The 459,901-nt window shown below is 71.3% G+C and carries 401 protein-coding genes, 1 tRNA gene, 7 pseudogenes and 1 riboswitch (1 of these 410 cut by a window edge); of the genes and pseudogenes, 206 read left to right on the forward strand and 203 right to left on the reverse strand.

Annotated features, from left to right (window positions below; genetic code table 11):
- The first annotated feature begins 183 nt into the window (after positions 1-183).
- Together ABD340_RS08650 and ABD340_RS08655 are read left to right on the forward strand one after the other, a co-directional pair.
- Positions 184-1,203: an ATP-binding cassette domain-containing protein gene (locus tag ABD340_RS08650; protein WP_344588101.1), complete on the forward strand. Its 1,020-nt coding sequence runs from the start codon at positions 184-186 to the stop codon at positions 1,201-1,203.
- On the forward strand, positions 1,200-2,045 hold the full coding sequence (locus tag ABD340_RS08655) for an ABC transporter permease (protein ID WP_344588103.1): 846 nt from the start codon (positions 1,200-1,202) through the stop codon (positions 2,043-2,045). The genes ABD340_RS08650 and ABD340_RS08655 overlap by 4 nt, the downstream gene beginning before the upstream one ends.
- Positions 2,046-2,292: 247 nt before the next feature.
- Here ABD340_RS08655 and ABD340_RS08660 read toward each other — a convergent pair whose 3' ends face one another.
- Positions 2,293-5,463 (reverse strand): ATP-binding protein, encoded by a 3,171-nt coding sequence (locus ABD340_RS08660; RefSeq protein ID WP_344588104.1) that lies wholly within the window; start codon positions 5,461-5,463, stop codon positions 2,293-2,295.
- Between the two features lie 219 nt (positions 5,464-5,682).
- Between ABD340_RS08660 and bla the strand changes: the two genes are divergently transcribed.
- Together bla and ABD340_RS08670 are read left to right on the forward strand one after the other, a co-directional pair.
- Positions 5,683-6,690, forward strand: coding sequence for a class A beta-lactamase (bla, locus tag ABD340_RS08665; RefSeq protein WP_344588106.1), 1,008 nt, complete (start codon positions 5,683-5,685; stop codon positions 6,688-6,690).
- A gap of 73 nt (positions 6,691-6,763) precedes the next feature.
- Positions 6,764-7,765, forward strand: a complete 1,002-nt coding sequence (locus ABD340_RS08670) for a 2-dehydropantoate 2-reductase (RefSeq protein WP_344588107.1) — start codon at positions 6,764-6,766, stop codon at positions 7,763-7,765.
- A gap of 15 nt (positions 7,766-7,780) precedes the next feature.
- Here ABD340_RS08670 and ABD340_RS08675 read toward each other — a convergent pair whose 3' ends face one another.
- From ABD340_RS08675 to ABD340_RS08695, 5 genes are all read right to left on the reverse strand, one after another.
- Positions 7,781-8,203, reverse strand: coding sequence for a DUF7144 family membrane protein (locus tag ABD340_RS08675; protein WP_344588108.1), 423 nt, complete (start codon positions 8,201-8,203; stop codon positions 7,781-7,783).
- A 148-nt stretch (positions 8,204-8,351) separates the two neighbouring features.
- Positions 8,352-8,768 (reverse strand): hypothetical protein, encoded by a 417-nt coding sequence (locus ABD340_RS08680; RefSeq protein ID WP_344588109.1) that lies wholly within the window; start codon positions 8,766-8,768, stop codon positions 8,352-8,354.
- A 123-nt stretch (positions 8,769-8,891) separates the two neighbouring features.
- On the reverse strand, positions 8,892-10,052 hold the full coding sequence (locus ABD340_RS08685) for an FUSC family protein (RefSeq protein WP_344588110.1): 1,161 nt from the start codon (positions 10,050-10,052) through the stop codon (positions 8,892-8,894).
- A gap of 31 nt (positions 10,053-10,083) precedes the next feature.
- Positions 10,084-11,088, reverse strand: a complete 1,005-nt coding sequence (locus ABD340_RS08690; RefSeq protein ID WP_344588111.1) for a hypothetical protein — start codon at positions 11,086-11,088, stop codon at positions 10,084-10,086.
- A 90-nt stretch (positions 11,089-11,178) separates the two neighbouring features.
- The gene (locus ABD340_RS08695; RefSeq protein WP_344588112.1) at positions 11,179-11,955 is read right to left on the reverse strand and encodes an SDR family NAD(P)-dependent oxidoreductase; all 777 of its coding nucleotides are present in this window, start codon (positions 11,953-11,955) and stop codon (positions 11,179-11,181) included.
- 928 nt (positions 11,956-12,883) lie between these two features.
- Here ABD340_RS08695 and ABD340_RS08700 point away from each other — a divergent pair.
- The 3 genes from ABD340_RS08700 to ABD340_RS08710 all read left to right on the forward strand — a co-directional run bounded on the left by ABD340_RS08700 (position 12,884) and on the right by ABD340_RS08710 (position 16,801).
- Positions 12,884-14,116 carry a DegT/DnrJ/EryC1/StrS family aminotransferase gene (locus tag ABD340_RS08700; RefSeq protein WP_344588113.1) on the forward strand — a complete coding sequence of 411 codons (1,233 nt, stop codon included), beginning with the start codon at positions 12,884-12,886 and terminating at the stop codon, positions 14,114-14,116.
- 304 nt (positions 14,117-14,420) lie between these two features.
- Positions 14,421-15,422, forward strand: coding sequence for an NAD-dependent epimerase/dehydratase family protein (locus ABD340_RS08705; protein ID WP_344588114.1), 1,002 nt, complete (start codon positions 14,421-14,423; stop codon positions 15,420-15,422).
- A 155-nt stretch (positions 15,423-15,577) separates the two neighbouring features.
- Positions 15,578-16,801, forward strand: coding sequence for an MFS transporter (locus ABD340_RS08710; protein ID WP_344588115.1), 1,224 nt, complete (start codon positions 15,578-15,580; stop codon positions 16,799-16,801).
- 64 nt (positions 16,802-16,865) lie between these two features.
- Here the strand turns inward: ABD340_RS08710 and ABD340_RS08715 are convergent, their stop codons facing one another.
- From ABD340_RS08715 to ABD340_RS08730, 4 genes are all read right to left on the reverse strand, one after another.
- The gene (locus tag ABD340_RS08715; RefSeq protein ID WP_344588116.1) at positions 16,866-17,717 is read right to left on the reverse strand and encodes a DUF72 domain-containing protein; all 852 of its coding nucleotides are present in this window, start codon (positions 17,715-17,717) and stop codon (positions 16,866-16,868) included.
- Positions 17,718-17,744: 27 nt separating this feature from the next.
- Positions 17,745-18,194, reverse strand: a complete 450-nt coding sequence (locus ABD340_RS08720; RefSeq protein ID WP_344588117.1) for a phosphatase domain-containing protein — start codon at positions 18,192-18,194, stop codon at positions 17,745-17,747.
- The gene (locus tag ABD340_RS08725; RefSeq protein WP_344588118.1) at positions 18,191-18,781 is read right to left on the reverse strand and encodes a CGNR zinc finger domain-containing protein; all 591 of its coding nucleotides are present in this window, start codon (positions 18,779-18,781) and stop codon (positions 18,191-18,193) included. The genes ABD340_RS08720 and ABD340_RS08725 overlap by 4 nt, the downstream gene beginning before the upstream one ends.
- A gap of 385 nt (positions 18,782-19,166) precedes the next feature.
- Positions 19,167-19,517 (reverse strand): MmcQ/YjbR family DNA-binding protein, encoded by a 351-nt coding sequence (locus ABD340_RS08730; RefSeq protein ID WP_344588119.1) that lies wholly within the window; start codon positions 19,515-19,517, stop codon positions 19,167-19,169.
- 471 nt (positions 19,518-19,988) lie between these two features.
- Between ABD340_RS08730 and ABD340_RS08735 the strand changes: the two genes are divergently transcribed.
- The 6 genes from ABD340_RS08735 to ABD340_RS08760 all read left to right on the forward strand — a co-directional run bounded on the left by ABD340_RS08735 (position 19,989) and on the right by ABD340_RS08760 (position 26,596).
- Entirely contained in the window at positions 19,989-20,882 is an 894-nt protein-coding gene (locus ABD340_RS08735) for an SDR family NAD(P)-dependent oxidoreductase (RefSeq protein ID WP_344588120.1), read from the forward strand.
- Positions 20,883-20,940: 58 nt separating this feature from the next.
- Positions 20,941-22,179 (forward strand): cytochrome P450, encoded by a 1,239-nt coding sequence (locus ABD340_RS08740; protein ID WP_344588121.1) that lies wholly within the window; start codon positions 20,941-20,943, stop codon positions 22,177-22,179.
- 462 nt (positions 22,180-22,641) lie between these two features.
- Positions 22,642-25,149: a nitrate- and nitrite sensing domain-containing protein gene (locus ABD340_RS08745; protein WP_344588122.1), complete on the forward strand. Its 2,508-nt coding sequence runs from the start codon at positions 22,642-22,644 to the stop codon at positions 25,147-25,149.
- Positions 25,146-25,580 (forward strand): roadblock/LC7 domain-containing protein, encoded by a 435-nt coding sequence (locus ABD340_RS08750; RefSeq protein ID WP_344588124.1) that lies wholly within the window; start codon positions 25,146-25,148, stop codon positions 25,578-25,580. The genes ABD340_RS08745 and ABD340_RS08750 overlap by 4 nt, the downstream gene beginning before the upstream one ends.
- A 19-nt stretch (positions 25,581-25,599) precedes the next feature.
- Entirely contained in the window at positions 25,600-25,974 is a 375-nt protein-coding gene (locus tag ABD340_RS08755) for a DUF742 domain-containing protein (protein WP_344588125.1), read from the forward strand.
- The gene (locus ABD340_RS08760) at positions 25,955-26,596 is read left to right on the forward strand and encodes a GTP-binding protein (protein WP_425547326.1); all 642 of its coding nucleotides are present in this window, start codon (positions 25,955-25,957) and stop codon (positions 26,594-26,596) included. The genes ABD340_RS08755 and ABD340_RS08760 overlap by 20 nt, the downstream gene beginning before the upstream one ends.
- Here ABD340_RS08760 and ABD340_RS08765 read toward each other — a convergent pair.
- Both ABD340_RS08765 and ABD340_RS08770 read right to left on the reverse strand, forming a co-directional pair.
- Positions 26,593-27,246, reverse strand: coding sequence for a TetR family transcriptional regulator (locus ABD340_RS08765; RefSeq protein WP_344588126.1), 654 nt, complete (start codon positions 27,244-27,246; stop codon positions 26,593-26,595). The genes ABD340_RS08760 and ABD340_RS08765 overlap by 4 nt on opposite strands.
- Before the next feature lie 63 nt (positions 27,247-27,309).
- Positions 27,310-27,891 carry a TetR/AcrR family transcriptional regulator gene (locus ABD340_RS08770; RefSeq protein ID WP_344588127.1) on the reverse strand — a complete coding sequence of 194 codons (582 nt, stop codon included), beginning with the start codon at positions 27,889-27,891 and terminating at the stop codon, positions 27,310-27,312.
- Positions 27,892-28,040: 149 nt separating this feature from the next.
- Here ABD340_RS08770 and ABD340_RS08775 point away from each other — a divergent pair, with 149 nt between their 5' ends.
- Positions 28,041-29,234: an acyl-CoA dehydrogenase family protein gene (locus ABD340_RS08775; RefSeq protein ID WP_344588128.1), complete on the forward strand. Its 1,194-nt coding sequence runs from the start codon at positions 28,041-28,043 to the stop codon at positions 29,232-29,234.
- A gap of 75 nt (positions 29,235-29,309) precedes the next feature.
- On the opposite strand, the gene ABD340_RS08780 is transcribed toward ABD340_RS08775, so the two are convergent.
- The 13 genes from ABD340_RS08780 to ABD340_RS08840 all read right to left on the reverse strand — a co-directional run bounded on the left by ABD340_RS08780 (position 29,310) and on the right by ABD340_RS08840 (position 41,908).
- On the reverse strand, positions 29,310-30,482 hold the full coding sequence (locus ABD340_RS08780) for a zinc-dependent alcohol dehydrogenase (protein WP_344588130.1): 1,173 nt from the start codon (positions 30,480-30,482) through the stop codon (positions 29,310-29,312).
- Positions 30,483-30,510: 28 nt separating this feature from the next.
- Positions 30,511-31,479 (reverse strand): SRPBCC family protein, encoded by a 969-nt coding sequence (locus ABD340_RS08785; protein WP_344588132.1) that lies wholly within the window; start codon positions 31,477-31,479, stop codon positions 30,511-30,513.
- 150 nt (positions 31,480-31,629) lie between these two features.
- Positions 31,630-32,178: a VOC family protein gene (locus tag ABD340_RS08790; protein WP_344588133.1), complete on the reverse strand. Its 549-nt coding sequence runs from the start codon at positions 32,176-32,178 to the stop codon at positions 31,630-31,632.
- A gap of 90 nt (positions 32,179-32,268) precedes the next feature.
- Positions 32,269-32,964: an alpha/beta fold hydrolase gene (locus tag ABD340_RS08795; RefSeq protein ID WP_344588134.1), complete on the reverse strand. Its 696-nt coding sequence runs from the start codon at positions 32,962-32,964 to the stop codon at positions 32,269-32,271.
- Positions 32,957-33,772 (reverse strand): citryl-CoA lyase, encoded by an 816-nt coding sequence (locus ABD340_RS08800; protein WP_344588135.1) that lies wholly within the window; start codon positions 33,770-33,772, stop codon positions 32,957-32,959. Before ABD340_RS08800 ends, ABD340_RS08795 begins: the two co-directional genes overlap by 8 nt.
- On the reverse strand, positions 33,765-34,967 hold the full coding sequence (locus tag ABD340_RS08805; protein ID WP_344588136.1) for a CaiB/BaiF CoA transferase family protein: 1,203 nt from the start codon (positions 34,965-34,967) through the stop codon (positions 33,765-33,767). The genes ABD340_RS08800 and ABD340_RS08805 overlap by 8 nt, the downstream gene beginning before the upstream one ends.
- Positions 34,968-35,050: 83 nt before the next feature.
- Positions 35,051-35,860, reverse strand: a complete 810-nt coding sequence (locus ABD340_RS08810) for an IclR family transcriptional regulator domain-containing protein (RefSeq protein WP_344588137.1) — start codon at positions 35,858-35,860, stop codon at positions 35,051-35,053.
- Between the two features lie 42 nt (positions 35,861-35,902).
- A complete protein-coding gene (locus ABD340_RS08815; protein WP_344588138.1) occupies positions 35,903-36,289 on the reverse strand; it encodes a hypothetical protein in 387 nt (128 codons plus the stop codon).
- Positions 36,290-36,341: 52 nt separating this feature from the next.
- The gene (locus tag ABD340_RS08820) at positions 36,342-37,052 is read right to left on the reverse strand and encodes a hypothetical protein (RefSeq protein WP_344588139.1); all 711 of its coding nucleotides are present in this window, start codon (positions 37,050-37,052) and stop codon (positions 36,342-36,344) included.
- A gap of 117 nt (positions 37,053-37,169) precedes the next feature.
- Complete coding sequence (locus tag ABD340_RS08825; RefSeq protein ID WP_344588140.1) at positions 37,170-37,850, reverse strand: ABC transporter ATP-binding protein; 681 nt, start codon at positions 37,848-37,850, stop codon at positions 37,170-37,172.
- Positions 37,847-38,377 (reverse strand): PadR family transcriptional regulator, encoded by a 531-nt coding sequence (locus ABD340_RS08830; RefSeq protein ID WP_344588141.1) that lies wholly within the window; start codon positions 38,375-38,377, stop codon positions 37,847-37,849. Before ABD340_RS08830 ends, ABD340_RS08825 begins: the two co-directional genes overlap by 4 nt.
- Before the next feature lie 165 nt (positions 38,378-38,542).
- The gene (locus ABD340_RS08835; protein ID WP_344588142.1) at positions 38,543-40,462 is read right to left on the reverse strand and encodes an amino acid transporter; all 1,920 of its coding nucleotides are present in this window, start codon (positions 40,460-40,462) and stop codon (positions 38,543-38,545) included.
- A gap of 225 nt (positions 40,463-40,687) precedes the next feature.
- Entirely contained in the window at positions 40,688-41,908 is a 1,221-nt protein-coding gene (locus ABD340_RS08840; RefSeq protein ID WP_344588143.1) for an RNA-guided endonuclease InsQ/TnpB family protein, read from the reverse strand.
- Positions 41,909-42,345: 437 nt separating this feature from the next.
- Between ABD340_RS08840 and ABD340_RS08845 the strand changes: the two genes are divergently transcribed.
- Positions 42,346-43,245: an LppU/SCO3897 family protein gene (locus ABD340_RS08845; protein WP_344588144.1), complete on the forward strand. Its 900-nt coding sequence runs from the start codon at positions 42,346-42,348 to the stop codon at positions 43,243-43,245.
- Positions 43,246-43,361: 116 nt separating this feature from the next.
- A complete protein-coding gene (locus tag ABD340_RS08850; protein ID WP_486303561.1) occupies positions 43,362-44,366 on the forward strand; it encodes a nuclear transport factor 2 family protein in 1,005 nt (334 codons plus the stop codon).
- A gap of 198 nt (positions 44,367-44,564) precedes the next feature.
- Here the strand turns inward: ABD340_RS08850 and ABD340_RS08855 are convergent, their stop codons facing one another.
- Both ABD340_RS08855 and ABD340_RS08860 read right to left on the reverse strand, forming a co-directional pair.
- Positions 44,565-45,158 carry a peptidoglycan-binding domain-containing protein gene (locus ABD340_RS08855; protein WP_344588146.1) on the reverse strand — a complete coding sequence of 198 codons (594 nt, stop codon included), beginning with the start codon at positions 45,156-45,158 and terminating at the stop codon, positions 44,565-44,567.
- 217 nt (positions 45,159-45,375) lie between these two features.
- Entirely contained in the window at positions 45,376-46,344 is a 969-nt protein-coding gene (locus ABD340_RS08860) for an LLM class flavin-dependent oxidoreductase (RefSeq protein WP_344588147.1), read from the reverse strand.
- 276 nt (positions 46,345-46,620) lie between these two features.
- Here ABD340_RS08860 and ABD340_RS08865 point away from each other — a divergent pair, with 276 nt between their 5' ends.
- From ABD340_RS08865 to ABD340_RS08875, 3 genes are all read left to right on the forward strand, one after another.
- A complete protein-coding gene (locus tag ABD340_RS08865) occupies positions 46,621-48,024 on the forward strand; it encodes a glycoside hydrolase family 1 protein (protein WP_344588148.1) in 1,404 nt (467 codons plus the stop codon).
- 147 nt (positions 48,025-48,171) lie between these two features.
- Complete coding sequence (locus ABD340_RS08870) at positions 48,172-49,344, forward strand: sulfotransferase family protein (RefSeq protein WP_344588149.1); 1,173 nt, start codon at positions 48,172-48,174, stop codon at positions 49,342-49,344.
- Positions 49,341-50,681 (forward strand): hypothetical protein, encoded by a 1,341-nt coding sequence (locus ABD340_RS08875; protein WP_344588150.1) that lies wholly within the window; start codon positions 49,341-49,343, stop codon positions 50,679-50,681. Before ABD340_RS08870 ends, ABD340_RS08875 begins: the two co-directional genes overlap by 4 nt.
- A gap of 91 nt (positions 50,682-50,772) precedes the next feature.
- Here ABD340_RS08875 and ABD340_RS08880 read toward each other — a convergent pair whose 3' ends face one another.
- Positions 50,773-51,531, reverse strand: a complete 759-nt coding sequence (locus tag ABD340_RS08880; RefSeq protein WP_344588151.1) for an SDR family NAD(P)-dependent oxidoreductase — start codon at positions 51,529-51,531, stop codon at positions 50,773-50,775.
- A 74-nt stretch (positions 51,532-51,605) separates the two neighbouring features.
- On the opposite strand from ABD340_RS08880, the gene ABD340_RS08885 reads away from it, so the two are divergent.
- The 5 genes from ABD340_RS08885 to ABD340_RS08905 all read left to right on the forward strand — a co-directional run bounded on the left by ABD340_RS08885 (position 51,606) and on the right by ABD340_RS08905 (position 58,695).
- The gene (locus ABD340_RS08885) at positions 51,606-54,056 is read left to right on the forward strand and encodes a hypothetical protein (RefSeq protein WP_344588152.1); all 2,451 of its coding nucleotides are present in this window, start codon (positions 51,606-51,608) and stop codon (positions 54,054-54,056) included.
- Positions 54,057-54,176: 120 nt separating this feature from the next.
- Entirely contained in the window at positions 54,177-54,971 is a 795-nt protein-coding gene (locus ABD340_RS08890) for a FadR/GntR family transcriptional regulator (protein ID WP_344588153.1), read from the forward strand.
- Positions 54,972-55,103: 132 nt separating this feature from the next.
- Positions 55,104-56,447 carry a phenylacetate--CoA ligase family protein gene (locus ABD340_RS08895; protein ID WP_344588154.1) on the forward strand — a complete coding sequence of 448 codons (1,344 nt, stop codon included), beginning with the start codon at positions 55,104-55,106 and terminating at the stop codon, positions 56,445-56,447.
- Positions 56,444-57,862: an acyl-CoA reductase gene (locus tag ABD340_RS08900; RefSeq protein WP_344588155.1), complete on the forward strand. Its 1,419-nt coding sequence runs from the start codon at positions 56,444-56,446 to the stop codon at positions 57,860-57,862. Before ABD340_RS08895 ends, ABD340_RS08900 begins: the two co-directional genes overlap by 4 nt.
- Positions 57,859-58,695 carry an oxidoreductase gene (locus ABD340_RS08905; RefSeq protein ID WP_344588156.1) on the forward strand — a complete coding sequence of 279 codons (837 nt, stop codon included), beginning with the start codon at positions 57,859-57,861 and terminating at the stop codon, positions 58,693-58,695. The genes ABD340_RS08900 and ABD340_RS08905 overlap by 4 nt, the downstream gene beginning before the upstream one ends.
- Before the next feature lie 30 nt (positions 58,696-58,725).
- On the opposite strand, the gene ABD340_RS08910 is transcribed toward ABD340_RS08905, so the two are convergent.
- Together ABD340_RS08910 and ABD340_RS08915 are read right to left on the reverse strand one after the other, a co-directional pair.
- On the reverse strand, positions 58,726-59,532 hold the full coding sequence (locus tag ABD340_RS08910) for an enoyl-CoA hydratase/isomerase family protein (RefSeq protein WP_344588157.1): 807 nt from the start codon (positions 59,530-59,532) through the stop codon (positions 58,726-58,728).
- Positions 59,513-60,559 (reverse strand): TIGR03617 family F420-dependent LLM class oxidoreductase, encoded by a 1,047-nt coding sequence (locus tag ABD340_RS08915; RefSeq protein WP_344588158.1) that lies wholly within the window; start codon positions 60,557-60,559, stop codon positions 59,513-59,515. The genes ABD340_RS08910 and ABD340_RS08915 overlap by 20 nt, the downstream gene beginning before the upstream one ends.
- A gap of 62 nt (positions 60,560-60,621) precedes the next feature.
- On the opposite strand from ABD340_RS08915, the gene ABD340_RS08920 reads away from it, so the two are divergent.
- Positions 60,622-61,797 carry an acetyl-CoA C-acyltransferase gene (locus tag ABD340_RS08920; RefSeq protein WP_344588159.1) on the forward strand — a complete coding sequence of 392 codons (1,176 nt, stop codon included), beginning with the start codon at positions 60,622-60,624 and terminating at the stop codon, positions 61,795-61,797.
- 10 nt (positions 61,798-61,807) lie between these two features.
- On the opposite strand, the gene ABD340_RS08925 is transcribed toward ABD340_RS08920, so the two are convergent.
- Complete coding sequence (locus tag ABD340_RS08925) at positions 61,808-63,028, reverse strand: CaiB/BaiF CoA transferase family protein (RefSeq protein WP_344588160.1); 1,221 nt, start codon at positions 63,026-63,028, stop codon at positions 61,808-61,810.
- A gap of 74 nt (positions 63,029-63,102) precedes the next feature.
- Here ABD340_RS08925 and ABD340_RS08930 point away from each other — a divergent pair, with 74 nt between their 5' ends.
- A complete protein-coding gene (locus tag ABD340_RS08930; protein ID WP_344588162.1) occupies positions 63,103-63,603 on the forward strand; it encodes a MaoC family dehydratase in 501 nt (166 codons plus the stop codon).
- Here ABD340_RS08930 and ABD340_RS08935 read toward each other — a convergent pair.
- Positions 63,600-65,081, reverse strand: coding sequence for an MFS transporter (locus ABD340_RS08935; RefSeq protein WP_344588163.1), 1,482 nt, complete (start codon positions 65,079-65,081; stop codon positions 63,600-63,602). The two genes, ABD340_RS08930 and ABD340_RS08935, sit on opposite strands and share 4 nt — an antisense overlap.
- A gap of 161 nt (positions 65,082-65,242) precedes the next feature.
- Between ABD340_RS08935 and ABD340_RS08940 the strand changes: the two genes are divergently transcribed.
- The 6 genes from ABD340_RS08940 to ABD340_RS08965 are packed head-to-tail and all read left to right on the forward strand — an operon-like array spanning position 65,243 to position 73,068.
- Entirely contained in the window at positions 65,243-66,724 is a 1,482-nt protein-coding gene (locus ABD340_RS08940; RefSeq protein ID WP_344588164.1) for an aldehyde dehydrogenase family protein, read from the forward strand.
- Between the two features lie 22 nt (positions 66,725-66,746).
- Positions 66,747-67,625: an NAD(P)-dependent oxidoreductase gene (locus ABD340_RS08945; RefSeq protein ID WP_344588166.1), complete on the forward strand. Its 879-nt coding sequence runs from the start codon at positions 66,747-66,749 to the stop codon at positions 67,623-67,625.
- Positions 67,618-68,439, forward strand: coding sequence for an N-acyl homoserine lactonase family protein (locus ABD340_RS08950; protein WP_344588167.1), 822 nt, complete (start codon positions 67,618-67,620; stop codon positions 68,437-68,439). Before ABD340_RS08945 ends, ABD340_RS08950 begins: the two co-directional genes overlap by 8 nt.
- Before the next feature lie 17 nt (positions 68,440-68,456).
- A complete protein-coding gene (locus ABD340_RS08955) occupies positions 68,457-69,614 on the forward strand; it encodes an acyl-CoA dehydrogenase family protein (protein WP_344588168.1) in 1,158 nt (385 codons plus the stop codon).
- Complete coding sequence (locus ABD340_RS08960; protein ID WP_344588170.1) at positions 69,611-71,716, forward strand: acetate--CoA ligase family protein; 2,106 nt, start codon at positions 69,611-69,613, stop codon at positions 71,714-71,716. Before ABD340_RS08955 ends, ABD340_RS08960 begins: the two co-directional genes overlap by 4 nt.
- On the forward strand, positions 71,713-73,068 hold the full coding sequence (locus ABD340_RS08965; protein ID WP_344588171.1) for an MmgE/PrpD family protein: 1,356 nt from the start codon (positions 71,713-71,715) through the stop codon (positions 73,066-73,068). The genes ABD340_RS08960 and ABD340_RS08965 overlap by 4 nt, the downstream gene beginning before the upstream one ends.
- Before the next feature lie 14 nt (positions 73,069-73,082).
- Here ABD340_RS08965 and ABD340_RS08970 read toward each other — a convergent pair whose 3' ends face one another.
- A complete protein-coding gene (locus ABD340_RS08970) occupies positions 73,083-74,000 on the reverse strand; it encodes an SDR family NAD(P)-dependent oxidoreductase (RefSeq protein WP_344588172.1) in 918 nt (305 codons plus the stop codon).
- Positions 74,001-74,179: 179 nt separating this feature from the next.
- Here ABD340_RS08970 and ABD340_RS08975 point away from each other — a divergent pair, with 179 nt between their 5' ends.
- Positions 74,180-74,980: an SDR family NAD(P)-dependent oxidoreductase gene (locus ABD340_RS08975; protein WP_344588174.1), complete on the forward strand. Its 801-nt coding sequence runs from the start codon at positions 74,180-74,182 to the stop codon at positions 74,978-74,980.
- 208 nt (positions 74,981-75,188) lie between these two features.
- Here the strand turns inward: ABD340_RS08975 and ABD340_RS08980 are convergent, their stop codons facing one another.
- Positions 75,189-76,268, reverse strand: coding sequence for an amidohydrolase family protein (locus ABD340_RS08980; RefSeq protein ID WP_344588175.1), 1,080 nt, complete (start codon positions 76,266-76,268; stop codon positions 75,189-75,191).
- Between the two features lie 152 nt (positions 76,269-76,420).
- Here ABD340_RS08980 and ABD340_RS08985 point away from each other — a divergent pair, with 152 nt between their 5' ends.
- From ABD340_RS08985 to ABD340_RS08995, 3 genes are read left to right on the forward strand one after another with little or no spacing between them, the layout of a single operon-like run.
- The gene (locus tag ABD340_RS08985; RefSeq protein ID WP_344588177.1) at positions 76,421-76,906 is read left to right on the forward strand and encodes a PaaI family thioesterase; all 486 of its coding nucleotides are present in this window, start codon (positions 76,421-76,423) and stop codon (positions 76,904-76,906) included.
- 19 nt (positions 76,907-76,925) lie between these two features.
- On the forward strand, positions 76,926-77,786 hold the full coding sequence (locus ABD340_RS08990) for an enoyl-CoA hydratase-related protein (RefSeq protein WP_344588178.1): 861 nt from the start codon (positions 76,926-76,928) through the stop codon (positions 77,784-77,786).
- A 21-nt stretch (positions 77,787-77,807) separates the two neighbouring features.
- A complete protein-coding gene (locus ABD340_RS08995; protein ID WP_344588180.1) occupies positions 77,808-79,271 on the forward strand; it encodes a class I adenylate-forming enzyme family protein in 1,464 nt (487 codons plus the stop codon).
- A gap of 45 nt (positions 79,272-79,316) precedes the next feature.
- Here the strand turns inward: ABD340_RS08995 and ABD340_RS09000 are convergent, their stop codons facing one another.
- Positions 79,317-80,066 (reverse strand): ABC transporter ATP-binding protein, encoded by a 750-nt coding sequence (locus ABD340_RS09000; RefSeq protein WP_344588181.1) that lies wholly within the window; start codon positions 80,064-80,066, stop codon positions 79,317-79,319.
- Positions 80,067-80,224: 158 nt separating this feature from the next.
- On the opposite strand from ABD340_RS09000, the gene ABD340_RS09005 reads away from it, so the two are divergent.
- Positions 80,225-81,424: an RNA-guided endonuclease InsQ/TnpB family protein gene (locus ABD340_RS09005; protein WP_344588182.1), complete on the forward strand. Its 1,200-nt coding sequence runs from the start codon at positions 80,225-80,227 to the stop codon at positions 81,422-81,424.
- A 30-nt stretch (positions 81,425-81,454) separates the two neighbouring features.
- On the opposite strand, the gene ABD340_RS09010 is transcribed toward ABD340_RS09005, so the two are convergent.
- Together ABD340_RS09010 and ABD340_RS09015 are read right to left on the reverse strand one after the other, a co-directional pair.
- Positions 81,455-84,151 carry an ABC transporter permease subunit gene (locus tag ABD340_RS09010; protein ID WP_344588184.1) on the reverse strand — a complete coding sequence of 899 codons (2,697 nt, stop codon included), beginning with the start codon at positions 84,149-84,151 and terminating at the stop codon, positions 81,455-81,457.
- Positions 84,152-84,159: 8 nt separating this feature from the next.
- Positions 84,160-85,413: an ABC transporter substrate-binding protein gene (locus ABD340_RS09015; RefSeq protein ID WP_344588185.1), complete on the reverse strand. Its 1,254-nt coding sequence runs from the start codon at positions 85,411-85,413 to the stop codon at positions 84,160-84,162.
- A gap of 197 nt (positions 85,414-85,610) precedes the next feature.
- Between ABD340_RS09015 and ABD340_RS09020 the strand changes: the two genes are divergently transcribed.
- A complete protein-coding gene (locus ABD340_RS09020; RefSeq protein WP_344588186.1) occupies positions 85,611-86,456 on the forward strand; it encodes an SDR family NAD(P)-dependent oxidoreductase in 846 nt (281 codons plus the stop codon).
- A gap of 74 nt (positions 86,457-86,530) precedes the next feature.
- Here the strand turns inward: ABD340_RS09020 and ABD340_RS09025 are convergent, their stop codons facing one another.
- A complete protein-coding gene (locus ABD340_RS09025; RefSeq protein ID WP_344588187.1) occupies positions 86,531-87,718 on the reverse strand; it encodes an amidohydrolase family protein in 1,188 nt (395 codons plus the stop codon).
- 165 nt (positions 87,719-87,883) lie between these two features.
- Here ABD340_RS09025 and ABD340_RS09030 point away from each other — a divergent pair, with 165 nt between their 5' ends.
- Positions 87,884-89,185, forward strand: coding sequence for a phenylacetate--CoA ligase family protein (locus ABD340_RS09030; RefSeq protein WP_344588189.1), 1,302 nt, complete (start codon positions 87,884-87,886; stop codon positions 89,183-89,185).
- A complete protein-coding gene (locus ABD340_RS09035) occupies positions 89,185-89,886 on the forward strand; it encodes a hypothetical protein (protein ID WP_344588190.1) in 702 nt (233 codons plus the stop codon). Before ABD340_RS09030 ends, ABD340_RS09035 begins: the two co-directional genes overlap by 1 nt.
- A gap of 67 nt (positions 89,887-89,953) precedes the next feature.
- Here ABD340_RS09035 and ABD340_RS09040 read toward each other — a convergent pair whose 3' ends face one another.
- From ABD340_RS09040 to ABD340_RS09055, 4 genes are all read right to left on the reverse strand, one after another.
- Positions 89,954-91,102 (reverse strand): acyl-CoA dehydrogenase family protein, encoded by a 1,149-nt coding sequence (locus ABD340_RS09040; protein WP_344588191.1) that lies wholly within the window; start codon positions 91,100-91,102, stop codon positions 89,954-89,956.
- A 74-nt stretch (positions 91,103-91,176) separates the two neighbouring features.
- Positions 91,177-92,481 (reverse strand): acyl-CoA dehydrogenase family protein, encoded by a 1,305-nt coding sequence (locus tag ABD340_RS09045; RefSeq protein ID WP_344588192.1) that lies wholly within the window; start codon positions 92,479-92,481, stop codon positions 91,177-91,179.
- A 36-nt stretch (positions 92,482-92,517) separates the two neighbouring features.
- Positions 92,518-93,666: a thiolase family protein gene (locus ABD340_RS09050; RefSeq protein ID WP_344588193.1), complete on the reverse strand. Its 1,149-nt coding sequence runs from the start codon at positions 93,664-93,666 to the stop codon at positions 92,518-92,520.
- A complete protein-coding gene (locus ABD340_RS09055; RefSeq protein ID WP_344588194.1) occupies positions 93,663-94,115 on the reverse strand; it encodes a Zn-ribbon domain-containing OB-fold protein in 453 nt (150 codons plus the stop codon). Before ABD340_RS09055 ends, ABD340_RS09050 begins: the two co-directional genes overlap by 4 nt.
- 235 nt (positions 94,116-94,350) lie before the next feature.
- On the opposite strand from ABD340_RS09055, the gene ABD340_RS09060 reads away from it, so the two are divergent.
- Positions 94,351-95,160: a FadR/GntR family transcriptional regulator gene (locus tag ABD340_RS09060; RefSeq protein ID WP_344588195.1), complete on the forward strand. Its 810-nt coding sequence runs from the start codon at positions 94,351-94,353 to the stop codon at positions 95,158-95,160.
- 32 nt (positions 95,161-95,192) lie between these two features.
- On the opposite strand, the gene ABD340_RS09065 is transcribed toward ABD340_RS09060, so the two are convergent.
- Genes ABD340_RS09065 through ABD340_RS09080 form a run of 4 tightly spaced genes read right to left on the reverse strand, consistent with a single transcriptional unit; the run spans position 95,193 to position 99,229 of the window.
- A complete protein-coding gene (locus ABD340_RS09065; RefSeq protein ID WP_344588196.1) occupies positions 95,193-96,014 on the reverse strand; it encodes an enoyl-CoA hydratase/isomerase family protein in 822 nt (273 codons plus the stop codon).
- Between the two features lie 39 nt (positions 96,015-96,053).
- Positions 96,054-97,319, reverse strand: coding sequence for an acyl-CoA dehydrogenase family protein (locus tag ABD340_RS09070; protein ID WP_344588197.1), 1,266 nt, complete (start codon positions 97,317-97,319; stop codon positions 96,054-96,056).
- Between the two features lie 14 nt (positions 97,320-97,333).
- Entirely contained in the window at positions 97,334-98,452 is a 1,119-nt protein-coding gene (locus tag ABD340_RS09075; protein WP_344588198.1) for an acyl-CoA dehydrogenase family protein, read from the reverse strand.
- Positions 98,453-98,458: 6 nt separating this feature from the next.
- Entirely contained in the window at positions 98,459-99,229 is a 771-nt protein-coding gene (locus ABD340_RS09080; protein WP_344588199.1) for an enoyl-CoA hydratase/isomerase family protein, read from the reverse strand.
- 100 nt (positions 99,230-99,329) lie between these two features.
- On the opposite strand from ABD340_RS09080, the gene ABD340_RS09085 reads away from it, so the two are divergent.
- From ABD340_RS09085 to ABD340_RS09140, 12 genes are all read left to right on the forward strand, one after another.
- Positions 99,330-100,196, forward strand: a complete 867-nt coding sequence (locus ABD340_RS09085; protein WP_344588200.1) for a crotonase/enoyl-CoA hydratase family protein — start codon at positions 99,330-99,332, stop codon at positions 100,194-100,196.
- A gap of 72 nt (positions 100,197-100,268) precedes the next feature.
- Positions 100,269-101,837, forward strand: a complete 1,569-nt coding sequence (locus ABD340_RS09090; protein WP_344588201.1) for an AMP-binding protein — start codon at positions 100,269-100,271, stop codon at positions 101,835-101,837.
- An 11-nt stretch (positions 101,838-101,848) separates the two neighbouring features.
- Positions 101,849-103,006: a thiolase family protein gene (locus ABD340_RS09095; protein ID WP_344588202.1), complete on the forward strand. Its 1,158-nt coding sequence runs from the start codon at positions 101,849-101,851 to the stop codon at positions 103,004-103,006.
- On the forward strand, positions 103,003-103,401 hold the full coding sequence (locus tag ABD340_RS09100; protein WP_344588203.1) for a Zn-ribbon domain-containing OB-fold protein: 399 nt from the start codon (positions 103,003-103,005) through the stop codon (positions 103,399-103,401). Before ABD340_RS09095 ends, ABD340_RS09100 begins: the two co-directional genes overlap by 4 nt.
- A gap of 16 nt (positions 103,402-103,417) precedes the next feature.
- Complete coding sequence (locus ABD340_RS09105; RefSeq protein ID WP_344588204.1) at positions 103,418-104,173, forward strand: glucose 1-dehydrogenase; 756 nt, start codon at positions 103,418-103,420, stop codon at positions 104,171-104,173.
- An 11-nt stretch (positions 104,174-104,184) separates the two neighbouring features.
- Positions 104,185-104,979 carry an enoyl-CoA hydratase/isomerase family protein gene (locus tag ABD340_RS09110; protein ID WP_344588205.1) on the forward strand — a complete coding sequence of 265 codons (795 nt, stop codon included), beginning with the start codon at positions 104,185-104,187 and terminating at the stop codon, positions 104,977-104,979.
- Between the two features lie 22 nt (positions 104,980-105,001).
- On the forward strand, positions 105,002-106,120 hold the full coding sequence (locus ABD340_RS09115; protein WP_344588207.1) for an acyl-CoA dehydrogenase family protein: 1,119 nt from the start codon (positions 105,002-105,004) through the stop codon (positions 106,118-106,120).
- Positions 106,121-106,145: 25 nt separating this feature from the next.
- A complete protein-coding gene (locus ABD340_RS09120; protein WP_344588208.1) occupies positions 106,146-107,369 on the forward strand; it encodes an acyl-CoA dehydrogenase family protein in 1,224 nt (407 codons plus the stop codon).
- Between the two features lie 28 nt (positions 107,370-107,397).
- Positions 107,398-107,961, forward strand: coding sequence for a nuclear transport factor 2 family protein (locus tag ABD340_RS09125; protein ID WP_344588210.1), 564 nt, complete (start codon positions 107,398-107,400; stop codon positions 107,959-107,961).
- 29 nt (positions 107,962-107,990) lie between these two features.
- The gene (locus ABD340_RS09130) at positions 107,991-108,911 is read left to right on the forward strand and encodes an SDR family oxidoreductase (RefSeq protein ID WP_344588211.1); all 921 of its coding nucleotides are present in this window, start codon (positions 107,991-107,993) and stop codon (positions 108,909-108,911) included.
- Between the two features lie 35 nt (positions 108,912-108,946).
- Positions 108,947-110,098 (forward strand): acyl-CoA dehydrogenase family protein, encoded by a 1,152-nt coding sequence (locus ABD340_RS09135; RefSeq protein WP_344588212.1) that lies wholly within the window; start codon positions 108,947-108,949, stop codon positions 110,096-110,098.
- Positions 110,099-110,169: 71 nt separating this feature from the next.
- Positions 110,170-111,294, forward strand: a complete 1,125-nt coding sequence (locus ABD340_RS09140; RefSeq protein WP_344588213.1) for a serine hydrolase domain-containing protein — start codon at positions 110,170-110,172, stop codon at positions 111,292-111,294.
- A 24-nt stretch (positions 111,295-111,318) separates the two neighbouring features.
- Here the strand turns inward: ABD340_RS09140 and ABD340_RS09145 are convergent, their stop codons facing one another.
- Positions 111,319-112,461: an acyl-CoA dehydrogenase family protein gene (locus ABD340_RS09145; RefSeq protein WP_344588214.1), complete on the reverse strand. Its 1,143-nt coding sequence runs from the start codon at positions 112,459-112,461 to the stop codon at positions 111,319-111,321.
- A gap of 122 nt (positions 112,462-112,583) precedes the next feature.
- Here ABD340_RS09145 and ABD340_RS09150 point away from each other — a divergent pair, with 122 nt between their 5' ends.
- From ABD340_RS09150 to ABD340_RS09165, 4 genes are read left to right on the forward strand one after another with little or no spacing between them, the layout of a single operon-like run.
- The gene (locus ABD340_RS09150; RefSeq protein ID WP_344588215.1) at positions 112,584-113,075 is read left to right on the forward strand and encodes an FAS1-like dehydratase domain-containing protein; all 492 of its coding nucleotides are present in this window, start codon (positions 112,584-112,586) and stop codon (positions 113,073-113,075) included.
- On the forward strand, positions 113,072-113,500 hold the full coding sequence (locus tag ABD340_RS09155; protein ID WP_344588216.1) for a MaoC family dehydratase: 429 nt from the start codon (positions 113,072-113,074) through the stop codon (positions 113,498-113,500). Before ABD340_RS09150 ends, ABD340_RS09155 begins: the two co-directional genes overlap by 4 nt.
- 34 nt (positions 113,501-113,534) lie before the next feature.
- Positions 113,535-114,377: an enoyl-CoA hydratase-related protein gene (locus ABD340_RS09160; protein WP_344588217.1), complete on the forward strand. Its 843-nt coding sequence runs from the start codon at positions 113,535-113,537 to the stop codon at positions 114,375-114,377.
- Positions 114,377-115,141 carry an SDR family NAD(P)-dependent oxidoreductase gene (locus tag ABD340_RS09165; protein ID WP_344588588.1) on the forward strand — a complete coding sequence of 255 codons (765 nt, stop codon included), beginning with the start codon at positions 114,377-114,379 and terminating at the stop codon, positions 115,139-115,141. Before ABD340_RS09160 ends, ABD340_RS09165 begins: the two co-directional genes overlap by 1 nt.
- Before the next feature lie 29 nt (positions 115,142-115,170).
- Here the strand turns inward: ABD340_RS09165 and ABD340_RS09170 are convergent, their stop codons facing one another.
- Genes ABD340_RS09170 through ABD340_RS09185 form a run of 4 tightly spaced genes read right to left on the reverse strand, consistent with a single transcriptional unit; the run spans position 115,171 to position 119,871 of the window.
- A complete protein-coding gene (locus tag ABD340_RS09170) occupies positions 115,171-115,935 on the reverse strand; it encodes an SDR family NAD(P)-dependent oxidoreductase (protein ID WP_344588218.1) in 765 nt (254 codons plus the stop codon).
- 39 nt (positions 115,936-115,974) lie between these two features.
- On the reverse strand, positions 115,975-116,988 hold the full coding sequence (locus tag ABD340_RS09175; RefSeq protein ID WP_344588219.1) for an aldo/keto reductase: 1,014 nt from the start codon (positions 116,986-116,988) through the stop codon (positions 115,975-115,977).
- Positions 116,989-116,992: 4 nt separating this feature from the next.
- Positions 116,993-118,465 carry an acyl-CoA reductase gene (locus ABD340_RS09180; protein WP_344588220.1) on the reverse strand — a complete coding sequence of 491 codons (1,473 nt, stop codon included), beginning with the start codon at positions 118,463-118,465 and terminating at the stop codon, positions 116,993-116,995.
- Between the two features lie 5 nt (positions 118,466-118,470).
- Complete coding sequence (locus ABD340_RS09185) at positions 118,471-119,871, reverse strand: hypothetical protein (protein ID WP_344588221.1); 1,401 nt, start codon at positions 119,869-119,871, stop codon at positions 118,471-118,473.
- Between the two features lie 105 nt (positions 119,872-119,976).
- Between ABD340_RS09185 and ABD340_RS09190 the strand changes: the two genes are divergently transcribed.
- A complete protein-coding gene (locus tag ABD340_RS09190; protein ID WP_344588222.1) occupies positions 119,977-120,606 on the forward strand; it encodes a TetR/AcrR family transcriptional regulator in 630 nt (209 codons plus the stop codon).
- Positions 120,607-120,625: 19 nt separating this feature from the next.
- Here ABD340_RS09190 and ABD340_RS09195 read toward each other — a convergent pair whose 3' ends face one another.
- Complete coding sequence (locus ABD340_RS09195) at positions 120,626-120,952, reverse strand: hypothetical protein (RefSeq protein WP_344588223.1); 327 nt, start codon at positions 120,950-120,952, stop codon at positions 120,626-120,628.
- A gap of 10 nt (positions 120,953-120,962) precedes the next feature.
- Positions 120,963-122,234, reverse strand: a complete 1,272-nt coding sequence (locus tag ABD340_RS09200) for an aromatic ring-hydroxylating oxygenase subunit alpha (protein ID WP_344588224.1) — start codon at positions 122,232-122,234, stop codon at positions 120,963-120,965.
- Between the two features lie 383 nt (positions 122,235-122,617).
- Here ABD340_RS09200 and ABD340_RS09205 point away from each other — a divergent pair, with 383 nt between their 5' ends.
- From ABD340_RS09205 to ABD340_RS09225, 5 genes are all read left to right on the forward strand, one after another.
- Positions 122,618-124,063 carry a multicopper oxidase family protein gene (locus tag ABD340_RS09205; protein ID WP_344588225.1) on the forward strand — a complete coding sequence of 482 codons (1,446 nt, stop codon included), beginning with the start codon at positions 122,618-122,620 and terminating at the stop codon, positions 124,061-124,063.
- A 52-nt stretch (positions 124,064-124,115) separates the two neighbouring features.
- Positions 124,116-124,712, forward strand: coding sequence for a hypothetical protein (locus ABD340_RS09210; RefSeq protein WP_344588226.1), 597 nt, complete (start codon positions 124,116-124,118; stop codon positions 124,710-124,712).
- Between the two features lies 1 nt (position 124,713).
- Entirely contained in the window at positions 124,714-126,552 is a 1,839-nt protein-coding gene (locus ABD340_RS09215; RefSeq protein WP_344588227.1) for a pentapeptide repeat-containing protein, read from the forward strand.
- A gap of 142 nt (positions 126,553-126,694) precedes the next feature.
- Positions 126,695-127,654: a D-2-hydroxyacid dehydrogenase family protein gene (locus ABD340_RS09220; RefSeq protein ID WP_344588228.1), complete on the forward strand. Its 960-nt coding sequence runs from the start codon at positions 126,695-126,697 to the stop codon at positions 127,652-127,654.
- Positions 127,655-127,844: 190 nt separating this feature from the next.
- Entirely contained in the window at positions 127,845-129,755 is a 1,911-nt protein-coding gene (locus tag ABD340_RS09225) for a PhoX family protein (protein WP_344588230.1), read from the forward strand.
- Positions 129,756-129,844: 89 nt separating this feature from the next.
- Here ABD340_RS09225 and ABD340_RS09230 read toward each other — a convergent pair whose 3' ends face one another.
- Positions 129,845-130,726: a metallophosphoesterase family protein gene (locus tag ABD340_RS09230; protein WP_344588232.1), complete on the reverse strand. Its 882-nt coding sequence runs from the start codon at positions 130,724-130,726 to the stop codon at positions 129,845-129,847.
- A 561-nt stretch (positions 130,727-131,287) separates the two neighbouring features.
- Here ABD340_RS09230 and ABD340_RS09235 point away from each other — a divergent pair.
- Both ABD340_RS09235 and ABD340_RS09240 read left to right on the forward strand, forming a co-directional pair.
- Positions 131,288-132,016 (forward strand): iron-containing redox enzyme family protein, encoded by a 729-nt coding sequence (locus ABD340_RS09235; RefSeq protein ID WP_344588234.1) that lies wholly within the window; start codon positions 131,288-131,290, stop codon positions 132,014-132,016.
- Positions 132,017-132,041: 25 nt separating this feature from the next.
- On the forward strand, positions 132,042-132,374 hold the full coding sequence (locus ABD340_RS09240; protein WP_344588235.1) for a hypothetical protein: 333 nt from the start codon (positions 132,042-132,044) through the stop codon (positions 132,372-132,374).
- Positions 132,375-132,380: 6 nt separating this feature from the next.
- On the opposite strand, the gene ABD340_RS09245 is transcribed toward ABD340_RS09240, so the two are convergent.
- The 14 genes from ABD340_RS09245 to ABD340_RS09310 all read right to left on the reverse strand — a co-directional run bounded on the left by ABD340_RS09245 (position 132,381) and on the right by ABD340_RS09310 (position 147,723).
- A complete protein-coding gene (locus tag ABD340_RS09245) occupies positions 132,381-134,333 on the reverse strand; it encodes a WD40 repeat domain-containing serine/threonine protein kinase (protein ID WP_344588236.1) in 1,953 nt (650 codons plus the stop codon).
- Between the two features lie 18 nt (positions 134,334-134,351).
- Positions 134,352-136,376 carry a WD40 repeat domain-containing serine/threonine protein kinase gene (locus ABD340_RS09250; RefSeq protein WP_344588237.1) on the reverse strand — a complete coding sequence of 675 codons (2,025 nt, stop codon included), beginning with the start codon at positions 136,374-136,376 and terminating at the stop codon, positions 134,352-134,354.
- Between the two features lie 93 nt (positions 136,377-136,469).
- Entirely contained in the window at positions 136,470-137,300 is an 831-nt protein-coding gene (locus tag ABD340_RS09255; RefSeq protein ID WP_344588238.1) for an ABC transporter permease, read from the reverse strand.
- Positions 137,297-138,238, reverse strand: coding sequence for an ABC transporter ATP-binding protein (locus ABD340_RS09260; protein WP_344588239.1), 942 nt, complete (start codon positions 138,236-138,238; stop codon positions 137,297-137,299). The genes ABD340_RS09255 and ABD340_RS09260 overlap by 4 nt, the downstream gene beginning before the upstream one ends.
- Positions 138,235-138,798, reverse strand: coding sequence for a MauE/DoxX family redox-associated membrane protein (locus ABD340_RS09265; RefSeq protein ID WP_344588240.1), 564 nt, complete (start codon positions 138,796-138,798; stop codon positions 138,235-138,237). The genes ABD340_RS09260 and ABD340_RS09265 overlap by 4 nt, the downstream gene beginning before the upstream one ends.
- Positions 138,795-139,214, reverse strand: coding sequence for a lasso peptide biosynthesis B2 protein (locus ABD340_RS09270; RefSeq protein WP_344588241.1), 420 nt, complete (start codon positions 139,212-139,214; stop codon positions 138,795-138,797). The genes ABD340_RS09265 and ABD340_RS09270 overlap by 4 nt, the downstream gene beginning before the upstream one ends.
- The gene (locus tag ABD340_RS09275) at positions 139,211-139,462 is read right to left on the reverse strand and encodes a lasso peptide biosynthesis PqqD family chaperone (RefSeq protein WP_344588242.1); all 252 of its coding nucleotides are present in this window, start codon (positions 139,460-139,462) and stop codon (positions 139,211-139,213) included. The genes ABD340_RS09270 and ABD340_RS09275 overlap by 4 nt, the downstream gene beginning before the upstream one ends.
- A complete protein-coding gene (locus tag ABD340_RS09280) occupies positions 139,459-141,294 on the reverse strand; it encodes an asparagine synthase-related protein (protein ID WP_344588243.1) in 1,836 nt (611 codons plus the stop codon). The genes ABD340_RS09275 and ABD340_RS09280 overlap by 4 nt, the downstream gene beginning before the upstream one ends.
- Before the next feature lie 78 nt (positions 141,295-141,372).
- Positions 141,373-141,525: a lasso RiPP family leader peptide-containing protein gene (locus ABD340_RS09285; RefSeq protein WP_344588244.1), complete on the reverse strand. Its 153-nt coding sequence runs from the start codon at positions 141,523-141,525 to the stop codon at positions 141,373-141,375.
- A gap of 73 nt (positions 141,526-141,598) precedes the next feature.
- The gene (locus ABD340_RS09290) at positions 141,599-141,730 is read right to left on the reverse strand and encodes a lasso RiPP family leader peptide-containing protein (protein ID WP_344588245.1); all 132 of its coding nucleotides are present in this window, start codon (positions 141,728-141,730) and stop codon (positions 141,599-141,601) included.
- 139 nt (positions 141,731-141,869) lie between these two features.
- Positions 141,870-142,586: a response regulator transcription factor gene (locus ABD340_RS09295; RefSeq protein WP_344588246.1), complete on the reverse strand. Its 717-nt coding sequence runs from the start codon at positions 142,584-142,586 to the stop codon at positions 141,870-141,872.
- On the reverse strand, positions 142,547-143,665 hold the full coding sequence (locus tag ABD340_RS09300; RefSeq protein WP_344588247.1) for a hypothetical protein: 1,119 nt from the start codon (positions 143,663-143,665) through the stop codon (positions 142,547-142,549). The genes ABD340_RS09295 and ABD340_RS09300 overlap by 40 nt, the downstream gene beginning before the upstream one ends.
- A complete protein-coding gene (locus ABD340_RS09305) occupies positions 143,658-144,812 on the reverse strand; it encodes a sensor histidine kinase (RefSeq protein WP_344588248.1) in 1,155 nt (384 codons plus the stop codon). Before ABD340_RS09305 ends, ABD340_RS09300 begins: the two co-directional genes overlap by 8 nt.
- A 46-nt stretch (positions 144,813-144,858) precedes the next feature.
- On the reverse strand, positions 144,859-147,723 hold the full coding sequence (locus tag ABD340_RS09310; protein WP_344588249.1) for an AfsR/SARP family transcriptional regulator: 2,865 nt from the start codon (positions 147,721-147,723) through the stop codon (positions 144,859-144,861).
- Positions 147,724-147,902: 179 nt separating this feature from the next.
- Between ABD340_RS09310 and ABD340_RS09315 the strand changes: the two genes are divergently transcribed.
- Genes ABD340_RS09315 through ABD340_RS09325 form a run of 3 tightly spaced genes read left to right on the forward strand, consistent with a single transcriptional unit; the run spans position 147,903 to position 152,133 of the window.
- On the forward strand, positions 147,903-148,661 hold the full coding sequence (locus ABD340_RS09315; protein WP_344588250.1) for a (2Fe-2S)-binding protein: 759 nt from the start codon (positions 147,903-147,905) through the stop codon (positions 148,659-148,661).
- The gene (locus ABD340_RS09320; RefSeq protein WP_344588251.1) at positions 148,648-150,324 is read left to right on the forward strand and encodes an ABC transporter transmembrane domain-containing protein; all 1,677 of its coding nucleotides are present in this window, start codon (positions 148,648-148,650) and stop codon (positions 150,322-150,324) included. The genes ABD340_RS09315 and ABD340_RS09320 overlap by 14 nt, the downstream gene beginning before the upstream one ends.
- A gap of 12 nt (positions 150,325-150,336) precedes the next feature.
- Positions 150,337-152,133, forward strand: coding sequence for an ABC transporter ATP-binding protein (locus tag ABD340_RS09325; protein ID WP_344588252.1), 1,797 nt, complete (start codon positions 150,337-150,339; stop codon positions 152,131-152,133).
- Positions 152,134-152,201: 68 nt separating this feature from the next.
- On the opposite strand, the gene ABD340_RS09330 is transcribed toward ABD340_RS09325, so the two are convergent.
- The 3 genes and pseudogenes from ABD340_RS09330 to ABD340_RS09340 form a co-directional block, all read right to left on the reverse strand.
- Positions 152,202-152,423 (reverse strand): MbtH family protein, encoded by a 222-nt coding sequence (locus tag ABD340_RS09330; protein ID WP_344588253.1) that lies wholly within the window; start codon positions 152,421-152,423, stop codon positions 152,202-152,204.
- Positions 152,423-166,621: pseudogene (locus ABD340_RS09335) on the reverse strand (amino acid adenylation domain-containing protein); the annotation flags it as partial. The pseudogene ABD340_RS09335 and the gene ABD340_RS09330, both read right to left, overlap by 1 nt.
- 90 nt (positions 166,622-166,711) lie before the next feature.
- The gene (locus tag ABD340_RS09340; protein ID WP_344588255.1) at positions 166,712-167,737 is read right to left on the reverse strand and encodes an iron-siderophore ABC transporter substrate-binding protein; all 1,026 of its coding nucleotides are present in this window, start codon (positions 167,735-167,737) and stop codon (positions 166,712-166,714) included.
- 183 nt (positions 167,738-167,920) lie between these two features.
- Here ABD340_RS09340 and ABD340_RS09345 point away from each other — a divergent pair, with 183 nt between their 5' ends.
- From ABD340_RS09345 to ABD340_RS09355, 3 genes are all read left to right on the forward strand, one after another.
- Positions 167,921-169,024, forward strand: coding sequence for a FecCD family ABC transporter permease (locus ABD340_RS09345; protein ID WP_344588256.1), 1,104 nt, complete (start codon positions 167,921-167,923; stop codon positions 169,022-169,024).
- A gap of 76 nt (positions 169,025-169,100) precedes the next feature.
- The gene (locus tag ABD340_RS09350) at positions 169,101-170,168 is read left to right on the forward strand and encodes a FecCD family ABC transporter permease (protein ID WP_344588257.1); all 1,068 of its coding nucleotides are present in this window, start codon (positions 169,101-169,103) and stop codon (positions 170,166-170,168) included.
- A gap of 85 nt (positions 170,169-170,253) precedes the next feature.
- Positions 170,254-171,039, forward strand: a complete 786-nt coding sequence (locus ABD340_RS09355) for an ABC transporter ATP-binding protein (RefSeq protein WP_344588589.1) — start codon at positions 170,254-170,256, stop codon at positions 171,037-171,039.
- Between the two features lie 3 nt (positions 171,040-171,042).
- On the opposite strand, the gene ABD340_RS09360 is transcribed toward ABD340_RS09355, so the two are convergent.
- Entirely contained in the window at positions 171,043-172,344 is a 1,302-nt protein-coding gene (locus ABD340_RS09360; RefSeq protein ID WP_344588258.1) for a lysine N(6)-hydroxylase/L-ornithine N(5)-oxygenase family protein, read from the reverse strand.
- A gap of 172 nt (positions 172,345-172,516) precedes the next feature.
- Between ABD340_RS09360 and ABD340_RS09365 the strand changes: the two genes are divergently transcribed.
- Together ABD340_RS09365 and ABD340_RS09370 are read left to right on the forward strand one after the other, a co-directional pair.
- Positions 172,517-173,464, forward strand: coding sequence for a methionyl-tRNA formyltransferase (locus ABD340_RS09365; protein ID WP_344588260.1), 948 nt, complete (start codon positions 172,517-172,519; stop codon positions 173,462-173,464).
- A complete protein-coding gene (locus tag ABD340_RS09370) occupies positions 173,461-174,702 on the forward strand; it encodes an ArgE/DapE family deacylase (RefSeq protein WP_344588261.1) in 1,242 nt (413 codons plus the stop codon). Before ABD340_RS09365 ends, ABD340_RS09370 begins: the two co-directional genes overlap by 4 nt.
- 285 nt (positions 174,703-174,987) lie before the next feature.
- Here ABD340_RS09370 and ABD340_RS09375 read toward each other — a convergent pair whose 3' ends face one another.
- Positions 174,988-176,205: an RNA-guided endonuclease InsQ/TnpB family protein gene (locus ABD340_RS09375; protein ID WP_344588263.1), complete on the reverse strand. Its 1,218-nt coding sequence runs from the start codon at positions 176,203-176,205 to the stop codon at positions 174,988-174,990.
- A 195-nt stretch (positions 176,206-176,400) separates the two neighbouring features.
- On the opposite strand from ABD340_RS09375, the gene ABD340_RS09380 reads away from it, so the two are divergent.
- The 5 genes from ABD340_RS09380 to ABD340_RS09400 all read left to right on the forward strand — a co-directional run bounded on the left by ABD340_RS09380 (position 176,401) and on the right by ABD340_RS09400 (position 181,290).
- The gene (locus tag ABD340_RS09380; RefSeq protein ID WP_344588264.1) at positions 176,401-177,186 is read left to right on the forward strand and encodes an AfsR/SARP family transcriptional regulator; all 786 of its coding nucleotides are present in this window, start codon (positions 176,401-176,403) and stop codon (positions 177,184-177,186) included.
- Entirely contained in the window at positions 177,186-177,383 is a 198-nt protein-coding gene (locus ABD340_RS09385) for a hypothetical protein (RefSeq protein WP_344588265.1), read from the forward strand. The genes ABD340_RS09380 and ABD340_RS09385 overlap by 1 nt, the downstream gene beginning before the upstream one ends.
- Before the next feature lie 166 nt (positions 177,384-177,549).
- Complete coding sequence (gene cysD / locus ABD340_RS09390; protein ID WP_425547327.1) at positions 177,550-178,509, forward strand: sulfate adenylyltransferase subunit CysD; 960 nt, start codon at positions 177,550-177,552, stop codon at positions 178,507-178,509.
- Positions 178,509-180,437 carry a sulfate adenylyltransferase subunit CysN gene (cysN, locus tag ABD340_RS09395; protein WP_344588266.1) on the forward strand — a complete coding sequence of 643 codons (1,929 nt, stop codon included), beginning with the start codon at positions 178,509-178,511 and terminating at the stop codon, positions 180,435-180,437. The genes cysD and cysN overlap by 1 nt, the downstream gene beginning before the upstream one ends.
- Positions 180,438-180,621: 184 nt before the next feature.
- The gene (locus ABD340_RS09400) at positions 180,622-181,290 is read left to right on the forward strand and encodes a GntR family transcriptional regulator (RefSeq protein WP_344588267.1); all 669 of its coding nucleotides are present in this window, start codon (positions 180,622-180,624) and stop codon (positions 181,288-181,290) included.
- Positions 181,291-181,338: 48 nt separating this feature from the next.
- Here the strand turns inward: ABD340_RS09400 and ABD340_RS09405 are convergent, their stop codons facing one another.
- Together ABD340_RS09405 and ABD340_RS09410 are read right to left on the reverse strand one after the other, a co-directional pair.
- Complete coding sequence (locus ABD340_RS09405) at positions 181,339-181,914, reverse strand: VOC family protein (RefSeq protein WP_344588268.1); 576 nt, start codon at positions 181,912-181,914, stop codon at positions 181,339-181,341.
- 20 nt (positions 181,915-181,934) lie between these two features.
- Complete coding sequence (locus ABD340_RS09410) at positions 181,935-182,834, reverse strand: acyl-CoA thioesterase (RefSeq protein WP_344588269.1); 900 nt, start codon at positions 182,832-182,834, stop codon at positions 181,935-181,937.
- 59 nt (positions 182,835-182,893) lie between these two features.
- On the opposite strand from ABD340_RS09410, the gene ABD340_RS09415 reads away from it, so the two are divergent.
- The 7 genes and pseudogenes from ABD340_RS09415 (at position 182,894) to ABD340_RS09440 (ending at position 188,762) form a co-directional block, all read left to right on the forward strand.
- Positions 182,894-183,811, forward strand: a complete 918-nt coding sequence (locus ABD340_RS09415; protein WP_344588270.1) for an NAD-dependent epimerase/dehydratase family protein — start codon at positions 182,894-182,896, stop codon at positions 183,809-183,811.
- Between the two features lie 3 nt (positions 183,812-183,814).
- Positions 183,815-184,957, forward strand: a complete 1,143-nt coding sequence (locus ABD340_RS09420; RefSeq protein WP_344588271.1) for a sulfotransferase family protein — start codon at positions 183,815-183,817, stop codon at positions 184,955-184,957.
- Between the two features lie 5 nt (positions 184,958-184,962).
- Positions 184,963-186,159, forward strand: coding sequence for a DUF1214 domain-containing protein (locus ABD340_RS09425; protein ID WP_344588272.1), 1,197 nt, complete (start codon positions 184,963-184,965; stop codon positions 186,157-186,159).
- A gap of 81 nt (positions 186,160-186,240) precedes the next feature.
- A pseudogene (locus ABD340_RS47900) lies at positions 186,241-186,477 on the forward strand (LLM class flavin-dependent oxidoreductase); the annotation flags it as partial.
- 282 nt (positions 186,478-186,759) lie between these two features.
- Positions 186,760-187,521 (forward strand): sugar phosphate isomerase/epimerase family protein, encoded by a 762-nt coding sequence (locus ABD340_RS09430; RefSeq protein ID WP_344588273.1) that lies wholly within the window; start codon positions 186,760-186,762, stop codon positions 187,519-187,521.
- 36 nt (positions 187,522-187,557) lie between these two features.
- Positions 187,558-187,995 carry a nitroreductase family deazaflavin-dependent oxidoreductase gene (locus ABD340_RS09435; protein ID WP_344588275.1) on the forward strand — a complete coding sequence of 146 codons (438 nt, stop codon included), beginning with the start codon at positions 187,558-187,560 and terminating at the stop codon, positions 187,993-187,995.
- Positions 187,992-188,762 carry an SDR family NAD(P)-dependent oxidoreductase gene (locus ABD340_RS09440; RefSeq protein ID WP_344588277.1) on the forward strand — a complete coding sequence of 257 codons (771 nt, stop codon included), beginning with the start codon at positions 187,992-187,994 and terminating at the stop codon, positions 188,760-188,762. Before ABD340_RS09435 ends, ABD340_RS09440 begins: the two co-directional genes overlap by 4 nt.
- 47 nt (positions 188,763-188,809) lie before the next feature.
- Here ABD340_RS09440 and ABD340_RS09445 read toward each other — a convergent pair whose 3' ends face one another.
- From ABD340_RS09445 to ABD340_RS09460, 4 genes are all read right to left on the reverse strand, one after another.
- Positions 188,810-189,259, reverse strand: a complete 450-nt coding sequence (locus ABD340_RS09445) for a VOC family protein (RefSeq protein ID WP_344588278.1) — start codon at positions 189,257-189,259, stop codon at positions 188,810-188,812.
- Positions 189,260-189,483: 224 nt separating this feature from the next.
- The gene (locus ABD340_RS09450; protein WP_344588279.1) at positions 189,484-189,849 is read right to left on the reverse strand and encodes an Rv1678 family membrane protein; all 366 of its coding nucleotides are present in this window, start codon (positions 189,847-189,849) and stop codon (positions 189,484-189,486) included.
- Complete coding sequence (locus tag ABD340_RS09455) at positions 189,846-190,370, reverse strand: TQO small subunit DoxD (protein WP_344588280.1); 525 nt, start codon at positions 190,368-190,370, stop codon at positions 189,846-189,848. Before ABD340_RS09455 ends, ABD340_RS09450 begins: the two co-directional genes overlap by 4 nt.
- A gap of 121 nt (positions 190,371-190,491) precedes the next feature.
- Positions 190,492-191,166 (reverse strand): TetR/AcrR family transcriptional regulator, encoded by a 675-nt coding sequence (locus ABD340_RS09460; RefSeq protein ID WP_344588281.1) that lies wholly within the window; start codon positions 191,164-191,166, stop codon positions 190,492-190,494.
- A 173-nt stretch (positions 191,167-191,339) separates the two neighbouring features.
- On the opposite strand from ABD340_RS09460, the gene ABD340_RS09465 reads away from it, so the two are divergent.
- Positions 191,340-192,311, forward strand: a complete 972-nt coding sequence (locus tag ABD340_RS09465) for an LLM class flavin-dependent oxidoreductase (protein ID WP_344588282.1) — start codon at positions 191,340-191,342, stop codon at positions 192,309-192,311.
- Between the two features lie 21 nt (positions 192,312-192,332).
- Positions 192,333-192,755, forward strand: coding sequence for a nuclear transport factor 2 family protein (locus tag ABD340_RS09470; protein WP_344588283.1), 423 nt, complete (start codon positions 192,333-192,335; stop codon positions 192,753-192,755).
- Here the strand turns inward: ABD340_RS09470 and ABD340_RS09475 are convergent.
- On the reverse strand, positions 192,724-192,993 hold the full coding sequence (locus ABD340_RS09475) for a hypothetical protein (protein ID WP_344588284.1): 270 nt from the start codon (positions 192,991-192,993) through the stop codon (positions 192,724-192,726). The genes ABD340_RS09470 and ABD340_RS09475 overlap by 32 nt on opposite strands.
- A 27-nt stretch (positions 192,994-193,020) precedes the next feature.
- Here ABD340_RS09475 and pip point away from each other — a divergent pair, with 27 nt between their 5' ends.
- Positions 193,021-193,977: a prolyl aminopeptidase gene (pip, locus tag ABD340_RS09480; RefSeq protein WP_344588592.1), complete on the forward strand. Its 957-nt coding sequence runs from the start codon at positions 193,021-193,023 to the stop codon at positions 193,975-193,977.
- A 297-nt stretch (positions 193,978-194,274) separates the two neighbouring features.
- On the opposite strand, the gene ABD340_RS09485 is transcribed toward pip, so the two are convergent.
- From ABD340_RS09485 to ABD340_RS09500, 4 genes are all read right to left on the reverse strand, one after another.
- Positions 194,275-195,090 carry a sigma-70 family RNA polymerase sigma factor gene (locus ABD340_RS09485; protein WP_344588285.1) on the reverse strand — a complete coding sequence of 272 codons (816 nt, stop codon included), beginning with the start codon at positions 195,088-195,090 and terminating at the stop codon, positions 194,275-194,277.
- 623 nt (positions 195,091-195,713) lie between these two features.
- Positions 195,714-195,950 (reverse strand): hypothetical protein, encoded by a 237-nt coding sequence (locus ABD340_RS09490; protein WP_344588287.1) that lies wholly within the window; start codon positions 195,948-195,950, stop codon positions 195,714-195,716.
- A gap of 173 nt (positions 195,951-196,123) precedes the next feature.
- A complete protein-coding gene (locus ABD340_RS09495; protein ID WP_344588288.1) occupies positions 196,124-196,558 on the reverse strand; it encodes a cupin domain-containing protein in 435 nt (144 codons plus the stop codon).
- 44 nt (positions 196,559-196,602) lie between these two features.
- Entirely contained in the window at positions 196,603-197,355 is a 753-nt protein-coding gene (locus ABD340_RS09500; RefSeq protein WP_344588290.1) for an SDR family oxidoreductase, read from the reverse strand.
- Between the two features lie 230 nt (positions 197,356-197,585).
- On the opposite strand from ABD340_RS09500, the gene ABD340_RS09505 reads away from it, so the two are divergent.
- A complete protein-coding gene (locus ABD340_RS09505) occupies positions 197,586-198,782 on the forward strand; it encodes a low temperature requirement protein A (protein ID WP_344588291.1) in 1,197 nt (398 codons plus the stop codon).
- Positions 198,783-198,908: 126 nt separating this feature from the next.
- Here the strand turns inward: ABD340_RS09505 and ABD340_RS09510 are convergent, their stop codons facing one another.
- Together ABD340_RS09510 and ABD340_RS09515 are read right to left on the reverse strand one after the other, a co-directional pair.
- Positions 198,909-199,901: a nucleoside hydrolase gene (locus ABD340_RS09510; protein ID WP_344588292.1), complete on the reverse strand. Its 993-nt coding sequence runs from the start codon at positions 199,899-199,901 to the stop codon at positions 198,909-198,911.
- 10 nt (positions 199,902-199,911) lie between these two features.
- Positions 199,912-200,928 carry a LacI family DNA-binding transcriptional regulator gene (locus ABD340_RS09515; protein ID WP_344588293.1) on the reverse strand — a complete coding sequence of 339 codons (1,017 nt, stop codon included), beginning with the start codon at positions 200,926-200,928 and terminating at the stop codon, positions 199,912-199,914.
- Between the two features lie 30 nt (positions 200,929-200,958).
- Between ABD340_RS09515 and ABD340_RS09520 the strand changes: the two genes are divergently transcribed.
- Both ABD340_RS09520 and ABD340_RS09525 read left to right on the forward strand, forming a co-directional pair.
- Positions 200,959-201,462 (forward strand): carbohydrate ABC transporter permease, encoded by a 504-nt coding sequence (locus ABD340_RS09520; RefSeq protein ID WP_344588294.1) that lies wholly within the window; start codon positions 200,959-200,961, stop codon positions 201,460-201,462.
- 270 nt (positions 201,463-201,732) lie between these two features.
- Positions 201,733-202,200: pseudogene (locus ABD340_RS09525) on the forward strand (nucleoside hydrolase); the annotation flags it as partial.
- Here the strand turns inward: ABD340_RS09525 and ABD340_RS09530 are convergent.
- The gene (locus ABD340_RS09530) at positions 202,148-202,333 is read right to left on the reverse strand and encodes a bifunctional DNA primase/polymerase (RefSeq protein ID WP_344588295.1); all 186 of its coding nucleotides are present in this window, start codon (positions 202,331-202,333) and stop codon (positions 202,148-202,150) included. The pseudogene ABD340_RS09525 and the gene ABD340_RS09530 sit on opposite strands and share 53 nt — an antisense overlap.
- Positions 202,334-202,541: 208 nt before the next feature.
- Here ABD340_RS09530 and ABD340_RS09535 point away from each other — a divergent pair, with 208 nt between their 5' ends.
- Positions 202,542-202,997: an MnhB domain-containing protein gene (locus ABD340_RS09535; protein WP_344588296.1), complete on the forward strand. Its 456-nt coding sequence runs from the start codon at positions 202,542-202,544 to the stop codon at positions 202,995-202,997.
- A complete protein-coding gene (locus ABD340_RS09540; protein WP_344588297.1) occupies positions 202,994-203,311 on the forward strand; it encodes a hypothetical protein in 318 nt (105 codons plus the stop codon). Before ABD340_RS09535 ends, ABD340_RS09540 begins: the two co-directional genes overlap by 4 nt.
- A gap of 20 nt (positions 203,312-203,331) precedes the next feature.
- On the opposite strand, the gene ABD340_RS09545 is transcribed toward ABD340_RS09540, so the two are convergent.
- Positions 203,332-204,195, reverse strand: coding sequence for an SDR family NAD(P)-dependent oxidoreductase (locus ABD340_RS09545; protein WP_344588299.1), 864 nt, complete (start codon positions 204,193-204,195; stop codon positions 203,332-203,334).
- A 21-nt stretch (positions 204,196-204,216) separates the two neighbouring features.
- Positions 204,217-204,864, reverse strand: coding sequence for a TetR/AcrR family transcriptional regulator (locus ABD340_RS09550; RefSeq protein ID WP_344588301.1), 648 nt, complete (start codon positions 204,862-204,864; stop codon positions 204,217-204,219).
- A 105-nt stretch (positions 204,865-204,969) separates the two neighbouring features.
- Here ABD340_RS09550 and ABD340_RS09555 point away from each other — a divergent pair, with 105 nt between their 5' ends.
- Together ABD340_RS09555 and ABD340_RS09560 are read left to right on the forward strand one after the other, a co-directional pair.
- Positions 204,970-206,319 (forward strand): hypothetical protein, encoded by a 1,350-nt coding sequence (locus ABD340_RS09555; protein ID WP_344588302.1) that lies wholly within the window; start codon positions 204,970-204,972, stop codon positions 206,317-206,319.
- Positions 206,316-207,740, forward strand: coding sequence for an acyl-CoA reductase (locus tag ABD340_RS09560; RefSeq protein ID WP_344588303.1), 1,425 nt, complete (start codon positions 206,316-206,318; stop codon positions 207,738-207,740). The genes ABD340_RS09555 and ABD340_RS09560 overlap by 4 nt, the downstream gene beginning before the upstream one ends.
- Positions 207,741-207,822: 82 nt before the next feature.
- On the opposite strand, the gene ABD340_RS09565 is transcribed toward ABD340_RS09560, so the two are convergent.
- From ABD340_RS09565 to ABD340_RS09600, 8 genes are all read right to left on the reverse strand, one after another.
- The gene (locus ABD340_RS09565) at positions 207,823-208,314 is read right to left on the reverse strand and encodes a hypothetical protein (RefSeq protein ID WP_344588304.1); all 492 of its coding nucleotides are present in this window, start codon (positions 208,312-208,314) and stop codon (positions 207,823-207,825) included.
- Positions 208,315-208,479: 165 nt separating this feature from the next.
- Positions 208,480-209,025: an EF-hand domain-containing protein gene (locus ABD340_RS09570; protein WP_344588305.1), complete on the reverse strand. Its 546-nt coding sequence runs from the start codon at positions 209,023-209,025 to the stop codon at positions 208,480-208,482.
- 118 nt (positions 209,026-209,143) lie between these two features.
- On the reverse strand, positions 209,144-210,352 hold the full coding sequence (locus tag ABD340_RS09575; protein WP_344588306.1) for a cytochrome P450: 1,209 nt from the start codon (positions 210,350-210,352) through the stop codon (positions 209,144-209,146).
- Complete coding sequence (locus ABD340_RS09580; RefSeq protein ID WP_344588307.1) at positions 210,343-211,086, reverse strand: thioesterase II family protein; 744 nt, start codon at positions 211,084-211,086, stop codon at positions 210,343-210,345. The genes ABD340_RS09575 and ABD340_RS09580 overlap by 10 nt, the downstream gene beginning before the upstream one ends.
- A 50-nt stretch (positions 211,087-211,136) precedes the next feature.
- The gene (locus tag ABD340_RS09585; RefSeq protein WP_344588308.1) at positions 211,137-215,225 is read right to left on the reverse strand and encodes a type I polyketide synthase; all 4,089 of its coding nucleotides are present in this window, start codon (positions 215,223-215,225) and stop codon (positions 211,137-211,139) included.
- Entirely contained in the window at positions 215,225-217,039 is a 1,815-nt protein-coding gene (locus tag ABD340_RS09590; RefSeq protein WP_344588309.1) for a non-ribosomal peptide synthetase, read from the reverse strand. Before ABD340_RS09590 ends, ABD340_RS09585 begins: the two co-directional genes overlap by 1 nt.
- On the reverse strand, positions 217,036-217,950 hold the full coding sequence (locus tag ABD340_RS09595) for an NAD(P)-dependent oxidoreductase (protein ID WP_344588311.1): 915 nt from the start codon (positions 217,948-217,950) through the stop codon (positions 217,036-217,038). The genes ABD340_RS09590 and ABD340_RS09595 overlap by 4 nt, the downstream gene beginning before the upstream one ends.
- Positions 217,932-218,819, reverse strand: coding sequence for an SAM-dependent methyltransferase (locus ABD340_RS09600; RefSeq protein ID WP_344588312.1), 888 nt, complete (start codon positions 218,817-218,819; stop codon positions 217,932-217,934). The genes ABD340_RS09595 and ABD340_RS09600 overlap by 19 nt, the downstream gene beginning before the upstream one ends.
- A gap of 170 nt (positions 218,820-218,989) precedes the next feature.
- On the opposite strand from ABD340_RS09600, the gene ABD340_RS09605 reads away from it, so the two are divergent.
- Complete coding sequence (locus ABD340_RS09605) at positions 218,990-220,204, forward strand: cytochrome P450 (RefSeq protein ID WP_344588313.1); 1,215 nt, start codon at positions 218,990-218,992, stop codon at positions 220,202-220,204.
- 48 nt (positions 220,205-220,252) lie between these two features.
- On the opposite strand, the gene ABD340_RS09610 is transcribed toward ABD340_RS09605, so the two are convergent.
- Positions 220,253-221,635 (reverse strand): serine hydrolase domain-containing protein, encoded by a 1,383-nt coding sequence (locus ABD340_RS09610; RefSeq protein WP_344588314.1) that lies wholly within the window; start codon positions 221,633-221,635, stop codon positions 220,253-220,255.
- A gap of 166 nt (positions 221,636-221,801) precedes the next feature.
- Between ABD340_RS09610 and ABD340_RS09615 the strand changes: the two genes are divergently transcribed.
- On the forward strand, positions 221,802-222,548 hold the full coding sequence (locus ABD340_RS09615) for a TetR/AcrR family transcriptional regulator (RefSeq protein ID WP_344588316.1): 747 nt from the start codon (positions 221,802-221,804) through the stop codon (positions 222,546-222,548).
- Positions 222,549-222,625: 77 nt separating this feature from the next.
- Positions 222,626-223,093: a MarR family transcriptional regulator gene (locus ABD340_RS09620; protein WP_344588317.1), complete on the forward strand. Its 468-nt coding sequence runs from the start codon at positions 222,626-222,628 to the stop codon at positions 223,091-223,093.
- 21 nt (positions 223,094-223,114) lie between these two features.
- Here ABD340_RS09620 and ABD340_RS09625 read toward each other — a convergent pair whose 3' ends face one another.
- Complete coding sequence (locus tag ABD340_RS09625; protein ID WP_344588319.1) at positions 223,115-224,353, reverse strand: Clp protease N-terminal domain-containing protein; 1,239 nt, start codon at positions 224,351-224,353, stop codon at positions 223,115-223,117.
- A gap of 128 nt (positions 224,354-224,481) precedes the next feature.
- Entirely contained in the window at positions 224,482-225,714 is a 1,233-nt protein-coding gene (locus ABD340_RS09630) for an RsbRD N-terminal domain-containing protein (protein WP_344588320.1), read from the reverse strand.
- A 193-nt stretch (positions 225,715-225,907) separates the two neighbouring features.
- On the opposite strand from ABD340_RS09630, the gene ABD340_RS09635 reads away from it, so the two are divergent.
- The 8 genes from ABD340_RS09635 to ABD340_RS09670 are packed head-to-tail and all read left to right on the forward strand — an operon-like array spanning position 225,908 to position 236,642.
- Complete coding sequence (locus ABD340_RS09635; protein WP_344588321.1) at positions 225,908-228,862, forward strand: aminotransferase class III-fold pyridoxal phosphate-dependent enzyme; 2,955 nt, start codon at positions 225,908-225,910, stop codon at positions 228,860-228,862.
- Positions 228,863-228,872: 10 nt separating this feature from the next.
- Complete coding sequence (locus ABD340_RS09640; RefSeq protein ID WP_344588322.1) at positions 228,873-230,309, forward strand: gamma-aminobutyraldehyde dehydrogenase; 1,437 nt, start codon at positions 228,873-228,875, stop codon at positions 230,307-230,309.
- A 47-nt stretch (positions 230,310-230,356) separates the two neighbouring features.
- Complete coding sequence (locus ABD340_RS09645; protein ID WP_344588323.1) at positions 230,357-230,707, forward strand: hypothetical protein; 351 nt, start codon at positions 230,357-230,359, stop codon at positions 230,705-230,707.
- Positions 230,704-232,416: a phytoene desaturase family protein gene (locus ABD340_RS09650; protein WP_344588324.1), complete on the forward strand. Its 1,713-nt coding sequence runs from the start codon at positions 230,704-230,706 to the stop codon at positions 232,414-232,416. Before ABD340_RS09645 ends, ABD340_RS09650 begins: the two co-directional genes overlap by 4 nt.
- Before the next feature lie 37 nt (positions 232,417-232,453).
- On the forward strand, positions 232,454-232,645 hold the full coding sequence (locus tag ABD340_RS09655) for a hypothetical protein (protein ID WP_344588326.1): 192 nt from the start codon (positions 232,454-232,456) through the stop codon (positions 232,643-232,645).
- Positions 232,645-233,484, forward strand: coding sequence for a carbon-nitrogen hydrolase family protein (locus ABD340_RS09660; protein WP_344588328.1), 840 nt, complete (start codon positions 232,645-232,647; stop codon positions 233,482-233,484). Before ABD340_RS09655 ends, ABD340_RS09660 begins: the two co-directional genes overlap by 1 nt.
- Positions 233,477-235,267 (forward strand): gamma-glutamyltransferase family protein, encoded by a 1,791-nt coding sequence (locus ABD340_RS09665; RefSeq protein ID WP_344588330.1) that lies wholly within the window; start codon positions 233,477-233,479, stop codon positions 235,265-235,267. Before ABD340_RS09660 ends, ABD340_RS09665 begins: the two co-directional genes overlap by 8 nt.
- A 37-nt stretch (positions 235,268-235,304) precedes the next feature.
- On the forward strand, positions 235,305-236,642 hold the full coding sequence (locus tag ABD340_RS09670; RefSeq protein ID WP_344588331.1) for an MFS transporter: 1,338 nt from the start codon (positions 235,305-235,307) through the stop codon (positions 236,640-236,642).
- Positions 236,643-236,959: 317 nt separating this feature from the next.
- Here ABD340_RS09670 and ABD340_RS09675 read toward each other — a convergent pair whose 3' ends face one another.
- Positions 236,960-237,361 (reverse strand): ArsR/SmtB family transcription factor, encoded by a 402-nt coding sequence (locus ABD340_RS09675; RefSeq protein ID WP_344588332.1) that lies wholly within the window; start codon positions 237,359-237,361, stop codon positions 236,960-236,962.
- 87 nt (positions 237,362-237,448) lie between these two features.
- Between ABD340_RS09675 and ABD340_RS09680 the strand changes: the two genes are divergently transcribed.
- Positions 237,449-237,901, forward strand: a complete 453-nt coding sequence (locus ABD340_RS09680; protein ID WP_344588333.1) for an ArsI/CadI family heavy metal resistance metalloenzyme — start codon at positions 237,449-237,451, stop codon at positions 237,899-237,901.
- A gap of 542 nt (positions 237,902-238,443) precedes the next feature.
- On the opposite strand, the gene ABD340_RS09685 is transcribed toward ABD340_RS09680, so the two are convergent.
- Together ABD340_RS09685 and ABD340_RS09690 are read right to left on the reverse strand one after the other, a co-directional pair.
- Positions 238,444-240,660 carry an effector-associated constant component EACC1 gene (locus tag ABD340_RS09685; RefSeq protein ID WP_344588334.1) on the reverse strand — a complete coding sequence of 739 codons (2,217 nt, stop codon included), beginning with the start codon at positions 240,658-240,660 and terminating at the stop codon, positions 238,444-238,446.
- A gap of 673 nt (positions 240,661-241,333) precedes the next feature.
- Positions 241,334-243,406 (reverse strand): phosphocholine-specific phospholipase C, encoded by a 2,073-nt coding sequence (locus tag ABD340_RS09690; protein ID WP_344588335.1) that lies wholly within the window; start codon positions 243,404-243,406, stop codon positions 241,334-241,336.
- Between the two features lie 381 nt (positions 243,407-243,787).
- On the opposite strand from ABD340_RS09690, the gene ABD340_RS09695 reads away from it, so the two are divergent.
- From ABD340_RS09695 to ABD340_RS09710, 4 genes are all read left to right on the forward strand, one after another.
- Positions 243,788-245,053 (forward strand): erythromycin esterase family protein, encoded by a 1,266-nt coding sequence (locus ABD340_RS09695; RefSeq protein ID WP_344588337.1) that lies wholly within the window; start codon positions 243,788-243,790, stop codon positions 245,051-245,053.
- 79 nt (positions 245,054-245,132) lie between these two features.
- The gene (locus ABD340_RS09700) at positions 245,133-246,137 is read left to right on the forward strand and encodes a hypothetical protein (protein ID WP_344588338.1); all 1,005 of its coding nucleotides are present in this window, start codon (positions 245,133-245,135) and stop codon (positions 246,135-246,137) included.
- Between the two features lie 446 nt (positions 246,138-246,583).
- The gene (locus tag ABD340_RS09705; protein WP_344588340.1) at positions 246,584-246,943 is read left to right on the forward strand and encodes a hypothetical protein; all 360 of its coding nucleotides are present in this window, start codon (positions 246,584-246,586) and stop codon (positions 246,941-246,943) included.
- Positions 246,940-248,046 carry a winged helix DNA-binding domain-containing protein gene (locus ABD340_RS09710; RefSeq protein ID WP_344588341.1) on the forward strand — a complete coding sequence of 369 codons (1,107 nt, stop codon included), beginning with the start codon at positions 246,940-246,942 and terminating at the stop codon, positions 248,044-248,046. Before ABD340_RS09705 ends, ABD340_RS09710 begins: the two co-directional genes overlap by 4 nt.
- A 183-nt stretch (positions 248,047-248,229) precedes the next feature.
- Here ABD340_RS09710 and ABD340_RS09715 read toward each other — a convergent pair whose 3' ends face one another.
- From ABD340_RS09715 to ABD340_RS09735, 5 genes are all read right to left on the reverse strand, one after another.
- The gene (locus tag ABD340_RS09715) at positions 248,230-248,592 is read right to left on the reverse strand and encodes a hypothetical protein (protein WP_344588342.1); all 363 of its coding nucleotides are present in this window, start codon (positions 248,590-248,592) and stop codon (positions 248,230-248,232) included.
- Positions 248,593-249,029: 437 nt separating this feature from the next.
- A complete protein-coding gene (locus tag ABD340_RS09720) occupies positions 249,030-250,193 on the reverse strand; it encodes an L-talarate/galactarate dehydratase (RefSeq protein WP_344588343.1) in 1,164 nt (387 codons plus the stop codon).
- A gap of 139 nt (positions 250,194-250,332) precedes the next feature.
- Positions 250,333-251,709, reverse strand: a complete 1,377-nt coding sequence (locus tag ABD340_RS09725; RefSeq protein WP_344588344.1) for an MFS transporter — start codon at positions 251,707-251,709, stop codon at positions 250,333-250,335.
- Between the two features lie 302 nt (positions 251,710-252,011).
- Positions 252,012-252,506 carry a nuclear transport factor 2 family protein gene (locus ABD340_RS09730; protein WP_344588345.1) on the reverse strand — a complete coding sequence of 165 codons (495 nt, stop codon included), beginning with the start codon at positions 252,504-252,506 and terminating at the stop codon, positions 252,012-252,014.
- A complete protein-coding gene (locus ABD340_RS09735; protein WP_344588346.1) occupies positions 252,503-253,258 on the reverse strand; it encodes an RraA family protein in 756 nt (251 codons plus the stop codon). The genes ABD340_RS09730 and ABD340_RS09735 overlap by 4 nt, the downstream gene beginning before the upstream one ends.
- A gap of 92 nt (positions 253,259-253,350) precedes the next feature.
- On the opposite strand from ABD340_RS09735, the gene ABD340_RS09740 reads away from it, so the two are divergent.
- The 3 genes from ABD340_RS09740 to ABD340_RS09750 all read left to right on the forward strand — a co-directional run bounded on the left by ABD340_RS09740 (position 253,351) and on the right by ABD340_RS09750 (position 256,029).
- Positions 253,351-254,196 carry a fumarylacetoacetate hydrolase family protein gene (locus tag ABD340_RS09740; protein ID WP_344588347.1) on the forward strand — a complete coding sequence of 282 codons (846 nt, stop codon included), beginning with the start codon at positions 253,351-253,353 and terminating at the stop codon, positions 254,194-254,196.
- A gap of 31 nt (positions 254,197-254,227) precedes the next feature.
- Positions 254,228-255,022 (forward strand): IclR family transcriptional regulator, encoded by a 795-nt coding sequence (locus tag ABD340_RS09745; protein WP_344588348.1) that lies wholly within the window; start codon positions 254,228-254,230, stop codon positions 255,020-255,022.
- Between the two features lie 377 nt (positions 255,023-255,399).
- Positions 255,400-256,029, forward strand: a complete 630-nt coding sequence (locus ABD340_RS09750; protein ID WP_344588349.1) for a TetR/AcrR family transcriptional regulator — start codon at positions 255,400-255,402, stop codon at positions 256,027-256,029.
- Between the two features lie 49 nt (positions 256,030-256,078).
- Here ABD340_RS09750 and ABD340_RS09755 read toward each other — a convergent pair whose 3' ends face one another.
- Genes ABD340_RS09755 through ABD340_RS09770 form a run of 4 tightly spaced genes read right to left on the reverse strand, consistent with a single transcriptional unit; the run spans position 256,079 to position 260,226 of the window.
- On the reverse strand, positions 256,079-257,185 hold the full coding sequence (locus ABD340_RS09755) for an acyl-CoA dehydrogenase family protein (protein ID WP_344588350.1): 1,107 nt from the start codon (positions 257,183-257,185) through the stop codon (positions 256,079-256,081).
- Between the two features lie 19 nt (positions 257,186-257,204).
- On the reverse strand, positions 257,205-258,191 hold the full coding sequence (locus ABD340_RS09760) for an acyl-CoA dehydrogenase family protein (protein WP_344588351.1): 987 nt from the start codon (positions 258,189-258,191) through the stop codon (positions 257,205-257,207).
- Entirely contained in the window at positions 258,188-259,351 is a 1,164-nt protein-coding gene (locus tag ABD340_RS09765) for an acyl-CoA dehydrogenase family protein (RefSeq protein ID WP_344588352.1), read from the reverse strand. Before ABD340_RS09765 ends, ABD340_RS09760 begins: the two co-directional genes overlap by 4 nt.
- Positions 259,348-260,226 carry an enoyl-CoA hydratase gene (locus ABD340_RS09770; protein ID WP_344588353.1) on the reverse strand — a complete coding sequence of 293 codons (879 nt, stop codon included), beginning with the start codon at positions 260,224-260,226 and terminating at the stop codon, positions 259,348-259,350. Before ABD340_RS09770 ends, ABD340_RS09765 begins: the two co-directional genes overlap by 4 nt.
- A 131-nt stretch (positions 260,227-260,357) precedes the next feature.
- Here ABD340_RS09770 and ABD340_RS09775 point away from each other — a divergent pair, with 131 nt between their 5' ends.
- Positions 260,358-261,539: an acyl-CoA dehydrogenase family protein gene (locus ABD340_RS09775; RefSeq protein WP_344588354.1), complete on the forward strand. Its 1,182-nt coding sequence runs from the start codon at positions 260,358-260,360 to the stop codon at positions 261,537-261,539.
- A gap of 122 nt (positions 261,540-261,661) precedes the next feature.
- Here the strand turns inward: ABD340_RS09775 and ABD340_RS09780 are convergent, their stop codons facing one another.
- Positions 261,662-262,438 (reverse strand): enoyl-CoA hydratase/isomerase family protein, encoded by a 777-nt coding sequence (locus ABD340_RS09780; protein WP_344588355.1) that lies wholly within the window; start codon positions 262,436-262,438, stop codon positions 261,662-261,664.
- Between the two features lie 124 nt (positions 262,439-262,562).
- Here ABD340_RS09780 and ABD340_RS09785 point away from each other — a divergent pair, with 124 nt between their 5' ends.
- From ABD340_RS09785 to ABD340_RS09815, 7 genes are all read left to right on the forward strand, one after another.
- Complete coding sequence (locus ABD340_RS09785; protein ID WP_344588356.1) at positions 262,563-264,167, forward strand: FadD3 family acyl-CoA ligase; 1,605 nt, start codon at positions 262,563-262,565, stop codon at positions 264,165-264,167.
- Between the two features lie 44 nt (positions 264,168-264,211).
- Positions 264,212-265,423, forward strand: a complete 1,212-nt coding sequence (locus ABD340_RS09790) for an amidohydrolase family protein (protein WP_344588357.1) — start codon at positions 264,212-264,214, stop codon at positions 265,421-265,423.
- 40 nt (positions 265,424-265,463) lie between these two features.
- Positions 265,464-267,212 (forward strand): N-acyl-D-amino-acid deacylase family protein, encoded by a 1,749-nt coding sequence (locus tag ABD340_RS09795; RefSeq protein WP_344588358.1) that lies wholly within the window; start codon positions 265,464-265,466, stop codon positions 267,210-267,212.
- Complete coding sequence (locus ABD340_RS09800; protein ID WP_344588359.1) at positions 267,209-268,456, forward strand: CaiB/BaiF CoA transferase family protein; 1,248 nt, start codon at positions 267,209-267,211, stop codon at positions 268,454-268,456. The genes ABD340_RS09795 and ABD340_RS09800 overlap by 4 nt, the downstream gene beginning before the upstream one ends.
- A gap of 98 nt (positions 268,457-268,554) precedes the next feature.
- The gene (locus tag ABD340_RS09805; RefSeq protein WP_344588360.1) at positions 268,555-269,454 is read left to right on the forward strand and encodes an ABC transporter ATP-binding protein; all 900 of its coding nucleotides are present in this window, start codon (positions 268,555-268,557) and stop codon (positions 269,452-269,454) included.
- Positions 269,451-270,320 (forward strand): ABC transporter permease, encoded by an 870-nt coding sequence (locus ABD340_RS09810; protein ID WP_344588361.1) that lies wholly within the window; start codon positions 269,451-269,453, stop codon positions 270,318-270,320. Before ABD340_RS09805 ends, ABD340_RS09810 begins: the two co-directional genes overlap by 4 nt.
- Before the next feature lie 99 nt (positions 270,321-270,419).
- Positions 270,420-271,550: an ABC transporter substrate-binding protein gene (locus tag ABD340_RS09815; RefSeq protein WP_344588362.1), complete on the forward strand. Its 1,131-nt coding sequence runs from the start codon at positions 270,420-270,422 to the stop codon at positions 271,548-271,550.
- A 56-nt stretch (positions 271,551-271,606) separates the two neighbouring features.
- Here the strand turns inward: ABD340_RS09815 and ABD340_RS09820 are convergent, their stop codons facing one another.
- The 7 genes from ABD340_RS09820 to ABD340_RS09850 all read right to left on the reverse strand — a co-directional run bounded on the left by ABD340_RS09820 (position 271,607) and on the right by ABD340_RS09850 (position 280,654).
- The gene (locus ABD340_RS09820; protein WP_344588363.1) at positions 271,607-273,169 is read right to left on the reverse strand and encodes an AMP-binding protein; all 1,563 of its coding nucleotides are present in this window, start codon (positions 273,167-273,169) and stop codon (positions 271,607-271,609) included.
- Positions 273,170-273,174: 5 nt separating this feature from the next.
- A complete protein-coding gene (locus ABD340_RS09825; protein ID WP_344588364.1) occupies positions 273,175-274,092 on the reverse strand; it encodes an SDR family NAD(P)-dependent oxidoreductase in 918 nt (305 codons plus the stop codon).
- The gene (locus tag ABD340_RS09830) at positions 274,089-275,141 is read right to left on the reverse strand and encodes an acyl-CoA dehydrogenase family protein (protein ID WP_344588365.1); all 1,053 of its coding nucleotides are present in this window, start codon (positions 275,139-275,141) and stop codon (positions 274,089-274,091) included. Before ABD340_RS09830 ends, ABD340_RS09825 begins: the two co-directional genes overlap by 4 nt.
- 30 nt (positions 275,142-275,171) lie before the next feature.
- Positions 275,172-276,359 carry an acyl-CoA dehydrogenase family protein gene (locus tag ABD340_RS09835; protein WP_344588366.1) on the reverse strand — a complete coding sequence of 396 codons (1,188 nt, stop codon included), beginning with the start codon at positions 276,357-276,359 and terminating at the stop codon, positions 275,172-275,174.
- Positions 276,360-276,361: 2 nt separating this feature from the next.
- Positions 276,362-277,567, reverse strand: a complete 1,206-nt coding sequence (locus ABD340_RS09840) for an amidohydrolase family protein (RefSeq protein ID WP_344588367.1) — start codon at positions 277,565-277,567, stop codon at positions 276,362-276,364.
- 98 nt (positions 277,568-277,665) lie between these two features.
- Positions 277,666-278,511: an enoyl-CoA hydratase/isomerase family protein gene (locus ABD340_RS09845; RefSeq protein ID WP_344588368.1), complete on the reverse strand. Its 846-nt coding sequence runs from the start codon at positions 278,509-278,511 to the stop codon at positions 277,666-277,668.
- On the reverse strand, positions 278,501-280,654 hold the full coding sequence (locus ABD340_RS09850) for an acetate--CoA ligase family protein (protein ID WP_344588369.1): 2,154 nt from the start codon (positions 280,652-280,654) through the stop codon (positions 278,501-278,503). The genes ABD340_RS09845 and ABD340_RS09850 overlap by 11 nt, the downstream gene beginning before the upstream one ends.
- Before the next feature lie 71 nt (positions 280,655-280,725).
- On the opposite strand from ABD340_RS09850, the gene ABD340_RS09855 reads away from it, so the two are divergent.
- Positions 280,726-281,130 (forward strand): Zn-ribbon domain-containing OB-fold protein, encoded by a 405-nt coding sequence (locus ABD340_RS09855; RefSeq protein WP_344588370.1) that lies wholly within the window; start codon positions 280,726-280,728, stop codon positions 281,128-281,130.
- Here the strand turns inward: ABD340_RS09855 and ABD340_RS09860 are convergent.
- The 3 genes from ABD340_RS09860 to ABD340_RS09870 all read right to left on the reverse strand — a co-directional run bounded on the left by ABD340_RS09860 (position 281,120) and on the right by ABD340_RS09870 (position 284,491).
- The gene (locus ABD340_RS09860) at positions 281,120-282,613 is read right to left on the reverse strand and encodes a class I adenylate-forming enzyme family protein (RefSeq protein WP_344588371.1); all 1,494 of its coding nucleotides are present in this window, start codon (positions 282,611-282,613) and stop codon (positions 281,120-281,122) included. The genes ABD340_RS09855 and ABD340_RS09860 overlap by 11 nt on opposite strands.
- Positions 282,610-283,761, reverse strand: coding sequence for an acetyl-CoA acetyltransferase (locus tag ABD340_RS09865; RefSeq protein ID WP_344588372.1), 1,152 nt, complete (start codon positions 283,759-283,761; stop codon positions 282,610-282,612). Before ABD340_RS09865 ends, ABD340_RS09860 begins: the two co-directional genes overlap by 4 nt.
- A gap of 82 nt (positions 283,762-283,843) precedes the next feature.
- Positions 283,844-284,491 carry a TetR/AcrR family transcriptional regulator gene (locus ABD340_RS09870; RefSeq protein ID WP_344588373.1) on the reverse strand — a complete coding sequence of 216 codons (648 nt, stop codon included), beginning with the start codon at positions 284,489-284,491 and terminating at the stop codon, positions 283,844-283,846.
- Between the two features lie 458 nt (positions 284,492-284,949).
- On the opposite strand from ABD340_RS09870, the gene ABD340_RS09875 reads away from it, so the two are divergent.
- Positions 284,950-285,453, forward strand: a complete 504-nt coding sequence (locus tag ABD340_RS09875; RefSeq protein WP_344588374.1) for a cupin domain-containing protein — start codon at positions 284,950-284,952, stop codon at positions 285,451-285,453.
- 105 nt (positions 285,454-285,558) lie between these two features.
- Here the strand turns inward: ABD340_RS09875 and pdxR are convergent, their stop codons facing one another.
- A complete protein-coding gene (gene pdxR, locus ABD340_RS09880) occupies positions 285,559-286,944 on the reverse strand; it encodes a MocR-like pyridoxine biosynthesis transcription factor PdxR (RefSeq protein ID WP_344588375.1) in 1,386 nt (461 codons plus the stop codon).
- A gap of 120 nt (positions 286,945-287,064) precedes the next feature.
- On the opposite strand from pdxR, the pseudogene ABD340_RS09885 reads away from it, so the two are divergent.
- Positions 287,065-287,469 (forward strand): annotated as a pseudogene (locus ABD340_RS09885) (carboxymuconolactone decarboxylase family protein); the annotation flags it as partial.
- Positions 287,466-287,882, forward strand: a complete 417-nt coding sequence (locus tag ABD340_RS09890) for a cupin (RefSeq protein WP_344588377.1) — start codon at positions 287,466-287,468, stop codon at positions 287,880-287,882. The pseudogene ABD340_RS09885 and the gene ABD340_RS09890, both read left to right, overlap by 4 nt.
- Before the next feature lie 291 nt (positions 287,883-288,173).
- Here the strand turns inward: ABD340_RS09890 and ABD340_RS09895 are convergent, their stop codons facing one another.
- The 3 genes from ABD340_RS09895 to ABD340_RS09905 all read right to left on the reverse strand — a co-directional run bounded on the left by ABD340_RS09895 (position 288,174) and on the right by ABD340_RS09905 (position 291,652).
- A complete protein-coding gene (locus tag ABD340_RS09895) occupies positions 288,174-290,312 on the reverse strand; it encodes a 3-keto-alpha-glucoside-1,2-lyase-like domain-containing protein (protein ID WP_344588378.1) in 2,139 nt (712 codons plus the stop codon).
- Between the two features lie 234 nt (positions 290,313-290,546).
- Positions 290,547-291,101 carry a DsbA family oxidoreductase gene (locus tag ABD340_RS09900; protein WP_344588379.1) on the reverse strand — a complete coding sequence of 185 codons (555 nt, stop codon included), beginning with the start codon at positions 291,099-291,101 and terminating at the stop codon, positions 290,547-290,549.
- Positions 291,032-291,652 carry an NADPH-dependent FMN reductase gene (locus ABD340_RS09905; protein ID WP_344588380.1) on the reverse strand — a complete coding sequence of 207 codons (621 nt, stop codon included), beginning with the start codon at positions 291,650-291,652 and terminating at the stop codon, positions 291,032-291,034. The genes ABD340_RS09900 and ABD340_RS09905 overlap by 70 nt, the downstream gene beginning before the upstream one ends.
- Positions 291,653-291,941: 289 nt before the next feature.
- Between ABD340_RS09905 and ABD340_RS09910 the strand changes: the two genes are divergently transcribed.
- Complete coding sequence (locus ABD340_RS09910; RefSeq protein WP_344588381.1) at positions 291,942-292,478, forward strand: helix-turn-helix domain-containing protein; 537 nt, start codon at positions 291,942-291,944, stop codon at positions 292,476-292,478.
- 46 nt (positions 292,479-292,524) lie between these two features.
- Complete coding sequence (locus tag ABD340_RS09915) at positions 292,525-292,866, forward strand: hypothetical protein (protein ID WP_344588382.1); 342 nt, start codon at positions 292,525-292,527, stop codon at positions 292,864-292,866.
- A 159-nt stretch (positions 292,867-293,025) separates the two neighbouring features.
- Here the strand turns inward: ABD340_RS09915 and ABD340_RS09920 are convergent, their stop codons facing one another.
- From ABD340_RS09920 to ABD340_RS09930, 3 genes and pseudogenes are all read right to left on the reverse strand, one after another.
- Positions 293,026-293,424 carry a RidA family protein gene (locus ABD340_RS09920; protein WP_344588593.1) on the reverse strand — a complete coding sequence of 133 codons (399 nt, stop codon included), beginning with the start codon at positions 293,422-293,424 and terminating at the stop codon, positions 293,026-293,028.
- Positions 293,425-293,450: 26 nt separating this feature from the next.
- The gene (locus tag ABD340_RS09925) at positions 293,451-294,194 is read right to left on the reverse strand and encodes an MFS transporter (RefSeq protein WP_344588383.1); all 744 of its coding nucleotides are present in this window, start codon (positions 294,192-294,194) and stop codon (positions 293,451-293,453) included.
- A gap of 28 nt (positions 294,195-294,222) precedes the next feature.
- Positions 294,223-294,636: pseudogene (locus ABD340_RS09930) on the reverse strand (MFS transporter); the annotation flags it as partial.
- 856 nt (positions 294,637-295,492) lie between these two features.
- Here ABD340_RS09930 and ABD340_RS09935 point away from each other — a divergent pair.
- From ABD340_RS09935 to ABD340_RS09945, 3 genes are all read left to right on the forward strand, one after another.
- Positions 295,493-296,452 (forward strand): AraC-like ligand-binding domain-containing protein, encoded by a 960-nt coding sequence (locus ABD340_RS09935; protein ID WP_344588384.1) that lies wholly within the window; start codon positions 295,493-295,495, stop codon positions 296,450-296,452.
- 462 nt (positions 296,453-296,914) lie between these two features.
- Positions 296,915-298,186: a YcaO-like family protein gene (locus tag ABD340_RS09940; protein ID WP_344588386.1), complete on the forward strand. Its 1,272-nt coding sequence runs from the start codon at positions 296,915-296,917 to the stop codon at positions 298,184-298,186.
- A gap of 32 nt (positions 298,187-298,218) precedes the next feature.
- The gene (locus ABD340_RS09945; protein ID WP_344588387.1) at positions 298,219-299,469 is read left to right on the forward strand and encodes a TfuA-like protein; all 1,251 of its coding nucleotides are present in this window, start codon (positions 298,219-298,221) and stop codon (positions 299,467-299,469) included.
- A 30-nt stretch (positions 299,470-299,499) separates the two neighbouring features.
- Here ABD340_RS09945 and ABD340_RS09950 read toward each other — a convergent pair whose 3' ends face one another.
- From ABD340_RS09950 to ABD340_RS09980, 7 genes are all read right to left on the reverse strand, one after another.
- On the reverse strand, positions 299,500-300,285 hold the full coding sequence (locus tag ABD340_RS09950) for an ABC transporter permease (RefSeq protein ID WP_344588388.1): 786 nt from the start codon (positions 300,283-300,285) through the stop codon (positions 299,500-299,502).
- Positions 300,282-301,040, reverse strand: coding sequence for an ABC transporter permease (locus tag ABD340_RS09955; protein ID WP_344588390.1), 759 nt, complete (start codon positions 301,038-301,040; stop codon positions 300,282-300,284). The genes ABD340_RS09950 and ABD340_RS09955 overlap by 4 nt, the downstream gene beginning before the upstream one ends.
- Entirely contained in the window at positions 301,037-302,041 is a 1,005-nt protein-coding gene (locus ABD340_RS09960) for an ABC transporter ATP-binding protein (RefSeq protein ID WP_344588391.1), read from the reverse strand. The genes ABD340_RS09955 and ABD340_RS09960 overlap by 4 nt, the downstream gene beginning before the upstream one ends.
- A complete protein-coding gene (locus ABD340_RS09965; protein ID WP_344588392.1) occupies positions 302,038-303,519 on the reverse strand; it encodes a condensation domain-containing protein in 1,482 nt (493 codons plus the stop codon). The genes ABD340_RS09960 and ABD340_RS09965 overlap by 4 nt, the downstream gene beginning before the upstream one ends.
- A complete protein-coding gene (locus tag ABD340_RS09970; protein WP_344588394.1) occupies positions 303,404-304,864 on the reverse strand; it encodes a class I adenylate-forming enzyme family protein in 1,461 nt (486 codons plus the stop codon). The genes ABD340_RS09965 and ABD340_RS09970 overlap by 116 nt, the downstream gene beginning before the upstream one ends.
- Before the next feature lie 91 nt (positions 304,865-304,955).
- Positions 304,956-305,270, reverse strand: coding sequence for an acyl carrier protein (locus tag ABD340_RS09975; RefSeq protein ID WP_344588395.1), 315 nt, complete (start codon positions 305,268-305,270; stop codon positions 304,956-304,958).
- Between the two features lie 45 nt (positions 305,271-305,315).
- Entirely contained in the window at positions 305,316-307,613 is a 2,298-nt protein-coding gene (locus tag ABD340_RS09980) for an L-tyrosine/L-tryptophan isonitrile synthase family protein (RefSeq protein WP_344588397.1), read from the reverse strand.
- A gap of 250 nt (positions 307,614-307,863) precedes the next feature.
- Here ABD340_RS09980 and ABD340_RS09985 point away from each other — a divergent pair, with 250 nt between their 5' ends.
- Complete coding sequence (locus ABD340_RS09985; RefSeq protein WP_344588398.1) at positions 307,864-308,058, forward strand: hypothetical protein; 195 nt, start codon at positions 307,864-307,866, stop codon at positions 308,056-308,058.
- Positions 308,059-308,309: 251 nt separating this feature from the next.
- Here ABD340_RS09985 and ABD340_RS09990 read toward each other — a convergent pair whose 3' ends face one another.
- A complete protein-coding gene (locus ABD340_RS09990; protein WP_344588399.1) occupies positions 308,310-308,792 on the reverse strand; it encodes a nuclear transport factor 2 family protein in 483 nt (160 codons plus the stop codon).
- A 223-nt stretch (positions 308,793-309,015) separates the two neighbouring features.
- On the opposite strand from ABD340_RS09990, the gene ABD340_RS09995 reads away from it, so the two are divergent.
- From ABD340_RS09995 to ABD340_RS10005, 3 genes are read left to right on the forward strand one after another with little or no spacing between them, the layout of a single operon-like run.
- Positions 309,016-310,515 (forward strand): aldehyde dehydrogenase family protein, encoded by a 1,500-nt coding sequence (locus tag ABD340_RS09995; protein ID WP_344588400.1) that lies wholly within the window; start codon positions 309,016-309,018, stop codon positions 310,513-310,515.
- Positions 310,516-310,524: 9 nt separating this feature from the next.
- Complete coding sequence (locus ABD340_RS10000; RefSeq protein ID WP_344588401.1) at positions 310,525-311,766, forward strand: cytochrome P450; 1,242 nt, start codon at positions 310,525-310,527, stop codon at positions 311,764-311,766.
- Positions 311,763-311,963 (forward strand): ferredoxin, encoded by a 201-nt coding sequence (locus tag ABD340_RS10005; protein WP_344588402.1) that lies wholly within the window; start codon positions 311,763-311,765, stop codon positions 311,961-311,963. Before ABD340_RS10000 ends, ABD340_RS10005 begins: the two co-directional genes overlap by 4 nt.
- A gap of 148 nt (positions 311,964-312,111) precedes the next feature.
- On the opposite strand, the gene ABD340_RS10010 is transcribed toward ABD340_RS10005, so the two are convergent.
- Entirely contained in the window at positions 312,112-312,390 is a 279-nt protein-coding gene (locus tag ABD340_RS10010) for a cupin domain-containing protein (RefSeq protein ID WP_344588403.1), read from the reverse strand.
- Between the two features lie 62 nt (positions 312,391-312,452).
- On the opposite strand from ABD340_RS10010, the gene ABD340_RS10015 reads away from it, so the two are divergent.
- A complete protein-coding gene (locus tag ABD340_RS10015; protein ID WP_344588404.1) occupies positions 312,453-312,635 on the forward strand; it encodes a hypothetical protein in 183 nt (60 codons plus the stop codon).
- A 161-nt stretch (positions 312,636-312,796) separates the two neighbouring features.
- On the opposite strand, the gene ABD340_RS10020 is transcribed toward ABD340_RS10015, so the two are convergent.
- The 3 genes from ABD340_RS10020 to ABD340_RS10030 form a co-directional block, all read right to left on the reverse strand.
- Positions 312,797-314,251: a PepSY-associated TM helix domain-containing protein gene (locus ABD340_RS10020; protein WP_344588406.1), complete on the reverse strand. Its 1,455-nt coding sequence runs from the start codon at positions 314,249-314,251 to the stop codon at positions 312,797-312,799.
- 215 nt (positions 314,252-314,466) lie between these two features.
- Positions 314,467-315,099: a hypothetical protein gene (locus tag ABD340_RS10025; RefSeq protein ID WP_344588407.1), complete on the reverse strand. Its 633-nt coding sequence runs from the start codon at positions 315,097-315,099 to the stop codon at positions 314,467-314,469.
- 118 nt (positions 315,100-315,217) lie between these two features.
- Positions 315,218-315,796 (reverse strand): MFS transporter, encoded by a 579-nt coding sequence (locus ABD340_RS10030; protein ID WP_344588408.1) that lies wholly within the window; start codon positions 315,794-315,796, stop codon positions 315,218-315,220.
- A gap of 234 nt (positions 315,797-316,030) precedes the next feature.
- Positions 316,031-316,253, forward strand: a riboswitch (cobalamin riboswitch).
- Between the two features lie 119 nt (positions 316,254-316,372).
- Here ABD340_RS10030 and metE point away from each other — a divergent pair.
- The 12 genes from metE (at position 316,373) to ABD340_RS10090 (ending at position 330,141) form a co-directional block, all read left to right on the forward strand.
- Complete coding sequence (metE, locus tag ABD340_RS10035; RefSeq protein ID WP_344588409.1) at positions 316,373-318,622, forward strand: 5-methyltetrahydropteroyltriglutamate--homocysteine S-methyltransferase; 2,250 nt, start codon at positions 316,373-316,375, stop codon at positions 318,620-318,622.
- 80 nt (positions 318,623-318,702) lie between these two features.
- On the forward strand, positions 318,703-319,971 hold the full coding sequence (locus tag ABD340_RS10040; protein ID WP_344588410.1) for an amidohydrolase: 1,269 nt from the start codon (positions 318,703-318,705) through the stop codon (positions 319,969-319,971).
- The gene (locus ABD340_RS10045; RefSeq protein ID WP_344588411.1) at positions 319,968-321,185 is read left to right on the forward strand and encodes a threonine synthase; all 1,218 of its coding nucleotides are present in this window, start codon (positions 319,968-319,970) and stop codon (positions 321,183-321,185) included. The genes ABD340_RS10040 and ABD340_RS10045 overlap by 4 nt, the downstream gene beginning before the upstream one ends.
- An 88-nt stretch (positions 321,186-321,273) precedes the next feature.
- Complete coding sequence (locus ABD340_RS10050) at positions 321,274-322,086, forward strand: ABC transporter ATP-binding protein (protein WP_344588412.1); 813 nt, start codon at positions 321,274-321,276, stop codon at positions 322,084-322,086.
- On the forward strand, positions 322,070-322,930 hold the full coding sequence (locus ABD340_RS10055; RefSeq protein WP_344588413.1) for an ABC transporter permease: 861 nt from the start codon (positions 322,070-322,072) through the stop codon (positions 322,928-322,930). The genes ABD340_RS10050 and ABD340_RS10055 overlap by 17 nt, the downstream gene beginning before the upstream one ends.
- Positions 322,927-323,916, forward strand: coding sequence for an ABC transporter substrate-binding protein (locus tag ABD340_RS10060; protein WP_344588414.1), 990 nt, complete (start codon positions 322,927-322,929; stop codon positions 323,914-323,916). The genes ABD340_RS10055 and ABD340_RS10060 overlap by 4 nt, the downstream gene beginning before the upstream one ends.
- 113 nt (positions 323,917-324,029) lie before the next feature.
- Positions 324,030-324,536: a flavin reductase family protein gene (locus tag ABD340_RS10065; RefSeq protein ID WP_344588415.1), complete on the forward strand. Its 507-nt coding sequence runs from the start codon at positions 324,030-324,032 to the stop codon at positions 324,534-324,536.
- 114 nt (positions 324,537-324,650) lie between these two features.
- Positions 324,651-326,012, forward strand: a complete 1,362-nt coding sequence (locus tag ABD340_RS10070; RefSeq protein ID WP_344588417.1) for an LLM class flavin-dependent oxidoreductase — start codon at positions 324,651-324,653, stop codon at positions 326,010-326,012.
- A 26-nt stretch (positions 326,013-326,038) separates the two neighbouring features.
- Positions 326,039-327,184, forward strand: a complete 1,146-nt coding sequence (locus ABD340_RS10075; protein WP_344588418.1) for an ABC transporter substrate-binding protein — start codon at positions 326,039-326,041, stop codon at positions 327,182-327,184.
- Positions 327,184-328,044 carry an ABC transporter permease gene (locus ABD340_RS10080; protein ID WP_344588419.1) on the forward strand — a complete coding sequence of 287 codons (861 nt, stop codon included), beginning with the start codon at positions 327,184-327,186 and terminating at the stop codon, positions 328,042-328,044. Before ABD340_RS10075 ends, ABD340_RS10080 begins: the two co-directional genes overlap by 1 nt.
- On the forward strand, positions 328,020-328,802 hold the full coding sequence (locus ABD340_RS10085) for an ABC transporter ATP-binding protein (RefSeq protein WP_344588420.1): 783 nt from the start codon (positions 328,020-328,022) through the stop codon (positions 328,800-328,802). Before ABD340_RS10080 ends, ABD340_RS10085 begins: the two co-directional genes overlap by 25 nt.
- Positions 328,777-330,141: an LLM class flavin-dependent oxidoreductase gene (locus tag ABD340_RS10090; protein WP_344588421.1), complete on the forward strand. Its 1,365-nt coding sequence runs from the start codon at positions 328,777-328,779 to the stop codon at positions 330,139-330,141. Before ABD340_RS10085 ends, ABD340_RS10090 begins: the two co-directional genes overlap by 26 nt.
- A 285-nt stretch (positions 330,142-330,426) precedes the next feature.
- Here the strand turns inward: ABD340_RS10090 and ABD340_RS10095 are convergent, their stop codons facing one another.
- From ABD340_RS10095 to ABD340_RS10125, 7 genes are all read right to left on the reverse strand, one after another.
- Positions 330,427-331,482, reverse strand: coding sequence for a hypothetical protein (locus ABD340_RS10095; protein WP_344588423.1), 1,056 nt, complete (start codon positions 331,480-331,482; stop codon positions 330,427-330,429).
- A gap of 155 nt (positions 331,483-331,637) precedes the next feature.
- A complete protein-coding gene (locus ABD340_RS10100; protein ID WP_344588424.1) occupies positions 331,638-332,003 on the reverse strand; it encodes a GntR family transcriptional regulator in 366 nt (121 codons plus the stop codon).
- Entirely contained in the window at positions 332,000-332,776 is a 777-nt protein-coding gene (locus ABD340_RS10105; protein ID WP_344588425.1) for a hypothetical protein, read from the reverse strand. The genes ABD340_RS10100 and ABD340_RS10105 overlap by 4 nt, the downstream gene beginning before the upstream one ends.
- A gap of 32 nt (positions 332,777-332,808) precedes the next feature.
- Positions 332,809-334,722, reverse strand: a complete 1,914-nt coding sequence (locus ABD340_RS10110) for an FtsX-like permease family protein (RefSeq protein ID WP_344588426.1) — start codon at positions 334,720-334,722, stop codon at positions 332,809-332,811.
- The gene (locus ABD340_RS10115) at positions 334,716-335,438 is read right to left on the reverse strand and encodes an ABC transporter ATP-binding protein (protein ID WP_344588427.1); all 723 of its coding nucleotides are present in this window, start codon (positions 335,436-335,438) and stop codon (positions 334,716-334,718) included. Before ABD340_RS10115 ends, ABD340_RS10110 begins: the two co-directional genes overlap by 7 nt.
- A gap of 123 nt (positions 335,439-335,561) precedes the next feature.
- Entirely contained in the window at positions 335,562-336,233 is a 672-nt protein-coding gene (locus ABD340_RS10120) for a response regulator (protein ID WP_344588429.1), read from the reverse strand.
- A complete protein-coding gene (locus ABD340_RS10125; RefSeq protein WP_344588431.1) occupies positions 336,230-337,339 on the reverse strand; it encodes a sensor histidine kinase in 1,110 nt (369 codons plus the stop codon). Before ABD340_RS10125 ends, ABD340_RS10120 begins: the two co-directional genes overlap by 4 nt.
- Before the next feature lie 574 nt (positions 337,340-337,913).
- Between ABD340_RS10125 and ABD340_RS10130 the strand changes: the two genes are divergently transcribed.
- The 16 genes from ABD340_RS10130 (at position 337,914) to ABD340_RS10205 (ending at position 358,671) form a co-directional block, all read left to right on the forward strand.
- On the forward strand, positions 337,914-340,868 hold the full coding sequence (locus ABD340_RS10130; RefSeq protein WP_344588432.1) for a peroxidase family protein: 2,955 nt from the start codon (positions 337,914-337,916) through the stop codon (positions 340,866-340,868).
- Positions 340,858-342,261 carry a hypothetical protein gene (locus tag ABD340_RS10135; RefSeq protein ID WP_344588433.1) on the forward strand — a complete coding sequence of 468 codons (1,404 nt, stop codon included), beginning with the start codon at positions 340,858-340,860 and terminating at the stop codon, positions 342,259-342,261. The genes ABD340_RS10130 and ABD340_RS10135 overlap by 11 nt, the downstream gene beginning before the upstream one ends.
- A gap of 37 nt (positions 342,262-342,298) precedes the next feature.
- The gene (locus ABD340_RS10140; protein ID WP_344588434.1) at positions 342,299-344,008 is read left to right on the forward strand and encodes a thiamine pyrophosphate-binding protein; all 1,710 of its coding nucleotides are present in this window, start codon (positions 342,299-342,301) and stop codon (positions 344,006-344,008) included.
- A gap of 613 nt (positions 344,009-344,621) precedes the next feature.
- Positions 344,622-345,629: an LLM class flavin-dependent oxidoreductase gene (locus tag ABD340_RS10145; protein WP_344588435.1), complete on the forward strand. Its 1,008-nt coding sequence runs from the start codon at positions 344,622-344,624 to the stop codon at positions 345,627-345,629.
- 266 nt (positions 345,630-345,895) lie between these two features.
- The gene (locus ABD340_RS10150) at positions 345,896-347,098 is read left to right on the forward strand and encodes an acyl-CoA dehydrogenase family protein (RefSeq protein ID WP_344588436.1); all 1,203 of its coding nucleotides are present in this window, start codon (positions 345,896-345,898) and stop codon (positions 347,096-347,098) included.
- A 30-nt stretch (positions 347,099-347,128) separates the two neighbouring features.
- The gene (locus tag ABD340_RS10155) at positions 347,129-348,307 is read left to right on the forward strand and encodes an acyl-CoA dehydrogenase family protein (RefSeq protein WP_344588437.1); all 1,179 of its coding nucleotides are present in this window, start codon (positions 347,129-347,131) and stop codon (positions 348,305-348,307) included.
- On the forward strand, positions 348,304-349,467 hold the full coding sequence (locus tag ABD340_RS10160) for an acyl-CoA dehydrogenase family protein (protein ID WP_344588438.1): 1,164 nt from the start codon (positions 348,304-348,306) through the stop codon (positions 349,465-349,467). The genes ABD340_RS10155 and ABD340_RS10160 overlap by 4 nt, the downstream gene beginning before the upstream one ends.
- Positions 349,464-350,276, forward strand: coding sequence for an amidohydrolase family protein (locus ABD340_RS10165; RefSeq protein ID WP_344588439.1), 813 nt, complete (start codon positions 349,464-349,466; stop codon positions 350,274-350,276). Before ABD340_RS10160 ends, ABD340_RS10165 begins: the two co-directional genes overlap by 4 nt.
- Positions 350,273-351,637 (forward strand): acyclic terpene utilization AtuA family protein, encoded by a 1,365-nt coding sequence (locus ABD340_RS10170; RefSeq protein ID WP_344588440.1) that lies wholly within the window; start codon positions 350,273-350,275, stop codon positions 351,635-351,637. Before ABD340_RS10165 ends, ABD340_RS10170 begins: the two co-directional genes overlap by 4 nt.
- Before the next feature lie 3 nt (positions 351,638-351,640).
- A complete protein-coding gene (locus ABD340_RS10175) occupies positions 351,641-352,039 on the forward strand; it encodes an AtuA-related protein (RefSeq protein WP_344588441.1) in 399 nt (132 codons plus the stop codon).
- Entirely contained in the window at positions 352,036-354,171 is a 2,136-nt protein-coding gene (locus ABD340_RS10180; protein ID WP_344588442.1) for an acetate--CoA ligase family protein, read from the forward strand. Before ABD340_RS10175 ends, ABD340_RS10180 begins: the two co-directional genes overlap by 4 nt.
- Positions 354,171-355,364, forward strand: coding sequence for a thiolase family protein (locus ABD340_RS10185; protein ID WP_344588443.1), 1,194 nt, complete (start codon positions 354,171-354,173; stop codon positions 355,362-355,364). The genes ABD340_RS10180 and ABD340_RS10185 overlap by 1 nt, the downstream gene beginning before the upstream one ends.
- Before the next feature lie 52 nt (positions 355,365-355,416).
- Positions 355,417-355,746 (forward strand): Rossmann-fold NAD(P)-binding domain-containing protein, encoded by a 330-nt coding sequence (locus tag ABD340_RS10190; protein ID WP_344588444.1) that lies wholly within the window; start codon positions 355,417-355,419, stop codon positions 355,744-355,746.
- A gap of 159 nt (positions 355,747-355,905) precedes the next feature.
- Positions 355,906-357,078 carry an acetyl-CoA C-acyltransferase gene (locus ABD340_RS10195; protein ID WP_344588445.1) on the forward strand — a complete coding sequence of 391 codons (1,173 nt, stop codon included), beginning with the start codon at positions 355,906-355,908 and terminating at the stop codon, positions 357,076-357,078.
- Entirely contained in the window at positions 357,075-357,878 is an 804-nt protein-coding gene (locus ABD340_RS10200; protein WP_344588446.1) for an enoyl-CoA hydratase/isomerase family protein, read from the forward strand. Before ABD340_RS10195 ends, ABD340_RS10200 begins: the two co-directional genes overlap by 4 nt.
- Before the next feature lie 40 nt (positions 357,879-357,918).
- Positions 357,919-358,671 carry an SDR family NAD(P)-dependent oxidoreductase gene (locus ABD340_RS10205; RefSeq protein ID WP_344588447.1) on the forward strand — a complete coding sequence of 251 codons (753 nt, stop codon included), beginning with the start codon at positions 357,919-357,921 and terminating at the stop codon, positions 358,669-358,671.
- Positions 358,672-358,831: 160 nt separating this feature from the next.
- Here ABD340_RS10205 and ABD340_RS10210 read toward each other — a convergent pair whose 3' ends face one another.
- From ABD340_RS10210 to ABD340_RS10230, 6 genes are all read right to left on the reverse strand, one after another.
- Positions 358,832-359,617 carry a FadR/GntR family transcriptional regulator gene (locus ABD340_RS10210; protein ID WP_344588448.1) on the reverse strand — a complete coding sequence of 262 codons (786 nt, stop codon included), beginning with the start codon at positions 359,615-359,617 and terminating at the stop codon, positions 358,832-358,834.
- A gap of 128 nt (positions 359,618-359,745) precedes the next feature.
- Positions 359,746-360,879: an alcohol dehydrogenase catalytic domain-containing protein gene (locus ABD340_RS10215; RefSeq protein WP_344588449.1), complete on the reverse strand. Its 1,134-nt coding sequence runs from the start codon at positions 360,877-360,879 to the stop codon at positions 359,746-359,748.
- 54 nt (positions 360,880-360,933) lie between these two features.
- The gene (locus ABD340_RS10220; RefSeq protein ID WP_344588450.1) at positions 360,934-362,286 is read right to left on the reverse strand and encodes an MFS transporter; all 1,353 of its coding nucleotides are present in this window, start codon (positions 362,284-362,286) and stop codon (positions 360,934-360,936) included.
- An 86-nt stretch (positions 362,287-362,372) separates the two neighbouring features.
- A complete protein-coding gene (locus ABD340_RS10225; RefSeq protein ID WP_344588451.1) occupies positions 362,373-363,134 on the reverse strand; it encodes an SDR family NAD(P)-dependent oxidoreductase in 762 nt (253 codons plus the stop codon).
- Complete coding sequence (locus tag ABD340_RS47905) at positions 363,131-363,304, reverse strand: SDR family oxidoreductase (protein WP_425547328.1); 174 nt, start codon at positions 363,302-363,304, stop codon at positions 363,131-363,133. The genes ABD340_RS10225 and ABD340_RS47905 overlap by 4 nt, the downstream gene beginning before the upstream one ends.
- The gene (locus tag ABD340_RS10230; protein WP_344588452.1) at positions 363,301-364,851 is read right to left on the reverse strand and encodes a flavin-containing monooxygenase; all 1,551 of its coding nucleotides are present in this window, start codon (positions 364,849-364,851) and stop codon (positions 363,301-363,303) included. The genes ABD340_RS47905 and ABD340_RS10230 overlap by 4 nt, the downstream gene beginning before the upstream one ends.
- Positions 364,852-364,969: 118 nt before the next feature.
- Between ABD340_RS10230 and ABD340_RS10235 the strand changes: the two genes are divergently transcribed.
- The 4 genes from ABD340_RS10235 to ABD340_RS10250 all read left to right on the forward strand — a co-directional run bounded on the left by ABD340_RS10235 (position 364,970) and on the right by ABD340_RS10250 (position 368,936).
- On the forward strand, positions 364,970-366,415 hold the full coding sequence (locus ABD340_RS10235; protein ID WP_344588454.1) for an aldehyde dehydrogenase: 1,446 nt from the start codon (positions 364,970-364,972) through the stop codon (positions 366,413-366,415).
- Positions 366,412-367,356: an alpha/beta hydrolase gene (locus ABD340_RS10240; RefSeq protein ID WP_344588455.1), complete on the forward strand. Its 945-nt coding sequence runs from the start codon at positions 366,412-366,414 to the stop codon at positions 367,354-367,356. Before ABD340_RS10235 ends, ABD340_RS10240 begins: the two co-directional genes overlap by 4 nt.
- Positions 367,357-367,775: 419 nt before the next feature.
- The gene (locus tag ABD340_RS10245; protein ID WP_344588456.1) at positions 367,776-368,417 is read left to right on the forward strand and encodes a GNAT family N-acetyltransferase; all 642 of its coding nucleotides are present in this window, start codon (positions 367,776-367,778) and stop codon (positions 368,415-368,417) included.
- Positions 368,418-368,633: 216 nt separating this feature from the next.
- A complete protein-coding gene (locus tag ABD340_RS10250; RefSeq protein ID WP_344588457.1) occupies positions 368,634-368,936 on the forward strand; it encodes a hypothetical protein in 303 nt (100 codons plus the stop codon).
- 148 nt (positions 368,937-369,084) lie between these two features.
- Here ABD340_RS10250 and ABD340_RS10255 read toward each other — a convergent pair whose 3' ends face one another.
- The 3 genes from ABD340_RS10255 to ABD340_RS10265 all read right to left on the reverse strand — a co-directional run bounded on the left by ABD340_RS10255 (position 369,085) and on the right by ABD340_RS10265 (position 374,643).
- The gene (locus ABD340_RS10255) at positions 369,085-370,146 is read right to left on the reverse strand and encodes a trypsin-like serine peptidase (protein ID WP_344588458.1); all 1,062 of its coding nucleotides are present in this window, start codon (positions 370,144-370,146) and stop codon (positions 369,085-369,087) included.
- Between the two features lie 339 nt (positions 370,147-370,485).
- Entirely contained in the window at positions 370,486-370,641 is a 156-nt protein-coding gene (locus ABD340_RS10260; RefSeq protein WP_344588459.1) for a hypothetical protein, read from the reverse strand.
- Positions 370,642-371,997: 1,356 nt separating this feature from the next.
- Positions 371,998-374,643 (reverse strand): helix-turn-helix transcriptional regulator, encoded by a 2,646-nt coding sequence (locus ABD340_RS10265; RefSeq protein ID WP_344588460.1) that lies wholly within the window; start codon positions 374,641-374,643, stop codon positions 371,998-372,000.
- A 131-nt stretch (positions 374,644-374,774) separates the two neighbouring features.
- On the opposite strand from ABD340_RS10265, the gene ABD340_RS10270 reads away from it, so the two are divergent.
- Positions 374,775-375,365 carry a dihydrofolate reductase family protein gene (locus ABD340_RS10270; protein ID WP_344588462.1) on the forward strand — a complete coding sequence of 197 codons (591 nt, stop codon included), beginning with the start codon at positions 374,775-374,777 and terminating at the stop codon, positions 375,363-375,365.
- A gap of 172 nt (positions 375,366-375,537) precedes the next feature.
- On the forward strand, positions 375,538-375,813 hold the full coding sequence (locus tag ABD340_RS10275; protein ID WP_344588463.1) for a hypothetical protein: 276 nt from the start codon (positions 375,538-375,540) through the stop codon (positions 375,811-375,813).
- 57 nt (positions 375,814-375,870) lie between these two features.
- Here the strand turns inward: ABD340_RS10275 and ABD340_RS10280 are convergent, their stop codons facing one another.
- Positions 375,871-376,539 carry a TetR/AcrR family transcriptional regulator gene (locus ABD340_RS10280; protein ID WP_344588464.1) on the reverse strand — a complete coding sequence of 223 codons (669 nt, stop codon included), beginning with the start codon at positions 376,537-376,539 and terminating at the stop codon, positions 375,871-375,873.
- A 270-nt stretch (positions 376,540-376,809) separates the two neighbouring features.
- Between ABD340_RS10280 and ABD340_RS10285 the strand changes: the two genes are divergently transcribed.
- Together ABD340_RS10285 and ABD340_RS10290 are read left to right on the forward strand one after the other, a co-directional pair.
- A complete protein-coding gene (locus ABD340_RS10285) occupies positions 376,810-378,021 on the forward strand; it encodes an FAD-dependent monooxygenase (RefSeq protein ID WP_344588465.1) in 1,212 nt (403 codons plus the stop codon).
- A gap of 774 nt (positions 378,022-378,795) precedes the next feature.
- Positions 378,796-379,617 carry an alpha/beta fold hydrolase gene (locus ABD340_RS10290; protein ID WP_344588466.1) on the forward strand — a complete coding sequence of 274 codons (822 nt, stop codon included), beginning with the start codon at positions 378,796-378,798 and terminating at the stop codon, positions 379,615-379,617.
- A gap of 333 nt (positions 379,618-379,950) precedes the next feature.
- Here the strand turns inward: ABD340_RS10290 and ABD340_RS10295 are convergent, their stop codons facing one another.
- A complete protein-coding gene (locus ABD340_RS10295) occupies positions 379,951-380,634 on the reverse strand; it encodes an SDR family oxidoreductase (RefSeq protein ID WP_344588468.1) in 684 nt (227 codons plus the stop codon).
- Between the two features lie 112 nt (positions 380,635-380,746).
- On the opposite strand from ABD340_RS10295, the gene ABD340_RS10300 reads away from it, so the two are divergent.
- On the forward strand, positions 380,747-381,307 hold the full coding sequence (locus ABD340_RS10300) for a TetR/AcrR family transcriptional regulator (protein WP_344588469.1): 561 nt from the start codon (positions 380,747-380,749) through the stop codon (positions 381,305-381,307).
- Between the two features lie 228 nt (positions 381,308-381,535).
- Here the strand turns inward: ABD340_RS10300 and ABD340_RS10305 are convergent, their stop codons facing one another.
- Positions 381,536-382,555, reverse strand: coding sequence for a LacI family DNA-binding transcriptional regulator (locus ABD340_RS10305; protein WP_344588470.1), 1,020 nt, complete (start codon positions 382,553-382,555; stop codon positions 381,536-381,538).
- Positions 382,556-383,039: 484 nt separating this feature from the next.
- On the opposite strand from ABD340_RS10305, the gene ABD340_RS10310 reads away from it, so the two are divergent.
- Positions 383,040-385,706: a glycoside hydrolase family 2 TIM barrel-domain containing protein gene (locus tag ABD340_RS10310; protein ID WP_344588471.1), complete on the forward strand. Its 2,667-nt coding sequence runs from the start codon at positions 383,040-383,042 to the stop codon at positions 385,704-385,706.
- Between the two features lie 311 nt (positions 385,707-386,017).
- Here ABD340_RS10310 and ABD340_RS10315 read toward each other — a convergent pair whose 3' ends face one another.
- Positions 386,018-388,945 (reverse strand): glycoside hydrolase family 48 protein, encoded by a 2,928-nt coding sequence (locus tag ABD340_RS10315; protein WP_344588472.1) that lies wholly within the window; start codon positions 388,943-388,945, stop codon positions 386,018-386,020.
- Positions 388,946-389,061: 116 nt separating this feature from the next.
- The gene (locus ABD340_RS10320; protein ID WP_344588473.1) at positions 389,062-390,108 is read right to left on the reverse strand and encodes a LacI family DNA-binding transcriptional regulator; all 1,047 of its coding nucleotides are present in this window, start codon (positions 390,106-390,108) and stop codon (positions 389,062-389,064) included.
- A 323-nt stretch (positions 390,109-390,431) separates the two neighbouring features.
- Here ABD340_RS10320 and ABD340_RS10325 point away from each other — a divergent pair, with 323 nt between their 5' ends.
- The 3 genes from ABD340_RS10325 to ABD340_RS10335 are packed head-to-tail and all read left to right on the forward strand — an operon-like array spanning position 390,432 to position 394,489.
- On the forward strand, positions 390,432-391,223 hold the full coding sequence (locus ABD340_RS10325) for a hypothetical protein (RefSeq protein ID WP_344588475.1): 792 nt from the start codon (positions 390,432-390,434) through the stop codon (positions 391,221-391,223).
- A gap of 13 nt (positions 391,224-391,236) precedes the next feature.
- Complete coding sequence (locus ABD340_RS10330) at positions 391,237-392,724, forward strand: cellulase family glycosylhydrolase (RefSeq protein ID WP_344588476.1); 1,488 nt, start codon at positions 391,237-391,239, stop codon at positions 392,722-392,724.
- 43 nt (positions 392,725-392,767) lie between these two features.
- Positions 392,768-394,489: a glycoside hydrolase family 6 protein gene (locus tag ABD340_RS10335; protein ID WP_344588477.1), complete on the forward strand. Its 1,722-nt coding sequence runs from the start codon at positions 392,768-392,770 to the stop codon at positions 394,487-394,489.
- Between the two features lie 55 nt (positions 394,490-394,544).
- Here the strand turns inward: ABD340_RS10335 and ABD340_RS10340 are convergent, their stop codons facing one another.
- Positions 394,545-395,597 carry a lytic polysaccharide monooxygenase auxiliary activity family 9 protein gene (locus ABD340_RS10340; RefSeq protein ID WP_344588478.1) on the reverse strand — a complete coding sequence of 351 codons (1,053 nt, stop codon included), beginning with the start codon at positions 395,595-395,597 and terminating at the stop codon, positions 394,545-394,547.
- A gap of 226 nt (positions 395,598-395,823) precedes the next feature.
- Between ABD340_RS10340 and ABD340_RS10345 the strand changes: the two genes are divergently transcribed.
- Positions 395,824-396,054 (forward strand): hypothetical protein, encoded by a 231-nt coding sequence (locus ABD340_RS10345; RefSeq protein ID WP_344588480.1) that lies wholly within the window; start codon positions 395,824-395,826, stop codon positions 396,052-396,054.
- Entirely contained in the window at positions 396,048-396,179 is a 132-nt protein-coding gene (locus tag ABD340_RS10350; protein WP_344588481.1) for an SDR family oxidoreductase, read from the forward strand. Before ABD340_RS10345 ends, ABD340_RS10350 begins: the two co-directional genes overlap by 7 nt.
- A 41-nt stretch (positions 396,180-396,220) precedes the next feature.
- Here ABD340_RS10350 and ABD340_RS10355 read toward each other — a convergent pair whose 3' ends face one another.
- Together ABD340_RS10355 and ABD340_RS10360 are read right to left on the reverse strand one after the other, a co-directional pair.
- The gene (locus ABD340_RS10355) at positions 396,221-397,174 is read right to left on the reverse strand and encodes an alpha/beta hydrolase (protein ID WP_344588482.1); all 954 of its coding nucleotides are present in this window, start codon (positions 397,172-397,174) and stop codon (positions 396,221-396,223) included.
- A gap of 2 nt (positions 397,175-397,176) precedes the next feature.
- On the reverse strand, positions 397,177-399,045 hold the full coding sequence (locus ABD340_RS10360) for a hypothetical protein (protein ID WP_344588483.1): 1,869 nt from the start codon (positions 399,043-399,045) through the stop codon (positions 397,177-397,179).
- 251 nt (positions 399,046-399,296) lie between these two features.
- Here ABD340_RS10360 and ABD340_RS10365 point away from each other — a divergent pair, with 251 nt between their 5' ends.
- From ABD340_RS10365 to ABD340_RS10385, 5 genes are read left to right on the forward strand one after another with little or no spacing between them, the layout of a single operon-like run.
- Entirely contained in the window at positions 399,297-400,289 is a 993-nt protein-coding gene (locus ABD340_RS10365; protein ID WP_344588594.1) for a LacI family DNA-binding transcriptional regulator, read from the forward strand.
- A 1-nt stretch (position 400,290) separates the two neighbouring features.
- Positions 400,291-401,889 carry an FAD-dependent oxidoreductase gene (locus ABD340_RS10370; protein WP_344588484.1) on the forward strand — a complete coding sequence of 533 codons (1,599 nt, stop codon included), beginning with the start codon at positions 400,291-400,293 and terminating at the stop codon, positions 401,887-401,889.
- Positions 401,890-401,904: 15 nt separating this feature from the next.
- Complete coding sequence (locus ABD340_RS10375; RefSeq protein ID WP_344588485.1) at positions 401,905-403,152, forward strand: ABC transporter substrate-binding protein; 1,248 nt, start codon at positions 401,905-401,907, stop codon at positions 403,150-403,152.
- On the forward strand, positions 403,152-404,081 hold the full coding sequence (locus tag ABD340_RS10380; protein WP_344588486.1) for a carbohydrate ABC transporter permease: 930 nt from the start codon (positions 403,152-403,154) through the stop codon (positions 404,079-404,081). Before ABD340_RS10375 ends, ABD340_RS10380 begins: the two co-directional genes overlap by 1 nt.
- The gene (locus ABD340_RS10385) at positions 404,071-404,901 is read left to right on the forward strand and encodes a carbohydrate ABC transporter permease (protein WP_344588487.1); all 831 of its coding nucleotides are present in this window, start codon (positions 404,071-404,073) and stop codon (positions 404,899-404,901) included. Before ABD340_RS10380 ends, ABD340_RS10385 begins: the two co-directional genes overlap by 11 nt.
- A 118-nt stretch (positions 404,902-405,019) precedes the next feature.
- On the opposite strand, the gene ABD340_RS10390 is transcribed toward ABD340_RS10385, so the two are convergent.
- Together ABD340_RS10390 and ABD340_RS10395 are read right to left on the reverse strand one after the other, a co-directional pair.
- Positions 405,020-405,691 carry a hypothetical protein gene (locus tag ABD340_RS10390; protein ID WP_344588488.1) on the reverse strand — a complete coding sequence of 224 codons (672 nt, stop codon included), beginning with the start codon at positions 405,689-405,691 and terminating at the stop codon, positions 405,020-405,022.
- Between the two features lie 88 nt (positions 405,692-405,779).
- Positions 405,780-406,124, reverse strand: a complete 345-nt coding sequence (locus ABD340_RS10395) for a TcmI family type II polyketide cyclase (protein ID WP_344588489.1) — start codon at positions 406,122-406,124, stop codon at positions 405,780-405,782.
- Between the two features lie 169 nt (positions 406,125-406,293).
- On the opposite strand from ABD340_RS10395, the gene ABD340_RS10400 reads away from it, so the two are divergent.
- On the forward strand, positions 406,294-407,520 hold the full coding sequence (locus ABD340_RS10400; RefSeq protein ID WP_344588490.1) for a cytochrome P450: 1,227 nt from the start codon (positions 406,294-406,296) through the stop codon (positions 407,518-407,520).
- 67 nt (positions 407,521-407,587) lie between these two features.
- On the opposite strand, the gene ABD340_RS10405 is transcribed toward ABD340_RS10400, so the two are convergent.
- Genes ABD340_RS10405 through ABD340_RS10450 form a run of 10 tightly spaced genes read right to left on the reverse strand, consistent with a single transcriptional unit; the run spans position 407,588 to position 414,228 of the window.
- Positions 407,588-407,899 (reverse strand): antibiotic biosynthesis monooxygenase family protein, encoded by a 312-nt coding sequence (locus tag ABD340_RS10405; RefSeq protein WP_344588595.1) that lies wholly within the window; start codon positions 407,897-407,899, stop codon positions 407,588-407,590.
- 5 nt (positions 407,900-407,904) lie between these two features.
- On the reverse strand, positions 407,905-408,252 hold the full coding sequence (locus tag ABD340_RS10410) for an antibiotic biosynthesis monooxygenase family protein (protein WP_344588492.1): 348 nt from the start codon (positions 408,250-408,252) through the stop codon (positions 407,905-407,907).
- Between the two features lie 2 nt (positions 408,253-408,254).
- Positions 408,255-408,995 carry an SDR family oxidoreductase gene (locus tag ABD340_RS10415; RefSeq protein WP_344588493.1) on the reverse strand — a complete coding sequence of 247 codons (741 nt, stop codon included), beginning with the start codon at positions 408,993-408,995 and terminating at the stop codon, positions 408,255-408,257.
- Positions 408,992-410,071 carry a methyltransferase gene (locus ABD340_RS10420; RefSeq protein ID WP_344588494.1) on the reverse strand — a complete coding sequence of 360 codons (1,080 nt, stop codon included), beginning with the start codon at positions 410,069-410,071 and terminating at the stop codon, positions 408,992-408,994. The genes ABD340_RS10415 and ABD340_RS10420 overlap by 4 nt, the downstream gene beginning before the upstream one ends.
- Before the next feature lie 28 nt (positions 410,072-410,099).
- Positions 410,100-410,561 carry an anthrone oxygenase family protein gene (locus tag ABD340_RS10425; protein WP_344588495.1) on the reverse strand — a complete coding sequence of 154 codons (462 nt, stop codon included), beginning with the start codon at positions 410,559-410,561 and terminating at the stop codon, positions 410,100-410,102.
- On the reverse strand, positions 410,558-411,034 hold the full coding sequence (locus ABD340_RS10430; RefSeq protein WP_344588497.1) for an SRPBCC family protein: 477 nt from the start codon (positions 411,032-411,034) through the stop codon (positions 410,558-410,560). The genes ABD340_RS10425 and ABD340_RS10430 overlap by 4 nt, the downstream gene beginning before the upstream one ends.
- Positions 411,031-411,297, reverse strand: coding sequence for an acyl carrier protein (locus ABD340_RS10435; protein ID WP_344588498.1), 267 nt, complete (start codon positions 411,295-411,297; stop codon positions 411,031-411,033). The genes ABD340_RS10430 and ABD340_RS10435 overlap by 4 nt, the downstream gene beginning before the upstream one ends.
- Positions 411,297-412,532, reverse strand: coding sequence for a ketosynthase chain-length factor (locus ABD340_RS10440; protein WP_344588499.1), 1,236 nt, complete (start codon positions 412,530-412,532; stop codon positions 411,297-411,299). The genes ABD340_RS10435 and ABD340_RS10440 overlap by 1 nt, the downstream gene beginning before the upstream one ends.
- The gene (locus tag ABD340_RS10445) at positions 412,529-413,800 is read right to left on the reverse strand and encodes a beta-ketoacyl-[acyl-carrier-protein] synthase family protein (RefSeq protein ID WP_344588500.1); all 1,272 of its coding nucleotides are present in this window, start codon (positions 413,798-413,800) and stop codon (positions 412,529-412,531) included. Before ABD340_RS10445 ends, ABD340_RS10440 begins: the two co-directional genes overlap by 4 nt.
- Positions 413,797-414,228, reverse strand: coding sequence for a cupin domain-containing protein (locus ABD340_RS10450; protein WP_344588502.1), 432 nt, complete (start codon positions 414,226-414,228; stop codon positions 413,797-413,799). Before ABD340_RS10450 ends, ABD340_RS10445 begins: the two co-directional genes overlap by 4 nt.
- 190 nt (positions 414,229-414,418) lie before the next feature.
- Between ABD340_RS10450 and ABD340_RS10455 the strand changes: the two genes are divergently transcribed.
- The 4 genes from ABD340_RS10455 to ABD340_RS10470 all read left to right on the forward strand — a co-directional run bounded on the left by ABD340_RS10455 (position 414,419) and on the right by ABD340_RS10470 (position 418,438).
- Positions 414,419-414,874 (forward strand): anthrone oxygenase family protein, encoded by a 456-nt coding sequence (locus ABD340_RS10455; protein WP_344588503.1) that lies wholly within the window; start codon positions 414,419-414,421, stop codon positions 414,872-414,874.
- Positions 414,871-415,350 (forward strand): pyridoxamine 5'-phosphate oxidase family protein, encoded by a 480-nt coding sequence (locus ABD340_RS10460; RefSeq protein ID WP_344588504.1) that lies wholly within the window; start codon positions 414,871-414,873, stop codon positions 415,348-415,350. The genes ABD340_RS10455 and ABD340_RS10460 overlap by 4 nt, the downstream gene beginning before the upstream one ends.
- Before the next feature lie 16 nt (positions 415,351-415,366).
- Entirely contained in the window at positions 415,367-417,229 is a 1,863-nt protein-coding gene (gene asnB, locus ABD340_RS10465) for an asparagine synthase (glutamine-hydrolyzing) (RefSeq protein WP_344588505.1), read from the forward strand.
- A 288-nt stretch (positions 417,230-417,517) separates the two neighbouring features.
- Positions 417,518-418,438 (forward strand): NAD-dependent epimerase/dehydratase family protein, encoded by a 921-nt coding sequence (locus ABD340_RS10470; RefSeq protein ID WP_344588506.1) that lies wholly within the window; start codon positions 417,518-417,520, stop codon positions 418,436-418,438.
- A 120-nt stretch (positions 418,439-418,558) separates the two neighbouring features.
- On the opposite strand, the gene ABD340_RS10475 is transcribed toward ABD340_RS10470, so the two are convergent.
- Complete coding sequence (locus ABD340_RS10475) at positions 418,559-419,338, reverse strand: ABC transporter permease (protein WP_344588507.1); 780 nt, start codon at positions 419,336-419,338, stop codon at positions 418,559-418,561.
- Positions 419,335-420,330, reverse strand: coding sequence for an ABC transporter ATP-binding protein (locus ABD340_RS10480; protein WP_344588508.1), 996 nt, complete (start codon positions 420,328-420,330; stop codon positions 419,335-419,337). Before ABD340_RS10480 ends, ABD340_RS10475 begins: the two co-directional genes overlap by 4 nt.
- Before the next feature lie 130 nt (positions 420,331-420,460).
- On the opposite strand from ABD340_RS10480, the gene ABD340_RS10485 reads away from it, so the two are divergent.
- The gene (locus tag ABD340_RS10485) at positions 420,461-421,762 is read left to right on the forward strand and encodes a glycosyltransferase (protein WP_344588510.1); all 1,302 of its coding nucleotides are present in this window, start codon (positions 420,461-420,463) and stop codon (positions 421,760-421,762) included.
- A gap of 235 nt (positions 421,763-421,997) precedes the next feature.
- On the opposite strand, the gene ABD340_RS10490 is transcribed toward ABD340_RS10485, so the two are convergent.
- Complete coding sequence (locus ABD340_RS10490; RefSeq protein WP_344588512.1) at positions 421,998-423,311, reverse strand: glycosyltransferase; 1,314 nt, start codon at positions 423,309-423,311, stop codon at positions 421,998-422,000.
- Positions 423,312-423,481: 170 nt separating this feature from the next.
- Here ABD340_RS10490 and ABD340_RS10495 point away from each other — a divergent pair, with 170 nt between their 5' ends.
- Entirely contained in the window at positions 423,482-424,498 is a 1,017-nt protein-coding gene (locus ABD340_RS10495) for a methyltransferase (RefSeq protein WP_344588514.1), read from the forward strand.
- Here the strand turns inward: ABD340_RS10495 and rffA are convergent.
- The gene (gene rffA, locus ABD340_RS10500) at positions 424,476-425,672 is read right to left on the reverse strand and encodes a dTDP-4-amino-4,6-dideoxygalactose transaminase (RefSeq protein ID WP_344588516.1); all 1,197 of its coding nucleotides are present in this window, start codon (positions 425,670-425,672) and stop codon (positions 424,476-424,478) included. The two genes, ABD340_RS10495 and rffA, sit on opposite strands and share 23 nt — an antisense overlap.
- A 36-nt stretch (positions 425,673-425,708) precedes the next feature.
- Complete coding sequence (locus tag ABD340_RS10505; protein WP_344588518.1) at positions 425,709-426,722, reverse strand: LLM class flavin-dependent oxidoreductase; 1,014 nt, start codon at positions 426,720-426,722, stop codon at positions 425,709-425,711.
- Between the two features lie 181 nt (positions 426,723-426,903).
- On the opposite strand from ABD340_RS10505, the gene ABD340_RS10510 reads away from it, so the two are divergent.
- The 7 genes from ABD340_RS10510 to ABD340_RS10540 are packed head-to-tail and all read left to right on the forward strand — an operon-like array spanning position 426,904 to position 435,389.
- Positions 426,904-428,133, forward strand: a complete 1,230-nt coding sequence (locus tag ABD340_RS10510) for a cytochrome P450 (RefSeq protein ID WP_344588520.1) — start codon at positions 426,904-426,906, stop codon at positions 428,131-428,133.
- Positions 428,130-429,197: a glucose-1-phosphate thymidylyltransferase gene (locus tag ABD340_RS10515; RefSeq protein ID WP_344588522.1), complete on the forward strand. Its 1,068-nt coding sequence runs from the start codon at positions 428,130-428,132 to the stop codon at positions 429,195-429,197. Before ABD340_RS10510 ends, ABD340_RS10515 begins: the two co-directional genes overlap by 4 nt.
- The gene (rfbB, locus tag ABD340_RS10520; RefSeq protein ID WP_344588524.1) at positions 429,194-430,207 is read left to right on the forward strand and encodes a dTDP-glucose 4,6-dehydratase; all 1,014 of its coding nucleotides are present in this window, start codon (positions 429,194-429,196) and stop codon (positions 430,205-430,207) included. The genes ABD340_RS10515 and rfbB overlap by 4 nt, the downstream gene beginning before the upstream one ends.
- 48 nt (positions 430,208-430,255) lie before the next feature.
- Positions 430,256-432,037 (forward strand): carboxyltransferase subunit alpha, encoded by a 1,782-nt coding sequence (accA, locus tag ABD340_RS10525; RefSeq protein WP_344588526.1) that lies wholly within the window; start codon positions 430,256-430,258, stop codon positions 432,035-432,037.
- Entirely contained in the window at positions 431,994-432,509 is a 516-nt protein-coding gene (locus ABD340_RS10530) for an acetyl-CoA carboxylase biotin carboxyl carrier protein (protein WP_344588528.1), read from the forward strand. The genes accA and ABD340_RS10530 overlap by 44 nt, the downstream gene beginning before the upstream one ends.
- A 25-nt stretch (positions 432,510-432,534) precedes the next feature.
- Positions 432,535-433,884 carry an acetyl-CoA carboxylase biotin carboxylase subunit gene (locus tag ABD340_RS10535; RefSeq protein WP_344588530.1) on the forward strand — a complete coding sequence of 450 codons (1,350 nt, stop codon included), beginning with the start codon at positions 432,535-432,537 and terminating at the stop codon, positions 433,882-433,884.
- 17 nt (positions 433,885-433,901) lie between these two features.
- A complete protein-coding gene (locus tag ABD340_RS10540; RefSeq protein ID WP_344588532.1) occupies positions 433,902-435,389 on the forward strand; it encodes a peptide MFS transporter in 1,488 nt (495 codons plus the stop codon).
- A 128-nt stretch (positions 435,390-435,517) separates the two neighbouring features.
- Here the strand turns inward: ABD340_RS10540 and ABD340_RS10545 are convergent, their stop codons facing one another.
- The 12 genes and pseudogenes from ABD340_RS10545 to ABD340_RS10590 all read right to left on the reverse strand — a co-directional run bounded on the left by ABD340_RS10545 (position 435,518) and on the right by ABD340_RS10590 (position 444,341).
- Positions 435,518-436,276, reverse strand: a complete 759-nt coding sequence (locus ABD340_RS10545; protein WP_344588534.1) for an AfsR/SARP family transcriptional regulator — start codon at positions 436,274-436,276, stop codon at positions 435,518-435,520.
- A gap of 205 nt (positions 436,277-436,481) precedes the next feature.
- Complete coding sequence (locus ABD340_RS10550) at positions 436,482-437,576, reverse strand: hypothetical protein (protein ID WP_344588536.1); 1,095 nt, start codon at positions 437,574-437,576, stop codon at positions 436,482-436,484.
- A gap of 4 nt (positions 437,577-437,580) precedes the next feature.
- Positions 437,581-438,105 carry a SigE family RNA polymerase sigma factor gene (locus ABD340_RS10555; RefSeq protein ID WP_344588538.1) on the reverse strand — a complete coding sequence of 175 codons (525 nt, stop codon included), beginning with the start codon at positions 438,103-438,105 and terminating at the stop codon, positions 437,581-437,583.
- 86 nt (positions 438,106-438,191) lie between these two features.
- Positions 438,192-440,072 carry a glycosyl transferase gene (locus tag ABD340_RS10560; protein ID WP_344588540.1) on the reverse strand — a complete coding sequence of 627 codons (1,881 nt, stop codon included), beginning with the start codon at positions 440,070-440,072 and terminating at the stop codon, positions 438,192-438,194.
- Positions 440,069-440,872 carry a dolichyl-phosphate beta-glucosyltransferase gene (locus ABD340_RS10565; protein ID WP_344588541.1) on the reverse strand — a complete coding sequence of 268 codons (804 nt, stop codon included), beginning with the start codon at positions 440,870-440,872 and terminating at the stop codon, positions 440,069-440,071. Before ABD340_RS10565 ends, ABD340_RS10560 begins: the two co-directional genes overlap by 4 nt.
- Positions 440,873-440,952: 80 nt before the next feature.
- Positions 440,953-441,153 (reverse strand): hypothetical protein, encoded by a 201-nt coding sequence (locus tag ABD340_RS10570; RefSeq protein ID WP_344588542.1) that lies wholly within the window; start codon positions 441,151-441,153, stop codon positions 440,953-440,955.
- Between the two features lie 292 nt (positions 441,154-441,445).
- A complete protein-coding gene (locus tag ABD340_RS10575) occupies positions 441,446-442,114 on the reverse strand; it encodes a class I SAM-dependent methyltransferase (protein WP_344588543.1) in 669 nt (222 codons plus the stop codon).
- 126 nt (positions 442,115-442,240) lie between these two features.
- Positions 442,241-442,567, reverse strand: a complete 327-nt coding sequence (locus ABD340_RS10580; RefSeq protein ID WP_344588544.1) for a hypothetical protein — start codon at positions 442,565-442,567, stop codon at positions 442,241-442,243.
- A 410-nt stretch (positions 442,568-442,977) separates the two neighbouring features.
- Positions 442,978-443,127: a sulfotransferase gene (locus ABD340_RS10585; RefSeq protein ID WP_344588545.1), complete on the reverse strand. Its 150-nt coding sequence runs from the start codon at positions 443,125-443,127 to the stop codon at positions 442,978-442,980.
- 19 nt (positions 443,128-443,146) lie between these two features.
- On the reverse strand, positions 443,147-443,350 hold the full coding sequence (locus tag ABD340_RS47910) for a sulfotransferase (protein WP_425547329.1): 204 nt from the start codon (positions 443,348-443,350) through the stop codon (positions 443,147-443,149).
- 80 nt (positions 443,351-443,430) lie between these two features.
- Positions 443,431-443,571, reverse strand: a pseudogene (locus tag ABD340_RS47915) (sulfotransferase); the annotation flags it as partial.
- The gene (locus ABD340_RS10590; RefSeq protein ID WP_344588546.1) at positions 443,568-444,341 is read right to left on the reverse strand and encodes a class I SAM-dependent methyltransferase; all 774 of its coding nucleotides are present in this window, start codon (positions 444,339-444,341) and stop codon (positions 443,568-443,570) included. The gene ABD340_RS10590 and the pseudogene ABD340_RS47915, both read right to left, overlap by 4 nt.
- Here ABD340_RS10590 and ABD340_RS10595 point away from each other — a divergent pair.
- Positions 444,340-445,014: a hypothetical protein gene (locus ABD340_RS10595; RefSeq protein WP_344588548.1), complete on the forward strand. Its 675-nt coding sequence runs from the start codon at positions 444,340-444,342 to the stop codon at positions 445,012-445,014. The two genes, ABD340_RS10590 and ABD340_RS10595, sit on opposite strands and share 2 nt — an antisense overlap.
- Positions 445,015-445,147: 133 nt before the next feature.
- On the opposite strand, the gene ABD340_RS10600 is transcribed toward ABD340_RS10595, so the two are convergent.
- Positions 445,148-445,405 (reverse strand): hypothetical protein, encoded by a 258-nt coding sequence (locus ABD340_RS10600; protein ID WP_344588549.1) that lies wholly within the window; start codon positions 445,403-445,405, stop codon positions 445,148-445,150.
- Positions 445,406-445,535: 130 nt separating this feature from the next.
- A complete protein-coding gene (locus ABD340_RS10605) occupies positions 445,536-446,372 on the reverse strand; it encodes an SAM-dependent methyltransferase (protein ID WP_344588551.1) in 837 nt (278 codons plus the stop codon).
- A 158-nt stretch (positions 446,373-446,530) separates the two neighbouring features.
- On the opposite strand from ABD340_RS10605, the pseudogene ABD340_RS10610 reads away from it, so the two are divergent.
- A pseudogene (locus tag ABD340_RS10610) lies at positions 446,531-447,286 on the forward strand (IS256 family transposase); the annotation flags it as partial.
- A 63-nt stretch (positions 447,287-447,349) separates the two neighbouring features.
- Here ABD340_RS10610 and ABD340_RS10615 read toward each other — a convergent pair.
- On the reverse strand, positions 447,350-447,754 hold the full coding sequence (locus ABD340_RS10615; RefSeq protein ID WP_344588552.1) for a DUF6069 family protein: 405 nt from the start codon (positions 447,752-447,754) through the stop codon (positions 447,350-447,352).
- A gap of 194 nt (positions 447,755-447,948) precedes the next feature.
- Here ABD340_RS10615 and ABD340_RS10620 point away from each other — a divergent pair, with 194 nt between their 5' ends.
- On the forward strand, positions 447,949-449,067 hold the full coding sequence (locus tag ABD340_RS10620) for a sensor histidine kinase (RefSeq protein WP_344588554.1): 1,119 nt from the start codon (positions 447,949-447,951) through the stop codon (positions 449,065-449,067).
- A 12-nt stretch (positions 449,068-449,079) separates the two neighbouring features.
- Positions 449,080-449,733 carry a response regulator gene (locus tag ABD340_RS10625; RefSeq protein WP_344588555.1) on the forward strand — a complete coding sequence of 218 codons (654 nt, stop codon included), beginning with the start codon at positions 449,080-449,082 and terminating at the stop codon, positions 449,731-449,733.
- A gap of 874 nt (positions 449,734-450,607) precedes the next feature.
- Here ABD340_RS10625 and ABD340_RS10630 read toward each other — a convergent pair.
- The 3 genes from ABD340_RS10630 to ABD340_RS10640 form a co-directional block, all read right to left on the reverse strand.
- Positions 450,608-450,675 (reverse strand) — tRNA-Lys (locus ABD340_RS10630).
- 1,241 nt (positions 450,676-451,916) lie between these two features.
- On the reverse strand, positions 451,917-452,783 hold the full coding sequence (locus ABD340_RS10635; RefSeq protein WP_344588556.1) for an alpha/beta fold hydrolase: 867 nt from the start codon (positions 452,781-452,783) through the stop codon (positions 451,917-451,919).
- A complete protein-coding gene (locus ABD340_RS10640) occupies positions 452,780-453,805 on the reverse strand; it encodes a zinc-binding dehydrogenase (RefSeq protein WP_344588557.1) in 1,026 nt (341 codons plus the stop codon). Before ABD340_RS10640 ends, ABD340_RS10635 begins: the two co-directional genes overlap by 4 nt.
- Positions 453,806-453,920: 115 nt before the next feature.
- Here ABD340_RS10640 and ABD340_RS10645 point away from each other — a divergent pair, with 115 nt between their 5' ends.
- Together ABD340_RS10645 and ABD340_RS10650 are read left to right on the forward strand one after the other, a co-directional pair.
- A complete protein-coding gene (locus ABD340_RS10645; protein WP_344588558.1) occupies positions 453,921-454,496 on the forward strand; it encodes a TetR/AcrR family transcriptional regulator in 576 nt (191 codons plus the stop codon).
- A gap of 131 nt (positions 454,497-454,627) precedes the next feature.
- Positions 454,628-455,791 carry a DUF418 domain-containing protein gene (locus ABD340_RS10650; RefSeq protein WP_344588559.1) on the forward strand — a complete coding sequence of 388 codons (1,164 nt, stop codon included), beginning with the start codon at positions 454,628-454,630 and terminating at the stop codon, positions 455,789-455,791.
- A gap of 435 nt (positions 455,792-456,226) precedes the next feature.
- Here the strand turns inward: ABD340_RS10650 and ABD340_RS10655 are convergent, their stop codons facing one another.
- Both ABD340_RS10655 and ABD340_RS10660 read right to left on the reverse strand, forming a co-directional pair.
- Complete coding sequence (locus tag ABD340_RS10655) at positions 456,227-457,165, reverse strand: 3-carboxyethylcatechol 2,3-dioxygenase (RefSeq protein WP_344588560.1); 939 nt, start codon at positions 457,163-457,165, stop codon at positions 456,227-456,229.
- Positions 457,162-458,145 (reverse strand): zinc-binding dehydrogenase, encoded by a 984-nt coding sequence (locus ABD340_RS10660; protein WP_344588561.1) that lies wholly within the window; start codon positions 458,143-458,145, stop codon positions 457,162-457,164. Before ABD340_RS10660 ends, ABD340_RS10655 begins: the two co-directional genes overlap by 4 nt.
- Before the next feature lie 99 nt (positions 458,146-458,244).
- Here ABD340_RS10660 and ABD340_RS10665 point away from each other — a divergent pair, with 99 nt between their 5' ends.
- A complete protein-coding gene (locus ABD340_RS10665; protein WP_344588562.1) occupies positions 458,245-459,612 on the forward strand; it encodes an aromatic ring-hydroxylating dioxygenase subunit alpha in 1,368 nt (455 codons plus the stop codon).
- A protein-coding gene (locus ABD340_RS10670) for a non-heme iron oxygenase ferredoxin subunit (RefSeq protein ID WP_344588563.1) crosses the window boundary here: on the forward strand, positions 459,605-459,901 show its 5' portion. It continues 39 nt past the right edge of the window; 297 of the gene's 336 nt are visible here — the first part of the coding sequence; it begins with the start codon at positions 459,605-459,607; the stop codon falls past the right edge of the window. The genes ABD340_RS10665 and ABD340_RS10670 overlap by 8 nt, the downstream gene beginning before the upstream one ends.

Raw genomic sequence — 459,901 nt, forward strand, 5'->3', positions numbered from 1 at the left:
CTGCACATGGCGACGGTGCGCGCCCGCGTGACCTTCGACCTGCTCGCCGGCGCCCCCGGGCCGCGGAGGCCATGCTCGACCAGCTCGCCTGGTGGGGCCTGGCCCTGCGCGAGGCCCGCGCGGCACGGCCGTACGTCTCCTGAACCCCCTGAAAAACCCCTGGAAACCGGAAGGCGGAATGACATGAGCACATCGACCACCGATGTGGCGATCGAGACATCGGGCCTGGTCAAGACGTTCGGCAAGACCCGGGCGCTGGACGGGGTCGACCTGGTCGTCCCGCGCGGCAGCGTGTACGGGGTCCTCGGCCCCAACGGCGCCGGCAAGACCACCGCGGTGCGGGTGCTGGCGACGCTGCTGCGCGCGGACGGCGGCGAGGCCCGCGTCTTCGGCCACGACGTGCGCCGCGACCCCGACGCCGTACGCTCCCGGGTCAGCCTGACCGGGCAGTACGCCTCGGTGGACGAGGACCTCACCGGCACCGAGAACCTCGTGCTGCTGGGCCGGCTGGTCGGCTATGGCAAGGGCGCGGCCCGCGAGCGCGCGGCCCGGCTGCTGGAGGCGTTCGGGCTCACCGACGCCGCCGACCGGCAGGTCAAGAACTACTCCGGCGGGATGCGGCGGCGCATCGACATCGCCGCGAGCATCCTCAACACCCCGGACCTGCTCTTCCTGGACGAGCCCACCACCGGCCTCGACCCGCGCAGCCGCAACCACGTCTGGGACATCGTCCGGGTGGTGGTGGCGCAGGGCACGACGGTGCTGCTTACCACCCAGTACCTGGAGGAGGCCGACCGGCTGGCGGGCCGCATCGCGGTCATCGACCACGGCAAGGTGATCGCGGAGGGCACCCCGGGCGAGCTGAAGTCCTCGGTCGGCGCGGGCTCGGTGCACCTGCGGCTGCGCGAGGCGGCGCAGCGGCCCGAGGCGCAGCGGCTGCTCGCCCGGGTCCTGGACGCCCCGGTGGACCAGGACGCCGACCCGGTCGCGCTGACCGCCCGGCTGGCGACGGTGCGCACCGGCTCCGGCGCCTCCGAGCAGGCGTCCCGCGCGCTGGCCGAGCTGGCGGCGGCCGGGATCACCGTGGACGACTTCTCCCTCGGCCAGCCCAGCCTGGACGAGGTGTTCCTCACCCTGACCGGCCGCCCGGCCGAGCAGGACACCGGCGGCACCGGCGACAACGGCAAGGAGATGGCGGCATGACGACCACGACCACCCAGGAGACGCCCGGCGCCTACGTCCCGTCCCCGGAGATCATCGGCGCGGTGCTGGCGCCCGCCGACCGGCCGCCGCGGCCGAGCGCGCTGTCGGCGTCGATGACCTTCGGCTGGCGGGCGATGCTGAAGATCAAGCATGTGCCCGAGCAGCTGTTCGACGTCACCGCCTTCCCGATCATCATGACGCTGATGTTCACCTACCTGTTCGGCGGGGCGCTGGCCGGCTCGGTCACCGACTACCTGCAGTTCCTGCTGCCGGGCATCATGGTGATGAGCGTGATCATGACGACGATGTACACCGGCGTCGCGGTGAACACCGACATCGAGAAGGGCGTGTTCGACCGGTTCCGCAGCCTGCCGATGTGGCGGCCCGCGCCGATGGTCGGCTACCTGCTCGGCGACATGTTCCGCTACACGGTGGCGTCGCTGGTCATCCTGGCGCTCGGGCTGGTGCTGGGCTTCCGCCCGGACGGCGGCCCGGCCGGCGTGCTCGCGGGGATCGCGGTGCTGGTGCTCTTCTCGTTCGCCTTCTCCTGGGTCTGGACGATGTTCGGCCTGCTGCTGCGCTCGGAGAAGTCGGTCATGGGCGCCAGCATGATGGTGCTGTTCCCGGCCACCTTCCTCAGCAACATCCTGGTGCGGCCGGAGACCATGCCCGGCTGGCTGCAGGCGTTCGTGGACGTCAACCCGATCACGCAGCTGGTGGCGGTGGTCCGCGGCCTGATGCAGGGCGATGTGGGCAGCGAGCTGGTCTGGGTCGTCGGCTGGGGCGCCGCGTTCATCCTCGTGTTCGGCTCCCTGACGATGTGGCTCTACAACCGCAAATGAGCAGCTGTGTTCATTGCAATCCCGGCCCAGGGTGCTCGCCTGGCGGCTCGCACCCTGACCTGGCTTGGTGCGAGCGCGGCATCGCTTCGCGATCTGGCCGGTGAGGCTCGCCTCCGGCATCGCCCCACCGGCCAGGCAACGCGCTCGCGCGGTACTTGAGGCCACTTCGAGACAAGACCCGAGGTCCGGGCCGGGGCGCGGTTTCCATGACGGAGCCGCGCCCCGGCTTCGTCATTGGAGCGGCGCGTCACAGCCGCCAGGGCGCGTCGGACTCGGGCTGGTAGACGCAGGACGCGCCGGTGGACACCGTGGCCCTCAGGTGGCCGGCCAGCTCGGGATGGTGCCGGTCGAGCCTGCGCAGGGTGTCGCGGATGCGGGCGGTGACGGCCTTGCGGGCGCGCTCGGCCTCGTCGCCCAGGCGGCGGCTGCGGCCGGCCAGCCCGGCGGCCGCGCGCAGCTCCTCCAGCAGCGCGGCCCGCTCCCTGTCGTACTCGGCGGCCCGGTCGTCGTCGCCGAGCCCGGCGGCCCGGTCGATCTCCTCGTCCAGCACCTGGAGCCGCCGCTTGTAGCGCGCCCTGGCCTCCTCGTCGAGGACGTCGTCGCCGCCCATCCGGCGGGACGCCGCGACGACCTCGCCGCCCTCGGGCGCCAGCAGCGTCACCGCCGGGATCGCGGTGCCGGGACTGCCCAGCAGCCGGTGCAGGTCGCGCAGGCCCTTGGCGTCGGGCAGGTGGACGGCGCGGCCGCCGAACGCCAGCGTCCAGACCCGCCCGTCGAAGCGGAACACCGCGCCGGAGGGGCTCTCGGCGGGGCCGGACGGACCGTCCGCCGCACCCAGGCCGGCCAGGGCCCGGTGGGCGCGGCCGGCCAGGTGCCGCATTCCCAGCTCCTCGGCCTCGCCCGCCGCCTCGGTGAACAGCGCCCGGGCCGCGCCGCGGTCGCCGGTGCCGGCACGGGCCGCCAGCGTCTCGCCGAGCCGCAGCCGCGCCTCGGCCGCCCAGGGACGGGCGCCCAGCCGGTCGGCCGAGCGGACGGCGCCGGTGAGCCGCTCGACGGCGTCGTCCCACCGCTTCTGGGCGGCGTCGACCACGCCGAGCCAGAGGCTCATCGGGCCGCTGACCTCGCAGCCGTACAGACCCACCGCCCACAGGTCGCGGTGGGGCAGCAGCGCCGACCGGGCGCGCTCGCACAGCTTCGGGTCGCCCGACAGGGCGGCGGTCTGCGCCAGGAAGCGCAGCCACAGCGGCTCGATCATGCGCGGGTACGGGGAGCCGCCGTCCTCCACCTCCTCCAGCAGCCGCAGCGCCGCGTCGGTGTCACCGCGTTGCGCGGCGGTAACGCCCTCCAGCAGCGTGGCGTACGGGTGGCCCTGCGCGTGGATCGCCAGGCGTATGCCCTCGATCTCGTCGAACGCCCCCCGCAGCAGGTCGAGCGCCCAGCGCAGGTGCAGCCCCATGAACCCGAACTCGTGGACGGAGTCGTCCTCGCCCGCCTCCGTCACCACACCGATCTGCGCGGCGGCCTCCTCGAAACGCCCCTGCATGGTGTTGACGATGGCCTGGTCGACCTGGCCCGCGACCGTCCACACCGTGGGCTCGTCGTCATGGGTCAAGGCGACGAACTCGCGATACTGGTCGAGGAAACGCGGATCGCCCTGCTCCAGCAGCGCCACCCAGCGGAACGAGGTGGCGAAGGCGACGGCGCCCTGATCACCGGACCGGCGGCCCAGCTCGGCGAGCTCGGAGGTGAGCTCCTCCCGCTCGGCCGCGGTGCCCATGCCGAGGATCGCGTCATGCCGCGCCCAGAGCCCGAACGACAGCGCCTCCCGGTCGCCGTCCCGGCGGGCCAGCCCGGCGATCTTGGTCGCCAGTTCCTGCACCATCTGGAGGTTGGGCAGCACGCCGGGCGGGGGGCGCCCGCCGCCGATCAGCCTGCGGTGCGCCTCCCGGACCAGTTCGGCGCGCTCCTCGGCGCGCTCGTCGAGCCGGCCGTAGCGGTAGAGGGCGAGGGCCACCCGGGCGAGCAGCTCGGGGTCGTCCAGCTCCCGGGCGAGGGCGGTGGCCTGCTCGAACGCGCGCCAGGCGGCGTCGGAGACGTTGTCGTAATGCAGCGCCCGGCCCAGCTCGACGGTGATCAGGATGCGCTCGCGGAGCCGGCCGGGGGGAAGGATCTCCAGCGCGTGGCGCAGGTGCTGGAGCGCCTCCTCCACCGACAGCCGGGACGAGGCGTGGTCGGCGGCGGCCTTCAGCAGCTCCACCGCCCGCATCGCGTCGATCCGGTCGCCGGCGAGGCGGGCGTGCCGGGCCGACTCGGCCGGCAGGATCCGCCCGGCCAGGGCGGGCGACCGGTCGAGGGCCCGGACGACGGCGGCGTGCGCGTCCCCGGCGGCGTCCTCGTCGAGCGCGCCGTACAGCGTCTCGCGGACCAGATCGTGCGCGAAGGCGAACCGGCCCGCGCCCAGCGCGGTCACCAGCCGCGCCGCGAGCGCCTGGTCGAGCAGCCGGTCCACGTGCGGCACCGGGATCTCCGCGGTCGCCGCCAGCACCCGGCGATGGAACTCGCGGCCGAGCACGGCCGCCGCGGTCAGCATCCGCTCGACCGGCGGGGCCAGCAGCGACAGCCGCCGCTGCACGGCGTCGCGGACGCCCGGCGCGATCGCGGTGACGCTGCCGCCGCCGTGCCAGAGCCGCGCCGTCTGCTCCACGAAGAACGGGTTGCCGCCGGTCCGCCGGTGCACCTCGGCGACCAGCTCCGGATCGGGGTCGCGGCCCACCGTGCGCGACATGAGCCGCCCGACCTCGGCGCGGCCGAGTCCGGTCAGCGTCACCGTCGTGGCCTTGCCGGCCAGCGCCGCGAGCTGCGGCCCGAGCGGATGCCCGGCCCCCTCCACCTCGACGTCGCGGTACGCCCCGATCAGCAGCAGCCGCTCGAACCAGGTGTGCCGGGCCGCGAACTCCAGCAGCCGGACCGAGGCGGCGTCGGCCCAGTGCAGATCGTCCAGCACCACCACGACCGGGCGCCGCTGCGACGCGGCCACCAGCGCGGTCGTCACCGCGTCGTAGAGCCGGAACCCGTCGGCGCCGCCGCCGGGCGACTCGCCCAGCAGCGCCGCAAGCTCCGCTCCCGCCAGCTCCTGGATGCCGGCCCATTCGCCGGGGTCGGCGGCGCGCCCCAGTGCCCGGACGACCTGCGTCCACGGCCAGTAGCCGGGCGCGGCGGCCGAGTCCCAGCAGGAGCCGCCCAGGACCAGGACCCCGTCCTGGCGGGCCCGCTGCACGGCGCTGGTGACCAGGGTCGTCTTGCCGATCCCGGCCTCGCCGGTGACCAGCACGAGGCCGCCGTGGCTGGTGGTCGCCCGCTCTATCTCGGCGTTCAGCACCGAGGCGGGGTGATCCCGTCCGATCAGCGCGGATGTCATGGTCGTCTGGCCGTTCCCTCGGGCTCGATTCGCTGGGCCTACGGGTGTGCGGGACGACGTTAGCGGCACCCACCGACATTCCCGCGCCTCCATCGTGCCCGATGGACCGACATGGATAGATATGCATATTCATATTGATTAGCGAGCCATATGAATATTGGACATGAGCGATGCGGCTCTGGTCTGCTCTGGGACGAAGATCGACAATGAGGAGCAGGCATGAAGCACACATCCACCCCCGGCGCCAGACCGCGACCGCCGGCCAGGACGGGGCTCGCCCTCCTGGCTGCGGCCGCGCTGATCGGCGGCGCGGCCTGCGGCGCGGGTCCGGCCTCCGCCGTCCCCGCCGCCAAGGTCGCCGCGTCGAAGGGCGCCGCGCCCGCGAGCACGCCCCAGAGCACCTCGCCCGCCCCCGCACTCCAGAAGGAGGTCCGCGAGCGGCTCCGCAGGCTGGAGACCTCCTACGACGGCCGCATCGGCATGTTCGCCCTGGACACCGGCACCGGGAGCACGATCGGCTACCGGAGCCACGAGAGCTTCCCGCTGGCGTCGACGTTCAAGGCGATCGCGTCCGCGGCGATCCTCGACCGGGCACGCCGGCTCGAGCCCGGCCTGCTCGAGCGCCGCGTGTTCTGGACGGCCGAGGAGGAGGTCCTCCCCTCGCCCGTCACCGAGGGCCGCGGCGGCACCGGCATGACCATGGCCGAGCTCTGCGCCGCCTCCATCTCGCACAGCGACAACACCGCCGCGAACCTGATGCTCAAGGAGCTCGGCGGGCCGGCCGGCCTGACCCGCTACTTCCGCTCCCTCGGCGACCCGGTGTCCCGCCTCGACCGCACGGAGCCGGACCTGAACATCTGGCGGCCGGGCGAGCGGCGCGACACCACCACCCCCGCGGCCGCCGGCCGCGACCTGAACCGGCTCACCACGGGCGACGCCCTCGCCGCGCCGGACCGGGACCGGCTGAACGGCTGGCTCCGCGGCAGCACCACGGGCAACGAGCGGATCCGCGCCGGCCTGCCCAAGGACTGGACGGTCGGCGACAAGACCGGCACGGGCAGCACCTACGGCACCGCCAACGACATCGCGATCGCCTGGCCCCCGTCCGGAGCCCCGCTGATCATCTCGGTCTACACCAACCGCGATGACGCCGGCGGCGAGGCCGAGAACCGCGTCATCGCCGAGACCGCCGCCATCGCCGCCCGCGGGCTGGGCCGGATGGAGTGAGGTCTCCGGGCGGTCCCGCCGCGTAGGAGAATGCGGGGATCATGCCGGAGCGGGCCGTGCAGAATGGGGCGATGTGAGGATCTGTGTCTACGGGCTGGGCGCGGTCGGCGGGCTGATCGCCGCCCGGCTGGCCCGCTCCGGCGTCCCGGTGTCGGCGGTCGCGCGCGGCGCGACGCTGGAGGCCGTCCGCGAGCGCGGCGGGCTGGTCCTGGCCGAGGGCGCGGACGGGGAGCGCTCCGCGCCGATCCCGGTCACCGCCGCCGCGGACCCGGACGCCCTCGGCGTCCAGGACGTGGTGGTGATCGCGGTCAAGGCGACGGCGCTGCCCGCCGCCGCGCCGTCCATCGCCCGCCTGACCGGCCCGGACACGGTGCTCGTGCCCGCGCTGAACGGGATCCCCTGGTGGTTCTTCCACGGCCTGGGCCACGACGTCCGCCTGGAGTCCACCGATCCCGGCGGCGCGGTGTCGGCGGCGCTGCCGGCCGGGCGCGTCGTCGGGAGCGTGGTGCATCTGAGCGCCGCGTGCCCCGAGCCCGGCGTCGTCCGGAATCCGGCGGGGGAGCGGATCATCCTCGGCGAGCCGTGCGGCGGCGGCTCGGACCGGGTGGAGTCGGTCGCCGGGCCGCTCCGCCGCGCCGGGTTCGAGGTCGAGGTCAGCGACCGGGTGCAGCGGGACGTGTGGTTCAAGCTCTGGGGCAACATGACCATGAACCCGCTGTCGGCGCTCACCGGCGCCACCTCGGACCGGATCCTGGACGACCCCCTGGTCCGCGGCCTCGCCAGCGCCTGCATGCGCGAGGCGGCCGAGGTCGGGGCCCGGATCGGGCTGCCGATCGACGCCGACCCCGAGGAGCGGCACGCCGTCACGCGCGGGCTCGGCGCGATCCGCACCTCGATGCTGCAGGACGTCGACGCCGGCCGCCCGATCGAGCTGGACGCCCTGGTGACCTCGGTGACCGAACTGGGGCGCCGAGTCGGCGTGCCCACGCCCGCCATCGACGGGCTGCTGGGCCTGACCCGGCTCAGCGCCCAGGTGCGCGGCCTCTACCCCGCGACCGGCTTTCCCGCGCCGTAGCCCGCGGGCCCGCGCTCACGCGGCGACGGACTTGGTCGGCGGCGCGGTGAGCGCGTAGATGAGCAGCACGCACATCGCGATGACGATCACCGACCAGACCGGGTACGCGGTGAGGAACATCAGCTGCCCGATGGCGGCGATGGCCGCCATGACGACGCCCGCCACCCGCGCCCAGCTGTGCCCCGCCAGGACGCCCGCGCCGACCGCGATCTGGATGATCCCCACGACCAGCCAGATCCATCCCCAGGCGGTCCAGTTGAAGATCAGGATCTCGTCGCCGGAGACGAGGAAGTAATCGGGTTTGAACAGGGCGACGATCCCGTCGATGACGTTGAACGCGCCCACGACCAGGCCGATGATGCCGGCGAAGGTCAGCCACCCTGAGATCCGCGGGCCGTGCGCGGTGGCGCCTTCGTGTGGTGCCGAGGTAGTGCCCATGACGTTCTCCTCGCCTGCTTGCTCCGTTTTCCAGAGGAGATCTGCCCGAGCGGTCACTTTCGCCAACCGGCCGCGGAAGAGATATGGCGGACGTGTGCCCGCACCTTTCCCGCTGTTTTGCCCATTTCGCCCGCCGGTTGATATTTGGCTATTTCCCGTTTCGGCGCCTGGCCAGTGCGGCGAGGAGCACGGCCGCCGTGCCGGTGAGGATGTAGAGGGCGAAGAGGCCCAGCGCCTCCGGCCAGGTGCCCTGCAGCAGGTACGCGACCCCGAACACCGCGCACACCAGCGCGGTCAGCGCCAGCCCGCAGCCGAGGGCGGCGGCCGCCGCCGCCCCGGCCAGCACCGCCGCCCGCCGCGTCCACGTCCGGGCGTCGCCGCGGAGGGCGCGGCCCTTCACCAGGCCCTTCACGAACGGGCGCGAACCCGCTGGAGAGCCCGCTCCGGGCCGGCGCCGCGGCGACACGTAGACGCACTCGGCGCGGTTGGCCGGAGGCGGTGCGCCGGCCGGCCGGCCCTCGTCGGTCGTCGTCCCGTGTCCGGCTGCCTCCGCACGCGTCGGCACTGCTCACCCACCAGCTCTCATAGCTCGACGTGCTGTTCCATGTACTCGGAGAGACGGGCAGTGATGGTGGCACATCATCGACCGGCCGGCCAGCAACCGGTCGATCATGGCGTTTCCCGGCCGTCAAGAACCCCCGTGAACGCCCGGCTTGGGCGGCTCCCCGGCGACGGGCGGGAGGGCGGCGCGCGCGTCCTGGAAGTCCAGGCCGGTGGCCTGCAGGAGGTCGACGGTGACCGACCGCGCCTGCGCCGCCACGACCTGCGTGGAGAAGCCGCTCCGGGCCGTGGTGACGAGCAGGGCCGCGGTCTCCTCCAGGGAGGCGCGGGCGGCCGTGGCGTCCCGCTGCTCGGCCAGCTCCCGCCCGAGTTCCGCGGCGGCGTGCGCCAGCCGGTCGAGGCTCGTCGCGAGGAAATCGGGCACGGGCTCGTGGGAGTGCAGCGCGGAGGCCGTGCGGCGCAGCAGCACGCGGGCGTTGCGGAGCGCGTGGTCGAGCGGCTCGGCGGCGGTGGTGTAACGCTCCAACGCGCGGCGCCGCCGCCGGCGGCGCACCGGGGACAGCGAGACCACCTCGTCCGCCGCGGTGAGCGCGGCGCGGTACTCGTCGATGGCCTGCTGGGTGCCGCGGGCCCGTTCCAGCGCCTCCTCGGCCAGCTGCGGGTCGCGCTGCCGGACGGCGTCCGCGGCTCCGGTCAGGGCCAGGGCGAGCTCGTCGAACAGCCGCCGTCCCTGGGGCCGGATGAGCTTCGTGGGGTCTCCCGAGAACAGCGCGATCGCGGCCAGGCCGAGCAGCCCGCCGATGAGCGCGTCCAGCATCCGGTCGGGCCCCTCCCGGCCGCCGGGCGGGAGCAGCGTCGCCACCAGCACGGCGGACGAGCCGGCCTGCAGCGTGATGAGGGCGCCGGCGTCCAGGAACACCGCGACGGTCATCGCCAGCGCCACCACCAGGGCGATCTGCCAGGCGCCGGTGCCGATGACCGACACCAGCAGATCGCCCACCCCGATCCCGACGCTCACCCCGACGACGAGTTCGACGACGCGCCGGATCCGCTGGCCCATCCCCGCGCCGACGCACAGCACCACGGCGATCGGCGCGAAGAACGGCCGCGGGTGCCCGAGGACGTCGGCGGCGATCAGCCAGGCCAGGGCGGCGGCGAGGGCGCACTGGACGATGGGCGGCCCCATCCGGCCCAGCCGCTGGACCCGTTCGCGCAGCGCCGTCCGCGCGCGTTTCCCGGCCCGCACGAGCAGGCCGGGCGCGCCGTCCTCACCGCCGGCCGGCCTCATGGCCCGCATCCTAGGTGGCGCGCCGCGCAGGTCAGGGCAGGGGGCGGCGGTAGAACAGGGCCGCGCCCAGCAGGTACGCGGCGGCCCGGTCCAGTGTGTCGCAGAGCATCTGCTTGCGGCGCTGCCCGTTCTGCAACAGGAACACCGACCAGCGCCCCGCCTCCGACACCAGGCACCAGGCGCCCTCCGCGGCTTGGTTGATCCGGTACGCGCCGGGGTCGACGCCCAGTTCCTTGAGCCGCCGTTCGAGGTCGGCCAGCGGGTCGTCGGCCATCGGCGCCTGCTGCCCCTGGTACGGCGCGTATCCGGGGCCGGGCGCGGGCCCGCCGGGGAAGGCGCTGGGCAGCGGTGGCGGACCGCCGGGACCGCCGTACGGGCCGGGAGGGCCGGGGGGACCGGGTGGGCCGGGAGGCCCTGGATAGGGCGCCGCCGGCATCGGCTGCGGAGGGAACCCGCCGGGCATGGGACCGCCGGGGAACGACCCGGGCAGGGGCGGCGGAGCGGGGTGGCCGGGAGGCGGACCGTAACCGGGCGGGCCGGGGTAGGGACCGCCGGGAGGAGGCGGCGGCGGGCCGCCGGGAAACGCCCACGGCTGCCCGCCCGGCGCTCCGGGCGGGGCTCCGGGCGGGGGCGGCGCGGACGCGCCCGGGGGCGGAGCCGGGTCCGGTTCCCGCTGCCCGGTCGCGATCTCGATCGCGATCTCCAACGTGGCGTCGTCGACCTCGGGGACGCGGTACCCCTGTGCGCGGATGTGCGCGACCAGATCGGGCTCCGGCGGGATGCCGTGCTTGTCGAGGTAGTAGTAGACCGCCCCCGCCCAGACCCACGTCCCGTCCGTCTTGAAGATCAGCGGGACCTGGTCGCCGCGCGACGGATCGACCTCGTCCGGGGCGTACGAACGGGCCGCGATCACCATTTTGGCGTCCCGGAGGTACTCGACGATCCGGGCGGTCTCGTCCTCGGGCACCGGGGGCCGGGAGACCGACGGCCGCTCACCGTTCGACGCCGGCCGGTCGAACACACGTGCACTGCGCATGCTCCCCGAAGATACACACCGCGACCGAAGGCTCACGCCCGAATCCGGTCATCGATGGTCTTCTCGGTCAAGAGGGGAGGATATGCACGTTCAGCCGAACGTGGCGCCGCCGTTGACGGTGAGGGTCTGGCCGGTGATGAACGCGGCCCGTTCCGAGGCCAGGAACGCCACCGCCTCGCCGACGTCGGCGGGCACGCCCAGATGGCCCAGCGGCAGCCGCGCGGCGTACTCCTCCGTGGCCTCGGCGGGCATGCCCGCGTGCCGGTCGGTGGGGATCCAGCCGGGCGCCACGAAGTTGACGGTGATCCCGTGCGGGCCGAGCTCGCGGGCCCAGGACCGGGTGAGCCCGAGCTGGGCGGCCTTGGCGGCGACGTAGGCGCCGGACATGGGCGGCCCCAGCGCGACGACGTCCGATCCGACGTGGACGATGCGGCCGTACCCGCGCCGCTTCATCCCGGCGACGGCCTCGCGGGCGAGCAGGAGCGGGCTCTTGACGAAGAACTCCAGCTGGTCCAGCACGTCCGGCCAGCGCGTCTCCTCGAGCGGGCGGTCGGGCTGCGGCCCGGTCGCGTTGCACACCAGGACGTCGAGGCGGCCGAAGGCGTCCAGCACGCGCCGGTGCAGTCCGGCGACCTCGTGCTCGTCGGTCACGTCGGCGCGGAACGCCGCGGCGCGCCCGCCCGCGGCGGTGATCTTCTCGCGCAACTCGGTGGCGGCCGCCTCGCCGCGCCGGTAGTTGAGTGCGACGGCGAGGCCGTCGCGGGCCAGCGCGGCCGCGATCGCGGCGCCCAGCCCGCGCGAGGCGCCGGTCACCAGCGCCACCCTTTCATCGGCCGTGCCGCCGCCGGTCTCCTGGCCGCCGGTCACCGCCGGGCTCCGCCGTCCCCCGCCGCCCGGCCCCGCTCGTCCGGTCCGTACCGCCGCATGACCTGATCACCGCCCTGCCGACATCGCCGCCGCCGTGCTGATCTTAACCCCTGGCCCAGCGGCGCCGATCATGAGCGAGCGGCGGCGCGGCCAGGGTGATCATTGCGGGATACCCGGATCCGCCGCCGGTACCGGCGCACCGGCAATCGTCACCCGGAGCCTTTACTGGACGACGTTAGGGAGATGGCTTCGCGGATAGGAGGGAGCGTTCCGGCGGCGGTGTTCTTTGGAAAAGGCATCGGTTCGGGCCGAGCTGCTTTTGGCCGCGCTGGAGGCGTGTTTCCGCGATTATTTCCCGTCCCTTGATGCGGGCTGGTGGGCTCGTTCCGGCCAGGCGGTGACCGGTCGATTGATCATCTTGCGGTGGAAGATCACGGCGAGGTGGAACGGTCCGAAACTAGATTGTCGCAGGTCATCAATGATCTCAATGTCAAAAGGGAAATGTCATCTGATGGCGCTAGATGTCCGAGAAGTTCTTGATATGTTCTGATGTTTTGGGAGTGGTGGCTCGTGGGCGGTCGGCGGGGCGGTTCGGCGAGATGTTCCCCCGGCATTTGCCGGGGGCGGCCTGGGGTGTTTTTGCGGTTGGTTGCCATTTGGGGTTATGCCTTGGCGGCGGGTTACTGTTTTCTTCCCTGCGGTCGATACCGCTGGGGATAATGGCTCCATTACCATCTACTTGACAGGCTGAGCCGGGGATGGTCATCAGAAGGATTCCGGTCCGGCCTCGACCGAACATCGGATCGACATTCCACGGGCTCACGGCCACGGTCGGCATCCTTGGGCGGCCCTCCGTCGAAGGAACCCGGCGGGCCGCCCTTGGAGCGGTCCATAAAGCTCCATCGGATCAAGGGAGAGGAGTGCCGCGGTGAAGTACGTGGTGCCCTACAGCGGAATCTCCAACCGGCTGGGCGACGAAGAGATCAAGGCCGTGACCGAGGTGCTGGGCCAGGACACACTGGCGATGGGCCCGACCGGCGCGGAGTTCGAACGCCGGCTGGCGACGGCGCTGGGGGCCCGGCACGCGCAGGCGACCAACTCCTGCACGACCGCCCTCTTCCTGGCCGCCCAGGTGCTGGAGCTCCAGGCGGGCGACGAGGTGATCACCACCCCGCAGACGTTCTGGGTCACGACCTGGCCGCTGCAGGCGCGCGGCGTTGAGATCAAGTTCGCCGACATCGACCCCGACAGCCTGAACATCGACCCCGCCACCATCGAGCCGCTGATCACCGAACGGACCAGGTCGATCTGGGTGGTGCACTACGGCGGCCAGGCCGTCGACATGGACCCGATCATGGACATCGCCCGCCGGCACGGCCTCACCGTGGTCGAGGACTGCGCGCACGTGCCCGGCGGCACCTACAAGGGCAAGACCCTGGGCACGATCGGCGACATCGGCTGCTTCAGCTTCCACTCGTTGAAGAACATGACCACGGCCGAAGGCGGCGCCTTCGTCACCGGCAACGACCGGTACGCCGAGATGGCGCGCGCCCTGGGGACCATCCACACCTGGGGCGAGATGGCCGAGCGCGACGACGCCTCGATCGGCCCGCACCGGCAGCCGGCCTACTACCGGGACGCGCACGTCCGCCGCTCCTACACCCACGACTTCGCGGGCGGGCGCTACCTCGTCGGCAACAACTACCGGATGAGCGAGCTGAGCGCCGCGCTCGGGCTGGTCCAGCTCGGCAGGCTGGACGACCTCAACGAGCGCCGCCGCGAGATCGCCGCCCGGCTCGACGAGGGGCTGCGGGAGGTGCCCGGCATCGACGTCCAGCGCGAGAAGCCCTACGCCCGCCACATCTACCACCTCTACACGCTCTTCTACCGGCCCGAGATCGTGGGCGCCCCGAAGGACGACTTCATCCGCCACCTCCAGGAAGTGGAAGGCATCGAGATCGTCATCCGGTACTTCCCCATCCACCTGCTGCCGGAGTTCCGCGCGCAGGGCCACCACTACGGGGAGTGCCCGGTCGCCGAGCAGACCTACTTCGAGCACCAGATCCAGCTCCCCATCTACGACCACCTGACCGAAGACCAGGTGGAGCACATGATCGGCGCGGTGCGGCGCGGGGTCGCCAAGCTCGGCGGGCACGCCTGACCGGGCACGGGCCGCCGCGGCCACGGCGGCCCGTGCACCGCTCCCCGACGGCACCGCGTGCGAACCGAGCCCTCGGACCGAGGTCGTCCTCGCACGCCCTGAATCAGGCGGACACCAAGCCGCCGCGGCACATCTGAATCCCGGTGAAACCCGGTGGTCGCGACGCGCCGCGACCCCGCACAGCCACGGCGGACGCGGGTCCGCCGCGGACGGCACGGCCCCGGCGGAGCCGCCGCCGGGGCAGGCCCGTCTCCCGTTCACCCCCTGCGTCCCATAGGCGGGACGCGCGACATTGGAGTCCCCCATGGGCAACAACACGCTGAGTTCCACACCCTCGGACGCCGCGTACGTGGCCGTCACCGGCGGGTCGGGTTTCGTCGGCGGCAATCTGGTCTCCGCGCTGACCGACCTCGGCAAGCAGGTCGTCATCGTCGACCTCGCCGAGCCGCCGGCGGCCCTGTCCGGGCTGCCCGGCGTCCAGTTCCGGCGCACTGACCTGCGGGACTACGGGGAGACCCTCCTCGCGCTGCGGGACGTGGACACCGTCTACCACCTGGCGGGCAACGCCAGCGGCACCAGGTCAGTCGAGAACCCCAGGTTCGACTTCCAGATGAACGGCCTCGCCACCTGCAACGTGGGCAACGCGTGCGTCGAGCTCGGCGTGCGGCGGATGGTCTTCATGTCCTCGGCCATCGTGTACGGGACCCCGCAGGCCTTCCCGATGACCGAGGAGCACCCGATCTGCCCGTTCCTGCCTTACGGGGCCTCGAAGTACGCGGGCGAACTGCACCTGCGCAGCCTGTACGACGCCATGGGGCTGCCCGTGGTGATCGGGCGGTCGTTCGTCGTCTACGGGCCGGGGGAGGACCCGCGCACCGCCGGCGGCGAGGTGTCGCAGTTCCTGCGCTGGCAGCTCAACGAGCTCCCGATCCCGGTGGTCGGGGACATCGACCACAAGACCCGCGACTTCGTCCACGTGGCGGACGTGTGCGCGGCGCTCATCACGCTCGCCGAGTCGGGGAAGCCGGGGGAGGCGTACAACATCGGCGGCGGGGAGGAGGTGTCGATGCGCGAGCTCGCCGCGGCCGTGGGCGAGGCGACCGGGCGGCCCGCGCGGTTGCAGGCCGACGCCTCGCAGCTGGAGGACAGCTTCCGGCTGGTGGCCGACATCTCCAAGCTCCGCGACATCGGCTACCGGCCCCGGGTGCCGCTCGACCAGGGCCTGAAATCGCTCGCCGAGGAGCTCGGGACCTTTCCCGAGCTCCCGTCGGTGACGGTGGCCTTCAAGCGGGACCCGGGCACGTGATGCCCGGACGCTGAATGGGAACGTTCCATCGCCATGCGCGCACGTCACCGCGCACGCGTGGCGATGGACCGTCAAGGGCAACGCCCGAGACCCGCGCGAGAACACGACCCGCCTCGGCCTGAGCCCAAGCAGGCCGGTCCTCGAGCGAGGAGAGCATGTCCAGAGAGCACAAGACCGAAGGCAGTGCCCGTCCCTCGGAGGTGAACGCCACCGATATCGGACCCGCGGTCGGCGCTCTCACCGACCTACCCGTCGTCCGCAAGCGGGCGGCCAGGATCGCCATCGGCGGCGTCTTCTTCGTGAACGGCGCCGCCTTCGCCACCTGGGCCGCCCGCGTCCCCGCCGTCCGGGACTCGCTGGGGCTGTCCCCCGGAGCCCTGTCGGTGGCCCTGACCGGCCTGGCCGCCGGCGCGTTCGTCGGGCTGCCCCTCGCGGGCGGCCTGGTGGCGCGCTGGGGGAGCCGGCGGGTCCTGGTCGGCGCCGCCCTCTACCTGGCGGCGCTCCCGCTGATCACGCTCGCGCCCCGGCTCCTGCACCTGACCGCCGCGCTCCTGGTGTTCGCGATCGGCAACAGCATCCTGGACGTCGCGATGAACACCCAGGGCGCGCTCGCCGAGCGGGCCTGCGGCCGTCCCATCATGGGGGGCCTGCACGCCATGTTCAGCCTCGGCGGCGTACTGGGAGCGGCGACCGGGGGCCTGGCCGTCAACGCGGGCGTCGGCGTCGGAACGCACTTCCTGGCGACCGCCGTGGCGCTGTCCATCGCCTGTGCCTGCGCGGCGGCGTTCCTGCTGCCGGACGTGCGGCGCGACCGCGCCTCGGGCCCGCTGATCACCTTGCCGACCCGGCGGGTCTGGGCGCCCGGCCTCATCGCCTTCTGCGCGCTCATGGGCGAGGGGCTGATGAACGACTGGGGCGCCCTCTACCTCAACGACGTCGCCGGCACCTCGGCCTGGACCGCGGCCCTCGGCTTCTCGGTCTTCTCCGGCGGCATGGTGACCGGCCGGCTGGCCGCCGACCACATCCGCGCCCGTACCGGGCACGACCGGGTACTGCGCGGATGCGTGCTGGTCGCGGCGGGCGGCGCGGGGCTGGCCATCGCGCTGCCCGCCCCGTGGACGGGCCTGCTCGCCTACGCGCTGATCGGGCTCGGCCTGTCCGCCGTGATCCCGATGACCTTCAGCCACACGGCGGAGCGGTCCCCGCAGCAGCCGGCCACCGCGATCGCCGCCGTCTCCACGGTCGGCTACGTCGGGTTCCTGGTGGGGCCGCCGATCATGGGCGCATTGGCGGAGTGGGCCGGCCTGCACACCGCCATGCTCGTCTTCCCGTTCCTGATGTGCGTCCTGTTCGTCCTGGCCCCGTCGCTGCGCCGCTGACCTGGCCGGGCGCCGGCGGAAGGACCGCGGGGGCGGGAAGCCGATGGCGGCCCGCCCCCGCGGGTCAGAAGAGCGTGGGCGGCTCGGCCGGCACCGGTTCGGGCAGCGGCTCGACCTCGGGCAACTCGGCCCGTACGTCGTCGTGGAAGCGCCGGGCCAGCATCAGCGCCTCGGCGTTGTCGGGGGTGTGGACGAACACCGTCGGGGAGCGGCCCTCGCGCAGCCAACCGGTGACCGTCTCGACCCAGTGCCGCCAGCCCTCGACGGTCCGCGCGGTGTCGTCCCGGCCGAGGTAGCGGACGATCGGGCGGCCGGTCAGCGCGCGCGAACGCCGCGGCACGCGCGGCTTCTTCGTCCACGCGTCGCGTTCGGCGTCGCTGGCCGGGCGGTCCCGGAACAGCGTGACGGTGTCGAAGGGGATCCACTCCGCGCCGACGTCCGCGAGGACCCGTTCGAGGAGCCGTTCGGACCGCTCGTCCTCGAAGAACGAGCGGTGGCGCACCTCCACCGCGTACCGGTAGGCGCCGGGGAGCCGGCGTAGGAAGCCGGCGAGCGCGCCGAGGTCGGCGGGACCGAACGATCCGGGCAGCTGCACCCAGAGCGCGTGGTTCCGCGGGCCGAGCGGTTCGATCGCCGTCAGGAACGCGCGCAGCTCGTCGTCGATGCCGGCGAGGCGCCGCTCATGCGTGATCGACCTGGGCAGCTTGACGACGAAGCGGAAGTCCGGCGGGGTCTGCTCCGCCCACGACTCCACGGTGCTCCGCGACGGCGTCGCGTAGAACGTCGTGTTGCCCTCCACCGCGTTGCACCAGGTCGCATAGGACTTCAGACGTTCCCTGGGCGGGAGCGGATGGGGCAGGTAGCGCCCCTGCCATGGCGAGTGCGTCCACATCGCGCATCCCACATGAAGCCGCATGAACGCGACGCTATCGGAGGCTGGAGGTCACCCGGCCGGGAACCGGTTCACCCAGCGGCGCTGCCACGGCGTCTCGACGGCGCGGCGGTGGTGGTGTTCCCGCGTCCACGCGACGGCGTCCGCGGGATCGAGACCCGCCAGGACGGCGAGGCAGGCGATGACCGTGCCGGTACGGCCGACGCCGCCCCCGCAGGCGACCTCGACCGCCGCGCCGTCCAGGGCCCGCACGTGCAGCGCGCGGATCTCCCGGACGGCCTGCTCGGAGTCGCGCGGGAGCAGGAAGTCCGGCCAGTCGAGCCAAACGCACGGCCAGCTCAGCGCCCCTTCGTGGCGCCCGCGGAGCCGGCCGGAGCCCAGGTAGAGGCCGAAGTCCGGCAGCGGGCCGTCCGGCATCGGGTAACGCAGGCCGCGGCCGCGGATCCACGCGCCGTCCGGCAGCTGGACGGCGCCTGACAGCCGTGCCGTGTCCGCGCTCATCGGGCCTCGCTCCCGGCCTGCCGCCGGGCCCGGTGGTTGGCGACGTTCAGCCGGTTGCCGCACAGGTCGGGCATGCAGTAGAGGCGCCGCCCGGACCGGCTGACGTCGGCGAACACGCCGCGGCAGCCCGGCGCGGCGCACGGGCGGAAGCGCTCGTGGCCGAGCGCCCGGACCGTGCCGAGCAGCCCGATCCCGGCGACCGCCGCCAGCTCGTCGGCGAGCGGGGCGCCCGCCGCGGTCGGGACGTGCCACTGCCACCGGTCGTCTCCGTCGCGCAGCAGCACGGGGCGGAGCGCGGCGCGGCCGGTCAGCACCGCCGCGCCCGCGACGGCCTGCTCCTCGGTCTCCGTCTCCAGGATCCCGCGCACTTCACGGCGCAGGAGATGCACTTCCCAGAGGTCCTCGGCCGAGGGCGACCGGCCGCCGGCCACGGCGTCGAGCCGGAGGTCGTGTCCGGCGAGGAAGGCCGCCAGCGCGTCCGGGTCCGGCAGGGCCTCGCCCGTGGTGGCCCGCACCGTGGGCGAGGTGTTGACCAGGTCGCTCGCCGCGTTCGCCGCGGCCGCGTAGCCGGTGATGGGGATCTGCACGTCCGCCCCTCGTTCGTGTAACTGGTTCAAGTCGACTATATCCCTTACATTCGTCTCAGTGTCATGACAGTGCCTTGACAGCGGTCCCCGGCACGCTCGGTGGCATGCACGACCACGAGATGAGGCGGACATGACCACCGACGACCCCCGCGCGGCGATCGCCGTGAGCGGGCTGCGCAAGTCCCACGGCGACAAGGTCGTGCTCGAAGACCCTTCGTCCGAGTCGTCCCGATGCTCGACACAGCGCTCGGCGCCGGGCCCGCGGTGCCGACGGCGCGGGTCGGAGTCGTCGACACGGTCGGGGCGGCGGACTCGTTCAACGCGGGCCTGCCGCATCAGATGGGCGAGCCCGGTCGAACCAGGTCGGCCGGTAGCGGGGGCGGCGTCAGCGTTGCTGCTCGACCTGTGCGGCGAGTCGCTTCGGGGCGATCAGCCGGTAGCTGTCCTCGACGAGCTCGGCGACCTCGTCCCAGTCCTGCTCGACGTCGAGGCGCGCGCCCACCCAGCCCTTGCCGCCGACGTACGCCGGGCGGAAGAACCGTTCGGGCGCCTCCGCCAGCAGGGCCTCCTGTACTCCCGGGCCGCCCTTGACCATCATCGACAGCCCGTCCTCGCTGGTCATCACGAAGAGCTTGTCGCGGACCCGGAAGGACGGGGCCGTGTGACCGCCGAACGGCTTCTCGGTCGCCTCGGGCAAGGCCAGGCAGATATCCCGTAGCCGGGCCAGTGTGTCCATGTCGTGTGCTCCCGTCATGCCGTTCGCGCCCCGGCCGATCGAACGGCCCTGGGCACGATTCCGTACACGGCAGTGAACCAGCCGCCTCTGACATTGCGCGGCCCGCTGCGCGGCGGGCCGCGGAGGTCTCCGGCGGCAACCGCGACTTCTTGACGACATAAATCTATAGGCATAAGGTTGATTCTCGATGCGATAGTGCGCACCCCGACCGCCGCCGGCGACCGCCGGCGGCGCCGACGTGGTGAAACCCCGGGCTGGGCGGGCGCGGTCGAGGCGACCCGGCCTTGACACCCACAATCTAAAGCAATAAGTTTGCAATTGCTTTAATATGCGGGTCGGTCAGTGGCAGAATATGCGCCCGGGCCGATCAAGCCTGCCCCGCGCGGTCATGGATCACCTTTTCTCCGCCGCGCGGTCCGCACTTTCCCGTTGTGTTCTCCGCACGTTGTGCGGCGGCAAAGAAGAGGTGCCATGAAACTCGAAGGCAAGGTCGCCGTCATCACCGGCGGCGGATCCGGACTGGGCCGGCGGTCCGCCCGGCTGTTCGCCGAAGAGGGCGCGAAGGTCGTGGTGTTCGACATCCTCGCCGAGCGCGCCGCGGAGACGGCGAAGCTGGTGGAGCAGGACGGCGGCACCGCGATCGCGGTGGCCGGCGACGTGGCGGTCGAGGCCGACGTCGCCCGCGCCGTCCAGACCGCCGAGCGGGAGTTCGGGAAGCTCGACGTCATGTTCGCCAACGCGGGCGTGGTGTCGCGGGGCGGGGTCCCCTCGGTCGCCGGCGGCGAGCAGGTGGCGTTCGAGGACCTCACCGACGCCGACTGGCAGCACGTCCTCGGGGTCAACCTCACCGGCGTCTTCTACTCGTGCAAGCACGCCGTGCCGGCGCTGCGCCGCAACGGGGGCGGCGCCATCGTCGCGACCTCGTCCGCGGCGTCCCAGGTCGCCTACCACAACATCGCGCTCTACAGCGCCACCAAGGCCGGCGTGAACGGCCTGGTCCGGGGGCTTTCGCTGGACCTGGGCAAGTACGGCATCCGGGTCAACGCCCTGCTCCCCACGCACGGGATGTCGCCGAACTTCCTGATGGAGCCGGGCGCGCCCGTCGTCGGGCAGTCGTACGAGGAGACGGCGGGCGAGTGGAGCCCCGCCCACTCGCCGATCCCGCTGAAGCTGGGCAGGCCGCCGTCGCTGCTGGACAACGCCAAGGTCGTCCTGTTCCTCGCCTCGGACGACTCGGCGTACATGTCGGGGGTCTGCCTGCCCGCGACCGACGGCGGCACCCTCTCGCGCGTGGCGATGGTCTTCGAGGAGGACGGCCCGCACGCGGCCGCTGCCGCCGCCGCTGCCGTCGACGGCGGCCAGTAGCCCGGCCGCCGGCCGAACGGCGGCACCAGTTCACCAGATCACAAGGGAGTACACGGGCATGACGACGAACGCCACCGAGGCGCCCGACCACCTGAAAGTCGACTTCGACATCTACGACCCGTCGCTCGCGGCCCCTGTGGACGTCATGCAGGAGAAGATCGCCGAGCTCGCGGCGCGCGGGCCGGTCGTCTACTCGACGGCGCACGGCGGCCACTGGCTGGTGACCGGCTACGACGAGGTGCACACGGTGCTCCGCGACACCGGCACGTTCTCCAGCTACCCGAACAACCTCGTGGACGCCGGCGACGGCAGGTTCATCCCCCTCGAACTCGACCCGCCGGACCACACCGCCTACCGGCAGGCGCTCCAGCCGCTGTTCAACCCCGTCCGGATGAAGGCGCTCGAGCCGAGCATCCGCGGCATCGTCAACCGGCTCATCGACGGCTTCGCCGCCAGGGGCGAGGCCGAGTTCGTCGCCGAGTTCGCGCACGAGCTCCCGACGTCGATGTTCCTGACGCTCATGGGCTGGCCGCCGGACGACGCCCAGATGTTCGGCGAGATGACCGACATCGCGCTGCAGGGCAAGCCCGGCGCGAGCGAGGAGGAGAGCGCCGCGGCCCGGCAGGAGGCCGCGCAGCGGATGTTCGGCTACTTCGCCGGCGTCATCGCCGAGCGCCGCGGCGTGGCCGATCCGGGCGACGACATCACCGCGGCGATCATCAACACGCCCCTCAAGGTGGACGGCGGCGAGCGCGCGCCCACCGACGAGGAGCTGGCCCGGATGTTCTTCCTGCTGCTCATCGCGGGCCTGCACACCGTGCAGGGGTCGCTGGCCTGGGGCCTCATGCACCTGGCGGCCAACCCGGAGCAGCGCCGCCGGCTGATCGACGACCCCGCGCTGATCCCGGACGCGGTGGAGGAGATCCTGCGCCTGGAGGCCGCGGTCGCCGCCGGCCGCCGGGTCACCCGCGACACCGACCTGGGCGGTGTCCGGCTCAAGGCCGGTGACCAGCTGCTCGTCCTGCTCGCGGGCGCCAACCGCGACGCCGGGGAGTTCGCCGACCCGGCGGACATGCGGATCGACAGGTCGCCCAACCGGCACCTGGCGTTCGGGTCGGGGCCGCACCGCTGCCTCGGCTCGCACCTGGCCCGCATCGAGCTGCGCATCGCGCTGGAGGAGATCCACCGCCGGATCCCCGACTACCGCCTGGACCCGGCGCGGCCCTCGGTCTCCCACTCCAGCCAGGTGCGCGGGGTGGTGCGGTTGCCGATCGTCTTCACGCCCGAGAAGGTCTGAGCCCGAGCTCGGACGTGCGGCCGGCGTCCGGCGGATCCCTCTGCGGTCCGCCCGGCGCCGGCCGTTCGCCGTCCGGACTCCGCCGGATCCCGCGCCCGCCGTATCGCCCGCGGATTACCTTTCCGTGCGATTCTCAAGGGGTGATAGGCGGTCCTGACGGTGGCCCTGACCGGCGCCGTGGGGAAAAAGTGGCAATTTTGCCGCCGCATTGTGCTATCTAAAGGCAATAGCCTGATGCTCGACGCCGACCGGAGGTGATTCGCGGTAGGCGGTCGTCTGCCATGGCTAACGGCTCCACTGAACGCAAGGCCGAGTCCGACTGTCACTCTGAGTGTCCGTCCGAGTGCGCTTCCGATGGGGTTGGCGTGGGCCGCTTCGGACCCCACTTGCGTTCTTATGGCTTTAGGTGAAACATGTGGCCCCCAGAGCTGTGGGCCGAACGGATCCATGGAGTTGTTGCGTGTGAAGAATGAGGACGAAAGCGGTTCTCGCAAACGCGTCCGGCTGCGTCCCGTAGGGCGCCGGATCGGTCTGCTGCTCGTGGTGCCGCTGCTGGCGCTGGTGGGGCTGTGGAGCTTCGCGGCCGCCATCTCCCTCGGCGCCGCGCTCGACCGGATCGAGTTCACCCGGACCGTGGACGACGTGGCGCGCCCGATCGGGCTGGTCGGGAACGCGCTGCAATTGGAACGTACTGCCGCCGCCACCGTTCTCGGCACGCGCGGCGCGCAGGGGGCCCAGCAACTACAGACCGGGCAAAAAGGTACAGACGCCGCTCTGGCCGGTTTCCGGGCCACATCCCTTCCGGCGGCCCAGGACGTCGCCGACGGGAGAACGCTGGGCTTCCTCCGCGACCTCGACCGCGAATACCGAAAGATCGCTTCGCTGCGCGAGCAGGTCGCCGCGGGCACCATCGCGCCGCTGGCGGCCATCGCCCAGTACAACGCCCTTTTCGACAGCACCAACCGGGCGATGAGCAACCTGGCCACGTCCGACGACATCGGCGCCTACCAGACCACCCAGGCGCTGGTGAACACCAACTGGGCGCGCGACTTCATGATGCGCCAGGACGCGCTGCTCTCGGCGGCCCAGACCGGCGACGGGCGCCTGCCGGTCGCCGTCCACACGGCCTTCACCGAGGCCACCGCCAACCGCAAGCAGCTGACCGACGTCGCCTTCAACGGTCCGAGCGCCGCCGTCCGGGACGCCTTCCAGCGGCTGTCGCGATCGCCGCAGTTCACCCGCTACCAGCAGATGGAGCAGGCGATCGTGGGGGCGCCCGGCCGCAGGGTCTCCGCGGCGTCCATGAGCGGCTGGCGCGCAGCGCAGCCCGCGGTGGCCGAGGAATGGTGGAACGCCACCCTGGCCGCCACCGCCGCGCTCACCGAGCAGACCGAGGCCGACGGCCGCGACGTGGTGTTCCAGCTGGCCCTGATCGGCGGGTTCGGACTGCTGGTCGTCATCGCCTCCATCGTGCTGTCGCTGCGGTTCGCCCGCTCCATGTCCCGCGAGCTGCGCGGCCTGCAGCGGGCGGCGCAGCAGCTGGCCCACGAGCGGCTGCCCCGGGTGGTGGCGCGGCTGCGCGCGGGCGAGGAGGTCCAGGTGGACGCCGAGGCGCCGCCGATCAGGGCCGGGCGCACCCGGGAGATCGCGCTGGTCGCCGAGGCGTTCACCACCGTGCAGCGCACCGCGATCGAGACCGCGGTGGGCGAGGCCGAGATGCGCGGCGGCATCAGCCGGGTCTTCATCAACCTGGCCTGGCGGAGCCAGTCGCTGCTGCACCGGCAGCTGCGGATGCTGGACGCGATGGAGCGGCGCGTCACCGACCCCGACGAGCTGGAGGACCTGTTCCGCCTCGACCATCTCACCACCCGCATGCGCCGGCACGCCGAGGGCCTGGTCATCCTGTCCGGGAAGGAGACCGTCCGGGGCTGGAAGGAGCCGGTGCCGGTGGAGCACCTGCTGCGGGCGGCGCTGGCCGAGGTCGAGGACTATGCCCGGGTGGACGTGATGGCGCTGACCCCCGTCCAGTTGCAGGGCGCGGTGGTCGCCGACGTGGTGCACCTGCTGGCCGAGCTCATCGAGAACGCCGCCTCGTTCTCGCCGCCGACGACCGAGGTGCTGGTGCGCGCCGAGCTGGTGGGCAACGGGCTGGCCGTCGAGGTGATCGACCGCGGGGTCGGGCTGGACGCCGACGACCTGGCGGAGATCAACCGGAGGCTGGCCCAGCCGCCGGAGTTCGACCTGGCCGACAGCGACCGGCTGGGCCTGTTCGTGGTGGCGCGGCTGGCCGTCCGGCACGGCATCCAGATCGTCTTGCAGCCGTCGGCGTACGGAGGCGTGACCGCCGTCGTGCTGCTGCCCACCGGGCTGCTGGCCACCGGCGACGAGACCGCCCCGCCGGAGGCGGCGGCCCAGGTGCCGCGGCCGGTCGAGCACGCCGGCGCGGCCGTCGGCGCGGGCCCGGCGATGCCCGCGCTGGCGATGCCCGGGACGCCCGGGCCGCCTGAACCCTCGCGGTCGCCGATCGACGGCCGCCACCGCACCGGGCCGCCCCGGCACACGGGCAACGGCGTGCAGCCTCCGCCTCCGTCTCCGCAGATGGGCAATGGCGCGCCGCCCCCGTACACCGGCAACGGCGTGCTGTCCGGACCGGTGACGGGGGGCATGGCCGAGGGACCCGTGCAGGGCGGGGAGCAGGGCGAGGAGTTCGACGCCGAGACCGGCGGCCTGCCACGGCGCAGCCGCCAGCAGCACCTGGCCCCGCAGCTGCGCAACGCCGGCGCCCGCCACCGCAGGCGGGCGGCGCGCCCCGAGCCGGAGCCGGAGGCGGAGGAGCCGGCCGAGCGCTCGGCCGGGCGCAACCGCGATCTGCTCTCGTCGCTCCAGGCGGGCTGGTCGGCCGGCCGCGATGACGACGACGAGGACCGATCGACGGTGTTCGAGGAACGACTGGACCGGGGAGACCTGTGACGCAGAAACGCACGACCGCCGACCTGAGCTGGCTCTTGGACGAGCTGGTCGATCGCGTGGGGGAGGTGCGGCAGGCCGTCCTGCTGTCCCGCGACGGCCTGCTGATGGGGGCCTCGCGCGGTGTCGGGCGGGAGGACGCCGAGCATCTGGCCGCGATCTCCTCGGGTTTCCACAGCCTGGCCAACGGGGCGCGCGAGCACTTCGGCAAGGACGAGGTGCGGCAGACGATCGTGGAGATGGACGACGTGCTGTTCTTCGTCTCCGCGGCCGGCAGCGGCAGCTGCCTCGCCGTGCTCTGCGACGCCGGCGGCAACACCGGTCTGGTCGCCTACGAGATGACGATGCTCATCAAGCGGGTCCGCAAGCAGCTCTCCGCGGCGCCCCGGGCAGGCTCGCCGGGCCTGGCGGGCTCCTCGCGCGACGCGACATGAGCCCATGGACCCCAGGGACATGGAATCGCCGAGAGAGCGCTGGATCGACGCGGACGCCGGGCCGCTGGTGCGCCCCTACGCGCTCACCCGCGGGCGCACCAAGGCCCCCGGCATCCGCCTCGACTTGATCACGATGCTGGTGGCGACCGGGCTGCGGCCCGGAGAGCGGGCCCGGCTGTCGCACGAGCAGCGGCGGATGCTGGAACTGTGCCGCACCCCGGCCACCCTGGCCGACCTGACCTCCGACCTGGACCTCCCGCTGGGCGTGGTCCAGGTGCTTCTGGCCGATCTCCTGCAGCAGGGCCTGCTGGAGGAGCCGCGCTCGGCTTCGCTGGCCGAACGACCGTCCCCCGAAATCCTCCAGAGAGTTCTCGATGACCTCCGCGCCCTCTGACACTCCCTCGTCCCCGTCCTCCTCACACCCGCTCGGCTCGGGCGACTGGCGGGACTCCCTGCCCGGCGCCGGCGGGGACGCTTCCCGGATGGCGCTGAAGATCCTGGTGGCGGGCGGCTTCGGCGTGGGCAAGACCACCCTGGTCGGCGCGGTCAGCGAGATCCGCCCGCTGCGCACCGAGGAGACCCTCACCAACGCCGGCGTCGGAGTGGACGACCTGCGCGGGGTGGAGGGCAAGACCACCACCACCGTGGCCATGGACTTCGGCCGCCTGGCCTTCAACGACGGCATCACGCTCTACCTGTTCGGGACGCCGGGGCAGGAGCGGTTCTGGTTCATGTGGGACGAGATGGCCTACGGGTCGATCGGCGCCGTGGTGCTGTGCGACACGCGCCGGCTGACCGCCAGCTTCGCCTCCATCGACTTCTTCGAGCAGCGCGACACCCCGTTCGTGGTGGCGGTGAACTGCTTCGACGGCGCCCGCAGCCACACGCTGAAGGAGATCCGCACGGCGCTGGACGTGGACCCGCACATCCCGATCGTGCTGTGCGACGTGCGGCAGCGGGACTCGGCCAAGAACGTGCTCATCAGCCTGGTCGAGCACGCCCTGGATCTGTCCTAGCCGTCCTCGCCGTCCTGGCCGCGGCCGCCCGCCGGCGGGGCGGTGGTCACGCCCAGCAGGAAGGCCCGGATCGTCTCGGCGAACAGGTCCGCCGCGGTGAGTTCGTTGGCCTTGACCGCCTGCGCCAGGGCGGGCTGGGAGGCGGGGTCGACGTGGCCGAAGATCCGTCCCCGGCGCGCCGGCCTGCGCATCGCCTCGGTGACGGCGGCGCCCAGCGTGAGCTTCTCGAGCCCGTCCAGGATGAGCACGTGCAGGCCGGTCGCGACGCCGGCCTGGGTGAGGAACTCGGCCGCGTCGTCGTAGAGCGGGCTGAGCATGTCCCGGGGCAGGAACTCCAGGAGGATCGGGGCGGCGTTGCCGTGCCGCAGGATGACGCGCCGGAAATTCATGGCGAGCGCGACGAACCAGTTCATCCAGTCGTCGCCGCTCGGTTTGCGCGGTATCACCGTTTCCAGGACGATGCTCTGCGCGACCTCCTCCAGGATCTCCGCCCGGTCCTCGAAGTGGTGGTACAGGGACGGCGCCCGGACGCCGAGCTCGCGGGCCAGCCGCGGGAGGCTGAACGCGCCCAGCCCTTCGGTGTCGATGATCGCGAGCGCGGTGGCCACCGCTACCTTGCGGTTGATCAGCGGCTGGGATGGTCGGGGCACCGCACCAGTATGCCCTAGCCGGCGCTTGGTCAGGAGCGCGCCGGAACGGCGGGATTCCGCAGGTCAGTCCGCGCCGACCAGGCGCAGCGCGAACTCGGTGTACTGCCAGGAGACCTCGTTCTCGCCGAGTTCGCCGTCCGCGCGGAACCACGCCGCCACGCCCATGCCCAGGTCGAGGATCGCGTACGAGGCCAGCCGCGCCGACGACACCCGGAACCGGCCCGCCGCGACCCCGTCGTCGACCAGCGTGCGGAACCGCAGCTCGTACTCGGCCCGCCGCGACAGGACCGCGGACCGGTGCGGCTCCACCAGGCTGCGGATCTCCCGGTTGCCGACGAACGCCTCCAGGCGGTTGCGCGCGTGGTAGCGGACGTGCGCGTCGACCGCCCGCCGCAGCCGCTCGGTGGGGTCCGCGGTGCCGGCGGTCGCGCGCGCGTGCTCGGCCAGCAGCGCGTCCATCGTGGCGACCATGATGCCGGCCAGCAGTTCCTGCTTGGACGCGACGTGCTTGTAGAGGCTCGGCCCGCGGACGCCGACCCGCGCGCCGATGGCGGCCATCGTGGTGGCCTCGTAGCCGTGCAGCGTGAACAGTTCCAGGGCGGCGGCGCGGATCTCCGGCATCCGGGATGCTGCGGCACCGGCCATGTCACGCTCCTTGGGAAGATGGCTGGAAGACGGCTGGAGGGCGGCTAGCCAACGATAGCCGGTGAACGTACATCACGGCCGGGATGCCTTGACACCGTGGACGACGTTCGGATTCCATCGGCTAACAATGATTAGCTCCTGGAGGTGTCATGGCCGTTGACCTCGAGCCGGACCCGGTGGTCGCCGACCTCGCCCGGCGCACCGCGGACTTCGTCCGCGAGGTGGTGATCCCGGTCGAGGAGCGCGGCGGCGGCGTCGTCCGGGACGACTCGGAGCGGGTCCGGCTGCAGCGGGCGGCGAAGGAGGCCGGCGTGTTCGCCCCGCACGTCGGTCCCGAGTTCGGCGGCCACGGCCTCGACATGCGGGCGCGCGCGGTGGTCTTCGAGGAGGCGGGCTACTCGCTGCTCGGCCCGCTCGCCCTCAACATCGCCGCGCCCGACGAGGGCAACATGCACATGCTCGAACTCATCGCGACCGAGGAGCAGAAGCGGCGGTACCTGGCCCCCTTGGCGGCGGGCGAGATCCGCTCGTGCTTCGCGATGACCGAGCCCGCGCCGGGGGCCGGGTCCGACCCCGCGGCGCTGAGCACCCGGGCGGCGCGGGTCGGCGGCGGCTGGCGGATCGACGGGCGCAAGTGGTTCATCACCGGCGCCGACGGCGCCGGGTTCGCCATCTGCATGGCCCGCACGTCCGGCGACCCCGGCGACCCGGGCGGCGCCACGATGTTCCTCGTCGACGCCGGCAACCCCGGGATGAAGCTGGTCCGGCACATCGACACCCTGGACGAGAGCCTGTACGGCGGCCACCTGGAGGTGCTGTTCGACGGCTGCGTCGTCCCCGACGAGGCCGTGCTGGGCGAGGTCGACGAGGGCTTCCGCTACGCCCAGGTCCGGCTCGGCCCCGCCCGCATGACCCACTGCATGCGCTGGCTCGGCATCGCGCGCCGCGCCCAGGACATCGCCGTGGGACGCGCCGCCGAGCGCGAGCTGTTCGGCTCCCGCCTGGGCGACCTCGGCATGGTGCAGCAGATGATCGCCGACAACGAGATCGACATCGCCGCCGCCCGCGGCCTCGTCCTCCAAGCCTGCTGGGAACTCGACCAGGGGCGGTCGGCCTCGCAGGCGACCTCCATCGCCAAGACGTTCTCCGCCGAGGCCATCTGGCGGGTGGTGGACCGATCGCTGCAGATCTGCGGCGCGCTCGGGGTCTCCGGCGATGTGCTGCTCGGCCGCTTCCTCCGCGAAGTGCGCCCCTTCCGCATCTACGACGGCCCGTCCGAGGCGCACCGCTGGGCCATCGCCCGCCGCGTCATGCGCCGCCACGACAAAGCGGCCCGTCCCTGACGGCCGCACCCGCCGCCCTGTCCGTCAGCGCTGTCCGTCAGCGTTGCAGGGCGGCGGTGCGGGTGGCGCGCAGCGTCACGGCGTCAGGACGACCTTGGTGCACTCGTCCTGCTTGTGCTTGAACATCTCGTAGCCGGCCGGCGCCTCGCTCAGCGGCAGCCGGTGGCTGATGACGTAACCGGGATCGATGGCGCCCGACTCGATGCGGTCCAGCAGCGGCCGCATGTAGCGGTGGACGTGGCACTGCCCGGCGCGCAGGGTGATCGAGCGGTTCATCAGCGAGCCGATCGGGAACTTGTCCATGACCCCGCCGTAGACGCCGATCACCGAGACGATCCCGCCGTTGCGGCAGGCCGTGATGGCCTCGCGCAGGGCGTGCGGCCGTTCGGTCTCCAAACGGGTCGCCTGCTTGGCGCGGTCGTAGGCGTGCACCGCGGGATTGGCGTGGTGGGCCTCCATGCCCACCGCGTCGATGCAGGCGTCCGGACCGCGCCCGGCGGTCATCTCGCGCAGCGCCTCCTGGACGTCGGTCTCCTCGTAGTTGATCACCTCGGCACCGCCCTTGTCCCGGGCCATGTCGAGCCGGTAGCGGAAGCGGTCGATGGCGATGACGCGCTCGGCGCCCAGGAGGAAGGCGCTGGCGATGGCGAACTGCCCGACCGGTCCGGCGCCCCAGACCGCGATGGTGTCACCGGGCTTGATCTCGCACATCTCCGCGCCCATGAACCCGGTCGGGAAGATGTCGGACAGGAACAGCAGCCGCTCGTCCGGCAGATCGTTCTCGATCTTGATGGGCCCGACGTCGGCGAACGGGACCCGGGCGTACTCGGCCTGCCCGCCGGCGAACCCGCCGAGCATGTGCGAGTAACCGAAGATCGCGGCGGGGGAGTGGCCCATCAGCTTCTCGGCCATCCCCGCGTTGGGATTGGAGTTCTCGCACAGCGAGTACTGCTCGCGCGCGCACGCGCCGCAGTTTCCGCACGCGATGGGGAACGGCACCACGACCCGGTCGCCGGCGCGCAGGTTCGACACGCCCGGACCGGTCTCGACCACCTCGCCCATGAACTCGTGGCCGAGGACGTCGCCCTTCTTCATGGTCGGGACGTATCCGTCGTACAGGTGCAGATCCGAGCCGCAGATCGCGGTCGAGGTGATGCGCACGATCGCGTCCCGGGAGTTCAGGATGCGCGGATCGGGGACGTCGGTCACCTCGACGGTGTTGCGTCCGGTCCAGCAGTTGGCCTTCATATGCGGTCCTTTCGGCGTCGCGTCTGGGTCAGGCCACCGGCTGTGCCGGTCGCTGCCGGGCCGGGCGCATGGCGCGGACGCCCTCCGGGCTGGCCTCCGACCGGACGACCTCGCCGGTCTCCATCACCTGCTTGAACCGGCGCAGGTCATCGCGCACCTGCTGCTCGGGGTCCTCGCCCAGCAGCCTGGCCAGCCGTGCGCCCGCCTGGCCGCCGGGCGGGGCGTACCGCAGCTCCACGCGCACCTCGGTGCCGCGGTTGCCGGGCGCGTCGGTGAACCGCACCGCACCGTGGCTGCCGATCTCGGCGCCCGGCATCGAGCGCCACGCGACCAGCTCGCCGGGGCGGTCTTCGGTCACCTCCGCCTCCCAGGACATCGTCCTGCCGCGCAGTCCGCGCATCGTCCAGCGCGAACGTCCCGGCCCGATCTCCTCGACCGACTCCAGGTGCGTGATGAACGCCGGCAGGTTCTCCAGGCGCCGCCAGTGCGCGTACACCTGCGCGCGGGGGCGGTTGATCGTGATGGCGGCGTGCACGTGCAGCGGGCCCGCACCGGTGTACCGCCGCTCCTCGCCGGCCCGGCGGAGCGCGCGGGCGTTCCGCACGGCGGCGTAGACGTCCACGGCGGTGATCCCGGCGACCGCGGTGAGCGCGACCTGCACCCGGCCGCGCCCCCGCATCCGGCCCCGGCCCCGGCCCCGGCCCGGCGGCCGCCGGCGCAGCGCCCCCGCCAGCAGCGCGAGATCCATCGCGTCGCCCGCCACCCGCGTCCACGTCCACGGCGCGGGCCTGCGGCCGGCCAGCAGCGCGCCGGCGTGCAGCAGTTCCCGCGCCCCCACCATCGGCACGATGAACCGCGCCGCGGTGGAGTGCTCCAGGCCGCTTGCCCGGCGCACCGCCCGCGGCATCAGCAGCCGCGGCGCCGCCAGGCCGAGACTCGCCCAGCCGAGACCGCGGGCCAGCCTTTCGGCCGCGTCGGCGTCCTCGCGTGAAGTCATGATCGTCCCCCCGAGCTCGATCGAGCCGGGCGGCCCCCCGGTGCGGAGCACATCGACCCGGCATGACGCGCCGTACCCCGCTGACCTGCCATGACACCTGCCGGCACAGGGGCGGGCGGCGCTCAGCGCCCGGTGGTCAGCGCCAGGTGGTCAGCGCCAGGTGTTGTTGCTGGTGTGGTCGCCGCCGAGCCACGACCTGAGATCGGCGTGCGCCCGCTCCCGGCGTTCGCCGTCGGACTCCTCGATGCCCGCGGCGTCCGCGGTGAACTCCAGCAGCAGCCCGTTGGGGTCGCTGGTGTAGAGCGATCGGCAGTAGCCGTGCTCGAGGGTGTAGGTCTCGTCGGGCTTCCAGCCGGCCTCCTTGAGCCGCCGCGCGATCGCGCCCTGCACCTCATCGGTGACCTTGAGGGCGATGTGCCGGAACGGCGAGTGCGGCATCTCCGGGCCGAACTGCTCCTGGTCGGCGGGATCGGCGAACTGGAAGAACGCCAGGGAGCTGCCGTCCCCGAGGCCGTAGAAGGTGTGGCAGTAGGTCCGCACCGCCCCGAAGAGCTCGTCGGCCTCCTTCCATGTCGCGATGAGGGGCAGGCCGATGATGTCCTCGTAGAACGCCCGCGTCGCCTCCTGGTCGCGTGTCACGTAGGCGTTGTGGTGCAGGCGCGCCGGCAGCGACGTGTTCTCGGAAGACACTTGGGTCATCGCTGGATCTCCTCGCTGGGGTGGGCGGACACTTGTCCGCTGTCCGAACGTGAGCCGACGATTGCGCGCACCCGTGGCCTTGTCAAGGGGCTACCGCCCGACCCGCGCCGCCTGCTCGGACAGGATCCGCGCCAGCCGGCCGGGAGCCGACAGGAACGGTGAATGGTCGCAGCCGATCTCGACGCTCTCCGCCGCCCGCGCCGCGCACTCGCGCTGCGCCTCGACGCGGACCGTGCGGTCCCGGGCGCAGACCACGTAGCAGGACGGCACCGACGACCACGCGGGATCGGCGATCGGCTCCGCCGGCACCCGGCTCCACATCGGGCGCCAGCGGCGCGCCGCCGACCGGGCCAGCTCCGGCGGCGCGCCCGAGTAGAGCACGTCCGCGGCGGCGGCGCGGAGCGTCACCGCGCCGTCCGCGCGCACGTCGCAGGCCGCGCGGAACTCCGGGTGGTTCCACCGGGGCGTCAGGTCCGCCGGCGACTCCCCGGCCACCGGCATGCGCGCGGCGACGAAGACCAGGCGGGCGGCGCCGTGGCCGCCCGCGGTGACGGGCAGACCGCCGTAGCTGTGCGCGGCCAGGACGACGGGACCGTCCGCCGCCGCCTCCCGCACCGCGGCGCGCACGGCCTCGGTGTCGGCCGTGAACGACGTCAGCGGCAGGTCGACGGCCCGCCCCCGGACGCCCGTCCGCTCCAGGCGCTCCAGCACCGGCGTCCAGCACCGGCCGTCGTGGTTGGCGCCGTGCACCAGCAGGACGATCGGCCCGGCGCCGCCGTCAGCCATCCGTGCCGTCGGGATGCGGATCGGGTGCGACCGGACGGTTGTTGAGGTCGACCGACAGGAAGATCTCGTTGCCGACCGGATGGCGCAGCTCCTCGGCGAGCTGCCCGATCAGGCCCGCGGTGCGCGCCAGCAGCGCGAACCCGCGCAGCAGCCGGATCGGCAGGTCCAGGTCGGCCAGCGCCGCCCCGCACACCCCGGCGCCGTTGAGCGGCAGGGTCTTGCCGAGCACCTGGGGATGCACCCGCCCGATCGCGGCGAACAGCGACAGATGCGGGCCGAACGTCCCTTCCTCGGTCGCGATCCGCATGAGCCGCGGCGTGCGCGGGTCGCCCTGCTTGTGCACGTGGTGCCCGAGTCCGGGGACGAGCCGCCGCTCCGCCCTGCACGCCCGCACGGTCTCCAGCGCGAGCGCGTCCCAGCCGGCCTCGTCCGCGGGTGGCGGGCCGTCCAGCCCGGCCAGGACCTCGTGCAGGAACGCGCCGGTGTCCTCGGTGACGCCCAGGAACCGGGAGCCCCCGCCGAGCAGCCCGGCCGCGAGCGCCCCCTGGATCGAGTCGGGAGCGGAGAGGTAGGTGAGGCGGGTGACGATGGCGGTCGGGGTGAAGCCGTGGTCGGCCAGCGCGGCGAGCACCGCCTCGAACACCCGGACCTGCCCGGGGGTGGGCCGGCGCTGGGTCGCCAGCCAGTAGGCCAGCTCGCCGAAGCCGACGGTGCCCATCACGTCCTCGGCCAGGTCCTGGCCGAGCAGGGTGATCGAGGTGGGGCTGGAGGCGCCCAGCGCCGTCGGGTAGCTCGGCGGTTCAGTCACGGCCGTCCTCCCGCGGACCGGCCAGCCAGGCGCGCACCTCGGCGCCGTGCTCGTCGAGGTCGGGCGGCGGCAGCTCGTAGCGGGCCGGGGTGGCGGACAGGGAGATCGGGTGCTTCGCCATCGGGATCGCGCGCCCGCCGTCGCCGACCGTCACGATCGGGTCCAGCTCGAAGCGCTCGGCCATCGCGAAGCCGCCGTCGATGGTGTTGATCGGCGCGCACGGCACGCCCGCCTCGATCAGCGCCTCGAACCACTCGTCCGCGCCGCGGGCGGCCAGCCGGTCGACCAGCAGCGGGCGCAGCTCGTCCCGGTTGGCGGTGCGGTCCTGGTTGCGGGCGAACCGCGGGTCGTCGGGGACCTCGGGGACGCCCAGCACCTCGCACAGCCGGCGGAACTGCCCGTCGTTGGCGGCGGTCACGATGAGGTCGCGGTCGGCGGTCGGGAACGGCTCGTAGGGGAAGACGCTCGGATGCGCGTTGCCCATCCGGAACGGCACCACGCCGCCCGCGGCATAGGCGGAACTGTGGTTGACCAGCCCGGACAGCGCGGACGACAGGAGGTTCACCCCGACGTGCTGGCCCTGCCCGGTCGCGTCGCGGTGGCGCAGCGCGGCGAGGATGCCGATCGCCGCGTGGTTGCCGGCCATCACGTCGAACACCGAGATCCCCGCGCGGAAGGGCTCGCCGTCCGGGTCGCCGGTCAGGCTCATCAGCCCCGAGATCGCCTGCACCATGAGGTCGTAGCCCGGCACCCGCCGGCCCGCCCGGGTGCCGAAGCCGCTGATCGAGGCGTAGACGATCCCCGGGTTGGCGGCGATGACCGTGCCGTAGTCCAGACCGAACTTCGCCAGCCCGCCCGGCTTGAAGTTCTCGATCAGCACGTCGGCGCGGTGCGCCAGCTCCCGGGCGGCGTCCGCGTCGTCCGGCTTGCCCAGGTCCAGGACGATCGACCGCTTGCCCCGGTTGATGCCCAGATAGTAGGTGGAGACGCCGTCGCGGGCGGGGGGCGTCCAGGACCGGGTGTCGTCCCCGCCCGGCGACTCGACCTTGATGACCTCGGCGCCCAGGTCGGCCAGCAGCATCGTCGCGTAGGGCCCGGCCAGCACGCGGGAGAAGTCCGCGACCAGGACGCCCGAGAGCGGCCCCGGCCCGGCCCCGTCCGCCGCCCCGGTCCCTGGCGGGGTTCGCTCTGACATCCCGGCATCGCCTCCTGTCCGTATAGCGGACGAACGTCCGTCGCCATCTTGGCATAGGAGGCCCGCCGGACGACACCGGCGGGTCAGGAGGAGGCGCCCACCGTCACGTGCGGCACACCCGCCAGCCGGGCGAAGTCCGCGCCGATGTCGCCCGCCGCCTGCAGCAGCAGCGGGAGATGCCCCTCCAGCAGCCTGTCCACCGGCGTCTCGGCCGCATGGGTGTTCACGTTGAGGGCCGCGATCACCCGCCCCGACCCGTCCCGGAGCGGCGCGGCCACCGAGCGGATGCCCCGGGCGAGCTCCTCGTCGGTCAGCGCCCAGCCGCGCGCGCGGACCTCGCGCAGCACGGCGTCGCGCTCGGCGCGGTCGGGCCGCCAAAGCGGTTCGAGCCCGGACCGCGACGGCTGCGCCAGCACCTCCTCCAGGTCCCCGGGCGCCAGTGCCGCCAGCAGGACCTTGCCCAGTGAGGTCTGCAGCGCGGGGAACCGGGTGCCGATCTGCACCGCCAGGGTCACGATCTTCGGGACCGCGACCCGGGCGACGTACACGATGTCGGCCCCGTCCAGCTGCGCGATCGAGCAGGACTCGCCGGTGCGCGCCACGAGCCGCTCCATGTGCGGCCGCGCCACGTCCCACAGCCCCATCGACCGGACGTAGGCGACGCCCAGCTCCAGGACCCGCGGGGTGAGCGCGAACCCGCCGTCCGCGGTGCGGACGTAACCCAGCTCCTCCAGGGTCAGCAGGATCCGGCGCGCGGTCGGACGGGCCAGCCCGGTCGCCGTGGCCGTCTCCGTCAGCGACATCACCGGGCGCTGCGGCGAGAAGGCCGCGATCACTTCAAGCCCGCGGGCCAGCGCCTCGATGAAATCCGGTCCGGTTCCTTCGCGGGGCATCGTCGCGGCTCCCTCGGCTCGCTCGGCGGGACGCCCTTCAGGCTACTGCCCCTCGTCCGCCTGGCGGACGCCGTCCCGAACGAGGCGGGCGGCGTGGGCCGTCTCCTCCTCACGGAGACGGCCCGGGCCCGCGTCCCGGAACCGCCAGCGCGTGACCACTCCGTCCGGGCCCTCCAGGACGTCCCGGCGCAGCGCCGTCTCGATGCGCCGCCGGACCTCGGCCACGGCCTCCGGACGCGTGGCGAAGAGCACGCGCAGGCGGACCTCGTCACCGGACCGCTCCGCGGCGACATGATGCGGCGCGAGCGGGCACGGCGGCGGGTGCTCCCAGTGCCCGCACACCGCGACGGTGACGGCCGCTCCCGGCGCCCGCACGTCACCGTCCGCGGCCATGGCGACCACCGCGACGTGAACGTAGGTCCTGCGCACGCCCCCAACATAACGAGCGCAGGACCCACGTTGGCCGGTCATCACCGGACCGTCAATCGGTACGGAGACGGGTGGGCGAGGCGGCCCGGGTGAGGAGACGGCCGGAGAGGGCCGTGACGGCGGACGCGATCGCCACCGCGAGGACGACCATGACCAGCCCCTGGCCGGCCATCCAGGCGAACCCCAGCAGGTTCTTCCGCGTGGTGAAGACGCCCCCCGTCATGCCGACGCACGCGGCCAGTGCGGCGATCGCGCAGATCGGCGTCGCCGCGATCAGCGTCTGCCGCAGAGCCCTGACCGGAACGCCGGTCGCGGCCAGCGCCGCGGTCGAGCGGCCGCTCTCCAGCAGCGACTCGGCCCGGTGCACCACCACCGCGGTGACCGCCACGAGCAGGGCGAACAGCAGCGCCAGATGGGTCAGGGTGAAGCTGACCACCCAGAACCGCTCGAGCGAGACCCCGTACTCGGCCCGGTCCCGGAACACGTCCCACCTGAGGGCGCCGGTGCCCGTGCCGAACGCGACGACCAGTGCGACGACCGCCATGGTGCGGCCCCAGGCACGGGGGTCGGCCTCGAGGGCGCGCGCCGCCAGGAGCGTCTCGGGGCTGCGCGCCCGGCGTCCGGCCAGCCGTGCCGATGCCAGCACCAGGCGGCTCGCGGACGCCGCGAGGCCGATCAGGGCGAGGAGGGCTCCGGGGGCGATCAGCGTCACCCCGACCATGTCCCCGGCCTCGATGAGCCCGCCGACGAGCATCAGCAGCATGCCGGCGACGGGTGGCCGTCGCGGTGCCGGCCACCAGTAGCCGGCGCCGCCGCCGGTCGGCGCGCGAGGTACCGCGGGCCAGCATCGCGGCGACGTCGAACAGCACGCGCCCGCCGGTCATCGGCTCACCTCCGCCGCCTCGGCCACGGCACCGTCGCGGACCACGATCTCGCGGTCGGCGAAGGCCGCGATCCGGTTGTCGTGGGTCACCAGGACCACGGTGGTGCCGTGTTCGCGGGCCGTCGTGAGCAGCAGGCCCAGCAGCTGTTCACCGGCGGCGCTGTCGAGCGCGCCGGTGGGCTCGTCGGCGAAGACCACCTTGGGCCCGGTGGCGAGCGCCCGCGCCAGCGCGACCCGCTGCGTCTGGCCGCCGGACAGGTCGCCGGGCCGGAGCGGCGCGCAGTCGTCGGCGCCGACCCTGCCCAGCCATTCCAGCGCGGCGCCGGCCGCCTCGGCGCGGCCGAGCCCGCCGAACATCAGCGGGACGGCCACGTTCTCCGCGGCGGTCAGCTCCGGAACCAGCCCGCCGAACTGGAAGACGATTCCGAACGCCTCGCGCCGCAGCCGGGCCCGTGCGTCCTCGTCCAGCTCGTCGAGGCGGGTCCCGCCGTAGTGGATCTCGCCGGCGTCGGGTACCAGGATCCCGGACAGGCAGTGCAGCAGCGTGCTCTTGCCCGAGCCGCTCGGGCCGGAGATCGCCACCACCTCGCCCGCGTCGATCGTCAGGGACGCGCCGCGCAGCGCTCGGGTGCGCCCGAACGACAGGCCGGCGTCGCGCGCTTGCAGCAGGGGACTCATCGGCTGATCTCCTTGGTCAGGTCGGCCAGGCGGTGCACGGCCAGTTCCATCCACCGCAGGTCGGCGTCCAGGTGGAGCAGGGCGTAGTCGGCGGCGAGCGCCTCGGCGGCCGACGCCTCGGGCGCCGACTTGGTGCGGGTGAGCTCCCGCATCCGCGCCAGGTGGGCGGCGCGCTGCCGGTCCAGGCCGGCCCGGGCGTCGCCGCCGGCCACCAGCGCCATGACGGCACGGGTGAACAGGGCGCCGGTGACGTACGGCGCGGGCGGCTCGGTCTCGGCGAGCCAGCCCCGCACCTTCTCGGTGCCCTCCGGGGTCAGCTCGTAGACCGTGCGCTCGGGACCGCCCTCCCGGGCGGTCCCGGCCACGGCCACGAACCCGTCGCGCTCCAGCCGCTGCAGCGTCGAGTAGACCTGGCCGTAGGGCAGCGGTTTGGCCCCCGGCAGCCGCTCATCGTGCTCGCGTTTGAGCTCGTACCCGTGCTTGGGCCGCTCGGCCAGCAGGGCGAGCAGGATCTGCGGAGTCGCCATGCCGTCGGACTATACACTCAAGATATGTACTGAGTGCATAGTTGTCGTGACGGCCTCGGCGACGGGTGCCTCAGCGGATCGCCGACAGGTCGATGAGCGTCGTCCTGTCCCCGCAGCCGGCCCTCCCTGCCGTTCCGGCGCGGCCAGGCCGCGGGCGCGCCGGGGTCAGCCGACGTGGACGAGGGGGCGGTGCCTGATGTCGGGCTCGGCCTGGCGCAGTATCTCGCGGGTGAGCGGGGCGACGTCCCCGCCGCCGAAGACCAGGTAGCGCAGCAGCGCGCCGACCGGGTTGCCCTCGGCCCAGTGGAAGTAGACGTGCGGCAGGACGCCGGTCTGGTTGCGGACGTGCAGCAGGATCGCCGCTATCGCGTTGGCGACGCTGGGGCTGGCGACCCGCAGGATCCGGTGGCCGTGCAGCTCCTCGCCGACGACGTGCAGGTCGGTCGCGAACTCCGAGGCGTCCGAGACGGTGACCTCCAGGAAGATGAGCCGCTCGTCCTCGCGCAGCCGGTGCAGCGCCCAGGCCTCGCCGGCCTTGTCGTCGTACTCGCGCCGGTCGCGCTCGTCCGGTTCGTTGGCGATGAACCGGAGGTCGCCGGCCTCGGTGACGTAGCGCAGCGCCGCCGCGTCCAGGGCGACCTCGCCGACGCGCAGCTCGGTGGAGCGGGTGGCGCGGGAGACCAGCGAGGTGGCCACGATCGCCACGCAGAACAGCAGGGCGATCACCAGGCCGTCGGGCCGCTCGACGATGTTGGCGACGGTGGCGTACCCCAGGACCAGGGTGACCAGGCCGAACCCGAGGGTGGCGCGGCGCTGCCGGCGGCCGTGCGCTGCCAGGGTCACCGCGACCGCCGCGGACAGGATCAGCGCCAGCACGCCGGTGGCGTAGGCGCCGCCCTGGGCCTCGACCTGGGCGCCGAACAGCACGGTGATCGTGAACGAGACGGCCGTGAAGATCAGCACCATCGGGCGGGTGGCGCGGGTCCAGTCCGGCGCCATCCCGTACCGGGGCAGGTACCGGGGCACGATGTTGAGCAGGCCCGCCAACGCGGACGCGCCGGCGAACCACAGGATCGCGATGGTGGACAGGTCGTAGACGGTGCCGAACCAGTCGCCGAGCCGCTCGTGCGCCAGATACGCCAGCGCGCGCCCGTTGGCCTTGCCGCCCTCCTCGAACTCCTTCGCCGGGATCAGGACCGTCGTGACGAGGCTTGAGGTGATGAGGAAGACGCTCATGATGCCCGCGGCCGTGGTCAGCAGCTTGCGCGCGCCCCGGATCCGTTCCTCCAGATCGCCCCGGACCAGCGGCATCACCGCCACGCCGGTCTCGAAGCCGGACAGTCCCAGGGCCAGCTTCGGCATCACGACCAGCGACACCGCGATCATTGCCAGTGGGCCGGAGTACTCGGTGGTGAGCGCGTGCCGCCAGCCGGTGACCAGCTCCGGGTGGACGGCCAGCTCCCGCAGCGCGTCGCCCACCACCACGACGTTCAGGCCCAGGTAGACCGCCACCAGGAGCACCGCGATCGAGATGGCCTCGCTGAACCCGATGAGGAAGACGGCGCCCAACGCGCCGATCAGCACCAGGGTCACCGGCACCTGCCAGCCCGCCAGGGCGGCGGGGAAGAAGGGGTTGTGCAGCAGGTGCGCGGTGGCGTCCGCCGCCGACAGCGTGATCGTGATGATGAACGCGGTGGCGACGAAACCCAGCAGGAACAGCACCAGCAGCTTGCCGCGCCAGCCGGGCAGCAACCGCTCCAGCATCGACAGCGAGCCCAGCCCGTGCGGGCTCTGCCCGGCGACCGACCGGTACACCGGCAGCGCGCCCAGCAGCGTCAACCCCACCAGCAGCAGGGTCGCGATCGGGCTGAGCGCCCCGGCCGCCAGCGCCGCGATGCCCGGCTGGTATCCCAGCGTCGAGAAGTAGTCCACACCGGTCAGGCACATCACCTGCCACCACCGGTGCTGCTTGTGCGGGGTTTCGTGGTGGTGCGGGCCCGCCGTCTTCCGGCCGGGCCGGTGGAAGCCTTGCAGCAGCCATCGCCGCAGCGCGGATCCGGTCTCCGGCTGGGAAGAGGTGTCCATCCGCGCTCACCTCGGCATTCACCCGCTGATCAAGTCCGACGCTACCGGCCGTTCCGCGGCGCGCCGGGCGGCTTGGGCGCGGGTTGGCCAGGCCCTGGTGAAGTCGGGAAGGCGGGTATGGGCACCTCTGTCCTGATCAAGGCGCTAAAGTCGGGCAAGTCCGTTCGCCGCGCCGGGGCGAGCCAGCGCAGCGAGGGGGAGACACGGATTGACTTCCTCTCCCTCCTAAAGGAGGGGGATTCCCATCCTCGCGGGTGGGGTTTCCTGTTTCACGGCCAGTTGCGGAAGGGAGGGCCCTTGCCGTCTTATACCGGCTCCACAGGCATCACCGGGGGTCGGGCCCCTGGCTGCGGCTCGACCAGCCGCAAGGATGTTCTTGGCCGCGTTGTGGTCCCGGTCGTGCCGGGTGCGGCAGCCCGGGCACGTCCACGCCCGGGTGTTCAGGCTCAGCTCGCCGAGCAGGTGCCCGCAGTTCGAGCAGGTCTTGGAGGAGGGGTGCCAGCGGTCGATCACCACCAGGGTCCGCCCGGCGCGTTCGCACTTGTACTCCAACTGTCGGCGGAATTCGCCCCATCCGCAGTCGGAGATGGCCCTGGACAGGCTCCGGTTGCGGACCAAGCCCTTGACGTTGAGGTCTTCGATGGCGATCAGGTCGGCGGATTCCACGAGCCGGGTGGTGGTCTTGTGGAGGAAGTCTTGGCGGGCGTTGCGGACTTTGCGGTGGGCGCGGGCGACCTTGTTCTTGGCCTTGCGGCGGTTGGCGGAGCCTTTCTGGCGGCGGGCCATGCGGCGCTGGTAGCGGGCGAGGTTGGCGGCCTTGCGGTCCAAATGGCGGGGGTTGGCGATGCGTTCGCCGTCGCTGGTGACGGCGAAGTCCTTCACCCCCAGATCGACCCCGACCTCGCGCCCCGCCTGCGGTCGTGGTTCGGGTTGGTGGGTGTCGACGGCGAAGGTCACGTACCAGCGCCCGTCGGTGTCGCGGGAGACCACGACCATCGTGGGGTTGAGGGTGGACGGGTCGACGTCGTCGAAGGACCATACGAATGCCAGCGGGGTGCTGGTCTTGGCCAGGCGCAGCTCGCCGTCGCGCATCCGGAACGCCGAGCGGGTGAAATGCGCGGACTGGCGGCCGTTGCGGGACTTGAACCGCGGGTGGCGGGCACGCCCGGCGAAGAAGTTGGCGAAGGCGGCGTGCTGGTGCCGCAGCGCCTGCTGCAGCGGCACCGACGACACCTCCGACAAGAACGCCAACTCGGCGGTCTTCTTCCACCCGGTCAGCCAGGCGTCGGTCTCCCGGTAGGCCGTCCCCTGCCCCGTGTCGCGGTGGCGGCGGGTCCGCTCGGCCAGGGTCTTGTTCCACACAAGGCGCACGCAGCCGAACGTGCGGCCCAGCAGGGCCGCCTGCTCGGAGTCCGGGTAGGCCCGGCACCTGTACGCCGTCCGCATGACCGGGAACCTACCGGCCAACATCGACATCCGTCCCCGACATCAGTTACTCCGCGTACCGGACCGGTGGCCGATGCCACGAGCAGCCGCACCAGACGACACAACCAAAGGACAAGGGGATCATCACTCATGACCGGACAGACAGCGGTCTCAGGGCCGACGGCCGATCGCCTGACGGCGATCGCTGTTTCCCTGTCCCGCTCCGCGGGGGACCGGATTCCTCCCCGGTCTGAAGGCCGGGGCAGCCTCCGGGAGGTCCGGTGAACAGCGGGGGCCAGCGTCCTGACGGGGAACGGCCGCAGGAAGGATCATGGGCCGATCCGGCGAACGCCGGGCCCGCGCAGCCCCCTGCTCCGCCGCCCGGCAATCCCTACGCTCCGCCGCCCGGAGTACCCGGACCTGTCGTGCCTCCTCCACCCACCGGTCCGATGGGCCCGATGGGCCCGATGGGCCCGATGGGGCCGCCGCCGCAGCGCAAGGGGCCAGGCCGCCTGATCGGACTGCTCATCGCCGGAGGTGTCGCGGCCATCGTGCTCCTCGCGATCGCCGGCGTTGTCGTCGCCAACCTCGCGAGCGGGGAGCCGGACGGTCCCGTCCAGGCCGAGCACTGTATCGACGTGCGCGGCGAGATGAACACCGGTTCCGGCTTCATGCAGAGGATCCCGGCGGCGACCAGGGTCGGCTGCAAATCCGACCAGGCCAAGGGCAAGGTCCTCAAGGTGGTCAGGACCGGCCAGCGCACCTCCTTCAGCACCTCGTCCATGCCGGAGTGCCCCGACGGCGCCGACGGCGTCGCCCGCGTCACCATCTCGGAAAAGGACGAGCGCTACTGGGAGGTCTGCACCCGCAACCTCGCCGCGCCGCACCCCGGCGACCCCGGTGCGGGCGGCGGGATGATCGGCGCGGGCGACTGCATCAGCAACTCGCTGGCGTTCAGCTCGGAGAAGCCGTGCTCGGGGTCGGAGTGGTACGGCAAGATCATCGCGAGGGTCGCGACGCAGAGCCAGTGCCCCGCGGGGCGGACCATGGAGACCGCGAAGCTGTCCGGTTCGAGCGGATCGACGAGCCGCCCGGTGCTGTGTCTCGGCGCCGGGGGCGCGGTCCTGGGGCCGGGTGACTGCATCGCCGACACCACGTTCTCCTTCAACGGCCCGAGAAAGGTCGAGTGCTCGGGCAGCGACGCGTTCGCCAAGGTCACCGGCCGTGTCCGCACCCAGCGGGAGTGCCCCTCCGGATCGAACAAGTTCCTGGAGGCCAAGGACGCCTACCTGCCGGTGCTGTGCCTGCGCCAGCTCAAGCCCACCCTCAAGGAGCAACTGGACTCCCTCCCCGGCTGAGCCGAAAAGCCCGCCGGCTTTATCTCTCCGGTAATCGCTCTCGCGGAGGGCGGCCCGAAAAGATGATCACACCCGCTCGGCAGAGCGGGGCCACCTGCGAGGAGCAGACAGTGATCATGCGTCATATCGGAGCCGTTCTGTCCGCCGCGGCGGCCGCCGTCACGGTGGCCTTCACCGGCACGGCTCACGCCGGCGGCGGGCCGGTGACCGAGGGCACGATCTCGCCCGCGGCCCAGACGTTCATCGACCGGCAGAACCGGTTCGGCGCGATGCCGACCTACACCGACCCGAGCCGCCCCGACGAGGAAGACCTGGAAAAGCGGGTCGTCGCTTACGGAGAACTCTGGGACGACGACGCGACCCTTTGGGAGGCCGCCGCGGAACCCGTCCAGGGGCGTGCCACCATCATGAACTCCATCCGCGGCTCGCTCAGGCTCGTGCCAGAGTTCGGTTTCCGCCCGACCCGTATCGCCGCCGACCGGAACGCGGTCATGTACGGTGCGCACAACCAGGCCACGATCAACGGAAACAAGGTCGAGTATCCGGCGATCTACCGGGTCGTGCTGAGCAAGGACGGCGACGTCGTCCAAGGCCGGCGCTACTACGACCGGTTCGCGTGGTTCAAGCCGCTCGACGGCGACCTTGAGGACCTCTTCCAGGGGGTGACAGACCGCAGCCAGGGGAGTGCTCCGGCGGCTGTCACGACCGCGCACCCCGGCGACATCCCAGGCCGAGGCGCGGCCTGGAACCGGCGGGACGCCGCCGCCCTGGTGGACTCCCTGGGCACAGCACCCCTCTCGGGTACCGGACTGGGGGACCGCACCCTGGGAACCCGAGCCGCCAAACTCGCCTACCTGCAGCGCCTCTTCAGCAAGTTCGGCCACGACCCGAACGCCTCGCTCGCCCCTGGCCAGACCGTGCGTACGCCTGCCGCCACGTACCAGGAGTGGTACGGGACCGTGAACAGCCAAGGCCGCACGACCTCCTTCGGCGTCATCGAACGCTTCGGATATCGAGGCGGCCGACTCGCCGAGTGGACCCTGGCCTTCGACACGCTTCCCCTGATCGCCGACGACCAGAAGATCCGCGAGCTCTACGGCCGGATCCAGCCGGCACGCTGACGACGTTCACACGGCCGGCGCTCCCGACCCGGGAGCGCCGCCCTTGTCTCCGTGCATGCGTCCAGCAGTTATGAATGCTGGGCTGAAAATGGCTCCGGGCGACCGCTTGGGGCGGCTGCCCGGAATCCATTCATCTCATCCCCGCCCCCGCGGGGGACGTGACGGGTTCAGGGGCGGTAAGGGGCTGTCGAACCGCGGTCACCGAGGGGTGCGCCGGCTCTCGGCGCCCTGGGCGAACATGGCGCGGAAGGTGATCGGGCCCACCACGCCGTCGGCTCCGATTTCCTTGCGGGTCTGGAAATTCCAGACGGCGGTCTTGGTCCCGTTCCCGTAGACGCCGTCGACCGAGACGGCGTCGCCGAGGATGTTGAGCGAGTGCTGCAGCCCCTTGACCAGGCTGGAGCGGGTGTCCCCCGGCCGCGCGATCCCGTGGTCGGAGCGGAGCGTCACCCAGGTCTCCGTGTTGAGTTCGCCGGTCTCCTCAAGGTCACGGGCGCCCTGGTACTTCTTGACGGCGGTGACCAGGGCCTCGTCGAAGAGGTCGGCGTTGCCGGCCCTGGGGTCGCAGCCCTTGAAGTACCCGAGCTGTGCCAGGAAGCAGCGGGCCGCCGCGACCCGGTGGTTCCTGTCGCCCTTCTCGAGCACCATCCAGGGCTGGGCCTCGATGGCGGCGACGATCCGCCTGTCGGTCCGGGGGTCGTCGGCGCCGGCCGGGATCGCCCCGGCGCCGGCGGCGAGCGTGGCGATGGCGGCGGCCAGGCCGGCCGCCATCACCCGCGATGCGATTCTCATTCGATCTCCTCTCAACGGCGTCTGGCCGTTCTATAAAGAAGACGCTCAATTGCGAGGATGGGTTTTCGTGGCTTATGAGTTTTCTCCGGGAAGTCTCGGACGCGCGACATCCCCTATGGGTTTACAGGGGTTGTCAATCTTTTTGTGGGAGATCAATAAGAATGGTGCGGCAGTGCGTGCCTGCACGGGTGTGCTTGTTCGGGATTCGGAACAGGACTCACCCCGTCAGTAGCGGCCGTAGCCGCTTGCAGATCACTTCGACGTGCCGGGCCACCATCTCCTCTGACAGCCCGGCGACCGAGGCGCCGAACCAGACGGTCTCCACCGGGGCCTCTCCGGCGAACTCGCGGACGTGGGCGGCCACGTTCTCGGGAGTGTCGAACAAGAAGGACGTCAAGGGACCTCTGGAGGAACGCGACCGGAGCTTGTCGGGGTCCACGGGCCGGGGGACGGGCCGCCCGGTGCCTTCCACCATGTAGCGGCGGTAGCTGTCGAACTGGTAGGTGACGTGCGGCGCCACCGCGTGCCAGTCACGTTCGGGATCGTCGGTCACGAACGCCTCGATGCCGCCCGCCATGCGCGCGCCGCGAGGGTCGTGCCCGCCTTCGGCGAGACCGTCACGGTAGTGCGGCCAGGATTCGGCGTTGGCCGTGAGCAGGCACTCTCCCAGCCGGCCCGCCCGCCGCGCCCCCTTGGGGCCCTGATAGCCGAGCCATATCGGCAGGTCCGCCTGCACCGGGGCGGGAGTGACTTCACCTTCTCCCCAGAACCGCCGCAGTTCGCCGACCTGCGCGTCGAGGGTTCGGTACCGCTCCTTGAGCTCGGCCCCGAAGAGGTCGTACTCGGGTGTCCGGTAGCCGGCGCCCAGGCCGAGGTCGAGGCGCCCATCACTGATGAGGTCCACGATCGCGGCCTCCTCCGCCAGCTGGGCGGTCTTCCGTAGCGGGCCGATCAGGATTCCGGTTCCCAGCCGCACCCGGCGGGTGCGGGCCGCCGCCGCGGCCGCGAACGTCAGCGGCTGCGGCAGGTAGCCGTCCTCGAACAGGTGATGCTCGGAGAACCAGAGCGAGTCGGCGCCCAGCCGTTCGGCTTCCTCGCACATCTCCAGCGCGAACGCGTAGAGGCGGGACGGGTCCCGCCGCCAGGGCGGCGGGTTGCGCAGATCGAACCACAGGCCAACCTTCATGGCGCACCCTTCTTTAGCTTAAATATCTACCCTATTTAATAGTATTACGCATCGTTGTACGATCCTGAAGGCGACCCCGGGTGCATGCCTGTGGGGAATGGCGCCATGCCTGTTGGAAATGTGACTGCCGCGGGTCGCGCCATCTGTTCAGTCGGCTATCGGCAGGCCTGAGCGCGCCCGAACCATTGCCCTGATAGGGGCCCGGTGTTAACGTCCGGAACACGGTCGTGTTCCGCTGGACGGGGCCGCCGACCTGCGATCTTGTCGGAGGTATGGGTGGACGGTGCTGTCCTCTGCGGTGGCCCGGGTGGGACCGCGCCCGGTGGTCTCGGCCGTCTGGACGGCCTCGACTGGGCGGTCGCCACCGATGGGGAGCTCGCCGCGCCGGTCGCGCCGGTGTCCCCGTCCGCCCCCTTCGGCAGCGGGCACTTCCACCACTGGGCCGACGACGTGCGGCGGATCGTCGGCGCCGGACCCGCGACCCGCAGGCTGGTCCTCGGCTGGGGGCGCCTCCAGCCGGACGGGCCGGGCACCTGGGATCGGGCCGCGCTGGATCGCTGCGACCGGGCCCTCGACACGATGGCGGCGGCCGGCGTCCTTCCCGCGGTGGCGCTGATGTACCGGGAGCTGCCCGCCTGGCTGGAGGAGGGCGGAGGGTGGCTGTCGCGCGACACGGCGTCGCGCTTCGCCGACTACGCGGACGCGATGGGGCGGCGTTTCGGTGACCGGGTCGCCCGCTGGGTCACGCTGAGCGACGTGGCCGCGTCCTCCCTCGCCGACCGGGTGGCCGGGTTGTTCGCGCCCGGACGGGCCAGGGGCGCCGCCGGGCTGCCGGCGGTCCACCATGTCCTGCTGGCGCACGGCCTGGCCATGCGGGCGCTCCGTGCCGCCGGCGTGCGCGGCCGCGCGGGATTGATCGGCTCGCTCGTCGGCGCGTACACCGCGTCCACGGACCCGTGGGACCGGATCGCCCTCGAACGGCTGGAGAGCTGGAGCATCCGGTTGTTCCTCGATCCGCTGCTGCTCGGCGAGCACATGGTCCTGGAGACCGGGCGCTCGCCGGTCGTGGACTCCGGCTGCGTGCGCACCGGTGACATGAAGGTCATCAGTACGCCGCAGGACGCGCTGGGGCTCTCGTGGCACGCGCCGATGTGCGTCGCGGCGCCCGAGAACGTCTCCCGGGTGCTGTCGCCGTCGCCGCGCTTCCACGCGCTGAACGAGGTCAACCGGCTGCTGGCGCGGCTGGGCTTCGCGGTCGTCCCGTTGACCGGGGTGGAGACGACGTCCTACGGCTGGCCCGTCGTGCCCGAGGGGCCCGCGGACGCGCTGGCGATGCTGCACGAACTGTACGGCGACGCGCTGCCGCCCGTGTACATCACCGACCGCGGGCTGGACGATCATCACAAGGCGGCCGGGCTCGTCCGGCCGGACCGTGACCGGTGCAGGAGCGCGCTGGCGTCGAAGCTGGCCTGGCTCGCGCGGATCATGAACAGCGACGGCGTCGACGTCGTGGGGTACGAGTACTGGTCCGTGCTCGACGACGTGGCGTCCAAGCTGCCCTACTGCCGCCTGTACGCGTCGGCGGTCGGCGACGGCGAGTCGGCGCAGGACGCCGACGCGCCACCGCCGATGATCCCCTGCGACTGGGTCCGCTCCGGGGTCTTCGGCAACGCGAGCTGACGCCCGGTCGCGCCGATCTCGACGACCCGCTCTCCCGTTATCCGTTGATGTATCTAACTATTTCATCTACTTTGCGGGTAGGTCCTGGGAGTGCCCTCCCTCTCGGGGGCTGGAGCCGGGGCCGGGAGAGCGAGAGGACATGGAGCGTTGATCGTTTCCGAACTGCCGATGAACCCGAGCGTCCAGGACGTGCTTGCGGCGGCGGAACGGGCCGCCGGTCTCGACGACCACGGCGGCGACGGGTTCCGCGAGTCGCTCGGCGGCGTGGTGCGCCTGCTGAACGAGGACGCCGACCTGCCGGCGGAGCGCCGCGCGGCGGCGTTCGGCCAGCTCGTCGAGGTCCTCGCCGGCCGGCTGCGGCTCGTCGAGGACGACCGGCGGCATCCCGGGATCGGCCGGGAGGAGGTGACCGCCCCGCTCATCGTGATCGGTTTCGGCCGGTCGGGGACGACGTTCCTGCACTCGATCATCGCGGCCGACCCCGACAACCGCGCGCCGGCGTACTGGGAGGTCGCGCGTCCCTCCCCGCCGCCCGGCCTGGCCGCGGCCGACGATCCGCGGATCGCGCTGGGCGACCGGGACATCGAGAGCTGGCTCGCGGACCTGCCCGGTTTCATCACCCAGCACCCGTACTGGGACCAGGGCGGCAGCGCCCTCATGGAGTGCGAGGGCTTCCTGGTCTACGACCTGCGGAACCACTACCCGATCCAGCTGTCCAAGATCCCGTACGGAACCTCCTGGGTGGCCGACCGCGACGACGACGTCGTGCGGTACGAGTTCCACCGCTGGTTCCTGAAGCACCTGCAGTACGGTGCCCCGCCCCGCCGCTGGGCGCTCAAGGGGGTGGACCACCAGTTCCACCTGGCAGGGCTGCGGGCGGTCTATCCCGATGCGCGGCTGGTGTGGGCGCACCGTGACCCGGTCCAGGTCTGCGGGTCGCTGCTCGCCGTGATCTCCATGCTGATCCGGGGGACCGGGAAGATGGGCGACCCGGCGGAGTTCGCCCGCGCCTGGCTGGACCGGCAGGGCGAGCTCGTGGACGGGATACTCGCCGATCCGTTCGCGGCCGACCCGGCGATCTGCCACGTCCGCTACCCGGACCTGGTCTCGGATCCGGTCGGCACGGTCCGCGGCGTCTACGACCACTTCGGTCTTCCCGTCACCGCGGAGTTCGAACGGCGGGCGCGCGCCTGGCTGGACGCCCCGGAGAACAGGCCGGACCGGCACGGCAAGTGGACCTACGCGCTGGCCGAGTACGGGCTGGACGAGGACGACATAGACGCGAGGTTCGCCGGTTACCGCGAACGGTTCGGAGTGTGAGCCGCGACATGACCGGCAGCACGGTCGACTGGTCGTTCTTCAGCATGGCCAAGTACCTTCTCACCGCGCGTCCAGAGGACCCGCGAGTCATGGACGGGGACGAGTGGGCGGTCCTCCTGGAGCGGCTGGCGGAGGCGGCCGAACTTGCACGCGGCGCCGTCCCGGCGGAGGCGGTGGACCGGGCCGGCATGTATCGGGGTCTGCTCCAGCTGCTCTCGTTCGGGTTGGAGCGTTCCCTCGGTGCGGCGGATCCGGCCCGTCCGGTGTTCTCGCGCCCGTGGCCGGTGCACCTGTTCGACTACGGGGCCGGCAACCCGGACGCGGTCTACCGCACGGTGGTGCTGCGCGACGACCTCACGTACCGGATCAGCGGAACGCTCGGCAACGCCGGGTTCATCGGGCTGGAGTTCTTCGACGGCACCCGCCAGACCGGCTCGCTGCTCGCGGCCGACCTGCGGCCGGGCCCGGACGGTGAGTTCGAGGTGCTGTTCGGTCCCCGCGAGCGGCCGGGCAACTGGCTGCGGGTCGTGCCGGGGACGAGCTACCTGCTCACCCGCGAGTTCTTCGGCGACTGGGCGGCGGCCGAACCCGCCCGGCTGCACATCGAGTGCCTCGACGAGACCGGACGCAAGTGGCCCGTCATGTCCGCCGACCGGGTGGGCAAGGAGCTCGAAGCGCTCGGAACCTGGCTGGTCGAGTCGGTTCGCGTCTTCACCGGGGCGCAGCGGAACGGGATGGCCGCGTACACCAACGCTTTCGAGGCGAGGCCGAGCCGTGCCGACAGCGACCTGCCCGTCATCTTCCACGGGTTCTGGGATCTGGCGCCCGGTGACGGCCTCCTCGTGGAGATGCCGGAGCCGGCCGGCCCGTACTGGGGCATCCAGCTGTCGAACACGCTGTGGAACACCCTCGATTTCGCCAACCGGCAGACCAGCCTCAACCGGGCACAGGCGCGCGTGGACGGCGACGGGATGATCCGGTTCGTGGTGGCGCACGCCGATCCGGGGGTGCCCAACTGGCTCGACACCCTCGGCCACCGGCAGGGCGCGATCCATCTGCGGCTCGGCCCGGCGCCGAAGGAGGACGCCGCGCCGCCGCCACCGCGCCGCGACCTCGCCGTGACGCGCAACGACTGGATGCGGTCCTGGGCGGACGGCACCGAGGAGGCGGTCCAGACCGACGCGCACCCGGCACCGCGGGCCCGCGTCGTCAAGCTGGACGGAGTCGCCGCCGAACTGCCCGCCGGCGCGCCGCGCGTCAGCCCCGGCGAACGCCGTGCGGTGCTGGACGAGCGGCTGCGGCAGGTCGTCAGGATGCAAGGGGACGCGCGCACGTGAGCCGACGAGCCGCCGGAGATCCGCATCTCCGCGTGTTCGCCGGACGCCGGGGCGGACGGGGATCTCCCCGCCCGCCCCGTCCCGCGGGTTCTCAGCGAAGGTAGGCCTGGCCCCCGTCGAGTGCGATGGTCGTGGCGGTCAGGTAGGCGCCGTCCGGGCCGCAGAGCAGGGCCACGAAGCGCCCGATGTCCTGCTCGGCGTCACCGAGGCGGCGCAGCGGGATCGACTCAAGGCTGCGGGCGTACAGTTCCGGGGAGTTCCTGGCGTACGCCTCCGAACCGGCGCTCGTCGCGGCGGGCATGACCGTGATCACCCGGATGCCGTCCGGGCCCCACTCCGTCCCGGCGGCGCGGGTCAGCCCGGCCATGGCCGCCTTCAGCGCCCCGTACACGCCGCGGTCGGTGGGGGCCGGGTTGACGGCCGCGCTGCTGCCCAGGTTGATGACGACGCCGTTGGCCGCCTGGAGGTACGGATGGCAGAGCCGCATGAGGCGGAAGGCGGCCAGCGGTCCGGACCGCCAGGCGGCGTCGAGGTCCTCCTCGGTGACGCCCAGCACGGTCCCCAGCAGCGACTGCTGCGCGTTGTTGACGAGGATGCCGATGCCGCCGAGGCGGGAGGCCGCCTCGTCCACGCATGCGGCGAGGGCGTCGGCGTCCTTCACGTCGCAGACCACCGTCATGGCCCGTCCGCCACGATCCTTGATCTCCTCGGCGACCCCGTCGAGTTTGCCCTCCGTCCGGCCGGCGAGCGCCACCGCGGCGCCCTCCGCCGCGAGGGCGAGCGCGATGCCCCGGCCCACCCCCTGCCCGCCCCCGGTGACCAGTGCCGTCCTGCCGTCGAGGAATCCCATGTGGGTAAAATAGTAAGATAAGTGTATAAAAACAACTGTACCGTCGGCGGGAAGTGATCGTTACCATTTCCTGGATGAATCCGGATGACTCGGCACAGGGCGATCTGTTCGCGGAGATCCAGGCCGTGCTCGCACGGGTGAACGCCGCCGTGGACGCGGGCAAGGTTCCAGAGGAACTGGTGGGCGTCCTGGTCGCCACCGGAGAGTGCGAACGAGCCGAGGCCATCGCCGATCGGGCGGGCACGTGGCGGAATCTCATCACGCAGCTTTGGCGGCACGGCGAGCGGGAGCGGGCACGGCGCGTTCTGGCCCGGAGGGCCGGTGCCTACCAGGTGCAGGGCCCGCGCTCCTCGCTCTCCCGGCTGGTGCAGGATCTGCTCTCGGTCGGTGCCGCGGACGAGGCGCGCGGCGTCGTCGACGACCGTGTCGACGAGCTGGACCGGTGGGCGCGCACGGAGATCGCGGCGGAATTCGTCCGGCGGGGGAGGCCCGGCGACGGCCTGGAGATCCTGGACGGCCGGGAAGACGAAACGGGAGAGGTCGTCCTGGCGCTCATCGAGGCCGGACGCCTGCGGGACGCCGAGGAGACGGCGCGCCGCATCGCCTCTGAGGACAGGGCGCCCTTCGGCCGGTTCGCCCTCGCGTTCGCCGAGCACGGCCGGCCGGAGACGGCGGAGCGGTTCGCGCTGCTCGCCGCCGCCGTCCCCGTGAGGGACCACCTCTCGTGGCCGGAGCTGAGCACCTGTGCGGCACTGACCCGCGTCGGCCGCCTGGCCACGGCGGTGACCCGCTTCGACGGGCTCTCCGACCTCCGGAGGCATGCCAACTTCCGCCCGATGTCGGACGCGCACGGGTGGGCGCGCGTGCCGTGGGGCGAGTACTCGGGGTGGGCGCTGGGGAGCCCGCGACGTTACGCGGCCGCGGCGATGGCCGAGCAGGCCGTCCGTGCCGGAGCCGAGGACCGGCTGCTGGAGGAGGCCGCCCGCCGGGACGACGACCGGCCGGCCGATCTCCTGCGGGCGGCCGTCGCGATCACTCACGCGCAGGCGGGCGACGACCGTGGCGCCCGCCGCCACCTGGCGGGCGTGACGTCGGTCGAAGGGCGGGTCGAGGGGCGGCTCGCGCTGGCCGAAGCGCTGGCCGCCACCTCACCCGCCGTCGCGGCCGAGGCCGCCGTGCAAGCCCTCGAACTGGTCGAGCAGGCCGCCGCCACCGCCTCCTCTGACTCCCGGCAGAAGCGGTACAACCAGCCGTTCGAATGGGACCACATCCGGATGAGGGTGCGGGAGGAAGTCGCGGTCCTGCTGGCACGGGCGGGCCGGCAGGACGAGGCCATGCGCGTGGCGGACGGCATCCCGACCGGTCATCTCACGTCCGCGTCCGCGTTCCGCCGCATCGCCGAGGCGCTCGGCAGGCCGGTCGGCGAGCCGCCGACGAGCCTGCTGGCGTCCCTCCCCGGATCACCCAAGGGGGCCGAGGAGGCGGTGGACGCCGTGGTCGGCGGCAGTCGAAGGCCCTCCGACGAGCTGGTCGACGCCGTCCTCCGCGACCGAGAGGCGCTCATCTCGCTGCTGCCGTCCTTCGACGCCCTGGACGACCGGCACGTCGCGCTGACACGCGTCGCCCAGACCCTCCTGGAGGAGGGCGATGCCCAAGCGGCCCGGCGCGTCGCCGTGCACGCGGTGTCCCGAACGCCGCCCGGCCCGCCCAACATGCGCGCGGTTCTGACCGGCCCTGCCGCGGTGCGCCTGGCCAAGGACGGCGACCTCGACCGCGCCGTCGCGCTGGCCGGCGGCCGATCGCGGGTGCTCGTCGACATGATCGTGGCGCTGCTGGACGAGGGGTCGGTGGACGCGGCGCGCCGCGTCCTGGCCGAGGCCGCCGACGGCGCGCCCGTCGCCCGGGAACTCGCGGGGCGGCTGGAACGGGAGGGACTCGTCGAGCACCTGCCCCTCGCGGGCTTCCCGGCGGCGGACCCCCGCGAGGACGTCGGAGCCGGCGAGCGCCTCGCGGCCGAGCTGCTGAGCGCCCCGGACGGCCTCGACCTCGACACCGTCGACCGGTTCGGCGAACGGATCGCCGGCATCGACAGGCGCGTGCTCATCGGCCGCCTGATCCGCGCCGCCAGGTACCGGACCGCGTGGAACGTCGCGAACGCGCCGGACCACGGGTTCGGCTGGGAAGACCACGTTCCGTCTTCGCTGCGCGCGACCTGGAGGATCGGCGTGGCCGCCGCCGCCCACGAGCGGGCCCCCGCCCTTTCCGCGTGGGCCCTGGAGATCGCCGAGCTGACCTACCGGGAGGCGCGGGCCGAGGACGCCGCCGTCCTGGCCGAGATCGCCGCGTTCCCCGGCTGGCCCGCCGACCGCGCGCTCGCCCTCTTCCGCACCGCCTTGGCGCGCACCGAGCGCGCCGAGTGCCGCACGCACGCCCGCATCCTCGCCGTACTCGAAAAGTCGATCCCCCTGCTGGCGCGCCACGACGGCGGCCGCCCGCTTCGCGACCTCATCGCCGCGCTGGCCTGAGGCGTCCGCACGCGATATCAATAAAAGAGATAACTTATTTAATTTCTGCTACCATAGCGAGATGAGTGCTGACGCCGCACCGGTCCCGCCGGTCCGGTGCGAGGCGGGAGGCGGGCGATCGTGACCGACCCGACGGACTCCACCGAGTCGACGGCACGGCCGGGAACGCTGGGCCGGCGCGTCCGCGTGCCCAAGATGGCCGAGCTGGTCGCCGCGCAGCTGCGCCGCAAGATCGTGCGCGGTGAGCTGGCGGGCGGCGCGGCGCTCCCGGCCGAGACGGCGCTGATGGCGGAGTTCTCGGTCTCGCGGCCGACGCTGCGGGAGGCGTTCCGGGTACTGGAGTCCGAGGCGCTGATCAGCATCCGGCGCGGTGCCCGGGGCGGTGCGCGGGTGCAGGTGCCGCAGGGGGAGGTCGCGGCCCGGTACGCCGGGCTGGTGCTGGAGTACCTCGGCACCACGCTCCAGGACCTCTACCAGGCGCGGAATCTCATCGAGGCCCCGTGTGCCGGGCTGCTCGCGCGGCGGGCCTCCGAGTCCGACCTCGACCTGCTGCGCGAGGCGGTGCGCGAGGCCGAGCTGCTCATCGACGATCCGCCGGCCTTCATCCGCGCGCACATGCAGTTCCACGCGCTGGTGGTCGACCTGTCGGGCAACGAGACCATGCGGGTGCTCAACGGCATGGTGCGGCACATCATCGACCAGGCGAACTGGTCGCATGTCGACCTCGACGCGGGCAGTCCCGAGAACATCGTCGCGAACCGGGAGGGCTTCCGGGCGCACGTGCGGCTGGTGGAGCTGGTGGCCGCCCGCAAGGCCGAGGCCGCGGAGGAGCTGTGGCGGGCGCATCTGCGCGCCGCGGAGGAGTACCTGCTGAACAACAAGTCGATGACCACGGTGCTCGACCTGCTGGGCTGAGGTGCCGGGACGTCATTGACACGGTGGAACACCCGGCCGTACGCTCGAAATAGTTAAATCTTTCAGATTCGATACTTGAATCTGACGCGGCCTCCGCTCGTCCGGGGGCCGGGTGGGGCCGAGGAGGAGATCGTGACCAGCGCTCGGGAGACCATCAGGAACCTCATCGGCTCCGGCGATCCGTTCGACAGACCGGTGGACGAGGTGCGCGCCCTCCAGCTGGAGGCGGCCCGCGAGTCCTTCGCCGAGCACCGCGAACGCATCCCGCTGCTGCGTCGCCGCGCCGATGAGACGGGCGTCAAGGAGATCCGCGCGGAGGCGGACATCGTTCCGCTGCTGTTCTCGCACACCAGCTACAAGTCCTACCCGCTCTCCTACATCACCGCGGGCCAGTGGGACCGGCTCCTGCGCTGGTACTCGACCGTCTCGGTGGTCGAACGCGCCGAGGTGGACGTCGAAGGCGTGACCGACATCGACGACTGGATCGGGCGGCTCGCCGCGGCGGGGCACCGGCTCTACATCACCAGCGGCACGTCGGGAAAGGTCTCCTTCCTCAACAGCACGACGGCGGACCGCGAACTGCTGGCGCAGATCATGGCCAACCTCACCTGCTGGCCGAACCCGCTGCCGCCCGAGCGCACCCGCCGGGGCTACATCCTGGCTCCCGCGGGCGGGCCGATGCGCTCCATCGACGGCTTCCGGATGCACGCCGACCTGTTCGTGAAGGAAGGGGAGCTGCGGCTCCTGACGGACGACCCCCTGCGCGTGTCCGAGCTGATGCGCAGCGGCCTGCTGCGCAAGAAGATGGTGGACGGCACCGCCACCCCGCAGGAGGTCAGGGAGTTCGAGAACGCGTCCGGGGAGCGCGAGGCGGAGATGCAGGCGGCACTGGACGGGTTTCTCGACGACATCGTCGAGCACCGGCGCGAGCCGCTCCTCATCGCCGGGATGAACAACCAGCAGTGGGCGCTCATCCAGGGCGTGCGTGCGCGCGGCGTCCCCGACGGGGAGTTCCACCCGGACTCCCTGGTGCTCGCAGGGGGCGGCAACAAGAACCAGGTCCTCCCCGCCGACTACATGCAGCAGTTCGCCGACTTCTTCGGCGACGTCCGGAGGGTCCGCAGCTACGGAATGACGGAGCTGCAGGGCTCGTGCCCGTCCTGTGAGAAGGGCAACTACCACATACCGCCCTGGGTCGTCCCGCTGGTCCTCGACGAGCCGGGGGAGCGGCTGCTCAACGAGCCGAGCGGTGTGGTCGAAGGGCGCTTCGCGCTCCTCGACGTCTCCCTGGAGGGCCGCTGGGGCGGGCTGATCAGCGGTGACCGGGTGAAGGTGAACTTCTCTGCCTGCGCGTGCGGCAGGACCGGTCCCACCGTGCTGCCGGACGTGGCCCGGTACGGCGACCTCGGCGGCGACGACAAGATCAACTGCGCCGCGACGCTCGACTCCTACGTGCGAGGGATGATCCAGGCGTGAGCGGCACGGTTCTGTCCGGTACCGGAGGCGAGGCCGGGACGGCGGGCGCGCCGGTTCCCGTCCTCCACGTCGTCCAGGGGGCCGTCGACCGCGGCTCCGACCTGCGGCACGGCCGTGCGGGGGCCGGCTTCACCACGCCCGCCCTCGATCTCGACCGCCTGGTGTGGCCCAGGTCCGAGCCGGGGCCGGCCTTCGAGGTACCCGTCCGGGAGATCGTCGACCTGCTGGTGGCGACCGGCGAGCGGCTCCGGGACGACGCGGGCGGGGTGCTCGCCGAGGCGCTCGAGCACATGGTCGAGGTCAACCCGCTGCCGCGGGAGGTCCTGGAACGCGCGTACGCCCGGCTGTGGCGCAGCTTCCAGCGACCGCAGATCCAGGCGCAGATCGACAACGAGCTCGGTGGCGCGGACGTGCTCGACGGCTGGCGGGAGGTGGCGCTGCCGGACGGGCGGGTCGGTTCGATCCGGGCCTTCCCGCCCCGCCTGGTGCACATCCTGGCCGGCAACGCGCCCGGTGTGGCGGCCCAGTCGATCGTGCGGGGCGCGCTGACCAAGGGGGTGAACCTGCTCAAGCTGCCCTCCAACGACCTGTTCACCGCCACCGCAGTCCTCCGCACGATGATCGGGCTCGCGCCCGGGCATCCGGTGGTGCGCTCCTTCTCGGCGGCGTACTGGCGCGGCGGGGACGAGACCGTGGAGAGCACGCTGTTCCGCGCGCAGTTCTTCGACAAGCTCGTCGCCTGGGGCGGCGAGGCCACCATCCGCGGCGCCCTGAAGTACGTCGGCCCCGGATTCGAGCTGGTGTCCTTCGACCCGAAGTCGTCGATCTCGTTCATCGGCGGCGAGGCGCTGGCGTCCGACGAGGCGCTGGCGGAGGCCGCCGAGGCCGCCGCCGCGGACGCCACCTTCTTCAACCAGGCCGCGTGCGTGGCCAGCCGCTTCCAGTTCGTCGAGGGCCCGGTCGAGAACGCCGACCGTTTCGCCGCCGCGCTCTGCGAGCGGATGGGGGTGGCACGCGAGTTCTCCTCCGCGGGCGGCCCGAAGGTCGACGGCGAGCTGCGCGAGGAGATCGAGGTACTGCGCGAGCTCGAGGACGACTACCGGGTCTGGGGCGGCTACGACGGCCGCGGGCTGGTCATCCGCTCTCCGGAGCCGGTGGAGTTCCACCCCGACGGCAAGATCGTCAACGTGGTGCCGGTGCCCTCGCTGGCCGACGCCGTGGCCCATGCAGGCGTCGCGACGCAGACCGTCGGCGTGTACCCGGCCGCCCGCAAGGTGGAGCTGCGGGACGCGCTGGCGTCCGCGGGAGTGCAGCGCGTGGTCCCCCTCGGCGGGGCGGGGAGCATGCCGCCGGGACTCTCGCACGACGGCTTCTACCCGCTGCAGCGGCTGATGCGGTGGGTGAACGACGAATGAGCGACCGGCACTGGATGATCACCGGGGTGTCGAGCGGGCTGGGCCGGGCGCTCGCCGAGGCCGTGCTCGAACGCGGCGGGGTCGTGGTCGGCTCGCTTCGCGACAAGGAGCGGGCGGCCGCCTTCGAGCGGCTCGCCCCGGGCCGTTCCTTCGCGGTCGTCCTGGACGCCACCGATCCGCCGGAGGTCCTGACCGGGCGCGCCGACGAGGCGGTGCGCCTGGCGGGGCACCTGGACGTCCTGGTCAACAACGCCGGCTACGGCCTGCTCGGAGCGGTCGAGGAGGTGAGCGAGGAGGAGATCCGGCACCAGATGGACACCAACTTCACCGGTCCGCTGCGGCTCGTCCGCGCGCTCCTCCCGCACTTCCGCGAGCGCGGCCGCGGCCATGTCGTCAACATCAGCTCGATCGCGGGTTTCACCGGGCAACCGGGGCTGGGGGTCTACAACGCCTCCAAGTTCGCGCTCGAAGGCCTGTCGGAGGCGCTGCGGATCGAGCTGGGGCCGCTCGGCATCGGCGTCACCATCGTCGAGCCGGGAGCGTTCCGCACCGGGTGGGCGGGGACGGGGCTGAAGCATGCGGAGCGGCGCGTTCCCGGCTACGGGGCCGTCGACGCCATACGCGGCGGACTGGAGCACCTGGACGGCGCGCAGCAGGGCGATCCCCGCCGTGCCGCGGCCGCGATCATCCAGGCGGTCGAGGCGGCGGAACCGCCCGCCCGCCTGCCGCTGGGAGCCGACGCCGTGAAGGCGGTCCGCGGCAAGCTCGCCGCAGTGGGCCGCGAACTGGACGCCTGGGAGAGCCTGTCGGCGTCGACGGCGTTCGAGCGCTGAACGGCGGGCGGGACCGGGGGCGCCTTCCGCTCAGCTTCCGGTCCAGGTCGGGGGCCGCCCCTCGGCGAACGCGCGCGGTCCTTCGAGGGCGTCGCCGGTTCTCGCGATCTCGTCGTGCGCGGCTTCGTTCGCCTTCCACGCCTCCGGCTCGGGAAGCCGCGCGGACGCGTGCACCATGGCCTTGCTGGCGCGAACCGCGAGCGGGGCGTTGGCGGCGATGTCCGAGGCCAGCTCGACGGCCTGGGTGAGCACTTTCCCGGGGCGCACGACCATGTTGACCATCCCCCATTCCAGGGCGGTGGCCGCGTCCACGGGTTCTCCCGTCAGCAGGAGCTGGAGGGCGCGCCGGGGCCCGACGATGCCCGGCAGCCGGACCAGGCCGCCGCCGCTGGCGAGGATGCCCCGCTTGACCTCGGGCAGCGCGAAACGCGCGTGCTCCCCGCTCACCACCAGATCGCACGCCAGCGCCAGCTCGAGCCCGCCGCCGAAGGCCAGGCCGTTGACCGCCGCGACCACCGGTGTCGCGACGCGGTCCCGGACCAGCACGGTGACGGCGCGGGGAGCGGGAGCGGACGGGTCCGCACGCGCGGCGATCTCCTTGAGATCGCCTCCGGCGCAGAACGCGCGGTCACCGGACCCGGTGATGACGATCGCCCGGACGGACGGGTCGGCGTCCGCGGTCGCGAGGGCCGTCCTGAACCGGCGCGCCAGCCCGGTCGTGAGCGCGTTGAGCGACCGGGGGCGGTTGATCGTGAAGACGCGGACGTGCCCATGGTCGTCGATCAGCAGCTCGGCTCCGTCCGCCGCGGACACCTCGTCATTTCGCGGCGCGGTCATGGTGAAGCGCTTCCTTCAGCTCGGCGATGACGGGCGTCCACAGGCCGATCTCGTGCTCGTAGGGGGCGTAGAACTGGAAGCGGGTCACCAGGTCGCCGAAGCGCTCGGCGAGGGCGGGGGCGATCCGCTCAGGAGGGCCGACGACGGCGAAGGCGTCGAGCACCTCGTCGTCGATCGCGTCTCCCATCTTGGTCCACCTCTCGGGGTCGTCACCGCGTGACATGGCGTGCAGCTCGTCGCCCAGGTCGCCCCATCCGTGCAGGTCGAGGACGCCGCGGTAGGCGGGGGTGCTGGCGTAGAAGGCGATCCGCTCGCGGACGGCGCGGACGGCGGCGGCGAGGGACTCCTCGGTCGTTCCGGTGGCGGTCAGCGGCAGGCCGACGACCTGGAAGCCGTCCATGGAACGCCCCGCCTTCTCCTGCCCGCGGCGCACGGTCGGGAGGGTGACCTCGCGGATGTAGCGCTCGGTGGTGAAGCCGTGCAGCAGGATCCCGTCGCAGACCTCGCCGGCCACCCGGCACATGGCCTCGCCCACCGCGGCGATGACGATCTTGGGAGCCGGGGTCGGCAGCGGCCCGGGGGAGAAGAACGGCGTCATGAGGGTGTGGCGGTAGAAGGCGCCCTGGAAGTCCAGCCTTGAGCCGTTCTGCCAGGCGTCCCAGATGGCGCGGATCGCGGTCACCATCTCGCGCATGCGGGCGGCCGGGCTGCTCCAGGGCATCGAGAAGCGGCGTTCGATGTGCGGCTTGACCTGGCTGCCGAGGCCCAGGATGAAGCGGCCCTCGGTGTAGCGCTGCAGATCCCACGCGGTGTGCGCGAGGGTCATCGGTGATCGTGCGAACGCGACGGCGATCGCGGTGCCCAGCTCCAGCCGCCGGGTGGCCTGCGCCGCGGCGACGAGGGGGAGGAAGGGGTCGTGCTTGGACTCCGCGGACCACAGGCCCGCGTAGCCGCCCTCCTCGTGCTCGCGCGCCGTCTCCGCCGTCCGGTGGAGCGGTCCCGGGGTCAGCTTTCCGTCTGCCTGCATAGGGATAGGTTAAACGTTTTGATACAGTTAAACAATTCAGGTATTTGTGTGGAGGGAGCGGCATGTCGGACGTCGTCATCGTGGAGGCCGTGCGCTCGGCCGTCGGCAAGCGGCGCGGCGGCCTGGCCCGCCACCCGGCCCCGGATCTCTTCGCCGACGTGCTCTCCGCCCTGGTGGAACGGGCGGGCATCGACTCGGGCGCGGTCGGGCAGGTGACCGGCGGGTGCGTGAGCCAGGTCGGGCAGCAGTCGGGCAACGTGACCCGCAACGCGTGGCTCGCCGCCGGCCTCGACCAGCGGGTGGCCGCGTCGACGATCCACGCGCAGTGCGGTTCCTCCCAGCAGGCGTTCACCCTGGCCTACGGCCTGGTCGCGGGCGGTGTGGTCGACGCGGCCGTCGCGGGCGGCGTGGAGTCGATGAGCCAGGTCCCGATGGGATCGAGCACCCTGCCGGAACTGGGACCCGCCCGGACGTCCCGCTACGAGGAGCGGTACGAGGTCACGACGCAGTTCGAGGCGGCGGACCGGATCGCCGAGTCCTGGGATCTCACCCGCCCGCGGCTGGAGGAGTTCGCCGTCCTCTCGCAGGCGCGGGCGGCGAGGGCGATCGGCGAGGGCCGGTTCGCGGGCCAGATCGTGCCGGTCGAGGCGCCCGTGGCCGGCGACGACGGACGGATCACCGGCACCAGGACGATCGAGGTCGACGAGGGGCCCCGGCCGACGACGCCGGACGGCCTGGCGGGCCTGCGGGTGAACCAGAAGGACCGGCCCGGCGCGCTGCACACGGCCGGGACGTCGTCCCAGATCTCCGACGGCGCCTCGGCCCTGCTGCTCATGACCGCGAAGCGGGCCGACCGGCTCGGCCTGCGGCCGCGGGCGCGGGTGGTCGACTCCCTCATGGTCGGCAGCGACCCGGTGATGCTGCTCACCGGCCCGATTCCGGCGACTCGCGCGATCCTGGAGCGCAACGGCCTCGCCCTGGACGACATCGACGTCGTGGAGATCAACGAGGCGTTCGCGTCGGTCGTGCTCGCCTGGCGGCGCGAGTTCGACGCGGACCTGGCCAAGGTCAACGTCAACGGAGGCGCGATCGCGCTCGGGCACCCCTTGGGCGCGACGGGCGGGGTGCTGCTGACCAAGGCCCTCAACGAGCTGGAACGCTCGGGCGGCCGCTACGGCCTGGTCACGATGTGCCAGGGAGGGGGCATGGGCACGGGAACGCTCATCGAGCGGCTCTGACACCTCCCCCTCAGATCACGCCCTTGTCGGCGAGTTCGTCGACCGCCTCCCGGTCGAGGCCCAGCAGCCCTTCCAGGACGTCCCGGGTGTGCTCGCCCAGCGTCGGCGGGGCCGAGTAGTCCCGCACCGGGCTGCCGGACATCCTGATCGGATAGCGCAGCCCGGGAACGGGGCCGAGCGTCTCGTGCGCCATCTCGATCGGCAGCTCGCGGTGCCGGACCTGTTCGTCGTCGAGTGCTGCGCGGATGTCGTTGACCGGGCCCACCGGGACGTCGGCCGCGTCGAGCACGTCGATCCAGTGGCGCGCGTCGCGCTGGACGAAGATGCCCCGCAGCACCTCGAGGAGCTCCAGCCGGTGCTCGATCCGCGCGGAGATACCGGCGAAGCGCGGATCGTCGATGAGACCGGGGTGGCCGATCGCGCGGCACGCACGGCCGAACTGCGGATCGGTGGTGGCGACGATGAAGAACCGCTCGCCGTCCGCGCACTCGAACGCCTGGGACGGGATCCCGCCGAAACCGCCGTTGCCCCGCCGTTCGGGCACCACCCCCGACACCAGGAAGTTCTGCGCGTAATGCGACATCGACGCGAGCCCGCAGTCCAGCAGGGACACGTCGAGGTGCTGCCCGGCGCCGTGCCGGTCCCGGTGCCGGAGCGCGGCGAGGACGGCGGTGCCGGTGTAGAGCCCGGTGAGGACGTCGATCAGGGAGAGCCCGGATTTCATCGGGCCGGCGCCCGGCGTCCCGTCCGGATGGCCGGACACGCTCATCATCCCGCTGAGCGCCTGGAAGATCCCGTCGTAACCGGCCTTGTGCCGGTACGGACCGTCCTGGCCGAAGCCCGTGACCGAGCAGTAGACCAGCCGGGGGAAGCGCTCGCGAAGGTCCTCGTAGCCGAGCCCGTACTTCGCCAGGACTCCGGGGCGGAAGTTCTCCAGCAGGACGTCGGAGCGGCCGATCAGGTCGAGCAGCACGTTCCTGCCCTGCTCGGTGGTGAAGTCGAGGGTGATCGACCGCTTGTTCCGGTTGCAGCTGAGGTAGAAGGCGGACATGCCCGCGGTGCCGCCGTCCAGGAAGGGCGGGCCGTACTGGCGGGCGTCGTCTCCGCTCGCGGGGCGTTCGACCTTGACGACCTCGGCGCCCAGATCGCCCAGCATCTGGCTCGCCAGGGGGGCCGCCAGGATCCGGCTGAGGTCCAGGATCCGGATTCCCTGCAGCGCGCTGTCGCTCACCGCTCACCTCCGTGCTCGCGGGAGATATAGTTGAATAGATTAATTAATATCACGAGCCGTAGAGGGGGCCCTCGATGACCGAGACCGCGGGCGGGAGCGCCGTCCAGCCGCTGGTGCGGGGCATGACATGGGAGGACATGAAGGAGGGCGCGGTCTTCCGCACGGCGTACCGCACCGTCACCGAGACCGACCTGATGGGCCTCGTCCATCTCGGCGGCTTCAACGAGCCGCTGTTCTACGACGCCCGGCACGCCGCCGAGGGCGGCTACACCGGCCGGCTGATCCCGGGCGCGCTGGTCTACGTGCTCGCCGAAGGGCTCATCCTGCAGACCAACATCCTGCACGGCACCGGGCTGGCGTTCCTGCACATGGAGTTCTCGGTCAAGCGGCCCACCTACGTCGGCGACACCCTGCACGTCGTCGTCGAGACCACGGGGTCGCGGCCGTCCAGCAAGCCGGGGCGCGGCGTGGTGAGCACCCGGTGCGGTGTGATCAACCAGCGCGGCGAGGAGGTCGCGGTCTTCACGCCGGTGCGGCTGATCCGCGGACGCGATTTCGACGAGACCCGATCCTAGGTCGTCCCGCCCGGCAGGCGGGGCCCGCGGGCCAGCGCGATGAGGGCGGGGGCGGCCGCGATGACCACGAGCGACCAGGAGAAGGCGTCGTGGAAGGCGGCGGCGTAGGTCTCGGCGATGGCCTGCCGGACCGGCGCGGGCAGCGCGGAGACGCTCTCGGGCGCGCCGATGAGGCCCGCGGCGCCCGCCCGGTCCGGTGCCGCGATCCCCGCCTCCGCCAGCCGTCCGGGCAGCAGGTCGGCGACGCGGGCCGTGACGATGGCGCCGACCACGGCGACCCCGGTGGCGGCTCCGAAGGAACGCGCGAACGTGATCATCGACGTGGTGATCCCGAGATCGGCCGCCCGGGCGTTCATCTGCGCGACCACCATGAGGATCTGCGCCGTCGATCCCATCCCGATGCCGAGGAGGCCCATCGCGGCGGGCAGCAGGATCGTGCCGGCGGCCGCGCTGCCCGCCGCGAGCAGCAGCGCGCCGGCGAAGATCAGCGACGCCCCGGTCAGCGCGAACGGCTTCCAGACGCCGAACCGGGACAGGGCGGCGCCGACCAGCGGCGTGGTGACGATCTGGCAGAGCAGGAGCGGCAGCATCAGCATTCCCGAGCGAGCGGGGGAGACGCCCTGGACGATCTGCATGTACTGCGGCAGCAGGAACAGGGCCACGTACAGCACGCCGCTGGTGACCATGCTGGCCGCGGCGCAGATCAGGAACGGTCGGCTGCGGATCAGCCGCGCCGGCAGAACCGGGTCGGGTGCCGTCCGCCCGCTGCGGACCAGGAGGGCGGTGAACGCCAGTGCCGCCGCCGCCAGCGCCGCGGTCTCCGGGGCGGACCAGGCGATCGTCCGGCCGCCGAAGGTGACGATCAGCAGCAGGCAGACCGTCGTGCCGCCCAGGCCGATCATTCCGGCGACGTCCACCGAGCGCCCGGGCCGGCGGTCCGAGGTGGGAAGGCCGCGCAGGACCGCGCCGCAGACGAGGACCGCCAGCGGGACGGCGCCGAGGAAGCACAGCCGCCAGCCGGACCCGCCCAGCCCGACCAGATGGCCGCCGATCAGCGGCCCCGAGACGGCGGCCGTCCCGTAGCCCATGACGATGTAGCCGATGTACCTCCCCCGTTCGCGCGGGGTGGCGAGGTCGCCGAGCAGGACCTGGGTCATCACCAGCAGGCCGCCGATCCCGACGCCCTGGACCGCCAGCCCGGCGATCAGCCGGCCCGTGCCGGTGCTCGTCCCGGCGATCGCCGCGCCGGTGACGTAGAGGAGCGCGGTGACGACGAAGACCCGGCGCCTGCCCAGCACGTCGGCCAGCTTGCCCATGATGGGGCCGGCGATCGTGGCGGCCAGCAGCGTCGTCGACGCGATCCAGGAGACGTGCGACTGGCCGCCCCCGAGGTCGCCGGAGATGGTGGGCAGCGCCGTCGCGATGACGGTGGTGGACAGGGTGGCGAGGAACTGGCCGGACGCCAGGCCGATGATCATTCTGCGCGGTGGCCGTGCGCCCCCGCCGCTCGCCGCCGCGCTCGTGGCCTCGCTCCAATCGGACGCCGTGCCAGGGGTGCCCACTTTCCCTGCTTGAGTTAAACTATATAACTATTATTGCGACGCTGAGCCGAGGCGGTCCGCACGACGGGAGCGAGCCGATGATGACCGAGAACCACGGGAGGCCCCCGCTGCGGGTGGACGCGCGTCTCCCCGACGTCCTGACCGCCGTCGTCGCCGGGGACCACGCGCCCCGCGGGTCCGGTCCGCTGATGGACGTCGAGGACCCGGCGACCGAGAGCGCCATCGGGAGATTCGAGGAGACGACGGCCGACGGCGTCGCGCAGGCCGTGGAGAGCGCGCACGCCGCATGGCGGGGCTGGTCGCGCCTCGACCCGGTCGAGCGGGGGCGCCACCTGATGCGCGTGGCGGAGGCGCTGCGCGCGGACGCCGACCAGCTGGCCAGGCTGGAGTCGCTCGACTCGGGCAAGCCGCTGTCCCAGGCGCGCACGGACATCGCCGGAAGCGCACGCTACTTCGAGTACTACGCCGGCCTCGCCGACAAGATCCACGGCGAGACGATCCCGCAGCCCCGCGGCACTTTCGTCTACACCCTGCGCGAACCGTACGGCGTCGTGGCCCACATCACCCCCTGGAACGCCCCGCTGACCCAGATGATGCGCGGCGTGGCCCCGTGCCTGGCGGCGGGCAACACCGTGGTCGTGAAGCCGTCCGAGCTGACGCCCCTGACCTCGGTGCTGGCCGCGCGCCTGATGACCGAGGCCGGACTTCCCCCCGGTGTCTGCAACGTCGTGCTCGGCGCGGGGCACACGACCGGGGACGCCCTCACGCGGCATCCGCTGGTGCGGCACATCACCTTCACCGGTTCCGTCGAGGTGGGACGCCGGGTGGGCGCCGTCGCGGCGGACCGGATCGTCGACGTCAACCTCGAACTCGGCGGCAAGTCCCCGGCCATCGTGTGCGCCGACGCCGATCTCGGGACGGCCGCGAAGGCCGGCGCGCTGGCCGTGATCCGCAACTCCGGCCAGTCGTGCTTCGCGACGACCCGGCTGCTGGTGGACCGCCGCGTGCACGCGGAGTTCGTCGAGCGGCTCGCCGGCCACGTCGCGGGCCTGTCGGTCGGGCACGGCCTGGACGACCCCGACCTCGGGCCGCTGATCTCGGCGCGGCAGCGGTCCCGCGTCCTGGCGCACATCGGCCGCGCCACCCGCGACGGCGCCGAGCTGGTGGCCGGCGGCGGCGCGGTCGAGGGCGTCGAGCGCGGCCACTTCGTCGCGCCGACGCTGCTCAGCGGCGTCACCAACGACATGGCCGTCGCGCGGGAGGAGATCTTCGGCCCGGTCCAGTCCGTGATCGCCTTCGACTCGCTGGACGAGGCGGTCGGCATCGCCAACGACACCGAGTACGGGCTCTCCGCCGGCGTCTTCACCGCGCACGCCGGGACCGCCCACCGGATCGCGGCCGAACTGCAGGCCGGCCAGGTCCAGGTGAACCGCTACTCGGGCGCGGGCGTCGAGGTGCCCTTCGGCGGCTACAAGAACAGCGGCCTGGGCCGGGAGAAGGGCACCGAGGCGATCACCCACTACACCCAGCTCAAGAGCGTCATCGTCGCCACCTCGTGAGCGGCTACAGGGAGGTTCGGACATGACAGGCACGCCGGTTCTCGGCTTCGTCGGCCTCGGGGTGATGGGATCGCGGATGTGCGCGAACATCGTCCGCCGCGCCGGGGCGGAGGTGGTCGTCTTCGACCCGGTCAAGGAGGCCGCGGACGCGGCCGTGGCCCTGGGCGCGCGGCGGTGCGACGGCATCGGCGGCATCGCCCGGGACGCCGACATCGTCTTCCTGTCGCTGCCCGGCATCGCCGAGGTCGAGTCGGTGTGCGCGGAGCTGACGGCCTCGGCGGATCGCCCCCGGATCGTCGTCGACATGAGCACCAGCGACGTGGCCCGCACCCGCGCGCTGGCGGCGCGCATGGAGAAGGCGGGGGTCGCCTTCGTCGACGCGCCGGTGGCCCGGCTCCGCCAGGCGGCCGAGGACGGCACGCTGCTCATCACCGTGGGCGCGACCGAGGAGCGGTTCGCCGAACTGGAGCCGTTCCTGTCCTGCATGGGCAGCGACATCGTGCACGCGGGCGGCACCGGCAACGGCCAGGTGATGAAGATCCTCAACAACATGGTGCTGTTCCTCAACATGAACGCGCTCGCCGAGGCGCTCACCATCGGCCGTGCCGCCGGGGTGGACGGCGCCCTGCTGTTCCGGACCCTGCGGCTGGGGTCGGCCGACAGCTTCGCGCTGCGCCGGACGGCGACGGCGACGATGATCCCCGACGAGTTCCCCGAGCGCGCGTTCCCGACCAACTACGCGATCAAGGACCTGGCGCTGGCGCTGGAGCTGGCACGCGACGAGGGGATCGAGCTTCCCGCCGCGGGCCAGACCATGTCCCTGCTGGAGCGCACCCGCGACGCCGGCTACGGCGAGAACTACTACCCCGCCATGATCAAGCTGGTGGACGGCCGTGGCTGAGCGGAGCGAGCCCCCGGCCTGGGAGGTCTGGGCGCTGCGCCTCGGCACGGCGGACCGTCCCGCACGCGACAACTTCCTCATGCCCTGCGCGCGCTCCGGGCTCATGCGCCTCGACTTCACGATGTGGGTGGTGCGCGACGGCGACCGGGCCGTCGTCGTCGACACCGGTTTCAGCGAACGCGCCGGTGAGCGGCGCGGGCGGCGCCTCGACCGCCGTCCCGCCGAAGCGGTCCGGCGCCTCGGGATCGATCCCGGCCGGGTGGACGAGGTCGTCCTCACGCACCTGCACTTCGACCACGCGGGCAACCTGGGTGACTTCCCGCAGGCGCGGGTCGCGGTGCAGGCCCGCGAGCTGGAGTACACCACCGGCAAGGCCATGACGCGTCCCGCCCTCAACCACTTCTTCGAGGCCGACGACGTCGTGGAGGTCGTCCGGCGGGTGCACGACGGCGGGGTACGGGTGGTCGAAGGCGACGTCGAGCTGGCCCCGGGCCTGGAGCTCCGCCTCATCGGCGGCCACACCAAGGGCCTGCAGGTCGTCCGCGTGCACACCGCCCGCGGATGGGTCGTCCTGGCCTCGGACGCCCTGCACTACTACGCCAACTTCCACGAGCGGAACCCGTTCCCCGCGATCCTCGACCTCGGGGTGATGCTCGACGGCTACGACCGGATCGGACGCCTCGCGGCGAGCGCGGACCACATCGTCCCCGGTCACGACCCCGCGGTGTTCGAGCGCTACGCAGGCCCCGATGACGATCTCCCCGACGGGGTCGTGGCCTTGCACCGCGCTCCCGGGCAGGCCACCGCTCACTGAACGAAAGCTGGTACTCCATGGATTTCTCCCTGCCGCCCGAGGTGGACGAGTTCCGCCGCTCGGTGGAGGACTTCTCGCTCGAACGGCTCGCCCCGCAGGCGCACGCGCGGGCACACTCGGCCGACTACCCGTGGGACGTGGCGCGGGCGATGGCGGACCAGGGCCTGCTGGGTCTGACCATCCCCGAGGAGAAGGGCGGCCAGGGGGCCGGCCTGCTCGCCGCGGTGACCGCGATCCAGGCCGTGGCCAAGGGGTGCCCGCGCAGCGCGGACGTCGTCCAGGCGGGCAACTTCGGCCCCATCCGGACCTTCGCCGAGTACGCCACACCCGCGCAGCGGGAGCGCTACCTGGCCGGACTCCTGGCGGGGGAGACCCTCATCGGGCTCGGCATGACCGAGCCGGAGGCCGGGTCGGCGGTCACCGACCTGAGCACCAGCGCGGTGCCGAAGGGCGACGGCTTCCTGGTGAACGGAAGCAAGATCTTCTCGACGCACAGCGCCGAGGCGACCGTCTTCCTGGTGTACGTCCGGTTCGGCCCCGGCGCGGGCGGCATCGGCTCGGTGCTGGTGGACCGGGACAGCGAGGGGCTCACGATCGGCGAGCCGTCGACGTTCATGAACGGCGAGCACTGGTGCCAGCTCTACTTCGACGACTGCCACGTGCCGGCAGGGCAGGTGCTGCTGGGCGAGGGCGGTTTCAAGAAGCAGATCAGCGGCTTCAACGTCGAACGCCTCGGCAACGCGTCCCGCTCCATCGCCGTCGGGCGCCACGCGTTCGACCAGGCCGTCGGGCATCTCAACACGCGCCGGCAGTTCGGCCGCCCGCTGGCGGAGTTCCAGGGACTGCAGTGGATGTTCGCCGAGGCCGCGGTGAAGCTGGAGTCGGCCCAGCTGCTCCTGCACCGGGCGGCGGTCGCGGGCGACCGGGACGGCATCCCTTCGGCGTTCGACACCGCCGTCGCGAAGTTCGCGGCGAACCAGGCCGGATTCGGTGCCGCCGACGTCGCGATGCAGGCCATGGGCGCCACCGGGTTCAGCACCGAGTCGCTCGTCGAGTACTGCTTCCGCCGCACGCGCGGGTGGATGATCGCCGGGGGCTCGACCGAGGTGCTCAAGAACCGCATCGCCGAGCACGTCTTCGGCCGCCGCTTCAGCCAGCGCGGCGCCGCCTCATGAACACCGCCCCCACTCCCGCACTGTACGACGCGCTGCTCAGCCCCTCCTCCGTGGCGATCGTGGGCGCGTCCGACACCCCCGGCAAGACCACGGCCCGGCCGATGGAGTACCTGCGCGAGCATGGGTGGACGGGACGGCTCTTCCCCGTCAATCCCGCCCGGGAGACCGTGCTGGGCGAACGGTCGTGGCCCTCGCTGAGCGCGCTTCCGGTGGTGCCCGATCACGTCTTCGTCCTGACCGGGGCGGACCTCGCCGTCGAGGCGGTGCGCGAGTGCGCCGGCCTCGGCGTGACCGTGGCCACCGTCATGGCCGACGGCTTCCTGGACGGCGACGAACGCGGCGGCGCCCGGCGCGCCGAGCTGCGGGAGATCGTCGGCACGTCCGGCATCAGGCTGCTCGGGCCGGGCAGCCTCGGCGTCGCCGCCCTCGGCCACGGGCTCGCGCTCACCGCCAACGCGGCCTTCGCCGAGCCCGGTCTCGGCCAGGGCGGCGTGTTCGTCGCCTCCCAGTCCGGCAGCGCCATCGGCGCCCTGCTCTCGCGCGGCAAGGAGATGGGGGTCGGCTTCCGCGGCATGGTCTCCACCGGCAACGAGCTCGACCTGACCCTCGGCGAGATCTGCCTCGCCTCGGTCGGCGACCCGCGGATCGAGGGCTACGCCCTCTTCCTGGAGAACCTCACCGGCGCCGATGACCTGCGCGCCTTCGCCCGCGCCGCGGCCGAGCGCGGCAAGCCGGTCCTCGCCTACAAACTGGGGCGGACCGATGCCGGCGCCCGCCTGGCCGTGTCGCACACGGGCGCGCTGGCGGGGGACGACGCCGTCGCCGACGCGCTGCTGAAGGATCTGGGGATCGCCAGGGTGCGCACCTTCGAGGCGCTCCTCGAAGGGCAGCACCTGGCACGCGGCCTGCCGATCCGGGCCCCCGGGGCACGACGCCCCCGGGTGTGCGTCCTGTCCACCACCGGCGGCGGGGGCGCGATGGCCGTCGACTGCCTCGCCGCCGCCGGTGCCGATCTTCCGGGGCCGTCGCCGGAGACCGTCCGCAGGCTCGCCGAGGCGGGGATCGCCGCGGGACACGGCGCCCTGATCGACCTCACGCTCGCCGGCACCCGCTACGAGGTGATGAAGAGCGCGCTCGACGTCGTCCTGGCGGCTCCGGAGTTCGACGCGGTCGTGGCGGTCCCGGGCAGCTCCGCCCGGTTCCATCCCGAACTGGCCGTCAAGCCGATCGCGGACTGCGCGGGGGGCGGCAAGCCGCTCGCGGCCTTCGTGATGCCCGCTGCGCCCGAGGCGCTGCGTCTCCTGAGGAGCAGCGGGGTGGCGGCCTTCCGTACGCCGGAGTCCTGCGCCGATGCCCTGCTCGCGGTCTTCGGCCGCCGCATGCCCGCCGAGGCGGAGCGACGCCGGAGGCTCCGGGCGCCGGCCGCCGCTTCGGAGGTCCTGGACGAGGCCCGGTCGTACGAGGTGCTGGGCGGTGCCGGGCTCGCCTGCGCGCCGTACGCCGTGGTGGCCGCGGCGCGGCTTCCGGAGGAGCTCCCGGTCGCCGGACCGGCGGCGGTGAAGATCCTTTCAGCCGAGGTGCCGCACAAGTCCGATGCGGGGGGCGTCGTCCTCGGCGTCGCGGACGGCGCCGGTCTGCGGGCGGCGGCGGACCGCATCGTCCAGGCGATGGCGGAACGGCTCCCCGGGGTGCCGGCCGAGCGCTTCCTCGTCCAGACCATGGCGCGCGGTGTCGGCGAGGCGCTCGTCGGCTTCCGGCATGACCCGGACGCCGGCCCGGTCGTGGTGCTCGCGGCCGGGGGCGTGCTCGCGGAGCTCTACCGCGACCGCAGCGTCCGGCCCGCCCCGGTCGACGCGGCCACCGCCCGCGAGATGGTCGGCGAGGTCATCGCCTTCCGCGCGCTCGCGGGTTACCGGGGCGCCCCGGCCGGGGACCTCGGCGCCTTGGCCGAGGCGGTCGTCGCGGTCTCCCGGCTGGCCGGGACGGACGGCGCGGCGATCCTCGAGGCTGAGGTGAACCCGCTGCTCGTGCTCCCCGAAGGCCAGGGCGTCATCGCGGTGGACGCCCTCGTACGCCGCGAGAGTGAGGACCGAGTCGAATGACCGGAACCGTCGTCGAAGCGCTGACAGGCCACGCGATGGAGTTGCGCGCCGCACCGCTGCCGCCCGCATTGGCCGACGCGGCGGAACTGGCCTTCGTGGACTGGCTCGGAGTCACCTTCGGGGGGAGCACCGGCGTCCCGGCCCGCGCCCTCCTCGACGGGCTGGGGCCCCTGTCGGGACCCAGCCGCGTGGTGGGCGGGGGCGCGGCGCCGCCCCCGCTGGCCGCCCTCGTGAACGGCACCGCCGCGCACACCCTGGAGCTCGACGACATCTACGCGCCGGGTCTCTTCCACCCCGGCGCGCCGATCATCGCCGCCGCCCTGGCGGTGGCGGACCAGGTGCGGGCGCCCGGAGAGACGCTCCTGCGTGCGCTGGTCACCGGGTACGAGATCGGCTGCCGGGTGGCCGCGGACCTCGGGCCGGCACATTACAAGAACTGGCACACCACCGGGACGGCCGGCAGCGTCGGGGCCGCCGCCGCGGCGGCAGAGGTGCTCGGCGCCGGCGAGGACGTCTTCGCACACGCGCTCGCGCTGGCCGCGACGATGGCCTCGGGGCTGCAGCAGACCTTCCGCAGCGACGCGATGGGCAAGCCCCTGCACGCCGGGAACGCCGCGCAGGCGGGGGTGGTGGCCGCCGCCCTGGCCCGCGGCGGGGTGACCGGCGCGCCGGACGTCCTGGAGGGCGACGCGGGACTCGGGGCGGCGACCGGAGCACCGTCCGGCTGGGAACGCTGCCGCGCCCCGCTCGGCACGCCGTCCGGTTCGGACCTGGCGATCGGCGCCATCACGATCAAGCCCTATCCCTGCTGCGGGCACGCTTTCGCCGTCATCGACGCCGTGCTGGAACTGCGCGCGGAAGGGCTGGCGGCCGGCGACGTCGAACGTCTGGAGGTCGGCACCTACGCGACGGCGCTGGCGGTCGCCGGGATCAAGCGGCCGCGCACCGTCGCCGAGCGCAGGTTCAGCATCCCCCATCTCGCGTCCGTCGCGCTGGCCGCGGGCGCCGTGACCGGCGAGACGGTCGAGTCGGACGGCGACGCCGCGGGCCTCCGGGCACTTGCGGACGCGGTGCGCCTGGAGATCGATCCGGCCTTCGAGGAAAGGTTCCCCGGCCGCCGCGGCGCGCGGGTGACGGCGGTGACCCGTTCGGGTGCCCGGATGACCGCGGAGGTGCCGGACCGCTCGGGCAGCCCGCAGTGCCCGTTGCCGCCGGAGCGGGTGCGCCGGAAGTTCCTCGACACCGCGGCGGCGGTGGTGGGGACGCACGGCCCCCACCTGCTGGCGCGGATCGGCGGGCTCCGCTCCGGCGGCACGGTCGCCGATCTCGACATCGGCCCGGCCGGGACCTGACTCGGCGGGCGGGCTCAGGGCCTGCCGGGCAGCGACCCGATGGGGCGGCCGGCCGGCGCGACCTCGTACAGCCGCGGCATGGCCTCGACCAGCTCGTCGGCGGTGACCGCGCCGCCGGAGCGGGCCGGATGCGTGGCGGCGATCGTCCAGGACCGCATGCGGTTGAGCTTGTCGCCGTCGATCCTCAGGACCTGGCCGGTGAGCCAGCCGGCGGCGTCGGAGGCGAGGTACACGACCACACCCGAGGCGTTGGCAGGGTCCAGAGGAGCGAATCCGTCCTCACCGGCCGCGCCGTCTCCCACCATCCCCGCCGTCATACGGGTGGCGGCGATGGGGGAGATGGCGTTGACGGTCACGCCGTAGCGGCGCATCTCCATGGCGGCGATCGTGGTGAGGCCGGCGATGCCGGCCTTGGCCGCGCCGTAGTTGGACTGCCCGATCTGGCCGAAGAGGCCGGTCCCCGAGGTGGTGTTGATGATCCGCCCGGCGACCGGCTCGCCGCGCTTGAACGCGTCGCGCCAGTGGGCGCAGGCATGGCGGGTGAGGGCGAAGCTGCCCTTGAGGTGCACCGCGATCACGGCGTCGAGGTCCGCCTCGGTCATCGAGAAGATCATCCGGTCGCGCAGGATGCCGGCGTTGTTCACCACGATGTCCAGCCGGCCGAACTCGGCGACCGCGCGGGCGACCATGGACTCGGCCGCCAGCCAGTCCGCGACCGAGCTCCCGTCGGCCACCGCCCGGCCGCCGAGCTCGGTGATCTCGGCGACCACCTCGTCGGCGGGCGACTCGCCCGCCTGCTCGCCGTGCAGGCCGGAGCCGAGATCGTTGACCACCACCGCGGCCCCGGCCGCGGCCAGCGCCAGGCAGTGCGCCCGGCCCAGCCCGCGACCGCCCCCGGTGACGATGGCGACCTTCCCGTCGAGCAGCCCCACGGCATGACCTCCTCATGCGACGACCGAATCGAACCCGGCCCCAATAAGAACTTAATCATCTTACTATATTTGTTCGGATCGGGCTTGTGTCACGTCGTCGTTGTAGCTGAATATGGTAGATGTTTCGGGAGGGGTGGTGGAGGGCGCGTTCCGCGCTCCGACCTGGTGAGGAGATCGGGATGGGCAGGCTGCAGGACAAGATCGCGGTCATCACCGGGGCCGCGTCCGGGATCGGCGCGGCGACCGCCGAGCGCGTCGCGGCGGAGGGGGCGCGCACGGTCGTCGCCGATCTGAACGGGGACGGCGCCCGGGCGGTCGCCGACAGGATCACCTCGGCCGGCGGGACCGCGATGGCGGTGGAGATGGACCTGGGCGACACCGGCTCGGTGCGCGACATGATCGAAAGCACGGTCCGCGCCTACGGCGGCCTCGACGTCCTGCACAACAACGCGGCCGCCACGCATCTGGCGGCCAAGCTGGATCTCCCGGTCGCCGAGGCCGATCCCGCGGTGTGGGACGACACCATGCGCATCAACGTCCGCGGCACCATGGTCGCGATCCAGGCGGCCGTCCCCCACATGGTCGACCGCGGTGGCGGCTCGATCATCAACACCTCGTCCGGGAGCGGCCTCGCGGGCGACCTGCGCAACCCCGCCTACGGCGCCTCCAAAGCCGCCCTGATCAACCTCACCATGTACGTGGCCACGCAGTACGGCAAGCAGGGCGTCCGCTGCAACGCCATCACGCCCGGCTTCATCCTGACCAGACGGGGCTCCGGATCGGTCCACGGCGCGATGGAGGAGACCATGCTGCGCCACCATCTCACCCCCCGGCTGGGGAAGCCCGAGGACGTCGCCGCCGCCGTGGTCTTCCTGGCCTCCGACGAGGCGGTCTTCATCACCGGCCAGACCCTCGGCGTGGACGGCGGGCTGCTCGCCCACCAGCCCTACGTCGCGGAGATGCGGGCTGTGTTTCCATAGTCCCGGCCTACGGCGCTCGCCTGGCGGCTCGCCCCTAACCGGGCCTTGGCGAGCGCGACATCGCTTCGCGACCTGGCCGGTGGGGCTCGCCTTCGGCGTCGCCCTACCGGCCAGGTAGCGCGCTCGCACGGTACCTGAGGCCACGTCGAGGCGCTGGGTGGCGGAGCGTGTCCGGTACGCCACCCATGTACGTCGTTGGACGGGCTTGTCAGACGGCCGCTTGCCGGGGGGTCTGCTCCGGCACGCTGAACAGTTCGTTGAACGCGCCGCGGGTGATGCGCTCGCGGACCTCGTCCGGGACGCCGTCGAACAGCCCGCGGAGCGTCTCCTGCGTGTGGCCGTAGGTTCCCTCGAGGTGCGGGTAGTCGTCGCCCCACATCACGTTCTGGTAGTCGGTCCAGCGGACGATGTCCACGGCGCTGGCGTCGTGCTGGAACGAGGCGTACACCTGCTGCTTGATGATCTCGCTGGGCAGGCGGCTGAGCTTGGGCCGCACGAACATGCCGTGCTGGCGGTAGGCCTCGTCCATCCGGTCGGCGATCGCCGGCAGCCAGGAGGCCCCGCCCTCGGCGACGAAGAGTTTCAGGTCGGGGTGCCGGTCCAGGGCGCCGCCGGCGACCATGTGCGACACCACCCGCATGCCGGGATAGGTGGTCTCCATGAAGTTGACCACGGCGCCGCCCGGCCCGCGGTAGACGACCGTGTCGCCCCCGGTGCCGATGTGGAACGCCAGGACCATGCCGGCCCGTTCGGCGACCGTCCAGAGCGGTTCCCACCGGTCGAGGCCGTACTCCTCCCCGGCGGCGGTCTGGGTGGGCAGGAACACCGCCTGGAAGCCCAGCTCGGCGACCCGTTCGAGCTCGGCGACGGCGTCGTCCATGTCGGCCATGGACACGCAGGCCGGGGTGAAGATCCGTTCGGTGCGCCCCATGATCTCCGCGTGCGCCCAGTCGTTCCAGGAGCGGACGACCTCGCGGGCCAGCTCCCGGTCCCGGATCAGCACCGACCAGAAGCCCATCGAGGGGAAGGCCACCTGCCCCCAGACGCCCTCCTGGTCGAGGTCCTTGAGGCGGACGTCCAGGTCGCGCGCGCCCGGCGGGCGGATGGCGTCCATCATGTCGTTGAGCTGGCGGCTGACCCGGTCGCCGTCGATGTAGAGGACCTCGTAGCGGTCGCCGCGCTCGCTGCGCGGGGCGCGCTCGGCCAGCCGCGCGGGCAGCGCCCGCAGCCAGAGGTCGTCGGGCTCGAGCACGTGGGAGTCGGCCGAGTTGGCCCAGATCTTGGTCATCCGTCCTCCTGACCTTCCTCTGTATAGTCCAACTATTCTATATATCTATCTATTTCTGGCAAGGTTGCCCAAGTAGGCTAATTATGTAACTATATCTCTCCTTGGTCGGCGCCGAGCCCGGCGCCCGGCCTTCCCCGCGAAAGGAACGACGGATGACCGTCACCCGACCGGGTCCGCCGAGCGAGCAGGAGCAGCGGGATCTGCGCGCCTGGTTCCGCGAGCACTGGGAACGCGGGGTCGAGTTCAACCGGGAGTGCCGCATACGCGTGCGCCGATGGGATCCCGACGGGGTCGAGGTGGTGCTCCCGTTCGCCCAGCGCCTGACCGCGCACGACGGCGTCTTCCACGGCGGCCTGCTCTCCGCCCTGATCGACACCGCCGGGAGCGGCGCCGTCATGGCCGGGCACGACTTCGCCAAGGGCAGCCGGCTCAGCACCGTGTCCCTGTCGGTCCAGTACCTCGCCCCGGCGCCCGGCCCGGAGGTCGTCGCCCACGCCCGCTGCGTGAAGCGCGGCGGGCGCGTCCACTTCAGCGAGGTCGAGGTCCGCCTCGCCGACGGGACGGTCTGCGCCCGCGGCCAGGTGGTGGTGACCGTCTCCGGCGAGCGGCCCGGCGTGGGCGCGCCGATCCGCGCGTGAACGACATGAGGAGCGTGTGATGTCCGAGCAGCCGGACACGGGGCGGCCAGGCACGGAACCGGTCCTGTACGAGGTCGACGAGGAGGGCGTCGCGACCCTCACGCTCAACCGGCCGGAGCGCAGGAACGCCTGGAACCTCCCCATGGAGCGGCGGTTCTTCGAGCTGCTGGACCGGGCCGCGGCCGACCCGGACGTCCGCGTGGTGATCATCACCGGCGCCGGGACGGCGTTCTGCCCCGGCATGGACATGCGACGGCTGGAACAGAACTCCAGGCCCGGTGAGAGCCTGAGCTTCAACGACCGTCCGCCGATGTACGGCAGGCGGCTGCTGCCCAAGCCGATGATCGCCGCCATCAACGGCGGATGCGCGGGCATCGGACTGATCCAGGCCCTCATCTGCGACGTCCGGTTCGCCGCCCGCGGAGCCCGCTTCACCACCGCTTTCACGCGCCGGGGCCTGGCGGGCGAATACAACATGCCCTATGTGCTGCCCAGGGTGATCGGCCTGGAGAACGCGCTCGACCTGCTGCTGTCAGGACGGACCTTCGACGCGGACGAGGCCAAGGAGCTGGGCCTGGTCAGCCGGGTCGTGGAGCCGGACGGGCTCATGGACTCCGTCCGCGCCTACGCCCGCGACATCGCCCGCAACTGCTCTCCCCGCGCGATGGCCGTGGTCCGGCACCAGGTGTACGGCGACCTCGACAGGGAGTTCACCGAGGCGCTGGCGCGCAGCTACTCGGTGATGGAGTACTTCGCCGGCTCCGCGGATTTCCAGGAGGGCGTGGACAGCTTCACCCAGAAGCGTCCGCCGACGTTCGAGGGCCTCCCGCCCGACTTCGATCCCGAGGACGCCACCCGTGACCCCTTCCTGCCCGGCTGACCCCGCCTCCTGGAGGAGCCAGTGATCGAACCCGAGCGGGTGCGGACCCCGGCGGATCCGCGCGCGGTCACCTGGACGGCGATGGTGGGCGCGGCCTACGACCACGGCCGTCCCGCGGCCGTGTACGGCGAGGTGGCCTGGAGCGGCCGCGAGCTGCTCGGCCGCGCCGGCGGCGCGGCCGACTGGCTGGACTCGCTCGGCCTGCCGGAGGGGGAGGCGGTGCCCGCGCTGGTGACGTCGTCGCCCGAGGCCCTCGCGCTGGTCGTCGGCGGCGCGGGCTCCGGTCACCCGATCGCGCCCTTGGGCGTGCGGATGACCGGCCGGGAGGTCGCGGCGGTCGTCGAAGGGCTCGCGGCCCCGGTGCTGCTCGTCCAGCCGCAGTACGCGGAGCTGGGACGGGAGGTGGCGGAGCGGACCGGGCGCCGGCTCGCCACGATGCCCCGGTTCGAGGCGGGAGAACGTGCCCTGTCCGCCGCTCCGGAGGACATCGCGATCGTCCTGCACACCTCCGGTACCACGGGCGCGCCCAAGGCCGTGCCGATGCCGCAATGGCGCCTCGCCGCCCGGGCCAGGGTCAACGGCGCGTTGTGCGAGCTGGGCCCCGACAGCCTCTACGGCGGAAGCTCGCCCTTCCACCACCTGTCCGGCCTTGGGAACGTCGTGGTCGCGCTGGGCGCGGGTGCCTGCGTGACCGGTATCCCGCGTTTCACTGTCGACGGCTGGCGGCTGCTGTGCGCCAGAGGGGCCACGCACACCAGCATGGTGCCGTCCATGCTGGAGATGCTCCTCGCCGCCGGCGAGCTCGGCCCGGCGCGCTGGCGGGTCCTCCAGTACGGAGGCGCCCCGATCCGCCCGGACACGCTGCGCGCGACGTATGCCGCGGTGCCCGGAGTACGGCTGCTCAACATGTTCGGCCAGACAGAGGGCTCGCCGATCTCGGTGCTGACCCCCGACGACCATCGCGAGGCGGTGGCGGGCCGCGTGGAACTGCTGCTGTCGGTCGGGCGCGCGGCCCCCGGCGCCGAGCTGCGCGTCGACCGGCCCGGCCCGGACGGGGTGGGCGAGGTGCTCGCGCGGGGCGACCATCTGTTCCGGCTGGACGCGGAGGGCTGGCTGCACAGCGGCGACCTGGGACGGATCGCCCCGGACGGCCACCTCTACCTGTCGGGACGGCGCAGCGACATGATCATTCGTGGTGGCGAGAACGTGCACCCGGTGGAGGTCGAGACCGTCCTCGCCACCCATCCCGGGGTCGCCGACGTGGCCGTCGTGGGCGTGCCGGACGACCGGCTCGGGCAGACGGTCGCCGCCTTCGTCGTCCCGGCGGACCCCGCGGAGCCGCCGGTCCCGGACCGGCTGAGGACTTTCGCCCGCGCCGAACTGTCCGGCTTCAAGGTGCCGGCGTACTGGCACTTCGTCGACGAGCTGCCGCGCAACACCAACGGCAAGGTGCTTCGCCGTGTCCTGCGGGAGCGCGCGTCCTGACGAACGGGAACGGCCCGGTCCAGGTGGTCCGGGCCGTGCCGTGCGTCAGTCCGCGCCGATGTAGCTGTCGAAGATGTCGCTCTTCAGCAGCTCGCCGGGATCGCCGTCGTATTCGATCCGGCCCCGGCGCAGCACGTACGCGTGTGTCGCGATCTGCAGCACCCTCTGCACGAACTGATCCACGACGAGCAGCGCCACCCCGCGCGCGGCGAGCTTCTCCAGGAAGGCGAACACCTCGTCGACGATGACGGGCGCGAGGCCGAGCGACGCCTCGTCCACCAGGACCACCGCGGGGTCGCGCAGCAGCGCCTGGGACATGGCCAGCATCTGCTGCTGGCCTCCGCTCAGGGTTCCCGCGACCTGTTCGAGGCGGTCCGACAGTGCGGGGAACGCCTCCGTCGCGCGTTCGAGCGCGGTCGCGCCGTCCCCGGCCTCGGCCTGCAACGCGAGATTCTCCCGCACCGTCAGGCTGCGGAAGATGCCGCGTCCTTCGGGGATGTAGCACAGGCCCCGCTGGATGCGCCGATGGGCGGAGACCTTGCTGACGTCCTCGCCCAGCAGCTCGATGCGCCCCTTCTGGAGGCCGTTCAACCCGGCGGCGGTGCGCAGCAGGGTCGACTTGCCGGCGCCGTTGGCGCCGAGCAAGGCCACCACCGCCCCCTTCGGAACGGTGATCGAGACACCGTGCAGGACCGTTGTCTCCTCGTAGCCCGCGCGCACGTCGTGCAGCGAGAGCACCTCAGAGCGCGCTGAGGGCGCCGAGGGTGCGGCATTGCCAGTGGCACCGCCGGTCATCTGGATACCTCCGAGGAAACCCCCGCCTTCAGGCGGGGGAGGAAACGGACGCCCGCGGAGCGGGACAGGGAGAGCCGAATCGCCGTCTGGGCGATTCGGCGTCCACCACCTCCGGAAACCCGTACGCCCGCACCACCCGGGGTGGTAGTTCTGGGGTCATGGCGGCACAGGTGAAGCGGGCGTTCAAGTACTGCTTCTACCCGAGTGAGGCGCAGGCGGCGGAGCTGTCGCGGACGTTCGGGTGTGTGCGCAAGGTCTACAACCTGGCGCTGGCCGCCCGTACCGAGGCGTGGGCGCTGCGGCGGGAGCGGGTCGGCTACACCGCGACCTCGGCGATGCTGACGGCGTGGAAGAAGACCGAGGATCTGGCCTACCTCAGCCAGGTGTCCTGCGTCCCGCTCCAGCAGGCGTTGCGTCACCTGCAGACGGCGTTCGCCGACTTCTTTGCCAAGCGGGCCGGGTATCCGCGGTTCAAGTCCCGGAAGAGGTCGCGCAGGTCGGCCGAGTACACGGCTTCGGGGTTCCGGTTCCGTGAGGGTGAGCTCACGCTGGCGAAGATGGCCGGGCCGCTGGCCATCGTGTGGTCGCGTCCGCTGCCCGAGGGTGCCCGGCTCTCGACGGTGACGGTGTCCCAGGACGGGGCCGGGCGCTGGTTCGTGTCTTTGCTGTGCCAGGATCCGGCCGTCGCGCCGTTGCCCGCCACGGGCGGAGCGGTCGGGGTCGACGCCGGGCTGGAGGACCTGCTCACCCTGTCCACTGGCGAGAAGATCATTAACCCCCGGCACGAACGCGGCGACCGCATCCGCCTGGCCAAGGCTCAGCGGGTGCTGTCCCGCAAAGCCAAGGGGGATGGTGCCAACCGGGCCAAGGCCCGGCGCAGGGTCGCGCGGATCCATGCCCGGATCGCCGACCGGCGCCGCGATTTCCTGCATAAGATCACCACTCGGCTCGTCCGCGAAAATCAAGTGGTCGTGATCGAGGACCTGGCCGTCGGCAACATGCTCAAGAACCGCCGCCTCGCCCGCGCCATCGGCGACGCGGCGTGGCGCGAGTTCCGGGGCATGCTGGAGTACAAGGCCGCCTGGTACGGCCGCGAGGTCATCGCGGTCGACCGCTGGTTCCCCTCCTCCAAACTCTGCTCCGCCTGCGGCACCCGACGGGACGAGATGCCCTTGGACGTCCGCGTCTGGACGTGCGGGTGCGGGAGGTCCCATGACCGGGACGTGAACGCAGCCAAGAACATTCTGGCCGCCGGGCTGGCGGTGTCGGCCTGTGGAGCCGGTGTAAGACCTCAACGGGACTCCTCCCGGACGGGGCGGTCGGCGGTGAAGCAGGAAACCCTGCGGCGAGAGCCGTAGGAATCCCCCTCCTTCAGGAGGGGGAGGAAGTCAAGTCTGGGCCTCCTGGACGTTGTCGATGCTCGCGATCTCCCCTTCGCCCAGGTAGGCCGAGCGGACCACCTCCGAGGAGCGCACACCGTCCGGGCCGTCCTCGAACAGCAGCTCGCCGAAGTCGAGGACGTAGATGTAGGAGCACACGCGCATCACGAGGGACATGTCGTGCTCGACCAGCAGGATGCCCACTCCGCGCCGGCGGACGACCTCTTGGAGCACCTCGGCGAACCGTGCGGTCTCCTCGTGGTCGAGGCCGGAGGACGGCTCGTCCAGCAGGAGCACGTCGAAGCGGCCCGCCAGGCACCGCGCCAGCTCGACCAGGCGGCGTTCTCCCGTGGAGAGTTCGCCGGCCTGCCGGTCGGCCAGGTGGTCGATGCCGCACAGCCGCATCGCCTCGGCGGCCGCGGCGCGGGTCCGCCGCAGTTGCGTGCGCGGCGCCGCCAGCTGCGACCACGGGCGGGCACCCGCCAGGGCGCTCTCGTGGCCGAGCGCGACGTTGTCCGCGACGGTCAGCGAGTCGCACAGGTTCATGATCTGGAAGGTGCGGCCGAGCCCGGCGCGCCCGCGGGCGGCCGGTGGCGTCCGGGTGATGTCCCGGCCGTGCATGGTGATCCGTCCGGAGTCCGGCTTGAGCAGCCCGGTGCCGGCGTTGAACACGGTGGTCTTGCCCGCGCCGTTGGGCCCGATCAGCCCGGTGATCTTCCCGGCGGGCGCGTGCAGGTCGACCGCGTTGACGGCGGTGACGCCGCCGAAGCGCACCGTCAGCCCGCGGACCCGGAACCCCTCACCAGGCCGGACATCGTCGGCCGGTGTGACCTCTTGCGGAGCGGCGGTATGCCGTTTGCCTCCCAGCCGATCCAGGGCCTTGCGCAGACGCTCGGGAGCGGGGGGTGTGCCTCCGGCCATCGCGACCTGGACGGCGAAGAAGCCGAACGCGGCGTTGAGCCAGTAACCGGTGTCCGCGCCGGGGAAGTAGCCGGGGATGACCGCGGTCATGCCGATGAAGACCGCGTACCACGGTGCGCCGAACGGGGCCAGGGCCAGCGTGGCCAGCAGGATGATCGAGTAGAACGAGGTGTAGTGCTGGTCGGTCGTCCCGGCCGAGTGCAGCGTCGCCCCGTAGAGGATGCCCGAGATCCCCGCGACGAAGGCGGACAGGCAGAAGACCAGCAGCTTGGTGACGTTGGTGCTCAGCCCCGCCGTGGACACCGCGGTCGGTGCCTCGGCCATGCCGCGCAGCACGCGGCCCAGCCGCGCCTGCTGCACCGCGACGGTGGCGGCGCCGATGACCACCACCAGGGCGAGGACGAAGTAGTAGAAGGCCCGGTCGTCCTCGGCGAACGCGGGCCGGGGCATGTCCCGTCCGTTGCTCAGCGGGGTGAACATCCAGTTCAGCGGGTAGAACAGCCGTTCCACCATGATCCCGAAGCCCAGCGTCGCCAGCGCGAGGAACAGGCCGGACAGCCGGATCGCGGGCAGCGCGATGAGCGCTCCGACCGGTACCACGATCAGCGCGCCCAGCAGCAGCGCCACCAGCCACGGGAGGCCCTGGTCCACGGCGAGCTGGGAGAAGGCGACCGCGCCGATCGCGCCGAAGGCGGCGTGGCACAGCGAGACCTGCCCCGAGGTGCGCACCAGCAGCCCGAGCGACATGAACATCACGATCTGGGTGAGCCCGACGATGTAGAAGGTCAGCCTCGTGCCGGCGAAGAGCGGGACCGTCGACAGCAGGGCGACCACCACGAGCACCGTCGCGAGCCGCACCCGGCCGGGGGCCCGCCACTGCGGCGGCGGCCGGTTCTCCACCAGGGACGGCGGCTTGAGCCGGCGCTTGGGGGTGAGCAGCAGCGCCGCGACCAGGATGACGAAGGGCAGGCTGGAGGGGACGCCCGACAGCCAGGTCACGTCGAGCAGGTACTTCTTGGTGATGTCGCTGGCCACGCCCAGCATGAGCCCGCCCAGGAAGGTCAGCGGGATGTTGGTGAACGCGCCCATCGCCGCGGCGCCGAACGCGGTCACCACCAGGAAGGTCAGCGCGATCGGCTCCAGCCCGACGAGGGGCAGCAGCAGCACGCCGGAGAGCGCGGCGAAGGTCGAGCCGATGAGCCACGCGATCCGCCGCACCCGCACCGGGTCGACGCCTTTGACGTCCAGCAGTTCCGGGTCGTCGACCACTGCGCGCATCGCCAGGCCGGTCCGGGTGAAGCGGAACAGCAGCCACAGCGCGCCGACGGCGACCAGCGCGATCACCGCCGTGAAGAGGTACTTGTAGTGCACGTTGACCGCGCCGACGGCGAAGGACTCCTCGGCCTTGGGCAGGAAGCTGTCCACGGTGATGGGGTCCGGGCCGTATTTGATCGTTCCAAGGCCCTGTACGAGGAGGATCAGCCCGGCGGTGCCGACGATCTTCATCGGCACCCGCTGCGCCGCCAGCCGCCGTGCGATCAGCTCCATGACCAGGCCCATCAGGGGGCCGGCCAGCAGCACGGTCACGGCGGCCGACACCTGCCAGCCGAGGCCCTGGTCGATGTGCAGCCAGTAGAAGAGGTAGGCCGCGACGGTCGCCAGCGCGCCGTGGCCGAAGTTGAAGATGCCGGAGGTCTTGTAGGTGACGACCAGCCCGGTGCCGATCAGGCCGTACACCGAGCCGATCGCCAGCCCGCTGACGATGAAGGGGATCAGGTCCTGCATATCGACCCTCAGCCGCCCGCCGGGGCGCTCATGCAGTCGGTCTTGAGCGGGCCGCCGGCGACGCTGTTGCCGGACGGGCCGCTGAGCGGCGCGCTGGTGAACTTGCCGTTCTCCAGCTTGTAGAGCCACAGGCAGGTGATGGCGGGCCCGTTCTTGCCCTCGGTGTAGGTCATCTTCTGGGGCAGCAGGCCGCCGAGGTCCTCGTCCTTGAACTTGTGCAGCCCGGCGATGATGTCCTTGCGGGACGGCTGGTCGCCGATGCCCGCGGCGGCCTTGCGGGTCACTTCGAGCGCGGTCCAGACCGAGGTGGCGGCGGGGTTCTCGTAGTCGGCGTCCTCGGAGTGCTTCTTCATCGCGTCGCGGAACTGCTTGACCGGCTGGTCGTCGGTCCACCAGGGGAAGCCCTGGAGCCCGCCGGCGAGCTTGACGTTCGGCGCCTTGGTGAGCTCGGCGTTGACGGTGCCGGCGGTGGCGCCGAAGTAGCCCTTGTAGCCCTGGGCGGTGCAGTCGGAGATGAGCTTGCGGCCGGCCGCGGGGGCGACCGCGATCTGGATGAAGTCGGCGCCCTGGTTCTTCAGCCGCAGGCACTCGGCCGTGTAGTTGGGGGCCGTCGTCGACACGGCCACCGAGCCGGCGAGCTGGAGGCCCACCTGCCGCGCCGCCGGGCCGTGCAGCGTGGTGGCCTCCTTGCAGTTGGCGACCTCGGCGCAGTAGGCCGAAGCCCACTTGGTGGCGCCGACCGCCTTGGCGGCCGCGAACTGGGCGAGCACCGAGCCGGGGAACGCCTGCGGCGTGGTGGGGAAGTAGTTCGGGTACCCGGTCCAGATCTTGGTCTGGTATCCGGTCGCGCCGATGACGGGGACGTCCTTGCCGCCGAGCGCGGCCGCCACCGGCTGCTCGGTGTTGGCGGCCTCGGAGCTGATCGACAGTACCTGCGGGTCGGCGAGGAGGTCCTTCGCGGCGGCGGTCGCGGTGGCGCCGTCGCTCTTGTCGTCCTTGATGATCACTTTGACCGGGTGCCCCGCGATGCCCTGGCCGGAGTTGACCCAGCGCTGCCAGGCCAGGGCCGCGTCCGCGCCGCTCTTGCTGGACGAGGAACTGGCCCCGGTCTGCGACACGATCAGCCCGATCTTGATCTCGGACTTGGTGAGGGCGGGGTTGACCGCCTCCTTCTCCGCGCCGCCGTCCCCGCCGCAGGCGGCGAGGACGAGCGCGGCCGCGCTGAGGCCGGCGGTTCCGAGCAGGCGAAATGGTCTGGTCATCAGACGGCTCCCGAGTGGATAGGGCCGGTGGGGCAGGAGGGGAAGGGGCGGCGGCGGCGAGGACCCGGCCGCATGGCACGTTCGGCGATGAATCACGCGTGTGAGGAAGGTAACAGTGCAACAAGAGTAAGTAAAGAGATTCGTTATATATTTAAGCTGTATAGGTCCGCGAGGCCACGGCGCGTCCAGGAGGTTCGATGACCGGCACGAACACGGGTGAGGGCCGCGGCGGCACCGCCGCGCTGCCGCCGCACGGGGACCGGCTGCGCGGGCGCGTCGCCCTGGTGGCCGGCGGGGGCGGCGGCCCGGACCCCGGCTTCCTCGGGACGGGCGCCGCCATCGCGCTCCTCCTGGCCGCCCAGGGGGCCGTCGTGGGCGTGCTGGACCTCGCCGCCGAGCGCGCGGAATGGACGTGCGCCCTCATCGGGCGGCAGGGCGGGCGCGGAGTGCCGCTCGTCGCGGACGTGACCGACGAAGCGGAGGTCGAGCGCGCCGCGGACGCGCTCGTGACCGCGGCCGGGCGGCTGGACGTGCTGGTCAACAACACCGGCATCACCGGGGACGCGGCGGACGCGCCGGACCTGCGCCAGTGGGACCGGGTGGTCGGGGTGAACCTGCGCGGCACGATGGTCACCAGCCGGGCCGCGCTGCCGCACCTGCGGGCGTCCGGGGGCGGCTCCATCGTCAACATCTCGTCCGCCGCGGCGGTGCGCGCCTTCGGCAGCGGCGCCTACGGCGCCTCCAAGGCGGGCGTGATCGCCCTGACCGCGGACCTCGCCTACAGCTGGGGCCGTTTCGGGGTGCGGGTGAACTGCCTGGTTCCAGGGCATCTGCACACCCCGATCGGGGATCGCGGCGGGGAGGAGGGGCGCGAGCTGCGGCGCAAGGCGAACCTGCTGCAGACCGAGGGCTCGGCCTGGGACGTCGCATGGGCGGCGCTCTTCCTGGCCTGCGCCGAGAGCGGCTGGATCACGGCCGCGGCGCTGCCCGTCGACGCGGGGGCGACGGCCGCGACGGTCCTGGGCATGTTGCCGCTGCTGTGACCGGCCGGGCGGCCGCGGCTCGTGTCGCCGTCCGCCGGGGCCGTCCCGCGCGGCGGGAGCCCCGGCGGCGGCTCTCAGGCGGTCACCAGGGGGAGTGCGTTGTCACGCAGGAACTTCCTGCGGTTCTCCTCGCCGAGGCCGGCGACCTTGCCGAAGTAGTCCTTCGGGTCGGCCATGCCCTCCGCGTGCGGCCAGTCCGAGCCCATGACGAGCGAGTCCACGGTGCCGAGCCGGTCGGCGAGCGAGAGGATGTCGTCCTCGGGGTAGGGGACGACCTTGACGTGCTTGTGGAACACGCGGCTCGGCCGTTCGGGCAGCTGGCCGCCGAGCCAGACGCCGTTGCGGCCCATGCCGCGGCTCTTGTCCATGTGCTTGAGGAAGTGCGGCACCCATTCGGCGCCGAACTCGCTGACCACGACGTTGATGTCGGGGTAGCGGCCGAAGAGGTTGTCGAAGATCAGGGCCGACAGGGTGTCGGTGATGGGCCGCTCGCCGTAGGTGTTCTGCCACTGCCAGGCGGAGAACTGGAAGGGCGGGACCAGGCCCCAGCCCCAGTGCGAGGCGACGTTGGCCTGGTAGTGGAACTCGGAGATGTGGAAGGCGACGTTGGCCTTGGCCTCGTTGACGCGCGCCCAGAAGGGGTCGAAGTACGGGTCGCCGGGGGAGCGCCCGTAGGCGGGGCCCGCGGGGAGCATGATGAACTTGGCGCCGGCGTCGAGCACGGCCTCCAGCTCGGCGACGGCGTGGTCGAGGTCGCGCAGCGAGAGCATCGCGGGGGCGTAGATGCGGTCCTTGTAGGCGAAGCCCCAGTCCTCGTTCATCCACCTGTTGAACGAACGCAGGTTGTCGTACAGGGGGTCGATGCCGTCGAGGTAGGCCTCGGCGAGCAGGCCCCAGCCGCCGGGGTACATCAGCGCCCGTTCGATCTGCTGCTCGTCCATCTTGGCCAGGCGCGCGTCCCGGTTGAGGTACTCGTCCTTCAAGTCCTCGAAGAACCGCTCCGCGTCGGCGGTGGCTCCCTGGGAGCGCTGCCGGAGCATCTCGGCGAGGGACCCCGGCACGTAGGCCTTGTCCAGGTTCTGGTTCTCCATGGCATTGATGACCCGGTGGTTGGCGAGCAGGACCTGTTCCCCGGAGGCGAGCCGCACCAGCTGGACCGCCGTGTCGAGCTTGTCCCTGGGCATGAAGCGGGTGAAGCAGTCCGTGGTCTCGTACGAGTGGGTGTCGAAGTCGATCATCTGGTAGGGGAGTGCGCCGCTCATCGGCCGTCCTCTCGCTTGCCGGGACAGGTTCACCCAATATAGCTATATAAATAAAACTTGCTAGCGTTCGGACAGTTGGCGGCTGATTCGCTGAATCAGTTGACTGATTCGCCTGCTTCGGGCGATGATTCGGGTGCTTCCCCGAGCCCAGGACGAGGAGGGCGCATGCCGGACGACAGATACCTCGAGCCCGAGGTGGAGACCATGCCCCGGGAGGCGCTCCGGGAAGCACAGGAGCGGCGGATCCTGGAGCTGGTGCCCACCGCCTACGAGAGATCGCCGTTCTACCGGGAGCTGTGGGACTCGCACGGCGTGCACCCTCGTGACATCAAGTCCCTGGAGGACTTCCAGGAGCGCGTCCCCGCCTTCGGCAAGGACACGGTGCGCGACTACCGGTCCCGCACCGGGGATCCCTACGGGGGGCTGCTGTGCGTCCCGCCGTCCGAGCTGACGTCGATCACCTCCAGTTCCGGGACGACCGGCGATCCGGAGTTCTTCGCCGAGATCTGGGACGGCGCCCCGCCGCTGGTCACCGCTCAGCTGCGCGACCTGTGGGAAGTGGGCCTGCGCCCGGGCGATCGGGTGGTGAGCCCGCCGGGGACGTTCCGGAACCTCATGGACTACGGCTACCACGCCCTCGGCGCGGTGGTGATCTCGGCCGACACCTGGTTCGGGCGCATGCCCGAGACCCTGGAGGTGGTGCGGCGCTACCGGCCCGCGTACCTCCAGCTCATCTATCCGCAACTGGTCGAGCTCGAACATCTCGCGGGCGAGTACGAGCTGAAGGAGATCTTCTCGTCCCTCAAGGGGGCCTCCTGCGCCGGGCAGCCGATCAGCCCCCGGATGCGCAAGAAGGTCCAGGACGAGTGGGGCATCGAGCTGTACGAGTACACCAGCGCCGCCGACACGGGCACCGCCTGGGAATGCCGGGAGCATGACGGCTTCCACCTGTGGGAGGACACGGTCTTCGCCGAGTGCCTGGACCCCGCCGGCACCGAGCAGGTGGCGGACGGGGCGATGGGCGAGCTGGTCGCCACCGACCTGGACAACCGTGCCGCGCCGCTCATCCGGTACCGCAGCGAGGACCTGGTGCGTCTCACCCACGACCGCTGCGGCTGCGGGCGCACGCACGGGCGGATGTGGGTGGCCGGCCGGCGGGGCGACGAGACCCTGGTCCAGGGCACGCCCGTGGTGCTGCGCGACGTGTGGCAGGCCGTGGAGGCCGAGCCGGAGACGGCCGCCGGCGTGTTCCAGATCGTCCGGCCTTCGCGGGAGGTCGACCGGCTTCGCGTACGGGTGGGCTACGACCCCGCCATGACCGCGGACACCGCCGATCTCGCCGCCCGACTGCGCGCCGGCATCGCCGAACGGACCGGAGTCGAGGCGCGTCTGGAACTGCACACCGAGGAGGAGCTGATGTCGACCGTGCGGAGCGTTGCGAAGTTCCCGAGGGTGGTGAAGCACTGATGCGCCAGGAGACGCTCGCCCGAGCCTGCATGCTCGATCACCCGGCCACCGCCTACATCGTTCCGGTCCGGGGACCGGACGGCCCTGCCGAGTACGAGGTGACCTGGGACGAGCTCGCCCGTGACGCCGCCTGGACCCAGGACCGGCTGCGCGGGCTGGGCCTCGCGGAAGGCCACCGTGCCCTGGTGAGCTTCTCGGGCTACGAGGGGGCCTGGTTCCAACCGGTCATCGAGGCGCTGCGCAACATGGGCGTGGTCTACGGGACGTCGGAGTCCATGGGGTGGGACCACGTCCGCACCAGGGTCTTCCACCGCGAGCTGGACCTGCACGCGGTGCTCGGGATCTCGCTCGAGACCCTGGAGGCGCTGAGCGGACAGGCCATGATCGGTGACCTGTTCCGCGACACCCCGGTGCTCCTGGGCCGTCCCGACGCGGCCCGGCGGCTGCGCGACGCCGGAGTGCCCGCGGGGATCATGACCCCGCTCGGGCCGGCGCTGGCCGTCGAGTGCCGGGAGCGCGACGGCGCCCACGTCAACCGGGCGGAATGGACCGTCAGGGAGCGGGACGGCGGCCTCGGCGTGGCCGCGGCCTCGGCGGAGCGCGCGAAGGGGACCGGGGAGATCGTCCTGGACACCGCGGGGAGCGTGCGCACCGAACGCTGCGCCTGCGGCAGCGACGACCCCCGGGTGATCTTCGGCTGAGACGAGCGCGCAGCAGTCCGGCCCGCCGCGAACGCGGCGGGCCGGACTGCTTCGGCGCTCCAGCGGGTCAGATTCCCAGTCGTTCCAGCAGACGCTCGTGATAGGCGGACGGTCCGCCGAGCATCAGCTGGGACGACTTGGCCCGGCGGAAGTACAGGTGGGCGGGGTGCTCCCAGGTGAAACCGATGCCACCGTGGACCTGGATGTTCTCCGTGGCGGCGAACAGGTAGGCGCGGGAGCAGCAAACGTGCGCCGCCGCGGACGCCACGGCGAACCCCTCGTCCCCGATGTCGGCGAGGCGGGCGGCCTCGCGCGCGCTGGCCCGCGCCAGCTCCACCTGGACCAGCATGTCGGCGCACTTGTGCTTGACCGCCTGGAAGCTGCCGATGAGACGGCCGAACTGGACCCGTGTGCCCGCGTAGGCGGTGCTGCTCTCCAGGCACCGTGCCGCGCCGCCGGCCTGCTCGGCGGCCAGGCCGACGGCCGCGAGATCGAGGATCCGCGCCATCAGCCGGCCCCCGGCGCCGTCCGTGCCCACCAGCGTGGCGGGAGTGCTCTCCAGGCGCACCCGGGCCATCGTCCTGGTGGCGTCCAGCGTCTCCATCGGCTCGCTCGTCAGGCCGGGGGCCACGTGATCAGCAGCCCGGCGATCGACCGTGAAGAGCGAGGGCCCGGCCTTTGTGCGCGCCACCACCAGGAGCAGGTCGGCCGACGTGCCGTCGATCACGAACGATTTCGTCCCGGTCAGCTCCCAGCCCGCGGCGTCCCCGGTCCGGCGGACGGCCCTGGCGGTGATCTGCACCGGATCCCAGGCGCCGGTCCGCTCCGCCACCGCGAGCGCGGCGGTCGTCGTCCCCGCGGCGATCCCGGGGAGGTGGCGGGCGCACGCGTCCCGGTCCCCGGAGGCCAGCAGGGCCTGCGCGGCGAGGACGACGGTGGCGAAGAAGGGCGAGCAGAGCAGGGCGCGGCCCATCTCCTCCAGCACCGCGCCGAGGGCGACCTGCCCGAAGCCGTCGCCGCCGTACTCCTCGGGAATGGCGAGACCGGGCAGGCGCAGCTGGTCCGCCATCTGCGCCCACACCTGGGGGTCGTAGCGGGGGTCGCCCTCCATCGCCTTGCGGACGGCGTCCTCCGGCGACTTGGCCTCGAGGAAGGCGCGCACCGCCGACCGCAGCTCGTCCAGCTCCGCCTCGGAGAGCTCCACGACGCCGGTCATGACGTGTTCCTTGTGGGGGGACGACCCCCCACGCCCCCCGGCAACTACGGCGCTCATGCCCTCGCTTCGCTCGGTCATGACGCCGATCCGCCGGACCGGCGGAGCTCGCGGAACGGGGACCTGGTGTCGATCCCCGGCTCCTTGGGAAGGCCGAGCACCCGCTCGGCGAGGATGTTCTTCATGATCTCTTCGGTTCCTCCGAGGATGCGCAGCGCGGGCGTGGCCAGCAGCAGCTCCGACCAGGCGTAGGTGCCCCACTCGCCCGAGTCCGCGATGGCACGCGGCCCGAACACGTCGGTGACCAGGTGCGCGGCGCGGGTGAGGTTCTGCGCGTACATCAGTTTGGCCACCGACATCTCCGGCCCGGGCGCCACGCCGGCGCGCATGCCGCGCGCCGCCCGCGCGTTCAGATGCTCGGTGGCCATGACGTCCGCGAGCAGCTCGGCCACCCGGGACCGCACCGCGTGGTCGTCCAGGGTCCAGGTCGCCCGCATGACCGCGGCCAGCCGCTCCGGTGACAGCGCCGCGGCGGCCGGACCGCCGTCGTCGCCGCCGACGGTGGCGCGCTCGTTCATCAGCGTGGTCAGCGCCACCGTCCACCCGCCGTCGACCTCGCCCAGCCGGTGGTCGTCCGGCACCCGGACCTTGTTGAGGAAGACCTCGTTGAAGTCGGCTCCGCCGGTCATCTGGCGCAGCGGGCGCACCTCGACCCCCGGAAGGGTCATGTCGACCAGGAAGGCGGTGATGCCCTTGTGCTTGGGGGCGTCGGGGGCGGTGCGGGTCAGCGCGAGGCCGAGCCTGCTGTGGTGGGCCACCGAGGTCCACACCTTCTGCCCGCTGAGGATCCACGCGGCGCCGTCGCGCACCGCGCGGGTCTGCACGCTCGCCAGGTCGGAGCCCGCCTCGGGCTCGCTGAACAGCTGGCACGCGATGGCGTCGCCCCGGTACATCTCGGGCAGCCAGCGGTCCTTGATGTGCTGCCGCGCGTGGGCGAGGACCGTCGGGCCGATCATCCCCAGGCCGACGACGCTCAGGACGCCGGTGTCCGGCACGTCGTACTCGGCCTCGACGGCGTTGTAGACCATGTCGTGCACCGGGCTCAGCCCCCGGCCCGCGTACTCGGCGGGACCGGTGATCCAGCCGAAGCCGTTCTCGTAGCGGGTGCGCTGCCAGTCCCGGGCCTCCTGGATCTTGCGCCGCTCCACCTCCGGCGGGTCCGAGCCGAAGTACGCCATCCGATCGTCGCCCGTACCCCAGGCGAACGCCTTCCGCTCTCCCTCGCCGCCGGCCGGGGCCGGGGCGTGGGCGTCGAGGAAGGCGCGGACCTCCGCCGTGAACGCCGACAGGTCGCCGCCGCCACCGTCGGTATCGTTCGCCATCGATCTGCTCCCTAGCTGGTCGGCCTGGACGTCGGGTCAGGTGGACAGGATGGTCACGGCGGAGACGCCGGGAGCGCCGTAGAGGTGGGCGTACCCGACGCGAGGCGAACCGGGGACCTGCCGCGCTCCGGCGGTGCCGCGGAGCTGCTGCACGATCTCGTGGATCTGGCGGAGCCCGGACGCGCCGATGGGCTCGCCGTTGCCGATCAGGCCGCCGTCGGTGTTGACCGGGAGCCGGCCGCCGGGCTCGGTCGTCCCCTCGGCGATGAGCCGCTCCTGCTCGCCGTCCTTGCACAGCCCGTTCTCCGCCATGTGGATGATCTCGGACCCGGCGTCGGTGTCCTGGAGCTGGGCGATCCGGACGTCCTCCGGGCCGATCCCCGCCGCCTCGTAGGCGGCCCGCGAGGCGTCCACGCTGGGGCTCGGCGCCTGCTCTCCGGCGGGCATCGAGGGGCTCTGCACCTCGAACGCGCCCAGCCTGCGGCTGCGCAGCACGCTCGCGCGCACCCGCACCGGGGCGGAGGTGTACTTGTGCGCCTGGTCCGCCCGGCACAGCACCACGGCGGCGGCGCCCTCGTCGGGGCCGCAGTACATGTACTGCCGCAGCGGATGGTTCAGCACCGGCGAGGCGAGGATCTCCTCCTCGGTCAGCGGGGTGCGCCGCCACGCCTTCTCGTTGCCGGAGGCGTTGCGGAAGTTCTTGGCCGCGACCCGGGCCAGCGTCCGCTCGGTGATGCCGTGGTCGTGCATGTAGCGGTTGATCTTCATGCCGAAGAAGTGGGTCGTGAGGAACATGCCGGTCTGCCCGTACCAGGAGGGGAGACCCGCCACCGAGGGGTCCGCCGCGAACGCGCCGCGGGGATGCTTGTCCATGCCGATGGCGATGGTCAGGTCATGCTCCCCGGTCTCGATCGCCCGGGCCGCCATCGAGACCGCGGTGCCGGCGGTCGCGCAGCCGTTGAACACGCCGCGGAGCGGGACGCCCGTCAGGCCCAGGCGGCCCACGATCGCGTCGGGATTGGCCACCTCGAGGCTGCCGATGAAGCCGCCCTGGACCTGCGCCCACGTCACGCCGGCGTCCGCCAGCGCGAGCCGGACTGCGTCGGCGCCCATGTCCATCGCCGACTTCCCCGGGAAGCGCCCGAAGGGGTGCAGGCCGACGCCGATGATGACCGCTTCCATCATGCCTCCTCGGCGGTGGCGCCCGCGGGCGCGAACGCGAACGTCAGGATCTGCGTGCCGTCGTCGGCGACGCTGTAGGGGACCACCACCATGCGCATCGGCTGCCCGATCGTCAGGGCCCCGGGGTCGGGCTCGGTCAACCGGGCCTCCACCAGCAGACCCTCGGGGAGTTCCACATAGCCGACCGTGTACGGCCGGAAGCTCTCGGCGGTGTCGTTGCCGTCGTAGGGCGGGGACGGCGGCCGGAAGCCCTGGGTCGTGAACGTCCACAGCGTGCCCTCGTTCGACAGCGTCCGGTGGGCGGACTCCGTGCCGCCGCAGCGCATGCACTGGCCGGTCACCGGGAAGGCGAGCAGCCCGCAGCCGGCGCACTGCGAGCCGATGAGCCGCGGATCGTCGGAGGGCCAGGTGAAGAGCTCCTCGGCGACCGGCTCGGCCTTGGTCTTCGTCATCGACGACTCCTTCGCTCCGGGCCCGGGCCCGGCGATGCCATCCTGGGCGCAGCGTATCCAAAAGAGCTAGATATGTAAATTAGTTAGCCTTTTTCGAAGGCGGGCTTCGGAGTGGCCCGCGTCACCGGCTCCGGTTGCCGGAGGAAACGTCTGCGTAATGGGTGCGCTGCTAGTCTTGTTGTGTTAGTAGAAATCATCTGACTCTTACTGTCGGGGTTTGGAAGGGGTGTGCGCGGTGGCTGAGGCTGCTCGTTCGGGGGAGTCGGCGCGAGGCGCGGCGCCGGCGCCGGGCCGCGGGCTGGTGGGGCGCCGGGTGCGGGTGCCGAAGTCGGCCGAGCTGGTGGCCGGCGCGCTGCGGCGGCAGATCGTCCGGGGTGAGCTGGACGTGGGCGAGGCGCTGCCGTCGGAGTCGGTGCTGATGGAGCAGTTCGGGGTGTCGCGGCCGACGTTGCGCGAGGCGTTCCGGGTGCTGGAGTCGGAATCGTTGATCACGGTGCGCCGCGGGGTGCACGGCGGCGCCCGGGTGAGTGCTCCCGATCCCGAGGTCGCGGCCAGGTACGCCGGTTTGATCCTGGAGTTCCGGCAGACCCCGGTGGGCGACGTGTTCGGCGCGAGCGCGATCATCGAGCCGGCGTGCGTGCGGGCGCTGGCGCAGAAGCCGCAGGCGGACGTGGTGGCCCGGTTGCGGGAGGCGGTGGACGAGGAGAAGGCGGCCCTGGGCGATCCGGATGCCCTGGTGGCGGCCCAGGACCGGTTCCACGGGCTGCTGGTGGAGCTGACCGGGAACCAGACGCTGATCTTGCTGGCCGGGATGCTGCGGTACATCGTGGACCGCGCGAACGCGGCGCACGTGGCGGCGGAGGGGGCCGACCCCGAGCACACGGCGCAGGCGCGCAAGGGGCATCGGGCGCATGTGCGGCTGGTGAACCTGATCGAGGCGGGCAAGGCCGAGGAGGCCGCCAAGCTGTGGCACCGCCACATCACCGCGGCCGATGACGTGGTCAACGCCGCGGGTCCCAAGACCCTGCTGGAACTGATCGACTGAACCCACCGCACATGCGCGCCGAACCCGCTGGATCAGAGGTCCAGCGGGTTCTTCCGTCCGACGGCCTCGAAGTCGGGGCTGCGCTTCTCCCGGTGCGAGGCCAGGCCCTCGCGGACCTCCGGCCCGCCGAACCCGAGGAACTCCAGGCCGAGGGACGCCTCGAAGATCGGGGAGGCGGAGCGGTACCAGTGGTTGAGGGAGCGCTTCGTCCAGCTGATGGCGCTGGCCGGCCCCGCGGCCAGGGCCGTGGCCACGCGCAGGGCCTCGTCCTGCACCTGGGGGTCGTCGACGCACTTGGACACCAGGCCGATCCGCTCGGCCTCCTCGCCCGTGAGCGTCTCGCAGGTCAGCAGGTAGTACTTGGCCTTGGCCATGCCGCACAGCAGGGGCCAGCAGATGGCGGCGTGGTCACCCGCCGCGACGCCCAGCCGGGTGTGCCCGTCGACGATCTTCGCCGCGCGGCCGACGATGGAGATGTCGGCCATCATGCCGATCACGAGCCCGGCCCCGACCGCCGGGCCGTGGATGGCGGACACGACCGGCTTGGCGCAGTTCAGCACGCCGTAGACCATGTCCCGGGCCTCCCGCATCACGCGGACGCGCACCGCGTGGTCCTCGGTCATCGCCTCGATGGAGTCGAAGGTGCCGCCGGCCGAGAACGCCTTGCCGGCACCCTGGACCAGCACGGCGCGGGTGTCCTCGTCGCGGTCGATCACCGGCCAGACGTCGGCCAGTTCGCGGTGCATCCGCGGGTCGACGGCGTTGAGGTTGGGGGCGTCGAGCACGAGGCGCAGCACCCCGGAGGCGGGACGGTCGAACTTCAGCGAGCTGAACTCGGCGTAGGGGTCGGTCATGGATTCTCCTGTGCGGGTGGGGGGCGTGTCGGTTCTTGATCACTTGTGTGCCGGGCGCGGCTCGCGCGGCAGGCCCAGCACCTTCTCGGCGAGGATGTTGCGCTGCACCTGGGAGGTTCCGGCGTAGATCGTCCCCGAGCGGGCGATCAGGTACGTGGCCGACCAGGAGCCGGAGGAGTTCGCCGCGCCCGGGTCGTCGGTGCGGTAGGTCCGCAGCGGCGGGCGGCCGGCGGGCACCTGGGCGTGCATGCCCATGATGTCCATGGCCAGGTCGGTGACCTGGAGGTGGTACTCGCTCCAGTAGAGCTTGGCGATGGACGACTCGGGCCCGGGCTCGGTGCCCTTGAGCCAGCCGGTCAGGATCCGGTAGCCCAGGTAGCGCATGATCTCGACCTTCGACCAGCACCAGGCGATGCGCTGGCGGATCACGGGGTCGCGGTCCCTGCCGTACATCCGGGCCAGCTCGATCAGGCGTTCGAGCTCGGCTTTGAAGAGGATGGGGTTGGTGGCGGCCTCCTCGCCGCGCTCGACGCCCAGCAGGCTCTGCGCCACCGTCCAGCCGTTGTCGACGCCCCCGACGACGAGGTCGGCCCGGGTCCGCGCCCCGGTGAAGAACACCTCGTTGAAGTGCATCTGCCCACTGGCCATCCGGAACGGCCGTACCTCCACCCCGGGCTGGTCCAGCGGCACCAGCAGGAAGGAGATGCCGCGATGCTTGGACGCCCGCGGGTCGGTGCGGGCCAGCACGAAGATCCAGTCACTGTGGTGGGCGCCGGAGGTCCACACCTTCTGCCCGTTGATCACCCACTCGTCGCCGTTGAGGGAGGTGTCGGGCCCTGAGGGGCGGCGGGGCGGGGTGAGCACTGCGCGGGTGGTCAGCGAGGCCAGGTCGGATCCGGCGTCCGGCTCCGAGTAGCCCTGGCACCAGGTGTCCTCCCCGCTGAGGATGCGGGGCAGGAAGTGCGCCTTCTGCTCCTCGGTCCCCCAGCGCAGCAGCGTGTTCGCCAGCATCTTGACGCCGAAGGTGTCCTGCGGCAGCCCGAAGGGGACGCCGGCGCGGGCCAGTTCCTCCATGAGCACGACCTGGTGCAGCTTCGACAGCCCGCGGCCGCCGTACTGCTCAGGCCAGGCGATCGAGAGGTAACCGCGCTCTGCCAGCAGTTCGCGCCATTCGCGGGAGAACGCCCGGGCCGGCTCCTCGTCCAGTGCTCCGATGCCGGGCCAGTCGGCGGGCAGGTGCTCGGCGAGGAAGTCCCTGACCTCCGCGCGGAACCCCTCGGCCTCGGGCGGGTAGCTGATGTCCACGGAGTCCCCTCCTTTCAGACGCCGATCGTCCGGGCCAGAAGTTCGCGGTGGTGGGCCGGGTCGCCGAGCAGGAGCTGCGAGGTCTTCGCGCGCTTGAAGTACAGGTGCGCGGGATGCTCCCAGGTGAAACCGATACCGCCGTGGACCTGGATGCTGCCCTGGGTGGCCTGGAGGCACGCGTCCGAGCAGAACGACTTGGCCAGGCTCGCCATCGCGGGGAGGTCCGTGCCGCCCTGCTGCGCGGACAGAAGGGCCGCGTAGGCCGCGGCCCTGGCCGATTCGACCTCCATCAGCACATCGGCCAGCAGATGCTTGACCGCCTGGAAGGAGCCGATGGCGCGCCCGAACTGATGCCGGACCTTCGCGTACTCCACCGCCGTCTCCAGCGCACGGGAGGCCACTCCGACCTGCTCGGCCGCCAAGGCCGCGGCGCTGTGATGGAGGACGAGTTCCACGAGTCCCCACGCGTCTCCCGCGGTGCGCAAACGCCGCGCCGGAACGTCGCGGTACTCGAGGCGCGCCTGCCGCCGGGTCGGGTCGAGGGTGGTCAGAGCGGTGCGGATGAGTCCGGGCGCCCCGCCGTCCACCCGGAAGATCCCGATGCCGCCGGGGGTCTCGGCGATGGTGAGGATCACGTCGGCCTGGGCGCCGTCGAGCACGAAGGTCTTGTGGCCGTTGAGCAGCCAGCCGCCGTCCTCCTGCGGTCGTGCCGTCAGCGCGACGCCCTCGCGGTCCCAGCGAGCGGTGTCCTCGGTCAGCGCGAGCGTCGCGACGCGGTCGCCCGAGGCCAGGCCGGGCAGCAGATCCGAGCGGGCTTCCTCGTCGTCGCCGTGCAGCAGCGTCGTCGTGGCCTGGACGGCGGAGGCCAGGTAGGGGGCGCAGAGCAGGGCGCGGCCCATCTCCTCCATGACGAGCCCGACCTCCACGGGGCCGGCGCCCGCGCCCCCGTGCCGTTCGGGAATGGCGAGCCCTTGGAGGCCGAGCTCGGTTCCCATCCGCCGCCACAGCGCCGGGTCGTAGCCGGCCGCGGTCTCCATGACGCGGCGGGTCTCGGCTTCCGGCGCGGTCTCCTCCAGGAAGGCCCGCACCGTCCGGCGCAGCTCCTCCTGGGCATCGTCGAAGGCGAAGTCCATTTCCGCTCAGCCCCTCGAAATGAGCTTCTCGACGATCGCCACGTGCTCGGGGGAGTGCATGCTCTCCCGTTCGGCGGTCAGCGCGGCCTCCAGCACGGTCGACATCGCCTGTTCGAGGTGCAGGTTCACCGCCCGCTTGGTGTCGCGCAGCGCTTGGACGGGCATGTCCGCCAGGCGCTGCGCCAGGCTCATGGCTTCGTCCAGTACCGCGTCCTTGGCGACGGCCGAGTTGGCCAGCCCGAGGCGGACGGCGTCTTCGGCGCTGACCCTGCGGCCCAGGAAGAGCAGTTCCTTGGCGCGGGCCAGTCCGACGATGAGCGGCAGCACGAGCGCTCCGCCGTCGCCGGCGACCAGGCCCACCTGGACGTGCGGGTCCGACAGGTACGCGTCCTCGGAGATCAGCACGATGTCGCTGAGCAGGGCGAGGCTGCAGCCCAGCCCGACGGCGGGGCCGTTGACCGCCGCGACGACCGGCACCGGGCAGCGGACCATGCCGGTGATGATCCGCCGGGCCTCGTTGACGTTCTGGTCGCGGAAGGCCTGGTCGCGCTGGACCCGGGTCATCACCTCGAAGTTGCCGCCCGCGCTGAACGCCCGGCCGCGGCCCGTCAGCACGATGGCGCGCGCGTCGGCGTCGGCCGCGACGCGGTCCCAGACCTCGGCCAGGGCGGTGTGCAGGCCCTCGCTCATCGAGTTCAGCTTGCCGGGCCGGTTCAGCTCCACCAGCCGGATCGGCCCGTGCGCGGTCACCGCCAGATCGGGGGACAGGCCGTACATCGCACCTCCACGAGGGTTGCCCAGATAAAGGCATCATAGTTGAATGGTCTAACTTAATATACGGAAGCGCGGGACATGTTCGGCGCGTCGGAGGGTGGGTGTGAGCGGACGTCGCGAGTATGAGACATTGCGGGCGGACCTGGCCGAACACGTTCTCACGGTCACGCTCCACCGCCCCGACCGGCTGAACGCCTTCACCCCGCGGATGATGGACGACCTCCTCGCCGTGCTCGACGAGGCCGACCGCGAGGACGAGGTGCGCTCCGTCATCGTGACCGGCGCGGGGCGGGCCTTCTGCGCGGGCGCCGATGTGAGCGCCGGGGGCGGTTCCTTCGACCACCGGGAGGCCGGGGCCCGGCACCGGGACTCCGGCGGCCGCGTCGCGCTGCGCCTGTTCGAGTGCGCCAAGCCGGTGATCGCTGCCGTCAACGGGCCCGCGGTCGGCGTGGGGGCGAGCATGATCCTGCCGATGGACATCCGGCTCGCCTCGACCGCGGCGCGGTTCGGCTTCGTCTTCGCCCGCCGCGGCATCGTCCCGGAGTCGGCGTCCAGCTGGTTCCTGCCGAGGGCGGTGGGAATGCAGCGGGCGATGGAGTGGGTCGCGACCGGGCGGGTCTTCGGCGCCGAGGAGGCGTACGCGGCCGGGCTCGTGCTGTCCCTCCACGAACCGGACGGCCTCCTGCCCGCGGCGCGCGCGATCGCCCGTGAGATAGCCGGCCACACCGCCCCCGTTTCGGTCGCCCTCGCCCGCCAGATGATGTGGCGGATGCTCGGCGAGCCGCATCCCATGGCGGCGCACCGGCTCGACTCCCGGATCATGAGCCAGATCGGCGGCGGCCCGGATCCGGCGGAGGGCATCTCGTCGTTCCTGGGCAAACGTCCGCCGCGCTTCCCGGGAAGGGTGAGCTCCGACATGCCGCCGGTCTACCCGTGGTGGGAGGAGGCGGAGTTCCGCCCGCTGGCATAGTAGAGCTAAATAGTTATACTATTAAATCGATATGGCCCCATCTCGGAACCCGCCCACGCCGTAGGAGCGCCCGTGACCACGACCCGCCGCATGACCTTTGGTGATGTGATCCGCGAGCATCGCCGCTGTTTCGCCGACGCCGACGCGCTCGTCGACGGCGACCTGCGCCTCACCTGGGCGGAGGTCGACGCCAGGACCGACCGGCTGGCCAGCGCGCTCGCCGCCGCCGGCGTGGGGACGGGCGATCGCGTCCTGTGGCTCGGCCAGAACTCGTTCAGGGTCTACGAGCTGCTGGGCGCCGCGGCCAAGATCGGGGCCATGGTGTGCCCGGGGTACTGGCGCTGGGCGGCGCCGGAGATGGCCTTCGCGATCGAGGACTTCGACCCCAAGGTGATCGTCTGGCAGCAGGAGGAGATCGGCGAGACCGTCGCGAAAGCCCGCGCGGAGGTGTCGGGCACGGCGGCGCTCTGGCTGCGCCACGACGGCGCCGGCGAGGACGGGTACGAGGCGTTCCTCGCCTCGGGCTCCGCCGAGGACCCCGACCGGGAGGTCGATCCCGACACCGCGCTGTTGGTGATCTACACGGCGGCGATCAGCGGCCGGCAGTGCGGATCGATGCTGTCGCACCGCAACCTGCTGGCGATGGGCGCCAATGGCGGGTGGATGGGCGACATCGGGCAGGAGGCGGCCTTCCTCAACGCCGGGCCGATGTTCCACATCGGCAACTACCAGCTCTGGGGCATCCCGGCGTTCCTGCATGGCGGCAAGAACGTCGTGGTGCGCCGTGCCGAGCCCGAGCAGCTGCTCCCGCTGCTGGTCCGCGAGCGGTGCACGCACGCCTACCTCATGCCGCCGACCATCGCGCGCCTCGTGGAGCTCAACAAGGAGGCGGGGCACGACCTGTCGTTCCTCAAGGCGACCATCGCCCCGCAGCTGTGGCAGGGCATGGCGACCACCGACACCAGCCGCTTCACCCGCAACGGCGGCGGCGAAGGGCGCGTCTACGGGCAGACCGAGGTGACCGGGCTCGTGGTCACCGCGGCGTCCGGCGGGTCCGGAACCGGGAACGCGGGCAGGCCGGGCCTGTTCTCGATGGTCCGGATCCTGGACCGCGAGGGCCGGGAGTGCGCGGTCGGGGAGGCCGGGGAGATCTGCGTGCGCGGCGATCTGGTGCACCTGGGGTACTGGAACCGTCCCGAGATCAACGCCGAGCGGTTCCGGTCCGGATGGTGGCACACCACCGACCTCGGCCGCCGGGAGGCCGACGGCACGATCAGCTTCCTGGGCACCACGACCCGGATGCTCAAGTCCGCCGCCGAGAACATCTTCCCGGCCGAGGTGGAGAACTGCCTGGAGTCGCACCCGGCGGTGCGCGAGGCGGCGGTGATCGGTGTCCCGAACGAGCGCTGGGCACAGGACGTCAAGGCCGTCGTGGTCCTGCACGACGGTGCGGAGGCCGGTCCGGAGGAGCTGATCGGGCACTGCCGCGAGCGCATCGCCTCGTACAAGAAGCCCAAGACCGTCGAGTTCCTCGGCGCGCTTCCCCGCACCGCCGCCGGGACCAAGGACTACGAGGCGCTGGACGAGCGCTTCGGCGGCGGCGGGTACCCCGGCGCCGACACCCTCGGGGCGGGCCGCTGATGGCGGGCGCCATGGGTTCACGGCAGGCCGTGATCGCGGGGATCCACGCCACCGAGCAGGCGCTGTCGCTGCCCCACCGGACGGCGATGGACCTGGCCATGGAGGCGGTCCGCGGGGCGATCTCCGACGCCGGGCTGACCCCGTCCGACATCGACGGCGCGCAGCTCGACTGGCCCGGGCCCGGCGGCGTCGAGGGCGAGGGCAGCTCCTGGGCCCGCATGTTCGGCCGGAGCCTTCGCTGGACGAGCGACTCCATGCTGGACAACTCCGGGGCGCGCGGGCTGCTGAAGGCGGCCGCCGCGGTCACCGCGGGTTACGCCGACACGGTCGTGGTCGGGGGCTGCCGCCTGGTGTCCCGCGGGCCGGCCAACGCCCCCGTCGGAGCGGGCGCGCCCCTGGAGTTCACCGATGTCTGGGGCTCCTATGTGGTCGCGCAGTTCGCGCTGGTCGCCGCGCGTCACATGCACGAGTACGGCACCACCTCCCGCCAGCTCGCCGAGGTGGCGGCCACGATCCGCAACAACGGGTCGTCCAATCCCGAGGCGATGATGTACGGCAAGGGGCCCTACACCGCCGAGGACGTGCTCGCCTCCCGCATGGTCGCGACCCCGTTCCACCTCCTCGACTGCTGCATCGTGGGCGAGGGCGGCGCGGCGTTCGTGGTGACCACGGCCGACCGCGCCCGGGACCTGCCGCACCCGGCGATCGCGGTGCTGGGCGGGGGGATGGAGTACCACCAGGCCGCCTACGCCAACCCGGCCCTGTACCGCGAGGTCGGCCAGATCGGCCGGGACGCCTCCGCCCGCGCCTACGGGACGGCCGGCGTCGGCGCGCACGACATCGACGTCTTCTCCCTCTACGACCCCAACTCCTTCGAGATCATCCGCCAGCTGGAGGCGCTGGGGGTCTGCGCGGAGGGGGAGGGCGGACCGCTCGCCGAGAGCGGCGCCATCGCCCTGGACGGCAAGCACCCGGTGAACCCGGACGGCGGCTGCCTGTCCTACTCCTGGAACGGAACCCAGCAGATGACACTCAAGGTCGTGGAAGCCGTGCGGCAACTGCGCGGGACGGCGGTCCACCAGATCGGGAACGCGCGGCTCGCCGTCGTGGGCAACGCCGGCTCGGGCGCGCAGCACTACGAGATGGCCGTCCTGGGGGAGGACCGGTGAGCCGGCCGGTGCCCGTGCCGACGGAGCTGTCCCGCGCGTTCTGGGAGGGGACCCGCCGGGGCGAGCTGCTCATCCCGCGCTGCGCGGACTGCGGGGCGCGCTTCTTCGCCCCCGAACCGGCCTGCCCCCACTGCATGTCGGCGAGCTGGGACTACGAGCCGTCCATGGGGCGGGGCGTCGTCTACTCCGTGACCGTCGTGCACCGCACCCCCGGGCCGGGATTCGAGGTGCCGTTCGCCCTCGCGGTGATCGACCTCGATGACGGCGGGACGCTGCTCTCCCACGTCGTGGACGTGGAACCGCACTCGGTGGCGATCGGGACCCGGGTGCGGGTGTCCTTCCGCGGGCTCGACGACGACATCACGCTGCCGTGCTTCGTCCCGGCCGACCTTTGACCATTCAGGAGGGCACGTGGAACTGCAGGGCAGGGTCGCGATGGTGACCGGCGCCGGCCGCGGCATCGGCGCGGCGGTCGCCGACGCGCTCGCCGCGCGGGGCGCGGCCGTCGCGGTGTGCGACGTGAACTCCGAGGCCGCCGCCGAGAGCGCCGCGGCGGTGGCCGGGCGGCACGGCGTCCGCACCGTCGGCGTCACCGCCGACGTCTCCGAAGGCGCCGCGGTCCGCGCGGCGGTGGAGACCGCGGCCGCCGCGCTCGGACCGGTCGACGTCCTGGTCAACAACGCGGCCGTGGACGTGGTGAAGCGCTTCGTCGACAGCACCGAGGAGGAGTGGGACCGGATCATCTCCGTCAACCTCCGCGGCACCATCACGGTGACCCGCGCGGTGCTGGACGGCATGATCGCCCGCGGGACCGGCAGGATCGTCCACATCGCCTCCGACGCCGGGCGGGTCGGCTCGTCCGGCGAGGTGGTCTACTCCGCCACCAAGGGCGGCGTGATCGCGTTCGGGAAGGCGCTGGCCCGCGAGGTCGCCCGGCACGGCATCACCGTCAACACCGTGTGCCCCGGGCCCACCGACACCGCCCTGCTCGGCCAGGTGGCCGAGTACAGCCAGAAGATGTACGACGCGACGATCCGGGCGATCCCGCTCCGGCGCCCCGCCGAGCCCGCCGAGATCGCGGGGGTCGTGGCGTTCCTGGCGACCGACGCCGCCGCCTACATGACCGGCCAGACGCTGTCGGTAAGCGGCGGCCTGACGATGGTGTGAGGGACGTCCAGATGACCGAGGCACTGACCACCGAGGTACTGACCACCGAAATACGGGGCCGCGTCGCCGTCCTCACCCTGAAGCGTCCCGACAAGCTCAACGCCATCGGGACGCCCACGCTGGACCGGCTGGAGACGGAGCTGCACCGGCTGCGCGGGGAACCCGACGTCCGCGCGCTCGTCATCGCCGGAGCCGGGCGCGCCTTCTCGGCGGGCGCGGACCTGGACGAGATCGGGAACTGCGCCGGCCCCTACGACTTCCGGGCCTTCGTCCACCGGACCACCGACGTCCTGGACCTGCTGGAGGCGTACCCGAAGCCGTCGGTCGCCGCGATCCACGGGTTCGCCTTCGGCGGCGGCCTGGAACTGTGCCTGGCCTGCGATCTGCGGGTCGCGGAGGCCGGCGCCCGCCTGGGCGTCCCGGAGATGAGGCTGGGCGTGCTGCCGGGTGCGGCCGGCACCCAGCGCCTGCCCAGGCTCGCCCCGCCCGCCATCGCCAAGCAGATGATCCTCACGGGCGATCCGATCACGGCGGAGCGGGCGCACTCGGTCGGGCTGGTCAACGAGCTCGCCGAGCCCGGCGGCGCTCTGGAGGCCGCGCTGGAACTCGCCGACCGCCTCGCGGCCGGGGCGCCACGTGCTCTGGAGGCCGGCAAGCACCTCGTGGATCGCGGCCCGGGCATGGATCTGCGGACCGCGATCGCCTACGAGCGCGAGACCGTCACGGCGCTGTTCACGACGCTGGACCGCGAGGAAGGGCTGAGGGCCTTCCGCGAGCGGCGGGACCCGGAGTTCCAGGGCCGCTGAAGCACGGCGAGGGAAGAGGACGATGGACTTCAGCTTTAGCGAGGAGCAAGAGGAACTGCGCAAGATCGTGCGCTCGTTCCTCGCCCGGCATTCGACCGAGGCCGAGGTGCGCCGGATCTCCGGGGGCGGCGAGGGCTACGACCCCGCCGTGTGGCGGCGCATCGCCGGCGAACTCTCGCTCCAGGGACTCGCTGTGCCCGAGGAGTACGGCGGCTCGGGCTTCGGATACGCCGAGCTCGGGATCGCCTTCGAGGAGATGGGCAGGGCGCTGCTGTGCGCTCCGTACTTCGCCTCGGTGGCGCTCGCGGCGGAGGCCCTGCTGCGATCCGGCGACGACCGGGCCGCCAAGGACCTGCTGCCCGGGATCTGCGCCGGGGACACCGTGGCGACCTTGGCGTTGACCGAGGAGGGCGGGCACTGGACCGAGGCCGGCGTGCGCCTCGCCGCCTCCCACGTCGGCGGTGGCTGGGCGCTGTCGGGGATCAAGACGTTCGTGCCGGACGGGCATCTCGCCGATCTGCTGCTGGTCGTGGCGCGCGCCGCGGACGGGATCAGCCTGTTCGCCGTCGATGCGGCCGCCCCCGGCCTGACCAGGACCCGGCTGCCGACCTTGGACCAGACCCGCGAGCAGGCGCGGCTGGAGTTCGTCAACACGCCCGCGCGGCTGGTCGGGCGGGCCGGTGCCGCGTGGCCGGGCATCGAGCGCACCCTGGCCACGGCGGGCATCCTGCTGGCCGCCGAGCAGGTCGGCGGCGCGGCGGCGACGCTCGCGGCGGCGGTCGAGTACGCGAAGGTCCGGGCGCAGTACGGCCGTCCGATCGGATCGTTCCAGGGAGTCAAGCACCTGTGCGCCGACCTGCTCACCGAGCTGGAGTCGGCCCGTTCGGCGGCCTACGGCGGGCTGTGGGCCCTGGAATCGGGTGACGAGCGGGAGATCCGCATCGCCGCGGCGCTGGCCCAGGTCTACTGCTCGGAGGTCTGCACGCGGGTGGCGGGCGGCAGCATCCAGGTGCACGGCGCGATCGGCTTCACCTGGGAGCATCCCGCGCATCTGTACTTCAAACGGGCGAAGAGCTCTGAGGTGCTGCTGGGGTCGCCCGCCCATCACCGCGAACTCCTGGCCGCCGGGCTGGGCCTGTGACCGCGCGCCGCGCGAGGAGGGATCGATGATGGAGTTGCAGTTCGGCGCGGACGTGGCCGACTTCCGGGAGGAGGTGCGCACCTGGCTCGCCGAGCACCTGGTGGGCGAGTTCGCGGCGCACCGCGGCGTGGGAGGCCCCACCGACGGCGAGGCGTGGGAGGTCCGGCTCGCCTGGGATCGCGAGCTGTCGGCCGGGGGCTGGCTGGGCATCGGCTGGCCGGAGGAGTACGGCGGACGCGGCCTCGGCCTGCTCGAAGAGATCGTCTTCGAGTACGAGTACGCGCGGTCCGGGGCCCCCTTCCGGGCCACCGGCAACGGCGTCGACCTGCTCGGCCCCATGCTGATCGCGATGGGCAGTGAGGAGCAGAAGCGGCGGTTCCTCCCGCGCATCCTGGCCGTCGAGGAGCTGTGGGGGCAGGGCTTCAGCGAGCCCGGCGCGGGATCGGACCTGGCGGCCGTGCGCACCCGCGCAGTGCTCACCCCGTCCCGCCGCCCCTCAGGGCCCGACACCTCCCTGGACGGCGGCGAGTGGGTCGTCAACGGCCAGAAGGTGTGGACCACCTTCGGCATGCACGCCGACTGGCTGTACGTCCTGTGCCGGACCGACCCGGAATCCCGGCGGCACAAGGGCCTCAGCATGCTGCTGGTCCCGGCGGACCAGCCCGGCGTCGAGATCCGTCCCATCCGCTCCCTGGCCGCGCAGGACGAGTTCGCCGAGGTGTTCTTCACCGACGCGAGGACATCGGCGGACATGGTCGTCGGCGAGGTGGGCCAGGGCTGGCGCACGGCGCTGGGCACGCTCGGCATCGAACGTGGTGCCACGCTGCTGCCGTTGCAGCTCACCTTCGAACGGGAGATGGAGTCACTGCTGGAGCTGGCCCGCGAAAAGGGCGCCCTGGACGACCCGATGCGCCGCCGCTCGCTCCTGGACGCGTGGATCTCGGTGCGGATCATGCGCACCACCAACCTGCGCACGGTCGCCGAACTGCTCCAGGGCCGCGCCCCCGGCCCGCAGGCGACGACGGCCAAGCTCTACGCCTCGACCAACCACCAGCGGATGGGGCACCTGGCCATGGAGATCGCCGGCGCGGCCGGGCAGATCGTCGGGAACGGCTACGGCCTGGACACCCGGCAGCGCTCCTTCCTCCTCTCGCTCGCCGAGACGATCTACGGCGGGTCCAGCGAGATCCAGCGCAACATCATCGGCGAGCAGGTGCTCGGGCTGCCGCGGGATCCAAGGCCGGCGTGACCGACGTCGTGTGCGAAAGGCGAAACCGATGACCGCTGCCTCCGCCGGCCATGACAACGTCGCGGACCGGCTCGACCGGATCGAGTCCCACCTGGCCATCGGGCAACTCCCTATCCGCTATGCGATCGCGGTGGATTCCAGGGACCTGGACGCGTGGGTCGCCTGCTTCCGTCCCGACGTGGACATGGGACGCCACGGGCAGGGCAGCGAGGCCCTGCGCGCGTTCATCGAACCCCTCGTCCGCGGCTTCTACCGTTCGATCCATCAGATCTGCGGCCATCGCGTCGAGTTCATCGACCGCGACCACGCGAGCGGGGCCGTCTACTGCCGGGCCGAACACGAAGTAGGGGACCGCTGGATCGTGATGGCGATCTGCTACTACGACGAATACGTCCGGTTGGACGGGGAGTGGTACTTCTCCCGCCGCAAAGAGAAGCACTGGTACGCCGCCGACGCCACCGAACGTCCCCAGGCGGTGGCCTTCACCGGCTGGGAAGGGGCGGCCGAGCCGTCGCTGCCGGCGCAGTTCCCCTCGTGGGGGCCTTTCTGGGGAGACGACCCATCGATCGGAACGCTCACGGACCGGCCGTGAGCGCCGGACCCGTCAGCCGAGGAGGACTCATGAGCGAGAAGCTGTGCGAAGGGCGCGTCGCCGTCATCACGGGAGCGGGGAACGGGCTGGGCCGGGCGCACGCGCTGGCGTTCGCCGAGCAGGGCGCCAAGGTCGTGGTCAACGACCTCGGCGCGGGCCGTGACGGCGACGGGGCCTCCGGCGGCCCGGCGCAACGGGTGGTGGACGAGATCACGGCCGCCGGCGGCGAGGCCGTCGCGAACACCGGCGACATCTCGTCCTGGGACGGGGCGCGGCAGCTGGTCGAGCAGGCCGTGGACGCCTTCGGCGGGCTCGACGTGCTCGTCAACAACGCGGGCATCCTCCGGGACCGGATGGTCGTGTCGATGACCGAGCGGGACTGGGACGGTGTGCTCGCGGTCCATCTCAAGGGCACCATCGCGCCGTTGCACCACGCGGCCGCGTACTGGCGCGAGCAGAGCAAGCTCGGCCGGACGGTGGACGCCCGGGTCATCAACACCTCATCGCCGTCGGGGCTGTTCGGCAGCGTCGGCCAGGGGAACTACGGCGCCGCCAAGGCGGGGATCGCGAGTCTGACGATCATCGCGGCCGCGGAGCTGGTCCGGTACGGCGTCACCGTCAACGCCGTGGCGCCCACGGCGCTGACCAGGCTGACCGAGGACGTGGAGTTCATGCGGGACGCGGCGGCGAAGGCCGACTTGAGCCCGGAGGCGATCTCGCCGCTGGTCGTGTGGCTGGGCTCGGCCGCGTCCAAGGACGTGACGGGCCGGGTCTTCGGCGCGATGGGCAACCGGATCACGGTGCTGGAGGGCTGGGTCAACGGCCCGTCGGCCGACGCCGCGGACCGGTGGGATCCCGCGGCCCTCACCGAGGTCGTCCCGGGGCTGGTGGCCAGGGCCGCGCCCAACGCCGACGGGCTGGGCGAGCGCGGCAATAGTATAATGATTTAACTAAATACTCTCTTTGTGGAAAGTGGGAGTGCATCGTGGACTTCGCTCTGACCGACGAGCAGGAGCTGTTGCGCGCGACCGCGCGCCGGTTCGTCGCCGATGTCTGCCCGGCCGAGCGGGCCAAGGAGTGGGACGAGCGGTCGACCGCCCCGCCCGAGCTCTTCCAGGGCATGGCCGACCTCGGCTGGTTCGCGCTCCCCTTCGCCGAGGAGGAGGGCGGCGACGGCGGCGGCCCGCTGGAGCTGATCCTCATCGCGGAGGAGCTGGGCCGGGCGAGCTTCGACGTCGCGATGTGCTACATCGGCGTGCTGATCCCCGGGCTGACCGTGTTCCGCTGGGGCACCGAGGCGCAGCGCGCCTTCATCCGCGACCGGGTGATGACCGGGCGGCACCGCCTCGCCGTCGGCCTCAGCGAGCCCGACACCGGCTCGGACGCCGCCGCGCTCCGCACCCAGGCCGACGACCAGGGCGACCACTTCCTGGTCAACGGGCAGAAGGCGTGGTGCACCGGCGGCGGGCTGCCGGACACCACGATCGCGACGTACGTGCGCACCGGCGCCCGCGAGCCCAAGCACGGCGGGATCAGCCTGCTCCTGGTCGACCCCGCTGCGGCGGGCGTCGAGATCAGGCGCACGCCCACGCTGGCGCGGCACATCCTGGGCACCAACGAGATCTTCTTCAACGACGTGGTCGTCCCGAAGGAGAACCTGGTCGGGCCGCAGGACGAGGGCTGGAAGGTGATGCTGTCCAACATCGAACTGGAGAAGGTCATCATCTCCGGCGGCTACCTGGGCGCGGCGCAGGCCACGCTGGACGAGATGCTGGCCTACTCCCGCGACCGGCACGCCTTCGGCCGGCCCATCGGCAACTTCCAGTCCCTGGCGCACGCCATGGCCGACCTGCAGACCGAGATCGACTCCGCGCGCCTGCTCGCCTACCGGGCCGCCTGGCTGCTGGGCCAGGGCGAGCCGTGCACCCGTGAGGGCTCGATGGCCAAGCTGAAGGGGTCGGAGACCTACGTCAACGCGGCGCGGCTGGGCATGCAGGTGTGCGCCGGCCACGGCTTCTCCACCGAGAGCGTCATGAGTTTCCGCTACCGCGAGTCGATCGTCGCGACGATCTCGGGGGGCACCAGCCAGATCCAGCGCAACGGGATCGCCCGCAGCATGGGCCTGCGCACGTACTGACACCACGGGCTGACACCACAGGCTGACACCACGGGCTGACACCACGGGCTGCCCCAGGAAGGTGGACCACGATGGACCCGATCGACCGTTCGATCGCCGATCCGGCGGCCGCGGGCGTCGACCCCGGCAAGCTCGAGGTGCTGCTGAGCCGGGTCAGGTTGGAGGTCGAGCGAGGGCCGCTGCCGTCGGCCCAGCTGGCCGTCGCCCGCGAAGGGCGCCTGGTGGCCTTCGAGACGTGGGGCGACGCCGATCCCGGCACCCGGTACGTCCTGCAGTCGGTCGGCCGGTCCGTGGTGGCCGGCGTCGTGTGGAAGCTGCTGGGGGAGGGGGCGCTGCGGCTCGACGAGCGCATCGCCGAGATCATCCCCGAGTTCGCGCCGAACGGGAAGGAGGCGGTCACGGTCGAGCACGTCCTTACCCACACCGCCGGTTTCCCGTTCGCCCCGCTCGGCCACCCGAAGATGTGCGACCGCGGCCGCCGGCTCGCCGCCTTCGGCCGGTGGCGGCTGGACCACCCGCCCGGCACCCGGTTCCAGTTCCACCTGACCTCGGCCGCATGGCTGATCGCCGAGATCGTCGAACGGCGCACCGGCCAGGCGTTCCGGGACTACCTGCACGAGCACGTCGCCGGGCCGCTCGGGCTTGGCGGCCTCGAACTCGGGGTGCCGGTGGAGCGCCAGGCGGCCACCGTCGCCCCGATGATCGCCACCGACCGCACCAGCGAGGATCAGGAGGCCGACCCGTGGGGCCCCTGGTACCTGTCCGACCCCGAGGTGCTGGCCGCGGGCGAACCCAGCCACTCGCTCGTGGGCACGGCCGCGGACGTCGCGCTGTTCTACCAGGCCATGGAGCACTCCGGGCTGTGGCGGCGCGAAGCGGTGGCCGAAGGAAGGCGGATGCGCTTCGCCGAACGCCCGGCCGGCGACGAACTCTACGGCGGCGGCAGCAAGCGGGTCGGGATGGGCCTGTTCGTGACGGTCGCCGGCCCGGACGCCGGCGGCAACCTTCCCTCGACCGGATCGGCCGCGCTCTACGGGAACAGCGGCGCCGCCTACCAACTGGCCTTCATGGACCCGGAGACGGGCCTGTCCTTCGCATGGCTGTGCAACGGCTATCCGCTGGCCGGCTACGACCTCTCGCGCCGCGGAACGGCCTTGCTCACCAACGTCGCCAACCTGGCGGCCGACCTCCTCTGAGCGGTCAGGGGAGGCTGGGGCCGGTCACAGGCCCAGCGAGCGGCCGATGATCTCTTGCATGATCTCGGAGGTTCCGCCGAAGACGCGCTGGACGCGGTTGTCGCGCCAGATGCGGGCGATCTCGTAGTCGTTGATGTAGCCGTAGCCGCCGAACAGCTGCATGCAGCGGTCGATGACCTCCCACGCGGTCTCCGAGGTCCAGTACTTGGCCGCCGCCGCGTCCTCGGCGGTGAGGTGCCCCTCCACCAGGGCCATGGTGCAGCCGTCGACGTAGACCCGGGCCGCGTCGAGTTTGGCGCGCGCGTCGGCGAGCGCGAACCGGTTGGCCTGGAAGGTGCCGATCGGCTGCCCGAAGGCGGTGCGCTCGCCCGCGTATCGCAGGGTGACGGCGAGGGCGCGTTCGGCGGCGGCGAGCGAGGCCACCGCGATGGCCAGGCGCTCGGTCGGCAGGTTCCCCATCATGTGGTAGAAACCGCGGTTCTCCTGCCCGATCAGGTTCTGGGCGGGGACCCGGACGCCCCGGAAGAACAGCTCGGCGGTGTCCTGGGCCTTCATGCCGATCTTGTCGAGCGTGCGGCCGCGTTCGAAGCCTTCGGCGCCGCGCTCGACGACGATCAGGCTGATGCCCTTGTGCCCCGCGCCGGGGTCGGTCTTGCAGGCGACCACGGCCAGGTCGGCCAGGATCCCGTTGGTGATGAAGGTCTTGGAGCCGTCGACGACCCAGTGGTCGCCGTCGCGGCGGGCGGTGGTGCGGATGCCCTTCAGGTCCGACCCCGCGCCGGGTTCGGAGAGCGCGAGGGCGCAGATGGTCTCGCCGCTGACGACGCCGGGCAGCCAGCGGGCCTTCTGCTCGTCGGTGGTGAGGTTCATCAGGTACGGGGGGATGACGTCGTTCTGCAGGCCCAGTCCGATGCCGACCGATCCGGTGGCGGCCATCTCCTCGGCCATGATCGCGTTGTAGCGGAAGTCCCGCAGGCCCTGGCCGCCGTACTGCTCGGGGAACTCCCAGCCGATCAGGCCGGCCTTGCCCGCCGCGGTCCAGGCCTCCCGGTCGACCCGGCCCTGGCGCTCCCATTCCTCGGTGTTGGGGGCGCATTCGCGTTCGAAGTAGGCGCGGGCGGTCTGGCGGAACAGGTCGTGTTGCTCGGTGAAGATCGTTCGGCGCATGTGCCTGCCTCCGGGCCGGTCGGGGATCGGCCTCCACGGCGTCCGGCCCGTGGAGGTTGACGATAGATTAGTGTATATAGCTAAATAATTAGAAGATCCCCCGCTGGAAAGGACCCGGGACCATGCCGGTGATCAGGCTCCCGATCGAGCCGGGCCACATGCTCGCGTTCGCCCGCTCCATCGGCGACGACGATCCGGCCTACCAGGCCGTGCTGACCGATCCGGACGGGCGGGCGGTCGCGCCGCCGACCTTCGTCATGGCCTCGGCGCACTTCGACGACGACTATCCGCTGCGGCCCAGACCCGGCGAGGAGTGGTTCGGCTCCGGCGCGGGTCCGGGGACGGCCAGGGAAGGCGGCGGCGGGCTGCACGCGGAGCAGCACTTCGAGTACCACCGGCCGGTGCGGGCGGGTGATGTGCTGACGGCCGAGACCCGGCCGGGACGCACCTGGGAGAAGAACGGCCGGGCCGGGCGGTTGCGTTTCACCGAGACCGTCACCGAGTACAGGGGCGCCGGCGGCGCGCTCGTGGTCACCGCCCGGTCGGTGGGCGTGGTGCCGGAGGGCCCCGTGACCGGTCCGTCCGCCGGCGGCGGGCAGGAGAGCAACCGATGACCCTTCGGATGGACGAGATCAAGGCGGGGGAGACCCGCGAGCGCGTCGTCGTGGCCGACCTCAAGCGCACGCAGATCGTGCAGTACGCCGGGGCGTCCGGCGACTTCAACCCGCTGCACACCGACCGGGAGTTCGCGGTGGAGAGCGCCGGATACCCGGGGGTGTTCGCGCACGGGATGCTGACGATGGGCATGACGGGCCGCGTGCTCACCGAGTGGTTCGGCAGGGAGAACCTGGTGCGGTTCGGTGTCCGCTTCAAGGCCCAGGTATGGCCCGGCGACACGCTCACCGTCACCGCGACCGTGGCGGAGGTCGTGGCCGGCGAACACGGCGCCGTGGCCGCGATATCACTCCGGACCGTCAACCAGGACGGGGTCGTGGTGGTCTCGGGGACGGCGGCGGCCAAGCTCGACGGGCCGGCCTGAGCCGGCGCAGGGACGACGAAGTGCGGGGACGACGATGACGAAGACCCGATCCGAGACGGAACCCCAGGGCACCGGTGAGGCCCCGGTCATCCTCAGCGAGCAGACCGATGACGGCGTGCTCGTGCTGACCCTCAACCGGCCGGAGCGTCACAATGCGTGGACGCTGGACATGGAACTGCTCTACAACGAGCTGTTCGACCGCGCCGAGACCGACCCGGATGTACGGGCCGTGGTGCTCACCGGCGCCGGTCGCAGCTTCTGCCCGGGCTTGGACATGAAGGTGCTGGACGCGACCTCTTCAGGGGCAGGGTCCTACCCGACCGACCGGCTTCCGCCGCGAACACGGCCGATCGGCTGCCCCAAGCCCGTGATCGCGGCGGTGAACGGCGCCTGCGCCGGCATCGGGTTCAACCAGGCGCTGATGTGCGACGTTCGCTTCGCCGTGCCGGGGGCGAAGTTCGCCGCCGCGTTCAGCCGCCGCGGGCTGGTCGCCGAGGACGGCGTCGCGTGGATCCTGCCGCGCGTCGTGGGGTACGGGCACGCGAGCGACCTGCTGCTGTCCTCCCGGCCGGTGGCCGGCACCGAGGCTCTGGAGATGGGACTGGTCAACCGCCTGGTGGAGCCGGAGGACCTGCTGGCGACGGCACTGGAGTACGCGAGCGAGCTGGCCCGCCAGTGCAGCCCGTACGCCATGTCCCTGATCAAACGCCAGCTGCGGGACGACCAGGCCCGAGGCTTCGCCGAGGGCAACCAGGAGGCCAGGTCGCTGCTGCTGGAGGCCAGAAAGGCCCCCGACTACCGCGAGGGCGTGCGCAGCTTCATCGAACGAAGGCCCCCCCGGTTCTCCGGCTTGGGAGAGGCGGACGACCCGACATGATGAGCGAAACATCGCGATTGGAGGGAAAGGTCGCTCTCGTCACCGGGGCGGGACAGGGCGTGGGGCGTGGCGTGGCGCTCGCGCTGGCACGAGAGGGCGCGGCGGTCGTCCTCACCGGGCGTACGGAGAGCAAGCTCCGCTCGGTCGCGGTGGAGATCGCCGACCGCGGGGCCAAGGCGCATCCCGTCGTCGGCGACGTGGGGCGGCGCGAGGACGTCGAACTGATGGTGGCCGAGTGCGTGGCGGTCTTCGGCAGGCTCGACGTCCTGGTCAACAACGCGCAGTCCTCGGTCCAGCGACTGCTGAAGGACACCGGCGAAGACGATATCGACCTCGCCTACCGGACCGGCCCGCTGGCGACCTTCCGCGCCATGCGCGCGGCGCTGCCCCACCTGCGCGCGGAAGGCGGGAGCATCGTCAACTTCGGGTCCTCCACAGCGGTGCAGGGCGACCCCGCGTTCGGCTCGTACGCGATGGCCAAGGAGGCGATCCGAGGGCTGACGCGGACGGCGGCACGCGAGTGGGGACGGTACGGAATCCGGGTCAACACGGTCTGTCCCGCGGCTTTCTCCCCGGCCGCGGACACGTTCCGCGACGCCGACCCGGAGCGTTTCGAGCGCTTCGTCGCGGGGATTCCGCTGGGCCGGATGGGCGATCCCGAGCAGGACATCGGACGCGCCGTCGCGGCCCTGGTCAGCGACGACATGGCCTACCTCACGGGCGCGACCCTGATGCTCTGCGGCGGCAGGACACTCCTGGCCTGAGACCACGCGGGCGCCTTCATCGTCTCCCTTCAGGTGTTGCGGCCGCCGTTGACGCCGAAGACCTGGCCCGTGACGTAGCCCGCCTCGTCCGAGACGAGGAAGGCGCAGGCCGCCGCGATGTCCTCCGGCCTGCCGGCGCGGCGCACCGGGGTCCGCGCGATCGCCTCTTCGATGCCGCCCGGTCCGAGCCGTCCCCGCGCGTCGTTGCGCCGCGTCATCGGGGTGTCGATGAATCCGGGCGGGATCGTGTTCACGGTGACGCCCGAGGGGCCGAACTCGAGCGCGAGCGACTTGGTCAGGCCGACCATTCCGGTCTTCGAGGCGACGTAGTGCGCCATGTACTGCTGGCCGCCGTGGGTGCTGGAGGAGGAGATGTTGACGATGCGCCCCCACCCGGCCGCGATCATGTCGGGCAGGACGAGCCGGCAGCAGTGGAACGTCCCGGTCAGGTTGACGGCGAGCATCTCGTCCCACTGCTCCGGGGTGATGTCCAGGAAGCGGCGGAACCCCTCCTTGCCGGCGTTGTTCACCAGGATCGTGACGGGCCCGAAGTGCTCGCGGACGCGATCGACACCGCGGGCGACGCCGTCGGGGTCCGCGACGTCGACGCGGACCGCCAGCGCCCGGCCGCCGGCGCCGCGGATCTTCGCCGCGGCCGACTCGGCCTCGTCGCCGTCGAGGTCGAACAGCGCGGTCCGCACGCCGTCGCGCGCCAGCCGTTCGGCGATCGCGAGCCCGATGCCCGACGCGGCGCCCGTGACGATACCGGCCTTCTCCTCGGGGGGCTGTGCCATAGCGGTTCCTCTCGTGCGGCGGGATCAGGTCGGCCGTGATCAGGTCAGCAAGGTGCGGGTGCCGCCGCGCAGCCAGCCTTGGAAGATGTCGATGAAGGCGCCGGGGTATTCGGGTGGCGGAGCGGTGACCCTGTCGAGCTCCTCCTGAACCTCGGGTGGAATCTCCACGTTGAGCGAACCGAGGTTGTCCTCCAGTTGCGGCATCGTCCGGGCGCCGATGATGGCCGCGGTCACCGGCCTCGTGCGCTGCCACGCCAGCGCGAGCTGCGCCGGCGTGCATCCGGCTCGGCGGGCGGCGTCCCGGACGATGTCGACGATGCCGAAGCCCCGGTCGTTCTTGACCAGCGAGTCGAACACGACCTCTCGCTGCGACAGGCGTGTCGCGGCCGTCCCGGTGCCCGGCCGCAGCTTTCCGGTCAGCATCCCCGCCGCCAGCGGGCTCCAGCTGATGAACCCGAGGCCCTCCTCGGCGAAGAGGTCGAAGTGCTCGCGCTCCAGGGTGCGGACGATCAGGTTGTACTGGCCCTGGAAGGACACGAACCGCGCCGCGCCGGCCCGGTCGCTGATCGCGAGCGCCTTCATCAGACGGTAGGCGCGCAGGTTGGACGCGCCCGCGTAGAGGACCTTCCCGGCACGGACGAGATCGTCGATCGCGCTGACGGTCTCCTCCAGGGGGGTCGCCTCGTCATCGACGTGCACCTGGTAAAGGTCGATGTGGTCGGTGTCCAGCCGGCGCAGGCTCTCCTCGCAGGCCCGGCGGATGTGGATGCGGCTCGCGCCGCGGTCGTGCGGGCCGCGGCCCACCGGCATCCCGAACTTGGTGGCGAGGACGACCTGCGCGCGCTTCCCCTTGAGCGCGCGCCCGCAGATCTCCTCGGACCCGGGGTAGCCGTCGGCGGTGTCGAGGAAGTTGCCACCGGCGTCCAGGTAGCGGTCGACGAGGCGGACCGCCGTATCCTCGTCGCACCCCCAGTCCTTCATGCCGAAGGTCATCGCGCCGAGCGCGAGCTCGGAGACGTACAGGCCGCTGCGGCCGAGTCGGCGTACCTCCATCGCGCTAGACCGGCCCGGCCGACGTGTCGGCGACCCAGCGGACCGAACGCCGGAACGGCTCGGTGCCGTCGTGCGGCATCCGGACGGTCTGGGCGGGGTCGAGGTCGTCCATCTGCACGGACCGGTCGATCGGCTGCGTGCGCTGGACGCCGTGGAGGGCGAGTTCGTCCCGCAACCGCTCCCGGAGCGCTTCGGGGAAGATCCCGACCGTCTGCGTCTCCTCGCTCACCCAGCGCGGAACCTTCGTGATGTCCGGGACCGGGACGAGGTTGACGATGCGGTTGTTCAGCCGCCGGGCGAACTCGACCGGCTCGTCCACCGTGCGGGAGACGACGACACCGGCGCTGGAGGTGTCCCCGATGACCCGGTAGAACTCGTCGTCGAGGGCGATCGCGCGCAGCTCGTCCGCCAGCTCGGGATCCGGCCGCTTCGGCGCCGTCGACTCGTGCGGCGGCAGGTCGAGGAACGCCCGGTGGACCGCGTGGCCGAACTCTTCGAGGCGGGCCAGGTCGGCCTCGTCGTCGTCGCACTCGACGTAGACGACCCGGGTGCTGGCGCAGGCGGTCTGGTTCATGTGCCCGGCCATCCGGGCGACGCCGGCCGCGGCGCGTCTCATCGGCTCCCCGCCCTCGAGCGCCTCGTGCCCGACGATGGAGATCGACAGCTTCGGGTTCATGGCGATGAGCTCGATGCCGGGGACGAGGTACTTCTGGACGTGGGTCATCGACGCCGTCCCGCCCCAGGCGGTGAGCTTCTCGATCCGGTTCGGCGTGATCACCTGCCGCTCGACCTCCTCGTCGCCGCCCTTCCAGTAGGCGACGGCGAAGTGCCTGGTGACCGGGTGGTCCGGGGCCATGTCCACCATGGTGCGGATGATCGCCGCGGCGGTGAACGGGTCGTTCGACGGCGTCTTGATCAGCGTGTCGCCCTTGGTCAGCGCGCCGCGGATGATCGTGATGCCGGCCGTGACCGGGACGTTGCCGGCGATGATGTGCAGCTGCCGGGTCCCGACGGCGCGGATGCGGACCAGGGAGCGGCCGGGCCCGCCCTGCTCGACCCATCCGTCCAGGTAGTCCTTGCCGACCTTGGCGTCGATCTGCGCGCTCAGCCGGTCCGGGGCGAACATGGCCGGGAAGCGCTCGTAGATCGGGCGGAGCACCGGCGCGGTCATGTCCCCGGCCTCGAGCGCGAGCTCGAAGGCCTTCCGCATCAGCGGGTTGTCGAGCGTGAGGCGCTTCCCGAGCTCGCCGAGGAAGTCGATGATCTCGTCGATCGGCGTGCGGTGCAGGTCGCGCAGGCCGCCGGGGTCGGCGAGCACCAGCTCGCGGGCGTACCCGCGCGGATCGGCCTGCCGGAAGGAGGCGCCGGCGCGGCCCCCGAACAGGATCGCGTCGTCACCCGGTTCGATGACGCGCCCGCGGATCACGATCGGGATGTCGAGCGCGGTCGCCGTCTCCGGGGCGATGGTCGGGGACATCGGCGTCACGCTCCGCCCACGTAGTCCATGAAGTCGGTGTACGCCTTCGCCGTGCCGGCGCAGGTGATCTTGTCGTCGCCGCCCTCCAGCTCGGAGAACCGCGCGATGTCGTCGGCCACCCGGGGGCCTCCCCAGCCGCACTCGCACGCCTCGTCCCAGTGGACCGTGACCCGGTCGCCGGAGATGAAGCCGCCCCAGTACGTCTCGGCCAGCAGGTCGAACAGCGCGAGCCGGCCGGTCTGCACCCCCTCGCGCGGTAGCGGCCGGGCGTCCTCGTCCAGCACGATCGGGACGGTGTAGGGCAGGAAGTGGTAGTACTCCGCCGTGCACTTCGGCGCGGTGCCCATGCATTCGGACATCCCGTACATGCTGGTCACGCGGTCGATGCCGAAGAAGTCCTTGAGCAGATCCTGCCAGTCCGCCGGGGCGTCCTTGAAGCCCTTGAAACCGCCGCCCGCCGTCAGCACCGAGCCGGCGGCGAACTCGCACATGACGCCCTGCTCGCGGCCCTTGAGCGCGAGGCGGACGAGGTCGGCCGACGTGCCGCCGATGCGCACCCGCTTCCCGCGGAACTCCTCGGCGAGCCTGGCGAACCACTTCTGCAGATCCTCGTCGCGGTGCCGGGCGGCCTCGATGAGCCGCCGGTGCCGCTCCAGGATCTCCGGGTCGAGCTCCAGTTCGTCCAGCTCGCCGCGCTCCTCGGCGGCCTGCAGGCGGCCGGCGAGCGACAGCAGGTCCGACGACAGCGGATAGTCGTGGAGGGTATGGCGCGCCGCGTCACCGCCGGCCTGCGCCTCCGCCATCAGCCGGCTCATCTTCGCCATCATCTGGTGGCCGGTGCGGTGGCCGGCGGAGAACGACGGGATCCGCACCTGGCGGACGTCGACGCCGAGCGCGGCCCGCATCGCGAGGAAGTGCGCGTTGCGCCACGCCGGCCATTCGACCCGGGACCGGGGGATGAAGCTCAGCTTGCCGGTCGTGCCGGTGGAGTGACCGATGATCATGCCGTGCTCGTCGAGGCGGGCGAGCCAGTCGTCGACGGAGGGCAGGCCGTCCAGCGGCACCCGCAGCAGGTCGTGGGTGGTCAGCCGGTTCAGCCACGCGGTCAGGCGGTCGAACCGCCGCTTCTCGATCAGGCTGAGCGGATAGCTCTTGTAGACCCTGTGGTCGAACATGACCGGGATGACGTCGTCCAGCGTGTCGATCCCGTCCACGCCCTGGCGTTCGGCGAGCTTTCCCAGCGCCTCGACGTTCGGGCGCAATGTCGCGAACCGCTTTCGCAGCACCTCTTGCTGGAGCGGCTCCACGACGTCGCGGGACAGCCCGAACAGCTCCTCGTGTGAGCGTTCCGTCCACGCGGCGACGTCATCCGCGTCGAGTGCGACCGGCTGTGCGGTGGTGCCCATGGGTCCCTCCCGGGGTTTCGAGGGAAGTGTACGATCGCGTTTACTTTTGGTCAACGGGCCGAGCCCCGGCACGCCGGCCTCCGAGCGGAAGCGATAATTCATGCCATGGGACAGCACCTCCGGACCGGCCGCCCCACGCGCGCCGAGGCCATCGAACTGGAACAGCGCCTGCGCGAGGCGGCGCTGGAGGTGTTCTCCGAGCGCGGCTTCGACGGCGCCACGATGGAGCAGATCGCCCGCGCCGCGGGCATCAGCAAGCGCACGCTCTACGCGAAGTATCCGGACAAGCGAGAGCTGTTCGCCAAGGTGCTGCCGTGGGCGATGTCGACCCTGAACTGGGACGAGCCCCGGCTCGACGACGCGGGTGCGGACCTGCCCGCCGCGCTGCTCGCGATCGCCCGGACCGCCGTCGCGCGGGCCGTCGATCCGCAGGTGGCGAGGTTGACCCGCATCGCGATGGGCGAGGCGCACCACTTTCCCGAGTTCGCCGAGGCCGCGCATTCGATGACGTGGTCGCCGCGGCTGCGATCGGTCGTCGAGGTGCTCGAACGGCACGCGCTCGCCGGCACCGTCGTCGTCGACGACCCCGAGCTCGCCGCCGAGCAGTTCCTGGCGATGGTGTCCGGATTCCCGGCCATGCTGGCCGCGTTCGGGCTGCGCCGGGATCCGGACGACGAGGAGCGCCACCTCGAACACGCCGTCGCGCTGTTCCTGGACGGTGTCCGGACGCGCTGAGCGGTGGTGGCGCACCCCCCTAGACGGCAGGCTCGAGCACCGCGTCGATCGCGGACGGACCCGAGTCGGGCACCCGCGGCTGCCGCCATACCTCGACCGGGAACGACACGGTGCACAGGGCACAGAACAGCCAGGTGAGGCGCTTGTCCTCCTCGCTGATGCCGTCGAGGGACACCTTTTCGAGGTGGGCCTTGGCGTCGTCCAGGCGCGGGAACGCGGCGTCATAGAACGCCTGCATTTCCACCATCGTGCTGTTGAAGCGCTTTTCGTAACGCGCCTTCTCGCCCTGAACCGCCCAGTCGGCGAACGGCTCCAGGTCGGCGAACTGCTTCGGGAACACGGCCATCGTCGTTCTCCTACTGCTTCTCGGGGTGCTTCTCGCGGTAGTCGGCCACGTACTGCTCGGTCGTCTGGTGCAGATGCCGTAGCAGGACCTCCTGGTCGTTCAGCGGAAACTCCGTCACGGCGCGGGATTCGAGCATCGTCTGGGTCGCCTCAAGGGTGTTGGCGTCCTGCAGCCCGTACTCCTTGAACGAGACCACGGCCAGTTCCTGCTGGACGCGTTCCCAGGCGTTCTTCGGCGGCACGAAATAGCAGGTGCCTTCAAAAATGTGGGTGTTGTAGGACGTCGGCCAGTAGTGATAGGTCAGCACCCAGCCCGGCTTCCAGATCAGCAGCATCCAGTTGGGGTAGAACAGGAACGAGTCCATTCCCCACGCCTTGTGCCGTGCCGGGTTGGCGGCCGGTGGCAGGTCGATGTCGATCGGCGGGTCCCACGGGCCGAACAGTCCGCTGCGCAGCTTGCGCTCGATCGGCTTGACCATCTTCTCGTCCTTTGGCGGCGCCATGCCGCCCCACGAGGAGACGACGCCGTGCGGGCCGTCGATCCCATAGTGCAGGGCCTCGTAGCCGACCTGCTGGAGCTTCATCGACTCGTCTGGGACCGCCTGCTTCTGGTGCAGGACGGGTGCGTGGTAGAACTCGGTGAACGCGTCGATGTAGAGCTTCCAGTTGGCCCCGATCTCGGCGCGGTACTCGTGCACCTGCGTCATCTCGTGGAACGGGTAGCCCTCCATCCCGGCGCCGTACTCACCCAGGTACTCCCTGAGCGGCCGCGGCGTCGACTCGCGGTCGAAGTTGACGAAGATCCAGCCCTCCCAAACCTGGCAGTGCACCGGGGCCAGCCCGTAGTCCTTCTTGTCGAGGCCGAAGAACTCGCCCTCCTGCTGCACGAAGGTGCACGCGCCGTCCAGGCCGTAGCGCCAGCCGTGGTACTTGCAGGTGAACTGGCGCACCGTGCCGCGCACCTCCTCACCTGGGAAGTCCTGCCACACCAGCTTGTTCCCGCGGTGCCGGCAGACGTTGTGGAAGGCGCGCACCTCCCCGTCCGCCGACCGGACGATGATGATCGAGGTGTTGAGGACGTGGATCTCCCGGGTGAAGTAGGACCCGGTGCGGGGCAGCCGCTCGACGCGTCCCACGTTCAGCCAGGTCTTGGCGAACACCGCCTTGCGCTCGAGTTCGTAGTACTCGGGCGAGATCGAGTCCTCGTAGTCGGTCGGTGTCTTCCGCAGGTGCGGGTAGTGATCGGTCCAGCTGCCCTCGACGGGCTTGGTGAAGTGCGCCATGGGTCTGCCTCCGAGGTGATGCGCCCTGCCACAGACGAAAGTAGACGCATCCGTAAACATTCGCAAGCCTGAATCTCAAAAACGAGAATGCCGTTACCGTCGTGCGGCGACCCAGGAGCCCCAGGGCTCGATGTGCCTCTAGAACGGCTCGCGCGTGGTGGTGGCGGCCCTGCTGGACGACGGGAAGCGGGCGACCGGCCGTGGCGGCTCCGCCGTCCACAAGTATCCGAAATCGTTTACTTACTGTCCAGGCACGAGATCGTCACCGTGAGATGAACCGGGGGACTCCCACATTTCATGGAACGTCTGCCCTGCGGGGTCATGACAACTGAGCGAAGTGTTGATCTTCCTAGCGTGCCGGAGACCGCATGAAACGCCGACAAATGCTTGCAGTCGCAGGTCTGGCCGGTCTGGCCGTCGGGTGCGGGCCGGGCTCTCCCGGGGTCTCCGCGCCGGAGAATCCGCTCAAGATCCCGCCGCTCCTGCGCCCGCGCCGCAGCTCGGACGGCGTGCGCCGGTTCCACCTGAACCTGCGGGCCGGACGGACCGAGTTCCTCCCCGGCAAGAAGGCGGCGACCTGGGGGGTCAACGGCTCCTACCTCGGCCCGACCCTGCGCGCCTCGCGCGGCGACCGGGTGGCGATCCGGGTCGCCAACCGAGTCGACGAGGCGACGTCGCTGCACTGGCACGGCATGCGGGTGCCCGCGCCGATGGACGGCGGCCCGCACCAGCTCATCGCCCCACGCGGGGTCTGGTCACCGGAATGGACCATCGACCAGCCCGCCGCCAGCACCTGGTACCACCCGCACCCTCATGGCCGCACCGCCCTGCACGTCTACCGCGGCATCGCCGGAATGTTCATCATCGACGACCGGGACGCGCCCGACCTCCCCCGCGCCTACGGTGTGGACGACATCCCGCTGATCATCCAGGACCCGACGTTCCGCCCCGACGGGTCACTGGACGAGAGCGCCGTGACCCGCGGCAGGTTCGGATTCACCGGCGACTCGATCCTGGTCAACGGCACGTACGAACCCGTCCTGCGGGTCAGGGCCGCGCGGGTGCGGTTCCGGCTGCTGAACGCCTCCGGCTCCCGCGTGTACCAGGTCGGATTCGGCGACGGGCGCCGGTTCCACCTGATCGCCACCGACGTCGGCCTGCTCCGCGCGCCGCTGGAGGTCGGCCGGGTGAAGCTCAGCCCGGGCGAGCGGGCGGAGGTGCTGGTCGACTTCGCCCCGGGCGACCGGGTGACGCTCAACAGCGTCGGCGAACGCCACAAGGGTGCCGCCCCCATCGAGAAGGGCGACTTCGACCTGCTGGCGATCGCGGCGGCCGGACGGCTCGCTCCCGCGGCCCCGATGCCGTCACGGCTGTCCGACAGCGGGCCGATCGAGCCGCCGCCCGGCGCCCGCGTCCGCAGATTCGTCCTGGGCGGCCTCGAGATCAACGGCCGGACCATGGACATGGCCCGCATCGACGAGGTCGTGCCCGCCGGCGCCACCGAGATCTGGGAGGTCCACAACACCGCCTTCGCCCACACCTTCCACATCCACGGGGTCGGGTTCAGCGTTCTGGACGTCGACGGGGCGCCGCCCTTCCCGCAGCTCCGCGGCCTCAAGGACACCGTCTTCGTCCATGCGAACGGCAAGCTCAGGCTCGCGGTCACGTTCGGCGAGCACGCCGATCCGGCCAACCCGTACATGTACCACTGCCACATCCTCCGCCACGAGGACCAGGGCATGATGGGCCAGTTCCTCGTCGTCGAACCCGGCACCGAAAGCCAGGTCCCGACGCAGCTCTCCGGCATGACCCACCACCGGCACGGCTGATCTCGCCGAACCCACGAGGAATGACGGCGGGGGCCAATAGGATCCCATGCCCATGATCAATTGGCGTGCGGCGACAGAGGGCTTCGACCCGACCTTTCCCGACCCCCTCGGGGAGCTCGACCTCGGGTTCCTCGGGGGCGGCGGCCTGGCCCCCGAGGTCCGCGAGGACTTCGGGACGATGCTGAAGGGGCTCCTCCAGGACGTCGAGTCGAAGCTGGCGATGGGCCCCGACCAGCACATGAAGAACGCGACCGGGATGATGACGGACGCCTCGGGCACGCGGGAGCTGCTGGCCGACTACGAGGTCGACTACGCCTACGACGACGACGCCGTGACCACGGCGCTCCTGAACATGTCCAAGACGATCGCCGGGCGCGCGGCGGAACTGCGGAGCAGCGCCCTGGAGTACTACGTGCGGATGGGCGAGCCCGGCTCCGCGGTTTCCCGAGAGGTCACGATCCGCAGGTCGACCGACTGGCAGAACAAGGACGCCGAGGCTCCTCCGGGCACCCTGGAGGCCGTCGTCGTCGACATGGAGCACCGCTCGGGCGTCGCGATCGCCGTGTTCATGCCGTACCAGTACCACGTCGGCCGCCTCTTCCTCGGCGATCTGCTCGCAGGCCCGTCCCACCGTCGTTTCTGGAGCTGACATGTCGACCGATATCTTCGGAGCACGTGTCCTGGGCGTCGACCTCGACCGCCGCGAGGTGCGGTTCCGCGTCTTCGTGGTCTACTACGAGACCGCCGGCCGCGGTTACATGCCGCCGCCTGATCGTGACCGCGCCTTCTTCCTCGGCCTGCTGTGGGAGAGCGGCCGGTGGGATCACCCGATCGGCGAGGCGACGATCAGCGTGGACCAGATCCTCGACGCGGACTGGTGCGCCGTGAACGCCCGCTGGTTCGTTGAGGACGTCGAGTGCACGGCCAGGCGGAACGATCCTCCGAGCGCGGAGGGCTGGGAGGTCCTGCACGACTTCTACTACGAGCGTGCCGGCCGTTGGGAGCACGAGGATCACCTCGTCCAGGCCGACTACACCGTCAGGGTCACCAGCGAGCGCTGGATCGAGCATCTGGACGAAGGCGACGCCTGGGGCACGACGCATTACCCGCTGTGGGCGGACGACCCGCGTCCCGAAGACCTCCCGCACGTCCCCGACCTCCGCAACCCGGCCAAGGTCCTCGAACCGTTCCGCGGGGACCAAACGAAGGAGCTGGCCTTCTCGGACGACGGCCGCTATCTCGCGGTCTACAGCTACGAGGCCGAGTTGGTGGTCTACGAGACCGCCACCTGGTCGGAGCACGGCCGCGAGCGGATCGCGGCGGACTTCTTCTCCGCCCGTCTGATGTGGGTGCCGGGACGTCCCGTGGTCACGATCCTGGACAAGGAAGACGGAACACAGGCGGCCTACGACGCCGACGCCCGCGCCGTCACCTCGGTCCCCGAGGAGGCCGGGTTCGCACGATCGCGCACCGGCCGCCACCGGGTGGAGTTCGGCTACCAGTACGGGGTGCGGTTCATCGGCGGCCCCACCGTCCTCGGCTCCGACGAGGAGGGGCTCACCATCGAGTCCGTGTCGTTCACGGAGGACGAGTCCCGCCTGTTCGCGGCCGGCATGGACCCTGCCGTGCACGTGATCGACCCGGCGTGCGGCGCCGTCGTCGGCAAGCAGGACGAGCCGTGCGACCGGATCTGGGCGGTGGCGGTGAGCCCGGACGGCGCGTTCACGGCGACCTCGGTGTTCGCACACGAGCGCGACGCGAAGCAGGAAGTGCGCATCCGCCGGGTGGGCCGTCCGGAGATCATCACGCGCCACCGGCCGGGCGAGTTCGTCACGTGCCTGGAGTGGTCGCCCGACGGCCGCCTGCTGGCCGCCGTCGTCAATGACGACGGCGGGTCCCAGGTGCACATCCTGCCCGTGGGCCTTCCCGCGGAGCCGCCGGAGGCACTGCGCCCTCCACCCGGAAGCCCTCAGCCGAAGGAGGAGGCGCCTGAGCTGGACCCGGACCTGATGCACGACCTGGCGATGTCCGGCGATCCGGTCACCCAGGACGAACTGGACGCGGTCGCGCGGGAGCACGCGCGCTGGGTCGACTCCGGCGGCGGGTTCGGGGGCTTCGAGACCTTCGCGGTGGGCGGTGTGGTTCTGGCGGTCTACCAGGGGCCGTCCGGTAAGGAGGGCGCGCAGGCGGAACTTCGCAACCGCCTGCTGCCAAGCGACCTCGACCTGCGCGGGGTGGCGCTGCCGTGGGCCGTCCTCACCGGGATCGTGGGGGAGTCGCTCGACCTGTCGGGGGCCGACCTGCGGGGCGCCACCATCACCGATGCCCGGCTCTCCCAGGCCCGCCTGCGCGGGACGAACCTGAGGGACGCGGACCTGTCTCGCAGCGACCTGCGGAACGCGGACCTTTCCGGTGCCGACCTCACGGGAACCGACCTCGAGAACGCCGACCTGACCGGAGCCCGCTTGGACGGCGCCAAGGGCATTTAGCCAGGGACGTGGGTCGCGCGGCGGACGTGGCCCGACGAGTCCGCTCAGGTCGTGCCGGACGAGGTCCGGCGCGGAACTTGCTCGACGGTTCGGCGATGATGAGGGACCGAGGTTGATCGATGGAGTCTGAGGTGGATTCGGGATGAAGTTGCGATGCGCGGTGCTGGACGACCTCCAGGGGGTGGCGACGAGCGTCGCCGACTGGTCGCCCGTCCTGGACCGGGTGGAGGTCGTCGGCTTCGCCGAGCACCTCGCCGCCGAGGAGGAACTGGCCGGCGCCCTCGCCGAGTTCGACATCGTCGTCACGCTGCGCGAGCGCGTGCCCTTCCCGGCGTCGCTGCTCGCCCGGCTGCCCAGGCTGAAGCTGCTGGTCGCCTCGGGGATGCGGAACTCGGTGATCGACTACGCCGCGGCGGAGCGGCAGGGCGTGACGGTCTGCGGCACGGCCAGCTCGTCGACTCCGGCCGTGGAGATGACCTGGGCGCTGATCCTCGGCCTGGCCCGCGGCCTGGTCGCCGAGAACACCGCGCTGCGCACGGGTGGGCCCTGGCAGCACACCCTGGGCGCCGACCTGCACGGCCGCCGCCTGGGGCTGCTCGGGCTGGGCAAGATCGGCGGCCGGGTCGCCCAGGTGGGGCTCGCCTTCGGCATGGAGGTGCTGGCCTGGAGCCGGAACCTCACCCAGGAGCGGGCCGACGAGGTCGGCGTGACACGGGCGGCCTCCCTGGAGCAACTGCTGAGCACCAGCGACGTCGTCTCCGTCCACCTCGTGCTGAGCGACCGGACCCGCGGCCTGCTCGGAGATGCCGAGCTGGCCCTGCTGAAACCGACCGCCTACCTGGTGAACACCTCCCGCGCCGCCATCGTCGACGACGGCGCGCTCATCGACGTCCTGCGCCGCGGCACCATCGCCGGCGCCGGCCTCGACGTGTTCGAGACCGAACCCCTTCCGGCGGACCACCCGTTCCGCACCTTGCCCCGCCTGCTCGCCACCCCGCACCTCGGCTACGTCACCGAGAGCAACTACCGCCGGTACTACGGCGATGCGGTCGAGGACATCCAGGCGTTCCTCGCAGGCACACCGATACGGCGCCTCGGCTGACCGGCGCGGCGCGCTTGGCCTGTTTCGGCCGGTCATAGCCGGTTGTGGGGGCGTTTGTTCACGTTCGCGCCGCTCTGTGGTCATGGGCGGGTTCTAGGTTCCCGGTGACCGCCAAAGGATCTCCGCCGCGCCCCGAGCGCGACGCGGAAGGCCGGCGGCGCCGGTAGCCGAACAAGAAGCGAGGGTCGCCATGACCGTGGACGACGTGGCCCGCGGGGCCGATCCTGAGGACGTCAGCACCAACCCGTCGGGAAATCCGGCGTTCCGGGACGTCGTCGAGGCGCGCTGGTCGAGGAGGTCGGTGATCCGCGGCGGGACGGTGGCCGCGGCGGCCGGGTTCCTCGCCGCCACCGCCGGACCGGCCGCCGCCGCGGCCCCCGCCGTCTCCGGCGGGCGAGGTCGCCTGTTGGGCTTCAAACCGGTGCCCGCCGGGTCGGCCGACAAGGTGGTGGTGCCAGACGGGTACGTGGCCGAGGTCCTGATCCCGTGGGGTACACCGCTGAACTCACGCGGTCCCAAGTGGAAGAAGGACGCCTCCAACACCGCGGCTGAGCAGGCCCAGCAGATCGGCATGCACCACGACGGGATGCACTTCTTCCCCTCGGGCCGCAAGGAGGGGCTGCTCGTCCTCAACCACGAGTACGTCGACCGCACGATGCTCTACCCCGACGGCGACGCGGTCATGTCCAAGGAGAAGGTCGACAAGGCGCTGGCCGCGCACGGCGTCAGCGTCGTCAAGATCGAGCAGTCCGGCGGCCGGTGGCGGCAGGTCGACTCCAAGTACAATCGCCGCGTGACCGGCAGCACCCCGGTCGCCTTCTCCGGCCCTGTGTCCGCGCACCACCCTCTCCTGCGGTCCAACAACAAGCCGATGGGCACGCTCAACAACTGCTCCAACGGCTACACGCCCTGGGGCACCTACCTTGCGTGCGAGGAGAACTGGAACAGCTACTTTTCCACCGACGACTCCACCTGGAAGCCCACGGCCGAACAGGCCCGCTACGGCGTCGTCGCCGAAGGGTTCGGCTACCGGTGGCATGCCGCCGACCCCCGCTTCGACGTGGCTGCCAATCCGAACGAGCTCAACCGGTTCGGCTGGGTGGTGGAGATCGACCCGTTCGACCCGAAGGCGCCGCCCGTCAAGCGCACCGCGCTGGGCCGCGTCAAGCACGAGGGCGCGACGGTCACCGAATCGCGCGGCCGCGTCGTGGTCTACACCGGTGACGATCAGGACGGCGAGTACGTCTACAAGTTCGTGGGCAGCGCGCCGTGGCGGGCGCTGCGTGCGGTCCGCAAGAACCCGCTCGACCATGGAACGCTTTACGTCGCCCGGTTCAACGACGACGGCTCGGGCACGTGGCTGCCCCTGACGTTCGGGACCGGCCCCCTGACCGCCGCCAACGGCTGGAAGGACCAGGCCGACGTGCTGCTGCGGACCCGGACGGCGGCGGACGCGGTGGGCGCCACCAAGATGGACCGTCCTGAGTGGGTGGCGGTGCACCCCAAGAACAAGGACGTCTACCTCACCCTCACCAACGGGTCCGGCTGGGACAACAAGGCCAACCCGCGCAAGCCCAACCCGTACGGCCACATCATCCGGTGGCGGGAGAAGGGCGGCGACAACACCGCCACGTCCTTCGAGTGGGACATCTTCGTGCTCGCCGGGGACCCGGCCTACGACCCGCAGGTCAAGCTGGCCGCGGAGGACGTGTTCGGCTCGCCGGACGGGCTGTGGTTCGACGGCGACGGGCGGCTGTGGATCCAGACGGACGTGTCCAACTCCACGCAGAACCGTCCCGAGCGCGGGCACGACAACATCGGCAACAACCAGATGCTGGCGGCCGATCCGCGCACCGGGGAGATCCGCCGGTTCCTGGTCGGGCCGCGCGGTTGCGAGGTGACCGGGATCAGCACCGCTCCGGACGGGCGGACGATGTTCGTCAACATCCAGCACCCGGGCGAGTCGACCACGTTCTGGGGCACGCCCACGCCGCAGAACCCGCGCGCGGTCAGCAACTGGCCCGACTTCGACCCGGCCGGGCGCCCGCGTCCCGCCACGCTGGTGATCCGGAGGAAGGACGGCGGCGTCATCGGCACCTGAGCCGAGGACGGGCGGAACGGCTCATGCCGCCGGCCGCGGCGTGAGCCGAACGCCTGCCGAGGCCGTGTCGCACGCCACCCGGCGGATGCTCAGCGGGCGGCCGAGCCGACGAGGGCGGCGAGGTCCAGGTCGTCGCCGTGGACCTCGGTGAGCCACGGGTCGTGGACGTACTCGAAGGCGAAGGTCTCGGTGTCGAGCAGGCCGATGCTGCCGCGCATCACCTCCTGCCGCGGGTTGACCGGCGCGGCGTCCCTGTTGGTCTTGGACTTGACGAGCTGGTTCAGGGCGTAGGAGGTCGTCGGCCCGTAGTGCCGCGGGCCGTTCTCGTGGTGGTAGTGGCCGCTGACGTGCAGGCGCGGCTGCAGATGCTCGACGAGCGTGGTCAGCTTGGCGGAGCCCAGGACGCGGCCCCGGTATTCCCCCAGGCCGTACGGACCTTCATGGGTGACCAGGATGTCCACGCTGCCCGGCTCGGCCGCCATGAGCCGCTCGTAGGCCTCCGGATCGAAGTCCATCGAGCCGGGCGCCTCGATCAGCCCGAGGAAGGCCGTGCGCTGCCCGGCCACATCCAGGACGGTTCCGCACTCGACGTGCCGGTGGGAACCGAGCGGATCCACTGCCACAGGCTCGTGGGCTTGGCCGTCCTCCCGGTGGAGGCCGGCCAGCCAATCGTGGTCCTCGTGGTTGCCGCTGACGAACAGGAACGGGGGCACCTGCCCGAGGGCGAGCCGTACGCCCTCGATGAGCCGCGGCGTGGGTGCGAGCAGCCGGAAGAAATCGCCTTGTGCGGGGTTCTTCGCGCCGAACCTGCGGCTGGGCTCGTCCATCCGCTCCGGGGTGGGGAACGCGCCCAGATCCCCCACCTGGACCAGGGCGTCGAGCCGGATCCCGCGCCGGGTACTGAGCATGACGGCCGCGCCCAGAGCGTGCAGCACGCACCCGTGGACGTCGCCGAAGAACGCGATCTTCATCGCCTGTCCCTCCTCGGGACGTCGTGTGAGTGACCCTGGAACCGCAGCGCACAGGGTCGTGGTGTCCCACCGTAGCGCCCGGTTGATCGTCCATGCCCGGCTTCTGTCGGTTACACCGCGGGCACCTTCTCCTCGGCCTTCCGGCTGACGGCGGGACGGCGGGCGAGTCGCCGGGAGGTGAAGAGGGCGCCGGCGGCCAGGAGCAGGGCGGTGATGGCCGCCTCGGGCAGCGAGATGCCGCCGGCTCGGTCGCATAGGGAAACTATACCATCCAGAAGGTATAGTAACTCGGTGACGGTCCGCGCCGTACCACCAGCGGGCGCCCGTGGCCGCGGCCGGTTCAGGACACCACCTCGTCCCCGGCTTCGAGAATCGCTGAAGCGCGGTGCCCGCGGCTCATCCCGGACACGGAGACCGACGGGGTCATCGCTGACACCTCCGTTTGAGCGGGCCGGTGGTGCGCGGCGCATAGCGGCCACAAGCGGACGTTTCGGAGTGCGGCGCAACATTGCAGACTGATCGCAGTAGCGACTGAACCGCGCCTAGACACGCTGGAGGACCATGTCCGCGCGCTACGAAGCTCCCATTCGCGACCTCGCCGCCACCACTCACAAGCACCCCGCCCTCGACAACGGCTTCTACCGTCACTGGCAGTCCGGGCCGCTCCCGTATGAGCAGGTCAGTGTGTTCGCGCGCGAGTTCTACGCGCGCACCGTCAACACATCGGTGATGGTGGCCCTGTCGGTGCTCCACACCGAGGACCTGGCCGCCCGCGTGGAGTGCGTGAAGAACCTGTATTCCGAGTACGGCAACGGCGACCCCGAAAAGGCCCACTTGCTGCTCCTGGAACAGTTCTTGGCCGACCTGCTCACCCGTCTCGGCGTCCGGCAGATCGTGCCCGATGACCTGCGGGCCGCCGAACCGCTGCCCTCGACCGCGGCGTTCAGCGGCGGCCAGCGCGCGTTGTTCACCGACGACGACCAGCGGGTAGTGCAAGGCGCGCTGCTAGGCCAGGAGCACCTGGCCTACTCCATGCTGGTGCGGCTTTACGAGGGCGTGCGCAACTACAAGCACCTGTATGGCGAGGACGAGTTCCACGAGGCCTGCGAGTACTTCTACGTGCACATCGGCGAGGCCGAGAAGGAGCACAAGGAACAGGCCGTCATCTCCGCCGCCCAGGTATGCCGGACCGACGCCGACTTCGCACGCGTCCAGGAAGGCTTCGAGGGCTTCCTCGACCTGACCGCGGGCTACTGGTCGGGTGTGCACGACGCGATGCTCGCCGCCTGAAACAGCCGTTCGACCACATCGGCACTTGCGCGAGTTCGCCGCGCTGGTCCGGCCTGGGAAACGGCTGGGCGCGGTCTGGCGCGGCGACCTGCCCGCGATCGTCGCCTACGCGGTGGTCGTCTCCGGGATGAACTTCGCCTGCTTCTCGGCGATCGGGCACATCCCACTGGGGGTGGCCACCGCGATCGAGTTGCTCGGGCCGCTGGACGTCGCCTGGGTCCTGCCCGCCCTGGCGGGGCTGGCCCTGCTCACCGTGCCCGGCGAAACGGCTGGAATCGGTCTGGCCTTCGCTGCGGCGGCCGCGGCCCATGGATACGCCGGCTCCCGCTGCGCACCCGCCAACTGTGCGCTGCGCTGACCCGCTTCAGGATCGGACGGGCCACAGCCGGACGGTGCCGTCTCCGCTGCCGGTGGCCAGGGTGCGGCCGTCCGGGCTGAACTTCACGCTGAAGATGACCCCGGTGTGGCCGGTGAGGGTGGGGCCGATCTGGCGGTGGTCGGCCACGTTCCACAGCCGGACGGTCGTGCCCGAACCGCCGGCGGCCAGGGTTCGGCCGTCGGGGCTGAACGCCACGGTGTAGCAGCGCCCGTCGCACTGGAACGGCTTGCCGATCTGCTGCTGCCGGGCCACGTCCCAAAGGCGTGTGATCTCCCCGCCCGCGACGGCCAGCGTCCGCCCGTCGGGGCTGAACGCCACGCCTTGCACCCAGGAGTCGTACCCGCCGAGGTTCCCTCCGGCCTTCCTGCGGTCGTACACCTCCCACACTTGCGCGAGGCCTTGGTTGTTGCCGGTGTCGAGGTTCTTCTCGGTGCCGGTCGTGCCGATGGCCAGGGTGCGGCTGTCCGGACCGAACGCCAGGGCCTCGACGTTGCCGGCGCCGGTCTCCAGGACCGGCCCCACCTTCCCGTCGTCCAGGTCCCACAGCCGCACGTCCTGGCCCATGCTGCTGGTGGCGAGGACGCGGTTGTCGGGGCTCAGGGCCATGCTGTTGAGCGGGCCGAGCCCGATGTCGAGACCGCTCGGCCGGCCGCGGCCCGACATCGGAAAGATGCGGAGCCGCCCGTCGTCGCCCGCGGTGTACAGCGTGCTGCCGCCGCGGCTGATCGCGACGGCGCCCACCCCGTCGGGGTGGCGCAGCGGCGCACCGCGCGGTGTGCGGCCCGCCACGTCCCACAGCCGCGCCGTGGCGTCCTCGCTCGCGCTGGCCACCGTCCGGCCGTCCGGGCTGAACGCCACGTCGTGGACCATGGCGGTGTGCCCGCGCAGCGGCCAGCTGACCGGCGGGGCCGCGGACCGGGACGGGCGCGGGCCGGTCCGCGCCTCCGAACCGGACCACGGCGCCGCCAGGACCGCCACCACCAGGATCGCGGCCGCCGCCGCGCCCGCCGCCAGCAGACCGCGGACCCGGGTGCGGGTGCCGCGGGGCGCCGGTTCCGCCGGGAGCAGCCGGTCGATCTCGGCCCGCCGTTCCTCGATCTGCCGCTGCACGGCGGGCGGCCATGGGCGGGCGGCCGGGGCGACCTGGCCGATCATCTCCGCCAGCCGAGCAGGGTCCGGCCGATCGCCGGGATCCTTGGCCAGGCAGGCCGCGATGACCGGGCGGAGCCGGTCCGGGACCGCCGCCAGGTCGGGCTCGGTGTGCACGACGTTGTAGAGCGCCTGCGCGATCCCCGGGCCGTCGAAAGGACCCTGGCCGGTGCAGGCGAACACCAGCACCGACCCCAGCGAGAACACGTCGCCGGCCGCGGCCGGCGGCCCTTCCTCGGCCTGCTCGGGCGACATGTAACCGGGCGTCCCGGCCAGCGGTCCGTCCTGCGCCCGGTCGCCGTCCTCGATGGCCCGCGCGACACCGAAGTCGATCACCTTGGGCCCGTCGGCGGCCAGCAGCACGTTGGACGGTTTGAGGTCGCAGTGCACCAGCCCGGCCCGGTGGATCTCCAGCAGCGCGGCGGCCAGCCCGGCCGCCAGCCGCGACACCGCCTGCTCCGGCAGCGGGCCCGCCGCCCGGACCGCGTCGCGCAGCGACGGGCCGGGCACGTACACCGACGCCAGCCAGGGCGCCGGTGCGTCCGCGTCCGCGTCGATCACTCCGGCCGTGTACGCGCCGGACACAGTGCGGGTGGCCGCCACCTCGTGCCGGAACCGGTCGCGGAAGCCGGGTGCGTCGACGAGCCGGGCGTGCACCAGCTTGACCGCGACCAGCCGCCCGTCCGGCGCGGAGCCCAGCAGTACCCGGCCCATGCCGCCGCGGCCGAGCTCGGCGAGCATCCGGTATTGCCCGATCCGGTCCGGATCGTGCGCGCTCAGCGGCCGCATGGCAACCTCGTCTCCCATTCAGGTGCGGGTGCGGTCGGCGACATCCCACAGCCAGACGGTCTTGTCGCCCGCGACGGCCAGCGTCCCGCCGTCGGGACTGAACGCCACGGCGGTGACGGTCTTGGCCTGCGGCCTGATCGGCTGCCCGACGGGCTTCCGCGCGGCCACGTCCCACAGCCGCGCGGTGGCGTCGTGGCTCGCGCTGGCCAGGAACCGGCCGTCCTGGCTGAAGGCCAGGCCCTGGATGGTGTGGGAGTGGCCGCGCAGGGGCTGGCCGATGGGCGCCCCGCGCTGGACGTCCCACAGCCGCAAGGTCATGTCCCAGGCGCCGGTGGCCAGCGTCCGCCCGTCCGGGCTCATCACCGACTTGCCGATCTTCGCGGTGTGCCCGAGGAGCGACTGGCCGACCGGCTTGCGGGAGCCGACGTCCCACAGCCGGATGAGCTGATCGTCGGGGATGGCCAGGAGCCGGCCGTCCCCGCTGAACGACAGCTGCGTCATCAGGTTGATGCCGTCGAACTCCAGCTCGCCGGTCGGCTTGCGGGAATCGGCGTCCCACAGCTGCACCTTCTTGGTGCCCGCGGCCGCCAGGGTGTTCCCGTCCGGGCTGAAGGCCACGTCGCTCACCGGGCCGGGCCGGTCGCTGAAGTCGAAGAAGCGGACGCCGAGGGTCTCGCCGACCTGGCGGCGGGTCTGCACGTCCCACAGCTGGACGGCACCGCCGATGGCCGCGGTGGCCAGCAGCTTCCCCACCCGGTCGAACGCCGCCTTGCGGACGGACTCGTCGGCGACCTTGAGCGGCTCGCCGGAGATCCGGCGGGCGGCGACGTCCCACAGCCGCACCGTGCCGTCCTCGCCCGCGGTGACCAGGAGGTTCCCGTCCGGGCTGAACTCCGCGTGGTGGACCGAACCGGCGTGGCCGGTGAGGGCGGCCAGCGGTCGCCCGGCCGCCTTGCCGCCGGACGCGCGGCCGCGCCCGGAAGCGGGCGGGGCGTCGTCGCGCAGCGCCCACGCGGCGGTGCCCGCGAGCGCGGTGAGACCGAGGAGGGCACCTCCGCCCGCCAGCAGCAGGACGCGCCTGCGGTCGGGCACCGCCGGGGCCGCGCCGGCCGAGCCGCCCGGTTCGAGGACGGTCGGCGCGTTCACCTCGGGTGCGTCGTGCGGCGTCGGGTGCTCCGGGCCGCGCAGTAACCGCGCGACCTCGGCATCCTGCCGCGCGATGAGCTCGTGCACCGCCGGCGGCCAGGGGCGGGCGGACGGGGCCACCTCGCCGATCGCCTCCAGCAGCTGCTCTGGCTTGGGCCGGGCGGCGGGGTCTTTGGCCAGGCAGGCCGGGACGACATCGCGGAGCCGGTCGGGAAGCGTCCCGATGACGGGGTCGGCGTGGATCACGTTGTGCAGCGTCCGCGGGGTGCTCCCGCCGTGGAAGGGCCCCTGGCCGGTGCAGGCGTACACCACCACGGAGCCCAGCGAGAAGACGTCGCTGGCCGTGGTCAGGTCCCGTCCCAGGGCCTGTTCCGGCGACATGAAGCCGGGGGTGCCGACCAGGGCGCCGGTCCGGGTGACCTGGGTACCGTCCTCGATCTCGGCCGCCCGCGCGATCCCGAAGTCGATCACCCGGAGGCCGTCGTCGGTGAGCAGCACGTTGGACGGCTTGAGGTCCCGGTGCACCAGCCCCGCGCGGTGGACCTCGATCAGCGCCGCCGCCAGGCCCGCGGCCAGCCGGAGCGCGGGCTCGGCCGCCAGCGTGCCGGCGGTGGCCACCACCTCGCGCAGCGGCGGGCCGGGCACGTAGACCGACGCCAGCCAGGGTTCCGGCGCCTCGGTGTCGGCCTCGATCACCGCCGCGGTGTAGGCGCCGGCGACCTTGCGGGAGGCGCGCACCTCGCGGCGGAACCGGGCGCGGAACCCGTCGTGGTCCACGAACTGCTCGTGCACCAGCTTGACCGCGACCAGCCGCCCGTCCGGCCCGCTGCCCAGCAGTACCCGGCCCATGCCGCCCCGGCCCAGCTCGGTGAGCATCCGATAGTGCCCGATCTGCACAGGATCGGACGTTCCCAACGGCCCCAAAGCCACCTCCCCGCTTAAAAAGACGATTATGTCTGAGTGATCGCGGGGCAGGCAACCGTGCCGCCGTCATCTGGGGCGGCTCAGGCCTCTGACGGCGACGGGGGCGGTCAGGGCGGCCACGGCCAGGGCCGTCAGGACGGCGAGGAGAACGCCCGGGGCGGCGGTGGCGGAGAGGCTCAGATCGCGCGCGGCGTCGATGCCGTAGGTGATCGGGTTGCAGCGGGCCACCCACCGCAGCCAGGACGGCAGGCCGTCCACCGGGACGAAGGCGTTCGAGGCGAACATCAGCGGGAACATCACCATCCCCGCGACGGCGTGCAGCGTCTCCGCGCTGTCGATCCAGCATGCCAGCGCGATGAACACCCACCCCAGGCTCCAGCCGATCACCAGCGTCAGGGCGACGGCGGCCGACACGCCCGCCGGCCCTCCCCCAGGGCGGAAGCCGAACACGCAGTACGCCAGGACCAGCAGGACCAGCAGGCGCAGCATGATCCGGACCAGTCCGGCCAGGCTGCGGGCGATGAGGACCGACCCCGGCCAGACCGGCATGGCCCGCAGCCGGGTGAGCATCCCTTCGCGCGCGTCGTCCACGATTCCCATCCCGGCCTGCAGCCCGGTCTGCAGGGCCGTGGTGAGGAGCAGCGCCGGCAGCAGGAAGTCGATGTAGCGCACCCCCGCCGGGAATCCCGGGACGTGGACGAGCCCGGAGAACACCTGGCCGAACGCCGTCAGCATCACCAGCGGCTCGATCAGGCCGATGAGGAGCGTTCGCCGGTTCAGGACGTGGGCGCGCACGCAGGACGCGGTCAGCACCTGTATCTGCGTCGCCGTCCCGGCGTCCCGCCAGCCGGTCGTTCCATCGAAGGAGAGCGCGCCCGCCGGGGCCTGGACGGTCATCGCGCCTCCGTCCGGCCGGTGAGAGCGAAGTACACCTGGTCGAGCCCCGGCTCGTCCAGGGTCAGGCGGGCCGGTTCCAGCGCGGCCGCGTCCAGGGTCCGCACAATGGCCGCCAGGTCGTTCTCCGCCGCCAGCGTGACGGTCACCGACCGCTGCCGTCCGTCGCGCTCGGGCGGCAGTCCGGCCTGGCGAAGGGCCTGGTCGGCGGTGGCGACCTCGTCGTCGGTGGCGAACCACACGCGCACGGTGCGCCGCCCGATCCGCGCCTTCAGCTCCTCGGGCGGCCCGGAGGCGACGACCCGGCCCGCGGCCAGCACGGTGATCGAATCCGCCAGCCGGTCGGCCTCCTCCAGATGCTGGGTGGTGAGGACGACCGTGCAGCCGGTCCCGGCGAGCCGTCGCACCATGTCCCACATGCCCAGACGGCTGACCGGGTCCAGGCCGGTGCCGGGCTCGTCCAGGAACAGCACCTCGGGACGCCTGACGAGGGTGACGGCCAGGTCGAGGCGCCGCCGCATGCCGCCCGAGTAGGAGCGGGCCGGACGGTCGGCGGCGGCCGTCAGGCCGAACAGCTCCAGCAGGCGGTCGGCGCGGGCGCGGGCGTGCCGCGGCCCGGCGCCGAACAGCCGGGCGACCAGGATGAGATTGTCCCGGCCGGACATGCCGAGGGAAAGGGTCGCGTCCTGCCCGGTGACGCCGATGGCCCTACGGACCCGCGGCGCATGCCGGACGACGTCGTGGCCCGCGACGCGGGCGCTGCCCCAGCTCGGCCGCAGCAGCGTCGCCAGCACGCCGACCAGGGTGCTCTTCCCGGCGCCGTTGTGGCCCAGCAGGCCGAGCACCGTCCCCGGGGGGACCACGAGGTCTATCCCGTCCAGCGCGGTGACCGACCCGAAGCGTTTACCGAGCCCCGCCACCTCGATCGCCGCCCCGCTCATCCCTCCTCCCTGGCTTCTGGTCGCGGGGCGAGCCGCGCCAGGACGGCGCCCACGGCATGGTCGTACCCGCGCAGCATCGCCACCGCCGCGACGACACCGGCGGCGAGCACGGCGCCGTGCCCGAACGGGCCGAGCAGCGAACCGGCCGGCGGGATCGCCGCACCCGCCAGGGCGAGGGTGAGAAGCACGAAATTGCGCAGCAGCAGGGGATAGCTCATTACCGCGCCGCGGCCGCCGAAGCACCCGCACTCGGCGAAGACCCGGCCGCGGACCGCCCTGAACACCACCGCGATGAACAGCGCCAGCAGCCCCACCGCCAGCCAGAGGCCGGCGCGCGCGGTGGCCGGGACCGCGATCAGCGCCGCGGTCACCGCCTCGACGACCGCGAACGCCGCCGCGACCATCGTCGTGGACGGGCCCGAGCGCATCGTCAGCCTGCGAACGGTCGTCACGAACCCGTCGAAGTAGTCCCGGCCCCGCAGCTTGCTGAAGGCCGCGAACACGAATACCCCGGCCATGAGGCTCTGCAGGGCGAGTGACAAGTACTCCCGCATCGTCATCGCCTCCGTGCCGGCACGGTCATCGTCTTGTGGAAGAGCCGCATCTCGTCCTGCTCTCCGACCGGTGCCCCGTCCGCCTCGACCCAGGCGTGCGCCCGGAAGGGCTCGGTACGGACGCCAGTGCACCAGTCCGGCCAGACTCCCCACAGCCGGCACAGCAGCACGACCGCGAGGGAACGCGGCAGGCAGCCCTGCCCCGCGCACCGCACGCTGACCGCGACGACCGCCTGGCGTGCCGCCATCGCCTGCTCCTGGCTCGCAGGACGGGCGCCCCACCGGGCCGCCAGCAGGACCCGGCGCATCCGCCGGGGAGACATCCGCTCCAGCAGCAGTGCCGCCGCCACGACCGGCCGGGCCACCACACGCCGCCGCAACGGCACCTCGGCGGCTTCCTCCAACGCCATGGGCATCGTCATGGCAGTACCACCTTCTCTTCGAGGAGCGAGCGGACGAGCGCCTCCACGTCCTGGGCGATCCGGTCGGCGAACGACGGGTACCGGCGGGCCAGATCCTCGACGGCGTCCTCGGGCCCGCGCCCGTCCATCAGCGAGAGCAGCACGGCGCGACCGGTCTGGTTGAGCGACCAGTACCGTCCCGTCCGCTCGTTGAGCAGCACCATGCCGTCCCCGGTCTCGGTGGCGGTCACGTCGGGCGAGAGCTTCATCGGGCTCCTTCCAGGGTGTGGGCGGTCTCGCGCGGACCGGCGGGCAGGGAGCGGAGCCAGACCTCGCACGCGAGCGTCCCGAACAGCGGAACCAGCCGCAGCGGGAACGGCGGGAGGTTCAGCAGCAGGGAGCGCAGCGCGTCGGCGTCCACCAGGCCGAGTTCGGCCAGCCGCATCCCGTCGCACAGCTCCAGCAGCTCCGAGCGGTGCCGCCGGAGCCCCGCGTAGACGTCGGTGCTGAACTCCGCCTTCGACCGGCGGCCGAGGTTCTCGTCCGGGACGATGCCCCGCATCGCCTCGACCAGCGCGGGCTTGTACCTGTCCGCACGCAGGCATTCGGCGTAGTCCAGGGCGAGCGCCGCCTCGACGACCTGGTCGTCCAGGAAGGGGGCCTCAATGGTGACGCCGTGGCGCGCCGACAGGCGGTCCATCCGGCGCACCAGGGCACCGCCTGTGCGGACGCTGTGCAGCGTGAAGTGCTGCCCGCGAAGGGGGGACAGCGGCTCGGCCCCCTTCTCCGCCGTCTCCCGGAGCAAGTGGCGCACCGAGGCCAGCGCGTCCGGGGTGGCCCAGTCGGGCATCCGGTGGGCGATGCCCCATCCGCTCAGCGGCGCGGAGTTGACGTCGTGGGTCGATCCGTCCAGAGTCCGGCCCACATCCCGCGCGAGCCAGTCGGAGAACGATGTGCGATCCAGCAGTCCCCGCAGGGCGGGACGCAGGGCCCAGCGGTACACGGCCCGGTGGGCGCGCAACTGCCCGATTGCGCGCAGCGGGTGGCGGCGGGCCAGGTCGTGCAGATAGGCGGGAGCGGGCAGGAACAGTTCGTCACCGCCGTGACCCGTCAGGTGCCGGGTCGAGCCGGCGGCGGCCAGCCGGCGGGCCTGCTCGACGAGCATCGCGCGGTTCCGGAGCACGGGAGACGGCGCCTCCAGATCCGGATCGCTCTCCAGCAGTCCCGCGAAATTCAGCGGATAGTCCTCCGGCGGGTGGACAACGTGGCCGGCGTTGGGCAGCCGGGCGGCGGCGAGGGCGGCCCACCGCCCGTCGTCGTCCGCCGGATCGGTGGCCTCACAGCGAACGGTCAGCAGGCGCTCGACCCTCCCGGCGGCCAGGAAGCAGACGCTGGTGGAGTCCATCCCGCCGGACAGGTCGGCGCTCAGCATCGTCCTGCCGTGCGTGCGGACGGCGACGGCGTCGTGCAGTGCCCGCCGCAGGCGGTCCAGCCCCTCGGAGAGCGGAACGTCCGGCGCCGGGACGACGGCGCGGCGCACCACCCGGCCGCGGCCGTCCGGGGCGATCTCCAGGCGGCAGCCCGCGGGGAGCGTGTCGACGCCCTGCCACAGGCACTGCTCACCCAGCGGCCACATCGGAGCGGGGGCGATGAGCGTGACGGCCAGCAGCTCCTCCCGGATGCCCGCCCCGGTCAGCGCGGCGAGCGTGTCCGGACGGTCGGCCGCGACCGTCGTGCCGAGCACCCGGCCGTGGAACACCTCGCGGACCGCGGACAGGCTGCCCTGCACGCATACGGTGCCGTCCACCGCCGCGATCGCGTGGAAGGCGCCGGGCAGCTCGCGGGCCAGGCCGTCCAGCCCGGCCGGGCCGCGCAGGCCGGCGACGTACCGGGCCAGCCATAGCCTGCTCGCCGCCGCCGAGCCCAGGATCGCGATGCGCCGCGGGCCCGCCTCGGCCCAGGCGACCTCCTCGTCCCGCCACCGGCCGGCGATCCAGGGCCGCCCGGACTCGTGCGGAATGATCCGCAGGTCCGGCCGGTCACGGAGCGATGCCACGACCGCCTCGCCCGCCGCGCTGTCGGGAACAACGAAGAATCGCATGATCTCTCCTTGCGATGATGTGGATTCCCGGGCGCCGGGCCGGGCTCGCCGCCCGGCCCGGCGCGCCGCGGCCATTTCTCAGCGAGCGGCCGGCGGGCATTGGGACCCGCTGATCATGTGGCAGTGGTTTTGGTAGTCCCAACCCCAGTTCATTACCCCCAGGGTCACTGCGGAGAATGCTCCGAGCCCGGTCAGGGACGGAGGCTCGTAGCCGTGCTGAATGGTTCTCACCGGATTTCCCTTTCTCCGGAGGGCCGTGCCGGCGCGGACGCCGGCACGGCCCGCTTCGCCTGTCCGCCAGGGCTCAGCCCTGGATGCAACCGAAGTACCAGCACTGGTTCTTGTGGTCGACGCCCCAGGTGCCGTTGCCGAGGGTGACCTTCCGGAGGTCGCCGATCTCCATGAGGGTCGGCGGCTCGTAGGAAGCGATCTGCATTTTTCTTCTCACCTCCTTCCGGGAGGGTGCGGGCGCTTTCGCGCCTGGGTTCCCGATCCGGTTGCGGAGCATTTCTTCTCGCGCTCCTTCACCTGCTAATAACGCTAAGTGTTCGAGCGGATACGCGCATGACCCTTGTTCAGGGGACGGGCTCGGGGGACGCGGTGGGAACGGCACCGGGCAAGGCCGCCGAGGAGCGGTATCCCACGATCTCCTCGGGGCGGATCAGCCCGTCCTCGAAGGCCCGCGCGAGCATGTCGGCCTTGGTGGGGGCGGGGCGGCCCGCCTGGGCGTACTTGACCCGTGCCCGCTTGATGTACATCTCGACCGTGTGCACGGACACGCCCATCCGCCGGGCGACCGACGCCTTGGACATGGACTGGAACCACAGCAGCAGGGCGGTCCGCTCCTGCTCCGAGAGCCGGCAGGACGCCGCCGGCCGGTCGCTCACCAGCACCCCGGCGGCGGTGGGCGTCACGTAAGGCCGGTCGGCGACCACGGTGAGCACCGCCTCCAGCAGGTGGGCGCGGCCCTCGTTCTTGGCCACGAACTCGCAGGCGCCCGCCTCCAGCGCCGCCAGCACCATCTCCCGTTCGGTGAACTGGGAGAAGGCGATCACCCGCTGCGGGCGGCGGGCGAGCCGGGCCAGCTCGTCCAGCACCAGCCGCCCGTGCAGGCTGAGGTCCAGGATCAGCACGTCGATGCCCGCGGGCACGTTCTCCGGCGTGTCCGCGACATGGACGACATGGATCCGCCGGTCGCGGGCCAGCCAGGTCTGGACGCCCTCGATGACGACCGGATGGTCGTCGATGATCCCTACGGTGAGCCGACCGGGCTCCAGCGGGTCTGCACCCACAGCCGGTCCTCCTCTCTGTCGACCATGACGGACAGCGACGGCGGCCCGCCCGCCCGCGGCCGGATGTCCACGGCCGCGTCGGCCGCCACGCCGACCACCACCTCGTCGGGGCCGGCCACCACGGTCAGCCGGGCCCACGTCGCCGCCGCCGCGAGGACCAGCAGCGGCGACTCGGCCAGGGCGCGGCGGACCGGTGCGGGCATCGGCGGCATGTCGCCGTAACCGAGCAGGGTGACGGTCACCCCGCGGCGTTCGGCGACGTCGGCGCAGGCCCGCAGTTCGTGGACGAGCGGATGCGGGGTGTCGTCGGTCTCGGCGAAAAGCCGGCGCAGCCGGGCGGCCTCGATGGCGACCCGCCGCCGTACCGCCTCGTCCCCCGGGTCCAGCCGCGCCTCGGCCAGGCCGCGCAGCAGCGGTTCGACCCTGGTGCGCAGGTAGTCGTACCTGCGCTGCCGCTCGGCGTGCACCGCCTCCTCGGCCGCGCTGCGCGCCAGGCTCGCCGCCCAGTGCTCGGCGGACTCCGTGGCCTGCCGGGCCGCCTCGTGGAGCTGGTGCCCCAGCCAGGCGAAGGCGAACTGGACGCCGGCCGTGGTGTAGGTGACGGTGAGCAGCCGGGTGGCTCCCACCTGCCCCAGCGCGCCGTCGGCGGCCATGTGCGCCGCCGTGCATCCCATGTTGGCGGCCATGAAGACGGCCAGCTCCCGGAGCGGGCGCCGCACCAGGAGCATGACGCCGGTCCAGCCGGCGGTGTTGGAGGCCCAGCTGACGTCGCTGATCATCGCCCCTGGGGGATAGGTGACGATCGCCAGCTCCCCGGCGAGCAGCGTGGCCGCGGCCAGCGCGCGGGCCATGCCGGTGCCCAGGGCCGAACGCAGCGCGAGCACCGCGCCGGTCGCCTGCGCGGCGGCCAGCAGCAGCCAGGCGGCGAACACCAGCGCCGCGGGCTCGTACACCTGCCGGCTCCGGGTGATGATGACCAGGTCGTAGCCCAGGTGCCAGACGGCCACGATCCCGACGACGGTGATGGTGAAGGCCCGCGCGTAGCGCACCGCGACGAGCCGGGCGCCATCGTCACCCACCGGGCCACCACAACCGGACGCGGGTCCCGGCCCCGGGCCGGGACTCGATCCGCGCGTCCCCGCCCACGGCCCGCATCCGGCCGCGGATCGATTCCCGCAGGCCTCTCCGGTGCACGGGGACCGTCGCGGGGTCGAAGCCGGTGCCCGCGTCGACGATCGTGAGGACGGCGCCCTCCGCCGTCCGTTCCAGGCCCAGCCGCGCCGTGCCCGTTCCCGCATGCCGGGCGACGTTGCACAGCGCCTCCTCGGCGCTGTGCACCATCGCCGCCGCCACCTCGCGGGGCAGCTCGCAAGGTACGACGTCCTCGACGACGCGCAGGAGGGGCAGGCCCGGTCGCGGCGCCGTCACGGCCGCGCGCAGGGCCAGATCGAGCCGGGCACCGCGCGGAAGCCGGAGGTCGTCCGCGCGCAGGCCGTCGATGACCGCCAGGTCGGCCGCCGCGCGCCGCGCCAGTACCGGCGAGGCCCGAGTGATCCCGCCGGTGCCGACCATGGTGAGAGTCGCCAGCACCGTGTCGTGCAGCCGGCGCTGCTGATCGCGCTCGTCCGCGCGGGCCGCGGAACGCGCCTTCTCCTCGGCCTCGGCCTCGGCCCGCTCGACCAGCTCCCGGTCCACCGCGCGTGCCTCGCGGCGCAGCAGGCCGACGAGGGTGGCCGCGAGCGCGCCCTGCACCACCAGGAGGACGGGCGCCTCCCGGAGGCCGGGTGCGCCGGCCGCGTAGACGGCGGCGATGAACACCGCGATCGCCATCCCGAACGGCTGCCTGGTGGCGAACTGGGCGATGAAGACGCCGCTGCCGGCCATGATGTCCACCCAGCCGGTTCCCGCGCTGGCCTGGAGGACCTGGTCGGGGACCAGCTCGCGGTGCCCGAGGCACAGCCCGGCGACCAGCGCGACGTCGCCGGCCAGAAGCCACCGGGAGGGCCCCGAGGCCACCATGACGAGGACGAACAGGACGCTCCAGGCCAGCATGGCGACGACGCAGACCGTCACCCAGCCGGGCCGGGCGGCCGCCGCGCGCCCGGCCAGCGCCACGACCCCGCCCGTGACGCCGCTCGTCAGCCGCAGAACGACCATGAACTGGACCGACTTGCGGCGCACCCCGTGCTGCGCCGGATCCGCACCCCTCGATTCCGCTAGCGCCATGGGAGGAAGGATGCCGAGGCGTGCCGTCACGCCGGTCGCCCGCCGGTCACCTGCCAGTCACTTCACCGGGGGGGGCGGGGCTGGTGATCTCGTCCACCATCGTCAGCGCCAGGCCGACGCCGTCCTCTGCCGCCGAACCCTGCTGCCAGGCATCGGCGTACGCCGCTTCCGTCAGCGTGCTCCGGATCAGGCGCTCGGCCTCGGCATGGGCGGCCTGGAGCGGCTTGAGCCCGATGAGCGCGACTCCGGTCGCCTGCCGGAGCCGATGCGCGGCCCCCAGCAGCACGGCCGCGCAGTGGTGGTGCCCGGTGGCGGCGGCCGTCCAGGCGAAGGCCTCCACGTCCCACACCGGCCCCCACCCGTCCCCGATGGCGCGCTGGCGGATGAGGGCCTCCCGCAAGGGCGCCAGGGCACGGGCGGGCTCGCCGTGCCACAACTCGGTGAGCCCCGAGGACCACAGGGCCCAGGTGACGGCCCACTCGGCCTCCGCGGCCTGGGCTTCCGCGAGGTAGACGTCGCGAGCGTCGAAGGCGATGTCGCGATGCCCCAGGAACGCGGCGGCCATCGCCCAGAACATGGTGGCCATGTGGGCGTCGCTGACCAGGCCGTCCGCGAGGAACGCCGCACGGGCACGGGACAGCCGGGCGATGGAGCCGGGGTCGCCTTGGAAGAGCAGGGCGTGGATGCCTTCGATGTATTCCGCGAGCGCCGAGGGCCGGGACCCCGCCGCCGCACGGCATGCCGCCATGAGGGGCGGCACCGCCAGCCGGTCTCCCTGGATGATAGGCAGGAAGGCCCGCATGGCCGTCACGCCCACGTCCAGCTCGTCCGGCGGCGAGTCGAGCCGGGCCGACAGCCGATCCAGCCAGTGGCGCGCTTCCCCCATCGTGCCGCTGAAGAACCAGAAACGCGTCCGGATGAGGTCGATCACGATGCTCAGGCCGATGGCGGCCCGGCCCGGGTGCGTCAGGCTGAAGTCCAGCACCGCGCGGAGGTTGGGCAGCTCGCGGCCGAACAGGCGCATCCAGCGGACCTCGTCCGGGCCGCACCACTCAGCGGCGGCGCGGACCGCCAGGCCGCGGTAGTGGTCGCTGTGGCGCACCCGCAGCCTGACCGCGCCGTCCTGTTCGCGCAGTCGCTGCCCGCCGTACCGGCGGATGGTCTCCAGCAGGCGGTAGCGGGTCCTGCCCTCTGCACTGTCGGCCATGACGATCGACTTGCGGACGAGCCCGGCGAGCAGGTCCATCACCTCTTCGCGCGCGACACCTTCCCCCGCGCACACCGCTTCGGCCGCTTCCAGGTCGAAGCCGCCGGCGAAGACCGACAGCCGAGCCCACAGCAGCCGTTCGCCTTCCGTGCAGAGCCCGTGGCTCCAGTCGACGACGCCGCGCAGGGTCTGCTGGTAACGGCCGTTGGTGCGGGCGTGGGACGCGGGCGGCAGGCGGAAGCGGTCGTCCAGACGCTCCAGGATCTCCTCGACGGCCATCGAGCTCAACCACACGGCGGCCAGCTCGATGGCGAGCGGGATGCCGTCCAGCCGCCGGCACAGCTGGACGATCGAGCCGCGGTTGCGGTCGGTGACGCCGAAGCCCGGAGCGGAGGCGGCGGCCCGGTCGGCCAGCAGCCGGACCGCTTCCGAGCAGCCGTCGGCGAGCGCGAGGGGCCGGACCAGCAGGACGTGTTCGCCCGGCACGCCGAGCCGCTCCCGGCTGGTGGCCAGGATCCGCAGCCCGGGCGCCGACCGCAGCAGCCGCTGCGTCAGCGCGGCGACGCTCTCTACCAGGTGCTCGCAGTTGTCCAGGACGAGCAGCAGGCACCGGTCCCGCAGGTGGGCGGCCACCGCGTCGGCCGGAGGCCGGGCCGAGTGGTCGCGCAGGCCGAGCGATTCGGCGACCGTCCGGTCGAGCTGCTCCGCCTCGGTGAGCGGCGCGAGCAAGGCCAGGTCGGCGAGCCACGCGCCGTCGGCGAAATGGGAAGCGGCCTCCGCCGCCACCCGCAGTGCCAGCCGGGTCTTGCCGACCCCGCCCACCCCGGTCAGCGTGACGAGCCGGGACGCCTCCAGCGTCCGCAGCGCCTCGGCCAGCTGCTCCTTGCGGCCGATGAAGGTGGTCGTCTCGGCGGGCAGGTTCCCGGCACGGCGCGTCCGCCGCTCCTCGGCGACGTCCAACTCGGGAGCCGCCGTCAGCATGAGCCGGTGGAGGTTCCGCAGTTCGGACCCTGGATCCACCCCCAGTTCGTCGACGAGCAGCGCGGCGACCGTGCGGTAGCACTCCAGCGCCTCTCCCCGCCGCCCGCACTGATAGAGCGCCCGTATCCGCTGGGCCCAAAAGCGTTCCCGCAACGGGTACGTCCCGATGAGCGTGCGCAGCTCCGGCAGCACCTCCAGGGACCGGCCCAGCTCAAGGTCGGCGTCGATCCTCAACTCCAGTGCGTCCAGGCGCCGCTCGACCAGCGTGGGCAGGAGCTCCTGAAGCAGGCCTGGGGGCAGGTCCGACAGCGGCTCCCCGCGCCACAGTTCCAGCGCCTCCTGAAGCAGCCGCGCCGCACGCGCCGATTCGTCCGTCTCCAGGGCGGCGCGTCCCTGGCGGACCAGCGCACTGAACCGGTGCAGGTCCAAGGTGTCCGGCTCGACCTCGACCGAATAGCCTCGGGCATGGGTGCGCACGACGTCGGGACATCCGAGCGTGCGGCGCAGGCGGAGCACATAGTTCTGCAGGGTGTTGCGGGCCTTGCCGGGCGGCTCCTCGCCCCACAGCCGGCCCACCAAGGTGTCGACCGGGACGACGTGATTGGCGTCCACGAGCAGGCAGGCCAGCAGAGCCCGGAGTTTGGCCGCCCCGATCCGCAGCGGCACCCCCTCCCGCCGAACCTCGAGAGGGCCGAGGAGCCTGAACTCGTAACGAGCACTCATCGATGCGATGATATTACGTTACGTGTCGACATGGATGCTCTCCGCGAACAGCCTTAGCCGGCCGCGGGGAACGCGCCGCGTGCTTTTTCCGCGGAGATCGTCCCCTGGCCCGGTGGGGCTCTCGGCAGAGCCGGGGCTTTAGGTTAGCCTTGCCTTATTTCGCCTACCGCGGAGGGGCCGTGAACGCGACGCAGGCCAGGGTGGTGACCGCCGGGCGGTCCGCCGAGGAGGCATTGGAGCCGTTGTTCGGGTGGCTGCGCGCCCTCGCCGACGACGGCAGCCCGATGGGAGTGGCGGCCGGCATGCGGGCCACCGGGGACGGCTGGGTCTCCGTGGCCGAGCTGGTGGCCCCGCCCTACGACCGGCTCGGCGTGCTGATCGCGGAGGCGGAGCGAACCTGGGGGGCGCCGCCGCACGTCGCCGCCGCCCTGTGGTGGAAGAGCTTCTCCTACTGGACCGCGCTGCCGGTCGCGATGGGCTGGGCGCTCAACCGGAGGGTGCCGGTGCTGACCGCCGGCACCACGATGCTCGCGGTTCCGGCGGCGGAGGCCGGCATGCTGATCGGGACGAGCGAGCTGCGCGCCGCCACCGGGGACGTGGGCGCGGTCATCGCCGACACGCTCGTCCACGACGTTCACGCACCGTTGATCGACGCCCTGCACGCGCTCACCCGGGTCGGGCGGCGCGGGCTGTGGGGGTCGGTGGCCGAAGCGCTCGTCTACCCGCTCCTCTCCTTCGACGTGCTCGACGATCCGGGCGGGGCGGCGCGGACGCTGCTGGAGTCGGTCGGCGAGCCGGTGGCCGGCCTCGTCGAACTGCCCGCGCTGCGGCGCCGCACCTGCTGCCTGTGGGTGACGCTTCCGGGCAGCGAGGCGTGCCCCACCTGCTGCGTGACGGGCCAGGCGACGGGGAAGAGGAGCGCCGGTGCGCGGGCGTGACGTGCTGCGGCGGACGATTCTGGGACAGTGGCGGCTCGCGGCCGGCGGCGCCGTGCTGGCCGCCGGGCACCAGTCGGGCGAGGCGCTGGTGCCCGTGCTGATCGGCGTGGTGATCGACGAGGCCATCTCCACCGCGGACGCGGGCGCGCTGGCCCGCTGGATCGCCGTGCTGGCCGCGGTCTTCGCCGGGCTGTCGTTCAGCTTCCGGTTCAGCTTCCGGCTCGCCGAACGGGCGGCCGAGCGGTCCGCGCACGAGCTGCGGCTCGAGCTGACCCGGCGGACGCTCGATCCGCGCGGCGGCGCGGAGGCCGGGCGGCTGCCGGGCGAGCTGGTGAACATCGCGACCGGCGACGCCAAACGCGTCGGCGCCGTGCACGCGGCGCTGGCGGCCGGGGCCGCGGCGCTGGCGGGGCTGGTGGCCGGCGGTGTCGCGCTGCTCAGCATCTCGGTGCCGCTCGGGCTGCTCGTGCTGCTGGGCATCCCGCCGCTGCTCGGCCTGGCGCACGTGCTCGGCAAACCGCTCGAACGGCGCAGCGGCGCCGAGCAGGAGCGCGCCGCGCACGCGTCGGGCGTGGCCGCGGACCTGATCGCCGGGCTGCGCGTGCTCAAGGGCATCGGGGCCGAAGGCGCGGCGGTCGACCGGTACCGGCGCACCAGCCGGGACTCCCTGGCGGCGACGGTGCGGGCGGCCCGCGCGCAGGCCTGGCACGACGGCGGCATGCTGATCCTGACCGGGGTGTTCCTCGCGATCGTCGCGCTGGTGGGCGGCCGGCTGGCCGTCGCCGGGGACATCACCGTCGGCCAGCTGGTGACCGCGGTCGGGCTCGCGCAGTTCCTGCTGGGGCCGCTGTCGATCCTGTCGTGGGCGAACGGCGAGTTCGCACAGGGACGCGCGTCGGCCGCACGCGCGGCCTCCGCGCTCGGGGCGCCGCCCGCGGTGGCCGAGGGGGACGCGAGCCCGCCGCGGCCTGTGCGGGGCGAGGTGCGGCTGCGTGATGTCTCCCACGGTGACGCGCTGCGCGGGCTGAGCCTCGAGGTCGCGCCCGGCGAGCTGATGGGGGTCGTGACGACGGATCCGGCCGCCGCCACCTCGCTGCTGCGCCTTCTGGGCCGGGCCGCCGATCCGGAATCGGGCGCGGTGGAACTGGACGGGGTAGCGCTGTCGGCCCTCGATCCCGCCGGGATCCGCCGCGCGGTCGTGGTCGCCGAACACGACGCCGACCTGTTCGAGGGCACCCTGCTGGAGAACGTCACCGCCGCTGCCGGCGGAGGCGAGGCGGAGCCGGCGCTGGCCGCCGCGGCGGCGGACGAGGTCGCCCGCAACCTGCCGCGCGGCACCGCGACCGTGCTCACCGAGCGCGGACGGTCCCTGTCGGGCGGGCAGCGGCAGCGCGTGGCCCTCGCTCGCGCGCTGGCGGCCGACGCGCCGGTACTGGTGCTGCACGACCCGACCACCGCGGTCGACGCGGTCACCGAGGCCCGGATCGCGGCGGGCGTCCGTGAGCTGCGCGCGGGGCGCACCACGATCGTGGTGACGACCAGCCCCGCGTTGCTGGCCGCCGCCGACCGGGTGGCGCTGGTGGACGGCGGGGCCGTGGTCGCCGAGGGCTTCCACGCCGAGCTCGTCCACGAGTACCCGGCCTACCGTGCGACCGTCCTGTAGCAGAGGAGAGGGATGACGACCACCGAAGAGCGGGCGGCCGGCGAACGCGCCGGGGCCGAGCGCGAGCTCCTGCCGACGGCCACGGCGGCGCGCGTCCGCGCCGCCGTGCGCGAGCTGGCGCGCCCGCACCGGCGCACGGTCGCGGCCGGCTTCCTGACCCTGGTCACCGCCACCGCGGTCGGGCTGCTCACCGCTCCGGTGCTGGGCCACGTCATCGACCTGGTCGCCGCGGACCGGCCGGCGTCCGCGCTCACCGCGCCGGCCGCCTGGCTGGTGGTGATCGCGGCGGCGCAGGGGGTCCTGACCGCGTTCGGGCTCGGCCTGGTCGCCCGCGCGGGCGAGAGCATGCTGGCGACGCTGCGCGAGCGGTTCGTGGAGCGGGCGCTGCGGCTGCCGCTCGAACGGGTCGAGCGGGCGGGCTCGGGCGATCTGACCTCGCGGGTCACCAACGACGTGTCAGTGATCACCACGGTGGTGCGCGAAGCGGTGCCCGCGCTGGCCCGGTCGCTGCTCACCATCGGGCTCACCCTGGTGGCGATGGCGATCCTCGACTGGCGGTTCCTGCTCGTGGCGCTGCTGGCCGTCCCCATCCAGGCGCACACCGTGCGGTGGTACGTGCGCCGGGCCGTTCCGCTGTACGCGGCCCAGCGGGTCGCGGTCGGCGCCCAGCAGCAGGAGCTGCTCGGCTCGGTCGGCGGGGCCGCCACGGTGCGGGCGTTCCGGCTGCAGGACGAGCACGTCGAGCGGGTCGGGTCCCGGTCCCGGGCGGCGGTGGACTTGGCGCTCCGCGGGGTGGGGCTGGTGACGCGGTTCTACTCCCGCCTCAATCTCGCCGAGTTCGTCGGCCTGTCGGCGGTGCTGGTGGCGGGCTTCGTGCTCGTCCGGAACGGGAGCGTGAGCATCGGCACGGCCAGCGCCGCGGCCTTGTACTTCCACAACCTGTTCACTCCGATCAACGTCGCGCTGGGGCTGGTCGACGACGCGCAGAGCGCCACCGCGGGCCTGGCCCGGCTGGTCGGCGTCGCCGACGAGCCGGCCCCGGCTTCGGCCCCGGACCACACCGAACCGGCCGGCGGCTCGGTCGAGATCCGCGGCGTCGGGTACTCCTACCGGCCCGGCCATCCGGTGCTGCATGACATCGATCTCCACATCGCGGCGCAGGAGAGGGTGGCCCTGGTCGGCGCGAGCGGGGCGGGCAAGACGACGCTGGCCAAGCTGATCGCGGGCATCCACCGCCCCGGCGACGGCACGATCGCCGTCGCCGGGGCCGGGCTGCCGGAGCTCGGCGCGGCCGCCACGGGCCGCACCGTCGCGCTGGTCACCCAGGAGGTGCACGTGTTCGCCGGGCCGCTCGCCGGCGACCTGCGGCTGGCCCGGCCGGACGCGACAGACGACGAGCTGCGCGCGGCGCTCGACCGGGTGGGCGCGCTGGAATGGGCCCGGGGTCTGCCGGAGGGGCTGGACACGGTGGTCGGCGAGAGCGGGCACCGGCTCACCGCGGCGCAGGCGCAGCAGCTCGCCCTGGCCCGCCTCGTGCTGGCCGATCCGCCCGTGGTCGTCCTGGACGAGGCCACGGCCGAGGCCGGGAGCGCGGGGGCGCGGACGCTGGAGTCGTCGGCGGCCGCCGCGGTCGAGGGCCGGACGGCCCTGGTGGTCGCGCACCGGCTCACCCAGGCGGCGAGCGCCGACCGGATCGTCGTGCTCGACGACGGGCGCGTGGTCGAGATCGGCGCCCACGGGGAACTCGTCGAGGCCGGAGGACGGTACGCCGCGCTGTGGCGGGCCTGGTCGGACGGCCGTCACCGCTGAGCACCCCCCCCGCACGCCGATCGGCCCGGCCCCCAGGTGGGCCGGGCCGATCGGGTCGCTCGGGCCGGTCAGCCGGTGGCACCGTCCATGGCCTCGGCGAGGCTCCGGGGGCGCAGGTCGGTCCAGTTCTCCTCGACGTACGCCAGGCACGCCTCGCGGGAGTCCTCGCCGAAGGCGACGTTCCAGCCCGCCGGGACTTCGGCGAACACCGGCCACAGCGAGTGCTGCCCCTCGTCGTTGACCAGGACGACGAAGCGGCCCTCGGGGTCCTCGAACGGGTTGGTGCTCATCAGCAGTTCCTCCTCAGGATGTCGAGCAGTTCGTCGGTCAGGCGCCGGACCGTGGTCCGGTCGAACAGCCCGGCGTCGTACACCAGGACGCACTCCACGGGCTCGTGGCCGTGCGGTATGAAGAAGTTCAGCGCCAGGTCGGCGGTGAGGCCCCCGGTCGGGACGTACTCGAACGCGGTGTCGAGATCCGGGCTCGTGGCCAGCCGTGCGCTCTCGTGGTGGACCAGCATCACCTGCGGTGCGGCCAGGCCGAGCGATGCGGTGACCCGGTCGAACGGGACGTCCTGGCGGTCGAACGCGGCCAGGTCGGCCTCCCGTACCCGGCCGAGCAGCTCGGTGAAGCCGGGGTCCCCGGCGGTGTCGGTGCGCAGGACGACGACGTTGAAGAAGCAGCCGACCAGGTCGGTGAGCTCCTCCTCGGCGCGGCCCGCGACCAGAGAGGCGATCGGCAGGTCGGGGCCGGCGCCGTGCCTGGTGAGCAGGGTCGCCAGTGCGGCCTGCAGCACCATGAACATCGTCGTCCCGGTCCGCGCCGCGAGCGTGTCGATCGCCTGGTGGAGCTCGGCGTCGAGCCAGAACGACACGAAATCACCCTGGGGGCGTTGCTTCGCGGACGGTGGCCGGTCGTAGGGCAGCGCGATCCGGTCCGGCATTCCGTCCAGCGCCTCGCGCCAGTAGGAGAGCTGCGTTTCCTCGACGGTGTCGGCCACGGACCGCGCCCAGAGCGTGTAGTCGGCGTAGGAGACCGGGAGCGGTCGCCACTGCGGCTCCTGCCCGCGGCGCCGGGCCGTGTAGGCGGTCGTGAAGTCGCGGATCAGCGGCACGATGGACCATTCGTCCACGCCGATGTGGTGCAGCATCAGCAGGACCGCCTGCGCGCCGCCAGGGTCGGTGAGCAGGCAGGCCCGCAGCGGCGGGTGCTCGGTCAGATCGGCCGGTTCACGGGGTAGCTCCCGCAGCCCTTCCTCCAGTTCCGCCACCTGGAGATGCTCCAGTGCCAGCTCGGCGGGCTCCTGCCGCCTGCCGCTGAAGCGCGTGCGCAACGGCTCGTGGCGTTCCGCGATGTCGGCGAGCGCGGCGGCGAGCGCGTCGGCGTCCAGGTCGCGTGAGCGCAGCGCGTACGCCAGGTTGTACGCCCGGCCCGTGCCCTGCTGGTAGCGGGTCCAATGCCACTCCTGGGACGGTGCGAGCGGCAGGACCTCCGGCCGATCGGCGGCGACGAGCCGAGGTCTGCCGTCGGACGCGGCGTCGACGTCCAGGCGTTCGGCGAGTGCCGCGACCGTGGGCGCGTCGAACACGTCGCGCAGGGCGAGCCCGGCGTCCAGCACCGTGCGGACCCGGCCCAGCAGCCGCATCGCCGACATCGAGTGGCCGCCCAGGTGGAAGAAGTTGTCGTGCAGGCCCACCTCGGGCAGGTCGAGGACCTCGGCGAACAGGGCGGCCAGCTCCCGTTGCGGCTCGGTGACCGGCCGGACGGAGCCGGTCATGGACGCCCGGTCGGGGGCGGGCAGGGCACGGCGGTCGAGCTTGCCGTTCGGCGTGAGCGGCAGCGGCCCGTCGAGCACCACCACCGCGGCCGGGACCATGTAGTCCGGGACCAGGGTGGCGACGTGGGCGCGCACCTCGGCGGGGTCGGGCGGCCCGTCTCCGGGCTCGGCCACCGCGTAGCCGATCAGCCTGGTCTCCGCGCCGCTCCGGTCGGCGACCACGGCCGCCTGCCGGACGCCGGGATGCCGGGTCATCGCCCCGGCGATCTCGCCCGGCTCGATGCGGAAGCCGCGGACCTTGACCTGGTCGTCGGCCCGGCCGAGGAAGTCCAGGTTCCCGGCGGTACCGCCCGGGCGCCAGCGGGCGCGGTCGCCGGTCCGGTACATGCGGGCTCCGGGCGGCCCGAACGGGCACGCCACGAACCGTTCCGCGGTCAGGCCGGACCGTCCCAGGTAGCCGCGAGCGAGCCCGCGCCCGGAGACGTACAGCTCGCCGGCGACGCCGGGCGGCACCGGCCGCAGCCGTTCGTCGAGCACGTAGACCCGGGTGTTGGGGTCGGGGGCGCCGATGGGCACGGCACCCGTCCATCCCGGCTCGGCGGGCCACAGGGTCGAGTTCACCGTGGCCTCCGTCAGCCCGTAGGCCGCCAGCAGCCGCAGGTGCCCGGCCCACCGGGCGATCACGTCCGGCGGCACGGTCTCGGTGCCGACCAGCACGGTCGCGCCCGCGGGCGGGACGCACCCGGCGGGCAGCGCGGCGACCAGCGACGGCGGCAGGATCGCGTGCGTGACGCCCTGCTCGTTCATGAAGCCGGTCAGCTCGGGGCCCGGCACGCGGGCCTCGTCGGGCACCAGCACCAGGCGGCCGCCGTGGCACAGCGCCATGGCCAGCTCGAAGATCGTGACGTCGAACCCGATGGAGGCGAACTGCAGCACGCGGCTGTCCGGCGTGAGCCCCATCCGGTCGACGGCGGTGGCGACCAGGCTGCCGAGGCCCTCGTGCGGGACGACGACGCCCTTGGGCCGTCCGGTCGAGCCGGAGGTGTAGATGACGTACGCGGCCTGGTCGAGGGCGACCCGCGGGAAGCGCCCGCCCGGTTCGGTCTCGGCCAGCGCGGCGGCGACGTCCGGATCGTCCAGCACCACCAGCCGGACCCGGTCGACCTCGGGGACCTTGCCCGCGACCTGCTCGGTGGCGACGACCGCGGTCGCCGCCGAGTCGCCGAGCATGTAGGCGAGGCGGTCGGCGGGATGGGCCAGGTCGAGCGGCAGGAACGCGGCGCCGAGCTTGCTCACGCCGAGCATCACCGCGACCATCTCCACCGAGCGCGGCACGGCCACGCCGACCACGCTCTCGCGCCGCACGCCGTACCGCGACAGCAGCCGCGCCATGCGATCCGACAGCGCGTCGAGCTCCGCGTAGGTGACCGTGCGCGCCCCGTCCACGACGGCGACCGCGTCGGGACGCTCGGCCGCGTGCCGCCGGAACATCCCGGTGATGGTCTCCTCGGCCACGCCCCGGTCGGTCTGGTTGAAGCCGTCGATGACCAGTGCGCGTTCGTCCTCGGTCAGCACGTCGATGTCGCCGACGCGCAGGTCCGGATCGGCGGCGACCGCGCCGACGAGCCGGGAGAGCCGTTCCCCGAGGGCCGCGACCGTCGGCCGGTCGAACAGGTCGGAGCGGTACTCCAGCACGCACGCGATCCGCCCGGTGGCGGCGTCCTCGGCGAAGCTGAACACCAGGTCGAACTTGGCGGTGCGCGCCTCCACGGGCTCCGGTCCCACCTCGAGCCCGGCGAGTTCGAAGCCGCCGCCGGACCGGTTGCGGTAGCCGACCATGACCTGGAACAGCGGGTTGCGGTCGGGGGAGCGGACCGGGTTCAGCTCCTCCACCACGGCCTCGAACGGCACGTCCTGGTGGGAGAAGGCGGCCAGGTCGGTCTCCCGGACCCGCGCGACCAGCTCGGCGAACGTCGGGTCGCCGGACACGTCGGTGCGCAGCACCAGCGTGTTGACGAAGAAGCCGACCAGCTCGTCCAGCGCCCCGTCGGTGCGGCCGGAGATCGGCGCGCCGAGCGGGAGATCGTCGCCGGCGCCGAGCCGCCGCAGCAGCGCGGCGACCGCCGCGTGGCACACCATGAACATGCTCGCGCCGCTGCTCTGGGCGATCCGCCGCAGGGCCGCGCAGTCCGCCGGGTCCAGCTCGACCGTCAGCTCGCCCCCGGACATGCTCGGCTGCGCTGGGTGCGGCCGGTCGGTGGGCAGTTCGAGCCGTTCGGGCGCGCCGTCCAGGGTCTCGCGCCAGAACGCGAGCTGGCGGGCGGCGAGGCTGCCGGGCTCGGAGCGGTCACCGAGCAACCGCCGCTGCCAGAGCGTGTAGTCGACGTACTGGACCGGCAGCGGGTCCCATTCGGGAGCCCGCCCGCCGACGCGCGCCGCGTAGGCGGTGGACAGGTCGCGCAGGAACGGGCCGTCCGACCACTCGTCGGTGGTGATGTGGTGCAGCAGGAGCGCCACCACATGCTCGTTCTCGTCCAGCCGCACGATCATGGCGCGCAGCGGCGGTTCGGCCGACAGCTCGAACCGCTGGCCGAGGGCGGTGGCCAGTACGGCGTCGAGCCGCCCCTGCGAGTCAGACGGGGCGGCCTCGACCACCCGCACCTCGGGGCGTGCCTCCGCGGCCGGGACGACCCGCTGGAACGGGCGGCCCTCACGCTCCACGATCAGGGTGCGCAGCGCCTCGTGCCGCGCCATGACGTCGGTCAGCGCCGCTTCGAACGCGTCCCCGTCCAGCGCGCCGCGCACCCGCATGACCAGCGGGAAGTTGTACGCGCTCGAGGGGGCCAGCTGCTCGATCATCCAGAGCCGCTGCTGGGCGAACGAAAGCGGCGGCTCGGCCGGCCGCGCGACCGGCAGCAGGTCCGGACGCCCGCCCGCGGTCGCGGCGGCGGCGCGTTCCGCCAGCTCGGCGACGGTGGGGGCCTCGAACAGGTCGCGGATCGCCAGCTCGGCACCGAGCGCGGTGCGGGCGCGGCCGATCAGCCGGGTGGCCAGCAGCGAGTGGCCGCCCAGATCGAAGAAGCCGTCGTCGATGCCGACCCGGACCAGCCCGAGCAGCTCGGCGAACAGCCCGCACAGGACCTCCTCCGCGGGCGTGCGCGGCGGGCGGCTCGCCGCGGCGGCGGTGACGGCCGGCGCGGGGAGCGCCTTGACGTCGAGCTTGCCGTTGACGGTCAGCGGCAGCCGCTCCACCGGCATCAGCGCCGCCGGGACCATGTAGTCCGGGAGCCGTACCTTGAGGTGCGCGCGCAGCGCGGCCGTGAACGCCTCCGTGTCGAACTCTTCGCCGTCCGGCGGCCACACCTCCGGGACGACATAGCCGACGAGGCGCTTGACCCCGCCCGGCCCCGACGCGTCGGCGATGACGGCGGCGTGCGCGACGCCGGTGTGCTCGTCCAGTACGGCCTCGATCTCGGCCGGCTCCACCCGGTAGCCGCGGATCTTCACCTGGTCGTCCGCGCGGCCCAGGAAGTCGAGGTTGCCGTCGGGGCGGCGGCGCACGAGGTCGCCGGTACGGTACATCCGGTCGCCGGGCGCGCCGAACGGGTCGGCCACGAACCGCTCCGCGGTCAGCCCGGCGCGCCGGTGGTAGCCGCGGGCCAGGCCGATGCCCGCGATGTAGAGCTCGCCGGGCGCCCCGTCCGGTACCGGGCGCAGCGCCGCGTCCAGCACGTACGCGCGGGTGTTCCAGATCGGACGGCCCACGGTCGGGGTGTCGCTGTCGAGGGTCCCGCCGCCCAGCGTGTTGATCGTGTACTCGGTCGGGCCGTACAGGTTGTAGCCGAACGTGCCGTCGGTGTCCCGGAGCCGCGCCCAGACCGTCTCGGTGACCGCCTCACCGCCCAGCAGGACGAGCGCGGGCCGGTGCCGCCCGGTGCCGTAGCCTTCGCCCGGGTCGTGGTCGAGGAGGCCTTCCTCGATCAGGTGGTGCGCGTACGTCGGGGTGACGTTGACGACGTCCACCCGGTGCCGGTCGCAGTACGCCACCAGCGCCTCGGCGTCACGCCTCAGCTCCTCGTCGCAGACGTGCACCTCGTGGCCCTCGACCAGCCAGAGGAGCTCCTCCCACGACATGTCGAAGGCGAACGAGACCGTGTGCGCGATCCGCAGCCGCCGCCCGGCGGCGGACCGGATCGCCGGATCGAAGATCGCTTCGCGGTGGTTCAGCTGCATGTTGGTCAGCCCGCGGTAGGGCGTGACCACGCCCTTCGGGCGGCCGGTCGAACCGGAGGTGTAGATGATGTACGCCGGGTGCTCCAGGCGGCCGGTGCGGTCGCGCTCGAAGCCGGGCCGCTCGGCGTCGGTGATCTCGTCGCCGGACAGCGCCTCGAGCGCGCCGGCGACCGCCGGGTCGTCCAGCGCGAGGCGCTCGGCGGAGGGCACGCCGCCGGGCACGTCGCCGGGCGGCACGGACGCGGCGGCGCCGGTCGTCGTCAGGACGGCCACCGGACCGGCGTCGGCCAGCATGTGCGCCAGCCGCTCGGCCGGAAGGTCCAGCTCCAGCGGCAGGTACGCCGCGCCGGTGCGCAGCACCGCGAACAGCGCCGCGACCATGTCGGCCGACCGCGGCAGCGCCAGCGCCACCACCCGCTCGGGCCCGGCGCCGTGCGCGAGGAGCAGCCGCGCCAGCCGGTTGACGCGGGCGTCGAGCTCGGCGTAGGTGAGCGTCTCCTCCTTCGCGACGACGGCCACCTCGTGCGGGCTGCGCGCGGCCTGGGCCGCGAGCATCTCCGAGACGGTCTCGTCGGGCACCGGCCGGCGGGTGACGTCCCAGTCGGCCGCCAGCGCCTCCCAGTCCTCGGGCTCCAGCGGGTCCAGCCCGCCCACGGCGTCCGACCCGCCCTCCAGCCCGTCCACGAGCCGTTCGACCAGGGTCGTGAAGCGCCGCAGCAGGGACTCGGCGAGCGCACGGCCGATCACGTCGGGACGGTGGTCCAGCTTCATCCGCACCGGCGTTCCCGGCGTCACGACGAAGGTGATCGGGTAGTGCGTGGCGTCCAGGCCCTCGGCCTCGGTGATGCCGTGCTCGCGCTGCAGCTCGGCCATGTCGTCCTCGTCGCCGAGGTTCTGCAGCACGTAGAGGGTGTCGAAGAGCCGGGCGTGCCCGGCCGCCTGCTGGATGTCGCCCAGGCCCAGGTAGTCGTGCGGCATGAGCGCGACCCGCTCGCGCTGGACCCGCCGCAGCAGATCCGGGACGGGTTCGCGCGGGTCCAGGGCGACGCGGACGGGAACGGTGTTCAGGAACATCCCGATGACGCTCTCCACCTGGGGAACGTCCCCCGGCCGCCCGGCCACCGCGGTGCCGAACACCACGTCCCCGCGGCCGGTGGCGTTGGACAGCACCAGCGCCCACGCCGCGCTGAACACGGTGTTGAGCGTCAGGCCGTGGCGGCGCACCGCCTCGTACAGCCGCTCCGTGAGCGGCACCGGCAGCTCGCCCTTGCAGCGGTCCGGGATGACGGGCTCCAGGGCCCGGTCCACCGGGCCCACCAGGGTCGGCTCCGCCAGGCCCGCCAGCGCCTCCTGCCACGCCGCCGCCGCCCGCTCCGAGTCCTGCCGGTCCAGCCAGGCCAGGTAGTCGCGGTACGAGCCGGGCGGGGGCAGTTCGGAGGCGTTGCCGCGGCGCTCGTAGAGGGCGATGAGCTGTTCGAAGAACAGCCACGCGGACCATCCGTCCCACAGGATCAGGTGGTGGGTGCACACGAGCCGGTCGGTGTCGCCGAGCCGGATCAGCAGCAGCCGGAACAGCGGCGGCCGGGCCAGGTCGAACCGCCGCCTGCGGTCGTCCTCCAGGATGCGCTCGACGGCCTCCTCCCGCCGGTCCGCGTCCAGCCCGCACAGGTCGATCTCCTCCAGCGGCGGTTCGGGATCGGTGCCGATGAACTGCACGGGCTGCCGGAGCCCGTCGCCGGTGAACCCGGCGCGCAGCGCGGTGTGGCGGCCCAGCACCGCCGCGCACGCGGCGCGCATCCGGTCGGCGTCGACGCCCCGGCTGAAGTCGAAGGCGACCTGAGCGGTGTAGACGTCGAATGCGTCGGTGTCGTAGCTGGAGTGGAAGAACAGCCCCTCCTGCAGCGGCGAGAGCGGCCACACCTCCTCGACCGGCAGCGGGCTCAGCCGCGACACCTGATCGCGCTCCTCCGCCGTCAGCGAGACGAGGGGAGCGGCGCCGCCGGACCCGGCCGCGTTCGCGTCCGCCGCCGCGGACTCGCCCGCGGCGGCGGCCAGGGCGGCCGGGGTGGGGTGCTCGAACACGTCCTGCGGGCCGATCGCCAGCCCTGCCCGGTGCGCCCGGCCGGAGACCACGATCGTCAGGATGCTGTCGCCGCCCAGCGTGAAGAAGTCGTCGTCGATCCCGACCTCGTCGGTCTCCAGCACCTCGGCGAAGATCTGGCAGAACAGCCGCTCGAGCTCGGTCCGCGGCGCCCGCGCCGCCGCGCGCTCCGCCGCCGGCGCGGGCAGCGCCGCGCGATCGATCTTGCCGCTCAGCGTCAGCGGAAGCTCGTCGAGCACGACGACCTCGGCCGGGACCATCGGGTCCGGCAGCGTCTTCGCCAGGGATGCCCGCAGCTTCTCGGCGTCCAGGACGGTACCCGGCGCGGGCACCGCGTAGGCGACCAGCCGGGTGCCGCCCGGCCCGCCGTGCCGGTCGATCACCGCGGCCCGCCGGACGCCCGGCTCCGCGGCGATCCAGGCCTCGATCTCTCCCAGCTCGATCCGGTTGCCGCGGACCTTGACCTGCCGGTCGACCCGCGCGACGTAGGTGAGGTACTCGACGCGGCCGCCGCCGGCCTCGTCCCGTACGGATCGGCGCACCAGGTCGCCGGTGCGGTACATGCGCTCCCCGGGTGCGCCGAACGGGTCGGCGACGAACCGCTCGGCCGACAGCCCGGCCCGTCCGTGGTAGCCGTGGGCGAGCTGCACGCCCGCGACGTAGAGTTCGCCCGCCGCACCGGTGGGCACCGGTCGCAGGGACCCGTCCAGGACGTACAGGCGGGTGCCCGCGACCGGCCGGCCGATCGGCACCGACGCGGCGCCCTCGGCGCCCTCGGCACCCTCGGCGCCGTCGTACTCCCAGTGGGCCACCTGGATCGTCGTCTCGGTCGGCCCGTACACGTTGTACAGCGGGACGCCGGTCAGCTCGCCCCAGTGCCCGGCGAACTCGCCGGTCAGCGCCTCACCGCCGCTGAAGGCCCGGCGCAGGTTCCGGACGCACTCAAGATCGCCCGCATCCTGCGCGGACTGGAGGAACGCCGCCAGCATCGACGGCACCATCGCCAGCGTGGTGACCCGGTGCTCCCGGATACGGCTCAGAAGATGGGCGGGGTCCCGCTGGCCGCCCGGGCGGGCGGGCACGATCCCGGCGCCGGTGCACAGCGGCCAGAACAGCTCCATCAGCGAGGCGTCGAAGCCGGCCGACAGGTGGTGCAGCACACGGTCGTCCACCCCGAGCGGGAACCGCTCCCGCAGCCACGTGAGCTGCCTGACGATGGCGCGGTGGGGCACGAGCACGCCCTTGGGAAGGCCCGTCGACCCCGAGGTGTAAATGAGGTACGCGGGATGGTCCGGCCCGGCGGTTCCGGCCCGGGGCTCCAGCGGGTCGTCGTCCGGTGCGTCCCCTGGGGTCTCTTCGTCATCGAGGAAGAGGGCCACGCCGTCGGAGCCCGGCATCCGCTCGGCGGCCTCCCGGGTGGTGACGACGGTGCGAGTGCCCGAGTCGCGGAGCATGTACGCCAGCCGCTTCATCGGCAGGTCCACGTCGAGGGGGAGATAGGCGGCCCCCGCCTTCAGCGTTCCGAGCAGTGCGACGACCATGTCCACCGAGCGGGGGACGGCGACCGCCACGATGTCGCCCGGCCGCGTCCCGCGGGCCCGGAGGCGTCGCGCGAGGGCGTGCGCCCGGCGGTCCAGTTCGGCGTAGGTCAGGTCAGGCACCGGCCCGTCGCCGGTGACGGCCGTCGCCTCCGGGGTTCTGGCGGCCTGCGCCGCGATCGCCGCGTCGAGCGTGGGCGCGACCGGGTCCAGCGGCTCCGCCGCGAGCGCGGCACGGGCCCGCTCGTCCGCCGCCGGCGGCTCGACCCGCGCGACCGGGCGCTCGGGATCGGCGGCCACCGCCTCCAGCACCCCGACCAGGCGCTCGGCGATCCGCGCGGCGGTGGCGGCGTCGATTCTGGCGAGGTCGTGGTCGATCCGCAGCGCGAGCCTGTCGCCCGGGAGCACGATCAGGGCGAGCGGGTACTGCTCGACGTTGGTGAAGTCGATGCCGGTGATCTCGACGGTCCCCGAGGGATCGCGCAGGTCCTGCTCCTCGGGGTAGTTCTCCAGCACGATCAGGGTGTCGAAAAGGTCGCCCGTCCCGGCGAGCCGCTGGATCCGGACCAGCCCGAGGTACTGGTGGTCGAGCAGCGCCGACTGCTCCTCCTGCAGGCGGGTCAGCGCGGCGGCGAGCGACTGCCCCGGCCGCCAGCTCATCCGCACCGGCAGCGTGTTGACGAACATGCCGACCATCGACTCGATGCCGTCCACGTCGGCGACCCGGCCGGAGACGGCGGTGCCGAACACCACGTCGCCGCTGCCGGTCATCCGGCCGAGGAGGAACCCCCACGCGCCTTGGACCAGGGTGCCGAGCGTCAGCCCGTGCCGCCGGGCGCAGGCGGCGAGCTCGGCGGTGGCCCGCTCGGACAGCTCGAGGCGGACGTCGGCCCGGTGCCGGCCCTCCGCGGGCGGCGCGTCCGCGCCCCGCGGGGGCGGCAGCGCCTCGGTGAGCCGGGTCGGCCTCTCCAGATCGTCGAGCGCCGTCCGCCAGGCGGCCAGTGCCGCCTCGCGGTCGCGTCCCGCCAGCCACGTGAGGTACTTCCGGTAGGGGGCTGCCGTGGCCTGCACGCGCGGTTCTTCGTCCCGCGTGCCGGAAGGTTCGTAGAACTCCAGCAGCTCGCGAAGCATGACCTGCACCGACCAGCCGTCCGCCACGATGTGGTGGAACATCATCACCAGCTCGTGGCGCTCCTCGCCGTGCCGCACGAGCGTGCAGCGCAGGAGCGGCGGACGTTCGAGGTCGAAGCCCCGGGTCTGCTCCTCGGCCACCACGGCCGCGGCGCGCGCCGCCCGTTCGTCCTCGTCGAGGCCGCTGAGGTCGATCTCCCGCCAGGGCAGGGCGGTCGGGCCACCGGGGACGAACTGGACCACGCGCCCGTCGTCCAGCCGGGCGAACCCGGCGCGAAGCGGGGCATGACGGTCGAGCACGGTCTGCGCCGCCCGGCGCAGCGCCGTTCCGTCCACGGGTCCGCTCAGCTCGAGGACGTGCTGCACCACGTAGACGTTGCCGGACGGCTCGTCGACGAGCGTGTGGAAGAAGAAGCCCTCCTGGAGCGGGGCGAGCGGAAGCACCTCGGGGAGGTCTCCCGCAAGGCGCGTGAGCCGGTCGGCGTCCTCCTGGGAGAGCGGCACCAGCGGCTCCGCGTCGTCCCGCGCGGAGGCGGACTCGGCCGTCTGCTCCGCGGCCGAGGCCGCGAGGGCGAGACCGGCGACGGTGCGGTTCCGGAAGACGTCCCCGGCGGAGAGCCGCAGGCCGGCCGCACGGGCCCGGATGAGCACCTGGATCGCCAGGATGCTGTCTCCGCCCAGCTCGATGAAGTCGTCGTCGGCGCCGACCTCCGGAAGCCCGAGGACCTCGGCGTACACGCCGCTCAGGATCTCCTCGCGGGCTCGGCGCTCGGCGTCGCTGAGCCCGGTGGCGGCGCTGGTCGTGCGGGCGGCGCCGGTCGCCTGCGAACGGCGGGACGAGGCGAGGGCCGCGTAGTCGGGCGCGGGCAGGGCCTCGCGGTCGAGCTTGCCGCTGGGCAGCACCGGAAGCGCGCCGAGCGGCACGAACGCCGCGGGCACCATGTAGCCGGGCAGCCTGCTCCGCAGGTAGGAGCGCAACGATTGCATCAGGGCGCTGACGTCCCGGAAGCCCGACGGCGTATTGGCGTACGCCGCAGGTGCCGCGGAGGCGTCCTCCGACTGGTAGATCTCGCCGGGGTCCACGCCGGGGCGGGCGAACACCACGTCGACGGCCCCGTCCGTCCGGCCGCTCGACAACGTCGCGGCCACCGTGCAGCCGAACTCCTCGCCGAGGGTCCAGAAGGTCTCCGGGTCGATCCCTTCGGATCCGGGGGCGGGGGAGTGGGAAGGGTCGTCGGGCCACAGGGCCCGCAGCGCGTCCAGATCCGGGGTCAGGCGGGCGTTGGGCACGCCGCCGACCCGCAGCAGCGGTGGCTGCTCGGACAAGCGTCCCCCCAGCGCCGCCAGATCGGCGACGTCCGTGCCCCAGCGCAGGTTCTGCACCGCCGCCGGCCCGGTGTCCGTCGCGCCCTCCGGCCGGGTTCGGAGCACCACGTCGTAACGGTGCCGGCTCAGCTCGTTGTGGTGCCGGGCGCGTTTGACGCGCACGTCCACTCCGTGAACGTCGTCTACGGTGCGCGCCAGGGCGGAGAAGAAGTCGGGGGCGAGCAGCAGCTCGCCCTCCCAGCGGATCGCCTGCTCGGCCGCCGCGCGCAGCTCCGGCAGGTCGGCCGGGGCGATCTCACCGAGCCCGGACCCGGCGGGGTTCCGCGCGGCGCGGCACACCTCGACGGCCGCTCGCAGGGACCGCAGCGACCGCAGGTTGCGCACGTCTCCGACGAACACGCTGCCGCCCGGGGCGAGCACGTCCATGGCCGACCGCAGCACCTGGACGAGGTAGTCGGCGCTGGGGAAGTACTGCACCACCGAGTTGACGACCACCGTGTCGAAGTACGCACGGGGAAGTCCGTCGAAGTCGTGCGCGGGCTGGGCCCGCAGCTCCACCCGGTCGGCCAGTCCGGGGATCGTGCCCACCTGGTCCCGCAGGGCGCCGATCGCCTCCTCGGACAGGTCGGTGCCCCAGTAGGCCTCGCAGTCCGGGGCGACCCGGGACATGATCAGGCCGCTGCCGACGCCGAGCTCCAGCACCCGGCGCGGCCGCAGGGACTTGATCTGCTCGACCGTCGCGTCCCGCCACTCCCGCATCTCCTCCAGCGGGATCGGCCGGCCGTCGTAGGTGCTGTTCCAGCCGGTGAAGCTCTCCTTCAGACCGCCTTCCTCGGACTGCACGGCGCTGTAGAGGAGCTCGTGCAGCCGCTTCCACTCGTCGACCTGGTCCTGCTCGCGGTCCTCGTCGCGGTCCGCGCCGGATCCCGCGGCGGGGACGACGTAGGCGACCAGGCGCCGGTCGCCGGGCCGGTCCTCGCGCACCGTGACCGCCGTCTGGGCGATGGACGGGTGCCCGCCGAGCACCGCCTCGATCTCGCCGGGCTCGACCCGGAAGCCCCGGATCTTCACCTGGTCGTCGGCGCGCCCGACGAACTCCAGGCTCCCCCCAGAGGAATCCGACCGCCAGCGCACCAGGTCTCCGGTGCGGTATAGCCGTTCACCGGGGGCCCCGAACGGGTCGGCCACGAATCGCTCCGCGGTCAGCCCGGGCCGGTTGAGGTAGCCGCGGGCCAGTCCGGACCCGCCGAGGTACAGCTCTCCCGTCACTCCCGGGGGGACGGGACGGAGTGCGTCGTTCAGCACGTAGGCGCGGGTGCCCGGGTCCGGGCCCCCGATCGGCACCGTCGATCCCGGCGGCGGGTCGTCCGGGCACTCGCCCAGCGTCGAGTTGACCGTGGCCTCGGTCGGCCCGTAGGCGTTGAACATGCGCCGCCCCGGCGACCAGCGGGCGACCAGCTCCGCCGGCACCCGCTCGGTCCCGGCCAGCAGCGTGGCGTCCGCCGGGAGCGTGCAGTCCTCCGGCATCGTGGCGAGCAGCGCCGGCGGCAGGATCATGAAGTTGACGTCGTGCGCGTGGGCGTACTCGGAGAGCTCGGGGCCCGGCACCCGGCGCTCCGAAGGGACGATCACCAGGCGTCCCCCCGAGAGCAGCCCCAGGCACAGGTCCCAGAAGGCGACGTCGAAACTGGGCGAGGCGAACTGGAGGACCCTGCTGTGCGGCCCGACCCCGAGCCGCTCGCTCTGGGTGGCGACCAGCTTCGCGACCCCGGAGTGGGTGACCACGACGCCCTTGGGACGTCCCGTGGACCCGGAGGTGTAGATCACGTACGCCGCGTTGCGCACGTCGAGCGTGCTCTGGGGCGCGGTGCCGGGGCGGGCGGCGATGTCGGCGGCGGTGGACGGATCGTCGAGCACCAGGCGCGGGGTCTCCGCGACGTCCGGCACCGCCTCCGCCGGCGCGCCGGCGGTGACGACGCAGACCGGTCTCGCGTCGTCCAGCATGAAGGCGAGACGTTCGGCGGGATGGTCGGTGTCGAGCGGGAGGTACGCACCGCCCGCTTTGAGCACGGCCAGCTCGGCGACGATCATCTCCGGCGAGCGCGGCAGCGCCAGCGCCACGACCCGCTCCGGCCCGACGCCGCGCTCGATCAGGGCGTGCGCCAGCCGGTTCGCCCGCGCGTTCAGCTCGGCGTAGGTCAGTTCGGTGTCACCGAAGACCAGTGCCACCGCGTCCGGCTTCTCGCGGACCCGCGCCTCGAACATCTCGGGCAGCGTCGCCGGTGCCACCGGGCACTCGGTGTCGTTCCACTCGACGAGGATCCGGTGGCGCTCCTCCGGGGACAGCCCGACGCCCTGTTCAGCAGAGATTTCCTGGGTCACAACCGCACCTCCGACACGGCCGAATACGCATGCTCGCTCCTCCGACCGGGTCGGTGGGTGTCCCGACCCGGTCGGCCCGGGTGCCCGGCGTCAGCGTGCGTTGTTGAGAAGCGGCACCATCTGGTCGATGGCGAAGGGGATGCTCAGCACGGTGCCGAAGGAGACCGCGGCGCCGGTCGGGTTGTAGGGGACGAACACGGCGCGGTTCTCCTTGGCCACCTTCAGCCCGGCGTACACCTTGTCGCCCCCGACCATCTTCTGGACGTCCGGCAGGGAGCTCAGGAAGACCAGGCGGTCGACGTCGACGAGGTCGAGCCGCTCGGAACCGATCACGGTCGCCTGTTCCTTCCCGGCGGCCTTGGCGATCGCGTCCGGGACTGTCAGGCCCAGCCCCTTGACGAACTCCACCTTCGGGTCGGTCGGCCCGAACACGGCGTACTGGCCGGGCTTGAACGGATCGGCGACGGCGAAGGTCTTCCCGGCGAGCCCCGGGTTCTTCGTCCGCGCGTCGGCGAAGCGGCGGTCGACCGCGGCGACGAGCTCCTTGGCCTGCGCCTCCTTGCCGAGCGCCTTCCCGGTGACCAGGGTGATGTCCTTCCAGGGCATCGCGTAGTCGCCGTACTGGGCGGGCGGTGCGACGGTGGGCGCGAGCTTGGAGAGCGTGTCGTACTGCTCCTTCTTCATGCCCGTGTAGAGGCCGATGATCAGGTCGGGCTTCAGCGCAGCGATCTTCTCGAGCTTGTAGTCATCGCGCTGCCCGACGACGGTGGGCGGGGTGCCGCCCCACTTCGCCGTGCTCCAGGGGAACTTGTCGACGGCCAGGCCCATCCCGGGGAACTCGACGACGCCCACGGGCTTGACGCCCAGCGCCAGCACGGCGTCCTGGTCGGTCATCCCGACGGTCACCACCCGCTTGGGGGAGGACTTGATCTCGGCGGTCCCGTACTTGTGCTCGATGCGGACCGGGAAGCCGGCGCCGGACCCGGCCTGGCCGCCGCCCGAGTCCGCGTCCTCGCCGCTCCCGCAGGAGGCGAGGCCAAGGGTCAGGAGCAGCACGGCCGCCAGCATCAAGGTGATCTTCCTGGCGCCGGCCGGCGAATGCGATGTGGGGGACATCGGCTCCCCTTCGGAGTCGTGTGTTGGGGGCGCCGGACACGGCGAAACTCCGCGCACCGGCGTCGCCGCGATACTAAGGTAAGGCTTACCTAAGCACAAGGATATTGGGTTGTATAAGGTATGCCTCACCTAAAGTCGATATAAACCGTGGTCGGTGCCACCCCCCAACAGGTTGTGATCAACGTGACGGAAAAGACCCGGCCGCCCGCCCCGGCGGCGGCCGATCTGACCGCTCCGCCCGGCGACCGGCCCCGCTCCGGGCTTCCGGCGGGCCGCCTCAAGGCGGGGCGCTTTCAGGTGGGACGGCCCGCGCTGCTGGCCGGGGCGCTCGGACTGCTCGGTCTCCTGTGCCTGCTGTCGATCGCGGTGGGCAGCCGGCAGATCCCCCTCGACCAGGTGCTGCGGGCGCTCACCGGACCGCGCGACACCGAGATCGGCACCATCGTCTGGGACGCGCGCGTGCCGCGCACCGTGCTCGGCCTGCTCGCCGGAGCCGCGCTGGGGCTCGGCGGCGCGGTCATGCAGGCGCTGACCCGCAACCCGCTGGCCGACCCGGGGCTGCTGGGCGTCAGCGCGGGCGCCGCCTTCGCGCTGATGCTGGCGGTCGGGGTGGCGGGCATGACGTCGCTGTACGGCTACGTCTGGTTCGCCTTCGCCGGGGCGCTGGTCGCCACCGTCGCGGTCTACGTGCTCGGCGGGCTCGGCCGGGGCGGGCAGACGCCGGTCAAACTCGCGCTCGCCGGGATCGCCGTCACATTCCTGCTGGAGTCGGTGACCCGCGGGGTCTCGCTGATCGACCCGCAGGTGCTCAACCGGTACCGCTTCTGGGCGTCCGGATCGCTGGCCGGGCAGAACAGCACGACCATCATGCAGGTGCTGCCGTTCCTGGCGGTCGGCGCGGTGCTGGCGCTGAGCCTCGCACCCGCGCTGAACAACCTCGCCCTCGGGGACGACGTGGCGGCGTCGCTGGGGCGGCGGCTGCGGTTGATCCGACTGCAGGGGGTCGTCGCGGTGACGCTGCTGACCGGCGCCGCCGTGGCGGTCGCGGGCCCGATCGTCTTCGTCGGGCTGGTGGTCCCGCACGCCGTGCGCGCGGTCAGCGGGCCGGACCAGCGGTGGCTGCTGCCGCTGGCCGCGCTGCTGGCGCCCTGCCTGCTGCTGGCCGCCGACATCGCCGGACGGGTCGTGGCCCGCCCGGAGGAGATCGACGCCGGCATCGTGGCGGCGTTCCTCGGCGCGCCGTTCTTCATCGCGCTGGTCCGCCGCCGCCGTCTCGCCGAGCTGTGAACGACCAGGACACCGCGCCAGCCCAGGATGGGACGGGGAACATGGACACCGCGCCGAGCACTCGTGGAGCCCGCACATGAGCGTCATCGAAGTCACCCGGGTCGCCGGGCGCACCGCCGTACGGCTCAAGTGGCCGCCGGTGGCGGGGGTCGTGCGGCCCCGGTTGCTGGTGACGTGCCTGGCGCTGGCCGCCGCGGCCTTCCTCGTCCTGTGCGTGGGCCTGGGCTCCGGCGACTACCCGCTCGGCATCACGGAGGTGGTGCCCGCGCTGTGGGGCGCGGGCGACGCGGGGACCCGCCTCATCGTCCAGGAACTGCGGCTGCCGCGGGCACTGATCGGCCTGCTGGCGGGCGCCGCCTTCGGCCTGTCCGGTGCGATCTTCCAGACCCTGACCCGCAACCCGCTGGCCAGCCCGGACATGATCGGCATCACCCAGGGGGCGGGCACGGCCGTGGTCGGCGGGCTCGTGCTGGGAATCGGGGCGGGCCTGGGCACCCAGGCGCTGGGACTGGCCGGCGCGATGCTCACCGCCCTGCTCATCTACCTGCTCGCCTGGAACCGCGGCACGACCGGGTTCCGCATCGTCCTCGTCGGCATCGGCGTGAACTGGCTGTGCGCCAGCGCCACGCAGTACCTCATCGTCAGGGCGAAGGTCTGGGAGGCGCACCAGGCCGTGGGCTGGCTCGTCGGCAACCTGAACGGCCGGGGCTGGGAGAGCGTTCGCCCGCTCGCCTTCGCGCTGGCCGTGCTGGTGCCGCTCGCGCTCCTGCTCAGTCCCTGGCTGCGCGCGCTCCAGCTCGGCGACCAGGTGGCGGGCGGGCTGGGCGTCCCGGTGCAGCGGGCACGGCCGGCGCTGCTGGGCACGGCCGTCGGCCTGGTCGCGTTCGCCACCGCCGGGGCCGGGCCGATCGCGTTCGTGGCGCTGGCCGCCCCGCAGATCGCGCTCCGGCTCGCCGGCACCCCCCGGCCGCCGCTGACCGCGTCCGCGCTCACCGGCGCGCTCATCGTCCTCGGCTGCGACCTGATCGCGCAGCGGCTGTTCGCCGACCTGGAACTGCCGGTCGGCGTCGTCACCGGCGTGCTCGGCGCGCCGTTCCTGCTCTGGCTGCTCGCCCGTGCCAGCCGCATCGGCTCTGGAGGCTGAACCCGTGACATCCACCTCGTCCACCGACACGCAGTCCCCCCACACCCCCGCCCCGGCCGACGCCGCCGCCGGGCCCGAACCGGACCTGCGGGCGAGCGGGCTGCGGCTGGCGTACGAAGACCGCGTGGTGGTCGAGGACCTCGACCTGGTCGTCCCGCCCGGGCGGATCAGCGCCATCATCGGCGCCAACGCGTGCGGCAAGTCCACCCTCCTGCGCGCGCTGGCCCGGCTGCTGCCGCCGCGCGGCGGCGCCGTCCACCTCGACGGCCGCGCCATCCACTCCATGCCGACCAAACAGGTCGCGCGGCGGCTGGGCATCCTGCCGCAGGCGCCGGTCGCCCCCGAAGGGCTGACGGTCGTCGACCTGGTCGGCCAGGGCCGCGCCCCCTACCAGACCTGGTGGCGGCAGTGGTCCTCCGCCGACCACGACGCGGTGGCCGCGGCGCTGCGCGCGACGGGGATGCTGGAGCACGCGGACCGCCCGGTCGACGAACTGTCCGGCGGGCAGCGGCAGCGGGCCTGGATCGCCATGGCCGTGGCCCAGGGCACCCCGATCCTGCTGCTGGACGAGCCGACCACGTACCTGGACCTGGCCCACCAGATCGACGTGCTCGACCTGGTCGTCGATCTGAACCGGAGCGAGGGCCGCACGGTGGTCATGGTGCTGCACGACCTGAACCAGGCGTGCCGGTACGCCGACCACGTCGTCGTGATGAAGTCCGGTGCGATCGTGGCCGAGGGACCGCCCGGCGAGGTGGTCGACGCGGACCTGGTGGAGGAGGTCTTCGGGCTGCGCTGCCAGATCACCGCCGACCCGGTCGCCGGCACCCCTCTGGTCATCCCGATGGGACGCCACCACTCCGGCGAGTGAGCGTCAGCGCCTGGTGGCGTAGGAGTCCCGCTCCCGTGCCCGCAGGCGCTCGCCCACCGAGTCGGCGATCTCACCCGCGCGGACGGCGGTGTTGGACAGCAGCGTGGAGCCGATGCCGTGGGTGTGCTCGGTGGCGCCCTGCACGTAGAGACCGCAGTGCATGGCGGCCTCCGCGGCCAGGCGGTAGTCGCGTTCCACCCGCAGCCCGCCGTCGGGACGGCGCAGGCAGTACTCCCCGGCCTCGCCCAGCAGGGACAGCGGATCGCACGGCCGGTACCCCGTCGCGTAGACGAGGGCGTCGGCGTCCAGCGTCGCGCGTTCGCCGGTCGGCAGGAACTCCACGGTGGCCCGCACCCCGGCGTCGCCGGCCGCGACGTCGGCGACCCGCGAGGCGTTGAGGATGCGCAGCCGCTCCTTGCCCGCGACCTTCTCCTGGTAGTGCCGCCGGTAGAGCTCGTCGATGACCTCGATGTCGACCACCGAGTAATTGGTGGAGCCGTGGTAGCCCATCAGCGCCCGCTTCACCTCGTCGGGGGCCGTGAAGAAGTGGTCGACCGCCTCGGGGTCGAAGATGCGGTTGGCGAACGAGCTGTCGTCGGCCGGCGTGTAACCGTACTTGGCGAAGACCGCGCAGACCTCGGCCTCGGTGAAGGTGCGGTGCAGGTAGTCGGTGACCTCGGCGGCGCTCTGCCCGGCCCCCACCACCAGCAGCCGCCGCGGGTCGCGCAGGCCCGGAGCGCGGTCCAGCAGTTCCTCGCTGTGCCAGATCCGTTCGCCGGCGACGATCCCGTCGGGCAGCACCGGCTCCAGCCCGGCGGCGATCACCAGATTGCGGGCGCGCCGCGTTGTGAGCTCGTCGGAGCGGCCGCCCTGCCGCACCACCACGTCGACGTACTCGACGACACCGTCGACGACGACCGGGGTGACGCCGACGACCTCCGAGCCGTACTCGACCTCGTCGTTGAACGCGGCCGCGGCCCACTCCAGGTAGTCGTGGAACTCCGCACGCGAGGGGAACATCGTCTTGTGGTTGATGAAGTCGGTGAGCCGGCCGCGGTCGTGCAGATAGCTCAGGAACCCGAACCCGCTCGCCGGGTTCCGCGTCGTGACCAGGTCCTTGAGGAACGACACCTGCATGGTGGTGCCTTCGATGAGCATCCCGCGATGCCAGCCGAACGCCGGTTGCTTCTCCAGGAACACCGCGTCGACCGCTTCGCCGGTCCGCGCGTGCCGCTCACGCAGCGCGATCGCCAGGGCGAGGTTGGAGGGACCGAAACCGATGCCGACGAGATCGTGGACACGCATGCAAGGGCCTTTCCGGAGACGCGGCGCCGGGGCATGGCAGACCGGCGCCGCGGTGCGGCTCGGCACACCGCGACGCCCGTGGGCTTCCCATGATCCGGCATTATCGTTTAGGTTAGGCTCACCTAATGTAGGCGAGCCTAACTCCCCTTGATCGTCCGCACAAGGAGGCCATATGCGGGTCGTGATGTTCGGCTACCAGACCTGGGGGCACCGCACGCTCCAGGCCCTGCTGGACTCCGGGCACGAAATCGTCCTGGTCGTGACGCACCCCAAGAGCGATCACGCCTACGAGAAGATCTGGGACGACTCGGTCGCGGACCTGGCCGCCGAGCACGGCGTTCCGGTGCTGCTGCGCAACCGGCCCGACGACGAGGAGCTGATCGGCCGCCTCAAGGAGGCCGACCCCGACCTCCTGGTCGCCAACAACTGGCGGACCTGGATCCCGCCGCAGATCTTCAGCCTCCCGCGCCGCGGCACCCTCAACATCCACGACTCGCTGCTGCCCGCCTACGCGGGCTTCTCGCCGATCATCTGGGCGCTCATCAACGGCGAGAAAGAGGTCGGCGTCACCGCGCACATGATGAACGAGGAGCTGGACGCCGGCGACATCGTGGTGCAGCGCGCCGTCCCGGTCGGCCCGTCCGACACCGCCACCGACCTGTTCCACCGCACCGTCGACCTCATCGGCCCGATCGTCGCCGACGCGCTGGAGCTCATCGCCTCCGGCCGCACCGAGTTCACGCCTCAGGACCGCTCCAAGGCCAGCTTCTTCCACAAGCGCTCCATCGACGACGGCCGCATCGACTGGAACTGGCCGGCCGAGGACATCGAACGCCTGGTCCGCGCACAGTCCGACCCGTACCCCAACGCCTTCACCTACTACAAGGGCGAGCGCGTCCGCGTGCTGAAGGCGTCGGTCTCCCAGGGGATCTACGGCGGCACGCCGGGACGCGTCTTCATCCGCGAAGGCGACGGCGTGGTCATCGTCGCGGGAGCGGACGCCCGCCGCGGCCGCGGCCGCGGCCTCGTCATCGAGCGGGTCCGCACCGAGGACGGCGCCGACCTGCCGGCCACCGAACTCTTCCGCACGATGGGCGGCTACCTCACCGGCAGCGCATGACCGTCCCCGGGGCCGAGACCGCCGCCATGGCCGGCCTGCTCGCCGAGCTGGTGCGCATTCCCAGCGCCGGCGGCTCACCCGCGGAGACCGAGATCCAGGAACGCCTCGCCGCCTGGATGCGGGCCGAGGGCCTGGAGGTCGACGACTGGCCGATCCCCGTGGAGGAGCTGACCGCCGAGGCCGGCTTCCCCGGCATGGAAGTCCCGCGAACCCGGGCCCGCGGCCTGGTCGGCCGCCTCCCCGGCACCGGCGGCGGCCCCTCCCTCATGCTGAACTGCCATGTCGACGTCGTGCCGCCCGGCGACCCGGACGCCTGGACCGACGACCCGTACAGCGGGCGCCTCGACGGCGACCTGCTGTACGGGCGCGGCGCCTGCGACATGAAAGGCGGGCTGGTCGCCGCCTTGTTCGCACTGCTCGCACTGCGCGCCGTGCCGCTGCGCGGCGACCTGCTGATCGCCTGCGTGCCCGGCGAGGAGGACGGCGGTCTGGGCTCCTACGCCCTGCTGAAACGGGGCTGGCGGGCCGACGCCTGCGTCATCCCCGAACCGACCGGGCTGGACGTCGTGCCCGCCAACGCCGGAGCGCTGACCTTCCGGCTCCGCATCCGCGGCCGCGCCGCCCATGCCGCCCGCCGCGAGGGCGGAGTGAGCGCGGTGGAGAAGTTCCTGCCCGTCTTCACCGCCCTGCGCCACCTGGAACGCCGGCGCAACACCGATGTCGATCCCCTCATGAAACGCTGGGACCTGCCCTACGCCATCGAGATCGGGACCGTCCACGCCGGCGACTGGTCGTCCACGGTCCCCGGCGACCTGGTCGCCGAGGGGCGCATCGGCGTAGCCCTGGGCGAGCCCGAGGAAGCCGCGCGACGCGCCCTGGAACGAACAGTGGCGAACGTATGCGCCTCCGACGACTGGCTGTCCCGCCACCCCGTCCAGGTCGAGTGGTGGGGCGGCCGCTTCGCCGCCGGCCGTCTCCCCGAACACGACAACGACCTGCTGGACCGGCTCACCAGGGCGCACACCGGCGTCACCGGCGAAGCCCCCGCTGTCTGGGGCGCCCCTTACGGCAGCGACCTACGTCTCCTCACCGGAATCGGCGGCATCCCGACCGTCCAATACGGCCCCGGCGACATCAGCCGCATGCACGCCCCTGACGAATGCGTGTCCCTCACCGAGGTCGCCACCGCCGCCCAAACCCTGGCCGCCCTCGCCCAGGCCCACTGCCGAACAGCCTGACCCAATGTGAGGCCGTGCGGCACTTCTGCGATGAGTCCTATGCGAGATGCTTCCGCGAAACCCCTCGGAGGCGGTCCGGTTCTCCGCGCCGGCGCCCGTCCAATCCCGTTCAAATTCGTTCGGCCGGTTGTCTGAACAGCTGAGACACCCTTTTGATGTCATAAGGATCTTGCTGGTCAGTCGGTGAAGCGCCGGTTCGCGAACGTCATGGACACGGCGCACGGACAGGGGCTGATGTGTTGACCTCCTCCCCCTCGTGAACGAGGGGGATTCCAACCCGTGGCCTCAGGAGAGGAGAAGGGGTTGAGGTTCGCGGTTCGTCCGCCCCGGCAACCCGGAGCGTCCCCGCGCAGCGACGGCCGGTCCGGCCGCCGTGCACACGAGTCCGAGTCCGGTCTCGTGGGCGATGTTGCGTGCCGCGTTCACATCGGCGTTGCCGGCGAAGCCGCAGGACCGGCACCGGAAACGCGCTTGGCTCTCACGCGCCTGCGGGTCGGTGGTCCCGCACGCCGAGCAGCGCTGCGAGGTGTACGCGGGATCGATCCTGTGGACGCGGCCGGGCGCCTTGTGCTCCAGCCGCTCGACCAGCAGGCCCCATCCGCTTGCCAGGATGCCCCGGTTCAGCCCCGCCTTCTGAGCGACGTTGCGTCCCGGGTGCTGGAGGGTGCCTTTGGCGGAGCGGGTCATGCCCCCGATGCGCAGGTCCTCGACACCGATCACCTCGAACTCGCGGGCCAGCCTGGTGGAGGTCTGCTCCACCCAGTTCTTGCGGCGGTCGCGCTCGCGGGCCTTGAGCCGGGCGAGCGCGGCCTTGAGCCGCGCGCGGCGGGCGGAGCCGCGCCGGGCACGCCCCGACTTGCGGGCCAGCAGTTCCAGGCGTCGTGTTTCTCCGGGTGTGAGGCCGGGGACCTTCAGCAACTCCCCGGTCGAGAGGGCGGCGCTGACGGCAACGCCCCGGTCCACCCCGACCACGCTTCCGTCACCAGGACCGGGAACCGGGGACGGGAGGTACGCGAACGCCACATGCCAGCGCCCTACCCGATCACGGGTCACCCGGTAGGACTTCACGCCCTCCGGCACCGGCCGCGACAAGCGGAACCGCACCCATCCGCACTTGGGCACCAGCACCGCACCCCACTTACGCGACAACCGCTCGACCTGGTGGGGTTTGACGCCGACCTGCCGGAACCCCTCATGCACACCCTGCTTGCGCCACGTGGGCCGCTTGTGCGTCCCGGCAAAGAAATTGCCCATCGCCTGCGCGAAGTCACGCAGCGCCTGCTGCTGCACGGTCTGGGACCCGGCCCGCAACCACGCGAACTCGGCACGGGCCGCGGTGAGCTGCCGGGACTGCTCGGTGTAGCCCGGCGCCCTCCCGCGCAGGTGCCGGGACCAGAAACCGTGTTGCTCCACGGCCAGGTTCCACACGTACCGGGCGTGCGCGCAATGCCCGAGCAGGACCTGCTCCTGCTCGGAGGTGGGGTCCAGGCGGTAACGCGGCACAGGGGTGAGCGTAGCGTGCACGCTCGAACACAGAGACGAAAACCTGCAGGATGGCGCCTGGCCTGGTCAACTGACATTCGCCCCGGGGGGAATGTCCTTTTCCTGCCCTGCTCCGCAGGGGGCCGATTCCTCCCCGGCCTCAATCAAGGCCGGGGTTTCCTCGGAGGTTCTTTGATGAAACGCAGCGGAGCGGTCATGCCCGGCAGGGGTCTGCCGCAGACAGTGATCTCCGTCGGTTTATTGGGCCCGTTCCAAGTGTCCGTGAACCAGGTCCCCGTCCAGTTGACGGCGGGCAGGCTGCGCATTCTGCTGGCGGTACTGGCGCTGTCATCGGGCAGGACGGTGGCGGTCGACCGCCTGGCATCGTCGGTGTGGACGGACGGCCATCAACCCAACAATGTTCGGCGCAGCATACAGACCTATATCGGACGGCTGCGAAGCCTGCTCGGCGCGGAGTCGATCGGCTCGACCCCCGCGGGCTATGTCCTGCGGGCCGGCTCGGAGCAGGTCGACGCACTCCGGTTCGTCGGATTATTGAAGAAATCCTCCGAGGCGTCGGACACCGCGGAGCGAACCGACCGCCTTCTCGAGGCGCTGGCCCTGTGGAGGGGAAGGCCGTTCGATGGAGTGCCGTCCTCACAACTGGCGGAGTCGGAAACGCCCTGGCTGCTGGAGGGGTACCTCACCGCGCTGGAACGGCGGCTCGACCTGGACCTCGCCGCAGGCCGGCACCGAGGACTGGTAGTCGAACTGAGTGAACTGGTCACGCGACATCCATTGCGCGAGTCGCTGTGGATCCGGCTGATCATCGCCCTCGACCGGTCGGGACGCCGTGCCGACGCGCTGGCGCAGTACGACCGGGCCCGCGCCAGGATCGCCACCGAACTCGGAGTGGACCCCGATCCGACCCTGCAGCGGGTTCACGCCGATCTCCTGGCGGGCCGATCGGCGCGTCTGGAGAGCGTGGCGAAGGTCCCCTGATGGTGAAGTCGTCCATGCGCGAAGCCGAGACCGAGGGCCAGGAGCGGCTCACGGCGGCGCTCGGCGATGGCAAGTCCCTCGTCAGCGAGCGCGACTCGTTCGGCAGGGAGCTGTGCAACGCCACCGGCGCCATCACCGAGAACCTCAACACCGCGAAGGCGACGCTGGAAGAACTCCAGGAAAGGCTGCGCCGATGAGCTTCAGGTCCCCGGCAGGCGGTCGGCAAGCTCCTGTGGGCGGCAGGCGGGTGATCAGCCGGCCGTCGGCCTGAACCTCCGTGAAAAGCACGGTCCTGCCTTGGCGGGATCTGCTAGATCTTTGATCTTTGATCTGATACTTTCCTGGGGACGATACGAGGGCCCCGTGATCGCCGGTGGCGCCACGGAGAAGGGAGCGCGGCATGCCTACCCGCGGACGGACACGATGCGCCTGACTCATCTGCAGCGGCTGGAAGCGGAGAGCATCCAGATCTTCCGCGAGGCCGTGGCCGAATCCGAGCGTCCGGTGATGCTCTACTCGGTCGGCAAGGACAGTTCGGTGATGCTGCACCTGGCCCTGAAGGCGTTCCACCCGTCAAGGCCCCCGTTCCCCTTGCTCCACGTCGACACGACGTGGAAGTTCAAGGCGATGTACGAATTCCGCGACGCCCTGGTGGCCGAGCTCGGCCTCGATCTGTTGGTGCACAAGAACCCGGAGTGCCTGGAACAGGGCATCAACCCCTTCGACCACGGCTCCGCGCTGCACACCGACATGTGGAAGACGGAGGGGCTCAAGCAGGCGCTGGACCTGCACCGCTTCGACCTCGCCTTCGGCGGGGCGCGGCGCGACGAGGAGAAGTCGCGCGCGAAGGAGCGGGTGTTCTCCTTCCGCTCGGCCCAGCACCGCTGGGACCCCAAGGCCCAGCGGCCGGAGCTGTGGCGGCTCTACAACGCGCGCAAGCATCCGGGGGAGAGCGTGCGCGTCTTCCCGCTGTCGGACTGGACCGAACTCGACGTCTGGCAGTACATCTACAAAGAAGACATCCCGATCGTTCCGCTCTACCACGCCGCGCCCCGTCCGATCGTCGAGCGCGACGGGGTGCTGGTGATGGCCGACGACGACCGCATGCGCCTGCACCCGGGTGAGGAACCGCGGATGCGCAGCGTCCGCTTCCGCACGCTCGGCTGCTATCCGCTCAGCGGCGCCGTCGAGAGCACCGCGTCGACGCTGCCCGAGATCATCCAGGAGATGCTGCTGACCACGACGTCGGAACGCCAGGGCCGCGCCATCGACCACGACTCGTCCGGGTCGATGGAGAAGAAGAAGCAGGAAGGCTACTTCTGATGGCGCACAGCACCACCGACCTCATCGCGAGCGACATCGAGTCCTACCTGGCGCTGCACGAGCAGAAGTCCATGCTGCGGTTCATCACCTGCGGCAGCGTCGACGACGGCAAGAGCACGTTGATCGGCCGGCTCCTCTACGACTCCAAGCTGGTGTTCGAGGACCACCTCACGGCCCTGGAGGCCGACTCCAGGAAGGTCGGGACCCAAGGCGGCGAGCTCGACTTCGCGCTGCTCGTCGACGGCCTCGCCGCCGAGCGCGAGCAGGGCATCACCATCGACGTCGCCTACCGGTTCTTCTCCACCGAGAAGCGCAAGTTCATCGTCGCCGACACGCCCGGCCACGAGCAGTACACGCGCAACATGGTCACGGGCGCCTCCACCGCCGACCTCGCGGTGATCCTCGTCGACGCGCGCAAGGGCGTGCTGACCCAGACCCGCCGCCACAGCTACCTCGTCTCGCTGCTCGGCATCCGCCAGGTCGTGCTCGCGGTCAACAAGCTGGACCTCAAGGAGTACTCCCAGCAGGTCTTCGACGCCATCGAGGCCGACTACCGCGGCTTCGCCGCGAGCATCGGGCTGACCGACGTCACCTGCATCCCGATGTCGGCCCTGCGCGGTGACAACGTCACCGAGCCCGGCCCCAACATGCCCTGGTACGACGGCCCCACGCTCGTCCGGCATCTCGAGACCGTCGTCATAGACGAAGATCTCGAGCCGACCCGTCCGTTCCGGATGCCCGTGCAATGGGTCAACCGGCCGGACCTGGATTTCCGTGGCTTCTCCGGCCGGGTCCTGGGCGGCACCGTCCGCGCCGGCGACCGGATCCGCGTTCTGCCGTCGGGCCGCGAGTCGACGGTCGCGCGCATCGTGACCCGCGACGGTGACCTCGACGAGGCCGTCCCGGGGCAGTCCGTGACCCTCACCCTCACCGACGAGATCGACATCAGCCGCGGCGACGTCATCGCCGCGGCCGGCGACCCGCCCGGCGTCGCGGACCAGTTCGAGTGCCACCTGGTCTGGATGAGCGAACAGCCGATGCTGCCCGGTCGCCCGTACCTGCTCAAGATCGGAGCCGGAACCACCGGCGCGAGCACGGCGCGGCCGAAGTACCGGGTCAATGTCAACACCCTCGAGCACACCGCCGCGAAGACGCTCGAACTGAACGAGATCGGCGTCGCGACGATCAACCTCGACCGGCCGATCGCCTTCGACCCCTATGCCGACAACTGCGAGATGGGCGGTTTCGTGCTTATCGACCGGTTCACCAATGACACGGTCGGCGCGGGCCTCATCGACTTCGCGCTCCGCCGCGCGCACAACGTCCACTGGCAGGCCATCGACGTCGACAAGCAGGCCCGCGCCCGGATCAAGGGCCAGCGTCCGGCCGTCGTCTGGTTCACCGGCCTGTCCGGCGCCGGCAAGTCCACCATCGCGAACCTGGTCGAGCGCAAGCTCCACGAGCAGGGGTTCCACACCTGCCTGCTCGACGGCGACAACGTCCGCCACGGCCTCAACAAGGATCTCGGCTTCACCGAAGCCGATCGGGTCGAGAACGTCCGCCGCGTCGCCGAGGTGTCCAGGCTCTTCGTCGAGGCGGGGGTGATCGTGCTCGCCTCGTTCATCTCCCCGTTCCGCGCGGAGCGTCGCCTCGCCCGCGACCTGCTCGGGGACGGCGAGTTCATCGAGGTGCACGTCGACGCGCCGCTCGAGGTCGCCGAGGGGCGTGACCGCAAGGGCCTGTACGCCAAGGCACGTCGTGGCGAGCTCGTGCACTTCACCGGCATCGACTCGCCGTATGAGGCCCCCGAGGCACCGGAGGTGCGTCTCGACGCCGGCGGGGCGGTACCGGCCGCGGACAACGCCGACCTCGTCGTCGAGTACCTGCGCCGGGCCGGCGTGCTCGCCCCGCCGACCGCGGATTCCTGATGCGGTGATCAGCCGCGACCCGCGACGGGCCGTCCGGACCCGGCCCGGGCGGGGAAGACGCAGGCCAGCGGTACGCCCGTCCCGGTACGATGACAGGACGGGCCAAGATCGGCTGGCTCGTCCGCGCCTGTCCGTGTGACCGTCCAGCACCCACGGGGTGTGTGAGTAGAAGGCAGCTGCGAACGTGCAACAGCGCCGTCTCGTTCGAACGAAGACACGTGCTGTCGTCGTCGATTACGTGCTCGAAGAGCTCTTCGAGGGGAGGCTCAAGTCGGGCGACCGGATCGACCTGGACGAGGTCTGCGAGGCGCTCGGCGTCAGCCGCCTCCCCGTCCGCGAAGCGATCGTCATGCTCGAGCGGGACGGGATCGTGTCGACGAAGTACCACCGCGGTGTCTACGTCGAGCCCTTCGACGCGGAGTCGATCATGGACGACTTCGAGATCATGGGGGTGTTGAGCGGCATCGCGCTGCGCCGGCTCACCGACAAGCGCGACTCCGAGACCATCGCCGCCCTCCAGCGCCTCGTCGACGAACTGCGGTCGGCGGACCCGGAGGACGGGGAGCGCGTCTTCGAGCTGGTGCAGCAGATCATCACCCTGGAGCACCGCGCCGGCGGATCGCGCCGACTGCGCGCCGAACTGCGGTCCTACCAGGGATTCCTGCCCCAGGCCTTCCGCGTCGGCGCCGGCCGGAACCACGCCGACACCGTCAGGGCGCATGACCTCGTGGTCCGCGCCATCGCCGAAGGCGACGGCGAGCAGGCGGCCCGGCACCGGTTGGAGGACTTCCGAGACGCCGGCGAGCGGGTCGTGCGCGAACTCGAACGGCGAGGCGTCCTCAGCGGCGCTTGATCGCGGCGCCCTTGCCCGCCGCGCCCGGGAGCGCCTCGCCGGACGTTCCTAAGGAACCCGGTAGCCGTCACGTGTGAGCAGGCGGACGGGGTCGGTGCCGTCCCACGCGGCGCAGGTCTGCGAGATGTTGTGCAGCCGGGCGAGAAACGTCGGCGTTCGCTCGACCACTTCGGTGAAGAAGCCGAAGTCGGCGGCGGTGTCGAAGTACGCGACGCGGAAGCTTCCGTTGTCGCTCTCCGCGGCGAGTTCATAGCCGAGCCGCTCGTAGTGCGCCTTCTTGCCGTCGTAGTCGTGGGTCACGGTGCACAGCTGGTGGAGCCCGGACACCCGGCCGCGGCGCCATTCCCGGTAGATGCTGGGACGGTCGCAGTGCTGCTGGACGAGTTCGATCTGCACCGGGCCCGCCTGCGCCACCGCGATCTGGAGGGTCGCGGTGGACCGCTCCCCGCGGTACGTCGTGTGCTGGTCGACGACCGGTAGGACGTGGAAGGGGCCGACGCCGAAGACCCGAGCCCATGTGGACGCGGCGCCGAGCAGGTCATTGACGAGGAACCCGAGCTGGAAGAACCGGTAGTCGCCCTCCGGCCAGGTCTGGTCGAACAGTGGATGCCTTGCGCTGTCCATCGCGTCGTGCCCTGTCCTGTTCATCGGGTCGTGAGGGGGCGGACGAGTACCTCCTGCGCCACGCTCGCGACGAGACGTCCGTCGGTGTCGTGGACGGCGCCGCGGGTGAGCCCGCGGTCGCCGACGATGGCGAGCGCTTCCTGAGTGTGGAGGTGCCAGCGGTCGAAGCGAACCGGCCGGTGAAGCCAGATGGCGTGATCGAGGCTGAAGCCGGTGAACTTCCCCGGACCGGACCCGTCCGGATGGGCGCGGAAGGCCATGTCCATCAGAAGGAAGTCACTGGCGTAAGCGAGGAGTGCGGCGTGTAGCGCCCGGTCCTCGCCGACGTCGCGGGGGAGCCGCATCCAATGCGACCGCGTCCCGCTCGCCGAGGGCCCGCCGAGGAAGGTCGGCGCCTCACCGATGCGCATCTCGAGGGGAGGCGGCCGGTCGATCCAGCTGCGACCGAGCTCCTGCTGCTCGGCGGGCAGTTCATGTGCCCAGTGCTGGATCAGGGGCAGTTCCTCTGGTCGCGGAGTTTCCGGAGCCGGCCCGCAAACGTCCGGCTCGGTGGCGTTGGCGTGGAACAAGACGATCGCTACCAGCCGTGGCCGGTCCTCCTGGAGCACCGTGACCCGCCGCGTCGCCACCGAGCGGCCGTCGCGCACGCGGTCGACCGCCAAGGTGGCCGGCCGGTCGGGCGCGCCGGCCTCGACGAAGGCGGCGTGCAGGGCGTGCGGGTCCTTCCCGGTCACCGTCGCGCTCGCCGCGAGCAGCGCCTGCGCGAGGAGTTGACCGCCGAAGACGCGGTCCGGGTGGCGTCCGGGTTCGGACGGCACCCGGAACCTGTCGTCGCCGTCCGGTTGCAGCCGCAGCGCCGCGAGGAGGCCGTCGAGCGAGGCGAGCATCGTCCGTTCTGGACGGTTGTCATGTTCGAGCACCCTGCTATTCTGACCCAAGTTAGATCAAAGATCAAAGCTTACGGATTCAGGGTGGTGCCATGCTGAGCGGTGAGAAGATCCTGGTGACCGGGCCCGCCGGGCGTATCGCGTTCGGCCTCGCCCGATCCCTCGCCGCCGACAACGAGGTCTGGGGGATCGCCCGCTTCGGCGACGCGGCGACCCGGGCGGAGGTCGAGGCGCTGGGGGTGACCACCCGCGCGGTCGACATCGGCGACGGCGACTTCGGCGACCTGCCGACCGACTTCACCTACCTCCTGCACATCGCCGCCGACTTCGGCGACGATTACGAGCGGGCCCTGCGGGTGAACGCGGAAGGGACAGGGCTCCTGCTCGCGCACTGCCGCGACGCGAAGGCCGCCCTGGTGATGTCGACGGTCACCGTGTACAAGCCGCACCCCGATCCCTGGCACCCCTTCCGGGAAGACGACCCGCTGGGCGACGCCGGGCTGCCGCACCCGAAGCCGTACTCGATCGGCAAGATCGCCGAGGAGGCCGTGGCGCGCTACTGCGCCCGAGCCTTCGACCTTCCCGTCACCATCGCCCGCATGGGCAGCGCCTACGGCGACCGCGGTGGCCTCCCCGCCTCCTACCTGCATGCCATCGCAGCGGGTCAGCAGGTGCCCGCCCGCTGGGACCCGCTGCCCTACACGCCGATCCACGATGACGACATCGCCGCCCATCTGGAGCCGCTGCTCGACGCGGCCGGCGTGCCGGCCGCGATCGTGAACTGGGCCGGCGACGAAGCCGTGAGCGTGCAGCAATGGTCGGCCTACTTCGGTGAACTGCTCGGCGTCGACGCCGACGTGGTGGTCGAGCCGGTTCCCGGCGCGTCCATCGGATCGGTCGGCGACCACACCAAGCGGTCCTCGATCACCGGTCCCTGCCGCGTGCACTGGCAAGACGGGTTCCGCCGAATGGCCGCCCAGTTCTATCCCGACCGCGTCAAGGCGGCCTGAGCCATGGCACGCTATCCGTCGGCCGACCAGTTGCTGGCCGAGGCCATGGAGGAATCAGGTCACGCGGACTTCGGCCCCGGGGATTTCCGCGAAGGCCTCATGGTGCTGCTCGACAGCCTGGAGCGCGACGGCGACCTCGATCCGGAGGCCGACCCCCGCGTGATCGGCGACTTCCGCAGGCGCCTGGTCAACCGCCTCGAGGTCGAGGCGTGGTACGCCGAGCACCCCGAAGTCGAGGACGTCACCGTGCGGGGCCCCGTCGACATCAACGGCCTGCCGCGGACGGGCACGACCGCTCTCGCCGACATGCTTTCGCTCGCCCCTCGGTTCCGCTGCCTGAGAGGCTGGGAGCAGGCCCGACCCTGCCCGCCCCCGACGCGCGAGCACGAGGCCACCGACCCGCGGCGCGTGCGGTTCGTCAAGGACTGGGAGAACAACTCGGCCGAGCACCGGGCGATGCACATCTTCGAGCCGGACGCCACGATGGAGGACACCGAGCTCCTCGGCATGGCCTTTCACGGCCAGCAGATGGTGCTGCCAGTGCCCGGCTACCGCGACTGGTGGCGGGAGGCGGACCTGACCGAGACCTACCACTACCACCGTCGCGTGGTGAAGCTCCTGGGATCGCGCCGCCCGCCGGATCTGTGGCTGTTCAAGGCCCCGCACCACAAGTTCCACCTGGAAGCGCTCGTGTCGGCGTATCCGGACATCCGCTTCGTCATGACCCACCGGGACCCGGCCAAGGTGGTTCCGTCGTACGCGAGCCTGGTCTCGTCGATCACGCCGCCCGCCGACGGCGAGCGCGATCTGGCGAAGCTCGGCCGGGAGATCTGCGACCACCTGCGGATCGGCATGGAACACGCCATCGAAGCGCGCGCCGCCATCGGCGAGGACCGGTTCCTCGACGTCCACCACCGCCGCCTGGTCACCGACCCCATGGGCACCGTTCGCCAGGTGTACGACTGGCTGGGCTTCGAGCTCACGCCGTCGGTCGCGCGGGCGATGCGCGACTGGCAGGAGGCCAACCGCGTCGGTGCCCACGGCACCCACCGGTACACCGCCGAGCAGTTCGGCCTGAGCGCCGGTCAGATCCGTTCCGATTACGACGCCTACATCCGACGGTTCGACGTTGCGCTGGAGGGCTGACCCAGATGACCGAACTCCCGACCTGGTCCGACCAGATGAGGGCACTAGAGGGCGTGGTCGACAACCTCCTGCCCACGTGGCGCCCGGACGGGGCGACCGAGGCCGAGGTCCAGGACATGAACAAGCTCGCGCTCTCGATCCTCGCCTGCGGCTACATGTGCCGCGTGTACACCGATTCCCGCCGGCCCGTGTTCATGCCGCTGTGGAACTACGCGTGCAACCAGGGCGGCCCCAACCCCGACTACGTGTACTCGATGATCGAGATCGATGCGAAAGGCGTCTACCAGATCTCCGGGTACCGCGGAACGACCCGCTTCGTCGAGATCACGCAGCAGGAGCCGGAGATGACCAGCCCGTCCCTGCTCACCGAGCCGCGCACCGGCCCGCCCCTGCGGGTGACCAACGACCTCGACGAGCTCACTATCGGCGAGGACGGCTACTTCAGCGTGGTGGTCAGCGCCGAACGCCCCGAGGACCACACCGGTGACTGGTGGCCGCTCGATCCCCGCACCCGGCGGCTTCTGATGCGCAAGTGCTCGTGCGACTGGAGACACGAGGTCGACGCCCGGGTCGCGGTCAACCGCCTGGACGATCCCGGCGAGGACATGACGCCCGAGGAGATCGCCCGTCGCTTCTCCGACATGGCGGAGTGGATCGAAGGGATGATCAAGTTCGACATGCTGCTGGTCCGCTACTACCGGGAGCACCACGGGGTCAACGTCCTGCTGCGCTCCAAGTGGATCGACGAGGTGGGCGGACTGGCGAAGCAGGCCTACTACGACGGGATCCACGAGATCCACGACGACGAGGCCCTGATCGTCGAGGTGCCCCTCCCCGAGCAGTGCCACTACTGGCAGATCCTCGTCGCGGACGACCGGTTCGCGACCGTCGACTGGGTGAACCGCCAGTCGAGCCTGAACGACGTGCAGGCGCGCATCGACGGCGATGGCACGCTCCGTGTCGTCATCTCGAAACAGGACCCGGGTGTGCACAACTGGCTGGACAAGGCCGATTTCCCCTGGGGCATCATTCAGATGCGCTTCTACCTGGCGAACGCGTATCCGGATGCCGCGGTCACGAAGGTCCCCGTCGCCGAGGTGCTCCAGCACCTGCCGCCCGACACGCCCGTCCTGACGCCGGCCGAGCGCCGGGAGCAACTCCGCGCCCGGCGGGAGGGCGCGCAACTCCGGCGGATCTGGTGAGGCGAAGCGAGCGATGACCGAGACGACAATGGTCCGCACGGACCGGTTCGGCCGCGCGCGGTCAGCCCCGTGGCCGGCGGGATGAGCGGACGCGCCGTGACCACCCGACCGTTCCGGTTCTGCACCGGCCCAGGACGGCTTCCCGACCGTGCCGCACTCGTCGAGGCGGGGCGGTCCATCGAGCGGCTCGGTTATGCGACCTTCGCGCTGCCCGACCACTTCATGATCCCGTTCGCTCCGCTGCTGGCCCTGCAGGCGGTCGCCGACGCGACGAGCACCCTGCGCGTCACCCAGACCGTCCTGAACCAGGACTTCCGGCATCCCGCCGTGAGGCCTTCTTCCAGCGGTTCCACCGCCGGCTTGGCGACGCCGTCCCGTCCCGAGACGGGCTTCGCGCCTCGCCCCTGCTCGCCATCGGCACCCTGGACGAGGTGTGCGAGAAGCTTGTGCGGACCCGGGAGAGCCTCGGGATCAGCTACCTCATGGCACCCATCGGGGCGCCGCCCGAGTCGCTGGCGCCGGTCATCGAACGGCTGTCGGGACGGTGACGCCCCCGACGGAAGGAGGCCACATGGGTGACGGGCCCGGGGAGCCGAACAGATGACGATCGACCTCGCGCTGACCCCGGACAGCAGGTGGGACATCGACGTCGCGGGCCTCGTCGCGGCCGCCGGCGCCGCCGGCTTCGCCGCCGTCGGAGTGGCCGGGCGGCATGCCGATGCCTCCAGCGCGGCGGCCCTGGCCCACGGCGCGCTGCGGTGCCACGAACTGCTGGCCCTGTTGATGACCGGCGACCACGAGTCCACCGTGCACAACGCGCACATGCTCGCCGAGGCGGCGGCCGTCGTGAAGGCGCAGTGGGTGCTCACCACGTTCGCGGCGCCGCCGGACCAGATCACCGCTCCGCTGATCGAACGGTGCGCGGCCATGTTCGCCGAGGCCGGCGCGGGAATGGCGGTCGAATTCAGTCCGCTCGGCACGGTCACCTCGATCTCCGCCGCCCTGGACGTGGTCGAGGCCGCCGGCGCCGACCGGGCAGGGGTGCTGATCGACTCCTGGCACTTCTTCCGCGGGGACAGCACCTGGGACCAGCTGGAGCGCGTGTCGCTCGACCGGATCGCCTATGTCCAGTTCAGCGACGCCCCGGCCCCGGTGTCGGACAACGCCATGAAGGAGACGATCAACCGCCGCGTGATGCCCGGTGACGGGACCTTCGAACTCGACCGGTTCGCCTCGGCCCTCCTCGAACGAGGCTGGTCTGGTCTGGTGAGCGTCGAGGTGCTCAACGCCCGGCTGCGCGAGCTCCCAGTCCCCGAATTCACGAGATTGGCCTATCAGACCACCGCCCGGTACTGGCGGTGACCGACGAGGGCGACCATCGCTGACCCAGGAGTGCAAATGAGCGAACCCGACTTCCCCGGCCAACACGACTACTCTCTCCTCGGCGAGAACCACGTCCGCGCGTACCGCGAGAGCGGCGGCGAGGTCGGCTACATGTGGAACGGCGCCCCCACCCTGCTGCTGACGACCGTCGGACGCCGCAGCGGCCGGCCGCGCACGATCGCGATCATCTACGGTCGCGACGGGAACGACCACCTGCTCATCGCGTCGCGGGGCGGCGCGCCGAAGCATCCCCACTGGTACCTGAACCTCCAGGCGAACCCCGAGGCCGAGATCCAGGTCAAGAGTGAGATCATCCAGGTCACGGCGCACACCGCGGCGGAGGCCGAGAAGCCTCGCCTCTGGAAGATCATGACCGGCATCTGGCCGAACTATGACGTCTATCAGGAACGCACTGACCGAATCATCCCCGTCGTGGTGCTGAGGCCGCGATGAGGGGGCTTGCCGGGAAGGCCTTCATCGTCGCCGGTGCCGGTTCTGGGATCGGTGCCGCCGCCGCCGTGCGGCTGGCAGAGGAAGGCGCTTCGGTGGTCGTCGGCGACCTCAACGCCGAGAACGCGGAGAAGGTCGCGGCCCGGATCGGCCGACAGGGCGGTTCCGCCGTGGCCGTGCCATTCGACATCGCCGACGAGTCCTCGGTCGACGCTCTCGTCCGGCGAACGCTCGATGTCTTCGCCCGTGTCGACGGCGTTCACATCAACGCCGCCGACTTGTCGCCGGCCACGTTCGAACGTGACGCCGATCCCGCGACGGTCCCACTGGAGATCTTCGACCGCACCATCGCGGTGAATCTCCGGGGCCATCTCCTCTTGACGCAACGCGTGCTGCCCGAGCTCCGCGAGCGTGGCGGCAGCATCGTGTACACCGCGTCGGCGGCGGCCATCACCGGCGGGTCGGGGCGCAGCGCCTACGCGATGTCGAAAGGCGGACTCTTGTCGCTGTCACGGCACGTCGCCCATGGCCACGGCAAGCAGGGCATCCGTTCGAATGTCGTGGCGCCGGGCCACGTCCTGACCGAGGGGGTGCTCTCCCGCGCCGCGAACGACAAGTCGCTCTTGGAGCGCTCCCTCGCCGGAGTGCCGTCCACGCGACTCGGCGAAGCCGCCGACATCGCCGCCGCCGTCGCCTTCCTGCTCTCCGACGACGCCACCTGGATCAACGGTCAGATCCTCAGCATCGACGGCGGTGCGACCATGCGCTGAGCGCACCGATCGGGTGCCTGAAGGTCGCCGGTGGCGCGGCCCGGCGGTCAGCTTGGGGAGGGATCGGCGTAGACGCCGTGCAGCATGCCGGTCCCCTGGCCGATCTCGATGAGGTACCCGTCCGGGTCGCGCATGTAGCAGCGAATCTCGGCTTTGCGGTCCAGGGGCTCGGTCACGAAGGTCGCGCCTTGGGCGCGTGCGGCTTCATAGAACGCCATGATGTCGGCCACGCGGACGTTCATGAAGGACGACACCGGGTCCCCGGGCTCGGGCGATCTGAGAACGATATCCGGCTTGTCGGGGGTCGGGCCGCCGCCGGGGTTGAGGATGATCCAGCTGTTGGAGATCCGCACGATCGCGGGGTTCTCAGCCAGCACGACCTGCCCGCCGAAGATCCTGGCGTAGAAGTCACGAGACACCGCGACGTCCCGCACGGTCAGGAAGTGCGTGATCACCAGTCCGTGTTCGGGGGCCGGAAGGTCGGCGCGGTTCACCATCGGTCTCTCCTCCAGGGATCTTGGACGCTACCGGTCATCTCCCCGGAGGCGATCTTTGGGAGACCTCGGCCGCGCAACGAATGGTCCCGGAATCGACAGATGAGCCTTGGTGAGGCCGAGGAGTTCGACCAGCCGGCCTGCGTCGTCGCGGGGATCGTGGCCACGCCGACTCCCGCCCTGGCCGGGAGCATAAGCAGAGCCCTATCGGGACGGAGCCAACAAGCTCAGTCCCGATAGGGCCGAGCAGTTGACTCCAAACGGCGGGCGAGCCCCGCCGCCACCAGCCCCACGCCCAGGCCGAGCCACAGGGAGAACGTGGAGCCGGTGCCCTCGATCCACTTCTGGTTGAGAAGCGGTTCGAGCAGAACCACCACGGCGGCGGCCAGGAAGGCCGCACCCACGATGATCACCGGAATCGACGCGCGCAGCGCGACCGCCGCGCATGCCGCCAGCCCCAGGACCACCGCGACCACCACGGCCGGGCCTGGCATCGCCGCCATCTCCCACGGATACCCGTCGGTGAAGGTGAACAGGACACTGGCCAGAGAGGTCGCGCCAAGGGCCAGAACGGAGCGGTCAGCGGCCTTCACGACGCCCTCAGCAGCAATCGGGCGGCCGGCGCCGACGACCGCTGCCAGAGCGGGCGCCACACCCCGTCGAGCCCGTAGAAACGGCCCGCCGCCGTGGCGAACAGCAGCACATGCACGAGCACCATGAGGAAGCGTGCCCAGTGCCATTCGCCGGGCGCGTTCAGCACCGACAACGTGATCAGCAGAGACTGGCCGACCCCGACCAGCGCCCAGAACCGGGTCGCCAAGCCCACCAGGAGGAACGCCCCCAGCGAAGCCTCGACCAGCAGCGTCGCCCAGCCGAAGAACGTGAAGTTCGGCAGGACGACATGCTCGACGAGCCACGCCCAGGGCGCGAACACCTCGTGCTCGACCGCAAGGCGCGTCGACTCGTACAAGCCCTCGTCGCGATCCTCGCCGAAATCCGGCGGGGTCTTCCAGCCGGAGTTCTGGATCCACATCAGCCCCACGCCGACGCGCGCGACGGCGATCCCGGCACGGGACGCGGTGGACGAGTCCGCCGCCTCGCTCGATCCGGTCATGGCGCCTCCTCTCTCCAGGGTGATCACGCACAAGCACCGCCGGTATACAGCTCCTTTCCTCGACGCACAACGACTTACCGAAGAAGGCGCGCCTTCTGAGGGTGCAGAGCCGGCGGGTTCGTCACTCTTGTCCGATCTGACTGTGGCCGGCGACGAACGCGTTGATGTCGCGGCCCACGACCTCTGCGAAGCCCCGGTCGCCGTACTCCCCGGCGGCCCAGTGCCGGGTACCGGTTTCCATGAGGGACTGGGCGCCGCGCGCGACGTGCAGTACGTCCAGGTCGGGTGGGAGCTTGCCGTCCCCCTGTGCGCGCTGGAGCAGTTCGAGGAAGAGGAACCTGGTGGCGTGGTGCTCGTCCGTGCGGCCTTCGGCCAGGGCCCGGTGCTCCGCTCGGTGGCCCTCCAGGGTGACCTCGATGAGCAGTGCGGGTGGGGTGCGCCGGATCGCCTGTTCCAGCGTGGCCAGGACCGCGACGATCACCTCCGCCAGGTCGTAGGGCTTGGCGACGAGTTCACGCCCCTTCCGGCGGGCCTCCTGCGTGGACATCACGCCGGCTTCCAGAAGAGCGTCCTCCTTGCGCGGGAAGTAGAAGTAGAACAGCGCCTTGGAGACCCCGGCGGCCTGGCAGATGTCGGCCACGGTGGTGTCGGCGAACCCCTTGGTCCGCCACAGCGCGATCGCCGCCTGCGCGAGCGAGCGCTTCGTCTCGCGGGAACGGGACTGGGTCAGGTTGGCGCGACGTCGACCATGGTCAGCACTCGCTCTGCCTCGGGTCGCCGGAACATCCTTTTCCACACCGCCCAGACTACAAAAACTGGCGGCAAGCCAAATGTTGACCGTGGTCAAAATCTCGGCTTAGGCTCAGAGTACGCCGGTGTTCGCACGTCGTGCCGGACGCCGGGAGGCGCGCGGCGGCATGCCCCGCCACCTGAGACGAGAGGAACCGCGGGCCGATGAATCGTCCAGCTGTGCGGTTCGCACTTCGCTTCGACTTCCGCAACCCGGACTTCGCCGGAACGTCCATGGCCGACCGGTACGCGGCGGCCCTGGACATGGCCGAGTGGGCCGACCGGCTGGGGTGTTCGAGCGTGGCCGTCTCCGAGCACCACGGCTCGCCCGACGGTTACCTTCCCAGCCCGATCCAGTTGCTCGCGGCGATGGCGGCCCGCACGACCGACGTCCGCTTCATGATCGCCGCGCTGATCGCCCCGTTCCACGACCCGCTGCGTCTGGCCGAGGACATGATCGTGCTCGACAACCTGAGCCGGGGGCGGGCCGACCTGATCGTCGCCGGTGGTTACGTGCGCGAAGAGTTCGCGATGTTCGGCATCCCGATGAAGGAACGGGCGAGCCGGGTGAGCGAGGCGGTCGCCACCTTGAAGGCGGCGTTCACCGGCGAGCCGTTCGAGTACCGGGGCCGCACGGTGCGCATCACGCCTCCGCCGTTCCGGCCGGGCGGGCCGGCCGTCCTGCTCGGCGGCAGCAGCGAGCCGGCCGCTCGGCGGGCCGCGCGCATCGCCGACGGGTTCATCCCCTCGCTGCCCGAGATCTGGGAGTTCTACAGGGACGAGGTCCAGAAGCTCGGCCGACCCGACCCCGGCCCCAGCCCGATCAGCAGGAATCGCGTCGTGGCACTCGCCGAGGACCCCGAGAAGGGCTGGGAGCAGATGGCGCCCTTCTTCCTCCACGAGACGAACGCCTACGGCCTGTGGCGGTCGCAGGACGACCTCGCCGGGCCTTACCGCACCACCGCCGACGCCGACCGGTTGCGGGCGACCGGCCAGTACCGGGTCGTGACGCCGGGGCAGCTCGTGGAGGAGCTGAGGGCTTCCCCGTCTCCCTATGTCCAGTTCCATCCGTTGTGCGGAGGTATTCCAATGGAACTGGCGTGGTCGAGCCTGCGCCTTTTCGAACGAGAGGTCCTGCCCGCATTCACCTGATCGCGAGACAAGGAGTGTCCCTTGGACGACATCGAGGCCCTCAAACAGCTCAAGGCCCGGTACTGCCGCACCCTGGACACCAAGGACTGGGATGGCATGCGCCAGATCTTCACCGACGACGTCGTGATGGACACGACCGGCTCGGGCGGCACCCTGATCACCGGCGCCGACACCTTCATGGCCTTCGTCCGCGACAACCTGGCCGACCGCGTGACCGTGCACCACTGCCACACACCGGAGATCGCCATCACTTCCCCGTCCACCGCCACCGGCATCTGGGCCATGGAGGACCGGGTCCAGTGGCCCAGCGGCCGGGAGCTGATCGGGTTCGGCCATTACCACGAGACCTACGAGAAGACCGACGGTACGTGGCGTATCAGGACCTCGAAACTGACCCGGCTCCGCATGGACATCACCGAACCGGTCGCCACGTACTCTTCATGACCAGCCCGGCCGGCGACGTGGACTCGCGCGCGGTAAGCGATCTGCGGACCAGGCGGTCATCGGTGCCGACCGCTTCGCGCAGCAACCGCTCGGCTTCCTCGACCCGACCGGTATGCGCAAGCCACAGCGCCGACTTCCGCAGCGTTTCAGTATCGCCACCACCCGACCGGGGCGGGGCCTTCGATTCGCCTCCGCGCGGGGCATGAGACGCGGCGACGGCCGGGTCGATGATGATCATCTTCGGGTATGAATAGGGCTTATGCGCCTGAGAGAGTTCTACCCGCCGACCGAGCCGCACGTATCAGGGATGCTCGACGTCGGCGACGGCAACGACATCTACTGGGAGGTCTGCGGGAATCCCGACGGCAAACCCGCGCTGTTCCTGCACGGCGGTCCTGGTGGCGGCCTGCTGCCCGACAACCGGCGGTTCTTCGACCCGTCCGCCTACCGCATCGTGCTGTTCGACCAGCGCAACTGCGGACGCAGCCTGCCCTTCGCGGGTGACCCCGAGGTTTCGCTGGAGCGCAACACGACTCCGCGTCTGGTCTCCGACATCGAACGGCTGCGCGAGCACCTGGAGATCGAACGCTGGCTCGTCTTCGGCGGCAGCTGGGGCACCACCCTCGGCCTGGCCTACGCCCAGAACCACCTCGACCGGGTCAGCGAACTCGTGCTGCGCGGCGTGTGGCTCGTCCGCCCGTCCGACGAGGCCTGGGCGTTCACCCCGGCAGGCGCGGCCCACCTGTTCCCGGCCGAGTGGGCGGCGTTCCGGGACGCGGTGCCCGCGGCCGAGCACGACGACCTCATCGCCGCCTACGGCCGCCGCATCACCCACCCCGATCCGGCGGTTCACATTCCCGCCGCCCGCGCCTGGATGGGCTGGGAGCTTTCGGCCAACACCTTGCTTCCGGTAAGCCCTCCCGACCTCGACGAAGCCATGCTCCTGGCATTCGCCCGCATCACCCACCACTACATCAGCAACGGCTGCTTCCTCCCCGAGGAAGGTCTCCTGGCGGGCGTCCATCGCATCCGGCATATCCCGACCGTCATCGTCAACGGCCGCTACGACATCAAGACACCGCCGGACCAGGCCTGGGATCTGCAGCAGGCCTGGCCCGAGGCCGAACTCCATATCGTCGAGGACGCGGGCCACGGCGGCTCCGAGCCCAGCACCCGCCACCGGCTCATCGAGGCCACCGACCGCTTCCGAGCCCTTCGCTGACCGCATGGGCGTCCACGCGCTGCACTTCCACTCTGATCGCTCCGTCCGCAACGTCTCGGCGGTCTGCGCCCGCCCTTGAACCCCACCGGTTGGCCGAGGCCGTCCGGGAGTGACGTGGCCCCCGAAAGGCGGTTTCGAAGCCACTCGACCAGGGCCTGCCCATTGAGGTCTGCTTCGCATGGTCGCAAGAACAGCACGTCTGCTCGCGCACGCGATCAGCCGGCACGGGCTGCCCGTACGGAAGCTCGACCGAGCGGGACAGCCCCGCTTGATCGCCTCGCAGAACCCGCTCCTCGGCTACAGGGGCACCCGGCTGCGCAGGTGAATCACCATCGTCAGCAACGATGGGTGACGCTCCACCGGCCCGCCATCAGCTTCGCCGGCGGTGGTCCCGGGAGCGTGACCGTACGAATGCGCCGGGTCTGGCGGTAATGGTGAGAACGAGTTTTCGCCGTGCGTGTGTTGCCCAACAGGGGAGACCGCGGAGCTGACGGCGTCCGCGGCGAAGAGCTTTTCGAGCGCGGTGACGTTTCCTGTTTGGGCGGCGTCGAGGAAGACCGTCAGGAGCCGCCGATGCTCGAACTTGTCGATGGATTCGCGCCGTACGGTGTTCAGGTGTTTGCGTGCGCGGCTCACCAGTTGCCGGACGTTGGCCGGAGTGATCAGGAGGATGTCCGCGATCTGCGCATAGGGATAGACGAAGGCCTCACGGAGTATATAGGCGGCCCGTTGGGGCGGGGTGAGTCTTTCGAGCAGCAGCAGAAGGGCGAGTTCGAGTGCCTCGCCTCGTTCGGCTCCGAGGGCGGGATCGGTGCCGGTGGCGACCGGTTCTGGGAGCCAGGGGCCGATGCAGGTCTCGTGCCGTGAACGCGCGGACTCGGCGACGTTGATCGCCAGGCGCGTGGTGATCAGGGCCAGGAAGGCCGCCGGGTTGGCGATGGTCGAACGGTCGGTGTTCTGCCAGCGTAACCAGGCGTCTTGAACGACGTCCTCGGCTTCTGTCGTGCTGCTGAGAAGCCGATAGGCGATGCCGAAAAGCCGCGGACGCACTTCGACGAAGGTGGAAGCGGCCTGTTCGAGCGAGCTTGCCTGTTCTTGGGCTTCTGGATGCATGTCTGGTCGCGCCTTCAATGCATTGGTGTCATTTCCATATAACGATTCTCGGTTCGTCCAGCCGCAGTCGCCGCTGACGGATGATCCGCCGCATGATCGCGATGGCCGGGCCGGATGCGTTGGGCCGCTTTTCGGTGCCTGCCAGGTATGCGTGGTCGTTGCAGTTGTGCCATGGAGCACGCTGACCTACACGACGCGTCCGCAACCGTGCTTTGTCAAGTGGATTCCCCGGCAGAAATGCGGCGGAAGGACCGGTCACCCGTGACCCTCCACACCCGACGCTAATGGTCGCACGGGGCGGTTTCAAGCCTTCGGATGCCGGACTGGGCAGAGGCGGCTCCGCTCAGCCCTGCTCACGGCCGACTGCGTCGAGGACGGAGGCGACCACGGCGTCGGGCCCGGGATCGCTTGCGGGGCACCGCCATCGTCAGAGTCCAGGCCGGCACAGAACCGGTGGTTCGGCGATCCGGAAGCTCAGGGTGCCGCCCTCGATCTCACCGGGTTCGGGGCGAAGGCGACAACGAGGATGATGGCCGTCCGACGTCGTTGATCACAGGTAGGTGGCGTCGTCCGCCAGGTTGTGCAGGGGAGTTCGCGGCTGCGCAGACGTTGGAGCCTTCGGCTCAGCCGCCCTCGCCGCGCTGGTCGAGCCGGGAGGGGCCGTCCAGTTCCTCGGCCGCCTCGCGAAGGCCGCGGAGCTCGACCTCTTGGCGCTGGACGTCGACCGGATCGAACAGCCACTCCGAGACCGGCAGGTCGCCGGCCTCCTCCGGGCGGCTCGACTCGGCCAGGCTCAGTTCCGCTTTGACTTCGACCTCGAGTTCGAACTCGGAGTGGTCGTCGCCGTTCGAAGTGCTCATCTTTCCTCCACACGGGGTTTGGGCGGATGTCCGGCGGCCGGATGCCTGGCGCATGGACCAGCTGCATCGAGATCTGGCCGGAGGCGAACAGCCGGGCGGCGGCGAGGTGCGTGCCGGCATCGGTTCCATCGGCCGGGCCCGAACCGCTTGGCCGTTCGGGCTGCCGGCGGTTGTCAGGAACGCCGGGGAGCCCGGAGGTGCTTGCGCTGGGCGAGTTCCGCCTCGTCCACCAGGGTCAGCATGGGTTTGCCGGGTTCGCAGAGCATCGTGACGGTGTAACGGACCGGCATGTCGTCGCGGTTGTTGCCGTCCTGGTAGTGGATGACGTCGCCACCGGGCTCCCAGAACGCCTCGCCGGCGCCGAGGACCCTCTCCGGCTGCCCTTCGATCTCCATCATCATCTCGCCCTCCAGCACGTAGCCGAACGCGGGGCCGGAGTGCCGGTGCGGCGGTGTGCCGGGGTCACCGGGCGGGAACTCGATGACGACGGTCATCGCATGCGCTCCCGCCGGGATGAAAGGCGGCTCGACCTCCTGCAGCGTGGTGAGCGCGGTCTGCCACGCGGTCGACCTGGCCTTCGGCTCGGCGACCGGGTCAGTGCCGGACATGGGACGTACCTCCTTGAATCATGCGTGTGGGGCGGGCCGGCGCGCTATCGGGCGGCGGTGCTCCCCAGCCAGTCGGCGTACTTGATCTCGCCGAGGGTCGCGCCGTCGCCCGGCACGAGATCCGGCTCGTTCAGTTCGGCTCCGAAGTAGTGCGCGTGCGGGTCGGTGACCACCTCGCGCGGGTCGCCCCAGGCCGTCAGGGCGTACCGGAAGAACTCGTCCATCCGGAACTGCTCGGGTCCGGCGATCTCGACCGGCCCGTTCAGCGGCGGGCCCACCGCGACCCTGCCCAGCGTCTGGGCGACCTCGTCGCCCGCGATGGGCTGGAAGAGCACCGGCGGCATCCGGACCGAGTCGCCGTCCGTGGCGCCGTCGGCGATGCCCCGGGCGAACTCGAAGAACTGCGTCGCGTGCACGATCGAGAACGGGATCGGCGAGTCCTTGATCAGCTCCTCCTGAGCGACCTTCCCCCGGAAGTAGCCGATGTCGGGCCGCCGCTGGGTGCCCACAACCGACAGCGCGACGTGGTGGCCCACCCCGGCCGCCGCCTCCGCGGCCAGCAGGTTGCGGGTCGAGGTCTCGAAGAACTCCAGCACCGCGGCGTCCTCGAAGGACGGGGAGTTGGACACGTCGACCACCGCGGACGCGCCGGTCAGGGCCTCGGCCAATCCTGCGCCGGTGAGCGTGTTGACGCCGGTGTTCGGCGAGGCCGGCACCGCCTCGTGGCCGTGCTCGCCGAGCTTCGTCACGAGCTTGGACCCGATCAGGCCGGTGCCGCCGATTACCACGATCTTCATGACAACCCTCTCGTTCGCCGGGACATCGGTTGCCGCCCCGTCCCCAGCTAAGACCAGGCACCCCTCCGACCTGTGACAGCTCCGGCGAAAGTCTTCGAAGTCGCCACTATCCGGCGCCGAAGTGTCACAGACGGGATCGCTGCCCTGTCTTTGTCAGCAGGACGGACTCATGGACTGACGGGAGCGCGACCGTGCCGCCGACAGACACAAGTCACCGGATCCGGGTCCGGATGACCGCACGTGCGATCGACGAGCCGCACCGCACCGCGAGCCAGCTCGAACTGCTGTTCGATCTCACCTTCGTGGTGGCGATCGCGGCCGTCACCGCGCAACTCGCGCACGACATCGCCGACGGACACGCCCTGGACGGGCTCGTCCCGTTCCTGCAGGTCTTCTTCGCGGTGTGGTGGGCGTGGATGAGCTTCACCTGGTTCGCCTCGTCGTACGACACCGACGACGTCGCCTACCGGCTGCTGACCATGGTGCAGATGGCCGGCGTACTCGTCCTCGCCGCGGGCGTGCCGGCAGCGGCCGACGACTCCGACTACCGCGTGGTCACGATCGGCTACTTCATCATGCGGATCGCTCTCGTCGCCCAGTGGCTGCGGGCCGCCGCCGAGGACTCGGCGAGCCGTCCTACCGCGCTGCGGTACGCCGCCGGCATCACCTTCGTCCAGGCCGGCTGGATTCTCCGCCTCGTCCTCACGGAGACGGGTGTCCTGGCGCCATCGGCCCAACTGCCGTTCTTCGTCGTCCTGGACGTCCTGGAACTCGCGGTGCCATGGTGGGCCGGACGGGCCAGGTCCACCAACTGGCACCCTTACCACATCGCCGAGCGCTACGGCCTGTTCACGATCATCCTCTTCGGCGAAAGCGTCCTCGCCGTGTCCAAGGGAGTCGAGGGGGCGCTCGAAGCTGCCGAGATCGGCAGCTCTCTCATCATCATCGCCGTCTCCGGTCTCGTCATGCTGTTCGCCCTCTGGTGGCTCTACTTCCTCGCCCCCGTCGGTGACGGTCTCAGCGACCGTCGCCACCGCGCCTACCTGTGGGGATACGGCCACTACGGTATCTTCGCCGCCCTCGCGGCCCTTGGCGCCGGCCTCGAAGCCGCGGTCGAGCAGACCGGACACGAACCCAAGGCCTCAGCCCTCGCGATCTGCTACGCCGTGGCGATTCCGGCCGGGATGTTCATCGTGCTGCATTGGATCGTCCACAGGCCCATCGTGGCGGAGCCCGTCATCCGTCCCGCCGTGATGCTGGGCGGGGTCGCCGCCATCCTGCTCCTGCCGCTCATGGCCCCGCGAACCGGAGAGGTCGCCGTCGTCGCGGCGATCGCAGCCGTCTGCGTCCTGATGATCAGCGTCACCATCGCTCCGAAACCCGGCCGCAAATCCAAGGCCCCACGCACGCCCGCACTCATCGAATGAACCGCGAACCACGCCTCCACCGGCGGCTCGTGTTCATCATCTGGCATTCCTGGCCCGTCACGCGAGAGACCGGTGCCGGGGCCCCGGGGCTGGGGGAGCGGCCATAGGCGTTCAGCGGCGTCGCCCTCACTTGCCGGGGAGCCGGTCGATGAGCAGGCGGACCAGCCGGTCGTTGTCGACGTCGGTGGCGAGGGCGGCCGGGCGGCGTGCCGGCAGGGACGCGGCCGGCGCGTAGACGGTGTCCGGGTCCCAGGTGACCAGCCGGCCCGGGCTGAGCCGGCTGTGCAGATCGGTGGCCGCCACCCGCGCGGTGGTGGTGACCAGCGTGGGATCGAGCACCAGCGCGGCGGCGAGCGGGTCGTGCAGCACGCATCCGGCCCGCCCGCGCGCCGACACCGAGAACTCGGTCCACCGCAGGAGCGCGTCGGCCACCAGCCGGCCGAGCGGATCGGTCGCCGCGTCGGCGATGCCGCGCGCCTCGGCGAGGGTCAGGCAGGTCCTCAGCGTGACGTCGAGCGGTATGACGGTGAGGTCGGCGCCGGCTCCGAGGAGGGTGTCCGCGGCGGCGGCGTCCCAGCCGAAGTTGAGTTCCTGGAGGTGGTCGGGCAGCAGCCAGCCGCCCCCCATCACCACGATCCGGCGCGCCAGTGAGCCGAACTCGGGGAGCAGTTCGATGGCGTGGGCGAGGTTGGTGGCCGGTCCGATGGCGACGACGGTGACCTCGCCCGGACGCGCGGCCACCTGCGCGGCGAGGAACTCGGCGGCGCCGCCGGCCGCCGTGCCTCCCGCGGCCCGCGGCTGCTGCCAGTCCGCCCAGATGCGCGCGGCATCGGGATGCGACCGGCGTTTGCGGAACGTCTCGTTCCAGCGGTGGTAGTCGTGGTTTCCAGGGCGGGCCGCGCCGCGGTGCACCGGGATGTCGGGGCGGCCGGCGGCTTCCAGCACGGCGAGCGCGCCCTCGGCGGCCGCGTCGACGTCCACGTTCCCGGCGGTCACGGTGACCCCGGCCAGCTCCACCTCGGGGGAGCGGAGCAGCAGCGCCAGCGCGAGCGCGTCGTCGATGTCGGCGGCGACCCGGGTGATGCCGGGGTCGCAGTCGACGATGACCCGTTCGGACATGGGGATCCTTTCAGTTCGGCGGAGTCCGGCAGGAGGCGCGGATCACCAGGCGGGCGTCGATCCGCGCGGACGGCGCCGGACGGCCGGCGATGAGGTCGGTCAGGGCTCGCACCGCGGCGGTGCCGAGATCGACGACCGGCTGGGCGATCGCGGTGACGGGCGGATCGGTGACCTCGAACCACGCCACGTCGTCGAACGAGGCGATGCTGAGCTCGTCCGGTACCCGCACGGAACTCTCGCGTACGGCGCGCAGCGCGCCGAGCGTCATCAGGTTGTTGGCGATGAAGACCGCGTCGGGTCTGACGCGCTCGCGCAGCAGGTGCCGCATCAGCCGGTCACCGGAGTCCGCGGTGTAGTCGCCGTGGGCGATGAGCGTCTTCGGCACCTGGAGCCCGTGGCGGGCGGCCGCCTGCTCGAACGCCCGAAGCCGTCGTCTCGCGTTCGGCAGGTCCTCCGGCCCGGAGATCATCGCGAGGCGCCGGCAGCCGGTGGCGGCGAACAGGCCGACCAGCTCCCCGATCGCGTGGTCGGGATCCACCGCGACGACGGGTGCGCTGGTGCCGGTGGTGACCGCGCGGTCGAGCAGGACGATGGGAACCCCGACCTCCTCGTGGTAGGCCAGGTGATCCGAGCGGAGGGTCGGGTTGAGGACGATGCCCTCGACCCGGTGGCCGAACATGCTTCGCAGGTAACGGCTCTCCTGCTCGGGGTCGTCCTCGCTGTTGGCCAGCAGGAGGCTGTAGTTCCGGGCCGCGGCGGCCCGTTCGATGGTGAGCGCGAGCTCGGCGAAGAACGGGTTGGTCACGTCGGACACGACCAGCCCGAGGGTCCTGGTGCGCTTGCTGCGCATGGCCGAGGCCGGTCTGTGGGTGTGCAGTCCCATCTCCCGCGCGGTTTCGCGGATGCGTTCGCGCAGCGGTTCGCCCACTCCCGGCATCCCGGTCAGCGCTCGTGACACCGACGCCGTGGACACGCCCAGCCGGGCCGCGACGTCCTTGATGGTGGTCGCCCGCTGCGGATCTGCCATGGAGTACCTCCTTGACAGCGAACCGTAACGGTGACTAGAACTGTCGCGCAAACGTTTACGCTCAACGGGATTCTCGGCGCGCTCGGCCTACCCGACCAGCCGTTCCTGACGTCGCCGACCCAGTCACTGCTCTCCATCATCATCCTGGTGTCCTGGGTGGGCGTCGGCTACTGGATGATGTTCCTCATCGCCGGGCTGAAGGACATCCCGTACTCGACGTACGAGGCGGCCGCGATCGACGGCGCCGGCTGGTGGCGCACGTTCTTCCGGATCACCCTGCCGCAACTGCGGCGGCCGCTGCTGTTCGTGCTGGTCGCCGACACCGTGGCCAACTTCATGGTGTTCGCGCCCGTGGAGATCCTCACCGGCGGCGGGCCCGAGGGATCCACCAACCTGATCATGTTCGACACCTACCAGCGGGCCTATGTCACGGGCGACCTGCCGGCCGCGGCGGCGGAGACCTTCATCCTGCTGGGGATCGCGCTGACCGTCGTCTGGATCCAGTTCCGACTGCTGCCCAAGGGGGATGACTGATGGCCATCGCGAGTGGTCCGGCCCGGCGCCGCCGGGCGGGCCGGGCACTGCTGCTGTTCTTGGCGATCGCCGCGACCCTGTACTCGGTGGCGCCCAACTCTGTGATCGTCGCGGTGTTCACCATCGCCATCGGCCTGGCCGTCTGTTCCGCCGCGGCCTTCGCGCTCGGCGTCATCGAGTTCCGCGGGCGGAACCTGCTGTTCGGCTTCATCCTGGTGGGGTTCCTCCTGCCGTTCGACTCGCTCGCCATCCCGCGTCCACGATCCCGAGGCCGCCGACCTCGTCATGGGCGCCCCCTGGCGATCGGCCACCCTGGTCGGCCTGGATGTGACCCTGCGGACCTGGCTGGGCCCCGAGGACTTCGCGCACCTCGCCGCGAGTCCGAGCCCCCGGGCGCGCTTGGCGCATGCCTTGGCAGAACGCTTCGCGCCGTACTTCCGGCGACGCTATGGCCGCTCCGGTTGCCCGCTGCACGACCCGACCGCCGCGGTCCTGGCGCTCCACCCCGACCTCGCCACCTACAGGCACATCCCTGTACACGTCGAGTTGCAAGGCGCGCTGACACGCGGCGCGACGATCGCCGACCTCCGGGACCACCCCGAGCCGCCTTCCGACGACCGGGCCGCCATCGCCGTCGCGGTCACGATCGATGACGCCGCGGCGGTCCGTACCGTCATGACCGGCCTCACCCGTCTCGGGCCCGCTGGTCGGGCCGGTCGAGCCGGTCGAGGCGGCTGAGGAAGACGTGTGACTCGATGCACGCCTGGTTCGCCAGGTAGACGAGCGTCGCGGCCTTGCGGACCATCGCCAGCGGACGCTCCCGCATGTACGGCACCATGGCCTCGCCGACGTCCCGGTAGTAGGCGATCAACCCCTTTCGTGATCCCGTCGCCGGGGAAAAGGATCTCGCCGGTGTCGGACAGCTCGACATCGCGACCGCCGACCCGAGCTCCTCAGTCCTGCTCATGGCCGGAGCCCTTCCCGAACAAGGCGGCCATAGTGGTCCCGCTCATCGTGATGCTGGCGATCCACGCGATCCGGCGGCACCACACCCGCGAGCCGGACGGCGGTGACGATCGGTGAGCCGCCGCGTCCGCCTCATCCTGTTCCTGGCCGGCGGGGCGGGCCTGGCCGTGCTGTTCGCCGTCGCCGCGCTGCGCCTGCCGCGTTTCGGCGGCGCCTGGCACCCGTACGGCGAGCTGCTGCTGCCCGTCACCCTGATGACCGGTGTGTACATCGTCGCGCACGGCCACCTGTCGCCCGGCGGCGGCTTTCAGGGCGGGGTCGTGCTGGGCAGCGCCATCCATCTCGTCTACCTGTCCGGCGACTATCCCGCGCTGGCCCGGATCCGGCCGATCCCGGTCTTCGAGAACGGCGAGGGACTGGCGGCGGGCGCGTTCGTGGTGCTGGCGCTCTGGTGCGCCGGGCAGGTCGAGGCGATGAACGCGGTCGTCGGCCTGGAGGTCGGCTGCGCGGTGGTGCTGGTGCTGGCCAAGTTCTTCGAACAGGCGCTCCTGATGAGGGAGCGCGCGTGAGCCAACTGGTCTATCTGATCCCGGGCTGGATCCTGCTGCTCGGCGTGTACGGCATCGTGACCAGCCGCAACCTCGTCCACGCGGTCGAGTCCTTCACGCGCCTGCCCGCCCCGCCGCCGGAGCCATGGACGGTCAGCGGCGTGGCGACCGGCCTGCTCGGCGTGGCGCTCGCCGCCGCCGTGGCGGCGTGCGGCATCCGCGGGCGGCTGCCCCGCGCCGCCCTCCTGCGCCGCCTGCACTCAGGCCACGTCGGCGACTATGTCGCCTGGCTCGTAGCCGGCGTGACGCTGTTCTGCCTGCTGCTCCTCACCTGAGAACGCCGGGGTTTTCCGCGCTAGAAGCCGAGTTCGGCGAGCAGCTTCTCGCTTTCGCTCCAAAGACGGGCGGCGGCGGTGTCGTCGCGAGCGGCCTCGCTGGGTGTCTCCTCCGTCTTCCGGTGGAAGTAGCGTCCGCCGTCGCGACCGCCCTCGGCTCCGGTGGCCAGCCAGAGAAGCGTCTCGGCCGGTTCGTCGGGCGGGACGGTGTCGGCAGCGGCCATATGGGCCCGCATCCTCTCGTCCCCGTGGGAGGCGAAGTTGGTGGCGACCACGCCGGGATGCATGGCCTGCGCGACGATCCCGTCCGGTGCCGTTCGGCGGGCCAGTTCGCGGGTGAACAGGATGTTGGCGAGCTTGGCCTGGCCGTAGGCGGCGGCCGGCTGGAACCTGTGGAGGCTCTGCAGGTCGTCCCACCGCAGGCCCTCGCTCATCCGATGGGCGCTGGACGACACGGCGATCACCCGCGCCGGTTCGCGGTCCGCGCCCGCCCGCAGCAGCGGCAGCAGCTCCCGTGTCAGCAGGAACGGGGCCAGGTGGTTGGCGGCGAAGGTCGCCTCGGTGCCCTCCGCGGTGACGATGCGCCGGTCCCGCACGCCGCCCGCGTTGTTGACGAGGACGTCGAGGCGTGGAGCCAGGCCCTTGATCTCCTCGGCCACGCGCTGGACGTCGGCCATCAGGGTGAAGTCGCCGCGGAGCATGCGGAAGGCGCCGCCACCGGCCGACGACGAGATCTCCGTTTCGGCTTCGGCGCAGCGTCCCGGATCGCGGCCGACGCCGATCACCTGCCGGCCGTGTTCCACGAGCTTGCGCGCGGTCGATCGGCCGATCCCCGAGCTGGCGCCGGTGACGACCGCGACGGGCCGGTTCGCGTCGAAGGTCAAGGTATGTGCCTCTCAATCGGGTCAGCGTGGACGGAGGCCGTCCAGCAGCAGGCGGACCGTGAAAGCGACCCGCTCTTCGATCTGTTCCGGTGTCGGCGGGCGGCCGGCCACGATGGCGCGCACCTGGCCGCCGACGACCATGCTCATGAAGGCGCGGGCGGCCTGTCCGGAGTCGGTGGGGGCGATCCTTCCCTCGGCGGCGGCGCGGTCGAGGAAGCCGGCGACGAAGGCGACCACCGGCGCGGTGCTCAGCTCGTTGTGGGTGACGAAGATTTCGGGGAAGCGGTAGCTCTCGGTGTTGATGACGCGTTGCAGGCGCAGGCCCTTGGGGGTCATCACCTGGCCGATCCGCATCCGGGCGATCGCTTCCAGCGTTTCGGCGAGGTCGCCGTTGTCAAGGCCCTCCAGCACCTCCAGGGGGACGACCTGCCGTTCGATGGCGCGCCGCACCGATGCGAGGAACAGCGCGGCCTTGTCGGGGTAGCGGGCGTAGACCGTGCGCTTGGTCATGCTGACGCGGAAGGCGATCATCTCGATCGTCGCCAGCTCGTAGCCGTGTTCCAGGAACAGGTCCAGCGCGGTGTCCAGCAACTCCTCGTGGCGCGCCGCGGCCTGCTCGCGGGTGGGCCGTCCGGCCTTGCGGCGGGCCGGCGGGCTGGTGTCCGTCATGCCGACCTCCGCGAAACCGCCACTTGCATCCTCACTCCACTCACCCATAATGATACGCATGAGTTGCCATTTTCTGCATGGCAACGACACAGGGAAGGATGCCCGGTGAGCTCTGCCCTCGAAAGACTGACGCGGCTGGTCGACGCACCAGACCGCTTCGACCACTCCCATGCCGAGCTGCGCGAGACGCAACTGGCGGCGCTCGACGAGCGGTTCCAGGAACGCAAGGGCCGCATCAAGCTGCTGGGCCACCGGGCCCAAGAGGCCGGCATCACCGAGGTCCGCGACCGCGCGGACGCGGTGCCGCTGCTGTTCCCGCACACCGCCTACAAGAGCTATCCGGAGAGCTTCCTGACCGAGGAGAGGTGGGACCGGCTCGGCAAGTGGCTGGGCACCGTCTCGCCGTATCCGATCAGCCCGATCGAGACCTCGGACATCACCGACATCGACGACTGGATCGAGCGACTCCAGGCCAAGGGGCACTACGTGTCCTGCTCCAGCGGCACGACCGGCAAGTCGGCGATGCTGCTCGCCTCGGAGCGGGACATGGAGTGGTCGCGCAAGGATACGGTCAACGTCTTCTCCTGGGGCTCGGGCGTCGAGCCGGCCGCGGACCGGCGGGTGATGGGCGTCGGGACCACCGTCTCCGTCCCGAAGAACATGATCATCGCCCAGGCGCAGTACGAGGCCTTCGGCGATCCGGCCATGGAGCGCTTCCGCCCGCTGATCCCCCCGATCACCATCGGCTCGCTGACCAAGATGGTCGTGCTCCGCAAGAAGATCGCCGACGGCACCGCGCGTCCCGATGAGCTCGCCGACTTCGAGCGGACCTCCCAGGAGCGGCAGGAGGCGCTGGACAAGGCCGTGACCGCCGTCGCCGAGGCACTCGTGCGCCATCGCACCGACAAGCTCTACCTCGCCGGGATGTGGAACTCCCTCTACCAGGTGGCCAAGATCGTCCGCGACATGGGCTACTCGGCCGAGGATTTCCACCCCGACAACTGCATCTACGTCGGCGGCGGGCTCAAGCGCGCCAAACTGCCGCCGGACTACCAGGAGTTCGTCCACCAGACGTTCAACATCCCGGCCGACCGGGACTTCCAGAACTACTCCATGCAGGAGCTCAACTCGGGCATGCCCAAATGCCGGAAGGGCGATCGGTACCACGTGCCGCCGTGGATCGTTCCCTTCATCCTCGACGAGGCGGGCGACACCCTGCTGCCGCACGGGAGCGGCGAGATCGAAGGCCGCGCCGCCTTCTTCGACCTCTCCCTGGACGGGCGCTGGGGCGGGATCATCACCGGCGACAAGATCTCACTCGACCTCGCCCCGTGCGCCTGCGGCGCCAAAGGCCCGTCGGTGCGCAACGACATCGTCCGGTACGCGGACATCGCTGGCGACGACAAGATCGGCTGCGCCGGCACCGTGGACGCCTACGTGCGGGGGCTGTCATGACCGCCGTCCACAGCGAGCCCCAGTCCGCCGGCGGCGCCGTGTCCGCGCCGTTCTTCCAGCGCGGTGAGCTGATCGAGGGCGACGACACCGCGCACCGGTCCCGCGATCTGGGCGTCACCTTCGCGACGCCGAAGATCGCCATGGACCGGGTGGTGCATCCGCGCGGCGAGGTGCCGCCCCTGCTGAACGTCCCGCTCGCGGAGATCATCGATTTCCTCGTCGAGACCGGCGAGCGCATCCGCGACCCCGGGAACCCCTTCGTGCAGGAATGCGTCGAGCGCATGTCCGCCACCCACGTCCTACCGCGCGCGGTGCTGCAATCGCAGGTCACCGGAGCGGCCGCCTATCTCGACAGGCGGTTGCTGCAGACCGTGGTCGAACAGAACTTCCCCGACCCCAGGGCGCTGGACGAGTGGGTTCCCAAACAGGACTTCACCGGCCGCAAGAGTTTCGTGCGGGCGTTCGCGCCCCGGCTGATCCACGTGCTGCCGGGCAACTCTCCCGGCGTCGCGGTGAAGTCCATCGCCCAGGGCGCGCTGGTCAAGGCCGTCAACCTTTTCAAGATGTCGTCCAGCGATCCGTTCACCACGGTCGCGATCCTGCGGACCATGGCCGACATGGATCCCGGCCACCCCATCGTGAAGTCGATGACGGCCGTCTACTGGCGCGGCGGCGACGACACGGTGGAGCGCGTGCTGTACCGGCCCCAGTACTTCGACAAGATCGTCGCCTGGGGCGGCGGCGACGCGATCAACAACGTGATCAAATACCTCGGCCCCGGCTTCCAGCTGGTGTCGTTCGACCCCAAGACCTCGATCTCGATGGTCGGCAGGGAGGCGTTCGCCTCCGACGAGACGCTCGACCTCGCCGCCGAACTCACCGCCTCCGACGTCATGGTGCTCAACCAGGAGGCCTGCGTCGCAAGCCGTTTCATCTATCTCGAGGCGGACCACGCCGACGCCGACCGCTTCTGCGAGCGGCTCCACGCGCGCATCGCCGGAAAGGCGGCCGCCTCGGGCGACGCCCGGCCGCTGGACCTGGACCTGCGCGAGCAGATCGACACGCTGATGATGCTCGACGACGAGTTCCGCGTCTGGGGCAGGACCGACGGCAAGGGCCTGGTCGTCCGTTCCGACGAACCCGTGGACTTCCACCCCGTCAACAAGACCGCCAACGTGGTCAGGGTGGACTCCCTCGACCAGGCCACCGACCACGTCAACGTGGCGACGCAGACGGTCGGCTTCTACCCCTTCGACCGGATGTCCGACTACCGCGACCGACTCGCCAGCCGTGGCGCGCAGCGCATCGTCCGGCTGGGCGAAGCGGGCCCGAGCACCATCGGCAACCCGCACGACGCCATGTATCCGCTGCACCGCTTCGTGCACTGGATGGCGCACGAGGACGGCACCGCACCGCAATGAGAGTCCGCAGGCGGTCCTGCGGCGCACCGGCGGGTGCGCCGCGGGACGTCTCGTCCCTGCCGACGGGGCCGGGCTCAGGCGATCACGATCGCCCCGAAGGGCGGGGAGCAGGAGCCGCGGCGATGCCAGGGCGCCGACGCGGCCGGCCCCGCCACGCCTTGCCGGCGTAGAACAGCGCTCCCAGGCCGCTGAGCAACATGAGCAGCTCGTACCCGGGCACATCCTTGTAACCACCGGGACCGTAGACCCTCATCGGATTTCCGGTGTCGAGCGCCGGCCGTGTGCCGCCCTTCCTCATGTCCCGATGACCTCGGCCGTCGTACAGCGCGACATGGCTCTTGTGGACACGCCCGTCGACGCTCGTGAAGTCGCCCGTCCACGAGCAGTCGTTCCCCCGGCAATCCGGCCACTTGGCGGTGAACGTGCCGGGAGTCCCGTCGCCGGTCCACGCGCGCACGCTCCCCCTGATCCCGATCAGGGACACCACGATCATCGCCACGGCGACGAGCGGGACGCCGTAGCGGGCCGCGAGAGACCATGGCCGCGTCCGGTCGCCCCTGCCGAAAACCCCCACAGAGACATGATCCCCCGCGCGGAAGAATCCTCAACCGGTCGGCCAGGTGGCGGCGGCGTGTCCGCAAGGCGCTGAGATCGCCGTTCTGGATCGGGCCCACAGCCGTGGGCGGTGGCCGGTGCGGGGACCGGCCACCGCCTGATGATCCGGATCAGCGCGGTGCGCTCAAACCCGTCCGAAGACCTGGCCGGCCGGCTCGCTGAGGTTCTCGCCGCCGGCGAAGAAGTCGCGGCAGGCCCGGAAGTACTCCTCCCGGCTGATCCTGCCGTCGCGGTCGGTGTCGATACTGGACGCGCCCAGCCGGGCATCCTGGTCGCTCAGGCCCCAGGCGCGCAGGAACTCCGCGTATTCGTCCGGTGAAAGGTACCCGTCGCTATCGGTATCGGTCACGGCGAATTCCGCGTCCGTGAGCGGGCGCAGCGCCTCGTCGGCGTTCGCCCGATTGGCGTTCTTGGACATGTAGTTGCGGAACTCCTCCCGGGAGATCGCGTTGTCGCCGTCGGTGTCCATGGCGTTCACCATGTAGTCCCAGGACTCGTCGTACGCCTGGAGCAGCTTGCGCCCCTGGGGGGAGTCGGGGCTTTGCCCGAAGTGGTTCAGGATCCGCTCTCCGAGAGCACGCATGTCGCTGCGCTGGACCTGGCCGTCCCCGTTGACGTCCAACAGTACGAACCAGTGGTCGGCCTTCCTGGCGATGGTTCCGGCTGCCATTCTTTTCTCCTTTGCCCTCGGTGGGTATCACCCCTAGTAGTGCCCCGAAGTTTTTCCGATATGGTTGACATAGGGTCAAACGTGGGCAATTTATGGATGCCTGGTGGATGGTCACCCTTCACCAGGTGATGGGCAGGGATCGGACGCCGTAGGTGGCGGAGTGGGTGTCGAAACGTATGTCATCGCGGGGCACGGCGAGTTGTAGGTTCGGAAAACGGTTGAGCAGGGCGGGATAGCAGACGCGCAGTTCCAGCCGGGCGAGCGACGCGCCCACGCAATGGTGGGCGCCATAGCCGAATGCCAGGTGCTGTACCGGGTCCCGGGTTATGTCGAATCGTTCGGGGTCCGAGATGAGATCCTCGTCGCGGTTGGCCGAAGGGAATGCGCACATCACATAGTCCCCTGCCCGGATGTGCCGGCCCTGGATCGTCACGTCCCGGGTGGCCGTTAGAACGAACCCGTAGTGAACCACCGACAGATAGCGGAGCAGTTCCTCGGTGGCCCTGTCGGCGAGGTCGGGATCATCGCGCATGGCGGCGAGTTGATCGGGGTGCTCGAGCAGCAGCATTGTGCCGAGCGCGATCATTTTCGCCGTCGTCTCGTGCCCGGCGACCAGCAGCAGGTTGCAGATACCGGCCAGTTCCTCGTCAGAGAGGTCCGCGCCGTGCTCGCGCAGCAGCATGCCGAGCAGGTCGTCTCCCGGGTCGGCGCGCCGGCGCGCGGCCAGGTCGATCATGTAGCGGCGCATCCGCTCGAAGTTGCCGGCCTGCCGGTCCGGGGGAGTGGTCAGGTCGAACAGCGTGGCGCCCACCCGGTGGAAATCGGCCCGGTCGGCGTAGGGGACGCCGAGCAGTTCGCAGATCACCGACGATGGGATCGGCAGCGCGAACGCCTGGACCAGGTCGGCGGGCGGGCCGGCGGCCTCCATGGCGTCCAGACGCTCGGCGACGATCGACTCGATGTAGGGCCGCAGGCGGCTGATCCGGCGCATCGTGAACTCGCCGGACACCATTCTCCGCAGCCGGGTGTGCTCGGGCGGGTCATAGGCGACGAAGAACCCCGGCTGCGGCGGCGGGAACTCCCCGTTCGCCGGACGCGGCGGCGGCATCGGCCCCTGACCCGCGGCGGCGTTGCTGAAGGAACCGGTGTCGCCGAGGACCCGGCGCACGTCCGCGTACCGCGTGATCACCCAGGAGGGTTCGCCGCTGGGCAGCGTGGTGCGGCACACCGGCTCGGACGAACGCAGGGCGCGGAACTCCTCGGCCGGGCTGAAGGGACAGTGGCGGCCACGACGCACTGGCAACGGCATTTCGGGCGTCAGCGACATGGGCCTGTCTCCACGGGGTCCGGGCGTGCGGCATCGGGAAGGAGCGGACGGAGGCGGCGGACGATGTCCGTGACGATCTCCCGCTCCGCGGAGGCGAGGTAGAAGTGCCCCCCGGGCAGGACATGGACGTCGAATCCGCCGGTGGTCAGCTCGGCCCAGCCCTCCAGGTCCGAAGGGCCCGCCAGCGGGTCGTCCCGGCCCAGGTAGCCGATGACGGGAGCGGTGACCGCGGCCGGAGACCGGGGACGGTAGGCGCGCAGCAGTTCATGGTCGGCGCGCATCGCCGGCAGGATCAGGCCGCGCATCTCCTCGCGCTTCAGGAGCGCGGGGTCGATGCCGCCGATCTCGGCCGTCCCGAGCAGTAGTTCGTCATCGGTCAACGGCTCCGCGCCCGCTGGGGGGAGCCGGTGCGGGGCGGGGTGTGCGGATACCAGCAGCGCCAGCGGATCGTCGCCCGGCAGGCGGAGCGCGACCTCGTAGGCGACCAGGGCGCCCATGCTGTGCCCGAACAGGGCCAGCGGCGCGCCGGTGAACGCCGCGAGCGACTCGGCGATCAGATCGGCCAGCGGCTCCATGCGGTCGATTCCCGGTTCGGCCAGGCGGTCCTGGCGGCCTGGGGAGCACACCGCGAGCAGTTCTATGTCGCCGGGCAGGAGCGACGACCACGTGCGGAAGAGCTGAGGGCTGCCGCCCGCATGGGGAAAGCACACCAGCCGCAGGCGTGGTCGGGCCATCCGCCGGGTCCTGCGGAACCAGGCGCGCGGGTCGGTGGTGCTCGCCCGGCTCACGACCATCGCCCGCCCCGTTCCGAGGCTCCCTCTTCCGCGAGCGCCCGCGTGAACGCCGCCACCGTCGGATCGGTGAACAGCGTCTGCACGGGCACCTCGGTCCCGAAGCTCTCCTCGCAGTGCTGGACGATGTCCAACGCGATGATCGAGTGGCCGCCGAGGTCGAAGAAGTCGTCATGGACTCCGATGCCCTCGATCCCGAGGACCGTCTCCCACACCGCCGTGACCCGCGTCTCCAGCTCGGTCCGCGGGGCCTGGTAGGAAGTGGGCAGGTCAGGCCGGGCCGTCATGGCGGACGGCGCCGGTGGGCCGTCTTCGTCCGGGACGCGACGCCGTCCCGACATCAGTTGGAACAGGCCGCCGGGAGGCGCGGTGGCCACGGCCACGTGTTCGAGCGGCAGCGCGGACAGTGCCAGTTCGAACGCCTTGAGGGCGTCGTCGGATTCCATTCCCGGCGTGATCGAGGTCCGGCCCGTCCGGTCGGCGCCGGTCATGCCGAGACCCCGCCACCGGTCCCAGTTGATCGACAGCACCGGGAACGGCGCCCGGCCGGCGAAGGAGTCGAGACAGGCGTTGGCCGCCGCGTAGCAGCCCTGCCCGGGTGCCCCGGACAGGGCCGCGAGTGAGGAGAACAAGGCCAGGAAGTCGGGCGTCTCGCCCAGGGCGGAAAGCGCGTCGATCAGCGCGCGGGTGCCCGCGGCCTTGGCCCGGAAGGAGGCGGCGACCTCTTCGCGGTCCAGGGAGCGCAGGCTGCCGGCGCCGATGACACCCGCCGCGTGCACGACCCCGTCCACGGCGCCGAACCGCTGCCGGGTCTCCCGGAGGACGTCCTTGAGCGCGGCACCGTCGGCCACATCGACGCCGCGGACCAGCACCTCCCCGCCCGCCCGGTGCATCTCCTCGAGAACCGCCGGGTCTTCGGGACGCCCCGCGCCGCGTCCGAGCAGTACCAGCCGCGCCCGGTGGCTCCTGGCCAGATGGCGTGCGATGGCCAGCCCCACACCGCCGAGACCCCCGGTGATCAGATAGGTCCCGGCATCGCGCAGGGGCGCCGCCGGGAGGCGATCGGCCGCCAGCGGCCGGAACTCGCGCACCCACCTGCGTCCGGCGCGGTACCCGACGATGTCCTCCGCGTCCGGGCGGGCGAACTCGGTCAGCAGCTCCGCCGCCGTGGCCGCCCCCGGATCGAGGTCCACGCACCGTACCGTCACATGAGGTGTCTCAAGGACCAGGGTCTGGGCGGCCGCGTGCGCGCCCGCCGAACACGGGGCCGGTGATTCTCCGCCCGTGATCCGGTAAGCCCCGCGGGTGACGACCCAGACCTCCAACCGGCCGGTGCGCGGGTGCGCCGCGCGGGCAAGCCCGATCACGCTGTCCAGGGCCGAAGCTTCCTCTTCCGGTTCCAGGCTCGACCACAGATCCACGATCCGCACGTTCTCGGCGTCGCCGGTGAGGTCCAGGAACCGGGCGTACTGCTCGGGCCGGGCCGGAGCGAACGTGCAGGAGGTCGGCGACAGGCGGCGGAACTCCTCGCCCGGGGTCGCCACGACCGGTTCCGCGCCACGGCTGCGCAGGACTTCGATGATCTGCCGCGCCAGCGGAGACCCGTCCGACAGCACGGCCCACCGCCGCCCCGCCACCACCGCTTCCGGATCGTGGACGGCGATGTCCATCGACCGCCGCCAGCCCACCCCGTACAGCCAGTCGGCGGGACGTCCCGACGACCGCCGATCGGCTCCGGCCGAGGGCATCGGCGTCCGGGCGAAGGGATACTTGGCGAACGGAACGCGCACGCGGCGCTCATCGGCGTGCAGGGCGGGCAGGTCGACGTCCAGGCCGGCAGCCCACAGCGGGCCCACCGCCTCCAGCAGCATCGTGCGGCCGTCACGGCCGATCGTGGGGCGGTCGGCGGCACTGACCAGCGCCGCGGCCCGAGTGGCGAGCCCGTGCTCCTGAGCCAGGGTGGTGAGGGCGGTTCCAGGCCCTGTTTCGATCAGCGCGGGGTGACCCGTACCGAGAACTCGATCGAGCTTCCAGGTGAGTGACTCCGCTGTCCGGGCTACCGGCTCTGCGTGACGCACCCAGTACTGGGGATCGGTCGGTTCCCCGTCCGACACCAGGACCATGGCGGGTTCCGCCAGCGGGATACCGGAGAGCAACCGCCGGAGCGTGGCCGCCGCGCCGCCGTGCCGTACGTGCGCGAACCCGGTGACCACCTTCATCGCGTCAGGCAGGGAGAGAACCCTGGCGAAGTGTGCCGCCGTGTACTCGCCGAGGTCATGCCCCAGGACGGCGTCGGGGCGGATGCCCAGCGAGATCAGCAGCCGTCCGAGGGCGACTTCGGCGATGAACAGTGCGGGCAGCCCGTGTCGGGGGTCGGCTGCTTCGTCCTCCGCATGGGGGAGTAGCAGCGCGTCACGTACCTCTGGGCTCGCGGCGTGGCGCAGGCACTCCTCCACGCTGTCACGGAAGACCGCCGACCACTCGTACAGATCCCGTCCCATTCCCGCTTCGCGGGCGTCGCCCCCTGGGAACATGAAGACCGTCGCATCGGGGTCGTGCCCCTTCTCACCGCCGGCCGCGGTGAAGGCGCGGAGGGCGCGCACCGCGTCCGCACCGTCATGGAACACGCCCGCGAACCGCCGCTCGAATCGGTGGAGGCCCGCCGTCGTCCAGGCGACATCGGCCAGGTTCACCCCCGTGTCCTCTTCCAGGAACGCCGCGCAGGACCCGGCCACCGCGTCCAAGGCGTCGGCGTTCCGAGCGGACAGCGCCAGCAACTGCCAGGGCCGCGCGATGTCCGAAGGCGTCGGCGGCGGAGCCTCCTGGAGGATCACATGGGCGTTGGTGCCGCCCACACCGAAGGCGCTCACCGCCGCCCGGCGCGGCTGTGCCCCGGACGGCCAAGGCTCACCTTCGGTGAGCGGCGGACGGAGGGCCCCTTCGCGGAAGGAGAGGTCCGGGTTGGGAACGCCGAAGTTCGGGCACGGCGGGCGGAAGCCGTGATGCAGCATCATCGCCGCTTTGATGAAGCCCGCGACCCCTGCCGCGGAGTCCGCGTGCCCGATGTTCGCCTTGACCGAACCGAGCGGGCAACGGCCCCCGTAGACCCGTGACAGGGCGCTGAACTCGACGACGTCGCCGATCGCCGTGGCGGTGCCGTGGGCCTCCACATAACCGAGCGTTCCGGGATCGACTCCGGCGACCGCGAGCGCGTCACGGATCACCCGCTCCTGGCCGGCCGCCGAGGGGGCGGCATAACTCGGCTTGTCCCCTCCGTCGTTGTTGACGGCGCTGCCCTTGACCACGGCGTAGATGCGATCGCCGTCCTCCAGCGCGTCCGCGAGCCGGCGCAGCACCACGATCCCGACCCCGTCGGCCGGGACGAATCCCGACGCGTCCCGGTCGAAGGGCCGGACATGCCCGTCGGCCGACAGCGTGCTTCCCGGCTGGTGCAGGTAGCCGAGCCGCCGTGACCGGCTCCAGGAGACGCCGCCGGCCAGGCTCATGTCGCATTCGTACGTCAGCAGGGCCTGCGCGGCGAGGTGCACGGCGACCAGCGATGTCGCGCAGGTCGCCTGGACGTTCATGCTCGGGCCGGTGAGCCCCAGCTTGTAGGACACCCGCGTGGTCAGGAAGTCCTTGTCGTTGGCCGACAGCAGCGACGCGCCCACATCGCCCAGGAAGTCGTCGAGGCCCACAGGGCGGTGCGTGCTCACCGTCTGCCCGCCGTAGATTCCGATCCTGCCGGGGAACAGGGCGGGTGCGTGCCCGGAGTCCTCCAAGGCATGCCAGGCGGCCTCGAGGAACATGCGCTGCTGCGGATCCATCAGGGCCGCTTCCCTGGCCGGGTAGCCGAAGAACGCGGCGTCGAAGTCTTCGCCGTCCTCGACGATGCCGCCCGCGCCGACGAGCCTCGGATCGGCGACGCGCTCCTCGCTCGCGCCCGCGCTCCGCAACTCCTCCGCGCTCAGCCGGGACACGCCCTCCCGGCCCGAGGCGATCAGCCGCCAGTACGCGGCCAGGTCAGGGGCTCCGGGGAACCGGCAGGCCACGCCCACCACGGCGATGTCGGTACCGGACATCAGCGCCGCCTCCGCCGCTGAAGCAGTCGCAGGGACTCGGCGCGCCGTCCGAGGTCCCGGTCCTGGTACCGGTCTCGTCCCGGGCCGTCGTCGAGTCGCGCGGCCAGTCGGCGGACGGTGCGCGCCGACAGCAGTTCCGCTGCCGACAGCCGGACGCCCCAGCGCGCGGTGATCTCCTCCTGGAGCCGGAGCAGGTCCAGCGAAGTGCCGCCCAGGGAGTGGAAGTCGTCGTCGGCGCCGACCCGGTCCAGGAGCAGCAGTTCCGACCACATGAGCGCGAGCCCGCGTTGAGTGGTGCCCCGCGGCTCCACGTAGCGGTGTCCCAGCGAAGGGCGGGTGCGCTCTGGCGCCGGCAGCGCCGCGTGGTCCACCTTGCCGTGCGCCGTCAGCGGGAGACGCGGCAGCACCACGAAGATCGAGGGGATCAGGTGGTCGGGCATGTCCGCGCTCAGGAACTCCCGCAACTCGCTCACCGGCACGGATCCGCCCGTCGCCGCCGTTCCGACCCAGGCGACCAGCCGCCGATCCATCCCGGGGCGCTCGTGCGCGCCGACCACCGCTCCCGTCACCCGCGGGTGGCGGCACAGCGCCTGCTCGACCTCGGCGGGTTCGATCCGGTAACCCCGGATCTTGAGCTGCCGGTCCGTACGCCCGCGGAACTCCAGATTCCCGTCGGGCAGCCGCCGCGCCAGATCACCCGTCCGGTACAGGCGCGCCCCGGGGCGGCCGGACAGGCGGTCGGGGACGAACCTGGCGGCCGTCACGGCGGGGAGGTCCAGGTATCCGCGCGCCACCCCGGCCCCGCCGATGTACACCTCACCGGTCTCGCCCGCCGCGACCGGGTGTCCCTGGTCGTCCAGGACGTGGACCTCGACGCCGTCCAAGGGCGTCCCGATCGGGGGCCGCCCGGGACGGTGATGGCACCGGCCCGCCGTCGCCCCCACAGTGCATTCGGTCGGCCCGTAGGCGTTGAAGAAACGCACTCTCGGGGCCCAGCGCTCCACCAGAGACGCGGGCAGCGCCTCGCCGCCCGCCGTCAACGTCGTCACCGGCGGCGGGTCCTCCACCGGCAGTGTGGCCAGCAGGGACGGCGAAGCCGACAAGTGGGTGGCCGAGCACCTGCGCAGCTCGCGGGAGAGGGCGGGTCCGCACAGCGGCCCGTCGTCCGGTCGCACGCACAGCGTCCCGCCGTTGAGCAGGCTCATCGCCAGTTCCCAGACCCACGCGTCGAAGGTGAGCGGTGCGAACTGGAACACCCGGGCCTGCTCCAGGTCGCCATAGAGCCGCCGCAGGGCGCGCGCGAGGTTCACCACTCCCGCATGCTCGACGAGGACGCCCTTCGGAGTGCCGGTCGAACCGGACGTGAACAGGACGTACGCCAGATGGCCCGGGCCCGCGCCGCCCCTGGGGCTGCCCGAAGCCGGACGGGGGAGGGCGGTCAGGCTGACCACATCGCCCGTGTAACCGGAAAGCACGCCCGCCTCGTCCGCCCCCGCCAGCACGACGCGGACACGGTCGGCCAGGATCGCCGCCACCCGGTTCGCCGGCAGGCCCGGTCCCAGCGGCACGTAGGCGCCGCCCGCCTTCCATATCGCCAGCACGGCCAGCGGAAGCTGACTCGGATGGTCGGCCAGAACGCCCACCACCACTTCGGGCCCCACGCCTCGGGCGCGAAGCTCGGCGGCCAGCGCGCCGGCACGGTCGTCGAGCTCCCGATAGGTGATCTCCTCGTCCGCGCACGACACCGCCACCCGGTCGGGGGTCCGGGCGGCCCACCGCTCGAAGGCTTCGTGGGCGCATCCGACCCAGGTCATGCCGGGGTCTCCGTGGGGAGCGTGGCGGCGCGCTCGCGGTGCCCATCGGGCTCCCGGAACTGCTCGTAGACCACCGCCACGTGTTCGCGGCGGTACCCCTTCTCCAGGGCGCGCTGCACCCTGTCCCGCAGAACGGAGAAGAACGAGTGATCCACCCGCGCCTCGTCGGCGAGCACCGCCAGATTGCGCAGGATGTCGATGTGCGTGGTCAGCGGTGCCTGCTCGTAGCCGTAGTCGCCGCGCCGCATCAGCTCCACGCCGACGTCGATGGTGGAGCGCAGCCCCGGGTCGTACATCGGAATGGACTTGGCGAACTCCTCGAGTGGAACGCCGCAGGCCGTGGCGATCGCGGCGCACTCCAGCAGCCCGTTGACGATCGAGTAGTAGTACGCCGCGGAGACGGTGTGGTAGGCCTTCACGTACGCGGGGTCGGCGCCCAGGTACGTCGCCGTCCCGCCCAAGGCCGCCACGACCGGGCCGATCTCCTGGTAGTCCCGCTCGGCGCCGCCGTAGACGGTGAAGCAGTGCTCCGTGCCCACGGCCTGCGGGTAGTTGAGGATGGCGGCCTCCAGGTAGCGGCCGCCGGCCGCCTCCACCCACGTGGCCAGCGTCGGCACCTGGGACGGCACCCCGCTGGCCGTCTGCACGACCAGGCGGCCGTCGAGCTCGGGCCGGACCGGTTCCAGGACCTCGCGGGTGACGGCGTAGTTGAGCAGGCAGAGCACCAGGACGGGAGATGAACGGAGCGCCTCGGCCAGGTCGGAGGCGATCCCGGCTCCGCCGGGCACCCGCACCGGGGTGCGGTTCCAGACGGTGACCGAAAGGCCGGCGGCGCGGCAGGCGCGGGTCACCGCCGAACCCATCACACCTGCGCCGATGACGGTCGCATCGGTCATGTGTGCGTCGGCCATGTGCGGCCTTCCCCTTCATCGGTCGTCCCGGTGGCCGCCGGCCGGCTCGCGACCATGATCATCGCGCCGATCTCGGAGACCTGTGCCCAGCCGGCGAACACCTCGATCAGCCGGGCGGCCTCGGCCGCGCCGTATTCGGCCGCCAGCTCGTCCCGGTGCCGGCGCAGCCTTCGCACGAGCCGGTCGAACGAGCCGTTCACATTCCGCGTGATATCGGCGAGTTCCGTGACCCGCAGACCTGACCGCTCGGCCGTTTCGCGATGCGTCTCAGGAGTTTCGAAAGAGCGGATGCGAAGCAAATCAAAAAAATCCGCCACCCGTTTTCCCAGTGCCGGGTTCATCGGTTCGAGCAGGATCGGGGTCTCCACCACGAGACGGCCGCCAGGACGGAGAATCCGCCGGATCAGCGGATACAGTTCCGTGATGTCGAAATGCGGCGTCGATTCGAGGGAGAGCACCGCGTCGAACGTGTTCTCGGGGAAGGGCAGCTCGCGGGCGTCGCATCGGGTCACCCGCACCAGGTCGGCGAGCCCGCTGCGGCGGGCATGCTCGGCCGCCTCCGCCACCGCGCGCGGATCGATGTCCACGGCCGTGACGTGGGCGCCGGTGGCGCGGGCCACTTCGACCGCCGGGTGGCCGTAGCCGCAGCCCAGGTCCAGCACCCGGTCTCCTGGACGCACCCGCAACCGCTCGATCACGATCGCCGCCAGCCTGGCCGTCGCCACCTCGATCGGCGAAGTGTCGCCGGGTCCCGTCCAGAAGCCATAGTGCAGATTCGGCCCCCAGTAGCGCAAAGCCAGCGGCGCGATGTCCGCATAAGCCTTGGCGATATCGGAAGAAGAAGCGTCGACGGTCTCTTCCACGGGCATGACAATTATCTCCTGCGCTGCCGCACCGGGTCGTATCCAGCTCCTTTCTATCCGGCCGCCGCGGCCCCACACCGGCCGATCGGTAAAGGATTATTGGGATCACGCTGAGCGCCATGGCCGCGGGTCGTGGGAATTCTTCGCTGGCCGGCCGGGGACGAGTGGAGGTAGATATGTCTGATCTGGAGTGTTTGGCGCGCTATCCCTTTGGCGAGCCAACCGGGCTCGGTATCCATCCGCATCACTCGGCATGCCAGTCGCTGGGCGGGCTCACCCGGATCCGGCCGCCGCACGGCGACGACGCGTGGCTGGTGACCCGCCACGAGGACATCAGGGCCGTACTGGCCGACCGGCGCTTCAGCCGGGCCGTCGCCGTCGCGCGCGACGAACCCCGGCTTGCCGCGGTGCCCCTGCAGACCAGCGTGCTGTCGCTCGATCCCCCTGAGCACACCTCGGTCCGGCGGCTGCTGGCCGGCGCGCTGGGCTTCAACGGCCCCAGGGTCGCCGAGCTGCGCGGTACCGCCCAGGAGCGGTGTGCACATCTGATCGACGGGATGATCGCTCAGGGTGCCCCCGCCGACCTCGCCGAACACTTCGCGATACCGCTCACCGGCGAGATCACCTGCGAACTGCTCGGCGTGCCGTTCGCCGACCGCGAGCTGTTCCGGGACGGACTCGAAGCGCTGGCCTCCACACTCCCCGAGGAGGTGGTCGGCCCGCGGATCTCCGCGCTCTACGCCTACATCGACGAGCTGTGCGCCGCCGGGCGTGCGGAGGCGGGCGACGACGTGCTCGGAGAGCTCACCCGGGCCAGGGAGGGCGACACCAGGCTGTCCGATGACGGTTTCTTCACCGAGGTGATCAGCGACCTGCTGCTCGCCGGCTACTACAACACCTCCACCCAGCTTCTGAACGCCGTCTACCTCCTGCTCACCCACCCCGACCAGCTGCGGCTGCTGGAGCACGACCCCGAACTGATGCCCAGGGCCGTGGAAGAACTCCTGCGGTACGCCCCCTTCCCCGCCCACGTGACGTTCGCCCGCTACGCGACGGAGGACGTGGAGATAGGCGGCACCCACGTGCGCGCGGGCGAAGCGGTCCTCGTAGCCCTGCCCGCAGGCAACTTCGACGAGGCCGCCTTCGAGAACCCTGAGAAGCTCGACCTCACCCGCTCGAAGAACACTCACCTGTCCTTCGGGCATGGCCTGCACCACTGCCTGGGCGGGCCCCTCGTCAGAATGCTCTTCCAGACAGCCCTATCGGCCCTGCTGGAGCGCCTGCCCGACCTGCGCTTGGCCGTCCCCGAGTCCGAACTCCCGTGGCAGGACAGCCTGGAACTCCGGCGTCTGCAACAGCTCCCGGTCACATGGCGCCAACCTCGACCATGAGGAATGACCTCGGCCCGAAGGCGGAATGTCAGATCCTCCCCGCCTCCTTCAGGCGATCTTCGGTGCCGCCCGCATGCCGAGGTAGACGTAGGGCGTGCCGTCCGGAAGCGCCCCGAACACCAGTGGCAGCCACGGCGCGCTGACGGGGCCGATACCCGGCATGGCGAGCACCGTGTCGGACACCGCCACCAGGTCGGCCTCGATCGGCGGTGAGTATTCGGCCATCCCGCCGGTCAGCTGCCACCGCAGACGCGGCACACCGTCCCGCTCGTCGATCGTGAGGTGCACGCCTTCGCGTTCATACGTGCCTGCGAGCGCGGCGACATCGACCGCCCGCGGTTCCGCGGCGGGGGCGAAGGCGCCCGGCATCCGCACCCCGGCGAGCTCACCGAGGAGCTCCTGGAACAGGTCGACGAACAGACCGGTCGCACCGCCGCCGTTGGTCAGCAGTGCGGCGACGACGCCGCTTTCAGGCACGACACGCAGGTACGAGAACTGCCCGAGCGCGGCGCCGTCGTGACCGTAGCCGGCGACGCCGTCCCAGTCGTACAGCGCCCACCCGTGGCCCCATCCGTCCGCCATGAACGACCAGACGTCCAGGCAGTCGACGACGCGTCGCCGCATCGTCGCCGCCGACTCGGCGGACAGCACGCGCGTGCCGTCGGGCGCGGTACCGCCGTCGAGATGCATCCGCGCGAAGCGGACGACGTCGGCGGCAGTGACGAGGACACGCCCGTACGGCCCGGCCGAGCGCGGCAACATGTCCCACGCGGGTGCCGGCTCCGGGTCGGTTCCCAGCTCGCCGAGATGCGTCATCGCCACCCGGAAGCGCAGCGCCTCCTCCGGCAAGGTCATCGAATGCTCGAGGCCAAGCGGCGCCAGCAACCGGTCGCGCAACGCGTCGTCCCAGGTCTGACCGGTGACCACCTCCACGATTCGGCCGAGAATCGCGTACCCGGTGCTGCAGTAGGAAACGACGGTCTCCGGCGGGCAGTCCTGCCCCACGTTCGCGCACGCCTCCACGTAACGGGCGAGGCAGTCGTCACCGCGACCGGTGTCGTGGGTGAAGTCCCCGCTGATCCCGCTGGTATGGCTCAGCAGCCGCCCGATCGTCACGCTCTTCGTGACCTCGTCATCGGCGACCGCGAAGCCCGGGAGTACGTCGACGACCCTGCTGTCAAGCCGCAGTACACCGGAGTCGACGAGCTGCATCACCAGCGTCGCCGTGTACACCTTGGCGATCGAACCGGACTGGAACACCGAGTCCGTGGTCACCTCCACGCCGGTCCCTCGGTGCAGCACGCCACTGGCCAGCTCATGGATCGTCCCGCCCGCGAGCACCGCCAGCGTCGCGCCCGGCACGTGATGGGCGGCGCGCAGCTCATCAAGCCTGGCCTGCCAGCGGTCGGCGTCGAATCGCGATGACGGCATGAAGACGGCTCCTCATCAGTTCTGGGAGCCGGCCGTCCGGCTGACTCCTGGGATGTCTTTTTATGACGCACCGTACGCTGTTCGGTGCTCCGCACACTGTACGGACACTGTGCATCGTTCGCAAAGCCGTACACTGTTCGGAATGGAGCGTCGTGAGGGAGATCGCATGCCGGCGGACAAGCAGCCGTATCCGTCCGTGTGGGCCCGTCCGCAGCGGCCTCGGCGTGAGCAGCCGCTGCTGAGCCGGGAGCAGATCGTGTCCGCGGCGCTCGAACTGCTGGATGCCGAGGGCATCGGCGCCCTGAGCATGCGCAAACTCGGCACCCGCCTGAACGCCGGAGCCACCTCGATGTACACGCACGTGGCCAACAAGGACGAACTGATCGAACTGGTCGTCGACGAGGTCTACGGCGAGGTCGAGGTACCGGCCGCCGACGATCCGGCGGGCTGGCGCGCGGCCATCACCCGGTGCGCCCGCAGCATGCGGGCCGCGGTCCTGCGCCACCCCTGGATCGGCTCCGTGCTCGGTGAGGCGGGCGTGGCCTATCTGGGGCCGAACGTGTTGCGGCAGAACGAGGCCATCCTCGCCGTTTTCGAGCAGGGCGGCTTCACGCTGGAAGCGGCCGATCGGGCCTTGAACACGGTCGTTGCCTATGTCATCGGGGTGTCGACGAGTGAGGCCGCATGGTTGACCACACTCGCTCGCAGCGGCCGAAGCGAGCAGGAATGGGTCGAGAGCCTGTGGCCGGCCGCCGAACAAGCCGTACAGGACTACCCGCGGCTGCGAAAGCTGTACGCCGCCCAGCGAGACCAGAACTTGAGCGCCGCCCGCGACGACGAGTTCGACAGCGGACTCGAATGCATCCTCCATGGCCTGGTCGCCCGCTTCGCGCCCGAGGGAGGTACGTCATAGCCGGCACCGACCTTGCCATCAACTTAACTTGAGGTTCTACCGTGTCGGTAACGATGATCTTTAGGGGGTTACCGCACATGACGACCCGGCAGATGTCCGACGCCGAGCTCGCCGCACAGCCGGCCGCGTACTGGACCGGAGTGGCCTACGAGGCCCTCATCGCCTTCACTCGTGCCCGGCAGGCCGAGCTCGGCTTCACCCAGCCCCAGTACTGGTTGCTGCGCAACATGTCGAAGAACGACATCTCACCCGACGGCCGGGGCATGACCATTCCCGAACTCCGGGAGGCCATGAGCTCCTACCTCAGACCCGAGGACGACCTGGAGGCCGAGGCGGAGGTTCTGGTGGAGCGCGGCAGGCTCACCCGCGACGGCGGGGAACGGCTGTGGATCACCGCGGCGGGAGAACAGGCTCGCGCCGACCTCAAGCGGCACGCCCCGGCGATTCGCGACCGCATCCACCAGGGCATCGACGACGCCGACTATGTCACCGCGTTGAAGGTGCTCCAGCAGATGATCCGTAACACAGGCGGCCCTCTGGCTTAGGCCCCAGACCATCAGTGTCGTTCATCTGGGCTCGGAGGTTTGGCTCTCAAGGTTGTGTGCGGCCTCGGCTCGGATGGTGTCGGAGTCGATGCCGAGTTGGTGGAGCAGCCGTGCCGCGGGTCCGTTTGGCTCTTCCAGTAGCGCTGCGAGCAGGTGGGTGGTGCCCGCGTAGGGGTGGCCGAGGCGATGGGCGGCCAGGCTGGCCTGGCGTAGCGCGGCCAGCGCGGTGCGGCCGAGGGTGGGGGCGCCCACGCGCGCTGTGCGGGGTGGCGGCCAGCCCTGGGTCGGCAGGCCCGTCAGGTCGTGTTCGGCGTCGCCGGGCTCGGGCTCCAACCGTGCCGCCGCCCGCGCCGCTGGACGCAGGCGCACGTCGTGTGCGGCCAGGATCAGGCCGGCCTGGTTCCACCGGGCGACTTCTTCCGGCAGGGGCCTGTCGCAAGAGGCCAGCTGTTCATGCAGGTCGATAAGGCTGAGCAGGACGTGGGCGGCGGTAGCCGTGCCATGGTCGAGTTGGAGGGCCTTGCTGTAGACATTGCCCTCGATCAATTGCAGCATCGGGTGGCCGTAGCGGGCTCCGTGCCGCCGGTAAGGACGCCGGAGGTACGACCCCAGCCACCAGGCCAGCAGCCGCCAGGGCCCGCGCAGCAATCGTGGCCCGGGGGCGGGCAATACCCGCACGCCGGTCAGACCGCCGACCGCCCAGGGCATGCTGCGGCTGTCGTCGAGTTGAAGATCGTGACCCGACTCGATCCGCTGCAAGTCCTGGCGAGGAACCCAATGGGGCAACAACTCGGCGGCCGGGCCGCTCAGCTTCGACATGGCTGCCACGAGATGACGCGGCTCGGCATGCCCACCCTCCTGGTCCGCGGCCCGGGCGATCGCATCATGCACGGCGTACCGGACAGTCATCGAGAACACCGGCAGGGGCACATTCTTGTGACGGGAGCGAACACGACGCGTTGCTCCTCCGTAGCCGGCCGCCTCCCCGAGCGCGGCGGCGGCCTCGAACGCCACATCCTCCCCGAAACACGCCTCCCATTCCGTTGACGGCGGTGGTGGATCGGTCCGCGCGCTCTCGCCCCGCCAGCGCACATTCGTGAACAAAGGACTCAGCAGGAACTGACCATCAGACCCTTTGACCTTGTACGTCGTGCAGTTCAGGACAAGATCTGTCCCCACCTCGGGGACGCCCGCGTCGTGTGCGCGACGATAGGCCCGCTCCAAGAGGCCTTTGAAGCCCAAGCTCGGCGGTTCGAGCATCGTCGTCTCCGATCTCCTTTCCCGTGAAGGTAAGCGAGATGGAGGCTTCGCCACTACGTCATGCTGCACGATTTCCTCGGTTCCGGCGTGATGAGCACGGACCGCGGACCGCTCTCGGTGAGTCGGTGTCACGGGGCGGCGCTTCGCGCGGAGCGGGCGCCGGCTCGCAGGAAATCCCGTCCCGCGGTCGATCCCAGCCATTGGGTCGCCATGGTCAGCAAGGCCGCGTCGGTGGGGATCGAGATGTCCAGGCCGGTGGCGGTTTCGATGGTCTGGAGGTGGGTGCGCACCGTGTTGCGGTGCCGATAGGTCCGCCCCGCGACCTCGGCGATGGATCCGAGTTCGAGATAGCCGCGCAGCGTGTCGATCAGGATGTCGTGGTTTCGCAAGGTCAGCAGAGGGGCGAGCACCTCGCGGGCCATGAGACCGGTGAGCTCCTCGTTGCCGGACATGATCGCGCCGATCCAGTGCGAGCGGATCGGCCGGAGTCCCGGGGCGGCGTCGCTGCGGATCGCGGCCCGGGCCAGTCGAACGCCGCGCGGGGTGTCGGCGAGGCCGTCGACGTCGGCGGTGCCGCAAGGCCATTCGCCCAGTGGTGCCAGGAGTTCGTGCACCGCGTCGCTGGACCGGCGCCCGCGGTTGACCACGCCGAGCAGTTCGTCGCCTATGTAGCCGAAGTGGAAAGGGTATCCGGCGCTCTGAAGCAGGTTGCGGCACGAGTCCAGGGCGCGGTCCTTGGTGGGGACGCCCTCGGCGACGACGACGATCAGCGGCGCCTCGGCCGGAATGCCCAGCAGCGCCGACGCGTCGGCCACGACGGCGGGATCCTGCTCTCCTTCGAGGACCAGGCGGCCGAAGGCGCGGCCGCGGACCTCGACGCGATGGCTGGCGAGGTCGCGTTCGGTACGGCGGTAGGCGTCGACGACCTCGACGCTGTTGGCCTCTGTCGCCTCCCAGACCAGGAGCAGCCCGTCGAGGAACTCCGGGTCGGCGGTGAGCCCTCTCCGGCGCCCCTCGGCGATGATCGCCTCCCAGAGCGTCCGCAGGTCGAGTTGGAAGGAATGCATCAAAGCCGCGAGCGGGAAGCCCTGCTCGGCGCGTTGGCGTCCGACCTCGGCGGTGGCGCGCGCGACGTCGTCGGGCACCGGACCGCCGGCGAGGCGGGTGAGCGCCAGTTCCAGGGTGTTGCGCATCCCGGCGAGCTTGACGCCGGGCGCGGCCACCATCTCGGCGTAGGCCGGTTCCTCCCGGTCCAGACGTTCTTGAGCCATCGTCGCGAGTTCCTCAAGTCGTTCGGTGAGGAGCGTGCGGGCGATGGAGCGGACGGTCGCCGCATGGCGTGCGGTGCGGGGCTCATCCATGCGCTGTCCAGGCAAAATTGTGCATGGCGCACAGTGTAACCCCGTGGAGTAGTGTCGTCAGGTCCAGTGACCATAGGCGTTTAGCTCTGGTTCACTAGCGGGACCTGTACAGCGGCCGACGGGGTGTGCGTCGCGCACAAGACAGCGCTGGATCCTCGTCCGGTTGGAAAGAAATGAGAGCGAGACCGCTGAGATGACCCATGCCGACATTCCGGAAGACCTTCTCGCCGAGGCCCTGAAGGACCACTGGTCCCTCGTCTGCGCCGGCCAGGAGCCGCTGGGCGGGGAGGTCGACCAGAACGTCAAGGTCATCGACGAGGGCGGGAAGGCTCACTTCGTCCGGGTGACCCAGGCGGAACCGGGCTCGGCCGACATCGCGTGGCAGAACTCATTGCTGCGCCACCTGGCGGCCACCGTTCCGGCTCTGCCGGTTCCGCAGCTCGTGCCGACCGTGGCGGGCGGGCTCCAGGCCGATCTCGTGCACGCCGGCAGGCCGTTCACGGTACGGGTGATGACCTGGATGCCCGGTCGGACGATGGCCGAGATCGACGACCATCCTCCTTCCCTCCTGCGTGAGCTCGGCATGACGGCCGGACGGCTCATTCTCGGGTTGTCCGGCATGGGCGAGCCCGCCCGGCTCTCCTCCCATGACTGGGACATGCGCCGCGCGGGCGAGATCGTCGACGGTTCGCTGTCGTTCGTCGAGGACTCCGCGGACGTCGCCGTCGTCCGGCGGATCATGTCGTGGTTCGACGATGTAGAGCCGGCACTGGAGAACCTCCCGCACTGCGTGGTGCACCAGGACCTCAACGACGCCAACGTGCTCGCCGACGTCGCGGAGGACGGCGAGCCGTACATCAGCGGCGTGGTGGACGTCGGGGACTCCATGTTCAGCGTTCGCGCGACCGAGGTCGCGATCGCCGCCGGCTACGCCATGGTGCGGAAGGAGGACCCGCTCTCCGCGGCCGCTCAGGTGGTGGCCGGCTTCCAGGAGGTCGTCCCCCTGACCGCCGAGGAACTGGCGGTGGTGTACCCGCTGGCCGCGGCACGGCTGTGCATGAACGCGGTGACCTGGAACCGGCGCGTCGCGGAGTCGGGCACGGAGTACGGAAAGACCCGCTCCCGGCATTCCTGGGCGACGATCCGCCGGCTGGCGGAGATCCCGCCCGCCCTGGCCGAGGCGACCTTCCGCGCCGCCTGCTCGCTGCCGTCGCGGGTCTCCGGCGGCGCCGGCCGGGTGGGCGAGGCGATCGCCTCGCGGTTCCCCGGCGCGGTGCGTGTGGACGCGCGCCCGGCCGGCGATCTCTACGACGAGGTCGACTGGCACGACCACGATGCCCTGCGCGCCGCCGTCACCGATCGCGTAGGCGGCCGGGTCGGCGTTCTCGGCCATCTGGAGGCCTCCTTGATGTGGTCGGAGCAGCGTGCTCCGGCGTCGCGGGAACCCGCCACCGTGCGTCTCGGCAGCACGGTGCTGCTTCCTGACGGCGCCGAGGTGTGCGCCCCGACGCACGCGATCGTGATGTGCGCGGCGGACGGCGGCGGTCCTCTCGTGCTCGGCCACAACGTCGACGGGGACGAGGTGTTCAGCTGCTGGTGGAACCTGAGCGGTCCGCTTCGCACGGGTGACACCGTCAAGGACGGTGATGTCATCGGCGTCGTCCGCGCCGGTGACGTCGAGCCGGGCCTCGGGACGGGCGTCCAGGTTCAGCTGCTGTCCTCGGCGGAGATCGCCGCCTGGCCTCCGCCGCGCCGCGTCCCTCCGTCGCAGCGGGCGGCATGGCGGCAGCTCTCGGCCGACCCGATGCCGGACGCCCGCACGCCGGGGGAGCGACCGGGGCTCACCGTCGACGAGGTGCTCGCGATCCGTTCGCGGCACATCGCGCGTTCGCAGCGCAATTACTACGCGCGCCCGATGAGCCTCGTGCGCGGCCGCGACGTGTGGTTCTACGACGAGGACGGGCTGGCCTACCTCGACTCGCTGAACAACGTCACGCACGTCGGGCACGCCGAGCCGAGGGTCACCGCCGCCGCGGCCCGCCAGATGCGCAAGCTCAATACCAACAGCCGGTTCGTGTACCCGCAGATCGCCACCTACGCCGAACGGCTCGTCGCGACCCTGCCGGACCCGCTGGAGGTCGTGTTCCTGGTCTGTTCGGGCAGCGAGGCGAACGACCTCGCGCTGCGCATCGCCCGGCAGGTCACCGGCCGCCTGCACGTGGTCAACATCGATGGCGCTTACCACGGCAACACCGGCGTCGTCACCGGCATCAGCCCGAACCGCTACAAAGGACCCGGCGGTCAGGGAGCCCCGCCGACCACGCACGAGGTCCGCATTCCCGATCGCTACCGGGGCCCCTACGGCTACGACGACCCTGACGCCGGAGCGGAGTACGTGCGCGAAGCGGCCGGTGTCATCGAGCGGATCGACGCCGACGGCCGCCGCCCGGCCGCGTTCATCGCCGAGTCGCTGATGGGCACCGCCGGCAACATCGTCCTCCCCGACGGCTATCTTCCCGGTGTCTTCGCGGCGGCCCGCAAGGCCGGCGCACTGTGCATCTCCGACGAGGTCCAGGTCGGCGTGGGGCGGCTGGGGCCCTGGTGGGGATTCGAGCTGCAGGGCGTCGTGCCCGACATCGTCACGATGGGCAAGCCGCTCGGCAACGGGCACCCCTTGGCGGCCGTGGTGACGACCCGCGCGATCGCCGACGCCTTCGACACCGGCATGAAGTACTTCAACACCTTCGGCGGCAACCCGGTGTCCTGCGCGATCGGCGAGGCGGTCCTCGACATCGTCGAGCGCGACGGCCTGCGCGACAACGCCGTGGACGTCGGCGGATACCTCGCCGCCTCGCTGCGCGAGCTGCGCGAACGCCAGCCGCTCATCGGAGACGTCCGTGCCCAGGGCCTGTATCTGGGCGTCGAGCTGGTGCGCGACCGCGCCACCAAGGAGCCGGCCGCCCGGGAGGCGTTCGCCGTCACGGAACTGGCCAAGGAGCGCGGCGTCGTGGTCTTCCCCAACGGCGTCCACGACAACGTCCTCAAGATCAAGCCGCCGATGACCTTCCGGCGCGAGCACGCCGACCTGTACGTCGAGGCCCTCGACGAGGTCCTGTCCCTGCCCGAACTGTCCGCCCGCCACCAGTGAGGACCCTCCGATGACCACCGACCTGCCGATGTACGTGGCCGGCCACGCCGGTCCGGCCGCGTCCGGAGCGACCGAGGACGTGCTGAACCCAGCCACCGGCGAGGTGATCGCCCGTGTTCCCCGCGGCGGCGCGGAAGACGTCCAACGCGCCGTCGCCGCCGCCGACGCCGCCTTCTGGGACTGGGCCGAGACGCCGCCGGCCGAACGCGCCCGGGCCCTGCTGGCGCTCGCCGACCGCCTGGAGCGCGACGCCGCCGCGGTCGCCGCCCTGGAGTCGGAGAACGTCGGCAAGCCGCTGCACATCGCCCGCGAGGAGGTCGACTTCGCCGTCGACAACCTCCGCTTCTTCGCCGGTGCGGCCAGGGTGCTCGAAGGCAGGGCGGCCGGCGAGTACTCGCCCACCCACACCAGCATCATCCGCCGCGACCCGCTCGGCGTCGTCGGCAGCGTGGCACCCTGGAACTTCCCCCTGGTCATGGCCGTATGGAAGATCGGCCCCGCGCTGGTGACCGGCAACACGCTGGTGCTCAAGCCCAGCGAGCTGACCCCGCTCACGGCGCTCAAACTCGCCGAGCTCTCCGCCGACCTGCTCCCCGAGGGCGTGCTCAGCGTCGTCACCGGGCACGGCGACACCGTCGGCGAGGCGATCACGACCCATCCGCTGGTGCGGATGAGCTCGCTCACCGGCGACACGGCGACCGGCAAGCGGGTCGCCGTGGCGGGAAGCGGCAACCTCAAGCGGCTGCACCTGGAGCTCGGCGGCAAGGCCCCGGTCCTGGTGTTCGCCGACGCCGACCTCGACCTGGCCATCCGCAAGATCGTAGAAGGCGGCTACGGCAACTCCGGGCAGGACTGCATGGCCGCCTCCCGCGTGTACGTCGACGCCGCGATCCACGACGACTTCGCCGCCGAACTGGCCAAGGCCGTCGCGAGCGTGGCGATGGGCGACCCCCGGCTGCCGTCGACCGAGATGGGCCCGGTGATCTCCGCGCGGCATCGCGACCGTGTCGCGGGCTTCGTCGACCGCGCGGTCCAGGCGGGGGAGGGCGAGCTCGTCGCCGGCGGCCCGGCGGACGGCCCCGGTTTCTGGTACCGGCCCTCCCTGATCGTCAACGCGCCGCAGCGCTCGGAGATCGTGCAGAACGAGGTCTTCGGGCCGGTCGTGACGACCACTCCGTTCACCGACGAGGCGCAGGCGCTCGCCTGGGCCAACGACATCGAGTACGGCCTGGCGGCCTCGGTGTTCACCTCCAGCGTGTCGCGCTCGATGCGGGCCGCCAGGCGGCTCCAGTTCGGCACCGTCTGGATCAACGAGCACCTGCCGATCGTCTCGGAGATGCCGCACGGGGGCTTCAAGCAGTCCGGGCACGGCAACGACATGTCGGTGTACTCGCTGGAGGAGTACACCGAGATCAAGCACGTGATGGTCAACCTCGTCGAGGGCTGACCGCACCCCTCGCCCTCCAGTACACCCACACCACCGAAGGATCGAAGATGACGCATGACGCCGCCGGCGGCCGCACGCTGGTCGTCAACATGTTCCGGATGCGGCCGGGCGTGTCGCCGGACCGGTTCGCGGAGTTCTCGGCGACCGTCGACCAGCCGCTGTGCCTGGCGCACACAGACGTCGTGAAGCGGTTCGAGGCCTTCGTGGTGGGCGGCGCCACGGCCGAGGCCCTCGACGCGGACATCGTCGAGGTGATGGAGGTGACCGACTGGGACGCCTGGGTGCGCGTCCGCGACGGCGACCCCTCGCTGCGCCCCGTCATGGCGGGGTTCGACGAGCTCGTCGAACTCGGGTCCGTCCGCTCGTCCTTCGTCACGCCGATCCCGAAAGGCCGATGACCATGCCGGAGTCCTACGACGCCATCGTCATCGGAGCCGGTCACAACGGCCTCATCGCCGCCAATTACCTCGCCCGTGCGGGACGCAGGGTGCTGGTGCTGGAGGCGCGCGACGTCGTCGGCGGAGCCTGCACCACCGAGCAGCTGATCCCCGGCGCGGACTGGTCGTCGTGCGCGTTCATCGCCGGCCTGCTGCGTCCCGAGATCATCAGCGACCTCGAGCTGGAGAAGTACGGGCTGGAGATGTACCAGACCGAGGCGATGGAGGTCGTCATCTTCGACGACGGCAGCCACATGTTCATGTGGAAGGACATCGACCGGACGCTCAAGGAACTCGAGCGGTTCTCCAAGGCCGACGCCAAGGCGTTCCTCGACTTCGGCCTGCGGATCAAGCGGTTCGCCCAGATCATCACACCGTTCCTCATGCGCCCGCCGACGAGCCGCTCGGCGGTGCTCCGGGCCTTCGAGGAGGCCGGCGCGGAGGACCTGTTCGACGAGTTCGTGCTCTCCTCGACCAAGGACCTGCTGGACCGCTACTTCGAGTCCGAGCACATCAAGGGCCTGTTCACCTTCTTCGGGATGATCTCGGTCTGGGGCGGCCCCTCGACTCCGGGCACCGGCTACGTCTACGGGCACCACTCCGTCGGTGAGTTCCAGGGGCACCTCGGCCAGTGGGGCCTGGTCAAGGGCGGTATGGGCGGCATCACCCAGGCGATGACCCGGGCGGCGGAGGCGCACGGCGCCACCGTGCGGCTGCGGGCCCCGGTCGAGGAGGTCCTCGTCTCGGGCACCCGGGCGCGCGGCGTGCGCCTGGCATCGGGCGAGGAGATCCTCGCACCGGTCGTGCTGTCGAACGCGGACCCGGCCCGGTCGATGCTCCAGCTGCTCCCCAAGGGCACCGTGAAGCCGGACCTGGAGGAGGCGATGCGCCGGTACGACAACCGCGGCTCGATGGCGCGCATCCACCTGCTGATCGACGAACTGCCGCAGTACATCGGCTTCGGGCCGGGCCAGGGGCCGCAGCACGAGGCCCAGCAGATCATGGGCGCTTCAGTGGAGAACTTCGAGCGCGCCTGGGAGGCCCAGCGCCGCGGCGAGCTTCCCGGGGAGTTCGTCATCGAGGCCATGATCCAGTCCACCACCGACCCCGGCCTGGCCCCCGCCGGCAAGCACACCATGACCCTCGGCGTGCAGCAGCTTCCTTTCGAGCTCGCCGGTACGACCTGGGACGAGGAGCGCGAGAGGTTCGCCGACGCGGTGCTGGAGAACCTCTTCCGCTACGCGCCGAACCTGCGTGACCACATCCTCGAACGGGTCGTCATCACACCGCTGGACCTGGAGCGCGACTACGGCCTGACCGGCGGCAACATCTTCCACGGAGCGATGTTCCTGGAGCAGTTGTTCGGCAGCAGGCCGGCCCCCGAGCTCGCCGGCTACCGCACTCCGGTGCGGGGCTACTACCTGTGCGGCTCCGGCACGCATCCGGGAGGCGGCGTCATGGGCGCCAACGGCCACAACGCGGCCAAGGTCGTGCTCGACGATCTCGCGGGCCGGACCGCGGACGCACCGCCCCCCGTCCGGCGCGCCGCCCGGCGCGGCCTGCCCGACCTGGTCATGAGCTCGAAGGCCGGCCGCGAGCTGGGGTACCGGGTCGCGCGCCAGCCGGCGCTGCGCCGCGTCGTCAAGATCTTCACCCGCAGCGGCGGCTGAGCCCCCGCGCCACCCCTGATCGGAGAGACCCCTGACCATGACCTCGATCATCACCGAGCACCCCCGCCGAGACCCGTTGGACTCCGTCGAGACCCGGCCCGCCATCGCCGGTCGCGGCGCCGGATCCTCGGACCGCACCCGCTTCGACGTACTCCACCCTGCGACGCGGAAGAGCCCGTGCAACGTCGCCGACGTGCCCCCCGCGGTGCCGGGCAAGGCGGTCGGCTGATGAGGGTCGCACTGGCTCAGGTCAACGCCGACGGTGACCGCGAGGCGAATCTGGCGAACGCCGGGCGGCTGGTCCGTGAGGCCGCCGACCGCGGTGCCGCGCTCGTCGTCCTTCCCGAGTTCTTCGGGCTCTACGGCCCGGCCGAGGTGATGCGCGCGGCCGCCGAGCCGCTGGACGGACCCACGACGGAGTGGGCGTCCGGCCTGGCGGCCGAGCTCGGCATCGACCTGGTCCCCGGGTCCTTCGTCGAGCGCCCCGCCGACCGTCCCGGCCTATTCAACACCTCGGTGCACGTCGGACCCGACGGGCGGGTGCGCGCCCGCTATCGCAAGATCCATCTGTTCGACGCCACCATCCCGGGCGCCGAGACGCGCGAGACGGATCTGTTCGAGCACGGTGATCAGGCCGTGGTGACGGTGCTGGCCGACGGCACCCGGCTGGGCATGAGCGTGTGCTTCGACATCCGCTTTCCCGAGCTGTACCGGGCGCTGGCCGTCCAGGCGGACGTCCTGGTGTGCCCCGCGGCGTTCCCGATGATCACAACGCGGGACCACTGGCCGGTCCTGCTGCGGGCACGGGCGATCGAGAACCAGGCCTTCATGCTGGGCTGCTCGCAGGTCGGCGCGCACGACTGGGACCGGGTGTCCGGCGGCCGCTCGATGGTCTGCGATCCGTGGGGGCTGATCCTCGCGCAGGCGTCCGACACCCCCGGCCTGGTGGTCTGCGATCTCGACTTCGATCGGCAGCGGTGGGTGCGCGGCCGGCTGCCCGCGCTGGAAGGCCGGCGCGCCTTCGCGCCCCCTGCCGAGCGTCCGAGGGAGGAGAACGTCAATGCCTGAAACGAGCCGATCCTTCCAGCGCGTCGACCGCGTTCCCGCGGTGGGACGCGAAGCGGCCGTCGCCGCGGCGCGGCGGGAGGCGACCGACGCCGCCCTCGCCATCCTCGAAAAGGGCGGGAACGCCGTCGACGCCGCCGTCGCGTGCGGGTTCGTCGCCGCGGTGGTCGAGCCGATGGACACCTGCCTGGCCGGGTCGGGATTCATGCTCGTTCACGACCCGGCCGACGGCCGGGCCTGGTCGGTCGACTTCCCCTCGCGCGCCCCGCTGGCCGCCCGGCCGGACATGTTCCGTGTGCAGAGCGGCGAAGGCGTTTCGCGGCTGCTCGGTGTGTCCACCGTCGAGCACGACGCCAATATCGAGGGGCCGCTCGCGTGCGGCGTCCCGGCGACGGTGGGCGGCCTGCTGGCCGCGCACGCCCGCTTCGGGCGGCTGCCACGCGCGGACGTGCTCGCTCCGGCCGTCGCCGCGGCCCATGACGGTTTCGCCGTCGACGCCTACTACACCCTTCAGGCGCTGGACTCCGCCGGCAGGATGAACGGCCGCCCAGAGGCCCGGCGGATCTTCCTCGACGCCGACGGGAAACCGCCGATCGCCCCATTCCTGGGCTCGGCCTCCCTGGGGACCGCGCCCCGGCTGCGTCAGCCCGAACTCGGCGCCACGCTGGAGCGGATCGCCGACCTCGGCGCGCCGGGCTTCTACGAGGGCCCAGTGGCGCATGCGATCGCCGAGACGTGCGCGGAACTCGGGGGTCTGATCAGCCTGGAGGATCTGCGCCACCAGCGGCCGGTCATCGCCGAACCGGTGCGGCTGGACTACCGCGGCCACGAGATCCTCGCTCCGGCGTCGCCGTGCGGGGGCTGGACCGAGCTGGAGATCCTGGCCGTGCTCCGGCACTTCGACGTGGCGCGGCTCGGCGCGGACCGGCTGCCCGTGCTGGTCGAGGCGATGCGGCGGGCCTTCCTCGACCGCTACCACTGGCTCGGGGATCCGGAGCACGTCCCGGTGCCGCTGGACGCGCTGCTCAGCGAGCCCTACACCAAGGAACTGGCGGGACGGATCCGGGACGGTGAGCCGGCGCCCTGGGTGGACGCCGCGGAGGGCCCGCCGTGGGAGGTGCTGGCCTTCCGCGCGGAGCAGGATCCCTGGCCCCATGACCCCGAGGAGCGTTCCAAGCCGGTGTTCGGCCCCGCGCCCGGCGGGCACCCGGGGCAGTTCGCCGGGCACGGCACCACGCACTTCTCGGTCATCGACCGCGACGGGATGACGGTGTCCACGACGCACACCGCCGCCAACGCCTTCGGATGCAAGGTCGTGGTCCCGGGCACTGGCGTGCTCCTCGACTCCTCGATGGCCTGGTTCAACGCGACGCCCGGCGCGGCCAACTCGATCGCACCGGGCAAGCGCCCGCTGGCGAACATGGGGCCACTGCTGGTCCGCTGGCACGGAAGGCCGGTGCTGGCGGTGGGGGCGCCGGGCGGCCGCAGGATCATCAGCGCCGTCACCCAGGTGGTGTCGAACGTGATCGATCTCGGCCTGGACGCGCAAGAGGCGATCAGCGCCCCGCGGATCGACGCCAGTGGCGGCGCCGTACTCGTCTCCGAGCGGATCGACGCCGGGGACCGGGACCGGCTCGCCGACCGCGGCCACCGCGTCCAGATCGTCCCCGAGCAGCACGAGCCCTTCAGCTACGAGATGGCCCGCCCGGTCGCCTGCGCGGTGGACGGCACGCGGCGCACGGCGGCCGCCGACCCCTTCACCACGGCGCACACAGCCGCACTGTGACCCCCCCTGTTCCTCCTCGTCCCTGTTTGGGGGATACATGAGTTCCGACAAGCACACCACTCCGGCTCCGATGGGGCGCATCGCGTTCGCCAGCATGATCGGCACGATGGTCGAGTGGTACGACATGTTCCTCTTCGCCCTGTGCACCTCGGTGGTCTTCCCGCACCTCTTCTTCCCGGAGGGGAATGAGGGCGCCGCGAACATCCAGTCGTTCGCGGTCTTCGGCGTCGCCTTCCTGGCCCGGCCGCTGGGGGGAGCGGTCTTCGGTCACTTCGGCGACCGGTTCGGACGCAAGACCAGCCTGGTCGCGACGCTGCTGCTGATGGGCCTGGCGACGCTCGGCATCGGCCTGCTGCCCGGCTACGCGACGCTCGGCATCGCGGCCCCGCTGATCCTCTGCGTGTTCCGGCTGTGCCAGGGCTTCGGGCTCGGCGGTGAGTGGGGCGGCGCCGTACTGATCGCGGTCGAGCACGCCCCGCCCGGCCGCCGCGGCTTCTACGGCCTGTTCCCCCAGGTGGGCAACCCGCTCGGATTCTTCCTGGCCAACGCCATCCTCCAGGCCATCGTCTGGATCATGGGTGAGGAAGCCTTCATCGACTGGGGCTGGCGCATCGCCTTCTACATCGGCGGCGCGTTCATCCTCCTCGGGCTGTACGTCCGCACGCGCATCATGGACGCCGAGGTCTTCCTCGCTGCCAAGGCGGAGCCGGAGACACGGAAGTTCCCCCTGGCGCTGCTGTTCCGCAGGCACTGGAAGGTCCTGCTGCTCACGATCGTCATGCAGGCCCCGTTCGCGGTGAGCGCGTACGCGCTCAACTCCTACTTCGGCACCTACCTCACCCAGGAACTCGACAAGCCCACCTCCTGGGTGCTGATCGCCGGCATGGTGGGCTCGCTGCTGAGCGTCCCGGCCTACATCGGGTTCAGCCTCCTGTCCGACCGGATCGGCCGCAAACCGGTGTACGCGATAGGCATCGGCGGGTGGCTGGTGCTGGCGGGGCCGTTCTACTGGCTGGTCTCGACCGGGACGCTGTGGGGAGTGGTCACCGCGGTCTCGCTGGGCTGGGTACTGGGCCACGCAGGGTGTTTCGCCGTGCAGTCCAGCTATCTCTCGGAGCTGTTCACCACCGAGGTCCGGTACAGCGGAACCTCGATGAGCTACCAGCTCGCCGCGGTCGTCTGGGGCGGCCCGGCGGGCATGATCGCGGCGGCGCTGTTCGCGGCGACCGGGTCCGTGTACAGCATCTCCGCCTACGTCGCGATCAGCTGCCTTCTCGGCCTGCTGGTGCTCAGCCGGCTCCCGGAGACCTTCCGCTCCAGTCTGGGCCCGGCGCCGAGCGCCGAGAAGCTCGCCGGCACGGGCACGGCCGCCTGACCAGGGGGGCGGCAGGGACATGGTTCCGCCCCGAATCCCTGCCGCCCCCCGTTCCACCCCCGTCCAACGCCGCACCGTCCTGGCCGGGCTTTCAAGCTCGGCCTTTACTTCGGCAATGGGTAACGTGTGCGCCCCGGAGGAGCAGGGCGATCAGCATGCCCAGGCCCAAGACGGTCGCCAGGGAGTTGGCCGGCAACTGCACACCGACGTCACGGGTCAGTTCCGTGGCCTGGATGCCGGACCCGAGCACCACCGCGACCGCGCGGCCGTGCCTACGGCCTCGGCCACCGCTCGCCGCGCCAGCGGCACCTGCACGTTCAAGCGCCGGCCTTCGCCTCGGCCGCCGTGGGCACCGCAGGCGCCTGGAGCAAGGCCGAGAGCTTCGCCAGGGCCGCGGGGAGCACCCAGTAGTACACCCAGGTCCCGCGCCGTTCGGCCCCGACCAGGCCGGCCTCGCGCAGCACCCTCAGATGGTGGGAGATCGTCGGCTGGGAGACGTCGAACGGGCCGGTGAGATCGCATACGCAGGCCTCGCCGCCCTCGTGCGAGGCGATCAGAGAGAGCAGCCGCAGCCGGACCGGGTCCGACAGCGCCTTGAACATCCGCGACAGCTCGGCCGCGTCCTCCTCGCCCAGCGGCTCGCGGACCATCGGCGAACAACACACCGTGCCCTGCCCCGTAACGGGTCCGATCACCGGCAGACCACCTTGTTTAGACATGGCTCTATGTTGACAGCCGTCTATTCAGGCTGGCAAGCTCTCTTGTATCGACAACTGTCGATACAAGACCTCGGATAGGAGACTGTTATGTCCCGTCTCCAGCTCGCCCTGCGCGTCGCCGACCTGGAGGGCTCGATCGCCTTCTACTCCAAGCTGTTCGGCACCGAACCCGCCAAGCGCCGCCCCGGCTACGCCAACTTCGCCGTCACCCGGCCCCCGCTCAAGCTCGTCCTCATCGAGGGCGAGCACGGCGAGCAGACCCGTCTGGACCACCTCGGCGTCGAGGTCGCCGACACCGAGGAGGTCACCGCCGCCACCTCCCGGCTCAAGGAAGCCGGACTGGCCACCTTCACCGAGAACGACATCTCCTGCTGCTACGCACTCCAGGACAAGGTCTGGGTGACCGGCCCCGGCAAGGAACCCTGGGAGGTGTACGTGGTCAAGGGCGACGCCGACACCCTCTGCAAGAGCACCGACGATCAGGCCCTCGACCCGGCTGAAGCGACCTCCTCCGGAGCCGGGTGCTCCTGCGGCAGCTGACCGATCCGTACCGACGAACGGATCACCCGAGCCGGTCGCCGGGGCTCAGCAGACCGGTGACCTCGGCGATCGCCTTCGGCGTCGAGGGAAATTGCGGCGCACGTTCTCAGCCTTCTTGTCCCGGACCTTAGCCATCAACATCAGCCCCATGCCTGGGCCACCGCACGCGGTGTGCGCGTCCAGCACAGCACTGGCCTGCCCATAGGGCCGGTGTCGGGATACACCGGCCCGCGGGGGCGGCTCTGAGTAGTCGCAACGTCCGTCGTGCCGCACGGTCTCCAGCACCAGGTCCTCGCGTGCCCGTCCCACGACGTCGCGTCTTGGCGCGGCCCCTTGGCCTTCACCTGGCCAGCCGTCTCGTGCAGCACCCGGTGGCCTCTGCCGCAGACCAGACCGCCCCTCGGCGCACTACGAGTTTTGCGCCTTCACATCGACCCACGACCGGGCGTACGTGCCAGCGGTCGGTTGCCACCGAGCCGGTCGACCGCTCCGGGTCCGCTCGGTCGAGGTTCCGTGACTCCCGGCCTCGCCAACGATGATCACTACAGGCGCACGCCAAGCTTGTAGACCCGTGTGGTCTGCTCGGTCGAAAGGTTGTCGTCGGACACCAGGTACAGGACGCGTCGCTCGTCGCTCAGCTTGGGGCCCAGTGTCATTCCCTCAATGTTGTCCAGTAGGGGGTTCTGCTGCTTCTGCGGCGCATGCGCGTCGGCCGGGCAGTTCACCAGGTCGGCCAGCAGCTCTTTGTCTGTGAAGTCCGCCTCGGGTGTGTCCTTGAGGGATCTCACCGCCGAGACGTCCGGCTTCCCGGCCACGGAGACCCGGTAGATGCGGATCGTGTTCCCTTGGCCCTTGGTGTAGCCGCGTTCCAGGGACAGCAGCCTGTCACCGCCGAGCGCCACTAGTTCCGTGAGGCTGAGACCCGCGTCGGCGCGGTAGGCGTACTGTTCCTTCGGCGTGTACTTCTGCCCCGGCATGCCCGAGTAACGCAGGATGCGAAGCAGCGCTTGGCCCTGGTGGGTGCCGTCCCCCGACAGCGGGGCCTCTGTCCCCGCGTACAGCAGCCGTCCGTCGGCGGTCGACGTCAGCGCCTCCAAGGTCTCGTCGGCTCTGCCCTCTCCGCCCTTGGACTGGACGCGGAACCGGGGCGGTATCCGGAACGAGTCCACCTGTCGGCCGTCCGACAGCCGGAACCGCAGGATCGACGGCTCGGTCTCCGAGCCGATCAGGACGCTGCCCGGTTCGACGATCAGGCCCTCGCCGTCGATCGTCCGGTCCGGGAAGGGGGAGCCGTCCCGACGGACGAAGGTCGTCATCGTGCGGGGGCGCACATCGAGCGCCTGGCCTCCCAGGGTGACGCCGTAGAGCCGGGGAGGCGCGTTGTCGGCCAGCACATACGCCTCAGACTCGCCGATCCTGGCGACGGCCGAGAGGTGGCCGATCGTCGTGCCCTCCCAGGGGAGCTTGTCGAGGGCGTCGGAATAGCCGATCAACTCCGCGTCCGCCGAACACGGACCGGAGGTACCAGCCCCCGGCCAGAAGGCGATGAGAGGCACGGTGACGAGCACGCTCAGTCCTGCACAGGTCACGAGACGGCGCCGCCACGTGCCCAGACACCACGTCAGGGCCCGTCCGCGCCACGTTCGCACCCTTGGTATCAGCGGCCTCCTCGCCGACGACCTCTGGTTTCGGAAGAAGGGGAGGGAACCGATGTGGCCGGGATCCTGCTTGGCCGGCACGGCTCCGGTGGACTTCAGCGCCTCACGGACCCGCCTGTAGATCGTGTTGGGGGTGAGGAACCTGCCGGACGCGGTGTCTCCACCGGGGACGCCGTCGTTCAGCACGCGCAGGATCTCCGCGGTGAAGGCGGTGCATCCGTCGTCGTCGGGGGCGAACGCGGGGCGATGTCTCGCGGTCGCCATCAGCATGTAGGTCCCGCCGGGGGCGTCTCCCGGCAGAGCGGACGAGGCGGTCTCGTCGTCGGCGAGGCCGCTGTGGCAGCAGTCCAGGATCACCAGCCGGCGCTGGGCGTTGCTGCTGTCGATGATCTCCCGGAGCCGTTCCCATCGAATCGCGTGGTCGCGCCCGTCCGCGGTGGCTCCGCGCAGCGCCAGCTGGAGACCCGTTCCGTCGGGGCCGTGGATGCCGTGCCCCGCGTGGTACACCAGCAGCCCGGCCTCGGCCTCGTGCGCGGCCGCGCGCACCGCGTTCTCCACGGCTCCCGGCGTTTCCGGGTCCCGCACCATCGTGCACCGGTCCCCGGGTACGCCCCAGATCGCCGGGTCGGTAACGACCTGCAGCAGTTCGGTGCAGTTGTGCGCCACGGCGGGCAGCTCGTCCAGGTGGGTGTAGCGGCTGATGCCGATGATGACGCAGCGGGACCGCCGCGGGTCGGGAGCCCCCGACAGGGCGCGCAGGACAACGCTCTCCTCCAGCAGGTCATCGGGGGACAGCTCAGTCGACAGGCCGTCCCGTTCGATGATCAGGGAGGCGTCCGAGGGGTTGTCCCGCCGCCAGGTGACGAAGGCCAGCGCCAGATGCGCGAGTTGGATTCCGCTGTTGACAGCGAACTGGATGATGTCGAAAGTCGGCCCCATCGACCGGGCGTCGGCCCGATGCAACGAGATTTCGATCCCCGTGTCCGTACGGAGACGGGGATCCTTGAGGAGCCAGTTGTACAGCGACCGCCGCTGGTCGGCGACTCCGGGCTCCGTTCCCGCGCCCCCGCTGGAGTCGATCACCTGAACCCTGATTTCCACGCTTCCCCCGGGGAAACGAACGGTTCGCCGTTCCAGCGCCGTGCGCACCGGCGGCGCCGCACGCCCAAGAATACAAAATGATCAAGAACTTCCCGAAGTTTCTAAAAAGATCGGAGACCTTCCTGATTCTGGCTGTCCGTATCAAGTGAACGGCCGGCCCCGTTGCGGTGAAATTAGCATAAATCCGACAAATGACCCCGCAGTCGAGCGAGCCATGCCGTCCCGGGGGCAAGATTCACGTCCACCGGAGTTTCGGAAGAGATCTGTGTGGAACTCCTGGTGCTTTCGTTTCACTTGAGCCTATTCGTGTCGGGATGAAACGAACTTGGACTCGATCGACTTCGGGCGTACGAGCACGTCGTTCATAGAACGGACGTGACCGCGGTGCGCAACTTGCTCTCCTTCCAGTAACGAGGGGTCATTCGCCGAACTGGTGGACAACACGGGCGCGAGGGGTGTGCTTTCCCCTTGGGGCCGGCCAGGCGCCACGGTCGCGAGTGATCGCGACGGTCCGCCCTGCCGGATTCAACGGTCCCCCGGCAGCGGGCGCGAAGGTATTCCCATGTTGGGCGCGGACGCCCCCGCCGCGATCCTGGCGATGACTCCACTGCCGTCGATACGAATAACCGGGCCAAAGGCGGGGCCGAGGAGGGGGCGGCCCCGCCTTTTCGGTTCAGCCGGAGATGCTGGGACGGCCGTTTTCGATGTGGCCCATCAGGCGGCGATGGAACGCCCGGTTTTCGGCGGTCTTGATTTCGACGTCGTACCAGCCTTGCCGGGTGTGCCAGTCGACGGTGCGGCTCTGGCCTGGCGGGACGGTGATTTCGCGGCGGCGGTCGCCGTGCGCAAGGGAGGCGAGCTGGAATTTCAGGGGCGCGCGGCCGGTGTTGCGGAGGGAGATTCGCAGGTCGCGGCGGTCGGGACCGGAGGACGAGGCCACTTCGGCGGTGTCCGTGACCGTACCGGAGAATTCGCGGCGGAAACCGTTCGGGCCGGTGAGGGTCAGGTTGTAGGCGTCGCCGCTGAGGGGGATGTCCGCGCGCTCGGTGCGCGCCACGTCGAAGTGCCGGGGACGCGGGAATTCCCCCGCGTACGGGTAGAGGGCGAAATGGACGCTTTCCAGGCCGTGGTTGACCAGGTCGAGGCGCAGCGTCCGGCCCGAGACGCGGACGGATGCCTCCGGCTGGTACGGCAGCGGACGGGCGGGGCGGGTGCCCGGCTCCTGCGACGGCATGCGCTGGTCGGCGGGCGGGGTCGGGCGCCAGCGGCCGGTGAACGGAGGCACGGCGCCGGGGCGGGTCGGCTTCGGCGGGCGTCCCGCCGAACCGAAGTCGAACGCCGAGGTCAGGTCGCCCGCCACGGTGCGGCGCCAGGCGCTGATGTGCGGCGCCCGCACGCCCAGCCACTGTTCGGTGAACCGCACCAGCGAGGAGTGGTCGAACACCTGCGAGTTGACGAAGCCGCCCGCCGACCACGGCGACACCACGGTCATCGGGACGCGGAAGCCCAGCCCGATCGGGCCGCCGTCCGCGAACTCGTCGGAGACCGACGGCGGCGGGATCGGCGGCGGGACGTGGTCGAACAGCCCGTCGTTCTCGTCGTAGGTGATGAACAGCGCCGTCGACGCCCACACCTCGGGGTGGGACGCGATCGCGTCGAGGATGTCGTAGTTGACGCGGGCGCTCTGGATCGGCGACGACGCCCCGGGATGTTCGGAGTCGACCGACGACGGCACCAGGTAGGACACCTTGGGCAGCCGTCCCGCCGCGACGTCGGCGCGGAAACGCGCGGCCAGACTGCCCGGCTCGTGACGGCGCAGCGCCCGCTCGAACAGGCGGCGTTCGGCGGCGGGCAGGGCGGCGGCCTTCGCGTCCAGGTCCTTGAGCAGGCGTTCGCGGGCGGCGGCGTCCGCCTGCTGGACGGCGCCGTAGAACGACTCGATGCTCTTGTACTGGGACGGGATCACCTTGGCGGCGATGCGCTTGAACGAGGCGAAGAACTCGATGTTGTTGTCGGTGAAGTTGTCCCACTCCTGGTAGACCTGCCAGGACACCCCGGCTCTCTCCAACTGCTCGGCGTACGTCGTCCACGTGTAGCCGGCGTGCGCGTCGGAGTAGGCGGCGTTGGTGACGGCGCGGGTGCCGTCGGCCTCGAAGCCGGTGTGACCGGAGACGAGGTAGTTGCGGTTCGGGCTGGTGGAGCTGAACACCGAGCAGTGGTAGGCGTCGCAGATGGTGAACGTGTCGGCCAGTTCGTACTGCAGCGGGATGTCGGAACGCTCCAGGTACGTCATGGTGGCCGGGGTCTTGGCCGCGATCCAGCCGTTGTTCCAGCCGTCGGCGTGCGCGGCCTGCCCGTCCGGCCAACCGTGCGGCAGGTCCCCCATCCACTGCAAGTCCTTGCCCGCCGTCCGCGCCGCCTCACGCAGCGAGAACGGCAGCACCTTGCCGCCGCCTGACGAGGGCTGTTCGAACACCGAGCCGCCGCCGGGCAGCCGGATCGCGTTGCGGTCGGCGAAGCCGCGCACGCCGCGCAGCCGTCCGAAATAGTGGTCGAACGAGCGGTTCTCCTGCATGAGGAAGACCACGTGCTCGATGGCCTTGAGGCCGCCTGGACGCACCGGCATGGCGAGGGCCGCGTGTACGGACGGCGGAAGCAGGGAGCCCGCCAGCGCGCCGCCGCCGACGACCGCGCTGCCCTGCAGGAACCGACGACGGCCGATGCCGCCACGAGTGTCGCTGTGCATGCGAGCTTTCTCCAGGGCCGTGATGACGACCGCCGGACGAACGCACGGCCCTCCGGTGTCCAGGCGACGAACGCTCCTTGGGGCCATCGGCCCCCTGCTCCGGAGAGGCTTCCAGCAATGGACGCGGTATTTGCGCCGATCAACGCCCCTGACATTGAGATCCGGCGCTGGTCTTCACCGTGGCGCACCCTTGATAGGGTCAAAATATGGCGATCGGCAGCTTGTTTCTCTGACCCGCACCCGCAAGAAGCGGCAGCGCTGGGGCGTCCCCGGCTCCAACGGCGGCGGCAACGCACGCTGGATCAGGCGGCGTTCCGTTGTTCGGCGCTGCGCTCTTGACCGCGGTCAACCGTCACACGGCAGAGAAACGAGCACATCACCATGACGTCCAGCACCTCTTCCCTGGCCAAGCACACCGCTGTGCTGAACACCCTTGATCCCGACGAGCCGCTTCTGAACGACCTCGACCCCCTGCGTGACGTCGTGGGGGACGCCCGGGTCGTGGCCATCGGCGAGGGCGCGCACTTCGTGCACGAGTTCACGCTCGCCCGTGCGCGACTGCTCCGCTACCTGCTGGAGCGCTGCGGGTTCACCGTCGTGGCGTTCGAGATGGGGGACGGCGAAGCGTCGGCCGTCAATGCGTGGCTCGCCGGCGACGGCGATGAAGACGACCTGACCCGGCTACTGGGCCTCCACAGCCTCAACCTGTTCGGAGAACTGCTGCGGTGGCTGCGCCGTTACAACCGCGGTAGGTCACAGCCCATCCAGATCGTCGGGATCGACCTTCCCAACACCCTGACCCTGCGACCCGACCTCGACCCGGTCGTCGACTACCTGCGGGCGGTCGACGCCGACACCGCCGACCAGGTGACCGGCATCCTGCGCACGGCCGACGAGATCACCGGAGGTTCGGCCGCCGCGTCCGCCCCGCAGTGGGCGAGCCTCGACTCGTCCCGGCAGGAGTCCCTGACGGCCGGCCTGGCACGGCTGTCGCTGCGGCTGCGCGCACTCGAACCGCTCTACGTCGCCCGCAGCGACCAGCACCGCTTCGACGTCGCACGTCGCCACCTCGAGGCGGCCTGCCACACCGACTACATGCTGCGGGCGATGAACAACCTGTTCTCCGGGACGGGTCTACCCGACGACACCTCGATCCGCGACCACTACATGGCCATATGCGTGCGGTGGCATCTGGAACGCCTCGCCCCCGACGCGCGGGTCGTCCTGGTCGCCCACAACAACCACATCCAGAAAACCCTGGTCACCTACGACGGCTACCCCACCGCCCTGCCAATGGGGTACCACCTCGCACGTAGCCTCGACCGGGACTACCGCGCGGTGGGCCTGACCCACACCGCCGACCACGTGCCGGAGATGAACTGGCCCGCTGAGGACTCTCCGGTCGGGTTCACCATCGAATCCGTTCCCCTCGACGCCCCGCCTCCGGGAAGCGTTGAGAAAGCCCTTGCCGACGCGGGATTCGACACGGACATCACCTTGACGGATCTATGCCCGACCGACCCGGCGGTGGTGTCACTGGAGCGCATCCGATCACAGAGCGCGACCATGGACACACCCGTGCCCCATGCCTTTGACGCGGTCATGTCCACCCCCACTGCGACGACAGACCACACCCTCAACTTCTAGTGGCCGACGGCCTGGGCGTCTTCACGGCGCTGCTTGCCAGCCCTTTACGGGCACCGCCGTCTTCGTCGCGCGTGGCCAGGTGATCCTCAGCGCCACGGCGAACACGTTCACCCCCTCCACACGGATCACCGCCTCCATCGTCGAACTCGACGACGCCGTCGTCCCGCAGATCGGAGCGGCCCGTCTGACCATCCACAACGTCCAGCCGTATCAAGGAGGCGTACGGGTCTTGGCGAACATCGAATGGGCCGGCGACCTGCGCGTCCGGGTCAGCTACTCCGGCCAAGTCCCGGCACAAGAAGACCGAGAACGTGCGACGCTACTTTTATCCCTCACGGCCGGTCCGGCTCGGTTGTGCACCGGGTGTTCGTCCTCAATGCCCGCCGGGCAGGCACTCGAGAGGAGCCAACGAATGCACTCTGCATTGCACGAAGGGACATCCCCCAAGTTTTGGCGGGAACGGTTGCGTCATGTCTATTGGATCGGCGGCGGCAGCGGGTCCGGAAAATCCACCATCGCCCGACGTATCGCCGACCGGTACGGGATGCGCCTGTACGGTACCGACGCGGTCATGCCCGACCATGCCCGCCGTATGCCCGTGGAACAAGCTCCTTACCTGGGCAAGTTCGCTGCCATGGACATGGACGAACGCTGGGTCGCCAGAAGTCCGCGCGAGATGCTCGACACCTTCCACTGGTTCCGCGGGGAAGGCTTCAACCTGATCATTGAAGACCTTCTCGCCCTCCCCGCCGATCGGCCGGTGGTCGCTGAGGGATTCCGGTTGCTGCCCGACCTCGTCCAACCCCTGCTTGCCGAAGTGGGCCATGCCGTGTGGCTGCTGCCGACTCCTCAGTTCCGCCAGGCGGTGTTCGACAGCCGTGGCGGACCGGCATGGGGATTCCTTGCCAAGACCGGTGACCCGCAGCAGGCGCTGCAGAACCTGCTCCAGCGCGACGCACTGTTCACCGACCGGCTCACCGAGCAGACCCGGCATCTGGGCCTCTACGGGCTCAGAGTGGCTCCCAGGGGCACCGAGAAAGGTCTTGCACAGCGAGTCTCCGCGGTGTTCGGTCTTGAGGACTAGGTAGTCACGACGTGGCCGCTCCAGGTGAGGTCACAGGGGTCTGATCCATTTGCTGTGACCCGGTCACCTGGGGTCACATCGAGAAGACCGCGATTTGGCGGTCGAATCGCTTCGTTGAGCGTGTCCGCGCCGAGAACCGGGCAGCGCGGCCGCGGCAACTTGCCGGGCCAGCTCGACGCCTTCCAGGCGGCAGCGAAGATCTTCACTGCTTCCAAAGCGCGCTCTCGCGTCTGCCAGACCACTCGGTCGGCAACGCGGCAGCTTTGCTTGCGACTCCGCGACAGTCCGCATCTCCCCTCTAGCCAGCGTGCCCCAAGGGGTAGTGGACCCACGTGGCGCCGTGGGGGCGCGGACGGCCGTCGATGTCTCCTGTGCGTTACCTTCGTCTCGCTTCGGCGAGCGACAGATACGGTGGTGCCGACGAGCCGATCCGGGGGAGAGTCCGCATGGCCATCGACCAGCTCGCCGGCGAGCTCATGGACGTCCTCTTCGACGCCTACCCCGGCGACGCCCGGCTTCTCGGCGTCCGTGACCACGCGGATCGGCCGACCGACCACACCGAGGCCACCGGACCGGCGCACGGCGCACGGCAGGCGGTCGACTTCATGGTCGAGCACACCGCGACCAACCGGGTCGAGATCGAGGCGCCGGCGTACATGGTCGGTCGGATGGAGATCCAGCACATCCGGGCCGCCGTGGCCGCCCCCCTGGACGAGACGTTCCACGACGTGGTGCCGGACACCGGTCCGCTGCCGATGGAGGTGCTCGACGAGGTCGTCCAGGCATGGGCCGGAGGGCAGCCGTGACGCTGGACGGGCTCGAGCTGGCCCACCGCCGCGTCGGCTCCGTCGGCCTGGGGTGCGCGCAGCCGGCCCCGTTCGCCGACGCCGCCGAGGTGGTCGGCTGGTTCGGCGCGCTGCAGTCGCAGGACTACCACCCGGCGAAGTGGGCGGTCGCCCAGCGGCTCGGCCCCGGCGTCACCGACGCAGACCTTGATCGCGCGTTCGACGACGGCGTCATCCTGCGCACGCACGTGCTGCGCCCGACGTGGCACTTCGTGGCTCCCTCCGACCTGTGCTGGCTGCTGGATCTGACAGCGCCGCGGGTGCACGCGCTCAACGCCTATGCCTACCGGCGGGGCGAGCTCGACGGCCCGCTGCTGCGCCGCTCCACGGACCTGATCGCCGACGCCGTCGCCGCCGGAAACCACCTGACCCGTACTGAGATCGCGGTGTTGCTCGCCCGCCACGGCATCACCGCGGAGGGGTTCCGGCTCGGCTACATCCTCATCCACGCCGAACTGGAGCGGGTGATCTGCAGCGGCCCGCTGCGGGGGAAACAGCACACGTACGCGCTGCTCGAGGAGCGGGTCCCGCGGGCGGCGAGCCTGGAGCGCGAGGCGGCGCTCGCCGAGCTGGTGCGCAGGTTCTTCACCAGCCATGGTCCGGCGACGGCGAAGGACCTGTCGTGGTGGTCCAGCCTCACGCGCGCCGACATCGCCACCGGGCTGTCACTCGCCGGCGACGCGCTGGAGAGCACCGACGTAGACGGCGTCACCTACTGGTTCGCGCCGGGGAAGGCCCCTGAGCCGGCCCCGTCCCCATCGGTGCGGCTGCTGCAGGCGTACGACGAGTACATCGTCGGCTACAGGCAGAGCAAGTACCTGCTCGATATCGGCGGCCTGGCGGCTGCGGCGCCGGACAAGCTCGCTCTGCCGAACGGCGTCATCGTGGTCGATACGCAGGTGGCCGGCCGCTGGAGGCGCACGGTCCGGGCCGACGCCGTCGTGCTCGAGGCGGCGCTGTACCGGCCGTTCGACGCCGCCGAGACCGGCGCGCTGCAGGCCGCGGCCGACGAGCTGGGCGTGTTCCTGGGCGCACGCGCCGCCGTCTCGGTGAGCCTGCTGTAAGCCCAGCCCTGGGCGGCGGCCGCATCGACGCCGAGCGGCTCGCCCGTACCGGGGAGGCCACCCTCGAAGGCTTCGACATCAACGCCATGCTCCGCCGCCGACGCCGCACTGCCGTCCAACAGCCGCTTGAACCCCACCGAAGGAGGCTGGGTTGGCCGAGGGACTCTGCGCGCTGGTGCCAGGTCAGGCGAAGCCTGTGAGCTGCCGATATTGTGCCGCCATTCGGACCGGGGTGTTGGCGGCGCCGTAGCCGTCGTAACCGCTCAGCCGTTGCACGATCTCGAAGAACAGCCGTCGGCCGAGCGTGGCGGTGTAGAAGTGCACGAATTCTCCCGTGCCGTCCTGGTCGTACATCACCCTGGCCTCGCGCAGTTCCTTGATGGTCCCGGGGGCGAGGTCGGTACGAGCGGCGATGTCGTCGTAGTAGTTTCCCCGGGACCGGGAGCAGCGGGACGCCGCGTGCGCGCAGCTCGTGGGCCGCCGCTTTGGCGTCCGAGCAGGCCAGGGCGATGTGCTGGAAGTCGGCCGTCTCCGGGGACCGCCCACCGCCCAGGAGCGGTTCGTTCAGTACGAGCCGCAGGCCGTCTTTGGCGACCACGCGGCTGCGCACCAGCCCGGGACGGCGGGATTTTGAACCCACGCCCCTTGTCCCCAAGGACGGCAGGGGAGACGCACCTGCTGGCGAAGAGGGCCAGTTGGAAGGTCGTACGGGTCAGCTCCCCGTTGAGCCGCCGGGGGAGGTGGCTCTCGGTACCGGCCAGGGGCATCAGTTCCGCGCGGGCCGCCTCCAGGGCGTCCGCAGCGCGGCTTAGGGTGAGGCCATCGCCCAGGGGGCGGTCATGCGCCGGTCACTTCGTCGATGGTCTGCTGCGTTGTGGTGCCGGGCGCGGGCTGCGCCGTCGATCCCTCCTCAGAACCGGTGCGGCCGACCGGTTCTGAGGAGGTGCGGGGTTGCTACCGGTACTGGTCGATGCGGTGATGGATCAGATGGTCAAGCGGTCCGTGGTCCACGCTCCGGCCTGGTCGCTCAGTGACAGCCCCAGGCCTGGCCTCGCGGGCACGAGCATCTGGCCATCTCGCAGTTCGAAGCGTTCGTTGAACAGGGGTTCCAGCCATTCGAAGTGCTCCACCCACGTGGTGCGCGGGTAGGCCGCGGCGAGATGGAGATGGATTTCCATCGCGAAGTGCGGTGCCAGTGAGAGTGCTTTGTGGTCTGCCAGGGCCATGACGCGCAGGAAAGGCGTGATTCCGCCGACGCGGGGGGCGTCGGGCTGGACGAAGTCGGACGCTCCGGCCTGGATCAGGTTCCAGTGCTCGGCGGCGCTCGTCAGCATTTCGCCTGTCGCGATCGGGGTGTCGAGCGCATTCGCGAGGCGGGCGTGCCCCTCCGCGTCGTAGGCGTCGAGTGGTTCCTCGATCCAGGTGAGGTTGAAGCGCTCCAGTTCGCGACCGGTGCGCAGTGCCGTGGCGCGGTCCCATTGCTGGTTGGCGTCGACCATCATCGGGACGGCGTCGCCGAGATGCTCGCGCACTGCGGCGACCCTTTCCAGGTCGGCCCTGGTATCGGGCTGCCCGACCTTGATCTTGATGCCGCCGATGCCGCGGGCGAGCGCGGCGTCGATGTTGGCCACGATCTCGTCGATGGGCATCGACAGGTAGCCGCCGGAGGTGTTGTAGCAGTCGACGCTGTCGCGGTGGGCTCCGAGCAGCTTGGCCAGGGGCAGGCCGGCGCGGCGGGCTTTGAGGTCCCACAGTGCGACGTCGAAGGCGGCGATGGCTTGGGCGGCCAGACCGCTGCGTCCGACCGAGGCGCCGGCCCAGATCATCTTGTCCCACAGCCGAGCGATGTCGTTCGGATCCTCTCCGATCAGTTCGGGAGCGATTTCGCGGGCATGGGCGTACAGTCCGGGCCCTCCGGCTCGTTTGGAGTAGCTGAAGCCGAGTCCTTCGTGCCCTTCCTCGGAGGTGATCTGCGCGAAGAGGAACGCGATCTCGGTCAGTGGCTTCTGCCGTCCGGTGAGCACCTTGGCGTCGCTGATCGGTGCGGCCAGCGGCAGGCGCACCAGTGACAGCGAGACGGAACGGATTTGGTCGAGGCTGGCCCGCAGCCTCACGGTTTCGAACGGCCTGGGCTTCGTCGCCGTCATCGGTTCCTCCTGATTCGATGGAGCGGGGACGGAGCGGATTCGAGGTATCCGCACCCGCTGTGAATGAGCGGTTTCTGTTCGGCACGGTCCGCGCAGGTCTGCTTTCCAGCAGTCGGGCACGGCCTGCACCGGACGGGGGTCACCGCGTCGGGCGAGGGGGTTGGTTCGTCGGCGCCCGGTGACCCACTTTTTGGATCTGGGTTCCGCTGTCCGGGATGCGTGGGGCGTTGCGCACGAACAGGGTGGCGACCGCTGCGACGGCGGAGAGGAGCGCGAGCGCGATGAGGCCCCATTGTGTGCTGCCGGTGTGCTCCTTGACCAGGCCGAATCCGTAGGGGGCCACGAATCCGCCGAGGTTGGCGATGCTGTTGACGATGGCGATGGTGAAGCCGACGGTGACCGGATGGAACTGCCGCTGCACGATCGGCCAGAAGATCGGGCTGATGCTCTTGAAGCCCATGGCCGCCACGCACAGCATCACCAGGGCGAGCACAGGGCCGACCAGTGCGGCGCCGAGTGAGCCGACCGCGGCCGTCAGCAGCGCTCCGATCAGGAGTTCCTTGCGGCGTCCGGTGCGGTCGCCGATGCGTGACAGCGTGAACATCGAGACTATGGCGCAGATCCAGGGCAGGGAGGAGAGCAGGCCCACGGTGATGTCGTCGGCTCTGTCGATGCCCCTGACGACGGAGGGCAGCCAGAAGGTGTTGGCGTAGATGGACATCTGAACCGTGAAGTAGATGAAGGCGAACAGGGCGACCTTCCGATCGCGCAGGACGGTCCACCACCGCGGGTGGTCCGCGGTGGCCGCGGCGGCGCGCCTCTCGGCGTCGAGTTCGGCCTGCAGCGCGTCCTTTTCCGGCTGGGTGAGCCAGCTCGCGTTCTCGATCCGGCTTTCCAGGCGGAAGAAGGCGAAGACGCCGATGGCCACCGAGAGCAGGCCCTCGATCAGGAACATCCACTGCCAGCCGTGCAGACCGAGGACGCCGTCCATGGCCAGGAGGGGACCGGAGATCACGCCGCCGACGGAGAAGGCGACGAGGGCGCCCACCGCATAGCGGGCGTTGGCGCGTCCTCGGTAGGTGTTGGGCAGCCACTGGGTGAGGTAGTAGAGCACGGCGGGGACGAAGCCGGCTTCGGCGATGCCGAGCAGGAAGCGCAGGACGTAGAAGCTGATCTCCCCTTGGACGAGGAACATCAGGGCGGAGACCAGGCCCCAGGTGACGCAGATCCGCGACAGCCACAGCCTCGGGCCGAAGCGGTCCATCAGCGCGTTGCTCGGCAACTCGAACAGGACATAGGCGATGAAGAACAGTCCTGCGCCCAGTCCGTAGGCGGCGGCGCCGATGCCGAGGTCGGCCTCCAGATGGTGCTCGGCGTAGCCGATGTTGGCGCGGTCGAGCTGGTTGGCGAACATCATGATCGCGAAGATCGGCACGATCCGGCGCATGATCTTGCCGCAGGCCGAGCTGAGGAGCGGCTCGTGGTCGGGGGTGGGGTGGGAAGGCAGTGAACTCATACGAACGCCTCGGTTTCGTCATCGCTCCCTGAGCGGCGATGTCCCGCTGATCAGGACCGCGTCTCGCCTACTGGAGCGACGGGTGAATTCGGGGGTGGAGGCTGTGGGATCGCCTCAGCGTGGTCGCCGAGGGGGAGCAGGGCTTATGTGCGAGGTGGCCCGGGGAGCAACATGTCCTGATGCGGGTCGGGTGGGGCGGATGGTATGCGCTGCCTCAAGGTGCTCACCGTCGATCACCTTTCGGGCGGGGAGGCCCTTCCTCCGGCACACCCGCGCGAAGATGCGGCTGATGGACCGTTCGCTCATTGAGCGGCGTCGGGATGTGGCCGTGGGACGGGGCAAGTTGTGGCATAGCCGCGTTCGGCGTAGGGGAAGCCCTGGAGTTCGACGTGCCGGCGGTCGTCGGCCCGAGCCCCGTAGTAGGCGCGGATTTCGGTGATCAAGCCCGTCTCGGACGAGAAGGCGTACCACTCATCGCCGCGCAGGAACCCGTCGAGCTCCGTCTTGTAATGGGTCCACTCGATGACGGCCTGCAGTGATTCCGGTTCTGCTATGAGCCGGTCGATCGTCCAGGCGGAGCCGATGGTCAGCACCAGGTTGCGCCAGTTCTCCGCGATGACCCGGTTGCCGACCCACGGCCCGTCGAGGCCGGGCGGAAAGTAGTGCACCGCGTCCGGGGCGAAGCATGCCGCCATCTTGTCCACGTCGGCCTCGTTGCAGCCGTCGAAGTAGGTGCGGAGGGTCTGTTCCATCCGCGCCCGCCGGGTCGCCCGGTCGAGGTCGCCGAACCTCGTCACAGTTCCACCTCACTGGTGTTGCCGTCCTTGCGGTTCGCCTTCCACCGCAGGTACTCGTTCTTGGTCTGCTCGCTCGGGGGATAGAGGCCTCCGGTCAGGGGTTCGCCCCGCCGTGCCCGGATGTGCAGGTAGGTCTCCATTTCCTCTTGTTCCAGTGCCTCATCGACGATCCGGAGGGCCAGCGACCTCGGGATGACGATCACCCCGTCGGGGTCCCCGACCAGCACGTCGCCCGGATAGACGGCCACGCCGGCGCACCCGATCGGGACCTGGAGATCGGCGACGTGGAACCGGCTCAGCCGGGAGGTCGAGGTGATGGCGCGGCTGTAGGTCGGCAGCGGGATCTCGCGCAGCGCGTGCCCGTCGCGGAACGCTCCGTCGGTGACGAAACCGGCGGCGCCCCGGTGCAGCGCCCGGGTGATCAGCATGTCGCCCGCGGAGGCCGCGGACACGTCGTCCCGGCTGTCGATCACCAGGACCTGTCCGGTCCGCAGGCTCTCCACTCCCGCCCACTGCAGGTTGTCCTCGCCGTAGAGGCTGTCCAGGGTGTCGATGTCCTCCCGGGCAGGGATGAAGCGCATCGTGAACGCCTCTCCGACGAAGCTCGCGGCGTTGGGATTCACCGCCGTGAGACCGACGAGGAACTGCTGACGCAGGCCGGCGGCGAGCAGCCGGGTGGCCAGCGTCGCGGTGCTGACGCGGCGGAGCTTGGCCAGCACCTCCGGATCGATGGACCTTGTCTCCTCACTCATAATTCCCATTCATTGAGACAGCTTGCCGTTCATTGGGACACCGGGGAGAATAGCCCGACAACATGTCCGCGTCCAGACTCGGGAGGTCGACGGTGCGATACGCGACGCTGCGGCAAGGAGGAGACAACGTCCTCGCAGTGGACGAAGGGGACGGCTGGCGCCGGGCGCGGCGCGCCGCGTCACTCCTGGAGGTGATCAGAGGCGACCGCCCCCGGGCCGGGGAGCGCCTGCCCGGCCGGCCGCGGTACGCCCTTCCCTTCCGTCCCGTGATGATCTACGGGATCGGGCTGAACTACCGGGACACGGTCGAGGAGATGGGCTGGGAGATCCCCGCCAGGCCCTACCTCTTTCCCAAGCTGCCGTCGAGCGCGATCGGCGACGGCGAGCCCATCCGGATCGACGACACCGTGACCCGGCGCGCGGACTGGGAGGCCGAGCTCGCGCTGATCATCGGCCGGACCTGCCGCCATGTGCGTCCCGAGCACGCCCTGGCCCAGGTGTTCGGTTACACCACGGCCAACGACGTCTCCGCCCGCGACCTCCAGGCCGAGGACGGGCAGTGGCTGCGCGGCAAGGGCCTGGACACCTTCTGCCCGCTCGGCCCGCTGGTGGTCACCGCCGACGAGGTCGCCGACCCGCAGGACCTCCGTGTTCGTACCTGGGTGAACGGCACGCGCATGCAGGACGGCACCACCGCCGACATGATCTTCCCCGTGGCGGAGCTGATCGCCTACTGCTCCCGCTTCTTCACCCTCTACCCGGGAGATGTGATCCTGACCGGTACGCCCGCCGGCTGCGGGGACTTCCGCCGGCCACGCCTCAGCCTCCGCCCGGGCGACCACGTCGAAGTCGAGATCGGCGGGATCGGGCGCCTGGGCAACCCGGTGGAGGAGGACGGACCGACAGGGGGAAGGGAGGTCAGTAGTCTTGCTCAGTGAGACACTGTTCTTTCCAGGACGTGGAGACCATGTGACCGAGAGCCCCCAGAGCCCCACCGTGCTCGGGCCGGGTGCGGGAGCGCTCGACCGCGGCCTGGCCATGCTCGACCATCTGGCCACGGTACGTTCCTGCACCACCTCCGACCTGGCACGCGTCCTCGGCCTGAGTCGCAGTACCACCTACCGGCTGGTCGACCGGCTGGTCAAAGGAGGCTGGCTGGCCAGCGACCCGGCCACCGGCAACCTGCGGCTCGGCCCGTCCACGGCGCGGCTGGCCGGTGCCGCGCTCGGCTCAGTGGACCTGAGGTCCGCCGCGGTCCCGGTGATCGCTCGCCTGGTCCGGCAGACCCGGGAAACGGCGAGCCTGGCCGTCCCCAACGGCCTCGCGATGGTCTTCGTGCACCGTGAACGCGGTCCCCGCCCCGTTGCGGTGACCGATGAGATCGGCGCCAGCCGTCCCTTCCACAGCACCTCGGTCGGGCGCGCCTACCTCGCCGCGCTGCCCGACGCACAGCTCGACGAGCAGCTCGACACGCTCCTCCGCGCGGCGGACTCCCCGCTCCACGAAGGCATGATCGCCGAGTTGCGCGCCACGCTCGAACGGACACGTCGACGCGGCTGGTCCGAGGACCGCCGAGAATTCGACGAGTCCAGCTGCTGCTGCGGCGCCCCCGTGTACGACCACACCGGACGTCCCATCGCCGCGATCAGCGTCGCCGGCGTCGCCGAGCGAATGGAGCACGTCATGGACGACATCGGCCACCTCGTCGCCGCCGCGGCGGCAGAGGTCTCCGCCGCGCTCGGCCACGCCCGCACCGCGATCTGATCCGATGCCCGCCCCGGGGCGATCGCCGGCTTCCCACTCCCATTCCCGGGGTGTTTCCTCCCTGACGGGAGCACTTGCCGCCACACTCTGCCACCAAGATCAGGCCACCCGCTCTCCGGCCTGCACGTCCAGGCGAGGCAGGACCGCGCCGCCCGCCCGACGAGCCGGGCGAGCTCCTGGTAGGCCAGTCGCACATCGGCGTAACGGCGAGGTGCGCGCCGGGTCGCGGCGCGAAGCAGCGCCGGGACGGTCATCGGGGGGAATCGGTGTTCATGACACCTCCAGGCCAACCAAATATTTGTTCGGTATGGTGGATCCTTCGGAATGAAGGTTGATGCCCGGGACGGTCGTCGTCCCGGAGCTTGAGGGGAGACCGTATGGCGGTGGCCAGGTCGCGCCGGGGGGCGCCCAAGGGGGAGTCGGGCAAGGCCGACGGCGCCTTCGACCGGCGTGCACAGCTGCTGGCGGTCGCAGCCGAGCTCTTCGCCAGGCAGGGCTACGCCAAGACGACGGTGCGCGACATCGCCGAGGCGGCGGGCATCCTGGCCGGCAGCATCTACCACCACTTCGCCTCCAAGGAGGCGATGCTCGACGAGATCCTCCGGGACTTCCTGTCCGGTCTGCACGAAGGCTACGCCGCCATCGAGGGCCATGACGACGACCCGCGGGAAGCCCTCAGCAAGCTGATCCACGTGTCGTTCTCCGTCATCCACGGCGCCCCGCATGCGGTCGCGGTCTACCAGAACGAATCGGGCAACCTGGCGCGGGAGGAGGCTTTCGCCTATGTCGGGGCCTACAGCGCGAGGATCGAGCGGATCTGGCTTCGGGTGCTCACCGCGGGCCAGGCGTCGGGGGTCTTCCGGCCCGACGTGGACGTCAAGCTCGCCTACCTGTTCATCCGGGACGCGATCTGGTCGACCGTGCGGTGGTACCGCGCCGGAGGGCAGTTCGACTCCGAGGCCGTCGCGGACCAGTACCAGAACCTTCTCTACGGGGGGTTGCTCTAGCAACCGTCGCAGGTCGCCCAAGCCGTTTCCGTGCTGGAACGGCTCGCGCTCACCTCAGGCGCAGGTGTTCGAAGAGCCTTCTGCGCTGCTCGTGCGGCTGCCCGAACAGCTGCGAGGTCGCATGGGCCCGTTTGAAGAGCATCTGCGCGTCGTGCTCCCAGGTGATCGCGATGCCGCCGTGCAGCTGGACGGTCTCCGCGGCGACCGCGTTGACCGCGTCGGAGCACCACGCCTTCGCGGTCGCCGCCCGCTCCCGCAGGTCGGGTGCGTTCTCCGCGACTGACCAGGCCGCGGCCCAGGAGGCCGTGCGCGCCGTCTCCACCTGCACCAGCATGTCGGCCATCCGGTGCTTGAGCGCCTGGAACGAGCCGATGGGCCGCCCGAACTGCTCTCGCTCCTTGGCATAGGCGACCGTCATGTCCAGGCAGCGCTGGGCCGTGCCGACCTGGAGCGCGGTGACGGCCACGGCCGCCACGTCGTGGAGCTCGCCGAGCAGGGCGCCGGCGTCGTCGGCCAGGACGCGCGCGGGCACGGAGGCCAGATCGATCCGGGCGAGCCGCAACGTCGTGTCCATGGCCGGGGTGTGCTCCCGGCGGACGCCCTCCGCGTGGGGATCGACCTCGTACAACCCGGTCGTGCCCGCGCCGGATTCCGCGACGACCAGCAGGACGTCGGCCGCCGCGCCGTCGAGCACCAGATGGGACGTCCCGGTCAGCCGCGCGCCGGGGGAGGCGTGCACGTCCGAGCGGTCGAGGTGCCAGCCTCCATCGGCCGAAGCCCACGCGAGCGCGGCCAACGTCGTACCGGACGCGATGCCCGGCAGTAGCCGCGCGCACGCCTCGGCGTGCTCCGACCGCAGGAGCGCCTGCGCGGCGAGCACGGCCGAACCCAGGAGGGGAGAGGGAGTCAACGCATAGCCGAGCCGCTCCAGTACCACGTGCGTTTCGAAGAGGGTGAAGCCGGCGCCTCCGAACTTCTCCGGTATGGCCAGGGCCGAGACCCCGATCTGCTCGCACAGGGTCGACCACAGCGCGGTGTCGTAACCGGACGGGGTCAGGACCGCTCGGCGCACGGCCTCGCCGGTGCCGCGCCGTCCCAGCAGGTCGCCGACGGTGGCGGCGAGCTCGGACTGCTCCTCGCTCAGTGCGAAAAACATGGGCGCTCCTCGGTGCGGGTCAGGGAGAGACGGCGGTGATGGCGGTGAGCACCCGGGCCCGGTGATGTCGCGGGGTGCCCCAGGCGGTGGTGAGTGCCCGGATCTTGTTGATCCACAGCCCGAGGTCGTACTCCTCGGTGTAGCCGATCGCGCCGTGCGTCTGGAGGGCGGTGCGGGAGGCGAGATAGGCGGCATCGGAAACCGCCGCCTTGGCGGCCGAGACATCGCGGCCCGCGTCCGGGCTTCCCGCGCCGAGCGAGACGGCGGCGCCGTAGACCAGGGGACGGGCGAAGTCGAGGGCGACGCGGATGTCGGCGAGGGCGTGCTTGACGGCCTGGTACTCACCGATGGCCCGGCCGAACTGGCGCCGTGACCCGGCGTACTCCACCGTGGTCGCCAGGGCGCGCTCCCCGGCGCCGAGCAGTTGGGCCGAGCAGGCGAGCACGGCGCCGTCGAGCGCGCGCTCCGCAGCGGCCGGTTCCAGGCGACCCACCTCCTCCCCGCGGTGCACGTCGAAGAGCCTGCGGGAGCGGTCCACGGACGTGCGCGCCTCGCCGGCCGCCGCCGTGAACAGTGTCGTGCCGTCGAGGAGGAGCACCTCGTGCGCCACGTCGGCGTCGAGGGCGAAGGGGGTCAGCGGTGGCGCGGCGACGGTCACCATGGTCGTACCGTCGGCCAGGGCGTCCAGCCCCGGCCCGCCTCCCGAGGCGGCGAGCAGGGCCGGGGCCAGCACCGCCGACTCGACGTGGGGGCCGGGAACCAGATGGCGGCCCAGAGCCTCGAACGCGACGACCATGTCGACGGGGCCGGCGCCCAGGCCGCCGTGGGCCTCGGGCACGCAGAGCGCGCTGACCCCCAGGTCGGCCAAGCGCTTCCACAGCTTCAGGCCGGCCGCGCCGTCCCCGTCCGCCCAGCGGCGTGAAGCGGCGGGAACGTCTGCATCGCCCAGCAGGTCGTCCAGGGACTGCGCGAAGCCGCGCTGCTCGTCGTTCAGGGAGAACCTCATCGGTTTCCTCTCGGCAGGCCGAGGACGCGCTCGGCCACGATGTCGCGCTGGATCTCGTTGGTTCCCGCGTAGATGGGCCCGGACAGGGCGAACAGGTAGCCGTCCATCCACGCGCCGTCGGCGACCGCGCCCGTGCCGCGCAGCTCCGCCTCGGCGCCGAGCAGGTCGAGGGCGGTCTCGTGCAGCCGTACGTCGAGCTCCGACCAGAAGATCTTGTTGACGCTTCCCTCCGCGCCGATGCCGCCGCCCTCGGAGATCCGTGTGACGGCGCCGAAGGTGTACAGGCGGTAGGCCTGGGCGGCGATCCAGGCGTTCGCGACCCGGTCGCCCAGGTCCGCGGCTCCGGACCCGCGTTCCCGCCAGAGGGCCGAGAGCCGGTCGGCGGCGGTGCGGTAGCGTCCCGGTGAGCGCAGGGACAGGCCGCGCTCGTTGCCCGCGGTGCTCATCGCCACCCGCCAGCCGTCGCCGGGCGCGCCGAGGACGTCGGTGTCGGGCACGAAGACGTCCTCGAAGAAGATCTCGGCGAATCCGGGATGGCCGTCGAGCTTGGGGATCGGGCGGACGGTGATGCCGTCCGCGCCGAGCGGGAAGAGGAAGTAGGTCAGGCCCTTGTGCCGCCCGGCCGCCGGGTCGGAGCGGAACAGCCCGAAGCCCCGGTGCGCGAACGCGGCCCGCGAGCTCCACGTCTTCTGGCCGTTGAGGATCCACCCGCCACGGGCCTCGTCGCGGACCGCGGTGCTGCGCAGCGCCGCCAGGTCGCTCCCGGCTTCGGGCTCGGACCAGGCCTGCGCCCAGATCTCGGTGCCGTCGGCCATCGGGCGCAGGTACCGGTACCGCTGACCGGGGGTCCCGTACTCGAACAGGATCGGGGCGAGCAGGGAGATGCCGTTCTGCGCGACGCGCGCGGGCCCGCCCGCCCGGTAGTACTCCTCCTCGAACAGGACCCACTCCAGGAGGGAGGCGTCGCGCCCGAGGTAGGCCGCGGGCCACGACACGACCGACCAGCGGTCCGCCGCGAGCGCGGCCTCCCACCGGCGGTGGGCCTCGAAGCCTTCGGCCGTGTCCATGTGCGGCAGCGGCGACTCCGGGACGTGCCGTTCCAGCCAGCCGCGGGCCTCATCCCGGAAGGCCCGCTCGCGGTCGCCGAGGTCGAGGTTCATCGGGTGTCCTCCGGTCGCGCCGCCGCGTCGCGGACGGCGCGGGCGTCCATGCCGGCCAGCGAGTCGGCGCTCACCTCGGCGTTGTGCGCGTGGGCGGCGTGGTGCAGTCCGAAGGCCGAGTCCATCCCGCTCCGCATGCCCTGCAGGTCCTCGGCCTGGTTGATGGCCTTCTTCGTCAGCGCCAACCCGAAGCCGGGCATCTCGCCGATCCGTTCGGCGATCGCCAGCGTCGCCCGCTCCAGTTCCTCGCGGGGGACGACGTGGTTCACCATGCCCAGCGCGTGGGCGCGCGCCGCGGTGAAGCGGTCGCCGGTGTACAGGAACTCCCGGGCCGCCCGCGGGTTCATCACCCAGGGGTGGGCGAAGAACTCGACTCCGGGGATCCCCATGCGGACGACGGGGTCGGCGAAGAAGGCGTCGTCGGAGGCCACGATGAAGTCGCAGGACCAGGCGAGCATGAGCCCGCCGGCGATGCAGGCCCCCTGGACCATCGCGATCATCGGCTTGGGGATCTCCCGCCACCGGCGGCACATGCCCAGGTAGACCTCTTCTTCCCGGGCCAGCCTCCGGTCGACGCCCGCCCTGCCGATGTGGTCCCACCAGATCACGGCCTTGCGCTCGAAGGACTCGTCGATGTCGCGCCCGGGCGTGCCGATGTCGTGACCGGCGCAGAAGTGCGGGCCGTTCCCGGCGAGCACGATCACCTTGACCTCGTCGTCGTCGACGGCGCGGACGAACGCCTCGTCCAGCGCGTAGGTGACCTTGGAGTTCTGGGCGTTGCGGTAGCGCGGCCGGTTCAGGGTCACGATCGCGACCGTGCCGCGCCGTTCGTAGGTCACCACCTGCTCTTCGGCGGAGGTCTCCTGGATCGTCATGCGCTCTCTCCTGACGGTCGTCGCGTTGCCGGGGTCCGGACCGGCCCGGAATCAGCTATACCAAACAAATGTTAGATTTGCTATCGTCGCCGCAGGCCGGCACAGGGAGCTCATATGACGGAGACGCGCACGTGGATCTGACGTACTCGGCAGCGGATGAGGCGTTCCGGCGCGAGGTCCGAGACTGGTTGGAGACGGCCCTTTCCGGCGACTTCGCCGGGCTGCGCGGGCTGGGCGGGCCCGGCCGCGAACACGAGGCGTTCGAGGAGCGGCTCGCCTGGGACCGGCACCTCGGCGCCCACGGCTGGACCTGCATCGGATGGGAGCAGGAGCACGGCGGGCGCGGGCTCGGCCTGCTCCGCCAGATCATCTTCCACGAGGAATACGCGCGGGCGGAGGCCCCGGCCCGGGTGAACCACCTCGGCGAGGAACTGCTGGGGCCCACCCTGATCGCCTTCGGCACCGGCGAACAGCGCCGGCGCTTCCTGCCCGCGATCGTCGCGGTGCGCGAACTGTGGTGCCAGGGCTACTCCGAGCCCGGTGCGGGCTCGGACCTGGCCTCGGTGTCGACCCGGGCCCGGCTCGACGGGGACGAGTGGGTGATCGACGGCCAGAAGGTCTGGACCTCGCTCGCCCACCACGCGGACTGGTGCTTCGCGGTGGCCCGCACGGTGCCCGGTTCCCGGCGCCACCAGGGCCTTTCCTACCTGCTCGTCCCCATGCGCCAGGACGGTGTCGAGGTCCGGCCGATCACGCAGTTGACCGGGACGTCGGAGTTCAACGAGGTCTACTTCGACGGCGCCCGCACCGACGCCTCGCTCGTGGTCGGGGAGCCCGGCGCCGGCTGGACGGTCGCCATGGGCACTCTGGGGTTCGAGCGCGGGATCTCCACCGTCGGCCAGCAGATCGGATTCGGCCGCGAACTCGACGCCGTGGTCGCGCTGGCCCGGCGCAACGGCGCGATCGACGACCCCGTGATCCAGGACCGCATCGCCCGCGCGCGCATGGGCCTTGACGTGATGCGGCTGCACGCTCTGCGCACCCTGACCGGGAACCGCTCGGGCACGCCCGGGCCGGAGGCGTCGGTCTCCAAGCTCCTCTGGGCCACCTGGCACCGCGGCCTCGGTGAACTCGCCATGGAGGTCGCGGGGGCGACGTCTCTCGTCGCCCAGGCCCCGCCCTACGCGCTGGACGAGTTCCAGCGGCTCTTCCTCTTCAGCCGCGCCGACACCATCTACGGCGGCTCCAACGAGATTCAGCGGAACATCATCGCCGAACGCGTGCTCGGCCTGCCCAGGGAGGCGCGACCGTGACCACCCCGGAGACCGAGCAGCCCGTCCCGGCCTACGTCCCCGGGCACCGGCTCCTCGCTCGGTCGTGGTCACCGCCGCGGCGGGAGCGGGCAGCCGCCGGGGCGTGCGGGCGGCGCCACGGGTCAGCGCGCTCGCCATTCGCCGGGACGTGAGCGGAACAGGTCTTCTTGTTCGTTCTTCGCCAGGCTTCCCAGGCTGACCAGCGATGGGGCCATCGCCAGGGCCTGCTGGCGTGACATGTCCCTGGCCGCCCAGACGGCGCGGACGGTCCCCTGGACGGCCGCGGGCGGGTAGGAGGCGATCAGGGAGGCCACGCGGTCCGACGCGTCCGGCAGTTCGGCACCGGGAACGACCTCCGAGACAAGGCCGATCTCGTAGGCGCGCCGGGCGGTGATCCGCTCGGCGGTCCCGGTCAGCGACATGCGCATCAGCTCCCCGAACGGCAGGCGCTGGCTCAGGTGCGTGGGCTCGAACGCCGCGACCATGCCGTACGAGACGTGGGGGTCGAAGAAGGTGGCGTGTTCGGCGGCGATGATGAACTCGCATTCGCCGAGCAGATGGAACGCGCCCCCGCAGGCCATGCCGTTGACCGCGGCGATCACGGGCTTCCACAGGCCGGCGGCCTTGGGGCCGAGCCGCTCGGACGGGTCGTCGACCATGAACGGCGAGCCGGGCTGGGGGACCACCTCGTCCCGGTCGATGCCGGTGCAGAACGCCCGGTCTCCGGCCCCGGTCAGCACGATCACCCGGACCGAGTCGTCGAAGCGGAGGTCCCGCCAGAGCCCGTGCAACTCGTCGACCAGTGTGCGGTCGTACGCGTTGTGCCGTTCCGGGCGGTCGAGAGTGATCCGCCCGACGCCTTCCGCGGCCTCGTAACGGAGTGTCCGGAAGCCGGTCATCTGTCCTCCCGGCGCGTGGGATCCGTGGTCGCCGTCCATCCTCGGTTATCTGACGGGCTTTCAGCAAGGCGTTCTCGGCGCTAACCTGACGGGTAGTCAGAAACGTGCGACTCCCGGGAGCGGCATGCGCGGTGACCTTCAGTGGGAGACGGTGCCCAGGCTCGTCGAGGACGCGGCCAGGCGCTTCGCCGGGAGCCCGGCCGTCGTCGACGGGCCGGTCCGGCTGAGCCATGCGGAGCTGGCCGTGCGGGTCCGGCGGGCGGCGGCGGCGATGATCGGGGGCGGGGTCCGGCAGGGCGACAGGGTCGCCCTCTGGGCGGCGAACTCGCACGAGTGGGTGGTCGCCGCCCTCGGCGCCATGACGGCCGGGGCCGTGCTGGTGCCGCTCAACACGCGGTTCAAGGGTCCCGAAGCGGCCTACATCCTCGGTAAGAGCCGGGCCCGCCTCCTGGTGGTGTCACCCCCGTTCCTCGGCAACGACTACCCCGGGATGCTGCGTCAGGCATGCGGCCCGGCGGGTGCCGACGGTTCGCTCTACAGGGAGTTGCCGCACCTGCGATCCATGGTGGTCCTCGGGTCCGCCGACTGGGAGCGGTTCCTCGCCGAAGGCGACGCGGTGCCCGCGGGTCTCGTCGCGGAACGGGCGGCGGCGGTTTCGCCCGATGACGTCTCCGACATCTTCTTCACGTCCGGGACCACGGGGCGTCCGAAGGGCGTGATGACGTCCCATGCGCAGAACCTGCGGGTCTTCGACACCTGGAGCGAGGTGGCCGGCCTGGCCCCGGGGGACCGCTACCTGATCGTGAACCCGTTCTTCCACACCTTCGGGTTCAAGGCGGGGGTCCTGGCCTGCCTGATGCGGGGCGCGACCATCATCCCGCAGGCCGTCTTCGACCCCGCCGCGGTCATCGAGGCGGTGGAGGCGGAGCGCGTCACCGTGCTGCCTGGACCGCCGACACTGTACCTGTCCCTGCTGGACCATCCCGGGCGTGCCGGCCGCGACCTCTCGTCGCTGCGGACGGCGGTGACCGGCGCCGCGGTCGTTCCGCTGGACCTGGTCCGGCGGATCCGCGCCGAGCTGGGGTTCGAGACCGTGCTCACCGCCTACGGGCTCACCGAGGCGACCGGCACGGTCACCATGTGCCGCCGGAACGACCCGGCCGAGGTCATCGCCGGCACGTCGGGCCGTGCGATCCCCGGCACGCGGGTGCGCGCCGTGACCGCGGACGGCCGGGAGGCCGCTCCGGGGGAGCCGGGCGAGATCCGGGTCCGCGGCTACAACGTGATGCGCGGCTACTTCGAGGACCCGGAGGCCACGGCCGAGGCCGTCGACGCCGACGGCTGGCTGCGCACCGGCGACGTCGGGGTCGTGGACGAGCACGGCCGCGTCCGGATCACCGACCGGCTCAAGGACATGTTCACCGTCGGCGGGTTCAACGTGTACCCGGCGGAGGTGGAGCGGATCCTCGCCGGGCACGAGCGGATCGCCGAGGCGGCCGTGGTCGGCGTCCCCGACCCCAGGCTCGGCGAGGTCGGCCTGGCTGCGGTGGTGCCGCGGCGCGGACCCCGGCCGGACCCTGAAGAGATCATCCGCTGGAGCCGGGAGCGGATGGCCAACTACAAGGTGCCGCGGCGGGTGGAGCTCGTGGACGAGCTGCCCCGCAACGCCGCCGGCAAGGTCCTCAAGCATCGGCTCCGCCCGTCCCCGGCGGGGGAGCCCACCCCATGACGATCCAGACGACGATCCGTCGAGTGCAGGGCAGGTGATCGACCGTGCCAGAGCTTCCCAAGATCATTTCAGTGGACGACCACGTCATCGAACCCCCGGGCGTCTGGGCCGACCGGCTCCCGGCCAGATATCGCGAGACCGGGCCGCGGGTGGTGCGGGCGCCGGCGGAGATGGACTTCGTCGGCGGCCGCTTCACCTTCCGGATGGCCGAGGAGGGCCCGCCGTGCGACTGGTGGGTGTACGAGGACCTGCGGCGGCCCCTCACCCGGCTGGACGCCGCCGTCGGCTACGAGCGCGACGACGTCCAGGTGGTCGGGGTCACCTATGAGGAGATGCGGCCCGGCTGCCACAGCGTGCCGGAGCGGCTCGCCGACATGGACGCGAACTGGATCCAGTCCTCGCTGTGCTTCCCGACCTTCCCCCGCTTCTGCGGCCAGACGTTCACCGAGGCCCGCGACCGCGACCTCGCGCTGCTGTGCGTGCGCGCCTACAACGACTGGACGATCGAGGAGTGGGCGGGCGGCTCGGGCGGCCGGCTCATCCCGCTGATCATCGTCCCGCTGTGGGATCCCGCGCTGGCCGCCGCGGAGGTGCGCCGCTGCGCCGCGCTCGGTGTGCACGCGGTGTGCTTCACCGAGATCCCGCCGCGGCTGGGCCTGCCGAGCGTGCACACCGACCACTGGGACCCGTTCTTCGCCGCCTGCGCCGAGACGGGCACCACGATCAACATGCACATCGGCTCCTCCTCGCAGATGCCCTCGACGTCGGAGGACGCGCCCGCCGCGGTCGGCTCGACCATCACCTTCGCCAACACGTGCTTCTCGCTGGCCGACTGGCTGATGTCGGGGGTCTTCACCCGCTTCCCCGACCTGACGATCGCCTACTCCGAGGGCCAGATCGGGTGGATCCCGTACGTGCTCGAACGGGCGGACACCGTCTGGAAGGAGAACCGCGGCTGGGGCGGCGTGGCCGACCGGGTGACGCGCCCGCCGAGCGAGCTGTTCCGCGAGCACGTGTACGGCTGCTTCTTCGACGATCCGCACGGCGTCCGCTCCCTGGAGGAGATCGGCGTCGGCAACGTGACGTACGAGACCGACTACCCGCACTCGGACAGCACCTGGCCGCACAGCCGGGAGCTGGCCGAGCGGCAGCTGGCGGGGCTGCCCGCCGAAACGGTGGAGGCGGTGGTGCGGGGCAACGCCATCCGCATGCTGCACCTCGGCCCGGACGGCCTCTGGACCGGGGCCGCGAGGTGAGACCGGCGCCGGGCCGGCGCGGCCGGAGGAGAGACATGAGGTGGAAGGGACCGGGATGCTGGACTACCTGATCAAGGGCGGGACGATCGTCGACGGGACCGGGGCCCCGGGGGTGACCGGGGACGTCGGGGTGCGGGACGGGCGCGTCACGGCGCTGGGCCGGGTCGAGGAACCGGCCGCGGAGACGATCGACGCCGACGGGCTGGTGGTGGCGCCCGGCTTCGTCGATCCGCACACCCACTACGACGCGCAGCTGTTCTGGGATCCGTACGCCACCCCGTCGAACGTGCACGGCGTGACGACTGTGATCAGCGGCAACTGCGGTTTCACGCTGGCGCCGCTGAAGGAGCGCGACGCCGACTACATCCGGCGGATGATGACGAAGGTCGAGGGCATGCCGCTGGCCGCGCTGGAAGAGGGCGTGGACTGGAGCTGGGAGTCGTTCGCCGGGTACCTGGCCGCTCTGGAGGGCCGGATCGCGGTGAACGCGGGATTCATGGTGGGCCACTGCGCGCTGCGCCGCTACGTGATGGGAGCGGACGCGACCGGCGGGGAGGCCACCGGGGACCAGCTCGCGGAGATGACGCGGCTGCTGCACGAGTGCATCGCGGCCGGCGGGATGGGGCTGTCGACCACGCTCTCGCACACCCACTCCGACGGGGACGGGCGGCCGGTCGCCTCCAGGTACGCCTCCCGGGAGGAACTGGTCGCGCTGTCCCGGGCGACCGGTGAGCACGAGGGGACCACCCTGGAGGGCGCGTTCGAGGGCTGTCTGGACACCTTCTCCGACGACGAGATCGACTTGCTCACCGCGATGAGCGTCGCGGCCCGGCGCCCGCTCAACTGGAACGTGCTGACCATCGACTCGCGCGCCCCGGAGAAGGCGCGGCGGCAGCTGGAGGCCTCGGCGCGGGCGGCGGACGCCGGCGGCCGGGTGGTGGCGCTGACCATGCCGGTGCCCGTCCCGATGAACATGAGCCTGCGCACCTTCTGCGCGCTCAACCTGATCCCCGGCTGGGGCGAGGTCCTCGGCCTGCCGATCGACCGGCGCGTCTCCGCGCTGCGCGACCCGGCGGTGCGGAAGCGCCTGCTGGAGCGCGCGCACGGTCCCGAGGCCGGGGTGTTCCGGCGGCTGGCCGATTTCGGCAAGTACGTCGTCGGCGACACCTACTCGGCCGCGAACGAAGGGCTCAAGGGCCGGGTGGTGGAGGAGGTGGCGGCGGAACGGGGGCTCGACCCCTTCGCGACCCTGATCGAGATCGCCGCCGCCGACGACCTGCGCACCGTGCTGTGGCCGATGCCGCCGGACAACGACGCGGCTTCGTGGCGGCTGCGGCAGGTGATCTGGGAGCACGAGCACGTCATGCTGGGCGGCTCCGACGCGGGAGCGCACCTCGACCGGATGTGCGGCGCGCCGTACACCACGCGGTTCCTCGGGGACGCGCTCCGCGGCCGCCGGCTCGTCCCACTGGAACGGGCGGTACGGATGATCACAATGGATCCGGCGCGGCTGTTCGGGCTGCGCGGGCGCGGCGTGCTCGCGCCGGGGCGGCACGCCGACATCGTGCTCTTCGACCCCGCGACCGTCGGCGCCGAGGACGCCGCGCTCGTGCACGACCTGCCCGGCGGCGGCCCGCGGCTGACGGCGGGCTCGACCGGCGTGGTCAGGGTGCTGGTCGGCGGCGTGGAGACCGTTCGGGACGGCACCGCGACCGGTGCCACACCGGGGGCCGTGCTGCGGTCGGGCCGCGACACGTCCACGGTCGCCACACCGGGAGCGCCGCGGTGACGGGGGCGGAGGAGCGGCCCGGCGCGCCGCTGGCCGGGGTCCGGATCGTGGAGGCGTCCATGCTCGGGCCCGGGGCCGTCACCACGCACCTGGCCGACCTGGGCGCGGACGTGATCAAGGTCGAGCCGCCCCAGGGCGACTACATCCGCGAGATGACCTGGCCCCTGGTGGAGGGCGTGTCGCTGATGCACCTGCACATCAGCCGGGGCAAGCGCAGCGTGGTGCTCGACCTGCGCACACCGGAGGGGCGGCAGGTCTTCCTCGACCTCGTCAAGGGCGCCGACGCCGTCGTGGAGGCGATGCGCCCCGGCGGGCTGGAACGCCGCGGCCTGGGGCCCGGAACGCTCGCCGAGGTGAACCCGCGCGTGGTGTTCTGCGGCATCTCCGGGTACGGGGCGACGGGCCCGTACCGCGACCTGCCCAGCCACGGGATCGCCTACGACACCTGGGCCGGCCTCGTCCGGCCGGAGCGGACCGAGGACGGCCACTGGGCGATCCCCGAGCACCCGTCGACCGGCATCAACGCCGGTCCGCTGTACGCGGCGCTGGGCATCCTCGCGGGGATCACCCGCGCCCGGGCGACCGGGACGGGCGGTGTCCTGGAGGTGGCGCAGTCGGACGCCGCGGCGTCGATGGACTGGCTGCGCAGCGAGACCTGGCGGGCCTACGAGCGGCCGGAGGACGAGGTCACCGGCAACCCGACCGACGGGTACCGGCGGCGGGAGCCCGGGACGGCCGGGATGCGCCACGGCGTGCGCTACCAGTTCTACGAGACCCGGGACGGCCATGTCCTGTTCATGGCGTCCGAACGCGAGCTGTGGCGCAACTTCTGCGCGGCCGTCGGCCGCCCCGACCTGTTCGAGCGGCATCCCGGCGCGCGCTACGCCGACCATGCCGTGGGGGACACCGAGCTGCGCGACGCGCTGACGGAGATCTTCGCCGGGCGTTCCAGCGCCGAGTGGATCGCGTTCGGCGTCGAGCACAACGTGCCCATCGGCCCCGTGAACACCCCCAGGACGCTGGCCGGCGACCCGCAGTTCCGGGATCGCCTGCCCTGGCTGCCGGCCGGCCGCCTGGGCGCCGACCAGCTCCCGAGCCCGATCCGGTTCGTCGGAGAGGAGCAGCGGGTCCCGGGTCGCGCGCCGTCGGTGGGCGAGCACACCGAGGAGGTCCTGCGCGAGGTGCTCGGCTACGACGCGGAGAGGATCACGCGGTTGCGCGGCACGGGCGCGCTGGGCGCCTGACCGGGACCGTGGCCGGCGGACTTCGATGTATGTGTCTATTGCGTAAATCTGACGACCCGTCATATTGTCGCTTTCACTGCGCCCTTGGAGGTGAGGCCATGGAACTCGCCCGAAAAGAAACGAGTTCTACGATCCCGCGCCGTGATTCGGAGCCACAGCCCGGCGGGGACCCCGAGCAGACGGACATCAAGATCCGTTCCCGCGGCGTCGAGCGCCGGTTCCGCGGCGGGCGGGGCCGGCTGCCGCTGCCCGGCCGCCTCCGGCGCCGGGCCGCCGACGGCGAGGTGCACGCCCTCGGGCCGCTCGACCTGGACATCGCGACGGGCGAGTTCTGCTGCCTGGTCGGGCCGTCCGGCTGCGGCAAGTCGACCTACCTGCGCCTGGTCGCCGGGCTGCTGCGGCCCAGCGCCGGACGCCTGGAGATCCGCGCCACCAGCCCCGACCCGGCGGCGATGATCTTCCAGGACTACGGCATCTACCCTTGGAAGACCGTGCTGGCCAACGTCCGGTTCGGCCTGGACGTGCAGGGCGTGCCGCGCAAGGAGGCGGCGGCGCGAGCCCGGGACTGGCTCGCCCGCCTGGGCCTCACCGACTTCGCCGACTCCTACCCCGCCGCGCTGTCGGGCGGCATGCGGCAGCGGGTGTCGATCGCCCGCGCGCTGGCCGTGGAGCCGGAGATCCTGCTCATGGACGAGCCCTTCGCCGCGCTCGACGCCCAGTTGCGGACCATCCTCCAGGAGGAACTGCTGGCCATCTGCGACGCCGACCGGCGCACCGTCCTGTTCGTCACCCACAGCCTGGAGGAGGCCATCGTCCTCGGCGACCGGGTCCTGGTGATGAGCGCGCGCCCCGGCCGGATCATGGCCGAGCGCGTCCCCCCGTTCGGCCGGCCGCGCAGCGGGGACGTCCGCAACTCACCGGAGTGCGCCGAGCTCAAGGCCGAACTCTGGCACCTGCTGCGGGGAGAGGTCGAGCCGCCCGGGAGGGGAAGCGAATGACCGGCGCCACCAAGGCGGAAGCGCCCGCGGAGCGGGTGATCGTACGCGAGCCGGGCGCCGCGGAACGCTCTCCGGCGCGTGCCGCCGCGCGCAGGCGGACGCTCGAACTCGGGCTGGCGATCGGCGTCCCCGTCGTCCTCATCGCGCTGTGGCAGCTCGCCTCGGGCCAGGGCTGGATCGACGCCAGGCTCTACCCGGCGCCGTCCACGATCGCCGCCCACGGATGGGAACGCGCCATCGACGGCAAGCTGTGGCCCGACACGTGGGCCACGACCCGCAGGGTCGTCCTCGGCTTCCTGCTGGGAACGGCGATCGGCCTGCTCCTCGGGCTGCTGATGGGCACCTCGCGGACGGCGCGCGCCGCGCTGGAGCCGCTGCTCGACGCCCTCTACGTGGTCCCGAAGCTGGCCCTGCTGCCGATCTTCCTCAACATGTTCGGCCTGGGGGAGGGGCCCCAGCTGGCGCTGGTCGCCGCGACCGTGTTCTTCTTCGTGTGGATCTCCACCATGTCGGCGATCATGGCCGTGCCGGAGGGCTACCGGGAGGCCGGAGCGGTCTTCGGCGCGAGCCGCCGGCAGATGTTCCGGCACGTGCTCCTGCCCGGCGCACTGCCGCAGATCCTGGTCGGCACGCGGATCGCGGCCGGCGTGTCCGTCCTGGTCATCGTGGCGGCCGAGTTCGTGGCCGCCACCGACGGCCTGGGCTACCTCATCTTCAACTCGCGCACGCTGTTCCAGAACGACGTCATGTACGTCGGCATCGTCTGCGTCGCCCTGCTCGGCGTGATCTTCTCCGAGATCATCCGGTTCCTCGGGCGGCGGCTCACCCCCTGGGCACCCGACGACCGCGACCGCGTCCGCACCTGACCGGCCACCCCCCGACCGGCCACCCCCGACCGGCCACCCCCCGACCGGCCGCCCCCGCCCGGCCGCCATCCGACCAGCCGCCCCGGCAGCGGAGGAACCATGAGATCTCCAGCCATCGTCCCGGTCATCGCCGCCTTCATACTCACCGCCGCCGCGTGCGGCTCGTCCGGGTCCACCTCGGCCGAGCCCCGCGCGACGCGGACGATCACCCCGGTCGCCGGCTGCGGCGCGGCCGCCTGGACCGACCCGGCCGACCTGAAGCCGGACCGCAAGCCCGCACGCTGCGAGAAGGGCATGCCCGCGGCCAAGCCGCTGCCCCGCAAGACCAAGATCACGGTGGCGTCGAGCACCGGCTCGGCCGAGTTCGTCGCACCCGTGAAGCTCGGGATCGCCAACGGCGAGTTCGCCAACGAGAACCTGGAGGTCGAGTTCAAGCAGCTGGGCGTCGCCGACTCGATCCCGCTGCTGGCGAAGGGCGAGCTCGACGCCATCTGGTCGGCGCCCGAGGCGGCCTTCTTCAACGGCCTGAACCAGCGGTTCGAGCTGCGCTGGGTGCTGGGCAACTTCTCCTCCGATCCCGCCTCCAAGTCCGGGCTGTGGGCGCGCGTCCCGCAGGGCACCGCGCCCGGCGCCGTCAAGTTCACCGCCGACACCCAGGTGGGGACGCTCATCGGCAAGGGCAGCGTGATCATGTACCCGATGCGGGAGGTGCTGCGCAAGCACGGCGCCGACCTGAAGAAGGTGCGTTTCACCAGCCTGGGCGGGCCCTCCGACGTCGTGACCGCGCTGGAGAACGGCGGGGTGGGCGCCGCCTGGGTCGTCGACCCGGCCTGGAAGCAGCTGGAAGGCAAGTCCGGTCTGGCCTTCCTGGGCGGCCAGCCGCGCGGCGAGCCGCTGGGCGGCATGATCTACGGGCCCAGCATGCTGCGTACCGACCCCGACGCGGGCGTCGCCTTCGTCCGCGCCCTCGTCCGCATCTACAACACCTACTTCAACGGCGACTACAAGAAGAACGACGCACTGGTCAAGCAGCTCGCCTCGGCCCTGGGTCTCGATCCGGAGATCCTCAGGGCCGTACCGTCCTCGCAGTGGGACTGGGAGATCCGCAAGGGCACCAGCGACCGGCTGCAACAGGCCTACGTCGAGGGCGGCGCCCTGGGCAGGGTCGTGCCCGAGAGCCAGGCGGTCGACCGCACCCTGTACGCCGAAGCAGTGGGCCACAAGCCCTGACGTCCTGGGAGGGCACGGCCCCGGCACCGTCTCCGGTGCCGGGGCCGTGTCGGCTCTCACGCGGCGCCGAAACGGCTCCGCAGATCGCTCTTCAGCACCTTCCCCGCGGGGCTGCGCGGCAGCTCCTGGACCAGCTCCAGCCGCTCGGGATGCTTCTGGACCATCAGGCCGCGCTCCCGGAGCCAGGCCGACAGCTCCTCCAACGAGGGAGATTCGCGTCCGGTCTCGGGGACCAGAACCGCGCAGCACCGCTCGCCCAGCACCGGGTCGGGCAGGCCGATGACCGCCACGTCACGCACCCCGGGATGCTCGAACAGCAGGTTCTCGACTTCCGGGGCGCTGATGTTCTCGCCCTTGCGGACGATCACGTCCTTGAGCCGTCCCGTCACGGTCACGAAGCCGTGCTCGTCGATCGTGCCGAGGTCGCCGGTGCGGAAGTAGCCGTGCGCGTCGAACGCCGCCGCGTCCAACGCGGCGTCGGCGTAGCCCGCCATCAACTGCGGCGCCATGGCGCGCAGCTCTCCCTCCTCGCCGGGCCCGGCGAGCCGGCCGTCGGACGTCACCACGCGCAGGTCCACCCCGGGCAGGGCGCGGCCCTCGGTGCCCGCGAGCGCCCAGTCCGGATCGTGCACGCTCCCCATCGACAGGATGGGGCATTCGGTCAGGCCCCAGCCGGACGCGACCCCGGCGCCGCCGAGCTCCTCCTTGACCTCAAGGTGCAGGCGCGGCGGCTTGGGCGCGCCCCCGCCCGGGCAAACCCGCAGCCGGGGGAACAGCCGTTCCCCCGGACGCTCCCGCTGGGCGGCGAGGTAGGCCTGGTGGAACGGGGTGCCCGCACCGGCCGTCGTGACGCCCTCCCGCCGCAGCACCTCGGCCGTGCCCCGCGGATCGAACGCTTCGGTGAGGATGTGCGCGAACCCGCCGAGCAGTCCGGCGAACAGCCAGACGATGCCGCCGATATGGGTGAACGGGAACACCAGGGCGTTGCGGTCCCCGGGCCCCATCGCCAGCCGCTCCGACATGCCGGTGGCGGTCGCCATGATGGCGGCGTCGGTGTGCCGCGCGCCCTTCGGGTCCGCGGTCGTCCCCGAGGTGTAGAACAGCCACCGCACCGGCGCGGCGCCGCCGCCAGGCAAGGGCGGCGGCAGGGACGCCGGATCGCCCTCGGGCAGCGCCCCGTCCACCACCAGCACCTTCATGCCGGGGTGCCGGGCCGCGACCCGTCGGGCCATCGCCGGATGGTCGAAACCGCGCCACTCGGGCGGGACGATCAGCAGCGCCGGCCGCGCCTGCCCGGCGATGAAGCCGACCTCCCGCTCCCGGTAGATCGGCAGGATCGGATTCTGCACGAGACCGAGCCGCGCCAGCGCCGCCACCAGCACGAGCGACTCGATCCAGGTCGGCAGCTGCCAGGACACATCGGCGATCGGGGGAGTGCCGCCGCCCGGCGTCCCGGGGCCGCGGGCCCCGGCGGCGGCGAGACCGGCCGCCGCCCGCTCCGCGGCGGCACGGTACTCGCCGAACGTCAGGCGCCGCCCGCGCTCGTCGACCGCCATCTCGGCGTCCGGAGTGGCCGCCGCCCGCCACTCGACCAGTTCCCACAGCCTCGACGGCCCCATCGTGATCACCCCGCGGGTCGTGCGTTCGGCCGGGCACCATCCGCCGCGGCCCTGGACATCGACTCGATCTGGGCGAGCATGGGCATCGGCTCCTGGCCGACCGTGCCGGGCAGGCGGGCCGCGATGTCCTCCATGGTCCAGCGGCCGGCGGCGTACATCGCGCGCACCTCGTGCGGCTGGTTCCACACCGCGATCTTGCCGCCGGCGGCGGTGTAGACCTGGCCGGTGATGTCGCGCGCCGCGTCCGACAGCAGGTAGCCCACCAGCGGGGCGACGTCCTCGGGCTCGCCCATTTCCGCCAGGGCGAACGGCACGTTCGCCGACATGCGGGTGCGGGCGACCGGCGCCACGGCGTTCGCGGTGACGCCGTACTTGTGCATGCCGAGGGCGGCGCTGCGCACGAGCGACACCACGCCGCCCTTGGCGGCGGAGTAGTTGGCCTGCGAGACGCTGCCGGCGTGGTTGCCCGAGGTGAAGCCGATCAAGCTGCCCGAGCCCTGCCGCCGCATGTGCTCCGCGGCGGCACGGAACACCGTGAACGTGCCCTTGAGATGCGTGGCGACCACCGGGTCCCACTCGTCCTCGGACATGTTGAACAGCATGCGTTCGCGCAGGATCCCCGCGACGCAGACGACGCCGTCGATCCGGCCGAACCCGTCGACGGCGGTCTGGACGACGCGCCGCCCGCCCGCCATCGTGGTCACGGTGTCGGCGACCGCGACGGCCGTGCCGCCGGCAGCCGTGATCTCTTCCGTCACGGCCGTGGCGACCTCGCTCGCCGGCTCCTCGCCGGAGACGCCGACGCCGTGGTCGTTGACCACGACGGCGGCGCCCTCGGCGGCGCAGCCGAGCGCGACCGCCCGGCCGATGCCGCGTCCCGCCCCCGTCACGGCGATGACCTTGTCCTTCAGGAAACCCGTCAACTCTCGCTCCTCGTATCCGATGGTCTGGCGGGGGGCTGGAAACACAGGGCCGCCGCGAGCGTCTCCTCGTGGCGGGACGCGGTCCCGAAGGAGGCCGCCAGCACCAGCGCCCGCTTCAGGAAGAGATGCACCCCGGTCTCCCAGGTGAAGCCCATACCGCCGTGCACCTGGACACAGGTCTTGGTGTTGGCCAGCGCCGCCTGCCCGGCCATGAGCTTGGCCGTGGCGACGGCGGCGGGCTGTCCGCCGTTCTCAGGGGCGGTGTCCGGGGTGTCCAGTGCCACGGCGGCGGCGTACACCGCCACGCGCGCCACCTCGGCGCGGGCGAACATGTCGGCGCACAGGTGCTTGACCGCCTGGAACGAGCCGATGGGGCGCCCGAACTGCTCGCGTTCCTTGGCGTACGCCACGGCCAGGTCCGTGGTGCGCAGCGCGATGCCCGCTTGCAGGGCCGCGGTGAGGACCGTGCCTTCCCGCCGCCACCGCTGCGCCGTCTCCGGTCCTGCGATCTTGTCGCCGCGCGGCAGCCCGACGGCGTGATGCAGCGGGGTGAGGGGGTCCAGCGGCTCGGCGACGGGGGTCAGCACGTCAGGTTTCAGCGCCTCGGGGTCCAGCCGCCGCACACCCGTGTCGTCCAGCGTGAGCAGCACGTCGAGGGCGTCCGCGTGTTCGACGAGCACCGGCGCCGCCCGTTCGGCGATCAACGGATCCGCGGGAAGGTCGATGAGTCCGGCCACCAGTTCCCCGGTGGTCGCGCCCGGAAGCGCGCCGGCCGCCAGGCAGGTGGCGACCAGCGGTCCCGGTGCAAGGGACCGGCCGAGCTCCTCGAACACCAGCGCGGCCTCGGCCATGCCCAGGGCGGCGTCGCCGTCCCCCGCGGGCGCACGGAGGGAGAACACCCCGATGCCCGCGAGGTCCCGCCACAGCGCCGGGTCGAAGGCCTCCCCGTCCGCCAGCGCCAGCAGCCGGTCCCGGCCGAGCCGGCCGTCGAGCAGGTCGCGCGTCGCGGCCTGCAGCGCCTGTTGGTCCTCGGTGGGCTGGAAGTCCACGCGTCCTCCTCGTCCGGCCGTTGCCCGGCCTCATCGGGCGGCGGCGTCCGGTTCCCGGGGCAGGCCGAGGATCCGTTCGCCGATGATGTTGCGCTGGATCTGGGAGCTGCCCGCCGCGATCGTGTACGACAGCGAGGACAGCCGTTCCCGCACGTAACGGCCGTTCGGCAGCCCGTCGAGATCGGACACGGCCAGCGCGGCCGGGCCGAGCACCTCGGCCGCCGCGTCGAACAGCCGCTGCCGCAGCTCGGAGAAACGCAGCTTGACCACCGAGCCGCCGACCCCGGGCACCCGCGCACGGCTCTGCGACACGTTCCACTTGGTGAGCGACCAGAGCGCGGCCAGCTCCCCGTGCAGCCGGCCCAGCTCCCGCCGCAGCGCGTCGTCATGCCAGGCGGTTCCCTGTGCGCGAGCCAGGACGGCCAGTTCCCGCAGCAGCTCCAGGCAGGAGATGAGGTCCCCGGCGAACGCGGTGCCGCGTTCGAACCGGAGCGTCACCATGGCCACCCGCCAGCCGTCGTTCTCCGCGCCGACCCGGTTGCCGACCGGCACGCGCACGTCGTCCAGGAACAGCTCGGCGAACTCCGCCGAGCCCGCCAGCGTGCGCATCGGGCGGATCTCGATGCCCGGCAGGTCCATCGGGACGATCAGCCAGGTGATCCCCTTGTGCCTGGGGGCGCCGGGGTCGGTACGGACCAGCAGCTCGCAGTAGTCGGCCACCTGCGCGAACGAGCTCCAGGTCTTCTGTCCGCTGACCACGTAGTGGTCGCCGTCCCGCACCGCCGCCGTCCGCAGTGCGGCGAGGTCGGAGCCGGCGGCGGGCTCCGAGAAGCCCTGGCACCAGACGTCCTCGCCGGACAGGATCCGCGGGAGGTGGCGGCGGCGCTGCTCGGGCGTCCCCTCGGCGATGAGCGTGGGCCCGGCGTGCAGCACGCCCACGAAGTTCACCCCCACGTACGGGACCCCGGCCCGCGCGGTCTCCTCCAGGTAGATGAGGTGCTCGACCGGTGAGGCACCCCGCCCGCCGGCGTCGGGCGGCCAGTCGATGCCCGCGTACCCGGCCTCGTGGAGCATGTGCTGCCAGCGGGTGTCGTACGCGCGGCGGCCCGCCCAGTCGTCGCGGCGGGGAGGAGGCGGCAGCGTGGGCAGCGCACGGTCCAGCCAGGCGCGCAACTCCCGCCGGAACGCCTGTTCGCCTTCGGTGTGGCGCAGGTCCATGTTCAGTCCAGGTCGAGCTTCAGCATGCGGATGGCGTTCCCGCGAGTGATCTTGTAGACGGTGTCGGCGTCCAGCCCCTGGAACATCTCCTCGGCCACCTTCCGGGTGTGCGGCCAGGTGGAGTCGGTGTGCGGGTAGTCGGTCTCGAAGGTGACCCGGTCGACGCCGATCCGGTGCAGTGCTTCCAGGCCGTGCACGTCCCGGAAGAAGCAGCCGTACACCTGGCGGCGGAAGTAGGTGGACGGCGGCTCGGGGATCGTGTCGCGCACGCCGCCCCAGGCCCGGTGCTCCTCCCACACGTCGTCGACCCGCTCCAGGACGTACGGCAGCCAGCCGATCTGGCCCTCGGAATAGGCCACCTCCAGCCGCGGGAACCGGACCAGGACCCCGGAGAACAGGAAGTCGCACAGCGAGGCCATCGCGTTGTTGAACGACAGCGCGGCCGCGACGGCGGGCGGCGCGTCGGCGGAGGTGGCCGGCATCTTGGACGACGAGCCGATGTGCATGTTCACGACCGTGCCGGTGTCCTGGCAGGCGGCGAAGAACGGGTCCCACTCGCCGGAGTGGATGCTGGGCAGGCCGAGGTGGGGCGGGATCTCGCTGAAGCACACCGCGCGCACGCCCCGCTCGGCGTTGCGGCGCACCTCCTGGGCCGCGAGTCCGGCGTCCCAGAGCGGGATGAGGCAGAGCGGGATCAGCCTGCCGCGCGAGTCACCGCACCATTCCTCCACCATCCAGTCGTTGTAGGCCTTCAGGCAGGCCAGTCCGAGCTCGCGGTCCTTGGCCTCGGTGAAGGTCTGCCCGCAGAAGCGGGGGAAGGTGGGGAAGCACAGCGAGGCTTCGACATGGTTGAGCTCCATGTCGGCGACCCTCGCTTGCGGGTCCCAGCAGCCTTTGCGCATCTCGTCGTAGGTGATGGGCGACATCGTCATGTCGTCGCGGTCGAACCCCACGGCGGCGACGTGGCGCTTGTGGACGTAGACGAGGTCCTCGTAGACCCAGCAGTCCGCCTGGGGACCGTCGTCGTCGAACGTCTGCCGGTACGTGCCGCCGCCGAGGTGCTCCATCCCGCCGATGCCCCGGCGCTCGATCCGCGGGCCGCGGTCGCGGAGCCGCGTGGGCAGCCAGTTCTGCCAGACGTGGGGTGGCTCGACGACGTGATCGTCCACGCTGATGATCTTCGGTAGCTCCCCGAAGGACAGGCTCATGATGCACCCCAGCCTTTCTGATGGATCGTCAGAAACACGTTAATCGCGCGCGGCCGATTGCGGAAGACGGCCACGGGCCGAATCTGACACTTCGTCAGCTACCTTCCCTCGAAGACCGGTGGGCGCCGCTCGGCGAACGCCCGCAGCCCTTCCCCGGCGTCGCGGGTGGTCATGTTGACCTCCTGGGCCATCGCCTCGTCCGCGAAGCAGGACGCCCGGTCGCCCTCCAGCGCCCCGTTGACCAGCCGCTTCGTCAGCGCGTGGGTCAGGGTCGGGCCGGTCGCCAGCCGCCGCGCCCAGTCCGCCGCCGTCGCCGCCAGCTCCGCCCCCGGGACGACCCGGTTGACCAGCCCCAGCCGGACCGCCTCGGCGGCGGGCAGATCGTCCCCGAAGAACATCAGCTCCTTCGCCCGCTGCGGGCCGACCAGCCGCGTCAGCAGGTAGGCGCCGCCGCCGTCGGGCACCAGCCCGCGCCGGGCGAACACCTCGATGAAGCGCGCCTCCTCGGAGGCCAGGACGAGGTCGCACGCCAGCGCCAGATGGCAGCCGATCCCGGCGGCGGTCCCGTTGACCGCCGCGACCACCGGCCGCTCGCAGTCCAGCACCGCCGTGATGAGCCGCTGCACCCCGTTCCGCAGCAGCCGTGCGACGTCGCCCGCCGCACGCGGTGCCCTGCCCTGCCCCGTGGCATCCGGCGTGCCCCGCAGGTCCGCCCCGGAGCAGAAGGCCCGGCCCGTCCCGGTGAGCAGCACCGCCCGTACTTCCGGATTCCCATTGGCGTCGTCGAGCGCCTCGATCAGGCGCTCACGCATGTCATGGGTGATGGCGTTGAGGGTCTGGGGACGGTTGAGAGTCAGCCGGCAGACGCCGTCCTCGACAGTGCACAACAGGTCGTCGATGTCCATCGCCTCGCTCCATGACTCGCGCGTTCGCTCAGTGCTCATGGCTCGGCTCTCCCTCCGTTCCGGCGGGGACGGCCAGCGCGTCGAGGGCGACGGCGCCGGTGGGCAGCACGGCCAGCGGATTGATGTCCAGCTCGGTCAGCACGCCGTCGAGCTCCAGGCCCATCCGCTGCACCTTCATGATCACGTCGATGAGCGCGCCGACGTCCGCGGCGGGCCGGCCCCGAGCCCCAGTGAGCAGCGGAAACCCGCGCAGCCCGGCCACCATGCGGCGGGCCTCGGCCTCGTCGAACGGCGGCACCCGGAACGCCACGTCCTGGAACACCTCGACGAAGACCCCGCCCAGGCCCGCCATCACCGTCGGGCCGAACAGCTCGTCGCGGGCCAGGCCGACGACCGTCTCGACGCCGCCCGGCACCTGCTCGCAGACCAGTGCCGCTTCAACCCCCTCGCAGGCGGTGACCTGCCGGTAGGCCTCCCGCACCTGCGCCGCCGACCGCAGGTTCAGGCGCACCAGCCCAAGGTCGGACTTGTGCTCGACGCCCGGCCCGCAACCCTTGAGAACGACCGGGAAGCCGATCCCGGCGGCGGCGCGGACGGCCGCCGCGGCGCTGTCCACCAGCTCCTCCCGGGGCGTCCGGATGCCGTACGCGCGCAGCAGCTCCTTGGCGGTGTGCTCCGACGCCGGTCCCGAGGCGAGCAGCCGCCGCGCCTCGGCCGCCGCCGGTGAGGGGGACCGCGGGACGGTGCGGAACGGGGAACGGTGCCGGCACCGGAACTCGTGGTAGTCGAAATAGGCGCGCACCGCCCCCACGCAGTTGCCGAACGTGCGGAACACCGCCAGCCGCCGCGAGCCGAGCAGCACGTCCCGGTAGGCCGGCTCGGTGCCGGCCGGTGAGCCCCACACCACGCAGACGGGCTTGTCGGTCCGCTCGGCGAGGTCGGCCAGGTCCCGGGCGAGGGTGTCGCTCATCGGCGGGAAGGCGCCGGTGATCGGGCAGATCAGCACGCCGACCGCCGGATCGTCGACGAGCGTTTCCAGGATGCGCCGCCCGCGCCAGTCGCCGACCGGATGGCCGCCGTTGTCGACCGGATTGGAGACGCGCAGATAGTCGGGGATCCATTCGTGCAGGGCCGCCTGCGTGCGTTCCGACAGGGCGGGCAGTTCCAGGCCGGCCGCCGCGCACAGATCGGCCATGTGCGCGCCGGTGCCGCCGGAGATGGCGTACACGCAGACGCCGGTGCTCGTCGGGGGCTTCGCCCGCGCCAGGAGTTGCGAGGTGTCCAGGAGTTCGTCGAGCCCGTCGACCCGGGTGACCCCGTACTGGCGCAGGACCGCCGAGGTCACCGCGTCCGACCCGGTGAGCTTGCCGGTGTGGGACGCGGCCATCGACGCACCGTCCCGGGTGCGCCCCACCTTCACGAGCACCACCGGGACACCGCGCCGGGCGGCGTGGTCGGCGGCGAGCATCAGGGTGCGGCCGTCCTTGAAACCCTCGATGTACCCGGCCACGGCCCCGACCTCCGGCAGGTCGGCGAAATACCGGAGGAAATCGGCGAACTCCAGATCCGCCTCATTGCCCGTGGGGGCCCAGTGCGACACCCGGATGCCGAGCTCCTGGGCCTGGAAGACGGGCCGCCCCTGGTGGCCGCTCTGCGAGATGAGCGCGATCGCCTTGCCGTCCAGATCGTCGCGGAACTCCTCGAACGCGTTGAGATTGGTGTTGGGGCCGAGGACGCGCGGCCCGTCCACCGCGATCCGGGCCATCCGCTCCTGGGCGCGCCTGCCGTCGTCGCCGAGTTCGGCGAAGCCGGAGGCGAAGACCACGGCGAACCGGGCCTTGACCGCGGCCAGTTCCTCGATCACCCCGAGCGGGTCGCCGACGAGGACGGCCGCGACGTCGATGGGCTCGGGCACGTCCGCCACGGACCGGTGGCACGGCTCGCCGTCCACCTGATCGCGCCTGGGGTTGACCGGGTGGACGCGGGCGCCGACGCGCTCGGCCCAGGCGCGCAGCCTGCGGTAGATGGCGGTGTTGGGTCGTCCCGGGGCGTCCGACGCCCCGATGACCGCGAGCGTGCGCGGCCGGAAGAACGTGCCGAGATCCTCCTCGCGAAGCGCGAGGATCCGGCCGCTCACGTCCCGTTCGATGTCCTCCGCCTCCAGCGGGCTGTTATCTGACATACCGTCAGTTTAGACTCATGACACGGCGAATCTGATAGAGCATCAGATTCGCTTCTTCGAAGGAGGTTCCGTTGGCGCACTCCCACCTGCCGCTGGTCGAGGAGGAGACGCGGCCGTACTGGGACGCCGCACGTGAACGCAGCCTGCTGATCCGGCACTGCGACCCCTGCGGCGAGCCGTACTTCTATCCCCGGCCCTTCTGCCCACGATGCTGGAGCGACCAGGTCCGGTGGGTGGAGGCGAGCGGGCGGGCCTCGCTCTACACCTACTCGGTGGTGCACCGGAACGACCTGCCGCCGTTCGGCGACCGCGTGCCCTACATCGCGGCCCTGGTGGACCTGGCCGAGGGACCGCGCATGATGACCGACGTGGTCGGCTGCGATCCCGCCGAGCTGGCCATCGGCATGCCGCTGGAAGTCGACTTCCGCGACGAGGGCGAGGTGACCGTCCCGGTGTTCCGGCCCCTCACCGCGTGACGAAGCCGGCGAGGGCACGCCGATCGATCTTGTACATCGAGGTCAGCGGCAGCTCGTCGACCACGAGCAACGCCTCCGGAAGCTTGTGACGGGCCAGGCGTTCCGCGGCGAACGCGCGCAGATCGTCGAGCACGGGAGGCGCCGCCGGGTCCGCCGGCACCACGACCGCCACCCCGATCTCGCCCATCACAGCGTCCGGTCTCGGCGCGACCGCGACCGCGGCGATGCCGGGATGCTCTGTGAGAACGGCCTCGACCTCCTGCGGATGGACGTTGTAGCCGCCCCGGATGTACATCTCCTTGTGCCGGCCCGCCAGCCGCAGGCATCCCCGGTCATCGACACGGCCGAGGTCCCCGGTGCGCAGGAACCCGCCGGCGAGCACGGCGCCGGTCGCCGCCTCGTCCCGCCAGTAACCGGCCATCGTCGCGGGCGACCTGAGGAAGATCTGCCCCACCTCACCGGACGGCAGCGCCCGTCCGTGTTCGTCGCGGATCTCCAGGTCGATGCCCGGCCGCGGGCGGCCCACCGTGCACAACGCCTCCTCGTCCGGGGCGTCGAACGCCGTCATGGTCCCCACTCCGCCGGACTCGGTGCTCGAATAGCGGATCGAGTAGGCGGCGCGGAACCGCCGCCGCGCCCGCCGTACGAGGTCCGGCGGTGAGGGACCGCCTCCCATGACCAGCGCCCGGACCGCCGACAGGTCGTAGGAGCCGAACCCCGGCACCTCGAGCAGCAGCGCCACCTGGGCGGACACCCCGCCGATCACCGGCATGCGCTGCTCGCTGACCAGACTCAGCACCTCGGCCGCCCGCCAGCGGCGCAGCAGCTGCACGCGGGCGCCCGACAGCAGGTGGCCGGGCAGCTTGGTCATGAAGCCCACGTGCGGCAGCTCCGTCCCCGCCAGCATCGGAGGAGCCGGGCGCGGGCCGCCGGCGTCCATCGAGGTGATCGCCCGCAGCTGGCGGCCCGCGAACACCGCGCCCTTGGGCGTCCCGGTCGAACCCGAGGTGAAGACGATCGCCACCGGCCGATCCGGATCCGACCGGGCGGCCGGGGGAGTGCGCCGATCGTCGCGCAGGACCGCCAGCACGTCGCCCGGAGCCCCGGCGAGCGGCACCTCGATCGTCTCCGCGGCGCAGCGCCGTCCCGCGACCAGCTCCGCGGTGCCGATGACCACGTCCGGCCGGGCACGGTCCAGGACGGCCCGGCCCTCAGGCGCGGTGAGCCGGGGATTCACCCCCGCGGTGATCGCACCCAGCCGGGCGAGGGCGAGGTAGGCGACCACGTACTCGACCGAGGCGGGCAGCAGCAGCGCCCCCACGTGCCCCTCGCGAACCCCGCGCCGGGCCAGCCCGGCCGCCGTCTCGCCGACGAGTCGGCCGAGCTCGGCGTACGAGACCTCCCACCCCGCCGGGGCGCGGAACGCGGGCGCGGGGCCGAACCGCCGTACCGCCTCGCCGAGTGCCTCCGCCGGACCGGTCACCGGTCAGCCGCCAAGATCACCGTGCCGTTGGAGCAGAACCAGCCGCCGGTACCGCTCACGCAGGCCAGCCGCGCGCTGGGAACCTGTCGCGCCCCGCACTCGCCGCGCAGTTGGCGCACGGCCTCCACCAGCAGGAACAGGCCGCGCATTCCCGGATGGCAGGCCGACAGCCCACCGCCGTCGGTGTTGGTGGGCAACGCGCCGCCCGGCCGGATCCGCCCCTCCGCGACGAACGCGCCTCCTTCGCCCTTGGCACAGAAGCCGAGGTCCTCCAGGGTGACCGGAACCATGGAGGTGAACGCGTCGTAGATCTCGCAGAAGTCGATCTCCTCCGGCCGCACCCCGGCCCTGTCGAACGCCATCGGTCCGGAGACCGCCGCGGGCGACACCGTGAGGTCCGGCCACTCGCTCATCGTGACGTGCGAGACGTGTTCCCCGGTCCCCAGCATCCACACCGGCGGCCGGGCGCAGTCGCGGACGAGGTCCGCGGCCGCCAGGATCACGGCCGCGCCGCCGTCCGACCGGATGCAGCAATGCAGCATGGTGAACGGATCCGCGATCATCGGCGCGCCGAGCACGTCGTCGACCGTGATCGGATTCCGGTGCTGGGCCTCGGGATTCCGTGCGGCGTGCTCCCTGGTGGCGACGGCGACCTCCGCGAACTGCTCCATCGTCGTGCCGTACTCGTGCATGTGCCGGCGGGCCGCCATCGCGTACTTGGCGATGAGCGTGTGCCCGTAGGGCGCCTCGAACTGGGCCGGGCCGCGGTTGCCGGAGGAGATGTTCGCGGTGCGCAGCCCGCGCTTGAGGTCGGAACGGGCAGTGGACCCGTAGGCGAGCAGCACCGCGTCGGCGTGACCGGCCGCGATGGCGTCGGCGGCGTGCGCGGCCATGACCTCCCACGTGCTGCCTCCCACGGAGGTGGAATCGACCCACCGCGGCCGGAGCCCGAGGTATTCGGCGACCTCGGCCGGGGCCAGCATGCCGAGCCCCGTGGAGGCGAAGCCGTCGATCCGCTCCCGCGGAAGCCCGGAGTCGGCGAGCGCGCGGCGCGCGGCCTGTGCGTGCAGTGCGTAGGGCGTCGTGTGGCCGGCCGGCCCGGGATCGGCCAGCGCGGCACCCACGATCGCCACCTGACGGCTGGGCACGGTGCCTCCCGCGAGAGCACTTTCTGATGGATCGTCAGATTAGCGCGTGTGCGAACCGGGCGGAATACCCCGTGCCGCGGGACTATTTCGGGGCGCGCCTGCCGGACACCGCCCAGAAGACCAGCTGGGCCATGCTCTCCCGCAGGTCCTCGAGGGTGATGTCCCAGGCCTCGAAGCCTTGCTGATGGGCGGCGTTGTGCGCGAGCATGCCGACGAGCGCACCCGCCATCGCCTCCGGCCGCACGTTCTCGGCCACCCGTCCGCGCCGCTGCAACTCGCGGATCACGTCGGCGAGCGCGTTCGTCACGTTGTTGAGCATGCGGACGCGCAGCTCATGGAAACGCTCGTCGCCTTCGATCGTGGCCAGGTCCACCACGCGGAGGACGGCCTCGTTGTGACGCCAGAAGTCCAGGAACCCGTCGACGAGCATCCGCGCCGTCTCGTACCCGGACTTCCCCGTCCACGGCTGGTCCTCCACGAGCGGACGCAGCTGCTTGCCCCCCTGGGCCATCTCGGCCGCGATGGTGAGAACGGCGGCCTCGATGTCCGGGAAGTACTGGTAGAACGTCGCGGGGGACGTTCCGGCCCGCCGCGTCACATCGATCACGGTGATGTCGCGGTACGGCGAAGCGGCGAGCATCTCCGTGAGAACGTCGAGCAGACGTCGCCGGGTGGCCTTGGCACGCCGCCCCGCGATCCTGCCGTCTGCGGTCAGCACCGTTTCTGGCATGCCGTCAGTTTAGGGCCTCCCAACCTGACGCAGTGTCACGTCACGGACCGACGCAGGACAGAGGCGGCCAACGTGATCGAGCCCACCGTCCCCCACGGCGTCGGGACCCTCCGACATTCCGGCAGAACCTGCGTCCACCGATGGAGTTGGAACGGGATCTGGCACAGCCTGTGCTCCCACCGCCTGCCCGCCGGACGTAAGACGCGGAAGAGGCGTTCGGCACGGCTGCGTGGCCCCGCTCTCGACCGACCAGTGGCTGCGGCGTCGGCGTAGAACCAAGCGGGTCCGGCGCGGGTCAACGCCTCGGCACGGTGTGCTTCCGCCGTGGTCCAAGAGAGATTGACCTATGAATCTCACCCATAAATGAACCATTTGATGGGTCTTTGTGTCCCGTAGATTCGTCGGTGTCAGCAAGAAGGGCCTGGTGAGAAGCCGGGCCGGACATCCGGGAGAATCCAATGAACGCCGTCCTGAACCAGCCGACTGCCCCCGTCCTGGTCCGCGCCGCGGAGGCCGAGTCCCTCCAGGACGGCGCGACGAGCTTGATCACGCTGCTGGCCGACGCGGGCGCGACCGGCGGCGCGCTCACCGCCAACAAGGCCGGGTTTCGCAAGGGCTCGCCGGGCGCTCCCGCGCACTTCCACACCAAGGCCACCGAGATGTTCTTCGTCTTGGACGGCGCGATGCGCATCCTGGTGGACGAGGAGGTCCTGACCCTGGGCAAGGGTGACTTCCTGACCGTCCCGCCGACCGTGCCGCATGCTTTCGCGCCGGCACCCGGCAGCGAGGCCGAGATGTTGGTGGTCTTCACCCCCGGCCTGCACCGCTTCGACTACTACCGGCTGCTGGAGCGGGTCTACCGCGGCGAGGCCACGGTGCAGGACATCCGCGACAGCTCGGAGCAGTACGACAACCACTACTTCGAGAGCCCCGTGTGGTCGAAGGCGCTCGCCGAGCGCTGAACCCGCGGCCGGGCCGCCTGGCCTGGCGGCCCGTTCTTCCTCCCGAAAGCGGTCTCCGTCATGCCCTCGACCACGCCCCAAGCGCCGCAACGGCGCCGCCCTTTCTCAGCCGTCAGGGGGCGGCAGGGCTCGGCACAGCGCGTCGAGCGCCGGTCGGTAGCGGTGTTCGGGGGGTGCGGCGTATCCGACTACCAGACCGTCCCGGTGGGGTTCGGGGCTGTCGGGATGGCGGAACTCCGCCAGGCCGTCGAGTGCCACGCCCATCCACATGGCCGCCTTGACGGTGGACGCCTCGGTGCCCGGCGGCAGGCGCAGGACCGCGTGCAGCCCGGCCGCGATGCCGGTCACCGGGATGTGCGGGGCGTGCTCGGCCAGCGTCGCGACGAGCAGGTTGCGGCGGGCGCGATAGCGCTGCCGCATGCGGCGGATGTGCTTGTCGTACTGCCCGGACTCGATGAACTCCGCGAGCGCCAGCTGGTCGGTGACGCCCGTCCACGCCTCGCGCAGCCCCTTGGCCGCCAGCATGGCGTCGACCAGGTACGGAGGCAGGACCATCCAACCGAGCCGGATCGCCGGGGACAGGCTCTTGCTGACCGAGCCGATGTATACGACATGGTCGGGATCGAGCCCTTGAACGGCGCCCACGGGTTCGCGGTCATAGCGGAACTCGCCGTCGTAATCGTCCTCCAGCACCACACCGCCACGGCCGCGCGCCCAGTCGACGGCCGCGGCACGGCGCGTCGGATGCAGCGGGCCGCCGGTCGGGAACTGGTGGGCGGGAGTGAGCAGTACGGCGCGTGCGCCGCGCCGCGACGAGATCCCGGGGTGCGACGCCAGTGGGTCGGTGTGCGCGCCTCGGGCATCGAGGCCCAGCGGGATCGTGCGTACTCCGGCGTCGGCCAGGATGCCGCGGTGGAAGGGCAGGCTGTACGGCTCGACGGCAAGCGGCCCGGACAGCACGCCGCCGCCGAAGATGAGGCGCAACCCGTGCGCGAACCCGGCGCAGACAACGATCTGGTCCGGTGAAGCGGAAACACCGCGCGCCCGAGCGAGGTACTCGGCAAGCGCGCGGCGCAGTTCGGGACGCCCCTGGGGGTTTGCGGGGGCGAAGGCGTCATGCGGTGCGGCGGTCACCGCGCGACGGACGGCCGCGGCCCACGCGGCGCGCGGAAAGGACCTCGCGTCGGGCTGTCCCTGCCGGAGGTTATGGACGGGGGCGTCGGCCCGGTGGCCAGGGGCCTTCCGGGGGACCCGCTGCGGCTTGGCCGCGACCCGCTCGGCAACCCGGGTGCCAGAGCCCTGCCGGGCGGTCAACCAGCCTTCGGCGACCAATTCGGCGTAGGCGTCCGCGACCGTGTTGCGGGCGACCCCCAGATCCACGGCGAGCGAGCGATACGGCGGCAGCCGGGTGCCCGGCGCGAGCCGCCCGCTGCGCACCGCCTCGCGCAGGGCCGCCGCCACCGCTGCGCGGCGCGGCCCCGCAGGCGACACCTCAAGATGCAGGTCAGAGCCTGCATCACGGGCAGAATTGACCTGGGAATCCGGCACCGGACTGCACCCTTCGATCGGTCTCTCGGGTGCCGAGGCTAGCCGCCGCGCGAAGGCCTCGCCCCCGCGCTGGTCGAACCGGCCCAGATCCGCGCGTCGCGACTCAACGGCTGCGCGTACTGCCTCCACCTGCACACCTCCGATGCGCGGAAGGCGGGCGAAAGCGAACAGCGCCTGCACATGGTGCAGGTCTGGCGGGACGCGGCGGACTTCTTCACTCCCGAAGAGCAGGCGGCGCTGGCCCTGACCGAATTCGTCACGCGGATCGCCGACAACGTCCCAGACGTCGCCGGGAAACGCACCGACTCGCCCAGGGCATGTGCGCGTTCCTGCCCTACAGGATCACCCATGCGATGCGCGGCGTGCCCGGCCTGCAGGCCGGGCGGCCGGGACCACTCTCTGGGAGACGCGGCCGGCGACGTCAGCGACCTTCCACAGATCAACGATCTCGGCGCCGCTACCACGTGAACGGCGAGACCGTGGAGAACGGCGATAAGGACCGGTTTTACGTCCTGGACAAGGGGGAGGCACGGCCAGGCCGTCTGCGGGTGCCGCCCGTGTTCGCTTCCAAGGCGCGTAGCACCGATACCGATGACCGGCTCGACGGCGAACTCCTCGTCGAGTACGCCGACCGGATCCACGGGGCCACCGCGGGTCAGTTCCTGCTGTTGCCCCAGGGTGTGCAGCATTCGTTGTCCCCCGGCTCCACACCGCCTCCCCGCGTCCTGCAGATCTCCTCTCCCGGCGGCTGGGAGTGCTTCGTCGAGGACCTCATCGAGGCCAGGCCGCACATCACCACGGGCGGCAAACTCGACCCGCGCAAACTCAACCCCATCGCAGCCAAGTACGACATCGCCTACGAAGAGGCGCCCCTTGCCTGACCGCCGAGAAGAGGGCCGCGTGGCCGACCGCCCTCGAAGGCATGAAGGACGCTGGGCATCCCCGGCGTCGATTTAGCGGACCGGGAAGTGTCCTTGCCGCCGATGCAGCGGGACGGTAGAGCGGTCACCCGTACCGGCACAGACGCCAGCCGCGCCTGCTCCCGTTCGAGAGCGTCCGCCGGACCGCACCCGCCAGAGCGGAGCCGCCTCCTCAGGATCACGCCGGGACCCGCTGCCGGTAGGCGGTGGGGATCCGCTGATGTCGGGGGTGGCCGCGACGCCAGGCAGCCTTTACAGCCGTTCGATCCAGATGTTGCGGAATCTTGGGTTCTCGCCGGGGTCCCGGTGGTCCTGCAGCCGGATGGCGCCTGGTGCCGGATCCTCTGGCCGGCCGGCGCCGGTTTGGCTGTCGACGGCGACGTTGTTGTGCACAAGCCGGCCATTCCACCAGATGGTCACGCGCGCGTCCGCGGTTTTGGTGCCGTGGCTGTCGAAGCGGGCGGCCCGGAACACGATGTCGTAGGTCTGCCAGGTGCGCGGCGGGCGTGCCGCGTTGACGTCCGGCGCCTGCTTCGAGTAGATCGCGCCGGCACCGTCGACCGCCGGCGGGAGCCCGAAGGACTCCAGCACCTGGATCTCGTAGCGCTCCTGAAGGTAGACCCCGCTGTTGCCGCGGGCCTGCCCGGTGACTTCCGGGGGGTAGTTCGGCTGGTTCCACTCGGCGTGTAGCCGGAAGTCGCCGAACGTCCCCCTGGTGCGGATGTCCCCGCCTAGCGATTCCATCGAGCCGTTCGCCACCGGCCACATCGCCGGGCCACCGCCGGCCGATTCCCGGGCGTCGAGGTTCGTCCCGTCGAACAGGGTGATCCGTTTGGTCGGAGTCACGGTGATCTTGTCGAGGTTGACGTGGCCGTCGTCAGTGGGCTCGTAGACGTAGGAGATCGTGTTGGCGCCGCGCCGTAGCGGCACCGACTCGACATGGGCCGCCCACGTACTCCAGCCGCCCGTGTTCGCCAGCCAGATCTGCTTGTGCTTCTTGCCGTTGACGTACAGGCTCATCGACTTGGTGACCGGCTGCGGATGATCGGGATTCGTCCCGTTCGCGTAGCGCAGCGCGATGTCGTGCCTGCCGGCCTTCTTGACGTTGACGGCGAACGTGGTGCTCGCGCCCGGGGACCAGTTGCGGTCGACGAAGCCGGCGCCCGAGTAGCCGGTGTGGTTGGTGTTGTACCCGGCGCCGCCGGCCAGTGCGGCGGACTCGGCCTCGTACTCCGGCGGCGGGGTCGTGCCGTCCGCCAGCCTGTTGAGGGTGTACCACGCCTCGGTGCTCCACAGCTCCTGGCCCGAGCCCGCAGTGAACGGGCGCGGGGACTGCACGTGCACAACCCGGCCCGGGAGCAGGCCGTCCATCTTGAGGGTCACGGTCCTGCGGTCACTGGACAGCGTCGCCGAGGTCACGGTGAGGGTCTGCTCGTTGACCTTCGGGCCGCCGTACTGCGGGGTCGGCACGTACCGCCACTGCTTCACCTTGTACTTCGCCGTGAGGTCCTGCGCGGTCGCCTCGGACAGCGGCTGGGTGTACTGGAGCTTGAAGCCGTCCCTGATGGCTTTCATGGACAGGATGTCGAAGGCGTCGGCGCCGCCCCGGGTGAGTTTCTGCAGGCCGTACTTGAGCTTGCCTGTCTGGCCCCAGTTACCCTCCGAGCCAATGCCGCCGGCGTAGATCGCGCCGTCCGGGCCAAGGGAGATTCGGCTCACCCCTGCCTCCAGTCCCTGCGTCATTCGGAACACCGCCCCCTGGTACTCGCCGCCGACCTTTTCCAGGTACGCCCGCTGCAGGCCGCCGTAGGTGACGTCGCCGAACACCATCTGGCCAGCGAAGGGGCCCTTGGGGAGCACGATCGGATTGCTCGGCGAGTTGGAGATCTCGCCGTGCGGCAACCAGAGCACGGGTTCGGTCACCGGCCGGCTGTCGAACCGACCGTCCGGGTTCGTGTAGTGGTTGAAGAAGGCGCCCTTCTTGATCCGCAGCAGCTTCGACGCGGGCAGGTAGGCACCCTGGTTGTCGGTGACGAAGATGTCGCCCTCCGGCCCCCAGCCGAGGCCGTTGGGCGTGCGCAGCCCTCCGGCCACATAGGACACTTCGCCCGTGCTCTTGTTGATCTTGAGGGCGCTGCCGCGGTTGGGCACGGGCTGCGGGTCGGCGGTCGCGCCACCGGGGACCATCGCGATGCCCGTGGTCACGTAGAAGTACCCGTGCCGGTACAGCACATGCGGGTGGCGTCCACGGTCCGCCCGTCCGGCAGCAGCGCGTAGCCGTGCGCGTGCGGGCGGGGGACGGCTCTGCTGAGCACGCCCACGGCGCGGGCCTACCGCCGGCACTGCCGCGCCTTCGTCGGCCGGCTGGTCGACGAAGGTGCCGCGGCGCATCCGGATGTCCTCGCCGACGAGAGCAGGGCCGACTCCGTGGTGAGCTCCTGGCGGCGGGCGTGCTGCCGGTCGGGGCCGTCGACTTTCCAGGTGCAACCGCGGTCGAGGGTCAACCCGGCGCCACCGGGCCGGTCAGTCCCGTGGGTCGGGCTCGGCGGGGGGGGCGTGCTGCAGGGGGCGGCGAAGTCCTCGGCCAGGGCCGGCTGCACCCGCAGCTTGCCCACCTGCTGCGCGTTACCGGCCGCTGGCCTGCCGGAGTGCGTCGCCGAGCGTCTCGGTGCTGGTCACACCGACGATCAGCTCGCCGTTCTCGAAGACGAACCTCGGCACCGTGGTGACGCCCTCCCGCCGCGCTGCGGCCACTTGCTCACGTACCTCGGCGTCCCCCTGCTCGGTGGCGAGAAAGTCCCGCACCCGGCCGCCGTCCATGCCGACCCGCTCGGCCAGTTCGGTGAGTTGCGCGTGGTCGGCGGGGTTCACGCCGTCGCGGAAGTACGCGTCGAAGAGGGCGGTCGCCAGCGAGGCGTGTACCTCGGCACCGTGCTCGTGCAGGGCGAGCCACCGCAGGCGGTGCGCGGTCAAGGTGTTTACCGCCATCGCACGGTCGAATCGGTACTCGATCCCTTCACTGGCACCGACCCGTGTCATCTCCGTGACCATCGCCTCAGCTCGTTGCGGACCGAACATCTCGACCACCGTGTCCATCAAGAGCGCGTGGATCAGGTCGGCCCGGAACGGGGATCGGCGCTCTCGGTGGGGTCGCGCAGCACTCGGAGGGCTCGGGACCATGCGAGGACTTCATCCAGCATGGTGGTCAGGGCGGTCTCTTGGCGTTCGCCGGGGGCACAGACGCCGACCTTGGAGTCGGCGAAGTCGAAGTCGACGTACGGGGTGATCGCGACTTGGGCGTGTACGTCGGCGACTTTGATCTCGGCCATGGTCTGCCGTAGTTGTTCGGCGGCGCGGGTGCCGCCGTAGACCCCGTAGCTGACGATCCCGGCTGCCTTGTCGTTCCATTCGGCGTACAGGTAGTCGATGGCGTTCTTCAGCGCGGCGGGGATGGCGCTGTTGTACTCCGGGGTGACGAACACGAACCCATCGAACCTGTCGATCGTGGCCGCCCACCGCTTGGTGTGCGCATTCTGATAGGGACCGATGACCGCGGGCGCGGGCTCATCCAGCAACGGCAGCTCGTAGGCGGCTATGTCGACGAGTTCAAGGCCGGCCTCCCCGGCCTTGACGGCGGGGTGCCGGCCGGCGGCCTCGGCGACCCACCGGGCCACGTCCTCTACTCGGCGTCCGGGGCGGGTGCTGCCCAGAATGATCGCGATCTGGATCATGGGCCTCCTCCTTGGTTCTGTTCAGCCGAGGTCATGACCTTTTGGTCGCCGCCAGATCTGTGGCGGCGTGGCCGCCGATCACGAGCGCCTCGTGACCAGGCTTGTGAAGCCCCTCGCGGGTCGACGGGCGGCCCGCCGCCCGAGCAGCCCGCGCAGCGGCCGGGGCTGTGCTCTCACCGTCGGTGAAGGTGTTCATGCCTGCGAGTGTCCCGGCGCTGGGCGTGTCCGGGCCAGGCCGCGGTCTTCCTAGCCCTGGCAGGGCCAGGCTCGCCTGAATACCATGCGGTTGATGAGGGAGACAGAGCTGGGCGCGTTCCTACGCGCGCACCGGGAGGCCGTGCCGCCGGCCGCGGTCGGGCTCCCGGACGGGAACCGGCGCCGCACCCCCGGCCTGCGCCGGGCCGAACTGGCCACACTCGCCGGCGTCAGCGTTGATTACCTCACCCGGCTGGAGCAGGGACGCGACCGCAGCCCGTCCACCCAGGTGCTCGCCGCGCTCGCCGAGACGTTGGGTCTGTCCCGTGACGAACGGATCCACCTGCACCGGCTGGCGAAGACCGTCGCCGGCGGCGCCGCGTGCGACGGAGCCGCCGCGACACGGGCCCAGACGGCGCGCCCGACCCCGCCGGCTACGACGACGAACAGCCAGGGCCGTGCAGCGCGTAGCGGCCGTGCTCGTCGAAGGCCTGCCGGGTGGGCGGGCCCAACAGACAGCGGCACTGTCGCGGCTGAGGCACGATGCCTTTGCAGGTCACGAGCTCTACCGCCAATCCCACGTACCGATCCTCCTCATTCGTCGGTGCTGAATGACCGCTGGTCACTGTGAGTTGTGCACCTGTTACGGGTCGGTCGGGGCGGGTATCACGGGGGGTATGAATAAAGAGATAGAGCTATTCACCCTTGAATACCCGCACGACCCGCAAGTGGTCTGGTCGGCGCTTTGCCGGGCGACCGCGACGATGGGCCAGGCCAGGACCGACGACTCCGCCATGACCGTGCAGTTCAGCACCGGTGTTTCCTTGACGAGCTGGGGCGAGCACATGATCGCCCAGGTCGCTCCCGCCCGCCAGGGCGCCCAGGTGGTCGTACGCGGCCGGCCGAAGGGGTCGTTCCTCACCACTGAGCTCGGTGAGAAGATCCACGCCAGAGGAATCCGGAAAGACCTGGAACAGGCCATGGAGGGAGCCCTACCCAGCCCGTCGACCGCCGGCTGACGGCGCGCGTCGTACCCCTCCCGCATGACAGGGGTCGACCGGCGCATCGGACCGAGAAACGGCAGCGGTCACGGGGCGCCCCCACCCGGCGGTGACACGAGCCCGCCCGGCCGGTGCCCGTGCAGGCACCGGGCGGGCGGGAAGGGTCGGCCGCGGGTGTCAGCTGCCGGCGACCGCGATGGCGTCGATCTCGAACAGCATGCCCGGCAGTGCGAGGGCCGCCACGCCGGTGAGGGTTTGTGTGGGCGGGCGGGAACCCCAGATGCCGGCGATCCGCTCGGCCAGGATCGCGAGCTTGCCCTCGTCGTGGTCGACGATATGGGTGCGGATCTGGGCCACATCGTCGAAGCCGAGTCCCACGGCGGCTAGCGCGGTGCGCAGGTTGATCATGGATCGGTCGACCTGCTCGGCAAAATCGCCGGAGGTGACATGGCCCTCGCCGTCGGAGGCGTACTGGCCCGCGATGAACACCAGCTGCCCGGAGACCCGGGCGATGTGGCTGTAACCGAAGGCGACTGGGTCGTGCAGGCCTTCGGGGTTGATGATGGTGGGTGGCATGGTGGCTCCTTGTCGTTTTCGGGTTGTCAGATCGTTCTGCCCGTGCGGGCGGTGCCGATGGTCGCGGCGGCCCACAGCAGGAGGCAGGCGGCGACGGCGAGGACGCCGGTGAGGCCGATGCCGTCGGCCGCGGCACCGCCGATCAGGGCGCCGAGCGCGATGGACAGGTTGAAGGTGGCGACGAACAGCGACGAGGCGGCCTCGGGAGTGCCGGGTGCGGCCCGCAGCATCCAGGTCTGCAGGCTCACCGACACCCCGCCGTAGGCCACGCCCCAGACGACCAGCAGTGCGATCCCGGTGACCGGCCCCGGATCCGTCAGGGCGAACACGGCCGTGACGGCTCCGAGCGCGGCGCAGATCGTGATCAGAGTGCTCAGCAGGTTCCCCGTCGCCCGGGAACCGGCCACGAAGTTGCCCGCGATGCCCGCTGCGCCGTACGCCATCAGCAGCACCCCGATGAGGCCGGCCTCGATGCCGCCGACCTCGGCCAGGATGGGACGGACGAAGGTGTACGCGGTGAAGTGCCCGCTGATCAGCAGGAACGTGATGATCACGCCCAGCCGTGCCCGCGGGTTGTCGCGCAGCAGCAGTGGCAGCTCGCGGAAGCCGATGGTGCCCTGCGACGGCAGCCTGGGCATCACCGCCAGCAGGCCGACCAGCGCGGCCAGCCCGAGCACGCCGACCGCCACGAACGCGGTGCGCCAGCCGCTGAGATCGCCGATCAGCGTGCCGGCCCGGGATGCCGAGCACGGAGGCCGTGGAGACGCCACCGAACACAATGGCGGTGGCCCGGGCGACGTGCCTGGACGGCACGAGCCGTACCGCCAGCCCTCCGGCGATGGCCCAGAACCCGCCCACTGCGACGCCGATCGCGACACGGGCCGCCAGCAGTACCGCGAAGTGGGTGGCGGCGGCGCACACCAGGTTGGCCACGGCCATGAGCCCGATGAGCGAGGTCAGCAGCACCCGCCGGTCCACGCCGCCCGCCAGGACGGTGATCACAGGCGCGGAGGCGGCGGCGACCAAGCCGGGCACCGTCAGCATGAGCCCCGCCGTCCCCTCCGAGACCTCCAGGTCCGAGCCGATGGGTGTGAGCAGACCGACGGGCAGCAGCTCCGAGGTCATCAGAGCGAAGATGCCCAGCGTCACCGCGAAGACCGGTGCCCACTGCCGGGCGGGCGATCTATTTTCGACTACCTGACTAGGAAACATCTAGATTTCTCCGAAAGGGAAGGCCGGGGGTTGCAGTGACGAATGTCGGAGATCCCGTTGCGGATCTGGCCGGGCACGGCGGGGAGCCGCCCGGAACGCCACACTCACCTCGGCCCATGTCAGGTTCAGGCAACCGTGCAGGGCCCACGCCACGCCTTCACGCCTCCGGATAACCTGGATATTACATATCCAGGACCGCCCACTGCCAATGTGATCTCCGGCACCACAGGCTGGGAGTCGTCCGGGATTGGGGGACACAGTCGTTGGCGCCACGACTGCTTCGTCGTCGGCGAGGTCAACCAGCAGGCGCTGTTCCGCCGGGTGGCCGCGGTCGTGCACCACGGCGGCCCGTCCCGGGACGCCGCAGGTGCTGGTGCCCCAGGTCGCGGACCAGCCGTACTGGGCGGGCCGGGTGACCGCGCTGGGCATCGGCACTGGCGGCCGCACTCAAGATCGCCCTGGCCCCCGTGACCGGTGCCCGCGCGGCCGTCGTGGCCGAGACGGTCCGCACCGACGGGGCGGAGCCGGCCGCGAAGCTTCTGCTCGACAAGATCGGCCGGAGGTCATGCGGGCGGGCACCCGCCGGTCCGCGGCCGGGTCGGGGCCGCCGACCCCAGCTCACCCCCGACCAGGCCTGACAGTCGAGTGAGCAGGCATGACGCCGATGTGAAGCGACGATGAAACCGCTATGTGCTGTCGTGAGTGCGTGTTGAAGAACCGGCGATCTCTCGCGGGTCAATGAACTGCGGTCGGGTTCCGGCCGAGACGGGTACGGCGGTGGCGGGCTGCGCTCGAAAGTCTGTTCGAGGGATGCCGGTTTGGCCCCCGGCGCCAGCACGACACTGTGGGGTGGGGCATGGACGTGGTCAGCACCGACGAGGTCCCGGCGGGGGAGCGGTTCGCCTTCTGGCGCGAGGTGAGCTCGAAGATCTGGGTGCCCTATGACCTACGCTGCGGACCGCACCTGGAGAGCCGATTCCGGGCTCAGATCGATATCAGCGAACTCGGCCCTGTGCAGGCGACGCTGATGACCACGACGCCGTACTCGATCCACCGCACGCCCAAGCTCATTCGCCAGGCCGATCCCGAAGTGTTCAAGCTGTGCTGCGTCCTGCGCGGTCACGGCATGATGGCGCAAGACGGCCGGCGCGCAGACTTTGAACCCGGGAACCTGGTGCTGTATGACACCTCACGTCCCTACCTGGCCGAGCTTGCGCCGGATATTCCGGCCGGTCAGATGCTGGTCTTGCGCTTCCCACGCTCGTTGCTGCCATTGCCTGCCAGGGACCTGCGGCGGCTGACCGCGGTTAGCATCCCGGGCGATCAGGGCATCGGTGCGCTGTCGTCGCAGTTCCTGCTGCAGTTGGCCCGGCGCATGGACGAGTTCAGCCCGACCGAGGCCGCCCGGCTGTCCACCCTGACGCTCGATGTGCTGACCGCGGCGCTGGCCAACGCGCTGGAGGCCGAGAGCGCGGTGCCGCCCCACACCCGGCGGCGAGCGCTGCTGGCTCAGATCCACGCCTTCATCCGGGAAAACCTGGGCGATGCGCACCTGACCCCGGGCGCGATCGCCGCGGCGCACCACATCTCCCTGCGCTATCTGCACAAGCTGTTCCACGCCGAAGGGCATACCGTCGCCGGCTGGGTCCGCGAGCAACGGTTGGAGCAATGCCGACGCGACCTGGCCGACCCCCGGCTGGCCGCCCGCCCGATCAACGCGATCGCGGCCCGGTGGGGGTTCACCAGCCCCTCACACTTCAGCCAGGCTTTCCGCAGCGCCTACGGCCTCTCTCCCCGCGATTTCCGCCGGCAGTGACGCCGAGAGCGCCAAAGGCTTGCCGGGCCTGGGCATGGCTCGCCGACGTCCACGGCACCTACGGCCTGTTCCCGCGCCGGTTTCGCCTAGCAGGTACACGACGGTGCACGCACGCTAAACGACTGTGCACCCACCCGAAAGACAGGCACTGGCCGAGAGTTGCACCCTGATGAGGCAGGCCGGCAGCGCCCGCCACCACGCGTCACGGCTGGCTGCCGACCTGTTTACGAGTACGTTCCGGAGCCGGGAACGCGCCCATCACCAGCAACCGATTCGGATAGATCCGGCCAAGGAAAGGAGGGAAGCAGCGTGAAACTCAAGAAGAAGGACAAGAGGGTGCTCACGGCGGTTGTTCTGGTGCCCTGCTGACACTTGGGGACACGGAGTCCGGGGATCAGGCTGAGTCTGGTTCCCGGACTTTCCGCTCAGCTCAGAGGGTTTCCTGCAGAGGGGTCGGAGCACATGAATGCTTCCTCAAGCACCGTGGAAAGAATTGCCGCGGCTGCGCGGCTGGGCCGGCAGAGCTTCTATTCGACTCCGATGGTGAGCCCCGCTGGACACGCCCGCTCCTACGAAGAGACCGAGGAATGGTTGCGCACCGTCCTGACGCGGGTACCCATCACGAGAATTTTCGACGCGACCCCGCTGGACGTGCTCGGCCTGCCGGTGTGGTGTGCGGTGACGCCGCTCGCGGCCGATCTCACCGTTCACGCGGGCAAGGGTGCCACACCGCGTGCCGCGCGGCTGAGCGCCGTCATGGAATCGATCGAGCGGCTCTGCGGGGAGAGCGTCGCGGACGAACGGGTGCTGAGAGCAAGCCACCGGCAGTTGTCCGCGGAGTCGCCCGCCATCGATCCGGAACTCTTCGACCTGCCCTTCGACACGAGATATCGGCCGGATCTGGAGATGGACTGGGTTCCCGGTTACGACCTCCTGACGGAACGGTATTTCCACGTCGCCCGCGACTTGGTCGTATCGCCGGCGGTCGAGGGGATCTGCGGGCCCGTCGAGACGAACGGGCTGGCGGCGGGAAATTCGATCACCGAGAGCACGCTGCATGCCATATACGAGGTCGTGGAACGGCACGTGGTGTCAGAGGCCCGGTTTCACGACCTGTATCACGACCAGGAGGACGCGCAGCGGCGGCCGCTCCGCATGATTGACGTATCCACGCTGCCCGTCGATTCCACTGAATGGGTACGGCGCATTCGGGACGAAGGCATGGACCTGGTCGTGCGCGACCTGACCAACGATCTGGGCATCCCGGTCTTCGTCGCTTACATAACGAACGATTCCTTCCCCGGCGCCGAAGGCGAGACCATTGCCTTCGGTGGCTACGGAGCGGATCTCGATCCAGCACGGGCGGTGTTCCGGGCCATTACCGAGGCGGTCCAGGCGCATACGGGGACGGTGCTGGGCGCCAGGGACACCTTCGAAGGCGGGGCGGTGACCAATGAACGGACGGCCATGCTGCGCCGGCATCTGTCCACGCTCCACCCCGACGCGGTTCAGCCTTTTCCGCCGTCTCCCTCCTCCTCATACGACCTGTACGAGGACATGAAGGAGGTACTGGCGCGGCTGCGGCGAGGCGGCATCGAGCACTGCGTCGTCGTGGACCTCACCCGGGAGGATTTCGGTGTGCCCGCGGTCCGCGTACTCATTCCCGGACTCGCCGCCCCGTTCGGCGAGTCGTCGCGGCGCCCCGGCCGGCGGTTGCTGCAGAGCCTCGTGTGATCCCATCGACGAAACGTTGAGGTGGCAAGCTCATGGTCGACTTCCGCGCGGTCGCGGCCGGCTGCGCACACCCCGGAACGCGTCCCGTCGTCTTCGCCGGACCAACGATCACGGCGGCCGACATCAGGGCGATGGTGCCGGACGCCGTGGTCGTCCCGCCGGTGGCGCGCGAGCACCTTCATCAAGCGCGTGCCGCGGGCTTCGCGATCTTTCTTGTTCTCGATGGCACGTTCTCGCACGGGTTCGCCGTCTCTCCGCGGGAGGTGGTCGATGTCGTCCAGGACGGCGCACTGGTGCTCGGGGCGTCGAGCATGGGGGCGATCCGGGCCGCCGAATGCTGGCCCGCCGGGATGGTCGGCGTAGGAGTGGTCTTCCGGCTCTACCGGCACGGGATCCTCACCACCGATGACGAGGTGGCGGTCGCGACGGACGCGGACCGGGACCATGAGGCGATCTCCTGCGCCCTCGTCAACGTCAGGTTCGCCGTGCGGCGTGCGGTCGCGGCGGGCCTGATCGACCGCTCCACCGAGGAGGCCGCGGTCGCCGCCGCCCGGCGGATGCACTTCTCGCAGCGGACATGGCCCGCCATCCTCAGGCGGACGGGGATCAAGGGCGACTATCAGGGGATCGCCGAGTTCTGCCGCTCGGTCGACGTCAAGCGGGAGGACGCCCTGCGCGCGCTGCGGCGGCTCGGGCGGGTGCCCGACCAGGTCAAGGACGAGGTCGCCGCGCGAACCGCGGGTCCCGTGCTCACCCCGCCGGTACGTTACCCGGGCCATCACCGCTACTTCGATGCCTCCGCGGAGGCGGCCCGTGCAGACCTCGTCGCCTGGCTGTTCGGATCCGGCCGCTACCAGCGGTACGTCTGGCCCCTGGTGATCGGCGAACCCGAGTTCGCGAATCTGCCCGAGGATCCTCAGGAGCGACCGGATGCGCTACGCGCATCGCTCGCCGAGGTCCTGGCTCGGCTCCTCCGCGCCGGCGGCACCCTGGAGCGGCGGATCTGGCACGAACTGGAGTTCCTCGACGAGCTCGACGCCGAGCTCGCCCGCTGGTACGCGACCCGGCGGCTCGCCCGGTCGGGCCCACCGAACGCGGCGGTCCTGCGGCGGGTACGGGAGGAGGTGGCCGTCGCTCACGGCGCTCCGAACTGGCACACCCTCACCAGGCACGTCGACGACGGCCGGATCTTCGGTGCCATTCCCATGGCCTGGGTGACACAGGCCTGCGATGCCATGGCCCGCGCCCGCGCCGCGCGCCTCCGGAACGACCAGGACGCCTGATGCGACCTGCCGCTCCACGGAGTGCCGCCGTCAGAAGAGGTCGAGGTCACCACGGCGCCGGGATCGCCGTTCGACGTACCTCAGTACGACCATTCCGAGTGTCATGGCGACCACGCCCAACAACGCCTCGTGGACCAGGTACATCGTGAAGACGCCGTCCGGGCCGTGGCCGAAGAGGCGGCGCAGGGCGGAGACGCCGTTGCCGACCGGCAGCCACCCGCCGAGCACGCGCAGTGCGGTGGGGAGCCGTTCGGCGGGCACCGCGGCCCCGCTGACCAGCAGCAGGCCGAAGTAGGCGACGCTGGAGCCGACGACCGTGTCCCTGTTGAGCAGACCCAGCGCGCCCAGAGGTATGCCGAGTGCCGCGCTCCCGGCGGACGTGGCGAGCAGGACGAGCAGGAGCGGCCCCAGCCTCGCGGGGGCCAGCGTGACACCGGTGATCAGCACGGTCAGCCCGAGCCCGGCCAGCGAGGTGACCATTCCGGTGAGCACGTGCGGGAGCGATCTGCCGAGATACAGCGCCACCCGGTTGGCCGGCGACAGCAGCACGTGGCCGATCGTGCCGAAGGTGCGTTCGTTGGCGAGCGTCTGGGCGACGCCGTAGATGCCCGCCATCGCGCACGCCTGGACGGCGTTGCCGAGCGCGAAGAACTCCGCCGGCCTGGTGGAATGCGCCGCCCCGAACGAGGCGAAGAAGATGACCTGGAAGGCGGGGGTCGCCAGCATCGTCGCCGCGAACAGGGGAGGCGACAGCCATTCGAAGAGCGCCCGGTAGCTGAGGAGACCGCCGATGAACGCGACGCGCAGACCGTTCACCCCAGGGTCAACTCCCCGCGGCGCCTGACGATCTTCGTCACGCGGTCGAAGAGCAGCACCGCCGCCACCAGATAGAGGGGGCAGAGCACGGCGAGCTTCGCGCACGCGAACCGGTCGAGGTCGCCGTGGACGACCGCGGCGTTCATCAGGGTGCTCACGTGCGTGGGCGCCAAGAACTCCCCGGCCAGCGCGACGGGCGCCGGGCGGACATCGGACGGGATCAGCAGGGCGCAGGCGAACCAGACGGGGTACTCCAGCGTGTTCGACAGCACCGTCGCCTGCCTCATGAGGATGAACGATGCGCACAGGAGCGTCCCGAGGGCGGCGAGGCCGAGGACACCGACGAGGAGGGTCGGCACGAACAGCGCCAGTCGCGCCCATGACGTCCGGAATCCGAAGAGGACGGTCACGGCGACCAGTCCAGAGCCGGCGGAGGCGACCGCGAGCGCGGACGAGCCGAGGCAGACCCCGAGGACCGGCCGCAGGAGGGACCGGGGCGAAATGAGCAGCAGCTCAAGGGTGCCGTACACGCGCTCCCTGTGCAGCGCCCGGCCGGCGCCGAACAGCGTGGTCGACCACATGCCCATGATCGTGGTCCCGGCCAGCGTCGCGCCGAGCCGTTCGCCGCGGGTCCCGGACATCAGAGCGGCGACCGTCAGGAAGAACAGGGGCTGCAGCAGGGCGAGGATGAGGTAGAACCTCGACCGCAGCAGTTGCTTGACGGTCAGGACCGTCCAGATGCCGATCGACTTCACGCCGGTGTCCCGGAGACGTCCTTCACTGAGGCGCCCGGTCCCGCTTGCACGATCTTGACGTAGGCGTCCTCCAGCGTCCCACCGCGCCGCACGATCGGGCCGGCGCCGAGCGAGCCGAGCAGCTCGGTCAGCGCCTGGACCCGGCGGTCGTCACCGGTCGCCAGCCGCAGCGTCAAGCGCTGGCGGCCACCGTGCTCGGCGATCTCCATTCCCTCGGTGGCCGGATGGGTCCGGATGCGGTCCAGCTCCGGCTCCGTGAGGCCGGGAGCCGGTCCCTCGAGCACCTCGCCCACACGCGCCGCCTTGCGGATGTCGTCGACGCTGCCGCGAGCGACGATCCGCCCGTGGTCGACGATGGCCAGCCGATCCACCAGCTCCTCGGCCTCGAACATGTAGTGCGTGGTGAGGACGACGGTGGTGCCGCCTTGGTTCACCTCCCGCACCAGTGCGCGCAGGCGGCGGGCGCCCACCGGGTCGACGCCGATCGACGGCTCGTCCAGGAGCAGGAGCCGCGGCCGGTGCAGTATGCCGCGGGCGATGTGAAGCCGCTGCCGCATCCCGCGCGAGTACCGCTCGACCCGGGTGTGCCGGTGATCGGCCATTTCGACGATCTCCAGCACCTCGTCGATCCGGCGCGCGCCGGCCCTGCCTCCGAGGCCGTACAGCTCGGCGAAGTAGCGGAGGTTGTCGTGGCCGGACAGACGGTCGTAAAGCCCTCGATCACCGCCCAGGACCAGGCCGATGTCGCGGCGGACGTCCCCGGGGGAGCGGGTGACGTCCCGGCCGAGCACGCGGACGGAGCCGGCGGTCGGAAGCAGGAGGGTGGAGATGATCTTGATGGCGGTGGTCTTGCCCGCGCCGTTGGGGCCGAGCAGGCCGAACAGGCTCCCTTCGGGCACGGCGAGCTCGATGTCGTTCAGGACCCGGCGGTGCGTCCTCCGGCGTTCACGGCCCCTGGCGTAGGAATGGGACACCCGCTCAAGGGTGACGGCCTCGGTCATTGAGATCCCGACCATGACGGAAGAGAGGCGAGATCGATCCGCGGATCCGTGAACGCGGCTCGCAGCGACTCCTCCAACCCGATGAGGAGGGCGCGTACCGTCTGCTCCGGGAACACCGCCGGATCGGCGTGCGCCTGGACGGAGATCGTGTCCGCGCCCGACACGACCAGGTACAGCTTCGCCGGTGCCGGGCGGTCGGACGGCCCGAGTTCGACCCGGGCCCGGGGGATCGCCGCCGGATCGTCCGCCGCGCGCGCCGGCCAGCCGGTCGCCGCGTAGTTGAGCAGGCACCCGCTGTCCGGATCGGATCCGAGCAACCGCAGCGCCAGCCGGGACATCTCGTCGACGTCGTACGATCCGTTCCAGCAAGCCTGGACGGCGGACTCCTGGACCCGGCGCACGAAGGCGGAGAGCGGCTCCGCCGGATCCATCCGGACGCTCATCGGAACACGCTGGTTCATCGAGGTGACCAGCCCGTTCCATGGAGGCTCGTACCGGTTCGACGACATCACCCAGACGATGTGGCGGTCGGCCTGGTCCAGGCGGGCGACGCCGAGGGCGAGAAGGGCCAGCAGCACCCCCTGAGGGAACACCCGGTAGCGGCGCGCCAAAGCGGTCACCAGCCCGCTGGCGGCGCCCAGCCGCAAGACGGCGCGGAATCGGTCGGCGGGCGCGGCGAGCGGCCCGGCCGCCGATCCGGGAACCAGGCCGTCCAGCTCGCCCGTCAGCACCCGGTCCCAGTGGTCGCGCGCCATCGCGCGACGCCGCTTCCATGCCGGTGAACGCTGCTCGCGGGCCATGTCGCGCGGCCCCTCCACGATGGCGCCCTCCGTGGGGCGCACCGCTTCGGGGTGCCGGAACAGCCACCTCAGCTCGCTTTCGAGATGACGCATGGCCCAGGCGTCGACGACCACATGGCCGGCCACCAGCCCGAGGAAGACCGGTCGGCCGGACCTGACCATCACCAGGTGTCGCCAGCCGAAGTCGTCGGTGAAGGTGAAAGGCCGGGCCGCGGACTCGTCCACCAGCCGCCGGGCCTCCTCGGCGCCGCCGTCCTCCAGTTCGAGGACCTCGAGAACGGACTCGGGCGCGTCGTGCACGATCTGCAGGGGAATCCCCCCGGAACCATCGTCATATGTCGTGCGAAGCGTCTCGTATCGGCCCCACAACGTTGTGAACGCCGTGTCCAGATCCCGCAATGTGACTCCGTCGGCGAGCCGGTGCAGCCGGGTAAGGTTCGCCTGCGCCCACGAGTCGCGCGGATTCCTTTCGAGATATCGCCATACCGACAACTGGCCGTAGCACAACGGTTCCATTCCAGGTCGCCTTCGTTCGAGTGCGGTCGCCGCCGACAAGCCGATCTCACCGCTGTATTTCTGACCTGCGAATCTTGCCGTTATTGCGACGCGGTACGCTCGGCACGGATTCGTAGGACATCGGCACCTTGGCGGCGGACAGGCGTTCGCGGCAGTGCTCATCGACGACCGCGATCGGCACGGGATCGGCCGGGTCCGCCGCGACGAGCAGCGCATGGACCGCCTGGCCCAGGTACTCGTGCGGCCTTCCCTCGACGACGGTGTCGGCGATACCGGGGATATCCAGCAGCACCGCCTCGACCTCCGCCGGATACACGTTCTGACCGCCCACGTTGATCACATTGCTCTTGCGGTCGACGAGGTAGAGATAACCGTCGGCGTCCTGGTAGCCGAGATCGCCGATACTGATGAAGCCGTCCCGTTCGGCCAGCCGGGGGCCGGGGCCGAGGTACAGCGGTTGCGCGGAAGCCGGCGAGCGGAAGTAGATCTCACCGACCTCCCCGGGGTCCAGGCGCCGCCCGGCCTCGTCGAGGATTTCGATCTCGTAGTCGGTCGGGCGGCCGACGCTGCCGGGATGCTCGAACCACTCGTCGCCCCGGATGACGGTCCGGCCCACCCTTTCCTGGCTGGTGTAGACCTCATAGACCCGTTCCGGCCCGAGGAGATCCAGCCAGGCCCGCTTGACCTTCTCCGAGCACGGGCCGGCGCCGTGGTGGATCGACTCGATGCTCGACAGGTCGTGGTCGCGAAGCCCGGGTACATCGAGGATCATCCGCATCATCGCGGCCACGAGCCGCACGTGGCCGACCCGGTGCTCCTCGACGAGCCTCGGGAACAGCGACGGGACGAAGGACTCCATGATGATCACCTGATGGTCGAGGACCAGCCCCTGGTACAGAGCGCCGAAACCGCTGTGATGAAGCGGCAGGACCACGAGCTGGGTCTGGCCGAGCCGCATTCCCTGCGTGCGTTCATGCTCGTTGAGCCACGCGCCCGGCCGGTAGGCCCAGGGCCTGCGGCGCACGATCACTCGCGGCAGCCCCGTGGTCCCGCCGGTCAGCGAGGCGGAGCGGGGCATGCCTTGACGGGGCAGCGGCTCGCCGCTGTGCTCGCCCGTGCGCCACCATCCCGGCCGCAGTGATGCCCCGGCCCCCTCGCCGATCAGCACGTGGGCGCCGAGCATGTCGGCGATGGCCGAGCGCTCGGCCGCCGGTGCGGCCGGGTCGAGCGGGACGACCAGAGCCCCGAGCTTCCATGCCGCGACCGTCGCCACCACGTGGTCGAGACCGGCCGGCAGGGCGATCGCCACCGTGGTGTCCGGCGTGACGCCTCGGGCGGCGAGGCCGCGAGCCGCGGCGTTCGTCAGATGGGAGAGCTCCCCCCAGGTCAGCGCCGTTCTGCGGGCGTCCGGCGCCACCGAGATCACGGCGCTGGCCGCCGGATGCCCGGCCGCCAGCCGATCGAGGCGCTCCCCGACGGTGACCAGGGACGCATCGTGTGCCGACATCCAGCGAACACTCCTTCTTCCGTGTTGACACCATTTCCGTCCGGTTCAAATGCGGGCGATGGAGCGAGCGCGCCCATACAGGTAAGGCTTCTCATATCCGTTCACGAGGTGGATAGCGCCGCGTCCATGGTTCAGCGGAACGACCGGCATCGGCATTGAGCGACTCGTCTGAGGCCGAGGGCCACCGCTCGACCGCCGCCCGCACGAACGAATCGATGTCGGGTGCGTCGAACGCATCGGCGAGCGACATCGCCGGCCCGCACTCCTGCTGCACCCGGCTCACCACCTGCATGAGGGCGAGCGAGTTCGCACCGAGATCGAAGAAATCGCGGTGCACGTCCAGGAGCTCCACCCGGAGAACCCGGCGGACCACCTCCAGCACGAGTTCGTAGCGTTGATCCCGCATTGCGGCCCCACTTTCGGTCGGACGAACACTGGCGGCCCACAAGGGTCATCTAGGTCGCAACCTGATCGAATCGATGAAGTCGGGGCGCAGCTCGTTCAGCCCGTCAGCGCCTACGCGGGTCGCCGTGATCGGCACCATCGCGAACGGCTGCCGGCGCCCGAGCAGGGGCGTGAAGAGAGGGACGAAACCCTGGTCCCGCAGTGCGACGAGGAAGTCGTGGCAGATCGCTCCGCGCGAGTCGACGGCTCCGGTCGCGTGCCATGGCGCCGGGCCGTGCCCGAGAGGCCCGAAGGCCGGCCGTCCGCGGCTCGGACGGGTGGTCAGCCACAGCGCCTCGGGGAAGACCCGCCGGCGAACGCCGAGCTGCTGGTCGGCGCGTAGCACCGACGCGTAGCTCAGCATGTCCTCCCAGGTGGTCCGCAACACTTGCTGGCGCGCACGCCGAACGACCGGCTCGACGTCCGCCCCGACGTCGTAGATGTCGTCGTAGAGCGCTCTCGCCCAGGCCGACCCGGTCGGATCCGAGAATCCCGCTGCCCGCGCGCTCTCCGGGATCGGGACCGAGTAGACCAGGGACCGGAACAGGTCCGCGGCGTTCCGTGCCGGGTCCAGTTCGGCGACCCGGCACAGGACCGCCACCGGATCGGCGGTGATGTCCAGTCCGCGGAACAGGTCGTTGTACGACCGGCGGACCCGCGTCCGGAGCTCGCTGTAGCCGGAGCGGGCGGGACCGCTCATGCTCTCGGCGGTCACCGTGTCCAGATCGTGCACCTGGAACAGATCGCCGGCGACCTGTCGCGCGTACTCCTGCATCTTCGCGATTCCGGCGCCCACCCGGGCACGCGGGTGCCTTCGGAAGTGCTCTCCGTCGCTGAGGAGACTGAAACGGGCGACGCCGGGCGGGTACACGCGTCGCAGTGCCTCGACCAGCTCGAGCATGCGCACGAGTGTCGCGAGCTCGGCCAGGTCGGGCAGCATCCCTGCGGCCTTGAGCCCCCCGTGCCCGAGCTTGTTCGGAAAGAAGAGCATGCACAGGTGCAACGGTTCGCCGCGGGACATCGCCGGCAGCAGATCCGCTCGGGCGTCGTCGAGCCGGTAATCCGACCGTGGTCCCGCTCGGAACTGGTCGCGCTGCAGGATGTGGTGGGTGAGACTGATGCAGGTGTCGGTGCCCGGCGTCGCGTGCGGGTGCACTGCCACCGCCCGGTCGGCGGTGTGCTCCGCGGCCCGGCTCGCGGCCGCGACCAGACGGGAGACCAGCCCGGTGGTCTGGGGCCGATCCCAGTGGACCGCGAACTGCTCGCCGAGCGGGTTCTCGCGCAGCTCACCGAGCCGCAGTCCGGCGAGCGACGTTGCGTGCGAGATGTGCGGGCCCCGAGCCCACGGTCTTCGCCACGTGGCCGGAGCCCGCTCGAACGTCGCCACCGTAGGGACGGGGGCGTCCGGATCGCCGCCGGCTCGACCGACCGCCACCTCGCAGACCGTCGCCTCCGGCGGATCGGCCGTCAGTGAGTCGGCCGATGGCGAGCCGACCTGGAGTCTGCCGCCCAGATGGAAGATCTCTCCGCGGAAGCGGGTGAAGCCTTTCGCGGCGGCGCACCCGTTCGGCGAAACGCGGACGACCGGGGCCGGAACGTCCACGCCGGCGCGGCGGGCGGACGCCTGCTCCCGGACCCGATCGACGATCCGCTGCAAGATCGCTTCCTGTTCAGGTGACACGCTGTGCACATAGGGCGACCAGCAGGGTCGGCCGGCGAGCTCGCGTGCACTGTCGGGGCGCAAGTAGCGCAGCTCGGCGGCGATGACCGCGGCGACCTGCCGGCGCACTGTCCGCTCGTCGGCCGGCAGGCCGGCTCGGATGAATGCGTCGACCAGGGTGTCGACCGTGGTCAGCCGTGTCGGCCTGGCGTCGTGCCGACGGGGAGGCTCGGCCACCAGGATGCGTCCGGTCGGCAGATGGGCGGGGGTGAGCTCGAAGACGACACCGTCCGACGCGGGGTCCACGATCGGCGATCCGCATATGTCCAGTGACGTTCTGAACACTCGCAGCATTGGCCGGAGGAAACACTCCAACAGCGATTGCACGCCGGCCATGCCAAGCGTCGTTCTTCGCCGGAAGATTCCTTCCGTCAATCCTCTGTCGAGAAGCAGCATGTCCGCGGTCACGCCGATCGAACCTGCTGCAGCCTCACCATGCTCAGGCTGCGGAAAAAGAAGGACGGGTGTGTCGCCGTATACGGGCACGGATTGCCAGGCTGCGTGCATCCGCAGTATCGGGTGGTCATGCAAGAGTCGCCTGACACCACTACTGGTGTCGCCATGCCGGCCGGCCGGCTGAACCATGAACGCGGTGTTGTCGACATTGTGGCCTGACATAATCAATTCATATACCGATCTACCATCGGATACCGACCTGACCGATCCCGTATAGGCGTGCTCGTTCCATCGCCCGTATCTGCCCGGGGCGAAGATGGCATTACTTCCGACTCGGTGCGCGCCGAAGGGCCATCGCTTCGGTTTGCCTCGATTAATAGGAGGATGCACGCTGCGGCCGGGGATGTCTTACGGGTGAGTGCACACGTCTTTAGCCGCCGTGCACTGTTGCTTACCGCTGGCGGGTCTGACGGTCTGCCCGCCCAAGACCGCGCACAGCACCCGGACGATCGCGCTGGACCGCACCACCATCGTCGCGCCGCGCGCCCACCGCGCCCGGCGACCAGCGGAGGCGGACGCCTACGGTGAGGGTTACCGCGACGGCGCGGCATCGCTCAGTGTGCGATCGATCTGAACCGCGAGGCGGAAAGGGCCGGATGAGGAGGCCGTCGACGATGAAACGGACGGTGCGCCGCGCGTCCTCGACCACGTCGACATCCTGGTCGAGGAGCGGGCTTCCGTCGCGGCTGTGATCCGTGCGATGCGGCGCCGAGGGATGTCGGCCGCACCCCGGGGTCATGTCCCGGTCCTGGGTGACCGTTCGGGCCGGGGCCCGGACATCATGAGACTGGCGCGACCGGCCGGGTGTGCGGGAGGGGCCGCCGGTCAGCCCGCGAGGTCCAGGGGACCGCGGCCGCCGACGGCTTCGAGGTAGCCGGTGGCGTCGGTGCGGCGCTCGCCCCACAGGATCTCGAAGACCAGGCGGGAGATCTTCCAGCCGTCATCGGTGCGGGTCATCTCGTCGTGGTAGCGGCCGACGAGTACGTGGACGGTCTCGGGATCGTCCTGGAAAGCCTGGTGGGAGGTGTGGTAGACGAGCGCCTTCGCCCGGTCGCCGGCCACGTCGACGTGGTAGACGCTCAGGAGGTGGTGCTGCCAGACGACGTCCTTGGTCCGCTCGTCGATCCACTTGGCGACGGCCTCGCCGCCGTTGATCGGGTCGGCGTTGCCGTACCGGGCCCACAGGTCGTCGGCGAGCACGGAGCGGACGCCGCCGCCGTCGCGGACATCGATGCACGAGGCGTACCGGTAGAGCGTGTCGGTGATGTCGAGCCGGTCCTGAAGGGTCTGGACGGAGGAAGCGGTCATGGTGCCCTGCCTCTCTGCCCCCGGGGGTGGGGAACGGTGCAGGAAACCTAAAACCTCATGAGGAAACCGTCAAGAGATCCGCTTGTGGGCGGGGGAGCGCCCTGCGATCGGCGGCCGCGGGCTCCGAGGTGCGGGGCTTGACCCGCTTTCCTCATGATGTTTAGTGTGATGTGCGTCGCACCGGTCTGGCGGGCGGCAATACCGAGGAGTGAGGGGCCGCAGAGTGAGCAGTACGGAGAACGCGGCTTCGGGTTACCCCATCACGACCGCGACGGCGCGGCACCTGGAGCGCCCGCTGTTCGGCCATGTGATCGACGGCGAGGTCGTCGCATCGCTCGATGGGGCCACGATGGACGTCATCGACCCGGCCACCGGGGCACCCGTGGCCGTCGCCGCAGCGGGTTCGGCGGCCGACGCCGACCGCGCGGTGCGCTCGGCGCGGGCGGCCTTCGACGACGGCCGCTGGCGGTTCCTGGCGCCGCTGGAGAAGGAGCGCCGGCTGCGGCGGCTGTCCTCGCTGCTCGCCGAGCGAGGCGACGAGTTCGCCGAGCTGGACGTCATCGACGCCGGGTTGCTGCGGATGTACACCGGCTTCATCGTCCAGTTCGCGATCGACGGGATCGACTACTACTCGGGCTGGCCCTCGAAGCTGAACGGCTCCATTCCGCCCGTCGCCCACGACCTGGCCGTGTACCAGACGCGCGAGCCGATCGGGGTCGTCGGCCTGATCAGTCCGTGGAACGGCCCGACCGCGGTGTTCGCCATGGCGGTGGCCGCCATCAGCGCCGGCAACAGCGTCGTGCTCAAACCGGCCGAGCAGACCCCGATGACCGCGGTGCTCATGGCCGAGCTGGCGATCGAGGCCGGCATCCCGCCGGGGGTGTTCAACGTCCTGCAGGGCGCGGGCGAGGTCGTCGGCGCCGAGCTGGTCACCCATCCCGGAGTGGACGCCATCTCCTTCACCGGGTCGGTCGCCACCGGCAGCGCGATCCAGGCCGCCGCGGCGCCCCAGGTCAAGCGGGTCAGCCTCGAGCTCGGCGGCAAGAGCCCGTTCATCATCTTCCCCGACGCCGACCTCGAAACGGCGGCGCAGACCGCGATGGCCGGGGTGTGGGGCGCCTCCGGCCAGGTCTGCACCTGCGGCACCCGCGTTCTGGTGCACGAGAGCATCCACGACAAGGTCGTGGACATGGTGGTGGGCGCCTCCCGCGACATGCGCATCGGGTCCGGATTCGATCCCGAGAGCCAGATGGGCCCGCTGGTCTCCGCCGAGCAACTCGAACGGGTCCAGGGCTACGTGTCCATCGGCCGAGAGGAGGGAGCCGAACTGGCCCTGGGCGGTGGACGCTTCGGCGACACCGGCTTCTTCCATGAGCCGACGGTGTTCACATCGGTCCGCAACGACATGCGCATCGCCCAGGAGGAGATCTTCGGGCCGGTGATGGCCATCCTTCCGTTCGCATCGGAGGAGGAGGCGTACGCCATCGCCAACGACACGCGGTACGGCCTGGCCGCCGGGGTATGGACCAACGACCTGTCCCGCGCGCACCGGGCGAGCAGGGCCCTGCGCGCCGGCACGGTCTGGGTGAACACCTATCAGATGGTCTATCCGACCGTCCCGTACGGCGGAGTCAAGCAATCGGGGCACGGCCGCACGCTCGGCGCCGCCTCCCTGGACGACCTGACCCAGATCAAGAGCGTCTGGATGCGCGTGGGCGAATGAGAGGGTGAAATGAGCGAATCAGCGGATGCCGCCGAGACGAATGGACGCGATCTCGGCGGCTGCCCCGTCGTCCATCTCGACGTCTCCCCGCCGCTTGAGGCGGGGAGCTACTGGCGGCAGGCCGACGAGCTCCGGGAGATCGGCCCCGCGCTGTTCAACACCATGGGGCCGGGCTACTGGATGTTCACCGGCCACGAGCAGGTCCGCGACATCTACCAGCAGCCCGAGATCTTCTCCAGCGAGTCGATCACGCCGTGGGAGCCCGAGCCGGCGTACCGGTTCGTCCCCACCCAGCTCGACCCGCCCGAGCACGGCAAGTACCGCCGGCTGCTGAGCCGCTGGTTCTCTCCCGGCGCGGTCAACGCGGCCGAGCCGATGATGCGCGACATCTGCCGCCGTCTGGTCGCCGAGATCGCCCCCAGAGGGGGCTGCGACTTCGTCTCCGAGTTCGCGATCCGCTACCCGACCGAGGTCTTCCTGGCCGTGCTCGGCGTCCCCGCCTCCGACGCCGACCATTTCGTTCCCTGGGTCGAGGACTTCTTCCGCGGGTTCGGCGGCGACCCCGACCAGCAGCAGGCGATGCTCGACGGCCTGAACGGGATCCGCGAGTACTGGGCCGCCGCCGTGGCCGAGCGCCGCGGCGAGACCCGACCCAGGGACGGCGACCTCGCCTCCCACCTGCTCCACTCCACGGTGGACGACCACCCGCTGACCGACACCGAGGTCCTGGACATACTGCAGGTGCTGGTGCTCGCCGGGCTCGACACGACCCGGGGGCAACTGGGCTACCTGTTCCGGCACCTGGCCGCCGACCCCGGCGACCGCCGCGGGCTGATCGACGAGCCCGCCCTGATCCCCTCCACCGTCGAGGAGTCGCTGCGCCTGTTCACCATCATCTTCGGGGACGGGCGCAAGGTCACCCGCGACACCGAGTTCCACGGCTGCCCGCTGAAGCAGGGCGACATGGTGTACGGGCTGGTCTCCAGTGCCAACCGCGACCCGCGGGTCTACGACCGGGCCGGCGAGTTCGTCCTCGACCGCAAGGGCAACAACCACTTCGGCTTCGCCGCCGGTCCCCACCGTTGCCTGGGCGCGCATCTCGCCCGCCGGGAGATGAAGGTCGCGGTGGAGGAGTGGCTGCGCGCCATCCCCGACTTCCGCGTCGCCACCGCCGAGCCTCTGCGGGAGAGAGGCGGAGGCTCCATGATGACCCTTCTGCGGCTCCCGCTCGCCTGGGAGACCGCATCTTGAAGATCACCGTTGCCAACGACCGTTGCATGGGCCACGGCCGCTGCTACTCGCTCGCCCCCGATCTGCTCGATTTCGACGACGAGGGTTACGTCACCATCCGCGGCCGGCTGATCGACGTCCCGGGAGCCCAGGCCGACGCGGCCCGCGACGCGGCGGCAAGCTGCCCGGAACAGGCCGTCGACCTCATCGAGGACTGATCGGCCCGATCACCGGCGGCCGGCCTGGGCGGGCGGGGGCAGTTCGTCCAGCCCGTCCAGAGCGGCAGGATGTGCCCGCGCCTGGCCAGGGCGGGCACGACGTCGACGCCTGGTTCGGGCGAACGTAGAGCGTGTCGGCCAGGTGCTCTCAGGTTGATAGCGGTAGCGGCGGGTTGGCCGAGTCGAGGTGTTCGACAGTGGTGAAGACGAGGACGTCGTCGCCGACGTTCTCGATGTCGTGAAGGAGAAACTCACCTTCGCCGAAGGTGAAATGTCGGGTCTCGCCGACGTCGTAGGACACCTCGCGGGTGGTGCCGTCAGCGGTGTGCTGGCGGCTGCGGCCTGCGTTGACGGCGGTCCAGAAGTAGTCGAGGACGTGCCGGTGCGCGTGCCACCGCTCCCCGGGTTCGAGGCGGATCTCCCACACACGGACGCGGTCGCTCTCGCTGAGTAGCCGCGAGCCGACGTGCGGGTGCCGACGAGGACACCGTGCGGGAGGTGATCGACGACTTCGACCAGCGAAGGCTGTCGGCCTGGCCCCGACTGGGCAAGTTCGCCGACCACCTCACCCACCACACGTCCGTAAGGCTGAACCGCTCCGGGCCGATGGACCTCGGCAACCCGTACGGAATCTCAATGCTCGTCCCGGCCCGGCTGGTCATCGAGCGGTGATGAGCTGTTCGTGCTGGCACTTCACCGCAGGGACGGCCTTCGCGGTCGTCTACTCCGCGCTGCTCTGACGACGCTCCCCGATGTTCGGGCATGTGCGTCGGCCGCTGGAGCCGCCACGAGGACGCTCCAGCGGCCGAACGCGCTATCGCTGCTGGGGCGAACTAGCTGCCGGGAGCACTGGTAGCGGGCTGAGTTTCGTCGGGTTCGGGTTGTGGGGGAGTGGCCGCGGGTTCGGCGGCTCGGGACGTGCGGGAGCGGAGGCCGAGTAGGACGTCCAGGAGGAGGAAGACGACCAGGGAGATGCCCATCAGCGGCAGGAAGACGCCTATTCCGGCTGCGGCGATCGCTAGCGGAACCAGGACGGCCCAGTGCACCCGCCGCCAGGTGCCGCGCTGGTACGGGCGCGCGAAGCCGCGCGTGGGGCGGCGCCGCCACCACATGCGGTAGCCCAGCACGATCAGCGTGATGATTCCGAAGGCGATGCAGGCCAGCACGATCTGGTTGAGCAGGCCGAACAGCAGGCCCATGTGCCCGTCGATGCCCCAGCGGGTGAGCTTGGCGGCCACCGGGTAGTCGGTGAAGCGCAGCTCACCGCTCACCTGGCCGGTGGAGGAGTTGACGGCGACCTGATCCAGGCGCTGGGGCCACTGCTTGTCGATCTCCTCGGCCACGTAGTCGCCGCCTGGCTCGTCCGGCCACGTGATCTGCAGCGGTCCCGACAGGCCCTTGCCTGCGGCGGCCTGCACGACCGTGTCGATTCCGACGTCGGAGGTCGCGTGGCCGCCGCGGGCGCCGGCCCCGGTGTGGTCGCCGTGGTCGGAGGAGGCCAGGGCGGGAGTCGACCAGCCGAGCGAGGTTCGCAGGTCCTCGACGTTGGCGCCCGCGTATTTGGACCAGGTCAGGCCGGTGGCCGACAGGAACAGCAGCCCCGCGGCCGCCCACAGCCCGATCGCGCCGTGCCAGGACATGAGGCGTCGCCGTCCGCGCGTGCCACGCTCGGGTGCCACCAGGCCGCGGAGCTTACGGCCCGGGCGGCGGCGTCGGCCCAGCCACAGCAGCAGGCCGCCGAGCGCCACCACCCACAGCCAGCTGGCCGCCAGTTCGCTGTAGAGACGTCCGGTCTCGCCCAGGTGCAGATGGCGGTGCAGGTTGGAGATCCACGCCCTGACGGGCAGCGCCCCTGAGCTGCCGTAGCTTTCCAGGGTTCCGCGTACTTGGGCGGTGTGGGGATCGACGAACACCGCCAGCTGGGTGCTCTCGGCCAGGCCGGGGACGTCCAGCAAGACCCTGGTGGTACGGCCGGAGCCTTCGGAGGGACGTACGGCGGTGACTTCTCCTTGGGGTTGTGCGGCGCGTGCCGCGGCGACCTGCTGTGCCAGCGGCGTCTGGGCGTCACGGGCGGGAACGGTCAGTTCGTGCTGGTAGACGACCTTCTCGATCTGGTACGACGCGGCGTACAACAGGCCGGTGGTGGCGGCGATCAGCAGGAAGGGCGCGATGAGGATTCCGGCGTAGAAGTGCAGGCGCAGGATCAGCGGACGCAGCGCCGTCCAAGTCGCGCGTCTGGTGGGCGGGGCAGGTTCGGCGGCGTGCTCGTCATTGGCGAGTGCGGTCATGAAGGCGTTCTCCGTTCGCGCGGCGCGCGTCTCGGGATGTATGCGCAACTTCGGGTGGGGGACCGGCAGGCCTGTTCGCGGTGATGGCGAAGGCGGCCGGGCATGGGGCGGGCACGGCCTGTGTCCGGCCGTGGGCACCCCTGGAAGAATCGGATGCAGAACAAGGACCAGCCCCGTCGGCGCGGTCGCCGAGTCGGGGGCGAAGCCTCAGCGGGTCATCCGATAGCGGCCGGCCAGATGGGCGGGCCTCTTCCCTCCACCACATGGCGCATGGCCGCGAGTCGCAGACCATGCCGCTCCCGGCTCACCGGAAGCGATACCCCGAACTCACCGGCAGGCGCAGGTCGTTCCAGCCGCAGTGGCCGTAGCACCCAACCGGCTAGGCGACGCACCAGTGCGCATAGCTTCGCCTCGCCGCATTCCAGCCACCATGCGGTGACCAGTACGGCCACCACGTGCATCAGCAGCATGCCCAACCCAGGCGACGTCGCATGCTGGGCGTGTTCCGCCGCGGCGGCGGCGTCGGGCTGTCCCGAGCCGTCCGGCAGAAGCGTGTGCAGCAGGACCTGGGCGGCCGCCACCGCCGGCAGGATCGTGCTCATCGTCCGCTCCCGCCCCGTCAGGGCCAGCGCGGGAACGAACACGACCGCCAGGCCCAGCAGGAGGGCCGGGCCGTCCACCCGGCCGCCGCCGAACACGTGTCCGGCGGCGGCCAGCAGGGCGCACGCGGCGGAGAAGCTCGTCGCGCGCACCAGGCGGACCACCGACCACAAATCCATGCCGTCGCGGGCCTCCCAGACGGAGCGGGCGCCGTCCCAGGACGGCGGAGAACCGGCGGGCATGTCCATGCGCGGACGATGCCGCCACCACCGGATACGCAGGAGCCGAAGGCCAGGTTCAGCCTGCGGGCACCGTGATGAGAGGTCCCGGCGGGTCGCTTCGCCCCAGGAACGCCGAATCAGGAAATCAGGAGAGAACCACCGAGCGCATGGCCGTTCCCGGGACCTCCCATGTCCTGGGGGGCCCGCGCCGTACCACGGCGTACCGCAGGACGGCCAGGGCGGGCACGCGCTCATTGGCGCGGGCCGGCGCGATCGGCAGGTGACCGGCGGGATTCCGTCTCGCCGAGAGAAGGAACAGCAACGGGCGCAGGGCCCACCCGAGAAGCAGCCGAACAAGAGCGCACAGGCGCGCCTCGCCCCACTCCAACCATGCGGACGTCACCAGAACGCTCACGGCGTGCATCAACAGCATCCCCAGACCGGGGACCCCACCGTGGTGCATCTCACCCGTGCCCGTGATGGCGTCCGCCGAAGAGCCCGGCCCGCCCGCTTCCGTCAGCAGGACGTGCAGGACGATCTGAGAGAGAGCGGTGGCGGGCAGGATCGAGGCCAAGGTGCGTTCCCGGCCGGTCAGCGCCAGCGCGGGAACGAGGACGAGGAGGAAACCGGCCAGCGTGGCCGTCCGGGCGAGCGAGCCGCCTCCGGCGACGTGCCCGAGCGTGGCGAGCCCGGCGCACGTGCCGGCGAAGCTCGCCGCGCGCACCCATCGGACCACCGACCACGGACCCATATCGCTCGGATACTCCCACAGCGCGGACAGACGGGACAGACCCGGTCCGTGGCCGCGTCCGGCTCAGCGCAGTCAGGCGAGCGGCCGGCGGCCGACGCCGATCGACCTGCCTGCTGGTCGAGGTCAGCCGCCGGCACTTCTCGGCGGTCAGCACGGGGGCGGGATCAACGAGCGTATGCGCCCGCTCGTTCCTTGGTCCCGGGCCGCTACACTCGGCTGCGTGGATGGTTCGCTCGGTCCTGTAGGGGATCGAGCGTCGTAAGAGGGAACCCGGTGAGATTCCGGGACTGCCCCGCAGCGGTGAGCGGGAACGACCGCCGTCATCACGCACTGGGCCGGTGGCCTGGGAAGCGACGGCCAGTAGGAGGCTCCTACGTCGGTAGGAGCGGTGCCCGTGAGTCCGAAGACCTGCCTCCGCCCGCGCGCCGGCCGGCGCGCGGTGGTCTGCGGCCTCGCGGGAGGGCCTGCGGCTCGCACGGGCGGTGGTCCCCGCCGTGCGCCGTGTCCCTTTCGCCGTATGCCGCCTGTGGCTCAGCGAGGGAAGCCGCCATGAACACCACGATCCTCGGATACCCGCGCATCGGGGCGCGCCGAGAGTTGAAGTTCGCCACCGAGGACTACTGGGCCGGGCGCATCGACGCGGCCGCCCTGGAGGAGGCCGGCGCCGACCTGCGCGGCACCGTCTGGACGCAGCTGCGCGACGCCGGTCTCGACACGATCCCGTCGAACACCTTCTCCTACTACGACCAGGTGCTCGACACCAGCGTGCTGGTCGATGCCGTGCCCGACCGGTACCGGCACCTGGACGGTCTCGACCGCTACTTCGCCATGGCGCGCGGCGTCCAGGACGTCCCGGCGCTGGAGATGACCAAGTGGTTCGACACCAACTATCACTACATCGTTCCCGAACTCGGGCCCGGCACCAGGTTCCGGCTGGCGGACGGAGCCGGCGCCAAACCGGTCTCGGAGTACCGGGAGGCCAAGGCCCTGGGCATCGAGACGCGGCCGGTGCTGGTCGGGCCGCTGACCTACCTGCTGCTGGCCAAGCCCGCGGCGGACGCACCCCCCGGGTTCGGTCCACTCGACCTGCTCGACGGGCTGGTCGAGGTGTACGCCGAGCTGCTGGAACGCCTTTCAGGGGCCGGAGCCGAATGGGTGCAGCTGGACGAGCCCGCCCTGGTCGCCGACCGGACCGAGGAAGAGGTCGCCGCGCTGGCCCGCGCGTACGCGCGGCTCGGTGAGCTGTCCAGCAGGCCGCGCCTGCTGGTGGCGACCTACTTCGGCGCGATCGGCGCGGATGCGCTGCGCGTCCTTGCCGGGTCCCGTGTGGAGGCCGTCGCACTCGACTTCGTCGCGGGACCGGGGAACCTGGACGTGCTCGCCACCGTTGGCGGGCTGCCGCGCAAGACCGTCGTTGCGGGCGTGGTGGACGGACGCAACGTCTGGCGCGCCGACGAGCAACGGGCCAAGGCCACCTGCGCCGCGCTGCTCGGCCTGGTCGACCAGGTCACCGTGAGCACCTCCTGCTCACTGCTGCACGTCCCGATCGACCTGGACGCCGAGACCTCGCTCGAGCCCGCGGTGCGGGGGCGGCTCGCGTTCGCCCGGCAGAAGGCCGAGGAGGTCGTCGCGCTGGGCAGGGCGCTGCGTGAGGACGCCCCGGCACCTGCGGCCCAAGTCCCGGCGCCGGCCGCCGGGATCGACCACCGCGTCCGTGCCCGCCTGGACATGCTCGGCGACGCGCGCCGCGGTGACCGGGCCGCCCGGTTCGCCGCCCAGCGCGCCACGCTGAAGCTGCCCGATCTGGCCACCACCACCATCGGCTCCTTCCCCCAGACCCCGGAGATCCGCAAGGCCCGCGCCGACCGCAGGGCCGGACGCGTCTCCGAGGACGCCTACGTCCAGGCGATGAAGGACGAGATCGCCCGGGTGGTCGCGTTTCAGGAGGAACTGGGCCTGGACGTGCTCGTGCACGGCGAGCCCGAACGCAACGACATGGTCCAGTACTTCGCCGAGCAGCTGGACGGCTACGCCGCGACCGAGCACGGATGGGTGCAGTCGTACGGGTCCCGGTACGTGCGGCCGCCGATCCTGCACAGCGACGTCGCCCGGCCCCGGCCGATGACCGTCGAGTGGACCAGCCACGCCCAAGGGCTGACGAACAAGCCGGTCAAGGGCATGCTCACCGGGCCGGTCACGATGCTGGCCTGGTCATTCGTCCGCGACGACCAGCCGCCGGCCGAGACCGCACGGCAGGTCGCCCTCGCCCTGCGCGACGAGATCGGCGACCTGGAGTCGGCCGGCATCCGCATCATCCAGGTCGACGAGCCCGCCCTGCGCGAGCTGCTGCCCCTGCGCAGGACCGAGCACGCCGCCTATCTGGACTGGGCGGTCGGCGCGTTCCGCCTGGCCACCTCCGGCGTGGCCGACTCCACCCAGATCCACACCCATATGTGCTACTCCGAGTTCGGCGAGATCATCGACGCGATCGGCGCCCTGGACGCCGACGTCACCAGCGTCGAGGCCGCCCGCTCGCACATGGAACTGGTCGGTGACCTGCGCGCCGCCGGCTACGAGAACGGCATCGGTCCCGGCGTCTACGACATCCACTCCCCCCGCGTCCCCTCCGCCGAGGAGATGGAGGACAACCTGCGGCGCGCGCTCCAGGCCGTCGAGCCCGACAAACTATGGGTCAATCCCGACTGCGGGCTGAAGACCCGCGCCTACCCGGAGACCGAGGCGTCCCTGCGCAACCTGGTCACCGCCGCGCGGCGCGTCCGCGAGGGCGCCCCGAGCTGATCCGGAAACGGGCGAGGGCGCACGGGCCGGTGCCCGGACCGTGCGCCCTTGGCATCGGTGACATCATGTACTTTTCCGGTGTGGATAGTAGGGTATCGATCGCGGAGCTCGATCTGGTCGGTCTGCGCCGGTGTTTCCACGCGCACGCGGAGACGGCGTTCACCGAGCTGTGGACCTCGGTCACGATCGCGGCGGAACTGCGGCGGCTCGGCTGGCGGGTGCTCACCGGCGCGGAGGCCATCGACCTGTCCCGCGCGCCAAGGCTGCCCGGCCCGGACGAGTTGTCGCGCGCGGCGGAGCGGGCACGGGCCTGGGGCGCCGACGCCGATGGTCTGCGAGTGGTGCGCGACGGCCACACCGCTGTGATCGCCGAACTCGACGGCGGCGCTCCAGGCCCGTCGACCGCCGTGCGCGTCGATATCGACGCGCTTCCCCTGGACGAGTCCCAGGACGCCTCGCACGCGCCGGCGCGCGACGGGTTCGCCTCGCGGTCGCCGGAGGTCATGCACGCGTGCGGCCACGACGGACATGTCGCGGTCGGCCTGGAACTGGCGCGGCGCCTGGCCGGAAGGGATTTCCCCGGGCGGGTCCGGCTGCTCTTCCAGCCCGCCGAGGAAGGCGGGCGGGGTGCCCGCGCGATGCTCGCCGCGGGCGCGGCCGAAGGCGTCGATCGCCTGTACGCCCTGCATTTCGGGCTCGGCCTCCCGGTCGGGGAGGTCGCCGCGGGCACCTCCGGCTTCTTCGCCAACTCCAAGCTGCTGGCGGCCTTCACGGGTCGGCCGTCCCATGCCGCGCACGCTCCCGAGGAGGGGCGCAACGCGCTGCTCGCGGCGGCCCAGGCGGCGCTGGGCCTGCACGCGCTGCCGCGGTTCGGCGCAGCCGACACGCGGGTGAACGTCGGCGTGCTGCGGGCGGGAACGGCGCCCAACATCGTCGCGGCCGATGCCGAACTGCGGCTGGAGTTGCGCGCCACGTCCGGGGAGGTCTGCGACGAGTTGGAACGCCGTGCCCGCGCCGTGCTGAACGCGGCGGGCGCCGCGCACGAGGTCGGCGTGCGGATCGAGCGGATCGGCGCCGCCACGACGGCTGACTGCGACCCGGCGGCGGTGCGCGCGATCGCCGCGGCCGCCCGTTCCCTCCCCGCGGTGACGCGAGTCCTGGACGACCATCGGTTCGGCGCCAGCGACGATGCGACGTTCCTGATGCGGGCCGTCCAGGAACGCGGCGGCGAAGCGACGTACCTGGTCGTGGGGGCTTCGAGCCCCGCGCCGCATCACAGTCCCGGATTCGACATCGACGAGGCCTGCCTGGCCATCGCCGCCGACGTAGTGGAGCGTGCCATCCGATGAGTTTCAGCCACCTGTCGCATCTGGAGTGCGGACGGTGCGGCGCCGTCCACGCCGCCGATCGGCCGCAGAACCTGTGCACGGCGTGCGGGTCGCCCCTGCTCGCCCGCTATGACCTGGCGGCGATCCGCTCCTCGGTGGGGCCCGCCGACCTTGCCGCCCGCCCGCCGGACCTGTGGCGCTACCACGAGCTGCTCCCGGTCGCCGCGGCCGGCTCGGTGATCACCCTCGGCGAGGGCATGACGCCGCTGCTGCCGATGGCGAGGTACGGCGAGCGCATCGGCCTGCCCGGGCTGCTGATGAAGGACGAGGGGCTGATCCCCACGGGGTCGTTCAAGGCCCGGGGCGCCGCCGTCGGCGTCTCCCGCGCGGCCGAGCTCGGGATCGAGCGGCTGGCCATGCCCACCAATGGCAACGCGGGGGCCGCCTGGTCGGTGTACGGGGCCCGCGCCGGGCTGACCTCGACGGTCGTCATGCCGGCGGACGCCCCGGAGACGACCCGGCGCGAGTGCGTGGCGGCCGGCGCCGATCTGCACCTGGTGGACGGCCTCATCAGCGACGCCGGGCGCATGGTCGGCGAGCTGGTCGCCCGCGAGGAGGGCCGGGTGTTCGACGCCTCGACGCTCAAGGAGCCGTACCGCATCGAGGGCAAGAAGACCATGGGGCTGGAGATCGTCGAGCAGCTCGGCTGGCGGTCGCCCGACGTGATCATCTATCCGACCGGCGGCGGCGTCGGCCTGATCGGCATCCATAAGGCGCTGCGGGAGCTGTCCGAGCTGGGCTGGATCACCGGCCCGCCGCCCAGGCTCGTCGCGGTGCAGGCCGAGGGCTGCGCCCCGATCGTGCGCGCGTTCGGACGAGGCGAGCGGGAGAGCACGTTCTGGAAGGACTCGCGCACGGTCGCGTTCGGCATCAACGTGCCCAAGCCGCTGGGGGACTTCCTCATCCTGGAGGCGCTGGCGGAGACCTCGGGCACCGCGATCAGCGTCGGCGACGAGGAGCTGCTGGCCGATCTACGTGCCGTCGCCGCCCTGGAGGGCGCCTACGTCTGCCCTGAGGGCGCGGCCGCGTTCACCGCCGCCCGTAAGCTGCGCGCCTCCGGCTGGATCACCGAGGACGACCGGGTCGTCGTGCTCAACACCGGCGCCGGGCTGAAGTATCCGCAGACGGTCCCGGCGGACGTGGCGACCCTTCCGGTGGACGCCTCGCTCGCCTGACCGCGGTTTCGGGGGCGCGGCAACAGGGATGCGTTTCAATATTGCCGACAAAACAAGTATGTTTTACCTGTTTTAAGGGAGGGGATCAGTGGACGATGACATGACGACCGTCGCCACCGACGACGGCGCGGCCCTGCTGGTCGTCGACCGGGTCGCGGTCGGCTATCGGCAGAACGGCCGCTATGTGCCCGCCGTGGGCGAGGCGAGCTTCGAGGTGCGCCGCGGCGAGAAGATCATGCTGCTGGGACCGTCGGGCTGCGGCAAGTCCACGATCCTCAAGGCCGTCGCCGGGTATCTGCGGCCGTCGGCGGGACGCATCACCATCGACGGGCGGGACGCGCCGCCGCCGGGCCCCGACCGCGCCGTCGTGTTCCAGGAGTTCGACCAGCTCTTCCCCTGGCGCACGGTCCTCGGCAACGTCGTCTACCCCCTGCGGGTGACGGGGGTCGAACGCGCCGCCGCCCGGCGCCGGGCCGTCGAGCACCTGGAGCTCATGGGGCTGGGGGCGGCGCTCGACAGCTATCCGCACCAGCTCTCGGGCGGGATGAAGCAGCGGGTGGCGATCGCCCGCGCGCTGGCCATCGACCCGCTGATGCTGCTGATGGACGAGCCGTTCGGCGCCCTGGACGCCCAGACCCGCGGGCGCCTCCAGCGCGAACTGGCCGGCATCGCCGCCCGCACCGACGTGACCCTGCTGTTCGTCACCCACAGCATCGACGAGGCGATCCTGCTCGGAGACCGCGTGGTCGTCCTCGCGGGGCGGCCTTCCAGCGTGGCGCGGATCGTCGACGTCACCGGCCTCGACGGGCCGGACGCCCCCGGCTTCGCCGATGCCCGGAACACCCTGCGCGCGCTGCTCGCGGAGGAAGGAGAGGACCTCAGCCGTGCCGTCTTCGACTGAGACACAGGCCCCCGAGGCGGCGCCGCGCGCACCGGACCGCACCGGGCGCCCGCCTGCCTGGTCGCGGCTGCCCGCCTGGGCGCGCCGCACCATCCTGTTCGTCGTGCTGATCGGGATCTGGCAGGCGTACGCGTCGTTCTCGGGCGCCAGCCGGTTCGTGTTCGCCGGCCCCTGGGACGTGGCCCGGGCGTTCGCCGAGGGGTGGGCCAGCGGCGAGATCGCCGTGGCGACGGGCACCACCATGCGGTTGCTGGTCAGCGGGATGGGCATCGGGATCGCGCTCACGATCGTCCTCACCGTCCTGGCGATGACCACCAGGATCGGCGACGACGTCCTCGCACTGCTCTCGTCCATGATCAACCCGTTGCCGTCGGTGGCGATCCTGCCCTTGGCGATCCTGTGGTTCGGGCTGACCGACTCGGCGCTGATCTTCGTGACGGCCAACGCCGTGCTGTGGCCCATGACCGTCAACGTCGGCATGGGGCTGCGCACCGTCCCGGCCACGCTCACCATGGTCGGCCGCAACCTGGGCCTGACGGGCCGGCGGCTCACCCGCGACGTCCTGATGCCCGCCGCCCTGCCGCACGCCATCGCCGGGCTGAAGACCGGCTGGGCGTTCGGCTGGCGCACGATCATCGCCGCCGAGCTGGTGTTCGGTATCGCGGGCGCGCACGGCGGCCTCGGCTTCTTCATCAACAACTCACGGTATTTCGCACGCATCCCTGACGTGTTCGCCGGCCTGGTGACGATCGCCCTGATCGGCATCGCCTTCGACCTGTTCTTCGGCTGGGTCGAACGGCGCACGGTGACCCGATGGGGAATGAAGGAAGGCGCAGCCATATGACCCCCTCTCACACCCGCCGCGACGCCCTCCGGCTCGGCGCGATCACCACCGGCGCCGCCGCGCTGTCGGCCGCGTGCGGCGGCGGCTCGAACGGCTCCGGCAAGGAGATCGGCATCGCGATCGGGAACGGGATCAGCTACGCCGCGTTCAACGTGATCAAGGCCAAGGGCTGGCTCGAGCAGGAGCTCAAGGGCCGCACCGTCTCCTGGCGGGTCATCTCCGGGGGCGGGACCACGCGGGACGCGTTGCTGTCGGGCAAGCTCCAGATCGGCTCGTCCGGCCTCGGCCCGCTCCTCATCGGGTGGGACGCGGGCGTCCCGTGGAAGATCGTGTCGTCGCTGAACGACATGCCGCTGTGGCTGGTGGCCAAGGATCCCAAGTTCAGGGGCCTGCGCGACTTCAAGCAGGGCGACCAGATCGCCGCCGTGCAGCCCGGCTCCATCCAGTCGGTCATGTTGCAGAAGGCAGCGCAGCAGCAGCTCGGCGACCCGCACGCGCTCGACAAGAACATCGCGACGATGGCGCACCCCGAGGCGCTGCAAGCACTGCTGGGCGGCCAGATCGCCGGCGCCTACACCTCGCCGCCGTTCCAGTTCCAGGCCGTCGAGCAGGGTGCCCGCAAGCTGGTCGACAGCTACGAGCTGTTCGGCCGGCACGGCTTCAACGTGATGGCCGCGACCGAGGAGTACGCCGAGAAGAACCCGGACGTCCTCGCCGCGGTCCACAAGACCATCGCCCGTGCCAACGACTTCATCGTCAAGCAGCCCGCCGAGGCCGCCAAGATCCTCGTGGCCGCGGAGAAGGGCAAGATCTCCGCCGCCCAGTACGAGAAGTACCTGACCTACAAGGGCATCGAGTTCACCACGACCCCGCACGGCCTGCTGAAGATCGCCGCGTTCATGAAGGAGATCGGGGTCATCAAGAAGGTCCCGGGCAACTGGCGCGACCTCGCGTTCGACACGGTCAAGAAGGAGAACGGTTCCTGATCCGCGACCTCGGAGCGAAGCGTCCGCGCCAGATGGACGATAACCTACTTAAAAGGTAGGATTAATGGGTAAAGTGGGCGACCGGCGCTCGCTGGAGAGGAGGCCACCGCCGCATGACCGAGATCCTGCCGCGCCAGGCCGTGGCCCCTTCGGTCTTCCGCCGGACGCTCGCACGGCACGCCGCGGGGGTCGTGATCGTCACCGCCTCGTCCGACGGGGTGCCGGTCGGGCTGACCGCGACGTCGTTCGCCTCGGTCAGCCTGGAGCCGCCGCTGGTCTCCTTCTATGTGGACCGTTCCTCGACCACCTGGCCGTCGCTGCGCGGCGCCGGGCGCTTCGTGGTCAACATCCTGGCCGACGACCAGTCCGAGACCGCGGCCCGCTTCGCCCGCCGGGGCATTGACCGCTTCGTCCCGCCCACCGCCTGGCATCTGGACGCCCACGGCAGTCCGCTGCTGGATGGCGCGTCAGCGTACCTGCACTGCCTGCCGCACGACACCATCGGCATCGGCGACCACATTCTGGTCGTCGGCCTGGTGGTCGGCGCCGACACGCTGCGCAACCCCAACCCCTTGCTCTACCACCAGGGTCGCTTCGGCCGGTTCCAACCTCACGAATAGCGCGGACGGCATGCGGGCCAGGTGGGCGCCCGCGCGGGCGAATAGCCGTTTTTTCCTACCAAAAAAGTATATATAGTCTGCTGGTCGGCCAGAAGAGCACGAGGAGGGCATGCGATGGCGCCGGAAGGACGAGCGCTGCATCTGAACGCCTTCATCCAGGGCGTCGGTCACCACGAGGCAGCATGGCGGCATCCGGAGACCGACCCGGGGCGCCTGACCGACGTCCGATACTTCCAGGAGGTCGCTCGCGTCGCCGAGCGGGGCCTGTTCGACTCGGTGTTCTTCGCCGACGCGCTGTCGCTGACCGAGGACGTCCGGTACCAGCCCGTCCGCCGGCCCGAGCCGGTGACGCTGCTGGCGGCCATCGCCGTGGCGACGGAGCGGATCGGGCTGATCGCGACGGCGTCCACGACCTTCACCGAGCCGTACAACCTGGCCCGGCAGTTCGCGTCCGTGGACCACATCAGCGGCGGCCGGGCCGGGTGGAACATCGTCACCTCCTCCGCCACGTCCGCCGCCTACAACTTCGGCCTCCGCGAGCAGCCCGCACACCATGACCGCTACGTGCGCGCCGACGAGTTCATCGAGGTGGTGACCAAGCTGTGGGACAGCTGGGAGGACGACGCGATCATCGGTGACCGGGCCGGCGGCGTCTACGCCGACCCCGGCAAGGTCCACGCGATCGACCACGACGGTCCGCTGCTCCGCGTGCGGGGACCGCTGAACGTGCCGCGGTCGCCGCAGGGCCGGCCCGTTCTGGTCCAGGCGGGATCGTCGGAGGAGGGCCGGGACTTCGCCGCCCGGCACGCCGAGGCGATCTTCACGGCGCAGCAGGACCTGGGCGACGCGATCGCGTTCGCCACCGACGTGCGCCGCCGCGCCGCCGCGTCCGGACGCGATCCGGGAACGCTGCGAATCCTGCCGGGGCTCAGCGCCGTGATCGGCGACACCGAGGAGGCCGCGCAGGCCCGCGGGCGCGAGCTGGACGAACTGGCCATCCCCGACTACGGGCTGCTGCAGCTGCGGCGCCTGGCCGGCGTCGACCTGTCCGGCCTGCGACTGGACGCCCCCGTCCCGCCGGGCCTGTTCAACGGGGACGACGTGGAGAGCAGCAAGAGCCGCCGGGCGCTGGTGGCCGAGATCGTGCGGCGCGAGCGTCCCACCGTGCGCGGGCTGCTGCGGCGCCTGGCCGGTGCGCGCGGGCACCGGGTGGTCGCCGGGACGCCCGAGCAGATCGCCGACCAGATCCAGACCTGGTTCGAGGCGGGTGCGGCGGACGGGTTCAACATCATGGCGCCCTACCTGCCCGGCGGGCTGGAGCTGTTCGTCGACCACGTCGTCCCCGAGCTGCGGCGCCGCGGATTGTTCCGGACCGCCTACGAGGGCTCGACACTGCGCGAGCACTACGGGCTGCCCCGTCCCGCGAGCCGCTACGCGACTCCGGACGCCACCCTGAACGCCGCGGCACGTCCCTGATCGTCCGAAGAAGAGCCCGGAGAGAGATGTTCAACGGATTCACGCGGAGCACGCGGTCTCTGGCCGCCCCCGTCACGCTGCTCACGCTCGCGCTCAGCCTGGCCGGGTGCGGGGGCGGCGAGAGCGGCGGCCTGTCCGCCACCGCGCCCCTCCCCACGACCGTCCCGGCCGGAACGAAGATCATCTTCGCCGACCAGAACGAGCAGGACCAGACCCTGTTGCGGGCCTCCGGCGAGCTGGCCCGGATGAAGACCAAGGTCGAGTACGCCAACTTCCTCGGCGGGCCGGCGATCCTGGAGGCGTTCCGCGGCGATGCGGTCGACCTGGCCGTGGTCGCCGACACGCCGCCGATCCAGGCGCAGGCCGCGGGGGAGGACGTCCCCATCATCGCGGCCCGGCAGGAACGGCCGTACGACTACCACCTGGCGATCGCGCCCGGCGCGAACATCAGGACGCTGCGCGACCTCAAGGGCAAGAAGATCGCCTACGGGGAGGGCACCGGACGGCAGCCCTACGTCCTGCGCGCCCTGAAGAAGGCCGGCCTGACCAAGAAGGACGTCACGCTGGTGCCGCTGAAGGCGGCGGACTTCCCTGACGCGGTCCGCAACCGGCAGGTGGACGCGGCACCGCTGAACGAGCCGCACTACACCCGCTACCTCACCGAATACCGGAGCCGCGGCGGCAGCGGCCTGCCCGAGGCCGAGACGGCGGGGCTGGCCACCGGGCTGTGGTTCCTGTACGCGCGGCGCGCGGCGCTGAAGGACCCGGCGAAGGCCGCAGGCATCGCCGAGTACGTCCGGCACTGGGTGCGCGCGCAATGGTGGTCGAGCGAGAACGCCGACGCCTGGATCGACGCCTACTTCGTCAAGAACCAGCGGCTCTCGGTCGCCGACGGGCAGACCATCATCCGGTCGCAGGGCGGTTTCAGCTTCCCCAAGCTGGACCAGGCGCTCATCGGCCGGCAGCAGCAGACGATGGACCTTCTCTTCGAGGCCGGTGATCTGCCCAAGCGGCTGCAGGCCAAGGAGGCGATCGACACCCGCTTCGACGCGGTCGTCCAGGCCGCGGCGCGAAGCGCGGGCGCCGACCGCGGCACCGCTTCCCCGCAGCCCTCGGGCGGGACGGGGCCGTCGCGGAGCCCGGCGGCGCGTCCCGAAGGAGGCGGGTCCTGATGACGGTGACGGCATCCGACACGACCGCACGGACCGGCAGCGAGGAGTTCCGGCCCGGCACGCGGCGGGCCCGGACCAAACGCACGGTACGGCTGGCCTCGCGCCGCCCGCTGGGCGCGGCCCGGCTGCTCGGCCCGGTCGCGGTCCTGGCGGCCTGGCAGCTCGCCTCCAGCACCGGCCTGCTGGACCCGCGCCAGCTCGAAGCGCCGAGCACCGCGCTGCGCACAGGCGCCCAGATGCTCGCCGACGGTGACCTGCTGCCGCATCTGGCGGCCTCGGCGCGCCGCGCGGGCATCGCCCTGGTCTGCGGTGTGCTGCTGGGCACGGTGCTGGCCCTGGCGTCCGGGCTGTCACGGGCCGGCGAGGCCGCGGTGGACGGGCTGGTGCAGATCAAGCGGGCGATCCCGACGCTGGCGCTGATCCCGCTGGCGATCCTGTGGCTCGGCATCGGCGAGTCCATGAAGATCACGCTGATCACGCTGAGCGTGCTGGTGCCGGTCTACATCAACACCCACGCGGCGCTGCGCGGCATCGACTACCGGTACGTCGAGCTGGCCTACACGGTGAATCTGAGCCGGTGGCAGTTCGTCCGCAGGGTGGCGCTGCCGGGGGCGCTGCCCGGGTTCTTCACCGGCCTGCGGCTCGCGGCCACCATGTCGTGGACGGCGCTGGTCGTCCTGGAGCAGATCAACGCGACCGAGGGCATCGGCTACGTGATGACCAAGGCCCGCGACTACGGGCAGACCGACATCATCGTGGTCGGGCTGGTCATCTACGCCACGATGGGCCTGGTCTCCGACGCCCTCGTCCGGCTCGCGGAAAGGAGGGCGCTGTCATGGCGGACGTCGCTGGGGGCCTGACCGGTCCGGCGGTGGCGGCAGACCGTCCCGTGGTGCGCGCCGAGGGCCTGACCCGCCGGTACGGGGACCGCACGATTCTGGACGCGGTGGACCTGGAGATCGCCCCGGGCGAGTTCGTCGCCCTGATCGGGCGAAGCGGCTCGGGCAAGAGCACGCTGCTGCGCGCCCTGGCACGGCTCGACCCGGACGTCGCGGGCGAGGGCCGCCTGGAGGTACCGCAGAACCGGTCGGTGATGTTCCAGGACTCCCGCCTGCTGCCGTGGGCGCGGGCCTTGGACAACGTCGTCCTGGGCCTGGACGCCCCAGGCGCATCAGCCCGCGGCCAGGCGGCGCTGGCGGACGTGGGCCTGGCGGGACGCGAACGCGCCTGGCCCACCGCCCTGTCCGGCGGCGAGCAGCAGCGTGTCGCGCTGGCACGTTCCCTGGTGCGCGAACCGGCGCTGCTGCTGGCCGACGAGCCGTTCGGCGCGCTGGACGCGCTGACCAGGATCCGCATGCACGCCCTGCTGGTCGACCTGTGCGCCCGGCACCGTCCCGCCGTGCTGCTGGTGACCCATGACGTGGACGAGGCCATCACGCTGGCCGACCGGGTGCTCGTGCTGGACGAGGGCCGTATCGCGGTGGACCTGCAGGTCGGCCTGGCCAAGCCCAGGGACCTCGAACACCCCGACTTCCTGACCATCAGAAGGACCCTGCTGCAAGGGCTGGGCATCACGAAGGAGGACCGCCGCGATGGCGCCGGGACAGCTGCACCTTAACGTTTTCGTGGTCGGCCACGGCCACCACGAGGCGGCCTGGCGGCATCCCCGTTCCGCCACCGTGCCGGTCACCGATGTCGCCTACTTCCAGCGGCTGGCGCGCCGCGCCGAGGAGGGCCTGCTCGACTCGGTGTTCTTCGCCGACCAGCTGATCGTGGGCGGTGACGCCGGGCACCGGCCGCGCGGCGGGCTGGAGCCGCTGACGCTGCTGGCCGCGCTCGCCACCGCGACCGAGCGGATCGGGCTGATCGCGACCGCGTCCACCACCTACACCGAGCCGTACAACCTGGCCCGGCAGTTCGCCTCGCTCGACCACATCAGCCATGGCCGGATCGGCTGGAACATCGTCACCTCGTGGGCACGGGGCGCGGCCCGCAACTTCGGGCTGGACCAGCCGATCCCGCACGACGAGCGGTACGCCCGCGCGTTCGAGTACCTGGAGGTCGTCACCCGGCTGTGGGACAGCTGGGCCGACGATGCGATCCTGCATGACCGGGAGTCGGGACGCTTCGCCGACCCGGACAAGATCCGGGGCGCCCGGTTCCAGGGCCGGTTCTACCGGGTGCACGGCGCGCTGACGGTGCCCCGGTCACCGCAGGGGCATCCCGTCCTGGTGCAGGCCGGATCGTCGGAGGAGGGCCGCCGGTTCGCCGCGCACCACGCGGAGGCGATCTTCACCGCCCAGCAGGACGTGGACGAGGCGCGCGACTTCGCCACCGACGTCCGGCGCCGCGCGGCCGCCGCGGGCCGCGACCCCCGGCACCTCAAGATCCTTCCCGGCCTCAGCCCGATCATCGGCTCGACCGAGGAGGCGGCCAGGCGGCTGGAGCGCGAGCTGAACGAGCTGACCGTCCCCGAGGTGGGGCTGCGCCACCTGTCGGCACGCTTCGACGGGGTGGATCTGTCGGGCCTGCCGCTGGACGAGCCGGTCCCGCTCGACGCGCTCCCGCAGCCGAGCGAGGTGCAAGGCCCGCAGAGCCGGGCCAGGCTCATCACCGAACTGGTGCGCCGCGAGCGGCCCACCCTCCGCGAGCTCCTGTACCGCCTGGCCGGAGGCCGCGGCCACCTGGTCGTGGCCGGCACGCCCGAGCAGATCGCCGACCGGATCGAGCACTGGGCCGGTGCGGGCGCCGCCGACGGCTTCAACGTCATGCCCCCGTACCTGCCCGGTGGCCTGGACGACTTCATCGACCACGTGGTGCCCGAACTCCAGCGCCGCGGCCTGTTCCGCAAGGAATACGAGGGCACCACCCTGCGCGACAACTACGACCTGCCCCGCCCGCGCAACCGGGTCTTCGCCCACGAAGAGACCACCCCGCCCCCGCGCAGCTCGAGCTGATGAAGGCAGCGGGACGGGCTTTGACAAGCCCGTCCCGCTGCCGTACCTCGGACGCGTCGCCGGTGTCGAAGAGCCGTTGCGCCGCCTCGTTGGCCGCGCGGTTGGCCTGGGTCTGGGCCTTGGCCACCGTCCCCGGGGCCCGCGGCAGCCTTCCCATGACCACCGGACACGCCCCGGATGTCGCCCAAAGATGACAGCAGCTGCGGAAACACGAGATCCCGCCCATCAGACCGATCGGACGGGATCTGGTCAACTGCTCTCAGGCCATCTCGAGAACGGCCCTGGTTAGCCGGGACGCATTTTGTGCGTTGCTCGGAGGAGGTCGTCCAGCAAGCTCTGGGCTGGTGCTTTGAAAACGTCGTCGGGGGCGGCGGTGGTCGCTGCCGCGCTGGCGATGTCGATCGCCTCGGCCAGGTCGGTCCGGGAGCGGGAGTGGTTGAAACGACGTGCCAATGCGTAGGCGAGGTCGTATCGAAGTGCTGTTGGCGGGTGGCCGTCGGTTCGGTCGGCGGCCAGTGCTGTTCGCAGCGCGTCGATGGCCTGGTCCAGATCGGCGTTATCGCCGTCGCGGTCGAACCGTATGAGGAGGGAGTCCGCCCTGCCGTACAGCCATTGTGTGCGCGTCTCGTCGGCAGCTACCGAGGCGCCTGCCGCCAAGTGGTCGATCATCCGGTCAAGGTCGGCCGGGTCGGCGTTGGCTTTCAGCCGGGTCCGCAGGGCATTGACCAGCGTGGAGAGGATGTCTTCGCGCTGCCGGGGGCTCGTGGTGTCGGCCGCTGCGGCCTCGAGCATCTCGATGGACCGGTCGAGGTCTTGCGGCGAGCCGTTGTCTTCGAACCTGAGCATCAGCAGGGAGCCCAGGTTGGCTGTGACTGCGGTGCGGCCGGGATGGTCGGGCCGAAGGTGGTCGGCGATGCGCTGCCATAGCTCGAACGCGTGGTCGATCTGGTCGCCGGCCCGGGTCTCGGCGGCTGACCGCTGCCATGACGTCGCGGTGGGCATCGCATGGTCGGCGAGGTCGGGGAGCAGCGCCTCGGGGATGTCGTCCAATCCCATGATGAAGGGCAGTGTGAAGTAAGAGACCGCGGCGACGTGATCATCATCGGTGCCGCCGGACGCGAGTTGGTGCCGGTACCAGCGCAGTGTGCCCAGCAGATGCCGGGCGTTGGCGACCATGTCGATGTCGTCGGCATCGGCCCGCTCCTGCAGCGACGCGAGTCGGCGTGTCTCCTCGAAGTCGGCCGAGGTCAGCGCCGCTGCCAGGTCGCCTGAGGCTTTGGCGCGCTCCAGTTTCGCATTGATCAGGTGGATCAGTTCCCACATTTCGTCGCGATCGCCCACGCACACATCCTGACAGCCAGGAGACGCGAACGAGACACCGTGGACGGGTGGGGCGGCTCTGGTTGGAACCGCACTACATCATCCAGATCGCCAGCGCCGGCAACCTCACTGAGCAGTTCCAGGTAAGGGCACGGTAGCAGTGAGTAACCGGTGGTTCATGGTATCGAAGCATGGCCCAGTGCCGCCTCGACGATCCGGATCGCCTCGGTGGGATCGATGCCGACGCTGGCGATGACCGCCGCGTAGTCGCGGGCGGCGAGGCGGGCCTGCTCGAGGGCCTGCTCGCCGGCGGCCGCGACGAACGAGCCGGCCCGCCCGCGGGTCTCGATCAGCCCGGCCTCCTCCAGCTCCCGGTACGCCCGGCCGACGGTGTTCACGGCGAGGCCGAGGTCGGCCGCGAGCCGGCGGATCGTCGGCAGTCTCGTGCCGACGGCGAGCGAGCGGTCCTGGATCTGCCTCGCGAGCTGGGCCCGGAGCTGCTCGTACGGCGGCGTCGGCGAGGCCGCGTCGATGACGATCATCGGGTGCCCATGGCTCGCCGTGCGGCCGTCTCGACACCCGTGGTCCGGGTCTGGATCAGGGAGTACGCGATGACGCCCGCCACCACGAGCCCCAGCGCGACCGCGTTCCACCAGCCGAGCGATTCCCCGGACAGGAAGATGGCCGGCAGCGACCACACCAAGCTGGGTGTGACGAGGGCGCGGGCGTCCTCGACCCGCATGATGACATCGGCCCTGAGTGAGGCCTCGTCCTCCGCCACGGCCGGGCTCGCCAGCACCTGGCGCAGCTGCATGATGATGCCGGTGCCGGCGCCGGCGAGGCTGATCAGTACGATGATCGCCCCGTTCCGCAAGCCGGAGTCCGAAACCGGCAGCACGCTCACCGCGAGCAGCGCTGCGGCGGTGAAGGCGGCGACGGTGAAGATGGCATGCGGCCGGCCCAGCACCGCCGGCCAGCCGAGCTCGACCGGGTGGGCCACCCGCCGGGACAGTTGCGCGCCGGCCCGCCGGTCGGCGCGCCGCACCCACCGGCCGAGCAGCCACTGCGCCACCAGCAACCCGGCTACCAGCGCCGTCAGCACCAGCAGCGGCAGCCAGGAGGTGACGTCGGTGGGCAGGCTCAGCGCGTGCGTGAGTGCCGCGCCGAGCAGGAACGCGGCCAGCAGGAGGCTGTCGGCGACCTTGGCACGCCGCCGCACCGCCAGCCGCGCCGCGAGCAGCGGGGTCGGCTCGGCGTCGGCCAAGCCGTGCCGGGCCAGCCACCGTCTGGCCTCCGTGTGATCTGACTGGCGCATTGCCACCATCTCCGAATGTCGCAAGCTTTGTCTCAACAAAATGAGTCATAGCATGCGACAATGTCAACCCCGTGTCGGGCGCTTTCACAGTGGCCGGACCAGACCCGGTCGGCGTGCGGCACCGCGTCACAATGAACTACGCCGCAGAGTGTTGGCCACGGACCGCGGTCATGTGGTGCGGGAGTGGTCGAAGTGGAGGAGGACGAGGGCTGCGGCGACGATGTTCCCGATCCGCCACGGGTCTTTGCAGCGTCACTGGCCGTTGCGCGGAATGGCTCGCAGGTAAAGGCGGTGTGCCCAGAGGGATTGCACCCCCGACCGTCGGTTCGGAAGTTCCCGCAGCAGTTCAGCGGGTGGGGCGGCGGAGGGTCGCGTTGGCGGGGACGGTGGTGGCCAGCAGGGCCAGGAAGGTGCAACCGGCGAGGAGCCCCAGGCAGGGAGCCAGCGGTACGGCCGGCAGAGCACGCCCCAGGCCCCGGGCCACACAGGTCGGCGCGAAGGGCCATGACCTGGCCGATGGTGGCGGCATCGACGCCCAGGGCCGGGACGGGGGCGAGTTCGGCCGCCGGTCCGGCGTACACCGTCGTCGACAGGACCGGTGACGCCGCGGTCACGCCGGGCAGCCCGGCGGCCGGGGACGGCGGCAGGCCGGGCCCGGAAGCGGGCACCAGGACCTGGTCGGCCTGGATCCGGGCCGCGGTGGCGGACAGTGTGGCGTCCCGCTTCGTCGCCTGGGTCGACAGCAGCGTGGCGCCGAGCGTGACGGCCAGCATCAGCGGGACGGCCGCGCTCGCCGTCCGGCGCGCGCTCGCGGCGGTGTTGGCCTGGGCGAGCAGTCCGGTCGCCCGGGTGAGGCGCGTGGCCGGGGCGCCGGCGAGCCGGGCGAGCGGCCGCACGGCGAGCGGGGCGAGCAGGGCCGCGCCCACCAGAAGGATCATGGCGAGCCCGAAGGACGCGCCCGCCGCCGTCTCGCCGCCCCCCGAGGCCGACCCGACGGCCAGCGGCGACGCCAGGCCAAGTGCGACGAAACCGGCGATCATCCTGCTCCGGGGCACCGCCCGGCGGTCCGCGGCGGCCGACCGCAGCGCCTCCACGGCCCGGGTGCGCGCGGCGCGGCGGGCCGCGGCGAACACGGCGAGCTGGGTGACCGCCAGCCCGGCCAAGACGGCGATCGCGAGCGGCATCGGCGACGGGTCGGCGCGGAATTCCGCCGGGACGACCTCCCGGTCCCGCAGGACGTCCGCCATGACGCCGCTGAGCCACACGGCGAGCGGCGCCCCCGCGAGCGCCCCCACCGCGGAGACGGCCGCGGCCTCCAGGGCGATCATCCTCCCTACCTGCCACTCACCCTGCCCCCGGCCAGCCGCACGGCCTCGCGTTCGGTAAAGAAGACCGCCGGGGTGAGGCGCGCACCGGCGGGCGCGGCCGCGAGACCGGCCAGCCGCAGCCGCTGTACGCCGGCGCTGGTGAGCACGCCGACCTGGGAGCCGACGCGCAGCCGGCCGGCCAGCGAGCGGTCCACGACGACCTCGCCCGGACGGACGGCCCGCGACCAGCGTGTACGGGGTGAGCGCGGCGGCCTCCCACGACCGTCCGGTCGACTCGCCGGCCCCCAGCACCTGGGCGGAGAACGAGACGTCGGCGACCGCCCGCCGCACGCCGGGCACGCCGGCCAGCCGCGCGGCCGAGGACGCGGGCAGGTAGCGGCGCTCCGCCACCCGGTCGGCGCCGAGGAGGAAGGCCACCGGGTCCCCACCGAGGGACTGCCGCGCCGAGACCACCACGGAGGCGGCGGCGTACCGGTCGCCGCCCGGGGGGCCGGACACGGTCGCGGTGAACAGCAGCCCGCACGCCCCGATGATCGCGACGGCGAGCGCGACCGCGGCGCACGAGCCCAGATGACCGGGGAGCCGGGTGCGCAGGGCGGACAGCGCGACGGTCAGCATCGGCTCCCCAACCCGCCCAGCCACGCGGCGACCTGCTCGGCGGACGGCGCGTCCAGCGTGTCCGCGAGCCGCCCGTCGGCGAGGAAGAGCACCCGGTCGGCGTGCGCGGCGGCCACCGGGTCGTGCGTGACCATGACGATGGTCTGCCGGTAGGTGTCGACGGCGGTGCGGAGCAGGCCGAGGACGTCCCGTCCGCTCTCGGTGTCGAGTGCGCCGGTCGGCTCGTCGGCGAATATCACCTCGGGCCGCGCGACCAGGGTGCGGGCGATCGCGACGCGCTGCCGCTGGCCGCCGGAGAGTTCGGCGGGCCGGTGCGCCAGCCGTTCCGCGAGCCCCACGTGGGCGAGGACCTCCCGGGCCCACTCCTGGTCGATCCGCCGGCCGGCCAGCCGCAGTGGCAGGCCGACGTTCTGCCAGACGGTCAGGGACGAGACCAGGTTGTAGGACTGGAAGACGAACCCGATCCGGTCCCGCCGGAGTTCGGTGAGCCGGGCCTCGCTGAGTCCCGCCAGGTCCACCCCGCCCAGCAGCACCGAGCCGGACGTGGGCCGGTCGAGCCCCGCCGCACAGTGCAGGAACGTGCTCTTGCCTGACCCGGACGGCCCCATCACCGCGGTGAACGTCCCCGCGGGGATGACGACGGAGAGGCCGCGCAGGGCGTGGACGGTGCCGGGACCGCCGCCGTACGCCTTTGTGAGCGCGTCGGTCCGGAGCACGTGTTCAGATGATCGTTGCCGCACCAGGCAACGGTAGGAACTCCGGCCGGATCACCGCGTCCTCCTCCGGCACGGCATCGGACGAGACGAAAGCGTTGCCGACGACGACGCTAAAGTGTCGGCTTACGGCAGGCCGAGGCGGACCATGCCGCTCTCGTACGCGACCATCGCGGCCTGCACCCGGTTGTCCACGCCGAGCTTGGTCAGCACACGGGCGACCCGGCTCTTCACGGTCACTTCGGTGCAGCCCAACCGCGCCGCGATCTGGGCGTTGGACAGTCCGTGTGCGACCAGGACGAGCACCTCGCGGTCCAGGTCGGTGAACCCGTCGAGCCGCTCGGGCGCGACGCCCGACGACGCCGGGACCGCCGCGGCCAGCCGGGTGGCCAGGCGGGCGGACACGTCCGGGGACAGCACCGAGCCGCCGGCCGCGGCCGTCCGGACCGCCGCCGCGAGCGCCTCCGGGGGGATCGACTTGAGCAGGTAGCCGACCGCGCCGCCGGCCAGCGCGGCGAGCACGTACTCGTCCAGGTCGAACGTGGTGAGCATGATCACCGCGGGGAACGGCTCCGGCGCCGCGCCGCGCAGCCGCTCCAGCGCGGCCACGCCGTCGACGCCGGGCATGCGCACGTCCATCAGCACGACGTCGGGCCGGTGACCGAGCGCCGCGGCGACGGCCTGCTCGCCGTCGGCCGCCTCGGCGACCACCCGCATCCCGTCCTGGCGGTCGATGATGTGGCACAGGCCGCCGCGGACCAGCTCCTGGTCCTCGGCCACCAGCACCCGGACGGTCACGGGTTCGCCTCCCCGCTGCACACCGGGATGACCGCGCTGACCCGGAATCCGCCGGACGGGCCGGGCCCGGCGGTGAGCCGCCCGCCGAACGCCGCCACCCGGGCGCGCATCCCAGCGAGCCCGGCCCCTGCGCCGGGTACGGCGCCCACGGGGGTGCCCGGATCGTTCTCGACGGTCACGACGACCTCCTCCGCGCCGTAGGCCAGCCGGACTTGCACGGCCACCGCTCCGGCATGCTTGATCACATTGGTCAGGGACTCCTGGAGGATCCGGTAGACGGACGTCTGTACCGCGTGGGACAGGTCCGCCGGTGGCGGTCCGGCCTCCGTCGCCAGCCGCAGTCCGGCGCGCCGCGCGTCCGCGAACAGTGCGTCGAGGTCGGCCAGGGTCGGGGAGTGCGCGTCATGTTCGTCCGGGCGGAGCAGGTCCAGCAGCAGGCGCATGTCGTGCAACGCCGCACCGGCCGACCGGGCGATGTGCTCCAGCCCGTCCGCCGCCCGCTCCGGCTCGTCGGCCACGCTCAGCCGCGCCGCGTGGGTCTGGACGACGATCGACGTGAGGTGGTGGCTCACCATGTCGTGCAATTCCCGGGCGATGCGGGCGCGCTCCTCGACCACGGCGCGCCGCGCGTTCGCGGCCTGCTCGTGCCGGAGCCGGTCGGCCAGCGCCCGCAGCAGGGCCGTCTGATGCCGGTTGCGGTGGACCATGACCCCTAGTCCCCAGATCCCGGCCATGACGGGCGCCGCGCCGAGGACGTCGGTCCAGTCGTCGACGTTCCCCGCCAGCAGGACCGAGCCGACCCAGAGCTGCGCGGCCGCGAGCGCGGCCAGCGATCTCGGCCACCGGGCGTACCGGGCGCCGCTGTAGACGGCGAGCCCGGCCGCGGCATCACCGACCAGATGCCACCCCAGCGTCCATATGCCCAGGTCGGCCGCCAGCACCGCGAGGCAGACGGTGAGGGGGAACCTGCGCCGCGCGCCCAGCGGGAGGACCACCGCGGCGGCGACCAGCCACACGGCCGGCGATGCGTGCTCGTACGCCAACTGGAGGACGGCCGCGCCCCCGAGCCCCGCGACGAGGATTGCGTCGAGGCGAGCGGCTTTCACGGCGGGATTCTACGGGCCCAATGCCCGCAACGGTGGCGGCCGACCGTTCTAATAAAGATGGCGGGGCCGGTGCCCGCCTGGGGTCGCCGGGTAGAGTCGGCCACCTCCTTGGCCTCCAGGTAGCCGCCGAACGGCGATGCCGATGACGGCGTTGGGCTCCTCGTCCCAGACCGGCCCGCCGGAGAAGCCTTTCTCGATGCCGGTGCCCGCGAGGGCATCCGCGGACGGTCGTCCCTGATCCTGCGCGGATCGACGGGCACGTCCGCCGGGCCCGGCCCGGATTCCCGAGCCGGCGGAGATATGAGGCTCGAAGGTTCATTTCTTTATTGGTGAATGTGGCGGCATTCTTTGATGGGGGCCGCGGTCTTTAAAAGACGATCTCCGTGTGCTTGTCGGGGCATTGTCCGGATTGTTTCCATTTTGCGGGATAGGTGGGGGCGTGGAAGGGGGTATCCATGCGGAATGGACGGCCTGTAGTGGGCGGCGGCTGCGTTATCGGCGACCCCCGGTGAATCGCGGGAAGCATTCCTGAGCCGTGCCCGAACGTCCGCACCAGCACCGGTAGGGGAGTCGAATGTACGAGACCAGGCGGCACAAGGACTCTGTCGGCACGGCTCCGGCGGCGACCGGGGCACCGCCCAGGGCCGCACGGTACGAGCGTTATGTCGGTGGTACTCCCGAAGTCGAACGGGCGATGTTCGACAAGCTCGCCCGCGACCTCATGCGGGTCCAGTTGAAGATCAAGAAGCGTAGCGGTGCGGCCGGCATCGAACGGACCTTTCACGCAAAGGCGATCCTCGGTGTCGAGAACGCCAGGTTGAGGTTCCATCACGACCTTCCGGAAGACCTGCGGGTCGGCTTCGCCCAGCCCGGTGCCGAATACCCGGTCATCGTCCGGCTGTCCAACGCCAGCGGCGTCCGGCAGCCGGACTTCGCCCCGGATCTGCGCGGTGCGGCCCTGCGGATCCAGGAAGGGCCCGATCAGGCCCATGACCTCCTGATGACGAACCATCCGGTCTCGCATGCCCGGCACGCACGTGAGTTCGTCGCATTCGCCCAGGCCATGGCGGGCGCGGACACGAATCTGCGCAAAGGGATCGCGCTGTTCGTGAAGCTGCCCGCGGCGGTGGGCTGGTCCACCGCCGCGCGCATGCGGCGGAACGTGACCGCGGGCGCCAGGCGCGAGGTGCGCAGCCTCGCCCTCGAGACGTACTGGAGCCGCGGCGCGATCCTGTGGGGAGACGCCGGACCGGTGCGGTTCCGGCTCCGTCCCGCCGCGGGCGCGTCGGCCGCACCTCCTCCGTCGCAGACCGATCCCGATTACCTGGCGCATGAGATATCCGCGCGGCTGGCCACGTCGGAAATCGCCTTCGACTTGTGCGTTCAGCGCTACGTGGACGCCAGGCGTACACCGGTCGAGAACGGCGCAGCCGACTGGAACGAGGAGGACGCGCCGGTCGTCCCCGTGGCGACGCTGACGATCCCGCGACAGAATCTGGACACCGCGGACGCGCGTGCTGTCGCGACCCGTATCGATCAGCTCGCCTTCGATCCGTGGATCACCACCGAGGAGTTCCGGCCGCTCGGCAACCTGAACCGCGCCCGAAAGGCCGCGTACGAGGCGTCCAGCGCTCATCGCCGGGGCCACCGTTTCATGACACCACCGCCCAAGCGCAACGTGGCCGCCGCGCGGGTCCTGGACACCGGATTCCGCGCTCTCAACCGGGCGGTTCCCTGGCATCGGCTGCCGACGCGGCTGGGGCTCCTCAACGTCGAGGCGTTCCGGCAGGAGCTGCGCCGTCGCAATCTCATCGACACCGAGATCCGTGAGGCCCCGCCGAAGGCTCATCCCGTCCCCCCGCCCATCGATGAGCGGCTGCGGGTCAGGCGCAGCTACGACGGGACCTACAACGACCTGTCCGATCCGAGGATGGGTGCTCTCGGCTCGGCGTTCGGCCGAAATCTCACGCCCGATTACCGGCCCGATCTCTTCAACGAGCCGAACCCGGTGACCGTCGCCAGGGAACTGCTCGACCGCAAGACCTTCATTCCGGCACGATCGCTCAACATCCTCGCCGCGGCGTGGATCCAGTTCCAGGTGCACGACTGGGTCGACCACAAGCGCTACCCGGCGGGGACCAAGAGCGTCGAGGTGCCGTTGCCTCCGGGCATGAATTGGAGCAACACCCCGGGTGGCAAACCCGAGAAGGTGATGCGCTTCGCCGAGAACGAGGGCATCGCTCCGGACGGCGGGGGAGCGATGGCGCCGATCCTGTTCGCCAACTCCGCGTCCCACTGGTGGGACGGCTCGGAGGTCTACGGCGGCGACGAGTCCGTCGCGAAGGCCCTGCGTGAGCCGGACGGCCGCGCGGCGCTGCTCCTGGAGGAGGGCCACCTGCCGTCCGGCCCGGACGGCATCCCGCTCACCGGTTTCAGGGAGAACTGGTGGCTCGGTCTCAGCGTGATGCACACCCTCTTCGCCCGTGAGCACAACGTCGTGTGCGAGGCGCTGCGGCACGAGTACCCGCGCATGGACGAGGACAGCGTCTACCACACGGCGAGGCTCATCGTCTCCGCCCTCATCGCGAAGATCCACACGGTGGAGTGGACGCCCGCGATCCTCGCCACCGAGCTGATCGATATCGGGCTGACGGCCAACTGGTCGGGCCCGCCGCAGAACTGGCTGACCCGGCTGGGGCTGTGGCTGGTCGACACGCACGCGCGCACCGGCATCCCCAAGACCCTGCCCGACCACCACGCCGCCCCGTACTCGCTCACCGAGGACTTCGTCACGGTCTACCGGATGCACCCGCTGATCCCGGACGACTTCGAGTTCGCCGACCACCGGTCCGGCCGGACACTCGACACTCTGTGCTTCAACGACGTGCAGGGCGCGGCCACCGAGGCGCTCTTCCGCAGGATCGGCCTGGCCAACGGGCTCTACTCGTTCGGCATCGCCCATCCTGGTGCGGTCACCCTGTACAACTACCCGCGCGCGCTGCAGAAGTTCGAACGGGACGGGGAAGTGATCGACCTGTCCGTGGTCGACCTCGTGCGGACCCGGCGCCGCGGTGTCCCGCGCTACAACGACTTCCTCGCCGGCCTGCACAAGCCCCGCATCCGGAGTTTCCAAGACCTCTCCTCCGACCCGGAGACGGTCGCGAGGCTCAAGGACCTCTACCGAACGGTCGACGACATCGACACGATGGTCGGGCTCTTCGCGGAGAATCCGCCCGAGGGCTTCGGGTTCAGCGACACCGCCTTCCGCATCTTCATCCTCATGGCCAGCCGGCGGCTGCAGAGCGACCGGTTCCTCACCGTCGACTTCCGGCCAGAGATCTACACCCCGCTCGGGATGGACTGGATCGAGAACAACGGGATGACGAGCGTCATCCTGCGCCACTGCCCCGAACTGGCCGGCTTCCTGCCCAGAACCGCCAGCGCGTTCGCGCCGTGGCGGCCGGCCACGCCCGACGGGCACGAGCCCGGCACCGTGCGGGACCGAGAGCGAGGCCGACATGTCCGTTGAGCAGCAGGTCCGGCAGGAGGGCCTGGAAAGCCTCCTCTCCCAGCCGTTGCTGGAGACCATCTGGAGGCGCCGGACCCATCGGGTCAGCCGCGGCGCGTCCGTTCCCGCGGGTTCGATGAGCTACCGGTCCCCGCACCGTCCGATTCCGCTGGAGGAGATGGAGGAGGCGGTCCTCATCGCGCTCACCGGCTGCTCCGGCCTGACCATGCCGGACCGGCTGTTCGAGGACCCGCGCGACGGGACGCCCATCATGGCCAAGCCGAACCTCACCATGGCCGGGCGTACCGCGGGCAGTCCCGACAACGCGCAGGGCACCCACTTCTTCATGATCAACGACGCCGGCACCTACTTCCTGAGGAAGCTGCCGCCCTCCCCGGACCTGCCGTTCAACGCCGGCACCCTGGTCGAGCGGGCCCACCAGGCCAAGGTGAAGGTGCTGGACCACCGGCTCGACGTCGCCGAGGGGAAGCGGGATTTCCCGGCCTACCTGGACTCCAACCGCTTCCTGTCCAACATCCCGGGCAGCACGGTCTTCCTGCCGGTCGTCGACCTCTCCCACCAGTACATCAACGCGCTGATGTACCTGCTCACCCAGCCGGAGGGGGCCAGGCCCGTCATCGTCGACGACCGCAACTTCTACCGCCCCGCGGGCGTGCGGAAATGGGTGCGGAACGGGTTCCTGAACAACGACATCAAACTGCCGCTCGGGGCCCTCGGGCCGATGCGCACCCAGATCGAGGCCGACCTGCTTCTGCAGAACATGATGCTGGTCGCGGACGGCATGGGGCTCGGCGCGTGGATCCACGCCTCGATCCACCCGCTGATCGCGCTGGGCGACCCGAAGTTCTCCCGCGAGTACGGACGGATGCTGGGATTCGACTTCGTCACGCCGCGCTTCCGTCCCGCCGACATCCTGCGCTGGCACGTCCCGCTGCCGAGGTACGCCCCTTTGCGTTCCCATCCGGTCGGCCTGCGGGCCAACGGGGAGCACCTCATCAAAGCCGCGTGCCCGCCCAACTACCCGTCGATGGAAAAGGCCGTCGACGCCGTCGTCCAGGCGAAGTTCGGGCCGGACGGAATCTACACCGACAACGAGACCTTCGCCCGCATCTACAAGGGCGACTACGGGCAGCGCTATCTGGCCGAGGCGAGCGCGTACGACCAGCGGGTCATCGACTGCGCGCGGGACATCTGCGTGTACATCCACGAGACGCACGGACGGTTCCCCGCACATGCCGACGCCATTCACGTGCCCGGCATATGGCTGCAGACGCACCACATCGAGTCGGAGTACTACGAACGCTTCTTCGTCAACGGAACGACCGGCACGCACGCGCGCCACGCGGCGCGATGGCATGGCGAACCCGACAGTGGAACAGCGGCCGCGCCATGAACGACGGCGCTTGCGTCGCCCGACATCGGGGGAAAAGATGAGGGTTTACGAGGCCATCGTCAAGGGCCTGGAAGATATCGGAGTAGAGGCCGCTTTCGGTGGCGCCGGAGAGAACGCCGCCGGCCTGATGCTGGCGCTGAAGGATTCGGCGCGGATACGGCCCGTCATCACGCGCCATGAGCAGGCCGCGTCCTTCATGGCGTGCGGGTACGCGATGTACACCGACAAGCTGGGCTTCTGCTTCGCCACCGCCGGGCCCGGGGCGTTCAACCTCTTCTCCGGTCTGGCCGTGGCGATGTCAGACTCCTATCCGGTGCTCGCCGTCTCGGGATACGCCGACAGGAAATGGCAGGGATGGGGCTCGCTCAACGAGACGTCGGGCCGGAACCGGACGCCCGACTCGCAGGCCATGTTCGCGGCCACGACCAAGAAGTCGTTCCTGCTCACCGACGCCGCGGACACGTGCGACATGCTCGAGGAAGCCGTCAACATCGCGTTCGAGGGCCGGCCCGGGCCGGTGCACATCCACGTTCCCGAGGACCTGACCGAACGCGGGGTCGAGGTCGGGAACGTCCGGCCCATCCGGCTCGATGTCGCGCCGATCCTGCCCGATCCGGCTTGCGTGGAGGAGATCGCATCGGTCCTGGCGGACGCCCTCGCGCGTCGCATGCGCGTTGTCGCGCTCGTCGGCTTCGGCGCCGTCCGGAGCGGGGCGGGACCGGAGATCAAGCGGCTGATCGAGCGATTCCAGATCCCGCTGCTGACCACGCTCGACGGCAAGGGCATCGTCTCCGAGGGGCACCCGCTCTCGGTGGGCGTCTTCTCCGACAGCGGCCACGCGAGCGCCTGGAAGGCCTTCCGCGAGGCCGACGTCGTGCTGTGCATAGGGAACTCCCTCAACCAGCACGCCACGTTCAACTATCGCGAAGACCTGTTCAAGGGCAAGCAGCTCATTCACGTGAACATCTCCGAGACGGAGTTCCAGAAGGCCTACAAGCCCGACCACGCGCTCCTGTCCGACGCGCGCCCGGCGGTGGCGGCCCTCACCGACGCGCTGGAGATGAAGGTCGGCGAGGTACCGGCCGCCGAGGTCGCCGGCAGGGACTGGGAGGCCCGGCGCATCACCCACCTGACGGGGAAGATCCACCCGGGAGAGCTCGCCCAGGCGATCGGCCGGATGCTGCCGGAACGCGCGGTCCTCCTCGCCGACGCCGGCGCGCATGCGGCCTGGCTGGGCTACTACGTGGAGCTCGAAGAGGGCCAGAACTTCCGCAAGCCCGGTTCGTTCGGGCCGATGGCGGGGCACGTCAACGGCGCCATCGGGCTGAAGCTCGCACACCCGGACCGCACGGTCGTCGTCGGCTCCGGCGACGGCTGCTACTCGCTGTCCGGCTTCGAGCTGATGACCGCCGTCGAACACCAGATCCCCGTCATCTGGGTCATCTTCGACGACCGGGAATTCAAGCTGATCAAGATCTACCAGATCGCCACTTATCTCGAGTCCGGGCTGGTCGAATTCCAGAACCCGGACTTCGCCGCGTACGCCCGTGCGTGCGGCGCGGACGGCCACCGCGTGGAGACCCTCGAGGAATTCGAAGACGCATTCCGCAACGCTCTGGCGTCCGGCCGTCCCACGGTCATCGACGCCAGTATCACCCGATGGGCGATCCCGCACTACAGCCCCTCGCCTGACGGCGTGATCGCCGGCCTGGTCGAGACCATCGAAGACCGACTGCGCCGTCGGTGACCGAAGCCGACCGATTCTATCGGGGGCCGGCGCAGGTGTTCCGCCTGGTCGAGGTAGCGGACCAGGAACGAATGCCTTGGGCAAGGCGGACATCCCGATGATCAACGAATACCGCCATACCGCATGACTGCGGCTGAGGTTGTGTTTCAAAGTCCCGGCCTACGGTGCTCGCCTGGCGGCTCGCTCGTAACCGGGCCTTGGCGAGCGCGACATCGCTTCGCGATCTGCCCGGTGACGCTCGGGCTTGAGCAGCCCCAGAGGATTGGTGGCCGAGGGTTCTCCGCCTGTTCGGACCTGTGGTGACCGCGTTTCGCAAGCTCCGCGGGCACTGACCATTTCAGCCGTCCGTCGGCCGCGCTGACCCTGACCTGCTCGGGAGCGTGGCTGTCGTCGCGCGCGCTGCCGGGAGATCCGGCCCTTGCCCAGTGCCGCGACCTCGGGAAGCGGAGATGAGTGATCGTCGACCTTGACAGGAAGCTAAAGTAGACGAAATATACGCATGGTTAGTTGGCTGGGTATGTGGAGGAGCGATGAGGGGTGGCAGGACGCTGGATGGCTGGGCGAGGTTTGCTGCCGGGCTTGCCGATGGCATCGGGATCACGGAGAGACTGGCATGAAGTTCGGAATCCTGCTGACGTCGGTCTACGACCGCGGAACCCCGCCCGAGCGGCAACGTGATGAGCACGCGGAGCTGGTGCGCACCGCCGAGCAGGCCGGGTTCGGGCTCATGGTGGCGGGCCAGCACTTCCTGGGCGCCGAGCTGCGCTACTTCCAGCCGGTCCCGTGGCTGACGTACATGGCGGGCCAGGCGCCCGCGATGGACGTGGCGACCGGGATCGTCCTGCTGTCCATGGTCAACCCGGTCGACATGGCCGAGCAGATCTCCACACTCGACGTGCTCACCGGCGGCCGCACCCGGTTCGGCGTCGGCCTGGGCTACAGCCCGCACGAGTTCGACGCGTTCGGCGTCCGCAAGGGTGAGCGGGTGGCCCGGTTCGAGGAGTCCCTGGCGCTGATCCGCCGGTTGTGGAGCGGCGAGAAGGTCACCTTCCAGGGCCGCTTCACCGGCGTCCGGGACGCGCAACCTGCGGTGCAGCCCGTGCAAGCGGGCGGCCCGCCGGTGTGGATCGGCGGCCAGGCCGCCGGCGCGGTGAAGCGGGCCGCGACCAAGGGCGACGCGTGGTACACGCCGCCCTTTCCCACGCATGACGAGCTGCACGAGATGCGCCGCCTCTTCCTCGACACCCGGGCCGAGGCGGGCCTGCCCGCGGCGATGGAGTTCCCGGTCCGCCGCGAGCTGCTGATCGCCGACTCCCGCGAGGAGGCGGTCGAGGCCGCGCTGGTCCGCTACCGGGCCCGCTACGAGACGTATCGGCGGTGGGGCCTCAAGGGCCAGAACACCCCGGTGCTGGAATCGGGGGAGAGGCTGCGCACCGACATCGACCGGCGCTTCATCCTCGGCACCCCCGAGGAGTGCGCGGCCGAGCTGCACAAGCTGGGCGACGAGCTTGGCATGACGCACTTCGTCTACAAGCCGCACTGGCCGGGGCTGCCGCACGCCGAGGCGATGCGCCAGCTCGACCGCTTCGGCTCCGAGGTCATGCCGCTGCTGCGGGACTGACCCGCCGATGACGGGTTCTGAGCAGGACTGACGACACCGCCTATGGGGGCGCGGGCGACTGCCCGTGCCCACCTGAGCATGCTCCCAAGTAATAGGCGGGCAGGAGCGCCGCCGGTCGCGGGCGCGTGGGCGCCGGCGACCGGCCCTGCCGCGTGAACCGGGCCCCGTCGGGAGGCCACCGAGCCACTGTTGACAGCGGCCACGCCTCCACCGTAGTAATAGACGCGAAACATACGCATAGTTTAGGAAAGAGTGAGGGAGTGCCGATGGTCAGGCCGATCCCGTCCTACGGCGATGAAGCGCTGGACGCGCTCGCCGGGATGGTCCGCGACTTCGGGCTGAAGGAGATCCGGCCGCGGTTCCGCGAACTGGAGGACGCGGGGGAGTTCCCGCGCGACCTCTACCTGCGGATGGGCGAACTGGGCCTGTTCTCCTGCTGCTTCCCCAGTGAGGAGAGCCCTGAGGCCGGCTACCGCGCCCTCGCGGTCGTCGCCGAGCAGCTCGCCTACGTGTACCCGCCGATCAGCGCCCCGATGAACCTCCAGGCCGCGACGGTCCCGCTGACGATCGCCAACTGGGGCACCCCCGAGCAGGTCGGCGCGTACGTGCCCGGCCTCACCGCGGGCCGGTTCCTGGGCTGCAACGCGATGACCGAGCCCGACGGCGGCTCGGACCTGCTGGGCGCGATGCGCACCCGGGCCGAGCGCGACGGCGGCGACTACCTGATCACCGGCGCCAAGATGTGGATCACCAACGCCAACGTCGCCGATCTGGCCGTCGTCTACGCCAAGACCGACCCGGCGGCGGGCCACCGCGGGGTGTCGGCGTTCCTGGTGCCGATGGACGCCGCCGGGATCGCCGTCGACCGGGTCCCCTGCCGCGTGCTCGGCAAGCTGATGCCGACCAACATGATCACCTTTGACCGGGTCCGGGTGCCGGCGTCGGCGCTGCTCGGCGCCGCGGGCGACGGTTTCAAGGTCGCGATGAGCGCCATGGACTTCGGCCGCCTCACCGTCGCGGCCCGCTCGCTCGGGCTGGCGCAGGCCTGTCTGGACAGCGCGGTCGAGTACGCCGGCGAGCGCGAGGCGTTCGGGCAGAAGATCGGCGGCTTCCAGATGATCAAAAAACAGATCGCCGACATGACCTGCGAGGTCGCCGCGGCCCGCAAGCTCGTCTGGGACGCGGCCGTCAAGTACGACGAGGGCACGATCCCGACCCGGGAGTCCTCGATCGCCAAGTACTACGCGGCCGAGATCTGCAACCGCGCCGCGCAGGCCTGCGCCGAGATCCACGGCGGCTACGCCTTCAGCGACGAGCTGCCGATCAGCGTCTACCTCAACTACGCCAAGCTCTGGCAGACCGGTGAGGGGTCGGCGAACATCCAGGCCGTCCTGATCGCCGACGACGCCCTGGGCTGGAAGCCGATGGACCGGCACCGGCGCCCGTCGTTCGCCGGCCGGGCCGGCTGACCTTCATCTGGAAAGGGCGCAAAAGCGATCATGGACGGTTTCACGCTCACCCCCGACCAGCAGGCGCTGCGCGAGGTCGCCGCCAAGGTGGCGGCCGACGTCTACGCGCCCGTCGCCGCGGACTGGGACCTCGGCAGGCGGGAGCTGCCGGCCAAGGAGGTCGCCCGGCTGGCCGGCCTCGGCTTCCTCGGCATCGCGCTGCCGGAACGGTACGGCGGCGCCGGCGGCACGCTGGTCGACGCCCTGATCGTCATCGAGGAGCTCGCCAAGGTCTGCCGCCCGGCGGCGTTCCAGGTCTTCGAGGCCAACGTCGGCCCGGCCCGGGTGCTCGAGTTCTTCGGCACCGAGGAGCAGTGCGAGCGCCTCCTGCCCGGGGTCGTCGGGGGCGAGGTCACGATGGCCATCGGCATCTCCGAGCCGGACGCCGGTTCCGCCGCCACCGACATGCGCACCAAGGCGCGACCGGACGGCGACGAGTACGTCATCACCGGGTCCAAGCGGTGGATCTCCGGTGGCGGGCACGCCACCCACTACCTGCTCTACTGCCGGCTCTCGGACGCGCCGGGCGCCAAGGGGATCGGGGCGATCATCGTCCCGGCCGACGCCGAGGGCATGTCGTACGGGGAGCGCGAGAAGCTCATGGGCTGGCGCGGTATCCCGTCCGCCGACGTGATCCTGGACGAGGTGCGGGTCCCCAAGGGGAATCTCGTCGTCCCGGCGGGGGGCTTCAAGGACCTCTTCGGCGTCTTCTCGATCGAGCGGCTGGGCAACTCCACGATGAGCCTGGCGATCGGCCAGGCGGCGCTGGACCGGACCTGTGCCTATGTCCAGGAGCGGCTCCAGTTCGGCCGGCCGATCGTGGAGTTCCAGAACGTCCACATGACGGTCGCCGAGATGGCCGTCCAGGTGGAGGCCGCCCGGCTGCTGATCTGGCGTGCGGCGGCCGGGGCCGGCCGGGGGCTGCCCGACCCGTTGCAGGTCTCGATGGCCAAGTGCTTCAGCAATGAGATGGCCAAGAAGGTCTCGGACCTGGCGATGCAGCTGCACGGCGGCAACGGCTACACCGAGGAGTTCGGCATCGAGGCGCTGCACCGCGACGCCCACGGGTGGGCCATCGCGGGCGGCACCCCGGCGATCCAGCGGGTGCGGATCGCCTCGGAGCTGTTCGGCCGGTCGTTCGACCAGCGCCCGGCGGTGCGGCCCCGATGAACTCCTTCCATGGCCTTGAGCCCCGGTACGTCGAGTTGCGCGAGCGGGCCGGTGTGCTGGCCGCGGAATGCGCCCAGCATGCCGAGCGGGCCGACGAGAGAGATTCGGTCGATCCCGAGGTGCGCGCGCTGCTGGCGGCCAGCGGCCTGGCCGCGATCCAGGTCCCGGCCGCGTACGGCGGTACGTTCGAGCGGCCGGACGCGCTCGCCGGGACGATCGTCCGAGAGCGGCTCGCCATGGAGTCCGGCCATCTCGACTCGTTGTTCGCGATGCAGGGGATCGGCAGCTACGCGATCTCTGCCGGCGGGTCGGAGGAGATCCGGCGGGAGTGGCTGCCCAAGGTCGCGTCGATGGAGGCGATCGCCGCGCTGGCGCTGACCGAGCCGGAGGTCGGGTCCGACCTCAAGGCGCTGTCGACCACGATCGTTCCCGACGGCGGGGAGCTGGTCGTTTCCGGGCACAAGAGTTTCATCACCAACGGCGGGGACGCCGACTACTACTGCGTGCTCGGCCAAGAGAACACGGCGGGCGGCGGTCACAGCCTGGTCCTCGTGCCGGCGGACGCGCCCGGCGTGAGCACCACCCGCCCGCACCAGATCGTGGCGCCGCACGTGCTGGCCGACATCGCGTTCGACGGCGTCCGCGTCCCGGAGGGCAACCGGCTCGGCGCGCCCGGCGAGGGGTTCGCGCTCGTCCTGGCCACACTCGCGACATTCCGAGTCTCGGTGGCGGGCGCGGCGCTCGGCACAGCCCAGGCCGCGCTCGATGACGCGCTCGCCCACACCACCACGCGCGAGCAGTTCGGCGGCCCGCTGGCCCGGCTCGGGCCGGTGCCGCAGATGCTCGCGATGTCGTGGACCGAGATCGAGATGGCGCGCGCGTTCACCTACCAGGCCGCGCGGGCGGCCGCCGCCGACCCGGCCGGAAGCCTTCACCTGTCGTCCATGGCGAAGGTCGGCGCCACCGAGGTCGCCGGCCGGGTCGTGGACCGCGCCGTGCAGGTGATGGGCCGGTTCGGGCTGGTCCGCGGCACGAGGATCGAGCGCCTTTACCGCGCCGCCCGCCCGATGCGGGTGTACGAGGGGGCCACCGAGGTGCTGCTCGACGCGCTGTCCAGGCGATTGACCAAGTCCGTGCGCACCGGGGAGGGCGGCTCGTGATCATCGACGCGCACTGCCACGTCTGGCCCGACGAGATGGCCCGCCGGGTGCTGGCCGACCGGCCGGTCGGCCTGGACGCGGTGCACGACGGCACGCTCGACGGCCTGCGCCGGACGATGGACGCGGCCGGAATCGACAAGGCGATGACGCTCGCCGTCGCCAACGTCGCGCGCAGCGTCCGCCGCACCAACGAGTTCATCGGGGGCGTGGACCGGAGCCGGTTCATCCCGTTCGGCACCGTCCATCCGGAGCTGCCGGTCGAGGAGAACCTCGCGGCGCTCCAGGACAACGGTGTCGTCGGGGTGAAGCTGCACCCGCTGTTCCAGGACGTCTCGTTCGCCGACGCGCGGGTGCGCGAGCTCCTCACCACGCTCGCGGAGGCCGGGATCCCGGTGATCGCCCACGTCGGCTGCGGCGGCGACCGCGCCGCCAACGAACGGGGCGCGTCCCGGCACCTGCCCGGGCTGGTCGCGGGCACCCCCGGCCTGACGTTCATCGCCGCCCACTTCGGCGGCTATCACGACCTCGACGCGGCCGAGGAATGGTCGGTCGGCGCCGGGGTGCACCTGGAGACGTCCTGGCCGCCGAGCGTCGGCGAGCTGCCCGCGAACCGGATCCGGGAGATCATCCGGCGGCACGGCGCCGACCGGGTCGTCTACGGGTCCGACTGGCCGATGACCGATCCCGCCGCCGAGATCGCGGCGATCCGGTCGCTGGGACTGACCCCCGAAGAGGAGGCGGGCGTGCTCGGCGGCAACCTCGCACGCCTGCTCGGAATCACCGAGACCACCAGGACGGTGACGGCATGAGCAAGACCGTACGGCTCGGGGCCGGCATGGCCTTCTGGGGCGACAGCGTACGGCCCGCGATCACGATGGTGGAGCGGGGCGAGATCGACTACCTGTGCTGCGACCATCTGGCCGAGCTGACGATGTCGATCCTGTCCAAGCAGCTGGACCGCAGCCCCGAGTACGGCTACACCCGAGACATCCTGGACCTGCTCCGCGGCGCCCTGGCCGCTTGCGCGGAAAAGGGCGTCAAGGTCATCACCAACGCCGGCGGCGCCAACCCCCGCGCCTGCGCCGCGAAGATCGCAGAGCTGGCCCGGGAGCTGGGCCTGCCGGGCGTCCGGATCGCCGTCGTGACCGGCGACGACCTGCGCCCCCAGATCGACGACCTGATGGCCGGCGGCGTCACGTTCGCCAACATGGACACCGGCGCGGAACTGGCCACCGTCCGCTCGCGCCTCACCCACGCCGCCGCGTACACCGGCTGCGAGGGCATCGTCGAGGCGCTGGAGGGCGGCGCGGACATCGTGGTCTGCGGCCGGGTCACCGACATCGCGCTCTACCTCGGCCCGCTGCGGTACGAGTTCGGCTGGCGCGCCGACGACTGGGAGCGGCTCGGCATGGCCACCGCGGTCGCGCACGCGATCGAGTGCGGCGGCCAGGCCACCGGCGGGCTGCTGGCGGGCGGATGGTGGGAGACCCCGGGGCTGGAGGAGCTGGGCTACCCGATCGCGGAGGTCGCCGACGACGGCACCGCCGTCATCACCAAGACCCCGGGGACCGGCGGCCGGGTGGACGTCGCGTCGGTGAGCGAGCAGATGGTGTACGAGATCCTCGACCCCGGCGAGTACCTCACCGCCGACGTGACCGCCGACTTCACCGGCATCCGGCTGGAGGAGGCCGGCCCGGACCGGGTCCGCATCACCGGCGCCACCGGCCGCCCCGCCCCGGCGACCCTCAAGGTCAACATGGGGTACCGCAACGGCTTCATCGGCGAGGTGACGTTCACCTACACCTGGCCGCACGCGATGGCCAAGGCGCGGCGCGGCATCGAGTTCCTGGAGAAGCGCCTCGCCAGGGCCGGGTTCACGGCCGACGACACGCACGTGGAGTTCATCGGGCGGACATCGATGTGGAACGGCCGCGTGCGGGTGCCCGACGACCCCGACCTGCCCGAGGTCGTCGTCCGGTACGCGGCGCGGTGCGCCGACCGGACCGAGGCGGGCAAGATCTTCACCGAGTCGGTCCCGCTCTACAACAACGGGCCGGCGGGCGTCGGCGGCATCGGCACCCGGCCGCCGCTCAAGGAGCTCTTCGCCATCTGGCCGTGCCTGGTGCCGCGCGAGCACGTCACGCAGTCCGTCGAGATGGTGGAGGCCTGACCCGTGACGTACGAGGACACGAAACAGGACACCGCCCCGCTGCGCGTCGCCGACGTCGCCCACGGGCGTTCCGGGGACAAGGGCGACACCTGCAACGTCGGGATCGTCGCCTACGAGCGGGACGGCTACGAGCTGCTGTGTCGCGAGCTCACCGAGGAACGGGTCGCAGCCCACTTCGGCGATCTCGTCCGCGGCACGGTCACCCGGTACGAGCTGCCCGGGATCATGGCGCTGAACTTCGTGCTGACCCGCGCGCTGGACGGCGGCGGCACGCGGTCGCTGCGCTCGGACCACCTCGGCAAGACGATGTACGCCTGGCTGCTGCGGATGGAGATCCCGGACGCGCCGGGCGTACGCCGCCACCCCTCCGGCCCGGCGAGCCCCGCCGAGGTGGTCCGATGATCGAGGTCACCGGGGCCGAACACGACGTGGCGCGGGTGTTCGCGCCGAGCTCGGTCGCCGTCGTCGGTGCCAGCGGCACGCCCGGCACGCTCAGCTGGTGGCCGCTGCATCTGCTGCGGCGATACGGGTTCGGCGGGCCGGTCCACGCCGTCAACCCGCGCCGTACCGATATCGACGGGATGCCGTGCGTGCCGGCGGTCGCGGCGATCGGCGAGCCGGTGGATCTGGCGATCGTCGCGCTGTCGGCCCGCAGCACCGTCGTCGCGGTCAAGGAGTGCGCCGCCGCCGGGGTGGGGGCCGTGGTGCTGCCGTCCCAGGGGTTCGGCGAGCTGGGCGACGAGGGCCGCGCCATGGAACGGGAACTGCTCGGCGTGGCGCGCGAGGCGGGAATGCGCATCGTCGGCCCCAACACCGACGGCGTCGCCAACCTCGCCACGGGCGCGCTGGCGACCATCCAGCCGCTGTTCGGGCAGGGCGTGCGGCCTGGGCAGGTCGCCGTCGTCACCCAGAGCGGCGCGACCGCCGCCTCGCTGCTGGTCCGGCTCGACCGCGAGGGCATCGGCTGCCGGCTCTACGCCAGCGCGGGCAACGAGATCGACCTGGGCTTGGCCGACTACATGTCGGTCGCGCTCCAGGACCCGGAGGTCGAGATCGTCGTGTCGTTCGTCGAGGCGATCCGGCGGCCCCGGGACTTCGTCGCCGTCGCCGAGCTGGCCGCCGAACTGGGCAAGCCGATCGTGCTGATCAAGGTGGGCCGGACCGAGCAGGCGGCGGCCCGCGCCGCCGCGCACACCGGCGCGCTGGCCGGTCCCGACCGGATCTACGACGCGCTGTTCCGCTCGCTCGGCGTCCTCCGGGTCGCCGAGCTGTCGGAGATCGTCGCGGTGGTGAAGCTGTATCTGGCGGGCGGCGCGCCCCGTTCGGCCGGGCTGGGCGTGATGTCGGTGTCGGGCGGGCAGGCCGGCGCGATCGCCGACCGGGCGCCCGAGTTCGGCGTCACCGTACCGCCGCTGACGGACGCCGCACAGGAACGGCTCACTGAGCTGCTGCCGTTCGGGTCCCCGCTCAACCCGTGCGATCTGACCGGCGAGGTCGCCACCCGGCACGATCTGGCCGCCGCGGTGTACAGCGTGTACGACGCCGACCCCGGCATCGACCTCGTCGCGTACGCCCGCAAGGAACTCACCGGCTCGGCGGGCCGCGACGCGGCGGCGAACCTGGTCGAGGCCGCGCGGGCGGGCTCGACCCCGCTCACGGTGTACGCCATGGACGGCGCGCTCAACGACGACGAATCCGCCACCTACGCCGAGGCGGGCGTCCCGGTCTTCACCTCCCTGGCCGAACTGCTCACCGCGACCGGCGCGCTCGCCCGGCACCGGGAGACGCTGCGGCGCCGCGCGGCCCGCGATCCCCGCCCGGTGCGGCCGGTCCCGCGCGGGGACCTCCCGCACGGCGGCGGCACGCTCGGCGAGGCCCAGGCCCGCGCGCTACTGGGCGCCTACGGCATCCGGGGGCCCGAGTCGGCGACCGTTCCCGACGCGGCCGCCGCGGTGGAAGCGGCCGAACGCATCGGGTACCCCGTCGCGCTCAAGGTCGTCAGCGGCCGGATCGCGCACAAGACCGAGGCCGGCGGCGTCGTTCTCGGGTTGACCGGGGCCGAGGAGGTGCGTGCGGCGGCGGAGGCGGTCCTGTCCAACGCGCGCCGCCACCTGGGCGGCGCCGAGGCCGACGGACTGCTGGTCCAGGAGCAGGTCACCGACGGCGTCGAGATCATCGCCGGGCTGGTCGCCGATCCGCGGTTCGGCCCGTTCGTCCTGCTCGGGACGGGCGGGGTCATGGCCGAGCTGCTGGACGACGCGGTGCTGCGCCCGGCCCCGGTGGCCCCGGACGAGGTCCGCGAGATGATCGCCGAGATCCGCGGCCGGGGGCTGCTCGACGGTTTCCGCGGCGCCCCTCCCGCCGACACCGGGGCGCTGGTGGACGCCGTCGTCGCGCTCTCGGAGCTGGGCGCCGACCACGCCGGCCGACTGGCCGAACTCGACGTGAACCCGCTCCTGGTGCGCCCGGCGGGACGCGGCGCGGTGGCCGTCGACGCGCTGATCGTGACCCGGGACCGGAACGAGGAGGAGTGATGCCCGGGACGAAGGACGCCGTCATCGTCGACGCGGTGCGCTCCCCGATGGGCAAGGGGAAGAAAGGCGGCGCGCTCAGCGGCCTGCACGCCGTCGAACTGCTCGCCCAGACCCTCGCCGGGATCGTGGATCGGACCGGGATCGACCCCGGCGCGGTCGACGACGTCATCATCGGCTGCGTCAGCCAGGGCGGCGAGCAGGCGGCGACCCCGGGCCGGCAGGCCTGGCTGGCGGCCGGCTACCCCGAGCACGTTCCGGCGACCACGATCGACCGGCGCTGCGGCTCGTCCCAGCAAGCCCTGCACTTCGCCGTGCAGGGGGTGATGGCGGGCGCGTACGACTTCGTCCTGGCGGGCGGTGTCGAGTCGATGAGCCGGGTGCCGATGGGGTCGGCCCGGATGGGCGCGGACGTGTACGGGCCCTCGGTCACCGAGCGGTACGCGCCGGGAATGATCTCGCAGGGGGTGGCCGCCGAGCTGGTCGCGGCCCGCTGGAGGCTCGGCCGCGAGGAGATGGACGCCTACTCGGCCCGCTCGCACACCCGCGCCGCCGCGGTCGCGGGGGCCGGCGGGTTCGCGAACGAGATCGTCCCGATCCGGGTCCCGGACCGCGACGCACCGGTGACCGCCGACGAGACCATACGCGCCGGGACCACGAGGACGAAGCTGGCCGGGCTGACGTGCGCGTTCGAGGATCCCGCGATCGCCGGACGCTTCCCGGAGATCTCCTGGTCGGTCACCGCGGGCAACTCGTCCCAGATCACCGACGGTGCCGCCGCGGTGCTGGTGGTGAGCGCGGAGCGGGCGTCCGCGCTGGGCCTGCGCCCGCGCGCCCGGGTCACCGCGACCGCCGTGGTCGGGGACGACCCGGTGGCGATGCTCACCGCGCCGATCCCGGCGACGCGCTGCGTGCTGGACCGGGCCGGGCTGGACATCGGCGACATCGACGCCGTCGAGGTGAACGAGGCGTTCGCGTCCGTTCCGCTGGCCTGGCAGGCCGAGTTCGGGATCGACGAGGAACGGCTCAACCCGGCCGGCGGCGCCATCGCACTCGGCCACCCGCTCGGCGCGTCCGGCGCCCGGCTGTTCGCCACCCTCCTCAACCACCTCGAACGCACCGGCGGCCGGTGGGGCCTCCAGGTGATGTGCGAGGCGGGCGGGATGGCGAACGCCACCGTGATCGAGAGGCTTTAGGGAGGTAGCGGACCGATGGAGATCGCAGGAAGGCCCGCCCTGGTCACCGGTGGTGCGTCCGGGCTCGGCCTGGGCCACCGCGCGGCGGCCGGCCGCGGCGGGCGCGCGGGTCACCGTGCTCGACCTGCCCGGATCCGCTGGGGGAGAGGTCGCCGAGGAGCTGGGCGGCAGGTTCGCCGCCGCCGACGTGACCGACCCCGAGCAGACGGCCGACCGCCTGCCCGACGACGTCCGCGACGGCCTGGGCAAGGCGGTCCCGCATCCGAGCCGGCTCGGCCGCCCCGAGGAGTTCGCGCTGCTGGCCGCGCAGATCGTGGAGAATCCGATGCTCAACGGCGAGACCATCCGGCTGGATGGCGCGATCCGGATGCCGCCGCGATGAGCGGCACCGCGAGCGAGGCGGCGATCGACGAGTACGACGCGCCCTGACCGGCAGCGGGAGATCTCCGAGCCGGTCCGCTCCTCGGCCGACGCGGCCGAGGGCGCGCGGGCGTTCACCGAGAAGCGCAGTCCGGTATGGACGGGAAGGTAAGCGATGGGCATGGGAGCGACGCCGAACAGGCCGGTGTACATCGTCGGGGCCGTGCGTTCCGCGGTGGGCCGGCGCAAGGGCGGCCACGCGGGGACGCACCCGGCGGACCTCGGCGGCCACGTCGTGGCCGCGCTGCTCGAACGCCGCGGCCTGGGCGGGGACGCCGGCGCGGCGGTCGATGACGTGATCTTCGGCTGCGTGAGCCAGATCGGGGCGCAGTCCACCAACATCGCCCGGATCGTCGCGCTGTCGGCGGGGCTGCCGGAGTCGGTCCCGGGGACCACGGTCGACCGCCAGTGCGGCTCGTCCCAGCAGGCCGTGCACTTCGCCGCGCAGGCGATCATGTCCGGGGACCAGGATCTGGTCGTCGCGGGCGGGGTCGAGGTCATGACCCGCATCCCCATCGCGTCGTCCGCCGTGGTCGGCGCCGAGCACGGGATGGGGATGCCGCGCGAGGGCGGCCTGTGGGCGGAGCGTTACGGTGACCGGGAGATCAGCCAGTTCCGCGGCGCGCAGCTGATCGCCGATCACTGGGACATCCCGCGCACGGAGATGGAGGCCTTCGCTCTGAGCAGCCATGCGCGCGCCGTCGCGGCACGGGAGAAGGGGCTGTTCGACGAGGAGATCGTCGAGGTGAACGGCCTCGCCAGGGACGAGGGGCCGCGCGCCGACACCACCGCCGAGAAGATGGCCGGGCTCGAACCGCTGAGCGAGGGCGGCACCCTCACCGCGGCCGTCTCCAGCCAGATCTCCGACGGTGCGGCCGCCCTGCTGCTCGCCTCCGCGGAGGCCGTCGAGCGGCACGGGCTCTCCCCGCTCGCGACCGTCCGGGCCAGGGCCGTCGTCGGCTCGGATCCGGTCATGATGCTGACCGGGCCGATACCCGCGACCGAGAAGGTGCTGGCCAAGGCCGGGCTGGCGGCCGGGGACGTCGAGCTGTACGAGGTGAACGAGGCGTTCGCGCCGGTCGTGCTCGCCTGGCAGCGGGAGACGGGCGTGGGCGCGGACCGTACCAACCTCCTCGGCGGCGCCATCGCGCTCGGACACCCGCTCGGCGCCACCGGGGCCCGGCTGATGACGAGCCTGGTCCACCACATGCGCCGCACCGGCGCCAGCTACGGGCTCCAGACCATGTGCGAGGGCGGCGGCATGGCGAACGCGACGATCCTGGAGCGGGTGTGAGCGGCACCGTGGAGGTGAGGCGCGAGGACAGCCTGGGCTGGATCGTCCTGGACCAGCCCGAACGGCGCAATCCGCTGGACCGTGCCACCGCCGAGGGCGTCACCGCGGCGTTCCGGACGCACTTCGCCGATCCGGATGTGCGGTCGGTCGTGGTGACGGGCAGCGGGTCGGCGTTCTGCGCGGGCGGCGATCTGAGGCAGATGGGCGCGTTCTCGGAGATGGGCACCGCCGCCGCGTTCGAGTGGCCGGAGCCCATCGTCGAGCTGCACCGGCTGGTGCTGCGCGCCGACAAGCCGATCATCGCGGCCGTCAATGGCCCCGCCTACGCGGGCGGCATGGGCCTGGCGGGCATGTGCGACATCCTGCTGGCGGTGCGGGGGGCGCGGTTCGCGATGCCGGAGATCAAGGTCGGCATCTTCCCGATGATCATTGTCGCGCACCTGTGCCGGGCCCTCCCGCGCAAGCGGCTGCTGGAGATGATGTTCACCGGCGAGCCGATGGGCGCGGAGGAGGCGCACGCGCTCGGCTTCGTCAACCGCCTGTACGACTCGGCGGACGAACTGGCCGAGGGCGTCCGGGACTTCGCCGGGAAGCTGGAGCGGGTCAGCCCGTACGCGGCGCGGCTCGGCCGCCGGGCGTTCGGCCTGCTCGCCGACATGCCCGCCGACCAGGCCGTGGACGCCGCCCAGTTCCTGGTCATGCCGTTCCATCTCGGTGAGGACATCAAGGAGGGCGCCGCGGCGTTCCTCGACGGCCGCGAGCCCTCCTGGGTCCCGCGCCACGAGCGGACCGGGCCGTGAACACGCCTCTGAACACGGGCAGGACGGGAGCGGAGCAGCCATGGATCTGAATCTGGCCGGGCGCGGGGCCATCGTGACCGGCGCCAGCAAGGGGCTGGGGCGCGCGGCGGCGCGGGCCCTGGCCGACGAGGGCGCGCACGTGCTGGCCGTGGCCCGTACCGAATCGAGCCTGCGGGAGTTGGCGGGGGAGAAGTTCGCTGGAACGATCCACCCGCACGTCTGCGACATGCGGGACCGCGAACAGGTCGCCGCGCTCGTCGACGTGGCCGCGAAGCGGCTGCCGAGCGTGGACGTCGTGGTCAACAACGCCGGCATCGCGCCCGCGGCGGACTTCCTCGACATGGACATGGCCGTGTTCGACGAGGTCCTGGAGGTCAACGTCACGGCGATCGCGGTGCTGTCGCAGGCCGCGGGCCGCCACTTCGTCGAGCGGGGCGGCGGCCGGATCGTCAACATCGTCTCCACCTCCGGGATCCTCGGGAAGGCGGCGCTGGCGGCGTACTCGGCCTCCAAGGGCGCCGCGATCCAGCTCACCAAGGCGCTGGCCGCCGAGTGGGCCCGGTACGACATCCAGGTCAACGCCATCGCGCCGGGCGCGTTCGCGACCGAGGCGCAGGCGTACGTGACCGGTGATCCCGAGGTCCTGCGGAGGCGGGTGCGCAAGATCCCCGCCCGGCGGATGGCCGACCCCGAGGAGTTCGGCCCGCTGGTCTGCTTCCTGTCCTCGCCGGTGGCGAAGTTCGTGTCCGGTGCCGTCTACGTCATCGACGGCGGCGAGACGGCCAAGCAGTGAAGGAGTGACTTGGGCCTGCTGAACGGGCACTCGTTGATCGTGACGCGCGGGATGGGCGACGCGGTGGCCCGCCGCGCCGCCGCGGAGGGAGCGTCGCTGGTCCTGGTCGACATCGACCCGTCGGTGTCCGCCGTCGCGTCCGAGGCGGGCGGTACGCCGGTCAGCTCCAGTCGACGATCTCGTCGAACAGGTCGGGGAACCGCTGCTCCAGCTGGGCGGTGTAGTCGATCATGTGCTCCCGCATCAGCTCTTCGGCGATCTTCGCCCGGCCCTTCACGATCGCCTCGGCGATCTCCTCGTGGCTGTCGGCCACCATGTGCCGATGCGAGGGAGGGTAGACGTACCGGACGACGCGGTCCGTGTAAATGATCTTCAGTGACTTGCCGACGAGGTCCAGGATCCGGTTGCCCGAGACCCCTGCGACGGTGTCGTGGAACGCCGTGGCCCCGCGAATGTAGGTGTCGCTGTCTTCGCTGACCATCGCCTCCTTGGTGAGTTCCACGGCATGGGTCAGCGCGGCGACCGTGTCCGGATCGCGCCGGGCCGCCGCCAGCCCGGCCATCATCGGCTCCAGCGCCAGTCGTGCCTCGATCAGCTCCCGGAAGGTCGCCCGCGCCACCTGGAAGTGCAGCGAGGCCGTACGGGCGAAGGACTTGGCCCCCGCCTCGGCGACCATGGGACCGCCCCCACGCCCCGGGCGGATCACCACCAGCCCCTGGACCTCCAGGATTCGCAATGCCTCGCGTACCGAGGCGCGCCCCACGTCGTAGTGCTCGACCATCTCCAGTTCGGAGGGCAGCATGGCTCCCGGCTCCAAACCACGGTTCACCATGTCGTGCACGATGTCCCGAGCCAGCGCTTCGGAGACCTTCTCTGGACGCCGGTAGCGCGCCGGCTCATCGCCGGACGGCTGTCGTTCCTCCCGCTGGACGCCTGGCTCCATCATGTGGCAACGATACCGAAGACGGCGTATTTCATCGAACCTTTCGCCTGTTTCATGCACCCAGAATCCCGTGGAAGTGAGGCGCATGGGCAAGATCTGTGCGTATGTTAGTCAATGTTTGATGTACCGGGTCAGGTCCACGGATCGACGATCGGCTTGATCTCCTTCATCTCCCGGAGGCTGCGCAGCGAGTCCGTCGCCTGGGCGAGGCCGTGGACGCGCCCGGAGAACATGGCGTCCCAGTCGAACTCGTCGCCCGCCTGCTCGAGGAACCTGAGCCCGCGCTCATACGACCCGATGTCCGCGCCCAGGCAACCTGTGATCCGCAGGCCACGGCCCGCGATGCGGGGCACCGCGACCTCCTGGGCCGGCCCGGCCAGGGTCCCGACGACGGCGTAGCGGGCATTGCGCGCCGCCATGAGCACACCCTCAGCGAACGCGCCCGGCGCCCCGGACATCTCAAGAAGAACGTCCGGTCCGCCGCCGGTGGCCTCCTCCACTGCGGCGACGCGATCGGCGGGATCCGGATGAGCCTCGACCGAGACGACGGTGTGGGCGCCCCACCTGCGAGCGAGGTCGAGCCGTTCGTCCGGAGCCCCGACCACCACCAGGCTGCGCGGATGATGCCGCGCGGCCATCGCGGTCGCGAACAGCCCGAGCGGCCCGCTGCCCTGCACCACGACCCGCGACATGTGGTCGACCGGCCCGAGCTGCTCGAACGCGTTCACCACCGTTCGGAGCGCACAGCTGCACGCCGCCGCGGCGGTGCTCGCCACCGCGTCCGGCACACGGAGGCGTCCGGACCGAGGCCAGATGTAGGAGTACTGCGCGAAGCCTCCGGCCGTGTAGGGGAACTCAAGGGCGTTGCGGAACATCCCGACGCGCCGGTTCGGGCAGAGGGTCGGCTGGCGCTCGACGCTGCACATTCGGCACCTCCCGCAGGACTCGTGCTCCCAGACGACCCGGTCGCCGAGGCGCAGCTCGGTGCCGACCGAGTCGAGCACGGCACCCTCCCCGATCGCCGCGACCCGGCCGACGATCTCGTGCCCGAGGACCAGCGGCGGGGTGATCGGCAGCGTGCTGACCGAGCCCTGCCAGGTGTGCACGTCGCTGCCGCAGACCGAGGCGACCTCGACCTCCACGACGAGGGCGCCCGGCTCCGGGCGGGGCACGCGCACCTCGGCGAGCTCCAGCTCCGCGCCGTACTCGGGCAGGAGCGCGGCCGGCGCGGTGTCAGGGAGCGTTGATGAGTGCAGCTCACGCAAGGGGATCGGTCCAATCGTTCGCGGTGGAGCGGTGGGACGGCCCGCTCCAGGAAATCACAGGGCTTCGTTGAGCGGGGCGGTCGTCGGTCCGGTGCCGGTGGCGGCCGCATGCTCGTCGCCGCGGGCGGCGCCGTCGGGCATCAGCAGCACGACGAGAACCCCCAGGACCGTCGGGACCATCAGCGTGTAGAAGGTCCAGGCCACCGGCAGGCCGGAGGCGACGATCCAGCCCCCGGCAAGCGGGGCGAGGATCCCGCCGAGCCGTCCGATGGTCATGTAGGCGCCGAGCGCGGAGGCGCGGACCGCGGCCGGGAACCAGGTGGCGACGTAACCGTTCAGGATCGCCGCGGTGCCGCTGCCGCCGACCCCGGCGAGGGCGACGCCGAGGTAGAGCACCGGCGTCGGCGGGCCCGCGCTCAGGATCACCAGCGCGACGACGCCGATGCCGAATCCGGCGAGGGCGACCCGCTTGGGCCGGATCCGGTCGGCGAACCAGGACATGACCAGGCCGCCGAGGATCGCGCCGACGCACATGGTCGCGAGGAAGCTCAATGCCGAGCCGAGGGGGTACCCGGCCATCCGCATCAGCTGCGGCAGCCACGTGTTCAGGCCGTAGATGAAGAGCTGGACGACGAGCCCGCCGATCCCGAACACGACGAGCGCGGCCGGCAGGGGAGGCTTCGCCAGGGCGCGCAGCGAGGACCGGCCGGCGCCGTGGGCCGCCGTCACCCGCTCGTCGTCCGCGGCGGGGACGTCCAGTCCGTACTTGCGGGCCACCGCCTGCGCCTCGCCGAGCCGGCGCTTGGAAACCAGGAACTCGACCGATTCCGGCAGCATGAACCAGGCGACGGGCAGCACGAGGAGCGGCAGGGCCGCGATGGCGTACATCGGACGGAACCCGAACGCCTCGATGACGACGATCCCGAGCAGGGCGGCGACGAGGGTGCCGATGAGGAACCCGGCGGTCAGGATCGCGTTGACGAGGTTGCGCCGTTCCCGCGGGGCGAACTCGACCGCGAGGGCGATCGCGGTCGGCATCACGCCACCGAGTCCGACCCCGGCGAGGAACCGGAAGAGGCCGAAGACCTCGATCGTCGGTGCGAGTGCGCAGACGACCATGCACGCCGAGAACCAGCCCGTGCTGGCCATCAGCATGAGCTTGCGGCCCAGCAGGTCGGTGGCGAAGCCGCACAGCAGGGAGCCGATCAGCATGCCGACCAGGGCGAGGCTCGCGATCGCCCCGAGGTCGGCCGCGTCGAGTCCCCACGGCCGGTAGTCCAGGAGGGCAGGGATCGTCGTGGCGAACACCGAGACGTCGTAGCCGTCGAACACGAGAATCGCCGCACAGAGGGCGGCGATCATTGAGCCGCTCAGCCTTCCGGTCGGAGGGGGCGTGACCATTGCCATGGGAGTGTCTCCTCGTGGGGGGTGGGACGATCACTGAGGTTTGGTGCTGAGGTCGATCGCGGCGGTCGGCGTGACGCCACTTCGCGTCATCTGGCCAGGTATCCGCCATCGACCGGGTAGAAGGACCCCGTGACGAACGAGGCCGCGTCGCTGCAGAGCCAGGCGACGAGTTCGGCGACCTCGCCCGGGTCGCCGAGCCGGCCGAGGGGGATCTGCGCTGCCCGGGCCCGCTTCGTCTCGTCGCTCGCCAATCGCTCGACCAGCGGGGTCAGGATGTGCCCCGGCCCTACCGCGTTGACCCGGATCCCGCGGCCGGCGTACTCGAGCGCCGCGTTGCGGGTGAGTCCGATGATCGCGTGCTTGGACGCCGTGTAGGCGGAGCTGCCCGCCTCGGACCCGACGGCGCCGAGGACGGAGGACATCGTGACGATCGCGCCCCCGCCTCGCCCGGCCATGAGCGCCAGTTCGGCGCGCAGGCAGTGGAAGGTGCCGTCCAGGTTGACCTCCATGACGCGCTTCCAATCCCGCGGGTCGAGCTCGGCGGTGGGCGTTGTGGGGACACCCGTCCCCGCGTTGTTGACCGCGATGTCGAGGGCGCCGAACGTGGTCGCGACCCCGGTGAGCACCTCCGCCACGTTCGCGGGCCGGGTGACGTCCATGGCGACGGCCGTCGCCGTTGCCCCGGTCGTCTCGATCTCCCGCGCGACCCGTCCGGCCGCCGCCGCGTCCACATCGGTGACCACGGTGCGGGCGCCGGATCGGGCGAGCACCTTCGCGCAGGCCGCACCGATCCCCGAGCCGGCCCCGGTCACCACGGCCACCCGCCCGTCGAGTCCATAGTCGATCACCGTTGCTCACTCCCCACTGCGACGGGGCGCGGCGGCTCGAAGGCCGCGAGGGCGCCGCCGTCGATCACGATGTCGGCACCGTTGATGAACGCGGCGGCGTCGCTGAGCAGGAACCGGCAGAGGTGGGCGACGTCCTCGCCGGTGCCGACCCGGCGACGACGTCGCGTCAGTCACGGGCGGGATCCATGCCCAGGAGATCGGACGCCGCGGGCGCCGGTTCGGCCCGGCGGGTCTCGCGCCGCGCGGTCGCCTGGCACACCAGCGCCGGCCGGAGCAGCCGTGTGAGCAGCCAGTAGAGCTTCTGGCTGTACGGCCACTGGGTGACGACCCGGCCGGATTCCGAGGTGTAGTAGTTGTTGCCGGTGCGCGACCAGACGAAGGAGTCGTTGCGGCGCACCAGGAGCCGGTCCATGATCTCGACGGGACCCGGCTTGGTCTCGAGGCTGGTGCCCGTCTTCTCGGCGTGGGCGATCGCGTCGGCGATCCACTCCGCCTGCCGTTCGAGCGTGAAAGTGAGGACCCCGCCGTTGGTGTTGGGGCCGTAGGTCACGTAGAAGTCGGGGAAGCCGACCGCCATCATGCCGAGCATGCTCTTGGGCTCGGCACCCCACGCGTCCCGCAGGCGGGTCCCGCCCCGTCCGGTCACCTCGAAGGTGGCGAGGAACCGGGAGGGCTGGAAGCCCGTGGCGAGGATCAGGACGTCGATGTCGGTCTCGGCACCGGACGCGTCGACGACGCCGGTCGGAGTGACCCTCTCGACGGCCCGGGGGACGAGGGTGACGTCCTCACGCGCGAGCGCCGGGTAGTAGTACTGCGTGAGGACGGGACGCTTGCCGTAGTAGGGGTAGTCAGGAGTCAGCTGTGCTCTGAGCTTCGCGTCCGGCACCGCGGTGCGCAGGTACTCTTCGGCGAGTGCCTGCATCCGGCGGTTGGCCCGGGTTCCCAGGCGGGCCACCCGCCGCATCCTCTCCAGTTGCGCGAAAGCCTGGAGCCGTCTGCGGCGCACGAGCCACCGGCTCGCGGCGAGCCGCTCGATCTCGTCCGGGGTGTAATCCCGGTCGGGTTTCGGCATCACCCAGCCCGGCTGGCGCTGGAACAGGTACGTGTGCCCCGCCTTCTCGGCCAACGGCGGCAGCACCTGCGCGCTGGTCGAGCCCGTGCCCACCAGCGCGACTCGTTTGCCGGCCAGGTCCACTGAGTGATCCCACCGGGAGGTGTGGAAGCAGGGACCGTGGAATTCCGGCAGGCCCGGCCAGTCCGGGTAGCGGGGGTTGTTGAGCTGGCCCACGCAGCTGACGACATGCCGGGCCTCCCAGCGGCCGCCGTCGGCCGCGGTGACCAGGTAAGTATGGGTTTTCTCGGCCCACCGCACGCTCTCGACCCTGCGGCCGAACCGGAAGTGCGGCCGCAGCCCATGGTCGTCGACGACCTTTTCCATGTACGCCTGGATCTCGGCCTGGCCCGCGTGGGTCCGTCCGAACACGTGCGGCGCGAAGGACAGCGAGTAGAGCTCGGAGGTGACGTCGACCTCCGCGCCCGGGTAGCGGTTGTCCCACCAGGTGCCGCCGAGACCGTCGCTCTGCTCGAGTACCACGAACTTCCCGACACCGCGCCGGCGCAGGTTGTGGGCCGTCGCCACGCCCCCGAATCCGGCACCGATGATCACTACGTCGGTCCGGACCGGCGCCGACTCCTCAGATCTTGGCAGGTCAGCCACTGCGTCGCCCTCCTCGTCCGCGGATTGGAGAAACCATAGGAATGTTTCGAGTATTTGTCTAGACTGGGCGCGACCGTCCGACGACCAAGAGGGTGAGATGGCGACAGTGGACCCTGCCGTGACCGCGGCGAGCTTGCACCGGACCGACCTCCTGATCGGATCCGCCCTGGTGCCCGCGCAGTCCGAAGAGCGGATCGAGGTGATCTCCCCGTTCACCGAGGAGGTCATCGGCTCGATCCCCCGGGTGGCCGAGGCCGAGGCCGACGAGGCGATGCGCCAGGCGCGCAGGGCGTTCGACGACGGCCCCTGGCCGCGCATGGCACCGGCCGAGCGCGGCCGGGCGCTGCTGCGGCTGGCCGACGCACTGGCCGAGCGGAAGGACGAGTCCGCCCTCCTCTACACGCTCGAGACCGGAGTGCCGATCGGCACGAGCCCGGCGCTCGGCCTCGTCACCGACATCATCCTGCGCGCCTACGCCGAGATGGCGATCGCCGGCGGCTTCACCGAGCGGCGGCAGTGGCTCGGGTCCGATCTCACCGTGCGGCAGGAACCCGTCGGGGTCGCGCTGGGGATCTCCCCCTGGAACGCGCCGGTCCCCGGGATCTCCTTCATGCTCGGGCCGGCGCTCGCCGCGGGCTGCCCCATCGTGATCAAGCCCGCAGCCGAGGCGCCGCTGTCGCCCCGGGTCCTCGCCGAGGCCGTCGTGGCGGCCGATCTGCCGCCCGGCGTCGTCAGCATCCTGCCCGGCGACCGCGACCTGGGCGCCTACCTGGTCGAGCATCCCGAGGTCGACAAGATCGCCTTCACCGGAAGCACGGCGGTCGGGGCGTCGATCATGGCCTCGGCCGCGCGGCGGATGGTCCGGGTGACCCTCGAACTCGGCGGAAAAGGACCGGCGATCGTGTGCGATGACGCCGACCTCGACGCCCTGGCCGGCACCCTGGTCAGGGCGGGCATGGGCAACTCGGGTCAGGTGTGCAGCGCGCAGACCCGGATACTGGTGCCGCGGAGCCGGCACGACGAGTTCGTCGAGCGCATCGTCGCCGAGGCCGCGGCGCTGAAAGTCGGGGACCCGATGGACCCCGAGACCGACCTCGGCCCGCTCACGATGGAGCGCCAGCGCACGCGCGTCGAGGACTATCTTGAGATCGGCCGCCGCGAGGGCGCGAAGATCCTCCTTGGCGGCGGCCGCCCGGCAGGCCTCGATCGCGGCTGGTTCATCGAACCGACGATCTTCGGCGATGTCGACCCGGCGATGCGGATCGCCCAGGAGGAGATCTTCGGCCCGGTCCTGTGCGTGCTCACCTACACCGACGATGACGACGCCGTGAAGATCGCCAATGATTCGGCCTATGGCCTGGTCGGCTCGGTCTTCACCACCGACCCTGAGCGCGCGGACCGGATCGCCTCGCGCATGCGGGTGGGCCAGGTGCACGTCAACGGCTACGGCACCTGCCCCGGCCAGCCGTTCGGCGGTTTCAAACGCTCCGGCATCGGGCGCAAGGGCGGCCCCGAGGGGCTCGCCGCATACCAGGAGACAAAGGTGGTGCAGCGGCACCGATGAGCACCGAACCCGCCGATTTCCCGACGATGGACCGGGAACTCCTCGCCGCCCTCCCGGCGCTTCCCCACATCGATTTCCGCGATCTCCGCACCGCTCGTACCGTCCTCGAGGCGGCCGCCGCCGACCAGCTCGCTCGCCTGCCTGACCTCGAGAAACGGTGGGGGGTGCGGATCGAGCAGAGCCGAGCGCCCGGTGAAGTGCCGTTCCTGCTCTTCCAGCCGCCGCCCGGACCCACCGCCGTCCCGGCGTTGATGTGGGTGCACGGCGGCGGGTTCGCCGTCGGCGCCGCCGCGCTCGAGGCCGAGTTCTGCGCGGAACTCTCCGCCCGTGCGAAGGCCGTGGTGGCGGTGCCTGACTACCGGCTCGCCCCGGAACATCCATTCCCGGCCGCGCTCGACGACTGCTACGCCACCCTCCGCAGTCTGCACGACGGCGCGGCACGTGTGGACACCGAGCGGCTCGCGGTGGGCGGGCAGAGTGCCGGCGGCGGCCTCGCCGCAGCCACCGCACTCCTCGCCCGCGACCGCGGGGAGATCGGCGTCCAGCACCTCGTGCTCGAATCCCCAGAGCTCGACGACCGGTTGACGACGCACTCGATGAAGACGTTCACGACCACACCCGTCTGGACGCGAGCCGCAGCAGAACTGTCCTGGGCGCACTATCTCGGCTCGGACCGCGACGAGGTGCCGCCGTACGCCGTCCCCGCCCGAGCCGAGACCCTCGCCGGGCTCCCACCCACCTACATCGGGCTCGCCGAACTCGACCCACTCCGCGACGAGGGCCTTGACTTCGCGAGGAGGCTTCTACATTCGGGCGTCAGCGTCGAGCTGCACCTTTTCCCCGGAACCTTTCACCGCTCGTCGACGGTGCCGGCGGCCGTCTCCCGCCGATCGCGCACCGAGATCATCGAGACCGTCGCACGCCGCCTCCGCACCCGTTGATCCGGAGCAACGCCGCATCGTCGTCCCGGCGAAGCAACGTGTCCCTGGCCTGCGGTGTACCGGCGGTGCGGCCGTGTGGACCCGCAGTCCGGAAAGACCTGGGCCTCCGTGCTCCCCGAGGCCGCTCACCGCGCTGCGGAGACGACCGCCGCCTGGTCCCCGGCTCCAGACGCCGCGGTAAGTTTGGCAGCGGGCCGAACCCGCCAGGGCCGGGGCGTAAGAAAAACGGCAGCGCCGCCGTCCGCAGCGATGCTGACCATCCGGCGCAGCGGCGAGACGTCGCCGGGTCACAGTCTTGGCTCAGAGACCGAAGCGCGATCGCACCCAGGCGAATCTTCAGCCAGTCGTGACCGATGCACCTCCGTCCAAGCGCCCTGCCTCGCCGCCGAAGCCCTCGAAGCCGCCGTAGAAGGATCAAGATGAAGGTGACCCACTGGCCATTGTTCCAACTGCGGTTGCGCACACCACGGTTGGAACTACGGCTTCCTACGCTCGCAGAACTCGACGCGCTCGCCCAGCTATCCACCGAAGGTGTCCACGACCCGGATTGGATGCCGTTCGCCGTCCCGTGGACAGACCTACCGCCCGCCGAACGAGCCCGGGGCCTCATGCAGTTCCACTGGCGACATTTGGCCAACTGGTCCCCGCAGGACTGGAACCTGCAACTCGGGGTCTTTGTGGACGACCACATCGTCGGAGTGCAAGGCATCATGGCCAGGGACTTCACGATCCTGCGTGAGGTCAGTACCGGTTCCTGGCTGGGGCAGCGCTACCAGGGGCAAGGCATCGGCACCGAGATGCGTGCCGCCGTACTGGAACTGGCCTTCACCGGGCTGGGCGCCGACTCAGCCGTTACCGCCGCGCTGACCGACAACGCCGCCTCCGCCGCGATCTCCAGGAAGCTCGGATACCAGCCCAACGGGATCGTCCGTACCCGCGTTCGCGACACGCTCGGCCACGAGCAACGGTTCAAACTCGACCGCGACCGCTGGCAGCAACACCGAACAGCGCCCGTTCAGATCCACGATCTCGAACGGGAGTGGTTCCTCCTCAGGGACTGAGGTGATCAGGCTGCGAGGTCGTGTTCCTCGTGGTTCTAGGCGAACCGGTCGTCTTGGCCAACGGACCTGGACATCGTCGCCGTGATCACCCGCGTTCTCGTGGGATCCACGGGGAGTGAGACGTGTCGCCCGGCCCCGCTGATGAGCGCGGGTGATCATAATGGGGATGTGCCTTCAGTTCTCGTAATCGGTGTAGATCCCCACTCGGTTCCCGGGATGGACGGGGACGCGGTCCTAGCTCTGCTCGACAAGGACTTGGAGCGACTCCACGGAGAGGGCATCGAAGCCGTCTCGGCCCTGGTTCGGATTGACGAGCAGCCCGAGGCCGCCGTGGTCACGCCTTTGTCCGCACGGGAGTGGGATGTCGTCGTCATCGGTGGTGGCATCCGTAAGCCGGAGCCTCTCCTGCCCCTGTTCGAACAGGTCGTGAACCTGACCCGCCGATACGCCCCAGGCGCTGCGATCGCTTTCAACGCCAGCGTCGACGACACCTACGAAGCCGCCAAACGCCGCCTGTGAAGTTGAGCAGGAGTCGTTGCGCGAGGTGAGGTACACCGGGGCGCGGTTCGTGAAGGCGTCGGCGTTCGCCGTGCGGTCCGACATACGGATCCGGTTGACCCGGGCGACGAACTCCGACGGATAGCCCGCCCGCACCGGCGCGTGGCGATCAGCGTATGGAGACGTCGTTGTAGACGTTGATCGCGCCGTCCCCGTGGTTGGCCGAGCGCGCCTCGATGTCGATGGGCACTCCGCTGGAGTTGACGGTCCGGTGGCTGTAGGCGCCGACGATGTAGCCGCCGCCCCACGAGGCCAGTTCCGTCAGCCACGGCCCGCCGCTGGCGCCGTGGTGCATGTCGCAGCTCAGCCCGATCAGGTCGTCGCTGGAGCTCTTTCGGTAGGTCTGCCCGGTGCAGTAGTACAGCCTGCTGCCGTTGGCCGGGAAGTCGGTGCGGTTGTAGCCGCTCTGTGGGTAGCCGAAGTCGGTGACGGAGAACGACTGGCCGTAGCCGAACCGGTACCCCTGCGCGCCGAGGAAATTCTGCATGCTGCCGCGTGCCGTCTGCGGATAGAACGCGATCGCGGCCACGTCATAGTGGGGATCGCCGCTGTTCGCCCATCCGACGGTGGTGTTGGCGTACTTCCACGACCATGTGCCCCACGGAATGTTGCCGTTGTCGGTGTCGGGCACGAAGTTGAAGTTGGAGAAGTAGCCGCCGCCGCTGCCCGCGTTGATGCAGTGGCCGGCGGTCCAGACCGTGTTCAGGTTCGCCGCGGTGATCACGCTGCCCGTGCAATATCCGCCGCTGCCGTCCGTGCGGGTGAAGTAGAGCTTCCCGGTCGTCAAGGCGGGCATCGTGCCGTGCGGGCTCCACAGGGCCGCGGCCGACCCGGCGAGGAGCCTCGCCGCGCCGTTCGGGCGGGCGCCCGTCTTGGCCGGTGCGGTGGGCGCCGCTGAGATTGCGGGCAGCCGGTCGGCCGTCGGCGCCGCGGTCTTCGCCGACTTGACCGGCATCGGCTCCGGCGTCGCGGCGGCCATACGCGCCTTGGTCCAGTACGCCGCCGCCGAGCGCGCACCCGCGCTGGTGTTGACGATGCCGCTGGCGGCGGCCTGCGGCGGGGCGCCGGCGCCGGGCGCGGCGGCCGGTCTGGCTGCCGCCGTGTTCGCGCCGGCCAGAGCGAGCGACGCCGCCATCACCGTGATCGCCAGTGTCTTGCTGGTTAACCTCATGAAAGTGAACCCCATCATTTTCGCGTCGGCTCTAACGAGTCGACTCTGATGGGAACAACTAAGTCAGGATGGGGTTTACTGGTCAATAGAAGGTGATGTCCTCCTACGGTCAGTCCGGATGCGGACGGGGGCAGCCATTTTTCAGAAGTCCGAAATTCGGATTCTTGTCTCGCGAAGCGCGTAATGGACCGTAAGGGTGTCGCTGTCGACCTGGGCGAAGAACTCCTGTAGATTCTTGCTCAGGCGATGGCATAATCGAAGTCGGTGCCGCAGGATGGCCTCCCCGGTCGGGGGTAGATCATCCTCGGTGGTCGCGAGGCAGCCAGACCGGTAATACGGTCACAGGTAGTCCTTAACGGTGAACAGGCCCTCAATATCGGCGGTGGGCTGCAGGCCATCCGGTTCTCCGAGAGCCGCGATCTTGCGAGACGCCATCTGCACCGCGTCGGCGGCTGCGCGGACCTTGGTCTCAGGCCCGTCCACCAGTGCCCGCATGTCCAGGCGTCAGCCCATGATGGCGACGAAGGCGTGTTTCCGATGCCGCCTACTGGGACGCGGACGAGGCGTACGAGCAGGCCGTCGACGGCCTGCGATGCCGCGCTGGAACGGATGCGCGATGGTGCGGTGGCCGGTCCCCGCGCTGCTGCCGTGCCGGGTGATCGACGACGGGATCGCCCGGTAGTCCAAGCGGGCCGTGTCGATGCTGGCGGCGCTGCCGGGCAGTTCAAAGGCACTTTTTCGGGTTCGAGTGAGCAACCCTTGTCTCGTGTGATGGCCCGTGATTAGCGGGTCTCACCGAATACCATGCGGTGCCGGCGTGCGGTGTCCATGTACTCACGCACACGATGGATCAGCCCGTCCCGCAGCTCGAAGACAAAGCAGTGAGCTGATTCCATCCTCAGCTGACTTGGTGGTGAAGGGTGAGAACGGTCTGAACGACGGTGGTCGGGCGGCTGGGTGAGCACCGGGCCTTGCGCAGGATGCGCCCTCTGAGGCCCGGCTGGGGGATGGCCCCTCAGTCTTTGCGTCAAGCCGCACGATTCTGTGGCGCAACTGCCCCTGACCAACAGGAACATTCCCTCCAGGGGAATACTGCGGATCTGCCTAAAACGCGGCGGGGTGCAAGTCCCCTCACCGGACGACCGAGTGAGGAACCTCTACAGAACGTGATAGGCGGGGCCGCCTGCTCGCCGCGCCGGGGATTGGCGCGTGCGCTCTCGGTGCGTTCCCGCAGCATGGTCACGTGGTGACCGACCTGTTCCATCTTCCCTACGCCATGTGGCCGGCAGATCACGATGGTCCGGTGGTGACCGCAGTCCTACCGGTCTATGCGGTGTTCATCGGGTCGGGCTTGCTGGCCTACTATCTGGCGCTGGCAGGGGCAATCACTGAAGCCGTTCGGGACGCCACCCTGCAAAGGCGCCCGCCGCCTGCACACGACCCCCACGCACGGACGCTCCCCAGAGAGCCTCTGAGTCTTGATCGTGCCGAATACGTGCCCATGTCACTGGCTAGGGATCACGGGCGCAGGGAGTTTTGCCAAGTGAAACAGGCAGGGTGCGTACCCCGCCGGGCGCCGTTCACTGAAAAAGCGGAAGGTCGGGGGTTCGACCCCAGGACGCGCCGCCGTTGGGTGAGGAGCGCGAAACCGCGTTCGCCCCGGCAACGCGGAGCGCGTAGCAGCAGGTCATGTGCGCGGGTGTCGGTGTCGAGTCCGGCCCGCGGGTGGGGGATTGGGGTGAACATGCCGATGCCGGCGCCTTCGTAGCCTAGGTCGCCAGCGTGGGCAGCCCTTCGGCGGCGGCCTTGTAGAGCGCGCCCAAGAAACCTCACAGCCCAGCAAGTCGGCGCTTAGCGGTTGGTGAGATGGGGGCTGGCGATAGTGGCGAGTTCGGTGCGGTTGGCGACGGCTAGTTTGGCGTAGATGTGGGAGAGGTGGGTTTTGACGGTGCTGCGGCTCATGAAGAGGCGGGCGCCTATTTCGGGGTTGCTCAGTCCTTCGGTGGCCAGCCGGACCACGGTCTGTTCGGTGGGGGTGAGGCTGGCCCAGCCGGTGGATGGGCGGCCTCGCTTGCCGCGGGCGCGGCGGGCGTAGTCGATCGCGTCCTGGAGGCTGAGGGTGTGGCCTTCGGTCCATGCGGGGTCGTGCGCCTTGTCTTCCGCCGTCGTACGGAGGTCGGCGTGATTCTGGGGTGGCCGCGGGAAGCCCATGTCCTGCCGGGCGCGGTCGCAGGCGGCGAGCAGCCGTACGGCTTCGGGGCTGGAGGTGAAGGTGGCGAGGGCTTCGAGGCTGTCGATGCAGGACGGCCACAGGCCGTGGTCGGTGCGGAGGGCCAGCGCTTGGTGGTGGAGGTCCTCCGCCTGATCGGGGTCGGCCAGGTAGGCGGATTGTTCGAGTGCGTCGGCGACTACCCGGGGCATCCCGATTCGCTGGGCCACCTTGAGGGCGCGCTCAGCCGCGGAGGCGGCGGCCTGGGTGTCGCCGATAGAGCGGAGCGCCGCGGCAAGGCCGATCAGCGTTTGCGGAGTCAGGTAGCTCTCGACGTCGCCGTCGAGCCGCCCGGCCTCACGCTTGAACCATGTGACGGCGTCGGCGGGCCGTCCTGCCTGTAGGTGCAGGTAGCCCTTGGCCCGTGCCAGCCCTGGTACGAACGGGGGCGCGTCGGCGTCGGCGACCAGCCGGACGATCGGATCAAGGGCCGCGTGTGCGGCGTCGAGGCGTCCCGCGGCCGCTTCCACGGTGGCCAGCACGCCGGCGGCGGATCCGATGCGGTGGTAGTCGGCGAGGGGCCGGGCCGTGCGTACCGCCTCGACGGCGAGTTCGCGGGCCTGCAAGAGGTCGCCGGTGCAGACCGCGCTGGACGCCATGAAGGCGAGGGCCGTCGAGGCGACACCTCGGTCGCCTCGCCGTACCAGCCCCTGGACGGCCTCCCGCAGCAGTGGCACGGCCTCCTCGTGCTCGTCGCGGAGGTGCCGGATGATGCCCATCAGGGCCGTCGCCCCGTCGATCACGAAGCCGTCGCCGGCCTGGCGGGCCTGCTCGCGGGCGGCCTCCGCCAGCGACCAGCCGGTGTCGAAATCCTGGTAGAACACGCCGACCGCGCTGAGGAGCCGGGCGAGGCAGGCGGTCGGCGCGTCGCCGACCTCGGTGGCGATGTCCAGCGCGGCCTGTGCCGCGTCGTACTCCAGGCCGAACGGACGGGTCGTGTCGGCGACGAGTGACAGGCCGGTGAGAAGCCTGGCCTGGAGCCTTGTCCGTTCGGCCGGTCCGCGCTCGATGGCCTGATGGAGCAAGACGAGTCCCTCATGGCCGCGTCCGCCCAGATGCCACAGCCAGGGCAGGGCCGCCGTGAGCGCGCGGCCGCGTTCGGGGTCGTCCTGCGACAGGCCCCATTCGGTGGCGGCACGCAGGTTCTCTTGCTCTGCTTCGATCGTGGCGCGCCAGGCATCCTTGTCCTGGGCCAGCAGCGGGGCGGCCTCCTCGATCATGGCCAGGCAGGTGTCGAGATGGCGGTCGCGGATGAGGTCCAGCTCGGCGGAGGCGTCGAGCCGCGCGACGGCGTACCGACGGATCGTCTCCAGCATCCGATAGCGGGTCACATCACCGCCGGTATCGGCGATGACCAGCGACTTGTCGACCAGCCGGCGCAGCCCGCCCAGCACTGCCATCTCGTCGGGCCGCCCGCACACGCCGCGGGCCGCCGCCAGCGTGAAGCCGCCGTGGAAGACGCCCAGCCGTCGGAACAGCACCCGGTCGGCCTCGTCCAGCAGGTCATGGCTCCAGGCCATCGACGCGGCGAGGGTTTGATGCCGCGCCGCCACGCCGCGCGGGCCCCGGATCAGCAGCGAGAACCGGTCGTCCAGCCCGCGCAGGATCTCCTGTGCGGACAACGCGCCCGACCACGCCGCCGCTAGCTCGATGGCCAGCGGGATGCCGTCGAGCCGGGCGCAGGCGGTGCGTACGGCCGCCCTGGCCACTTCGGACTCGGCGGCCTGGACCGACCGTTCGTTGAAGAGGGCGACCGCGTCGTCGCCGCTCAGCGGCGGTACGCGCCAGACGGTTTCGCCCGCGACGTCCAACGGCTCGCGGCTTGTGGCCAGCACCGTGACATGCGGGCAGGCTCGTACGAGCGCGACGGCCACCTCCGCCGCGGCGCCCAGTACGTGCTCGCAGTTGTCCAGGCACACCAGGATCCGGCGGTCCTGGATCTGCCCGGCCAGCGACGCGGAGGCGGTCAGCAGCCCACCCGCCGCGGCCACCAGCTCCTGGACCACCAACGGATCGCCGGTACTCGCCAGATCGGCCCACCAGACCCCGTCCGGCCAGCGTTCCGCCTCCCTGCCCGCCACCTCGACCGCCAGCCGGGTCTTGCCGCAGCCGCCGGGGCCCACCACGGTCACCAGCCGAGCGCCGCGCAGCGCGGTGGCGATCGCGGACAGCTCCGCCGCACGGCCCACGAAGGTCGTGAGCTGCGCCGGGAGGTTGTGATCGGACATCGCGGCACAGTCTGCCAGGCAACGCTCGGCCATGGGTGAGGCCGGCATCGGCCAGGTGGCCGATGTTCCGTGCCGCGCCAGGCGACAGCCTTGAGACATCCGGAGAGAACACGCGAAAGCAGGAGATCGAGATGAGCAAGGTCATCGCCAACATGTCGATGTCGCTGGACGGCTTCATCGCCGACCCGGACGACGGGATCGACCAGCTGTTCGGCTGGATGGGCAACGGCGACGTCGAGGTGCCCACCGCCGTCGACTGGGCGACGTTCCGGATGTCACCGGCCAGCGCCGCCTACATGCGCGAGGCCATGGCCGGAGTGGGCGCCCTGATGACCGGCCGCCACCTGTTCGACATCACGCACGGCTGGGGCGGCACCCACCCGCTGGGCGTGCCGGTCGTCGTGGTCACCCACGAGCCGCCCGCCGACCGGCCGCACGCCGACACCTTCACCTTCGTCGGCGGCGTCAAGGAGGCGGTGGAGCGGGCCAAGCAACTCGCCGGAGAGAAGGACGTGGTCATCGCCAGCTCGAAGATCGCCCAGCAGTGCCTGGACGCCGGCCTCCTGGACGCGATCAGCGTCGACCTCGTCCCGGTCCTCCTGGGCGAGGGCGTCCGCTGGTTCGAGAACCTCAGCAGGACCTCGGTACGCCTCGGCAACCCCACCGTCATCGAGGGCAACGGCGTCACCCACCTGGCCTACTCGGTGACCGGGACGTCCTGACGGGACTAACCGCACACGGGAGGCGCGCTCGAACGCGAGGCCCTGGGCGTGATCGTCGCACTGCTCATCCCGAACCAGAAGGCCGCGCTTAGATGGACACCCCACATGAATCAGGGGTTACGTCGGTCAGCATCCCGGCGCAGGGGCTCCACCGGCCCGCATCCGCCTCGCGGTGAAGCGGCAACGCGGTGAAGTTGCGGCGCTGGTTGGCGGTGTGCAAGGCGTCCCGGCCGTGTGCTTCACCGCCGAGCGCCTGACAGACCTGGGCAAGGCGGTCATGGACACGGCCGAGCGGCTGGCAATGCGCAGCCGTGCGTTGCTCAGCCAGTCGAAAGGTCGGCCCGACTCGACAGGCCGGGGCGAGTCTGCCGATGCTCATGGCCAAGTCGCGGCAAAAGAGGCCGCAGAACGTTCGGGGCAACTTCACCCCTCGGCGCGTGTCGGCTGACGGAGCAGTACCCGGCCGAGGCCGTAGAGGGGGGTGCGCGGCCTGTCGGGCAGAAGGTCACGTCATGGTCTGGTCGAATTCATCCTGGTCAAGAGCGGGGTGGGCCAGAGGGGTGGGATGATCCCGGTCGCGGCGCAGGCCGTCCAGGATGAGTGTGAGGTAGCGCTTCCACAGCTCGGGTGCGACGTTCCGGCTGTGCTGCGTGACGGCCCCGAGCATGAGCTGGATGAGGGGGAAGTCGGACGGTTCGATGTCGTCGCGCAGTTGGCCGGCTTGCTGGGCGCGCGTGATGACAGCGCTGACTGCGGGGGTGAGGCGTTCCCGGGCAGCGGCTGCCCGGTCTTTTCCGTGCGTGCTTTCCAGTAGGGCCTGTCTCAGCCCGCGGTCATCGGCGAAGTCCTGACCGGTGGCAAGGAAGAGCTGCACGAGGCCTTCCCAAGGGTCTTCGTGGGCGAGGGCCTGTTCCGCCAGCGCGATCAAGTGCTGCAAGGCGCCTTCGAAGACGGCGTCGATGAGTTCCTCGCGGTTGGCGAAGCGGCGGTAGGCCGTGCCGACGCCGACGCCCGCATGGCGGGCGATGTCGTCGAGGGTGACATCCAGGCCCCGGCGGGCGAAAAGCTCCTGGGCGGCCGCGATGACGCGCTGCCGGTTGCGTTCCGCATCCGCCCGCAAGGGGCGCACCGGGGGGCTCTCGGGGTGCGCGGCGGAGCTGGTTCGGCGGCTCATGGCTCCCACCTTAGCCGGGAACTGGAGATGTTAACTCCGGTTTTGGTGCTATGGTGAACCTTAAGCGGAGATCGCATCTCCGCTTGGTGTCCAGTATCCGGAGAGTGCCATGAGCGCCCTCACCCGTGAGGAGAGCCCGCCGTGGGCAGAGCAGGCAGAGAGCCGGCGCGGTCGTCTGCGGTCTGCTCTTCGGTCGAGGTGTGCCCGGGCGCGACCCCGACGCCGCGTCCGCGGCCCCAAGACTCCGCCCGAGAGAGATAGAAGATCGTCATGAACACACCCCGCGCCTTGATCGTCGGCATGGGTATCAGCGGCCTGGCCACGGCCATGCGCCTGCGCGAGATCGGCTGGGAGCCCGTCCTCGTCGAACGCGCCTCGCAGAGGCGTCCCGCCGGCTACTTCATCGGCCTGTTCGAGACCGGCCGCGCCACCGCGCAGCGGATGGGCGTGCTCGATGCCATCGGCAACCGGGCCGGCGCCGACAGCGTCACCTACGACATCGAGCGGTCGGGCCGGCGCCGTCCCGGCATGGGATACGGCGACCTGCCCGGCGGGCCCCGCCTGATCCTGCGCGGGGACATCGAGGCCGCCCTCTACGACGTCGTCGCTCCCCACACCGAGATCCGCTACGGCACCACACCGATCGCCATCGACGAACACCCCGACGGAGTGGACGTCACGCTGCGCACCACCGCGGGCGACGAGGCCACCGAGACCAGGGAGCGCTTCGATCTCGTGGTGGGCGCCGACGGCCTGCGCTCCACCGTGCGCCGCATGGCCTTCGGCCCGGATTCACAGTTCATGCGGCCGCTCGGCCACATCATCGGCGCCACGATCCTCAAGGAACCCGTGCCCGGCTACCGGCCCCACGACGGCGTCGTCCTGGCCGAACCCGGCCGCTCCGTATGGACCTTCCCCTTCACCGACCACCGGCCCGGGGTGCTGTTCAACTACCGCACTGACGACGAGGACGCCCAGTTCCACCGCCCGCCCATCGAGTCGCTGCGCCGCGCCTTCGGCCCCGAACCGACCGGGCCCGTGCTGGAACACCTCCTTGAGCAGTTCGAGCAGGCCGACGACTACCTCTTCGACTCCGTCCACCAGGTGGAGATGCCGACCTGGCACACCGACCGCGTCGTCCTGCTCGGCGACTCCGCCTGGTGCATGACCCTCTACTCGGGCATGGGCGCCTCCACCGCCCTGGCCGGTGCGGACCTCCTCGGCACCCTGCTGCAGCGCAACGGCGGCAACACCGCCCGGGCGCTACGCGAATGGGACCAGCGGCTCCGCCCCTTCATCGCCCTCCAACAGCGCGACGGCCGTACGCAGGGCCTGACGATGTTCGTCCCCCAGAGTCGTCGGGACAAGGCCTTGCGGACCCTCACCCAAAGGCTGATGAGCCGTCCGGTCGGCAAGCGTGTGATGAAGACCCTGGTCGCCCGGCAGTTCAAGGAGAAGTCCGTCGACATCGCCGCTGTCTGACCACGACCCCGCCCGACACCGGCGCCGTCCAACCTCCTGGACGGAGACAGCCATCCGCTACAGGAGACATGATGACCACAACGCACCCACACTGATCATCGCCGCCGATGAGCTCCCCGCCGACTCGTCCAACATGCTGGATTCCTGGACCGCCGGGCGGTACGCATTGCCCGGCCTGACCACAACACGCACCATCACCGCCGATGGCACCACGTCGTCCACGAGCACCGACAGGTGGGTGAACCCGTTCTGTCGACGTGTCGTGAGCGGCGGGCCTTCAGCCTGTGGTTCCCTCCACCCGAGGATGTGACCCGCGTCGACGGCTTCCTGCCGGCGGTGACACTGTGGACCTCCGCCGGCACGGGCACCGGGCATTCCTCCACGGCGCGGAACGCCGTCATGTCCGACCCGGCGCAGAAGGTGCCGCCTTGCCCGCGGATGACGATCGCCCGTATCGCGTCGGACTGCCCGAGTGTGCGGATGCGGGCCTCCACCTGGCTCCAGCCCGCGCCCGGACAGGGCGTTCCGCTTGGTCCCGCTTCCGATGGTGATGTTCGCGACGTGGTTGCTCGACGGTGTAGATCCGTCAACTCGCGGAGAGATCTCGGTAAAACCGCCGCGGTCCGGCGTTGCAGACCTCTTGCGTCACGGATCGCGCCAGGTTAGGTCCCCGCGGTCTAGGGGACAGGAACGAGGTATTCCACGGATTCGATCGCTACCGAACGGGTGCCGCGGTCGGCCGTGTGACCCCATCGTCCGCAAGGAGAAGATGCCATGAGCACCATAACGACCAAGGACGGCACCGAGATTTACTACAAGGACTGGGGGGAGGGGCCGGTCGTGACGTTCTCCCACGGCTGGCCGCTGAACTCCGACGCGTGGGACGGGCAGATGCTGTTCCTCGTGCAGCACGGCTTTCGCGTGGTCGCGCACGACCGGCGCGGCCATGGCCGATCCAGCCAGGCATCCACGAGAAACGACATGAACGGCTATGCCGACGATCTCGCGGCCGTGATCGAGGCGCTCGATCTCAACGACGTCAGCCTGGTGGGCCACTCCACGGGCGGCGGAGAGGTCGCGCGCTACATCGGGCGTTACGGAACGAGACGAGTCGCCAAGGCGATCCTGATAGCCGCGGTGCCCCCGCTCATGCTGAAGACCGAGGCCAATCCCGAGGGCCTGCCGATCGAAGTCTTCGATGGCATGCGCGAGACCCTCGTCAAGGACCGCTCGCAGTTCTACAGGGATCTGGCCGTCCAGTTCTACGGTGCCAACAGGCCCGGCGCCGAGGTCTCGCAGGGCATCCTCGACCAGTTCTGGCTCTGGAGCATGCAGTCAGGCCTCAACAACGCCTATCAGAGCATCAAGGCATTCTCGGAGACCGATTTCACCGAAGACCTCGCCAAGTTCGACATTCCAACCCTGGTGCTCCACGGCGAGGACGACCAGATCGTCCCTGTCAAGGACTCGGCAAGGAAGTCGGCGCGGCTCATCAAGGGCGCGAGGGACATCTACTACCCGGGCGCCCCGCATGGCATCACCGCCACGCATCAGGACCAGGTCAACGCCGACCTGCTGAACTTCCTGCAGAGCTAGCCGACGGACCCAGGGCCGGTGTGCCCCTGTGGTTCTCCTCGGTGCAGCGGCCAGACAGCGAGCGCACGCTCTTACCCCGAGTGAGGCGTCGGGTCTGTGACGGCGCGGTTCTGTCGGGTTGGTAATCGACAAAGCAGCTAAAGCAGACATAATCGACTTCTGTATGGTTAAGTCGATCAACGCGTTGACCTTATGCGGCTTCAATATCCGGGTTTGGGGCTGACCTGGGTTTATGCGTTGCTCCGGATGTGGTGATCATTATGCGGCGTCGCGGTATTCGTTGATCACGCCGCTGAGGTGTCGTGTCCGGTCGGTAAGGCCTGCCTGTCGTTTTCAGGCCGGGGTGAGCGTGGTGGCCAGGCTCTGTTTGACGTTCCGGGTGGTCTCGTCGGCGAGGATCTCGGGCAGGCCGTTGGCGATGCCGTGCAGGATCTGGGCGGCGACGTCGGCGGGGTCGGCCTTCTCTGCGGGAATGCCGGCGGCCATATCGGTGTCCATGAGCCCGACGTGGAGCGCCGAGACGGCGATGCCGCGGGGTGCCAGTTCCTCGCGGACCGCGTTGGTCTGCGCCCAGGCGGCGGCCTTGGCCGCCGCGTAGGCCCCGACTCCGGCCGGATGCCACCAGGACAGTACGGACAGGACGTTGAACACGGCGCCGCCACCGTTGCCTTCGATGACCGGTGCGAAGGTCCGTGTCACGGCGAGCGGGCCGAAGAAGTTCGTCTCCATCTCCAGCCGCACCGCCTCCAGATCACTGGCGATCAGAGGGGTGCCGGTGGAGATCCCGGCGTTGTTCACCAGCAGCGTCGCGTCCGATGCGATACCGGCCGCGGCGCGGATCGACTCCTGGTCGGTGACGTCCAGGCGCACCGGGATGACGCCGGTTACGTCCACGCTCTGCGGGCGGCGCGCCGCTGCGTACACCTTCGCTCCGCGCTCCACGAGCCGGGCGGCGAGATGGCGCCCCAGCCCCCGGTTGGCGCCGGTGACCACGGCGACCGCGTCCTTCAGTTCCATGCCTGCTCCCCAGGTCGAGGGCTCATGTGGTCGAGCCCAATTAGATGATGCTTCCAATCTAAATCAGAGGATAGGATAGAAGTCAACCGACATCCAAAAGAGGGGGTGGCCGATGGGCCGCGTGTCGCGGGCGCAAGCACAGGCGAACCGCAGGCGGATCGTGGAAACCGCCTCCCGGCTCTTGCGAGAGCAGGGCACACATGTCAGTGTCGCCGACCTGATGAAGGCGGTCGGCCTGACCCACGGCGGCTTCTACAAGCAGTTCGCCTCCAAACAGGCGCTCATCGACGAAGCCACCACCCACGCGTTCGGCGAACTCACCCGGCGCCATACGGCCGCGCTCGAACAGCACACCGGACGACTCGACGCCGCCCAGCAGGCGCTGATCGACGCCTACCTGTCCGCCGAGCACCGCGACAACCCTGGCGATGGCTGCCCCGTCGCCGCGCTCGCCGGCGAGATGGCCCGCGAACCCGGCGACCACGAGGCCCACCGCGTCTACACCAAGGGCGTCAGTGACTTCGCCGACCGGCTCGCCACCGAAGACCAGGACGGCATCACCCGGCTGTGCACGATGCTCGGCGCACTCCTCCTGGCCCGCGCCACCAAGGACTCCCCCCTCTCGGAAGAGATCCTCACCGCAGCACGGGCAGCCCTGACGGCGACCGCCTGATCCGGCACGTGAGGTTCCGCCGCCCCCGTGAGGACCGAAAACCATGTCACCTTGTGCGGCCCGCGAGTACTCGTGAACGGTCCTCCGAGCCCTGAAGAACGTCCGGCTGCGGTCCTTCCCTGGGAGGCCACGGCCTATTGGGCGGTCGATGTCGAGGGAAGAGGGCTGGGCTGTGTCGGTGAGCCTGTCCACCGGCAGCCGTGGCCCGCTCCATGCCGTCGGCGTCGCTCACCGTCCGGTGCGGCGTCGAGCGGTCGAGTCGCGGACGACGAGCCGGACCGGCAGCACCATGGGCTGCCCCGTGCGTGCCGGTGCTCCATCGATCATGGTGAGCAGGTGCTTCGTGGCGGCCGCGCCTTCGGCGAACAGCGGCGCCGCGACGGTTGTCAGCCGGGGGGTGACGATCTCGCCGACGACGATGTTGTCGAAGGCGATGACGCTGATGTCGGCCGGGACCTTGGCTCCCAGCCGGTCGAGGCCTCTGATGAGCCCGATGGCCATCAGGTCGTTGTAGGTGAGGACCGCCGTCGTCGGCCGTCTGCGCAGTTCTTCGACGGCGGTCTCGCCGCCCTCGATGTTGGGGCTGAACGGGCCGATCCGCCGGACCTTGAGCTTGAGCTCTATGCAGGCCTCGAGCAGGGAACGCCAGCGGATCCCGTTGGCCCAGGACGCCTCCGGTCCCGAGACGTAGGTGATGTGGTCGTGTCCCAGCTCGGCGAGATGCTCGGCTGCCCGCCGCGCGCCCTGGGGATTGTCCGTCACCACGCAGGGCACGTCCGGGATCGCGCGGTTGAGAACCACCACGGGACGCTGCTTGGAGAACCACCGGATGGTGGAGTCCGACATTCGGCTGCTCGCCAAGACGATGCCGTCCACGGACGGCAACGCGCGCTCCAGCGCCGTGCGTTCCAGGCGGTCGGACTCCTGCGCGTCGATCAGCACGGTGGTGTAATCGGCATCGTTCGCCGCTTCCTGTGCCCCGCGGACCATCTCAGTGAACACCGGGTTGCTGATGTCGGCGATGACCAGCGCGACGATGCGCGTACGGGACGTCGTCAGTGCGCGGGCCAGCGGGCTCGTCCGGTAGCCGAGGCGCTCGGCCACCTGCCGGATCCGTTCCGCTGTATCCGCGTTGACGCGGCTTGGCCTTGAGAACGCACGCGACACGGTCGACGGGGCGACCCCGGCCTCCAGCGCGACCTGATAGATGGTAGTGCGCTTGTTCGGCGGTCTGGGGGGCTCGGACATGTCGGCGCTCCCGGCGCTGCTACCAACGAACGATCATGGTAAACCGGTGGTGAGCGCACTGCAATGTCCCAGTAACATCATGTCGTCAACGTGCCGAGGCGTTTCGGACTCCCGGAACCGACGACCGGACGGCGCCACAGCGCTCGACCTGGACACGTCCCGGCCGGCCGTGAGTGACGCGAGCCGGCGAAGGCACCCGCACCTCGTATCGCCGAACCAGGGGCGACCGGCGGCTCCGGCTCCTCGTCCCCGCTTTGGTCTTCGTCGTCGCGCTCTATCCCACTGAGACGTCGCCGGCGATGCACGCACATGGACCGAGCGCTGCGGCGCGGGTTCGCCGCCGAGGCAACTGTTGGCAACCCGTTGCCGCGTATCGCCCCGGCCTGCGTCAATGCTGTGACACACGTCGCACGGGGGCCGACGAGGCGACCACCACTACGGCGATGGGACTGCTATGGATCAGGACCTTCAACCCGCTCGGCGAATGGTGCTGGCCGGTCTCCTCGGCGCCGCGGCCGTACCGGCACTCGGCCGCCCGGCGATGGCCCAGGACGCCGAGCCACCGGGAGCGATTCGTCAACGCGAACGCCACCTCCTCAATGACGACTGGTCGTTCGTCCGCGGCGACCTGAAATCGGCCGCCGATGCGGACGCCGACGGGACGGACTGGAGCGCCGTCACCCTTCCGCACACCTGGAACGCCAAGGACAGCATCGACGACGAACCGGGCTACTACCGGGGACCCGGCTGGTACCGCCGAGCGCTGCGGGTGGACGACCGCTGGCGGGACAAGCGCGTGTTCCTCTACTTCGAAGGCGCGAACCAGGTGGCGGACGTCTTCGTCGACGGCGCGCCGGTCGGACGGCACGTGGGGGGATATGTCGCGTTCTGTGTGGACGTCACCGATCAGCTGCGTCGGGTGAAGCCCGGCCGCGCCGCGACCATCGCCGTTCGCGTCGACAACACCCATAACCCGGACATCCCGCCACTGTGGGCCGACTTCACGTTCTATGGCGGTATCTACCGCAACGTATGGCTCGTCGTCACCGACCCGGTCCACATCGACCTGCTCGATCATGGCTCGTCCGGCATCTATGTCGACACGCCGGACGTGAGCGCGGCCTCGGCCGACGTCCGAGTCCGGGGGCGGGTGGTCAACGCCGAGCCCGAGACCACATGGGTGGACGTCGTCAGCACGGTCGTCGACGCGCGCGGCGGTGAGGTGACCTCGCGCAGAACGCGGCTGGAGATCGGTCGGGGCGAGGCGAGGGACTTCGACCTTTCCCTGCCGGCGATCCGCCGCCCTCGCCTCTGGTCTCCGGAGTCGCCCCACCTCTACAAGGTCATCACGGTGGTGGACGACGGCCGCGGTGGACGCGACCGCGTCGACGCGCCCCTCGGCCTCCGGTGGTACTCGGTGGACGCCGCCACCGGCTTCCATTTGAACGGGTCGTCCTATCCGCTGCGCGGTACGAACCGTCACCAGGACATCGTCGGGAAGGGCAATGCCCTCAGCGACGCCGAGCACGTCCGCGACCTCCAGATCATCAAGTCGATGGGGGCCAACGTGCTGCGCCTGGCCCACTACCCCCAGGCACCCGCGGTCCTTGAGGCCGCCGACCGCCTCGGCGTGATCCTTTGGGAGGAGGCGCCGCTGGTCAGCACCGCCACCATGTCGGACCAGTTCGCCGCGAACAGCGTCAACATGCAGGTCGAGACGATCCGACAGCACTACAACCACCCCAGCATCGTGTTCCGGGGCTACATGAACGAGATCTTCTTGAGGCCGCCCGAGCCCGAGCCGGCAGGGTATGAGCGGTTCGTCGTCAACCTTGCCCGCCGCCTCGAGAAGACGACGCGTGCGGAGGACCCGCGGCGACTGACCGTCATGGCGGTCGACCGCGACGACCGCTACAACAGCTCCGGTATCGCCGACGTCCCGATGATTCTGGGCTGGAACCTGTATCACGGCTGGTACTACGACACCCCCGAGGGTTTCGCCAAGCACCTGGACAAGGAACACGCCGACCACCCGAATCGTCCGCTGTGGCTCAGCGAGTACGGGGCGGACAGCGACAGCCGCCTGCACCGCGTCGACGTCCAGTACCTTCCGGTCGACCCTGCGACGGGCGGGGTGACCTACCAGGACCAGTCGATCGAGTTCCAGCAGCTCTTCAACGAGGTCTACATGCGCGCCATCAACGAACGCCCCTTCCTCGTGGGTACGACCCTGTGGGCGCAATTCGAGTTCGGGTCGGAATTTCGCAGTGGCGCCATCCCGCACGTCAACCAGAAAGGGGTGACGCACGCGGACCGGAGCCCGAAGGACGTCTTCTACCTCTACCAGGCGCTGTGGCGTGACGAGCCCGTCCTGCACATCGCCGGCCACGAGTGGACGCACCGGACCGGCACCGCACCCGACGCCCCGTGGGGAGCGGGCCGGCAGCCCGTGTCGCAGCCCGTGAAGGTATACAGCAACCTGGATTCGGTCGAGTTGTTCATCAACGGGCGGTCGCTGGGCCGCAAGCAGCCGGACGATGTCTGCGCGGCCACCTGGCAGGTGCCGTTCGTCGACGGGGGGAACGAAATCGTCGCTCGAGGGGTGGCCAACGGCAAGGTGGTCACCGACTCCGTCCGCGTCGCGTTCACCTATCAGGCTCCACGGCTCAGCGACGCCTCGGTGCCGTTCCGGCGACTCGCCGTGTCAGCCGGTGCCATCGTCCAGTACACCGACCCGCAATCGCTGGTGTGGGCCGAGGACCGGGCATACACCGACGGCGGCTGGGGCGCCATCGGTGGCACCACGGGCCTCATGAGGAAATGGGTGAACCGCTCGTCGGAGGATCCTCTGTACCAGACGTACCGCGAGGGCATGACCGCCTACCGTTTCGATGTCCCGGCGGGACGGTACAGGGTGCGGCTCCGGTTCACGGAACCATCGGAGAACGCTCGAGGAAATCGCGTATTCAGCGTGCGCCTCAACGAGCATGTGCTCGTGAACGACCTCGACCTGGTGGCCGTCGCCGGGCCACGAACGGCCTACGACCTCGACGGAATCGTCGCCGCGACGAATGCCGATGGGCTGAAGGTCGTGTTCGATCCGACCGTGGGCCGCGCCGTCGTGAGCGGCATCGACGTGACCAGGCTGTAGCCACCTCAATGCACCGCGAGCCGGGGACGCGGCACTTCCAGGCGGCAGGCTCCGGCCTGCCGCCTGGTTGATCTAGCGCGGCGAGGTGGGGAACCGGCACTTCGACTCGGCTGTCCACGTCCTGACGCGGTGTCGAATTCGGCGTGTTCGCGAGGATAGCCTGCATGATCGCGGTTGACCTTCTTCTGCCAGGGGGAGACCGCACCGACGGCGCCGTCAGCTCCTCTGGCCGGGCTGACCGCCCCCAGACAGGGCACAGAGCACGGCGGGCCCGTGCGTGCCGGGACACGCGACGAGCCCGCCTTGATCGACTATTCGTTGAAGAGGCGGCCGTAGTCCGCCATGGCCATGGCCACGTCGGCCTGCGCCCAGAAGCGGTGATAGGTGAACACCGGCGCGGTCGAGCTGGTGCCGTTGGCGAAGGCCCAGACGCGCGCGTAGTCGGGATCCCGCTGGTAGAAGGACCGGATGCTCATGAAGGTCGAGCTCGAGTCGATCGGGTCGCCGTTCGGCATCTTCCCCGTCCAGCCCGAGGGGATGTAGATCGGGTCCTTCACGCGCCTGTAGTCGGTCTTCGTCTCCTTCACCGACACCCCCTTGGCGTCGGTGTGCTTCCAGAGGGCGTCCAGCAGGTCCTTGGCGGCCTGCTTGGCCTTGGCGTCACCGGACTTGGCCGCGTAGTAGCTGAGCGTCCGCGCGAACGCCGCGGCGACGCCCACGTCATCGGTGTGGTCGGCCACCGTGACGTGCAGTCCGGTGTTGGCCGGCGGCATGCCGGTGGTGCTGGACCAGTTGGCGTCCGGCTGCCCGCTCCAGGTCAGCGTGGACGGGATCTTGATGGTCCCCGCGGCCGGGTCGACCGTCGTCTGCGACAGCGCCCAGGTCGTCCACTTGTCGAGGAGGGCCTTGGCATTGGCGTCGCCGGTCACCTGGTAGTACTCGGCCACCCGCTCCATCGACCACGCCTGGAACCCGAACCACTGGTTGCTGGGCGGGTCGTGGTACACCGGCTGCCAGTCGTAGGCCATGCCGAAGAACTTCGTCAGGCCCGACGGCGGCGCGCTGTAACTGCCGCCCCAGCTGTTGGTCACCCCGCCCGCGATGGCGCCCTCGGCGGACTGCAGCCACTTGTAGAGCTGGAGCTGCCGGGTGAGGCTGACCTGCCAGTCGGCCTTGGCGGTCGCGCCCTTCGGGGCGAGCGCGGTGCTGTTCACCAGCGCGTACGCGGCCATGAGGTTCTGGTAGCCGAAGTGCGAGGCGCCGTCCCCGATGCGCCATGCCCAGCCGGCGCTCGAGTCGAGGGCGCCGCCCCACGCGTAGTACCACGACAGCAGGTAGTGCGCGCTGTTCTTACCGGAACCGCCGGGGCAGGAGAACGCCGAGGTGCAGTCGCCGATCTTCTTGAAGTACTTGTCGAAGAACGAGTACCGCAGGTAGTCGCCGAGCTTGCCCGCCTTGGCCGCGGTGGCCGAGACGTCGCCGCCCTTGCCCTGTCCCTTGGCCCAGACGTCCGCCCAGTACGCGGCCTGGACGGCGCGGGCGTCGGCGTCGGGGGCGTTGGTGAACTTCCACTGCTTGGCGTAGCTGGAGTCCTTGATGAACAGGTCCAGGTAGCCGTTGGCGCCGCCGTACTTGAAAGCGTCGCAGGTCGGTTGCGGGACGGTCTCGAAGACCGACTCCTGAGACCCGCGCTGGTAGGTGTTGATGTAGGAGGGGCCGTCGGCGCTCGGGCCGTTCTCGCAGCCGCCGCCCGGCGTGTTGCCGTAGCCGTAGACGTTGTCCACGTCCTGCAGCCAGTGCATGCCGTAGATGTCGTCGGTTCCGTACGCCGACTTCAACTCGCCCGCGATCGGGTCCTGGCCCACCGGCACACTCGGGTCGATCTGCGACGGGTAGTCGCTCACCTGCGGGTGCTCGGCGGCATAGGTGGCCGGTTTGCTCGCCTGGTAGAAGGAGCCGGTCGGCTGGTCGGCGTGCGTCGGGATCATGTACTTCTCCATCAACGCCCAGGAGGAGTTGAAGGGGCCCCAGTTCTGGGTGACCTTGCCGTACATGGCCTCGAGCCAGATGAGGTAGCTGTAGGCCTCCGAGGTCGTCTCGTGGCCGTGGTCGGGCGCCTCGACCATGAAGGTCTCCACCGAGTGGTACGGGATGCCCTCCGGGCTGAAGTAGCCGCTCGCCGGATTCTTGATCTTGTTGTACTGGTCGAGGAAGCGCTGGGTGTAGACGCTCGTGCCGGCGGCGGCCTGGGTCACGGTCACCGCGGCCGCGGCGTAGCCGGTCGCGGTGGAGGTGAACGTCGCCTGGCCGGTACCGGAGGCGTTCGCGGTGATCTCCACGTCCTGCGCGGCGGACCAGTTCTGCGGGGTGAAGGTGAGGGTGCCGCCGCCGGTCACCGACAGGCCGGTGTTGCCTGCGGTCCGGGTGGTCGTCACGGTCACGTTCGCCGCCGGCGCCTTCGACAGCTTGACGCCGTAGGTCGCCTTGGCCCCCTGCGCGACGGTGAGCGTGACGGGGCTCGCCACGATGCTCGCGCTGCCGGTCACGGTGATGCCGACCGGGGCCGACTCGCCGGACGCGCCGGTGCTGTCGGTCACCTTGGCGTAGAGCGAGTGGGCGCCGGCCCTGGCGGGCGACCAGTCCAGGGTGTACGGAGCGGTCGTGTCACCGGCGGCGAGCAGCCCGTCCTGGTTGTAGAACTCCACCTTGGAGACGGTCGCCCCGGACCCGGCGGTCGCGGTGGCGGCCAGTGGGACCGTGCCGCCCACCGAGTAGGTGGCACCGGCGGCCGGGCTGGTCAGCGCCACCGTCGGCTGCGCGGCGGTCTGGTTGCAGCGGACCCCGTTGAGGCTGAAGACGGTGGGGTCGTCGTTGGTCCCGCTGTAGGTGAACTGGGCGCCGACGTTCACCGTCGCGCCCGTGCCGAGGGTCCTGTTCCAGCTCTCGTTCTCCACGGTGATCTGCCGGCCCGACTGCGACCACTTGGCGCTCCAGCCACTGGCCAGCCTCTGGTCGCCGGTGTAGGCGTAGGTCAGTTTCCAGCCGTCCAGGGGGTCGCCCTGGTTGGTGATGTCGATGCTCGCGGTGAAGCCGGTGCTCCAGGCGTTCTTCTTGTAGACGACCTTGCACGACGCAGCCGCGGCCTGCGTGGGCACGGCCACGGCGGCCAGGCCGCCGCAGAGCAGGGTCAGCAGCGCGCTCACCGCCGTGAGCGCGCGCCATCGTTGCCGTCTTCTCACCTGTGCTCCTTCCGGTCGGGTCCCTGGATCAGGCAGGGCGGACTCCGCCGCCGGCGGATCCGGCGGCGGTCACGGCAGGTGGGTCCCTCAGGCGGGGGCCGGGGTCCTCGTCGGCGTCATGCGGACTCGCGGACGATCAGTTTGGTCTTCAGCACCACGCCCCGTCCGGTGACCGGCTTGCCGCCGGTGTGGGCGCGCAGTTCCCGTACCAGGCGGGCACCTAGGTCCTCGGCCGGCTGCCGCACCGTCGTCAGCCGGGGCCGCACCTGCAGGGCGACCGGGGCATCGTCGAAGCCGACGACCGCGACATCGTCGGGGACGCGGCGGCCGGCCCGGCGCAGGGCGCGCAGGGCGCCGACCGCCATCTGGTCGGAGGCGGCGAGCACCGCGTCCAGATCCGGCCGCCGCTCCAGCAGCACGCTCATGACCTGCTCGCCGGAGAGCCGGCCGAAGTCGCCGTGCCCGACCAGCCCGGTGTCCCCCATCCCGGCCTCCCGGACGGCCAGCCTGTAGCCGGCCAGCCGGTCCACTCCGGCACCCATGTCGGACGGGCCCGCGATGGTGCCGATGCGGCGGCGGCCGGAGGCCAGCAGATGCCGGACCGCCGCGCGCGCACCGCCGCGGTTGTCGACGTCGACGTACGGGAGCGGTACCCCGTCGAGCGGCCGCCCGGCCAGCACCACCGGGGCCCCGGCGGACGCCTGCACCAGCGCCGCCAGCTGGTCGCGGCGCGCGCCGACCAGGATGACGCCCGCGGCGTTCCCGCCGCGCAGGTAGTGGGCGGTCGCCCGCCACTCGTCCGCCCTGCCGACCAGGAGGACGACCAGCGGGGCCGGGCCGTCGTGCTCCCGCCGCACCCCCCACAGCAGGCTCGCGTAGAAGTGGTCGCCGACGACCCGGGCGCTTTCGTCGCACAGCACCACCGCGATCGTCCCGGAGGTCTCGTGGTCGGGGGCACGGGTCTGGCGGCGCACGTAGCCGAGCCGTTCCACGGCGGCCTCGACCTGGAGCCGGGCCGCGCGGCTGACCCGGGCCGAGCCGGACAGCACGCGGGACGCGGTGGCCGGGGAGACGCCGGCGAGCCTGGCGACGTGGGCGAGGGTCGGGGCCCGGCCGGCGAGGGCCGGGAGAGCGGAGTCCTCGGACGGTTGGGTGATCGTCACGTGGCACTCCCTTCGTGGTTCCTCCGGCCGTGGGAACCGAGCCGGGGCGGGAGTAGGTGGGAGCGCTCCCAAGAATCTGATCGCACGGGGAATGTGTCAAGGGTCACAAGGCCGCGGAGTTAACCTCGCATTTCCGGAATCTCTCCGCACCGCCCCGGACGGCCCCTCATGGCCGCAGGCCAAAGGCATTCACAGCACCTCTGGCACGGCTCGGGAAATCCATGAAATCTGTGGAAACACTCTTCCCCGCGGCCGTCCGCCCGATCTACCTTCACGACTCAGTACATCGTGGGAGCGCTCCCAAGCACATCGCAGGAGGTCCGATGCGTCCACGGAACCGGCGGCCGGTCTCAGCGGGACGGCCGTCCCGTGCGCTCGCCCTGGCGGTGCTGGCCGCGCTTCCGCTCGCGGGCGGCTGCGGCGGCTCGTCCTCCTCCCGGGCCCCCGCGGCGACCGCCTTCCCGCACGACGCCGCGACGCTGCTCGCCGCGGGCACCGGGAACCTGGAGGGGACGCCGTCGTTCCGGCTCACCATGCGGGTCGCCATGCCCAAGGACGGCGGCCGCCCCGCGCACCGGCTGGACATGAGCGGCGGCTGGGACGCGCGGCGTCCCGCGGGGCGGATGGACGGCGTCCTCAAGGGGACGCGCGCCACCGTCCTGTCGATCGGCGACAGCGAGTACGTGTCGCTTCCGGCGCCGGTCCGGAAGAGCACCGGCAAGTCCTGGCTGAAGGCCGCGGCGGGCACCCGGACCTTCGCCGGGTTCGCCGACGTGCACCGCGTCGCCATGATCCTCCGTACCGCGGAACGGCCGCGGGTGTCGGCGGAGGCCGGTGCCAGATGGCATGTCCAGGGAGTCGTCGACCGGGCCGCCGCATTGCGCGGGATTCCCGATCCGGCCCTCCGCGCATTCGTGAATCTGCTGCCCGCGAAAACGCGCTTCGACCTGTGGACCGACGACGCGGGACGGCCTGACCGAATCCGGCTCGCCCTGTCAGGAGGCGCCGGGAAGATCCAGGGCACCGTCGAGCTCTCGGGCTTCGGCATCCGCCCCGACGTGCGGGAGCCCATCGCCGGGCAGATCCTCACGTCCGCCCCCAAGAGCACGAAGTGAAAGCGGAGATCCCATGAGATCGCTCTCGCCGCGCACCGCCGCCGTCGCCTCGCTGACCGGCGCCCTCTGCCTGGCGGGCTCCCTGGTCACCGGCGGCGGGAACCTCCTGGGCACCGGCACCGCCCGCGCCGACGTCGCCTGCAAGGTCGGCTACGCCAAGAACGACTGGGGCTCGGGCTTCACGGCCACCGTCACCATCACCAACCTGGGTTCGGCGCTGAACGGATGGGAGCTGAAGTACTCCTACTCCGGCGACCAGCAGCTCACCAACGGCTGGAACGGCCGCTGGACGCAGTCCGGCAGGACCGTCACGGTGACCAACGCGAGCTGGAACGGCTCCGTGGCCGCCGGCGGCACGGTCCAGGCGGGCGCCCAGTTCAGCTACACCGGCACCAACACCGACCCGGCGACGTTCACGGTCAACGGCACGACCTGCAACGGCGGCACAGGGCCGACCGATCCACCCACCGGACCGGCGCCACAGCTGAAGGTGTCCGGCAACAAGTTCGTGGACGCCTCGGGCAAGACCGTCACCCTGCGCGGGGTGAACCGGTCCGGCGGCGAGTTCGCCTGCGTCCAGAACAACGGGTTCTGGGACGGGCCGATGGACGCGGCGTCGGTCACCGCAATCAAGAGCTGGAACACCAACGCGGTGCGGGTGCCGCTCAACGCCGACTGCTGGCTCGGCCTGCCCAACGTCAACGCGGCCTACAGGGGCGCCGCGTACCAGAACGCCGTGAAGGGCTACGTCGACCTGCTGGAGCGCAACGGCCTCACGCCCATCGTGGAACTGCACTGGAGCCACGGGCTGTGGTCGGGCTACGACAGCCACTGCCAGACGGCGAACGCCGAGTGCCAGAAACCGATGCCGGACGCCCAGTACGCCACGGAGTTCTGGAAACAGGTCGCCACCGCGTTCAAGGCCGACACGGCGGTGGTGTTCGACCTGTTCAACGAGCCGTACCCCAACAACCTGCAGGTCATGGACTACAACCAGTCGTGGAGGTGCTGGCGGGACGGCGGCTCGGCCTGCCCCGGCCTGACGTTCGAGGCGGCCGGGATGCAGGACCTCCTCGACGCCGTGCGCGGCACCGGCGCGGCCAACGTGGTCCTGGTCGGGGGCAACAGCTACTCCAACGACCTCGGCCAGTGGCCGGCGCAGAAGCCGTCCGACCCCACCGGGAACCTGGCCGCGGCCTGGCACTCGTACAACTTCAACTACTGCAAGGACTCCTCCTGCTGGGACCGGGAACTCGCCCCGGTCGCCGCCCAGGTGCCGCTCGTCGCCGCCGAGATCGGCGAGAACACCTGCGGCCACGGCTACATCGACACGCTGATGGGCTGGCTGGACGCCCACGGCGCGTCGTATCTCGGCTGGACGTGGAACACCTGGAACTGCTCCAGCGGACCCTCGCTGATCAGCTCGTACGACGGGACCCCGACCGCGTACGGTGCCGGGCTCCGCGATCACCTGCGCTCCCTGGCTTCCCGCCGACCCTGACGAACCTCGCCCCCTAAGTCCCGTGACACCGAGGAGGACCCGCATGAGACACCCCCGAGCGCGCATACCCCTGGGCAGAGCCCGGGCGATCTCCCTGCGGCGCGGCACGGCGGCCGGAGCGGCGGCGGTGCTGCTCGCCTCCGGAACGGTCGCCCTGGCACAGACCCAGGCGAGCGCCGCCGTGGGCTGCAAGGTCGACTACGCCACCAACCAGTGGAGCAACGGATTCACCGCGACCGTGACGCTCAACAACCTCGGTGACGCGGTCAACGGCTGGACCCTGGAATGGGACTTCGCCGGCGACCAGAAGATCACCCAGGGATGGAACGGGACGTTCACACAGTCGGGCAAGCACATCACCGTCACGAACCCTTCCTGGAACGCCACCCTCGGCACCGGCGCGTCGGTGAGCCCCGGGTTCCAGGCGACGTACTCGGGCACCAACCAGGCCCCGTCCCAGTTCAAGCTGAACGGCACCGTCTGCACCGGCTCGACCGGCCCGGGGGAACCGCCCCCGGGCGGCAGCCGGGTGGACAACCCGTACGCCGGCGCCAAGGTGTACGTGAACCCCGAATGGTCCGCCAAGGCAGCGGCCGAACCGAACGGCACCAAGATCTCCAACCAGCCGACCGGCGTGTGGCTGGACCGGATCGCGGCGATCGAGGGCACGGGCGGGGCCAGGGGCCTGCGCGGCCACTTGGACGAGGCGCTCAAGCAGGGCGCCGGGCTGATCCAGCTCGTCGTCTACGACCTGCCCGGCCGGGACTGCGCGGCGCTGGCGTCCAACGGCGAACTCGGGCCCAATGACCTGGACAAGTACAAGACCCAGTTCATCGACCCGATCGCGCGGATCCTCGGCGACGCCAAGTACGCGAACCTGCGGATCGTCACGGTCGTGGAGATCGACTCGCTGCCCAACCTGATCACCAACACCGGCGGCAGGCCGACCGCCACGCCGGCGTGCGACACGATGAAGGCCAACGGCAACTACGTCAACGGCATCGCCTACGCGCTCGGCAAGCTGGGCGCCGTCCCGAACGTCTACAACTACCTCGACGTCGGCCACCACGGCTGGCTCGGCTGGGACGACAACTTCGGCCCGTCCGCCGAACTGCTCGCGCAGGCCGCCAGGGCGTCCGGCTCGGTGTCGAACGTCGCGGGCTTCATCAGCAACACCGCCAACTACGGGGCGCTCCAGGAGCCCTACTTCACCATCAACGACACCGTCGGGAGCAAGTCCGTCCGCGAGTCCAAGTGGATCGACTGGAACCGTTACACCGACGAACTGTCCTACGCCCAGGCCTTCCGTCAGCGGCTCGTGCAGGCCGGGTTCGACTCCGGCGTCGGAATGCTGATCGACACCGGCCGCAACGGCTGGGGTGGCGCGAACCGCCCGGCCGGTCCCGGGCCGAAGACCACCGTCGACACCTACATCGACGGAGGTCGCCTCGATCGCCGGATCCACCTCGGCAACTGGTGCAACCAGTCCGGGGCGGGAATCGGCGAGCGGCCGAAGGCCTCGCCCGCGTCCGGAATCGACGCCTACGTGTGGATGAAGCCTCCGGGCGAGTCGGACGGGGCGAGCAAGGAGATTCCGAACACCGAAGGCAAGGGCTTCGACCGGATGTGCGACCCGACGTACACCGGCAACCCGCGCAATAACTACAACATGAGCGGCGCCCTGCCGGACGCGCCGCTGTCCGGCCACTGGTTCTCCGCCCAGTTCCGGGAGCTGCTGATGAACGCCTACCCGGCTCTCCCGTAACCCCCGATCGAGGACGGCCCCGTGATCGCCGATCACGGGGCCGTCGCCCGTCCGGTCAGGACCCCATGCAGTGCGGGGCCGGGGCGGTCGCGGAGCCCGCGGACTTCGCGGTGAACCCGAACACGGTCGAGGCGCCGGTGGCCAGCGCGCCGTTCCAGCTCGCGTTCTTGACCGTCGCATCGACACCGGACTGCGTGTAGGTCCCGCTCCACAGGGAGTCGACGGTCTCACCGTTCGCGAACGTGAGGTGCGTCGTCCAGCCGTTCAGCGGGACGGTACCGGAGTTGGTCACCTTGACCTCGCCCTGGTAACCGCCGTTCCACGAGGAGACCGTGCGGAACGCGGCGGTGCAGGCCATGCCCGGTTGCGGGGTGGGCGTCGTCGGCGGGTTGGAGCCGCCGCCCACGCCGGTCACCTCGCCCTTGCCGCCGTCGAAGACCACGTCGGAGCAGTTGTAGAAGGTCTCGTTGCTGTCGGAGCGCTGCCACACCGTGTAGATGAGGTGGCGCCCGCTCTTACCGGTGGGGAGCTTGGCGTTCCAGTAGTAGTAGGAGGACTCGTTGCCGGGCCCGCCGACACTCGGCGGGTCGGTGACGCTGTAGAACGGCTGGTCCTCCAGGTCGTTCCAGGCGAGCGGCCGGGTGGGGCTCCAGCTGTCCTTGGTGATGTAGGTCCTGAACGTCCCCGGGTGGGCCGCCCACTTGTTGAAGCGGAACTGGAAGTCTGCCCCGGAGGTCAGGTGGGTCAGCGGCCAGTCGTTGCGGGCGAGGTCGTAGCCGTTGAAGTCGTACACGACCGCGCCGGCGCTGCACGCCTTGCCGTCTGGGATGAAGCCGCGGGTGCGGCCCGCGCCGTCCGAGCGCAGGACGGCGAACCAGTTGTACAGCGAGGTGGTGCCGCTCTGGGCGACGGCCGCCGCGCACGCGGGGTTGTTCGGCTTGATCTCGCCGGTCGGGCTCAGGCCGTCCTTCCAGCACAGGTACGTGCGGCTGCCAGGCATCATCGTCGCGCCGTGCGCGGACGCGGGCGTGGCGGGCAGCAGCGCCCCGAGGGGCATCGTCAGGCCGAGCGCGGCCCCGGCAAGGGCCGCTCTTCGTCGCGTTCTCACGCTTCCTCCTGTCCTCCGGCCATCTGAAGGGGCTGTCGCGCTGGACGGTAACTCCGTTCCGCCGAGCCGGTGAACAGGCCTTTCAACCTTTCACAGGCCACCGCTCGATCAGGCCGAATGCCTCGACGCGGCCGGTGGCGAGTCCATGACGTTGACGGTCGGCTCAGGGCGATGCTGCACAGTTGTTCAGCATCGGATCGTTTCCTTGAAGGGGCGGCGCGCGGTCGTGACCGGGGGCGGTCGCGGGCTGGGCAGGGCGATCGCGTCGCGCCTGGCCGAGGCCGGTGCCGACCTGCTGATCGGTGACATCGGCGGCCTGGACATCTGGGTCGACAACGCCGGCATTTTCCCGAGCGTCCCGCTGCTGGAGATGAACGAGGACACCTGGGACGAGGTGTTCGCCGTGCGCGGTCTCACGAGCGCACGACGACACCCCCGCCGACCGACCTCATGTTGACCGGCCCGATCGGCCGCGGCGGCTCTCCGGACGACATCGCGCGTGTGGTCCTGTTCTGCGCATCCGACATGTCGGCCTTCATGACGGGCAGCACACTGCTCGCCGACGGCGGCGACACCGCCTGATGCGTGACTCGAGCCAGGGCTTCGGGCGAAGTCGGTTCTGACTACGCGGCCGTGTGACGTCCGAACGCGCGGAGCAAGGCCGCGACCTGCTCCGCGCGGGCGCGCCGGACGAGTCCGGTGCCTGGGAGCGGTGCGTCGTCGAAACCGTGGAAGGCGCCAGGCCACAGGTGAAACTCGACGGAGACACCGGAGCGCACCAGCCGCAGGGCGTAGTCGGCGCACTCGTCGCGGAAGACCTCCAGCTCGCCGACGTCCAGGTAGGCCGGGGGAAGCCCGGACAGATCGGCGGCGCGGGCGGGGGCCGCGTAGATGGGGATGTCGGGCCCGCCCGCGTCCGCACCGAGCAGGGCCGACCAGCCGAAGACGTTGAAGGCGCGCGGCCAGGTGATCGCCTCGGCGAAGGCCGCGCTGGACGGGGTGGCGTCTCGATCGTCGAGCATGGGGCAGAGCAGTAGTTGGAAGACCAGGGGAGGTCCGTCCCGGTCGCGGGCGAGCAGGGCGGTGCCCGCGGCCAGACCGCCGCCCGCGCTGATGCCGCCGACGGCCAGGCGCGACGCGTCGATGCCGAGCGAGGCGGCGTTCTCGCAGGTCCAGACGAGCCCGGCGTAGCAGTCCTCCACGGGGGTCGGGTGGGGATGCTCGGGGGCCAGCCGGTAGTCGACCGAGACGGCCACCGCTCCGGTCTCGGCGACATACCGCGACACCCGGGCGTCGTCCGACTCGGGGGAGCCGAGGATCATCCCGCCGCCGTGGATCCAGTAGAGGCAGGGAGCGTCCGGCGCGGCGGCCGGCGGCCGGTAGATCCGCACCCGGATCCCCGAACCGGGGACGACCCTGTCCTGCACCCGCACGTCCGGCAACGGTGGTGCGCTGGCCTTCTTCCGCAGCTCCCGCAGGTCGCGCAGCTCGTCCGGGGACAGGCAGGTGTAATCGACCCGGGTCAGGGGCGACCGGGTCAAGGCTTCGCGCAGTTCGGGGTCCAGGTTCGGATGCATGGTCAGTAGGCGAGCGCGATGGACAGGTTGAGGTTCCCGTCGTGCTGGACGAGCAGGATGTGAGTGCGCCGAGCGCCGTCCAGCAGGTAGACCGACGACGCCCTGAAGCTCACCGTCCGCGGTCCGCCCCACCGGAACCGGACGATGCCCCGGCGCCGGTGCAGGTCCAGGCCGTCGGCGGTGGTCGTGACCGAGCCGCCGTAGGGAGCCGTCGTCCCATTGGTGAAGACGACGGTGTCGGAGGCGCGCAGCACGAGCGGGATCTGCTCACCGGCTGCCGAGTTCGCGCGGACCGACCTGGTCAGCATCCCGTCGGCGGCCGTCACGGTGGTGACCACCGAGGAGGTGGGGGTGTGGAAGCGGAAGGCGTAGGGGGAGCCGCCGAGGAACTCGACGGGCTGAGGGCCGTCGGCGTCCGCGACCTGGCCGGGGAAGACCGTCGCCCAGCAGCCGTGGTCGTTGTTGTTCAGCGACTGGATCACGGTTCCTGCGACCGGGTGCCACAGAAAGGTCAAACCGGTGCGGGAATGGGTGGTGGCCCGGCGCGTCCCGAAGTAGCCGCCCAGATAGAGGTCGCGCCGGCGGAGGAAAAGGAAGTCCTGGCCGAGGTCGCCGCGGTGCTCGGTGAAGTTCTTTGACGCCAGGTAGGGGAGTCGCGCGATCGCGGAGTCCTTGGCCCGCCGGGTCGCGAAGCGCTCGCCGTAGAACCCGTGGGCGATGATGCGCGGCGAGGTGTCGGGTTTGACGAGGGCAGGGATGGGCTCGGGGTCGGCGGTCCAGGCCGTCCGGGCGGCGGCGAGGTCCTCGCGCGCCGACAGGAACGCCCCGAGCGCGGGCACGTCCGGGACGAACTGCCCGCTCAGCGCGGTCCGCTCCGGATCGGGCCTGGTGTCGTTGTAGAACAGGGCGCTGGTGCGGGACGACGGCCCGATGTTGGTGATCCAGCCGGACCCGTCGGGCTCGCGCAGCATGTTGTAGCCGAGCCAGCCTGTGTAGGCGGATGCCATCGTGACGAGCCGGGAGTCGCCGCTCTGCCGCCGGCAATCGGCCAGCTCGGGCAGCATCACCTCGAAGTTGTAGTTCATGTCGGCCCCCGACTTCTCGTAGAAGAAGCCCGCGGGGCTCTGCCCGTGGGCGGCCAGCCGGCCGATCGCGGCGGTGAGGCGCGAGCGCAGGGCCGCGTCCGGGTCCTGTCTGAGGGCGAGGGCAGACCCGGCGAGCCCGGCGGTGACCTGGTTGGCGAAGGTCAGGTCGCTCTGCCAGACGCTCTCGTTGGACGGATCGAGCAGCCAGGTCATGGCCGTCCGCAGCGCCGCGGTGATCCGGGTACGGCGGGCGGGCAGCGCGTTCGCCGACCGCAGCAGCGACTGGACCTTGCTGAGGTAGCCGAGCGCGAACCCCGTCGCCGCGAGGGAGTGCTCGCTGCCGGAGTACTCGGGCCAGGTACCGTCGGGGTGTTGCAGCCCCAGGTAGTGGCCGAGGGCCGCGTCGAGCCCCGCGAGTAGCGCCGGATCGCCGGCGTAAGGGTTCCAGGGACGGGCCTTGGCGTAGAACCAGGCCAGGGTCAGGACGTGCTCCTGCACTCGGGCGTTGGTGGCGCTGGCGGGCGTCCGCCACCAGCCGCCGGTGAAGAAGCCGTGGTCGGAGTCGGCGTCGGAGATCTCGTTGACCATCGGGGCGAGCGACACCAGGTAGGACGCGACACGCTGCTCCGCCGGCGCGAAGGCGGTCCGCGCGATCGGGCCGAGCCCGGCCAGGTCGGGCAGCCGGCCCGCGGCGGAGGCGCGGCCCGCGGGTAGGGCGGTGAGCAGCGCGGCCGCTCCCGCTCCGGTCAGCAGACCGCGACGGCTGATGTCTCTGGGCTCGAACACCGTGCCAGCTCCTCGGGGGTGGTGCGGCGACCCTCGCCCTGGGGGACGACGTAAGGTCCGGCTGGCCGCAAAGTCTCATCCCGGCAAGATCAGTCGTCAAGCTGATAATGCGAATTACCACAGGGAAATCGCCCCCTTGACAGCTGCGGGAACGTCGTCTCAGAATGAGGCCCGCCGAGTGCCAATGCGCATTATCACCAGATTGGGCTCCTACTACCGTGACCCCTCCCAGGCGCCTGACGTAGCAGGACATCGCCCGGATGGCCGGCGTGAGCCAGACGACGGTGTCGATGGTGCTGAACAACCGCACCGACACCGAGGTGCGCATCTCCCCTGAGACCCGCGAGCGGGTGCTGCGCGTGATCCGCGAGACCGGCTACATCGCCGATCCCGCCGCGCGCAGGCTCGCCGAGCGGCGCAACCGGATCATCGGCGTGTTCACCTACGAGGCGGTGTTCCCCTCGGCGAGCGCCGACTTCTATCATCCGTTCCTGCTCGGGATCGAGGAACGGGCCGAGGACGCGGGTTGCGACCTGCTGCTGTTCACCAGTGCCAAGGCGGCTTCGGGGGAGCGGCGGCGGATCTTCAACGCCGACAGCCGGGTCCGACTGGCCGATGGCTGCGTCCTGCTCGGCCGCACCGTCGACCGCGATGACCTCGCCCGGCTGCTGGCCGAGGGCTTCCCCTTCATCTCGATCGGCCGGCGCGACGACGCGGGCGGGCCCGTCCCGTATGTCGGGGTCGACTATCCGCCCGCGGTCCGCGCCCTGGTCGAGCGGGTCAAGGCGCTCGGCCACGTCAGGCTGGCCTATGTCGGGGCGGGCGAGGGCGGTGAGTCGCGGACCGACCGGATGCGCGGCTTCCGCGACGCCGCCGGCCCCCGAGCCCTCCATCTCCCCGTCGAAGCGGGCGGCCACGGCCGGATCCTGGACGAGCTGAGCGCCGCAGGCGTGACCGCCGTGTTCGTCGAGGAACCGGCCGACGGCACCGCCCTGGCCGAGGCCGCCCAGGCCCGCGGCCTTTCGATCCCCGACGACCTGTCGATCCTGGTGCTCGGCACCCCCGACCGGCGTCCCGGCTCCACCGGCTTCACCGGCTTCCGCATCCAGCGGCGCGAGATCGGCTGGCGCGCCGTCGAGCTGCTGACGGACGTTCTCGAACGAGGCGGGATGCCCCAGGAACTGCTGCCGTGCGAGCCCGTCGAGGGCACCACGCTCGCCGCCCCCCGCAACCGGAAGGCTTGACGTGCACGAGATCCATGCGGACGCGGTCGTCGTCGGCGGCGGGCTGGGCGGCGTGGCGGCCGCGCTGGCTCTGCTGCGGGCCGGACGCACCGTGGTCCTGTCCGAAGAGTTCGACTGGCTCGGCGGCCAGCTCACCAGCCAGGCCGTGCCGCCGGATGAGCCGTCGTGGGTGGAGAACTTCGGCGTCACGGCCTCCTACCGGGCGCTGCGCGAGGGCATCCGGCGCTACTACCGCGAGCACTACCCGCTCACCGAGGCGGCGCGGGCGGCCCGCGAGCTCAATCCGGGCGGCGGCCATGTCAGCAGGCTGTGCCACGAGCCGCGCGTCGCGGTGGCGGTGATCGAGGCGATGATCGCCTGCTACCGGGGATCGGGGCTGCTGCGGGTGCTCCAGCCCTACCGGCCGGTCGCCGCCACCGTGGACGGCGACCGGGTCACCTCCGTGACGCTCGGGGGCGACGCGGGCGAGGTGGTCGTCACCGGCGCCTACATCCTGGACGCCACCGAGACCGGCGAGCTCCTCCCGTTGACCGGCACCGAGTACGTCACCGGCTTCGAGGCGCAGGCCGAGACCGGTGAGCCGAGCGCTCCCGCCGAGGCCCAGCCGCTCAACATGCAGGCCGTCTCGGTGTGCTTCGCGATGGACCACCTCGACGGCGACCACACGATCGACCGCCCCGCCTCCTACGATTTCTGGCGCGACTACCAGCCGTCCTTCTGGGGCGACAAGCTCCTGTCCTGGCGCTGCCCGAACCCGCGCACGCTCGAGGTCATGGAGCGTTCCTTCACGCCCAACCCGGACGATGACCCACTCGCCGTCCTGGCCGACCAGCGGATCAGCCCCGGCGACGGCGATCTGTGGACATTCCGCCGGATCGCCGCCCGCCGGAACTTCTTGCCCGGCACCTACGCCAGCGATATCACGCTGGTGAACTGGCCCATGATCGACTACCTGGAGGGGCCGGCCTTCGACGTCCCCGACGCGGCCGGGCACCTGGCCGCGGCCCGCGAACTGTCGAAGTCGGTCCTGTACTGGATGCAGACCGAGGCGCCCCGCCACGACGGCGGCACCGGCTACCCGGGGTTGCGGCTGCGCGGCGATGTCACCGGCTCCACCGACGGCCTCGCCCAGGCCCCCTACATCAGGGAGTCGCGCCGGATCAGGGCGCTGTACACCGTCACCGAACAGGACCTGTCGGTGGCGGTGCGCGGCGACAAGGGCGCGGTCTCCTACCCCGACTCCGTCGGCATCGGGATGTACCGGATCGATCTGCACCCCTCGACCGGTGGCGACAACTACCTCGACGTCGCCTGCTCGCCGTTCGAGATCCCGCTCGGCGCGCTGATCCCGCGGCGCGTCGCCAACCTGCTGCCCGCGAGCAAGAACATCGGCACCACCCACATCACCAACGGCGCCTACCGCCTGCATCCGGTCGAGTGGAACGCGGGAGAGGCCGCGGGCGCGCTCGCCGCGTTCTGCCTGGACCATGCCACCACGCCGCACGCCGTCCGGGAGGACGAGACCCTCCTGACCGACTTCCAGCACCGCCTCACCCGGGACGGCGTCAGCCTGCGCTGGCCCGAGATCGTCGGATACTGAGGAGACCCCCACCCCATGAAACTCCGCGCCCTCGCCGCCGTCGCGGCGCTGCTCGCCACCACCACCGCGTGCGGCGGCTCCTCGAACGACAAGGACCCGCACGCGCTGCGCATGACGATCTGGACCTCCAACGACGCCCACCTGAAGCTCTTCAACGACATCGCCACCGACTACAAGAAGACCCACCCGGACATCACCGAGATCAAGTTCGATCCGATCCCGGTCGAGTCCTACACCACCACCCTGACCACTCAGCTGGCCGGGGGGAACGCCCCCGACCTGGCCTGGATCCTGGAGAGCTCGGCACCCGACTTCGTGGCGTCCGGCGCGCTCGCCCCGCTCAAGTCGAAGGTCGAGAACGGCGCGGAGCTGGTGCCGTCCACGACGAAGCTGTGGGAGAAGGACGGGGAGCTGTACGCCTACCCGTTCTCCACCTCGCCGTTCGGCGTGTTCGTCAACACCGACGCGCTCAAGAAGGCGGGGCAGAAGTCCCCGCAGAAGCTGATCAAGTCGGGCGAGTGGACCTGGGACAAGGTCGAGGCCGTCAACGCCGCCGTCGCCGCGAAGGGCGGCAACGGGCTGGTCATCCGCGACTTCGACTACAAGAACTGGGACAACCTCGCCTCGGTCTGGACGGGCTGGGGCGCCAGGCCCTGGAGCGAGGACGGGAAGACCTGCGGGTTCAACAGCCCGGAGATGACCGAGGCGATGACCTTCCTGCACAAGGCGATCTTCACCGACAAGGCGGTGCCAGGCCCCGGCACCACGGTCGACTTCTTCACCGGCGACGCCGCCATGACGATCACCCAGATCTCCCGTGCGTCACTGCTGAAGGACGTGAAGTTCGGCTGGGACCTGGTTCCGCTGCCGTCCGGGCCGAAGGGAGATTACTTCGTGATCGGCCAGGGCGGGCTCGGCGTGCTGAAGAAGTCCAAGAACGCCGCCGCGGCCGCCGACTTCCTTGCCTTCTTCACCAACCAGGCCAATTCGGCCAAGCTCGCGGCTTACTTCCCGCCGCCGCGCTCCTCGCAGCTCAACGCCGAGACCCTGGCCAAGAGCAACCCGCATCTCAAGCCCGACCAGCTCGAGAAGGTCGTCGTGGCGGGGATCGGCAAGGGCGTCGTCAAGCCGAGCCACACCGGGCAGGCAGAGCTGGCGCAGACCGTCCGGGCGGCGCTCGACCCGATGTGGACGCCCGGCGCGAACGTGAAGTCGGTGCTCGACGGGGTCTGCACGAAGATCCAGCCACTGCTGGGATCGTGATGGCCGCGACCGGGCTGCGGACCCGGGGGGCCGCCCCCCGGGGCTCCTACTGGACGATCCGGCGCCGCGACAACCTCGTCGGCTATCTGATGGCCGCGCCCCAGCTCATCGGCATGGTGCTGTTCGTGCTCATGCCGCTCGGGCTGGTGTTCTGGTACAGCCTCCACGAGTGGAACGTGCTGGCCGGGACGTTCGAGTTCGCCGGCGGCGAGAACTACCGCAAGCTCGTGGCCGACCCGTCGCTGCGGTCGGTGCTCGGCGCGACCGTGCTGTTCTCGATCGGGCTCGTGGTGCTCAACCTGACCTTCGCGCTGGCGCTGGCCGTGCTGCTCAACCAGCGGCTGCGTGGGACGACCATCTTCCGGACCGTGTTCTTCTCGCCGGTCGTGGTCTCGCTGGTCGCCTGGACGGTCACCTGGCAGTTCCTGCTCCAGTCCAACGGCGGGATCAACGGACTGCTCGCCGCGGTCGGGATGACCGGGCCGAACTGGCTGCGCGGGGAGTCGACCGCGATGGTGTCGGTCGTGGTCGTCCAGGTGCTCAAGAACGTCGGGCTCAACATGGTGCTGTTCCTCTCGGCGCTCCAGAGCGTCCCGCGGCAGTTGTACGAGGCCGCCGAGCTGGACGGGGCGGGGGCGTGGACCCGGTTCCGGCGGATCACCCTGCCGCTGATCAGCCCGACCGTACTGCTGACCTCGATCATCACCGTCGTGGGGTCGTTGCAGGTGTTCGCGCAGATCGCGGTGCTCACCCAGGGCGGGCCGGGGACGTCGACGACCGTGCTCGTCTACTACCTGTATCAGCAGGCATTCCAGTTCCACCACTTGGGATACGGGGCCACCCTGTCGGTCCTGCTGTTCGCGATCGTCGCCGCGCTGACCTTCCTGCAGTGGCGGATGCGGCGGAAGTGGGTCTTCCATGAGTCCTAGAACGAGACTGTCCCTGTACGGGTTGATGTGCCTGCTGTGCGTGCCGTTCGTCTTCCCGACCTGGTGGATGGTCACCGCCTCGTTCCAGCCGGCCGCGGACGTGTTCGCCTTCCCCTCGTCGCTGCTGCCCAGCCGGTTCGATCTCACGGCGTACCGGCGGGCGTTCGAGCTCCAGCCGTTCGCGCGGCAGTACTTCAACAGCCTGTACATCGCGCTGATCGTCACAACGGGGACGATGGTCGTGTCGGCGATGGCCGGATACGCCTTCGCGCGGATCCGGTTCCCCGGGCAGAACGTCCTGTTCGTGGTGGTCCTGACAGGGCTGCTGATCCCGAGCGAGGTGACGATCGTTCCGCTGTTCCAGATGTTCCAGAAGGCGGGGATGGTCAACACGCACTGGCCGCTGATCCTCGTGCCGGTGCTGGGAGCGCCGAGCGTGCTGGCGACCTTCATCATGCGGCAGTTCTTCATCAGCCTGCCCGACGAACTGGAGGACGCCGCCCGGGTGGACGGCCTCGGCCGCTTCGGGACCTTCTACCGGGTCGCGCTGCCCCTGGCCAGACCCGCCCTCGGCGCTGTAGCGATCTTCACCTTCCTGCACTCCTGGAACCTCTACCTGGAGCCCGTGGTGTTCCTGTCCTCGAAGGACATGTTCACCCTGCCGCAGGTGCTCACTCAGTTCGTGGACGCCTACGGTGGGCCGATGTGGAACGTCCAACTGGCTGCGGCGACGATGTCGACCCTGCCGATCCTGGTGGTGTTCGTCCTGGCTCAGCGCCAGTTCATCGAGGGCTTGGCCCATTCGGGCCTGAAGGGCTGAAATCTGCGGGCGCTGCGGGAACGTGATCGGTAAACGGCGGATCGAGGACCTGGTGGTCGCGTCGGCGGCCGACATCGAGGAGTTCTGCGCCGCCCGCACGGCCGAGGAGGGCACCGTCTCACAGCGGGAAGTCCGGCCACGGTCTCCTCATCTCGTAACGGGCGATCATGCCGGCCAGGTAGGCGACGAAGAGGTCGGCGATGTCGTTGACCTCCAGCTGGGCGAACCTTCCCCGCAGCAGGGCGGAGCCGGCCTCCGCGTCCAGGCCGGTCCCGTGGGCCTTGAGAACGTCGCCGTTCCGGTCGAGCGTGCAGGTGTACCCGACGGGGGCGGCGGGGACGACGATCGCCGCCATGCGCCGGCCGGGATCCCCGGGGGTAAGGATCTCGGGCAGCTCGCGGCGCAGCTCCCGCCTCCCGAGTGCGAGCAGGATCAGGAACGGCGGTGCGGCTCCAGGCCCGTGCGCCGGCCGCCGGGTCCGCAGGGCCCGCAGCACCTCGGCGTGCGTCGCGAACGAGGTGAGGTGAGGTGGCCCGGGGACGCGCAGGCGCCGGATGGGCAGGCCGGTGAACAGGGAGAGGTCCTCGTCGGCGCCGACGATGTGGACGTCGGGGCAGGACTCGCCGAACAGCAGCCCGGCGAGCAGCGCGTACATCGCGTTGGCCGCGCCCGCGCCGGCCATGCCAAGCCCGCCGGCGCGGAACAGGTCGAAGCTCACCGTCCCGCCGTCCCGGCAGGGCAGGACGAGCTCGCCGGCGGAGGTGAGTCTCGGCAGGCTCTCGCTGCCCATTGCGGCTCCTCGGGGTGGGGCCACAACGGTGACGCTCGGGCACGGGAGTCCAAAGCCGGGGGCGTGTGGCCAGGCGTCATGCGGGCGGTCAGCGGGTCACGACGCCCGTCCCCGCCTCCCAGCGGTAGAACTCGCGCGCCATGGCGTCGGCGGGCGACCGCCAGGTGCGCGGGTCGTAGGCCTCGACGTGCTCCGACAGCGCCTCGCTGAGCTTGCCGAAATCCGGGTGCCGGTGGATGTCGGCGAGGGTGCGGCCGGCGCTCTCCCGCACCTCGCTGAAATGGAAGTAGAGGCCCCGGTAGGCGAGCAGGCTGCGGCTGACGGTGCCGGCGATCTCGGGCAGTTCGGTCCGCTCGTCGGACTCGGCGAACAGCCGTGCCACCTCCTGCTCGGAAGAGGGACGCATCCGGGCGACGATCAGAACCCTGTCCATGGCACCATCCCTGTGTCGGCCCCGCTGCGGGGCGGCCTGACTTCGCGTCTGACTTCGCGTCTGACTTCGCAGAGCGTGCCAGTAAGTGCTTGTGCCCGGCTCGAAGGCCGTTAGGGCGTGGCGTCCGGACGTCGAGCCCGCTTCGAGGACGGGCTGTAAAGCTCGGCGTATGCCCCCTTCGCAGGATGTGAATCGCGTCGCCGCCCCGCGCAAGTTCCCCTTCCGTACGCCGAACCAGTTCCATCCGCCCTGCGAGCACGCGGAGCTGAGGGACACCGAGCCGGTCGCCCGGGTCCAGCTGCCGACCGGGCACGCGGCCTGGGTCGCGACCCGGTACGCCGACGTCCGCCAGGTCTGCACCGACCGGCGGTTCAGCAAGGCGGCGGTGACCGAGCCCGGCGCGCCGCGGCTGATCCCGCTGCAGCGCGGCTCCAAATCCCTGGTGATCATGGATCCGCCGGAGCACACCCGGCTCCGCAAGATCGTGTCCCGCGCGTTCACCGCGCGCCGGGTCGAGGAGCTGCGCCCGCACGTGCGGGAGCTCACCGAGGGGTACGTGGACCGGATGCTCGACCAGGGGCCTCCGGCGGACCTCATCGCCCACCTCGCACTGCCGCTGCCGGTCACCGTCATCTGCGAGCTGCTCGGCGTGCCCGCGGAGGACCGGGAGCGCTTCCAGGGCTGGACCGACGGCATGCTCACCATCGGTGCGCCCGCCCTCGCCCGCGCCGACGAGATCAAGGACTCGGTCGGCAGGCTGCGGGCCTACCTGGCCGAACTGATCGCGGCCAGGGTCGCCGAGGCGTCCGGCGACCTGCTCGGCACGCTCGGCCGGGCGCATGCCGACGAGGGCCGGCTCACCGAGGAGGAGCTGCTCACGTTCGGCATGACGCTGCTGGCCGCCGGCTACCACACCACCACCGCGGCGATCACGCACTCGGTGTTCCACCTGCTGCGCGAGCGTGAGCGATACGAGCTGCTCCGCAAGGACCCCGGGGCGATCCCGGCGGCGGTGGAGGAGCTGCTGCGGTTCGGCCAGATCGGCGGCGGGGCGGGCGCGATTCGCATCGCGGTCGAGGACGTCGAGCTCGGCGGCGTCACCGTGCGCAAGGGCGAAGCGGTGATCCCGCTGTTCAACGCGGCCAACCGCGACCCGGAGGTGTTCACCGACCCCGACACTCTGGAGCTCCGCCGGGAGGACAACCCCCACATCGGCCTGGGGCACGGCATCCACTTCTGCCTCGGCGCGCCGCTCGCCCGGCTGGAGCTGCAGGTCGTCCTCGAGGTGCTGGTACGCCGGTTGCCCGGCCTGCACCTGGTGACGGCGGAGGACGACATCTCCTGGCAGGCCGGGCTGGCCTTCGCGCGGCCGGTCGCGCTGCCGCTGGCCTGGTAGCGACCCCGGTGGCGAAGACGGAACCGGCCCGGTAGGCGATGCGCCTGCCGGGCCGGACCGTGCGGGGTCAGAGTGCCTGCATCACCTGGTACACGTCATAGCCGCGCCCGTTGGAATCGTCGCGGAAGCCGCGGAGCCCCGCGGTCTGCCCCTTGTGCGCCGGGCCCTGCTCCCACCGGCGGAACTCCGCCAGGCTCCGCCACTCGCTGAGCACGGCGAAGCGGCCCGTGTCGAGCGTGGAGCCGAGCAGCTCGCTGCCCAGAAGACCGGGCGTGCCGCGCAGCTCCTCGCACACGCGCGAGTACGCCTCGGGCACGGCATCGGGCTTCGCGTCCGGGGCCGCGTAGTAGACGAGCACCCGCACCCGCGCGCCGGACATCGCCGTCACCGGCCCGGCTCCGGCACCGGGCGGCGGCCGAGGTCGTACACGACGTTCATCGCGACCATGGACCCGTGCAGACGGTACGGATGCAGCTTCTTGCGGTGCTCGACGTGCCCGGCGCTGCGCTCGAACTCCCGGAACCGGGTCTCGTCCACCCAGTCGCTCATGATGTAGTAGACGCCGTCCTCCACCGTGTCGCGCAGCAGCCACTGCCCGAGGTTGGCCGGATTGGAGTTGACCGCGTCCCCGATCGAGTACCAGACCCGTTCGAAGTCCTGCTCCTTGCCGGGGACGATCTGCATCCGCAGCATGACCCGGAAGGCGGCGCCGGCCTGCTCTGGCCGCGTCATCGTCACATGCCTCCGTCGACGTTGATGGTCTCGCCGGTGACGTACCGGGACTGGGGGCCGGCCAGGAACAGCACGACGTCCGCGACCTCGTCGGCCTGCCCGAGCCGCTTGAGCGCGGTCATGGTCTGGTAGCGCTCCCGCTGCTCCGGCGGCAGGTGCGCGGCCTGGTCGGTCTCGGTGATGCCGGGGGCGACCAGGTTGACCCGGATGCCGCGCGGGCCGAGCTCCTTGCTGAGCGACCGGACGAAGCCGATCAGCCCGGCCTTGGCGGCGGTGTAGTGCGTGCGCTGCGAGATGCCGACCAGCGCGACCTTCGACCCGATGCCGACGATCGAGCCGCCGTCCCGCAGCAGCGCCAGCGAGGCCCGCGCCACCAGGTACATGCCGGTGAGGTTGGAGTCGAGGATCCGGTGCCACTCCGCCGGCTCCAGGTCGTCGATCGGCACATGGCTGATCAGGCCGGCGTTGTGCACCACGACGTCGAGACCGCCGAACCGGCCGCCGACCTCGTCCAGCAGTGTCCGGACCTGGGCGGCGTCGGCGATGTCGGCCTGCAGCACCAGGTGCTTGCCCGGGGTGCCGGCGAGCTCGGCCTCCAGCTTCGCGGCGGCCTCGGCGTCGGCGCGGTAGCAGACCGCCACGTTGGCGCCGGCGCCGGCCAGGGCCAGCGCCACCGCCCGTCCGATGCCGCGGGTGCCGCCGGTGACCAGCGCGTTCTTGCCGGTGAACGAGTTGTCGGTCATGCGCTCTCCTTGAATTCGACGGGGCTGGCGGTTCGGGATCGGACGGGGCGGCACTCCAGCACCTCGCGCCGGCCGGGGACGGGCTGGCTCACCAGGTCGAAGCCGCCGGCGCGCAGCAGGCGCCGCCACTCGGCGACGGTGCGCTGCCGGCCGCCGATGATGGCGAGCATGTCGATGTCGGTCGCCTTGCTGTAGTCGCGGACGTCCCCTGGCGGCACCACCGGCTCGACGACCAGCAGGCGGGCGTGCGGGTCGTCCCCGATGGCCTGCCGAACCCGGCGCAGGATCTGCTCGGCCCGGTCGTCCGGCCAGTTGATGAGGACGGCCTTGAGCAGGTACGCGTCGCAGCCCTTCGGGAGCTCGTCGAAGAAGCTGCCGGACAGGACCCTGACGCGGTCGGCGACGCCGTGCTTCTCCAGGACCGGGGGAGCGCCCGCGACGACGTCCGGGAGGTCCAGCAGGACGCCCGCGCTGCCCGGGCTGCTGTTCAGCACCTGGGCGAGGAAGTAGCCGTGGCCTCCGCCGATGTCGGCGATCCGCCGGAAGCGGTCGAACGAGCGGCGCGACAGGATGGCCTTCGCCTGCCCCTTGCTGACCTGGGTCATGGCGCGGTCGAACAGGTCCGCGGCGGCCGGGTCCGCGCGCAGGTGGTCGTAGAACGGCATGCCGAAGACCCGCTCGGCCGCGGGCCGCCCGGTGCGCACCGTCTCCAGCAGGTCGCCGTACGGCCGCCACCACAGGTCGCCGGCCGCCATGCGGAACAGGTCCCGGTGGCTGTCGGCGGTCCCGGTGCGCAGCAGCTCGGCCATCGGGGTGAGCCCGAACCGCCGGTCGTCGCGCTCGGTGAACACCCCGAAGGACGCCGCGCAGCGCAGCACCCGGTACAGCGCGTCCGGGTCGGCGCCGACCTCGGCCGCGATCTCCGCGACCGGCCGGGGACCGTCGGCCAGCGCGTCCGCCACCTGCAGCTCGGCCAGCACCTGCACGACCTTGGCGACGCGCATCCCGTCCAGCAGGGACTGCAGGCGCAGACTCGCCGCCGGCGGCCCGCCGCCACCGGCCTCCAGCTCGCTCATGGCTCCTCCCTCCGGTTCGGTCCGCGGCTCACAGCAGGACGCCGATGGCCGCGGCGTTGATCAGCAGCGCCAGCGCGGCGAGCGCCGTGCGCAGCGCGTTCCATCTGGCCCAGCGCCGCAGGAACGCCCGTGCCCGGAAGCCGTCCGGCGGCGCGTCCGGGACGATCCGCTGGATGCTGCGGTTCATCGGCAGGTTGCGGGCCAGCGTCACCGCGATCACGGTGAGGGCGAGGACCGCGGCGGCGGCGCACAGCAGCCGCGCGGCCGCGTCGTCGGCCAGCGCCGCCACGGCCGCGTCGGCCACCAGGGTGATCAGCAGGCAGATCGGCTGAAACGGGTCGTACCGGCCGACGGAGAACGCGTGCGCCCGGATGTAGCCGTCCTCGGGCAGGGTCCGGTAGTACGGCACCACGCCGAGCACGCTGCCCACGAGGACGCCCGCGCACAGCCCGTTGGCCAGCGCCGCGGCGGGGAGCAGCAGCTCGATCATCCGGTGCCCGCCCGCGCCGCCCGCGCGGCCTGCTCGATCCGGTTCCTGATCAGCCTGAGCTGGACGGGGGAGTTGGCGTTGATCCGAGCGGTCATCGCCGCGAGGTCGACCGGCGAGCCGGGCTTCATCCGGAAGTCCTGCCGCCAGCGCAGCTCCACGCCGCCGGGCACCTCGCGGTACTCCCACAGCAGGTTCATGTACTCGAACCAGCCGGTCTCGACGCGATGCGCGCGGACGCTGCGGGCGGCCTTGTCCGCGGTCCGCTCCGACACCCACGACCAGGCGTTGCCGTCCGCGTCGGGGTGCATGGTCAGCCGGAACCGCACAGTGTCGCCCTCGCGGTGCAGGATCTCGGCGGCGGCGTACTCGTCGAACAGGTCCGGCCAGGACGCGACGTCGTTGGTCATGTCCCAGACCAGGTCCATCGGCGCATTGATCACGATCGCGTTGTCGGTCCGCCAGTCGCCGGTCATCGTCCCGCCCCCGTCCGCGCCGCGTTCCGGTTCACGTAGTCGACGAAGGCGCCGGGCGTCTCCAACTCCGCGGCGTCCTCGTCGGGGATGCGCACGCCCCACACCGTCTCGATGCGGGCGGCGAGCTCCAGCACCGCGAGCGAGTCGTACTCCAGGTCGGTGAAGGTGGCGTCCTGGATGTCGCCGTCCAGGTCGATCCCGTCGTCTTCGCCGACGCACGCGCGCATCAGCGTCCGCAGATCGTCGAGATTTCGTTGGGTCATCATCGGCTCCGTTCGGTCGTTTCGTCGGGGCCGCGCAGCACGAGCGCGGCGTTGAACCCGCCGTAGCCGCGGGCCAGGACCAGGACGGTGCGCAGCCCGGCCGTCCTGGGCTCCCCGCGGACGAGGTCGAGCGCGTAGTGCTCCGGGACCTCGGTGACGGCGGCCGTCGGGGGGATGACCCCGTCCCGGATCGCCAGCAGCGCGGTGGCCGCATCCAGTGCGGGGCCGCCGGCGTAGAGCCGCCCGGTCATGGACTTGGGCGCGGTGACCGGCACCCCGCGCGGCCCGAACACCTCGGCGAGCGTCCGAGCCTCCGCCAGGTCCAGACCGGGCACGCCGGCCGCGTCCGCGAACACGGCGTCCACATCGGCGGGGGCCAGCTCGGCCTGCGCGAGCGCGGCGCGCACCGCGCGGCCCAGCGTCGGCGGCCGGCGCGAGCCCGGCGGGGGGTCGAACGTCGCCGCGTAACCGGCGATCCGCCCGTACCCCTGGCCCGCGCCCCTGGCCCGCGCCGCGGCCGCGGGCTCCACGATGAGGATCGCGCCGCCCTCGCCCGGTACGTACCCGGCCGCGGCGGCGTCGAAGGGCAGGTACGCGCGGGCCGGATCCGTGCCCGGGCTGAGCCGCCCGCTGCTGAGCTGGCAGGTCAGCCCGTACGGGCTGAACGGCGCGTCGGTGCCGCCGGCCACCACGACCCGGGCGCCGTCCGCGAGGTACCGGCGGGCCTGCGCGAACGACTCCAGCGCCCCGGCCTGCTCGGCCACCACGACCCCGCAGGGACCGCGCATGCCGTGCCGGATCGAGATCTGCCCGGTGGCGGCGGCGTAGAACCAGGCGATCGACTGGTAGGCGCCGACATGGCGGGGGCCGTCCCGCCACAGCGCCTGGATCTCCCGCTGGCCGAACTCCACCCCGCCCGACGAGCTGGCCGTCACCACCGCCATCTCGTACTCCGGCAACTCCGCGGGCACCACGCCCGCGTCGGCGAGCGCCAGGTCGGTGGCGGCCAGCGCCAGGTGCGTCCAGTGGTCGGTCTGCGGGATCAGGCGTCCGGGGACGCGCTCCGCCGCGTCGAAGCCGGGCACCTCGCCGCCCAGCGCGACCGGGTAGGACGAGGCGTCGAAGCGGCGCAGCGGGCCGATCGCGGACTCGCCCCGCAGCGTCGCCGCCCAGTGCTCCTCGTGGCCGATGCCGGTCGGCGCCACCACCCCCATCCCGGTCACCACGGGGGTCATGCGGCGCTCCGCTCCGGGGCGGTGAGCACCGTGGCCGTCTGGAACCCGCCGAAGCCGCTGCCCACGCTCAGCACCGTGCCGACCCGCCGCTCGCGCGCCTCCAGCGGCACGTAGTCCAGATCGCACTCCGGGTCGCGGTTGCGCAGGTTCGCGGTCGGCGGCACGACGCCGTGCTCGATCGCCAGCGCGCAGGCCGCGACCTCGATGGAGCCGATCGCGCCGAGCGAGTGGCCGACCATCGACTTGATGGAGCTCACCGGCACCTCGTAGGCCCGCGCGCCCAGGCTGCGCTTGAACGCCGCGGTCTCGTGCCGGTCGTTCTGCTTGGTGCCCGACCCGTGCGCGTTGATGTAGTCGATGTCGTCCGGTCCCACCCGGGCGGCGGCCATGGCCACGCGGATGGACTCCGCCATCTCGCGCCCGTCCGGCTTGAGACCGGTCATGTGATACGCGTTGCCGCGCGTGGCGTACCCGGCGACCTCGCAGTAGACGTGCGCGCCGCGGCGCCGCGCGTGCTCCAGCTCCTCCAGCACGAACACCGCCGAGCCCTCGCCCAGCACGAACCCGTTGCGCTCCCGATCGAACGGCCGGGACGCGTGCGCGGGGTCGTCGTTGTTCGGCGAGGTGGCCCGGATCGCGTCGAAGCACGCGACGGTGATCGGGGAGATGGGGGCGTCGGTCGCGCCGGCGAGCGCCACGTCCGCGCCGCCCTCGGCGACCACGCGGGCGCCGTGGCCGACGGCGTCCAGCCCCGACGTGCAACCCGTGGAGATCAGCGCGACCGGCCCCTCCGCCCCGCACACCCAGGCGACCTCGGTGGCAAGCGAGCTGGGCACCAGATGCCGGTACAGATGCGGCACGCCGTAGGTGTGGTCGACCAGCCAGTCCCGGCCCTGGTCGCTCACCACGACGTACTCGTCCTCGAGCCCCATCGTGCAGCCCACCGCGCTGCCCAGCGAGACGGCGGTGCGCGCCGGGTCCAGCTCGCCGACCTCCAGCCCGCTGTCGGCGATCGCCTCCCGCGCGGACACCACGGCCAGCTGGGCGGCCCGGTCCATGCGCCGGATCTCCCGCCTGCTCAGCCCTTCGGCGGCCGGGTCGAAGTCGCACTCGGCGGCGATCCGGGACCGGAACCCGGCCGGATCGAACAGCGAGATCGTCCGGGTCGCGGTCCGGCCGTCGGTCAGCAGGCTCCAGAACGCCTTGCGCCCGATGCCGCCGGGCGCGACCACGCCGATCCCGGTGATGGCGACCTGGCGGCGGGTCACGCCCGGCCGCCCACGTCGATCTGCCCGTGTCCCGCGGCGCCCGGCAGCGGCTCGGTGTCGACATGGCCGAGCTCCGGCCGGGGCGCCAGCGGCCCCAGCTGGAAGATCGCCTCCGCCGGCCCGGCACCGGCGTTCTCCACCCGGTGCCGGACGCCGATCGGCACCAGCAGCGCCGAGCCGGGCTCCATCGGCACCGGCTCGCCGTCCATCCGGACGACCAGCTCGCCGCGCACGAGGTAGAGGAACTCCTCCGAGTACGGGTGGTAGTGCTCCGAGACGAACTCGCCGGGCTCCAGCGTCAGCCGGCCCATGAAGCCCGACGTGGTCCCGGCGGTCCGCGGGCTCAGCAGCACCCTCAGATCGCCGCCGCGGCGGCGGTTCGGCGCCACCTCGCCGACGGCGACCTTGGTCGGACGTTTCTCGCTCACGAAAACCGGCTCCCCTCGATACCTCCGGGCGCACTCGCCCCTCCCACGACAACGAAGGGTCACCGTGACTGCTCGAAGGCATCTCGAAACACCCTTGAAACCCCGATCCACCAACCGCCCTCAAGCACTCTTCGAGGCGCGCGGACGAGACTGCGGGCACCGCGAGCGACGTCTCAGAGGAGCGATCACCTTGGTTTCCGAAGTGCTCGGCGGGGCCGTGCTGGTCAGCACCGGCCTGGCCGCCGGGGTGCTGTTCACGCACGCCGTCGGCGTCTGGCCCGCGCTGCAGGCGATGTCGCCGGGCCAGTACGTGGCGGCGCACAAGCTGGTCGGCCGCGCCTACGACCCGATGATGCCGATCATGGTCGGCGGGTCGGCGGTCGCCGACATCGTGCTGGCGATCACCGCCGACGGCACGGCACGCGCGCTGTTCGCGGCGTCGGCGGTGTTCCTGGCCGGCGTCTCGGTGGTGTCGCAGACCAAGAACGTGCCCATCAACCGCCGGGTGAAGGCGCTCGACGAGAACGCCATGCCGGCCGACTGGGCGGATCCGCGGCGCCGGTGGGGACGCTGGAACCTGGTCCGCACCGGCTTCGCCCTGCTGGCCTTCGTCGGCAATATCGCTGCTGCTGCGGCGGCGTCATGACGGCGCCTGCGCAGGGGCGGCCGCGGGGAGGCGGCGGTGCTCCGCCGCGGTCCGCGGACGTCCGCAAGCGGGACGCACTCGAACTGCTCGGCGCCGCCCGGCACGCGTGGGTCGCGTCCGGCGGCGGGGACGGGCCGCACCTGATCCCGCTCGCCTGTGTGTGGGACGGGACGCGGGTGGCGCTGTCGACCCGGGCGGGCTCGCGGACCGTTCGCAACCTGCGGCGGCTCGGGCGGGTCCGGCTGGCGTTCGGCTCGGCCGTGGACGTGGTGCTGCTGGACGGGGAGGTCGCGATCACCGCACCGGGTGACGTGCCCGCCGCGACCCGCGACGCGCTCGCGGCGCTGCCGCTGGACCCGGAGCGGGTGCCGGGCTGCGTCTACCTGTTCGTCACCCCGCGGCGCGTACAGGCCTGGCGGCATCTCGGCGAGATGGCCGACCGAGTGATCATGACCGACGGCCGCTGGGTCGTGTGAGAGCGAGGAGGACCGGATGTCCGGACTGGCCGGCTGGGTGGACTACGAGCGCGACCTGACCCGGGAGGGCGCCACCACCCGGACCATGACCGCCACGATGGCCTGCCGCGGCCCCGACGCGGAGGAGCTGTGGCTCAGCGAGCGCGTCGCGCTCGGGCACCGCCGGCTCGCGGTCGTCGACCGGGAGGGCGGGCGGCAGCCGATGCGTGCCGAGGAGGGCGGGCGCACGCTCGCCGTCGTCGTCTTCAACGGGGAGATCTACAACGCCCGCGAGTTGCGCGCCGAACTGCTCGCCCTGGGCCATCCGTTCCGAACGCGCAGCGACACCGAGGTCCTGCTGCGCGGTCACCTGGAGTGGGGCACCGGCCTCCCGGCACGGCTGAACGGCATCTTCGCCTACGCGGTGTGGGACGCGCGCACCGAGGAGCTGTTGCTGGCCCGGGACCAGCTCGGCGCCAAGCCGCTCATCTACCACCCGACTCCCACCGGAGTCCTGTTCGCCTCCGAGCCCAAAGCCGTCCTCGCCCATCCGTGGGTCGACCCGGTGGTGGACACCGAGGGCTTCCGCGAGCTGCTGTCCCAGGCGGGGACGCCCGGGGCCGTGGTGTTCCGCGGTATGCGTGAGGTGCGGGCCGGGCACCTGGTCCGGATCGGCAAGCGCCGGCTCACCACCGAGCGCTACTGGGGCCTGGAGGCGCGCGAGCACACCGACGACCTCGACACCACCATCGGCACCGTTCGCGGGCTGCTGGAGGAGTCGATCGGCCGCCAGCTGAAGGCCGACGTGCCGGTGTGCTCGCTGCTGTCGGGCGGCCTGGACTCCAGCGGGCTCACCGCGATCGCCGCGCGGATGCTGGCCGCCGAGGGCGGCGGCCCGGTGCGGACCTTCACCGTCGACTACGCCGGACTGGCCGAGAACTTCAAGCCGGACCAGGTCCGCACGTCGCTGGACGCCCCGTACGTCGCCGACCTGGTCGCGCACGTCGGCTCCGAGCACACCAACGTCGTCCTGGACACCGCGGACCTGCTCGACCCGGTGATGCGGGCGGAGACGATCCGGGCCCGTGATCTGCCGAGCCCGCTCGGCGACATGCAGACCGGCCTGTACCTGCTCTACCGGGCCGCCGCCGAGCACTCGACGGTCGCCCTGACCGGCCAGCTGGCCGACTCTCTGTTCGGCGGTCCCGCCTGGGTCCAGGATCCCGAGTTCGCCAACGCCGACACTTTCCCGTGGGTGGCGCTGGCGCAGCGGCGCGCCTGCGCCGACGGGCTCGGCAACGGGCTTCTCGACGCGGGCCTGCGGCGCCGCCTGGACATTCCGGGGTACGTGCGGGAACGGTTCCACGAGGCGCTCGCCGAGGTGCCGCACGTCGCCGAGACCGACCCGCAGGAACGGCGGATGCGGGAGATCACCTATACGCATCTGACCCGCTACCCGGAGACCCTCATCCGCAACGACGAGCGGCTGAGCGCGTACGTCGGGCTTGAGACGCGGGTGCCGTTCTGCGACCCCGAACTGCTGCAGTACGCGTTCAACACGCCGTGGCGCATGCAGACCTTCGACGGGCGCGAGAAGAGCCTGCTGCGCGCCGCGGTCGCCGACCTGTTGCCGCAGTCGGTGCTCGAACGTCCCAAGAGCCCGTTCCCGGTGAGCGTCGACCCGGGCTACGCCAAGATCCTGCGGACCGAGCTGACGGAACTGCTGGACGACCCGAACGCCCCCGCGGCCGGGCTGGTCGACCGGAAGGCCGCGCAGGACCTGCTGGACGACCCGGACAGCCTCGCCGAGGGCTGGCGCGGGCGGACGAACGTCGAACTCGTCCTGCAGCTCGACACCTGGCTCCGCGACTACGGCGTCCGCCTCGACATCGACCACTGACGGCCCCGCACAGGAAGAGCGGCAGGCCCCGCCCGATCGGATCGGGCGGGGCCTTTCGCGTGGGGCGCCGCAAGCGGGCCGAATTCCTCCGACCCGTGCACGAGGCGAATTCAAGCCGCCGAGCAGATCATGTGTTTCTGGGGCAAATTCGCACGTGACGCGGTTCGCCGATGACGAGAGGAATGATTGTGAAGGCATTTGATTCTCCCCGGAGGCAGCGGCCTGGAAGCCATTCCAAAAGCAGGAATGACCGCCGCAGGGTGACGAGGGCGAAGTGGTGTTGAGGCCATGAGGTCCCTGCCGAACCGACGAGCCGGGCGGCGCCGCGTGGTGGTGGTCGGAGCCGGCGGTTTCATCGGCCGTCCGCTCTGTGAACGGTTGCGGTCCGAGGGCGCGCAGGTCGTCGCGGCGACACGGGATTCGCCACCGCTGGTCGGCGCCGACGGCGCCCCGGTGCCGGAGTTGCGCGAGGCGGAGGTCGTCTACCACCTCGCGTCGAGCGTCACCCCCGGCGAAGCCCAGAGTCGTCCCGAACGGGTGGCGGCCGACCGTGAGATGTTCAACGGACTGCTGGACGCGCTGGCGACGGTCGACCGGCCGCCTCTGGTGGTGCTGAGCAGCACGGGCCTGACGGTCTGCGAGTCCGGCGACGCCGCACCGTGCACGGAGGACTCGCTCGCCGCACCGAAGTCGGCGTACGCCAAGGCCAAGCTCGCCATGGAGGACGACCTGCTGTCCCGCGGCGCGCACGTACCCGGTGTGGTGCTGCGGATGACGAACGTTTACGGCCCCGGGCACCGGCTCCGCCGTGGATACGGCGTGGTGGCGCACTGGCTGCACGCCGCCGCGCAGGACCGGCCGCTCGACCTGTACGGCAATGTGGAGACCACACGGGACTACGTGTACATCGACGACGTGGTCACCGCGATGGCAGAGCTCGGACCGGAGACGGCGGACCTGCCGTTCAGCGTGTTCAACATCGGTGCCGGCGAGGCGACCTCGCTGGGACGGCTGCTCACCCTCATCCGGAACGTGACCGGGCGGGAGCTGACCGTGCGACTCCGTCCCGGGCGGGGCTTCGACCATCCGACCGCGCTCCTCGACGTGCGCAGGGCGCGGCGGCTGCTCGGCTGGCAGGCTCGCACGCCGCTCGCGGCGGGCCTCGAACAGGTGTGGCGCGGGCTGCCGCGAAGTGAGGCGGCCTCGTGAGCGCGACCGAGCACAGCACGCGACCCGCCTCGGCCCCACCCCTCACCGGCTATTCCGCACAAAAGGGCCGTCGGCCCCGCCCGTTCCCCTCGGGCGGGGCCTGCCGCGTTCTCGGACGGTTTAGAGCGAGCGTTGGTAGGAGCGGAAGGAACGGACCGCGACGAGGCCGCACGCGGCGGCCAGGGCCGCCAGCCATGTGAGCCGGATCAGCACCAGGCCCCAGTCGGTGTCGGCCGCCAGCGCCGAACGGCCCGCCACCACCGCCCAGTCGATCGGGTTCACCCGGGCGGCCGCCTGGATCCAGTCCGCCGCCAGGTTCTGGTCCATGAAGGCGGAGCTGAGGAAGACCAGCGGCAGCAACACGAACTGGATCACCGCGGTGAGCGACTGGCTGCGCTGGATGATCAACGCGAACGATATCGACAGCGAGCCGACCGCCAGCACCATCAGGATCGCCGCGACCATCAGCACCGCGGCGCCCGCCGGTCCGCCGGGGAACCGCGCGCCCAACACCAGGGCCAGCGCCAGCACGATCAACGACTGCGCCGCGATCGTGATCGCCTGCTGGCACAGATGCCCGGCGATCAGCGCGATCCGGGAGACCGGCGAGATCAGGAACCTGTCCAGCACCCCCCAGCCCAGCTCCTCCAGCACGTTGCCGCCGCTCCAGGCGCCGCGTGTGAGCGCCATCATCACGATCACGCCCGGGGTGAGGTAGTCGATGTAGGGGCGGCCGTCCCCGAACCCGCGCAGCTCGGTCACCCGGTAGAACAGCTGGCCGAAGATGAGCAGCCAGATCGCCGGCTGCACCAGGCCGATCACCAGGAACAGCGGCTCGCGCAGCGTGCCGCGCAGCAGCCGCGTCGTCATGAACCAGGACTGTGACACCACCGCGGTCATCGGCCGCTCCCCTTCCGACTCGCGTGGCGCAGGTAGACATCGTCCAGGCTGGGCCGGGTCACCGCGACCGACGCCGCGGCGACCCCGTCCGTCGCGAGCGCGGCGAGCACGTGCGGGACGGCCGCGGCGGCGTCGTCGACCCAGGCCCGCACCGTACAGCCGTCCACGCTCACCTCGCGGACCCGGCCGAGCCGTTCCAGGATCCGCCGGGCCGCGCCGGCCGTCTCCGGATCGACCACCTCGACCAGGATGGCGTCGCCGTCGAGCGCGCCCTTGAGCTCGGCCGGGGTGCCCTGTGTGATCAGCCGGCCCTGATCCAGGATCGCGACCCGGTCCGCGAGCCGGTCGGCCTCCTCCAGATAGTGCGTGGTCAGCAGGATCGTCACCGCCCCGGCGGCGGACAGCCCGGCGATGTGCTGCCAGATCTCCGCCCGGATCTCCGGGTCGAGGCCGGTGGTGGGCTCGTCCAGGAACAGCACCCGCGGCCGGTGCACCAGGCCCATCGCGATGTCCAGCTTCCGCCGGGTGCCGCCGGAGTATTCGCGGGCGCCGCGGTCGGCGAACCCCGCCAGGCCCGTCATCTCCAGCAGCTCGTCCACGCGGTCGGCCAGGTCGCGCCCGGACAGCCCGTACAGCCGGCCCTGGAGGGTGAGGTTCTCCCGCCCGGTCCCGGCCGGGTCGACGCCCGACTGCTGCGCCACGCATCCGATCATGCGGCGCACGGCCTGCGGGTCGCGGTCCACCTCGACGCCCCCGATGGCGGCGGTGCCGGAGTCCGGTCGGGACAGCGTGGTGAGGATCCTCATGGTGGTCGACTTGCCCGCCCCGTTCGGTCCCAGCAGCGCGAACACCTCGCCCGCGGCGACGTCGAAGTCGATCCCGTCGAGGGCGCGGTGGCCGCCCGGGTAGGTCTTGGCGAGCCCGCGGACCCGCAGGGCCGCCGCCCTCCCCGGGACGCCCGCGCCGGGGGGCGCGGTGACGGCTTGTGCCATGGGCGTGTTTCCTCTCCGCAACGAAGACACTTTGGGAGAGAAGGTCACAGATCCCGGTCGAGCCGTCCTACAGCCCGCCTTGAAGACGGCCTTCGAGCGGGAATCGAGGCCCGGGGGGTTGCATGCGGGCATGCGAATCGTACTCGTCACCAACGGCAGCCGGGGAGACACCGAACCCTACGCCGCGCTGGGCGCCGGCCTGCGCGGCCGTGGCCACGATGTGCGCCTGGTCGCGAGCAAGACCTACGCGGGCCTCGCCGACGACGCCCGGATCGACTTCCTCCCCCTCGACGTCGACATCCCCGAGCAGTTCGGCGGCACCGAGGGCCGGCGCTGGCTGGGGGCCGGCGGCGGGACGATCGCCTCCGTCCGCGGCTTCCGCAAGTTCATCACGCCGATGGCCGAGCGGTTCATGGCGGCCACCAGGGAAGCCTGCGCGGACGCCGACGCCGTCCTGTTCTCGCACACCGGCGCCGCCGCCTACCACGCCGCCGAGGAACGCGGCGTGCCCGCCTGCGCCGCCGAGGTCCTGCCCCGCCTCCCCACCGGCGACTACCCCAGCCACCTGGTTCCGGGACGGCGTTCGCTCGGCCGGCTCGGCAACCGGCTCAGCCACACCGTCGCCAACCAGATGATGTGGCGGATGAGGCGTCCCGGCGTCAACGAGTGGCGCACCGCGGACCTGGGCCTGGCACCGCTGCCGTGGCTCGCCGGCCAGGCCCGCTCGATGGCCCGCGACCGGCTGCCGCGGCTGTGCGGTTACAGCACGGCGGTCGTCCCCCGCCCGCGGGACTGGCCGAGATACGCGCAGATCACCGGCTACTGGTTCCTGGACGGCGTGCCGGAACGGCGCCCGAGCGACGAACTGGCGCGCTTCGTCGAGGCGGGACCACCCCCGGTGTACGTGGGATTCGGCAGCATGGTCATGCCCGACCCCGCCGCCACCGCCCAGACCGTGCGGACGGCGCTGCGCCGGGTCGGCGCGCGCGGGGTGCTGCTGGGCGACCCCGCGGTCGTGCCCTCGTCCGACGATCTGCTCGTCGTCGACCACGCGCCGCACGACTGGCTGTTCCCGCGCACCCGGGCCGTCGTCCACCACGGCGGTGCCGGGACCACCGCCGCCGGGCTGCGGGCCGGAGTGCCGAACGTCATCTTCCCGTTCTTCGCGGACCAGCCGTTCTGGGGCGCGCGCGTGCACTCGCTGGGCGCGGGGCCGCGGCCCGTGCCGTTCAAGGACCTGACCGCCGACGCGCTGGAGGATGCCGTCGAGCGCGTGGTCACCGACCGCTCCATGAGTTCCGCGGCGGCCCGGATCGGCGAGCGCATCAGGGCCGAGAACGGCGTACAGGTCGCCTGCGACCTGCTGGAAGGCTGGCTCGCAGGCGATCCGCCCGCCCCCGGCCGACGCCGCCGCCGCACCTTCGGCCTCTGAGGACGCGGGCGGCGCCGGTCTGTGGCGCTCCGTTCCAGGCGCCGGTCAGTTTCTCTCTGAGGGGGCGACCCCCCAGACCCCCTGGCAAGGGCGACTGACCGTCGCCTTCCACTCCGCTGGCGCTCCGTTCCAGGCGCCGGTCAGTTTCTCTCTGAGGGGGCGACCCCCCAGACCCCCTGGCAAGGGCGACTGACCGTCGCCTTCCACTCCGCTGGCGCTCCGTTCCAGGCGCCGGTCAGTCCACCACCGGACGTCCCGTGGTGGCGAGTCGTTCCAGCAGTTCGGCGGCCTCGGCGGGCGGGTCGTGGCGGGCGAAGTCGGCCTGTACCCGTTCGGCGTTGCGCCGGAAGTCCGGATCGGTGAGGACGGCGCGCACCGCGTCCCGGATCCGGGCGGGCTCGGGGGACGTGGCGCTGCGCAAGTCGATGCCCACGCCGGTGTGCGCGATCCGGGCGCAGATCGCCGGCTTGTCCTCGGTCTGGCCGGTGGCGACCATCGGGACCCCGTGCGCGAGCGCGAACAGCACGCCGCCGATCCCGCCGTTGGTCACCATCGCGTTCACCGCCGGCAGCAGGTTCGGGTAGGGGATCGTGCGGGCGATCCGGACGTTGCCGGGCACCGGGCCGAGCGCGGCGGCGTCCGGCGTGGTCGCGACGACGAGGACGTCGTCGTCGGCCAGCGCGGTGAGGGTCGGGCCGAGCAGGCGGGCGGGGTCGGTCGCCACGGTGCCCTGCGTCACGTGCACGACGGGACGTTCGCCCGAAATCACCTCCGGCCACCACGGCGGCGGGTCGAACGTGGCGGGGACGGGTGGCAGGAGCGGGCCGACGTGCCTGATCTGCGGGGGCAGCTCGTCGCGCGGGTAGTCGAAGGCGGGCGTGCCCGTCTGGACGTGCAGGAACGGCGAGATCGTCGCGTCCAGCGCGGTCGTGCCCGCGGGCATCGGCGGCAGCCCGAGCCGGACCCGCAGGGCGCTGAGCGCGTCGGTGAACGGGCGCAGGCGCAGGTGCGCGACCTCGTGGTTCAGCTCGCGGTACCGGGCCTTGGCGGCCGGTTCCGCGGAGTAGCTCAGCGCCTCGGGGGTGTCGGCGAAAAGCCGGGGCGAGTAGAGCGGCGGGATCGCCGAGTCCGGCAGGCTGGGCGGCATGCTCACGCCGAGCCGCGCCCACGGCGGGCCGCCCAGCTCGTGCAGCAGGTAGCCGCCGAGCGCGGAGGTGGACTCGTTGAACACCACGTCCGCCGGGAAATCCTCCAGGATCTCCTGGAAGTCGCGGAGCTGGCCGGCGGCGGGGGCGACGAACAGCCGTTCCAGCACCGCCGAGACGGCGTCCCAGCCGTCGGCGGGGCGGCGGCGCGGCGGCAGGTCCTGGAACCGCGGCGCGTGCCGCATCGGGACGAACCGGGCGCCGGTCGCCTCGACCGTCTCGGCGTACTCGGGTCCGGTGTGCCACCGGACCCGGTGGCCGCGCGCGGTGAGCGCCGCGGCGATGGGCAGCGCCGGGTTCACGTGGCCGCTCTCGGGCATCGTGCTGATCAGGAAGTTCGACATCCGGGGCACCGTCCTTTGCGATCGACTGCAAGCTCACAGACGCGGCTAGAGGTGGCCTTGAGGACCCCTGGTAGGGCAGGTCCCGCACGGTTCTCTCAAGCGGGTGTCCACCGGACCGCGAGCCCGCGCGCCCACGATGACGGCAATGGACCGTTCGGGAAGGGGTTACGTTGGCAGGGAAACCTGAGGGCGCGCACGACGTGCTGCGCATGGGCATCGCCTACTTCCAGTCGAAGGTGCTGCTGAGCGCCGTCGAGCTGGGAGTGTTCACGCGGTTGGCGCAGGAGCCCGCGACGGAGGCCGAGCTGCGCGCGGGGCTGGGCCTGCACGGCCGCGCCGCACGGGACTTCCTGGACGCCCTGGTGGCGCTCGGCCTGTTGCGCCGCGACCGCGGCCGGTACGAGAACACCCCCGTCGCCGACACCTATCTGGACGAGCGCAAGCCCACCTACTCCGGCGGGTTCCTCACCATGCTCGACCGCCAGTTCACCAAGTGGGGCGAGCTCACCCGGCTCCTGCGGGAGGGCGGCATCGACTACCCCGTCGAGGAGGAGAAGGAGCAGCACGACGACATGCACGCCGACCCGGCGCGGCTGCGGCGCTTCATGTCGGCCATGGACGGCATCAACCAGTTCACGGCGCCGGCGCTCGCCGAGACCTACGACTGGGGCGGGCGGCGCCTGTTCGCCGATCTGGGCGGCGCCCGCGGCAACCTCGCCGCGGAGCTGGTCAAGGCGCATCCGCGGCTGGACGGGATCGTGATGGACCTGCCGGCGGTGCGGCCGGTGTTCGAGGAGCACATCGACGGCCTCGGGCTGTCCGGCCGGGTGCGCTTCCAGGGCGGCGACTTCTTCACCGACCCGCTCCCGGAGGCGGAGGTGCTGATCCTGGGGCATGTGCTGCACGACTGGAGCCCGGAGTTGCGGGCGATGCTGGTCGAGCGCGCGTACGCGGCGCTACCGCCGGGCGGTGAGCTGCTCGTCTACGACGTCATGATCGACGACGAGCGGCGGGAGAACGACTTCGGCCTGCTGACGAGCCTGCACATGATGCTGGTCAGCCCGGGCGGCGGCGAGTACACCGCGGCGGACTGCCGGGCCTGGATGCGGGACGCCGGCTTCGCCGGGACCCGGGCGGTACGGCTCACCGACGTCGACACCCTGGTCATCGGCCGGAAGGAGCGCTGACCGAGCGGGCGACGGCGGCCACGACGCGGTCGAGCTGCCGTTCGCTCATCCCGGCGAACAGCGGAAGCCGGACCACCGCCGCCGCCGTCCGCTCGGTGACGGGGCAGCCGCCCGGGGCGACCCGCCCGTACCGGATCCCGGCGGGCGCGTCGTGCAGCGGCTGGTAGTGGCTGGTGGCCTGCACGCCGTGCCGCGCGAGCTGCTCGATGAGGGCGCCGCCGCCCGCCGGGGTCTCCGGCAGCAGGTAGTAGAGGTGGGCCGGGTGCGCGGTGCCCTCCGGGACGGTCGGGCGCCGCACGCCGTTCGCGTCGGCCCATGCCGCCAGCCGGTCGTGGTAGGCGTCCCAGACGCGGCCCCGCCGGGCCTGGATGTCGTGGAACGCCTCCAGCTGCGCGAGCAGGAACGCGGCCAGCACGTCCGACAGCAGGTAACTGGAGCCGATGTCCCGCCACCGGTACTTGTCGACCTCCCGGCGGATGAACCGGCTCCGGTCGGTTCCCTTCTCCCGCAGGATCTCCGCCCGATCGGCGAAGCGCTCGTCGTTGATGACGAGCGCGCCGCCCTCGCCGCACTGCACGTTCTTGGTCGTGTGGAAGCTCTGGGTGGCCATCGCGCCGAGCGAGCCGAGCGGGCGGCCTCGGTAGGCGCCGCCCAGGCCGTGCGCGTTGTCCTCGACCACCGGGATCCCGTGCCGTTCCGCGACGGCCAGTACGGCGTCCATCTCGCATGGGACCCCCGCGTAGTGCACCACCACGATCGCCCGGGTCCGCTCGGTGATGGCGTCCTCGATCAGCCGTTCGTCGATGTTGAGCGTGTCCGGGCGGATGTCGACGAAGACCGGGACGGCGCCGCGCAGCGCGTAGGCGTTGGCCGTGGAGGTGAACGTGAAGGACGGCATGACGACCTCGTCGCCCTCCCGTAGCTCCAGCAGCAGCGCGGTCAGCTCGAGGGCGTGCGTGCAGGAGGTCGTCAGCAACGCCCGGGGCGCCCCCGCGAGCGCGGCGACGTGGGCGGTGGCGCGCCGGGTGAAGGGACCGTCCCCGCCGGTGGCGCCGGAGCGGACGGCCTCGGCCATGTAGGCCGCCTCCTTGCCCGTCGCGTACGGGCGGTTGAACGGGACGCGCCCCGCGGCGGCCTCCCGCGGGTCCTTCGGCGGCAGCGTCTCTTCCAGCATGTCCGGGCTCCTCTCCAGAACGTTCGGCCGGACGGGTCAGTCAGCGGCTCCGGCGTGGTCCAGCGCCTCGACGGCGGTGCGCAGCGCGGCGACCCGCCCGGCGCGGTCGGGGGCCTCCGGGGTGAGCACGAGGGTCGTGACCCCGGCGGCGGCGTACTCCTTCATCCGGGCGGCGATCCGGTCCACCGGCCCGAGGAGGGACGTGGCGTCGACGAAGCCGAACGGCACGGCCGCGGCGGCGCCCGCCCGGTCCCCGCCGGCGTACCTGTCCTGCACTTCGGCCGCCTCGCGTTCGAAGCCCATCCGGGCCGCCCGCCGGTAGTAGAAGTTCTGCTCGCGGTGGCCCAGGCTCATGAAGCGCGCCGGGTGCGCCCGGAGCGGTTCCGCGAGCGACTCCGGGTCGTCCCCGACGGCGAGCTGGGCGGTGAGCAGCACGTCGAAGCCGTCGCCGGCGCGCTCTCCGGCCCGCGCCCGCCCGGCGGCGATGTGCGGCCCCGCCTCCTCGATCTGCCCGGGGGTGGCGAAGACCGCGATCCAGCCGTCGGCCGCCTCGCCGGCGAGTTCGAGGTTGCGCGGCCCCACCGCCGCCAGGTGGATCGGGACGCCGGCCGGCTCCATGCGGAGCGGCTCGCCGTCCCGTCCCGGCAACGGCACGGTGAAGTGCTCGCCCTGGTGGCGCACCTCGTCCCCGCGCAGCGCCATCCGCACCACGGCGAGGTACTCGCGGGTGCGGGCGAGTGGACGGTCGAACGGGCTGCCGTGCCAGACCTCGGTCGCGTACGCGTTCGAGACGCCGAGCCCCAGCGTGAAGCGCCCGCCGGACAGCGTGTGCAGCGCCGCCGCCGTCATCGCCGCCATCGACGGCGTCCGCGCCGGGATCTGCGCGATGCACGAGATCCCGATCCGCTCGGTGGTCGCCGTCAGATGGCCGAGCGTGCTCACCGCGTCGGCACGGAACCCCTCGGGGACGAGGGCGACCTCGAAGCCCAGTCGCTCCGCCTCGCGGGCGATCCACGGGTCGCGGTGGGTGACGTTCACGCCGAGCCGCATCCTGAAGCTCCCTTCACGGGTGAGGGCAGGTGGCAACGCACCGCACGCTGGCAGCCGCCCCTAGAGCGGCACCGGAGCCCGGGTGGAAGTTGAGCACCTCTCAGGCGGTTCTCTAGCGGCCCCGGCGAGCATCGCCGTGTCACGCCGCCGTGATCCCGAGTGAAGGAGCCTGAAGGAGCCGATGGAAACGACGCCTCCGCCATATCCGTTCCGGCGGCCCTCCGCCCTGGAACAGCCCGTGGAACTGCGCACGCTCCGCGACGAGCCGGTCGTGCCGGTCACCCTCCCGAGCGGCGACGTCGCGTGGATGGTGACGCGGCACGAGGACGTGCGCGCGCTGCTCGCCGACGACCGCGTCAGCCGGAACCTCAACCGGCCGGGCGCGGCGCGCATCAGCACCAAGAGCAAGCTGTTCCAGGACCCGAAGATGGACCCGGACCCGCCCGAGCACACCCGTATCCGGCGGCTGGTGATGAAGGCGCTGACGCCGTCCCGGGTGGAGCGGCTCCGCCCGCGGGTGCAGCAGATCACCGACGAGATCGTCGCCGGGATGCTGCGCCGGGAGCCGCCGGTCGACCTCGTCGAGGCGCTGGCGTACCCGCTGCCGATCAGAGTGGTGTGCGAGCTGCTCGGCGTGCCGGTCGAGGACCAGGCCCGCTTCCGCGGCTTGACGGCGTCGTTCCTGTCCCTCGGCGGCTACACCACCGAGGAACGCGAGCGGAACATGGCCGCGCTGGACGAGTACATGCGCGAGCTGATCGAGGCCAAGCGCGCCGCACCGGCCGACGACCTGATCAGCGCCATGATCCAGGTCCGCGACCAGGAGGACGGCCGGCTCGGCGAGTACGAGCTGCACTGGTGGGCGCGGCTGCTGGTGCTGGTCGGCTACGAGACCACCGCCGTCCAGGTCGGCGGCTGCGTGGCCATGCTGCTGTCCCGTCCCGACCAGCTCCGGCTGGTCCGGGACGATCCGGGGCTGCTGAAGGGCGCCATCGAGGAGGTGCTGCGCTGGAAGATCGTCGGGTCGTCGGTGACGATGCTGCGCTACGTCACCGAGGACGTGACGGTCGGCGGGGTCACCATCCCGGCGGGCACGAGCGTCATCCCGGCGGCCGACTCGGCCAACCAGGACGCGTCGGTGTTCGACCGTCCCGAGGTCTTCGACGTCACCCGCACCGAGAACCCGCACCTGACCTTCAGCCACGGCACCCACTTCTGCGCGGGCGCGTCGCTGGCCCGGCTCGAACTGGAGATCGTGGTCGCCACGCTGCTGCGCGAGGTTCCCGACCTGCGGCTGGCGGTCCCCGCCGAGGAGCTGCGGCGGCACGAGGGCAACCTGCTGGAGAGCTTCGTGGAGATCCCCGTGACCTGGGGCGGGACCCGCGCCGGCGAACCGGGCGGCACCGGATGAAGGCCCTCGTCCTCGCGGGGGGTTCGGGCACCCGGCTGCGGCCGTTCACCCACACCCTTGCCAAGCAGCTGGTCCCGGTCGCGAACAAGCCGGTCCTGTTCCACTGCCTGGAGGCCGTCGCCGCGGCCGGAATCACAGAGACCGGAGTCGTCGTCGGCGGGCACGGTGAGGACGTGCGGCGCGCCGTCGGCGACGGCTCCCGCTTCGGCCTCCGGATCACCTGGATACAGCAGGACGAGCCGCTCGGGCTGGCGCACTGCGTCATGATCGCGGCCGGGTTCCTCGGCGCCGACGACTTCGTGATGTACCTGGGCGACAACATCGTCAGCGGCGGGATCGGCCATCTGGTGAAGGAGTTCACCGCCGTCCGCCCGGACGCCCTGCTGATGGTGGGGCCGGTCGCCGACCCGCAGGCGTACGGCATCGCCGAGGTCGGCCCGGACGGGCGGGTGCTCGGCCTGGAGGAGAAGCCGGCCGAACCCGCCGGCGACCTGGCGCTGATCGGCGTCTACGTCTTCTCCGCCGCGATCCACCGGGCGGTGCGCGCGATCGCGCCGAGCCGGCGCGGCGAGCTGGAGATCACCGACGCGGTCGCCTGGCTGGTCGGGCGCGGCGCCGACGTGCGGGCGCAGGTGTTCTCCGGCTACTGGAAGGACACCGGGCGGGTCGACGACCTGCTCGACTGCAACCGGGAGCTGCTGGCCACGCTGGAGCCGGTGAACCTGGGCACCGTGGACGCCGCGAGCGACCTGCTCGGCCCGGTCTCGGTGGCGCCCGGCGCCCGGGTGACCGGCTCCCGGGTGGTGGGGCCGGTGGTGATCGGGCGGGACAGCGTCATCACCGGGAGCCGTATCGGCCCGCACTGCTCGATCGGCGCCGGCTGCCTCATCTCCGGAGCCGAGATCGCCGACTCGATCGTCCTGGACGGCGCCGCGGTGCGCGACGTGCGCGCCATCGAGCGGTCGGTGGTCGGGCGGCACTCCCGGATCGGGGCGCTGGCGGCGGGGGGCGGCGCCCGCCGGCTCCTGCTCGGCGACAGCAGCGAGGTGGTGATCGAACGATGAGGATCCTGGTCACCGGCGGCGCCGGATTCATCGGCTCCCGCTACGTGCGCGCCCTGCTGGCCGGGGAGCTGTCCGACGAACCGGACGGGGAGCGGTCCGCCGCGGACGCCACCGTCACGGTCGTCGACAAGCTCACCTACGCGGGGAACACCGCCAACCTGCCCATCGGCGATCCGCGCCTCACCTTCGTCAAGGGCGACGTCTGCGATGTGGCGCTGCTGCGCGAGCTGCTGCCCGGCCACGACGCGGTGGTGCACTTCGCGGCCGAATCGCACGTCGACCGGTCCCTGGTCAGCGCGGGCGACTTCGCGGTGAGCAACGTGCTGGGCACGCAGAGCGTGCTGGACTGCTGCGTCCTGGCTGGGATCGAGCGCGTGGTGCACGTTTCGACGGACGAGGTGCACGGCTCGATCGCGGCGGGCTCGTGGACGGAGGACGCGCCGATCGCGCCGCGTTCCCCGTACGCGGCGGCCAAGGCGGGCGGCGACCTGTTCGCGCGGGCGTACCACATCACCCACGGGCTGCCGGTGATGGTCACCCGGTGCTCCAACAACTACGGGCCGTACCAGTTCCCGGAGAAGGTCATCCCACTGTTCATCACCAACCTCCTCTCGGGCGACCCGGTGCCGCTGTTCGGCGACGGCCTGCACTCGCGGGAGTGGCTGCACGTCGACGACCACTGCCGTGCCGTGCACCGGGTACTGGAGCGCGGGACGCCCGGCGAGGTCTACAACATCGGGGGCGGCACCGAGCTCACTAACCGGGAGCTGACCGAGCGGCTGGTCGAGCTGTGCGGCGCGGGCCCGGCGAGCATCCGGCACGTCGCCGACCGCAAGGGCCACGACCGGCGGTACTCGCTGGACGACGCGAAGATCCGCACCCTGCTCGGGTACCGGCCGCGGGTCGACTTCGACGCCGGGCTGGCGGACACCGTCCGCTGGTACCGCGACAACGAGGCCTGGTGGAGGCCGCGCCGCGCCGAGCTCCGCCGGTTCCCCCGGGGGTGGTGAGGGATGGCGCCCGGTGCCGGCCACACGGCGATGACGGAGATGCCGGAAATGACAGAGATGGCAATGCTGGCGGCGGTGCGTCCCGCCGCCGACGACGAGTGGGTCCGCTGCGCCGGCTGCGGGGAGACGATCTATGCGCCCCGGTTCGAGCGGGCACTCAAGGTCTGCGGGGCCTGCGGCCGGCACGCCAGGATCACCGCGCCCGAACGGATCGCACAGCTCATGGACCGGGGGTCGGTGACGCCCGTCGCGGCACCGCCCACCGTGCCCGATCCGCTGGGGTTCACCGATCTGGTGCCCTACCCGGAACGGCTCCGGGGGGCGGCCGCCGCCACCGGCCTGGACGAGGCGGTCGTGTGCGTGCGCGGCACCGTTGAGGGGCGGCCGCTCGTCGCCGCGGTCATGGATTTCCGGTTCATGGGCGGCAGCCTGGGCGCCGGTGTCGGAGAGCGCGTCACGGCCGCGGCCGAGGAGGCGCTGCGGGCCCGGCTGCCGCTGCTGGTCGTGACCGCGTCCGGCGGTGCCCGCATGCAGGAGGGCGCCCTGGCACTGATGCAGATGGTCAAGACGAGCCAGGCCATCGGCATGCTGGACGAGGCGGGCATCGCGACCCTCGCGCTGCTCACCGATCCGACCTACGGCGGCGTGGCGGCCTCCTATGCGACGCTGCCCGACGTCATCCTCGCCGAGCCCGGTGCGCGGGTCGGGTTCGCCGGTCCGCGGGTGATCGAGCAGACCATCCGGCAGCGGCTGCCCGAGGGCTTCCAGACGGCCGGGTTCCTGCTCGAACGCGGGCTGCTTGACGGGGTGGTGCCGCGCACGGAGTTGCGGTCCACGCTGGGCAGGCTGCTGCGCTGCCTCGCCCCGGACCGCCCCGCCGCCCCACCGGATCCCGAGGACCGGGACGTTCCCGCCGAAGAACGGCCGGCGGTGCTGCGCGACCCCGGGCACCTGCCGGTCCGGGACGGCATCACCGCCGTGCGGCTCGCCCGGCACGCCGACCGGCCGACGGCCCGCGAGTACGCGATCTCCATGCTGGAGGAGTTCCAGGAACTGCGCGGCGACCGGCTCGGCGGCGACTGCCCGGCGATCGTCGGCGGAGTCGGCCGGCTGGCCGGCCGGCCGGTCGTGCTGATCGGCCATGACAAGGGCCGGGGCACCGCCGACCGGGTCCGCCGCGGCTTCGGCATGCCGTCGCCGGCGGGCTACCGCAAGGCGGTCCGGCTGATGCGGCTCGCGGCCAAGCTGGGCGTCCCGGTCGTCACGCTCATCGACACGCCCGGCGCCCATCCCGGCCTGGAGGCGGAGGAGAACGGCCAGGCCTGGGCGATCGCCGACGCCATCCGGCTGATGTCCGGCCTGCCGGTGCCGACCGTCGCGGTGGTGACCGGGGAGGGCGGCAGCGGCGGCGCGCTGGCGCTGGGCGCCGCCGACCGGGTGCTGATCCTCGCCAACGGGGTCTATTCGGTGATCAGCCCGGAGGGCTGCGCGGCGATCCTCTGGAAGAGCCAGGCGCCGGACGCCGTCGCCGGCGCCGCCGACGCCCTCCGGCTGCAGGCCCATGACCTGCTCGTCCACGGAGTGGTGGACGGGGTCGTCGGCGAACCCGGCGAGGGCGCCCACACCGATCCGCCGCGGGCGGTCGAGCTGGTCCGGTCGGCGATCATCGCCGCGCTGGACGAGTTGTCCGGCCGTCCCGCCGCCGACCTGGTCGCGGCGCGCCGCGACCGGTTCCGGCGGTACGGGACGGCGGAGCCGATCAACGGAGACGAGACGGGGAGGCCTCATGACGGAGACACCCGCCGCGGCGCCGGGCACGGCGTCGCCTGAGCTGCTGGAAGCGCTGGTCGGGCAGGTCGCGCGGCTGGCGGGCGCCGGGAGCGTGCCGCCCAGCAGCGTGCGGCTGCGGGCCGGCGAGCTGAGCGTCGAGGTCGACTGGCCGGGCCCTGCCGCGCCGGCCGCCCCGCCGGCACCGGCACCGCCTGCGGCACCGGGCGCCGTACCCGATTCCGGGCCGGCCGGAGTGCCGGTCGACGGCGGGGAGGCGGATGCGCGGCACACGCTGGACGCGCCGCTCGTCGGCGTCTTCTACCGGTGCCCGGAGCCCGGCGCCGACCCCTTCGTCCGGGAGGGGGACGTGGTCGACAAGGGCCGGCAGGTCGGGATCGTCGAGGCGATGAAGCTGATGAACCCGCTGGAGGCCGATCAGGCCGGCCGCATCGTCGAGTTCCTGGTGGCCGACGGCGAACCGGTCGAATACGGGCAGCCCATCCTGCTGCTCGAACCCGACGGCCCCGCGTGAGCGCGGCCGCGACGGAAGGTGGTTCATGTTCTCGTCGGTGCTGATCGCCAATCGCGGTGAGATCGCGCTGCGCGTCGCCCGGACCTGCCGCGAGCTGGGCATCCGGGTGATCATGGTGTACTCGACCGCGGACCGGGACTCGCCGGCGCTGCGGCTGGCCGACGAGCGGGTGCACATCGGGCCGCCCGCGGCCGCGCGCAGCTACCGGTACGCCCCCGCGATCCTCGAAGCCGCCCGCCGGACCGGTGCCGAGGCCGTCCACCCGGGCTACGGCTTCCTGTCGGAGGACCCCGACTTCGCCCGCGCCTGCCGGGCGCACGGCATCACGTTCATCGGCCCGCCCGCCGAGGTCATCGCCCGGCTCGGCGACAAGGCGCAGGCCCGTGAGGCGGCCGTGGAGGCGGGGCTGCCCGTCCTGCCCGGCAGCATCCGGACGCTGGGCGACGGGGCCGACGCCCGGCGCGCGGCCGACGAGATCGGCTACCCGGTCATCATCAAGGCCGTCGCGGGCGGCGGCGGCCGCGGCATGACGGTCGTCCACGATGCGCGGGACCTGGCCCGCGCGTACGCGCAGGCGCGCGCCGACGCGGTCGCCCTGTTCGGTGACGGCCGCGTCTACGTCGAGAAGTACCTGGAGACGGCGCGGCACGTCGAGGTGCAGGTGCTGGCCGACGGGCACGGGAAGGTGCTCGACCTCGGCGCGCGGGACTGCTCGGCGCAGCGGCGGCGGCAGAAGCTCATCGAGGAGAGCCCGGCGCCCGGGCTTCCGGACGATCTCGTCGGGCGGATGTGCGAGGCGGCCGTCCGCGGTGCCCGCGCCACCGGATACGTGGGCGCGGGGACGTTCGAGTTCCTGGTCGGCGACGAGCACGAGTTCTACTTCATGGAGGTCAACTCGCGGATCCAGGTGGAGCACCCGGTGACCGAGATGGTCACCGGCGTGGACCTGGTCCGGGAGCAGCTCGCGGTCGCGGCCGGCCACCGGCTGGGGCTCGGCCCGGACGACGTCGTCCCGCGCGGGGCGGCGATCGAGTGCCGGATCAACGTCGAGGATCCCGAGCGGGGCTTCCTGCCCACCCCCGGGCTCGTCGCGGAGTTCGTGCCGCCGGGCGGCCCGTTCACGCGGGTGGACACGCACGCCGTGCCGGGACTGCGGGTGCCCTCCGACTACGACCCGCTGCTGGCCAAGGTCGTCGTCTGGGACGCGCACCGGGACGGGGCGATCGCCCGGATGGACCGGGCGCTGGAGGAGTTGCGGGTCGCCGGTCCCGGCGTCCGTACCACCGCCGGGTTCCTGCGGGAGGTGCTGGGGCACCCGCTCTTCCGCGCGGCCAAGCACACGACCGGCCTGGTCGAGTCCATGCTCACACCGTAGGCCCGGAGGAGATCCGGTTGTCGCTCACCGAGTCCCCCGTCGCCCGGCCGTCCGGGGGCGGCCCGCGATTCCGGCGACCGCGCTGGTTCGTGACGCTGTTCTTCACCGACATCTGGGAGCGGTTCAGCTTCTACGGCATGCAGGCCATCCTCGTGCTCTACGCCGCCGCCCCGGTGGAGGAGGGCGGGCTGGGCCTGCCCAGGAGCACGGCCGCGATGCTGTTCGGGATCTACGTCGGCTCGGTGTTCGTGCTGGCGCTGCCCGGCGGCTGGGTCGGCGACTGCGTCCTCGGTGAGCGCCGGGCCGTCATCTGGGGCGGCCTGACCATCGCGCTCGGCCACTTCACCATGGCGGTGCCGGTCCGGGACGCCGCCTACCCGGGCCTGGCGCTCATAGCCGTCGGCACCGGGCTGCTCAAACCCAACATGCTGGCCCTGCTCAGCGGGTTCTACCCGAAGGGCGAGGCGGCCCGGCGCGAGGCCGCCATCTCGATCTTCTACACCGGCATCCAGTTGAGCGCGCTGGTGGCGCCGCTGGTCACCGGCCTGGTGGGGGAGCGGATCGGCTGGCATCTGGGCTTCGGCGTGGCCGGGGTGGGCATGGTGCTGGGCGTCGCGCAGTTCGTCGTCGGCCGGCGGCATTTCGGGGCGGCGGGACGGTCGCCGCGGCAGCCGCTGTCGGAGGCCGAGCGGCGGACCGTGATCCGGCGGGTCGCCGTCGCCGTGCCGGTGGTGGCGCTGCCGGTCGTGCTGGACGTGGCGGCCGGGACGTTCTCCCCGATGCACCTGGCCGCGGTGTTCGGCCTGGTCACGCTGATCGTGCCGTTCGGGTACGTGGCGGTGCTGCTGCGCGACCGCGGCTGGGCGCCGGCCGAGCGCGGCCGCCTCAAGGCGTTCACCTGGCTGCTGCTCTCGTATTCGCTGTTCTGGATGCTGGTGAGCCAGTCGGGTTCGATGCTGGCGCTGTTCGCCCGGCATTCCACCGACCGCACGGTCGCGGGATTCACCGTGCCGGCGGGCTGGTTCCAGTCCGCCATTCCGTTCTTCATGCTGCTGGCCGCGCCGGTGTTCGCCGCCCTGTGGGTACGGCTCGGAAAGGGTTTCGGGGTGCCCGCCAAATTCGCGCTCGGAATGGCGTTCGCGGGCGCGAGCTTCCTTCTGATGGGAGGTGTGGCCGGGGCCGCCGCGGACGGCACGAAGGTGCCGCTGCTCTGGCTTGTGGCGGTCTTCTTCCTGCAGGCGTGCGGGGAGATCGTGATCGGCCCGGTGGCGATCAGCACCTCGGCGGAGGTGGCCCCGGCCGCGTTCACGGGCCGTACGATCGGCCTGTCCTGGCTGTTCAGCGCGCTGGGCGCGGGGCTCGGCGCGCAGGTCGTCCATCTGGCCGACGTTTGGCCGGACCGGGTGTACTACCTCGTCCTGGGCGGTGCGGCGGCCGGTGCGTGCGCGGCGATCATTCTTGCGGGGGGCGGCGTGCGCCGTGCTCTCGCCGCCCCCCGTGAATGATCCGTGCCCGGAGGAGACCGTGCGTGGGAACGGCTGTGCCGATCAGGCCGGTCCGGCGAGTGGGGTCGGCCGTGCCGGTTCGGCTCGGTCCGCTCGGTCCGCTCGGTCCGGTTGGTTCGTTCCAGGCATCAGACCGCATCCGCGGTGAGAATGCCCCGATGGAGATCGCGCATGTCGTGGTTGGGTTCGATGCCCAGCTCCTCGACCAGGATCCGGCGCAGGTTGTGGTACACCTCCAGGGCCTCCTGCCGGCGTCCGGTCCGCGACAGGGCCAGCATCAGCTGATGGTGGAACCACTCGTTGAGGCTGTGCCTGGCGACCAGCTCCTTGAGTTCGCCGACCAGCCGCTGGTGGTGCCCCATCGCCATCTCGGCCTTGATCCTCATCTCGATGGCGTTGATGCGGGCCTCTTCGAGCCGGATCCGGTGCGTCTCCAGCCGCGGCCCGGTCGCCACGTCGGCGAGCGCGGGCCCGCGCCACAGCGTCAGCGCCGCGCGCAGGGTGCGTGAGGCCAGGTCGAGTCTGCCCTGGTCGAGTGCGGACCGGCCGGCGGCGGTCAGCGTCTCGAACCTTGTGACGTCGATGCCGTCCTCGGGGATCACCAGGGTGTAGCCGCCGTGCCTGGTCACCAGGATGTTGCGGGCGGCCCACACCGCGTCCCCCGCACCGAATCGTTTGCGCAGTTGGTAGATGTAGGTCTGCAGTGTCGTCTGGGCGCTGGCGGGGGGATCGTTATCCCACAGTTCTTCAAACAGGGCACCGGTGGAGACGACCTCGTTCGGGGTGGTGAGCAACAGGCAAAGCACACTGCGCTGTTTGGGGGCGCTCGGCGTGAGCGTCGTGTACCCACTCGACGCCTCTAGGGTGCCCAGCGTCTTGAAGTGCATAGCAGTACCCTCCAGTAAGGCTGCATGGTGCGCGGAGATTTCCTACTCGATCCCCACTCACCTGATCAATTATGTGCGTTCAGAGTGGCTTTCTCAATTCAATATTGACGCAAATATTGACCACAGTCGGTCAGTTGGTTTTGACGGTTTGAGCCGTGCCGAACAACCGAATCGACCCGAGCAATGGTTTCCGTTATATTTCGGTTCAGTTCGGAGTGCGCGTCGGGCATCCGGATTTCGGCCCGGAGGTGGCCGGGCAGCCCGCGGGCGCCGGCGGCGGCCACGTTGCCCCGGGCACCATCGTCACGGCGGCGGCCAGATCGCGCAGCTTCCGGTTCCCGCCGAACGAGGCGAGCGTGGCGGCGTCGGCGGCCGTGGCGAAGAACGCCGAATCCGCGTTCTCCGGAATGGTGATTTTGGTGTCGTCCACGGCGGCGGGACGGCCTCCCACCGTCGTGTCGGTCCGCAGCCCCGGCTCCGGCTGCTCGACCCCGATCGCGATCCACCCGGGCTCGCGGGCGCCGAGCTGCGCCCGCGGATCCTGCGTCCCGTAACGGAGCGCCACGCTCGGACGGGTCCCGGGGGTGGGCGCCGAGGCGACGGTGCCGATCAGCCGGTTCGGCGCGCCCAGCATCGAGCCGGGCGCGGTGACCGGCGCCCGGACCACGGTCCGCCCGTCCGGCAGCACGCTCTGCGCGACGCGATGCGCCACCGCGCGGTCGGCGCCGTCGCCGCTCACCGAGGCGAACGCCCACGCGCCGGGCGCCCACTCCCACGCCACCTCGACCGAGCCCGTGTGCAGCACGGGCCGGTCCGGCCAGAACGCCGGGCGCCCGTTCACGTCCGGCGCCCTGGTCCCGGACGGGGCCCAGCGGCGGCCGTCGCGGCCGACCAGCCGGTCCCGCGGGAACATCGTGACCAGCCCGGCGGCGCGACGCGGACCGTCCTGGTCGGAAAGCCGCAGGTGGGCGCGCTGTCGGTAGCGGCCCGTCTCGTAGCTGTCGGGCGTGAACCCGCCGGCCGACCCGACCCGGAAGTACTGGTGGGTGAGGCCGAACTGGTCGGGCGACGCGATCGGTCGCACGTCGTCGGGCGGCATCGTCCTGCCCAGCAGGGCGGAGGCGATGGCGACCACGGCGACCACGCCCGCCACGGAGGTGATACCCGCGGCGCGGCGGTTGCGCGCCCGGCGGCGGCCGACCCGCACGGCCTCGGCCACGTCCACGCGGGTCGCGGGACCCGGCTCGGCGCCGCGCAGGGGCGAGAGCAGCCGCCGTGCGTCCTCTTCGTCGCGTTCCACAGGCTCACTCTCCCCTCAGGATGACCAGCATTTGCTCGCCCAGCAATCCTCGCAGCGTGACCAGGCCCCGTGAGGTCTGGCTCTTGACGTTGCCGGTGGAGCACTGGAGGATCTCGGCGACCTCGGCGACCGGCAGGTCGCACAGGAACCGCAGCACCAGGACGGCCCGCTGCCTGGGCGGCAACTGCGCGAGCGCGGCGTGCACCACGGTGCGCGTCTCCACGTCCGGCCCCGGCGGCGCCGGCGCCATCGCGGGCGTCTCCTTGGGCGCCCCCGTCAGCCGCACCCGGGACCACCAGCCGAGCTGCTGGTCGTTGAAGAAGCACCGGACGAGCATCCTCTCGACGTAGCGATCCAGATTGTTCGCCTGCTGTGCGCGTCTCCAATGGGTGTAAAGGCGGGTCAAGGTTATTTGCACCAAATCGTCGGCCCGGTGGGCATCCTTGCAGAGATAATGTGCGATCCGCCGTAACCGAGGCAGATGCGCCGTCACGTATGCGACGAAATCCTCTTCCTCTGCTGCCCGCATCAACCGCCTCCCAGGTGCTCCGCACCTCTTTTACGGGACGCGGGCCGATTTGCACAGGGCATTTCCCTGACTTCGCCATTTGTTCTTCACCCCGTGCCGTTCTGCCCAGACGACGGACCTGTGTCGTGCCGCACCCTCCACACCGTGACACCGCCGATCTCCCGGCCCGGCCCCAGCAGCCCGTCGACCGTGGCGCGCAGCGCCTCCCATTTGGGGTGCGGTCCGAGCACGACCGCGTCGGCCAGCCAGAACTCCAGATCCTCGCGGGCGGTGGCGCGCTCGGTCCCGGTGAGCGCGGGGACCCGGCCCGAGTCGGCCACCTCGCGCAGCAGCGACGCGGTCGGCCGCGCCACCGCACCGTAGACGCCGGTGCGGTCGGGACCGTACGGGCCGACGAAGTAGCCCTCCACGATCGAGAAACCGAGCCCCGCGTCGACCTGCCAGCGCAGCGTGGCGGCGTCCGCGGCGTCCGGCGGGGGCACCATGAGGACCGAGCGGCCCGCGCCCACGTACCCGCGCCAGTGGCCCTCGGTGAAGAAGGCCGGCGTCACGGGACGGTCGGCGGCGAGCAACGGCCGCGGGGCGATGGGCAGCAGCGCCTGGACGAGCACGATCGCCCAGACCATCCGCAACGGCGCCGCCCGCCACGGCGCGGCCCGCGCCACCCCCGTCACCTGATCTGTCGCGATGGCGATCAGGATCGCCATCGCGGGTATGCAGATCATGGTCAGCCGCGATTCGAGCAGCGAGTCGTACAGGGGGAGCTTGGACATCAGCAGCCACGGGCCGTTGATCCCGGTCTCCGCCCCGGACACGATGATCTCCGGGCCGAGTGACAGCACGACCGACACCAGCATGACGACGCCGAGCGCCAGCGCCGCGGCCTGCCGGCGCAGCCAGAACACCAGCACGGTGACGAGCACGACCAGCGGCCAGCCGAAGAACGCGTTCTGCTCGGTGGTGTTCGCGGGGACCGGGCCCACCGTGCTCGGGCCGCCCAGGGACCGTTCGGCCAGCGCGGGGATCGCCATCAGATCGTTGCCGGACGGGCCGTGCAACAGGCTCCGGTAGCTCTGCGGCCCGGTGAACTGCCAGACCAGCGGGTAGATCGTCAGCGTCAGTGACAGCGCGGCGGCGACGCCGAGCCCGGTCAGCAGCGGCCGGGCCGCGGTGCGGACGGAGTCGGGCGAGGCCACCACGTACGCGATCCCGAACACCAGCAGCCCGGTCGCGGCCAGCAGCAGCGGCTCCTCACCGAGGAAGATCTGGTAGGTGACGAGCAGCCCGAGGAGCACGCCGTCGCGGATCGGGCGCTCTCCCCGCCACAGCGCGAGGAGCCGGTCGATGATCAGGGGCAGCACGAACAGCACGACGAAGTTGGGGTGCGCGTTCGCGTGCGAGATCATCGGCGGGGCGAAGGCGCACAACCCGCCGGCGATCCCGGCGGCCGCCCGGGAGCGGCCCAGCCGGCGGTGGATCAGCCAGTACCAGGCGAACCCGGTCGAGGCCAGCCCTCCGGTCAGGACGATCGCCCAGGTCGCGCTCGGTCCGAACGCCAGCGTGATCGGGGTGAGCGGGATCGACAGGCCCAGCATCACCGTGTTGCCCATGAGGTTCACGCCGAGCGGCGCGTTCTGCAGGTCGGTGAAGAGCGGGTTGTCCAGCCGGGTGACGGCCCGCGCCGTCACGGCGAAGAACCACTCCCACTGGTGCTGGTCCTGCCCGCCGTTGATGAGATAGCGGCGGCCGGGGGAGGCCCACAACCGCGCGTACACGAAGACCGACGCCAGCAGGAAGCCTCCGGCGACCGCCAGGTCGACGACGGATTCGCGGCTCGGAGCCGTCGCGAACCGGCGGACGACGCCGAGCACCGCGCCCCGGCCCGCGGGCGCCGAGGGGTCTTCGGCGCGCACCGGGCCGTCCTCGGCCTTGCCTCCGGCCGTCTCGGAGATGCGTGCCGCACTCATCGGCCCCGCCGCATCTGTACCGCGCTCCCGGCCGGCAGCGGTGTGGACGGCGGGGCCAACGTCATCGCCCGTGCGGAACCCCGGTGGCCGTGCTCGCGCCGGAGCTGCAGCAGCTCGCGGACCACCCGGGGATAGGCGCCGGGGCGCAGCTTGGAGCCGGGCTGGTGCGCCCAGCGGACCGGCACCTCCTCGACCGTCCAGCCGAACCGGGCGAAGAGGTAGAGGATCTCGACGTCGAAGCCCCAGCCGTCGATCGTGGCGAGGCCGAAGGCGTGCCGGGCCTTGGCGCCGTCGAAGAGCTTGAAGCCGCACTGGGTGTCGGCGATGCCCGGTGTCGCCAGCACGCGGATGAGCCGGTTGCCCGCCTGCCCGAGCAGCCTGCGGACCGCGGCCTGCTCCACCTGGATGCTGGAGGCCCGGTGCGCGCGCGATCCGATCGCGGCGTCGGTGCCCGCGCCGAGGACGGCCCGCAGCCGGCCCAGCTCCTCGATGGGGGTGGCCAGGTCGGCGTCGGAGAACAGCACCTGCCGGCCGCGTGACGCGCGCACTCCCGTGCGGACGGCGTGGCCCTTGCCGCGGTTGGCGCTCGACCGGACGAGGTGGATCCGGCGGTCGGCGCGGCCCGCCGCCCGCACCAGGCCGGCCGTTCCATCGGTCGAACCGTCGTCGACGACGACGAGTTCCCAGCGGATCGCCGACGCGCGCAGATACCGGCCGACCGCGTCGAGCGTCGAGCCGAGCCGCAGCTCCTCGTTGTAGGCCGGGATCACCACGGACAGATCGGGTTTGGGTTCGCTCACGTGTAGAGGACAGGGTCGGACCGCCCGGAGGTTGCATGGCCGCGGCGATTTAATCGCCGCGGCGCCTGGACGGCCCGCCCTCAGGACCGGGCCCGCTGGGCCAGTCGCTCGAACTCCTCGCGTTCCCAGGGGGTGAGCGTGCCGCCGAAGAGCGCGTCGGTGATGTCCTCGGCGGGCATCTCAGAGACGGTCCACGTGTTCATGCCGACGATGACCAGCCCCTCCAGCCAGTGGCGTACCAGCGTGCGGAGGAGACCTCGCCCCTGCCTGCGTCGCGCCATCTCCGACCTCCCGGCCGCATCGTCGCCGTCCGCACTCGACAGCCGCTAGAGGACGGCACGGAAGACGTGCAGCATTCGCCTGGGTCGCTACCGGACGGCCGTCTGGGCAGCGGGATTCATTCGCGGTGGCGGGCGGCCACGGTGCCGATTGCCGCCCGCCCCCGGCAGCAGGGCGCTCCCGCCCTGGCGCGATCCCCCTACGCCCGTATGCGATGGGGCCGGGCATTCTTGGGGCATTGAGGAAGTGCCCGCGTCCAGCCGCATTTGTGTGTCGGGCGGCTACTCCCCATCGTCAGAGGCGTCGGCCGATCGTTAGGACGGCGGACCAGTGTCGGGTCAGTCGTCCGTCCTGGCGGACGGCGAGGCGGCGGCGTATCTCGCGGTAGAGGTGTTCGCGTTTGGCGGGCTCCATCGCGATGTGGCCGGAGAAGGTGTCGGGCAGCGCGATGTATTCGTCTGCGCTGTAGTGCCGGGCCCAGACGTAGCGCCGTGTTGCGACGACCGCGAAGTGGCCGGACGCCTCGAACTCGGTGGCGGTGGGGTCTGGCTGGTCCTCGGGCAGTGGTGGTGGCCAGGAGCTGCCGTCGCCTTCGCCGATCTCGTCATAGACCTGTTGGATCTCGGTGAAGAACGGGTCGAAGCCGGTTGGGAAGGCATGCCCGGCGTCCCAGACGGCCAGGTGGCAGCTCCGGGCGAGGAGGGCGGCAGCCCTGGTGTACTTGACGTCAGGGGCCACCCATTTCCAGGCGGTGGCCGCGTAGACGAGATCGAACAGGGCGTCGGTCGGAGGCGTCCGGTCCTCGAAGGACGACGTGATCACCGAGACGCCGGTGAAGTCGGCGAGGCGGTGCTGCGCCTCCGCGGCCAAGGCACCGCCGAGTTCTATCGCGGTGATCCGGAAACCCCTCCGTGCCAGCGGCAGCGTGGCCTTCCCAGGACCGCACGCAGGCCAGGATGCCACGGCATGCTGAGGCGGGCCCACCGGGCGGGAGAGTCATCCGAACGTGACATCGTCACTGGAAACCTAGGTCCGGGCACGCGCGGGACCGCGGCGGCACCGAGTACAAGGGCGGATCGCCCTTCGCCGTCATGCGATGCGCCGTCCGTCGAGGACCTCCAGCACCTTGACGTAGTCGGCGGACTTCTCGTAGCCCAACTCGGTGCTTTTCGCGACCTCCTTGACCGCCTTGCGGGACTTGCCCTTCGAGATCAGTTCGAGCGCGGCGCTCTCGACCTCGGGCGGCACGCCGCGGGACAGCACCTCGTATCGCAGGCCGTTGAAGTACGCGACGAGCGGCTTGCCCTCGAGTTCGGTCTCCTCCTTGAGGAACGCCAGGGCCTTGACCTTCTTGCGCTCTTTGAGAAGGTCGATGGCGCGGTCCCGGATTTCCGGCGGTACAACATAATCAGTCACGGTTCGCACCCTAACCCGCTCCCGCGTCTTCTCCTATGACGAACCTGAGGTGCGGCCGGGGCAGCCTGCCCGCTAGCGACGCCGATCGGGCTCCCGCGTCCTCGCGGACGGTGCTGCGCATACGGGTGGAGGATCTGCTCGGCGCCCGGGAGGAACCCTGGCACTGAGGCTTGGGAACGGCTGGAGCCGGACGCCCGCGGGCTGCTCGTGGAGCTGCTGGACGATGCGGCGATCACCGGCGACGAGGCGGCGCCCCTGGCGTCCCGGCGTCCCGGCGCTTTGGGGGTTCGGGTGGCCTTTGGGTTACCTGTTGGGTTGGCTTGGGTGCCGTTTGCGGTGTACTGCCCAGGTGATCGCGGCACCGGTCGCGATCGCGGTGGTGGCGAGGATCCGGGGGACCAGCGTTCTCTTCAGGGCCTGCCGCTGCCGTCGTTTGAACGTGGCCGCGTCGTTCTCCCGGGGAACGGCTCGTCGGGGACCGGTAGGCCGAGGAAGGCGCACAACGGCGCCCATCCGTCCTTGACCTCCAACACCAGCAGCCGTTCGAATCTTTCGGCCATCTCCGCACGCTCGCCGATCTCACGTTGCCACGTCGTCCGCTGTACGCGGTCGAGGACCTCCGCTTTCGGGATCGGGTCGGCGTGGGCCTCGCCAGCTCAGCACCCGCACCAGGAGCGGCGGCCTGGCGAGCACGGCGGACATGGTCTGCGCGGCGCTGTCGTACCAGCGTTGCGGATCGCGGACGGTGAGCACCACCTTGGCGTCCGGGAACGCGTCGACGATGTCGCGTCAGAACGCGGTGCCCGGCGAGCCGACGGAGCAGCCGTAGCCCGCGAACACCTTCCCTCAGTCCACCGTCCGGCCCAGTCGGCGGCCCGCTCCGGCTCGGCGTTGAGGACCCGCATGTTGTAGCACGGGCCGTACCCGAGCCGGTCGAGTGCCAGCGCGAGTGAAGTCGTACCCGTTCGGAGGAAACCGACGCCGATGACGTTTGGGTCGGTCAGGTCGTACGGCGGGCGACCAGAGTGCCGGGGTCTTCGCCGTTGGCGACGGGGTGGAGGGCGGTTCCAGCCGTCGGGGTCAGCCCGGCCGCCGCCAGGTCGGCGACGACGGCGTCCGGCCGGTGCAGGTAGTGGGCGCGTTCCACCACTTCGGTCGCCACCAGATCGCCTTGGAGGTACGTGCGGTAGACGAACCGCAGGTGCGCCTGGTCGTCGCCGTCGGGCCGCGCCTCGCATGACATCTCGTACCGGCAGTCGCCGAGGGTGGCCTCGTCGGCGACGTGCTCGGGCCAGTCCGGTACGGGTTCCGACAGCACCATGTCCATCGCCACCTCGCCGTCCTCGGCCAGATGTTCGGCGATCGCCTCGAAGAGCGCAGGCCGTTCGGGGTGCGGCACGTGCTCCAGCACACCCGCCAGGTACACGAAGTCGAAGCGGCGGGCCAGGTCGAAGTGGGGCGCCGCGCGGTCGAGCACGGTGACGCGGTCGCGCAGGTGCGGACGTTCGGCGAGCTTGGCCAGCAGCACCGCGCGCATGGTGGCGGACCGCTCCAGGCACAGTACGGTGGCGGCTCGCTCGGCCACGGCCAGCGTGATCCGGCCGGTACCCGCGCCGATCTCCAGCGCGTGTCCACCCTGGGGTGCGCGGCCGGCGAAGAACCGGGGGTCGGGGAGGGCGCCCTCTCCACGGGAGGCGCGGAAGAGATCGTAGTAGCCGGGCTGGAAGGCGTACGGGTCGGTGCCGAGCGGAGCGACCCGGGCGGAGGAGGACATGCGAGTCACCTGCCTGTCTGGCCGGAACGAGGCGCGTCGTCAGATGATCGTGCGTGGGCGGCGTCGTCCGACCGCCATGGGTGAGCTGTGCCGGGCGTGTCCACTCGCGGAGGGCGCGGCCGGCGCGTTCCCTGATGCGCACCTGGCCGGTGGACTCGATGGCGATGGTGCGTTCCTCGCTCCAGCCGGTGAGGCGGAACTCGCCCAGCCCGAGATGCACCAGGCCGAAGGCGGGCTCGCCGTCGATGGCGAGGACGAGCCGGTCCTCGTGCACGAGGACCGCGGCGTCGCTGTCGGGCCTGGCCTCGACCTCCTCCTCCGACCACTGCGCGAAGTCGCCTGGCAGCCGGAACCGGCAGCACAGCCGGTCGCGTCCGGACGCGGTGAGCGGCACCGGATCGCGGGCGAACATCACCTCGCTCAGCGGCAGCAGCTCCAGGAACTCGTCCGGCAACAACCCGACGACCTCCCGGCTGACCAGGCAATCGAGCACCATGTGCACCCGAGAGCGGTCCCCGCCGTTCGCCACGTAGTGCCTTCGGCCGAAGTCGCCGAACCACAACCGTCCCGCCGTCCAGTGCTCGGACACGCCGTCGATGACCACGACGGCGTCCGGGTTGTGTCGATCGGCACATGCAGCCGCAGGAGCCCACGTTCGAACCCGTACTTGTAGTCGCGGTGCTCGTGCACGGTCGCACCCGCGCCCAGGGCGATCAGCCGTACGCCCCGGACCGGCGCCGGTAGGGCGTCGATGACCTGTGCGAGGGCCGGGGCGTCGGCCAGCCACGGGGTGTCGGCGAAGTCGGTCAGGCCCGCGCCGCCCGGGTCGGTCCGTACCGGATCGCCGCCGACGCTGCGCAGCGGCAGGATGCGCCAGTCCACGCCGGACTCTGTGGCGGCGCCGTCTGGCTGTAAGCGCGCTGGGCGCGCCACCGCTGGTGCCGCAGCAGGTCGAGGTCGGCGCGCAGCGCATCGACGTCGAAGCTGAGCCGCATCGGCGACGACGGCGGGTAGGCGGCGGGCGGATCCGCCAGCGATTCGATGGCCTGGTGGTACGTCGTCATGGTCGCTGCTCCTGGGCGCCGGCGGCGGGCAGGTCGGAGACGTCGAGGGCGAAGCGGCCCACGGCCCACAGCAAGCCCCCGATTGCCGGCGAGGCCGAGCTGGCGATGCTCGCGCGAGAGCTAGTGCCGGTCAGGGTTTGCGGGCGATGCCGCCGTACATGGCGATGTCCTTGTCGTTGATACGGCCGACGGCGACCGGATCGGGGTGCCACTTGTGGATCTGCACCACGCCCGGCTCCTCAAGCTCCAGGCCCTCGAAGAACTTCTCGGCCTGGGCGAGGGTGCGCCACCTGAGGCTCTCCCCGTGCGAGTGGTACACCTCTTGCACGCGGGCCAGCACCACCGGGTCGAAGTCGTCGGTGGCGACGGCGGCGGCGAAGTAGCTGCCCGAGGGGAGCATGTCCACCATCCGCTTCACCACCCGGTAGGCCTCGTCGTCGTCCTCGATGAAGTGCACCATGGCGATCAGCGTCAGCCCGAGGGGCTTGCCCAGATCGAGCGTGTCGATCAATTCCGGGGCGGAAATGATCTTCTCCGGCGCGCGCATGTCCGCCTCGAGGTAGGCGGTCCTGCCCTCGGAAGTGCCCTTCAGCAGCGCGCGGGCGTGGGCGAGCACGATCGGGTCGTTGTCGACGTACACCACCCGGGACTCGGGCGCGACCGCCTGGACCACCTCGTGGAAGTTGGGCGAGGTGGGGATGCCGGTGCCGATGTCGAGGAACTGACGGATGCCCTTCTCCTCCGCCAGGTAACGGGCCACGCGGTGCATGAAGGATCTGTTGGCCTGCATGTGGATCCGCAGCGACGGCCACACCTGCAGCGTGGCCTCACCCGCGGCACGGTCCAGGTCGTAGTTGTCCTTGCCGCCGAGGATGTAGTCATAGATGCGCGCTCCATGGGCACGGTCCAGACCCATGTCGACCGCCGCCGCGGCCGGGAGGCCGTCCGCTCCGTCGGTTCCACTCACAGCCGTTGCCTCCTGTATCGTGCGGCGCCCCTGCACCGAAGGTCAGGTGAAGTGTCTATCATGCGCTGTTCCTGGCATTTCTTCTCGGAAGACGGAAACGACATGCCGGACCATCAGTCGGGCGTCCCCTCGTCCGGTACCTGTCCGGACAGCACAGCCGCAACGGTCACCGAGAACGGGACTGGGACACCCGGGCCGGCACGGTCGAGCTGGCGATCCCCAAACTGCGATCGGGATCGTACTTTCCCGAGTGGCTGCTGGAACGGCGCCGGCGGGCCGAGCAGGCCCTGGCCAGTGTGGTGGCGACCTCCTATCTCCTGGGCGTGAGCACCCGGCGGGTGGACAAGCTGGTCGAGCAGATGGGCATCAAGAACATCTCCCGCAGCCAGGTCAGCGAGATGAGTAAGATCCTGGACACGCAGGTCCAGGCGTTCCGGAACCGGCCCTTGGAGGCCGGGCCGTATGCGTTCGTATGGATGGACGCCCTCACCCAGAAGGTCCGCGAGGGCGGTCGCACCGTCAACGTCCACGTGCTGATCGCCACCGGCGTCAACGCCGACCAGCACCGCATGATCCTCGGTGTCGAGGTCACCTCGGCCGAGGACGGCGCCGGCTGGCTGGCCTTCCTGCGCGGACTGGTCGCCCGCGGCCTGTCCGGGGTCCAGCTGGTCATCTCCGATGCCCACCGCGGCCTGGTGGAGGCGATCGGATCGACACTGCCCGGGGCGGGCTGGCAGCGGTGCCGGACCCACTACCTGCGCAACCTGCTCACCCGGGTGCCCAAGTCCGCGCAGCCATGGGTGGCGACGCTGGTGCGCACCATCTTCGACCAGCCCGCCGTCGAGGAAGTGCAGGCTCAGCACGCCCGGGTTCTCCTGGACGGCGTGCGAACGCCGCGCTTGCCGAAAACCTCGTCCCCGCAGATCGAGCGGCATGCCACGCGAGCAGCGTGACACTCGACGGGTAACCGAGCGGCATCAGTTGTTTCGATTCGTCATGGGAACGCGTGGCGAACGCGCCATCCCGGGGACGAGGACCGCGGCGACGATCAGATGCATGCCCACCAGCGCCGCCGTGCCCGCGGCGCCGTCGGCGCCCAGCGCACCGGGCAACGACAGCGCCAGCACGACCAGCGCGGTGAACGTCCAGACGCGTCGCGGCCGGGACAGGACCCGTTCCAGCACCGCCAGCAGCGCCCAACCCGACAGCCCGGCGAACAGGCTCGCCACAGCGACGGCGCCCGGGCCGATCTGTTCGCCGTGCCGGACGGTCAGGCCGCTGCCGATGATCGAGTCGGCGAGCGCCCAGAGGGCGAGCGCGGCGGCCGTCGCACCGGCCACGGTAGCGGCCCGTCGGCCGGTTGTGCTCTTCGAGGTTGTCATGTCGCACAGGTTCGCCGTCGGGGCGCGGTCGGCGCATCGGGCGTGTGGCCGCGGCGGGTCCGACCGGGGTGGGGCCGGGCTCCGACTTTGGTAGGTGCCGGTGCCGCGACGGCCGCGTCTAGCCTGGCCCGGTGGACGGTGAGAGGTATTGGCAGGCGGATCCCGGACGTTGGCGCCCCCTCGCAGCCGCTGCCGTGAGCGTCGTCGTGGGGGGCCTGGTCGCGCTGACGATCTGGTCCCGTTCCGGCGATCACGCGGTGGGGCAGGACGTCGCGGTCGGGGTGCTGGCCTGCGTTCTGTCGCCCGTTGTGCTGTGGCGGCCGGTCACCGGCGCACTGGTGCTGACCGCGGTGGCGGCGCTGTCGCCGGTGGGCACCCCGGCGGCGACCTTCGGCGCGGTGCAGGTCGCCCGGCGGGGCCGGTTTCCCGTCGCCGTCGCGGTGGCCGCTGCTGGGATCGCGGCGCATACCGCGCAGGGCCTGTGGCAGCCTAACGGGGGAATCTCCTTCGGCTGGTGGCTGCTGCTGGTCGCCATCAGTTATGCCGCTCTGGTCGGCTGGGGTGCGCTGGCCCAGGCGCGCCACGCGCTCGTCGTGTCCCTGCGCGAACGCGCCCGCCGAGCCGAGGCCGAGCAGGGACGGCGGGTGGCCGAGGCCCGGATGGCCGAGCGCACCCGGCTCGCCCACGAGATGCACGACGTTCTGGCGCATCGGCTGTCGCTGCTGGCCACCTATGCCGGTGCGCTGGAGTACCGCCCTGACGCCCCGCCCGAGCAGCTCTCCCGCGCCGCCGGGGTGGTCCGCGTGGGCGTGCACCAGGCGCTCGACGAGCTCCGCGACGTGATCAACCTGCTACGCGACAACGGCCCCGACGGCGACGAGGAAGCCGTTGCAGAACGGCCCCAGCCCGTGCTCACCGACGTGCCCCGGCTCGTCGAGGAGTCCCGCGACGCCGGTGCGGACGTGCGGGTGCGCGACGACGTGGTCGATCCGGCCGCCCTGCCGGCCGCGCTCGGCCGGACCGCCTACCGGGTCGTCCAGGAGGCGCTGACCAACGCCCGCAAGCACGCTGCCGGGCAGCCGGTCCACGTGCGGCTGGAGGGCCGTCCCGGGACCCGCCTCGTGATCGACGTCCGGAACCCGATGCCCGGCGGGGGAACCGCCCGTCCGCTGGTTCCCGGCACCGGAACCGGGCTCGTCGGCCTCACCGAACGGGCGCGCCTGGCCGGCGGGCGGCTCGACCACGAGGCGACCGCCGCCGGCGAGTTCCACCTGCGCGCCTGGCTACCATGGCCGGAAGATCGATCGGATTAGGGGAAACACGTCGTGAGCCCGCCGCTGCGCGTCCTGATCGTGGACGACGACGCCCTGGTCCGTGCGGGGCTGTCGATGATGCTGGACGGCGTCCACGGCATCACCGTGGTGGGCCAGGCCACCGACGGCGACGAGGTGCCCGCGGCCGCCGACGCGCACGCACCGCACGTCGTGCTCATGGACCTGCGGATGGCGCGGGTGAACGGCATCACCGCCACCCGCAGGCTGCGGCGCCGGCGGCGACCGCCCGAGGTCATCGTGCTGACCACCTTCGACTCCGACGAGAACATCCTGCACGCGCTGCGCGCGGGCGCCGGCGGCTTCCTGCTCAAGGACACCCCGCCCGCGCAGATCGTCCGAGCGGTCCGCCAGGTGGCCGCCGGGGACCCGATCCTGTCCCCACGCGTCATGCGCCGTCTCATGGACCGAGCGGTCCTCCAGGCCGACGCGCACCAGCGGGCCCGAACCGCCCTGGCCATGCTGACCGCGCGCGAGAACGACGTGGTCCTCGCTATTGCCCGGGGGTATACCAACGCCGAGATCGCCGCGGAGCTCTCCATGAGCGTGGCCACGGTCAAGGCGCACGTCTCGAGCATCCTCGGCAAGCTCGACCTCGACAACCGCACTCAGATCGCGCTCCTGGCCCACGACGCGGACCTCGCCTGACACGACCTCAGCAGAACGACGCGGGGATCGGGCGGCACTCGCGCCGCGGAGTTGGCCCTGGGAGGTCCTGACCGCGCCGCGAGTCCCTTGGATCCGACCGTGACATCCGATCCCGCGAGACCTCGTCGTTGAGATCTCGTACCGGCAGGCGAACAGGCCGTGGTCCGTGCACCCGACCGCCGGTCGGCCTCGGCGTGGGCACCCTGTTGAGGTCGTCGTGCTCGGCCAGTACGTCGGACGTGGCGCAGGGCGTAGGGGTCGGGTTGTAGGCCGGCCCAGTGATCGGGCCGGAACACGGGCGCCTGGGACGGTGCGTAGCGGTGCACGATCCGAGTCAGGGCCTGCACGGCCGGGCACGGATGGCACCGGCATCGGTTGCTTCTCCCGCTGACCCGCTTGGTCTGTGAGCGGTGCGGTGCATGGTGTTGAGCACGGTGTACCCCCGTCGTGTCGCCTCCCGAACCGGTCGTCACCTTTAAGGGATGACCCACTGCGGTGAGTATGTAGTCGCGTGCTGGTTGTCAACAGATGGATGGGCGGGCGTGCTCGCCGGTTGGAGTAAAGGTGATGCACGGCTGGCTGTGGTGGACCGGTCACCTGAGCGTGCCGCGCAAGAGGCTCCACTCGGCTCGAACCCACGAACCGGCGCCACCCGTGAGCACCGGCCAGTGAACCCCAACGACGGCCGGAGCCCCGAGCCGCCGGCCTGCCCAGCCAGATGTCCGGTTCGAATGGATACGAGCGGCACCCAGGGACCATGATCGTCCCCGGTTCGGCCCCGCGAGCCGACATGGAGCCAACGTGAGGACGAACCGGGACGGAACCGGCGGTGGGCAAAGCGGGGCATTTTCGCGTTTGCCCAGGTCAGACGTAGTGGGTCGCGTGGGGCTCGAACCCACAACCTACGGATTAAAAGTCCGCAGCTCTTATGCCAGGTCAGCTATTTTGGTGTCGCCCGATACCATTCTATCCACGTCCAGCCCCATTTCGGTGCCACGCAATGTCGGGACGTGCTAGCCCGTACCAATTCCGCCGAGCCAACAACGAGCCAACATGGCGGTGGCCATTGGTAGGCTTGACCGCTCTCAACGGTACACGTGTGTGCGCTCTGGGGCCAGGCTCAACAGGGAGGCCGACATAAGGTCGGTTTCACGCGCGGGAGCCAGCCACCGGTGATGCCACGGGCTGTTGGCGGGTTCAGGCGTGCCTGCTGGACCGTAGTGCCCGCGAGGCCGGGGGTGCACCCGACTTTCCCAGACCGCTGGCCTTCAGGGACTGAAGCGGTCTGTGGCGTCGATCGGGAGGTGCCGGGTCCGGTGTGGGGCCCATGCCTGGTCGGGCGACGTCTTTATGTGATGGCAACCGTTAATGATCAAGGCGGGAATGTGCCGGATCCGGTCGATGTTGGGGATGAGCCCTCCTCGGGGAGGAAACCGTCTCGGACCGTGGCCCATTTGGCTGGGTAGGGCGGCCAGGTCGCGCTTGTGGGGTGGGAGGACCGTGCCTCCTCGGATGGGCGGATGGGGTAAACCGTGGCATTCGTTCGGCGACGCGGTCGGGGCGGTTCTGGGTGTAGGCGAGGCCCCAGGGGTCGGCGGAGGAGGGAGGTGGGATCATTTCCGCGTGCGATATTGCCATGCTGTCCGGTTGTCGAGCGATCTTGTTCTGCTTGAGGCCTCTGGCCTGGATGGGCGAAGGCCTCCGTCGTTGCTGCGGCGCCAAGTGATGATGGTCGGTCTACCACCCCCCTCGAATCGCAATGTCCTAAATGTCCAGTCCTGTAGAAGTGCTTGAAATTGGTGTTACTGGTCGGTAGAAGGCCAGGTCAGCAAGTCTGCTCCCCGCGCACGCGGGGATGGTCCCGCGGTCCAACCCACTAAAACCGCCACCGGACCCTGCTCCCCGCGCACGCGGGGATGGTCCCCGCGCCGTCACGTCATCGCTCACCACGAACGTCTGCTCCCCGCGCACGCGGGGATGGTCCCGGGGGCTCCTTTCTCGTGATCGGAGGGGGGAACTGCTCCCGCGCACGCGGGGATGGTCCGGCACCCTATGGACACGATGGACGCGCAGCGCCCGCACGGTGTGGATGCCGAACAGCGCCTCGGCAGGAACCTTCACGGTCCCCAGATGGTCCCGCTCGATCCTGACCGCCGTGCCGCGTCCCTCGGCGGAAGGTTCCCTCATGACGCGCTGCCGAGGAAGTCGAGGATCTCCTGGGTGAGTTGGTCGGGAGCGTCCTCTGGGAGGAAGTGGCCGGCCTTGGATACGATCGACAACTGCGCGCCGGGAATGTCGCGGCAGAGCCGTTCGGCATAGCTGACGGGCTGCCACAGATCGTCCTCGCCCCATACGATCCGCACTGGCATCGTCAGTGCCGGCAGTTGTGACGAGATCTCCTGCGTGTAACGCGAGTCGTAGTGCTTGACCTGATGGGTGAAGAACGAGGCCCGGCCGGTGACTCCGTCATGCGGCAGCAGGTAGTTGCGCAGGATCGCGTCATTCATCGACTCAGGGTCGGAGACCGTCATTCGCAGTTGCCGGCTGAGCATCGAAGAGAACTCGTCCTCATCGTTGACATAGCGAAGGTCTCCGCTGTCGCGGATGATCCGGCGCCACGTCTGTGACGGCCAGGAATCGTAGGTCACCGTGTCGATCATCATCAGCTTGCGTATCCGCCGGGGCCGGCGGACAGCCAGGATCTGACCGACCGCTCCGCCGATGTCGTGCGCGATGATGTTGGCCGATTCGATGCCCAGCGCGTCCAGCAAGGCGGGGAGCAGGTCGGCCTGGGCCGCCACGGACGTGTCGCGCCCCAGCGGACGCTCGGATCGGCCGAAGCCCAGCAAGTCGTAGACCACGGTCTGGAAGCCGGCATCCCGCACTCGCGGCGCGATGTTGCGCCACAGGAAGGAGTGCGAGGGGGTGCCGTGGACGAAGACGACAGGATCGCCCTCGCCCTGCACCGAGAACGCCAGGCGCACACCGTCGACGATGATGTCGTCCTCGACGAGGGTCGCGAACCCGGCCGGTGCCTGCCGCGGCGTCATGGCGTCACCACGATCTTGCCGAAGAAGCCCTTGGCCGTGAACTCGGCCTGCGCTGCGCCGAGCTCGGACAGTGGGTAGACCGCACTGAGCAGAGGCTTGATCGCACCGCGCTCCACGAGTTCGATCACCGCGGCGAAGTCGTCATGGGAGCCGAACGATGACCCGATCACCTCCAACTGGTTGAGATAGACCGTGCGCAAATCCGCATCGACCTGAGGGCCGGCGATGGCACCGGCGACCACATACCGGCCGAGGGGCCGCAACGCCGAGAGCAGCCGGCCGAAAGCCGGGCCCCCGACCACATCGGCCACGACGTCGACCTGCCGTCCGAGCGCCTCAGCGATGTCGGTGACATCACGGCCGATGACCGCCCGCGCCCCCAGGGCCTGGACCCGCTCGGCCTTGGCCTCGCCCGCGACCGCGAACACCGTGGCGCCACGAACTCCGGCCAACTGGACCAGGGCCGAGCCCACGCCGCCGGAGGCACCCGTGACGAGAACTTCCTCGCCCGCGACCAGCCGGACACGGTTGAGCATGCGCATCGCCGTCGCATACGCCGTCGGGAACGTCGCCAGCTCCGCATCGCTGAGAGCACTGTCCACGACGTGTGCGTTCGTGGCAGGAACCGTGACAAGCTCGGCGAACCCGCCATCGCGCTCACTGCCCAGATAGTCGGTGTTCACCAGCTCCGGTTCGCCACCGGTGTAGATCATCGGGTCCGCCACGACCCGCTCGCCGATGCGGGAGGCCGCCACGCCCTCACCGACCTTGTCGATACGCCCGACGACATCGGCGCCCTGAATCCTGGGGAACGCGAACGGCTCGCGGCGCCACCCGGTCTGAACCCCCTCATCGACATTGGACCCGTATGCACCCTCACGCGTCCACACATCGGTGTTGTTCAGTGCCGCCGCCCCGACACGCACCCGCACCTCCCCGGGAGCGGGCTCAGGATCGGGCACATCATCACGCAACTCCAGGGCCTGCGGGCCCCCGAACCTCGTCAACAGCACTGCACGCACGCCGACTCCCTCAGTGAATCACTCGGTCGATCACCCGGTGTAGACCGATCGGTATAAGCCCGAGAGTGTCAAGTCCGCAGGTCGCTGTCAACCCACCGGTGGGTATACTCAAGGCATGTCACAAGGCATGGCGCCGACGCCGGCGGGACGGAGACTCCTGGCAACCGCGGCCGGACTGTTCTACTCCCACGGAATCAACGCCGTCGGCGTCGCCACGATCGCCGAACAGGCGAAAGTGACGAAGAAGACCCTCTACGACTGCTTCGGATCCAAGGACGGCCTAGTCGTCGCCTACCTGATCCAACGCCACCAGGACTGGCGACACGCACTCGAAACCCGGCTGGCAACCGACGAAGCCTCACCCTTGACGGTCTTCGACTCCTACCTCGACCACCTACGCCGCGAGCCCGAGGTCCACGGCTGCGGATTCATCAACGCGGCCGCAGACCTCCCCGCCACCCACCGCGCAATGAACGTCATCCGAGACCACAAGACACAGGTGCGCCACCAGCTCGACGCGCTCCTGCCCAGCCGCTACGACACCGCAACCACGTCCACACGCGAATCCACCGTCACCCACCTGTTCTACCTACTGGAAGGCGCCACCGTCGAAGCCGGCCTCCTCAGAAGCCTGAAGCCCCTCGAAACCTCCCGAAATCTCGCGCAGACACTGCTGAGCACGGCCATGTGAGTGAAGCGCCCCGGGGCGAATGGAGGCTCTGATGTGCCCCGCCCTCCGTGGAGTCACTTTGGTTGACTGTCGTGCCATTGACCCCATGAGAAGAGGTCGGCAGATCCCGCCCCGATGCTTCCCACACGTCCATGCCCGGGTCCGCCCGCGTCACGGACACCTCGGCGAGCCCGGTCCCGACCGCCCAGCGTGTCCTGGCACCGGACCTGGCCCGGGGCGTCATGCTCCTGATCATCGCCCTCGCCCACACGTACATCTTCACCAAGATCATCGGCGGTGAGGGAGTCGTCCTTTCCGCCGCCGACCGGGTCGCCACGGCTGGCACGATCATGTTCGTCGAGTTCCGCGGCTACCCCATGTTCGCGGCTCTGTTCGGCTACGGCCTCGCACAGATCCACCGGCGCCGGACCGAACAGGGGCACGAGTGGCCCTGGATCCGCGCCCTCCTGCGTCGCCGCGCTCGGTGGCTGATCGCGTTCGGCCTGGTGCATGTGGCGCTGCTCTTCTTCGGCGACATCCTGACCGTCTACGGCCTGGTGGCGCTGGTCTTCGTGGGGGTGCTGCGGTTCCGCGACCGGACCCTGGCGCTTCTGGCGATGGCCTTCCTGCCGGTCGGGGCGATCATCCTGGCCGTGTTCGCCGCCGAAGAGGCCATGACCGGCGAGAGCCAGTATCCGCCGATGCCGGAAGGGTTCCTGGACGAACTCCTCTTCCGCCTGTTCGTTTTCCCGATCACGGGCCTGGTGATGGTGGTCAGCACGATCGCCCCCTTCCTCATCGGGATCCTGGCGGCGCGGCACCGCCTTCTGGAGGAACCGCACCGGCACGTGCGACTCCTCCGCGCGACCGCGTTCGTCGGCATCCCACTCGGGCTGGCGGGCGGCCTGCCCCTGGCACTGGCCAAGGCCAAGGTGTGGGCTGACTACTCCCCGCTGGACGCAATGATCGCCGCTGGACTCCACCAGGTGAGCGGCTACGCGTGCGGGCTCGGCTACGCCGCCCTCATCGCCTTGGTCGCCGCCCGCCTCACCGAGCGGCAGGGCCCGGTCACCAACGCACTCGCCGCCCTGGGACAACGGTCCATGACCTTCTACCTCACCCAGTCAGTGGTGTGGGCGGCCCTGTTCGCCTCCTACGCTCTCCACCTCAAGGTGACGTCCCCGGCCATCGCCGCCGGCGTCGCGGTGGCCGTGTGGCTGGCCACCGTGGTCCTCGCGGACCTGATGCGCCGCCGGGGCGCGCACGGGCCGGCCGAGGTGGCGCTGCGGCGCCTAACCTACGGTCCGTCCCGCTGAGAGCCCCAAGCCCAAAGCCCCGGACAGAGCGCGCCGTCGTAACGCGGGGCGCTCTTTGTGGCTTCTCAGCGGCCTTACGAGCCACCTCGGAGTCAGCGTGGGGCTTGTCTGAGGCGACGGTGTCGGACTCGGTGTTCGGCGCCGCGCTGTGTCGGACTTGGCCCATCAAACAGTTCATATGAGCCGATCAACGCGGCCGAGGGCCACGCCGCGATCAGCCTCCCCACCAGCGAGGGCCCGGCCACCGCGACATTCGCCGCCAGGCTCGCCCCACTCCCGGTCACCAACAGCGCCCACGGCGGAAACCCACTGCGCCGTCTCCGGCGCCGGTAGGTGCCCAGCAGGCCGGGCTGGCGCATGAGACCAGCTCGTTCGGCGCTCTGGAGCCGGGCGCGGCCTCGGCCACCGCGTCGACGGCAGTGGAAGCCAAGCGCGTCACCGCCCCAATGCCGTGGTCACGGCGAAACCGGCGATCCACGCGGGGATCGCCTCGTAGAAGCGGGACTTCAGCTCGTAGGCGCCGGTCGCGGCGAGGGAGGCGTAGGCGGCGATCCACGTGCGGACCTCGTGCGCGGATCCGCCGCCCTCGGCGGCCATGCCGTCCGGGGTCCAGGTGTCGAACTCGGCGATCCGGCCCTGCTCGACGAGGTCCAGCAGCTGGTTGTCCCACGACGGGTTGATCGGAAGCATCATCGTGGCGCCCGCGGCGTAGTCCTGTCCGGCTTTCACGACCCGCTGCTCGCTTTTGGCGCGCTGTTCGGGTGTGGGCGCGTGGCCCTCGATGAGGGCTTCGGCGATCCGGGGCGGCGCGCCGTCGAGAACCGGTACGGGTGGGTCGTGCGAGAGACCGCCCGAGGCCAGGAAGAGTACGCGCTTGTCCAGCTGCGCGGCGGCCTCCCCCATTGCTGTGCCGAGCGCGCGGACTCGCGACACCGGGCCCAGGGGGGGCGCGACGCCGTTGACGAACACCGGCACGACCGGCACCCGGTCGATGCCGCCGAAGAGGACTTCCAGTGGCTGCGCGAACCCGTGGTCGACGGTCATGCGCGCGGAAATCGTCAAGTCGACACCGCGGTCGAGCACGCCCTGCGCCAGTGCTGTGGCGGCCTCGGTGTCCACGGACAGCGGCCCGGCGGCGGAGTCGAAGTCGCCGACCGAGCGCGACTCGGTGGCCAGGCAGAACGGTGGCATCTCCTTGTAGAAGAAGCCGTTGTAGTGGTCTGGGGCGTAGAGCACGACCAGTTCGGGGTCGAACTCACGGACGAAGGCGCGTGCATTCTCGACGGCCGCGTCGACCCGGGCCAGTACCTCGGGTTCCGGGTCGTTCTTGCCGATCAGCGGCGAATGGGACAGCCCGACAGCGGCGACGGTCATCGGTTCTCCTCCATGTGGTCCAGCACGAGCTTGCCGGTGAGGGCTCCGTCGATCATCAGCTGGAATCCTTTGTGGATCTCCGTGAGCGGCAGGACGCGGTCGATCACCGGCCGGACGCCGGTGGCCTCCAGCACGCGCAGCAGGCCCACGAGTTCACTGCGCGTGCACCCGGTCGAGCCCAGGATTCGTTGCTGCAGGTAGAAAACGCGGCCCAGGTCGGCGGGCGGGTTCATCCCGCTGGTGGCGCCCGCGATCACCACGGTGCCCCCGGGACGAAGCGATCTGAGCGAGTGCGACCACGTCGCCTCGCCCACGGTCTCGATCACCACGTCGACCTTGTCCGGGAGTCGCTCGCCCGACGGCACCGCGGCGCGGACGCCCCAGGAGAGTGCTTCGGCGCGCTTGTCCGCGCTGCGGCTGGTGGCGTAGACGACCGCCCCGGCCGCGACGGCGAGCTTGATCGCGGCGGAGGCGACGCCGCCGCCCGCTCCCTGCACGAGGACCCGATCCCCGGCACTGACGCGGGCTTGGGTGAACAGCATGCGGTAGGCCGTCGTCCACGCGACGGGCAGGCAGGCCGCCTCCTGGAACGACAGCCAGGCGGGCTTGGGCACCAGGTTCCTGCTCGGCACGGTCAGGTACTCGGCGAAGGCGCCGTCGTGCCGTTCGGAGAGCAAGGCCCGGTTCGGGTCGAGTGTCTCGTCGCCGCGGCCCGCGTCGGGATCGCCGATTACCGGGTGGACGATGACCTCGGTGCCGTCCTCGTCGTAACCGGCGGCGTCGCACCCCAGGACGATAGGCAGGAGATCGGCGGGATGCCCCACCCCGCGCAGGGTCCACAGGTCGTGCATGTTCAGTGAGGACGCGACCACGCGCACCACCGACCAGCCCGGCCGGGGCGTGGGTTTGCCGACGTCCCCCAAGACCAGGCCTGCGAGTGGATCGTCGGGGTTCTGGGAAATGGCTGTTGCTGCGAGCATCCGACCAGGAGAACCGGTACCGGTGGCGAACCCCAGCCCGTGTGCCGTTGTGCGGAACAACGGCTGGAACCCCGTCGTGACCCGGCATTTCATGAACGCATGACGTCCACCATCGAACCCGGCGCCGGAGCCGGATCCCCGGCCGCGACACCGCGTGGTGCCCTGCGACGCCCTGCGGAGCTGACCGCGAACGTCGATGTCGCGGGGCTGGTCGATGTCGAGAGTGGTCTGCTCGACCGCGCCATCTTCACCGACCTTCGGCTCTACCGGCAGGAGCTACGCCGGGTGTTCGCACCCAGCTGGCTGTTCCTCGCGCATACCGACCAGTTCCACAAGCCCGGTGACTTCTTCACCACCTACATGGGCGAAGACCCGGTCATCGTCACGCTGGACCGTAACCGCCGGATCCGCGCGTACCTCAACTCGTGCCGTCATCGCGGGGCCCGGGTGTGCCGAGCCGACTCCGGGGCCACCCGCAACTTCACCTGCACCTACCACGGCTGGGCCTACGACCTTGAGGGCAAGCTCATCAGCGTGCCCAACAAGGACGGCTACCCGGACTCGTTCCAGACGGCGGACTGGGGCCTGGTCGAGGTACCGCACCTGGAGACCTACCACGGGTTGATCTTCGGCACCTGGAATCCGGACCCGCAGCCGCTGCGGGCGTACCTGGGCGACATGGTGTGGTATATGGACGCGATGCTCGACCACGATCCGGAAGGCACCGTGGTCGTCGGTGGCGTGCACAAGTGGGTGCTGGAAGGCAACTGGAAGCTCGCCGCGGAGCAGTTCGCCACCGATTGGTACCACGTCAACATGAGCCACGCGTCGGCGCTCATGCTGCTGTCGCCGGCGGGCAAGAAGCCCAAGGAAGAGATCGTGCACCGGCAGGGCCGTCAGTACGTCGACCCGAACGGGCACGGCGCCGGGTTCCCGGTGCACCCGCGCAACCGGTTCGACGCGAAGACGGTGCACCAGTGGACCGACTACGACGCGCTGCGCGAGCGGCTCGGCGACGCGCGGGTGGACGGGCCGCTCACCAACGGGCATGCCACGGTCTTTCCGAACTTCTCCTACCTGCCGGTCAACGGCTCGATCCGGGTGTGGCATCCGAAGGGACCGGACCGCATGGAGGTCTGGTCCTGGGCCATTGTCGACAAATCGATGCCCGACGAGGTCCGCGAGGCGCAACGGCTCTACAACCTCCGCACGTTCGGCCCGAGCGGGATCTTCGAGCAGGACGACGGCGAGAACTGGAGCGAGGTCCAGGCGGTCTCGCACGGCTTCGTCACCAACAGCGTCCCGCTCAACTACCAGATGGGCCTGGGCTCCGAGCGCGAGGACGGCCGCCACCCCGGTCGGACGAGCGAGCTCTACAGCGACGCCGCCGGCCGCTCCTTCTATGGCCGGTGGCGTGAGCTGATGAACACCCCGGCCTGGCATGAACAGGAGAGACCTCATGAGTGACGGCATCCGGGTCGCCGCCCTGGACGACATCCCCGCGGGCGAAGGCATCGCCATCGACAAGTCCGTCACCGGAACCGCGGACGACATCGCGTTGCTGCGCGACGACGACGGCAGTGTCTGGGCCCTGGACGACACGTGCACGCACGAGGAGGCCTCGCTCGCCGACGGCTGGGTCGAAGGCGGTTTCGTCGAGTGCCCGTTGCACTCCAGCAAGTTCTGCCTCAAGAACGGTGAGGTGGACGGGCTGCCCGCCACGCGCAACGCCTGCCCGCATCGCGTCGAGGTCCGG

Origin of the sequence: Actinomadura vinacea, assembly GCF_039532545.1 — a bacterium.
Classification (GTDB): Bacteria; Actinomycetota; Actinomycetes; order Streptosporangiales; family Streptosporangiaceae; genus Spirillospora; species Spirillospora vinacea.

Coding starts and splice junctions, on each gene's coding strand:
- ABD340_RS09330 (WP_344588253.1), bottom strand. CDS start 152,423: ATGAGCACCAACCCGTTCGAGGACCCCGAGGGCCGCTTCGTCGTCCTG.
- ABD340_RS08960 (WP_344588170.1), top strand. CDS start 69,611: ATGAACACCGCCCCCACTCCCGCACTGTACGACGCGCTGCTCAGCCCC.
- ABD340_RS10285 (WP_344588465.1), top strand. CDS start 376,810: ATGAACACACCCCGCGCCTTGATCGTCGGCATGGGTATCAGCGGCCTG.
- ABD340_RS09140 (WP_344588213.1), top strand. CDS start 110,170: ATGGACCCGATCGACCGTTCGATCGCCGATCCGGCGGCCGCGGGCGTC.
- ABD340_RS08810 (WP_344588137.1), bottom strand. CDS start 35,860: ATGCCCCGCGAAGGAACCGGACCGGATTTCATCGAGGCGCTGGCCCGC.
- ABD340_RS08715 (WP_344588116.1), bottom strand. CDS start 17,717: ATGCGGCTTCATGTGGGATGCGCGATGTGGACGCACTCGCCATGGCAG.
- ABD340_RS09270 (WP_344588241.1), bottom strand. CDS start 139,214: ATGACGATGCCCATGGCGTTGGAGGAAGCCGCCGAGGTGCCGTTGCGG.
- ABD340_RS10330 (WP_344588476.1), top strand. CDS start 391,237: ATGAGATCGCTCTCGCCGCGCACCGCCGCCGTCGCCTCGCTGACCGGC.
- ABD340_RS09560 (WP_344588303.1), top strand. CDS start 206,316: ATGACCGCCGTCCACAGCGAGCCCCAGTCCGCCGGCGGCGCCGTGTCC.
- ABD340_RS10135 (WP_344588433.1), top strand. CDS start 340,858: ATGTCCGTTGAGCAGCAGGTCCGGCAGGAGGGCCTGGAAAGCCTCCTC.
- ABD340_RS09610 (WP_344588314.1), bottom strand. CDS start 221,635: ATGCCGTCATCGCGATTCGACGCCGACCGCTGGCAGGCCAGGCTTGAT.
- ABD340_RS08755 (WP_344588125.1), top strand. CDS start 25,600: ATGGAATCGCCGAGAGAGCGCTGGATCGACGCGGACGCCGGGCCGCTG.
- ABD340_RS09630 (WP_344588320.1), bottom strand. CDS start 225,714: ATGGATGAGCCCCGCACCGCACGCCATGCGGCGACCGTCCGCTCCATC.
- ABD340_RS09590 (WP_344588309.1), bottom strand. CDS start 217,039: ATGACCTGGGTCGGATGCGCCCACGAAGCCTTCGAGCGGTGGGCCGCC.
- ABD340_RS09690 (WP_344588335.1), bottom strand. CDS start 243,406: ATGCACAGCGACACTCGTGGCGGCATCGGCCGTCGTCGGTTCCTGCAG.
- ABD340_RS09305 (WP_344588248.1), bottom strand. CDS start 144,812: ATGGCGCTAGCGGAATCGAGGGGTGCGGATCCGGCGCAGCACGGGGTG.
- ABD340_RS09040 (WP_344588191.1), bottom strand. CDS start 91,102: ATGACCGGCGTCGTGGAGCTCTCCGAGGCGGAGCTGGACGAGCTGCGG.
- ABD340_RS09075 (WP_344588198.1), bottom strand. CDS start 98,452: ATGGACTTCGCCTTCGACGATGCCCAGGAGGAGCTGCGCCGGACGGTG.
- ABD340_RS09340 (WP_344588255.1), bottom strand. CDS start 167,737: ATGTCCCCCACATCGCATTCGCCGGCCGGCGCCAGGAAGATCACCTTG.
- ABD340_RS10110 (WP_344588426.1), bottom strand. CDS start 334,722: ATGCTGACCGTCGCGCTGTCCGCCCTGCGCACCCGGCTCCCCGGTCAT.
- ABD340_RS08835 (WP_344588142.1), bottom strand. CDS start 40,462: ATGGACACCTCTTCCCAGCCGGAGACCGGATCCGCGCTGCGGCGATGG.
- ABD340_RS09365 (WP_344588260.1), top strand. CDS start 172,517: ATGCGGGTCGTGATGTTCGGCTACCAGACCTGGGGGCACCGCACGCTC.
- ABD340_RS10485 (WP_344588510.1), top strand. CDS start 420,461: ATGCGAATCGTACTCGTCACCAACGGCAGCCGGGGAGACACCGAACCC.
- asnB (WP_344588505.1), top strand. CDS start 415,367: ATGTCCGGACTGGCCGGCTGGGTGGACTACGAGCGCGACCTGACCCGG.
- ABD340_RS09515 (WP_344588293.1), bottom strand. CDS start 200,928: ATGGCAGATCCGCAGCGGGCGACCACCATCAAGGACGTCGCGGCCCGG.
- ABD340_RS08690 (WP_344588111.1), bottom strand. CDS start 11,088: ATGCGCAGTGCACGTGTGTTCGACCGGCCGGCGTCGAACGGTGAGCGG.
- ABD340_RS10300 (WP_344588469.1), top strand. CDS start 380,747: ATGGGCCGCGTGTCGCGGGCGCAAGCACAGGCGAACCGCAGGCGGATC.
- ABD340_RS08985 (WP_344588177.1), top strand. CDS start 76,421: ATGACCGTCACCCGACCGGGTCCGCCGAGCGAGCAGGAGCAGCGGGAT.
- ABD340_RS08730 (WP_344588119.1), bottom strand. CDS start 19,517: ATGGACACACTGGCCCGGCTACGGGATATCTGCCTGGCCTTGCCCGAG.
- accA (WP_344588526.1), top strand. CDS start 430,256: ATGACAGAGATGGCAATGCTGGCGGCGGTGCGTCCCGCCGCCGACGAC.
- ABD340_RS09695 (WP_344588337.1), top strand. CDS start 243,788: ATGACGTCCAGCACCTCTTCCCTGGCCAAGCACACCGCTGTGCTGAAC.
- ABD340_RS08880 (WP_344588151.1), bottom strand. CDS start 51,531: ATGGGATTCCTCGACGGCAGGACGGCACTGGTCACCGGGGGCGGGCAG.
- ABD340_RS10645 (WP_344588558.1), top strand. CDS start 453,921: ATGTCACAAGGCATGGCGCCGACGCCGGCGGGACGGAGACTCCTGGCA.
- ABD340_RS10025 (WP_344588407.1), bottom strand. CDS start 315,099: ATGGACATGCCCGCCGGTTCTCCGCCGTCCTGGGACGGCGCCCGCTCC.
- ABD340_RS09605 (WP_344588313.1), top strand. CDS start 218,990: ATGTCTGATCTGGAGTGTTTGGCGCGCTATCCCTTTGGCGAGCCAACC.
- ABD340_RS09220 (WP_344588228.1), top strand. CDS start 126,695: ATGAAGTTGCGATGCGCGGTGCTGGACGACCTCCAGGGGGTGGCGACG.
- ABD340_RS09370 (WP_344588261.1), top strand. CDS start 173,461: ATGACCGTCCCCGGGGCCGAGACCGCCGCCATGGCCGGCCTGCTCGCC.
- ABD340_RS09670 (WP_344588331.1), top strand. CDS start 235,305: ATGAGTTCCGACAAGCACACCACTCCGGCTCCGATGGGGCGCATCGCG.
- ABD340_RS10350 (WP_344588481.1), top strand. CDS start 396,048: ATGTTGACCGGCCCGATCGGCCGCGGCGGCTCTCCGGACGACATCGCG.
- ABD340_RS09960 (WP_344588391.1), bottom strand. CDS start 302,041: ATGACCGAGGCCGTCACCCTTGAGCGGGTGTCCCATTCCTACGCCAGG.
- ABD340_RS09805 (WP_344588360.1), top strand. CDS start 268,555: ATGGAACTCGCCCGAAAAGAAACGAGTTCTACGATCCCGCGCCGTGAT.
- ABD340_RS09990 (WP_344588399.1), bottom strand. CDS start 308,792: ATGACCGCTTCCTCCGTCCAGACCCTTCAGGACCGGCTCGACATCACC.
- ABD340_RS09705 (WP_344588340.1), top strand. CDS start 246,584: ATGGCCATCGACCAGCTCGCCGGCGAGCTCATGGACGTCCTCTTCGAC.
- ABD340_RS08910 (WP_344588157.1), bottom strand. CDS start 59,532: ATGACCGCGCCGCGAAATGACGAGGTGTCCGCGGCGGACGGAGCCGAG.
- ABD340_RS10280 (WP_344588464.1), bottom strand. CDS start 376,539: ATGAGCCGCCGAACCAGCTCCGCCGCGCACCCCGAGAGCCCCCCGGTG.
- ABD340_RS09055 (WP_344588194.1), bottom strand. CDS start 94,115: ATGACGAAGACCAAGGCCGAGCCGGTCGCCGAGGAGCTCTTCACCTGG.
- ABD340_RS10045 (WP_344588411.1), top strand. CDS start 319,968: ATGAGTTTCAGCCACCTGTCGCATCTGGAGTGCGGACGGTGCGGCGCC.
- ABD340_RS09230 (WP_344588232.1), bottom strand. CDS start 130,726: ATGAAGATCGCGTTCTTCGGCGACGTCCACGGGTGCGTGCTGCACGCT.
- ABD340_RS10310 (WP_344588471.1), top strand. CDS start 383,040: ATGGTGCTGGCCGGTCTCCTCGGCGCCGCGGCCGTACCGGCACTCGGC.
- ABD340_RS09440 (WP_344588277.1), top strand. CDS start 187,992: ATGAGGGGGCTTGCCGGGAAGGCCTTCATCGTCGCCGGTGCCGGTTCT.
- ABD340_RS10240 (WP_344588455.1), top strand. CDS start 366,412: ATGAGCACCGAACCCGCCGATTTCCCGACGATGGACCGGGAACTCCTC.
- ABD340_RS09025 (WP_344588187.1), bottom strand. CDS start 87,718: ATGAGCGGCGCACTCCCCTACCAGATGATCGACTTCGACACCCACTCG.
- ABD340_RS09160 (WP_344588217.1), top strand. CDS start 113,535: ATGACGAAGACCCGATCCGAGACGGAACCCCAGGGCACCGGTGAGGCC.
- ABD340_RS09840 (WP_344588367.1), bottom strand. CDS start 277,567: ATGAGCCTGTCCTTCGGGGAGCTACCGAAGATCATCAGCGTGGACGAT.
- ABD340_RS10355 (WP_344588482.1), bottom strand. CDS start 397,174: ATGCATCCGAACCTGGACCCCGAACTGCGCGAAGCCTTGACCCGGTCG.
- ABD340_RS10255 (WP_344588458.1), bottom strand. CDS start 370,146: ATGAGGTTAACCAGCAAGACACTGGCGATCACGGTGATGGCGGCGTCG.
- ABD340_RS08940 (WP_344588164.1), top strand. CDS start 65,243: ATGATGACCGAGAACCACGGGAGGCCCCCGCTGCGGGTGGACGCGCGT.
- ABD340_RS09170 (WP_344588218.1), bottom strand. CDS start 115,935: ATGGCACAGCCCCCCGAGGAGAAGGCCGGTATCGTCACGGGCGCCGCG.
- ABD340_RS10660 (WP_344588561.1), bottom strand. CDS start 458,145: ATGCTCGCAGCAACAGCCATTTCCCAGAACCCCGACGATCCACTCGCA.
- ABD340_RS09415 (WP_344588270.1), top strand. CDS start 182,894: ATGCTGAGCGGTGAGAAGATCCTGGTGACCGGGCCCGCCGGGCGTATC.
- ABD340_RS10195 (WP_344588445.1), top strand. CDS start 355,906: ATGGGAGCGACGCCGAACAGGCCGGTGTACATCGTCGGGGCCGTGCGT.
- ABD340_RS09780 (WP_344588355.1), bottom strand. CDS start 262,438: ATGACCGGCTTCCGGACACTCCGTTACGAGGCCGCGGAAGGCGTCGGG.
- ABD340_RS10325 (WP_344588475.1), top strand. CDS start 390,432: ATGCGTCCACGGAACCGGCGGCCGGTCTCAGCGGGACGGCCGTCCCGT.
- ABD340_RS08705 (WP_344588114.1), top strand. CDS start 14,421: ATGGGCAACAACACGCTGAGTTCCACACCCTCGGACGCCGCGTACGTG.
- ABD340_RS09195 (WP_344588223.1), bottom strand. CDS start 120,952: ATGGCCGTGTTCCCGAAGCAGTTCGCCGACCTGGAGCCGTTCGCCGAC.
- ABD340_RS10140 (WP_344588434.1), top strand. CDS start 342,299: ATGAGGGTTTACGAGGCCATCGTCAAGGGCCTGGAAGATATCGGAGTA.
- ABD340_RS10290 (WP_344588466.1), top strand. CDS start 378,796: ATGAGCACCATAACGACCAAGGACGGCACCGAGATTTACTACAAGGAC.
- ABD340_RS08885 (WP_344588152.1), top strand. CDS start 51,606: ATGAATCCGGATGACTCGGCACAGGGCGATCTGTTCGCGGAGATCCAG.
- ABD340_RS09810 (WP_344588361.1), top strand. CDS start 269,451: ATGACCGGCGCCACCAAGGCGGAAGCGCCCGCGGAGCGGGTGATCGTA.
- ABD340_RS10270 (WP_344588462.1), top strand. CDS start 374,775: ATGAGCAAGGTCATCGCCAACATGTCGATGTCGCTGGACGGCTTCATC.
- ABD340_RS10170 (WP_344588440.1), top strand. CDS start 350,273: ATGAGCAAGACCGTACGGCTCGGGGCCGGCATGGCCTTCTGGGGCGAC.
- ABD340_RS09360 (WP_344588258.1), bottom strand. CDS start 172,344: ATGCGTGTCCACGATCTCGTCGGCATCGGTTTCGGTCCCTCCAACCTC.
- ABD340_RS09215 (WP_344588227.1), top strand. CDS start 124,714: ATGTCGACCGATATCTTCGGAGCACGTGTCCTGGGCGTCGACCTCGAC.
- ABD340_RS09675 (WP_344588332.1), bottom strand. CDS start 237,361: ATGTCTAAACAAGGTGGTCTGCCGGTGATCGGACCCGTTACGGGGCAG.
- ABD340_RS08650 (WP_344588101.1), top strand. CDS start 184: ATGAGCACATCGACCACCGATGTGGCGATCGAGACATCGGGCCTGGTC.
- ABD340_RS09115 (WP_344588207.1), top strand. CDS start 105,002: ATGGACTTCAGCTTTAGCGAGGAGCAAGAGGAACTGCGCAAGATCGTG.
- ABD340_RS09310 (WP_344588249.1), bottom strand. CDS start 147,723: ATGAGTGCTCGTTACGAGTTCAGGCTCCTCGGCCCTCTCGAGGTTCGG.
- ABD340_RS10060 (WP_344588414.1), top strand. CDS start 322,927: ATGACCCCCTCTCACACCCGCCGCGACGCCCTCCGGCTCGGCGCGATC.
- ABD340_RS08935 (WP_344588163.1), bottom strand. CDS start 65,081: ATGATCATCGGCCTGGCGTCCGGCCAGTTCCTCGCCACCCTGTCCACC.
- ABD340_RS08860 (WP_344588147.1), bottom strand. CDS start 46,344: ATGAAGGTTGGCCTGTGGTTCGATCTGCGCAACCCGCCGCCCTGGCGG.
- ABD340_RS09110 (WP_344588205.1), top strand. CDS start 104,185: ATGACCGAGGCACTGACCACCGAGGTACTGACCACCGAAATACGGGGC.
- ABD340_RS10635 (WP_344588556.1), bottom strand. CDS start 452,783: ATGACGCCGCGGCAGGCACCGGCCGGGTTCGCGACCCTCGTCGAGGAC.
- ABD340_RS09015 (WP_344588185.1), bottom strand. CDS start 85,413: ATGACCAGACCATTTCGCCTGCTCGGAACCGCCGGCCTCAGCGCGGCC.
- ABD340_RS09910 (WP_344588381.1), top strand. CDS start 291,942: ATGAGGGAGACAGAGCTGGGCGCGTTCCTACGCGCGCACCGGGAGGCC.
- ABD340_RS09120 (WP_344588208.1), top strand. CDS start 106,146: ATGATGGAGTTGCAGTTCGGCGCGGACGTGGCCGACTTCCGGGAGGAG.
- ABD340_RS10390 (WP_344588488.1), bottom strand. CDS start 405,691: ATGGGCAGCGAGAGCCTGCCGAGACTCACCTCCGCCGGCGAGCTCGTC.
- ABD340_RS10490 (WP_344588512.1), bottom strand. CDS start 423,311: ATGTCGAACTTCCTGATCAGCACGATGCCCGAGAGCGGCCACGTGAAC.
- ABD340_RS10220 (WP_344588450.1), bottom strand. CDS start 362,286: ATGGCAATGGTCACGCCCCCTCCGACCGGAAGGCTGAGCGGCTCAATG.
- ABD340_RS09030 (WP_344588189.1), top strand. CDS start 87,884: ATGCCGGACGACAGATACCTCGAGCCCGAGGTGGAGACCATGCCCCGG.
- ABD340_RS09235 (WP_344588234.1), top strand. CDS start 131,288: ATGTCCGCGCGCTACGAAGCTCCCATTCGCGACCTCGCCGCCACCACT.
- metE (WP_344588409.1), top strand. CDS start 316,373: ATGAACACCACGATCCTCGGATACCCGCGCATCGGGGCGCGCCGAGAG.
- ABD340_RS10075 (WP_344588418.1), top strand. CDS start 326,039: ATGTTCAACGGATTCACGCGGAGCACGCGGTCTCTGGCCGCCCCCGTC.
- ABD340_RS08735 (WP_344588120.1), top strand. CDS start 19,989: ATGAAACTCGAAGGCAAGGTCGCCGTCATCACCGGCGGCGGATCCGGA.
- ABD340_RS08770 (WP_344588127.1), bottom strand. CDS start 27,891: ATGGCCGGTGCCGCAGCATCCCGGATGCCGGAGATCCGCGCCGCCGCC.
- ABD340_RS08845 (WP_344588144.1), top strand. CDS start 42,346: ATGGGCCCGATGGGCCCGATGGGGCCGCCGCCGCAGCGCAAGGGGCCA.
- ABD340_RS09455 (WP_344588280.1), bottom strand. CDS start 190,370: ATGACCGGATCGAGCGAGGCGGCGGACTCGTCCACCGCGTCCCGTGCC.
- ABD340_RS10585 (WP_344588545.1), bottom strand. CDS start 443,127: ATGGCCGAAAGATTCGAACGGCTGCTGGTGTTGGAGGTCAAGGACGGA.
- ABD340_RS09290 (WP_344588245.1), bottom strand. CDS start 141,730: ATGCAGATCGCTTCCTACGAGCCGCCGACCCTCATGGAGATCGGCGAC.
- ABD340_RS09935 (WP_344588384.1), top strand. CDS start 295,493: ATGGACGTGGTCAGCACCGACGAGGTCCCGGCGGGGGAGCGGTTCGCC.
- ABD340_RS10100 (WP_344588424.1), bottom strand. CDS start 332,003: ATGATCGTCATCGACGCGGCCTCGCCGACGCCGCCGTACGAGCAGCTC.
- ABD340_RS09765 (WP_344588352.1), bottom strand. CDS start 259,351: ATGAACCTCGACCTCGGCGACCGCGAGCGGGCCTTCCGGGATGAGGCC.
- ABD340_RS09035 (WP_344588190.1), top strand. CDS start 89,185: ATGCGCCAGGAGACGCTCGCCCGAGCCTGCATGCTCGATCACCCGGCC.
- ABD340_RS08905 (WP_344588156.1), top strand. CDS start 57,859: ATGAGCGACCGGCACTGGATGATCACCGGGGTGTCGAGCGGGCTGGGC.
- ABD340_RS09485 (WP_344588285.1), bottom strand. CDS start 195,090: ATGCATCCAGAAGCCCAAGAACAGGCAAGCTCGCTCGAACAGGCCGCT.
- ABD340_RS09965 (WP_344588392.1), bottom strand. CDS start 303,519: ATGAGCACTGCCGCGAACGCCTGTCCGCCGCCAAGGTGCCGATGTCCT.
- ABD340_RS08955 (WP_344588168.1), top strand. CDS start 68,457: ATGGATTTCTCCCTGCCGCCCGAGGTGGACGAGTTCCGCCGCTCGGTG.
- ABD340_RS09845 (WP_344588368.1), bottom strand. CDS start 278,511: ATGAGCACTGAGCGAACGCGCGAGTCATGGAGCGAGGCGATGGACATC.
- ABD340_RS10295 (WP_344588468.1), bottom strand. CDS start 380,634: ATGGAACTGAAGGACGCGGTCGCCGTGGTCACCGGCGCCAACCGGGGG.
- ABD340_RS09205 (WP_344588225.1), top strand. CDS start 122,618: ATGCTTGCAGTCGCAGGTCTGGCCGGTCTGGCCGTCGGGTGCGGGCCG.
- ABD340_RS10265 (WP_344588460.1), bottom strand. CDS start 374,643: ATGTCCGATCACAACCTCCCGGCGCAGCTCACGACCTTCGTGGGCCGT.
- ABD340_RS09505 (WP_344588291.1), top strand. CDS start 197,586: ATGACCGCACGTGCGATCGACGAGCCGCACCGCACCGCGAGCCAGCTC.
- ABD340_RS09225 (WP_344588230.1), top strand. CDS start 127,845: ATGACCGTGGACGACGTGGCCCGCGGGGCCGATCCTGAGGACGTCAGC.
- ABD340_RS09200 (WP_344588224.1), bottom strand. CDS start 122,234: ATGGCGCACTTCACCAAGCCCGTCGAGGGCAGCTGGACCGATCACTAC.
- ABD340_RS10305 (WP_344588470.1), bottom strand. CDS start 382,555: ATGTCCGAGCCCCCCAGACCGCCGAACAAGCGCACTACCATCTATCAG.
- ABD340_RS10460 (WP_344588504.1), top strand. CDS start 414,871: ATGACGGCGCCTGCGCAGGGGCGGCCGCGGGGAGGCGGCGGTGCTCCG.
- rffA (WP_344588516.1), bottom strand. CDS start 425,672: ATGCTGGAAGAGACGCTGCCGCCGAAGGACCCGCGGGAGGCCGCCGCG.
- ABD340_RS10475 (WP_344588507.1), bottom strand. CDS start 419,338: ATGACCGCGGTGGTGTCACAGTCCTGGTTCATGACGACGCGGCTGCTG.
- ABD340_RS10070 (WP_344588417.1), top strand. CDS start 324,651: ATGGCGCCGGAAGGACGAGCGCTGCATCTGAACGCCTTCATCCAGGGC.
- ABD340_RS09835 (WP_344588366.1), bottom strand. CDS start 276,359: ATGGACCTGCGCCACACCGAAGGCGAACAGGCGTTCCGGCGGGAGTTG.
- bla (WP_344588106.1), top strand. CDS start 5,683: ATGAAGCACACATCCACCCCCGGCGCCAGACCGCGACCGCCGGCCAGG.
- ABD340_RS08930 (WP_344588162.1), top strand. CDS start 63,103: ATGACCGAGACCGCGGGCGGGAGCGCCGTCCAGCCGCTGGTGCGGGGC.
- ABD340_RS10155 (WP_344588437.1), top strand. CDS start 347,129: ATGGACGGTTTCACGCTCACCCCCGACCAGCAGGCGCTGCGCGAGGTC.
- ABD340_RS08820 (WP_344588139.1), bottom strand. CDS start 37,052: ATGCTGCTGATGCTCGTCGGCGGGCTCATCGAGGCCGGGGACATGGTC.
- ABD340_RS09680 (WP_344588333.1), top strand. CDS start 237,449: ATGTCCCGTCTCCAGCTCGCCCTGCGCGTCGCCGACCTGGAGGGCTCG.
- ABD340_RS08975 (WP_344588174.1), top strand. CDS start 74,180: ATGGGCAGGCTGCAGGACAAGATCGCGGTCATCACCGGGGCCGCGTCC.
- ABD340_RS09445 (WP_344588278.1), bottom strand. CDS start 189,259: ATGGTGAACCGCGCCGACCTTCCGGCCCCCGAACACGGACTGGTGATC.
- ABD340_RS09550 (WP_344588301.1), bottom strand. CDS start 204,864: ATGACGGACACCAGCCCGCCGGCCCGCCGCAAGGCCGGACGGCCCACC.
- ABD340_RS10245 (WP_344588456.1), top strand. CDS start 367,776: ATGAAGGTGACCCACTGGCCATTGTTCCAACTGCGGTTGCGCACACCA.
- ABD340_RS10260 (WP_344588459.1), bottom strand. CDS start 370,641: ATGCGGGCACTGGTGGACGGGCCTGAGACCAAGGTCCGCGCAGCCGCC.
- ABD340_RS10395 (WP_344588489.1), bottom strand. CDS start 406,124: ATGGACAGGGTTCTGATCGTCGCCCGGATGCGTCCCTCTTCCGAGCAG.
- ABD340_RS08685 (WP_344588110.1), bottom strand. CDS start 10,052: ATGAGGCCGGCCGGCGGTGAGGACGGCGCGCCCGGCCTGCTCGTGCGG.
- ABD340_RS09435 (WP_344588275.1), top strand. CDS start 187,558: ATGAGCGAACCCGACTTCCCCGGCCAACACGACTACTCTCTCCTCGGC.
- cysN (WP_344588266.1), top strand. CDS start 178,509: ATGGCGCACAGCACCACCGACCTCATCGCGAGCGACATCGAGTCCTAC.
- ABD340_RS08965 (WP_344588171.1), top strand. CDS start 71,713: ATGACCGGAACCGTCGTCGAAGCGCTGACAGGCCACGCGATGGAGTTG.
- ABD340_RS09945 (WP_344588387.1), top strand. CDS start 298,219: ATGGTCGACTTCCGCGCGGTCGCGGCCGGCTGCGCACACCCCGGAACG.
- ABD340_RS10665 (WP_344588562.1), top strand. CDS start 458,245: ATGACGTCCACCATCGAACCCGGCGCCGGAGCCGGATCCCCGGCCGCG.
- ABD340_RS10205 (WP_344588447.1), top strand. CDS start 357,919: ATGGATCTGAATCTGGCCGGGCGCGGGGCCATCGTGACCGGCGCCAGC.
- ABD340_RS09615 (WP_344588316.1), top strand. CDS start 221,802: ATGCCGGCGGACAAGCAGCCGTATCCGTCCGTGTGGGCCCGTCCGCAG.
- ABD340_RS09265 (WP_344588240.1), bottom strand. CDS start 138,798: ATGACGATGCGGGAGTACTTGTCACTCGCCCTGCAGAGCCTCATGGCC.
- ABD340_RS09080 (WP_344588199.1), bottom strand. CDS start 99,229: ATGTACGGCCTGTCCCCCGATCTGGCGGTGACCGCGCACGGGCCGATC.
- ABD340_RS09430 (WP_344588273.1), top strand. CDS start 186,760: ATGACGATCGACCTCGCGCTGACCCCGGACAGCAGGTGGGACATCGAC.
- ABD340_RS09940 (WP_344588386.1), top strand. CDS start 296,915: ATGAATGCTTCCTCAAGCACCGTGGAAAGAATTGCCGCGGCTGCGCGG.
- ABD340_RS09580 (WP_344588307.1), bottom strand. CDS start 211,086: ATGGCCCGACCACGCCTGCGGCTGGTGTGCTTTCCCCATGCGGGCGGC.
- ABD340_RS08825 (WP_344588140.1), bottom strand. CDS start 37,850: ATGAGTCCCCTGCTGCAAGCGCGCGACGCCGGCCTGTCGTTCGGGCGC.
- ABD340_RS09640 (WP_344588322.1), top strand. CDS start 228,873: ATGACCACCGACCTGCCGATGTACGTGGCCGGCCACGCCGGTCCGGCC.
- ABD340_RS09495 (WP_344588288.1), bottom strand. CDS start 196,558: ATGTCCGGCACTGACCCGGTCGCCGAGCCGAAGGCCAGGTCGACCGCG.
- ABD340_RS09425 (WP_344588272.1), top strand. CDS start 184,963: ATGACCGAACTCCCGACCTGGTCCGACCAGATGAGGGCACTAGAGGGC.
- ABD340_RS09720 (WP_344588343.1), bottom strand. CDS start 250,193: ATGACGGCGACGAAGCCCAGGCCGTTCGAAACCGTGAGGCTGCGGGCC.
- ABD340_RS10385 (WP_344588487.1), top strand. CDS start 404,071: ATGAGTCCTAGAACGAGACTGTCCCTGTACGGGTTGATGTGCCTGCTG.
- ABD340_RS09325 (WP_344588252.1), top strand. CDS start 150,337: ATGACGACCACCGAAGAGCGGGCGGCCGGCGAACGCGCCGGGGCCGAG.
- ABD340_RS10410 (WP_344588492.1), bottom strand. CDS start 408,252: ATGACGCGGCCAGAGCAGGCCGGCGCCGCCTTCCGGGTCATGCTGCGG.
- ABD340_RS10130 (WP_344588432.1), top strand. CDS start 337,914: ATGTACGAGACCAGGCGGCACAAGGACTCTGTCGGCACGGCTCCGGCG.
- ABD340_RS09245 (WP_344588236.1), bottom strand. CDS start 134,333: ATGCGGCCGCTGAGCGCGCACGATCCGGACCGGATCGGGCAATACCGG.
- ABD340_RS09005 (WP_344588182.1), top strand. CDS start 80,225: ATGGCGGCACAGGTGAAGCGGGCGTTCAAGTACTGCTTCTACCCGAGT.
- ABD340_RS09770 (WP_344588353.1), bottom strand. CDS start 260,226: ATGACGATCCAGGAGACCTCCGCCGAAGAGCAGGTGGTGACCTACGAA.
- ABD340_RS09275 (WP_344588242.1), bottom strand. CDS start 139,462: ATGAAGCTCTCGCCCGACGTGACCGCCACCGAGACCGGGGACGGCATG.
- ABD340_RS10065 (WP_344588415.1), top strand. CDS start 324,030: ATGACCGAGATCCTGCCGCGCCAGGCCGTGGCCCCTTCGGTCTTCCGC.
- ABD340_RS09975 (WP_344588395.1), bottom strand. CDS start 305,270: ATGCGGGATCAACGCTACGAACTCGTGCTGGAGGTGGTCCGCCGGGTT.
- ABD340_RS10430 (WP_344588497.1), bottom strand. CDS start 411,034: ATGACCGGCGACTGGCGGACCGACAACGCGATCGTGATCAATGCGCCG.
- ABD340_RS08795 (WP_344588134.1), bottom strand. CDS start 32,964: ATGGCTGACGGCGGCGCCGGGCCGATCGTCCTGCTGGTGCACGGCGCC.
- ABD340_RS10185 (WP_344588443.1), top strand. CDS start 354,171: ATGCCCGGGACGAAGGACGCCGTCATCGTCGACGCGGTGCGCTCCCCG.
- ABD340_RS09665 (WP_344588330.1), top strand. CDS start 233,477: ATGCCTGAAACGAGCCGATCCTTCCAGCGCGTCGACCGCGTTCCCGCG.
- ABD340_RS08710 (WP_344588115.1), top strand. CDS start 15,578: ATGTCCAGAGAGCACAAGACCGAAGGCAGTGCCCGTCCCTCGGAGGTG.
- ABD340_RS09165 (WP_344588588.1), top strand. CDS start 114,377: ATGAGCGAAACATCGCGATTGGAGGGAAAGGTCGCTCTCGTCACCGGG.
- ABD340_RS10555 (WP_344588538.1), bottom strand. CDS start 438,105: ATGCGGGCAGCAGAGGAAGAGGATTTCGTCGCATACGTGACGGCGCAT.
- ABD340_RS10335 (WP_344588477.1), top strand. CDS start 392,768: ATGAGACACCCCCGAGCGCGCATACCCCTGGGCAGAGCCCGGGCGATC.
- ABD340_RS08850 (WP_486303561.1), top strand. CDS start 43,362: ATGCGTCATATCGGAGCCGTTCTGTCCGCCGCGGCGGCCGCCGTCACG.
- ABD340_RS09575 (WP_344588306.1), bottom strand. CDS start 210,352: ATGTCGCTGACGCCCGAAATGCCGTTGCCAGTGCGTCGTGGCCGCCAC.
- ABD340_RS09045 (WP_344588192.1), bottom strand. CDS start 92,481: ATGGCGAACGATACCGACGGTGGCGGCGGCGACCTGTCGGCGTTCACG.
- ABD340_RS10435 (WP_344588498.1), bottom strand. CDS start 411,297: ATGACCCAACGAAATCTCGACGATCTGCGGACGCTGATGCGCGCGTGC.
- ABD340_RS08990 (WP_344588178.1), top strand. CDS start 76,926: ATGTCCGAGCAGCCGGACACGGGGCGGCCAGGCACGGAACCGGTCCTG.
- ABD340_RS08760 (WP_425547326.1), top strand. CDS start 25,955: ATGACCTCCGCGCCCTCTGACACTCCCTCGTCCCCGTCCTCCTCACAC.
- ABD340_RS10530 (WP_344588528.1), top strand. CDS start 431,994: ATGACGGAGACACCCGCCGCGGCGCCGGGCACGGCGTCGCCTGAGCTG.
- ABD340_RS09915 (WP_344588382.1), top strand. CDS start 292,525: ATGAATAAAGAGATAGAGCTATTCACCCTTGAATACCCGCACGACCCG.
- ABD340_RS10590 (WP_344588546.1), bottom strand. CDS start 444,341: ATGTCCTCCTCCGCCCGGGTCGCTCCGCTCGGCACCGACCCGTACGCC.
- ABD340_RS10570 (WP_344588542.1), bottom strand. CDS start 441,153: ATGGCGCGACGCAGGCAGGGGCGAGGTCTCCTCCGCACGCTGGTACGC.
- ABD340_RS08785 (WP_344588132.1), bottom strand. CDS start 31,479: ATGACTTCACGCGAGGACGCCGACGCGGCCGAAAGGCTGGCCCGCGGT.
- ABD340_RS09750 (WP_344588349.1), top strand. CDS start 255,400: ATGGCGGTGGCCAGGTCGCGCCGGGGGGCGCCCAAGGGGGAGTCGGGC.
- ABD340_RS09000 (WP_344588181.1), bottom strand. CDS start 80,066: ATGACCGGCGGTGCCACTGGCAATGCCGCACCCTCGGCGCCCTCAGCG.
- ABD340_RS09595 (WP_344588311.1), bottom strand. CDS start 217,950: ATGGCCGACGCACACATGACCGATGCGACCGTCATCGGCGCAGGTGTG.
- ABD340_RS09010 (WP_344588184.1), bottom strand. CDS start 84,151: ATGCAGGACCTGATCCCCTTCATCGTCAGCGGGCTGGCGATCGGCTCG.
- ABD340_RS08740 (WP_344588121.1), top strand. CDS start 20,941: ATGACGACGAACGCCACCGAGGCGCCCGACCACCTGAAAGTCGACTTC.
- ABD340_RS10535 (WP_344588530.1), top strand. CDS start 432,535: ATGTTCTCGTCGGTGCTGATCGCCAATCGCGGTGAGATCGCGCTGCGC.
- ABD340_RS09660 (WP_344588328.1), top strand. CDS start 232,645: ATGAGGGTCGCACTGGCTCAGGTCAACGCCGACGGTGACCGCGAGGCG.
- ABD340_RS09380 (WP_344588264.1), top strand. CDS start 176,401: ATGCCCGGCAGGGGTCTGCCGCAGACAGTGATCTCCGTCGGTTTATTG.
- ABD340_RS10145 (WP_344588435.1), top strand. CDS start 344,622: ATGAAGTTCGGAATCCTGCTGACGTCGGTCTACGACCGCGGAACCCCG.
- ABD340_RS10560 (WP_344588540.1), bottom strand. CDS start 440,072: ATGAGTGCGGCACGCATCTCCGAGACGGCCGGAGGCAAGGCCGAGGAC.
- ABD340_RS09875 (WP_344588374.1), top strand. CDS start 284,950: ATGAACGCCGTCCTGAACCAGCCGACTGCCCCCGTCCTGGTCCGCGCC.
- ABD340_RS09490 (WP_344588287.1), bottom strand. CDS start 195,950: ATGAGCACTTCGAACGGCGACGACCACTCCGAGTTCGAACTCGAGGTC.
- ABD340_RS10180 (WP_344588442.1), top strand. CDS start 352,036: ATGATCGAGGTCACCGGGGCCGAACACGACGTGGCGCGGGTGTTCGCG.
- ABD340_RS08675 (WP_344588108.1), bottom strand. CDS start 8,203: ATGGGCACTACCTCGGCACCACACGAAGGCGCCACCGCGCACGGCCCG.
- ABD340_RS10595 (WP_344588548.1), top strand. CDS start 444,340: ATGCGAGTCACCTGCCTGTCTGGCCGGAACGAGGCGCGTCGTCAGATG.
- ABD340_RS10380 (WP_344588486.1), top strand. CDS start 403,152: ATGGCCGCGACCGGGCTGCGGACCCGGGGGGCCGCCCCCCGGGGCTCC.
- ABD340_RS09725 (WP_344588344.1), bottom strand. CDS start 251,709: ATGAGTTCACTGCCTTCCCACCCCACCCCCGACCACGAGCCGCTCCTC.
- ABD340_RS09420 (WP_344588271.1), top strand. CDS start 183,815: ATGGCACGCTATCCGTCGGCCGACCAGTTGCTGGCCGAGGCCATGGAG.
- ABD340_RS08660 (WP_344588104.1), bottom strand. CDS start 5,463: ATGACATCCGCGCTGATCGGACGGGATCACCCCGCCTCGGTGCTGAAC.
- ABD340_RS09585 (WP_344588308.1), bottom strand. CDS start 215,225: ATGTCCGGTACCGACATCGCCGTGGTGGGCGTGGCCTGCCGGTTCCCC.
- ABD340_RS09870 (WP_344588373.1), bottom strand. CDS start 284,491: ATGCCAGAAACGGTGCTGACCGCAGACGGCAGGATCGCGGGGCGGCGT.
- ABD340_RS09600 (WP_344588312.1), bottom strand. CDS start 218,819: ATGCCCGTGGAAGAGACCGTCGACGCTTCTTCTTCCGATATCGCCAAG.
- ABD340_RS10505 (WP_344588518.1), bottom strand. CDS start 426,722: ATGCGGCTCGGCGTGAACGTCACCCACCGCGACCCGTGGATCGCCCGC.
- ABD340_RS10545 (WP_344588534.1), bottom strand. CDS start 436,276: ATGCACTTCAAGACGCTGGGCACCCTAGAGGCGTCGAGTGGGTACACG.
- ABD340_RS08780 (WP_344588130.1), bottom strand. CDS start 30,482: ATGAAGGCCAACTGCTGGACCGGACGCAACACCGTCGAGGTGACCGAC.
- ABD340_RS10000 (WP_344588401.1), top strand. CDS start 310,525: ATGAGCGAATCAGCGGATGCCGCCGAGACGAATGGACGCGATCTCGGC.
- ABD340_RS08915 (WP_344588158.1), bottom strand. CDS start 60,559: ATGCAGGCAGACGGAAAGCTGACCCCGGGACCGCTCCACCGGACGGCG.
- ABD340_RS10090 (WP_344588421.1), top strand. CDS start 328,777: ATGGCGCCGGGACAGCTGCACCTTAACGTTTTCGTGGTCGGCCACGGC.
- ABD340_RS08830 (WP_344588141.1), bottom strand. CDS start 38,377: ATGGCGACTCCGCAGATCCTGCTCGCCCTGCTGGCCGAGCGGCCCAAG.
- ABD340_RS09190 (WP_344588222.1), top strand. CDS start 119,977: ATGGGACAGCACCTCCGGACCGGCCGCCCCACGCGCGCCGAGGCCATC.
- ABD340_RS10400 (WP_344588490.1), top strand. CDS start 406,294: ATGCCCCCTTCGCAGGATGTGAATCGCGTCGCCGCCCCGCGCAAGTTC.
- ABD340_RS09785 (WP_344588356.1), top strand. CDS start 262,563: ATGCGCGGTGACCTTCAGTGGGAGACGGTGCCCAGGCTCGTCGAGGAC.
- ABD340_RS08980 (WP_344588175.1), bottom strand. CDS start 76,268: ATGACCAAGATCTGGGCCAACTCGGCCGACTCCCACGTGCTCGAGCCC.
- ABD340_RS08790 (WP_344588133.1), bottom strand. CDS start 32,178: ATGACCCAAGTGTCTTCCGAGAACACGTCGCTGCCGGCGCGCCTGCAC.
- ABD340_RS09150 (WP_344588215.1), top strand. CDS start 112,584: ATGCCGGTGATCAGGCTCCCGATCGAGCCGGGCCACATGCTCGCGTTC.
- ABD340_RS09145 (WP_344588214.1), bottom strand. CDS start 112,461: ATGCGCCGAACGATCTTCACCGAGCAACACGACCTGTTCCGCCAGACC.
- ABD340_RS09755 (WP_344588350.1), bottom strand. CDS start 257,185: ATGTTTTTCGCACTGAGCGAGGAGCAGTCCGAGCTCGCCGCCACCGTC.
- ABD340_RS09130 (WP_344588211.1), top strand. CDS start 107,991: ATGAGCGAGAAGCTGTGCGAAGGGCGCGTCGCCGTCATCACGGGAGCG.
- ABD340_RS08855 (WP_344588146.1), bottom strand. CDS start 45,158: ATGAGAATCGCATCGCGGGTGATGGCGGCCGGCCTGGCCGCCGCCATC.
- ABD340_RS09650 (WP_344588324.1), top strand. CDS start 230,704: ATGACCATGCCGGAGTCCTACGACGCCATCGTCATCGGAGCCGGTCAC.
- ABD340_RS09155 (WP_344588216.1), top strand. CDS start 113,072: ATGACCCTTCGGATGGACGAGATCAAGGCGGGGGAGACCCGCGAGCGC.
- ABD340_RS09970 (WP_344588394.1), bottom strand. CDS start 304,864: ATGTCGGCACACGATGCGTCCCTGGTCACCGTCGGGGAGCGCCTCGAT.
- ABD340_RS10420 (WP_344588494.1), bottom strand. CDS start 410,071: ATGAGCGAGCTGGAGGCCGGTGGCGGCGGGCCGCCGGCGGCGAGTCTG.
- ABD340_RS10470 (WP_344588506.1), top strand. CDS start 417,518: ATGAGGTCCCTGCCGAACCGACGAGCCGGGCGGCGCCGCGTGGTGGTG.
- ABD340_RS09255 (WP_344588238.1), bottom strand. CDS start 137,300: ATGACCGTCCAGGCCCCGGCGGGCGCGCTCTCCTTCGATGGAACGACC.
- ABD340_RS10650 (WP_344588559.1), top strand. CDS start 454,628: ATGCCCGGGTCCGCCCGCGTCACGGACACCTCGGCGAGCCCGGTCCCG.
- ABD340_RS09625 (WP_344588319.1), bottom strand. CDS start 224,353: ATGCTCGAACCGCCGAGCTTGGGCTTCAAAGGCCTCTTGGAGCGGGCC.
- ABD340_RS08720 (WP_344588117.1), bottom strand. CDS start 18,194: ATGAGCGCGGACACGGCACGGCTGTCAGGCGCCGTCCAGCTGCCGGAC.
- ABD340_RS09210 (WP_344588226.1), top strand. CDS start 124,116: ATGATCAATTGGCGTGCGGCGACAGAGGGCTTCGACCCGACCTTTCCC.
- ABD340_RS10480 (WP_344588508.1), bottom strand. CDS start 420,330: ATGGCACAAGCCGTCACCGCGCCCCCCGGCGCGGGCGTCCCGGGGAGG.
- rfbB (WP_344588524.1), top strand. CDS start 429,194: ATGAGGATCCTGGTCACCGGCGGCGCCGGATTCATCGGCTCCCGCTAC.
- ABD340_RS09020 (WP_344588186.1), top strand. CDS start 85,611: ATGACCGGCACGAACACGGGTGAGGGCCGCGGCGGCACCGCCGCGCTG.
- ABD340_RS10150 (WP_344588436.1), top strand. CDS start 345,896: ATGGTCAGGCCGATCCCGTCCTACGGCGATGAAGCGCTGGACGCGCTC.
- ABD340_RS10250 (WP_344588457.1), top strand. CDS start 368,634: ATGGACGGGGACGCGGTCCTAGCTCTGCTCGACAAGGACTTGGAGCGA.
- ABD340_RS09125 (WP_344588210.1), top strand. CDS start 107,398: ATGACCGCTGCCTCCGCCGGCCATGACAACGTCGCGGACCGGCTCGAC.
- ABD340_RS10440 (WP_344588499.1), bottom strand. CDS start 412,532: ATGACCCCCGTGGTGACCGGGATGGGGGTGGTGGCGCCGACCGGCATC.
- ABD340_RS08945 (WP_344588166.1), top strand. CDS start 66,747: ATGACAGGCACGCCGGTTCTCGGCTTCGTCGGCCTCGGGGTGATGGGA.
- ABD340_RS09050 (WP_344588193.1), bottom strand. CDS start 93,666: ATGATGGAAGCGGTCATCATCGGCGTCGGCCTGCACCCCTTCGGGCGC.
- ABD340_RS09510 (WP_344588292.1), bottom strand. CDS start 199,901: ATGTCCGAACGGGTCATCGTCGACTGCGACCCCGGCATCACCCGGGTC.
- ABD340_RS10105 (WP_344588425.1), bottom strand. CDS start 332,776: ATGCGCCAGTCAGATCACACGGAGGCCAGACGGTGGCTGGCCCGGCAC.
- ABD340_RS08805 (WP_344588136.1), bottom strand. CDS start 34,967: ATGTCAGAGCGAACCCCGCCAGGGACCGGGGCGGCGGACGGGGCCGGG.
- ABD340_RS09820 (WP_344588363.1), bottom strand. CDS start 273,169: ATGGGGCCGTCGAGGCTGTGGGAACTGGTCGAGTGGCGGGCGGCGGCC.
- ABD340_RS09095 (WP_344588202.1), top strand. CDS start 101,849: ATGGGTTCACGGCAGGCCGTGATCGCGGGGATCCACGCCACCGAGCAG.
- ABD340_RS08775 (WP_344588128.1), top strand. CDS start 28,041: ATGGCCGTTGACCTCGAGCCGGACCCGGTGGTCGCCGACCTCGCCCGG.
- ABD340_RS08840 (WP_344588143.1), bottom strand. CDS start 41,908: ATGCGGACGGCGTACAGGTGCCGGGCCTACCCGGACTCCGAGCAGGCG.
- ABD340_RS09895 (WP_344588378.1), bottom strand. CDS start 290,312: ATGCGCCGCGGCACCTTCGTCGACCAGCCGGCCGACGAAGGCGCGGCA.
- ABD340_RS09735 (WP_344588346.1), bottom strand. CDS start 253,258: ATGAGTGAGGAGACAAGGTCCATCGATCCGGAGGTGCTGGCCAAGCTC.
- ABD340_RS09635 (WP_344588321.1), top strand. CDS start 225,908: ATGACCCATGCCGACATTCCGGAAGACCTTCTCGCCGAGGCCCTGAAG.
- ABD340_RS09475 (WP_344588284.1), bottom strand. CDS start 192,993: ATGATCATCATCGACCCGGCCGTCGCCGCGTCTCATGCCCCGCGCGGA.
- ABD340_RS09980 (WP_344588397.1), bottom strand. CDS start 307,613: ATGGTTCAGCCGGCCGGCCGGCATGGCGACACCAGTAGTGGTGTCAGG.
- ABD340_RS10615 (WP_344588552.1), bottom strand. CDS start 447,754: ATGACAACCTCGAAGAGCACAACCGGCCGACGGGCCGCTACCGTGGCC.
- ABD340_RS08655 (WP_344588103.1), top strand. CDS start 1,200: ATGACGACCACGACCACCCAGGAGACGCCCGGCGCCTACGTCCCGTCC.
- ABD340_RS09900 (WP_344588379.1), bottom strand. CDS start 291,101: ATGGTCCCGAGCCCTCCGAGTGCTGCGCGACCCCACCGAGAGCGCCGA.
- ABD340_RS09065 (WP_344588196.1), bottom strand. CDS start 96,014: ATGACCGACCCCTACGCCGAGTTCAGCTCGCTGAAGTTCGACCGTCCC.
- ABD340_RS09760 (WP_344588351.1), bottom strand. CDS start 258,191: ATGAGGTTCTCCCTGAACGACGAGCAGCGCGGCTTCGCGCAGTCCCTG.
- ABD340_RS10600 (WP_344588549.1), bottom strand. CDS start 445,405: ATGACGACGTACCACCAGGCCATCGAATCGCTGGCGGATCCGCCCGCC.
- ABD340_RS09815 (WP_344588362.1), top strand. CDS start 270,420: ATGAGATCTCCAGCCATCGTCCCGGTCATCGCCGCCTTCATACTCACC.
- ABD340_RS09655 (WP_344588326.1), top strand. CDS start 232,454: ATGACCTCGATCATCACCGAGCACCCCCGCCGAGACCCGTTGGACTCC.
- ABD340_RS09920 (WP_344588593.1), bottom strand. CDS start 293,424: ATGCCACCCACCATCATCAACCCCGAAGGCCTGCACGACCCAGTCGCC.
- ABD340_RS10510 (WP_344588520.1), top strand. CDS start 426,904: ATGGAAACGACGCCTCCGCCATATCCGTTCCGGCGGCCCTCCGCCCTG.
- ABD340_RS09350 (WP_344588257.1), top strand. CDS start 169,101: ATGAGCGTCATCGAAGTCACCCGGGTCGCCGGGCGCACCGCCGTACGG.
- ABD340_RS09260 (WP_344588239.1), bottom strand. CDS start 138,238: ATGAGCGGGGCGGCGATCGAGGTGGCGGGGCTCGGTAAACGCTTCGGG.
- ABD340_RS09645 (WP_344588323.1), top strand. CDS start 230,357: ATGACGCATGACGCCGCCGGCGGCCGCACGCTGGTCGTCAACATGTTC.
- ABD340_RS09185 (WP_344588221.1), bottom strand. CDS start 119,871: ATGGGCACCACCGCACAGCCGGTCGCACTCGACGCGGATGACGTCGCC.
- ABD340_RS09500 (WP_344588290.1), bottom strand. CDS start 197,355: ATGAAGATCGTGGTAATCGGCGGCACCGGCCTGATCGGGTCCAAGCTC.
- ABD340_RS10515 (WP_344588522.1), top strand. CDS start 428,130: ATGAAGGCCCTCGTCCTCGCGGGGGGTTCGGGCACCCGGCTGCGGCCG.
- ABD340_RS10425 (WP_344588495.1), bottom strand. CDS start 410,561: ATGATCGAGCTGCTGCTCCCCGCCGCGGCGCTGGCCAACGGGCTGTGC.
- ABD340_RS09385 (WP_344588265.1), top strand. CDS start 177,186: ATGGTGAAGTCGTCCATGCGCGAAGCCGAGACCGAGGGCCAGGAGCGG.
- ABD340_RS09175 (WP_344588219.1), bottom strand. CDS start 116,988: ATGGAGGTACGCCGACTCGGCCGCAGCGGCCTGTACGTCTCCGAGCTC.
- ABD340_RS08920 (WP_344588159.1), top strand. CDS start 60,622: ATGTCGGACGTCGTCATCGTGGAGGCCGTGCGCTCGGCCGTCGGCAAG.
- ABD340_RS10020 (WP_344588406.1), bottom strand. CDS start 314,251: ATGACCGCACTCGCCAATGACGAGCACGCCGCCGAACCTGCCCCGCCC.
- ABD340_RS09570 (WP_344588305.1), bottom strand. CDS start 209,025: ATGGCAGCCGGAACCATCGCCAGGAAGGCCGACCACTGGTTCGTACTG.
- ABD340_RS10210 (WP_344588448.1), bottom strand. CDS start 359,617: ATGATGGAGCCAGGCGTCCAGCGGGAGGAACGACAGCCGTCCGGCGAT.
- ABD340_RS10160 (WP_344588438.1), top strand. CDS start 348,304: ATGAACTCCTTCCATGGCCTTGAGCCCCGGTACGTCGAGTTGCGCGAG.
- ABD340_RS09620 (WP_344588317.1), top strand. CDS start 222,626: ATGACGACCCGGCAGATGTCCGACGCCGAGCTCGCCGCACAGCCGGCC.
- ABD340_RS09280 (WP_344588243.1), bottom strand. CDS start 141,294: ATGCGATTCTTCGTTGTTCCCGACAGCGCGGCGGGCGAGGCGGTCGTG.
- ABD340_RS10655 (WP_344588560.1), bottom strand. CDS start 457,165: ATGACCGTCGCCGCTGTCGGGCTGTCCCATTCGCCGCTGATCGGCAAG.
- ABD340_RS10405 (WP_344588595.1), bottom strand. CDS start 407,899: ATGTCCGGCGCGCGGGTGCGGGTGCTCGTCTACTACGCGGCCCCGGAC.
- ABD340_RS09405 (WP_344588268.1), bottom strand. CDS start 181,914: ATGGACAGCGCAAGGCATCCACTGTTCGACCAGACCTGGCCGGAGGGC.
- ABD340_RS09905 (WP_344588380.1), bottom strand. CDS start 291,652: ATGATCCAGATCGCGATCATTCTGGGCAGCACCCGCCCCGGACGCCGA.
- ABD340_RS09180 (WP_344588220.1), bottom strand. CDS start 118,465: ATGTCCCCGACCATCGCCCCGGAGACGGCGACCGCGCTCGACATCCCG.
- ABD340_RS10375 (WP_344588485.1), top strand. CDS start 401,905: ATGAAACTCCGCGCCCTCGCCGCCGTCGCGGCGCTGCTCGCCACCACC.
- ABD340_RS10415 (WP_344588493.1), bottom strand. CDS start 408,995: ATGACCGACAACTCGTTCACCGGCAAGAACGCGCTGGTCACCGGCGGC.
- ABD340_RS10080 (WP_344588419.1), top strand. CDS start 327,184: ATGACGGTGACGGCATCCGACACGACCGCACGGACCGGCAGCGAGGAG.
- ABD340_RS09850 (WP_344588369.1), bottom strand. CDS start 280,654: ATGTCAGATAACAGCCCGCTGGAGGCGGAGGACATCGAACGGGACGTG.
- ABD340_RS10085 (WP_344588420.1), top strand. CDS start 328,020: ATGGCGGACGTCGCTGGGGGCCTGACCGGTCCGGCGGTGGCGGCAGAC.